This window comes from Mucilaginibacter conchicola (assembly GCF_003432115.1).
Taxonomy (GTDB): domain Bacteria; phylum Bacteroidota; class Bacteroidia; order Sphingobacteriales; family Sphingobacteriaceae; genus Mucilaginibacter; species Mucilaginibacter conchicola.
The window spans coordinates 57,672-519,044 of the sequence record NZ_QWDC01000002.1 but is presented as its reverse complement, the minus strand read 5'-3'; the positions used below and the strand labels follow the sequence as shown (position 1 = coordinate 519,044).

At 44.7% G+C, this 461,373-nt stretch carries 408 protein-coding genes, 1 tRNA gene and 2 riboswitches (1 of these 411 cut by a window edge); of the genes, 210 read left to right on the top strand and 199 right to left on the bottom strand.

What is annotated here, in order from left to right; translation table 11 throughout:
• Nucleotides 1-576: the 5' portion of a methylmalonyl Co-A mutase-associated GTPase MeaB gene (gene meaB / locus D0C36_RS11960; protein ID WP_117391863.1), read on the bottom strand. The gene continues 348 nt to the left of window position 1, outside the view; only the first 576 of its 924 coding nucleotides appear in the window; its start codon is at nucleotides 574-576; its stop codon lies off the left edge, out of view.
• Between the two features lie 96 nt (nucleotides 577-672).
• Between meaB and D0C36_RS11955 the strand changes: the two genes are divergently transcribed.
• Together D0C36_RS11955 and D0C36_RS11950 are read left to right on the top strand one after the other, a co-directional pair.
• The gene (locus D0C36_RS11955) at nucleotides 673-1,563 is read left to right on the top strand and encodes a glycosyltransferase family protein (RefSeq protein ID WP_117391862.1); all 891 of its coding nucleotides are present in this window, start codon (nucleotides 673-675) and stop codon (nucleotides 1,561-1,563) included.
• Nucleotides 1,564-1,575: 12 nt separating this feature from the next.
• A complete protein-coding gene (locus tag D0C36_RS11950) occupies nucleotides 1,576-2,652 on the top strand; it encodes a glycosyltransferase family 4 protein (RefSeq protein ID WP_117391861.1) in 1,077 nt (358 codons plus the stop codon).
• Between the two features lie 43 nt (nucleotides 2,653-2,695).
• Here the strand turns inward: D0C36_RS11950 and D0C36_RS11945 are convergent, their stop codons facing one another.
• Nucleotides 2,696-3,445: a glycosyltransferase gene (locus tag D0C36_RS11945; protein ID WP_117391860.1), complete on the bottom strand. Its 750-nt coding sequence runs from the start codon at nucleotides 3,443-3,445 to the stop codon at nucleotides 2,696-2,698.
• 103 nt (nucleotides 3,446-3,548) lie between these two features.
• Between D0C36_RS11945 and D0C36_RS11940 the strand changes: the two genes are divergently transcribed.
• Genes D0C36_RS11940 through D0C36_RS11925 form a run of 4 tightly spaced genes read left to right on the top strand, consistent with a single transcriptional unit; the run spans nucleotide 3,549 to nucleotide 8,638 of the window.
• Nucleotides 3,549-4,640, top strand: coding sequence for a glycosyltransferase family 4 protein (locus tag D0C36_RS11940; RefSeq protein WP_117391859.1), 1,092 nt, complete (start codon nucleotides 3,549-3,551; stop codon nucleotides 4,638-4,640).
• Between the two features lie 18 nt (nucleotides 4,641-4,658).
• Nucleotides 4,659-5,819, top strand: a complete 1,161-nt coding sequence (locus tag D0C36_RS11935; protein ID WP_117391858.1) for a glycosyltransferase — start codon at nucleotides 4,659-4,661, stop codon at nucleotides 5,817-5,819.
• A 37-nt stretch (nucleotides 5,820-5,856) separates the two neighbouring features.
• Nucleotides 5,857-7,683, top strand: a complete 1,827-nt coding sequence (locus D0C36_RS11930) for an ABC transporter ATP-binding protein (protein WP_117391857.1) — start codon at nucleotides 5,857-5,859, stop codon at nucleotides 7,681-7,683.
• 1 nt (nucleotide 7,684) lies between these two features.
• Nucleotides 7,685-8,638 (top strand): nucleotide-diphospho-sugar transferase, encoded by a 954-nt coding sequence (locus D0C36_RS11925; RefSeq protein WP_117391856.1) that lies wholly within the window; start codon nucleotides 7,685-7,687, stop codon nucleotides 8,636-8,638.
• 41 nt (nucleotides 8,639-8,679) lie between these two features.
• Here the strand turns inward: D0C36_RS11925 and D0C36_RS11920 are convergent, their stop codons facing one another.
• Nucleotides 8,680-9,360: a porin family protein gene (locus D0C36_RS11920; RefSeq protein ID WP_117391855.1), complete on the bottom strand. Its 681-nt coding sequence runs from the start codon at nucleotides 9,358-9,360 to the stop codon at nucleotides 8,680-8,682.
• Between the two features lie 165 nt (nucleotides 9,361-9,525).
• Here D0C36_RS11920 and D0C36_RS11915 point away from each other — a divergent pair, with 165 nt between their 5' ends.
• Nucleotides 9,526-11,238 (top strand): glycoside hydrolase family 3 protein, encoded by a 1,713-nt coding sequence (locus D0C36_RS11915; protein WP_117391854.1) that lies wholly within the window; start codon nucleotides 9,526-9,528, stop codon nucleotides 11,236-11,238.
• 42 nt (nucleotides 11,239-11,280) lie between these two features.
• Here D0C36_RS11915 and D0C36_RS11910 read toward each other — a convergent pair whose 3' ends face one another.
• Nucleotides 11,281-12,861 carry a S41 family peptidase gene (locus tag D0C36_RS11910; protein ID WP_117391853.1) on the bottom strand — a complete coding sequence of 527 codons (1,581 nt, stop codon included), beginning with the start codon at nucleotides 12,859-12,861 and terminating at the stop codon, nucleotides 11,281-11,283.
• A gap of 301 nt (nucleotides 12,862-13,162) precedes the next feature.
• On the opposite strand from D0C36_RS11910, the gene murQ reads away from it, so the two are divergent.
• The 6 genes from murQ (at nucleotide 13,163) to metF (ending at nucleotide 21,280) form a co-directional block, all read left to right on the top strand.
• Entirely contained in the window at nucleotides 13,163-13,972 is an 810-nt protein-coding gene (gene murQ / locus D0C36_RS11905; protein ID WP_117391852.1) for an N-acetylmuramic acid 6-phosphate etherase, read from the top strand.
• Nucleotides 13,973-14,092: 120 nt separating this feature from the next.
• A complete protein-coding gene (locus D0C36_RS11900) occupies nucleotides 14,093-14,659 on the top strand; it encodes a hypothetical protein (RefSeq protein WP_117391851.1) in 567 nt (188 codons plus the stop codon).
• Between the two features lie 66 nt (nucleotides 14,660-14,725).
• On the top strand, nucleotides 14,726-15,463 hold the full coding sequence (locus D0C36_RS11895) for a Bax inhibitor-1/YccA family protein (RefSeq protein ID WP_117391850.1): 738 nt from the start codon (nucleotides 14,726-14,728) through the stop codon (nucleotides 15,461-15,463).
• 460 nt (nucleotides 15,464-15,923) lie between these two features.
• Nucleotides 15,924-16,036: riboswitch (SAM riboswitch) on the top strand.
• Between the two features lie 133 nt (nucleotides 16,037-16,169).
• Complete coding sequence (gene metH, locus D0C36_RS11890; protein ID WP_117392737.1) at nucleotides 16,170-19,871, top strand: methionine synthase; 3,702 nt, start codon at nucleotides 16,170-16,172, stop codon at nucleotides 19,869-19,871.
• Nucleotides 19,872-19,925: 54 nt separating this feature from the next.
• Entirely contained in the window at nucleotides 19,926-20,288 is a 363-nt protein-coding gene (locus D0C36_RS11885; protein ID WP_117391849.1) for a four helix bundle protein, read from the top strand.
• Between the two features lie 35 nt (nucleotides 20,289-20,323).
• Nucleotides 20,324-21,280 (top strand): methylenetetrahydrofolate reductase [NAD(P)H], encoded by a 957-nt coding sequence (gene metF / locus D0C36_RS11880; RefSeq protein ID WP_117391848.1) that lies wholly within the window; start codon nucleotides 20,324-20,326, stop codon nucleotides 21,278-21,280.
• A gap of 171 nt (nucleotides 21,281-21,451) precedes the next feature.
• Here the strand turns inward: metF and D0C36_RS11875 are convergent, their stop codons facing one another.
• Nucleotides 21,452-23,098 carry a S8 family serine peptidase gene (locus D0C36_RS11875; RefSeq protein ID WP_117391847.1) on the bottom strand — a complete coding sequence of 549 codons (1,647 nt, stop codon included), beginning with the start codon at nucleotides 23,096-23,098 and terminating at the stop codon, nucleotides 21,452-21,454.
• Between the two features lie 202 nt (nucleotides 23,099-23,300).
• Nucleotides 23,301-24,830 carry an L-piperidine-6-carboxylate dehydrogenase gene (gene amaB / locus D0C36_RS11870; protein ID WP_233524476.1) on the bottom strand — a complete coding sequence of 510 codons (1,530 nt, stop codon included), beginning with the start codon at nucleotides 24,828-24,830 and terminating at the stop codon, nucleotides 23,301-23,303.
• Between the two features lie 252 nt (nucleotides 24,831-25,082).
• On the opposite strand from amaB, the gene D0C36_RS11865 reads away from it, so the two are divergent.
• The 5 genes from D0C36_RS11865 (at nucleotide 25,083) to D0C36_RS11845 (ending at nucleotide 29,524) form a co-directional block, all read left to right on the top strand.
• Nucleotides 25,083-26,486: a tetratricopeptide repeat protein gene (locus D0C36_RS11865; RefSeq protein ID WP_117391845.1), complete on the top strand. Its 1,404-nt coding sequence runs from the start codon at nucleotides 25,083-25,085 to the stop codon at nucleotides 26,484-26,486.
• A 215-nt stretch (nucleotides 26,487-26,701) separates the two neighbouring features.
• Nucleotides 26,702-26,974: a hypothetical protein gene (locus D0C36_RS11860; protein ID WP_117391844.1), complete on the top strand. Its 273-nt coding sequence runs from the start codon at nucleotides 26,702-26,704 to the stop codon at nucleotides 26,972-26,974.
• Nucleotides 26,975-27,399: 425 nt separating this feature from the next.
• A complete protein-coding gene (locus D0C36_RS11855) occupies nucleotides 27,400-28,224 on the top strand; it encodes a sensor histidine kinase (RefSeq protein WP_117391843.1) in 825 nt (274 codons plus the stop codon).
• 4 nt (nucleotides 28,225-28,228) lie between these two features.
• Nucleotides 28,229-28,864 (top strand): response regulator, encoded by a 636-nt coding sequence (locus D0C36_RS11850; protein WP_117391842.1) that lies wholly within the window; start codon nucleotides 28,229-28,231, stop codon nucleotides 28,862-28,864.
• Nucleotides 28,865-28,981: 117 nt separating this feature from the next.
• Nucleotides 28,982-29,524 carry a DUF6252 family protein gene (locus tag D0C36_RS11845; RefSeq protein ID WP_117391841.1) on the top strand — a complete coding sequence of 181 codons (543 nt, stop codon included), beginning with the start codon at nucleotides 28,982-28,984 and terminating at the stop codon, nucleotides 29,522-29,524.
• An 80-nt stretch (nucleotides 29,525-29,604) separates the two neighbouring features.
• Here the strand turns inward: D0C36_RS11845 and D0C36_RS11840 are convergent, their stop codons facing one another.
• The 7 genes from D0C36_RS11840 to D0C36_RS11810 form a co-directional block, all read right to left on the bottom strand.
• On the bottom strand, nucleotides 29,605-30,414 hold the full coding sequence (locus D0C36_RS11840; protein ID WP_233524475.1) for a carboxylesterase family protein: 810 nt from the start codon (nucleotides 30,412-30,414) through the stop codon (nucleotides 29,605-29,607).
• 125 nt (nucleotides 30,415-30,539) lie between these two features.
• On the bottom strand, nucleotides 30,540-31,889 hold the full coding sequence (locus D0C36_RS11835; protein WP_117391840.1) for a glucoamylase family protein: 1,350 nt from the start codon (nucleotides 31,887-31,889) through the stop codon (nucleotides 30,540-30,542).
• 115 nt (nucleotides 31,890-32,004) lie between these two features.
• The gene (locus D0C36_RS11830; protein WP_117391839.1) at nucleotides 32,005-33,486 is read right to left on the bottom strand and encodes a RagB/SusD family nutrient uptake outer membrane protein; all 1,482 of its coding nucleotides are present in this window, start codon (nucleotides 33,484-33,486) and stop codon (nucleotides 32,005-32,007) included.
• Between the two features lie 10 nt (nucleotides 33,487-33,496).
• Nucleotides 33,497-36,544, bottom strand: coding sequence for a SusC/RagA family TonB-linked outer membrane protein (locus tag D0C36_RS11825; protein ID WP_117391838.1), 3,048 nt, complete (start codon nucleotides 36,542-36,544; stop codon nucleotides 33,497-33,499).
• Between the two features lie 258 nt (nucleotides 36,545-36,802).
• Nucleotides 36,803-39,691 carry a triple tyrosine motif-containing protein gene (locus tag D0C36_RS11820; RefSeq protein ID WP_117391837.1) on the bottom strand — a complete coding sequence of 963 codons (2,889 nt, stop codon included), beginning with the start codon at nucleotides 39,689-39,691 and terminating at the stop codon, nucleotides 36,803-36,805.
• Nucleotides 39,692-39,797: 106 nt separating this feature from the next.
• Nucleotides 39,798-40,757 (bottom strand): oxygen-dependent tRNA uridine(34) hydroxylase TrhO, encoded by a 960-nt coding sequence (trhO, locus tag D0C36_RS11815; RefSeq protein WP_117391836.1) that lies wholly within the window; start codon nucleotides 40,755-40,757, stop codon nucleotides 39,798-39,800.
• Between the two features lie 111 nt (nucleotides 40,758-40,868).
• On the bottom strand, nucleotides 40,869-43,343 hold the full coding sequence (locus D0C36_RS11810; protein ID WP_117391835.1) for a DUF5686 family protein: 2,475 nt from the start codon (nucleotides 43,341-43,343) through the stop codon (nucleotides 40,869-40,871).
• A gap of 132 nt (nucleotides 43,344-43,475) precedes the next feature.
• On the opposite strand from D0C36_RS11810, the gene kbl reads away from it, so the two are divergent.
• From kbl to D0C36_RS11790, 4 genes are read left to right on the top strand one after another with little or no spacing between them, the layout of a single operon-like run.
• On the top strand, nucleotides 43,476-44,666 hold the full coding sequence (kbl, locus tag D0C36_RS11805; protein ID WP_117391834.1) for a glycine C-acetyltransferase: 1,191 nt from the start codon (nucleotides 43,476-43,478) through the stop codon (nucleotides 44,664-44,666).
• A 43-nt stretch (nucleotides 44,667-44,709) separates the two neighbouring features.
• Nucleotides 44,710-45,744, top strand: coding sequence for a phenylalanine--tRNA ligase subunit alpha (gene pheS / locus D0C36_RS11800; RefSeq protein ID WP_117391833.1), 1,035 nt, complete (start codon nucleotides 44,710-44,712; stop codon nucleotides 45,742-45,744).
• Nucleotides 45,745-46,158 (top strand): Rieske (2Fe-2S) protein, encoded by a 414-nt coding sequence (locus D0C36_RS11795; protein WP_117391832.1) that lies wholly within the window; start codon nucleotides 45,745-45,747, stop codon nucleotides 46,156-46,158.
• A gap of 3 nt (nucleotides 46,159-46,161) precedes the next feature.
• Entirely contained in the window at nucleotides 46,162-46,740 is a 579-nt protein-coding gene (locus D0C36_RS11790; RefSeq protein WP_117391831.1) for a TetR/AcrR family transcriptional regulator, read from the top strand.
• On the opposite strand, the gene D0C36_RS11785 is transcribed toward D0C36_RS11790, so the two are convergent.
• Nucleotides 46,737-47,414, bottom strand: a complete 678-nt coding sequence (locus D0C36_RS11785) for a DUF421 domain-containing protein (protein WP_117392735.1) — start codon at nucleotides 47,412-47,414, stop codon at nucleotides 46,737-46,739. The two genes, D0C36_RS11790 and D0C36_RS11785, sit on opposite strands and share 4 nt — an antisense overlap.
• Nucleotides 47,415-47,530: 116 nt before the next feature.
• On the opposite strand from D0C36_RS11785, the gene D0C36_RS11780 reads away from it, so the two are divergent.
• From D0C36_RS11780 to rlmD, 6 genes are all read left to right on the top strand, one after another.
• Entirely contained in the window at nucleotides 47,531-48,163 is a 633-nt protein-coding gene (locus tag D0C36_RS11780; protein WP_117391830.1) for a hypothetical protein, read from the top strand.
• The gene (locus tag D0C36_RS11775; RefSeq protein WP_233524474.1) at nucleotides 48,160-48,459 is read left to right on the top strand and encodes a winged helix-turn-helix domain-containing protein; all 300 of its coding nucleotides are present in this window, start codon (nucleotides 48,160-48,162) and stop codon (nucleotides 48,457-48,459) included. Before D0C36_RS11780 ends, D0C36_RS11775 begins: the two co-directional genes overlap by 4 nt.
• 88 nt (nucleotides 48,460-48,547) lie before the next feature.
• A complete protein-coding gene (creD, locus tag D0C36_RS11770; protein ID WP_233524473.1) occupies nucleotides 48,548-49,867 on the top strand; it encodes a cell envelope integrity protein CreD in 1,320 nt (439 codons plus the stop codon).
• Between the two features lie 13 nt (nucleotides 49,868-49,880).
• Nucleotides 49,881-50,612 carry a ferritin-like domain-containing protein gene (locus D0C36_RS11765; RefSeq protein WP_117391828.1) on the top strand — a complete coding sequence of 244 codons (732 nt, stop codon included), beginning with the start codon at nucleotides 49,881-49,883 and terminating at the stop codon, nucleotides 50,610-50,612.
• A gap of 58 nt (nucleotides 50,613-50,670) precedes the next feature.
• Nucleotides 50,671-51,120: a hypothetical protein gene (locus tag D0C36_RS11760; RefSeq protein WP_147321987.1), complete on the top strand. Its 450-nt coding sequence runs from the start codon at nucleotides 50,671-50,673 to the stop codon at nucleotides 51,118-51,120.
• A gap of 376 nt (nucleotides 51,121-51,496) precedes the next feature.
• Nucleotides 51,497-52,921 carry a 23S rRNA (uracil(1939)-C(5))-methyltransferase RlmD gene (gene rlmD / locus D0C36_RS11755; RefSeq protein ID WP_117391826.1) on the top strand — a complete coding sequence of 475 codons (1,425 nt, stop codon included), beginning with the start codon at nucleotides 51,497-51,499 and terminating at the stop codon, nucleotides 52,919-52,921.
• A gap of 199 nt (nucleotides 52,922-53,120) precedes the next feature.
• Here the strand turns inward: rlmD and D0C36_RS11750 are convergent, their stop codons facing one another.
• From D0C36_RS11750 to D0C36_RS11740, 3 genes are all read right to left on the bottom strand, one after another.
• The gene (locus D0C36_RS11750) at nucleotides 53,121-53,510 is read right to left on the bottom strand and encodes a RidA family protein (protein ID WP_117391825.1); all 390 of its coding nucleotides are present in this window, start codon (nucleotides 53,508-53,510) and stop codon (nucleotides 53,121-53,123) included.
• Between the two features lie 88 nt (nucleotides 53,511-53,598).
• On the bottom strand, nucleotides 53,599-54,159 hold the full coding sequence (locus tag D0C36_RS11745) for a Crp/Fnr family transcriptional regulator (protein ID WP_233524472.1): 561 nt from the start codon (nucleotides 54,157-54,159) through the stop codon (nucleotides 53,599-53,601).
• A 6-nt stretch (nucleotides 54,160-54,165) separates the two neighbouring features.
• Nucleotides 54,166-55,128, bottom strand: coding sequence for an NAD-dependent epimerase/dehydratase family protein (locus D0C36_RS11740; protein WP_117391823.1), 963 nt, complete (start codon nucleotides 55,126-55,128; stop codon nucleotides 54,166-54,168).
• A 201-nt stretch (nucleotides 55,129-55,329) separates the two neighbouring features.
• Here D0C36_RS11740 and D0C36_RS11735 point away from each other — a divergent pair, with 201 nt between their 5' ends.
• Genes D0C36_RS11735 through D0C36_RS11725 form a run of 3 tightly spaced genes read left to right on the top strand, consistent with a single transcriptional unit; the run spans nucleotide 55,330 to nucleotide 58,888 of the window.
• Complete coding sequence (locus D0C36_RS11735) at nucleotides 55,330-56,511, top strand: formimidoylglutamase (protein ID WP_117391822.1); 1,182 nt, start codon at nucleotides 55,330-55,332, stop codon at nucleotides 56,509-56,511.
• Between the two features lie 47 nt (nucleotides 56,512-56,558).
• Nucleotides 56,559-57,731, top strand: a complete 1,173-nt coding sequence (locus tag D0C36_RS11730; protein WP_117391821.1) for a TlpA disulfide reductase family protein — start codon at nucleotides 56,559-56,561, stop codon at nucleotides 57,729-57,731.
• A 44-nt stretch (nucleotides 57,732-57,775) separates the two neighbouring features.
• Nucleotides 57,776-58,888 carry a TlpA disulfide reductase family protein gene (locus D0C36_RS11725; RefSeq protein ID WP_117391820.1) on the top strand — a complete coding sequence of 371 codons (1,113 nt, stop codon included), beginning with the start codon at nucleotides 57,776-57,778 and terminating at the stop codon, nucleotides 58,886-58,888.
• Between the two features lie 130 nt (nucleotides 58,889-59,018).
• Here the strand turns inward: D0C36_RS11725 and purD are convergent, their stop codons facing one another.
• A complete protein-coding gene (gene purD / locus D0C36_RS11720; RefSeq protein ID WP_117391819.1) occupies nucleotides 59,019-60,293 on the bottom strand; it encodes a phosphoribosylamine--glycine ligase in 1,275 nt (424 codons plus the stop codon).
• 101 nt (nucleotides 60,294-60,394) lie between these two features.
• On the opposite strand from purD, the gene D0C36_RS11715 reads away from it, so the two are divergent.
• From D0C36_RS11715 to D0C36_RS11690, 6 genes are all read left to right on the top strand, one after another.
• Nucleotides 60,395-61,129 carry a hypothetical protein gene (locus D0C36_RS11715; RefSeq protein ID WP_117391818.1) on the top strand — a complete coding sequence of 245 codons (735 nt, stop codon included), beginning with the start codon at nucleotides 60,395-60,397 and terminating at the stop codon, nucleotides 61,127-61,129.
• Nucleotides 61,130-61,313: 184 nt separating this feature from the next.
• Nucleotides 61,314-64,619, top strand: coding sequence for a preprotein translocase subunit SecA (secA, locus tag D0C36_RS11710; protein ID WP_117391817.1), 3,306 nt, complete (start codon nucleotides 61,314-61,316; stop codon nucleotides 64,617-64,619).
• A gap of 163 nt (nucleotides 64,620-64,782) precedes the next feature.
• Nucleotides 64,783-65,250, top strand: a complete 468-nt coding sequence (locus D0C36_RS11705) for an SPOR domain-containing protein (protein ID WP_117391816.1) — start codon at nucleotides 64,783-64,785, stop codon at nucleotides 65,248-65,250.
• Nucleotides 65,243-66,427 carry a M20 metallopeptidase family protein gene (locus tag D0C36_RS11700; protein WP_117391815.1) on the top strand — a complete coding sequence of 395 codons (1,185 nt, stop codon included), beginning with the start codon at nucleotides 65,243-65,245 and terminating at the stop codon, nucleotides 66,425-66,427. The genes D0C36_RS11705 and D0C36_RS11700 overlap by 8 nt, the downstream gene beginning before the upstream one ends.
• A 61-nt stretch (nucleotides 66,428-66,488) precedes the next feature.
• Nucleotides 66,489-67,448, top strand: a complete 960-nt coding sequence (locus D0C36_RS11695; RefSeq protein WP_117391814.1) for a hypothetical protein — start codon at nucleotides 66,489-66,491, stop codon at nucleotides 67,446-67,448.
• Between the two features lie 240 nt (nucleotides 67,449-67,688).
• Nucleotides 67,689-68,906 (top strand): MFS transporter, encoded by a 1,218-nt coding sequence (locus tag D0C36_RS11690; protein ID WP_117391813.1) that lies wholly within the window; start codon nucleotides 67,689-67,691, stop codon nucleotides 68,904-68,906.
• 45 nt (nucleotides 68,907-68,951) lie between these two features.
• Here D0C36_RS11690 and D0C36_RS11685 read toward each other — a convergent pair whose 3' ends face one another.
• From D0C36_RS11685 to D0C36_RS11675, 3 genes are all read right to left on the bottom strand, one after another.
• Nucleotides 68,952-69,410 carry an SRPBCC family protein gene (locus tag D0C36_RS11685; protein WP_117391812.1) on the bottom strand — a complete coding sequence of 153 codons (459 nt, stop codon included), beginning with the start codon at nucleotides 69,408-69,410 and terminating at the stop codon, nucleotides 68,952-68,954.
• 105 nt (nucleotides 69,411-69,515) lie between these two features.
• Entirely contained in the window at nucleotides 69,516-70,952 is a 1,437-nt protein-coding gene (gene asnS / locus D0C36_RS11680) for an asparagine--tRNA ligase (protein ID WP_117391811.1), read from the bottom strand.
• 139 nt (nucleotides 70,953-71,091) lie between these two features.
• On the bottom strand, nucleotides 71,092-71,574 hold the full coding sequence (locus D0C36_RS11675) for a DUF6252 family protein (protein WP_117391810.1): 483 nt from the start codon (nucleotides 71,572-71,574) through the stop codon (nucleotides 71,092-71,094).
• A gap of 188 nt (nucleotides 71,575-71,762) precedes the next feature.
• On the opposite strand from D0C36_RS11675, the gene dnaG reads away from it, so the two are divergent.
• The 3 genes from dnaG to D0C36_RS11655 all read left to right on the top strand — a co-directional run bounded on the left by dnaG (nucleotide 71,763) and on the right by D0C36_RS11655 (nucleotide 75,419).
• Nucleotides 71,763-73,718 (top strand): DNA primase, encoded by a 1,956-nt coding sequence (gene dnaG / locus D0C36_RS11670; protein WP_117391809.1) that lies wholly within the window; start codon nucleotides 71,763-71,765, stop codon nucleotides 73,716-73,718.
• 254 nt (nucleotides 73,719-73,972) lie between these two features.
• Complete coding sequence (locus tag D0C36_RS11660; protein WP_117391807.1) at nucleotides 73,973-74,341, top strand: YraN family protein; 369 nt, start codon at nucleotides 73,973-73,975, stop codon at nucleotides 74,339-74,341.
• Nucleotides 74,342-74,345: 4 nt separating this feature from the next.
• Nucleotides 74,346-75,419: a glutaminyl-peptide cyclotransferase gene (locus tag D0C36_RS11655; RefSeq protein WP_233524471.1), complete on the top strand. Its 1,074-nt coding sequence runs from the start codon at nucleotides 74,346-74,348 to the stop codon at nucleotides 75,417-75,419.
• Between the two features lie 186 nt (nucleotides 75,420-75,605).
• On the opposite strand, the gene D0C36_RS11650 is transcribed toward D0C36_RS11655, so the two are convergent.
• A complete protein-coding gene (locus D0C36_RS11650; protein WP_117391805.1) occupies nucleotides 75,606-76,577 on the bottom strand; it encodes a GlxA family transcriptional regulator in 972 nt (323 codons plus the stop codon).
• A 145-nt stretch (nucleotides 76,578-76,722) separates the two neighbouring features.
• Between D0C36_RS11650 and D0C36_RS11645 the strand changes: the two genes are divergently transcribed.
• Nucleotides 76,723-77,286 carry a dihydrofolate reductase family protein gene (locus D0C36_RS11645; protein WP_117391804.1) on the top strand — a complete coding sequence of 188 codons (564 nt, stop codon included), beginning with the start codon at nucleotides 76,723-76,725 and terminating at the stop codon, nucleotides 77,284-77,286.
• A gap of 29 nt (nucleotides 77,287-77,315) precedes the next feature.
• Nucleotides 77,316-77,870: a dihydrofolate reductase family protein gene (locus D0C36_RS11640; RefSeq protein ID WP_158557106.1), complete on the top strand. Its 555-nt coding sequence runs from the start codon at nucleotides 77,316-77,318 to the stop codon at nucleotides 77,868-77,870.
• Here D0C36_RS11640 and D0C36_RS11635 read toward each other — a convergent pair.
• Complete coding sequence (locus D0C36_RS11635; protein WP_117391802.1) at nucleotides 77,867-78,652, bottom strand: O-methyltransferase; 786 nt, start codon at nucleotides 78,650-78,652, stop codon at nucleotides 77,867-77,869. The genes D0C36_RS11640 and D0C36_RS11635 overlap by 4 nt on opposite strands.
• A 43-nt stretch (nucleotides 78,653-78,695) precedes the next feature.
• Here D0C36_RS11635 and D0C36_RS11630 point away from each other — a divergent pair, with 43 nt between their 5' ends.
• Nucleotides 78,696-79,553: a transglutaminase-like domain-containing protein gene (locus D0C36_RS11630; RefSeq protein ID WP_117391801.1), complete on the top strand. Its 858-nt coding sequence runs from the start codon at nucleotides 78,696-78,698 to the stop codon at nucleotides 79,551-79,553.
• Between the two features lie 262 nt (nucleotides 79,554-79,815).
• Here the strand turns inward: D0C36_RS11630 and D0C36_RS11625 are convergent, their stop codons facing one another.
• The 6 genes from D0C36_RS11625 to D0C36_RS11600 all read right to left on the bottom strand — a co-directional run bounded on the left by D0C36_RS11625 (nucleotide 79,816) and on the right by D0C36_RS11600 (nucleotide 85,716).
• Nucleotides 79,816-81,888 carry an IPT/TIG domain-containing protein gene (locus D0C36_RS11625; RefSeq protein ID WP_117391800.1) on the bottom strand — a complete coding sequence of 691 codons (2,073 nt, stop codon included), beginning with the start codon at nucleotides 81,886-81,888 and terminating at the stop codon, nucleotides 79,816-79,818.
• A gap of 328 nt (nucleotides 81,889-82,216) precedes the next feature.
• Nucleotides 82,217-83,224, bottom strand: coding sequence for a recombinase RecA (recA, locus tag D0C36_RS11620; RefSeq protein WP_117391799.1), 1,008 nt, complete (start codon nucleotides 83,222-83,224; stop codon nucleotides 82,217-82,219).
• A 207-nt stretch (nucleotides 83,225-83,431) separates the two neighbouring features.
• Complete coding sequence (nth, locus tag D0C36_RS11615; RefSeq protein WP_117391798.1) at nucleotides 83,432-84,193, bottom strand: endonuclease III; 762 nt, start codon at nucleotides 84,191-84,193, stop codon at nucleotides 83,432-83,434.
• A gap of 271 nt (nucleotides 84,194-84,464) precedes the next feature.
• A complete protein-coding gene (locus D0C36_RS11610) occupies nucleotides 84,465-84,662 on the bottom strand; it encodes a hypothetical protein (protein WP_117391797.1) in 198 nt (65 codons plus the stop codon).
• Nucleotides 84,663-84,888: 226 nt separating this feature from the next.
• Entirely contained in the window at nucleotides 84,889-85,473 is a 585-nt protein-coding gene (locus D0C36_RS11605; RefSeq protein WP_117391796.1) for an RNA polymerase sigma factor, read from the bottom strand.
• A 63-nt stretch (nucleotides 85,474-85,536) separates the two neighbouring features.
• Nucleotides 85,537-85,716, bottom strand: coding sequence for a hypothetical protein (locus D0C36_RS11600; protein WP_117391795.1), 180 nt, complete (start codon nucleotides 85,714-85,716; stop codon nucleotides 85,537-85,539).
• 168 nt (nucleotides 85,717-85,884) lie between these two features.
• Here D0C36_RS11600 and uvrA (D0C36_RS11595) point away from each other — a divergent pair, with 168 nt between their 5' ends.
• Complete coding sequence (gene uvrA / locus D0C36_RS11595) at nucleotides 85,885-88,755, top strand: excinuclease ABC subunit UvrA (RefSeq protein ID WP_199502043.1); 2,871 nt, start codon at nucleotides 85,885-85,887, stop codon at nucleotides 88,753-88,755.
• A 276-nt stretch (nucleotides 88,756-89,031) separates the two neighbouring features.
• A complete protein-coding gene (locus tag D0C36_RS11590; RefSeq protein ID WP_147321986.1) occupies nucleotides 89,032-89,607 on the top strand; it encodes a hypothetical protein in 576 nt (191 codons plus the stop codon).
• A gap of 6 nt (nucleotides 89,608-89,613) precedes the next feature.
• Here D0C36_RS11590 and D0C36_RS24670 read toward each other — a convergent pair whose 3' ends face one another.
• The 5 genes from D0C36_RS24670 to D0C36_RS11565 form a co-directional block, all read right to left on the bottom strand.
• Nucleotides 89,614-90,453, bottom strand: a complete 840-nt coding sequence (locus tag D0C36_RS24670; RefSeq protein WP_199502008.1) for a glycine-rich domain-containing protein — start codon at nucleotides 90,451-90,453, stop codon at nucleotides 89,614-89,616.
• 271 nt (nucleotides 90,454-90,724) lie between these two features.
• Nucleotides 90,725-91,117 carry a hypothetical protein gene (locus D0C36_RS11580; RefSeq protein WP_117391793.1) on the bottom strand — a complete coding sequence of 131 codons (393 nt, stop codon included), beginning with the start codon at nucleotides 91,115-91,117 and terminating at the stop codon, nucleotides 90,725-90,727.
• Between the two features lie 244 nt (nucleotides 91,118-91,361).
• Nucleotides 91,362-93,629 (bottom strand): aconitate hydratase, encoded by a 2,268-nt coding sequence (locus D0C36_RS11575; protein WP_117391792.1) that lies wholly within the window; start codon nucleotides 93,627-93,629, stop codon nucleotides 91,362-91,364.
• A 155-nt stretch (nucleotides 93,630-93,784) separates the two neighbouring features.
• On the bottom strand, nucleotides 93,785-94,504 hold the full coding sequence (locus tag D0C36_RS11570) for a hypothetical protein (protein ID WP_117391791.1): 720 nt from the start codon (nucleotides 94,502-94,504) through the stop codon (nucleotides 93,785-93,787).
• Between the two features lie 87 nt (nucleotides 94,505-94,591).
• On the bottom strand, nucleotides 94,592-95,704 hold the full coding sequence (locus tag D0C36_RS11565) for a PQQ-dependent sugar dehydrogenase (RefSeq protein WP_199502007.1): 1,113 nt from the start codon (nucleotides 95,702-95,704) through the stop codon (nucleotides 94,592-94,594).
• Between the two features lie 189 nt (nucleotides 95,705-95,893).
• Here D0C36_RS11565 and D0C36_RS24380 point away from each other — a divergent pair, with 189 nt between their 5' ends.
• Both D0C36_RS24380 and D0C36_RS11555 read left to right on the top strand, forming a co-directional pair.
• Nucleotides 95,894-96,103 carry a hypothetical protein gene (locus D0C36_RS24380; protein ID WP_147321985.1) on the top strand — a complete coding sequence of 70 codons (210 nt, stop codon included), beginning with the start codon at nucleotides 95,894-95,896 and terminating at the stop codon, nucleotides 96,101-96,103.
• Between the two features lie 230 nt (nucleotides 96,104-96,333).
• A complete protein-coding gene (locus tag D0C36_RS11555; RefSeq protein WP_117391788.1) occupies nucleotides 96,334-96,786 on the top strand; it encodes an acetyltransferase in 453 nt (150 codons plus the stop codon).
• Nucleotides 96,787-96,790: 4 nt separating this feature from the next.
• Here D0C36_RS11555 and D0C36_RS11550 read toward each other — a convergent pair whose 3' ends face one another.
• Nucleotides 96,791-97,408: a polysaccharide deacetylase family protein gene (locus D0C36_RS11550; RefSeq protein WP_117391787.1), complete on the bottom strand. Its 618-nt coding sequence runs from the start codon at nucleotides 97,406-97,408 to the stop codon at nucleotides 96,791-96,793.
• 91 nt (nucleotides 97,409-97,499) lie between these two features.
• Between D0C36_RS11550 and D0C36_RS11545 the strand changes: the two genes are divergently transcribed.
• The 5 genes from D0C36_RS11545 (at nucleotide 97,500) to D0C36_RS11525 (ending at nucleotide 102,357) form a co-directional block, all read left to right on the top strand.
• A complete protein-coding gene (locus tag D0C36_RS11545; protein ID WP_117391786.1) occupies nucleotides 97,500-98,945 on the top strand; it encodes a TolC family protein in 1,446 nt (481 codons plus the stop codon).
• Nucleotides 98,946-98,972: 27 nt separating this feature from the next.
• Nucleotides 98,973-100,310: an efflux RND transporter periplasmic adaptor subunit gene (locus tag D0C36_RS11540; RefSeq protein ID WP_117391785.1), complete on the top strand. Its 1,338-nt coding sequence runs from the start codon at nucleotides 98,973-98,975 to the stop codon at nucleotides 100,308-100,310.
• 252 nt (nucleotides 100,311-100,562) lie between these two features.
• The gene (locus D0C36_RS11535) at nucleotides 100,563-101,570 is read left to right on the top strand and encodes an NAD(P)H-dependent glycerol-3-phosphate dehydrogenase (RefSeq protein WP_117391784.1); all 1,008 of its coding nucleotides are present in this window, start codon (nucleotides 100,563-100,565) and stop codon (nucleotides 101,568-101,570) included.
• A 31-nt stretch (nucleotides 101,571-101,601) separates the two neighbouring features.
• A complete protein-coding gene (locus D0C36_RS11530; protein ID WP_117391783.1) occupies nucleotides 101,602-101,949 on the top strand; it encodes a hypothetical protein in 348 nt (115 codons plus the stop codon).
• Between the two features lie 75 nt (nucleotides 101,950-102,024).
• A complete protein-coding gene (locus tag D0C36_RS11525) occupies nucleotides 102,025-102,357 on the top strand; it encodes a hypothetical protein (RefSeq protein WP_117391782.1) in 333 nt (110 codons plus the stop codon).
• A 95-nt stretch (nucleotides 102,358-102,452) separates the two neighbouring features.
• Here D0C36_RS11525 and D0C36_RS11520 read toward each other — a convergent pair whose 3' ends face one another.
• The 9 genes from D0C36_RS11520 to D0C36_RS11480 form a co-directional block, all read right to left on the bottom strand.
• Nucleotides 102,453-104,285: a DEAD/DEAH box helicase gene (locus D0C36_RS11520; RefSeq protein WP_117391781.1), complete on the bottom strand. Its 1,833-nt coding sequence runs from the start codon at nucleotides 104,283-104,285 to the stop codon at nucleotides 102,453-102,455.
• 159 nt (nucleotides 104,286-104,444) lie between these two features.
• Entirely contained in the window at nucleotides 104,445-105,239 is a 795-nt protein-coding gene (locus D0C36_RS11515) for an undecaprenyl-diphosphate phosphatase (protein WP_117391780.1), read from the bottom strand.
• A complete protein-coding gene (locus tag D0C36_RS11510) occupies nucleotides 105,239-105,517 on the bottom strand; it encodes a DUF3098 domain-containing protein (RefSeq protein ID WP_117391779.1) in 279 nt (92 codons plus the stop codon). The genes D0C36_RS11515 and D0C36_RS11510 overlap by 1 nt, the downstream gene beginning before the upstream one ends.
• Nucleotides 105,518-105,599: 82 nt before the next feature.
• Complete coding sequence (locus D0C36_RS11505) at nucleotides 105,600-106,478, bottom strand: cell division protein FtsX (protein ID WP_117391778.1); 879 nt, start codon at nucleotides 106,476-106,478, stop codon at nucleotides 105,600-105,602.
• A gap of 350 nt (nucleotides 106,479-106,828) precedes the next feature.
• Nucleotides 106,829-107,953 carry a signal peptidase I gene (gene lepB / locus D0C36_RS11500; protein ID WP_117391777.1) on the bottom strand — a complete coding sequence of 375 codons (1,125 nt, stop codon included), beginning with the start codon at nucleotides 107,951-107,953 and terminating at the stop codon, nucleotides 106,829-106,831.
• A gap of 30 nt (nucleotides 107,954-107,983) precedes the next feature.
• On the bottom strand, nucleotides 107,984-108,733 hold the full coding sequence (gene dapB, locus D0C36_RS11495; RefSeq protein WP_117391776.1) for a 4-hydroxy-tetrahydrodipicolinate reductase: 750 nt from the start codon (nucleotides 108,731-108,733) through the stop codon (nucleotides 107,984-107,986).
• Between the two features lie 12 nt (nucleotides 108,734-108,745).
• Nucleotides 108,746-109,450: a DUF5683 domain-containing protein gene (locus D0C36_RS11490; protein ID WP_117391775.1), complete on the bottom strand. Its 705-nt coding sequence runs from the start codon at nucleotides 109,448-109,450 to the stop codon at nucleotides 108,746-108,748.
• A 10-nt stretch (nucleotides 109,451-109,460) separates the two neighbouring features.
• On the bottom strand, nucleotides 109,461-110,381 hold the full coding sequence (locus D0C36_RS11485; RefSeq protein ID WP_117391774.1) for a ParB/RepB/Spo0J family partition protein: 921 nt from the start codon (nucleotides 110,379-110,381) through the stop codon (nucleotides 109,461-109,463).
• Nucleotides 110,382-110,389: 8 nt separating this feature from the next.
• Nucleotides 110,390-111,193 carry a ParA family protein gene (locus D0C36_RS11480; RefSeq protein WP_117391773.1) on the bottom strand — a complete coding sequence of 268 codons (804 nt, stop codon included), beginning with the start codon at nucleotides 111,191-111,193 and terminating at the stop codon, nucleotides 110,390-110,392.
• 284 nt (nucleotides 111,194-111,477) lie between these two features.
• On the opposite strand from D0C36_RS11480, the gene D0C36_RS11475 reads away from it, so the two are divergent.
• Complete coding sequence (locus D0C36_RS11475; protein ID WP_117391772.1) at nucleotides 111,478-111,999, top strand: NADPH-dependent FMN reductase; 522 nt, start codon at nucleotides 111,478-111,480, stop codon at nucleotides 111,997-111,999.
• Nucleotides 112,000-112,006: 7 nt separating this feature from the next.
• Here the strand turns inward: D0C36_RS11475 and D0C36_RS11470 are convergent, their stop codons facing one another.
• The gene (locus tag D0C36_RS11470) at nucleotides 112,007-113,944 is read right to left on the bottom strand and encodes a T9SS type B sorting domain-containing protein (RefSeq protein ID WP_117391771.1); all 1,938 of its coding nucleotides are present in this window, start codon (nucleotides 113,942-113,944) and stop codon (nucleotides 112,007-112,009) included.
• 80 nt (nucleotides 113,945-114,024) lie between these two features.
• The gene (locus D0C36_RS11465; protein ID WP_117391770.1) at nucleotides 114,025-115,965 is read right to left on the bottom strand and encodes a gliding motility-associated C-terminal domain-containing protein; all 1,941 of its coding nucleotides are present in this window, start codon (nucleotides 115,963-115,965) and stop codon (nucleotides 114,025-114,027) included.
• A gap of 143 nt (nucleotides 115,966-116,108) precedes the next feature.
• Here D0C36_RS11465 and D0C36_RS11460 point away from each other — a divergent pair, with 143 nt between their 5' ends.
• Together D0C36_RS11460 and D0C36_RS11455 are read left to right on the top strand one after the other, a co-directional pair.
• The gene (locus tag D0C36_RS11460) at nucleotides 116,109-117,422 is read left to right on the top strand and encodes a PQQ-dependent sugar dehydrogenase (protein WP_117391769.1); all 1,314 of its coding nucleotides are present in this window, start codon (nucleotides 116,109-116,111) and stop codon (nucleotides 117,420-117,422) included.
• Between the two features lie 236 nt (nucleotides 117,423-117,658).
• Complete coding sequence (locus D0C36_RS11455) at nucleotides 117,659-119,737, top strand: TonB-dependent receptor (RefSeq protein WP_117391768.1); 2,079 nt, start codon at nucleotides 117,659-117,661, stop codon at nucleotides 119,735-119,737.
• Between the two features lie 172 nt (nucleotides 119,738-119,909).
• On the opposite strand, the gene D0C36_RS11450 is transcribed toward D0C36_RS11455, so the two are convergent.
• The 4 genes from D0C36_RS11450 to D0C36_RS11435 all read right to left on the bottom strand — a co-directional run bounded on the left by D0C36_RS11450 (nucleotide 119,910) and on the right by D0C36_RS11435 (nucleotide 123,178).
• Nucleotides 119,910-120,578: an RDD family protein gene (locus D0C36_RS11450; RefSeq protein ID WP_117391767.1), complete on the bottom strand. Its 669-nt coding sequence runs from the start codon at nucleotides 120,576-120,578 to the stop codon at nucleotides 119,910-119,912.
• Between the two features lie 258 nt (nucleotides 120,579-120,836).
• Nucleotides 120,837-121,838, bottom strand: a complete 1,002-nt coding sequence (locus tag D0C36_RS11445) for a LiaI-LiaF-like domain-containing protein (RefSeq protein ID WP_117391766.1) — start codon at nucleotides 121,836-121,838, stop codon at nucleotides 120,837-120,839.
• A gap of 3 nt (nucleotides 121,839-121,841) precedes the next feature.
• Nucleotides 121,842-122,450 carry a PspC domain-containing protein gene (locus D0C36_RS11440; protein ID WP_117391765.1) on the bottom strand — a complete coding sequence of 203 codons (609 nt, stop codon included), beginning with the start codon at nucleotides 122,448-122,450 and terminating at the stop codon, nucleotides 121,842-121,844.
• Between the two features lie 23 nt (nucleotides 122,451-122,473).
• Nucleotides 122,474-123,178 carry an SDR family oxidoreductase gene (locus tag D0C36_RS11435; RefSeq protein ID WP_117391764.1) on the bottom strand — a complete coding sequence of 235 codons (705 nt, stop codon included), beginning with the start codon at nucleotides 123,176-123,178 and terminating at the stop codon, nucleotides 122,474-122,476.
• Between the two features lie 92 nt (nucleotides 123,179-123,270).
• Between D0C36_RS11435 and D0C36_RS11430 the strand changes: the two genes are divergently transcribed.
• The 7 genes from D0C36_RS11430 (at nucleotide 123,271) to D0C36_RS11400 (ending at nucleotide 129,979) form a co-directional block, all read left to right on the top strand.
• Nucleotides 123,271-124,002 (top strand): MlaE family ABC transporter permease, encoded by a 732-nt coding sequence (locus D0C36_RS11430; RefSeq protein ID WP_117391763.1) that lies wholly within the window; start codon nucleotides 123,271-123,273, stop codon nucleotides 124,000-124,002.
• Nucleotides 123,999-124,751 carry an ABC transporter ATP-binding protein gene (locus D0C36_RS11425; RefSeq protein WP_117391762.1) on the top strand — a complete coding sequence of 251 codons (753 nt, stop codon included), beginning with the start codon at nucleotides 123,999-124,001 and terminating at the stop codon, nucleotides 124,749-124,751. Before D0C36_RS11430 ends, D0C36_RS11425 begins: the two co-directional genes overlap by 4 nt.
• Nucleotides 124,752-124,898: 147 nt before the next feature.
• Nucleotides 124,899-125,789 carry a class I SAM-dependent methyltransferase gene (locus tag D0C36_RS11420; RefSeq protein ID WP_117391761.1) on the top strand — a complete coding sequence of 297 codons (891 nt, stop codon included), beginning with the start codon at nucleotides 124,899-124,901 and terminating at the stop codon, nucleotides 125,787-125,789.
• A 90-nt stretch (nucleotides 125,790-125,879) separates the two neighbouring features.
• Nucleotides 125,880-126,953: a hypothetical protein gene (locus D0C36_RS11415; protein ID WP_117391760.1), complete on the top strand. Its 1,074-nt coding sequence runs from the start codon at nucleotides 125,880-125,882 to the stop codon at nucleotides 126,951-126,953.
• Nucleotides 126,954-127,068: 115 nt separating this feature from the next.
• A complete protein-coding gene (locus tag D0C36_RS11410) occupies nucleotides 127,069-128,595 on the top strand; it encodes a TlpA disulfide reductase family protein (RefSeq protein ID WP_117391759.1) in 1,527 nt (508 codons plus the stop codon).
• Between the two features lie 121 nt (nucleotides 128,596-128,716).
• Nucleotides 128,717-129,682 carry a Gfo/Idh/MocA family protein gene (locus D0C36_RS11405; RefSeq protein ID WP_117391758.1) on the top strand — a complete coding sequence of 322 codons (966 nt, stop codon included), beginning with the start codon at nucleotides 128,717-128,719 and terminating at the stop codon, nucleotides 129,680-129,682.
• A gap of 45 nt (nucleotides 129,683-129,727) precedes the next feature.
• A complete protein-coding gene (locus tag D0C36_RS11400; protein WP_117391757.1) occupies nucleotides 129,728-129,979 on the top strand; it encodes a hypothetical protein in 252 nt (83 codons plus the stop codon).
• A 143-nt stretch (nucleotides 129,980-130,122) separates the two neighbouring features.
• On the opposite strand, the gene D0C36_RS11395 is transcribed toward D0C36_RS11400, so the two are convergent.
• Together D0C36_RS11395 and truA are read right to left on the bottom strand one after the other, a co-directional pair.
• Nucleotides 130,123-131,877: an ABC transporter ATP-binding protein gene (locus tag D0C36_RS11395; RefSeq protein WP_233524505.1), complete on the bottom strand. Its 1,755-nt coding sequence runs from the start codon at nucleotides 131,875-131,877 to the stop codon at nucleotides 130,123-130,125.
• A gap of 155 nt (nucleotides 131,878-132,032) precedes the next feature.
• Nucleotides 132,033-132,809, bottom strand: a complete 777-nt coding sequence (truA, locus tag D0C36_RS11390) for a tRNA pseudouridine(38-40) synthase TruA (protein WP_117391755.1) — start codon at nucleotides 132,807-132,809, stop codon at nucleotides 132,033-132,035.
• A 76-nt stretch (nucleotides 132,810-132,885) separates the two neighbouring features.
• Here truA and D0C36_RS11385 point away from each other — a divergent pair, with 76 nt between their 5' ends.
• Nucleotides 132,886-133,353, top strand: coding sequence for a DUF4293 domain-containing protein (locus D0C36_RS11385; RefSeq protein ID WP_117391754.1), 468 nt, complete (start codon nucleotides 132,886-132,888; stop codon nucleotides 133,351-133,353).
• A 3-nt stretch (nucleotides 133,354-133,356) separates the two neighbouring features.
• Here the strand turns inward: D0C36_RS11385 and D0C36_RS11380 are convergent, their stop codons facing one another.
• On the bottom strand, nucleotides 133,357-134,616 hold the full coding sequence (locus D0C36_RS11380; RefSeq protein WP_117391753.1) for a hypothetical protein: 1,260 nt from the start codon (nucleotides 134,614-134,616) through the stop codon (nucleotides 133,357-133,359).
• An 84-nt stretch (nucleotides 134,617-134,700) separates the two neighbouring features.
• Entirely contained in the window at nucleotides 134,701-135,585 is an 885-nt protein-coding gene (locus D0C36_RS11375; RefSeq protein WP_199502006.1) for an alpha/beta fold hydrolase, read from the bottom strand.
• A 103-nt stretch (nucleotides 135,586-135,688) separates the two neighbouring features.
• On the opposite strand from D0C36_RS11375, the gene truB reads away from it, so the two are divergent.
• Nucleotides 135,689-136,393 carry a tRNA pseudouridine(55) synthase TruB gene (truB, locus tag D0C36_RS11370; protein ID WP_117391752.1) on the top strand — a complete coding sequence of 235 codons (705 nt, stop codon included), beginning with the start codon at nucleotides 135,689-135,691 and terminating at the stop codon, nucleotides 136,391-136,393.
• A 160-nt stretch (nucleotides 136,394-136,553) separates the two neighbouring features.
• On the opposite strand, the gene D0C36_RS11365 is transcribed toward truB, so the two are convergent.
• On the bottom strand, nucleotides 136,554-137,504 hold the full coding sequence (locus tag D0C36_RS11365; protein ID WP_117391751.1) for a bifunctional riboflavin kinase/FAD synthetase: 951 nt from the start codon (nucleotides 137,502-137,504) through the stop codon (nucleotides 136,554-136,556).
• A 257-nt stretch (nucleotides 137,505-137,761) separates the two neighbouring features.
• On the opposite strand from D0C36_RS11365, the gene D0C36_RS11360 reads away from it, so the two are divergent.
• Nucleotides 137,762-138,805: a DUF2157 domain-containing protein gene (locus D0C36_RS11360; protein ID WP_117391750.1), complete on the top strand. Its 1,044-nt coding sequence runs from the start codon at nucleotides 137,762-137,764 to the stop codon at nucleotides 138,803-138,805.
• Between the two features lie 56 nt (nucleotides 138,806-138,861).
• Here D0C36_RS11360 and D0C36_RS11355 read toward each other — a convergent pair whose 3' ends face one another.
• Nucleotides 138,862-139,488: a LysE family translocator gene (locus tag D0C36_RS11355; protein WP_117391749.1), complete on the bottom strand. Its 627-nt coding sequence runs from the start codon at nucleotides 139,486-139,488 to the stop codon at nucleotides 138,862-138,864.
• Nucleotides 139,489-140,052: 564 nt separating this feature from the next.
• Between D0C36_RS11355 and D0C36_RS11350 the strand changes: the two genes are divergently transcribed.
• Together D0C36_RS11350 and D0C36_RS11345 are read left to right on the top strand one after the other, a co-directional pair.
• Nucleotides 140,053-140,979, top strand: a complete 927-nt coding sequence (locus tag D0C36_RS11350) for a cobalamin-binding protein (RefSeq protein ID WP_117391748.1) — start codon at nucleotides 140,053-140,055, stop codon at nucleotides 140,977-140,979.
• Between the two features lie 74 nt (nucleotides 140,980-141,053).
• Entirely contained in the window at nucleotides 141,054-143,621 is a 2,568-nt protein-coding gene (locus tag D0C36_RS11345) for a family 20 glycosylhydrolase (protein ID WP_117391747.1), read from the top strand.
• Nucleotides 143,622-143,803: 182 nt separating this feature from the next.
• On the opposite strand, the gene D0C36_RS11340 is transcribed toward D0C36_RS11345, so the two are convergent.
• Nucleotides 143,804-144,253 (bottom strand): hypothetical protein, encoded by a 450-nt coding sequence (locus D0C36_RS11340; protein ID WP_117391746.1) that lies wholly within the window; start codon nucleotides 144,251-144,253, stop codon nucleotides 143,804-143,806.
• Between the two features lie 221 nt (nucleotides 144,254-144,474).
• On the opposite strand from D0C36_RS11340, the gene D0C36_RS24520 reads away from it, so the two are divergent.
• Nucleotides 144,475-144,642: a hypothetical protein gene (locus D0C36_RS24520; protein WP_158557105.1), complete on the top strand. Its 168-nt coding sequence runs from the start codon at nucleotides 144,475-144,477 to the stop codon at nucleotides 144,640-144,642.
• Nucleotides 144,643-144,697: 55 nt separating this feature from the next.
• Here the strand turns inward: D0C36_RS24520 and D0C36_RS11335 are convergent, their stop codons facing one another.
• From D0C36_RS11335 to D0C36_RS11310, 6 genes are all read right to left on the bottom strand, one after another.
• Nucleotides 144,698-145,306, bottom strand: a complete 609-nt coding sequence (locus tag D0C36_RS11335) for a hypothetical protein (RefSeq protein WP_117391745.1) — start codon at nucleotides 145,304-145,306, stop codon at nucleotides 144,698-144,700.
• A gap of 10 nt (nucleotides 145,307-145,316) precedes the next feature.
• Entirely contained in the window at nucleotides 145,317-146,177 is an 861-nt protein-coding gene (locus tag D0C36_RS11330; RefSeq protein ID WP_117391744.1) for a DUF4747 family protein, read from the bottom strand.
• Between the two features lie 157 nt (nucleotides 146,178-146,334).
• Nucleotides 146,335-146,883, bottom strand: coding sequence for a hypothetical protein (locus D0C36_RS11325; RefSeq protein ID WP_117391743.1), 549 nt, complete (start codon nucleotides 146,881-146,883; stop codon nucleotides 146,335-146,337).
• A 787-nt stretch (nucleotides 146,884-147,670) separates the two neighbouring features.
• Entirely contained in the window at nucleotides 147,671-147,805 is a 135-nt protein-coding gene (locus D0C36_RS24860) for a hypothetical protein (RefSeq protein WP_262512199.1), read from the bottom strand.
• 49 nt (nucleotides 147,806-147,854) lie between these two features.
• Entirely contained in the window at nucleotides 147,855-148,484 is a 630-nt protein-coding gene (locus D0C36_RS11315; protein WP_117391741.1) for an RDD family protein, read from the bottom strand.
• A 21-nt stretch (nucleotides 148,485-148,505) separates the two neighbouring features.
• On the bottom strand, nucleotides 148,506-149,132 hold the full coding sequence (locus D0C36_RS11310) for a DUF4159 domain-containing protein (protein WP_117391740.1): 627 nt from the start codon (nucleotides 149,130-149,132) through the stop codon (nucleotides 148,506-148,508).
• Nucleotides 149,133-149,417: 285 nt separating this feature from the next.
• Here D0C36_RS11310 and D0C36_RS11305 point away from each other — a divergent pair, with 285 nt between their 5' ends.
• The 12 genes from D0C36_RS11305 (at nucleotide 149,418) to D0C36_RS11250 (ending at nucleotide 163,025) form a co-directional block, all read left to right on the top strand.
• Nucleotides 149,418-150,413 carry an AAA family ATPase gene (locus D0C36_RS11305; RefSeq protein WP_117391739.1) on the top strand — a complete coding sequence of 332 codons (996 nt, stop codon included), beginning with the start codon at nucleotides 149,418-149,420 and terminating at the stop codon, nucleotides 150,411-150,413.
• A gap of 147 nt (nucleotides 150,414-150,560) precedes the next feature.
• Nucleotides 150,561-151,439, top strand: a complete 879-nt coding sequence (locus tag D0C36_RS11300; protein ID WP_117391738.1) for a DUF58 domain-containing protein — start codon at nucleotides 150,561-150,563, stop codon at nucleotides 151,437-151,439.
• A complete protein-coding gene (locus D0C36_RS11295) occupies nucleotides 151,439-152,905 on the top strand; it encodes a BatA domain-containing protein (protein WP_117391737.1) in 1,467 nt (488 codons plus the stop codon). Before D0C36_RS11300 ends, D0C36_RS11295 begins: the two co-directional genes overlap by 1 nt.
• Nucleotides 152,898-155,006, top strand: a complete 2,109-nt coding sequence (locus D0C36_RS11290) for a hypothetical protein (protein WP_117391736.1) — start codon at nucleotides 152,898-152,900, stop codon at nucleotides 155,004-155,006. Before D0C36_RS11295 ends, D0C36_RS11290 begins: the two co-directional genes overlap by 8 nt.
• Nucleotides 155,006-156,772 (top strand): hypothetical protein, encoded by a 1,767-nt coding sequence (locus D0C36_RS11285; protein WP_117391735.1) that lies wholly within the window; start codon nucleotides 155,006-155,008, stop codon nucleotides 156,770-156,772. The genes D0C36_RS11290 and D0C36_RS11285 overlap by 1 nt, the downstream gene beginning before the upstream one ends.
• A 137-nt stretch (nucleotides 156,773-156,909) precedes the next feature.
• A complete protein-coding gene (locus D0C36_RS11280; protein ID WP_117391734.1) occupies nucleotides 156,910-158,547 on the top strand; it encodes a TldD/PmbA family protein in 1,638 nt (545 codons plus the stop codon).
• 3 nt (nucleotides 158,548-158,550) lie between these two features.
• Nucleotides 158,551-159,882, top strand: coding sequence for a TldD/PmbA family protein (locus D0C36_RS11275; protein WP_117391733.1), 1,332 nt, complete (start codon nucleotides 158,551-158,553; stop codon nucleotides 159,880-159,882).
• 69 nt (nucleotides 159,883-159,951) lie between these two features.
• Nucleotides 159,952-160,551: a hypothetical protein gene (locus D0C36_RS11270; RefSeq protein ID WP_147321984.1), complete on the top strand. Its 600-nt coding sequence runs from the start codon at nucleotides 159,952-159,954 to the stop codon at nucleotides 160,549-160,551.
• A gap of 111 nt (nucleotides 160,552-160,662) precedes the next feature.
• Nucleotides 160,663-160,860, top strand: a complete 198-nt coding sequence (locus tag D0C36_RS11265) for a DUF2683 family protein (RefSeq protein ID WP_117391731.1) — start codon at nucleotides 160,663-160,665, stop codon at nucleotides 160,858-160,860.
• Nucleotides 160,851-161,108 (top strand): Txe/YoeB family addiction module toxin, encoded by a 258-nt coding sequence (locus D0C36_RS11260; protein ID WP_117391730.1) that lies wholly within the window; start codon nucleotides 160,851-160,853, stop codon nucleotides 161,106-161,108. The genes D0C36_RS11265 and D0C36_RS11260 overlap by 10 nt, the downstream gene beginning before the upstream one ends.
• A 65-nt stretch (nucleotides 161,109-161,173) precedes the next feature.
• Nucleotides 161,174-162,160, top strand: coding sequence for a phosphotransferase (locus tag D0C36_RS11255; RefSeq protein WP_117391729.1), 987 nt, complete (start codon nucleotides 161,174-161,176; stop codon nucleotides 162,158-162,160).
• Nucleotides 162,161-162,164: 4 nt separating this feature from the next.
• The gene (locus D0C36_RS11250; RefSeq protein ID WP_117391728.1) at nucleotides 162,165-163,025 is read left to right on the top strand and encodes an NAD(P)-dependent oxidoreductase; all 861 of its coding nucleotides are present in this window, start codon (nucleotides 162,165-162,167) and stop codon (nucleotides 163,023-163,025) included.
• On the opposite strand, the gene D0C36_RS11245 is transcribed toward D0C36_RS11250, so the two are convergent.
• The 4 genes from D0C36_RS11245 to D0C36_RS11230 form a co-directional block, all read right to left on the bottom strand.
• Complete coding sequence (locus D0C36_RS11245) at nucleotides 163,022-163,822, bottom strand: hypothetical protein (RefSeq protein WP_117391727.1); 801 nt, start codon at nucleotides 163,820-163,822, stop codon at nucleotides 163,022-163,024. The genes D0C36_RS11250 and D0C36_RS11245 overlap by 4 nt on opposite strands.
• An 83-nt stretch (nucleotides 163,823-163,905) precedes the next feature.
• A complete protein-coding gene (locus D0C36_RS11240; RefSeq protein ID WP_117391726.1) occupies nucleotides 163,906-164,742 on the bottom strand; it encodes a hypothetical protein in 837 nt (278 codons plus the stop codon).
• A 48-nt stretch (nucleotides 164,743-164,790) separates the two neighbouring features.
• The gene (locus tag D0C36_RS24945; protein ID WP_117391725.1) at nucleotides 164,791-165,069 is read right to left on the bottom strand and encodes a type II toxin-antitoxin system RelE/ParE family toxin; all 279 of its coding nucleotides are present in this window, start codon (nucleotides 165,067-165,069) and stop codon (nucleotides 164,791-164,793) included.
• A complete protein-coding gene (locus D0C36_RS11230; protein WP_117391724.1) occupies nucleotides 165,066-165,281 on the bottom strand; it encodes a hypothetical protein in 216 nt (71 codons plus the stop codon). The genes D0C36_RS24945 and D0C36_RS11230 overlap by 4 nt, the downstream gene beginning before the upstream one ends.
• Nucleotides 165,282-165,381: 100 nt before the next feature.
• Between D0C36_RS11230 and ispG the strand changes: the two genes are divergently transcribed.
• Nucleotides 165,382-167,415: a (E)-4-hydroxy-3-methylbut-2-enyl-diphosphate synthase gene (ispG, locus tag D0C36_RS11225; protein ID WP_117391723.1), complete on the top strand. Its 2,034-nt coding sequence runs from the start codon at nucleotides 165,382-165,384 to the stop codon at nucleotides 167,413-167,415.
• Between the two features lie 56 nt (nucleotides 167,416-167,471).
• On the opposite strand, the gene D0C36_RS11220 is transcribed toward ispG, so the two are convergent.
• Entirely contained in the window at nucleotides 167,472-167,786 is a 315-nt protein-coding gene (locus D0C36_RS11220; RefSeq protein WP_117391722.1) for a hypothetical protein, read from the bottom strand.
• 221 nt (nucleotides 167,787-168,007) lie between these two features.
• Between D0C36_RS11220 and D0C36_RS11215 the strand changes: the two genes are divergently transcribed.
• Together D0C36_RS11215 and D0C36_RS11210 are read left to right on the top strand one after the other, a co-directional pair.
• The gene (locus D0C36_RS11215; RefSeq protein WP_117391721.1) at nucleotides 168,008-169,162 is read left to right on the top strand and encodes a sensor histidine kinase; all 1,155 of its coding nucleotides are present in this window, start codon (nucleotides 168,008-168,010) and stop codon (nucleotides 169,160-169,162) included.
• Nucleotides 169,159-169,884: a LytR/AlgR family response regulator transcription factor gene (locus D0C36_RS11210; RefSeq protein ID WP_117391720.1), complete on the top strand. Its 726-nt coding sequence runs from the start codon at nucleotides 169,159-169,161 to the stop codon at nucleotides 169,882-169,884. Before D0C36_RS11215 ends, D0C36_RS11210 begins: the two co-directional genes overlap by 4 nt.
• A 225-nt stretch (nucleotides 169,885-170,109) precedes the next feature.
• On the opposite strand, the gene D0C36_RS11205 is transcribed toward D0C36_RS11210, so the two are convergent.
• Nucleotides 170,110-171,192, bottom strand: a complete 1,083-nt coding sequence (locus tag D0C36_RS11205) for a glycoside hydrolase family 26 protein (protein WP_199502005.1) — start codon at nucleotides 171,190-171,192, stop codon at nucleotides 170,110-170,112.
• A 503-nt stretch (nucleotides 171,193-171,695) separates the two neighbouring features.
• On the opposite strand from D0C36_RS11205, the gene D0C36_RS11200 reads away from it, so the two are divergent.
• From D0C36_RS11200 to D0C36_RS24515, 7 genes are all read left to right on the top strand, one after another.
• The gene (locus D0C36_RS11200) at nucleotides 171,696-172,424 is read left to right on the top strand and encodes an MlaE family ABC transporter permease (protein WP_233524504.1); all 729 of its coding nucleotides are present in this window, start codon (nucleotides 171,696-171,698) and stop codon (nucleotides 172,422-172,424) included.
• Nucleotides 172,425-172,430: 6 nt separating this feature from the next.
• A complete protein-coding gene (locus tag D0C36_RS11195; protein ID WP_117391717.1) occupies nucleotides 172,431-173,204 on the top strand; it encodes an ABC transporter ATP-binding protein in 774 nt (257 codons plus the stop codon).
• Between the two features lie 18 nt (nucleotides 173,205-173,222).
• Nucleotides 173,223-174,212, top strand: coding sequence for an MlaD family protein (locus D0C36_RS11190; RefSeq protein WP_117391716.1), 990 nt, complete (start codon nucleotides 173,223-173,225; stop codon nucleotides 174,210-174,212).
• Nucleotides 174,213-174,809: 597 nt separating this feature from the next.
• Nucleotides 174,810-175,376, top strand: coding sequence for a hypothetical protein (locus D0C36_RS11185; protein ID WP_117391715.1), 567 nt, complete (start codon nucleotides 174,810-174,812; stop codon nucleotides 175,374-175,376).
• 261 nt (nucleotides 175,377-175,637) lie between these two features.
• A complete protein-coding gene (locus D0C36_RS11180) occupies nucleotides 175,638-176,117 on the top strand; it encodes a sigma-70 RNA polymerase sigma factor region 4 domain-containing protein (RefSeq protein WP_147321983.1) in 480 nt (159 codons plus the stop codon).
• Entirely contained in the window at nucleotides 176,114-176,602 is a 489-nt protein-coding gene (locus tag D0C36_RS11175; RefSeq protein ID WP_117391713.1) for a hypothetical protein, read from the top strand. The genes D0C36_RS11180 and D0C36_RS11175 overlap by 4 nt, the downstream gene beginning before the upstream one ends.
• A gap of 53 nt (nucleotides 176,603-176,655) precedes the next feature.
• Complete coding sequence (locus D0C36_RS24515; RefSeq protein ID WP_158557104.1) at nucleotides 176,656-176,850, top strand: hypothetical protein; 195 nt, start codon at nucleotides 176,656-176,658, stop codon at nucleotides 176,848-176,850.
• Nucleotides 176,851-176,901: 51 nt separating this feature from the next.
• On the opposite strand, the gene D0C36_RS11170 is transcribed toward D0C36_RS24515, so the two are convergent.
• The gene (locus D0C36_RS11170; RefSeq protein WP_117391712.1) at nucleotides 176,902-179,121 is read right to left on the bottom strand and encodes an ATP-binding protein; all 2,220 of its coding nucleotides are present in this window, start codon (nucleotides 179,119-179,121) and stop codon (nucleotides 176,902-176,904) included.
• Between the two features lie 216 nt (nucleotides 179,122-179,337).
• The gene (locus D0C36_RS11165; protein WP_117391711.1) at nucleotides 179,338-180,561 is read right to left on the bottom strand and encodes a multidrug effflux MFS transporter; all 1,224 of its coding nucleotides are present in this window, start codon (nucleotides 180,559-180,561) and stop codon (nucleotides 179,338-179,340) included.
• Nucleotides 180,562-180,700: 139 nt separating this feature from the next.
• On the opposite strand from D0C36_RS11165, the gene D0C36_RS11160 reads away from it, so the two are divergent.
• From D0C36_RS11160 to D0C36_RS11145, 4 genes are all read left to right on the top strand, one after another.
• Nucleotides 180,701-182,011 carry a gluconate:H+ symporter gene (locus D0C36_RS11160; protein WP_117391710.1) on the top strand — a complete coding sequence of 437 codons (1,311 nt, stop codon included), beginning with the start codon at nucleotides 180,701-180,703 and terminating at the stop codon, nucleotides 182,009-182,011.
• 2 nt (nucleotides 182,012-182,013) lie between these two features.
• On the top strand, nucleotides 182,014-182,808 hold the full coding sequence (locus D0C36_RS11155; protein WP_117391709.1) for an alpha/beta fold hydrolase: 795 nt from the start codon (nucleotides 182,014-182,016) through the stop codon (nucleotides 182,806-182,808).
• Between the two features lie 64 nt (nucleotides 182,809-182,872).
• Entirely contained in the window at nucleotides 182,873-183,181 is a 309-nt protein-coding gene (locus D0C36_RS24375) for a YMGG-like glycine zipper-containing protein (RefSeq protein ID WP_147321982.1), read from the top strand.
• A 383-nt stretch (nucleotides 183,182-183,564) separates the two neighbouring features.
• On the top strand, nucleotides 183,565-183,927 hold the full coding sequence (locus tag D0C36_RS11145; RefSeq protein ID WP_117391707.1) for a response regulator: 363 nt from the start codon (nucleotides 183,565-183,567) through the stop codon (nucleotides 183,925-183,927).
• A gap of 193 nt (nucleotides 183,928-184,120) precedes the next feature.
• Here the strand turns inward: D0C36_RS11145 and D0C36_RS11140 are convergent, their stop codons facing one another.
• Nucleotides 184,121-185,185, bottom strand: coding sequence for a branched-chain amino acid aminotransferase (locus D0C36_RS11140; RefSeq protein ID WP_199502004.1), 1,065 nt, complete (start codon nucleotides 185,183-185,185; stop codon nucleotides 184,121-184,123).
• Between the two features lie 106 nt (nucleotides 185,186-185,291).
• Between D0C36_RS11140 and D0C36_RS11135 the strand changes: the two genes are divergently transcribed.
• Entirely contained in the window at nucleotides 185,292-185,771 is a 480-nt protein-coding gene (locus tag D0C36_RS11135) for a hypothetical protein (protein ID WP_117391706.1), read from the top strand.
• 2 nt (nucleotides 185,772-185,773) lie between these two features.
• Here D0C36_RS11135 and D0C36_RS11130 read toward each other — a convergent pair whose 3' ends face one another.
• Nucleotides 185,774-186,727 carry a tryptophan 2,3-dioxygenase family protein gene (locus D0C36_RS11130; protein WP_117391705.1) on the bottom strand — a complete coding sequence of 318 codons (954 nt, stop codon included), beginning with the start codon at nucleotides 186,725-186,727 and terminating at the stop codon, nucleotides 185,774-185,776.
• Between the two features lie 118 nt (nucleotides 186,728-186,845).
• A riboswitch (Fluoride riboswitch) is annotated at nucleotides 186,846-186,910 on the top strand.
• Between the two features lie 28 nt (nucleotides 186,911-186,938).
• On the opposite strand from D0C36_RS11130, the gene D0C36_RS11125 reads away from it, so the two are divergent.
• On the top strand, nucleotides 186,939-188,255 hold the full coding sequence (locus tag D0C36_RS11125; RefSeq protein ID WP_117391704.1) for a voltage-gated chloride channel family protein: 1,317 nt from the start codon (nucleotides 186,939-186,941) through the stop codon (nucleotides 188,253-188,255).
• 170 nt (nucleotides 188,256-188,425) lie between these two features.
• Nucleotides 188,426-188,905, top strand: a complete 480-nt coding sequence (locus D0C36_RS11120; protein ID WP_117391703.1) for a universal stress protein — start codon at nucleotides 188,426-188,428, stop codon at nucleotides 188,903-188,905.
• A 508-nt stretch (nucleotides 188,906-189,413) separates the two neighbouring features.
• On the opposite strand, the gene D0C36_RS11115 is transcribed toward D0C36_RS11120, so the two are convergent.
• The 3 genes from D0C36_RS11115 to D0C36_RS11105 form a co-directional block, all read right to left on the bottom strand.
• Complete coding sequence (locus D0C36_RS11115) at nucleotides 189,414-190,727, bottom strand: HAD-IB family phosphatase (RefSeq protein ID WP_117391702.1); 1,314 nt, start codon at nucleotides 190,725-190,727, stop codon at nucleotides 189,414-189,416.
• 284 nt (nucleotides 190,728-191,011) lie between these two features.
• Nucleotides 191,012-191,908: an SDR family oxidoreductase gene (locus tag D0C36_RS11110; protein ID WP_117391701.1), complete on the bottom strand. Its 897-nt coding sequence runs from the start codon at nucleotides 191,906-191,908 to the stop codon at nucleotides 191,012-191,014.
• Nucleotides 191,909-191,997: 89 nt separating this feature from the next.
• On the bottom strand, nucleotides 191,998-192,576 hold the full coding sequence (locus D0C36_RS11105) for a Crp/Fnr family transcriptional regulator (RefSeq protein WP_117391700.1): 579 nt from the start codon (nucleotides 192,574-192,576) through the stop codon (nucleotides 191,998-192,000).
• 87 nt (nucleotides 192,577-192,663) lie between these two features.
• On the opposite strand from D0C36_RS11105, the gene D0C36_RS11100 reads away from it, so the two are divergent.
• The 11 genes from D0C36_RS11100 (at nucleotide 192,664) to D0C36_RS11050 (ending at nucleotide 203,189) form a co-directional block, all read left to right on the top strand.
• Complete coding sequence (locus tag D0C36_RS11100; protein WP_117391699.1) at nucleotides 192,664-193,236, top strand: Crp/Fnr family transcriptional regulator; 573 nt, start codon at nucleotides 192,664-192,666, stop codon at nucleotides 193,234-193,236.
• 83 nt (nucleotides 193,237-193,319) lie between these two features.
• Entirely contained in the window at nucleotides 193,320-194,054 is a 735-nt protein-coding gene (locus D0C36_RS11095; RefSeq protein WP_117391698.1) for an SDR family oxidoreductase, read from the top strand.
• A gap of 196 nt (nucleotides 194,055-194,250) precedes the next feature.
• A complete protein-coding gene (gene ku / locus D0C36_RS11090; RefSeq protein ID WP_117391697.1) occupies nucleotides 194,251-195,018 on the top strand; it encodes a non-homologous end joining protein Ku in 768 nt (255 codons plus the stop codon).
• Nucleotides 195,019-195,297: 279 nt separating this feature from the next.
• Nucleotides 195,298-195,951, top strand: a complete 654-nt coding sequence (locus tag D0C36_RS11085; protein WP_117391696.1) for a hypothetical protein — start codon at nucleotides 195,298-195,300, stop codon at nucleotides 195,949-195,951.
• Nucleotides 195,952-196,081: 130 nt separating this feature from the next.
• Nucleotides 196,082-196,933 carry a PKD domain-containing protein gene (locus D0C36_RS11080; protein WP_117391695.1) on the top strand — a complete coding sequence of 284 codons (852 nt, stop codon included), beginning with the start codon at nucleotides 196,082-196,084 and terminating at the stop codon, nucleotides 196,931-196,933.
• A 109-nt stretch (nucleotides 196,934-197,042) separates the two neighbouring features.
• Nucleotides 197,043-197,753 (top strand): hypothetical protein, encoded by a 711-nt coding sequence (locus tag D0C36_RS11075; RefSeq protein WP_117391694.1) that lies wholly within the window; start codon nucleotides 197,043-197,045, stop codon nucleotides 197,751-197,753.
• Nucleotides 197,754-197,921: 168 nt separating this feature from the next.
• Nucleotides 197,922-198,383, top strand: coding sequence for a ferritin-like domain-containing protein (locus tag D0C36_RS11070; RefSeq protein WP_117391693.1), 462 nt, complete (start codon nucleotides 197,922-197,924; stop codon nucleotides 198,381-198,383).
• Between the two features lie 144 nt (nucleotides 198,384-198,527).
• Entirely contained in the window at nucleotides 198,528-199,262 is a 735-nt protein-coding gene (locus D0C36_RS11065; RefSeq protein ID WP_117391692.1) for an acyl-CoA desaturase, read from the top strand.
• Nucleotides 199,263-199,556: 294 nt separating this feature from the next.
• Nucleotides 199,557-200,813: a pyridoxal phosphate-dependent aminotransferase gene (locus D0C36_RS11060; protein ID WP_117391691.1), complete on the top strand. Its 1,257-nt coding sequence runs from the start codon at nucleotides 199,557-199,559 to the stop codon at nucleotides 200,811-200,813.
• Nucleotides 200,814-200,880: 67 nt separating this feature from the next.
• Nucleotides 200,881-201,591: an SAM-dependent methyltransferase gene (locus D0C36_RS11055; RefSeq protein ID WP_117391690.1), complete on the top strand. Its 711-nt coding sequence runs from the start codon at nucleotides 200,881-200,883 to the stop codon at nucleotides 201,589-201,591.
• Nucleotides 201,591-203,189, top strand: coding sequence for an FAD-dependent monooxygenase (locus D0C36_RS11050; protein WP_117391689.1), 1,599 nt, complete (start codon nucleotides 201,591-201,593; stop codon nucleotides 203,187-203,189). Before D0C36_RS11055 ends, D0C36_RS11050 begins: the two co-directional genes overlap by 1 nt.
• A gap of 78 nt (nucleotides 203,190-203,267) precedes the next feature.
• Here D0C36_RS11050 and D0C36_RS11045 read toward each other — a convergent pair whose 3' ends face one another.
• From D0C36_RS11045 to D0C36_RS11010, 8 genes are all read right to left on the bottom strand, one after another.
• Nucleotides 203,268-203,792, bottom strand: a complete 525-nt coding sequence (locus tag D0C36_RS11045) for a hypothetical protein (protein WP_117391688.1) — start codon at nucleotides 203,790-203,792, stop codon at nucleotides 203,268-203,270.
• Nucleotides 203,793-203,844: 52 nt separating this feature from the next.
• The gene (locus D0C36_RS11040) at nucleotides 203,845-204,576 is read right to left on the bottom strand and encodes a dioxygenase family protein (protein ID WP_117391687.1); all 732 of its coding nucleotides are present in this window, start codon (nucleotides 204,574-204,576) and stop codon (nucleotides 203,845-203,847) included.
• Nucleotides 204,577-204,698: 122 nt separating this feature from the next.
• Nucleotides 204,699-205,406 (bottom strand): LytR/AlgR family response regulator transcription factor, encoded by a 708-nt coding sequence (locus D0C36_RS11035; RefSeq protein WP_233524470.1) that lies wholly within the window; start codon nucleotides 205,404-205,406, stop codon nucleotides 204,699-204,701.
• Nucleotides 205,406-206,632, bottom strand: a complete 1,227-nt coding sequence (locus D0C36_RS11030; protein WP_117391686.1) for a histidine kinase — start codon at nucleotides 206,630-206,632, stop codon at nucleotides 205,406-205,408. The genes D0C36_RS11035 and D0C36_RS11030 overlap by 1 nt, the downstream gene beginning before the upstream one ends.
• A gap of 70 nt (nucleotides 206,633-206,702) precedes the next feature.
• The gene (gene miaE, locus D0C36_RS11025; protein ID WP_317126770.1) at nucleotides 206,703-207,356 is read right to left on the bottom strand and encodes a tRNA-(ms[2]io[6]A)-hydroxylase; all 654 of its coding nucleotides are present in this window, start codon (nucleotides 207,354-207,356) and stop codon (nucleotides 206,703-206,705) included.
• A gap of 91 nt (nucleotides 207,357-207,447) precedes the next feature.
• Nucleotides 207,448-208,020: a nicotinate (nicotinamide) nucleotide adenylyltransferase gene (gene nadD, locus D0C36_RS11020; RefSeq protein WP_117391684.1), complete on the bottom strand. Its 573-nt coding sequence runs from the start codon at nucleotides 208,018-208,020 to the stop codon at nucleotides 207,448-207,450.
• 97 nt (nucleotides 208,021-208,117) lie between these two features.
• The gene (gene gmk / locus D0C36_RS11015) at nucleotides 208,118-208,681 is read right to left on the bottom strand and encodes a guanylate kinase (protein ID WP_117391683.1); all 564 of its coding nucleotides are present in this window, start codon (nucleotides 208,679-208,681) and stop codon (nucleotides 208,118-208,120) included.
• A gap of 84 nt (nucleotides 208,682-208,765) precedes the next feature.
• A complete protein-coding gene (locus D0C36_RS11010) occupies nucleotides 208,766-209,641 on the bottom strand; it encodes a YicC/YloC family endoribonuclease (RefSeq protein ID WP_233524469.1) in 876 nt (291 codons plus the stop codon).
• Nucleotides 209,642-209,871: 230 nt separating this feature from the next.
• On the opposite strand from D0C36_RS11010, the gene D0C36_RS11005 reads away from it, so the two are divergent.
• Together D0C36_RS11005 and D0C36_RS11000 are read left to right on the top strand one after the other, a co-directional pair.
• Complete coding sequence (locus D0C36_RS11005; protein WP_117391681.1) at nucleotides 209,872-210,594, top strand: hypothetical protein; 723 nt, start codon at nucleotides 209,872-209,874, stop codon at nucleotides 210,592-210,594.
• Nucleotides 210,595-210,661: 67 nt separating this feature from the next.
• Entirely contained in the window at nucleotides 210,662-211,390 is a 729-nt protein-coding gene (locus D0C36_RS11000; RefSeq protein ID WP_117391680.1) for a hypothetical protein, read from the top strand.
• Nucleotides 211,391-211,416: 26 nt separating this feature from the next.
• Here D0C36_RS11000 and D0C36_RS10995 read toward each other — a convergent pair whose 3' ends face one another.
• From D0C36_RS10995 to D0C36_RS10980, 4 genes are read right to left on the bottom strand one after another with little or no spacing between them, the layout of a single operon-like run.
• Nucleotides 211,417-211,776, bottom strand: coding sequence for a four helix bundle protein (locus D0C36_RS10995; protein WP_117391679.1), 360 nt, complete (start codon nucleotides 211,774-211,776; stop codon nucleotides 211,417-211,419).
• A 52-nt stretch (nucleotides 211,777-211,828) separates the two neighbouring features.
• The gene (gene rnc / locus D0C36_RS10990; RefSeq protein ID WP_117391678.1) at nucleotides 211,829-212,554 is read right to left on the bottom strand and encodes a ribonuclease III; all 726 of its coding nucleotides are present in this window, start codon (nucleotides 212,552-212,554) and stop codon (nucleotides 211,829-211,831) included.
• A 9-nt stretch (nucleotides 212,555-212,563) separates the two neighbouring features.
• Nucleotides 212,564-213,817 (bottom strand): beta-ketoacyl-ACP synthase II, encoded by a 1,254-nt coding sequence (gene fabF / locus D0C36_RS10985; RefSeq protein WP_117391677.1) that lies wholly within the window; start codon nucleotides 213,815-213,817, stop codon nucleotides 212,564-212,566.
• 25 nt (nucleotides 213,818-213,842) lie between these two features.
• Nucleotides 213,843-214,082, bottom strand: a complete 240-nt coding sequence (locus D0C36_RS10980) for an acyl carrier protein (protein ID WP_067058906.1) — start codon at nucleotides 214,080-214,082, stop codon at nucleotides 213,843-213,845.
• A 393-nt stretch (nucleotides 214,083-214,475) separates the two neighbouring features.
• Here D0C36_RS10980 and D0C36_RS10970 point away from each other — a divergent pair, with 393 nt between their 5' ends.
• Nucleotides 214,476-214,895, top strand: a complete 420-nt coding sequence (locus D0C36_RS10970; protein ID WP_117391675.1) for an IPExxxVDY family protein — start codon at nucleotides 214,476-214,478, stop codon at nucleotides 214,893-214,895.
• 66 nt (nucleotides 214,896-214,961) lie between these two features.
• Nucleotides 214,962-216,398 (top strand): pyruvate kinase, encoded by a 1,437-nt coding sequence (pyk, locus tag D0C36_RS10965; RefSeq protein WP_117391674.1) that lies wholly within the window; start codon nucleotides 214,962-214,964, stop codon nucleotides 216,396-216,398.
• A 97-nt stretch (nucleotides 216,399-216,495) separates the two neighbouring features.
• Here pyk and D0C36_RS10960 read toward each other — a convergent pair whose 3' ends face one another.
• The 5 genes from D0C36_RS10960 to D0C36_RS10940 form a co-directional block, all read right to left on the bottom strand.
• Nucleotides 216,496-217,092: a hypothetical protein gene (locus D0C36_RS10960; RefSeq protein ID WP_117391673.1), complete on the bottom strand. Its 597-nt coding sequence runs from the start codon at nucleotides 217,090-217,092 to the stop codon at nucleotides 216,496-216,498.
• A gap of 4 nt (nucleotides 217,093-217,096) precedes the next feature.
• A complete protein-coding gene (locus tag D0C36_RS10955; protein WP_117391672.1) occupies nucleotides 217,097-217,615 on the bottom strand; it encodes a thioredoxin family protein in 519 nt (172 codons plus the stop codon).
• A 126-nt stretch (nucleotides 217,616-217,741) separates the two neighbouring features.
• On the bottom strand, nucleotides 217,742-218,011 hold the full coding sequence (locus tag D0C36_RS10950; RefSeq protein WP_117391671.1) for a hypothetical protein: 270 nt from the start codon (nucleotides 218,009-218,011) through the stop codon (nucleotides 217,742-217,744).
• 305 nt (nucleotides 218,012-218,316) lie between these two features.
• On the bottom strand, nucleotides 218,317-219,072 hold the full coding sequence (locus D0C36_RS10945; protein ID WP_117391670.1) for a DUF4846 domain-containing protein: 756 nt from the start codon (nucleotides 219,070-219,072) through the stop codon (nucleotides 218,317-218,319).
• On the bottom strand, nucleotides 219,069-219,779 hold the full coding sequence (locus D0C36_RS10940; RefSeq protein ID WP_117391669.1) for a M23 family metallopeptidase: 711 nt from the start codon (nucleotides 219,777-219,779) through the stop codon (nucleotides 219,069-219,071). Before D0C36_RS10940 ends, D0C36_RS10945 begins: the two co-directional genes overlap by 4 nt.
• A gap of 103 nt (nucleotides 219,780-219,882) precedes the next feature.
• On the opposite strand from D0C36_RS10940, the gene D0C36_RS10935 reads away from it, so the two are divergent.
• Nucleotides 219,883-220,557, top strand: coding sequence for a CPBP family intramembrane glutamic endopeptidase (locus tag D0C36_RS10935; protein WP_158557103.1), 675 nt, complete (start codon nucleotides 219,883-219,885; stop codon nucleotides 220,555-220,557).
• A gap of 10 nt (nucleotides 220,558-220,567) precedes the next feature.
• Here the strand turns inward: D0C36_RS10935 and D0C36_RS10930 are convergent, their stop codons facing one another.
• Complete coding sequence (locus D0C36_RS10930) at nucleotides 220,568-224,014, bottom strand: methylmalonyl-CoA mutase family protein (protein ID WP_117391667.1); 3,447 nt, start codon at nucleotides 224,012-224,014, stop codon at nucleotides 220,568-220,570.
• Nucleotides 224,015-224,674: 660 nt separating this feature from the next.
• Between D0C36_RS10930 and D0C36_RS10925 the strand changes: the two genes are divergently transcribed.
• The 7 genes from D0C36_RS10925 (at nucleotide 224,675) to D0C36_RS10895 (ending at nucleotide 236,310) form a co-directional block, all read left to right on the top strand.
• Nucleotides 224,675-227,869 carry a SusC/RagA family TonB-linked outer membrane protein gene (locus D0C36_RS10925; RefSeq protein WP_117391666.1) on the top strand — a complete coding sequence of 1,065 codons (3,195 nt, stop codon included), beginning with the start codon at nucleotides 224,675-224,677 and terminating at the stop codon, nucleotides 227,867-227,869.
• A 12-nt stretch (nucleotides 227,870-227,881) separates the two neighbouring features.
• Complete coding sequence (locus D0C36_RS10920) at nucleotides 227,882-229,369, top strand: SusD/RagB family nutrient-binding outer membrane lipoprotein (protein ID WP_117391665.1); 1,488 nt, start codon at nucleotides 227,882-227,884, stop codon at nucleotides 229,367-229,369.
• 158 nt (nucleotides 229,370-229,527) lie between these two features.
• Nucleotides 229,528-230,478: a TIGR01212 family radical SAM protein gene (locus tag D0C36_RS10915; RefSeq protein WP_233524468.1), complete on the top strand. Its 951-nt coding sequence runs from the start codon at nucleotides 229,528-229,530 to the stop codon at nucleotides 230,476-230,478.
• A 385-nt stretch (nucleotides 230,479-230,863) separates the two neighbouring features.
• Nucleotides 230,864-232,105, top strand: a complete 1,242-nt coding sequence (locus D0C36_RS10910; RefSeq protein WP_117391664.1) for an acyltransferase family protein — start codon at nucleotides 230,864-230,866, stop codon at nucleotides 232,103-232,105.
• 13 nt (nucleotides 232,106-232,118) lie between these two features.
• The gene (locus D0C36_RS10905; RefSeq protein ID WP_117391663.1) at nucleotides 232,119-233,420 is read left to right on the top strand and encodes an acetylxylan esterase; all 1,302 of its coding nucleotides are present in this window, start codon (nucleotides 232,119-232,121) and stop codon (nucleotides 233,418-233,420) included.
• Between the two features lie 9 nt (nucleotides 233,421-233,429).
• On the top strand, nucleotides 233,430-234,275 hold the full coding sequence (locus D0C36_RS10900) for a hypothetical protein (protein ID WP_117391662.1): 846 nt from the start codon (nucleotides 233,430-233,432) through the stop codon (nucleotides 234,273-234,275).
• A 10-nt stretch (nucleotides 234,276-234,285) separates the two neighbouring features.
• A complete protein-coding gene (locus D0C36_RS10895; protein WP_117391661.1) occupies nucleotides 234,286-236,310 on the top strand; it encodes a tetratricopeptide repeat protein in 2,025 nt (674 codons plus the stop codon).
• A gap of 460 nt (nucleotides 236,311-236,770) precedes the next feature.
• On the opposite strand, the gene D0C36_RS10890 is transcribed toward D0C36_RS10895, so the two are convergent.
• Nucleotides 236,771-238,414: a M28 family metallopeptidase gene (locus tag D0C36_RS10890; protein ID WP_117391660.1), complete on the bottom strand. Its 1,644-nt coding sequence runs from the start codon at nucleotides 238,412-238,414 to the stop codon at nucleotides 236,771-236,773.
• Nucleotides 238,415-238,963: 549 nt separating this feature from the next.
• Between D0C36_RS10890 and ileS the strand changes: the two genes are divergently transcribed.
• The 6 genes from ileS to D0C36_RS10855 all read left to right on the top strand — a co-directional run bounded on the left by ileS (nucleotide 238,964) and on the right by D0C36_RS10855 (nucleotide 246,728).
• Complete coding sequence (gene ileS / locus D0C36_RS10880; protein ID WP_117391658.1) at nucleotides 238,964-242,347, top strand: isoleucine--tRNA ligase; 3,384 nt, start codon at nucleotides 238,964-238,966, stop codon at nucleotides 242,345-242,347.
• The gene (locus tag D0C36_RS10875) at nucleotides 242,348-242,725 is read left to right on the top strand and encodes a TraR/DksA family transcriptional regulator (protein WP_117391657.1); all 378 of its coding nucleotides are present in this window, start codon (nucleotides 242,348-242,350) and stop codon (nucleotides 242,723-242,725) included. It begins immediately after the preceding gene.
• A complete protein-coding gene (locus tag D0C36_RS10870; RefSeq protein ID WP_117391656.1) occupies nucleotides 242,726-243,331 on the top strand; it encodes a lipoprotein signal peptidase in 606 nt (201 codons plus the stop codon).
• Between the two features lie 265 nt (nucleotides 243,332-243,596).
• Nucleotides 243,597-243,857, top strand: coding sequence for a DUF4834 family protein (locus tag D0C36_RS10865; protein ID WP_117391655.1), 261 nt, complete (start codon nucleotides 243,597-243,599; stop codon nucleotides 243,855-243,857).
• Nucleotides 243,858-243,869: 12 nt separating this feature from the next.
• Entirely contained in the window at nucleotides 243,870-244,166 is a 297-nt protein-coding gene (locus D0C36_RS10860) for a hypothetical protein (protein ID WP_117391654.1), read from the top strand.
• A gap of 90 nt (nucleotides 244,167-244,256) precedes the next feature.
• Nucleotides 244,257-246,728, top strand: a complete 2,472-nt coding sequence (locus D0C36_RS10855) for a YfhO family protein (RefSeq protein ID WP_117391653.1) — start codon at nucleotides 244,257-244,259, stop codon at nucleotides 246,726-246,728.
• Between the two features lie 155 nt (nucleotides 246,729-246,883).
• Here the strand turns inward: D0C36_RS10855 and D0C36_RS10850 are convergent, their stop codons facing one another.
• Both D0C36_RS10850 and D0C36_RS10845 read right to left on the bottom strand, forming a co-directional pair.
• The gene (locus D0C36_RS10850) at nucleotides 246,884-247,636 is read right to left on the bottom strand and encodes a glycosyltransferase family 2 protein (RefSeq protein WP_117391652.1); all 753 of its coding nucleotides are present in this window, start codon (nucleotides 247,634-247,636) and stop codon (nucleotides 246,884-246,886) included.
• A complete protein-coding gene (locus D0C36_RS10845; protein ID WP_117391651.1) occupies nucleotides 247,633-248,907 on the bottom strand; it encodes a glycosyltransferase family 4 protein in 1,275 nt (424 codons plus the stop codon). The genes D0C36_RS10850 and D0C36_RS10845 overlap by 4 nt, the downstream gene beginning before the upstream one ends.
• A 97-nt stretch (nucleotides 248,908-249,004) precedes the next feature.
• Here D0C36_RS10845 and D0C36_RS10840 point away from each other — a divergent pair, with 97 nt between their 5' ends.
• The gene (locus D0C36_RS10840; RefSeq protein WP_117391650.1) at nucleotides 249,005-249,532 is read left to right on the top strand and encodes a serine acetyltransferase; all 528 of its coding nucleotides are present in this window, start codon (nucleotides 249,005-249,007) and stop codon (nucleotides 249,530-249,532) included.
• The gene (locus D0C36_RS10835) at nucleotides 249,532-250,281 is read left to right on the top strand and encodes a class I SAM-dependent methyltransferase (RefSeq protein WP_117391649.1); all 750 of its coding nucleotides are present in this window, start codon (nucleotides 249,532-249,534) and stop codon (nucleotides 250,279-250,281) included. The genes D0C36_RS10840 and D0C36_RS10835 overlap by 1 nt, the downstream gene beginning before the upstream one ends.
• A 222-nt stretch (nucleotides 250,282-250,503) precedes the next feature.
• On the opposite strand, the gene dnaK is transcribed toward D0C36_RS10835, so the two are convergent.
• Nucleotides 250,504-252,408, bottom strand: a complete 1,905-nt coding sequence (gene dnaK, locus D0C36_RS10830; protein ID WP_117391648.1) for a molecular chaperone DnaK — start codon at nucleotides 252,406-252,408, stop codon at nucleotides 250,504-250,506.
• A gap of 227 nt (nucleotides 252,409-252,635) precedes the next feature.
• Here dnaK and D0C36_RS10825 point away from each other — a divergent pair, with 227 nt between their 5' ends.
• The 9 genes from D0C36_RS10825 to D0C36_RS10785 all read left to right on the top strand — a co-directional run bounded on the left by D0C36_RS10825 (nucleotide 252,636) and on the right by D0C36_RS10785 (nucleotide 261,389).
• Nucleotides 252,636-253,370: an FkbM family methyltransferase gene (locus D0C36_RS10825; RefSeq protein ID WP_117391647.1), complete on the top strand. Its 735-nt coding sequence runs from the start codon at nucleotides 252,636-252,638 to the stop codon at nucleotides 253,368-253,370.
• Between the two features lie 100 nt (nucleotides 253,371-253,470).
• Nucleotides 253,471-253,833, top strand: coding sequence for a glycoside hydrolase (locus D0C36_RS10820; RefSeq protein WP_117391646.1), 363 nt, complete (start codon nucleotides 253,471-253,473; stop codon nucleotides 253,831-253,833).
• A 119-nt stretch (nucleotides 253,834-253,952) separates the two neighbouring features.
• Nucleotides 253,953-254,324, top strand: coding sequence for a hypothetical protein (locus D0C36_RS10815; RefSeq protein WP_117391645.1), 372 nt, complete (start codon nucleotides 253,953-253,955; stop codon nucleotides 254,322-254,324).
• Between the two features lie 300 nt (nucleotides 254,325-254,624).
• Complete coding sequence (locus tag D0C36_RS10810; protein WP_117391644.1) at nucleotides 254,625-256,970, top strand: TonB-dependent receptor; 2,346 nt, start codon at nucleotides 254,625-254,627, stop codon at nucleotides 256,968-256,970.
• 3 nt (nucleotides 256,971-256,973) lie between these two features.
• Nucleotides 256,974-258,413 carry a PepSY domain-containing protein gene (locus D0C36_RS10805; RefSeq protein ID WP_117391643.1) on the top strand — a complete coding sequence of 480 codons (1,440 nt, stop codon included), beginning with the start codon at nucleotides 256,974-256,976 and terminating at the stop codon, nucleotides 258,411-258,413.
• A gap of 3 nt (nucleotides 258,414-258,416) precedes the next feature.
• On the top strand, nucleotides 258,417-258,632 hold the full coding sequence (locus D0C36_RS10800) for a heavy metal-binding domain-containing protein (RefSeq protein ID WP_117391642.1): 216 nt from the start codon (nucleotides 258,417-258,419) through the stop codon (nucleotides 258,630-258,632).
• A 210-nt stretch (nucleotides 258,633-258,842) separates the two neighbouring features.
• On the top strand, nucleotides 258,843-259,541 hold the full coding sequence (locus D0C36_RS10795; protein ID WP_117391641.1) for a DsbA family oxidoreductase: 699 nt from the start codon (nucleotides 258,843-258,845) through the stop codon (nucleotides 259,539-259,541).
• A 102-nt stretch (nucleotides 259,542-259,643) separates the two neighbouring features.
• On the top strand, nucleotides 259,644-260,168 hold the full coding sequence (locus D0C36_RS10790) for a hypothetical protein (RefSeq protein WP_117391640.1): 525 nt from the start codon (nucleotides 259,644-259,646) through the stop codon (nucleotides 260,166-260,168).
• Between the two features lie 72 nt (nucleotides 260,169-260,240).
• Nucleotides 260,241-261,389, top strand: coding sequence for an MFS transporter (locus D0C36_RS10785; protein ID WP_233524467.1), 1,149 nt, complete (start codon nucleotides 260,241-260,243; stop codon nucleotides 261,387-261,389).
• A 6-nt stretch (nucleotides 261,390-261,395) separates the two neighbouring features.
• On the opposite strand, the gene D0C36_RS10780 is transcribed toward D0C36_RS10785, so the two are convergent.
• From D0C36_RS10780 to D0C36_RS10755, 6 genes are all read right to left on the bottom strand, one after another.
• The gene (locus D0C36_RS10780) at nucleotides 261,396-261,665 is read right to left on the bottom strand and encodes a hypothetical protein (RefSeq protein WP_117391638.1); all 270 of its coding nucleotides are present in this window, start codon (nucleotides 261,663-261,665) and stop codon (nucleotides 261,396-261,398) included.
• Nucleotides 261,666-262,033: 368 nt separating this feature from the next.
• Nucleotides 262,034-262,483 carry a QcrA and Rieske domain-containing protein gene (locus D0C36_RS10775; protein WP_117391637.1) on the bottom strand — a complete coding sequence of 150 codons (450 nt, stop codon included), beginning with the start codon at nucleotides 262,481-262,483 and terminating at the stop codon, nucleotides 262,034-262,036.
• Between the two features lie 13 nt (nucleotides 262,484-262,496).
• Nucleotides 262,497-263,444, bottom strand: coding sequence for a DUF5777 family beta-barrel protein (locus D0C36_RS10770; protein WP_117391636.1), 948 nt, complete (start codon nucleotides 263,442-263,444; stop codon nucleotides 262,497-262,499).
• A gap of 21 nt (nucleotides 263,445-263,465) precedes the next feature.
• Nucleotides 263,466-264,008 (bottom strand): YceI family protein, encoded by a 543-nt coding sequence (locus D0C36_RS10765; protein WP_117391635.1) that lies wholly within the window; start codon nucleotides 264,006-264,008, stop codon nucleotides 263,466-263,468.
• A gap of 4 nt (nucleotides 264,009-264,012) precedes the next feature.
• Nucleotides 264,013-265,353 (bottom strand): hypothetical protein, encoded by a 1,341-nt coding sequence (locus D0C36_RS10760; RefSeq protein WP_117391634.1) that lies wholly within the window; start codon nucleotides 265,351-265,353, stop codon nucleotides 264,013-264,015.
• Nucleotides 265,350-265,991, bottom strand: coding sequence for an RNA polymerase sigma factor (locus tag D0C36_RS10755; RefSeq protein WP_117391633.1), 642 nt, complete (start codon nucleotides 265,989-265,991; stop codon nucleotides 265,350-265,352). The genes D0C36_RS10760 and D0C36_RS10755 overlap by 4 nt, the downstream gene beginning before the upstream one ends.
• Nucleotides 265,992-266,194: 203 nt before the next feature.
• On the opposite strand from D0C36_RS10755, the gene D0C36_RS10750 reads away from it, so the two are divergent.
• Nucleotides 266,195-266,944: a hypothetical protein gene (locus D0C36_RS10750; protein ID WP_117391632.1), complete on the top strand. Its 750-nt coding sequence runs from the start codon at nucleotides 266,195-266,197 to the stop codon at nucleotides 266,942-266,944.
• Here D0C36_RS10750 and D0C36_RS10745 read toward each other — a convergent pair.
• Nucleotides 266,941-267,843 (bottom strand): hypothetical protein, encoded by a 903-nt coding sequence (locus D0C36_RS10745; protein ID WP_117391631.1) that lies wholly within the window; start codon nucleotides 267,841-267,843, stop codon nucleotides 266,941-266,943. The genes D0C36_RS10750 and D0C36_RS10745 overlap by 4 nt on opposite strands.
• 65 nt (nucleotides 267,844-267,908) lie before the next feature.
• Complete coding sequence (locus tag D0C36_RS10740; protein WP_117392728.1) at nucleotides 267,909-268,934, bottom strand: fatty acid desaturase; 1,026 nt, start codon at nucleotides 268,932-268,934, stop codon at nucleotides 267,909-267,911.
• 176 nt (nucleotides 268,935-269,110) lie between these two features.
• On the opposite strand from D0C36_RS10740, the gene D0C36_RS10735 reads away from it, so the two are divergent.
• From D0C36_RS10735 to D0C36_RS10720, 4 genes are all read left to right on the top strand, one after another.
• Nucleotides 269,111-269,524, top strand: a complete 414-nt coding sequence (locus D0C36_RS10735) for an EamA family transporter (RefSeq protein ID WP_117391630.1) — start codon at nucleotides 269,111-269,113, stop codon at nucleotides 269,522-269,524.
• 80 nt (nucleotides 269,525-269,604) lie between these two features.
• Nucleotides 269,605-272,097, top strand: a complete 2,493-nt coding sequence (locus tag D0C36_RS10730) for a TonB-dependent receptor domain-containing protein (RefSeq protein WP_117391629.1) — start codon at nucleotides 269,605-269,607, stop codon at nucleotides 272,095-272,097.
• Between the two features lie 88 nt (nucleotides 272,098-272,185).
• A complete protein-coding gene (locus tag D0C36_RS10725; RefSeq protein WP_117391628.1) occupies nucleotides 272,186-272,380 on the top strand; it encodes a glycerol-3-phosphate dehydrogenase/oxidase in 195 nt (64 codons plus the stop codon).
• Nucleotides 272,381-272,564: 184 nt separating this feature from the next.
• On the top strand, nucleotides 272,565-274,958 hold the full coding sequence (locus tag D0C36_RS10720; RefSeq protein WP_117391627.1) for a TonB-dependent receptor plug domain-containing protein: 2,394 nt from the start codon (nucleotides 272,565-272,567) through the stop codon (nucleotides 274,956-274,958).
• Here D0C36_RS10720 and D0C36_RS10715 read toward each other — a convergent pair whose 3' ends face one another.
• The gene (locus D0C36_RS10715) at nucleotides 274,959-276,611 is read right to left on the bottom strand and encodes an ArnT family glycosyltransferase (RefSeq protein WP_147321980.1); all 1,653 of its coding nucleotides are present in this window, start codon (nucleotides 276,609-276,611) and stop codon (nucleotides 274,959-274,961) included.
• 249 nt (nucleotides 276,612-276,860) lie between these two features.
• Between D0C36_RS10715 and D0C36_RS10710 the strand changes: the two genes are divergently transcribed.
• Nucleotides 276,861-277,370 carry a DUF2911 domain-containing protein gene (locus tag D0C36_RS10710; protein ID WP_117391625.1) on the top strand — a complete coding sequence of 170 codons (510 nt, stop codon included), beginning with the start codon at nucleotides 276,861-276,863 and terminating at the stop codon, nucleotides 277,368-277,370.
• A 50-nt stretch (nucleotides 277,371-277,420) separates the two neighbouring features.
• Here D0C36_RS10710 and D0C36_RS10705 read toward each other — a convergent pair whose 3' ends face one another.
• The 5 genes from D0C36_RS10705 to D0C36_RS10685 form a co-directional block, all read right to left on the bottom strand.
• Nucleotides 277,421-278,029, bottom strand: coding sequence for a hypothetical protein (locus D0C36_RS10705; RefSeq protein ID WP_117391624.1), 609 nt, complete (start codon nucleotides 278,027-278,029; stop codon nucleotides 277,421-277,423).
• Nucleotides 278,029-278,268 carry a hypothetical protein gene (locus tag D0C36_RS10700; protein ID WP_117391623.1) on the bottom strand — a complete coding sequence of 80 codons (240 nt, stop codon included), beginning with the start codon at nucleotides 278,266-278,268 and terminating at the stop codon, nucleotides 278,029-278,031. The genes D0C36_RS10705 and D0C36_RS10700 overlap by 1 nt, the downstream gene beginning before the upstream one ends.
• A 59-nt stretch (nucleotides 278,269-278,327) precedes the next feature.
• Entirely contained in the window at nucleotides 278,328-280,148 is a 1,821-nt protein-coding gene (locus D0C36_RS10695; protein ID WP_117391622.1) for a serine hydrolase domain-containing protein, read from the bottom strand.
• On the bottom strand, nucleotides 280,135-281,772 hold the full coding sequence (locus D0C36_RS10690) for an amidohydrolase (protein WP_117391621.1): 1,638 nt from the start codon (nucleotides 281,770-281,772) through the stop codon (nucleotides 280,135-280,137). The genes D0C36_RS10695 and D0C36_RS10690 overlap by 14 nt, the downstream gene beginning before the upstream one ends.
• An 82-nt stretch (nucleotides 281,773-281,854) precedes the next feature.
• Nucleotides 281,855-282,187, bottom strand: coding sequence for a hypothetical protein (locus D0C36_RS10685; protein WP_117391620.1), 333 nt, complete (start codon nucleotides 282,185-282,187; stop codon nucleotides 281,855-281,857).
• Nucleotides 282,188-282,297: 110 nt separating this feature from the next.
• Between D0C36_RS10685 and mutL the strand changes: the two genes are divergently transcribed.
• The 6 genes from mutL (at nucleotide 282,298) to D0C36_RS10655 (ending at nucleotide 289,392) form a co-directional block, all read left to right on the top strand.
• Nucleotides 282,298-284,166, top strand: a complete 1,869-nt coding sequence (gene mutL / locus D0C36_RS10680) for a DNA mismatch repair endonuclease MutL (RefSeq protein ID WP_117391619.1) — start codon at nucleotides 282,298-282,300, stop codon at nucleotides 284,164-284,166.
• A gap of 34 nt (nucleotides 284,167-284,200) precedes the next feature.
• The gene (locus D0C36_RS10675) at nucleotides 284,201-284,914 is read left to right on the top strand and encodes a rhomboid family intramembrane serine protease (protein WP_117391618.1); all 714 of its coding nucleotides are present in this window, start codon (nucleotides 284,201-284,203) and stop codon (nucleotides 284,912-284,914) included.
• A 36-nt stretch (nucleotides 284,915-284,950) separates the two neighbouring features.
• Nucleotides 284,951-285,775, top strand: a complete 825-nt coding sequence (locus D0C36_RS10670; RefSeq protein ID WP_117391617.1) for a rhomboid family intramembrane serine protease — start codon at nucleotides 284,951-284,953, stop codon at nucleotides 285,773-285,775.
• A 3-nt stretch (nucleotides 285,776-285,778) separates the two neighbouring features.
• Nucleotides 285,779-286,891: an endonuclease/exonuclease/phosphatase family protein gene (locus tag D0C36_RS10665; protein WP_117391616.1), complete on the top strand. Its 1,113-nt coding sequence runs from the start codon at nucleotides 285,779-285,781 to the stop codon at nucleotides 286,889-286,891.
• A 46-nt stretch (nucleotides 286,892-286,937) separates the two neighbouring features.
• Complete coding sequence (gene cysS / locus D0C36_RS10660; protein WP_117391615.1) at nucleotides 286,938-288,431, top strand: cysteine--tRNA ligase; 1,494 nt, start codon at nucleotides 286,938-286,940, stop codon at nucleotides 288,429-288,431.
• Nucleotides 288,432-288,525: 94 nt separating this feature from the next.
• Complete coding sequence (locus tag D0C36_RS10655; protein WP_117391614.1) at nucleotides 288,526-289,392, top strand: DUF4440 domain-containing protein; 867 nt, start codon at nucleotides 288,526-288,528, stop codon at nucleotides 289,390-289,392.
• A gap of 192 nt (nucleotides 289,393-289,584) precedes the next feature.
• On the opposite strand, the gene D0C36_RS10650 is transcribed toward D0C36_RS10655, so the two are convergent.
• Both D0C36_RS10650 and D0C36_RS10645 read right to left on the bottom strand, forming a co-directional pair.
• On the bottom strand, nucleotides 289,585-290,547 hold the full coding sequence (locus tag D0C36_RS10650) for an AAA family ATPase (RefSeq protein WP_117391613.1): 963 nt from the start codon (nucleotides 290,545-290,547) through the stop codon (nucleotides 289,585-289,587).
• Between the two features lies 1 nt (nucleotide 290,548).
• Nucleotides 290,549-291,973 carry a peptidylprolyl isomerase gene (locus tag D0C36_RS10645; protein ID WP_117391612.1) on the bottom strand — a complete coding sequence of 475 codons (1,425 nt, stop codon included), beginning with the start codon at nucleotides 291,971-291,973 and terminating at the stop codon, nucleotides 290,549-290,551.
• 152 nt (nucleotides 291,974-292,125) lie between these two features.
• Here D0C36_RS10645 and D0C36_RS10640 point away from each other — a divergent pair, with 152 nt between their 5' ends.
• Entirely contained in the window at nucleotides 292,126-292,737 is a 612-nt protein-coding gene (locus D0C36_RS10640; RefSeq protein WP_117391611.1) for a hypothetical protein, read from the top strand.
• 1 nt (nucleotide 292,738) lies between these two features.
• A complete protein-coding gene (gene rdgB / locus D0C36_RS10635; protein ID WP_117391610.1) occupies nucleotides 292,739-293,323 on the top strand; it encodes an RdgB/HAM1 family non-canonical purine NTP pyrophosphatase in 585 nt (194 codons plus the stop codon).
• Here rdgB and D0C36_RS10630 read toward each other — a convergent pair.
• Nucleotides 293,320-295,929, bottom strand: coding sequence for an OstA-like protein (locus tag D0C36_RS10630; protein WP_117391609.1), 2,610 nt, complete (start codon nucleotides 295,927-295,929; stop codon nucleotides 293,320-293,322). The two genes, rdgB and D0C36_RS10630, sit on opposite strands and share 4 nt — an antisense overlap.
• A gap of 49 nt (nucleotides 295,930-295,978) precedes the next feature.
• Here D0C36_RS10630 and tilS point away from each other — a divergent pair, with 49 nt between their 5' ends.
• Both tilS and D0C36_RS10620 read left to right on the top strand, forming a co-directional pair.
• Nucleotides 295,979-297,313: a tRNA lysidine(34) synthetase TilS gene (gene tilS / locus D0C36_RS10625; RefSeq protein WP_117391608.1), complete on the top strand. Its 1,335-nt coding sequence runs from the start codon at nucleotides 295,979-295,981 to the stop codon at nucleotides 297,311-297,313.
• Nucleotides 297,310-297,795 carry a hypothetical protein gene (locus tag D0C36_RS10620; RefSeq protein WP_117391607.1) on the top strand — a complete coding sequence of 162 codons (486 nt, stop codon included), beginning with the start codon at nucleotides 297,310-297,312 and terminating at the stop codon, nucleotides 297,793-297,795. Before tilS ends, D0C36_RS10620 begins: the two co-directional genes overlap by 4 nt.
• A 342-nt stretch (nucleotides 297,796-298,137) precedes the next feature.
• Here the strand turns inward: D0C36_RS10620 and D0C36_RS10610 are convergent, their stop codons facing one another.
• The 13 genes from D0C36_RS10610 to D0C36_RS10550 all read right to left on the bottom strand — a co-directional run bounded on the left by D0C36_RS10610 (nucleotide 298,138) and on the right by D0C36_RS10550 (nucleotide 311,349).
• Nucleotides 298,138-299,751 carry a gliding motility protein RemB gene (locus tag D0C36_RS10610; RefSeq protein WP_117391605.1) on the bottom strand — a complete coding sequence of 538 codons (1,614 nt, stop codon included), beginning with the start codon at nucleotides 299,749-299,751 and terminating at the stop codon, nucleotides 298,138-298,140.
• A gap of 11 nt (nucleotides 299,752-299,762) precedes the next feature.
• On the bottom strand, nucleotides 299,763-300,899 hold the full coding sequence (gmd, locus tag D0C36_RS10605) for a GDP-mannose 4,6-dehydratase (protein WP_117391604.1): 1,137 nt from the start codon (nucleotides 300,897-300,899) through the stop codon (nucleotides 299,763-299,765).
• A gap of 75 nt (nucleotides 300,900-300,974) precedes the next feature.
• The gene (locus D0C36_RS10600) at nucleotides 300,975-301,538 is read right to left on the bottom strand and encodes a DUF3109 family protein (protein ID WP_117392727.1); all 564 of its coding nucleotides are present in this window, start codon (nucleotides 301,536-301,538) and stop codon (nucleotides 300,975-300,977) included.
• A gap of 9 nt (nucleotides 301,539-301,547) precedes the next feature.
• Nucleotides 301,548-302,330 carry a DUF3108 domain-containing protein gene (locus tag D0C36_RS10595; protein ID WP_117391603.1) on the bottom strand — a complete coding sequence of 261 codons (783 nt, stop codon included), beginning with the start codon at nucleotides 302,328-302,330 and terminating at the stop codon, nucleotides 301,548-301,550.
• Between the two features lie 127 nt (nucleotides 302,331-302,457).
• Nucleotides 302,458-302,973 carry a DUF2480 family protein gene (locus tag D0C36_RS10590; RefSeq protein WP_117391602.1) on the bottom strand — a complete coding sequence of 172 codons (516 nt, stop codon included), beginning with the start codon at nucleotides 302,971-302,973 and terminating at the stop codon, nucleotides 302,458-302,460.
• A gap of 84 nt (nucleotides 302,974-303,057) precedes the next feature.
• On the bottom strand, nucleotides 303,058-305,154 hold the full coding sequence (locus tag D0C36_RS10585) for a peptidylprolyl isomerase (RefSeq protein WP_262512198.1): 2,097 nt from the start codon (nucleotides 305,152-305,154) through the stop codon (nucleotides 303,058-303,060).
• Nucleotides 305,155-305,267: 113 nt separating this feature from the next.
• On the bottom strand, nucleotides 305,268-305,846 hold the full coding sequence (lptC, locus tag D0C36_RS10580; protein WP_117391600.1) for an LPS export ABC transporter periplasmic protein LptC: 579 nt from the start codon (nucleotides 305,844-305,846) through the stop codon (nucleotides 305,268-305,270).
• Between the two features lie 9 nt (nucleotides 305,847-305,855).
• Nucleotides 305,856-307,178, bottom strand: a complete 1,323-nt coding sequence (locus D0C36_RS10575) for a hypothetical protein (RefSeq protein WP_117391599.1) — start codon at nucleotides 307,176-307,178, stop codon at nucleotides 305,856-305,858.
• Nucleotides 307,171-307,914 (bottom strand): type III pantothenate kinase, encoded by a 744-nt coding sequence (locus D0C36_RS10570; protein WP_117391598.1) that lies wholly within the window; start codon nucleotides 307,912-307,914, stop codon nucleotides 307,171-307,173. The genes D0C36_RS10575 and D0C36_RS10570 overlap by 8 nt, the downstream gene beginning before the upstream one ends.
• Nucleotides 307,914-308,606, bottom strand: a complete 693-nt coding sequence (purQ, locus tag D0C36_RS10565) for a phosphoribosylformylglycinamidine synthase subunit PurQ (RefSeq protein ID WP_117391597.1) — start codon at nucleotides 308,604-308,606, stop codon at nucleotides 307,914-307,916. Before purQ ends, D0C36_RS10570 begins: the two co-directional genes overlap by 1 nt.
• A 45-nt stretch (nucleotides 308,607-308,651) precedes the next feature.
• Nucleotides 308,652-309,638, bottom strand: a complete 987-nt coding sequence (locus tag D0C36_RS10560) for a DUF6427 family protein (RefSeq protein WP_117391596.1) — start codon at nucleotides 309,636-309,638, stop codon at nucleotides 308,652-308,654.
• Between the two features lie 309 nt (nucleotides 309,639-309,947).
• A complete protein-coding gene (locus D0C36_RS10555) occupies nucleotides 309,948-310,226 on the bottom strand; it encodes a hypothetical protein (RefSeq protein ID WP_117391595.1) in 279 nt (92 codons plus the stop codon).
• Between the two features lie 130 nt (nucleotides 310,227-310,356).
• On the bottom strand, nucleotides 310,357-311,349 hold the full coding sequence (locus D0C36_RS10550; protein WP_117391594.1) for a glycosyltransferase family protein: 993 nt from the start codon (nucleotides 311,347-311,349) through the stop codon (nucleotides 310,357-310,359).
• Nucleotides 311,350-311,457: 108 nt separating this feature from the next.
• Here D0C36_RS10550 and D0C36_RS10545 point away from each other — a divergent pair, with 108 nt between their 5' ends.
• Complete coding sequence (locus D0C36_RS10545) at nucleotides 311,458-311,874, top strand: hypothetical protein (RefSeq protein ID WP_117391593.1); 417 nt, start codon at nucleotides 311,458-311,460, stop codon at nucleotides 311,872-311,874.
• A gap of 1 nt (nucleotide 311,875) precedes the next feature.
• On the opposite strand, the gene D0C36_RS10540 is transcribed toward D0C36_RS10545, so the two are convergent.
• The 4 genes from D0C36_RS10540 to D0C36_RS10525 all read right to left on the bottom strand — a co-directional run bounded on the left by D0C36_RS10540 (nucleotide 311,876) and on the right by D0C36_RS10525 (nucleotide 315,401).
• Nucleotides 311,876-312,730 (bottom strand): UDP-2,3-diacylglucosamine diphosphatase, encoded by an 855-nt coding sequence (locus D0C36_RS10540; protein WP_117391592.1) that lies wholly within the window; start codon nucleotides 312,728-312,730, stop codon nucleotides 311,876-311,878.
• A 352-nt stretch (nucleotides 312,731-313,082) separates the two neighbouring features.
• On the bottom strand, nucleotides 313,083-313,604 hold the full coding sequence (locus tag D0C36_RS10535) for a DinB family protein (protein WP_117391591.1): 522 nt from the start codon (nucleotides 313,602-313,604) through the stop codon (nucleotides 313,083-313,085).
• 418 nt (nucleotides 313,605-314,022) lie between these two features.
• Nucleotides 314,023-314,484 carry an IS200/IS605 family transposase gene (gene tnpA / locus D0C36_RS10530; RefSeq protein ID WP_117391590.1) on the bottom strand — a complete coding sequence of 154 codons (462 nt, stop codon included), beginning with the start codon at nucleotides 314,482-314,484 and terminating at the stop codon, nucleotides 314,023-314,025.
• 221 nt (nucleotides 314,485-314,705) lie between these two features.
• Nucleotides 314,706-315,401 (bottom strand): YjjG family noncanonical pyrimidine nucleotidase, encoded by a 696-nt coding sequence (locus tag D0C36_RS10525; RefSeq protein WP_117391589.1) that lies wholly within the window; start codon nucleotides 315,399-315,401, stop codon nucleotides 314,706-314,708.
• A gap of 111 nt (nucleotides 315,402-315,512) precedes the next feature.
• On the opposite strand from D0C36_RS10525, the gene D0C36_RS10520 reads away from it, so the two are divergent.
• Nucleotides 315,513-317,018 carry an NAD(P)H-hydrate dehydratase gene (locus D0C36_RS10520; protein ID WP_117391588.1) on the top strand — a complete coding sequence of 502 codons (1,506 nt, stop codon included), beginning with the start codon at nucleotides 315,513-315,515 and terminating at the stop codon, nucleotides 317,016-317,018.
• A gap of 237 nt (nucleotides 317,019-317,255) precedes the next feature.
• Here the strand turns inward: D0C36_RS10520 and D0C36_RS10515 are convergent, their stop codons facing one another.
• From D0C36_RS10515 to uvrB, 7 genes are all read right to left on the bottom strand, one after another.
• Nucleotides 317,256-318,092, bottom strand: a complete 837-nt coding sequence (locus tag D0C36_RS10515; protein ID WP_117391587.1) for an anti-sigma factor — start codon at nucleotides 318,090-318,092, stop codon at nucleotides 317,256-317,258.
• Nucleotides 318,092-318,646 (bottom strand): RNA polymerase sigma factor, encoded by a 555-nt coding sequence (locus D0C36_RS10510; protein WP_117391586.1) that lies wholly within the window; start codon nucleotides 318,644-318,646, stop codon nucleotides 318,092-318,094. Before D0C36_RS10510 ends, D0C36_RS10515 begins: the two co-directional genes overlap by 1 nt.
• A gap of 25 nt (nucleotides 318,647-318,671) precedes the next feature.
• A complete protein-coding gene (gene lipA / locus D0C36_RS10505; protein ID WP_117391585.1) occupies nucleotides 318,672-319,550 on the bottom strand; it encodes a lipoyl synthase in 879 nt (292 codons plus the stop codon).
• A 307-nt stretch (nucleotides 319,551-319,857) separates the two neighbouring features.
• The gene (gene ytxJ / locus D0C36_RS10500; RefSeq protein ID WP_117391584.1) at nucleotides 319,858-320,187 is read right to left on the bottom strand and encodes a bacillithiol system redox-active protein YtxJ; all 330 of its coding nucleotides are present in this window, start codon (nucleotides 320,185-320,187) and stop codon (nucleotides 319,858-319,860) included.
• A 217-nt stretch (nucleotides 320,188-320,404) separates the two neighbouring features.
• Nucleotides 320,405-320,902 carry a 6,7-dimethyl-8-ribityllumazine synthase gene (gene ribH / locus D0C36_RS10495; protein ID WP_117391583.1) on the bottom strand — a complete coding sequence of 166 codons (498 nt, stop codon included), beginning with the start codon at nucleotides 320,900-320,902 and terminating at the stop codon, nucleotides 320,405-320,407.
• A 94-nt stretch (nucleotides 320,903-320,996) separates the two neighbouring features.
• On the bottom strand, nucleotides 320,997-321,671 hold the full coding sequence (locus D0C36_RS10490; protein WP_117391582.1) for a tetratricopeptide repeat protein: 675 nt from the start codon (nucleotides 321,669-321,671) through the stop codon (nucleotides 320,997-320,999).
• 250 nt (nucleotides 321,672-321,921) lie between these two features.
• Nucleotides 321,922-323,949, bottom strand: coding sequence for an excinuclease ABC subunit UvrB (gene uvrB, locus D0C36_RS10485; protein WP_117391581.1), 2,028 nt, complete (start codon nucleotides 323,947-323,949; stop codon nucleotides 321,922-321,924).
• A gap of 320 nt (nucleotides 323,950-324,269) precedes the next feature.
• Here uvrB and upp point away from each other — a divergent pair, with 320 nt between their 5' ends.
• Entirely contained in the window at nucleotides 324,270-324,926 is a 657-nt protein-coding gene (gene upp, locus D0C36_RS10480) for a uracil phosphoribosyltransferase (RefSeq protein ID WP_117391580.1), read from the top strand.
• 7 nt (nucleotides 324,927-324,933) lie between these two features.
• On the opposite strand, the gene D0C36_RS10475 is transcribed toward upp, so the two are convergent.
• The 5 genes from D0C36_RS10475 to porV all read right to left on the bottom strand — a co-directional run bounded on the left by D0C36_RS10475 (nucleotide 324,934) and on the right by porV (nucleotide 330,394).
• Nucleotides 324,934-325,188, bottom strand: coding sequence for a Txe/YoeB family addiction module toxin (locus D0C36_RS10475; protein ID WP_117391579.1), 255 nt, complete (start codon nucleotides 325,186-325,188; stop codon nucleotides 324,934-324,936).
• Nucleotides 325,185-325,439 carry a type II toxin-antitoxin system Phd/YefM family antitoxin gene (locus D0C36_RS10470; RefSeq protein WP_117391578.1) on the bottom strand — a complete coding sequence of 85 codons (255 nt, stop codon included), beginning with the start codon at nucleotides 325,437-325,439 and terminating at the stop codon, nucleotides 325,185-325,187. The genes D0C36_RS10475 and D0C36_RS10470 overlap by 4 nt, the downstream gene beginning before the upstream one ends.
• 57 nt (nucleotides 325,440-325,496) lie before the next feature.
• The gene (gene uvrA / locus D0C36_RS10465; RefSeq protein WP_117391577.1) at nucleotides 325,497-328,343 is read right to left on the bottom strand and encodes an excinuclease ABC subunit UvrA; all 2,847 of its coding nucleotides are present in this window, start codon (nucleotides 328,341-328,343) and stop codon (nucleotides 325,497-325,499) included.
• A gap of 383 nt (nucleotides 328,344-328,726) precedes the next feature.
• Nucleotides 328,727-329,209, bottom strand: coding sequence for a 2-C-methyl-D-erythritol 2,4-cyclodiphosphate synthase (gene ispF / locus D0C36_RS10460; protein ID WP_117391576.1), 483 nt, complete (start codon nucleotides 329,207-329,209; stop codon nucleotides 328,727-328,729).
• Nucleotides 329,210-330,394, bottom strand: coding sequence for a type IX secretion system outer membrane channel protein PorV (gene porV, locus D0C36_RS10455; RefSeq protein ID WP_117391575.1), 1,185 nt, complete (start codon nucleotides 330,392-330,394; stop codon nucleotides 329,210-329,212).
• A gap of 224 nt (nucleotides 330,395-330,618) precedes the next feature.
• On the opposite strand from porV, the gene D0C36_RS10450 reads away from it, so the two are divergent.
• From D0C36_RS10450 to D0C36_RS10435, 4 genes are all read left to right on the top strand, one after another.
• Nucleotides 330,619-332,274, top strand: coding sequence for an SUMF1/EgtB/PvdO family nonheme iron enzyme (locus tag D0C36_RS10450; protein WP_117391574.1), 1,656 nt, complete (start codon nucleotides 330,619-330,621; stop codon nucleotides 332,272-332,274).
• 344 nt (nucleotides 332,275-332,618) lie between these two features.
• Nucleotides 332,619-333,092 (top strand): ribonuclease H-like YkuK family protein, encoded by a 474-nt coding sequence (locus D0C36_RS10445; RefSeq protein WP_117391573.1) that lies wholly within the window; start codon nucleotides 332,619-332,621, stop codon nucleotides 333,090-333,092.
• 159 nt (nucleotides 333,093-333,251) lie between these two features.
• Nucleotides 333,252-334,097, top strand: coding sequence for a sulfurtransferase (locus D0C36_RS10440; protein ID WP_117391572.1), 846 nt, complete (start codon nucleotides 333,252-333,254; stop codon nucleotides 334,095-334,097).
• Nucleotides 334,098-334,230: 133 nt separating this feature from the next.
• Nucleotides 334,231-334,698 carry an SRPBCC family protein gene (locus tag D0C36_RS10435; protein ID WP_117391571.1) on the top strand — a complete coding sequence of 156 codons (468 nt, stop codon included), beginning with the start codon at nucleotides 334,231-334,233 and terminating at the stop codon, nucleotides 334,696-334,698.
• Here D0C36_RS10435 and D0C36_RS10430 read toward each other — a convergent pair whose 3' ends face one another.
• Together D0C36_RS10430 and D0C36_RS10425 are read right to left on the bottom strand one after the other, a co-directional pair.
• Nucleotides 334,699-335,313 (bottom strand): HAD family hydrolase, encoded by a 615-nt coding sequence (locus tag D0C36_RS10430; RefSeq protein ID WP_117391570.1) that lies wholly within the window; start codon nucleotides 335,311-335,313, stop codon nucleotides 334,699-334,701.
• 236 nt (nucleotides 335,314-335,549) lie between these two features.
• Nucleotides 335,550-336,326, bottom strand: coding sequence for an SDR family oxidoreductase (locus tag D0C36_RS10425; RefSeq protein WP_117391569.1), 777 nt, complete (start codon nucleotides 336,324-336,326; stop codon nucleotides 335,550-335,552).
• A gap of 270 nt (nucleotides 336,327-336,596) precedes the next feature.
• Between D0C36_RS10425 and D0C36_RS10420 the strand changes: the two genes are divergently transcribed.
• Genes D0C36_RS10420 through D0C36_RS10405 form a run of 4 tightly spaced genes read left to right on the top strand, consistent with a single transcriptional unit; the run spans nucleotide 336,597 to nucleotide 338,847 of the window.
• Complete coding sequence (locus D0C36_RS10420; protein WP_117391568.1) at nucleotides 336,597-336,797, top strand: hypothetical protein; 201 nt, start codon at nucleotides 336,597-336,599, stop codon at nucleotides 336,795-336,797.
• Entirely contained in the window at nucleotides 336,794-337,159 is a 366-nt protein-coding gene (locus D0C36_RS10415) for a diacylglycerol kinase family protein (RefSeq protein ID WP_117391567.1), read from the top strand. The genes D0C36_RS10420 and D0C36_RS10415 overlap by 4 nt, the downstream gene beginning before the upstream one ends.
• On the top strand, nucleotides 337,149-337,865 hold the full coding sequence (recO, locus tag D0C36_RS10410; protein WP_117391566.1) for a DNA repair protein RecO: 717 nt from the start codon (nucleotides 337,149-337,151) through the stop codon (nucleotides 337,863-337,865). Before D0C36_RS10415 ends, recO begins: the two co-directional genes overlap by 11 nt.
• 28 nt (nucleotides 337,866-337,893) lie before the next feature.
• Nucleotides 337,894-338,847 carry a hypothetical protein gene (locus D0C36_RS10405; RefSeq protein WP_117391565.1) on the top strand — a complete coding sequence of 318 codons (954 nt, stop codon included), beginning with the start codon at nucleotides 337,894-337,896 and terminating at the stop codon, nucleotides 338,845-338,847.
• Nucleotides 338,848-339,066: 219 nt separating this feature from the next.
• Here the strand turns inward: D0C36_RS10405 and D0C36_RS10400 are convergent, their stop codons facing one another.
• From D0C36_RS10400 to D0C36_RS10375, 6 genes are all read right to left on the bottom strand, one after another.
• Complete coding sequence (locus tag D0C36_RS10400; protein ID WP_117391564.1) at nucleotides 339,067-340,170, bottom strand: AI-2E family transporter; 1,104 nt, start codon at nucleotides 340,168-340,170, stop codon at nucleotides 339,067-339,069.
• A 78-nt stretch (nucleotides 340,171-340,248) separates the two neighbouring features.
• Nucleotides 340,249-340,491 carry a hypothetical protein gene (locus D0C36_RS10395; RefSeq protein WP_117391563.1) on the bottom strand — a complete coding sequence of 81 codons (243 nt, stop codon included), beginning with the start codon at nucleotides 340,489-340,491 and terminating at the stop codon, nucleotides 340,249-340,251.
• Between the two features lie 244 nt (nucleotides 340,492-340,735).
• Complete coding sequence (locus D0C36_RS10390; RefSeq protein WP_117391562.1) at nucleotides 340,736-341,653, bottom strand: glycosyltransferase family protein; 918 nt, start codon at nucleotides 341,651-341,653, stop codon at nucleotides 340,736-340,738.
• An 89-nt stretch (nucleotides 341,654-341,742) separates the two neighbouring features.
• Nucleotides 341,743-345,228 carry a gliding motility-associated C-terminal domain-containing protein gene (locus D0C36_RS10385; RefSeq protein WP_117391561.1) on the bottom strand — a complete coding sequence of 1,162 codons (3,486 nt, stop codon included), beginning with the start codon at nucleotides 345,226-345,228 and terminating at the stop codon, nucleotides 341,743-341,745.
• Between the two features lie 95 nt (nucleotides 345,229-345,323).
• Nucleotides 345,324-345,932 carry an FkbM family methyltransferase gene (locus D0C36_RS10380; RefSeq protein WP_233524465.1) on the bottom strand — a complete coding sequence of 203 codons (609 nt, stop codon included), beginning with the start codon at nucleotides 345,930-345,932 and terminating at the stop codon, nucleotides 345,324-345,326.
• Between the two features lie 44 nt (nucleotides 345,933-345,976).
• A complete protein-coding gene (locus tag D0C36_RS10375) occupies nucleotides 345,977-347,293 on the bottom strand; it encodes a flippase (protein WP_117391559.1) in 1,317 nt (438 codons plus the stop codon).
• Nucleotides 347,294-347,403: 110 nt separating this feature from the next.
• Here D0C36_RS10375 and D0C36_RS10370 point away from each other — a divergent pair, with 110 nt between their 5' ends.
• The gene (locus tag D0C36_RS10370) at nucleotides 347,404-347,697 is read left to right on the top strand and encodes a hypothetical protein (RefSeq protein WP_117391558.1); all 294 of its coding nucleotides are present in this window, start codon (nucleotides 347,404-347,406) and stop codon (nucleotides 347,695-347,697) included.
• A 172-nt stretch (nucleotides 347,698-347,869) separates the two neighbouring features.
• Here D0C36_RS10370 and D0C36_RS10365 read toward each other — a convergent pair whose 3' ends face one another.
• The 3 genes from D0C36_RS10365 to D0C36_RS10355 all read right to left on the bottom strand — a co-directional run bounded on the left by D0C36_RS10365 (nucleotide 347,870) and on the right by D0C36_RS10355 (nucleotide 352,040).
• Nucleotides 347,870-348,871 (bottom strand): Ig-like domain-containing protein, encoded by a 1,002-nt coding sequence (locus D0C36_RS10365; RefSeq protein WP_117391557.1) that lies wholly within the window; start codon nucleotides 348,869-348,871, stop codon nucleotides 347,870-347,872.
• A 205-nt stretch (nucleotides 348,872-349,076) separates the two neighbouring features.
• The gene (typA, locus tag D0C36_RS10360; RefSeq protein WP_117391556.1) at nucleotides 349,077-350,888 is read right to left on the bottom strand and encodes a translational GTPase TypA; all 1,812 of its coding nucleotides are present in this window, start codon (nucleotides 350,886-350,888) and stop codon (nucleotides 349,077-349,079) included.
• 342 nt (nucleotides 350,889-351,230) lie between these two features.
• Nucleotides 351,231-352,040 (bottom strand): alpha/beta hydrolase, encoded by an 810-nt coding sequence (locus tag D0C36_RS10355; RefSeq protein WP_117391555.1) that lies wholly within the window; start codon nucleotides 352,038-352,040, stop codon nucleotides 351,231-351,233.
• A gap of 132 nt (nucleotides 352,041-352,172) precedes the next feature.
• Here D0C36_RS10355 and D0C36_RS10350 point away from each other — a divergent pair, with 132 nt between their 5' ends.
• The 8 genes from D0C36_RS10350 (at nucleotide 352,173) to D0C36_RS10315 (ending at nucleotide 362,814) form a co-directional block, all read left to right on the top strand.
• Nucleotides 352,173-352,880, top strand: coding sequence for an esterase family protein (locus tag D0C36_RS10350; RefSeq protein WP_117391554.1), 708 nt, complete (start codon nucleotides 352,173-352,175; stop codon nucleotides 352,878-352,880).
• A 97-nt stretch (nucleotides 352,881-352,977) separates the two neighbouring features.
• Nucleotides 352,978-354,114: an ATP-grasp domain-containing protein gene (locus D0C36_RS10345; RefSeq protein ID WP_117391553.1), complete on the top strand. Its 1,137-nt coding sequence runs from the start codon at nucleotides 352,978-352,980 to the stop codon at nucleotides 354,112-354,114.
• A gap of 159 nt (nucleotides 354,115-354,273) precedes the next feature.
• Nucleotides 354,274-355,371, top strand: coding sequence for a carboxylate-amine ligase (locus D0C36_RS10340; protein ID WP_117391552.1), 1,098 nt, complete (start codon nucleotides 354,274-354,276; stop codon nucleotides 355,369-355,371).
• Nucleotides 355,372-355,478: 107 nt separating this feature from the next.
• Entirely contained in the window at nucleotides 355,479-356,324 is an 846-nt protein-coding gene (locus D0C36_RS10335) for a type 1 glutamine amidotransferase (protein ID WP_117391551.1), read from the top strand.
• A 197-nt stretch (nucleotides 356,325-356,521) separates the two neighbouring features.
• Entirely contained in the window at nucleotides 356,522-357,718 is a 1,197-nt protein-coding gene (locus tag D0C36_RS10330) for a hypothetical protein (RefSeq protein WP_117391550.1), read from the top strand.
• Between the two features lie 54 nt (nucleotides 357,719-357,772).
• On the top strand, nucleotides 357,773-357,934 hold the full coding sequence (locus D0C36_RS10325) for a FeoB-associated Cys-rich membrane protein (RefSeq protein ID WP_117391549.1): 162 nt from the start codon (nucleotides 357,773-357,775) through the stop codon (nucleotides 357,932-357,934).
• 51 nt (nucleotides 357,935-357,985) lie between these two features.
• A complete protein-coding gene (locus tag D0C36_RS10320) occupies nucleotides 357,986-361,372 on the top strand; it encodes a glycosyltransferase (protein ID WP_117391548.1) in 3,387 nt (1,128 codons plus the stop codon).
• A gap of 146 nt (nucleotides 361,373-361,518) precedes the next feature.
• Nucleotides 361,519-362,814 carry an esterase-like activity of phytase family protein gene (locus tag D0C36_RS10315; RefSeq protein ID WP_117391547.1) on the top strand — a complete coding sequence of 432 codons (1,296 nt, stop codon included), beginning with the start codon at nucleotides 361,519-361,521 and terminating at the stop codon, nucleotides 362,812-362,814.
• 106 nt (nucleotides 362,815-362,920) lie between these two features.
• On the opposite strand, the gene D0C36_RS10310 is transcribed toward D0C36_RS10315, so the two are convergent.
• The gene (locus D0C36_RS10310) at nucleotides 362,921-363,661 is read right to left on the bottom strand and encodes a lytic transglycosylase domain-containing protein (protein WP_233524464.1); all 741 of its coding nucleotides are present in this window, start codon (nucleotides 363,659-363,661) and stop codon (nucleotides 362,921-362,923) included.
• A gap of 290 nt (nucleotides 363,662-363,951) precedes the next feature.
• Between D0C36_RS10310 and D0C36_RS10305 the strand changes: the two genes are divergently transcribed.
• Nucleotides 363,952-365,358: a pseudouridine synthase gene (locus D0C36_RS10305; protein ID WP_117391545.1), complete on the top strand. Its 1,407-nt coding sequence runs from the start codon at nucleotides 363,952-363,954 to the stop codon at nucleotides 365,356-365,358.
• 338 nt (nucleotides 365,359-365,696) lie between these two features.
• Nucleotides 365,697-366,830 carry a lactonase family protein gene (locus D0C36_RS10300; protein WP_117391544.1) on the top strand — a complete coding sequence of 378 codons (1,134 nt, stop codon included), beginning with the start codon at nucleotides 365,697-365,699 and terminating at the stop codon, nucleotides 366,828-366,830.
• 77 nt (nucleotides 366,831-366,907) lie between these two features.
• Here D0C36_RS10300 and D0C36_RS10295 read toward each other — a convergent pair whose 3' ends face one another.
• From D0C36_RS10295 to D0C36_RS10275, 5 genes are all read right to left on the bottom strand, one after another.
• Nucleotides 366,908-367,399 carry a hypothetical protein gene (locus D0C36_RS10295; RefSeq protein ID WP_117391543.1) on the bottom strand — a complete coding sequence of 164 codons (492 nt, stop codon included), beginning with the start codon at nucleotides 367,397-367,399 and terminating at the stop codon, nucleotides 366,908-366,910.
• Between the two features lie 62 nt (nucleotides 367,400-367,461).
• Nucleotides 367,462-368,598 (bottom strand): N-acetyl-alpha-D-glucosaminyl L-malate synthase BshA, encoded by a 1,137-nt coding sequence (gene bshA, locus D0C36_RS10290; RefSeq protein ID WP_117392726.1) that lies wholly within the window; start codon nucleotides 368,596-368,598, stop codon nucleotides 367,462-367,464.
• 286 nt (nucleotides 368,599-368,884) lie between these two features.
• Nucleotides 368,885-369,298: a hypothetical protein gene (locus tag D0C36_RS10285; RefSeq protein WP_117391542.1), complete on the bottom strand. Its 414-nt coding sequence runs from the start codon at nucleotides 369,296-369,298 to the stop codon at nucleotides 368,885-368,887.
• A gap of 87 nt (nucleotides 369,299-369,385) precedes the next feature.
• Nucleotides 369,386-369,616 carry a hypothetical protein gene (locus tag D0C36_RS10280; RefSeq protein ID WP_117391541.1) on the bottom strand — a complete coding sequence of 77 codons (231 nt, stop codon included), beginning with the start codon at nucleotides 369,614-369,616 and terminating at the stop codon, nucleotides 369,386-369,388.
• Nucleotides 369,617-369,727: 111 nt separating this feature from the next.
• On the bottom strand, nucleotides 369,728-370,414 hold the full coding sequence (locus D0C36_RS10275; protein ID WP_117391540.1) for an SIMPL domain-containing protein: 687 nt from the start codon (nucleotides 370,412-370,414) through the stop codon (nucleotides 369,728-369,730).
• Nucleotides 370,415-370,779: 365 nt separating this feature from the next.
• On the opposite strand from D0C36_RS10275, the gene recF reads away from it, so the two are divergent.
• Entirely contained in the window at nucleotides 370,780-371,880 is a 1,101-nt protein-coding gene (recF, locus tag D0C36_RS10270) for a DNA replication/repair protein RecF (protein ID WP_117391539.1), read from the top strand.
• The gene (locus tag D0C36_RS10265) at nucleotides 371,873-372,163 is read left to right on the top strand and encodes a DUF721 domain-containing protein (protein WP_117391538.1); all 291 of its coding nucleotides are present in this window, start codon (nucleotides 371,873-371,875) and stop codon (nucleotides 372,161-372,163) included. The genes recF and D0C36_RS10265 overlap by 8 nt, the downstream gene beginning before the upstream one ends.
• A 4-nt stretch (nucleotides 372,164-372,167) precedes the next feature.
• Here D0C36_RS10265 and D0C36_RS10260 read toward each other — a convergent pair whose 3' ends face one another.
• Nucleotides 372,168-372,368, bottom strand: a complete 201-nt coding sequence (locus D0C36_RS10260) for a hypothetical protein (protein ID WP_117391537.1) — start codon at nucleotides 372,366-372,368, stop codon at nucleotides 372,168-372,170.
• A 141-nt stretch (nucleotides 372,369-372,509) separates the two neighbouring features.
• A complete protein-coding gene (locus tag D0C36_RS10255) occupies nucleotides 372,510-372,929 on the bottom strand; it encodes a nucleoside-diphosphate kinase (protein ID WP_117391536.1) in 420 nt (139 codons plus the stop codon).
• A gap of 128 nt (nucleotides 372,930-373,057) precedes the next feature.
• Here D0C36_RS10255 and D0C36_RS10250 point away from each other — a divergent pair, with 128 nt between their 5' ends.
• Genes D0C36_RS10250 through D0C36_RS10230 form a run of 5 tightly spaced genes read left to right on the top strand, consistent with a single transcriptional unit; the run spans nucleotide 373,058 to nucleotide 377,981 of the window.
• Entirely contained in the window at nucleotides 373,058-374,068 is a 1,011-nt protein-coding gene (locus tag D0C36_RS10250) for a DHH family phosphoesterase (protein ID WP_117391535.1), read from the top strand.
• A gap of 14 nt (nucleotides 374,069-374,082) precedes the next feature.
• Nucleotides 374,083-375,045 carry an FKBP-type peptidyl-prolyl cis-trans isomerase gene (locus D0C36_RS10245; protein WP_117391534.1) on the top strand — a complete coding sequence of 321 codons (963 nt, stop codon included), beginning with the start codon at nucleotides 374,083-374,085 and terminating at the stop codon, nucleotides 375,043-375,045.
• A 54-nt stretch (nucleotides 375,046-375,099) separates the two neighbouring features.
• Complete coding sequence (locus D0C36_RS10240; RefSeq protein ID WP_117391533.1) at nucleotides 375,100-376,101, top strand: FKBP-type peptidyl-prolyl cis-trans isomerase; 1,002 nt, start codon at nucleotides 375,100-375,102, stop codon at nucleotides 376,099-376,101.
• A gap of 51 nt (nucleotides 376,102-376,152) precedes the next feature.
• Nucleotides 376,153-376,920 carry a TatD family hydrolase gene (locus tag D0C36_RS10235; RefSeq protein WP_117391532.1) on the top strand — a complete coding sequence of 256 codons (768 nt, stop codon included), beginning with the start codon at nucleotides 376,153-376,155 and terminating at the stop codon, nucleotides 376,918-376,920.
• Between the two features lie 41 nt (nucleotides 376,921-376,961).
• Complete coding sequence (locus D0C36_RS10230; RefSeq protein WP_117391531.1) at nucleotides 376,962-377,981, top strand: asparaginase; 1,020 nt, start codon at nucleotides 376,962-376,964, stop codon at nucleotides 377,979-377,981.
• Between the two features lie 513 nt (nucleotides 377,982-378,494).
• Here the strand turns inward: D0C36_RS10230 and D0C36_RS10225 are convergent.
• From D0C36_RS10225 to D0C36_RS10205, 5 genes are all read right to left on the bottom strand, one after another.
• Nucleotides 378,495-379,283: an SDR family NAD(P)-dependent oxidoreductase gene (locus D0C36_RS10225; RefSeq protein WP_117391530.1), complete on the bottom strand. Its 789-nt coding sequence runs from the start codon at nucleotides 379,281-379,283 to the stop codon at nucleotides 378,495-378,497.
• A 3-nt stretch (nucleotides 379,284-379,286) separates the two neighbouring features.
• Nucleotides 379,287-380,267 (bottom strand): SDR family oxidoreductase, encoded by a 981-nt coding sequence (locus D0C36_RS10220; protein ID WP_117391529.1) that lies wholly within the window; start codon nucleotides 380,265-380,267, stop codon nucleotides 379,287-379,289.
• 60 nt (nucleotides 380,268-380,327) lie between these two features.
• Complete coding sequence (locus D0C36_RS10215; protein WP_117391528.1) at nucleotides 380,328-380,888, bottom strand: cysteine hydrolase family protein; 561 nt, start codon at nucleotides 380,886-380,888, stop codon at nucleotides 380,328-380,330.
• A 93-nt stretch (nucleotides 380,889-380,981) separates the two neighbouring features.
• Nucleotides 380,982-381,473, bottom strand: a complete 492-nt coding sequence (locus D0C36_RS10210) for an SRPBCC family protein (protein WP_117391527.1) — start codon at nucleotides 381,471-381,473, stop codon at nucleotides 380,982-380,984.
• On the bottom strand, nucleotides 381,460-381,789 hold the full coding sequence (locus D0C36_RS10205; protein WP_117391526.1) for an ArsR/SmtB family transcription factor: 330 nt from the start codon (nucleotides 381,787-381,789) through the stop codon (nucleotides 381,460-381,462). The genes D0C36_RS10210 and D0C36_RS10205 overlap by 14 nt, the downstream gene beginning before the upstream one ends.
• Nucleotides 381,790-382,010: 221 nt before the next feature.
• On the opposite strand from D0C36_RS10205, the gene D0C36_RS10200 reads away from it, so the two are divergent.
• The 4 genes from D0C36_RS10200 (at nucleotide 382,011) to D0C36_RS10185 (ending at nucleotide 387,208) form a co-directional block, all read left to right on the top strand.
• Nucleotides 382,011-383,345, top strand: a complete 1,335-nt coding sequence (locus D0C36_RS10200) for a BamA/TamA family outer membrane protein (RefSeq protein WP_233524463.1) — start codon at nucleotides 382,011-382,013, stop codon at nucleotides 383,343-383,345.
• A gap of 167 nt (nucleotides 383,346-383,512) precedes the next feature.
• Complete coding sequence (locus D0C36_RS10195) at nucleotides 383,513-383,872, top strand: cupin domain-containing protein (RefSeq protein WP_117391525.1); 360 nt, start codon at nucleotides 383,513-383,515, stop codon at nucleotides 383,870-383,872.
• Nucleotides 383,873-384,029: 157 nt separating this feature from the next.
• The gene (locus D0C36_RS10190; protein WP_117391524.1) at nucleotides 384,030-385,571 is read left to right on the top strand and encodes a SulP family inorganic anion transporter; all 1,542 of its coding nucleotides are present in this window, start codon (nucleotides 384,030-384,032) and stop codon (nucleotides 385,569-385,571) included.
• A 104-nt stretch (nucleotides 385,572-385,675) separates the two neighbouring features.
• Complete coding sequence (locus D0C36_RS10185) at nucleotides 385,676-387,208, top strand: choice-of-anchor I family protein (protein ID WP_117391523.1); 1,533 nt, start codon at nucleotides 385,676-385,678, stop codon at nucleotides 387,206-387,208.
• Nucleotides 387,209-387,377: 169 nt separating this feature from the next.
• On the opposite strand, the gene D0C36_RS10180 is transcribed toward D0C36_RS10185, so the two are convergent.
• Nucleotides 387,378-387,926, bottom strand: coding sequence for a 3'-5' exonuclease (locus D0C36_RS10180; RefSeq protein ID WP_199502003.1), 549 nt, complete (start codon nucleotides 387,924-387,926; stop codon nucleotides 387,378-387,380).
• Nucleotides 387,927-388,132: 206 nt separating this feature from the next.
• Here D0C36_RS10180 and D0C36_RS10170 point away from each other — a divergent pair, with 206 nt between their 5' ends.
• Together D0C36_RS10170 and D0C36_RS10165 are read left to right on the top strand one after the other, a co-directional pair.
• Nucleotides 388,133-390,523, top strand: a complete 2,391-nt coding sequence (locus tag D0C36_RS10170) for a TonB-dependent receptor (RefSeq protein ID WP_117391521.1) — start codon at nucleotides 388,133-388,135, stop codon at nucleotides 390,521-390,523.
• Between the two features lie 150 nt (nucleotides 390,524-390,673).
• The gene (locus D0C36_RS10165) at nucleotides 390,674-393,001 is read left to right on the top strand and encodes a S9 family peptidase (RefSeq protein WP_117391520.1); all 2,328 of its coding nucleotides are present in this window, start codon (nucleotides 390,674-390,676) and stop codon (nucleotides 392,999-393,001) included.
• Between the two features lie 37 nt (nucleotides 393,002-393,038).
• Here D0C36_RS10165 and D0C36_RS10160 read toward each other — a convergent pair whose 3' ends face one another.
• The 11 genes from D0C36_RS10160 to D0C36_RS10110 all read right to left on the bottom strand — a co-directional run bounded on the left by D0C36_RS10160 (nucleotide 393,039) and on the right by D0C36_RS10110 (nucleotide 404,107).
• Nucleotides 393,039-394,688 (bottom strand): ArnT family glycosyltransferase, encoded by a 1,650-nt coding sequence (locus D0C36_RS10160; protein WP_117391519.1) that lies wholly within the window; start codon nucleotides 394,686-394,688, stop codon nucleotides 393,039-393,041.
• Between the two features lie 63 nt (nucleotides 394,689-394,751).
• A complete protein-coding gene (locus D0C36_RS10155) occupies nucleotides 394,752-395,135 on the bottom strand; it encodes a luciferase domain-containing protein (RefSeq protein ID WP_233524462.1) in 384 nt (127 codons plus the stop codon).
• A 72-nt stretch (nucleotides 395,136-395,207) separates the two neighbouring features.
• Nucleotides 395,208-396,128 (bottom strand): SRPBCC family protein, encoded by a 921-nt coding sequence (locus D0C36_RS10150; protein ID WP_117391518.1) that lies wholly within the window; start codon nucleotides 396,126-396,128, stop codon nucleotides 395,208-395,210.
• Nucleotides 396,121-396,627, bottom strand: coding sequence for a hypothetical protein (locus tag D0C36_RS10145; RefSeq protein WP_117391517.1), 507 nt, complete (start codon nucleotides 396,625-396,627; stop codon nucleotides 396,121-396,123). Before D0C36_RS10145 ends, D0C36_RS10150 begins: the two co-directional genes overlap by 8 nt.
• A gap of 12 nt (nucleotides 396,628-396,639) precedes the next feature.
• Nucleotides 396,640-397,566, bottom strand: a complete 927-nt coding sequence (locus tag D0C36_RS10140; protein WP_117391516.1) for a TIGR01777 family oxidoreductase — start codon at nucleotides 397,564-397,566, stop codon at nucleotides 396,640-396,642.
• 11 nt (nucleotides 397,567-397,577) lie between these two features.
• Complete coding sequence (locus D0C36_RS10135; RefSeq protein ID WP_117391515.1) at nucleotides 397,578-398,393, bottom strand: thiol-disulfide oxidoreductase DCC family protein; 816 nt, start codon at nucleotides 398,391-398,393, stop codon at nucleotides 397,578-397,580.
• Between the two features lie 57 nt (nucleotides 398,394-398,450).
• On the bottom strand, nucleotides 398,451-398,957 hold the full coding sequence (locus tag D0C36_RS10130) for a GbsR/MarR family transcriptional regulator (RefSeq protein WP_117391514.1): 507 nt from the start codon (nucleotides 398,955-398,957) through the stop codon (nucleotides 398,451-398,453).
• 282 nt (nucleotides 398,958-399,239) lie between these two features.
• The gene (locus tag D0C36_RS10125; RefSeq protein ID WP_117391513.1) at nucleotides 399,240-400,742 is read right to left on the bottom strand and encodes a cryptochrome/photolyase family protein; all 1,503 of its coding nucleotides are present in this window, start codon (nucleotides 400,740-400,742) and stop codon (nucleotides 399,240-399,242) included.
• 236 nt (nucleotides 400,743-400,978) lie between these two features.
• A complete protein-coding gene (locus tag D0C36_RS10120; RefSeq protein ID WP_117391512.1) occupies nucleotides 400,979-402,130 on the bottom strand; it encodes a glycoside hydrolase family 130 protein in 1,152 nt (383 codons plus the stop codon).
• Between the two features lie 65 nt (nucleotides 402,131-402,195).
• Nucleotides 402,196-403,410 (bottom strand): immunity 26/phosphotriesterase HocA family protein, encoded by a 1,215-nt coding sequence (locus tag D0C36_RS10115; RefSeq protein WP_117391511.1) that lies wholly within the window; start codon nucleotides 403,408-403,410, stop codon nucleotides 402,196-402,198.
• A gap of 100 nt (nucleotides 403,411-403,510) precedes the next feature.
• Nucleotides 403,511-404,107, bottom strand: coding sequence for a dihydrofolate reductase family protein (locus D0C36_RS10110; RefSeq protein WP_117391510.1), 597 nt, complete (start codon nucleotides 404,105-404,107; stop codon nucleotides 403,511-403,513).
• 172 nt (nucleotides 404,108-404,279) lie between these two features.
• On the opposite strand from D0C36_RS10110, the gene D0C36_RS10105 reads away from it, so the two are divergent.
• The 3 genes from D0C36_RS10105 (at nucleotide 404,280) to D0C36_RS10095 (ending at nucleotide 408,878) form a co-directional block, all read left to right on the top strand.
• Nucleotides 404,280-404,828, top strand: a complete 549-nt coding sequence (locus tag D0C36_RS10105) for a hypothetical protein (RefSeq protein ID WP_117391509.1) — start codon at nucleotides 404,280-404,282, stop codon at nucleotides 404,826-404,828.
• Between the two features lie 181 nt (nucleotides 404,829-405,009).
• On the top strand, nucleotides 405,010-407,256 hold the full coding sequence (locus D0C36_RS10100; RefSeq protein WP_117391508.1) for a CRTAC1 family protein: 2,247 nt from the start codon (nucleotides 405,010-405,012) through the stop codon (nucleotides 407,254-407,256).
• Between the two features lie 167 nt (nucleotides 407,257-407,423).
• Nucleotides 407,424-408,878 carry an SGNH/GDSL hydrolase family protein gene (locus tag D0C36_RS10095; RefSeq protein WP_117391507.1) on the top strand — a complete coding sequence of 485 codons (1,455 nt, stop codon included), beginning with the start codon at nucleotides 407,424-407,426 and terminating at the stop codon, nucleotides 408,876-408,878.
• Between the two features lie 84 nt (nucleotides 408,879-408,962).
• On the opposite strand, the gene D0C36_RS10090 is transcribed toward D0C36_RS10095, so the two are convergent.
• Entirely contained in the window at nucleotides 408,963-409,214 is a 252-nt protein-coding gene (locus D0C36_RS10090; protein WP_117391506.1) for a hypothetical protein, read from the bottom strand.
• Between the two features lie 281 nt (nucleotides 409,215-409,495).
• On the opposite strand from D0C36_RS10090, the gene D0C36_RS10085 reads away from it, so the two are divergent.
• Entirely contained in the window at nucleotides 409,496-411,169 is a 1,674-nt protein-coding gene (locus D0C36_RS10085; RefSeq protein ID WP_117392723.1) for an RluA family pseudouridine synthase, read from the top strand.
• A 60-nt stretch (nucleotides 411,170-411,229) separates the two neighbouring features.
• On the opposite strand, the gene D0C36_RS10080 is transcribed toward D0C36_RS10085, so the two are convergent.
• Together D0C36_RS10080 and D0C36_RS10075 are read right to left on the bottom strand one after the other, a co-directional pair.
• Nucleotides 411,230-412,252 (bottom strand): LLM class flavin-dependent oxidoreductase, encoded by a 1,023-nt coding sequence (locus tag D0C36_RS10080; RefSeq protein ID WP_117391505.1) that lies wholly within the window; start codon nucleotides 412,250-412,252, stop codon nucleotides 411,230-411,232.
• A gap of 126 nt (nucleotides 412,253-412,378) precedes the next feature.
• The gene (locus tag D0C36_RS10075; RefSeq protein WP_117391504.1) at nucleotides 412,379-413,881 is read right to left on the bottom strand and encodes a hypothetical protein; all 1,503 of its coding nucleotides are present in this window, start codon (nucleotides 413,879-413,881) and stop codon (nucleotides 412,379-412,381) included.
• A gap of 122 nt (nucleotides 413,882-414,003) precedes the next feature.
• On the opposite strand from D0C36_RS10075, the gene yiaA reads away from it, so the two are divergent.
• From yiaA to D0C36_RS10060, 3 genes are all read left to right on the top strand, one after another.
• The gene (yiaA, locus tag D0C36_RS10070; RefSeq protein ID WP_117391503.1) at nucleotides 414,004-414,471 is read left to right on the top strand and encodes an inner membrane protein YiaA; all 468 of its coding nucleotides are present in this window, start codon (nucleotides 414,004-414,006) and stop codon (nucleotides 414,469-414,471) included.
• 250 nt (nucleotides 414,472-414,721) lie between these two features.
• Nucleotides 414,722-415,663 carry a hypothetical protein gene (locus tag D0C36_RS10065; RefSeq protein ID WP_117391502.1) on the top strand — a complete coding sequence of 314 codons (942 nt, stop codon included), beginning with the start codon at nucleotides 414,722-414,724 and terminating at the stop codon, nucleotides 415,661-415,663.
• 128 nt (nucleotides 415,664-415,791) lie between these two features.
• On the top strand, nucleotides 415,792-416,916 hold the full coding sequence (locus D0C36_RS10060; protein WP_117391501.1) for a tetratricopeptide repeat protein: 1,125 nt from the start codon (nucleotides 415,792-415,794) through the stop codon (nucleotides 416,914-416,916).
• An 86-nt stretch (nucleotides 416,917-417,002) separates the two neighbouring features.
• Here D0C36_RS10060 and D0C36_RS10055 read toward each other — a convergent pair whose 3' ends face one another.
• Nucleotides 417,003-417,443: a hypothetical protein gene (locus tag D0C36_RS10055; protein WP_117391500.1), complete on the bottom strand. Its 441-nt coding sequence runs from the start codon at nucleotides 417,441-417,443 to the stop codon at nucleotides 417,003-417,005.
• Between the two features lie 196 nt (nucleotides 417,444-417,639).
• Nucleotides 417,640-417,727, bottom strand: a tRNA-Ser gene (locus D0C36_RS10050).
• 244 nt (nucleotides 417,728-417,971) lie between these two features.
• Between D0C36_RS10050 and D0C36_RS10045 the strand changes: the two genes are divergently transcribed.
• Entirely contained in the window at nucleotides 417,972-418,943 is a 972-nt protein-coding gene (locus tag D0C36_RS10045) for a polyprenyl synthetase family protein (protein WP_117391499.1), read from the top strand.
• Between the two features lie 265 nt (nucleotides 418,944-419,208).
• On the top strand, nucleotides 419,209-420,000 hold the full coding sequence (cdaA, locus tag D0C36_RS10040) for a diadenylate cyclase CdaA (RefSeq protein ID WP_117391498.1): 792 nt from the start codon (nucleotides 419,209-419,211) through the stop codon (nucleotides 419,998-420,000).
• Here cdaA and D0C36_RS10035 read toward each other — a convergent pair.
• Both D0C36_RS10035 and D0C36_RS10030 read right to left on the bottom strand, forming a co-directional pair.
• Nucleotides 419,997-420,362, bottom strand: a complete 366-nt coding sequence (locus tag D0C36_RS10035) for a hypothetical protein (RefSeq protein WP_117391497.1) — start codon at nucleotides 420,360-420,362, stop codon at nucleotides 419,997-419,999. The two genes, cdaA and D0C36_RS10035, sit on opposite strands and share 4 nt — an antisense overlap.
• Before the next feature lie 158 nt (nucleotides 420,363-420,520).
• A complete protein-coding gene (locus tag D0C36_RS10030; RefSeq protein WP_199502002.1) occupies nucleotides 420,521-423,016 on the bottom strand; it encodes a M1 family metallopeptidase in 2,496 nt (831 codons plus the stop codon).
• Nucleotides 423,017-423,261: 245 nt separating this feature from the next.
• On the opposite strand from D0C36_RS10030, the gene D0C36_RS10025 reads away from it, so the two are divergent.
• Together D0C36_RS10025 and D0C36_RS10020 are read left to right on the top strand one after the other, a co-directional pair.
• Nucleotides 423,262-424,587 (top strand): Gfo/Idh/MocA family protein, encoded by a 1,326-nt coding sequence (locus D0C36_RS10025; RefSeq protein ID WP_117391496.1) that lies wholly within the window; start codon nucleotides 423,262-423,264, stop codon nucleotides 424,585-424,587.
• A gap of 21 nt (nucleotides 424,588-424,608) precedes the next feature.
• Nucleotides 424,609-425,979 carry a 3-keto-disaccharide hydrolase gene (locus D0C36_RS10020; RefSeq protein ID WP_117391495.1) on the top strand — a complete coding sequence of 457 codons (1,371 nt, stop codon included), beginning with the start codon at nucleotides 424,609-424,611 and terminating at the stop codon, nucleotides 425,977-425,979.
• 212 nt (nucleotides 425,980-426,191) lie between these two features.
• On the opposite strand, the gene ahcY is transcribed toward D0C36_RS10020, so the two are convergent.
• The 3 genes from ahcY to D0C36_RS24910 all read right to left on the bottom strand — a co-directional run bounded on the left by ahcY (nucleotide 426,192) and on the right by D0C36_RS24910 (nucleotide 431,834).
• Nucleotides 426,192-427,508 carry an adenosylhomocysteinase gene (ahcY, locus tag D0C36_RS10015; RefSeq protein WP_117391494.1) on the bottom strand — a complete coding sequence of 439 codons (1,317 nt, stop codon included), beginning with the start codon at nucleotides 427,506-427,508 and terminating at the stop codon, nucleotides 426,192-426,194.
• A gap of 514 nt (nucleotides 427,509-428,022) precedes the next feature.
• Nucleotides 428,023-430,788 carry a hypothetical protein gene (locus D0C36_RS10010; protein ID WP_117391493.1) on the bottom strand — a complete coding sequence of 922 codons (2,766 nt, stop codon included), beginning with the start codon at nucleotides 430,786-430,788 and terminating at the stop codon, nucleotides 428,023-428,025.
• Between the two features lie 194 nt (nucleotides 430,789-430,982).
• Nucleotides 430,983-431,834, bottom strand: a complete 852-nt coding sequence (locus tag D0C36_RS24910) for a M23 family metallopeptidase (protein WP_199502001.1) — start codon at nucleotides 431,832-431,834, stop codon at nucleotides 430,983-430,985.
• Nucleotides 431,835-432,057: 223 nt separating this feature from the next.
• Between D0C36_RS24910 and D0C36_RS10000 the strand changes: the two genes are divergently transcribed.
• The gene (locus tag D0C36_RS10000) at nucleotides 432,058-432,468 is read left to right on the top strand and encodes a BrxA/BrxB family bacilliredoxin (RefSeq protein WP_117391492.1); all 411 of its coding nucleotides are present in this window, start codon (nucleotides 432,058-432,060) and stop codon (nucleotides 432,466-432,468) included.
• A gap of 88 nt (nucleotides 432,469-432,556) precedes the next feature.
• Here the strand turns inward: D0C36_RS10000 and D0C36_RS09995 are convergent, their stop codons facing one another.
• From D0C36_RS09995 to D0C36_RS09985, 3 genes are all read right to left on the bottom strand, one after another.
• On the bottom strand, nucleotides 432,557-433,183 hold the full coding sequence (locus tag D0C36_RS09995; protein ID WP_117391491.1) for a family 16 glycoside hydrolase: 627 nt from the start codon (nucleotides 433,181-433,183) through the stop codon (nucleotides 432,557-432,559).
• A gap of 31 nt (nucleotides 433,184-433,214) precedes the next feature.
• The gene (locus tag D0C36_RS09990) at nucleotides 433,215-434,681 is read right to left on the bottom strand and encodes a serine hydrolase (protein ID WP_117391490.1); all 1,467 of its coding nucleotides are present in this window, start codon (nucleotides 434,679-434,681) and stop codon (nucleotides 433,215-433,217) included.
• 82 nt (nucleotides 434,682-434,763) lie between these two features.
• Nucleotides 434,764-437,157 (bottom strand): ABC transporter permease, encoded by a 2,394-nt coding sequence (locus tag D0C36_RS09985; protein ID WP_117391489.1) that lies wholly within the window; start codon nucleotides 437,155-437,157, stop codon nucleotides 434,764-434,766.
• 296 nt (nucleotides 437,158-437,453) lie between these two features.
• Here D0C36_RS09985 and D0C36_RS09980 point away from each other — a divergent pair, with 296 nt between their 5' ends.
• Nucleotides 437,454-439,049, top strand: a complete 1,596-nt coding sequence (locus tag D0C36_RS09980; protein WP_117391488.1) for an aminopeptidase P family protein — start codon at nucleotides 437,454-437,456, stop codon at nucleotides 439,047-439,049.
• 303 nt (nucleotides 439,050-439,352) lie between these two features.
• Here the strand turns inward: D0C36_RS09980 and D0C36_RS09975 are convergent, their stop codons facing one another.
• Both D0C36_RS09975 and D0C36_RS09970 read right to left on the bottom strand, forming a co-directional pair.
• Entirely contained in the window at nucleotides 439,353-439,982 is a 630-nt protein-coding gene (locus D0C36_RS09975; RefSeq protein WP_117391487.1) for a polysaccharide deacetylase family protein, read from the bottom strand.
• On the bottom strand, nucleotides 439,955-440,329 hold the full coding sequence (locus tag D0C36_RS09970) for a hypothetical protein (protein WP_117391486.1): 375 nt from the start codon (nucleotides 440,327-440,329) through the stop codon (nucleotides 439,955-439,957). The genes D0C36_RS09975 and D0C36_RS09970 overlap by 28 nt, the downstream gene beginning before the upstream one ends.
• Nucleotides 440,330-440,549: 220 nt before the next feature.
• Here D0C36_RS09970 and D0C36_RS09965 point away from each other — a divergent pair, with 220 nt between their 5' ends.
• Nucleotides 440,550-441,266 (top strand): pyridoxine 5'-phosphate synthase, encoded by a 717-nt coding sequence (locus tag D0C36_RS09965; RefSeq protein WP_117391485.1) that lies wholly within the window; start codon nucleotides 440,550-440,552, stop codon nucleotides 441,264-441,266.
• On the opposite strand, the gene D0C36_RS09960 is transcribed toward D0C36_RS09965, so the two are convergent.
• Nucleotides 441,263-445,759, bottom strand: a complete 4,497-nt coding sequence (locus tag D0C36_RS09960; protein WP_117391484.1) for a gliding motility-associated C-terminal domain-containing protein — start codon at nucleotides 445,757-445,759, stop codon at nucleotides 441,263-441,265. The genes D0C36_RS09965 and D0C36_RS09960 overlap by 4 nt on opposite strands.
• A gap of 20 nt (nucleotides 445,760-445,779) precedes the next feature.
• Entirely contained in the window at nucleotides 445,780-449,313 is a 3,534-nt protein-coding gene (locus D0C36_RS09955; protein ID WP_117391483.1) for a gliding motility-associated C-terminal domain-containing protein, read from the bottom strand.
• 164 nt (nucleotides 449,314-449,477) lie between these two features.
• Between D0C36_RS09955 and gcvP the strand changes: the two genes are divergently transcribed.
• The 3 genes from gcvP to D0C36_RS09940 all read left to right on the top strand — a co-directional run bounded on the left by gcvP (nucleotide 449,478) and on the right by D0C36_RS09940 (nucleotide 453,609).
• Nucleotides 449,478-452,387 carry an aminomethyl-transferring glycine dehydrogenase gene (gene gcvP, locus D0C36_RS09950; RefSeq protein WP_117392720.1) on the top strand — a complete coding sequence of 970 codons (2,910 nt, stop codon included), beginning with the start codon at nucleotides 449,478-449,480 and terminating at the stop codon, nucleotides 452,385-452,387.
• 140 nt (nucleotides 452,388-452,527) lie between these two features.
• Nucleotides 452,528-452,893: a DUF4304 domain-containing protein gene (locus D0C36_RS09945; protein WP_117391482.1), complete on the top strand. Its 366-nt coding sequence runs from the start codon at nucleotides 452,528-452,530 to the stop codon at nucleotides 452,891-452,893.
• A 296-nt stretch (nucleotides 452,894-453,189) separates the two neighbouring features.
• Nucleotides 453,190-453,609, top strand: coding sequence for a response regulator (locus D0C36_RS09940; RefSeq protein ID WP_117391481.1), 420 nt, complete (start codon nucleotides 453,190-453,192; stop codon nucleotides 453,607-453,609).
• On the opposite strand, the gene D0C36_RS09935 is transcribed toward D0C36_RS09940, so the two are convergent.
• Entirely contained in the window at nucleotides 453,603-454,373 is a 771-nt protein-coding gene (locus D0C36_RS09935; RefSeq protein ID WP_117391480.1) for an MBL fold metallo-hydrolase, read from the bottom strand. The genes D0C36_RS09940 and D0C36_RS09935 overlap by 7 nt on opposite strands.
• A gap of 445 nt (nucleotides 454,374-454,818) precedes the next feature.
• On the opposite strand from D0C36_RS09935, the gene D0C36_RS09930 reads away from it, so the two are divergent.
• From D0C36_RS09930 to D0C36_RS09910, 5 genes are all read left to right on the top strand, one after another.
• Nucleotides 454,819-455,190: a BlaI/MecI/CopY family transcriptional regulator gene (locus D0C36_RS09930; RefSeq protein WP_117391479.1), complete on the top strand. Its 372-nt coding sequence runs from the start codon at nucleotides 454,819-454,821 to the stop codon at nucleotides 455,188-455,190.
• 75 nt (nucleotides 455,191-455,265) lie between these two features.
• Nucleotides 455,266-457,320 carry a M56 family metallopeptidase gene (locus tag D0C36_RS09925; protein ID WP_117391478.1) on the top strand — a complete coding sequence of 685 codons (2,055 nt, stop codon included), beginning with the start codon at nucleotides 455,266-455,268 and terminating at the stop codon, nucleotides 457,318-457,320.
• Nucleotides 457,321-457,471: 151 nt separating this feature from the next.
• Nucleotides 457,472-459,148 carry a DNA repair protein RecN gene (gene recN, locus D0C36_RS09920; RefSeq protein ID WP_117391477.1) on the top strand — a complete coding sequence of 559 codons (1,677 nt, stop codon included), beginning with the start codon at nucleotides 457,472-457,474 and terminating at the stop codon, nucleotides 459,146-459,148.
• A gap of 12 nt (nucleotides 459,149-459,160) precedes the next feature.
• Complete coding sequence (locus tag D0C36_RS09915; RefSeq protein WP_158557101.1) at nucleotides 459,161-459,922, top strand: energy transducer TonB; 762 nt, start codon at nucleotides 459,161-459,163, stop codon at nucleotides 459,920-459,922.
• A 30-nt stretch (nucleotides 459,923-459,952) separates the two neighbouring features.
• Nucleotides 459,953-460,765 (top strand): enoyl-ACP reductase FabI, encoded by an 813-nt coding sequence (locus tag D0C36_RS09910; RefSeq protein WP_117391475.1) that lies wholly within the window; start codon nucleotides 459,953-459,955, stop codon nucleotides 460,763-460,765.
• A gap of 67 nt (nucleotides 460,766-460,832) precedes the next feature.
• Here the strand turns inward: D0C36_RS09910 and D0C36_RS09905 are convergent, their stop codons facing one another.
• Nucleotides 460,833-461,234 (bottom strand): hypothetical protein, encoded by a 402-nt coding sequence (locus tag D0C36_RS09905; RefSeq protein ID WP_117391474.1) that lies wholly within the window; start codon nucleotides 461,232-461,234, stop codon nucleotides 460,833-460,835.
• Nucleotides 461,235-461,373: the final 139 nt, after the last annotated feature.

The following is a 461,373-nucleotide window of genomic DNA, read 5'->3' as shown; positions in this document are numbered from 1 at the left end:
GGCTTTGTTAATGATAAAAGCATCGGCAATTTCCATCAGGCCCGATTTGATGTTCTGTATTTCGTCGCCTGCCTCGGGTACAAGGGTAACAAAAGTTTGGTCGGCCAGGCCGGCAATCTCCACTTCAGATTGGCCTACACCGACGGTTTCTACAATAATATGGTCAAAACCGGCGGCTTTTAAAACCTCGGTCATTTCAATGGTTTTGGCAGACAGGCCACCTAATGAGCCGCGCGTAGCCAGAGAGCGGATAAACACATCGGGATGGTTAAAGTGCGTAGCCATACGTATCCTGTCGCCCAGTAATGAGCCAAAGTTGAAAGGCGATGTAGGGTCAATAGCCAGTATCGCCACCTTTTTGCCTTTAGCCAATAACCCGCTGATGATGGCATTTACCAGTGTGCTTTTACCCGCACCCGGCGGGCCGGTGATGCCGGTGATAGGTGTGTTTGAAAAGGGAAGACTTTTAAGTAATTCATCATACCCTTTTAAATTATTCTCAACCATGGTAAGCGCGCGCGCCACCTGCCGAAAGCCCGATGCCAGGTTGATATCTATATTTAAAGGTGTTGACATTATGAGATGGCAAAAGTAGTGAAATTGGCGTAATACAAATGCAGCCCTTGTGCCTGCCGCCTAAGCTTAGCAAAAAGGTTATATCTTTGGCCTCTGATGAAAGTGGCAGGTTTTACATTTATCCGCAATGCTGTAAAGAACGACTATCCCGTGGTAGAAGCTATAACCTCTATCCTGCCTATATGCGATGAGTTTGTGGTTGCCCTGGGTAACAGCGATGATGAAACCGAGCAACTCATCTTAGGCATCAATTCACCAAAGATTAAGATCATCAGAACCGTTTGGGACGAGAGCTTGCGCGAGGGTGGCAGCGTGTTTGCACAGGAAACGGATAAAGCTTTTGATGCTATATCGCCTGATGCTGATTGGGCTTTTTACATACAAGGTGATGAGTGTGTGCATGAGAAATATCTTCCCACTATTAAAAAGGAGATGGAAGATAACCTTAACGATAGCAAAGTTGAGGGTTTGCTTTTTAAGTATCTGCACTTTTATGGTTCGTATGATTACTACGGTCACTCGCGCCGTTGGTATCGCCGCGAGATAAGGATCATCAGAAATAATAAGGGTATCCGATCATACCGCGATGCGCAAGGTTTTAGATGGGCTGATAACCGCAAGCTCAACGTAAAGCTGATTGATGCTTATATTTATCACTATGGCTGGGTTAAGCCACCTTCCGGCCTGGCCAACAAGCTGCGCAATTTCAATCATTTTTATCATGATGATACCTGGATGGAGCAGAACCTGCCCGAAACTTTTAAGTTTGATTACAGCCACAAAAATCCCGATAGGTTAGTGCACTTTACCGATAGCCATCCCGCTGTAATGCAGAAACGCGTAGCCGCCACCAACTGGAGTTTGGATCTGGACCTGAACGAGCTGGGTAAACAAATGACCTTTCGCCGCAAGGCGCTGCAAAAAATAGAAGACCTTACCGGCTGGCGTGTGAGCGAGTACCGCAACTATAAAATTGTAAAAAAGTAAATCGGCCCAGGCATGGCAGAGAAGAAAATACTGGTCACCTTTGATTCTATGAAGTATCCCAATTCGGGTTATTTCTACTTTGGCAAAGGCCTTGGCGAGGCGCTGATAGCAGAGAACAAAAGTCGTTTTAAGCTGAGCTTTTATATGTTCGCCAAAACCATTTATTTTTTTGGGAACAAGGTGCCGGTGATATTCAGGAAGCTATCGCATAAATTTTTCTTCCCGTATAGTAATAAGTTTGATCTTGTTCATCTTACCGACCAAACCTGCCGCCTGCGCCCATGGCAGGTGAACGCCAAACGGGTAATGACGGTGCACGATATCAATAATATCCACCTCGCTTTTAAATCAGATCGGAACAAACGCAAACGCGTTAACCGTTTAAAGAAATACATTGGCTATTGCGATAAAATAGTGGCCATCTCCCAATTTGTGGCCGATGATATCCTGAAGTTTGTGCCTGATTGTAAGGATAAACTAACCGTTATCCATAACGGGGCAGATAGGTTGGTGGTTAAAGAAAACCATACGCCTGCTTATCAACCAAAAAAGCCATTCATTTTTACTATTGGTTTGCTATCGCCCCAAAAAGGTTTTCATTATTTGCCGGCCCTGTTAAAAGGCAACGATTACGAACTAATAATTGCCGGCCCCGAAACCTCACATAAAGAAGTGATATTAGCCGAAGCTGCCAAACATAACTGCCTAAACAGGGTAACCATTACCGGTACTGTAAGCGACGATGATAAAGCCTGGTATTTTGCCAATTGTGCAGCCTTTGCTTTCCCTTCAATAGCCGAAGGTTTTGGACTGCCTATCATAGAGGCTATGCATTTCGGTAAGCCGGTGTTCCTGTCAAAGTTTACCTCATTGCCCGAGATAGGCGGAGACATAGCCTATTACTTTGACAACTTTAAGGCAGAGCACATGAATGAGGTGTTCAACCAAGGCATGGCGGATTACGAACAAAATAGCCGTGCCCAGGCCATCATAAGCCACGCTGCCAAATTCTCGTGGAAAGCCGCTGCGGATAAATATTTGAAGCTGTACGGGGAGTTGTTGGTGACAACACAAACAACGGCGCGGTAGGCCAGATAAAACGACTTGAGACTCAGAACTCCGGACTTAAGACTTACGCCTTAGCTCTTCTCCTGTTATTTTTAAATCTCCAGAACAAGAACCTGCACCATATTTTAAAGCCGAAATGCTTTAATACCATGGCCGATTGTACATCTTCAAAAGGCTGGTCAACGTAGCCTTGCGAAATACCGGTGTGGTTAAAGTTGGCAATGATATAGTCTTTAAAAATAAACTTCAGGTCTTTATCGCTTGCGCAGTTAATATTAAGCACATGGTCTGCACGAACCACAAATTTGGTATCGTAACGGTATTTATCAAACACAATTTTAGGATAAATAACCGCCTGGTGGTAGATGCCGTATTTGGCTATCTGGTATGGCGTAACCAGGCCCGAGAACTTTTTGCCCTTGCAAAGCACGCTACCGTAATAAATGGCATTCGGGTCCTGCAGTTCAAAAGCCATGGTAGAGAACTCATCAAAAAGCTCATCATCGGCACCAATAAAATATACCCATTGGCCGGTAACGTGGTCAAGCGCGGTGTTCATGGCATCATAAATACCTTTGTCTTTTTCGCTTTTCCAGAAACCTAATTTATCGGCATTGTTCTGTAGTAGTTCAACAGTACCGTCAGTGCTGCCGCCATCTTTTACAACAATTTCAATGTTGGGGTAACGTTGCCTGTAAATACTATCCAGGCAGTTTTGCAGGTATTTAACAGCGTTGTAGGTAACTATAATAACCGATAGTTTTGGGTATTGCTGGCCGGCATTGCCGGTAGTTGGCGTTTGGGTAACTGACATGCTTTAAATTAAAGTCTGTACGATAATGTATCTTTGAACCATCGGTTTGCGTTATAAACGCACCAATAATTTGCAAAAGTACTACAATAAGCACGTTTAATTAATGCTAAAAATACAATTTGATCACCAAGCCTTTTCCATGCAGCGTTACGGCGGTATCTCCAGGTACTTTGCCAACATACAAAAGCACCTGGACAACGATGGCGATTTTGAGTATGACAGGGGATTGCTTTTCACCAACAACCATTATTTAAAAGATGAAAAGCTGCCCGTGCCCGAGTGGCTTTGGCGTGCATTAGTGAAAGACCGCAAAGTGTTTAAGTACAACCGCAGCTACTCAAAATACTGCATCAAGAACCACAGGTACGATCTTTTTCATCCAACGTATTACAACCCGTATTTTTTGCGCTTTCTGAAAAAGCCCTTTGTGCTTACCGTGCACGATTTTATCCATGAGCTTTTTCCCGAATACTTTTTAGCCAGCGATCATACCGTTCACCACAAAGCACAACTGATCAACAAAGCCGACCATATCATTGCCATATCGCAATCAACACTAAATGATCTGCAAACTATTTATAATGTGCCGGATGATAAAGTAACCCTGGTTTACCACGGTTTTGAGCCTACAGTTGTTGCCGATGATGTGGCCCGCTCAGCCAAGCCCGACTATATATTATATGTAGGCGACCGTGCCGGTTATAAGAACTTTTTTAAATGGCTTGCCGCCGTTGCGCCTTTGCTGGTAAAGTATCAGCTTAAGGCTATCTGCGCGGGCGGTGGCGTATTTACTCCTACCGAGCAGGAGTTTATTCAAAGGCTTAACATCGGTAATTTGATATCACAAACCACGGCTACAGAACAGCAATTGGCTAATTTATATGCAGGGGCATTGTTCTTTGCTTATCCGTCGCTGTATGAGGGCTTTGGTTTCCCGGTGCTGGAAGCATTTGCCAATAATTGCCCCGTGGTACTAAGCAATACCAGCTGCTTTAAAGAAGTGGGCGGCGATGCTGCGGCATATTTTGACCCGTCTTCAATTGAGTCGATGCAGGGGGTAATGGAGCAGATGATCAGCAATAGCGCGGCGTTATCAGCAAATGCAGAGCTGGGCAAAGCGCAGTTAGCCAAATTTACGATAGAAAAATGTATGCAACAAACTGCAGATGTTTACAGGAAGGTAATTAATAAGTAGCTTAGCCTGCCGGCGAATATGAAGAAGATCCTCTATTTTTTTCCTGATGATATTACCCGCCCCGATGCAGGTAATAAAACGCGGGCTATAAACCTGCTGCATTATTTTAAGGAAAGGGGTTTTAAGGTTGATTTTGTAAGCCTTGTACAAAACAACGGCGAACCGGAACGCTACGTTCAACTACAAAAGGACAGGCTTTTTAAAAACTTTCACCTGTTAGAGCGTAAACCGAAAGGTAAAGGCAGCCTCTTCTATTTTTTGCAATACAAACTTTGGGACTTGTTCTACTACTGGTTCACCTATCCTTCAAGATCAAAAATTCCAACCTATCTAACGCTGAAGCTAAAGATGGGATTCAGCGAGTTATTAAAGGCTGATAAGTATGATCATGTCATCATCAGCTATGCCCACAGCGCCGACCTGATAAGTGACAAGGCGTTGCTGAAGAACGCCCATACTATATTAGATACACACGACTTTTTAACCGCACAGTTTAAAGATAAGCCGGGCTTTCAACTTGGCATTACCTTTCAGGATGAGATAAACCGACTGGATAAGTTTGATGAAGTTTGGGCCATCTCGCCGGAGGAGCAATACATTTTTGCCCAGTTTAGCAAGGCCGATGTTAAATTGGTGCCCATGATGCTGGATGGCCCCGCAACATCAGGCGCAGCAAAAAAATATGACCTGGTATATGTAGGGAATGATAACGTACACAATGTAAGTTCCGTTAAATGGTTCTTCGATAAAGTATACCCGCAGTTGCCTGCTGATGTAAATATCTGCATGGCCGGTAAGGTCGTCAACTACGTTCCTGATCTGCAAAATGTGACCAAAATAGCCTTTGCACAAGACCTGGGCGAGTTGTACAACGCTTCAAAAATTGCGCTTTGCCCTATGCTGCAAGGCACCGGTATAAAAGTAAAAGTAGTTGAGGCATTGGCACATGCACTACCGGTAGTTTGTACCACCCGCGGGGTTGATGGACTGCCAAAACACCATAACGGTTGCCTGGTAAGTGATGATGCTGATAAATTTGCTGCCAATATTACATCACTTTTAACTAATGGAACGTTGTATGCTGAACAAAGCCGGTTAGCCGAAGCTACCTTTAAACATACGTTTGATAAAAAGGTAGTGTTCAAATTATTGGATGAGGCATTTGGTTTGGCTCAATAGGCATTAATTGCCGTAATTTGCAATTTAATTTTTTTGAATGAAGACATATTTCAGGTTGTTATCTTTTGCAAAACCCATAGAGAAGTTTGCAATACCGTACATTGTAACAACCATTCTTTCTATTTTATTCAGCACGCTTAACCTTGCCCTGCTTGCGCCTTTGCTTACCACCCTGTTTGCCGAGCATAGCAGTGTACACCAGCCGCTGGGGCCAAAGCCGCCAGTATTTGAGGTGATGGCTACGTTTAAATATTACGTTACTTACGCTATTGATACCTACGGCTCATGGGTAGCACTTAAGTTTGTTTGTGCCACCATTGTAGTTTCGGCATTGCTGGGTAACTTGTTTCGATACCTGTCGCAGCGCGTTATGGAGAACCTGCGTGTGCATACCCTGCTTAACCTGCGCCGCAGCGTGTTTGATAATGTGATGGACCTTCACCTCGGCTTTTTCAGTAACGAGCGTAAGGGCGACATCATTTCTAAAATAGCATCAGATGTGCAGGTAGTGCAGTACTCGGTTACCGGTACCTTGCAGGTGATCTTTAAAGAACCCTTAACGCTGATCACCTTTTTGGTGATGCTGTTCCTTATCTCGCCAAGCTTAACATTGTACTCTTTCCTGGTGATACCGGTTTCGGCATTTGTGATATCAAAAATTGTAAAGCGTTTAAAATCGCAGGCAATTGCATCGCAAAAAACTTACGGCAACATGATCAGCTATTTAGATGAGGCTTTATCCGGTATCAAGATCGTGAAAGCATTTAACGCCAATGGTTTTATTAAGGGCCGTTTTGACCGCGAGAACCGTGAATACTCGCGCATAACCAAATCAATGGCACGCAGGCAGCAACTGGCCTCGCCTGTGTCGGAGTTTTTTGGGGTGACCATGGTGGCAGGTATTGCATTGTATGGTGGGCACCTGGTGCTGAACAAAACCTCGCCGCTTTCGCCGCCGGAGTTTGTTACGTTCATCGTGTTTTTTTCGCAGGTAATGCGCCCGGCAAAAGCTATCTCAGATTCGTTCAGTAACATCCACTCGGGTATTGCCGCCGGAGAGCGTGTTTTAACTTTGATAGATGAAAGACCGGCTGTTAATGATGCACCAAACGCTATTGACCTGCAAGGCTTTCAAGATGCTATCAAATTTGAAAACGTGAGTTTTGCTTACCAGGATAAAGTGGTACTAACCGATATCAATCTCACTATCCCTAAAGGGAAAACAGTGGCATTGGTTGGCCCTTCTGGTGGGGGGAAATCAACCATGATGGATCTTATTCCACGTTTTATGGACCCTAAAGCCGGTAAGATTACGGTAGATGGACAAGATATTAAAGGCGTAACGGCCACATCGCTGCGCAGCCTGATGGGTATTGTGAACCAGGAGTCGATATTGTTTAACGATAGCATTTTTAACAACATCGCCTTTGGCAAAACCGGTGTAACACAAGAAGAGGTTGAGGCAGCGGCCCGTATAGCTAATGCTCATAATTTTATAGGCGAAACAGAAGATGGTTATAATACCAACGTAGGCGACAGGGGCACCAAACTATCGGGCGGCCAGCGTCAGCGTATTTGTATTGCCCGTGCAGTACTCAATAATCCGCCAATAATGCTGCTGGACGAAGCAACATCGGCCCTGGATACCGAATCAGAAAAACTGGTGCAGGATGCATTGAATAACCTGATGAAGAACCGTACATCACTGGTTATTGCACACCGTTTAAGTACCATCCAAAACGCAGATATTATTGCCGTATTAGAGGCAGGTAAAGTTGTAGAGCAAGGCAGCCACCTTGAGCTGATGGCCAACAACGGGCTTTACCGTAAATTAATTGACATGCAAACCTTTAACGAAGGCTAAAATGTACCAAACCCAATCGCCGGTATTATTTATTGTTTTTAACAGGCCCGATGTAACCGCACAGGTTTTTGAGCGCATTGCCGCTGCAAAGCCCCCGCGCCTTTACGTAGCAGCAGATGGCCCGCGTGCGGCTAAAGCCGGCGAAGCTGAACTTTGCGAGCAAACCCGCGCCATCATCAATAAGGTAAACTGGCCCTGCGAGGTGAAAACCCTGTACCGCGAGCAGAACATGGGCTGTAAAGAAGCCGTATCATCTGCCATTACCTGGTTTTTTGACAACGAGGAAGAGGGCATTGTGTTAGAGGATGATTGCCTGCCCGGTGATGGTTTCTTTGAGTTTATAGATGCCATGTTTGAGCGCTACCGCCATGATAGTCGCATAAGGCACATTGGCGGGGCTAACCTGCAGCATGGCCAAAAATGGGGCGATGCAAGCTATTACTACTCTAACCTTACCCATGTTTGGGGCTGGGGCGGGTGGCGCAGGGTATGGCAGCAGTACGATAAGGAACTTACACGCTACGAAGCCGATGAAGTAAGGCCCGAGCTGGAAAAGATCTTCACGGATCCATTTATGCTCGATTCATGGGAAGAGATCTTTAAACGTGTTAAAGCAGGCGAGATAGATACCTGGGACTACCAGTACACGTTCCTTAATTTTTTTAACAACAGCCTGTCTGTTATCCCAAATGTTAACCTGATCACTAACATTGGCTTTGGCGAAAACTCTACGCATACGCATGATGTTACCAATCGTAACGCCAACATCCCTTTGGGTAAACTTGGCAACATCGCACACCCAAAATATGTATTGCCCCAAAAGCAGGCCGATGAGGCTACGCTGATGCATGATTTTGCGGTAATTGAACGCCGCATAGCCCTGGCAAAATATAACCTTCGCCGCCGCCGCTTTAAGCGCTGGCTAAAAGGTCTGTTCAAAAAACAAGCGCCCTGAATTATCTTCAGGGCGCTTTGCTTTTATGTAATGGGCGGCTATTAGTTAAACTTAAACCCTAAGCCCAACTGGAAAACTTGGTTACGGTAATCGGGTATAAGGGAAGCGCCATCGGTACGGTTACGGCTAAGATCGATGTTGTAACGGCCGCGTAGCTCTACATTGCGGTTCAAATCAACACTTATGCCTATTACACCGGCAACAAAACTTTTATCGCCACGGTTATCATACTCGGTTTCTACCACGCGGTTAAAGCCATCATCATAAATATTTTTGGTTGATGTTTGGAAGGTAAGCTGCGGGCCTATCAGGAAGTTGAAACCCGGCACCACTTTAAACTTGGCTAACAACGGTATATCGATGTAATTGGTGCGTTGTTTAAAGTTACCATCAGTTGTCTCGGCCTGGTACCCTTTCTGCGAGAACAAGATCTCGGGCGCAAATGCAAATGAGTACGAGATAGGGATATTAGATGTTAACCCAACATGCCAGCCGGCAATAGTGCTGGTACTAAAATCGGCATTGTAAGAATCAACCGTGTTTGAAAAGTTGGCACCAACTGCTACACCAACCGTAGGGCGAAAATAATCGTTATAGCGTTGTTGCTGGTAACGCTGCGGCGGCACACGCCTCACCACCCGGCGGCGCGGTTGCGGGTAATACTGGGCACTTGCTTCGCCTGCCATAAAAAGGCATATCGCGATAAATAATAATTTTTTCATGGTTCAATATCTAAGTTTGCTCAGCCTTGCAGCACATGCCCAAGGCGCTAATTCTATGCTATAGAACGTAAAAGCATCAAAAGGTTTATTTGCATATTGGTTTATATTTTGCTTAAGTAAAAACCAATTAACCTTAATAAGTATTTAAGCTACATTTGAACTGTAATGATACCGAAACATATATCCGCCGTTATCCTCTCGCTTTTTATATCGTGCACGGCTTTTGCCCAGCGCCAAAGCTTTATTGAAACCGTTACCAAACAAAACCAATGGGTAGATTCGGTTTACCGCAAAATGAGCCGTAAGGAACGTATTGGGCAGCTGTTTTATGTGCGCGCCCATACCAACAAAGGCAAAGCCTATGAAGATTCTGTTGCCAAGGTGATAGAAGAAGAGCACATAGGCGGGCTGGTGTTTTTCCAGGGTGGGCCGGTGAGGCATGCCAACCTTATCAATAATTATCAGAAAGTTTCAAAAGTACCCTTGTTGATAGCTATGGATGGCGAGTGGGGGTTGGGCATGCGCCTTGATTCGTCGGTGTCTTACCCCTATCAAATGACTTTGGGTGCTATACAAGATAATAACCTCATCTACAAAATGGGGCAGATGGTGGCTTATGATTTTAAGCGCCTGGGCATGCATATCAACTTTGCGCCTGATATGGATATCAACAATAACCCCAACAACCCGGTAATCAACTACCGCTCGTTTGGCGATAATAAGTACAATGTGGCGCAAAAAGGTATCTCGTACTTTAAAGGGATGCAGGATGCAGGTGTTATTGTTTTCGCCAAGCATTTCCCCGGCCATGGCGATACCAATGTAGATTCGCACTTTGACCTGCCCCAACTACCCTTTACCCGAGGAAGGTTAGATTCACTGGAAGAATACCCTTTCCGCGAGGCCATTGCCGCGGGCGTAAGCGGAGTGATGATAGCGCATTTGAATATCCCATCATTAGATACCACCAAGAATTTGCCGTCAACTTTGTCGCGCCCTATCGTGACCGGCATCTTAAAAGACTCCTTAGGCTTTAAAGGCATCGTAGCATCTGATGCTATGGAGATGAAAGGCGTTACCAAATTTTTCCCAAAGGGAGAAGCCGACCTACGCGCTTTTTTGGCGGGTAATGATCTGATAGAACTTTCTGAGAACTCTGCCGTATCGGCCAAACTGATACTGAAAGCGATAAGAAGAGGGAAAATAACAAGGGAAGAGTTTGAGGCCAAAATAAAAAAGCTGCTTGCGGCCAAATACTGGGCAGGGCTTAACCAGTATAAACCAACAACGCCATACGGTATTTTAGGCGATATCAACCGCCCCGCATCGGCAGAGTTGATACAACAATTGTGCGATGCTGCCATCACGGTAGTAAAAGGCAACGCCACCACCCTGCGCCAGGATCCGTTGAAGAAAACAGCCATCATCAGTATTGGAGTGGACAGGCCTACCGTTTTTGAGACCGAGCTATCTAAATGGTACCCCAACAGTATGGTGTACCTGATAAACAAGAACACACCGCTTGCCCAAATACGCCAAATGCTGGCATCCCTCAAAAAGTTCGATCAGACGTTTGTGAGTATCCATGATACCCGCACCCGCCCGCAAAGCAAACTGGATTACAGCAGCGACGTTAAAATGTTAATTGCCGAGCTTGCCGCCAAACCAAACGTAGTGACCAGCGTATTTGCCAACCCCTATACCATTGCAGGTTTACCGGGCATTGAAAAAAGCGCAGGTTTGCTGGTAGGCTACCAGAAAGACGATGCCATGCAGCGCTCTGCCGTAAAAGTGATAACCGGGGTTATGAAACCATCAGGTAAACTGCCGGTAACCATTAACACCTTCTTTACCACTGGTATGGGGATGAGGTTTTAATAGGAAAGAGACGCAAGGTATTGCGTCTTTACGTAAAGCGTTTTACTGCTGTGCCGCGACCTTAAAGGTTGCATCACCCTCGTTTACCACCCTGAAATACGCGTTGTTGCCCCATTTTAAACGGGCAGCCGCAGCTTTTAACAGGTTTTTGATGGCGGGTTTTGATTGCACTAACTCACGCGGGTCTATCTTTTTGATGGTTTTATAGGCGTACAGTACAAAGCTTTTCAGCTCGTCATCGCTTACCTGGTATTGTTTAATGAAGTTATCCGCGGTAGCGTACTTGTTTAACACAGGCTGCAGGCGGTCTAAGGCGTAGGCGCTGAAGAGCATATTATCTGTAAGGTCGCCTACCAGTTGGGTGCTTTGGGTGGTATCGGCAGGTACAAAAACATCGGGCATAATACCACCACGGCTTAACACCTTCCGACCCTTTGCGGTATGGAAAACAGAAGCACCGGTAAACGCACTATCCGTTAAATTGCTGTCGATATTTAATAATTCACCCTTGCGGATGCGGTTTATCAACTCATTTCTGTAACTGGCAACACCATCTTTGTACGATTTCTGGATAGATCTGCCCGATGGTGTGTAATATCTTGCAACGGTTAGATTAATAGCTGTGCCATCACCAAACGGGAATTGCTGCTGCACCAAACCTTTACCAAACGAACGGCGGCCAACAATGGTTCCTCTGTCCAGATCCTGCATGGCACCTGCCAGTATCTCACTCGCCGAGGCTGAATACTCATCAATAATAATAGTGATCTTACCGTTCTGGTAACTGCCCGAGTCGGTGGCAAAATAATCGGTACGTGGCTCGTGGGTGCCTTTGGTGTATACGATGAGTTTGCCTTTGGGTAAAAATTCGTCGGCTAAAGCAGTTGCAGTGTTTAAGTAACCTCCACCGTTTCCGCGCAGATCGAGCACCAGTTTCTCCATGCCATCAACCTTAAGGTCGGTAAGGGCTTTCCTGAAATCAGCATCGGTTGAGGTGCCAAATTTGCTGATCTTGACGTAGCCAACGCCATCGGCAGCATAGGCAGCATCAATACTGCTCACGGTAACGCGGCCGCGTTTTATTTTAAGATCTTTGAGTTTTGGGTTATTATCCCTCTGAATGTTCAGGGTGATATAAGTATCCTTTTCCCCGCGGAAAAGCTTGCTGATGCGGGACGTTTTCAATTTAGTACCCGAGAACGGTGCATTATCCACTTTCACCACTTTATCGCCAACCATTACGCCTGCCTTTGCCGACGGGCCGCCGGCGGTTACCTGCGTAACTATCAGAGTATCGCGCAGCAACTGGTATTCCAGGCCAATGCCGTTAAAACCACCTTCCAGTTTCTCGTTAATATTGCGGGCTTGCTGGGCAGGCAGGTAAAGCGAATGCGGGTCCAGATTTTGCAGCAGGTCGTTAATGGTAACGCCTTCCATGCTGTCCACATCAACCGAATCTACGTACTGATTTTTCACCAGGTCGAGCACGCGGGTAATTTTGTCGTTGCCGTTTAATCCCATCCTGCGGCCGCCCAGGTTGCCATCGGTCAAAAAAACGCCAATAAAGGCGCCGATGAGTAAAAGTAAGATGGTCCGGAAGATGATACCCGCAGTGTGCTTCATTGAAATTTTAACACGCAAATCTAATAATTAGCCTCAATCAGCAATAATTTATCTACGCTTCTTTGCTTTAATGTTTTTTAATCAATTTTGTGGTGAAATTGTTGGGTGATTTAGCCGCATGTCGCATAGTTGACTCACCCGGCCTACGCTACGCTGGACCACCCTCTCTGCTGCAAGCAGCAAAGAGGGTAAGAAAAAAATGAGCTGCCCCTCTTTTCGCACAGCGAAGAGAGGGGTGACGAGCGCAAGCGATGTCGGGGTGAGTTGATATACGAGCGATAAAGGCACAAAACACATTACCATGGAAATAAGTACCGAGAGAGATTCAAAATATAACGGCCTGGAAAATATGTCTGTAGCGGAGCTGCTGCAGAACATAAACAACGAGGATAAAGCAGTTCCGCTGGCTGTTGAAAAAGCTTTGCCGCAGATAGAAAAGCTGGTAGAGATTGTTGCCGACCGAATGCAAAATGGTGGCCGCTTATTTTACATAGGGGCCGGTACCAGCGGCCGTTTGGGGGTTGTTGATGCGTCAGAGTGCCCGCCAACCTTTGGTGTACCGTTTGATTGGGTGGTTGGCATCATTGCTGGTGGCGATACCGCTATCCGCAAAGCGGTTGAATTTGCCGAGGACGACCGTGAACAGGCCTGGAAAGACCTGCAGGAGTTTGACATCAACAGTGGTGATGTGGTGGTAGGCATAGCGGCATCGGGCACTACACCTTATGTGATAGGTGGTTTGCAAACGGCCAATGCCAATGGCGTAGCAACAGGCTGCATTGTTTGTAACGCAGGCAGCCCCGTGGCAGCCGAGGCACAATACCCTGTTGAAGTAGTAACCGGCCCCGAGTTTGTTACCGGCAGCACACGCATGAAGGCGGGCACCGCGCAGAAGCTGGTATTGAATATGCTAAGTACCAGTGTAATGATAAAGCTGGGCCGCGTAAAAGGTAATAAAATGGTGGATATGCAGTTATCAAACAACAAACTTGTTCACCGTGGTACCCGCATGGTAATGGCCGAAACCGGCCTGACTGAAGCTGAAGCCGCCGCGCTTTTAAAACAGTACGGCAGCGTACGCAAAGCTGTTGACGCGCATAATAAAAAATAGATATGCATATGTGCAAATATGCATATGTGCAGATGAGAAAATAAAAATATAGCAATGAGATAATGATGTGTTGTGCTTCAATTTGCACATTTGCACATCTGAAATTTGCACATTGGAATAATGCACACTATAGAACCATATTACCGCTGGCGCGATGATTATATTGCCGCTGAAGACGAGAATTCGCCGTTCTACAACACGGAATACAGCGAGTTTGAGTTTGATAAGCAGGTGTACAATTACCTGCTGCACCCGCAATGGGATTCGTTTGGCTCAAACACGCTTTATCTGAAGATACTGTATGTAGATTATGACCGCGGATACAGCATCATCGAATTTATTGGCGAATGGAACGATGCTATAAACAACGATATCATGTTGATGAAACGCGAACTGTTCGATCTGATGGTTGACCAGGGCGTTAACAAATTTGTGCTTATAGGCGAGAACGTGCTCAACTTCCATTACTCTGATGATAGCTATTACGAAGAGTGGTTTCAGGAAGTAGAGGATGGCTGGATAGCCGGTATTAATTTCAGAGAGCATGTTATTGACGAGTTTAAGCGCAGCAACATCGACTATTACATTAACTTTGGCGGTGAGCTTGATGAGCTCAACTGGCGCTCGTTAAAACCCCTGCAGGTATTTAAAAAGGTAGAAGAGCAACTAACTAAGCGCTTAAATTAAACTTTAGCCCACAGTTGTAATCAAACAAAAAAGTATAAATTAGTACAATTAATTCATCAATTATAAATGGAAAGTAAATCAACCGAATACGTTTACGATAACGTTATCCAGATAGAAGATGCAGTAGCATCACGTAAATTTATCGCTAAAGTTTTTGCCTGGATGTTTGTGGCATTGGGCATATCTGCAACATGTGCGTTTTTATTTGCCGCCAGTCCGGAGCTGTCATCATTGCTTCGCGATAGCGTAACACACCAGAATACCATTTTTGGTACGGTAGCTATGTTTTTGCCATTGGTATTTGTGTTTATCTCAGGCGCTGTTTTTTCAAGGGGCAGCTACCTTGCTTTAGCATTGGTATTTATCGGGTTTTCGGCAGCAATGGGTATCAGCTTGAGTAACATATTTTTCTTTTACCCTATCACCACTATCAGCGGTGTATTTATCACGGCCTCGTTAGTGTTTGGTGCTATGGCCATTGGCGGTTACATTACCCATCAGGATCTGACCAAGTTTGGCGGTATCCTTACTATGTTACTAATAGGGGTGATCATTGCTTCGGTTATTAACCTGCTTATTTTCCGTAGCGGCACTATGGACCTTATCATTAGCTATGTAGGTGTTGCGGTATTTACCGGCCTTACTGCTTATGATGTTCAAAAGCTAAAACGCATTGGCGCAAGCGCCGAAGTTGACGGAGCTACCAAAAGCAAAGTATCATTAATGGGTGCTTTAACCCTTTACCTTGATTTTGTTAACCTTTTCCTGATGCTGCTGCGCATATTTGGTGGCAACAGAAGGTAATTGAAATAAAATTTATTTTGAGAAGCCGCCCTTATGGGCGGCTTTTTTTTGTTTCTCTACCCCTAATCGCGTCATTGCGAGCGATAGCGTGGCAATCCCCTATTTACAGAGCGGCTCTGTAAGTCGAGGATTGCCACGTCGGCTATGCCTCCTCGCAATGACGCGGTGGTAAAGCTCTCGCGTTAGGGGTAGCAGCGGATACCGGCCATTGCGGTTAAGGCCAGTGCAGTATGAGCGGATGACCCGCCCGCAGGGAACGCCCGCAATTTTACTCACCCCGACATCTCCGCCGCGGCGGATCGCCGACTCTCTCTCCGCAAGCGGAAAGAGGGAGAAGAATAAATTGAAAGATATCCCCCTCTTTGCGAAGCAGAGAGGGGTTAGGGGTGAGTCAAATCCAGGTTGTGAAATGCAACACGGTAACATTTGCACTTTACAACATTATTATTCATCTTTGCACTGCTTATGGAGAAAGACGGAGGGATTAGACCCTGCGATGTCTTAGCAACCTGTTACTTAACAAGGTGCTACATTCTACCCGGACAAAGCGAAACGCTCCGGGACAGATAAGTGAAAGTCAACATTAACACCCGACTTTTCGAGTAAGCTACATACAGTTTGCAGTTTTGAGTAAGCAGTTTGCAGGTTTCACTGTATCCGCTTGTTTGGCTGCCCACTGGTAACTGGCAATTGCCAACTGATACAAATGGACATTAGAAAAGAACTACAGAAACGCATCCTGGTGATTGATGGGGCGATGGGTACCATGATACAACGGTACGAACTAACGGAAGCTGATTTTCGTGGGGAGCGTTTTCGTGACCATCCATCCGACCTTAAGGGCAACAACGACCTGTTGAACCTTACCCGCCCGGATGTGATTAAAGCTATACACAAAGAGTACCTGGAAGCAGGTGCCGATATTATAGAGACCAATACCTTCAGTACCCAGCGTATTTCCCTGGCAGATTACCACATGGAAGAGCTGGGCTACGAGTTAAGCTACGAAGGTGCCCGCCTTGCCCGCGAGGCTGCTGATGAGTACACGGCCCTTACCCCTGACAAACCACGCTTTGTGGCCGGTGCTGTTGGCCCAACCAACCGTACAGCGTCACTATCGCCTGATGTGAACGACCCTGGTTACCGTGCTGTTACTTTTGATGATCTGGCCGAAGCTTACTATGAGCAGGTGCGCGGTTTGGTTGATGGTGGATCGGACGTGTTATTGGTGGAAACCATTTTTGATACGCTGAATGCTAAAGCGGCATTATTTGCCATAGACAGATATAAGCAGGAATGTTTGGCTGCAGGTAAAGATTACGCAGCATTCCGCCCTACTGGTGGTATCATGATATCCGGAACGATTACCGATGCGTCGGGCCGTACCCTATCTGGTCAAACGGTTGAGGCTTTCTGGAACTCGGTTAGTCATGCCAACTTATTATCGGTTGGTTTAAATTGTGCCTTGGGTGCCCGCGAAATGCGCCCGCACTTAGAGGAACTTTCAGACAAGGCTGGGGTATATATTTCTGCCTACCCCAACGCGGGTTTACCAAACGAATTTGGTGCTTACGACGAAACTCCGCACGAAACCGCACACCAGGTTGACGACTTTATAAAAGCCGGACTGGTGAACATTGTAGGTGGTTGTTGTGGTACCACGCCAGATCATATTAAATGTATTGCCGATAAAGCGGCCAAACACGGCCCGCGCCAGATTCCCGAGATCAAATCATATCTGCGCTTAAGCGGATTAGAATCGGTAACGCTTACGCCAGAGACCAACTTTGTAAACATTGGTGAGCGTACCAACATCACTGGTTCGCCAAAATTCTCTAAACTCATCCTTGCCGAAAATTATGAGGAAGCCCTTTCTGTTGCTTTGCAGCAGGTAGAAGGTGGTGCCCAGGTTATCGATATCAACATGGATGAGGGTATGATAGACTCTGAAGCTGTGATGGTGAAATTCCTTAACCTGGTTGCCAGCGAGCCGGATATTGCCAAATTGCCTGTGATGGTAGATTCATCAAAGTGGACGGTATTAGAGGCCGGCTTAAAGTGTTTGCAGGGGAAAGGTATCGTAAACTCTATCTCTCTTAAAGAAGGCGAGGAGAAGTTTAAAGAATATGCCCGCAAGATCTTAAGCTACGGTGCCGCTACGGTTGTAATGGCCTTTGACGAGACCGGCCAGGCCGATTCATTGGAACGCCGTAAAGAGATCTGTGAACGTAGCTACCGTATCCTGGTTGATGAGGTTGGTTTTCCGCCGCAGGATATCATTTTCGACCCTAACATCCTTACCGTTGCAACCGGTTTGGAAGAACATAATAACTACGCGGTAGACTTTATCGAGGCTACCCGCTGGATAAAACAGAACTTGCCGCATGCTAAGGTAAGCGGTGGGGTGAGTAACATTTCGTTCTCGTTCCGCGGTAATAACGTAGTGCGCGAGGCTATGCACTCGGCCTTCCTGTACCATGCTATTAGGGCTGGTTTGGATATGGGCATTGTAAACGCCGGTATGCTGGAAGTTTACGAAGAGATCCCTAAAGACCTGCTGGTACTGGTTGAGGATGTACTATTGAACCGCCGCCCCGATGCTACCGAGCGCCTGGTAGAGTTTGCTGATACCATCAAAAGCAAAGGTAAAGAAATAGTGCGCGATGAAGAGTGGCGTAAAGAAGATGTGGAGAAGCGCCTGTCGCACTCATTGGTGAAAGGTATTGTAGAATACCTTGATGCCGACGTGGAAGAGGCCCGCCAGAAATATGCCCGTCCGCTTGAGGTAATTGAAGGCCCGCTGATGGATGGCATGAACATCGTAGGCGACCTGTTTGGTGCCGGTAAAATGTTTTTGCCGCAGGTGGTAAAATCGGCCCGTGTAATGAAAAAGGCGGTGGCTTACCTGCTGCCATTTATCGAGGCCGAGAAAGCGAATAATCCTGATGCTTCTGCAAAAAGCAGCGCAGGCAAGATCCTGATGGCTACCGTAAAAGGAGACGTACACGATATTGGTAAAAACATCGTTGGCGTGGTACTGGCCTGTAACAACTTCGAGATCATTGATCTCGGGGTGATGGTACCGGCCCAAAAAATTATTGAAGAAGCTAAAAAGCAGGAAGTAGATATCATTGGCCTCAGCGGTTTGATCACCCCATCGTTAGATGAGATGGTGCATTTTGCCAAGGAGATGGAGCGCGAAGGTTTTACTATTCCGTTGATATTGGGTGGGGCGACCACATCACGCATTCACGCAGCAGTTAAAGTTGCCCCGCATTACTCTGGTGCTGCTATCCACGTGCTGGATGCATCGCGCAGCGTAACCGTTTGTAGCAGCCTGATGAATAAAGATGCCCGCGATGGCTACATTCAGGGGATTAAAGATGAGTACGCCAAAGCCCGCGAAGCCCATGCCAACAAGAAAAGCGACAAGCGTTTTGTGACCATTGAGCAGGCCCGCGAGGAGAAATTTCAGATAGATGTGAATGCTGTTGCCCCTGCGCCAACGTTTACCGGTACAAAAGTATTTGAATCGTTCCCGTTAGAGGATTTGTTGCCTTATATCGATTGGACACCGTTTTTCCATACCTGGGAGTTACGCGGCAGCTACCCACGCATATTTGAGGATAAATTTGTGGGCGACGAAGCCAAAAAGCTTTTTGACGATGCACAGGCATTGTTGAAGAAGATAGTAGATGAGAAATTGCTTCGTGCGGATGGTGTTATCGGTTTCTGGCCGGCTAATAGTGTGGGGGACGATATTGAGATCTACACCGATGAGACTCGTCAGCATTTGTTAACGCGCATTCATACCCTTCGCCAGCAAAACGAGAAAGTTAAAGGCGAGCCATATTATGCCCTGTCGGATTTCATCGCACCAAAAGAAAGCGGTGTGGCCGATTATTGGGGTGGCTTTGCGGTAACTGCAGGCTTGGGTTGTGATGAACTGGTTGCCGAGTTTGAACGCGACCATGACGATTACAACAGCATTATGGCTAAAGCCCTTGCTGACCGTTTGGCTGAAGCCTTTGCCGAGAAAATGCACGAACTGGTACGTAAAGAATACTGGGGCTATGCCAAAACCGAGGAGCTAAGCAATACCGATCTGATCAAAGAAGAGTACCAGGGTATCCGCCCGGCACCGGGTTACCCCGCCTGCCCGGACCATACCGAGAAAACTACTTTATTTGAGATCCTGAAAGCAGAAGACAACGCCCACATGCAACTGACCGAGAGCCTGGCCATGACGCCGGCTGCATCAGTAAGCGGGTTCTATTTCGCGCACCCGCAATCGAGGTACTTTGGTTTGAATAAAATAAGCAAAGATCAGATAGAGGATTATGCAGTGAGAAAGAATATGAGCGTGGAGACCGTAGAACGCTGGCTGGGGCCGAACTTGAATTATTAATAGGGTGCGGGATGCCAGAGCGGGGAGCGGGAGATATGTAGATAAATAGTTAAAATGAATTATACTGATTTAGAAGCTTGGAAGGAAGCTCGTGTTTTAGTTAGGATGGTTTATGATCATATTGCGTCTTTTCCAAAAGAAGAGATATATGGGTTGCAATCACAAATTAAAAGATCGGTAATTTCTATCCCGTCCAATATAGCAGAAGGTTGTGGTAGAAGTCATCCCAAAGATTCGATGCGGTTCTTTTTTATTGCAAGAGGATCGGCTTATGAATTGGAAACTCAACTCTATCTTTCTTATGATTTGAATTTTATTGACGATACTACACTTAAAGAACTTTTAGATAAACTCGTGAGGGTTAGGAAACTGTTGGCTGGCTTGATCAATCATCAAAAAGCACAGATAAAAGATTAGTCCCACACTCACCACCCACACTCGCACTCAAATACATGAAGATAACCGAACACATCCAGAACGCTAACGGCAAGACCTTATTCTCTTTTGAACTGATACCGCCATTAAAAGGCCACAGTATACAGGGCATTTATGACGCTATTGACCCACTGATGGAGTTTAAACCGCCTTTTATAGATGTGACCTCGTTGCGTGAGGATTTTATTTATAAAGAGCAGGAGAACGGTTTGCTGCAGAAACTGGCTTACCGTAAACGCCCGGGCACTATTGCCATCTGCGCTGCTATCATGAACAAGTATAAGGTAGATACCGTGCCGCACCTGCTGTGTGGTGGCTTTACCAAAGACGAGACCGAGAACGGCCTCATCGACCTGCATTTTTTGGGTATTGAGAACGTACTGGTGCTGCGCGGTGATGCACGCAAAGGCGATTCGTCATTTGTTCCCACACCTAATGGCCATTGCTATGCTACCGACTTGTTGCAACAGGTATCGAACATGAACAATGGTGTTTATCTGCACGAGCATTATGATAACATGCTGCGTACCGATTTCTGTATCGGTGTTGCCGGTTATCCCGAGAAACACTTTGAGGCACCAAATCTCAAAACCGATTTCAAATACCTGAAGCAAAAGGTAGACATGGGCGCTAAGTTCATTGTGACGCAGATGTTCTTTGATAACCAAAAGTATTTCGATTTTGTGAACGGTTGCCGTGCGGCGGGTATCAATGTGCCAATCATCCCGGGATTAAAACCTATCACGGCTTCTAAGCAATTGATATCATTGGCCAAAACATTCCATATAGATATTCCAGAAGATCTGTCTGATGCGATACATGAGGCTAAATCAGAAAAAGACGTAAAAGATATCGGTATCGAGTGGATGATCAACCAGTGTAAAGAGCTGGTGAAGTTCGGTGCACCGGTACTACACTTCTATACCATGGGTAACCCCGGCCCAACAAAGAGAATAGCTGAGGCGATATTTTAGGAAACGCGCCCGTCATTGCGAGGAGCGTCAGCGACGTGGCAATCCCCGACTTACAGGGCCGCTCTGCATATCGGGGATTGCCACGCTATCGCTCGCAATGACGTACTTTGATATAAAACAAGAAAAGGCCCGACTAACCAGTCGGGCCTTTTCTTTTCGAAGAAATATTTATTATATCCCTGCTTCCGGTTTCATTTTTGAAGCAGCAACTAAAGCTTTGTAGGCATTTACAATACCACCTGTTTTTGACAGGGTGGTGAAATCAACTTTTTCGGTTTTGCTGCCAGGTTTAAGCACCATAACACCGGTTAGCGGTGTAGCCGATTCCATGATAGCCTGTTTCAGTTGTTTTGCGCTAAGGTTTGGATAATACTCCAATATCAGCGCTGCAACACCCGCAGTTATCGGCGAAGCAAAGCTGGTGCCATCGGCAGTGTTAAATTCAGCATCCATGTTTACTGAGGTTACTTTAACACCCGGTGCAAACACATCCACAGTTTTTTTACCATAGTTACTGAACGAGCCGGCCAGTTCTGCATCTTTCTTAGCGGCAGAAGCACCAACGCTGATCACATTATCCAGGTCGGTTACTGAACCGTCCTCAAAAGTATCATTAGGGAACTGTGGTTTCACATCCACATCCTGGTTATCGTTACCTGATGCCTGTACCAGCAATACATTTTTATCGGCAGCATATTTAAAGGCAGCATCAACCCATGCTTTGTGCGGAGATAGTTTTTTACCAAAGCTCATGTTAATGATCTTAGCGCCGTTATCCACCGCGTAGCGGATAGCGTTGGCAATGTCTTTATCGTACTCGTCGCCGTTTGGTACGGCTTTGATAGCCATAATACGAACGTTATCGGCCACACCATCAATACCATACTTGTTGTTGCGTACAGCGCCTATTAAACCTGCTACGCCTGTTCCGTGCTCGGCATCAGCAAATTTAAGTATGTTATTGCCGTAAGGTTTGCCATCTTGCACGTTAGGGTCATCGCCTACAATACGTGCGCGGGCTTCCAGGTCGGGGTTAACATCGTTGTTCAGTTTTTGCAGGTATTCGCTCAAATCGTTAATGATCTTGGCGTTGGTCTCGTTGCCACCTTCCTGCTCAAATACCGATAGCCAAACGTTTTTGCTTTGCGCTACGGTATCGTTTGTAGTGGTAAGCTTAGCCAGATCTGCTTTTTTGAAGGTGCCGTCAGATTTTAATTTCAATGCACGTTTTACGTAGCCGCTGCTTGCCATCAAAGCATTCAGGATAGGCTGTAATTGCTGCAACTCGCCGGATGATTTGGTAACCGTTTCATTATGGGTAAGCTTCACTTTTTCCCAGTAAGCAAACTCTTTTTCGCTGCCTGCAGGGGCGGCGGTAAGGTTTTCGTATTTGCCTTTCAGGCGATTATACTCGCGTACCTCTTCGGTGGTTTCGGTGAAATCACATTTACCGCCCGGGCCACCCAGGAAATCCCAGCCGTGTACATCATCAATGTAACCGTTCTTATCATCATCAATGCCGTTGCCCGGTATCTCTTTGGTGTTTACCCAAAGCACAGGTTTAAGATCGGCCTGCGCGGTATCAATGCCGCTATCAATAGTTGCAATAACAACTGTTTTGCTTTTTTTGCCTTTAACAAACTGGTAGGCCTGGTTTAGGCTGATACCAAAGTAGCCATCGGTCTTAAGATCCATCAGGTGCCAGCTTTTTGGCAGCTCTGCCGCCGGTTTTGGGGCAACCTGTGCATTTGCGTTAAGGTTTATCAGGAGAGCGGCGCCTACTAACGCGCCGGTAATAGTTTTGCAGATTTGGTGCATATTAAAAATTGATCGTTTTATACTTTTTAATTCATTGCCGTAGACTTCAGTCGACGGCCTTTCAAATCAAACCAATGGCTTCAGCCTAAATCATTCGGCTAAAGCCATTAATGTTTAATCCTTCATCCCGTCCCATAAATGGGGACGGCAATGATATTGATTTATTTAGCTTCATTGCCGTTGGCTTTAGCCGACGGATAAATTACAGGTCGAATTTAATGCCCTGCGCTAAAGGCAACGTTTTAGAATAGTTTATAGTATTGGTTTGCCTGCGCATATACACTTTCCAGGCATCAGAACCACTCTCGCGGCCGCCGCCTGTTTCTTTCTCGCCCCCAAAGGCGCCACCAATCTCTGCACCCGATGTGCCTATGTTAACGTTGGCAATCCCACAGTCAGAACCCGCTGCTGAGAGGAATTTCTCCGCATCGCGCAGGCTGTTGGTCATAATAGCAGATGATAAACCTTGCGGTACACCGTTCTGCAGCTCTATAGCCTCATCAATATCCGAGTATTTTATCAAATACAAAATAGGCGCAAATGTTTCATGCTGCACTATTTTATAATGATTTTCAACCTCGGCAATGCAAGGTTTTACATAACAGCCGGATGCATAAGCTTCGCCCTCTAACTTGCCACCTTCAACCGCAAAACGGCCACCTTCGGCTTTACATTTCTCTATCGAATCCAGGTAAGCAGCTACTGCATCGGTATCAATCAGCGGACCCATGTGGTTGTTCTCATCCAACGGGTTGCCAATTTTTATCTGGCCGTAAGCATTTACAAGTTTCTGTTTAAAGGCATCATAAACACTATCGTGGATGATCAATCTACGCGTGCTGGTACATCGCTGACCGGCAGTACCCACCGCACCAAACACAGCACCAATAAGGGCCATATCCAGGTCGGCATTTTCGGTTATGATGATAGCGTTGTTGCCGCCAAGCTCAAGCAGGCTTTTGCCCAGGCGCGCGCCAACCGCCGCCGAAACCGCTTTACCCATGCGGGTAGATCCGGTAGCCGATACCAGCGGAATGCGGGTATCATGGCTCATCAGCTCGCCAATGTTGCGGTCACCAATAACCAGGCAGCTTACGCCTTCATCAACATTGTTGGTCTTAAATACTTCCTGTACTATGCGCTGGCAGGCAATGGCCGTTAATGGTGTTTTTTCTGATGGTTTCCAAACGCAAACATCACCGCAAACCCAGGCCAGCATGGCATTCCAACTCCAAACGGCAACAGGGAAATTAAAGGCCGATATAATGCCCACTACACCCAGCGGGTGGTATTGCTCATACATGCGATGGCTTGGGCGTTCGCTGTGCATGGTTAAACCATACAACTGGCGACTTAAGCCTACTGCAAAATCGCAGATATCTATCATCTCCTGCACCTCGCCGTAGCCTTCCTGCAGGCTTTTGCCCATCTCATAAGATACAAGGGTGCCCAGTTGCTGTTTGTTGGCACGCAGTTGCTCGCCTATCTGGCGCACTATTTCACCACGTTTTGGAGCAGGTATCTGTCGCCAGGTTTTAAATGCTTTGGTGGCGGTATCAATCACCTGGTTATACTCATCTGCGGTAGCAAATGTAACGGCAGCTATCTTTTTACCGTCAACAGGTGAGTGGATGTCATGTACGGTGCCGCCGGTGGTGTTACCCCAATTGTTTCCTGTACTAAATGAGGGGTTTATGTCGTTAATATGTAAATGCTCGAGAATATCTTTCATGGGTAGGCTCATAATTGGTATTTTTGTAAAGTTAGGAAAATCTTTCAAGGGCAATCACAACACTCATCTGTTGCCGGCACAAACGCTTTGTATTTATCAATCAGGCACTTGTATTAACAGCTGTTAATAATGTTTGTATGTTGAAAACTTAATTGCCATTGAGAGGCTTAATATTGTAATTTAAACTTGTGTTTAACCGGATGAGGCCGACGCCTGTACCGGTAAAAATAGTGTTCTCTTAAATAAACTTGAATGGAAGAAGAATTTGAATTTGGTTTCACCGAAGACCCAAAGTTTTCTGTGGAGCGGTACGAAGAGATGATTCGAAATCATGATCAGTACTTTTTTGATGCCCAGGCATTTGAGAACATTATCGACTACTACATAGAGAAAAACGACCCCGCCAAGGCGCTGCAGGTATCAGAGTATGCCCGCAACCAGCACCCGTTTGCTACTGTATTTCTGGTAAAACAAGCCCAGCTTTTAGTGGTGATGAACCGCCCTGATGAGGCATTTGCCGCATTGGATAAAGCCGCTATGCTTGAGGCCAGCGATGCCGACATCTACATTATAAGGGGTAACCTTTATGAGAGTATGGAACGGAATGCCGAGGCGCTGGAGAACTATGAGAAGGCGCTTGATCTGGCCGAGGAAACAGACGAGATATTACTGCACATGGCCTACGTTCACCAAAACATGGGCGACTATGATACTGCCATTACCTATCTTAAGCTTTGCCTTAAGCAGAATATGGAAAACCAGGATGCGCTTTACGAACTGGCTTTCTGTTACGATGTAATGGACAACCAGGAAGAAAGCGTGCAGTTTTATCAGCAATACATCGATAATGAACCGTATAGCTATGCGGCATGGTATAACCTGGGCAACGCGTTCACCAAGCTTAGCTTGTTTGAAAAAGCTATAGATGCTTATGATTATGCTATCCTGATAAAAGACAGCTTTGCATCTGCCTATTTTAACAAGGGTAACGCTTTGGTTAACCTGGAGAAATATGCTGAGGCGATAGAAGTTTACCGCCAGACCTTTGAGTACGAGCAGCCTAATGCCGATACCTATTGCGCTATTGGCGAATGCTACGAGAAACTGGAGCAGATGGACGAGGCGCGCTCGTTCTACAAAAAATCGGTTAAGATGGATGCTAAACTGGCCGATGCATGGTTTGGTATTGGTGTTACGCTCGATTTTGAAGAACGTTACTTTGAGGCCCTGCACTTCTACAAAAAAGCGCTGGACCTGGATATTGCCAATGCCGACTACTGGTTTGCCATTGCCGATGCCGAGTACAAACTGGGCCATCTTGTAGAGGCCGAGCATGCCTACGAAAAAGTGGTTGAACTGAACCCGCTTGATGTGGATGCATGGCTGGATTATTCATCTATCATGTACGAGCAGGAGCGTTTGTTGGATGCCATTGAGGTGATCTCAGAAGCTATCAAAAACAACCCCGACGCAGCAGAGCTTTACTACCGTATGGTAGCCTACCTGTTTGCCAAAGGCGAGTACAACGAAGCGCTTAACCAACTGGAGATGGCCCTGGCCGCCGATCCGGAGAAACGTTACATTTTGTTCGATTACCTGCCGCAGTTGCAGGAAAACAAGGTGATCATTGATATTATTAATCGCTATACGCGATAGTGATCAGAGAGCAGAGGTTAGAGATCAGGAAACCAATAACCAATTATACTCGATCGAATGAAGCCGGACTGTTAAGCCCGGCTTTTTTTGTGCCGTAAAAGGTAATTCCCTCCCTGCATTTGCGCCTGGTCTGCCGCACCCCTCCCCAAGGAGGGAATCGAAACTGTTTCAAAACATCCTCACCAACCTCTTGTTGTTCATAAAACGCATCGCTTATGAACACACCCAATAACCCTACGCCCGGCAACAACTCTCCGCAGGAAGACCCAAAAACCGACCCAAAAGTAAACCAGGCAGAGCAGGAAGTGATCACCAACGCCGATGAGGCCGACCATGTGACCAATAAAGATGGCGCTGTGGCCGATACAGGTGCCATTGAATCTGACCTGAGCGAAAGCGAACCGGATACAGCCTTAAATGCCGATAACCATATCACTAATGACGATGGCAAATCAGACACGACATTAGATAAGGAAGATATTTTTTAATTTACGGAGAGAGTAGCTCCTACGGAGCATAACCCCTCTTTGCTTATCATCTACAAAGCGGTAGCCCCTACGGGACATTGCCTTTACTATTCAATTTTAGCTCATACATTGCTCAAACTTTTTTGTGCCCCGTAGGGGCTACCGCTTTGTAGAAAAGTTCCATCATTATGCCTTTGCTCTGTAAGAGCTACTTTTTGCGATGATGGTCAACATTACCGCGTTTATAGACCTTGTTCCAAATATCTGTGCCCCGTAGGGGCTGCCGCTTTGTAGAAAGTTCGATTGGCATTTTTTTGCTCCGTAGGAGCTACCCTTTTGCGAGATGATACTTCGCCCTATAAATACCCTGTTCACGGTATATACATCACCGGCATGTCCCCGTATTTTTATACAGCCTTAACCGGATTTTCATAAGGCGCCCAAACATGACCTTTACAAGTATTGCACTTATTTGCCAGGCCGATGAATTTTTCGATATCCGTAACCCTTCCATTTTGTTGTTGGTTGGTTTTCTCATATTAATTTCTGCTATATTTATTGTTAGTTACCAGGCACATAACCTAAAGCGGTTAAAATATACAACCGGTTTGCAAGCGCAGATCATTAAGCAGCAAAGCCAGAACGCAAAGGGTATTATTACTGCCGATGAGCGCGAACGCCAGCGCATTGCCGGCGACCTGCATGATGGTGTTGGCCAGCTATTATCTGCCACTCGCATGAACCTGGATACGCTTTTTGAACGACTGAAACTAACCGACCCCGAAAACAGCGAACTGGCCGATAAGGCCATGGCCATGGTTGATGAGAGCTGCCGCGAGGTGCGCACCATTGCTCACCAGATGATGCCCGATGTGTTGCTTAAGGCCGGACTGGCGTTTGCCCTGCGCGATTTTGTGAACAAGATAAGTTCTGACAGGCTGAAGGTATCATTAGAGGTCTCAGGGTTGGAGAACCGCCTGCAGAACAATGTTGAATTGGTACTTTACCGCGTGATACAGGAGACGGTGAACAATGTACTTAAGCATGCCAATGCATCATCGTTGGATATACAGCTAATGAGGGACGAGGGGGAAGTATCAATAACTATTGAGGATAATGGCAGGGGCTTTAGCACCGCAGAAAAAGAGCAGTTTGAAGGCATCGGCCTGAAAAATATTGTTACCCGGGTAACCTATTTGAAAGGAACGGTTGATATTTCATCGTCGCCGGGAAAAGGTACCTTAGTGGCTATTTTAATACCTATACTTTGATCACATGGAAAACCTGAAACGTATTTTTATTGTAGACGATCACCAAATGGTGATAGATGGCCTGCGATTGATCATCAACACCATACCCGGTTTTGAAATTGTTGGCGATTGTAACAGCGCCCATCAGGCTTTGGATATCCTTACCGAAACAGCTGTAGATATTTTGCTCACCGATGTAAGCATGCCCGAGATGAGCGGCATTGAATTGACCCGCGTTGTACACAAGAAATTTCCGCATATAAAGATCATTGCCTTATCTATGTTTGGCGAGGCGCAGGTAGTGGCAGAGATGATTGATGCAGGCATATCGGGTTATATCCTTAAGAATACCGGGAAGCAGGAACTGATAGAAGCCTTAAATAAGGTTGCTGAGGGGCAAAACTACTTTGCGCCCGAGATTACCTTGCAGCTCATGAAATCTTTCAAGAGAGGGCAGGAAAGTGAGTCGTCGAGACTTACCGACCGTGAGATAGAGATCATCAGGATGATAGAGCAGGATTTTGGTAACAAGCAAATAGCAGATCTGCTCTTTATCAGCGAGCGTACGGTAGAAACCCACCGCAAAAACATCCTTCGTAAAACCAATACCCAAACCGTGGTAGGGCTGCTTAAGTACGCCTACGAGCGCAAGATAATCTGATACTACATTTGTATTACGTACTAACACGTAATTAAATATGCCCTTTCAACGCGATTGTTGTGCGTTACTGATAACCGCAATTTTGTTATCAATAAACAACACTAAACAATTAAAGCAATGAAAAAGATCAAAGGGGCATTATTTATCACTATGCTAATTGCCGTATCGGCTATCTCATGTAAAAAAGACAAATCGGGTGTAGATAACGGCACAGCGGCTGCCACGGTTACTGCAGGTAACTACGGGTTTGATGGCGGTAGCAAAGGCGAGTTTAAAGCCAGCACAGCCGTTTTGGCCAACCTCAACGGCATCTTCACCATGACGGCCGTTAAACAAAGCACCAGCGAACAAATTACTATTGCATTGTACAACATCAATGGCATTGGTAAATACTCGTTAGATCCAAACAACAATACCAACGTTGGCAGCGCGGCCATCATCAGCAAAGATTTTAACAAGGCAGGCGATGCTGCATTAAACTACAGCACCGGCGAAGATGGCCCAAGGGGTGCTATTGGTGGCGGCGAAGTAAACATCACCAAATTAACCTCTACCGAAGTTGAAGGTACTTTCTACATTATTGCCTATAATAATTCCGGTCAGGAAGCCTTTGTTGAAAACGGTAAATTCTCGGGCAAATTAAGCGCTACAGGCAAATAAGTGTTCGCGCTATTCATGGCGCGAACGTGAATAACCGGCACAAACAAAAAGGCGACCGTTAACGGGTCGCCTTTTTGTATTTATTTACTGTTTGAGAACAGCCATGGTATCAGATCGGGCTCGCTGAAGGCTTTGTTCCAGCAGTTGTGGCCCAGTGTTGGGTAAATGGTGAATTTTGGATCAGCACCGGTATTCCTTAGTGCGGCTACTACCACCTCGGCATGGTCAAGCGATACAATGCTGTCCTTAGCGCCGTGGAAGATCCATAGCGGCACGCGGCGGGCGTATTTCTCTACGTTGTTTGAGTTGTCGCCACCGGCTATCGCGAAGGCTGCGGCAAATACTTTTGGTTTGCGCCTCAGTAATTCAAGTGTACCCATGCCACCCATTGACAGGCCGCCAACGTAAACACGTTTCTTGTTCACGTAAGGTTTATCTAAAAATTGCTCAACCAAACCCAGCAGGGCATGCATGGCCGGTGTAGGTTCGCCGCCTTCCTGGAAATGGTAGCTGCGTTTGCCTTTATCATCTTTCTGGATATCTACATTGCTCCAGTAGCCATCTTTAGGGCATTGCGGCAAAACCACAATGGCCGGGTATTTATCGCGGATAGTATCGTTCAGTAACATCTCTGTACCGTAAGCCAGTTGCGCATTGTTATCGTTACCGCGTTCGCCTGCACCGTGCAGCATTATCAGTAACGGGTATTTTTGCTTAGGGTCAAAATGGCGGGGGAAAAGGATGCGGTATGGCAGTGTATCGGCTTTGTAAGCGTAAGTGCCTCTGTCAAAGGCAGAAAGGTCTTGCTTTATTTGTGCCTGCGTATAAAAAGGAAATGCCAGGTAAATAATACCCAGCATTGCCAATATTCTAAAATTTTTGATGATCATTTAAATAGAGCTGAAATAGGTAGTTCAAAGTATATTGAACGTAAAGTAAAGCCTTTATATCTAAATAACCCTAAAAATATTTACAACAGCATCAATTTATTACGATGTGATGCCGCTGTAAGATTTTATTTTTTTGCGATGGCAGGGCTTTCAAAACCCAATTTGGTTAAGCCGCGCTGCACATCGGGGCTGCTCATGAACAGTTTCCAAAGCAGGCCGCTGCGCTGGTTCTCAATCATCACAATGATAGGCCCCTGGTCTATCGCCAGGTATGACTTGGCATACCAGTTATGCGATTCGCTGAAGGCATCGGTAAACCCGTATTCGCCCCAGATCTTATCGCCCAGGTCATAGTAGAAATGGCGCAGGGCTTTCATAGAATATTCCGGCGTGTACGGGAATGCCGATAGCGCTGCTGTTGGTGTAATAACCCCCAAGTCGTTATCAGGTGCGTGGGCATTGTAGCCTTCGTAGTTGTCGCTTGCGGTCAGCCCCCAGCAGTTTTCGCCATAGCCTTTAAATTTCTTGGGGTTATCGATACAATATGCGCGATTGATGAGCGTATGGTTTTGGTTCTGCTCCCAGTAATCGGCGTACTGGTCTTTCAACCCTTTAGGATTTAAGCCCAGGAACGAGTACTGCGAAAAGAATAACGGGCCACCATAAGCAAAACCAAGTGGGAGTTTGTAGCCGTAGTAGGTTTTACCATTTTTAAAGAAATCGCTTTGCGCCCAGCCTCGGCTGTAAACTTCGGGCTTAACGCCGTGGTTATCTGATGAAGCCGCCAGGATGTAAGTGATCAAACACTCGTTAAAGCCGCGGATAGGAAAGTTCATGGCCCAGCCGTAGTTAGGGCTCCAGTGCCAGTAAATGTTATCGCGGCCATCGCGGGTAAACCAGTCCCACTCCAGTTCGCCCCACATCCAGGTAATTACATCGCGGATGCGGCGCTCTTTAGGATTATCAGCAGTAAAGTATTGTTTGGCACAAATAAGGCCCTGGAAAAGGTAGGCCGTTTCTACGATATCGGCACCATCATCGCGGCGGCCAAACGGGATGGTTGCACCCGTTTCGCCGTTCATCCAGTGCGGGAACGCGCCGTGGTAGGCCTTAGCTTTAAACAGGAAGTTCACTATCTTCACCATACGGTCAACCGCTTGGTCATGCGGGATGAACTTGCGGTGGTCTGCAGCTATCAGCGCCATAACGCCAAAGCCTGTACCGCCGGTGGTAACCACCTCGTCGCCATAATCAAATGAGCGGTTGCTGCGCTCGCGGGCCATGCCGCTTACAGGGTGCCCAAAATCCCAAAAGTAACGGAAGGTTTGGCGCTGCACCACATCAAGCAAGGCGCTATTGCTCAGGTTTTTGATAATACCAACCGGTTTAATGCTTTCGGCAGATGGGTTTTTCTTCTGCGCTATGCCATGCAGGGTTGCCACGGCTAATGCTGCAGATAGTATGATTTTTTTCATATCGTAAATTAAGTAAGCATATCGTTCAAAAAAAGAGGCTGCCCGTTATTAAGCGGGCAACCTCATACTCAATCAAATGTGGGCCTTGGCCCTGTAAGATCTTGTTTCAGACAGATCAATAGCCCGGGTTTTGTGTCAATATAGTACCGCTGATATCGATCTCTGTTTGCGGAACCGGCCAAACTTCGTTCTTGCCGGCTTTCCAGCCACGTGAGCCAAATACCTCGGTACCGCGGCCCTGGCGTATAACGTCAAAATAACGGTCAAACTCCATTGCCAGCTCAACCTGGCGCTCGTGGTAAATTGCTGTACGCAAAGTACCCTGAACGGTTGTGGTTACCTGTGGCAATATAGCAGCGTTGTTGCCGCGTGCACGTGCGCGTACTTTTTCTAATGATGCAAGCGCAGCAGAGGTGTTACCCAATTCGTTGTTTGCTTCGGCGTTCATCAGCAATACATCCGCGTAGCGTAAAACAATTTTATTTTGCTGTGCACCTTCGTTAAAACCTGATACGTAAAGGCTGAATGGTACGTATGATTTCTGGTTGTACATTGGGTTATCGCCATCAGCAGGAATTTTATCGCCCTCTGGTGTGGTTTCGCCACGGAAAATGATGGTTGCATCGCGGCGAGGGTCGCCGGTTTCAAACGCATTTGCCAATACAGTAGTTGGCACGTTAAAGCCCCAGCCACCACCGGTTGAGCCACGCACACCCTGTACTTGTGAGTACTGAGAGTTTGAAGCATCGGGGTTGTTAGGGATAATGTTACACTGCACCTCAAATATCGATTCGACATTGTTTTTGTTTGTGGTGCGGAACATCTGCTCAAAATTAGGGAACAATGAGTAGCCTAAACCCATTACCTGGTTGGTGTAGGTTAGCACATCGGCCCATTTTTGCTGGTACATGGCAACTTTTGCATGTAAAGCCAATGCAGCGCCTTTTGTAGCGTGGCCTACATCAGCAGCAGCATAAGTTTGCGGCAGTACGGTAGCAGCTTCGGTAAGGTCTTTTTCTATCTGTGCCCAAACTTCTGCTTTTGGTGAGCGTGGCATGTTATACTCGGTTTCATCTTTAGGCAGAGTAATACGCAATGGCACATCGCCAAATGCTCTTACCAATCTAAAGAAAGAGTAAGCACGGATAAATTTAGCCTCGGCCAGGTAACGGTTTTTCAGTGCTTCGTCCATAGTAATGGCAGGCACTTTAGTTAATATCTGGTTAGCGAAGTTGATATTCTGATATTGGCCTCTCCAAAAACCACCCAGCTGGCCTTCATCGGCACTTACTGTAAAGTTGTGGTACGAGTTCATGTAAGTAGCATCGCTTGCGCTGCTGCCTTTTTCGGCCTCGTCAGATCCCATGCTTTCTATAGCGATAGGGGCAAATGCAATATTGTTCCACTCGCGCAGGTTAGCATACATAGCATTAACTGCTTTGGTAGCATCGGCCTCAGTTTTGAAGAACTGAGTTGCCGCCTGGTTTTGGGCAGGGTCTATATCCAGGAAGTTTTTCTTACAACCCTGGATTGATATTGATGTAGCGATAAGGCCCAAAATAAAGGCTTTACGCATGGTTATGTTTTGTTTGTTCATCGTTTTTCAATTAAAAGGTAACGTTAACACCAAAGTTATAGATAGCATATAGCGGGTATACGTTGGCATCAATACCACGGCCACCTACTGCGCCACCTATCTCAGGCGAGAAGCCTTTGTAGCCAAATATGTTAATGGCGTTCTGCGCGTTGGCATAGAACCTCAGCTTTGAGATACCAAATCTTTTAAGTGGCTCGCTTGGCAGAGTGTAACCTAACTGTGCGTTACGCAACCTTATATAAGAACCGCTTTCAACGTAGAACGAGTTTGGTTTTGCGTTATCAGTGGTACCAAGGTTTACAGATGGGTAGGTGTTTGATGTACCCTCTCCGTGCCAGCGGTTAAGGAAGAAATCCTGGGTGAAGTTCTCGTTACCGAAACGGTAGGCAAGGTTAGCATTGTATACGCTAACATCAGCCACACCCTGGAAATCAAGCGCAAGGTCAAAGCTTTTGTACGTGAACGATGTGTTTAAACCGAAGGTGTATTTTGGCAGCGGGCTACCTAAAGCTACACGGTCGTTACCGTCAATTTTGCCATCGCCATTGGTATCCTGGTAAATAAAGTCGCCTGGGTGTGCATTTGGCTGTGCGCCTGCAGTAACCTGCGCTGCATTCTGGAATATGCCTGTTACTTTGTAACCATAAAACTGGCCAATTGGCTGGCCTACAATGGTACGGGTTGCCAAAGCACCGTTTGCAATACCATCACCACCCTGGTAAATTGGGTTGCTGCCGGTTCTAACATCTAATACTTTGTTGGTGTTGATACCTAAGTTGGCATTGATGCTGTAAGTAAAGCCGCCTGCTGTTTTATCTTTCCAGCCTACTAAAAACTCGAAACCTTTGTTTGAGATATTTGCCTGGTTGCCTATAAGAGAGCTGTTAACAGTACCCAATGAGCCGGCTACCGGGATAGCAAAAATAGCAGCAATGGTTTTTCTGTTATAGTAATCGGCTTCAAAGGTTAGCTTGTTATCAAACAAACCACCTTCGATACCAAAATCAGACGATTGGGTTTTTTCCCAAAGGATGGTTGGCGGTACAACTGTATTGATGCTTGCACCAGGGTAAGCTGTAGGCGGGTTACCGAAAATAGCAGTTAAGAAAGGATCGCTTGCAATAACCTGTACAGATGGATTGATAGGTACACCTGAGTTACCTACCTGGCCCCAGCTTCCGCGAAGTTTTAAGTTGCTGAATACCTTTTGGTCTTTCATGAAATCCTCGTTGGTAATTACCCAACCTGCACCAACAGACGGGAAGTAACCGTAAGTTTTATCGCCATAGAACTGTGATGCACCATCACGACGGATAGATGCATTTAACAGGTACCTATCTTTGAAAGAATAATTGATACGCGCAAATTGCGACATTGCACGGTTGTAGATCTGGCTTGTTGGTGTACGTATATAAACCGGGTTTGAGCCATCAGGGAACGAGCTGTACATGCTGCCGCTTGCAACATAAGGTACGTTATCAGCCGCGCCATTTAGCTGGTAAGTGCGGTTTTGCAGCATACTGTAACCTAACAAAGCAGTAAGCCTGTTATCGCCGGCTTGCAGATCGTAAGTTAAGGTGTTTTCCCAGATCCAGTTGCGAACTTCTGTATGGTCAAGGTTCAGGTTGGTTTTATCGCTGAACTGTTTGAAAGTAGCTCTGTATTTAGGGGTATAGTTACGCACTTCTAACTGGCTGATATCGCCACCAAAGCTGGTTTTAAATTTGAAGTGTTTAAGGAAGCTAACTTCGCCATACGCACTGTAAGTAAAGCGGTGGTTTTTGGTAACCTGATTGTAATAGTCAACAGTAGCCATAGGGTTAAAGTTGTTACCATCACCAAGGCCTAACCCATTTGGATCAACATAGCTTGCACCCGGGCCGCGTACACCAATAACCGGCGCAGCAGCAAACATCTGGTGGTAAATATCAGCTGCTGCATCTTTTGATTTATCAGACACGCCGCTTGCGGTAAAACCAACTTTAAAGGCTTTGCCAAACTTGAAATCGTTTGATAAGTGGGCGGTGTAACGCTGGTAGTTGTTGCCTTTTACAATACCATCCTGGTCTAAATAACCTACTGAGTAGTTGTAAGTGTAGGCATCAGTACCACCGCTAAGATCTAACTGGTGGTTGGTCATGGCTGCTTTGCGCAGTATCTCGTTATACCAGTTTGTGCCTTCGCCGTATTGAGAAGGATTAGCAAAGATGTGCGCCTTAGGCGGATCATTAGGTGTAGTAGCGTTGATAAGGTCGGTAAGTTCGTTCACGGCAGTAGCATACTGCGTACCATTAGCCATTTTTACCTGGTTGGTAACTGCCTGGAAACCAGCGTAACCGTTATAGTTGATAACCGGTTTGCCTTTTACCCCACGCTTGGTAGTGATCAAAACAACACCATTAGCCGCACGGATACCGTAGATAGCAGTACTTGATGCATCTTTTAGTAAGCTGAAGCTTTCTATATCCTGCGGGTTAAGGAAATCGATATTATCGTACCACACACCATCAACTACAAACAATGGTTTAGTGTTGCCGTAAATGGTACCTAAACCACGGATGGTAATATCCGGAGATTTACCCGGAGCTGCATTGTTAGTGATCTGCACACCGGCAACTTTACCTTGCAGGCCGCTTACAGCGTTTGTTGATGCTTGTTTAGATACATCGGCACCTTTAACGGTTGCAATGGAACCGGTTACATCAACTTTACGTTGGGTACCGTAGCCAATTACAACAACGCCCTGCAGTTCATTTGTTGCGCTTTGTAAGGTAACATTAATATCGGTACGGCCGCTTACAGGAATATCAGCCGTAGTGTAGCCAAGGTATGATATGGTAAGGGTAGCGTTAGAGGCAACGCTTAACGAAAATGCGCCATTCGCATCGGTTTGGGCACCCGTGGTTGTACCTTTTACTGCAACTGTAACCCCAACAAGGGTTTCGCCGGTTTTTGCATCGGTAACTTTACCTCTTACGGTAACGTTTTGAGCGAAAAGCGCAGTTGAGAAAAAAGTAAACAATACGAGTAACCCCGAGATTGTAAAAATTCTCTTCATGATGGTTAAAAAATTAGAATACTTGGGTTAATTGGTTTTTAAACTGGTCGAAATTGGTTAGATAAAATGTGGTAAGCAAATTATGCGACTTCACATTATTACATCAAAACTTTAGTACTTTCTCAAGTGCTTTGGTGTAAAAATATAAATCGCTGTTAAACAATTAGTTAATTGGTGTTGTGACAGGTTGTTTATACTACACCACAGGTGTAGCCAAACAGGTGCTTTAAGAAGTAGGTGTGAGGTAATGATGTAGTGCTAAAGCTCCATGAGAAACTCCGTAAGATTCTTATCATGCTCCAGATTCAGCTTTTTGCGCAGGCGGTACCTGCGTATCTCTACACCCCTCAATGATATATTTAGTAACGATGCCATTTCTTTACTGCTCATGTTCATGCGCAGGTAGGCGCAAAGCTTCAGATCGTTGGGTACCAGGTCCGGGTGGTCTTGCTTCAACTTCTTGAAAAAGTTTTCATGCGCTTCGTTAAAACTGTTCTCAAAAATGTTCCAGTCGCGGTTATCATTCATGCCTTCATCAATAACCTTATGGATCTTTTTCAGTTGTTCTTCGGGCAGGCGTTTACCCTCACGGTCTTTTAAACTACCCAACTCTTCGCTTATTTTTTGCAGTAATTCATTCTTATAAACAATGTTCATAGCAGAATTGGCCAGCTCGCGGCTTTTGCTGGCAAGATCGGCCTGTAGCTGCTCATTTTTTATGGTCACTATCTGCTGCTCGTTTACAAATGCTTCCCGGCGCAAATATTCCTCATGTTCGCGCTTTAGTTTATCCTGTATTTCGGCCTGATGACGCTTAAGCTTTTCGGCATAATAGCGGCTAACAACGTAATAGGCCAATACCAGCAGCAATACGTAGCACACATAAGCCAGTTTACCGGCGTACCATGGTGATGCTATCTCAAAAGAGTAGGTAGTAACACCGGTAAGGTTCTCATCATTTATCTTGGCGCGCAATTTAAACACGTATGTACCCGCGCTGAGGTTCATAAACTCTTTCACACTGGTGGTGGTCCACTCGCTCCATTGCTTTGAGTAACCTTCCAGGTAATACTGGTATCGTACCCGGGCCTGCCTGTAGTATGGGAGCGAAAAGGAAATACGCACATTATTCTCTGCGTAGGGAATGCTTTCCACCTCATCGCCATTTCCCATTTCAGTGATAAGTTGGGTTTTATCGGTAATGTTCTCTACCTGTCTTATCAACACAGCCGGTAAACGTTCTTTGCTTTGGGCAATAGCATCACGGTCGTTCAAAATCACAAAGCCATCATCAACACTTATCAAATAAATGAGGTTGTTTATCAGGCTGATGTTCTCATAGTTTTGCACCATCTGCCCGTTCAGCATACTGAACCGGTTAGAGTCGATGTGCAATTTACCGGGCGTTGCCAGGTCTGCCAGTGCTACGCGCCCATGGTTAATAAACCAATATTTTTTGCCGATTGCTGCAATTACCTTGTTTGATGACGAAAAGGTATTGAGCATTTTATTCAGTTGCTGGTACTTGTAGAATTTATCGGTAATATCATCGTACACATAAAATCCCGAATCTGACGAGAAAACGATACGGTTATCCAGGTTAAATACACCCACATTATAACTATCAGGCAAACCCGACTTCTTGTCATAAAACTTTTGCGATACTACACGCTTTTTATCAGCCGAAAGAACCACTTTGTATACGCCTTTATAAGCATGGCTAACCCAAAGCTGGCCTTTGCTGTCCTGCTCTACCAGGCGCGATGGTTCTGCAAAACCTTCTATCCTATGATCAAGCACCCAATTGCCGGCAGCATCTTTTTTATAGATGATCAATCCGTTGTAGCAGCCTTGTATCAGTTGGTTATCATTGAACTTTTTGATGGTCCAGCCGCCGCTTAGTGCTGATATTTTGGTGATGGTGTTACCATTTACCTGGAAGGTACCATCGTTATGACTGCACAGCAGGCGGCCATCATGCAGGGATAATTCCCATACCTGGCCTTGTGAACCGGGTATGAGCTGGAAATTGAATGATTGTAATAATTTGTTTGGTGCACCCGGTAACCAGTCGCTGTAAAAAAGCCCCTGGTTGGTACCCAGATAAATTTTGTTGTTAAAGATGATACTTGAGTAGACTGTACCAAAGCGCCCGGTTTTATCAAAATAAAAGTACATGGGCGAGTTAAGTTCAATACGGTCGATACCGTTATCCAACCCGGCCCAAAGGTTTTGCTCGTTATCCAGGTAAAGGCTCAAAACAGTATTGTTTTGCAACCCGCTTGATTTGTTGATGTGCTGCACCACATTGCCTGCCGCATCCATTATCACCACCCCATTTAGTATGGTACCAAATGCATAGTACTTGCCTGATATTACCAACCCGTTATTTAACTGGTAGGCTTTAAAAAAATCGTTGGCCTGGTTTTGCCAGGGGGTAATGGTTTGACCATCGTAAATAAACAAGCCGTTTTTGGCGGTACCTATCAAAAGTTTGCCACCGCTACCAAACGGAAGTATGGTTAAAACCCGGCTACCCAGTTGAGCACCACCAGGAACAAGACTCAGCTTATCATTCTTCAGTTCAAATAAACCCACGCCAATTTCTTCTGCAAAAAAGCGGTTGCCGGTTTTAAACAAGAAGAGGAAAGGTTTCTCGGGGCGTACAATTGTGATCTTGTTATTGGCATAGGTGTATATAGCACCAAAGGCTTCAAACAACACTTTGTTGCCTGATACGTAGATCTTCCAGATCTCTTCTTTTATAGGTTGGGTATCTTTCGGGATAAGTGGCGTAAGGCTATGGTATTTCAGAAAACCTTTCTTATCGGCTTCCCAGTAACCAAATTCACCAAAGCCCCCGGCATAGATGCGGCCCTTGCCATCTGCAGCTACGGCACGTACAATAAGGCCATTTGGCATACGGTTGCGTTTCCAGTACCGGCCATCAAAAGATAGCAAACCCTCGTTACCAAAGTACATTACACCATGCTCATCGCGCGTTATTGACCAGTTTTGGTTGCCCGATAAGTACTGGAACTTAGTATAGTTTTGCACGTACGGCACACCAATGCTTTTAATATCAGCCGCACGGGCTGATAGGACAGTAAACAGGGTGAAGCAAAAAAGCAAAAAGCGTTTCGGCATAAACAGAACGTATGTGTTAAACAGACACAAAGATAGTTTTTTGATCTCTATAAAAAAGAAAGGCTGCCTTTGTTGAGGCAGCCCTGTACTTTTCTGTATGTTATTATCAGTCAGTAAGCTGAACTTTATTCTTCTTGGTTGTATTGATGGGCTGCGGTACTTTAACGTAGTAACCCGTGCCATCGTATACACGCTTGCGCGGGTGCGATTGGCAAGCATCGCTGCAACAGCCTTCCATTGCCTCACCGCACTCATCGCACTGGGTGAAATGTTCGTTACACTCAGGGTTGGCGCAGTTGATCATTTTTGGTGTGGTTTTACCACAGTTGCGGCAAGTTGATATCACCTGGGGATTTACGCTGTTCACCTCAACAGAAAGGCGGTTATCAAACACATAACACTTACCATCAAAGTCTTTGCCGCCGGCTTCTTTGCCGTATTTAATGATGCCGCCGTGCAATTGGTAAACATTTTCAAAACCCTCGTGCAGTAAAAGGGCCGATGCCTTTTCGCATTTGATGCCGCCGGTGCAATAGGTCAATATCTTTTTGTCCTTGTACTGCGCCAACTCGTTGATCATGGCCGGGAAATCGCGGAAGTTTTCAATATCCAACGTAACTGCGTTTTTGAATTTACCTAACGAGTGCTCGTAATTTGAGCGTACATCCAGTACGATAACATCGTCCTGGTCTTTCATTTCCATGAAATCCTTAGGCTCCAGGTGTATGCCGGTACGCTCGTTCGGATTAATGATATTGGGATCGCGCAGGCCCGAGTGTACAATTTCTGATTTATAACGAACGTGCATTTTTACAAATGATAGCTCGTCAACCTCGTCAACTTTAAAGTCGGTTTTAGCAAAACGTTCATCGGCCAATACGGCATCCATGTAAGCTTTACAAGCCTCCGGCGTGCCCGATACGGTGCCATTTAAACCTTCATCGGCAACAATAATGCGGCCGTTTAAACCAAGCTCTTTACAAAATTTTAGATGATCGGCTGCAAATTGCTCGCCGTTCTCTATTGTTGAATAACAATAGTACAGTAGTGTGTTATACTTCGCCATAAGATCATTGATACCGCTGCAAACGGTGTTAAATGAGGTGCAAAGATAAGGTTTTTGGGTTAAAGGTAAAAGGCGAAAGGTTTTGCATCTTCAACCTTTCGCCTTTCACCTCTAACGAATACCATAGAATATCCTGAAGCCTTGTATATACTTTTTATCCCCTCTGAAAGAGATACCATAATCTACGCGGAAAAAGAGGCGCTGGATGCCTACATAAAGCTCCGAGTAGTTTTGGTTAAACTTCTCGGTAAGGTAGTTGGCGCCTACTATCTCTTCCAACTTCAACTTACGCATAAATGGTATGCGGCTAAATAGTGCTCCTGCAAAGTTATGTTGATAATGCGCCTCTAAAAATGCTGCATTTGTGCTAAACTCATAGAAAGGCAGGAAGTGGAAACTGCCTACATAAGTAGGATCGAACGTGGTACCCTGGTTACCAAGGAAATGATTATAATCCATAAAGTACACGTTGCGGCGATTAAGGAAATCGCCAGCCGAGATCTTGAACGACGAGTAACCGGTTAAACCCACGGGGATATGATCCTGGCTGATATCGATAGACACGAAATCATAATTCACATCAGATCCGAATGCTCCGTTTATACCCTTTCGGTAATTCAAAACTACCTTTGGATATCTTGACGGCACAAACGTGCGGCCATCGGGGCGGGTGATGTAACGCTGCCCGAAAGTAAATTCCAGCGACGTTTTAAACGTTAATGCCTGGTGCTCGGGAAACAGGAACGATTTGTCATCTGCCGGGGCACCGGGTTCTAAAGGGTTGTTAGAGGTGTACTCGCGTACCTTTGAATCAAATATGTGCTGGTACGATGTGTTGTATAACTGCCTGCGGCTTGAGTACTCTAAACTCGATGTCCACAGGATACCGTTGGCCAGTTCTCGTTCATAACCTACGTTGCCGTACTGGTTGCGATAGTATTTTACATAGTTGTTCTCATAGAGTAAAGAACTCAACGTATTGAACCATAATGAACGTGTGCCTACGTTGTTTAAGTCCATCACTTCGGCCCCAAAATTGGTGAAAATGCGCCCGCGTTTCCAGGGATCAAACAAGTATTCGGCATGTACATTAGGGCTTACCAGTTTGCTGGAGAAACCATAATGGAACACCGGCTCGATACTGAATTGCCTCAGATCATCATACTTTTTGGTGTACTTAACCCGCTCATCAATACCCCAACCCTCAACGGTGTTGTAAAAGAATGAGAGGTATAAAGGCGCCACGTAAAACGACTCTTTGGTTTTGCGGTTCTTGGCCTCATACCCAAAAATGGTATAACTCAGCGGACTAAATTTGTTATTCTCTAACTGTACCGAATCCAGGTATGGGTCGGAGTGTTGTATAGCAAACAGGCTGTCTTTTTTATGATAATCGCGCGTCTCCTGCGGGGTTAGCGGCACAGGGCGGGTAGCATCCCAGTAACCGGATGGTTTGGAGTTGGCGGCAGTATCAACCTTTAATACCTCGCCGTTAAAGAAACCTGCCGGAAACTCCTGGTCTATTTTGTAATTGTTATAGATGCCCACATAATAGCCTGCAAACTTGAACCCGAGCACAGAGCCCTTATAATCATACTGGATAGATGCCGGCAGCCAAACGCTATCCTTTACAGGGATGTATTGCTGGCTTATGGATAGTGTATCTATCAGGTTAATATTGTCATTTTCTTCGGTAAGGTACAGGTCGGCACTGTACACGCGCCAGTCGCCATCAACAATGTACAAGAAACCCCTGAAGGTTGATGAACGGTTTGATTTTGGCAGTACCGCAATTTTATGTATGGTGCGGTTATTTGATACCGTTGTACCATCGAGCTTGTAACGGTAATACTGGAAAGCATTATCGGCCACCGGCGAAACAAAGCCGCGACTGCGCAAACCTTCTACATAAAATATGTTTTGGTAGATATTAAGCTGAAGGTCTGACGCCTTATTATAACTGAAAGCCGGACTACCGCCTGTATTTTTTGAAGCGATGGTGATCTCTTTAAACTTATCAGGGCGCTGCAGGTTAAACTGCGAGATAGATTCTGACTGGTACAAAATACCACGACCTGCAGAATCCAGATCCAGTTGTTTTATCACCGGGCTGCTCATTAGTGATTTTGGCGCTTTGGTTAAACGCTGCACACCTTTTATATAAACCTGGCAGGTGTAGGTTTTAAACTCGTTCATGTGGCGCTCGCGGTTAGAGAGCACCTGCTGCATAATGGCCATTCCGCGGTCTGTTTTGCGGTTATAAGTTGCCGTATCTTCTTTACTGAAGATCTCTTCATCCAGCTTTACGTTAAGGCGCTCATCATGATCTGCAATAGTAACGGGTACCACTTTTTCGCGGTAGCCCACAAAACGATAAACGATATTATAGTTGCCGGGTGATAGTTTGAATTGATATTGGCCCTGTTCGTTAGCAGTGGTACCATACGTTGAATTGCGTATGTAAACCGATGTAAAAGACACCGGTTCGCCTTTGTTGCCGGTAATGCGGCCGCTAAGCATAAACTGCTGAGCATGAGCAAGCATGCCAACGGTGCTAAGCATCAGTAGTAGTAAGTATCTTCTCATACGCGCGATTTCCCTACATAATATTAAATGCCTGTTAAATGTTTGTTTTGTAACATAAAATATTAAAAGCGCGGGTTGTACCCATCAAGTGCGCTGTAATTCCTAATTTTGAGCTTTTAAAATACATCTGTTATGTACAATACACTGCAACCGGTTTTACAGAAAGAACTTGCTGACATTGAAGCAGCTGGCCTATATAAAAAAGAACGTATTATTACCTCACCACAGGGCGCGGATATCACCGTGCAGGGCGGTAATGAAGTGATTAACTTTTGCGCCAACAATTACCTTGGCCTATCGGGCAATGCAAAAGTGATACAAGCTGCTAAAGATGCCATGGATACGCATGGTTACGGCCTTTCATCAGTAAGGTTCATCTGCGGTACGCAGGATATCCACAAACAGCTGGAGCAAAAGATCTCTGAATTTTTAGGTACTGAAGATACCATCCTGTACGCAGCAGCATTTGATGCAAACGGTGGTGTATTTGAGCCCTTGTTTAACGATCAGGATGCTATCATATCTGATGAGTTGAACCACGCTTCTATTATAGATGGCGTGCGCCTTTGTAAAGCGCAGCGCAAACGCTACAAACACGATGACATGGCCGACCTGGAAGAGCAGCTAAAAGCCACGCAAGATCTTCGCCACCGTATCATTGTTACTGATGGCGCTTTCTCTATGGATGGTACCATTGCACAGCTTGATAAAATTTGTGCCCTTGCAGAGCAGTACAATGCTTTGGTGATGATAGATGAAAGCCATTGCAGCGGCTTTATGGGCAAAACCGGCCGCGGTACGCATGAACACCACAATGTAATGGGTAAAATTGATATTATTACCGGTACATTGGGTAAAGCTTTGGGTGGTGCATCGGGCGGATTTACATCGGGCCGTAAAGAGATCATCGATATGCTGCGCCAGCGCTCACGTCCATATTTGTTCAGTAATACACTGGCCCCGGCTATCACCGGTGCATCAATTGCCGTGCTGGATATGCTGAGCGAAACCACTGATCTGCGCGATAAACTGGAAAGCAATACCAAATACTTCCGCGAGAAGATGACCGCTGCGGGGTTTGATATTAAACCAGGCGTGCACCCGATAGTTCCGGTAATGCTGTACGATGCCAAACTGGCCCAGGAGTTTGCCGCTAAGATGTTAGATGAAGGCATTTATGTTATCGGTTTCTATTATCCGGTAGTTCCGCAGGGCAAAGCGCGTATTCGTGTGCAAATTTCTGCTGCGCATGATGTAGCTCACTTGGATAAAGCGATAGCAGCCTTTACCAAAGTAGGTAAGGAATTGGGTGTACTTAAATAATTACGTGTTATATTTGTAGTTACAATATTTTGTAAGCTGAGTAATGCAAGAAAAAATAGATCAATATACGGCCGAGATAAATGCTTTTTCGCCGGCTAATGCCGATGAGTTGGAAGCATTCCGCATAAAGTTTTTGGGTACAAAGGGATTGATAAAAGACCTTTTTGAGGAATTTAAAACCGTTGGCCCCGAAGAGAAACGTGTTTTTGGTAAAGTGCTTAACCAGTTTAAGCAAATGGCCGAGGCAAAATATGCCGAGCTGAAAGAAGGCTTAGACTCCGGACTTAAAACTCAAGACTTAGGACTTGATTTGACTTTACCTGGCGATGGTTTTGAAGTAGGCTCGCGCCACCCGCTGTCGCTGGTACGTAACGAGATCATCGATATCTTCAAACGTCTTGGTTTCGTTGTGGCCGAAGGCCCTGAGATTGAGGACGATTGGCATAACTTCTCGGCGCTTAACTTCCCGCAGGAACACCCTGCGCGTGATATGCAGGATACCTTCTTTATCCGTAAAGGCGATGGCAGTGATGATATTGCTTTGCGTACCCATACCTCATCGGTACAGGTACGTATGATGGAGAGCGGCAAGCCACCGTTCCGCGCTATCATGCCGGGCCGTGTTTACCGTAATGAGGCAATCTCTGCACGCGCACATTGTTTCTTCCACCAGGTAGAGGGCTTGTATGTGGATGAGAATGTATCTTTCTCTGACTTGAAGCAAACGCTTTTCCACTTTGTACAAGAGCTTTACGGCGAGGGTACCAAGGTGCGTTTCCGCCCGTCGTACTTCCCGTTCACCGAGCCATCTGCAGAAATGGATATCTCATGTACCATTTGTAAAGGCGATGGCTGTAACATGTGTAAATACACCGGCTGGGTAGAAATATTAGGCTGCGGTATGGTTGACCCTAATGTGTTAGAGAACTGCGGTATCGACAGTAAGAAATACACCGGTTTTGCTTTTGGTATGGGTATAGAGCGTATCACCAACTTAAAGTACGTGATCCGCGACCTGCGTTTGTTCTCTGAGAACGACGTGCGTTTCTTGAAACAGTTTCAAACGGATATTATATAGATGAAGAAAGCGCTGCTACTGGTTTTAACAAGCATCTTATTTTTCTCATGCGGTAAAACCGACAGCGTGGTACCCAGTGTGCCGGTAAACTTCAGGATAACAAAAACCGACCCGCGGGTACAGGCACTTACTGCTGCCGGCGGGGCGGTTACCATATCCGGCGTGGGGGTGGCCGGTATCATTATCTATCGCAGGTTTGATGGAGCTTACATTGCATACGATCGTTGTAGCAGCTATCAGCCCGAAAAATTGTGTGCCGTAAACCTTGATGACAACGGCCTTACCGTTACCGACCCCTGCAGCGGATCAAAGTTTTCTTTAGACGATGGTAGCCCCGTAAAGGCCCCTGCAAGCAAATACCTGCGCTCATACCTTGTAAATACCACGCAATTTGAGATATTTGTTTCAAACTGATTAATGGAAGCAGACAAAATTAAAGATAGTATTAAGCGTGCCGCGCAGGATCTGTTCCGTAAATTCGGGTATCACAAAACAAGTGTAAACGAAATTGCCAAACGGGCCAAGATAGCCAAGGCCACCATATACAAGTACTTCAACAGCAAAGAGGAAGTGCTGCACGTGCTGCTGATGGAGTACATCAAAGTAAGTGTAGATGAACTTTTGGCTACCACAGCCGAGGTTGACGAGGAGACGCACCTAAGTAACCTCATCATGAAAACCTGCCGTTTATCATACACAGTCTGCAACGAATTTATTGGTTGGGATTTTATCCGCGAGAGTACCAACTCGCAGGAGTTTCTGAAGAACCTTTCAAATGAACTGGAAGAACTGCTGGTACATTCCTTTACCCAGGGCCCCGGCATCCGCCCGAGCGAAAATTATCAGCAGCGTATCCGTTTCCTGATCAAATGTAGCAAGAACATCGTGTTCAGCTTTGCATTTACCTCGGTAAGCGACAGCGACGTGCGCAAAAATTTCGTGTCTTTCCAGAAAGAGATATTGCCTTACCTGGTGAAGGCGGCGATACAGGTTTAAGTAATCCTCAAAGTTTTAATAGCCTTAAGCCATTCATGTTTATGGCAGCGCTTGCAGGTGTGGGTCTCGGCATTAATATGTTCCACATTGCCGCAATAGGTGCATGCATATTCTCCTTCAGCTTTAATTATGGCGCTTTTTTGTGCATAAACTTTGGGGAGCACTGGCATGCCAGGTTTTACCTCATCATCAGCATAATAAAAGAAGCTTACTGTACCATTAGTTTCCAATACGGCTATACGCACCTGGCCCAAATGCTCAATACTTTGCTGCCTCAGCTCGGCCAGGAATTCATCTTTAGCAAATGTGAGGTCTTCATTATCCAAAACAAACTGTCCGTCTTCTATCACATATTGCGGGTCGCCTTCTAAAATGGATTCAAACTTTTCGCTGCGGCAGGCCAGCCAGGTAATGCCCCTGTATAAAAGCAAGATGGTAACCAATACGATAACTGATGGTACAATGGCTATATCTTTGGTAAACATCGGGTCGCCGGCAGCAGAACCGAAACCGATGATGATAGCCACCTCGAATATAGAAAGCTGCCTGATGCCTTTTTTACCGGTAAGGCGCAAGATGATGAGGATGAGTGTGAACATGATCAGTGTCCGAACAATGATTTCAATGGCAAATTTGAAATCGAGATCTTTTAAAAATACTTCATTCCAGCTCATAACAGCATTAAATGGTTTGGGAATTGAAATGTTTGCTAAGCTCATTCAATCTTTTAAAGAAAATATTTGGAAGCTATCTTTTTAATTATTTACTTTGAATATCAAAGTACTTTTAAGTGAAAGAAAACGATATTCAAAATGACCTGACCTCTATCCGCAGTATGATGGAGCGTTCATCAAAATTTATCTCGCTTAGCGGCCTTAGCGGTGTGTTGGCAGGAATTTATGCTTTAATAGGTGCGGCATGGGCTTATACCATTGTTTATGGTACCGGCGGTTTCTTTAGCTATCGCGAATATGTGATAGAGAATGCGCCTGCCTCGCCCGAGCGATTGATCATGCTGATAAGCATAGCGCTTGGTGTTTTAGTTGCATCGATCCTAACCGGAATTATCCTAACCCTGCGTAAAGCCAAAAAGAACGGGCAAAACGTGTGGGGCCGCACCAGCAGGCAATTGTTGTACAACATGTGTGTGCCATTGTTTACCGGTGGTGCTTTGATATTGATATTGATATGGCGCGGATATTTTGGGGTGGTAGCGCCGGCATCGCTTATCTTTTACGGCTTGGCTTTGATAAGCGCCAGCAGCATCACTTTTAAGGATATTCACTATTTAGGGATCTCTGATATATTGTTAGGTTTGCTGGCCGCAATTATGCCGGGCTACGGCTTAATATTTTGGGTAATAGGGTTTGGTTTGCTGCATATTGTTTACGGCAGCATTATGTACTTTAAATACGACCGGTGAAACTTCCATTTGAAAAACTCGACAAAGCGTTTGAGAACCGCCTGCGTTTGCAAATTATGAGCATACTGGTGGTGAACGAACGCTACGACTTTAACTCGCTTAAAGAGCTGCTGGATGTTACCGACGGTAACCTGGCATCGCACCTTAAGGCTTTAGAGAAAGAACAATATATAACCGTGCATAAATCATTTTTAGGCCGAAAGCCTAACACCAACTACGCCGCCAGCGAGCAGGGAAAGCTTGCGTTTAAGCAGCACCTGGATGCGCTGGAGCAAATTATTAAACAGCAGAAATAGAACAGGCTATTTTTTTTGCCTATTAACTTTGAAATGCAAAGTACTTTTAAATATGATTGAAGAACAAATATCACCCTTTAGGGGATTCATGAACTGGCTCCAGGAGTCGGTTACAGTTAAGCTGGTTTTTATTGGCTTTTTGATACTGGTACTATTGATACCATCGGCATTGATCAACGACCTGATATTTGAGCGCGCCGCCCGCCAGTCAGAAGTGGTAAAGGAAATTGCCGATAGCTGGTCGGGAGAGCAAACTATTAAGGGCCCGGTACTGGTGGTGCCCTACAAGCGTATCGTAAAAGCTATCGATGGCGATAAAAAGGAGTTCGATAAAGAGATAATTGAGAACCTTTATTTGTTGCCCGAGAACCTGAAAATGGATGCAGCTGTGAAAACAGATAAGCTGCACCGGGGTATGTTTGAGGCTGTGGTGTACAACTCGTCAGTTAAAGTAAGCGGTAACTTTGGTAAGCCCGATCTGGCTGCGTTGTCACTAACTCCAGATCAGCTGGTTTGGGACAAGGCCCGTATAGAGTTCAGTATATCAGACCTGAAAGGTTTAAAGAATAACCCCATAATAAACGCCGCCGGCCAGCACCTCACCGCCGAACCATCGTTCAACGCTCATCCGGTTTTTGATGGCGGCCTGCAAACCAACATCAACCTTGCTACGGTTAAAGAAGCCGGTTTTACTTTCGATTTTACGCTCGACCTTAAAGGCAGCCAGGAAATGCATTTTATGCACCTCGGCAAAACCACCGATGTATCGGTAAAAGGTAACTGGAGCTCGCCAAGTTTTGATGGCCGCTACCTGCCCGATGAGCGCCACATGGATACTGCCGGCTTTAAAGCCAACTGGCGCATGCTGTACTATAATCGCCCGTACCCGCAACAATGGGTGGTTGACAATAACGTACTGAACGATGATAAAAAGCTTGAAAATGCATCCTTTGGGGTAAAGCTCCGCTTGCCGGTTGATCAGTATCAGAAAATTACCCGCACCAGTAAATACGCCATCCTGATAGTGCTACTCACGTTTGTATCGTTGTTCCTTACCGAGGTGATCCGCAAGCAAAGGGTGCATCCGTTTAACTATGTGCTTATCGGCGCGGCAATGGTTATTTATTATACGCTGTTGTTGTCATTCTCAGAGCAGATAGGGTATAACTTCGCTTATCTCATCGCCTCAGCCGCAACCATTGGGCTGGTATCGGTATTCATTGCTTCGTTGTTGAAGAATAAAGCAGCGGCGGGCTTGTTCGCGCTTATCCTGTCCATCATCTACATCTTCATTTTCGTGATCATTCAATTGGAAGACCTGGCGCTGATGATCGGCAGTATCGCCTTGTTCATCATCGTTGCCCTGCTGATGTACTTTTCTCGAAAAATTAACTGGGATAAACATTAATAACATCACACCTATGCATACAAGCGATTACTGGATAAGGCATTTCAGGGAGAATGCCCGCCACCAAAGAGTAAACTGGACTTTAGCCCCAACCATCACCAAAGATGAGATAGCCGAAATACTGCCATCATTACAAGCCTGGCAGCTCGGCGAAACATCAGAAGGAGAACACCTCATTGCGGCATCAACCAAATATGCCTACGCCCTGGGCGATCCTGATTATGTGAATGCTGTGCGCCTGTTTATTAAAGAGGAGCAGAAACATGGTAACAATCTTGGTCGCTACATTGATAAGATAGGCGAGCAGCGGATAAAAAAAGATTGGGGCGATTCGCTGTTCAGAAAGGTGCGTTACCTGAACACCAGCATGGAGATCTGGACGCTGGCCGTTATTGTGGTAGAAAGCACCGCCCAGATCTTTTACCAGGCACTGAAAGATGCTACCCAATGCCGGCTGCTGAAACAGATCTGCACCGATATTCTGATAGACGAAGCCCCGCACATCGCTTTCCAGACGGAGCGGCTGGCCATCATCTTTGAGAACAAAAGTGCTTTTTCAAAGGCTTGGCGCAAAGTGGTGTACCGCTGGTTCTTCTATGGGGTATCGGCGCTGGTATGGTTCGGTCATAAACGCCTGTTCAAAGCCGGCGGGTTGACATTTGAACGTTATGTGCATAAAATGCGCTATAAATATTATAAAACCGTAAAGGCCATTACTGCGCCTTTAGTTGTAGAGTTTGCCTAAACCAATCACCAAGGTGTCCCCGTTAGCCATTAGCGGGGCGCCTTTTAAGAAATTAAGAATGACGGTCCGTTTTCGTGAATTTAGCTATAGTTTGGAAGTGTGGCTAACCAGCGTTTTGCTGGCCCCTGTAATATGCTTCCTTATTGAAGGGATTGTACAACGGTCGGTTTCAAGGGGTTTCGACGATGCTCTTTCTTATTATCCTTATATCGTTATTTTTAGCGGTATGAGCTCCTTTATTACGTGGATAATTTTCTATCGTTTGATCAAGGTGTTAGTATCGGTTATTAAGAATATACAGCAATTAAAATACGCTGTTGCCGCTACCGGGGTGGTGTTAACCGTACTTACCATATTAATTCCGGTATGGCTGCTTTCGGATAGTCCGTTTGAGTTGAATATAACGATGATAGAACTACTTGCCGCGAATGGTATTTGTATAGCAGGGGGCTCATTAATTTATAAACTCTATACCATAATCCCTTCTGATGTAGAAATTAAAGAATAATTTATTCACTATACCAATTTGGTTTTTGGTATAAATTTACTATGTTTGCATAGTAAATTATATCAGCCATGAGTAAGGAATTAAAAGACTTTTCAGAATTGATAGATAAGCAATTCGATATTGAGATGGATATTGAAGTGGATGGTTTTTGGCAAAAGCTGCTTAACTTGTTCATTTGATCAGGCTTAAGCCGGGGCTTACAAATAGTGTTCCGTCGACTGAAGTCGACGGCAATGAATTTGATTACCCAATACTATTTTCATTGCCGTCCCTTTCAAGGGACGGATCGAAAGGCGGGCCGTCCTTTTTTAGAGGATTTATAAAGCTGAATTCTGCTTCCTTGCAAAAATCTTAAAATACGTACCTTTGCAGCCTGATGAGTAGATCTGCAAAGAAGCCCAAGTTTTTTGAGAACGTTAGCGTTATTGATATTGCCGAAGAAGGTAAAGGTGTAGGCAAAGCCGATGAGTTGGTTTTGTTTATTGAGAAAGCCGTTCCCGGCGATGTAGCGGATGTTGAAGTTTATCGCAGTAAAAAGAATTTCGGCGAGGCCAAGATCACCAAACTTATTACGCCTTCAGAACACCGTACGCCTGCTTTCTGTGAGCATTTTGGTACCTGCGGCGGCTGCAAGTGGCAACACATGACCTACGATGCGCAGCTGCAATTCAAGCAAAAAGCGGTACGCGACGCACTAACCCGCCTGGCTAAAATTGAAGTTGGCCACATGGATACCATCGTACCATCTCCCGCCGACAGGTACTACCGCAACAAATTGGAATTTACTTTTTCAAACAAGCGCTGGTTGTACGAAGGCGAAAGCCGCGACGACGAGAAGCTGGATATGAATGCCCTGGGTTTCCACATCCCCGGCCGTTTTGATAAGATCCTGAATGTTAACCACTGTTACCTGCAAACCGAGCCTTCAAACGATCTGCGTAACAGCATCAACACGTTTGCGAAACAGAACGGCATCAGCTATTATGATGTTCGCCAACATACAGGCGCGCTGCGTAATCTCATTATCCGTACGGCATCAACCGGCGAGATAATGGTAATTGTGGTGTTTGCCCATGCTACGCAGGATGAGATAAACCTGCTAATGAACTATGTGGATGCTGCCTTCCCGCAAATTACATCGCTGCTGTACATCCTCAACACAAAAATGAACGATACCATTTTTGACCAAGAAGTAAAAGCATGGAAAGGCCCCGAATTTATCCACGAGGAAATGCCGACAGCAAATGGCAAAGTGGTACGTTTCCGCGTTGGCCCAAAATCATTCTATCAAACCAACTCTATACAAGCCCTAAAACTTTACGAGATAACCCGCGATTTTGCCAATTTTAAAGGCGATGAACTGATCTATGACCTTTACACCGGTGCCGGTACCATTGCCAACTTTGTGGCAGGTCATGTGCGCGAGGTGGTAGGTGTGGAGTATGTACCATCTGCAATTGAAGATGCGAAAGTGAACTCGCAGATCAATAATATTACCAATACCAAATTCTACGCCGGTGATATGAAGGATGTGCTTACGCCCGAGTTTGTTGCTGAACACGGCAAGCCGGATGTGATCATTACCGACCCGCCACGTGCCGGTATGCATGCCGACGTGGTTGCCCGCCTTATGGAAATTGAAGCCGAAAAGATTGTGTACGTAAGTTGCAACGCCGCCACCCAGGCTCGCGACCTGCTGATACTGAAAGAAAAATACGATACCGTTAAAATACAACCGGTAGATATGTTCCCGCACACACAACACGTTGAGAATGTGGTGTTGTTGAAGTTGAGGGGATAATCTCTATTCAAAAACGTCATTGCGAGGAACGAAGCAATCTCCGAACTATACAGAGCAAGAATACAAGTAAAATATAGTCTGTCATTTCGAACGAGCGACAGCGAGGAGAAATCCTGTTAGATAAAGCAAGCAGATTGCTTAGCATTGATAACAGGATTTCTCCTCGTACCTCGTTCGAAATGACATTCGGATTTTTTGCTTACTTCACCACCGTTGCTTCCAATTCCACTTTTAAAGTTTCAAATAAACTCACCACTTCTAACAAAGTAGTGGCCTGCTGTATGCCGTGTTTGGCTATCCACTCTTGCAGGATATTGAAATGCGGCCAAAGCTTGTGTGTTGCTGTGGTATAAACATTAAGGCGCACTATGCCGCTGCAATCGTAACCGGCTTGGGTGATAACCTCCTCCAGGTTGGCAATTGCTTCGGTTAACTGGGTTTTCATATCCGCATCGCTGGAGATGCCATCGGCGCTGATGGCGGTTTGGCCTGATACGTATAGGGTGCTTTGTATTTGTTTTACTTCAACGGCTTGCGCGTAGCTGCGCTCGTTTTGCCATTGCCATGGGTTGATGATCCTTTTTTCCATTGAATTAAATTTTACAATGCAAAGTTGGCGGGTTGAAGTGGGATACGGCGTTGACCTACCTCATGATTATCATGTGAGGTACATCACACTATTGGTTCAAACGGCTCAATGTCTCGCGCGAAACACCGAGGTAAGCAGCTAACTGCGCTTTAGGCACACGCTGAACCAAGTTTGGGTATAGTTTGATTAATTGCTCGTAACGCTCTTTGGCGTTTGAAGTAAGCAGGGAGATGATACGGCGCTGCGCACCCAGAAAACCAAAGTTGGCTTTCTCCAGGATAAAACGCTCCATTTTTTGCAGGCCGTCGCAAAGTTTTTTGTAATCTTCCAAGTTCAGGCAAAGCACCTCGGTGTCTTCCAGGCATATCAGTGCCATGGTGGCTTTGGTTTGGGTATAAAAAGCCAGGAAATCGCTTTCCCACCAGTCTTCCATCGCAAAAGATACGATATGCTCTTTGGCGGTATCGTCGGTATAAACCAGTTTGGTGAGGCCTTTTAGTATAAAGTAATGGTACTTTACCTCGTCGCCTTCCTGTATAATGTATTGGTGCTTTTTGTACTTGCGGCTGCTGAAATGTCGGGCAATAAAGGCAAACTCCTCGTCCGTAAGCGCTACTATCCTTTCGATATGTTGCCTAAGTTTATCCATCAGGTGTTAAGCAGATTGGCAGATCTCTTTGATGGTATCGCTAACCGGCCTAAACTCAAAACCGATGGCTTTTTTGATCTTGCTGTTATCAAAATTACGGGTAACCGATGCCGCACGCGCGCTGGTTTTATCAATTGCCGGGGCGCTGCCAGTAAGCATACCCCAGAATGCTGCTCCGCGCCAGGCAACTTCCATCATCCATGGTTTGGCCAGTTTGGCAGGCGCTTTTACGTGCATGCAATTGGCTATCTCCTCAAAAAGTTGCTTATAGGCACGGTTCCCGCCGTTGATGATATAACGCTCACCGCTGATATCAGTTTCCATCAGGGCAATCATACATTTGGCCACATCCTGCACATCCACAAAGCCAATGGTACCGCGAGTATAGTATTTAAGTCCGTTGCGTACGGTGTCAAAGATCTGTCCGCTGCCTGCAGTGCCTGCGCTGGCGCCTATAATGATGGTAGGGTTTACAATAACCGCATCAAGCCCTTCAGCAATACCGCGCCATACTTCCATCTCGCTTTCCAGTTTTGATATGGCATAGCCGTCGGTTTCAGTGGTAGGGTCAAGATGATGTTTCTCCGTGATCTGTTCGCCGGCAGGTGCTTCGCCAACGGCGGCTACCGAACTGGTGTGCACCATGCGGATGCCACGGTCGTTGCAAAGGTCAACCAGGGTAGCCGTACCTTTAACATTGGTACGGATCATCGGCTCTTTATCGGCAGCTTTTAAGGATACAAATGCAGCGCAGTTATAAACCTGCGTAACGCCATCCAATGCATCTATTAACGAATCTTCATTCATCAGGTCGGCAATAACCCAATCAATTTGAGCGGCATAAGGCTGCAGTATAGCAGGAAATTTTGATGATGCCCTTTTGGTACACCTGATGGTGTTGCCCCGAAGCACCAGCTCCTTTGCTACTTCTGCACCTAAAAAACCCGTTGCGCCGGTTACAAGAATCATGGTTCAAATATGCGATATTTTTAGATGTGCAGATATATAATTGATGTGCGGATGTGCAGATATGCAAATGTGGAGATTGGAAAGATGCATATATTGCAGACTGATTTTAGAATTTCATTTGCATATCTGCACATTTGCACACCTGCAAATCTTTTTTTTCCGCACATTTGCATATCTGCACACCTGCACATCAAAAACAACATGTCCTTAGCCGATTTTTTTACACCCATCGATCTCAAAAAGATAACACCTAAGAATGGTTATTACACCAGTCAGCTGGGTGATAAGATAGAGCATTATTCGGTTGATTTCCCATCGATGGAAGACAAGGTTGATATTGCCATCATTGGTGTGCAGGAAGATCGTAACGCTATTAACAACTCCGGCTGTGCTTTAGCTCCCGATTATGTGCGCGAGAAATTATACTTGCTGCACGAGGGTAGCTACAACACCAAAATAGTAGACCTGGGTAACATTGCCCGTGGCGAAACCGTGGTGGATACTTACTATGCATTAAAAGCCGTGGTTGAGGAACTGATGAAGAAAGACATCGTTCCCATCATTATCGGCGGCGGGCAGGATTTAACTTATGCCCAGTACCTCGGTTATGAGCACCTGGAACAAAAGGTTGATCTGCTGGTGATCGATTCGCAGTTTGATCTGGAAGAAGATATCCATCCGGAAACCATCGAGACCTCATCAAACTCTTTCTTGAACAAAATTTTCCTGCACGAGCCTAACTACCTGTTCAACTACAGCAACATGGGTTACCAAACTTATTTTGCCAGTCAGGATAGTTTGCGGGTGATGGACAAACTTTACTTTGATGTACATCGCCTGGGCGAATTGACCGGTAAAATGGAAGTGTCAGAACCTATCATCCGCAACGCTAATATGCTAAGCTTTGATATGGGCGCTATCCGCTCATCAGATGCAGCGGCCAATGCCAACGCCAAACCAAATGGTTTTTATGGTGAAGAGGCTTGCCAGATATGCCGCTATGCCGGTTTTAATGATAAGCTAAGCTCGATAGGTTTTTATGAGTTTAACCCGGCCTATGATACCAACGGGCAAACGGCCATGTTGCTGTCGCAGATGATATGGTATTTTATTGATGGTTTTTATAACCGTAAGAAAGATTTTCCGCTCAACCCCAAATCGCAATACCTTATCTACAAAACCAGCTTAACGCATGATGATCATGAACTGGTTTTTGTGAAAAGCAAAAAAAGCGACCGCTGGTGGATGCAGGTGCCATACCCATCAGGCGGCTCAAAAAACGAACGTTTCCATCTGGTGCCTTGTCGTTACGAAGATTACCGCACGGCAACATCAGGCGAAATGCCCGACCTGTGGTGGCGCACCTATCAAAAATTAAACTAACCCGCAATTAAGCAGCGCTTTAGGCGTTTAACTGTTTTTAATATTTAATGAAGAAATTACTGTTCCCGATACTGGCGTTGTTGCCGGCCTTATCATTCGCGCAAAACGCTAAAGATTTTTCTATAAAAGGCAAAGTGGCCAATGCCGATGCCAATACAAAAATTTACCTGGTTTATAACGTTGGCTCAAACAACGTAACCGATTCATCAACCGTAACCAACGGCGATTTTGCCTTTAAAGGTGCCGTTGCAGATCCGGTGACCGCTACACTATTCCTCGACAGAAAGAACCTTGGTTTTGCTAAATATGTAGATGTTAACTTCCCTGATGGCCGCCCGTCTACCACAGCAGATGGCCTGGCTTTCTTTTTGGAGCAGGGCAACATGAATATCGCCATAAAAGATTCGGCTGCTAAAGCGGATATCACCGGCTCGCAACTGAATGATGATAATAAAACATTGAAAGGCCAGCTGCAGGCTTTAACAGAAAAAGCTAAAGCCATATCTGCCGAAGCACAAAAAGCAACTGCGGAGCAGCAACACTCATCAGCTTTCCAAAACAGCATGCAAGGCAAATACAAATCTTTGCAGGCTGAGCAGAAAAGTATTTTGAAGAATTTTGTGAGCAGCCACCCGGATAGCTACATCAGTTTATTGGCGCTATCAAGCTTCGGTGGCCCATCGCCTGATGTGAACGAGTTGGAGCCGTTATTCAACAGCTTATCAGATAATCTGAAAAAATCTGATGGTGGCCGTGCTATGAAGGCTGGCTTAGATGGGTTAAAAATAACCGCCATAGGCTCATTGGCGCCCGATTTTACACAGAACGATGTGAACGGCAAACCCGTTAGCTTGTCATCATTCCGCGGTAAATATGTATTGGTCGATTTTTGGGCATCATGGTGTGGCCCTTGCCGCCAGGAAAACCCTAACGTGGTAAAGCTTTTCAACAAATACAAAGGCAAAAATTTTACTATCCTGGGCGTATCGCTTGATAAAAATACCGGTAAAGATGCATGGCTTGCTGCCATCAAAAATGATGGACTCACCTGGACACAAGTATCAGACCTTCAATTTTGGAATAACCTGGCTGCAAAGCTTTATAATGTACAATCTATCCCTGCAAACTTCCTGATAGATCCGCAGGGCAAGATCGTAGCCAAGAACCTTCGTGGCGATGATCTGGATACCGCGTTAGAGAAATATTTAGGCAAGATTTGATTTTTGCGGTTTTAACCGCATATTGCAATCATAACTTTACTGACATGAAAAAACTACTACTAAGTGCAGCAGCCTTGCTGCCGGCGCTTGCATTTGCCCAAACCGGCAAATTTACCGTGCAAGGCCAACTGGGCAAGATCAATGCCCCTGCAAAAGCATACCTGCAATACCGCAAAGACGGCAAGATAGCCGTAGATTCAACTGTATTGAAAGATGGCAAATTCACTTTTACCGGTGATGCCGGCGCGACCCCAATGAGTGGTTACCTGTTGCTGAACCAGAAAGGTGATGCGATGAAAAAATCGAAAGATTACCATTCTGTTTTCCTTGAAGCAGGTACTATTACCGTAACCTCGCCCGATACTTTAAAAAATGCTACCATTACGGGTACCAAAACCAATAAAGACAATGCCGACCTGCAGGTTGCTTTAAAACCGGTTAACGATGCTTACGCTGCGTTGGAAGAAAAGCAAAAGAACGCTACTGATGCACAGAAAGAAGCTTTAACCAAAGAGGAGAAAGCGATAGAAAAGCAGGAATCTGCCATTAACAAGAAATTCATTAAAGATCATCCCGGTTCGTACTTAAGCCTCAGCGCTTTGCAATCATTCGCTTACAGCGCTGATTATCCTGAACTGAACGAACTTTACAGCGGCCTTTCACCGGAAATAAAAGCCACCGAGACCGGTAAAGAGTTTGGTGCCCTTTTGCCGAAACTTAAAAACGTAGCGCTTGGTGCAACTGCACCGGAGTTTGCCGAGGCAGATACCGCTGGTAAAACTGTAGCGTTGTCATCATTCCGCGGTAAGTATCTGCTGATAGATTTCTGGGCGTCATGGTGCGGCCCTTGCCGTCATGAGAACCCTAACGTGGTTAAAGCTTTCAATAAATATAAAGTTAAGAACTTCACCATTCTTGGCGTATCGTTAGATCGCCCGGATGCTAAAGCAGCATGGTTAGGCGCTATCCACAAAGACGGTTTAACCTGGACACAGGTATCTGACCTGCAATTCTGGAAAAGCAAAACTGCTGATCTTTACGCTGTACGTGCTATCCCGCAAAACTTCCTGATAGACCCGCAAGGCAAGATCATCGCCAAAAACTTAACCGGCCAGGATCTGGAAAATAAACTGGAAGAGATTTTCGGGAAAATATAATCAGGCTGCGCGTCATTGAGTCATTATACTGCAAATAAAAAGGGCAGGATTGTTTATCAATCCTGCCCTTGTATTTTCTGCGCTATTTCAATGACCCAATGACCCAATGACGCGAAGCATAATGAACTTCTTAAAGAAGATCAAACCCAATATCTTTTCTAAAGTAAACGCCATCGTAGTAAATACGGCTGGCATCGGCAGTGGCTTGTTGAAGGGCTGTGAACATATTATCCTGCAGGGTGCTTATGGCCAACACGCGGCCGCCGGTTGCCTGTACTTCTTCGCCAACCTGGGTAGTGCCTGCATGGAACACATGCGAATCGCGTACGTTCTCGATACCTGCTATGGCTTTATTCTTCAAATACTCACCGGGGTAACCACCTGCCACACATACTACCGTAGCTGCAGTTTTTGGGGAGATTGTTAATTCTTTCTCGTGCAGGGTGCCTTCGGCTACGCCTTGCAGCAGGTCTACAAAATCACTTTCAATACGCAGCATTACGCTCTCCGTCTCAGGGTCGCCCATGCGGCAGTTGTATTCTATAACCCATGGCTCGCCGTTGGTGTTCATCAAGCCAATAAAGATAAAGCCTTTATAAGGGATGCCTTCTTTTTTCAGACCCTCAACCGTAGGGATGATCACCTTTTGCTCTACTTTCTGCATAAATGCTTCATCAGCAAAAGGCACGGGAGAAATAGAACCCATACCGCCGGTATTTAAGCCGGTATCACCTTCGCCAATACGTTTGTAGTCTTTGGCTTCGGGTAAAATTTTATAGCTATTGCCGTCGGTCATCACAAATACCGAAAGCTCGATGCCCGTTAAAAATTGCTCAATCACCACTTTTGAGCTGGCATCGCCAAATTTAGCTTCGGCAAGCATGGCGTTAAGCTCCTGTTTGGCTTCTTCGAGGGTTGTGCATATCAACACACCTTTACCTGCAGCCAATCCGTCGGCTTTTAGTACAATGGGTAATCCGGCTGTTGCCAGGTAATCCATACCTTCCTGTAAAGTATCGCGGGTAAAGGTTTTTGACGCAGCTGTAGGCACGTTGTTGCGCTGCATAAACTCTTTAGAAAAATCCTTGCTGCCCTCTAATTGCGCCGCCTCTTGCTGCGGACCAACAACGGGGATATTCTTCAACTGTTCATCAGCCAAAAAGAAATCATGAATACCTTTTACCAAAGGCTCCTCGGGGCCAACCAACACCAGGTTAATATCGTTAGCTAAAGCAAAAGCCTTAATACCTTCAAAATCGGTAACCTTAAGGTTTACATTGGTGCCATACGCGCCGGTACCCGCATTGCCCGGGGCGATGTACAGGTTAGTGCATTTTGGGCTTTGGGCAATCTTCCAGGCGAAGGCACTTTCCCTTCCACCCGAACCAAGGATCAGGATATTCATGCGGGCAAATGTACGATTTGATGTGCAAATATGCAGATATGCAAATGTGCAGATGATTTGATGATAAAATACTAATTTGGAATGATATTAAATGAGCTTCAATGATAGTCCAAACTGATAAAGAATATAGTTCAACTAAGATGATCTTGCAGGGAAAGGCATCAATAGGTGAGGATTTTAAATCTCTTGCGGATTGGATTAATGACACTTATCAGATAAGGCCGATCAACATAGAGTATGATATGTTTGTAGATCCGGAAGGAAACAGACGCCCGCGACTTAATGTAATATTCAAGTTTTGGGATGAGCAGAACGAGTTTAGTAGTAATGAAAGCTATTTTGATTCCGTTAAGCAAGCAGCTATCAAACAACAATTTGAACAATATTTAAGAACAAAGCGAGAAAAGATCGGGCTATTTCGGAAAATATCAAATTGGTTATTTAATTCAGACTATCATACAAAAGATATGTTTGTAATATTTATTTCATTTGAGATGGCCGCAAAGGCCGATGTAAATAACATGATCACATCGGATAAATTAGAGATTTTAAAAAGCGAAATTGATAATTCGGACATTTGGAAAATCGAGAGACTATTTGATGGAGCTTGTTTTATATTCTATAATACTGAGCAAGCAAACGCTAATTCTCAAAATAGCTATGCAGATATTTTAGCCGAAAGATATTACGACCTTTTGAAATCATTTGATGAATTTGACTTTTTCAAGAGAAGCGAACTTTCTATTATCCTTGATAGTAAAGAAAATCTCGATAAGAATTATCACGGCAACCTGAAGATGTATTTGAGAAGAGTTATCACCGATAAGATTAATTGATTGCGGGTAGCATGCCATATTAACATTCTGCATATCAAACGCATGCTAATTAATCTGCACATCTGCATATTTGCACATCCGCACATCAGATATTTCGCCTCAAAAACGTACCTTTGCCTGTCAAAATGACTTTATTATTGCATTGGCTTAATTGTTGAGTTGGGTGCATCATATATAAATTAATATGTTAGATTTTTTCAGTAAGCTTTTTGGAAGCAAATCAGAGCGTGATGTTAAAGGGATAACGCCTATAGTTGAAAAAGTAAAGGCTGCTTATGCCAAACTTGATCAGCTGAGCAACGATGAGCTTCGGGCTAAAACCATAGAATTTAAAGAAACTATTGCCACAGGCCTCTCAGGTATTGACAGCGAGATAAAAGCTATTAAAGACCGTACCGAGAACCCTGATATGGATGTAAACGAGAAAGTAGACTTGTTTACCCAACTGGATAAATTAGAAAAAGACCGCAATAAAGAGCTGGAAGAAATTCTGATGAACATCCTTCCTGAAGCTTTTGCAGTGGTTAAAGAAACGGCACGCCGTTTCAGCGGCAACCCAACCATTGAGGTTACTGCCTCTGAGTTTGACCGTGTGCTGGCTGCCCGCAAAAACAACGTTATTATAAAAGGCGATAAAGCCATTCACCATAACACCTGGCTTGCTGCCGGCAACGAGGTTACCTGGAACATGGTACATTATGATGTGCAGCTAATAGGTGGTATTGTACTACACCAGGGTAAAATTGCCGAGATGGCAACAGGTGAAGGTAAAACATTGGTAGCTACGCTGCCTGCGTACCTTAACGCATTGGCTGGCCAGGGTGTACACATTGTAACCGTGAACGATTACCTTGCACGCCGCGATAGCGAGTGGATGGGCCCGTTGTACGAGTTCCACGGCTTATCTGTTGATTGTATTGATAAGCACGAGCCAAACTCTGAAGAGCGCCGCCAGGCTTATTTAGCTGATATTACCTTTGGTACCAACAACGAGTTTGGTTTTGATTACCTGCGTGACAATATGACACGTAGCCCTGAAGAGCTGGTACAGCGCAAGCTGCATTTTGCCATGGTGGATGAGGTTGACTCCGTGTTAGTGGATGATGCCCGTACACCTTTGATCATCTCAGGCCCTATCCCGCGTGGCGATGAGCACGAGTTTTATGAGTTGAAACCACGTATTGAGCGTTTGGTTAACGCGCAAAAAGCTTATGTAAATACCGTATTGAACGAAGCTAAAAAAGCGATCAACGATGGCAAGACAGGTGTTGATGATGGCGGTTTGGCTTTGATACGTGCTCACCGTGCATTGCCTAAAAACAAGGCATTGATCAAATTCCTGAGCGAGGGCGCTAACCGTACCGTACTTCAAAAAACAGAGAACTATTACATGCAAGACCAGGGCAAAGAAATGCCTAAGGTTGACTCAGAATTGTTCTTCATCATCGATGAAAAAAGCAACTCTGTAGAACTTTCTGAAAAAGGTATCGAGCTGATCACTGCATCGGGCGAAGATCCTAACTTCTTTGTGATGCCCGATGTAGGTACCGAGATCGCTAAGATCGAAAAATCAGACCTTCCTGCCGAAGAGAAACTGGCAAGGAAAGATGACCTGATGCGCGATTTCTCAATTAAATCAGAGCGTATCCACTCGGTTAACCAGTTGTTAAAAGCTTACACTTTATTTGAAAAAGATACCGAATACATCCTTGATGAAGGTAAAGTTAAGATAGTTGATGAGCAAACAGGTCGTGTATTGGATGGCCGCCGTTACTCTGATGGTTTACACCAGGCTATTGAGGCTAAAGAGAATGTTAAGGTTGAGGATGCTACCCAAACTTTTGCTACCATCACGCTGCAAAACTACTTCAGGATGTACCACAAACTTTGTGGTATGACAGGTACTGCGGTTACTGAAGCTGGCGAGTTATGGCAGATATACAAACTGGATGTGGTTGAAATTCCAACCAATACCCCAACTTCGCGCGAAGACAAACAAGACCTGGTTTACCGTACCGTACGTGAAAAATACAACGCGGTAGCTGCAGAGATCGAAGAACTGACCAAAGCTGGTCGTCCTGTACTGGTGGGTACTACCTCGGTAGAGATCTCAGAATTATTGAGCCGTATGCTTAAACTGCGCGGCATTAAACATAATGTACTGAACGCTAAACTTCACCAGAAAGAGGCAGACATTGTTGCCGAAGCAGGTAAAGCAGGCACCGTAACCATCGCTACCAACATGGCTGGTCGTGGTACGGATATTAAACTGGGCGAAGGTGTTAAAGCTGCCGGTGGTTTAGCCATCATAGGTACCGAGCGCCACGAGTCTCGTCGTGTTGACAGGCAGTTACGTGGTCGTTCTGGTCGCCAGGGTGATACCGGTTCATCACAATTCTTCGTATCTCTTGAGGATAACCTGATGCGTTTATTCGGTTCAGAGCGTATCTCAAACCTTATGGTACGTATGGGTATCGAAGAGGGCGAAGTGATCCAGCACTCAATGATCTCAAAATCAATTGAGCGTGCACAGAAGAAAGTAGAAGAAAACAACTTCGGTATCCGTAAACGTTTGTTGGAGTATGATGATGTGATGAACTCACAACGTACCGTTATCTACGCAAAACGTAAAAACGCCCTGTTTGGCGATCGCTTGGATGTAGATATCAGCAACACCATTTTTGATGTTATTGAGGATATTGTAACCGAGTACAAAGAGAGTAACAACTACGAAGGTTTCCAGTTGGAGATCATCCGCATCTTCTCTGTTGATACCGAGATAACTGCCGAAGAATTCTCTGGCACTGCATTACCAAAACTGGTAGACAGTACTTTTGCGCAAGTGAGCGAGTTTTACAAGCGCAAAGCTGAAGCCGTTGCGCAGCAGGCTTACCCTGTAATAAAAGATGTTTACGAAAGCCGCGGCCAGTATGTAGAGAACATTGTTGTTCCGTTTACTGATGGCGTGCATGGTATGCAGGTTGCCGTTCCGTTGAAAAAAGCGGTTGATAACCACGGCCTGGAAGTTTTCAAATCTTTCGAGAAAAACGTAACTCTTTCATTGATAGATGATGCCTGGAAAGAGCACCTTCGTGAAATGGATGAGTTGAAACAATCGGTACAAAACGCCGTTTACGAACAGAAGGACCCGTTATTGGTTTACAAGTTTGAAGCGTTTGAACTGTTCCGCCAGATGCTGGCCAGCGTAAATAAAGAGCTGATGAGCTTCCTGTTCAGAGGTGGTATTGCCGTACAGCAGGCACCTGAGCAGGTACGCGAAGCAGCACCGGCACCAAAAACAGATATGCGCCAGATGCGCACTTCAAAACCTGAGCTGGTTGACCAGAACGGCATCCCGGTTGAAGACCTTCCACAGGAGATACAAAAGCCAAGCCCTGTAAAGGTTGAGCAAAAAATAGGCAGGAACGATCCTTGCCCATGCGGAAGCGGCAAAAAATTCAAAAACTGCCACGGCGTAGGGCAGAATTAAGAGCCTCACCCAAACCCTCTCGGCGAGCTGGCGGAGAGGGCTTAAAAATAAAAACCACGCGTCATTGCGAGGAACGAAGCAATCTCCGAACTATACAGGGCAAACCTGCCTATGTAGAGATTGCTTCGTTCCTCGCAATGACGGTTAAAGGAATAATAACACTATGAAAAAAGCAATATTTGATCAGAAAGCTATCCCGGCAGGTATCAGATATTGCTTTTTGCTTTTACTGCTATCAGCATCGGCCCGCAGCTTTGGGCAAACAAGGGGAAAAGTGCAGGTTGTTGCACCACCATTGTTTGATACCCTGCTGGCAAAACGCGCTACATTGAACAGCGGTAAAACAGGCGGCTCGCCGGCTTACTCATCATCATTTGGTTACCGCGTGCAGATCTACAGCGGTACCAACCGTAAAGCAGCCTTTAACGCACAAGCTAAGTGTAACCAGGAGTTTCCGGAGTTGCGCACCTATGTTACTTACCGCGAACCAAACTTTAAGATACGTGCAGGTGATTTCCGCACTCGTATCGAGGCCGAACGGATGAAACAGCAGTTATCTGCCGTTTTCCCGGCGCTATTTATTATTTCGGAAAAGATCAATCCACCCAAAACAGCTATCAGTAATGATTAAAGAAAAGATACAGCAATTAGCCAAAGAGATATTTAACGATGTTGTTGCTAACCGCAGGCACTTACATGCCAACCCGGAGCTGTCTTTTCATGAGCAGGAAACCTCTGCCTTTGTTGCCCGCAAACTGGATGAGTTGGGTATCGAATACCAAAAAATGGCCGATACCGGCTTGGTTGCCTTGATAAAAGGCGATAAACCCGGCGACCAGATAGTTGCCCTGCGTGGCGATATGGATGCCCTGCCTATCCTGGAAGCAAACGATGTGCCTTACAAATCAAAAAACGAAGGTGTGATGCACGCCTGCGGCCATGATGTGCATACCTCGTCACTACTGGGCGTAGCAAAAATCCTTACCGAGATAAAAAGCGAATTTGGTGGCACGGTGAAATTCATTTTTCAACCGGCAGAAGAAAAACTACCCGGTGGTGCCAGCCTGATGATCAAGGAAGGCGTATTGGAAAATCCTAAACCATCGGCTGTGATCGGCCAGCATGTAATGCCTTTGATTGATGCAGGTAAGGTAGGTTTCCGCGCCGGAAAATATATGGCCAGCACCGATGAGTTGTATGTTACTGTAAAAGGTAAAGGCGGCCACGGCGCACAACCACAACAGAATATTGACCCGGTAATTATTACCGCGCACATATTAACCGCCCTGCAACAGGTTATCAGCCGCTTCGCTGATCCTAAAAGCCCGTCGGTATTGTCGTTTGGTAAAGTGATTGCCAATGGAGCAACCAACGTTATTCCTAACGAGGTTTACCTGGAAGGTACCTTCCGTACCATGGATGAGCAATGGCGTGCCGAAGCCCATGTTAAAATGAAGAAAATGGCCGAAGGTATTGCCGAAAGCATGGGCGGTAGCTGTGACTTTAATATCATGAAAGGCTACCCGTTCCTTATCAATGAAGAAAAACTAACGGCGCAGGTACGCGGTTTTGCCGAAGATTTCCTGGGGAAAGAGAACGTGCTTGATCTGGATATATGGATGGCTGCCGAAGATTTTGCCTACTACTCGCAAGTAGCCGATTCATGCTTTTACCGCTTAGGTACCCGTAACGAGGCCCGCGGCATTACCTCATCGGTACACACCCCAACCTTTGATGTGGAAGAAAGCGCGCTTGAGCAAAGTGTAGGTTTGATGGCTTATATTGCTGTTAAGCAATTAGGGAATTAGTTTAGTTGATGGTTCATAGTTAATAGCTGATGTAGCTACTATGAACTAACATCTATGAACCATGAACAATAAAAAAGCGCTCATCATCCTCTGCCTTCTCCTCTCCGCTTTTACCACAAAAGCGCAGCAGATCCAGCGTTTTAATCCTGATACTATTCGTACGATTGTTATAGATTCGGCAGTAAACATTGTGTCGCACCGTTTACGTGTACAGGATTTTATTGATGCCGTGGTGAGCGATACCAGTTTCTACAAGGCGTTTCAGAACATGAAACGCTATGCCTTTACTGCCGAGAACCGCATCTATACCTACGATAAAAAAAACAAAGTAAACGGCAAGATCTACCGGAAGATAAGGCACGATATTGTGGATGGTAAACGCCAGACCACCTATCTAATTAACCAAGATACCGGCGCAGTTAAGAAAAAGAACGGCAAGTACGAATTGTATACAGTGGAGATGTTCGATTACATTTTCATGAATGCCTACAATTCTGATTTTACAAGCGGTGTAGGTTCTTCGGGAGTGGGTAAAGGCAAGAATGCCGGCTACAAAGCTAAACTTAAAGCTCTGGTGTTTACGCCGGGCAGGCGCATATCCGGCATTCCGTTTATTAGCGGTAAAACGGAAATTTTTGGGCCGGAACTGCGCCAATATTATAACTACGAGTTTGCCCGAGGCACGTATATGGATAGCATTCCAGTGTATCGTTTCAAGGTGATCAGGAAGCCCAGCACGGCCGATGATGACACCATGATAAAGGAAATGACCACCATATTTGATATGAATACCTTTCAGATACTGGGTCGGTATATTGACATGAAGTTCAGTAATATGTTTGTGGATTTTAATGTACAGATGAATATTGAGCTAAACCGCTTTAACGGTGGCGAACTGCTACCTACCAAGATCACCTACCAGGGCAATTGGGATATTCCATTCCATAAAGAGGAGCGAGCAAGCTTTTTGATAGTGCAAAAGGATTATGCCCCCCGGCCCCCTGAAGGGGGAGCAAAATAATCCTCTCGCTGGCGCACGCGTGCCGCGTGTGTCTTGTTTAAAATGCAAAGTTCTAACTACTAATCAGCGAAGGTTAAGCACACGCGGCACGCGTGCGCCAGCGAGAGGCACATGCTGAGTGATTGAGTTTATCACTTCAATGAAATATTAATAGGTTAAGGGTGCATCTCTAAGCCAAAACTTCCCTTGTACTCAAATTAGTTTCTAATTTTGCCGCTCTGCCAAACAAGGGGACGCCTAATGAGATACGTAACAGACAGTAACCGTAACATCAGCGCTATATTAGCATTTATCCTTATCCCTATCTCGGGTTTTGCAATGGATGTGTACGTGCCGTCGTTCCCGGCTATGGTACAGGATCTGGGTACTTCTGTATCTAACGTTCGCCTCACCATGACTATCTTCCTCATCAGCTATGGTGTATCGCAGCTGTTCGTAGGTAGTATTATTGATAGCTACGGACGGTATAAGCTTTGTTTGGCATCGCTGGCGGCATTTGTGCTTACCAATATTGTTATCGTACTCACCAAAAGCGTTGAGGTTATATTTGTGATGCGTGCCTTGCAGGGCTTTTTGATCTCTATCATCATGGTCTCTAAGCGCTCATTGTTTATCGATGTATTTGAAGGCGATAAGCAAAAACATTATACCAGCCTGTTATCAGTGGTATGGTCGGCAGCGCCGGTGATAGCGCCTTTTTTGGGCGGGTATCTGCAGCATGTTTTTGCCTGGAGAGCCAACTTCTATTTCCTGGCGATATATGCCTTTGTGATGTTATTGCTGGAACTCCGTTACAGCGGCGAAACTTTGGCCAAAACCAAACCTTTCCATTTAGGCTCGGTAGTTAATACTTATAAAAAGATGATCGGCACTACCGATTTTGCTTATGGTATTGTGGTGCTGGGCTTAAGCTATTCAATGGCTATCATCTTTGGTATGTCGGCACCTTTTCTGATCGAGAATGTATTTCATTACTCACCGGTTGTAACAGGTTACGCGGCGCTAAGCTCGGGCATTGCCCTGCTGTTGGGCGGCATGCTGAGCAAGTACATGATAGCCCGCGATTTTATGACAAAGCTTACCGTGGCCAATTTTATACAGGGCGCTTTTGCTTTTGCGATGTTTTTTACGGCAGGGTTGTTCAATAGTATATTCCCCATCATGTTTTTTGTGGTGGCCCTGCACTTCCTGATGGGCTTTATGTATAATATTTACTTTACCTATTGCCTTACCCGCTTTCCCGAGAGCGCAGGTATCTCCGGCGGTATCACCAGTGGCGGCGGCTATATTGTCACTTCGTTTTTTAGTTACCTGCTGGCCAGTGCGCTTAATATCCATAACCAGGAAACCTTTGCCATCAGTTACATTATCCTTATTGTGTTGATAGGCGTAATGCTGTTGTTTTTAAGAGCTTATCTAAATAAACCGAAGCCGGTTAATACGTTTAAGGGAGATTAGTTTGATAAATGTCGTCATCCTGAATTTATTTCAGGATCCCACGCGTTATTGAAGTTTCTCCGCCTCTGCTTTTATAACCCTGTTCCGTTGCTCTAAAAGCCGGGTCATATATCGTTTCAGGAACAACCAATCAGCAAACCTGCCCAACAACCCAAGTGGCGATTGATAGCTGAATATATCCGTCACGATAGTCCCGCCTTCGCCATCGGCATCAAACCTGTGCTCATGGCAGAAGCTTTTGAAAGCGCCCTCAACCATTTCGTCAATAAAATAGTTTGGCCTGTCAAATTCTGTAACCTTAGAGGTAAGGTTTTGCCACAGACCAAAATGCCTGGCCCGCCAGGTAACACTTTCGCCAGGCCCTATCAGCCCGCTGGTGCGGCCTGCGATGGCGCGTTCTCCTGTTTGTGCTGTTGACGCTACATGGATATCAATATCTCTGGAGATATCAAAGCAGCGTTCTAAAGAGGCGTTGATTATGGTGGTAAAGGTGATGGTAGGCATTATAGACCCCTACCCCCCTGAGGGGGGAATAAAAAACGCTGATCAGCTTTGTAATACATACGAAAGTTAATCAGCGTTATCATAAAAATCATTTAAATCAGCGGTCTAAAACTCAGCGTTCTTAGGGAAACGAGGGAAAGGTATCACGTCGCGGATGTTGCCCATGCCGGTAACAAACAATACCAAACGCTCAAAGCCCAAACCGAAACCTGCATGCGGACAGCCACCAAAACGGCGGGTATCCAGGTACCACCAAAGCTCATCTTTAGGGATGCCTATCTCGTCCATACGCTGTTCTAATCTATCTAAACGTTCCTCGCGTTGCGAGCCGCCTACAATTTCGCCGATGCCCGGGAAAAGGATATCCATAGCCGCAACGGTTTTGCCGTCGTCGTTCTGGCGCATATAGAATGATTTGATCTCTTTAGGATAATCAGTAAGGATAACCGGTTTTTTGAAATGTTTCTCCACCAGGTAACGCTCATGTTCAGATTGCAGGTCGGTGCCCCAGCCTTCAACCAGGTACTGGAATTTCTTTTTCTTGTTCGGGGTCGAGTCCTTCAGGATATCGATAGCCTCGGTATAGGTTAAACGCTCAAAATCGTTAGCCAAACAAAACTGCAGTTTCTCTATCAGCGTCATTTCTGAACGCTCGTTCTGCGGTTTTTGCTTTTCTTCTTCTAACAAACGCTGGGTCAAAAACTCAATATCATCCTTGTTCTTATCAAGCGCGTAAGTAATTACATATTTCAGTAATGCCTCGGCAAGGTCGGCGTTGTCTTTAGCATCATAGAAAGCCATCTCCGGCTCAATCATCCAAAACTCGGCCAGGTGGCGGGTGGTGTTTGAGTTCTCGGCACGGAAGGTAGGGCCAAAGGTGTAGATATCACTCATGCCCATAGCGCCCAGCTCGCCTTCTAACTGGCCGGACACGGTTAAGTTGGTAGAACGGCCAAAGAAATCTTGTTTGTAATCTATCTCGCCCGACTCGGTTTTTGGCGGGTTGGCAATATCAAAGTTAGTAACGTGAAAGGTTTCGCCTGCACCTTCGGCATCAGATGCGGTAATGATAGGCGTGTGCAGGTAAATAAACCCGCGCTCCTGAAAAAACTGGTGAACGGCAAATGCCAGCGTGTTGCGCACACGGAACACAGCGCCAAATGTATTGGTACGGAAACGCAGGTGTGCTATCTCACGTAAAAACTCGAGGCTGTGTTTTTTGGGTTGCAGCGGGTATTTCTCAGGGTCGCTATCTCCTAATATCTCAATAGTAGTAGCTTTAACCTCAACCGACTGGCCTTTACCTACCGATGCAACCAGTTTACCGGTGGCGCTGATAGCCGCACCTGTAGTGATGCGTTTAAGCAGGGTAGGATCAGTGTTCTCAAAATCAACAATAACCTGCAGGGTATTATTAGTTGAACCATCATTTAAAGCTATGAACTGATTGTTGCGGAAGGTACGTACCCATCCTTTTACGGTTACATCAATGTCGGTTTTGCCGCTCTCAAGCAGCGCTTTAATTTTTGTACGTTGGCTCATAAAAAATAATTATTCGAGCGGTAAAAATACAATTATTTGCTAAAAAAGCCCCGCTCAAACACTCACCTTAAATGAGATATTGAACGAGGCTTTTTAAAGCAGTGCGGTTTAGGTTGCAGAAGTTTGCGCGGGCAGATATTTATCGCGGTAACGCAATAACAAACTGGCCTTTAAGGAATTTAACGCTATCCGGGTAAGTGCTTGAAGTAGCCGGGAACGTGCGTTTAAATTTAAGCGTGAATTTACCACCAATTACTTTGTTGATAGAGTCAATAGCGGTAACCTCAACGGCACTACCATTGGCAACGCCAATATTATAGCGGCTAACGGTATCATTTCCTACCAGTTGGTAGTATTTAGCCTGGTTGCCTACCAGTGCGTAAGTGCCTTTACCGGTGTATTTAAAATTCATGCGTACAGCAGCATCATTGCCCCTGCCTGATACCTGGATTGAATCGGCGCCAACTTTGGCCGAGCCAGGATAAGCGTAAACAGCTAAACCGTTTCTTTCTGCTACAAAATAAGGGTCGTAGTAGAAACCGGTATTGTTATTATTGTCCTTAAAACAAGAAGAAAATAATACAGTAGCCAATGCTAAAATGGTAAATGTGATCTTTTTCATATTTGTGTTATTAATCGTGTGCTTATACTTTACGTTTAAAAAAATGAGAGTGATACAGTGAGGCGGATATTTTTTATCACAGGAAACAAAGCAGATGACATGCCCCCCGTTTATTTTTTCTTAATTTAGATACGGCATCAGGGGCATAAACGCTACTTTTGTAGCCCCGCAATTTTTGTTATTACTGCATGATCACCAAAACAACCGTCGACCGTATAATGGAAGCCACAGATATTGTGGAGGTGATAGGCGAGTTTGTGCAGTTAAAAAAACGTGGTGCCAATTTCATAGGCCTCTCTCCGTTTGTAAACGAGAAAACACCATCGTTCACGGTATCGCCGGCTAAGGGTATCTTTAAAGATTTCTCATCGGGCAAAGGCGGCAGTGCCATCACTTTTTTGATGGAGCTGGAGAAATTCACCTACCCCGAAGCATTGAAATGGCTGGCCAAAAAGTACAGCATTGAGATTGAGGAAACGGTTGAAAGCAAAGAGAACCGAGAAGAGGATAACCGCCGCGAGAGCTTAATGATCGTGTCCGGCTATGCTGCAAAATTTTTCCATGAAAGCCTTTTAGATACCGACGAAGGCCAAAGCATAGGCCTCAGTTATTTTAAAGAGCGTGGTTTTAATTCTGAAACCATCAAGAAGTTTGAGCTGGGCTACTCGCCCGATCAATGGGAAGCTTTTACAGGCGAAGCGATAAGGCAGGGCTACCAGGAAGAGTTTTTGGTAGATAGCGGCTTGTCTGTAAAAAGAGATAATGGCTCGTTGTACGATCGTTACCGCGGCCGCGTAATGTTCCCTATCCATAGTTTTACCGGCAGGGTAATAGCCTTTGGCGGGCGGACACTTAAAAAAGATAAGAACGTACCCAAATACGTTAACTCGCCCGAGTCTGAGATCTACCACAAATCAAACGTATTATACGGCCTTTACTTTGCCAAGCGCGCCATCCGCGATGAGGATAATTGCTACCTGGTAGAGGGTTATGCCGACGTAATATCGGTACACCAGGCCGGTGTGGAGAACGTGGTGGCATCATCGGGTACATCACTTACGGTTGAGCAGATAAGGCTGATAGGCCGCCTCACCAAGAACATCACCATATTATATGATGGCGATGCCGCAGGTATAAAAGCATCCCTGCGCGGGCTGGATATGATACTGGAAGAGGGCCTCAACGTAAAGGTGGTGCTCTTCCCTGATGGGCACGACCCGGATTCGTTTGTGCAGAACTTTGGTACTGCAGCCTTCAAGAAACATATCGACGATAATAAGAAGGATTTTATCCTTTATAAAACCGATATCCTGCTTAAAGATGCCGGTAACGACCCAATAAAAAAGGCCACCGTTATCCGCGAGATCGTAGAGAGCATCTCTAAGATCCCTGATTCTATCAAGGCCTCGGTATTCATCAAAGAATGTAGCACACAGTTACAGATAGATGAGCGCGCATTGCTGTCTGAGCTGAACAAGATGCGCCAGGCCAAGGCCAAAAAAGATCACGAGAAGAACGAGAAAAGTAATAATTACCGCCCCGAGTTATCGCCAGAAGATCTTGCCCTGTTTGGCGACCAACCTGAAGCAACTGAGGCTGCCCCGAAAGTTGAGAAAGAATCAGACACGCAGGAGAAAGAGATCATCCGCCTGTTGCTTTTATACGGCAATAAAATGATAGATTGGGATGGCATAGCCAATACCTACATAGGCCCTTTTATGGTGGCCGAGCTAAGCGATGTGGAGTTTGAGCAGCCGGTGTGTAAGCAGTTCCTGGAGATTTACCGCCAAGAAGTGGAGAACGGTGTATTGCCGGATGAACAGTTCTTCATCCACTCGCGCGATAAGGATATTGTAAGCCTTACCGTAGACCTGCTGGCCAATAAATATATGCTGAGCGAAAACTGGCTGGAGATGCACAAGATCTTCGTTCCCGATGAGCAGGCTAACATGAAGGCTACCATCCTCGGCGCTATCTTCCACCTCAAAAAACAGAAGGTGGGCAAGATATTAGAGAATCTGCGCAAGCAACTGCAAACCACTTTAGAGGCCGCCGACCAGGAAATTCTGCTGAACCAGTACATGCACATGAAAAAGGTAGAGAAGCATATATCGGATTACTTAGGCTCGGTTATACTTAAATAGATCATGAAAGCCATCAGCTTTGTCATAGCATTTTTTATTCAGCTCCTTATCATTTATGCTGCCTACGCAAACAAGTATTTTGCTGTTATTTTCTTTTTGATACTTTTTTACGGGCTTTTTCTTAGATTATATTCTAAAGAATTGAAACACTTCGCAAATGCGGGCTGGGGCATATTGTATGGCAGTATATCTGCTGTTTTGGGCGCAGTTGGTTTGTTTGTTTTATTTATGTCGCAGTGGGGAGTTAGCTGCTGATGGCAACCCACAACGAACTTGGTAAACAAGGCGAAGCGCTTGCCAAAGCCTTTTTAGAAGCTGCCGGTTACGAGATACTGGACGAGAACTGGATTTTTGGCAAAGCCGAAATAGATATCATTGCTTATAAAAACAAGGTGATTATATTTACCGAGGTAAAAGCGCGCAGCGGTACCGGCTTTGGCATGCCCGAGGATTTTGTGGATACCCGCAAGCAACGACTGTTGGCAGATGCCGCCGACGAATATATTTATTTAATGAACCATAACGGCGAAGTACGGTTTGATATAATATCTGTGCTTTTTCATCGTAATAATACGCATACCATAAAACATATTGAAGATGCCTTTTGGCCTTCTGCTACCTAAAAAAATGAACAAGAAATTAGTCCTCTTTGCCGTTGCGGCCTCTATGCTTGCCTACGGCTGTGGTTGCAACAGCAACAATACCGATACCCAACAGGATTTTACCATAAGCCCCGATGCGGGTGCCACTTACAAAGCTGGCCAGCAGGTGGATATTAAGGTAAACTTCCCAAAGGATGCCAAAGCAGATTCTGTAGTTTACCTGGTGGACAGTACGCGTATCGGATCAAAGAAAGACCAGACAGGCGTTACCCTGAAAACTGATACCCTTGCATTGGGTGCACGCACCATTACTGCCAAAGTTTACCAGGCTGGTACCGCGCAGGATGTAACTACCAACATTGTATTGCTACCTGCAAAGGCACCCGAAGAGTTGAAGTTTACGGTAGAGAAAGTTTTCCCGCATGATACTGCATCGTACACAGAAGGGCTTTTATATCAGGACGGTGTAATGTATGAAAGCGATGGCGGTCGCCAGGCCGAGGAGATGGGGCCATCGAGCCTTAGGAAAGCAGATCTTGCTACCGGAAAGGTGATACAAAAAGTTGATGTTGATCCTAAAATATTTGCCGAGGGAATTGTTGTTATCGGAGATAAAATTGTTCAGCTCACTTATACCGAAAAGATTGGTTATGTATATGATAAGAAAACGCTGAAGCTGTTAAATACCTTTAATAATAACGTTGGTGTTGAAGGCTGGGGCATGACCTATGATGGCAACAAGATATACATGGACGATAGCACCAACCGCATCTGGTTCCTGAACAAGGACAACTACCAGCAAACCGGTTATGTTGATGTTTACGATGAGAAAGGTGCTGTTAACGCAATAAATGAACTTGAATATATTGATGGATTGATCTACGCTAATGTTTATGGCAGCGATTACATACTGGTAATAGACCCCAAAACAGGAGCGGTTTTACAGCGTGCCGATATGAGCAGCCTGTACCCTAAAAGCCAGCGTAATATGAACGCAGATGTGCTTAACGGTATTGCTTATGATAAGGCCACTAAACGCATATTTGTTACCGGTAAAAAGTGGGATAAGCTTTTCCAGGTGAAGTTTAGCAAGAAATAAAATGCTTAACATACAACAAAAGAAGGCAACGTTATGCGTTGCCTTCTTTTGTTAAAAGCTATGTCATTGCGAGCGATAGCGTGGCAATCTCAGAGGACAAGCATGTTGAACCTGCCTATGAGATTGCCACGTCGCTATGCTCCTCGCAATGACATGATTTTGAATCAAGTTAATCAAAGCTCAAAGTTAACCCGCCTTATTATACTTATTCCTGTACTCTACAGGCGATAGCCCGGTGATCTTCTTAAACACAGTACGGAAGGCCTTGGTATCTGAGTAACCCACATCGTACATTACTTCGTTAACATTTTTGCGGCTGCTTTCGAGGTGCTTTTTGGCGGCTTCTATTTTAACACGCTGTATATATTCCAGCGGACTGTTATTGGTTGCCTTCTTAAACCGGCGCTCAAAGTGGCGTTTTCCGATGGCGTATTTCATGGCCAGGTCTTCCACCGAGATCCGCTCGGCAATGTTGGCTTCTATAAACTCCTGGGCTTTTTTTATTGGCTCATCCTCGTGGGTTTTTTGCCCGTTAAACATGATGAACGGTGATTGGCTCTTGCGATCGATCTCCAAAGCAAAAACCTTAGCCGCCATTATCGACATATCTCTTCCGGCATATTTCTCTACCAGGTATAAAAGCAAATTCCAGTAGGACGTGGCGCCACCACTGCTGTAAAGCCCTTTCTGTTCAGTAACAATGCGGTCGTCCACCAGGGTAACCTTCGGGAACATCTCCCTGAATTCGTTTGCCGTGCGCCAGTGGCTGCTGCATTCCTTACCATCCAGTAAACCGGTTGCCGCTAACATAAACGCACCAATGCAAAGGCTGGCAGCTTCGGCACCGTTTTGGTGTTGCTCAATTATCCAGGGGAGAAATACTTCGTTGCGTTTTAAAGTGGTCTTGATATCGCCGGAGATGGCAGGGATAATAATAAGATCAGTTTTCTTCACTTCGCTCAGCAAGGCATCGGTATGTACCGAAAATAAACCGCCATGCAACTTCACTTCCCGTTGAGTACCTACCAACTGCACGTTAAACAAAGGCGGTTTACCTGCAGCTTCTAAAAAGTCGTTTACGCCGGTGAACATAATGCGCGGGTCGGCTATGCTGGCCAAAACCGCTTCGTTGGTGATGAGTATGGAGATGTGTTTCATGGTGGTGGGTGCCGGTTTATCTATGCAAGATAAGGGGAGTATTACGGCAAAACAAGAGTAAGTCGTAAACAACCCCTAAAAAGTCCTTTTTGCACCTGCTGGCTTTTGGTGCGCTATAATAACTTTGTATGATCAAACTAAAAAAATGAAAAAGCTGAAATTGCAGATGCAAATAAGTGTTGACGGTTTTGTGGCCGGGCCTAACGGCGAAATGGACTGGCTTACCTGGAACTGGGACGAGCAACTGAAAAGTTATGTTGGCGACCTTACCGCATCAATAGATACCATTGTTATGGGCCGTAAACTGGCGCAGGGCTTTATCCCCGTTTGGAAGGAGCGCCTCGCTGATTCGCAAATGGGCGACTTTGCACGTACCATGGTTGAAACGCCAAAATACGTATTCACCAAAACCCTTACCGAAAACCCATGGGAGTTTACCGAACTGGCAGCCGGCGATATTGTGGAAGAAGTGAACAACCTGAAAGCCGATGAAGGTAAAGATATCATCGTTTACGGTGGGGCAGGCTTTGTATCGGCGCTTATCAAACATAACCTCATTGACGAGTATCACCTATTTGTTAACCCTGCCGCCATTGGTAAAGGCATGCCGATATTTAATGCGCTTGAGGACAGGCTTACGCTGAAATTGGAAGAAGCCAAGCAGTTTGAATGTGGTGTATCTGTGTTGAGATATAGCCCTGCTAAATAATAAATACCATGCGGCGCCTTGTTGTATCCATGAATTTAACGCTTAACGGCTTTATGGCAGCCAGTGATGGTGGCCTTAGCTGGCATACCGATTTTTGGGATGATGAGATTGCCCGCGCCTTCACTTTACAACTTGCTGAAGCTGATACTTTGCTGCTTGGCCGCAAAACATACGAAACCATGGCGCCCTACTGGCGCAGCATTGCCGAAAGCATAAACCCGCCCCGCCCGGATGCTGATTTTAACGACCTGATGCTACGGCACGAGAAAGTGATATTCTCCCGCACGCTTACCCGTGCGGCAGGCTGGGGTAATTGTCGCCTGGCCAATAGAAACATTGCTAAAGAAATAGAAAGTTTAAAAACAAGCAACGGGAAAGACCTGCTGATCTACGGCAGTGGCAAACTGGTATCATCGTTAGCCAAACTAAACCTGATAGACGAGTATCGCCTGTGGATGCACCCCGTAGCTATACAAAAAGGCAGGTCGTTTTTTGGGGACTTTACAAAGCAGCCTCATATCAAATTGGCATCTTCCAAAAAGTTCAACAGCGGTGTAGTGCTGATGTGCTACAAGGCAGGTTAGAACCTGATCTTAAAGTGTTCCTTCGCCTGGCCAGGTTTAAAGAATACCAATCCAATCCAAAACAGATCAACAGTTGCGGTAACCTGCGGGTGATTTTTGATCTCGGCCCAGGCTTTCTTCATGCCATCGCTCCAGTAAATATCGTCGAAGATGAGCATGCTGCCTTCATGCACTTTGGGCAGGCACCAGTCAAAATAGCGGATGGTAGCATCGTACTGGTGGTTGCCGTCAATATAAACCAGATCGAGTTTTTCTTCGCCATCCAATACGCCCGGCAGGGTGTCGTCAAAATTACCGGTGATCACATTAATACCTGTTACACCCGCTTTGCTGAAAACGCTTTTTGCAACGCCTGCTGTTTCGGGGCAGCCCTCAAGCGTGTACAGGCGTGCTTCGGGAGCTGCCTCGCGCAGGTATAGTGTAGTGATACCCAGGCAGGTACCCAGCTCAATAATGTTATTCGGTTTGGCGAAAGCCGCAAGGCGGTAAAGCAGTTTAGCCAGCTTAGGTGGTTTGAGTGCATTAAGGGTAATATCGCTAACCTTTTTCTGCTTATTGTTGTTAACATGCGAGCCGGCACCCAGGTCGGTAACGGTGATGTAGCTGTCATCAACAAGCAGTTTGTCGCGTTCCTGCTCAACAGTAGTATATGCGGGTTTTTCTGTTTTATCGTAAATAACCTCATCCACCAGCTTGTAAACAAACGGTGAATGTAAACCATGACGGTTTTTTGACGTGAAGCGGTGCAACAGAAAATCTCTCGCAAACGTTATATTGAACATAGCTGTAAAAGTATTAAAAGGTTTATTATTTTAGTATAGATATATGATCGATCCTACCGAAGTAAAATCGCTTATCCGCCTGCTCGATGATCCCGACGCTGAGATATACAATCATGTTCATGAAAAATTGTTTTCGTACGGCGCCGAAGCTATAGAATATTTGGAAACAGCCTTCGGAGAGGCATTTGATCCCATACAGCAGGAGCGCATTGCCAACCTGGTGCACGAGATACAATTTGCGTCATTAAAGAAAGACCTTGAGCTATGGTTCCATGGTGGTGCGTTCGATCTTTTGCAGGGTATCCTCATCATTAACCGCTATCAATATCCCGACCTCGATGAACAAAAAGTGATCAACCAGATAGAAGCCATTAAGCGCGATATCTGGATACAGATGAGCAACGAGGGCAGTCCTGTTGAGCAGATCAAACTCATAAACCATATCCTGTACAGCATCCATGGTTTCAGCGGTAATACCACCAATCACCGCGATCCGCAGAATAGTTTTATCAGCCAGGTACTGGAAACTAAAAAAGGTAACCAAATCTCGCTGGCTATCATCTATTCTATTATTGCGCAAAAACTGGATATACCGGTATATGGTGTAAACCTGCCGCAGCATTTTATACTGGCTTACCTTGATGAAAGCCGCGAGACGGAATTTGAAGGCGGCATACTTTTTTACATCAATGCATTTAATAAAGGTATGGTGTTTGGCCGCCGCGATGTGGATATGTTCCTGAAACAGCTGAACTTGCAGTACGATAAACAATTTTATGAGCCCTGCTCAAATACCGATATCATCAAACGCGTTATCCGCAACCTCATCAGCGCTTATGAGCATCTGGGCTCGTCAGAAAAAGTTGATGAACTGAACGAGTTGCTGGAGATATTGGGATGATTACTGCATCCTACTTTAATTCATTGCCGTTGACTTCAGTCAACGGTGTAAAGTATTTCCTTTTGGCTTTAGTTTAAGTTATTAAACTATATTTCGGCTAAGGCCGGATGTGCATTGCCCGTTATCCGTCGGCTGAAGCCGACGGCAATGATGTGGAATTTGCATAGCCTATCGCTTATAAAAGCAAAGCTCCCGCTTACGCAGGAGCTATTGCTCAGAAACTACACTTACAAATCCAGACTGTTTTGTTTTTATTTACGGTCTAAATTTTTCTTCTAAAGATGCGATGTTGGCCATTATTCTTAAAGGCAAACACGTAGAAATATCCGTTCACGCGTTCCACACCACCTACACGGTAGCTATCAGGTAATGAGTAATCTTTAAACGTTGCGCCATTATCAGCGGATACATTGAAACGGCCATCGCCATACACCACATAGTCACCAAAGGCTTTCACGTAGTAAACATTATCGTCGCTAACTTTTGTCCAGGTGTTACCCTGAGTGCTTGTTTTGTACAGGCGCTGGTCAACAATTGATGCCTGGGTGGTTGATGTACTGTAAAGGCAGAAAATAGTGTAGCCGGATGCTGTGATAAAATCCTGATTGCCGCTACCGAAATAGTATATGCCGGTAGTAGCGTCGCCTGCTGTCCAGGTCTCGCCCTGGTCTGTAGAGCGGTACATCTTGCGTGGGCCTGCAGCCGATAGATAGTTTTGACTTATATCCACCGCATACCAGTATTTGCCGAACGAATCACTGGTAAGGTAATCCAGGTTGTTGCCGTTAACCACATATTTGTTGGTCCAGGTGTCGCCGTAGTCTGCCGATCTGTACAGGAAGCCACCACTAATGAACGCAAGGTTACCACCACGTGAGGCAATAAGGGCGTTCACATTAAGGTTAGGCAGGTTAGGAGAAGGCAACAGCTTTTTCCAGGTAACACCATCCTTGGTACGGAAAATACCCTGGTTGGTGGTAAGGTAGTAATTAACCCCGTCAGATTTTATCAGGTGTATTTCAAGGTGACCATTAGGGTCTTTAGGGATGTTAGCGTATACATTAGTGTAGCTTGTGCCGTCGGCAGTGTAATAAAGGTAATCGGGGAAGCTGCCGCCCATGAACATAAAGCTGTTACCCAGGTTGGCCGAAAGGTTCACTTCCTGGATAGATGTATTGAACTTCATATCTTCCCAATCACCGGTTGTGGTAGTTGTTGTCAGCGTGAAATCTGTGGCACTTGTTAAGTTGCCGCCGTTAAGCACGTTTACGATGATCTTACCGGTTGCAGCAGTCTGTGGTACGGTAACTTTCAATTGAGTCGCGGTTGCCTCGGTTACGGTTGCGGCAACGGTGGTGTTTTGTGCGCCCGCAAATTTAACCACGTTCTCGGCGACTACCGTACTAAAGTTTGTACCTGTAATGGTAACTGTTTCGCCGGCTTTGGCTGATGCCGGTGCAAATGAAGTAAACGTTGCTGCCTGCAGGTAGGTAAATGTAGGGCCGGTAACCGTTTCGCTGTTTTTTACTTTAACGCTGATAGTGCCGGTGCTGCCGCCTTGCGGTGCTTTAACTGTCAGTTTTGTAGCAGTGGCTGATACAACCTCAGCTACTTTGCCATTGAACATTACCACGTTGTCAGCAGCAGTGGTACTGTAATTAACACCTGTTATGGCTATTTCATCGCCTGCGCGACCTTTGGTAGGGCTAATGTTTTCTACCGTCGGTTTATCGGCAACCGGGGTAGGATCTTTTATTTCTGATTTTGCTTTGGCTATGACGGTAGCAAAAGTGATGGTGAACTCGCCTGCCGATGTAAACTCGCGGCCGGTAGCGTCCTTGAATGAAATATTCCATTTGGCTTTTACATAGGTATCGGTAACGGTTATCTCGATAGTACCTGAGAAGGCATAGTAAGCATTGCCGCCGTTATAATACTGCACATAAGTTTGTGAGGTGTTGCTGGTCTCGTTTATCTTGATAGTGCGTGTGCCCGGGTTAAGCGAAGTGCCGCTCTTTTTTGATAATGATGCAGTGCCGTTCTTCAGATCATTAAGAAAGAAGGTTAGTTTGCTGCCATCATTGCCAATGGTTGCCGAAGTTTCCATCGCTTTAACATTGTCGCCCGATGTGCTATACACCGTAGAACTGATGGCGTTATCTTTAACATTGAAGGTTTTGCCGTCGATAGTTCCGCTTGCTACAGTGGTTGGTTTTGTTTCGGTGGGCTTTGGTTCCGGAGTGGGAACTTTGTCTTTCTTGCAGGCACTAAATCCCGCTGCGATGAGCAGGAGCATGGCCAGTATTTTACTTAGTTTTTGTAAGTGCGCTTTCATTTGTGAAATGGGTTTAATTATCCCCTAAAATTCCGAAAGCTATGTGGCAGGCTATATACCGTACCGGCGGTATATTTTATTGCGGATTTCCGCAAAATAAAAAAGCCCCTCCGTTAGGAGAGGCCCATCTATTAAAAGATTTAAAGTAATGGCTTGTTTGTGTGATTCGAGTGGCTTATCGTACGGTAAGCTTTCAAAAATATAAATATCGAACACAGAATTTTGAACATCGAATAATGAAGTGAAGAAATATTTCGACGTTGGACATTCAACATTCATTATTCGATATTAATTACCTTCACCCTATCGGGGCGAAACGTATGTCGGCCTATTCCTCTACCAGTGAATCGCCGGTAACGGTTGCTTTTATTTTGGCTTCCAGTTCTTCGGCAAGTTCAGGGTTATCCATTATCAGTTGTTTAACTGCATCGCGGCCCTGGCCCAAGCGGGTTTCGCCGTAGCTGAACCATGAACCTGCTTTTTTGATAATGTTGTACTCAACACCCAGGTCAATGATCTCGCCTGCTTTAGAGATACCTTCACCAAACATGATATCGAACTCGGCGATACGGAACGGTGGCGCAACTTTGTTTTTAACGATCTTCACCTTAACGCGGTTACCAGATACCTCGTCGGTATCTTTAATTTGCGATATACGGCGAACATCTAAACGTACCGAAGCGTAGAATTTAAGGGCGTTACCACCGGTAGTGGTCTCAGGGTTACCAAACATTACACCGATCTTATCGCGCAACTGGTTGATGAAGATACAGCAACATCCGGTTTTGCTGATGGTACCTGTTAGTTTACGCAATGCCTGCGACATTAAACGTGCGTGCAAACCCATTTTAGAATCGCCCATCTCGCCTTCTATCTCTGCCTTTGGTACAAGGGCAGCAACGGAGTCGATAACCAGGATATCAATAGCACCAGAACGGATAAGGTTATCAGCAATTTCTAATGCCTGCTCGCCGTTATCCGGCTGCGAGATCAAAAGATTCTCTACATCAACACCTAATTTTTTAGCGTAGAAACGGTCGAACGCGTGCTCGGCATCAATAAAAGCAGCAATGCCACCTTTTTTCTGCGACTCGGCAATTGCATGGATAGCCAAAGTGGTTTTACCTGATGACTCCGGGCCGTAGATCTCAATGATCCTGCCCTTTGGCAAGCCATTAACACCCAAGGCAATATCAAGGCCCAATGAACCGGTTGAGATAGTTTCGGTTTGTTCAACAACCGATTCGCCCAGTTTCATGATGGTACCTTTACCGTATGATTTTTCCAGCTTATCAAGCGTAAGCTGCAATGCTTTCAATTTATCTGTGTTGCTCATCTTAAAATCTAATGTGAAACAAATATAGTAGTATTTTTATTAAATGCTAATTTTTTTAGTAAATATTTTTTATTGATCAAAATGTCATTGCGAGGAGCGTAGCGACGTGGCAATCTTGTCGCGTTTATTTGCACGCGAGGAGATTGCCACGCTGTCGCTCGCAATGACACAGTTGTTTGGTAAACTTACCCAACCATCCTCAACCAATCAATTATTCTTATCAACACTGCGCTTCTTTAGCTCTTTGCTGATGGTGTTCAGCGTGCGTTTCTTTTTGGCGGCTTCGGCTTTCTTTTGTTTGGCGGCCTCGGCTTTAAGAAGGGCTTTTTCGGTATTATGTTGTTCGTAATATTTGCAAAACCAGGTAAGCGGACAGATCTCACACTTCGGTGTGCGGGCCACGCAGATGTAGCGGCCATGCAATATGAGCCAGTGGTGGGCAATAGCCAAAGTATCCTGCGGCAGATATTCTACCAGTTGTTTCTCCACTGCCAGCGGGGTAGTGGCGCGGGTAGTTAATCCTATTCTGTTTGATACCCTAAAAACATGCGTATCCACAGCAATAGCCGGCGCATCAAATACCACCGAGGCGATCACATTCGCCGTTTTGCGGCCAACACCGGGCAGGGTTTGTAGGTCTTTTAGATCAGAAGGCACTACTCCGTTAAAATTTTCCATCAACAGTTTACCCATTCCGGCCAGGTGCTTTGCCTTGTTATTAGGATAGCTCACACTGCGGATGTATGGGAATATTTCATCGGCATCAGAAGCCGCAAGACTGGCAGCATCGGGGAAGCGCTCAAATAGTTTTGGCGTTACCTGGTTAATGCGCTTATCGGTACACTGGGCAGATAGTATCACCGCCACCAGCAATTGATAAGGACTATTATAATGCAGTTCGGTAACGGCGTTGGGCTGGTTTTTGGAGAAATATTCTACAAAGTACTTGTAGCGTTCTTTTTTGAGCATTTGGTTAGCGGTTCGTTTAAGCGAACCTTTTACAAAAATCTTTAATTAGAGGGAGATGGGCAAGGGGGGAAGGACAATTAATTGAAGAAGCCCCCTCTAAATCTCCCCCGCCAGCTGGCGGGGAGACTTTAAAAGTAAAGTTTTCTAAAGCCCCTCTCCCTCGGAGAGGGGTTGGGGAGAGGCCCCTAAAAATAGAAAGGTTCATACCTCAAAAACAGGATAATACTACCCTCAATTTGAACTATGAACCAGTAACGTGTTTGCGTACTAATTAACGCAGGCTTTTTGAATAATTAAGTATCTGATGAATGGTTTGCGGATTCGGCTTTTTCTTCAGAAGATCAAGTTCCGCCCGGATGGAGTGATAAAATATCACATCGTCCGCTTCTAAGTTTTCATGTACATCAGATTCTTTCACCTGTGCTTTATTAGTGAACGCATTAAATGTTGTTGTAAAGGTTTCACCCATAAGCTGTTTGTTTGTTAAGTATAAAAATAACGATAAGTTTTGATGATTATTTTAGAAAGATGAAAATTAAATGAAATTTTTTTATCGCCTCATTTTTCCTTCCGCAGCGGTCATCCAAACTAACAACCATTAAACTAAAAAGCCCCCGATATATTATATACCGGGGACTTTTATTTTGTAAAATATTTTAGTTTAACGAAAAGTGTAGGGCCTGTCGTTACCCTTTCTAATTCTTTAAGCTCAGCTCTTTGTTCTGCATCATTTTGCGCAGGTTGTTCAATGCATAGCGCATACGGCCAAGGGCGGTATTAATGCTTACATCGGTAACATCGGCAATCTCTTTAAAGCTCATATCGCCAAAGTGGCGCATAATCAAAACCTCTTTCTGCTCGGCAGGTAAAAGTTGTATTAAAGCTTTAAGGTCTTTATGCGTTTGCTCGCGTACCATACGGTCTTCGGCACTTTCGTCATAGTGGCCAAGCACCTCGAAGATGTCAAAGTCGTCGCCGCCGCTAACCATTGGCGCGCGTTTCTCGCGGCGGAAATGGTCTATCACCAGGTTATGGCCAATACGGGTAACCCATGGCAAAAACTTACCTTCCTCATTGTATTTACCCGCTTTAAGCGTGTTAATTACTTTGATGAAAGTATCCTGAAAGATATCCTCGGCAAGGGCTTCGTCCTTAACCAGTAAATAAATAGAGGTGTAAATTTTGGCCTGGTAACGGCGTATCAACTCAACGAGTCCCGCTTCTTCACCGGCTATATAGAGATGGATTAGATCCTGATCACTTTTCAATTGAAAATCCATAGAAATGCTACTGATAAACTAAATTAAATTCTTGTACGTTATTAACTTAATAAATGTAGAGTTCTATCTATAGCGTTTCGTGTTAGGGTGAATTAAAAATCTTACCTCAAACATAATCATATTAAAAAATAAAAGCAAATATTTTTTAGCGGGGAGAGATGCGTTTTGCCAAATATTGTTTGCCCTGCTTAAAAAACTACTTTTAGTAAATACTTCATACTCATCTTTTAAACCAAAACTCATTTGCAAAAGGCTAAAAATTTTAGGATTTTTGCACTTTAGAGTTCATGGTTGATAGTTCATGGTTCATTGCCAAAAACTTACTTGTTAGACTACATGTTAAGCCTAAGGTTTAGTTGAGAGCAAAAAAAGCTACTATGATCTATGAACAATGATCTATATGCCAAAGAAATGATCAAAGAAGCAGATAAAGATCCGCAGAAACACATTATAATAAAAGGTGCCCGGGTGCATAACCTTAAAAACCTTGATGTTGCTATCCCCAAAAATAAACTGGTGGTGGTAACGGGTATGTCGGGTTCCGGCAAATCGTCGCTGGCGTTTGATACGCTGTATGCCGAGGGGCAGCGCCGATACGTGGAGAGCTTATCATCTTATGCCCGCCAGTTTTTGGGCCGTATGAACAAGCCCGATGTTGACTACATAAAAGGCATTGCGCCGGCCATCGCCATCGAGCAAAAGGTGATCACCAGCAACCCCCGCTCAACCGTGGGTACATCAACTGAGATCTATGATTACCTTAAATTGCTTTTCTCGCGCATTGGCAAAACTATTTCGCCGGTATCGGGCGGCATAGTAAAACGTGATACCGTAACCGATGTGGTAAATTTTGTTTCGGCTTTGCCGGATGAAACGCAGGTGACCATCCTTTGCCCGCTGCACCCGCACAATAACCGCAGTTTAAAAGAAGAACTGGCGGTACTGATGCAAAAAGGTTTTGTACGCGTAGAATTAGACGGCCAGTTGGCCCGCATAGAGAGCCTGCTTGAGGACGAAAGTATTGCTGCCGATACCGAAGTAAAAAGCAAGAAAAAGAAAAAAGCTACAGATGACCATGAGCAATCTGACGGTTACGATGAGCATGTGCGCATCGTGATTGACCGTGTAACCAAAAACATGGAAGACGAAACTATCAGTCGCCTGGCCGATTCTGTGCAGACCGCTTTTTTTGAAGGTAAAGGCGATTGTTATGTACGTTACCGCGAAGATGGTGCGGAGAATGAGACCGAACGTTTCTTCTGCGACCGATTTGAGCTGGATGGGATGCGCTTTGAAGAGCCTACACCAAACTTCTTTAGCTTTAACAACCCTTATGGTGCCTGTAAACGCTGCGAGGGCTATGGCAAAGTGATCGGCATTGATGAGGACCTGGTTATCCCCGATAAAAGTAAAACCGTTTACGAGGGCGCTATTGCCCCGTGGCGTGGCGAAAAGATGCGCGAGTGGAACGATGTGCTGGTGAAAAGTGCCATCAAGTTCGATTTTCCTATCCATCGCCAGTACAATCAATTGACCGAAGAACAGCAACGTTTGTTGTGGACGGGTAACCAATATTTCCGCGGACTGGATGCTTTCTTTAAAGAAATGGAAGAGCAGACCTACAAGATCCAGTACCGTGTGCTGTTATCGCGCTACCGTGGAAAAACTACCTGCCCCGAGTGTAAGGGCAGCCGCCTGCGCAAGGATGCTTCTTATGTGAAAATAGATGGCATGTCGATAACCGATGTGGTATTGATGCCGCTTGACAGGGCTTCGGACTTTTTTAGTACCCTGAAGCTGAGTGAAACCGAAGAAAAAATTGGTAAACGTTTGCTGATGGAGATCGCCAGTCGTCTGCAGTTTTTAAATGATGTGGGTTTGAGTTACCTGACGTTGAACCGCTTATCGAATACTCTATCAGGTGGTGAGTCGCAGCGTATTAACCTTGCAACTTCGCTGGGTAGTAGCCTGGTGGGTTCAGTATATGTTTTGGATGAGCCAAGCATCGGTTTGCACCCGCGAGATACGGAAAGACTGATCTCTGTATTGCGCTCATTGCGTGATGTGGGTAACACCGTTTTGGTGGTTGAGCACGAGGAAGAGATCATGAAAGCTGCCGACTATATCATCGATATTGGCCCTGAGGCCGGTACGCATGGCGGTAATTTGATCTTCACCGGTACGTACAATCAGATTATTACCGATGACGACAGCCTTACGGGCAAATACCTGAGCGGAAGGGAAGAGATCGCTATCCCGAAAAGCCGCCGCAAATGGCACGACTATATCGAGATAAAAGGCGCTCGCGAAAATAACCTTAAACATGCCACGGCTAAGTTTCCGTTAGGAGTACTTACGGTGGTTACCGGTGTATCAGGCTCGGGTAAAACCAGTTTGGTGAAACGTATTCTGGCACCTGCCCTGCAAAAAACGCTTGGAAACTATAACGGCGACCAAAGCGGTGCTTTCGATAGCATTGAAGGCGATTACAATAAAATTGAACAGGTAGAGATGGTTGACCAAAACCCTATCGGCCGTTCATCGCGCTCCAATCCGGTTACTTATGTTAAGGCTTGGGACGAGATCCGTAACCTGTACGCTGCCCAGCCTGCCGCAAAAGCAGGCGGTTTAAAACCATCGGCATTCTCTTTTAACGTTGAGGGCGGCCGTTGTGATGTTTGCCAGGGCGAGGGCGAGGTGAAGATAGAGATGCAGTTTATGGCTGATATCTTCCTTACCTGTGAGGCCTGCGAGGGTAAACGCTTTAAGCAGCACATCCTTGATATCACCTACAACGAGAAGAACGTATCTGAAGTGCTGGATATGACCATTGATGAGGCTGTAGAGTTCTTCGCCAAAGAGCCTAAGATACTAGCCAAAATAAAACCATTGGTTGATGTGGGCTTGGGTTATGTACAGTTGGGCCAATCATCAAACACCCTATCGGGTGGTGAGGCGCAGCGTATAAAACTGGCCAGTTTCCTGGTGAAGGGTAACAATACCCACAAAACCATGTTCATTTTTGATGAGCCTACAACCGGTCTGCATTTTGCCGATATCAAGAAGCTCCTGAAATCATTCGATGCGTTGATAGAGAACGGCAACACCATCCTGGTTATTGAACATAACATGGACGTGATCAAATGTGCCGACTGGGTTATCGACATCGGCCCCGAGGGCGGCGAACGCGGCGGTAACGTAGTGTTTGAAGGAGTGCCCGAAGACTTGATCAAAAAAGAAGATAGCTATACAGGGCAGTTCTTGAAGGAGCGATTCCATTAAAGCCCCCAGCCCCCTGAAGGGCGAGTAGAAATAAAACAAAGTGCTGGCGCGGGCTTTCAGTCCGTGTCTAAGCATAGCATCAGCTTCCAGCTTACGGAAACAGAATAGAATTAAAAAAGGCGGTGAGAGATCATCGCCTTTTTTGGGATAAAAAAACTATGGCGTATCTTGGTAAAAACCGAACCTATGTCAACCAATCCTTTTTTTCTTACTATAATAGTGTGCGTAAGCATTATTTGCTCGGCCTGCCAAGCCCAGAACCACATTAAGCTAAATGTGCCTACTAATAATATTGATACAGGTGTTTACAAGCAACTCGATAAGAGATTTAAAGTCTCTGCGTATAAAGCCCCTAAGCATTTAGGTGGTTTAACCCCTAATTATCCTATAGCATTAGGGTATCAGGTGTTATTGGATGTTGAAAATGAAGCATCGGTGCAAGAAGAGGATTGGATAGAAGGGGGCTTTATATCCGCAGCAAGAAAGATCCTCGTGAAGACGCCTGATGATTACGTTCTGATAAATAATCGCCTCGAGTTGCAAAAAATGTACGCGCCAATTTCTACAAAGCAAGAAGCTTTGGCTTACGCGATATTAAACAGGAATGGGTTTGCTGTATTCGATGATTTTTATAAAAGGAAAAAATATAGGTTTGTTGGTAAGCCTGCAGTATCAAGCGTTTTAGAGAAGAATGGGCACTACATAGTTAAAGTGTTTAGCTATGTATCATTTGGATGCTACCATCCTTATTATTTAGAAACAGTACAGGTTGACAAAGACGGCAGCGTGAAATTGCTGAGTAAAATAAAATCTTTTTATGACCCTGCCGACGACAGTATGTGTGTTGATTAATAAACGCTAATCTCCCCCGCCCCCGCAACCACTACCGCATCCGCTACATCCTGACGATGAACAACCAGAGCAGCCACTGTTGCTGCTGCAGCCGCTGTTGCTGCCGTGGTGCCCGCCGCTGCAACCGGAGTGGCCGTGATGGCTATCATTACTGTGCAAGTCAGAGCCGCTGCAGCCGCTTGTACCGCCAGAATTATCATTACTATTACGCGTTTGGTCTTTGCCAGATTCTGCCCTGTAAACTACTCTCGTTATCAGTATAAATATTCCTATCACAACAAACGGTACGTAACTATCTGTAGCTTGTATGAGTGTAGCGCAGGCTGCAACTATTATTAGTATTATAACTGTGGAGATTGTTATTGGTAGCTTTCTTATCAGCCAATATTTGCCGCGGTTAACCCGCTGAAAGTTAATGTCAGAAAAGCGTGTATGGTTATCCTGCCAAATATCCGCAGGTGGCTCGTGGCCAAATTTATCTTTATAAAGTTGGTGGGTTGAAGTGTAAAAACCATCAAATTTGTTGGCTTCATGTTTGCCGCCTTTCGTGGGATTGTGATGGATTTCCTGACCCAGAGTGTTTTTACAAAGGTCTGTCCAGTAGGAGCGGGTAAAGGTAAGGTGCAGGTGCCATGCCTGGTCTACCGGGTCTGAAGGTGTAACGCCCTGTTTGGTTACGCAACAAAGGAAAATGAATTTCTTATACTCCTCAATAACACGCAGGGCATAGGGGATGGTCCATCCGTTCTCACGGGCAAGGCGGGCCGAAAATTTGAAGCCGGCCGCCGGGTCATCGATCTCAAAACCTTGCAATCGCGCCCAAAACTCTCTTTCTTGTGCTTCCATCACACATCGGTTTAGTTACTGCAAGGTAGGGAAAAGGATTTGATAAAATCAAAAGAGGATTCGGAAGCCACCGTAAACGCGTCATTGCGAGGAACGAAGCAATCTCAGAGGACAAGCCTGTGCGAAGAATGAATGTTAGTCTGCCCAATAGCCGCGGAGGGTTGTTACTTTGTCTTGATACAAAGTAACCAAAAATCAAACTTGTCATTCTGAGCGGCAGCGAAGAATCTGTTAAGTGCAATGAGCGCGGCTCAATACCTCAAACGTAAGGCTACTTATCCTGTTTTATCTTCACATCACCTTTTTTTAATTCGATGGTAAACTTTACCTCATCTTCCACAGCAGTGTTTGAGGCGGTATCAAAAGCAGGCTTCCAGGCGGGTGCTGCCAGGATAAGTGCTCTTAAAGTAACAACAAACTTGGCTTCCGCCTCGCTGCCGCCGCCTTCCTGTCGCATAATTAAAGCCTTCATTACCTTGCCATCGGCAGCGATATTGCCTACATATGTTATTTTTTTTATGCTTAGTTCTGTCGGCGCAATACGAGGTATCTGAACTTTTAACGAGTCGCTAAAAGCATCGGTAATAACAGGCGCAGTTTTGCTTTGCGCAAATAATGATGTTATTGGTAGCAGGAGCAAAAAGGTAAGCTTCAGGAGTTTCATATATATTATATTGGATAGCTAAGATACAAAAGTTATAGAGGCTTCGTAATTAAGAAGAGCTTTAACGTAGGGGTAATTCTCATATAAAGAATGGTTCTGCGTATCGAGGATTGTCATGCTATCGCTCGCAATGATGCGATGCTTAAGTCCCTCTCCTTTGGAGAGGGGTTGGGGAAAGGCTAACAAAAAAAGCCTCTCCAAACTGGAAAGGCTTTTTTACTTTTTAATTTTGACTTTTTACTTATTAAGAAGCCATTTGCTTACGGATGATGTTTAACGCACCACCTGCTTTAAACCACTCAATTTGCTGTGCATTGTAAGTGTGGTTTACCGGGAAGCTTTCTGTTGTGCCATTTGCATGGTGTAATACAACAGTAAGCTGTTTGCCTGGGGCAAACTCGGTTAAGCCGGTGATATCGAAGATGTCATCTTCTTGAATTTTATCGTAATCGTTAGGATCTGCAAAGGTGATACCCAGCATACCTTGTTTTTTAAGGTTGGTTTCGTGGATACGGGCAAAAGATTTTACCAATATAACACGTACACCTAAGTGGCGTGGCTCCATCGCAGCATGCTCGCGAGATGAACCTTCACCGTAGTTCTCATCACCCACTACAATAGTACCGATACCGGCAGCTTTGTAATCGCGCTGAGTAGCCGGAACTGGTCCGTATTCGCCGGTTAATTGGTTCTTAACGCTATCAGCATTGTTGTTAAAGTAGTTGATAGCACCGATAAGCATGTTGTTTGAAATGTTATCTAAGTGACCGCGGAATTTCAACCATGGGCCTGCCATAGAGATGTGGTCAGTAGTACATTTACCTTTAGCTTTTATCAGCAGTTTAAGGCCGCTCAGATCAGTACCTTCCCAAGGAGCGAATGGTGCTAATAATTGCAAACGAGCAGACTCAGGGCTAACAATAACCTGTACACCGCTGCCATCTTCGGCTGGTGCCTGGTAACCTGCATCCTCAACTGCGTAACCGTTTATCGGCATCTCAATACCTTGTGGCTCGTCAAGTTTAACTTGCTCGCCGTTGGCATTGGTTAAAGTATCAGTAAGCGGATTGAAAGTTAAGTCACCTGCAATAGCAAATGCTGTAACAATTTCTGGTGATGCCACAAAAGCGTGGGTATTAGGGTTACCATCCTGGCGTTTAGCGAAGTTACGGTTAAACGACGTGATGATAGAGTTTTTGCGTGTAGGGTCATCTGTATGACGTGCCCACTGGCCAATACAAGGGCCACAAGCGTTAGCCAATACAACGCCACCCATTTTAGCGAAAGTATCTAAGTAACCATCGCGATCAACAGTGTAACGTACCTGCTCTGAACCCGGAGTAATAGTGAACTCGGCTTTAGTGGTCAGGTTTTTATCTACAGCTTGCTGTGCAATTGATGCAGAGCGGGTAATATCCTCGTAAGAAGAGTTTGTACAAGAACCTATCAAACCAACCTCAAGAATTGCTGGCCAGTTGTTTTCTTTAACTGCTTGTGCAAATTTAGAGATAGGCCACGCCAGATCCGGAGTGAACGGACCGTTTACGTGTGGTTCAAGCTCATCAAGGTTAATCTCGATAACCTGGTCAAAGTATTGCTCAGGGTTAGCGTAAACTTCATCATCGCCGGTTAAGTGCTCAGCAACAGCGTCAGCAAGGTCGGCAATATCAGCACGTTTTGTACCGCGCAAGTAAACACCTGCTTTTTCATCGTAACCGAAGATAGAAGTTGTAGCACCGATCTCAGCACCCATGTTACAGATAGTAGCTTTACCTGTAGCAGATAATGAACGTGCACCTTCGCCAAAGTACTCAACAATGAAACCGGTACCACCTTTTACAGTAAGGATACCAGCAACACGTAAGATAACGTCTTTAGCTGATGACCAACCAGATAATTTACCGGTTAATTTAACGCCTAATAATTTAGGGAATTTTAGCTCCCAAGGTAAGCCGGCCATAACATCACAAGCATCGGCACCGCCAACACCAATGGCAACCATACCCAAACCACCTGCGTTAGGTGTGTGTGAGTCGGTACCTATCATCATACCACCCGGGAAAGCGTAGTTTTCTAACACTACCTGGTGAATGATACCTGCACCGGCTTTCCAGAAACCGATACCGTATTTATCAGATACTGATGAAAGGAAGTCATAAACTTCGCGGTTAACATCAACAGCTGTATTTAAGTCTGTAGTAGCACCTACTTTGGCTTGTATCAAGTGGTCGCAGTGTACGGTTGATGGTACAGCAACCTGCGGGCGGCCAGCCTGCATAAATTGTAAAAGCGCCATTTGGGCAGTAGCATCCTGCATGGCAACACGGTCTGGTGCAAAATCCACGTAGTCGGTACCGCGTTCAAAGGCTTTTTTAGCGTCTCCCTCTGATAAGTGAGCGTATAATATTTTTTCGGTTAAAGTAAGAGGCTTACCGGTCGCTTTGCGGGCAGCATCCACACGGGTGCTGTAGCGATCATAAACCTTTTTGATCATGTCAATATCAAAGGCCATAATAATTGATCTTTATTGTAGTAATTAAGATGTTGCAAACCCATTTTGGGTCGACAGCCGCGAATTTACAAAATATAAACTTTATTCACAGTTAGGGCTTTAGGCAATTGCTATTTGGATATATTCTAAATAAGATGGTTGAAAAAAACGGGCGATCAGTTTTTTGATAACGGCAGTAATTTGGTTTGTACAACCAGTGTATCGTCGGCAATAAGCTGTTGGGTTACTGCTTTATTAAAAAGCCCTACTGTGGTAGTACTATAGCCCTGTAACGAGCTTCCTTGTTCGCTGTGCACGGCTACTGTGTAATAGGCAAGTTTGAGGTTATTGTTAGCAATTACAAAAGGGATAAGGTAGTTGTAGTCGCATCTGTCTTCCTGGCCGGATATTTCGGTATGGCAGTTAGAGATAGGCTGCAACTGGTTTGAAAGGATAACGAGTTGAGCAGATCTGAGGGAGCTTTTTTGAACCCCGTTTTTTATAGCCTCGTTCTGTTTTAACACAAAACCGGTTGATGACCTGTCTGTAACAGTAAAACTGGCAGGCGCGATAACCCCATACCTGTTTGGCACATCAGTAGTGGCTTCATTATCATTAGCGAATACAAATTTACCACTGCCGAAATTAGTTGGCCCTGTTTTCTCCCATGAAAAATCGAGCTGCCTTCTCCTTGCAAAATCTTTAACAAGGTTTACATCTGTAACCTGACCGGCTGCGGTAAACATCTGAACTTGTCCCAACTCAAAAATGGTTGCGCTTGTATAGGTGCCTGTTAGGCTTAAGCTTATATTTGGCTGTGTGCTTTTCTTGCAACTGTTTAATACGATAACAGCTGCTGCGGTAAATACTAAAAAGCGAGGACTTTTGAAACGCATGATATAATTGATAAGGCCGTAAACTGGTGGGAAATAAAATACCTGCCCAACACGGTAAAAGTACTTATTTTGTCGAAGTGACAGAAACTATTTCGCCTTCACCTCTATCACCTTGTCATTATTCCCGTTACTGGTTACAATATACACCTTACCATCCGGCGATATGGCAACATCGCGCATGCGGCCGTATTTACCTTTGTAGAAAGTGTTCACTTTACTTACCCCAGTGCCTGCGCTGTTTAGTTGTATCTGTAGTAATTCGCTGTCTTTAAGCACGGCTAACAGCAATGAGTTTTTCCATTGGGGGATAGCATCGTTGTTATAATAATCAATACCCGATGGGGCGATGGTTGGCGTCCATGCCTGTATGGGTTCTATCACATCATTTGCACCGCAGAAACTTTTCTCATTATCAGTATTACAAAAGCCTTCCACATTTGGCCAGCCAAAATTGCGTCCTTTTTGGATGATGTTTATCTCATCGTCGGTACTGTTCCCATGTTCCGAGCTGTAGAGCCTGTCGCCCACAAATACTAAACCTTGTGGGTTGCGATGGCCAAAACTCCATAGCGCGCTGCCGGCAATAGGGTTATCTGCCGGGATACTACCATCAAGGTTAATACGCTGTATTTTGCCTGCAAGATTATTCTTATCCTGCGCACGTGACGACTCGGCTGCATCGCCACTGGTAATATAGAGTTTCTTATCCGGCGAAATAGCCAACCGTGTACCGTTGTGCGTATTAGCACCAGGAATGTTATCTATCAGTACCACCGGGTTACTTAATGTATTGTTGCCATAAGTAAACTTCACCACCTTTTTTACGTAGTTGCCGCCTTTAAGATAATTGTAAGCCACAAAAACCTCGGGCGTGGCCGTAAAGTCGGGATGCAAAACCATTCCTAATAGGCCACCCTCACCGCGCGATTCTACCTCGCTAATGTTTAATAAAAGTGTTGCTTTGCCCGTTGCCGGGTCTATCCGGCTTATTTTTCCGCCACGTTCGGTTATCCAAAGCTGATTATCAGGCCCCCACAAAATTTCCCAGGGGAAACTGAGGTTTTCGGTAAGTACCTTATCGGTCAATGCCGACGGGTCGCCGGGGGTGTTGTCGGTGCCGTTGTTCGCGGGTTTGTCTTTGCTACAGGTGCAAAATAGCAATACACCCATTAGCGCTGCTAATGTAGTCCATCTTTTCATAATCGTTTTCGCGGGTGCTAAATGTATAACTTACAAGGGCTTGGTATTGTTTGGGTAGAAAAGTTGTTCTTGCCAATGTCGCTTAGAGGTGATTGTGCGTTATTAACGTTAGTCTGCTCATTGCCGCAGGGGCTACTACTTTTTGCTTGATCAAAAAGTAGCAAAAAATCATACAGCAAAGAGGCTTCTTTGCCGCACAAAGCCTTTACCCTGCAAATCGCGCAGAACCACGGGCTGCAAAATCTTGCCCCAACTTTGTTCGCGCAAGGGCCCGCCATCGGCAAGTATTGCTATGCCCTTGCCAACACACCGTCCACCATTGTTCTGCCCGCTTTCGCCCGAAGCTTTTTTGCTGACTGGAAAAGAAAAAGCAAAAATGAAGAAAAACAAAAGCACTGACCCAAGGCCACCGGAAAATGCGACATAGTGTAACGTGCGGATAGCACAGGCATTGCAACAGCACAACCATTGTAGCGCGTTACCAAGTCGCGAGTTTTTTCTTTGGTTACTTTCTTTTTAGAGGAAAAAAAGAAAGTGACATCCACTAACGATTCATAATAACCACTGCCATCGCTAACGAAGAACTGATTTGAAATGCATCAAAACTCGATTTTTTATATCTTTACCTTATGCAGAACAACATCCGCCAACCTCAATTAGCAGAGTATCCGGTTTTGCTGGAGCTTTGGGAAGCATCCGTAAGGGCAACGCACCATTTCCTTTCCGAAAAAGATATCGAATTTTACCGGCCACTGGTTGCCACTTTTTTGCCCATGCTTGATGTTTATTGTGTTGCCAATGATGGCCACATAAATGGCTTTATCGCCATAGGCGAAGAAATGGTGCAGGCACTGTTTATCCACCCTGATACCCGCGGACAAGGCATAGGCAAAAAGCTGATGGATCATGCAGTTAAGAACCTGAATATTACAAAAGTTGATGTAAACGAGCAGAACCAGCAGGCGCTCGGCTTTTATGAATGCCTGGGTTTTAAGGTAACGGGCCGCAGCGAATTGGATGGTGCAGGCAAGCCTTACCCTATCTTAAATATGGAACTGGAGCACTCATTGTCTCCGGCTTAACTACCTACAAAGCTTTAAACGTATAACCCAGTTTGCTGAAATGCTCCAGCACCAGGGGCAGGGCATATTCCATTTTCATAAATGCTTTCACACTATCATGAAACAGTACGATGGAACCATCGCCGGCATTTTTTATCACATTTGCTAAGGCTTCTTCTTTTTTTAGGCCCATATCAAAATCGCCGCTTAGTACATCCCACATAATAATTTTAATATCGGGCCGGGCCTGCTGCAGTAATTTTATCTGCGAACGTTTTATGCGACCGTAAGGTGGGCGAAAAAGCGGGGCATTAAGTAGTTCGTTAGCTTTTAAGTAATTTTCAAGATAAACCTGATCGTCGGTTTTCCAGCCGCGCAGGTGGTTGTAGGTATGGTTGCCAATGGTATGGCCGGCCTTTTTTACCTCTTCAAAAACGTCGCGGTGTTTGCGTACGTTATCGCCAATGCAAAAGAAGGTGGCCTTGGCATCGTACTTTTTTAAAATATTTAGAACAAAGGGTGTAACAATGGGTATAGGGCCGTCGTCAAAAGTCAAAAAAATAGAGCGGGTACCCGGTTCGGCATTCCATACAAGTTGCGGATAAAGTTTTTTTAGCCACCAGGGGGTCTTAACCAGGTACATTCTAAAATAGAGTTAAATGCTTAGTTTTTTTATAAACAAAATAAAGGTCGCAAGGTAATTATCAGTTACTTATAATTGTACACATTTAAATATGAAACTAAACTTACCCATCGCAAAAGTAACTATTGCCTGCCTCATATCACTATCGGCATTTAATAATAGTGCCAAAGCGCAAGAAGTAATAACGCTGCAACGCGCTATTGACCTTACGCTCGAGCGCAATTTAACCATCAAACAGGCCCAGTTCAGCGAAGCTTTATCTGAAGAAAACGTTAAGCAATCAAAATATAACCTGCTTCCAAACTTAACGGCAGGGCCGCAGGGTTCATTCAATTTCGGTCGTAATATTGACCCATCTACCAACCAGTTCATTAACCAGCGTATTTTTGCACTAAGCGGTAATATTACTTCGCAGGTAACCTTATTTCAGGGTGGGCAGTTGCGCAACCAGATCGTAGCCAATAAATTATTATTGAATGTTGACCGCAGCAATACCTCTAAAATAAAAAACGACCTGGTGCTTAATGTGGTTACGCAATACTTGCAGATATTAACCAATCAGGATTTGGTTACCGCAGCTAAACAACAAATAGATGTTGCCAAAATTACCATAGATCGGGCTCAAAAAAACTTTGACGTAGGTAACCAAACCCTTGCCGACCTGGCACAGGCTAAAGCACAGGGTTCAACTGCCGACCTGAACTACACCACTGCTGAGAACCAGCTGGAGCTGTCTATCCTTACCCTGAAACAGTACATGGAGATGCCGCCATCAACCCAGATCAGTTTTGAGAAGCCCGATATTAGTAAGTTTAAGCAACTGGCTACAGCTTTTGATGCCGAAACTGTTTTGAAAACAGCCCTTGCCGTAAACCCCGATGTAGGCCTCGCCGAAGCCCGGCAGAAAGCAGCTGCGCAGGATATTAAAGTTGCCCGTGGCAATTACTACCCAAGTGTTGTACTGTTTGGCCAAATAGGGTCAAACTATTCAGATGCGCGCAAGCAATTGTTGGGTGGCATTCCAAATGGCCGTGTAGATACCGTAGGGTTTGTTGGGGGCAGCTTCGCCAACCCGGTTACAACTCCGGGGATAAGCCCGCTTTATTCAAACTATCCTTTCTTTAAACAACTTGGCGACAACTTTAACCAATCGGTAGGTATAAGTCTACAGATCCCTATATTTAATCGTTTCAGTGCGCGCACTTCGGTTCGTAAAGCCAAGATCACTAATGAGAATGCTGTTGTTGGTGTGCAACTGGCGCGCAATAACCTCAGTAAGATAATTTACCAGGCGGTATGGGATGTGCAGGCGGCTAATAAAAAGCTGCAAAGCACCACACAAACTTATAATGCCAATAAAGAGGCATTCAACGTAATTCAGCAGCGCTATAACGTTGGTTTGGTTAACTCGTTGGATTACAACACTTCGCTTACCAACTTAAATAAATCGCAGTTTGATATGATCAATGCGCAGTATGAGCTGGTATTCAGAAATAAGATCATTGATTACTATCTCGGAAACCCTATAACACTATAACCCTAAAACTTAATTGATACTATAATCATGGGAAAAACTACTAAATATATTCTGATTGGCGTTGGCGCTTTTATTGTGCTGATGATAGTGCTGAAATCGGCAGGCATCATCGGTAAGCCGCAACTAACGCAGGTTGCAGTTGAGAAGGCCGAGAGCCGCGATATAAACGAGATGGTATCTGCCAGCGGTAAAATTAAACCACACGTAGCCGTAAAAATAAGCCCCGAGGTATCAGGCGAGGTAGTTGAGCTACCGATTAAAGAAGGCGATGTGGTAAAAAAGGGCCAGTTGCTGTGCCGCATCCGCCCGGATATCTTAAAATCGGGTTATGAGCGTGCTGTAGCTTCATACAATACACAAAAAGCAAGCGTAGGTAACTCTGCGCAAATGCTTAAACAATCTGAAGCCACTTTTGCCAACCAGGAAGCCACCTACAAACGTAGCAAGGAACTTTTTGATAAAAAAGTATTGACCATTGCCGAGTTTGACAAAGTTAAAGCTGATTACGAGGGGGCAAAAGCAGCTTTAGAGGCTGCCCGCCAAAACGTGGTAGGTTCAAAATTTGGTTTAGAGCAATCACAAGCTTCGGTTAAAGAGGCATCAGATAACCTGGCTAAAACCACTATCTATGCACCGGTTGATGGTGTGGTGTCAAAATTATCTATTGAGAAAGGTGAGCGCGTTTTAGGAACGCAGCAATTTGCCGGTACCGAGATCATGACCATATCTGACCTCAGCAAAATGGATGTTAATGTTGATGTGAACGAGAACGACATCAACCGTATCAACGTAGGTAATAATGCGCAGATTGAAGTGGATGCTTTCCAGGGTAAGAAATTCTCTGGTGAGGTGATAGAGATAGGTAGCTCGGCCAACGTAGTGGGTACCAATGCCGACCAGGTGACTAACTTTACGGTTAAAGTTCGCATCACTGCACAATCATACATGGATATCCTGAGAAAGAATGCCGAGAACCACTCGCCATTTCGTCCGGGGTTAACAGCTACAGTGGATATCAATACCAACCACGTAAAAGCGCTTTCGGTACCTATTCAGTCGGTAACTACCCGCGATGATAAAAAGAAAGATGCCGCACCTAAAAAGGATGACAGTTCTGACGATAAGAAATCAGCATCAGATGCGCCGGCTAAAGAGTATGTTTATGTACTGCAAGGCAATAAGGTGAAACAAGTTGAAGTAAAAACAGGCATACAGGATGATACCAATATCCAGATCATATCGGGCCTAAAAGGCGGCGAAGAAGTAGTGTCAGCGCCATTTGCGGCTATCTCTAAAACACTGAATGATGGTATGCTGGTAGAGAAGGTGGATAAATCAAAACTGTTTACTGACGCGAAGAAATAATTTGGTTTTATATATGAGTTTAAGAAGGACAGGATGAAGATCTTGTCCTTTTTTGTTTAACAAACAATGTCATTTCGAACGAGCAACAGCGAGGAGAAATCTTCTACTGTGTAAGTATCGCTTGCAGAAGTTTTCTCCTCGTACCTCGTTCGAAATGACAACATCAAGGCTCAAGACTATTAACCTCGCATATTTTCACTAATTTGCGGCACCGGCAAAACCAAATAGCCGGTAGGGACATTTATTCTATTAATGCTTAAGCAAACAAATAAAATTGCAGTTGTTGGCGGCGGAAGCTGGGCCACAGCCAATATCAAGATGCTTACCGACAATACCATCACCAAAGAAATCTCCTGGTGGATGCGTAATGCCGAAGCAGCAGACTATATCAAGAACTTTCGTCATAATCCGCACTATCTAAGTTCGGTTGAGATAAAACTGGAGCCCGGGAATATCGGCACCGAGTTAAAACCACTTATTGCTGATGCGGATTTCATATTATTGAACGTACCGGCAGCTTTCCTGAAAGAAGCATTAAGCGGTATCACGGCTGATGACCTGAAGGGAAAGAACATTGTATCGGCCATTAAAGGTATTGTGCCCGATGAGAACAAGATCATCGGCGAGTTTTTGCACGAGACCTATGGTATCCCGTTCGAGAAAATACTGGTGATAAGCGGCCCCTGCCACGCCGAAGAGGTAGCGCTGGAGAAGCTATCGTACTTAACCATAGCCTGCCAGGATACGGAATTAGCCGCAGTATTTGCCGGTATGCTGAGTACCCGTTATATTAAAACTGTAGTATCTGATGATATTTACGGTACCGAATATGGTGCTGTGCTAAAGAACGTTTATGCCATGGCCAGTGGTATCTGCCATGGTGTTGGTTACGGTGATAACTTCCAATCGGTACTGATATCAAATGCCATCCGCGAGCTGGAGCGCTTTGTAGATGTGGTACATCCTATCGACCGAGACATTAAAGAATCGGCTTACCTGGGCGACCTTTTGGTAACCGCCTACTCGCAGTTTAGCCGTAACCGTACCTTTGGTAATATGATAGGCAAGGGTTACACCGTTAAGTCGGCCCAGTTAGAGATGAATATGATTGCAGAGGGGTATTATGCAGTAAATTGCCTACACGAGGTAAATAAGCAATACAATGTAGAAATGCCTATTTGCGAGGCCGTTTACGCTATTCTGTACAAGAAAAGCCCGCCCGCTGTTGAAATGCAAAAACTGGCAGAGAAATTGAGTTAACATCAGTGTTAATTTAATCACAACATCTACCATGAAAAAGTTATTTAAAACAGCCCTGTTTGCAGCTTCGTTATTCGCGGCATCATCGGCTATGGCACAAACACATAAGGATACCACTTTAGGCCAAAAAGTTGGCACCACCGCCAAGAAAGGATGGAACGCTACTAAGAAAGCCGGCAGTGCCGTGGGCAATAAAACTGCTGAGCTGGCATCAAAAGGGGCATCGGCAGTGGCCGATAAAAAATATGATGAAAAGGTAGGCCCGCAAGGCCAAACCATTTACATCGATAAAAATTCGTATTACTATTACGTAAATAAAAAAGGCCACCACATTTATGTGCCAAAGGCCAAGCTGGTTGATAAGCCGGCCTCTAAATAAGAAACACTAGGAGTGTATTGTCTGTCCGTTCCCCGCAGCGGACGGACAAAGACACTTTTAAATACCTTTACCATATTGAAAACTTTCGCATTAGTATTTGTACACGTAACCGGTGCAGTAGTATTGGGCATGAGCGCCTGCCACACCAACCCAAAAACCGATAAGAGGCTGATTGGTACATGGAAATCTGAAGATAGTACCATAACGCTTAAAATAACCGATAAGCAGTTTACCATGGAAGATGGCGCATCGCCCATCCCCGAGGATTATTTTATGAAAGCCGATACCATCTTCACCTCGTTTGAAGGCAACCAGCCCTATACCAAATTTGTGATCAAAAAGCTGGATGAGCGTAACCTTAGCCTGGTAATGCCCGAGGATTCGGTAGCTGTAGAGTTTACCAAATAAAACAAAAGCCCCCCGGTGGAACGGAAGGCTTTGCAAAAAACAAAACTAAAAACAATGCCTTGCGGCGGTTAAACCGCAGGCATATTAAAACTAAACTAAAACCTTTTGCGGCGCTCCGGGCGATCTTCGCGGCGTTTGCCACTAAAATCACGGAAACCACCACCGCTATTGCCGCCACCGGCAAAGCTTTTCTCGCGGCGTTCGCCACCTTCGCGTCTGTCGCCACGGTAACCGCTTTCGCGTTTCTGGTAACCACCTTCGCGGCGGCCACCGCCACCACGGTTACTGCTGCTAACACCTTCGCCAGAGATCTCGATACGTACCGGACGGCCTTTAAAGTCAACGCCTTTAAAGTTGTTCATTACGTTATCTACATCGGCATTAACTACTTCAAAGAAAGAGTAAACACCTTTAACGTCAATTTTGCCAACATTACGACCTGTGATCTTAGCATTGTTGCAAATGTAACCCAGCAGGTCGCCGCGGTTAAACTCATCAACACTGCCTAAGTTAATAAACAGGCGTGTATATTCTGCACGCATGCCATCGCGGTTAAAACGATCACCTTGTGCGCCTTCTCTGCTGCGGAAATCATCTGCAGGAGCATTAAGGTCCGGTGCGTTTTGGTAGTACTCTAAGAAGCGGTTAAACTCAAGCGAAGCGAAACGTTTGATCACGTCCTCTTTGCTCATATCAGCAAACTCATCCATAATACGCGGGATGTATTGCTCAATCTGCTCCTCGTTAACTTCTACGTTGTGTACTTTGTGTACAAGAGCAAAAAGTTGTTTCTCGCAAACATCAAAACCAGATGGAATTTCAGCTTTGATGAACTTTTTACCAATAACACGTTCTATCTGACGGATCTTGCCCAGCTCTTTGCTGTTTACGATAGAGATAGATACACCACTTTTGCCTGCACGTGCAGTACGGCCGCTACGGTGGGTATAGTTCTCAATCTCGTCAGGTAATGAGTAGTTAATAACGTGTGTTACGTTGTTAACGTCGATACCACGTGCGGCAACGTCAGTAGCAATTAACAATTGCAGGCTGCGCTCGCGGTAGCGTTTCATTACTTTATCGCGTTGTTGCTGCGAAAGGTCGCCGTGTAAAGAGTCGGCATTGTAACCGTCTTTAATAAGGGCTTCGGCAATTTCCTGAGTTTCAATTTTGGTACGGCAAAATACGATACCAAAGATCTCGGGGTTGTTATCAACAATGCGTTTAAAGGCAGCGTATTTATCACGGGCTCGTACTACATAGTACTCGTGCTCGATATTTTGGTTACCTGTATTTTTGGTGCCCATGGTTAACTCAAAAGGGTTATCCATGTATTTTTTGGCAATTCTTCTTACCTCTGCAGGCATAGTGGCCGAAAACAGCCAGGTCTTTTTCTCGTCGGGGGTGGTTGATAAAATACTGTCAATATCCTCCTGGAAGCCCATGTTGAGCATCTCATCTGCCTCATCTAATACAACGTATTTGATATGCGAAAAGTCGATCGCATTACGGTTGATGATGTCCAACATACGGCCAGGTGTGGCTACAACAACCTGCACACCACGACGGATCTGACGTAGTTGGTCGCTGATGCTTGCACCGCCATAAACGGCAACAACATGTACGTTGTTCATTTTTTTGGCGTAGTTGTTTATGTCTTTCGCGATCTGTAAACAAAGTTCGCGTGTTGGGCATAAAACAAGAGCCTGCGGATGATTTTCTTCGAAATCTAATAGTTCTAATAACGGCAGTCCAAAGGCAGCTGTTTTACCGGTCCCGGTTTGGGCTAATCCGACAAAATCGTTGCTGCCTGTTAACAATACCGGGATTGACTGTTCCTGGATTGGAGTAGGATTTTCAAATCCTAATTCAGAGATGGCATTAACAATATCATGACGGATTCCCAGTTCAATAAATGGGTTGTTCATGAATTAAAATAACGAATCTGGCAACATCGCCAAATCGGGTGCAAAGGTAGGTTTAATTATTGGCAATTCAAACATTAATCATCAATTAAAAAAGGATGACTTTGGGATTGCAATTCTGAAGTGTAAAAAACAGAAAATCAGGAAGATAAAACTGGGTGATTATATGATCTCGAGGTTGTGCCCGGTCATGTACAGGATGATGATAACGCCGCCAACTAATATGCGGTACCAGCCAAACAGCTTAAAGCCGCGTTTCTCAAGAAAAGTGATAAACGTTTTAATAGCTAATAAAGCCACGATGAAAGCAATGGCGTTACCGATAGCTAATAGTTTGATCTCATCACCGGTGAAGGTGTGGCCCTCTTTATAGAAATCGTAAAGTTTTTTGGCTGTAGCGGCGAACATGGTAGGCACTGCCAAAAAGAAGGAGAACTCTGCAGCCGCCTTACGGCTAAGCTTTTGTGCCATACCACCTACAATGGTAGCAGCCGAGCGGGATGTGCCCGGTATCATGGCCAAACACTGGAACAGGCCTATTTTAAAAGCTGTTGGATAATCAACTGCTTTTTCTTCCTTAACCGCGGGTTGATTGAACCATTTGTCTACAAACAGTAAGATTATACCGCCTATAAAAAGGGTAATCCCTACGGTAAGCGCGCTCTCTAAAAGCTCATCTATTTTTTTACTGAACAGCAAACCGAAAACCGCAGCAGGGATAAAAGCAACAAGCAGCTTAAAGTAAAAATCGAGGGTCTGGAAAAAGCGTTTCCAGTATAACACGATAACCGAAAGAATAGCGCCCAACTGTATAGCAATGGTAAATAGCTTAACAAAATCGTTAGCGGCAATACCCATTACAGATGAAGCGATGATCATGTGGCCGGTTGATGATACCGGCAAAAACTCGGTTAGCCCTTCAATTATGGCAAGGACTATTACGTGTATAATGTTCATTACTTAGCGGCAGGCTTCTTAAGGATAGCGTAAAAACCTAAGCCGAAACCGGCCAATACCACTATTGGGGCAATAACAATTTTAGTGGTGCTGTAAATATCGGTAGTGCCGCTCATCAGCACAAAACCTAAAGCTACTACAGCAATGCTGATGATTAACCACATGTAATTATCCTTGCTGAACACAAATTGCACAGGTATAGTATTAACAGGTGCTTCTGTAGTTTTAGCCGCAGGTGTTGCGGCTTTACCTGTTGTTTTTGTTTCTCTTAATGCCATCTTTTTAATGAGTGAATGAGTGAGGGATTGAATGAGCAAAGGTTGCAAATACTAATGACTCAATGATCCAATGACTCAATGATTATCTGTATAGATCGTATATTTTTAAACGTAAAAATTTGTTAACTGCCAGGAACGTGCTAAAACCCGAGATAAATATGCCGATAGCTATTACGGCTATAAACACAAAGCCAAATTCTACGGGGTTTTGTAGTATCACAAGGTCTGGTATTTGCTGGTTGGCAAAGTACAGGGTGCCTACCAATATCACAATAGCTATTAGTGCGCCCAGCAGGCCATGCCATAAACCGTAAAGCAAGAAAGGTTTGCGAATGAATCCTTTTGTTGCGCCTACCAACTGCATAGATTTGATTAAAAAGCGTTGCGAGTAGATTGCTAAACGGATAGTGTTATTGATCAGCGCAACTGACAGTACCACAAATATACCCGCGAAAACTACGATGATTAGGCTGATAGAGGTGATGTTAGAGTTCATCTGGTCAACCAGCGATTGCTGGTATTTAACCTCTTTAACCAGTTTGTTTTTCAGCAGGTCGGCTTTAAATTTATCGATGCCGGCGTTGTTAGCGTAATCGGCCTTCAGGTAAATATCTAATGATTGCGAAAGCGGGTTATAGCCCAAAAACTTCACGAAATCTTCGCCAAGGTCTTTTTGCAGGTTGCGTGCAGCAAGCTCTTTACTCACATACTGGGTTTGCTTAACCATGGGGTTAGTATCCAGTGTTTTTTGCAGCTGTAGTACATCGGTCTCGTGGGCTGAGTCATCCATGAAGATGTTGAGCACGATGTTTTCTTTTACATAGCGCGATAGGTTATTGGCGTGTACCAATATCAGCCCTAAAAGGCCAACCATCAGTAAAACCATAGCAATACCAAATACGGTTGAAATGTATATCGTTTTGGTTTTTCTTGCCGATGCGCTTGCTTCAAATTCTTCCATGTGCCGTTTTTAGATGTGAGATATGAGATGTGGGTATCGAGACAGCCGCATCTAACGCTCAGTTTGCGAAATTAACAAACCAGTTATAAAGGTAAAAGTTTATCGCTGATAATTAACAATATTTAACGGGAATGTGGATGATGGATGCACGACCCTAAGCCCCATGTCATTTCGAACGGGCGACAGCAAGGAGAACCGTAACGAAAGTGGAGCTCATCGAAGATAAATCTTGTTGGATAAGACAAGTGGCCACTTAGTATTAATAACAGGATTTCTCACTATCGTTTGAAATGACATGGTGTTAAGTGCAATAAAAAAGGCCCCGCTGCAACAGCGGGGCCTTTAAATTCTTAGTGGATACCCATAAACAACCGGCTCCAACGTATCTTGTGGAAGAAGGATGCGTTATCGTCCCAGCTCATCCAAACAAATAGCGCCTTGCCCACAATGTGGTCCTCTGGTACAAAACCCCAGTAGCGCGAGTCGGCAGAGTCGTGGCGGTTATCGCCCATCATCCAGTAGTAGTTCATTTTAAAGGTATAGGTGGTGGCCTCTTTGTCATTAATAAATACTTTGCCGTTCTCTATCCTCAGTTTGTTGCCTTCGTACACCTCAATGGCGCGGCCGTAAACCGGCATGGTAAGGCTATCTAAGGTAACCGTCCATCCTTTTTTAGGGATAATAATAGGGCCAAAGTTATCTACGTTCCAATCAAAATCTTTGTTTTTAGGGCTTAGCTTATATTTTGGATAAGCCGCCGGGAATACAGGATAAAACGGATCGGCAATGCCGGGTTGTTTAACATTTGGGGTAACCGATTTTACCCCGCTAATGCCTCGTACCTGTTTAGCCACATCATTGGTCATGGTTGGCAGCGCACCATCGTAGGTTGATACGCCAAGATCAGCAAACACCTCGGGGTTTATAGCAACCCCTTTTGTATCAACGTTATAATCAATCTGCTCGCCCGGTGGGTTTGGTGCGGCTTTACCGTTTACATAAACCTGCGCGTTTATCAACCTTACGGTATCACCGGGCGCTCCCTGGCAACGTTTAATATAATTTTCGCGTTTATCAACCGGCCTAAAGTACGGCGAATCGGCTTCCATAGGGTAGTTAAATACCACCACATCGCCTTTCTTAACATCGCCTAAACCAGGCAGGCGGTAGTAAGGCAGTTTAACACCGTCCCAATAAGCTTTGGTGCCAATAATAGGCATGGTATGGTGCGCAAACGGGAATGATATAGGTGTAATAGGCGTGCGGGCGCCATAGTTAACCTTGCTCACAAATAGAAAATCGCCAACCAGCAAAGAGCGCTCCATTGAAGGTGTTGGGATGGTGTAAGCCTCAATAAAAAGCGTACGGATAAGCGTAGCGGCAACAACAGCAAAAATGATGGCTTCGGTCCACTCGCGGCCGGCGCTTTTCTTTTTGCCTTTATCTTTTTTCTTTCTCCAGAATTTCCAGTTCATTATTTATGTATTGTGCAGCAAGATATATTACTACTTATTAAAATCAAACATCTCCTCAATAGAGTGGAAGCCTTTTTTATCTTTTATCCATTCGGCAGCAAGTACCGCACCCAGGGCAAAGCCGTTACGGTTGTGGGCAGTATGCTTAAACTCTATGGTATCAACCTCAGAATCGTAAATTACGGTATGGGTACCCGGTACGCTCTCGATACGTAACGATTCTATCAGTACTTCGTTTGCCGGGGTAACTTCGGTATTAGGATGGTCATCGCCTACCAAAACATTTTTCCAGTTTTGCTTGGCATCAAGGCTATCAATTATACCTTCGGCTATGGTTATGGCCGTACCGCTTGGCGAATCGAGCTTCTGGGTATGGTGTATCTCCTCTACCTGTACCTCGTAGTACGGGTAGTTGTTCATGATACGGGCCAGCAGTTTATTTACGTGGAAAAAGATGTTTACACCTACGCTAAAATTAGTGCCATAAATAAGCGATGCTTTGTTAAACTCGCATTGCTCTTTTATTTGCTCCATCTCGTTATGCCAGCCGGTGGTGCCCACAACTATAGGCACACCTGCACTAAAGCAAAGCTCAATATTACTTAATACTGTTGATGGTGTACTGAATTCGATAGCTACATCTGCCTTCTGCAGGTTTTCGGCGGTTAATTCGTCGGTATTATCCCGGTCAATTTTCAGGACTATTTCGTGCTGGCGGCTTAGGGCAATTTGCTCAATCATTTTGCCCATTTTGCCATAGCCTAACAGTGCTATCTTCATCTGTGTAAGTGTTTATAGGGCAAAAGTAACTTTTAATCCGGGAATATAAGAACCCATTGATGTTGCTGCGTACATGGGCTGATTAATAAGGGCCGGGCTTATTTTAAATGATAGGTTATCGTCAACCGTATATGAGCTGATGAATTTAGCCTCGATATATGCTTCAACCGTTTGTACACCCCAAACCAATAATACACTTAAAATACTGATCTGGAAGTTACGCTGATAATTACTTGCAGCTTCCTGTAATTGGGTGGCATTAACGCTGGCGTATCGTTCTACTTCCGTTGCGTATTTTTGAGATTCGGCGTAATACCTATCGCCTGGCTTAAAGTCCTCTAAGGGTTTGCCCGTGTTTTTGATGCGCGTAAGCGCCAAAAACATCTGGTAATTTTTATGACTATCAACGATAGAATACCCCAGGGCACCTAAGCCTGCGTAGATGGCAGGTATTTTCCACCAGGCACCTTTTTTATTGTACAATTGCCCCCATCCCGGTATAAATAACGATCGTTTTACAGCAAGGCTTGGGCTGTGCGTACTATCAGGGTGGTAGGTTGGCTCTTTCTTTATCTTGGGTTTAAATGCCTCTTGCTTAGGGTTAGCTTTGGGTATAGTATCGGCATTAACTTTTGCTGCCACCGTATCGGCTGTTTGGGCCGTGGCAAGTGTTACAAACCCCAGGAAAAATACGGTAGCAAAAAGTTTCTTGATCATGTGATGTTGGTTACCAATCCAGCATTTCCAATATACGGCCCAGATCGTCTTCGGATAAGAACGGTATTTCTATCGATCCATTGCCCTGGCTGTTAACTTTTAAACGCACCTTGGTGCTGAATTTTGAAGCCAGATCGTCTTGCACCTTTTTAAGCTGGTAAGAAAGCTCCTCGGGTTGTTTACCTTCTTTTTTAACAGGTGCTTTTTGTATCTCGCGAACCAACTCCTCGGCCTTGCGTACCGATAGCTCGTTCTTGATGATCTGTTGATGGATGTATAGCTGTGCAGCAGGGTCTTCAACAGCTAATAAAGCTTTGGCGTGGCCCATGCTTATCTCGTTATCGCGCAGAGATGCTTGTATGCTTGGCGGTAATTTTAATAACCTTAAATAGTTGGTAACGGTAGAGCGGTTTTTGCTTACGCGATCGCCAAGTTCTTCCTGCTTAAGGCTACATTCGTCTATCATGCGCTGAAAGCTGAGGGCTACCTCAATAGCATTGAGGTTTTCGCGCTGGATGTTCTCTATTAGTGCCATCTCCAGCATTTGCTGGTCATTGGCTGTGCGTATGTAAGCCGGTATCTGGGTTAAGCCCGCCAGTTTTGATGCACGTAACCTGCGCTCGCCTGATATCAATTGGTAAGCATGCGCGCTCATTTTGCGCACGGTGATAGGCTGTATTAATCCTTGCAGTTTAATAGATGCAGAAAGATCTGCCAGTGCCTGCTCGTCAAACTCGGTACGTGGCTGAAAAGGGTTAACCTCGATCTCGCTTATCTTTATCTCGTTGATAGAGCCAAGGCTATCCACCTCTGATACAGGGCGTGGTACGCTCTGCCTTGCTTCGTTATTTTTATTAGGAAGTACGCTCGGGGTATCATTCAATAAAGCACTAAGGCCTTTACCCAAAGCGTTTCTTTTCTCGTTACTCATAAATTAAATTAAGCGGTTACGGTAGTAGCCATTTCTTCGTCTTTAACCAAACCGTTCTTGCGGATGATCTCGCGGGCAAGGTTAAGGTAATTCACCGCGCCTTTGCAGTTTGCATCATGCATAATTACTGATACGCCAAAGCTTGGCGCCTCGCTTAAGCGGGTGTTACGCTGTATAATGGTATCAAACACCATATCTTCAAAGTGAGTGCGTACCTCATCAACCACCTGGTTTGACAGGCGAAGCCTTACATCGTACATAGTTAACAATATACCCTCAACTGCCAACTGCGTATTTAAGCGCGATTGTACAATTTTGATAGTATTTAACAATTTACCCAAGCCCTCTAACGCAAAATACTCGCACTGTACCGGGATAATAACCGAATCGGCAGCGGTTAACGCGTTAATGGTGATCAAACCCAGGGATGGAGAACAGTCAATAATGATGAAATCATACTCATCACGTACGCTGTCTAAAACCGCTTTCATTTTGTATTCGCGGCTTTCCATATTTATCATCTCTATCTCGGCACCTACCAGGTCAATATGGGCAGGCAGCAGATCAAGGTTTGGGGTATCTGTTTTCTGAATAGCATCATGAGGATTTATATCATTGATGATGCACTCATATATACTGTTTTTGATATTGCGGGGGTCGAAACCTATGCCAGAGGTTGAGTTGGCCTGCGGATCGGCATCAACCAATAAGGTTTTAAATTCCAATACGGCCAGGCTCGCTGCAAGATTTATAGATGATGTAGTTTTTCCAACGCCACCTTTCTGATTGGCTAATGCAATAATTTTACTCATTCTGTATCTCCAAAAAATTATATAATCTGCGGTTTATTATCAACGAAAAACAGGAACAGAAATTTTTATGTTTGTACTGTTTTTTAATCCGCCGCTAAAGATACGGATTAAAACTATTGAGAAATTAACAGTTTTGCCAACTTACAAACATATTTGGGGTTGGGAGATTAGAGATTGGAGAATAGAGATTAAACTTGCATGTAATTTATTTACAGCAATATGTGAAAGATCCAATCGCAATAGAAGCTAATCTCCAATCACAAATCTCTATTCTATGACAAAAAATGGTCACCATCATAGCATCAACAAACCGCCCCGGAAGTTCAACTTTAAAATTGGCCCAATACTACCAGAAACAATTAGCTGCAAAAGGATTGGAGACCAATCTTTTCTCGTTGCTCGACTTGCCCGGCAGTTTAATTGAAACAGACCTTTATGGCAAACGTAGCGAGGCTTTTACACCAATACAGGAGATGATTGCCGCTACTGAAAAATTCCTGTTCATTATTCCCGAGTACAACGGCAGTTTTCCGGGGGTATTAAAGGTTTTTGTGGATGCCTGCAGCTTTCCGCAAAGCTTTTATGATAAGAAGGCAGCGTTGGTTGGCCTGTCATCAGGCAGGTATGGTAACATTAGGGGGATAGATCATTTTACCGGCGTATGCCATTATCTTAACCTGCATGTAATGCCCTTAAAGCTTCACATCCCATCCATTCGTACCGAGATGGATGCTGATGGTAACCTTATTAAAGAAGATACGCTGAAATACACCAACGAGCAGATAGAAAAGTTCATCAAATTTTAAGTGAGACCTACCTCATCAACAGTACCCAGCCTTTTAAAGGCGCCGTGCCGTTTTTCAGGTCGATGACATAGTAGTATGTACCCACCGGCAAATTGGTGCCATTTAATTTGCCATCCCAAGGCGTGCTGTAACCCCTGCTAAAAAATACCTGTTTACCGTTACGGTCGTAAACAGCGGTGGTGCTTTCGGGGTAGGTAAACAAGGCCTCTATATTCCAGAGATCATTAACTCCATCGCTATTGGGCGAAAATGAGTTGCGCACCACCACTTTTTTATACACCCGCACAAAAACAGTTTTCTGAACCGGGCCGCAAGTGGCTGATGTTGCGTTTAGCGTATAAGTAATATCATCAGTTGGTGTTACCTTTGGCGTAAGCGAACCTGCATTTTCCATATTTGTTACAGGGCTCCAGCTAAAGCCGGTAATATCGCCGGTGATGCTGCCATCTAATACCACCGATTGTCCTTCAAAAATAGCTTTATTACTTCCGGCGCTTACAACCGGTATTTTGTTAACGGTTATTGTAACTTCTGCGGTATTATCGCAACCATTGGCATTGGTTGCGGTAAGCGTATAGGTAGTTGTCTCAGCAGGTGACGCAAAGGGGGCAGGCGAGTTTGGATCTGATAACCCGGCTGCAGGCAACCAACTGAATTTTATGGCACCCGGTGCGGTAGATGCTAATGAGGTGCCGCTGCCTTCGCATATTGTGGTTTCTGCAGCTGATGCTGTTACTACGGGCCTCTCGGTAACAGTTACGTTTACCGTTTGCGGCGTTATACAACCTGCGGCAGATATCACATCAACATGATATTCGCCGGCATCAGCAAAAGTTACATTATCAACCACTAAGGGATTTACAAATGCACCTGCTGCGGGTAAGTTTGGCCCCGTCCATTTATAGTTAGCGCCGCCGGCCGCGGTTAATACCAGCTTATCGCCCTCGCAAATAGGTGTATCATGTAATTGCGGTGGGTTGGGGTAACTGCTCACTTTTACATCAACCGTGTTAGAATACACGCGGCAATGCATTGATGAGATCTTATCGCCCTCGGCTGTACCCAGGCGGTACTGGTAATCGCCAACTTGCGCGTTAGTGAACTCAATATGTAAATTAACAGATTCTTCGCCAGGCATATCTACCCAGCCCGCACCATCATTAAAATTACGCTGCCATTGGTACCTGGTATTTGCTGTTGCTCCATCAGGCACCGCTTTAATATCGTAGGTAGCCGCAGAGCCTACACACAAATCCTGTTGGGTGGTTACGGTAGTTGCGCCATCAAAATTGGCCTGCACCACCGGGCCGTAAGCTCTAAAAGCGATATCATCAAGCACAAGGTCGTTACCAACTAAACCGTTGGCGTTATTAAATATTTTAACCACAACGGCATCAATGCCGGGTGGGATAGTTACTATGGTTGATACTTTTTGCCAGTAGTTAGGGTCGGCTGTTTCATAAATTGGCCCGGTGTTAATAGATTGGCCTATCTGTACGCCGTCAGTGGTCTCAATTTTAAAAGTAAGATCGGGTTTAGAGTGCGAACCGGCGTATGCAGGCAATACCAGGTTTTTAACATAGGCAGAAAACTCATAAGTGGTACCGCTACATAATAGAGGCGGCGTTTCCTGGCTGTAGAACAGCCCCGGTTCTGTAGAGGCATCTATGATCATCATGTAGCCATCATTGCCTGTGTGATCTTTGGTTAAAGTATGCCAGGTATCATGGCAGCCGCCTTCGGTTTTTGCGAGCGCGTAATAGCCCGAGGCGGGGCAGCTACCACCAATGTAAAGGTAAGAGGTGGTAGGGTAATGAGGCGAACCGCCCGAGCCAAAATCTTCCTGTACAACAGGGTCGCCCAAACTACCGGTTGGTGTTTGCGCCCGGGCTTTGCTGCATAACAGCAGGCACAGGAATAATAACAGCCTAAAATTCAATTGCATAGGGAAAGCCGTAAAACGGCAGGCATCAAAAATATACCTTTTTTGCAAAGTTGAGCATGCCTTATGTAACGTTTTTATGATCAGCGGATCAGCAACACCCAGCCGGAGAGTTTTGAAAGATTGTTTTTACGGTCGATAAGGTAATAATAAGTGCCGGGCGGTAACTGTTTATTGCCATAGTTACCATTCCATTGCCTGGCATCCCCAACCGTGCGGAATACCTCCTCCCCGCTGCGAGTGTAAACAGTTAGCACACTCTCGGGGTAGGTGTTCAGTTTTTCAATGCGCCATATATCGTTAACGCCATCGGCATTGGGCGAGAAGCTGTTTGGGATAACCAGTTTTTTAAACACTTTTACCTTTACCTGGTCCTGTACCTCGCCACATAACGGCGATTGCACATGCAAAGTGTAAACAACATCATCATGCGGGTTAATGGTTGGTGTAAGCGATGTTGGGTCTTTCATATCATCAGATGGAGTCCAGAAATAGGTTATCTGGCTACCTTTGGCAGATCCCTGCAACTTTATCGGCTTATCTTCTTCCATACCCAGGTCGGGGCCTGCATTGGCAACGGGCCTGTCTAATACGGTAACTTTTACGCTTCGTTCCCTCACACAGCCACCGTTGCTAACAGCTAAAGTATATTCGGTAGTTACTGATGGGCTGGCAATTGGTTTTGCCACATCGTCATGGTCTAACCCGGTTGATGGTGTCCATTTAAAAGTAGTGCCTTCGTTTACGCCTATCTGCACGCTTTCGCCTTGGCATATAACGGGTTGGGTATCCATTATTATGGGGTTAAACGGCGGGTACACCCTAACTTCGGTTTGGGTGGTTATAGAGCAGCCATCTTTTGATATGGTTACCACATACGTGCCTTCATAACTTTTATCGGCACTTAAGGCAACATCAAGCCTGTGCGCTGTAGAGTGCGAACCATCAGGCAATGTCCAGTAATAATCAGAGCCGCCTTCGGCATTTATGGATAAAACATCGCCCTCGCAAAAACCGGTGATAGGCGGCATATCATAAACAGGGTTCCTCTCTACTGTAATTGATATAGGCTCTGAAAATGTTTGGCAGTTTTTAGAAACACCCGGCGCGCTCAGCACGCCAACCCTAAACTCGTATTTGCCCCTCGGCGGGTTCTGAAACTCGGCGGCTAAGGTAAGCGTGGCAGAAGTTTTCCCGGGCATATCTAACCAGCCCTGCTTATTAAAATTAAATTGCCATTGATATTGCGGCGTGGCAAGGCTGTGCGCAAAAGCTTTCAGTATATAAACTTTGCCACCATCGTTTAAACAATGCATAATGCTTTTGGGGCCGGTAGTAGTATTTAGCCCGGCATCTATCACAGGCCCGTAGGGTTTAACGGTAATATCATCCATGGCAAAATCATTACCAACGGTGCCTGTTAGCGCATTGTTTTCAAGGATAATCATTACATCACTGCCATCAACAGGAGCATTAAAGTCTACAAAAAATTCATTAAAGCTATCCGATGTTATTGACATTGCCTGGTTTGCCAGCACCGCCCCTGTACTTACCGATTTTACGATGAAGCGGATACTTGGATTAACATAACCATCGGGGCGGGGCATGCCGATGTAGATATTAGTGATAAACGCAGCAAACTTATACTTTGCACCTGCACAAAAGCTGCTGCCGCTAATTTGCCGGTGATAGTAAGCTACGGGCTTGTTATTGCCGTTAACCATCATCAGGTAACCATAGGGGTTGGTATCGCTATGGTCAAAATTGATGGTTTTAAAAGTATCGCCAAAGCAATTGGATGAAGTATTAAGGATAAGATAGGCACCATCGGCCGGGCACCTGGCTGTGGCACTGCCTGACGGCATATCTGTTAAAGTACCTGAGAGCGCCGGCCCAACCGGCGAATAAGCTGTACCGTGGCCAAAATCCTCGTTCACAACGGGGTCGCCAAGGCTTTGGGCCTTTGCTTTAACAATAAATGCAAGAAATAGCGTAATTAACGCAAGTTTGTAAAAGGTTTGCATTGGTGCAGCCGGCAGACGACTAAATCAAATATAAACTTAGCGCACCGCATTTACAAGCGCCCCGGGCATAATAGGTTATGGGACGGATAATTATCAAACAAAAACATTAATTAAAATGTTATTAATTTAACTAAAAATCTGCCATGAAATACCAATTTACCTATATTGCTGCTGCAACTTTGCTGCTTACTGCATGTGAGCAAAAAAAGCCCGATCCGGCTAAGGCCGATAGCGTGGCCACCACTGAGCAGGAAGTAAAGTTACCGGCACCTTATGAGACCAAGGCTGTTAAAAATTATTGCAACGTGATAGGTTGGCCTGCCGGCAAAACGCCTGTTGCCCCTGCTGGGTTTAAGGTAAGTTTGTTTGCCGATTCATTAAAAAACCCACGTAATATTTATGTAGCCGCTAACGGCGATATCTTCATATCCGAAGCCAACACCGAAGCCCGCGGCGTAAAAAAACTGGGTGCCAAAGTGCTGGGCATTGCCGCATCGCAAAATTTAGGTAAGAGTGCCAACCAGATCACTTTGCTGCGCGATACCGACGGCGATGGCAAGATAGATTTCCGCGGCGTGTTCCTTGATAAACTGAATCAACCTTACGGGATGCTTATCCTCGGCAACTCGTTTTACGTAGCTAATACTGATGGCCTTTGGAAGTATGACTATAAGCCGGGCCAGGATAAAATAACCGCACCCGGCAAAATGATATTATCGCTACCTGCGGGTGGCTATAACAACCACTGGACACGTAACATTCACGCTAATGCCGATGGTAGTAAGATCTACGTAGCAGTAGGCTCGGGTACCAACGTTGCCGAGCACGGACTGGACGTGGAAAAACGCCGTGCTGATATCCTGGAGATAAACCCCGATGGCAGCGGCGAACGTGTATATGCGAGTGGCTTACGCAACCCTGCGGGGATAGATCTGCAGCCGGGCACCGGTACACTCTACGCTGCCGTTAACGAGCGCGACGACCTTGGGGACGACCTGGTGCCCGATTACCTCACCAGTGTTAAAGAAGGTGGCTTTTACGGTTGGCCATGGGCGTACTTTGGCCAACACGAAGACCCGCGTTTGGAAGTTAAACGCCCCGATATGGTAAAGAAAACCCTCGTGCCGGATCTGTCACTCGGCCCGCATACTGCTTCCTTAGGGTTAAAGTTCTATGATGCTGCGGCTTTCCCGGCTAAATATAAAGATGGTGCGTTCATTGGCCAGCATGGTTCATGGAACCGCTCTGTACTATCAGGCTATAAAGTATTGTTTGTGCCTTTTGCCAACAATAAAATAAGCAATAAGCCGGAAGATTTCCTGACGGGATTTATTGCAAATGCAGATAAGAAAGAAGTTTACGGCAGGCCGGTAGGTATTGCGGTAACCAAAGATGGTTCGCTGCTGGTTGCCGATGATGCCAGCAACCGTGTATGGCGGGTGAGTGTAGCTAAATAATTGCGCTTTGCGAGAAATTTAAAAATGCTGTCATTTCGAACGAGGTACGAAGAGAAATCTTCTACGCCTTAAGTGTTCTTCGCGCAGAAGATTTATCTGCGATGAGCTCCACTGCGTTCCGGTTCTCCTCGCTCTCGCTTGTTCGAAATGACATTGCTTTTTATAATCGGTGGCACCAAAAGATATGGCCACTACCATATAGCGATAAATAGCTATTTTATTAGCTTAGCACCGCCATGACGAAACTTTACCTGAGCATACTCTCATTTTTAACCTTTAGCCTCAATACATCAGCCCAAACAAAACCGGTGCAGTATACGGATACTGTGCGCAGTCTAACACCAGTAACCGTACGTGGTTACCTTAGTGAGCAGCCTGCCATTACCGTACCTGCATCAGTTAGCGTACTTGGTGCTGCGCAGCTAAGGGTACAGCCCGATAATTCATTTGTCAGTGCACTTAATACCGTGCCTGGCATAAGGGCAGAGGAGCGTTCGCCGGGGAGTTACCGTTTAAGCATCCGCGGCAGTTTGCTGCGTTCGCCTTTTGGGGTGCGCGATGTAAAGATCTATTTTGATGAGATACCCCTTACCGATGCAGGCGGCAATACCTACCTCAATACCATCGATATCGGCAACATCCGCCATATTGAGATATTGAAAGGCCCCGACGGCAGTTTGTTTGGTGCCAACTCGGGCGGCGTGGTTTTGCTAAGCCCCGTAAATAAAAAGGACAGTACCTATTTAAACGCCGGTGTGAATGGCGGCTCGTACGGCTTATTCCACCAGAAAGTATCCTTGCAAAAAGTTAGCGGCAACAACCGCTTCAGCCTAAATCAATCGTACCAGAATTATGACGGTTACCGCCAAAATAGCCGTATGCACCGCATTTACCTGCAGGCGGGTGATGCTTACAAATATGCTCCAAACAGCGAACTAAGGGCCATTGCCTTATACTCAAACCTGGATTATCAAACGCCGGGCAGCTTAACCTTTGCCCAAATGCAGGCCGATCCGCGGTCGGCGCGTTTGCCAACAGCAACGGTGCCGGGAGCTGTACAGCAGAAGATCCGCATCAACACCAAAATGCTTTTGGGCGGTTTGGTGAATGATGCACGGCTGAGTAGTCGCATCAGTAATGTGCTGGCCGTTTACGGCAACCATGTCGATTTTGCCAATCCATTCATCACCAATTACGAACAGCGCGATGAGAACACCTACGGTATGCGTAGCTACTTCACTCTCGCAGCCATCCCAACGGAAAACTTCGACTGGAAGCTGAACGTCGGTGTGGAGTGGCAGCAAACCAACTCGCTCATCAGTAACTATGACAATAATGCCGGCAAGAAAGGAAAAGTGCAGAAGATAGACAGGATAAACACCGGTCAGCATTTCTTTTTTACCCGCTACGCTGCTGATATTTTTAAACGCCTGCATGCCGAAGCCGCTGTGAGTTTAAATTACTACGGCTATAAATTCCGTAACCTGCAGCCGCTTAATGAGAGCAATACCAGTACCCGCGATTTTGATGCCGTACTAATGCCGCGACTGGCCCTGTCATACCAGATCACTAACGATTTTATCTGGCGCGCATCAGTAAGTCGTGGTTATTCTACTCCTACTACTGCCGAAGTAAGACCTACGGATAACATTATTAACACTGCACTGCAGGCACAAATTGGCTGGAACTACGAGACCGGTTTCCGCCTGCGCAACCATGATGAAAGCTTAATGCTTGATGCGTCGGTGTTTTATTACAAGCTGGATAAGTCTATTGTGCGTCGCTTAAACCCTAACGAAACCGAATACTACATCAACGCTGGCGGTACCAATCAGCCCGGTTTTGAGCTGGCGTTTACCGATTGGCTCATCAAACGTAACAGCACCCATTTTATACGCGGCTTACAATTTAATACTTCGGTTGCCATCAGCAGGTTTAAATTCAGAGATTATACGGTATCAACCACCAGCTACTCGGGCAACCGCTTAACCGGCGTGCCGCGCGAGGTGGTGGTATCATCACTATTGCTGAATATGCCTCTGGGATTCTCGGCTTTTGTGCAGCATAATTATACCTCATCTATCCCGCTTAATGATGCTAATACGGTTTATGCAGCTAAGTATCATTTGCTGCAAGCCAAAGCATCATGGCAAACCAACATCGGCAATAAAACCAAGCTTGAGCTTTACGCCGGTGCCGACAACCTGCTGAACCAGAAATACAGCCTGGGTAATGACCTTAACGCCGTAGGTAACCGGTACTTTAACCCGGCCCCTTTGAGGAATTACTTTTTTGGGGTGGGCGTGAATTTGTAAGGATTGAATACGTGTAGCTACTACCCGCGCGTAATTGCGAGGAACGAAGCAATCTCCCAACGCTACAGAGCCGCTCTGCTTATGTAGAGATTGCTTCGTTCCTCGCAATGACGCATTTTTTAGCTTAGAATGGCAATTTATTTGTACATCTGAAATTTGCATATCCGCAAATCTAACTATCCAATCTATCCTTAATGGTCAGCGTATCCGCAATCATATCATGCAGGCACTGTTGTTTGGGATTAAAGAAACAGATGAAATATCCGGCAAAAAGGGTAGCTACTGATACCAGTTTGGCGATGTTACGAACAAGGGCTTTTGAAGTAGTAAGGCGGTCGCCATAGATATCGCATACGCGGATACGGAGCAGTTGCTTACCGAGAGTACTCTGTTTTGGTCCGCTTTCCATCCTGATGCTGTAGATAAACTTGGCGATAGGTGTTAATGATACTATTGCGATGGTAATGCCCACTCGCAAGGTTTTATTTTCCTCGCCGGGGATGAAGATGTAGAGAAGCATCATTACTACGAAAGCCATCAACACAAATATGCCAAATATCAGTAGCCAGTCTATAGCTGCGGCAATAGCGCGCTGATCAAAACTACCGAAGTATTGCAGCGGCAGCGGCCGGCGTTTGAAACCGAAGAGTTCGCGCAGGGCGGGTATCTCGTGGGCTTCCTTGTAATCTATCATCCCATCGGTTTTCACAAAATCGCCGGGTTTGATGTTGCGTTGGCGTAATTCGGCAATACTGAACGGCCCCTCGGGCTTGCCATTGATAACCAGGATATAGTTATCGCTTTCGGTAGGATCGGGGATGGGATTGCCGGGCGTTTGCATGGGGAGTAAAAGTAAATAAAAAGATGCTTTTTGGGAATCGCTCGCACTGTTGACTCACCCCCGACATCGCTGGCGCTTGTCGACCCTCTCTTCGCTGCGCGTAAAGAGGGTAAGCTCATTTTTTTTACCCTCTTTGCTGCTTGCAGCAGAGAGGGTGGTCGAGCGTAGCGTAGACCGGGTGAGTCCACTATGCGCTGAAAAAGTCTAAAACAAAAAGGCTCCCCGCCAACCGGCAGGGAGCCTTTTTACAAAGAATAATTAATAACGACTTACTTTAAAATCACTCAGGCCACCTTTCATTACAATGTACATTTTGTTGGCTGCCGTGGCAAAGTTTGGTGTTTCGTAGGTGCTGTTACCTTTATCGGTAAAGCCGGGGAAACTATCAGATGATAAACCGGTGCTGGTTTTTATCTGTACTGCTGCACCCTCTGGTACTTTAATATCTACCTCAGATACGCCTGTTGCAACTTCAACCCTGGTTGCACTTACCGGCATGCCCATTTTAACTTCAAATGATCCGGCACCGCCGTTAACATTAAGATTACGTACACGGAATTGTGAGAGGTCGAAATCAACCTTAGTAGCTCCTGCTTTTATGTTGATATTCCACACGGGTTTAGCACTCAGTTTCATGGTGGCAGAGTTGGTGTTGTCGCTATCCCACTGTATATTTCCTTTTTTATCTTTCATGCGTAGCTCAACTACCGGGGTAGTGCCATCCATGCTGTGGTTATAGGTAAAGCGGTTGAAAGACTCCTTGGTGCTGGCTTCAAACAACTGTGAGGTGGTATCTTTAAGAATGTACTCCGTGCCGCCGCCGTTCACCTCAAGGCGGGCTTCAACAGTGCCTGGTTTAAACGACTCGGCATAGGTGCTGCTGCCGTTTACTTTTGTAATGCTGTGCTTAGCTGTATCGGTACTGCTATCGTTATCATCATCGTCGTCATCGTCATTATCATGGTTCCAGCCACGGTCATTAAAGTGCCAGTGCCTGTTAAACGGTGAGAACCATGGGTTTTCAAAATGGCCAAATATCAACACCCCGAAACCTAATATTACCACACCAATTTTTATGGCGCTCGCCCAGGCTGTTTTTTTGTTGGCCAGTACAAGGTTTACACCTGCCATTATCAGGAATACCGGCCATAGGTGCCAAAGGTTTCCCCAATGAAAGTTAATTACGTTATAGTTATCTAAAAGGAATATTACTCCTATACCTACCAGGATAAGGCCTGGTACTAATTTATCGCTTCTCATGGCTTATAAAGTTGAGGTGTTGTTATCGTCTTGTTTGTTGTTATCGGTCTCGGTAGTAGTTGTATTAAACTCCGCTTCTTTTTTCTCAGGCTGAAAAGCATCCTGGTGCTCCCAGGGTTTCTTTTTACCCGTAAATATAACGGCTAAGCCGGCTACTACCAATACTACCGGCCAAAGTTGTTCAAAATCAAAATCGGGCATAATATCCAGGTTGTCCAGCAGGAACAAACCGCCTAATACGATCAGTATGGCGCCGAATATCACCCCAAAGTTTGATTTTTTTGGCGGCTGATACATGAACGGCTGGCCTGCCTGGTTAACCGGCGGCACGGTGTAATCTACCTTAATATCGCCGTAAGGCTGGCTGTATCGTGGGTCGTACCCCGGCGCAGGGTTTACACCCGGTTTAAACGGATTTTGATAGTTGAAAGGTTTTTTTGGTAAAACTATCCATAAGATAATGTAGGGGATAAAACCTACGCCTTTTAATACCAGGGCCAAAACAAATATTAATCTAACAACAGATACATCCATGTTAAAATAATCAGCCAGGCCTGCGCAAACCCCACCAATTGATTTGTGTTGTTCGTCGCGATACAGTTTCTTTTCCATTTTATTTAGTTATTAAGTGGTGTTTATATCTGGCCCGGTGCAGGTCTGATGATCACTTCGTCAACATTGGCGCCGGCGCTCATACCAAGTATATTTGTTATTGCCGATGCCACATCTTCGGGGAGTACCATTGTGTTTTTGTCAACCTCAACGCCCTTCCACGAATCTGTTAATGTTGAGCCCGGGATCACTGCGGTGACTTTAACACCATGCTCCTGCATTTCGAGCCGCATTACCTTATTAAGACCCAGCAAGGCGTATTTGGTTACACTGTACACCCCGGCCACTGCTATAGGGTTTAACGAGGCCACTGAACATATATTGAAAATATGCCCTTTACCGACAGAAACCATCTGTTTACCGAAGAAACGGTATAGTTCATAGGCAGGCATAAGGTTAGTATCTATCTGTTTTTGGAAGCTATCGTCACTATCATTTAGTATGGATACATGCTTGTACATACCCACATTGTTCACTATAATGTCGACGAAACCCATGTTTTTCTCGGTGAAAACGGCAAAATTTTTCACATCGGCAAGCTTACTGCAGTCGGCAAGGGTGGTAAAAACTTTTATCTGCGGATTTATTTGTTGAAGCTCTTTAGCAAAATCTGATAATTCTTGCTCGTTGCGCGAACAAATTGACAGGTTTATTCCTTGTTTAGCAAAAGCGATGGATACCGCCCGGCCTATGCCCTTAGTGGCACCGGTAATAAGTGCGTTTTTCATGTGTTGATATTTGAGTTTCAAAGTAAGGCAATTACGATTAGCTGTAAAGCTTAAATTAAAAAATGTATTTTTAGCAGATTTTTACCCTATCTATGTTCACAAGTTTTGGAAAATATATACTACTCCTGCGCCTAAGCTTTAAGCGGCCGGAGAAGTTTAAAGTATACTGGGCCGAGATAATGCGCGAGATGGTATCTGTGGGCATAGGCTCATTAGGTATTATTGCCATCATATCGGTTTTTATTGGTGCTGCTACTACCATACAGGTAGCCTTTCAGTTAGCCAGCCCGCTGGTACCGTTAAGTATTGCCGGTAAGATCTCCCGCGACTCAAACATTCTTGAGTTTAGCCCCACCATATCATCACTGGTACTGGCGGGCCGTGTAGGTTCAAATTTCGCTTCGCAGATTGGCACCATGCGTGTAACCGAGCAGATAGATGCCCTGGAAATAATGGGTGTTAACGCGCCGGGTTATTTGATATCGCCCAAAATATTAGCCAGTATTACAATGGTGCCCGTATTGGTTATTGTATCAATAACGCTGGGTATCACCGGTGGTTACATTGCCTGCCTTGCCGGCAGCGAAATTACTCCTGCCGATTATGTTGCGGGCGTGGTTGATGGCTTTGATGGTTTAACTATCCGCGTAGCCTTGGTTAAGGCTTTTGTTTTTGGATTCCTGATAGCTTCAATATGCGCTTATCAGGGCTTTTATACCTCGGGTGGCGCACTTGAAGTGGGCCAGTCGGCTACACGTGGTGTGGTTTACAGCTGTGTGATGATCTTATTTGCCGACCTTATTATAACCCGTTTAATGCTATGATCGAAGTTAAAGACATTGTTAAAACCTTTGGCGAGAACGAGGTACTAAAAGGGATCTCAGCAATTTTCCAAACGGGAAAGAATAATTTGATCATAGGCGGCTCTGGTTCCGGTAAAACCACTATGCTTAAATGTATTGTGGGCCTGCACGAGCCCACCAAAGGCCAGGTTTTTTTTGATGGCGAGAACTTTACCGAAATGGATTTTGAACAGCGCGTACCCATCCGCACGCAAATAGGTATGCTGTTCCAGAACTCGGCTTTGTTTGATAGCATGACGGTTGAGGAGAACATTATGTTCCCGCTTAACCTGTTCACTAACCAGTCAATAGCGGAAAAGCGCGACCGTGCCAACTTCTGTTTAGAACGCGTGAACCTGAAAGGCCGCAATAAATTATTCCCGGCAGAACTATCGGGCGGTATGAAAAAGCGTGTGGGTATTGCCCGCGCCATTTCTATGGAACCCAAATACCTGTTTGTGGATGAGCCAAACTCCGGCCTCGATCCAAAAACATCTATCTTAATTGATGAACTGATAGCCGAACTGACCATTGAATACCAGATGACCACCGTTGTGGTTACCCACGATATGAACTCGGTAATGGGTATTGGCGATCATATTATTTTCTTGCACCAGGGCCAAAAGTGGTGGGAAGGCTCAAACAAAGAGATTGCCCATACCGATAACCAGGAACTTAATGACTTTGTATTTGCCAGCAAATTTATGCAGGCGGCTAAAGAGAAACTTTAGTTACCAGTTTGCAGTGGGCAGTTCGCAGTAAGCTGCGTTATCAGTTTAGTTAGCAGCCTATTTTAGTTTAATAACTATATTTGCAATTAACTTAATCGGCAAGTGAGTTGTGCAAACTGCAAACTAATAACTGCCAACTGATAAACAATGATCAATCTCCTTACCCCAACCCACTGGAAAGATTACGAGCTGATAGATTGCGGCGACTTTGAAAAACTGGAGCGGTTTGGTGACCTCATATTAATTCGCCCCGAGCCGCAGGCTGTGTGGAGCAAAGCGCTTAACCAAAGCGAGTGGCAGCGCCTGCACCATATCCGCTTTAAAGGCCGCAGCGCCACTGCGGGCGACTGGGTAAAGAAATCGCCCCAAACGCCTGACCGCTGGCACATCGAATACAAGAATGATGATGTGGCGATAAAGTTCCGCCTGGGTTTAACTTCGTTCAAGCATGTGGGTATCTTCCCCGAGCAGGCGGTTAACTGGGATTATATCTCGGGCAACATTAAAAAATTTACCACGCCCAACCCAAAGGTGCTTAACCTTTTTGCTTATACAGGCGGTGCATCATTAATTGCAAGGGCTTCCGGTGCCGATACTACGCACGTAGATTCGATAAAGCAGGTGGTTACCTGGGCAAACGAGAACCAGGAACTATCAGGTATAAAAGATATCCGCTGGATGGTTGAAGATGCCCTTAAGTTTGTAAAACGCGAGGTTAAACGCGGCAAAACCTACAACGGTATCATCTTAGACCCGCCGGCTTATGGTAACGGCCCTAACGGCGAAAAATGGAAACTGGAAGATAACATCAACGAGATGATGAGCGATGTGATCCAGTTATTAGATCCCGAAGAACACTTCCTGATCCTGAACACCTACTCGCTTGGTTTCTCATCGGTTATTATCCAGAACCTGATAAAAAGTGCGTTCCCTAAAGTGGAGAACCTGGAGATTGGCGAGCTTTACCTGCAGGCTACCGCAGGCCCTAAGCTGCCGTTGGGCGTTTTTGGAAAATTTTTCAAAAACAAAGCCTCATAAGGTTGCTATTTTTATCTTTACATTGCCAAAAATCAAGCAATAATTAAACACTTAAACAATAAAGAGAACTCGCGTTCGCCCCTACTTCCTATGAAATTCAAAAGCGTTTTAATTCCCGGCCTGCTGCTTAGTTTGTCAGTAGCCATGTTAAGCAGCTGCGGCGATGGCGGCAGCAAAGACAAAAAAGGCGGTACATCATCAACCGATACTTCAAAAAAAGCGGCAGCACCAGGCGAAACGCCAGATACGCTGAGCGAAGTAAAATCGAGCTACCCGCCGATAGATAAAGCTAAATATGATTCGTTGATCAAATTCAACGCGCATAATGATACAAGTGGCCGTTGGCCGGTAAAAGGTACGCCATACCCATTGGGTGGCGCTATATTGCCATTTAAACGTGTTGTGGCTTACTATGGTAACCTGTATTCTAAAAAGATGGGTATCCTTGGCGAGTTGCCGCCAAACGAAATGCTTGCCAAGCTAAAAGGCGAAGTAAAAGCATGGGAAAAGGCAGATCCTAAAACACCGGTACAACCTGCCCTGCACTACATTGCGGTAGTTGCCCAAGGCGATGGTGGTAAAGATGGTAAGTTCCGTTACCGCATGCCGTTTAAACAAATAGATAGCGTATTGGCTTTGGCTAAAAAAGCACACGCAATTGTTTTCCTTGATGTGCAAGTGGCTCTATCAAACATCCGTGCAGAGTTGCCTTTGTTTGAACAATATTTGAAAATGCCACAGGTACACTTCGGTATGGACCCTGAGTTCTCGATGAAAGACGGTAGCAAGCCGGGTAAAAAAATAGGTACTTATGATGCTGATGATATCAACTACGTATCTGGCTACCTGGCAAACATTGTTAAAAAGAATGGCCTGCCACCGAAAATATTGGTAGTACACCGTTTTACTAAAAAGATGGTAACCAACTACAAAAACATTAAACTGCGCCCCGAGGTACAGGTAGTAATGGATATGGACGGCTGGGGCGAACCAGACCTTAAAACCGGCACTTACCGCTACTTTATCAACCAGGAGCCGGTACAGTTCACAGGTTTTAAACTGTTCTACAAAAATGACATTAAAAAGGCTCCGCACCACATGCTAACGCCCGAAGAGGTATTATCGCGCTACAGCCCTTACCCGCTGTACATACAATATCAATAGTCTAAAGTCATTAGTATAAAGTTAAAAGCCCTGAGTTGAGCAAATCAATTCGGGGCTTTTTTGTTGGAGATGGTTGTGTAATGGCGTATATTTAGTTTATCTGACCGTAAGCCTTATGAAAACATCCCGGTACTCTATTGCCTTCATACTTTGCTTTTTGCTGATAAGTTGTTTTGCCAATGCGCAGAATGTAAAAGCACCCTCTGTGAAAGAATTGGCAAAACGTGTAGAGGCCTCGCCCGCCAATCTCTCCGTTCATGAAGAATATATTAAAGCTGCTGCTGACAAAGCATCGCAGCTAAAGCCGCAATATGATGCCTGGCAAAAAAAGTATCCGGATAAAGCAGCTATCTCTTATGCAATAGGCAAAGCTTTGTTAAATGATAACGACAGTACCGGTAAAGGCTACCTGCTAAAAGCTGTTACAATTGATACCAACTTTGCACCTGCATGGCAGGCTTTATATATGGCTGAATTAAGCGTTGATAATACCAAAGCCGCTCAACGCTACGCTGAAAAAGCAAAGAGCATAGACCGTAAAAATGTGCAATACGCATTTGATTATGCATGGGCATATAGAAACGACGACCAAATAAAATTTGACTCACTTTTGGTTGACCTTGCGGCGCGTTTCCCTGATACTGAAAAGGCAGCCCTTGCACTTTGCTTCGCCAGTCAATCGGCATATAATAAGGCTGAGCGTAAAGCTTATTGCGATGCTTTGCTTAAGATGGATAAGAAAGAGCAACTGCCATGGGTAAACTATGCTTTTGTGGAATATTACCAGGATCTGTTAACTACTGATGCAGAAAAGGCTTTTGAGGTTGCCCTGCAGATGTCGTTAAAGATCAAAACAAACCGTGATTTGTGGAAGAAGCGCCGGCAATTGGCACGCAGCTTTTTAGAGACCCGCCGTTCGTTGAAAGAAAACCGCCCGCATGATGCCGTCGCGCTTATTGACAAAGAGACCATCGGTAACTCCATATCAACCACCATCGCGTTTAACGCTGAGCCTGTTCTTGCCATGCTCAAGGCCGAAGTATATGATGCCGCCGGCCTAACGCAAAGAGCAATTGATACGCTCACGGCCATGTATACGGTATCGCCGTCAAAGGCCATTTATGATAAAATGCTAAACCTTGGGCAAAAGGCAGGGCTTGATAGTAATGCGATATATAACTCTGTAAAGCGAGTACTGGAAGCTAAAGCGTGGGCGCCTACAGATTTTTCATTAGAGAATTATGCCGATCATAAAAAGGTATCGTTGTCTGATTTTAAAGGCAAAGTAGTTTTGCTGACCTTCTGGTTTCCTACCTGTAGCCCTTGTAAAGCCGAGTTTCCGCACTTTGAATCGGTGTTGAAAAACTACGACCGCAGCAAGGTGGCGTACCTCGGCATAAACCTCAATAACAGTAATCCCGAGTTGGTGATGCCTCTTATGGCGAACGCTGGCTACAGTTTTATACCATTAATGGATGCCAAAAATCAATCAAAAGGCAATCTGCCGTTTATAAACAGCGCACCCACTAACTATTTGTTTGACGGCAGGGGACGTGTTGTTTTTTCAAATTTTCGTGTTGATGATACCAATCATGATATGCTGGAATCAATGTTAGAAATACTTTTGAAAATGAATAAATAGTTCTGAAGTCGAAAGTCTTTAGTCTGAAGTCTTGAGATGATTACCATTTCAGAACTTTTTTGTTGCTGCAATTTTGCCGCCGACTTCTTACTTTCGACTCAGGACTTCAGACTAAAGACTCATGACAAAATTCGGTATCATTGGTTGCGGGCGCATTGCTCAGCGTTTTGCAGAAGGTATAAAAGCATTACCCGGCGCGAAATTGTCTGCCGTTTACTCGCGCAGGTCAGAAAGCGTAGCTGCTTTTGTTGCAGCGCATGGCGGGCAGCCTTTTGAAAGTGCCGAAGCGTTGTTGGCCAGCGATATTGATGCGGTGTATATCGCTACGTTACCAGATAGCCATGCCGCGTATAGCATTGCAGCTTTAAGGGCGGGCAAGCATGTACTTTGCGAGAAACCGGCCACTGTTAATCTCAAGCAACTGGATGAGGTGCTGGCCGTTGCCAAAGAAACCCGACTGCTTTTTATGGAAGGGATGAAACCGCCCTTCTATCCGCTTTACCAAAAACTGAAGGACTATCTGCTGACCGATCCCATTGGTAAAATTGGTTATGTAAGGGCAGGTTCGTCCGTGGCGGATATCGACCCTACACATCCTAATTTCAGTCACGAACTGATAGGCGGCAGCCTGATGCAGATAGGCATTTATGAAGCTTTTTTGGCGATAGACTGGCTGGGCAAAACCGAAATCGTACAGGCTATGGGCCGCTTTAACGGCACGCAACTGGATATGTTCAGCGTTTTCCAGACCATGCACCGGGATGGCGGATACGCACAGCTCTACGCCGGTTTTGATGTGCATGGCAAAGGCGATGCACTTATTTGCGGCACGCTCGGCAATATCACTATCCATAAAAACTGGTGGAACCCTGCAAAGGCAACCATCAATTATTTGGATGGCCGCACGGTTGAGCTGGATGAACCATTCACCGCAGGCGGGTTAAATTACGAGATAGCGCATTTCTGCGGATTGATAAAAGCCAGCAAAGCCGAAAGCGACATCATCAGCTATGAAATGTCGCGCCAGATGATAGCGATGATCGACGAGGCAAGGCGGCAGGTGGGATTGGTTTATCCGGGAGAATAGTAGGATAGTTAATCAACCTTTTCATAGCTGTGATGTTATAACTGTATGACAAAGCCAGCAAACGACCACGATAAACCATCGCCATCTGATACCCCAACTGAAAAGCCTACCGACCCGGGACATGAAGCTGTTGTGCGCAAAGAGGATAAGCAATACAACGCCGACGAACCCAAACAGGAAAACGTAGCCAAAAAGAACGAGCGCCAGGAGCAGCCCGTTGAACCGGTTAAGAACCCGCCGGCTAAAGACCAGCCCGATACCTCTGATGATGATGAGCGGAGATTGGAATCGAAATAGGAAAATAAAAATGTCATTTCGAACGAGGAACGAGGAGAAATCTTCTGCACGGGAACTATCGCGCGTAGAAGATTTCTCGTCACCCCTTTTCTAATCCCCGCTCTTCTGTTCGCTCGAAATGACATGGGGTTTTGAGTAGAAACTCAAATACTTTTCGCTATCCCCGCAGAGTTAAACTGCAGATCATAAAGCTTGCGGTAGTAACCGCCCTCTATACGCAGGAGTTGCTGGTGGGTGCCCATTTCTTTTATCTCACCGTGGTCAAGCACAATGATCTTGTCGGCGTTTTGGATGGTGGATAACCTGTGGGCAATAACAATGGCTGTACGGCCCTGCATTAGCTTGTTAATAGCGTTTTGGATCAATAGCTCGGTCTCGGTATCAACAGAAGATGTAGCCTCGTCCAGAACCAAAATAGCCGGATCATAAACCAACGCGCGGATGAAGGATATGAGCTGTGCTTGCCCGGCGGATAGGGTTGACCCGCGTTCCATCACGTTGTAATCATATCCGCCCGGCAGGCGTTCAATAAAATCATGCGCGCCTACATCTTTTGCTGCCGCGATGATTTGCTCGCGGGTAATATCATCGCGGTTGAGGCTGATGTTGTTGCCAATGGTATCGGTAAACAAGAATACATCCTGTATCACCGTCGCAATTTTAGATCGCAGGTAATCTACACTATACTCGCGTATATCGTGCCCATCTACCTTAACATCGCCTTTACCAATATCATAAAAGCGGTTGAGGATATTAATAGTTGACGATTTACCGGCACCGGTAGCACCTACCAAAGCCAGTGTTTCGCCCGGTTTTACATGGAAACTGATATCTTTTAGTACCCAGTTCTCATCGTTATAGGCAAACCAAACATTGTTAAACTGTATATCGCCCTGCAGAACTGCGGGAGCCAGTTTACCTTCATCCGGTGCTACATCATCGGTATCTAACACTTTAAAGATACGATCGGCACCTACCATACCCATTTGCAGGGTGTTAAATTTATCGGCCAGCTGGCGTATGGGGCGGAAAAGCATGTTCAGCAATACAATAAACCCGGTTATCACACCCGGCGTTATGCCATCCGGCGAAGCCGAAAGTGTGTGCATTTGCTGATCATTCAGGATCCGTTTACAACCGTACCAAACCAATAATGCTATACAAATGGCAAACAGTATTTCCACCACCGGGAAAAAGATAGAGTAGTACCAGTTTGAGCGGATATTGGCATCGCGGTATTTCTTATTCACATCCACAAACTTGCGCATCTCCTGCTCCTCGCGGGCAAAGTATTGGATAATGCTTATCCCACTGATGTGCTCGGCCAAAAAGGTATTAAGCTGCGCCACCTGCGTACGCACTTCCTGGAAAGATGATTTGATGGCCTCTTTAAATACATACGTAGATGCAAACAGGAATGGCATTGGTATCAGGGTGATTAAGGCAAGTTTCCAGTCCTGCCAAAGCATGTAGCCGATAACGGCGATTACCAGCAGCAGATCACCCATGATAGAGATCAATCCCTCAGAAAAAATATCAGCAATGGTTTCCAGGTCTGATACTGTACGTGTAATGAGCATGCCGATTGGCGTACGGTCAAAATAACGCAAACGCAGGCTGGTGATATGGTTAAACACATCCTTCCGTAAATCGCGGATAACGGATTGCCCCAGCGCGTTGGTTGAATAAGTTTGATAATACTGCGCAATAGTTTGTACCACCAGTTGCGCCAGCATTAGCCCCACCATAAAAACAAGGCCATTATAATTATTGCCTAATATGTATTTATCCAGCGTTATCTGGATAAGGATTGGTTGCAACAAGGCAACTCCTGCTAAAAAAATAGTAAGGATGGTAGCAATAACAAATGTACGGTTGTAAGGCGTAACGTAATGCATAACACGCTTAAGCAACTTCCAATCAAAGGCCTTGCCGGTAACGGTTGCGCCCCCACCGCCTCCGCCGGCTGGCGGAGAAACCTTTGATTCGCTATTTTTACTATCCTTCTCTTTTGCCATATAATCTTCTACTCCCCCTTCAGGGGGCTGGGGGGCTAATATTTCACTTCCGTTAAATACAAACCACAAGCCGGTACACTGGTACCTGCATTACTGCGGTTTTTACTTTCTATAATATTGCGCACTTCCTCGGGTGCTATATCACCACGACCAACCATCATTAGCGTGCCCACAATGGCGCGTACCATGTTGCGCAAAAAACGGTCGGCAGATATTTTAAATACAATGCCGTTTGGGGTTTGCTCCCAGCGGGCATTTACAATTTTACAATTATTAGTAAACACCTGTGTATTGCTTTTGCTGAAACAACTAAAATCTGAGTATTCCATGATAATTGCTGCCGCATGGTTCATCAGATCCAGGTTGGGCATATCGCGTAGTAACCACGATTTGTTATACAGAAACGGATCTTTCTGAAAATGGATATGGTATTCGTAAGAGCGCTGCGTAGCGCTGAAACGAGCATGCATATCGTCATCAACGGCAAAAATCCGACGAACGGCTATGTCATAAGGTAACAGGGCATTTAGCCCCCTAACCCCCTGAAGGGGGAATTTTTGAAGTGCGTTGTCTTCGGCTCCTCCGCCAGCTGGCGGAGGCTGGGGGGCGTCTATATGCACAAAATACTGCGTGGCATGTACCCTGGTATCCGTCCGTCCGCAGCCTACCGTTTCAATGGGTTGGCGCAGCAGGGTACTGAGGGCTTTGTTCAACAGCTCCTGCACGGTAACGGCATTGGGTTGTATTTGCCAGCCGTGGTAGTTGGTGCCATCGTAACTTAATTCAATAAAATAGCGTTGGGTGTTTGCCACAGGGCAAAGTTAGCATTTACCATTTTAGATTTACGATTTACCATTCTATCTTTGAGCACCTTTAAAAATCGTAAATATGTTACAACGTATCCAATCAATATACTTACTGTTCGCATCGCTGGTGTTATTTGCACTGTTTCTTTTCCCGCTGGCTCACGGCCTTTTTGTTGATGGCAAGCTGATAGATATTGCCGTAACCGGCGTAACCGAAAAGGTGAACAATGTTGATAAGCCCCTGCAATCATTTGTGGCGCTTACTGTGCTTACCGCTATTGTGGGTTTAATTCCGCTGGTGATCATTTTCCTGTTCAGGAATCGCAAACAGCAGATAGCATTGATATACGGCACCATTTTGGTACTGATAGGTTACAGCTTCTGGATGGCCCAAACCGTTAAAAAAGTTGTAGGCCCCATCACGCTCGAGTATCGTAATATGGGTATAGGCCTGTTCTTGACGTCGTTAAGCATTATCCTGCTGATATTTGCCGTTAAAGCTATTCAGCGCGATGAGAAACTGGTAAAATCTGCAGACAGGTTACGTTAATTATTATTTCTTAAAAAAATCAGATGGTGCTATAAGGAAACCCAAATAGGCCGTAAAAGCAGCGTTATTTGGATAAAAGCCCCTTACTTCAACACCTATTGTGGCGTTTAGCTTCGTTACTTTTTCGGTTACCACACCTTTGGCCAGATAAAAGAATTTGTTGGGGTTTATCCTATTATAAAAATTCAGATTTTCTGAGGCGTTAGCCATAGTAGGGCGGTAATTTGCGTCTCCGCCGGTAATAGAATTGCCGGTAAGTAACAGTACATTTAAATGTAAAAGGTTATCTTTTTGATATATAAGTTGTGGCCCAATGCCATAATAGCCCGTAATGGTATGCTCCATTGTAAAAGAGTTTTTTGGAGTAATTCTTGGATTCTTCGCGTCAAGTGCATCATCACTGGTAACTGATGCATCATACTTAACGTTGACTGAATCTGTAAGGACGAAATTATTGTAAGTTGTTTTAACAGATGTCCATAATACCTCTAAACTTCCTGTTAAATACAGTCTCAAGCTGGCTTCGTTGTCATCGTTTCTTGCAATACTTAAAGTAGGGTTCAAATAAGCGCCTACTGTATTATACTCTTTCTTTGCATATCGTAAGTAAGTATTACGAGCATAAAAGATCGTGTCATTTGGCTTTTTTATGTTAAAAGTCCCCGTACCTGTATTTACCGAATCAGCGAAAAAGCTTTTAGTAAAAACACCCGCGTTCAAACCCCATTTTTTATAAAGAGGCAAACGTATGTCTAATTGGCCAATATATTTAGAAAAAAGAGGCTTGCCATAGAAGCTTAAACTACCGGCTGTAAGTATTGTAAACCTCGCTGAGTCGATATTTTTTAGCTCGAGAGGAGAGCCGATTCCTTTTTTATTTGCAAGTGTAATGGTTGGATTGAGATCAGATAAAAACTCGCCGTCTTTAACAGCTACTAATTTTAAAATAATAGTTTTTGCGGACGCCTGAGTGCTTGGCTTTACTAATAAATTGAGATGTGCTATATCAATACCTTTTATTACCGAGGCGCTCAAAATTTCATAATCTTCTGAACGTTGAGCCGTGCCGCTATTAAGGTCAATCACCTTTATATCAACAGATTCTTTCGCCTTTACATTTTTTATGTTGATGGATATATCTATCGTTTCAGGCTTGTCGCTTCTCTGAATGGTAAGTTTATCTTTAGGTATTTCTAATGTTTGTGCCCATGTTGTTGAACTGCACAACATCAGCAATAGGCCAATAAGGTAAGGGGTTTTCATAACAGGCTTTTTTGTTATAAAATTCGACCTGCTATACTTTATTATCTACCGTTAATACACCCTCAATACATGGTATTTACACGCTTAATTAAACCTGCCCTCTTTTTCTATAGAGCGGTAAGGCTTCGCCAGAAAATCGCCTACCACCTGGTTAAACATATCCCTGTAGAATATCGGTGTAGAGTGGCCCGAGTTTGGTAGTATCCACAAATAGGCCTTCGGGATGTTCTCAAATATCTCCAGCGTATGACGGGTGGTAATTACATCGTGGTCGCCGCCAATAACCAGCACAGGGCAGGTTATTGATCTTAATGCCTCGTTCTTAATATTTGGCTCGTACGATAGCAGGTGCATCACCTTCAACTGGTTCTTCATCCCGGCAGGTACGGTCTTCATTTTCTTTAATGAATCGGCTGCTTGAATATTCTCTGCCAAAACAGCTTTCTGCAAAAAAGGATCAACAGCCGTGGTATCCGGGCGGAGATTGGCACCGGTAACGGCCAGTTTCTTTACCTTATCGGGATGGCGCATGGCCAATAATAATCCTTCTATACCGCCATCGCTCCAGCCAATAACGTTGGCGTTTTTAATTTTCAGGTGATCCAGCAAGCCGTTCAGATCGTCGGTGATCATTTCGTAGCTCAGCGAATCGGCATGGTCAATGGTTTTACCCTGGGCACGGCTATCGGCCAGGATCACCTGGTATTTTTTAGCGAAGTAAGGTATCTGGAACAGGAAGTTATTGATAGAGCCACCATTGCCGTGAATGATAAGCAGAGGTTCGCCTTTGCCATAAACCTCGTAATACATTTTAATGCCACGGATATCAGCATATTTACCAACGGCTTTGTTACGGCCATATTGGGTGGTATCCATCATTTTGCGAAAATCCTGTGCTTCTTGTGCGTGTGATGCAGATGCGGTTAGCAGCATAAGTGCCGATGCCAGCATATAAGCAAATTTTTTCATTGTGATGTGGGGTTGCTTGTTAGTGCGAATGTAAGTCAAAATTTCGGTACTTTTGCCCGCTGATAAAGGCCGAAACACATTGGCCTTTGGCTATCAAGGATAAATGTTCAATTCTATACAAGACTTTGCCGATGGGCAACTGCTGCTGGTTAACAAACCCTACAAATGGACCAGCTTTGATGTGGTAGGCAAAATACGTAACTCGTTTAAGCCGCTTAAATTAAAGGTTGGCCATGCCGGTACTTTAGACCCCCTGGCTACCGGCCTGCTCATCATCTGCACCGGTAAAATGACCAAACAGATCGACACCTTCCAGGCAGAGGAAAAGGAATATACCGGCACCATGGTGCTTGGCTCAACCACGCCAACCTACGATCTGGAGAGCGAACCCGAAAAGAAGTTTGAGGTTGACCATCTTACTAACGAACAGATCTACGCCGCCTGTGCACAATTCATGGGCGAGATACAGCAATACCCGCCAGCCCACTCGGCCATTAAAGTAGATGGGGAGCGCCTTTACGAAAAGGCCCGCCGCGGCGAAGAAGTGGAACTAAAAGCCCGTACGGTTACTATCAACGAGTTTGAACTCACCCGTATCGAATTGCCCGAGGTTGATTTTAGGGTAGTATGCAGCAAGGGAACTTACATACGCTCATTGGTAAATGATTTCGGGAAGGCGCTGGATAATGGTGCTTATATGTCGCGCTTACGCAGAACCCGCAGTGGTAATTTTAAGATAGAGGATGCACACGAGGTGATGGAACTGGTTGGGAAGATAAGGGAGTTGAAAGAACCGAAAGCGGAATAGAGTCTTCTCCCCAAGTCATTGCGAGCATAGCGTGGCAATCCCCGACTTACAGAGCGGCTTTGCATATCGGGGATTGCCACGTCGCTGACGCTTCTCGCAATGACGTGGTTAAGATAACGCGGTTAGATTCTTCGCTGTCGCTCAGAATGACAAAAGCCCTTCACGCATCAAACTGTGGCCCGTCTATCACCATCAGGGCAAGTACATCTTCTTTGTCTTTTCCAAGCTGCACCACCAGCTCATCAAGCGATGAGAATTTAATATCACCTCGTACGTAGTGCAAAAACTCCATGCGGAGCTGCTGGTTGTAGATATCGCTGCTAAAATCAAAAATGTTTACCTCGATGTTGCGCGTCATACCGTTAACGGTTGGGCGGTGACCAATGTAGGCCATGCCGTTGTATTGCCGGCCATTCACTTTTACACGCACGGCAAAAATGCCATCATCAGGAATTAGTTTGTAATTTTCTTCGATGAGCAGGTTGGCGGTAGGATAACCCAGCTCACGGCCCAACTGGTCGCCTTTTATTACCTTGCCGGTGATAAAGAACGGGTAGCCCAGGCACTCGTTAGCTATATGGATCTCATTCTCTAACAAAGCTGTACGGATACGGGTTGAGCTGATAGCAACATCATTTATATCCTGCTCGGGTATCTCTACCACGTCAAACCCATACTGTTGCGATAAATGCAGCAGGTCCTGCAAACCACCCTGGCGGTCTTTGCCAAAACGGTGGTCGTAACCTATCACGATGGTTTTGGTACCTATCTTATTTACAAGGATATCGCGAATGTATTCCTCTGCCGTTTGGTTGGAGAAATCGCGAGAGAACGGCGTAATGATCAAATGGTCTACACCTAACTGCTCCAGTAGTTCGGCCTTCTCGTTTATGGTATTGATCAGTTTCAGGCTTTCATCCTCCGGGTGTAAAATCATCCGCGGATGCGGGAAGAAGGTAAGGATAACCGTTTCGCCGCCGGTGCGGGCAGCAAGGTCTTTTATGTGCGCTATGATCTTGCGGTGGCCTATGTGCACCCCATCAAACGTACCAATGGTAACCACAGCGTTGGGTACGCGCGTAAAATCGTCAATATGATGGTAGATCTTCATAGCTACGGGCAAAGGTATAATCACAAATCAAATTGCCGAAAGGTTTTTGGTTATTTTACTTTGAAGAGGCTCTGAACCATGATGTAAAAGGATTGGCAGCGTTAACGAGAATAACGAATGCGTCATTGCGAGGAACGAAGCAATCTCTTTGCTGTACAGAGCCGCCCTGTATAGTTTGGAGATTGCTTCGTTCCTCGCAATGATGCGCCGAGAAGTTGAACGTAGTTTAATTTTTTAATTATTACTTTTATACCAACATGGCCAAGCTAAACCTCGACAGACAGGAAAGTGAATTTTTGAATAGCACCATTGCTCATTGGGAGAAAGAAAACCTGGTGGATACGGAACAGGCTGCCCGCCTGCGCGAATCTTATGATGTAAAAGGCTTCGACTGGATGCGTTTGGCTAAGTACAGTATTTGGGTGGCGCTGTTTTGCGGGGCTATTGCCATAGGCTCGTTTATTGTGGATGATGCCGTTGTTAACTGGATAAAAAACCTGTATGATACGCCGGATATTGTGATCAGCCTGTTATCTGCAGTTGCTGCAGTAGGCTTATTCTACCTCGGCCGCCGTCGCGAGAAACAACACCCCGAGCAGGTATTTACTAATGAAGCTACCATTTTCCTGGGCGTGTTTTTTACTGCCTGTTGTATTGCTTACCTGGGCAAAACTTTTGATCATGGCTCGGGCCATTACTCGGTGCTTTTCCTTGTATCCGTTATTGTGTATGCTTTTTTGGCTTACCGCATGCAATCAAGACTGATATGGCTGTTTGCACTGGTGTCTCTGGGTAGCTGGTTTGGTACCGAGACGGGATATCAAACCAATTGGGCATTCTATTTCCTGGGGATGAATTACCCGCTGCGCTTTGTGGCTTTCGGGTTGTTGCTGGTTGGTGCCTGCCACTTGCTTAAAAACAAAAAATGGTTCAATTACTTTTGGGATCTTACCTATGTGATAGGCATGCTGTACCTGTTTATGTCGTTATGGTTGCTGAGCATCTTCGGTAACTACGGTAGCCTGGAAAGCTGGTGGCAGATAAAGCAGATAAGCCTGTTTTACTGGGGCATTATCTCGGCTGTGGTTGCAGGATTGTTCCTGCTGTATGGCTTAAAACAAAAGGATGTAATTGCCCGGGAGTTTGGCATAACCTTCCTTATCATATCACTCTACACCAAATACTTTGAATATTTTTGGGAGAGCACCAACAAAACTATCTTCTTTGCTATACTGGCGCTATCATTTTGGTTAGTGGGCCGCAAGGCAGAGAAGATCTGGAATGTGAAGCTCAATGGTTAAGTTTTGAACTTTGATTTATCAGAGGTATAGCCTACGCAATGACGCGCTTATTTTACTCAATGATGCTTAAAAAACGCCAGGTACACCTGCTTGCAAATATGATATGCAGCAAATGCGAAAAACAGCACTGCAATGCCGGTATCAATTAAGCGGTTGCTTAGCTCAAATTTCTTTTTGATATAGCTGGCAAATTTGGCGTAGATGAACAGGCCCAGAAATGCCCCGCCTGCCGAGCCTATACTGAAGATAACTAATGGTATTTTCCCGTCTAAGATCCACTCGTGGGTAATCAAATAGGTGCCTGTAACCATCCAGAATGGAATCTGCATGGGGTTAAGGAAACCCAGCAGTATGCCGTATTTAATAGCTGCATGCTCAGAGTAATTGGTTTTTGGTGGCGTATTGCGCGCGCGCCATGCAAGGGTACCCAGCACCGTGAACAATACCACCATTACCCAATCTATAATGGTATCTAAACGTACCTGCTCGGCAAGCCAGCGGGCACCTAACATCACAAAAAAGGTAAAGAAAAACTCAACGCACGAGAAAGCAATGATAAACTGCAGCGCCTGTTTCATGCCGCGGTTAATGGTGATCTGCACCAGCGTAAGGTTTATGTTACCCGGCGGTATGTACCCTATGAAGTTGGCAATTACGCCGATGAAAAAGGTCAGGAATATCATCGGGGATAAAGATATGGTTAATAGTTAAATTAATAGATGCTTAGCGTTAAGGAATTAATTTATGGGTTGTCCGTCCGCTTAGTGGTGTGGACAGGGTAGACAAATTTAACTTTCGAACCATTACGTAGATCTTAGCAATCCTATATCAGTATTTCATTAGGAAGGGCAGTGTGCGGAATTCATCATTAGTGGATGTACTTTTTCTTTTTCCGCAAAAGAAAAAGTACCAAAAAGAAAACTCGCGGCTACGGTAACGCGCTACAAAGGTTCTGCTGCTGCAATGCCTGTACTATCCGCACGTTACGCTATGCCGCAATGTTCGGTTACGTTAGGTTTAGTGCCTTTTTAAAAACTAAACACCATGTCATTGCGAGGAGCGATAGCGACGTGGCAATCTCATAGGCGTATTCGGCGTGTCTGTCCTCTGAGATTGCTTCTCCGCCAGCCGGCGGATCGCAATGACATGGTATAGAATAATTACGGTTCACAACAAAAATCGCATATTTGCATGTTCATAAATGGGACACTGCCAACTGCAAACCGCCCATTGCAAACTGTATTAAAATGCCATCTGAAAGAATTGTATCGTTACTGCCTGCTGCTACCGAGATTGTTTGTGCTTTGGGACTGGAAAGCCATTTGGTTGGCCGCTCTCACGAGTGCGATTTTCCGGAGAGCATTACCCATTTGCCGGTATGCTCTGAGGCGAACTTTCCTGATGGCTTAAGCAGTGAAGAGATAGACGTAAAAGTTAAAGAGATACTTGCCGATGCTTTATCGGTTTACACGGTTAAACGCGAGGTAATCAAAGAGCTGCAGCCCGATGTGGTACTTACCCAGGCGCAATGCGAGGTTTGTGCCGTTAGCCTGCCTGATGTGGAAGAAGCCCTGAACGGTTACCTTGATAAACCCGCGCAGATCATTTCCCTGCAGCCCAATACGCTTACGGAGATACTGAATGATATTAAACACGTAGCCGATACCTTGGGTGCTGCCAATGCAGGCGTGCAATTGCTTGAAGACCTTAATGAGCGTATAGACATCATCCGCCATAAGCTGAAGTTTATGGAAGTGAAGCCTACCATTGCCTGTGTAGAGTGGCTTGCACCTTTAATGATATCAGGTAATTGGATACCAGAGTTGGTAAGCATTGCCGGTGGTACGCCAGTACTTGCCGAAGCCGGTAAACACTCGCCCTATGTAGAGTGGGACAGGATTGTAGCCACCGATCCTGATATTATCCTGCTGATGCCTTGCGGCTTTTCTATTGAGCGTACCATGAGCGAGGTAGGCTTAATACTTGGCCAACCCGGCTTTGCCGACCTGAAGGCCGTGAAAAACAACCGTGTTTATATTGCCGATGGTAACCACTACTTTAACCGCCCCGGGCCAAGGATAGTAGACTCGCTGGAAATGCTGGCCGAAATCATCCACCCTAAGCAATTTATCTTTGGTAACGAGGGTAATGGCTGGGTAAAATTCGCACTTTAAAAAATATTTTAAAAAGTCCTGCCTATAAGCTGGCTATGTGGTTATATTTACGGTTCAACAAACCTTAATTAACCATGCGCCGTTTTATTGCCCTCATCCTCATTGCGTTTGCCAATGTTGGTACGTTTGCTGCCGCCCCTGCTTTCGATATCAAGAACCTAACCCTTAGCTGGGAAGTGGTTGATAATAATTACCAGAACAAGCAGCAGGCACTTACGGCGCTTATAATCACCAACAACGGTACCGAAACGCTGCCGGCAGGCGGCTGGAAGATCTATTTCAACTCATCGCGCAATTTTTTAGCCGATGCTGCCAGCGGCAATGCCAAAATACTGCAGGTAAACGGCGACCTGTACAGCATCACCCCAAACCAAAACTTTAAAGCCATAAAGCCTGGCGAGAGCGCCCGTATCGATTACATCTGCGAGGATATTGTGATCAACTATACAGATGCCATTGAGGGCCCTTATTTTGTGTTTGATGCAACGCCCGGGAAAGGTTACCTGCCCGGCAACTTCATCATTAAACCCCTCGACCCAAAATATGCCGGACTGGTTACTCCCGAGGTGATCTTTAACCAAAACAAAAACATTACCGATATCCCTGCCGATAAATTGCCTAAGATAGTACCGCTACCATTAAGCTATCAGGAAACAACGGGAACTTTCACGATTGATAAACAAGTGCTGGTTAATGTTATCAATAAAGATCAGCGTTATGCAAAAGAAGCTTCGTACCTGAAAGGGCGACTTGAAAAATTATTGGGCACCGAAGTAAATAAGAAAGATCCGCTTTCGAGCACTATGAAAATAATCAACCTGTATTACAAGGTTGGCTTTGGTAATGAGGGGTATGAGCTAAGTGTTAAACCTAATGCCATCGAGATAAACGCATCAACCCCAACAGGTGCATTTTACGGCGTGCAATCATTAATAAACCTTTGTCCGTCCGTAACAGGTACGGACAGGCCGAACAGCATTACCATACCATGTGTTGAGGTTAAAGACTCGCCGCGTTTCCCTTACCGTGCCGTGATGCTTGATGTTGCCCGCAATTTTCAGAACAAACAACAGGTGCTTCGCCTGCTGGATCTGATGGGAGCTTACAAACTCAACACCCTGCACATGCACCTTACCGATGATGAAGGCTGGCGCATCGAGATACCATCCCTGCCCGAACTAACTTCTGTAGCATCAAAACGCGGGCACACGCTGGATAGCAAACACTTCCTACCGCCATCGCACGGTTCTGGTCCCGATTTTAGCAACAAGGCCGGTACGGGTTTCTATACCGTTGCAGATTATGTAGAGATACTGAAATACGCCAACGAGCGCCACATTACCGTACTGCCCGAGATTGAAACGCCCGGCCATGCGCGTGGCTCAATTAAGGCTATGCAGGCGCGTTACAACCGCCTTATGGCTGCAGGTAACAAAGCCGAAGCTTCAAAATATCTACTGTATGATGCCGGTGATCAGTCAGACTACCGCTCGGTACAGTACTGGAACGATAACGTGATAGATGTTTCCCTGCCATCGGTTTATACCTATGTAGAGCGCGTGGTTGATGACCTGGTAGCTATTTATAAACAAGCCGGTGCGCCGCTGCCTGCCATCCACTTTGGTGGCGATGAGGTGCCTGCTCACGTATGGGAAAAATCGCCTGCTTTTGCGGCGCTGAAGAAAACCCATCCCGAAATAAAAAACACCGGCGACCTGTGGTACTACTTCTATGGCCGAGTAAACAGCATCCTTAAAAAGAAAAACATAAAACTATCCGGCTGGGAAGAAATGGCCCTGCGCAAAACCACTGTAGACGGGCATAATACTTACCTGCCCAACCCACAATTTGTGAACGAGGGCATGCAGGTTGATGTTTGGAACAACGTACTGGGCGACGGGCAGGAAGACCTTGCCTACAAACTGGCAAACGGCGGCTACAAAACCGTGCTTACCTGCGTTACCAACCTGTATTTTGATATGGCCACCTACAAAGGCTGGGACGAGCCGGGCTACTACTGGGGCGCTTTCTTAGGCATTGATAAATTCTTCTCGTTTATACCTTACGATTATTTTAAGAATGCCGATGTAGATAAACAGGGTCGCCCTATTGACCGCCGCATATTTGTGGGCAAACAGCGCCTTACCGATTATGGTAAAGAGAACATCATAGGCTTGCAGGGTGCGCTATGGGCCGAGACCGTAAAATCGCCACAGCAAATGGAATACATGATGTTCCCTAAACTGATCGCCTTAGGCGAACGCGCATGGGCCAAAGACCCCGCATGGACTACCGAGCTGGATTCGGCTAAAGCCAAAAAACTATATAACGACGACTGGAGCCGCTTTGTGAATGTACTGGGCAAACGCGAACTGCCGCGACTGGCCTACGAAGGTGGTGGCTATGCTTTCAGGATACCAAAGCCGGGCGTTATACTGCAGGATGGTAAATACCAGGCTAACGTGCAATACCCCGGCATGACTATCCGCTACACTACCGATGGCAGCGAGCCAACCGCTACCAGCCCCGAGTATACCGCTCCGGTAAACGCCACCGGCACTGTAAAATTCCGCGTGTTTGATGTGAAAGGTCGCGGTGGTAACACAGCCCAAGGGAAGGAGAATGATAAGCCGGCAGCTTAGATGTGCAGATTTTAAATGTGCAGGTGTGCAGATGATTAATTAACCAATGCACCCATGCCCACCCACGCGTCATTGCGGGGAACGAAGCGATCTCCAAACTATACAAAAGCGGACCAGCCTGTGTAGAGATTGCTTCGTTCCTCGCAATGACGCGCTTTTATAAACAACTTATTTAAATATCCTCATCCCTCATTCCAGCCATTCATTTCCATAAAATAATCGCCGCATACAATACCGTTGGCAATAATAAGGTGCTCACCGTCGCGCTCCATATTATCGATAGCTATAGTGTGCACGCCGCCGTCAAACATGCCTTGCACCACGCTTTGTAATGTAGCAGATCCGTTATCGGCAGTGAGTAACTGGTCGCCGGTGGCAAGGCGGTCGGCTCTTTTAATTGTGCTGTCGGGTAGTTTAAAAAGCTGATCAGGGGTAACGATCAGATCTTTTTCATCGAAACGCAGATACATCATTACAGAGTGTGCTAAGGGCCCTGCGCCGCTGCTGAATATTACCTTTTTAGGCATCTCGCCGCCGGCAGTATAAGCCATGGCGTTATCGCCAATGTTAAACTCCTGAATTAATTTTACGCCCTCAGGCGTAGTGATTCGTGTTCCAAATGCAAAAGACATGGTTATAGGATTTTTTTAGGAAGATAAGGGTTTTTGAGTGATGGGAAGGAGATTTCAGATGTGCAGATTTCAAATGTGCAAATGAAAATTACATGGGCTTAAATTAATAAGCCATCCTTCTCCTCTCGAGAGGGGTTAAGAGTGTGTCTCTATTATAAAATACTAAAAATATTAGTATTTGCCAACCCTGTTACTTAACTTTGCTTAAAAGCGAAACCACCATGAGCACTACAGAACAACTCAGCAACCAGCGCCTGCAACTCCTTGCCGAAGCCCTGGAACTACTGGAAGACATGAAAATAAAAATGGCCCTCTTTGAAAGGCAACACTATTGCAAGCTTAAGGAAAAGGCAGAGAAGGTGGGGAAGAAGAGACAATTAAATCACTAAAGCTGAACGGTGTTTAAATTACGAGTATGGAATACTAACTTAATTTTCCTTGCTTTTATTTATTTTTTTCTTCCTTCTTTTTTATTGAAAAGAAAGTAAATAATTGATTGAAATCAAAAATATTTATTGCGTTTTGTATAACTAATGCGATGGAATAAAGCGTTAAAAAATTTGTTATAAATAATATAAAATAATTTGTCACAATCGCTGAAGTTGCGTTATGATTTAAATTACCTAAAATTCCTTCAAAATTAATGTTATCCAATATATCGATAATTAAACTTAAAAGGAATGAAAAAAGCAAAGCGATTGCTTGAGCTATTATATTAAATGCAAAAACACCGCTTATTTTTTCAATATGGTATGGAGATTCTGAACCATGCTTTTCTGTAAGAGCTTTAACCAAATTTTCGTTTGACAAGAATCCTATTATCAAAGCGAATGCTCCTAGATTAAATCCTAATAAAGTTGGCAAGCTTCCTAAAGCAATATTTAAAACTTTATTTATTAGTTCAAAAGGCAAGTTTGCATCATGATTACTTATTAAGAGAATAATAATAAATATCAAATTAGATATCGCTGAGAAATAAAACAGTTTATTTCTTTTACTTAGAAGTTCTTTCCAGCCATACAATCCCCATATACGTTTCCAACCAAAATCCATCTTTTATTATTTAAGGCCAAATACTTCTGATTTTATCAAAAAAGTTGTCAAAGAGATGAATTATATTGGATTCAAAAAAATCTTTCTTCGGAAATTGGCTTGTGCTTATGTCTACAAGGTTTCCTGATTGATCAACTATCTTAGCTCTCGCCTCGCCGTCTTCTTCAGAAAGTTCGAGAGCTCCTTTAATTATATCACTTTCTTGAATATTAATACTTTCATTTCTTTTTGAAACAACGACGAGAGTAGCATTTTTTGCATTACTTTTTTTTAAATCTTCATCTATAACTTTTTTAGATATTGATCCTATTCCTGAATTTGAATAGTTTAAATCTATTTCAATCCGTCTAATGGATCGGGCATTGGATAGCTTTGAGTTGAAATCCCGACCACTTACTACATCGACATGAATAAACTCACTGTCATCTTTAACCGAATTTAAGGCTTCTTCCCAAAATGCTCGAACTGGATTGGGAGAAATTGCTATTGAAGATTTAGTTATAAAAGAAAATTTATGATTTCGCGGGTCAAAAATAAAATCAGTTTCTACGGCGTCGGGGAATAACCCATCTCTTAATTGGAACTGTGAGTCTAAATCTAAAGTGTCTATGTCAAACCAGCTTTTATTTTCAAAATAAGTGAATTGTGCTAATTTCCCAAATAAGTAGATTGTCTCGCCGTTTTCTTCTTTCCTTAAAAGATGCTTAATAATGCAATGCTTGCCATTTGAAGACGGTTTGTGAATTTTACGGGTGTATACTTTATTTATCAATTCTATATACTCCAATCGCGTTGCATCCCGAGAATTATTATTTTTCCGTAATTTGATGTTGATAGTAAAAAAAGCGCGTCGTAAAATTTTGTCGACCATGTTGTGATAATTAGGTTAATACAATTAAAAGTGAATTTAAAAAGATTATTTCAAATAAAAACACCGTAAAAACACCTGATTTTCAATTAACTAAAGATTAAACCAAAAAAGCCTTCACTCGCGTGAAGGCCTTTTTCATTTCTATTAAACCCAAATGTTACTTCAGTTCAACGGGTACGCTTACGCGGGTTTCGTCGTAGAAGAGGTTGAGGGCTTTTGGTTTGGCACCGGCCGGTATGCGGTAGGTGATGTTTTCAGATTCGGCAGTGGCTTCGGGCTGGGCCGAGAAATAGCCGCCGTTGGTTTGGCTAATGTTGGTGTTGTTATCAAGGGCCAACCTAAACTCAGACGGGGTTAGGCCTACGTTGTTGCCACCCATTTTATTTTTATTGGTAACGCTCACTTTAAAAGTGAACTCGATACCTTCAGATTTACCGTCGGGGTCGCTAAGATCAGTAGCGCTAACGGGGATCACTTTTACAAGTGCTTCTTTCTGTTTGCCCAGTATGGCAGTATCGGGCGAGAAGGTTGCCGTATACGTTTTTGGTGCATTGCCTGGTGTTTCGGCAGGGGCTGCTTTATCAGTAGTTGGTGTGGCAGCTTGTTCAGTTGCGGTGCTGTCGCCTGCGGCTTTGTCGGTTTTTGATTTGCACGAGTAAACCATAACAGATGCTGAGAGCATGGCTACTAAAAATACTTTCTTCATAGTGATTTGTTTTAGATGGTGTTAAGTAAAGGCTATTATAAATATTGTAAATAAGTTAAGCTATAATATAACATTAACTATGCGTTAAGCATTTACATAGACAATTGGGAAGAGAAATTGTTGGGATAGGGAAGTTAAAAGTCAAAATTAAAAAGTCAGAAATGCCTTGTCATTCTGAGTGATAGCGAAGAATCTGTTAGGCCGCGTTTGTTTTTTGCAAAGGTCTGTGCCCTATCAACGTTAGTCCGCTCAATTGCCGCGGATGGACTTTGTCTTGATACAAAGTAACCAAAGATCATACAGCAAAGAGGCTTCTTTGCCGTACGAGGCCTTTGCCCTGCAAATCGTACAGAACCGCGGGCTGGAAATCTCTTACCCTGTCCGCTCAGGCCTTCGCTTCTGTAATAGATTCCGCAATGCCCTTGCCAACGCGCTAACCACCATTGTTCTGCCCGCTTTCGCCCGAAGCTTTTTTGCTGACGGGGCGAGAAAATAAAACTTGTCATTCTGAGCGTAGCGAAGAATCTGTTATTCTGCGTTTATTTTTAGGAAAGGTCTGTGTTGTAGTCAACGTTAGTCCGCTCAATTGCCGCGGAGGGCTGTTACTTTGTCTTGATACAAAGTAACCAAAGATCAAGACAAAAAAATCCTTCTGCCCACGAGCCTTTACGCTGGCTCGGTTTTTTGTCGGGCCTTTGCCCGCTTTTTAATATAGTTGCTGGCGCACGCGTGCCGCGTGTGCCGTTTACAGTAAGAGGCTTTTTTATACTAATTCTTAAATTCTGATTCAGACAGTTGCGTTAGTGATAGCAGTGGATACCGGCCCTTGTGGGTAAGGCCTGCAGGCGTATGAACGGATAGCACGCCCGTACGGAACGCCCGAAATATATAGCACGCGCCTTGTCTCATCTGAGATCTGCATGCCCGCATATTTGAAATTTGCACATCTAAAATCTGCACATCAGAAAACCCTACCTATTCTTTATCAAAACATAAGCTTTAGCCCACTTGTCGTGCCAGGCTTGTTTGCGATCGTCCCAAAGTACCCAAAGGTAGCCTATGAACAGGGCCGTGCCCGATACAATTTTGCCGACGTTGCGGATTAGCGCCCTAAAGAAGCTTAGCCTGCGTCCATCACTATCTACCACCGTAAGCCTGAAGAGTTTTTTACCCAAGCTACCCTGCAGCGGCGAAAACTCGCAAAGGGTATGGTACATGGCCATCACCAGGAAGGTAGTGATGTTAAACTGCATCATGGTATTAAGGTCGGTAACGGTAGCGCCACCATTCAGTGCACGTTCATAGATCTCTTTAAAATTCTCAGGCCTGAAGAACGATATCGGGTACGACATGATGAACGAATCGGCAATGTAAGCCAGCAGGCGCCAGCCAAAGCCTGCCAGGTTATCTTCGGTAGGGAAGTAGTAACCCTGTGCCTCAAAATAATGGAACAGCTCGGGCAGGTCAGATGCGCGCTGCCAGTCGGCGGCGTTGGGGCTCAGGATCAGCGTATCGGCATCAATATCGGCCTGCATGAGTTGCTCAAGCGTAAATGGGCCTTCTTCGGTTTTATCGCGTGCTATGTAGTAATTATCTTCCATTGTACAATTGTTGTGCGCCCGTTAAGAGTTAAGGGCATACATAATAATATTAACGCCAAATTTAGTGTTATCCTCGGCTAAAAATCGCTTATTTCTAAAATCATAATCCCACTCGCAGCCGTAATCTTTACTGCTGTACAAAACGCCAATGCGGCCGTTTATCTCAATGGCTTTAAGGTAATCATGCACGAGGTCGTCGCCCCAGCCGTTCAGCTCAAACGTTGTGGTGGGCGGGCCTTTCTCAAATTTAAAGAAAGCGCTGTATAGCTTATGGCTGTTAGGGATCTTCTTTAATGCTGACGGGCCAAACAGCGCCGCCATTTGCGCCTCAAATGATTTGGCAAAAAGGCCGTCGATATCGTGGTTACAATCGTCAACAAACACAAAGCCGCCGTTTTGTACGTACTGCTTAAAGTTGGCTTTCTCCTTAGCATCAAACTGCACCAGCTTATGCCCGCTGAGGTAGCAGAAGGGGTAATTGAAAATATCATCGCTGCTCAAAGGCACAACTTTTTCCTGCGGATTGATGGCTACGGTGGTGTACTCCAGTAACGAGTTGAGCAGGTTTGATGGCATGCGCTGGTCGGTATCCCAGTCGCCGCTGTGGTAACTGAGCCGGGTGAAGGTGAATTTTTGCGCCTGTGCCATAGCTGCTAAAATTAACACAAATATTTTGCCCGGGGGCGATGGATGGCATGCCGGTGCTGTAAAGTTTTGGATACTTTGTAGGTATACTTATAAAAAAATGGCGTGAATAGCTATCTTGTGATGGCCTCTCCCCCAACCCCTCTCTGAGAAGCAGAGAGGGGGGCTTTCTCTTTTTTGTGATAACAAAAAAGTTTTTTTACCCTCTTTCCGCGCAGCGAAGAGAGGGTCGACCAGCGAAGCGTAGTCGGGGTGAGTAAACGAAGCGCTGACAGCTTATTACAACAAATGCAACTAACTGAAAAACAACTCAACGCACTATTAGCCAAGCTGCCACAGCTTAAGGCAGAGATACAGAAGGTAATTGTAGGCCAGGATGCCATACTGGACGAGCTGCTTGTAGCTTTCCTTGCAGGTGGCCATTGCCTGTTGGAAGGCGTACCGGGGCTGGCCAAAACGCTTATCGTGAAAACCATGTCGCAGGCACTGAAACTGGCTTTTAGACGCATCCAGTTCACGCCCGATCTGATGCCTACTGACATCATCGGCACCGAGATATTGGAAGAAGATCATGCCACCGGCAAGCGTTTCTTCAAGTTCAATAAAGGGCCGCTGTTTGCCAATATTATACTGGCCGATGAGATTAACCGTACGCCGCCCAAAACACAGTCTGCATTGTTAGAGGCCATGCAGGAGTTTGAGGTAACTTATGGCGGGCAAACTTACCCGCTTGATAAACCTTTCTTTATACTGGCTACCCAAAACCCCATTGAGCAGGCCGGCACCTACCCGCTGCCCGAGGCACAGTTAGACCGCTTTCTGCTCCTTGTAAAAATTGGCTACCCAACCGAGCAGGAAGAGTTTGACATACTGAACCGTACCACCGGCACCAGGCAAGCCGACATACAAGCCGTAATATCTGCCGAAGAAATTATACAAGCCCAGGCACTGGTAAGGCAGGTAACCATTAATGAGGATCTGACGCGCTACGTTAGTCAGCTGATCCGTGCCACCCGCCCCGATACTACTACGGTTAGCTACGTAAAAGAATGGGTACGCTGGGGGGCAGGCCCCCGCGCAGGCCAGGCGCTGATACTAACGGCCAAAGCGCGCGCACTGCTTAAAGGCCGCTATACAGTATTGATGGAAGACATTCACGCTATGGCACCGGCCGTGCTAAGGCACCGCATCCTGATGAACTTCAGGGCCGAGGCTGAGGGGATAACATCTGATAAAGTAACTGAGGAATTGATAAAAGTGGTGGAGAGGAAGGGGGCGTTATAAAAATATGTCATTGCGAGCGATAGCGTGGCAATCTCACAGGACAAGTATGTAGGACCTGTCTATGAGATTGCCACGTCGCTCTCGCTCCTCGCAATGACACATTTAAAACTAATCTCTAATCAACTAATCACCAATCTCTAACCCAAAATGCTCAATCCTAAAACATTAACCACCATAAAAGATTTGCCATTACTGGCGAAAACGGTTGTTGATGGCTTTATGAATGGCTTTAACAAGAGCACGCTGAAAGGGCCGGGACTGGAGTTTAGCCAGTACCGCAGCTACCAGCCGGGCGATGACCTGCGCTGGTTGGACTGGCGCATGTTTGCCCGCAGCGACAGGTATTACATCCGCGAGTCGGAGACCGAAACCAGTATTTCGGTACGTTTTCTGGTGGATGCCAGCGCATCCATGAAACATGATGATAACGGGATTTTAAAGATAGAGTATGCTAAAATGCTGGCGGCTTCAATGGCCTGGCTGACTAACCTGCAAGGCGATTCAGTGGCACTGAATGTGTTTCAGGATGGTAAACTGTTCTCGCTACCTTCAAAGCCAGATCCGCAGCATCTGCAGCGCTTGTTATACCACCTGGAGCAGGTAAAACCAGAGGGACTGTTTACCAAACCTACCCATTATAAAGAGTTGTTCGCCGGCAATGGCCGCAAGGAATTACTGGTTTTTATCACCGATATGTATCAGGCCAATGGGGAAATATTTACCTTGCTGAATACCCTTGCTGCCCTCAGGCACGAGATCATCGTTTTCCACCTGATGGGGCAGAACGAACTGGATTTCGATTACAAAGGATACACCACTTTAGAGGACCTGGAGACGGGCGAGACAATCCAGATCAATGCCCAATCCGCAAAAGCAACTTATCAGGATAAATTGAAACAACACCTCGATACGATAAAAGCACAGCTGTTGGGCAAACGCATTGCCTACCGCGTGCTCAGCACATCGCAACCGCTTGATGAAGCCCTGAGAGAATTTTTGATTCAACGTAAAAAGGGACTGGTTTAATGGGGTTCCTTTCCCCTATATGGTTCCTCGCATTGGCAGCGCTCACAATCCCGCTGCTGATACACCTGTGGAATATCCGGCCGGGCAAAACCCTGAAGGTAGGCAGCATATCGCTCATCACAGAGGCTTCTAAAACCAGTAGTAGTAGTTTTAAATTACTGCATATCCTGCTGTTGATACTGCGTTGTTTGTTGCTGGCGCTGATAGCCATATTCCTCTCGAAGCCCGTTTGGGAGAAAATGATTTCCCCATCCAAAACAAAAGGTTGGATACTCATCCCGAAGGAAAATTTTAACGAGACCTACACCAAATTTAAACCCCAGGTTGATTCACTTACCGGCAAAGGCTACGAACTACATTATTTTAATGAGGGATTTGTAAAGCGTGATAGCACAAAGCAACAAGCAGATACCGCATCAAACACCAACTACTGGGGACTGGTAAAACAGCTTGAGCGGTCGGGGCAGGGCAGGCCGGTCTACATCTTCACTCCGAACTTCAAAAAGCATTTCAAAGGCAGCAAGCCAACCGTACATTTAAAACTGAAATGGCAAACCTATACCCAGGCAGATTCGGTAAGCAAATGGATAGCCTCGGCAGCGTTTACAAACGATGGCAGCATAAAAGTAACTGACGGAACAAGCACACCGCAAGGCACAACTTACGGCAGCAAGATCTTGAAAAACGATGGCGATGCTGTCCACACCGTCCGTACCCAAAACGGACGGACAAGCATCAGCCTAAATGGCAGCAAGGATGCGCCTGTTATAGTTGATACCACCACCCAACGCATCGCCATCTACACAGATAATTACCCGCTTGATGCAAAGTATCTGAAAGCCGCGCTGGATGCTGCTACTGCTTTTAGCGGCACTAAAACAACCATCAAACAATATAACAATACCGCAATTCCATTAGGCCAAACATGGCTGTTCTGGTTATCAGACAAGCCGGTGCCATCGAATATATCTACGCAGTCAAAGCACATTTTTGCTTACGCGGATGGGAAACCTGTAGATGTAAACTCATGGATTGAGCCGGGGCATATCGCTTTAAAAAAGCGCATCTCGTCAAAAGAGAATGATTCACAGGTTATCTGGACGGATGGCTTCGGCGATGCTATTCTTTCATACTCCAATAGCTCCCCCGCCAGCTGGCGGGGGCGGGGGGGGCTGTATACCCACTTCAACCCTGCATGGAGCGATCTGGTTTGGAGTGATGATTTTCCTGCCATGATATTAAAATTGCTGCAACAGCAACCGGCCAGCCAACCAAACGGGCGCGACCGCCGTATCATCAATAACCACCAGCTGCAGCCGGACATTGTTAACTATAATATGCCGATATCCCCGTTGCGCGAAAGCGGGCAAACTGATGTTTCCGGATACTTCTGGTTGCTGCTGATGGTGGTTTTTGCAGCAGAACGCGTTTTGAACTACAATATTAAACAAAGGGAAAATGGCTGAGCAGGGCGGTATATACAAAATACAAAGCCTGCGCAGGCGCTGGGTGATATACCACGTGCTGGAAGATATTTTGCTTTCGGTATACGCTGCCCTGTACATAGGCGCCATAGCGTATTACCTGGTATCGCAAACGCTGCTGTGGGGCATGTTGGCCTTCCCCGTAGTGTTGCTGCTGATATTACTGCTGCGCAAACCATGGCAAATCCCCGATGAAAAGATAGCCGCCTTCCTCAACAAAGAATACCCCGAACTGGAAGAGAGCGCCCAACTATTGCTTATCCCGTCTATTGATAAAAACATGCTACAAAACCTCGCCTCGGCAAAGGCAGAGGGTGTACTGAGCAACTTGAAAGTGTCGCATAAGCCTTTTGCTAAAAGTTTGGTGGTGGCATTTATATCGCTGTTGGTGGCTACGGGTTTTATATGGGCTTTAGGTAAGATATTTCATGTTGAACGCATTTTGTACACCCATGACCGTGATGTGGCTTTCTGCGCGCCCGAGAAACCCGAGGTGTTGCTGCCGCAGGTGCGCGGCGTGCATATTACTATTACGCCGCCAGCCTATATCAGTGCTGAGCCGTTTACCTGGGATAAATTCAATATTACAGTAAACGAAAATGCAAACCTGCTTTGGCAGGTGAAAACCAATGTTCGGGTAAAAGGCCTCTCGCTGGTGATTAATGATGTGCAGGAATTGAAACTGAAGCCTTCGGCAGATGGCAGGATGTGGACAGGCAGCAGGCAACTGAGCAAGCCCGGCTTTTACCAGGTAAAGATAGACGGCAAACTGTCCGACCTCTATAAGATCATTGTACTGAAAGATGCCCCGCCCGTTATCCACGTAAAAACGCCTAAGCCTTACACTTATATCGATGCAGGCGAGGCACAGCAGGTAAACATCAATACCGCTATTGATGATGATTATGGCGTGACTAACGCGCAGATCGTCGCCACCGTAGCCAAAGGCCGCGGTGAGGGCGTAAAGTTCACTGAATACAAAATTCCGTTTGCGGATGCCTTTGCCGAACGCAAGACCAAATACAACCTGCAGAAACTCATTAACCTGCCTGCCCTTAAAATGGAACCGGGCGATGAACTGTACTTCTACGTACAGGCGCAGGATACCTATAAGCAACAGAGCCGCTCAGATGTGTTCCGTGTGAGCATACAAGATACCGCAGAACTATTGAGCATGAACGGTATGGTAGCCGGCTCGAGCCTGAAGCCGGAGTTTTTCAGGAGCGAGCGGCAGATCATTATTGATGCCGAGCAATTACTGAAAGATAAGGATAGCATCAGCGTAGAGAAATTTAACGCCCGAAGTAATGATCTCGCTATCGATCAAAAATTATTACGCCTGCGTTACGGCAAATTCCTTGGCGAAGAAGCCGAGGATGAGATAGGTGCAGGCTCTAAAGAAGATGAAAGTCCGGAAGATTTTAGCAATGCCAAAAAGATCCTGAAAGAATATACTGACGACCACGATAATGCCGAGGATGCAGGCCTGTTTGAACCTGCCATAAAGGCCCAGCTAAAAGCCACCCTCACCGAGATGTGGAAAGCCGAGCTGCAACTACATTTGTATAAGCCACAATCGGCATTGCCCTTTGCTTACAAGGCTTTAAGATTACTGAAAGATCTGCAACAAAAATCGCGTGCCTACGTAGCCAAAACGGCCTACAACCCGCCACCGCTAAAACCCGAGAAACGCCTGAGCGGTGAATTGGATAAAGTCATAGATCCGAACAACAAGCAGGAAATAAAACCTTCGGCAGATAAGCAGCTTGCTTTGCGAAATGCCGTGGCCGTGCTGCAAACTTTAAAAGCTGGCAAAGCGGCTACCCCTGCCGACAAACGCGTTTTACAACTGGCCGATCAAAAGCTGAGCGAGAATGCTTCGGCGCAGCCGGGCGTTTACTTGCCTGCGCTGAATGCCATGCGGCGTGTCCTCTCCCTGTCCGCCCCAAAACGGACGGACATAGAACTGGTGGAACAAGCCATTCAGAAGAGTTTATCGCCATTAAAAACAACGCCATCATCAGCGCCGGTTGCGGCAGATATGGGCCTCTCCAAACAATACTATAAAAACCTAAACCGTTAATGCAAAGCCTGCCGCCATATATCATCATATCGGTTTGCGCCATTGCCGCAACGGTGTTTGCCGTGCTCGAAATTAAGCGACGGAACAAGACGCTTTTGGCGTGGAGATTAGTGGCGGTTGTGGTTGCAGTAGCAGCACTTGCTTGCATCGCCTTGCCTTTGAAATACGATAGCGAGCGGGCATTAAATACCGAAAAGAAAACGGTGCTGCTAACCGCAGGCTTTAATGCGGACAGCGTTGCCGCCGATTCTAACACTCTTGTTTATACGTTGGATGGAGCTATCAAGAAAGCTTATCCGAAAGCAACGCTTCTGAGAGGATTAGATGAGTTAACTGAAGCAAAAGCCAACACCTTGCACATCTATGGCGATGGTTTAAAAACTTATGAATTGTCGCAACTGGATAGCATGCCGGTTGCTTTCCATCCATCAGGCAAGCCGTCGGGTGTAACATCCGCAACCTGGGCGGCGCAACTCAAAGCAGGCGAGGCTTTACAGGTACAGGGTGTCTACAACAATACATCCACCCAAAAAGTAAAACTGGTGTTAAAAGGACTGGCTACCGGTTTGGATTCAGTTACTGTAGGGCCTAAATCAGAAACCCGTTTCAGTTTGTCAACTAAGCCCGCAGCTACGGGGCTGTTGGTTTATCAGTTATATGCCGATACCGCGTTAAAAGGCGATATCCCAGTGCAGGAAAAGCCTGTCAAGCCACTCCGGGTTTTAATGCTTTCGGCTTCGCCGGGTTTTGAGACCAAGTTTCTGAAGAACTGGTTGGGCAGTAACGGCTATGCCGTTGCGATGCGCACGGCCATCAGCAAAAACAAATACAATACAGAGTTTATCAATCTGCCGCAGACGAATATCAGCAGTTTATCCGCCTCAATGCTCAATAAATTTGATGTGGTTATCGGCGACCTTTCCGCCCTCACATCACTTAATCAGACTGAAACATCGGTGCTGAAAAAACAGGTTGATGATGGCGGTCTCGGTATCATCGTTCGTGCCGATAGTACTGATAAAAAAAGCTGGTTGCAGAACGGTTTCTTGGTCGATAGTCCCTCGGGGAAAGAAGCCGCGCCGTCCTTCATTAGCATTGATAACCAAAAAAGCCGTTCAGGTAAATTGCTTACCGGCAATGCGCAACTCATCCATCAAAACAGTACACAACAATTAGCATCCGCAGGTAATAGAACGCTCGCTGCTGCTGCTCAGACGGGCATGGGGAAAGTAGTTTTCACAACACTAAATAATACATACAGCTGGATGCTGGGCGGCGATAAAGAAGATTATGCCGCGTTCTGGTCGGTATTGATCGGCAAAGCTGCGCGCAAGGCTGATGATGCGCCATTGAAGATCTCGTTTGCCTCTTTACCTGTAGTGGGCGAGCCTATCAACCTAAATATTGAGCGTGGCGATGCAAATGCCCTATCAATAAATAATGAAGCCGTAGCCCCTGAGCAAAGCTTGTCCGTACCGTTCGCCTGGGTTGCGGACGGACAAACAAATACCCACGGCTGGCAAACACTGCAAAACGGAGAGAGCTTTGCCAATTGGTATGCTTATCCCGCTAACCAATGGCAGTCCATTCAATCTTCTGAAAAGATAAATGCTACTAAGGTTTATGCCAATTCTCATCCCAATACCTCAATTGTAACAAACTCGATACAAAGAAATGTTAGGATTGATGTGCCGAAAATCTATTTTTATGTGCTGCTGCTTGCAGCCTGTACTTTCCTTTGGATAGAGGCCAAGCGCCTAATCTAAATCCTCTCCAGCGGAGAGGACTTCAAAAGAAAGAGGATTGAACCCTCTCCTTTGGAGAGGGCAGGGAGAGGCTTTTACACTGTGTTTTTACTAACCCGTCTTCCCCGGTTGGGAATTAATTTTTGGAGGATTAACTTTTGAGACGAAGAGACTTTATTTATCTGACAGGTCTGGGTGCCGGTGCTATGGCATTGCCATCGCTTGATAGCTTTGGCAAGAGCATAGACCTGCAGCAGGCACTTGAGGGCATTGATGTGCGCCTTAAAAAGCAACTGGCCGATGCAGGGCTTAACGCTGCAAAGTCGGCAGGGGCAAGTTATGCTGATGTACGCATTGGCCGTTACCTTAACCAGTTTGTAATAACCCGCGAGAACCGCGTAATCAACGTAGCCAATACCGAATCGTTCGGGGTTGGTATTCGCGTTATTGCCAACGGCTGCTGGGGCTTTGCCGCCACCAACGAGGTAACCAAAGAAGGTATTGCCAAAGCTGCACAACGTGCTGTAGCCGTTGCAAAAGCAAATGCTAAACTGGGCAGTGCACCTGTACAATTGGCACCACAAAAAGGCTACGGCGAGGTAAGCTGGAAAACGCCTATCGAGAAGAATGCCTTTGAGGTACCTATTAAAGACAAGGTAGACCTGCTTTTGGGCGCAAACGCTGCTGCCATGAGCGGTGGGGCCAACTTTGTAAACTCGATGATATTTGCCGTTAACGAGCAGAAATACTTTGCATCAACCGATGGCTCATACATTGACCAGGATGTGCACCGCCTTTACCCTACTTTTACCGTTACCAAGATAGACTCGGCTTCAAACTCGTTTGAAACACGCCGTTCGTTGAGCTCGCCGGTAGGCATGGGCTACGAATATTTAACACCACAGGCCGATCAGAAAATTTCTGCCATAACGCCGCTTTATAAACAGCGTTATGATATGCTCGAGGATATAAAGTTTGCCACTACACAGGCTGCCGATAAGGTAAAAGCCAAAAGTGTAGAGCCGGGCAAGTACGACCTTGTTTTAGACCCAAGCCACCTTTGGTTAACCATCCATGAATCGGTAGGCCACCCAACCGAGCTTGACCGTGTGCTGGGCTATGAGGCCAACTTTGCAGGTACCAGCTTCCTTACTTTGGATAAATGGAAATCGGGCAATTTTGCATTTGGCAGCAAGAACGTGAACATTGTTGGCGATAAAACCCAGGTAGGTTCGCTTGGTGCCGTTGGTTACGATGATGAAGGCGTTGCCTGCAAAAAATGGGATATTATTAAAGATGGTGTGCTGGTGAACTACCAGGCCATCCGCGATCAGGCGCATATCATCGGCCTTAAAGAATCACAGGGCTGCTGTTACGCTCAAAGCTGGCAGGATGTGCAGTTCCAGCGTATGCCAAACGTATCGTTACAGCCGGGCAAAACGCCGCTGGCCGTTAATGATATGATCAAGAACGTGGAGAAAGGTATCTACATTATTGGTGATGGCTCTTTCTCAATAGATCAGCAACGCTATAACTTTCAGTTTGGCGGCCAACTGTTCTACGAGATCAAGAATGGCAAAATAGCAGGTATGCTTAACGATGTGGCTTACCAGGCCAATACCCGCGAGTTCTGGAACTCGTGTACTGCAGTCTGCGATCAGAACGATTACCGTTTAGGCGGATCGTTCAATGACGGTAAGGGCCAGCCAAGCCAAAGCAGCGCGGTATCGCATGGTTCATCAACAGCAAGGTTTAACGGTGTTAATGTGATTAACACAAAAAGAAAGATCGGATAAGATATGCCAATATATACTAAAGAACAGGCACAGGCTTTATTAAAGAAAGTGCTTAGCTATTCAAAAGCCGACGAGTGTGAGCTAAGCCTTAGCGGCAGCGAGGGCGGCAACGTACGTTATGCGCTTAATGCAGTATCAACCGCAGGCGATATCAGCAGTGTTGGCCTTAGCGTAACATCGGTTTATGGCAAAAAAGCGGGTTCGGCATCTATCGATCAGTTTGATGATGCATCATTGGAAAGGGTTGTTCGCCGTTCAGAAGAACTGGCGCAGCTTGCTCCCGAGAACCCCGAATACATGCCGATGCTTGGCCCAGGCGAATTTAAAGAGGCGATCACCTTTAATGCCAACACCGCAGCTATGACGCCGGAGAGCCGTGCCGAAATGGTGGGCAAAAGCTTAGAAGTTACCAAAGCAGCTAAGCTAAATGCTGCAGGTTTCCTGGAAAACTCAAGCGGTTTTTACGCGGTAATGAACTCTAAAGGCTTGTTCGCCTATGATAAAAGCAGCGATGTTACCTTCTCGGTAACCACCCGTAACGAGGCCGGTACCACATCGGGCTATGCAGCACGTGGCTTTACCGATGTGGCTAAACTGGATACTGCGTCGGCAACGCGCGTAGCTTGTATGAAAGCCAATGCTTCTACCAATGCAAAGGCCTTAGAGCCGGGTAAATACACCGTGATATTAGAGCCTGTTGCGGCTACTTACATGATGGAGAATATGTTCCGTTTTGATGCACGCAGTGCCGAGGAAGGCCGCAGCTTTTTAAGCAAAAAAGGTGGTGGCACCCGTTTAGGCGAGCAACTGGTAGACACTAAAGTAACCATCTACTCAGATCCTTTTAACCCTGATCTGCCTTCATCAACCTGGACAGGCGAGGGCTTACCACGTGAGAAGACTTTATGGATAGATAAAGGTGTGGTGAAGAATCTTTCATACTCGCGCTACTGGGCGCAAAAGAAAGGTGTAAAACCTGTTCCCGGCCCGGCCAATATCATCATGGAAGGTGGCGATGCTACTTTAGAAGAGCTGATCAAAAGCACCGAGCGTGGTATCCTGGTATCAAGGTTATGGTACATCCGCATGGTTGATCCGCAATCGTTACTGTTAACGGGCCTTACACGTGATGGTACTTTCTATATTGAGAACGGTAAGATCATTCATCCTGTAAAAAACTTCAGGTTTAACGAGAGCCCGGTGATTATGCTGAACAACCTGGAAGCCCTTGGTAAAACCGAGCGCAGCATCAGCGTTGAAAGCTACCGCAGCTACCTGATCCCGCCAATGAAGATAAGAGACTTCACGTTTAGCTCGCTGTCTGACGCGGTTTAGTAGTTGGCAGTTCTGAGTTTGCAGTTTGCAGGGCTTATCTGTTGAAATAGATTAAATGTTCGACAAAAATTGGAAATAAGATCTAACACAAAACCACCAAAGGGAGCAGTAAAAGGAACGGCAACAGGGCTTTTTATGATGTGCTTTTTCACCATGATATGGGCCGGAGTTGCCTTTGGTGGTTTGCGCGAAACTGGCTATGCCTGGTTGTTAGCTATATTTCCTTTATTGAGCATTGTTTTCTTCGTAAAAGGGATAGCGTTATTTAAGATGGCTAAAGGCATACCCGTGTCTACATCAGAAACTGATAAAGCGGAGCAAAAGCGAATAGGCAAGTGGTTCGGAATTACTTTTGGAGCAGAAGCCCTGGGTATTTTTATCGGAATCAACTTAGTGGTTAACCTTGGGTACCCTGAGCTTACTTTACCTGTAATGGCGTTGGTGGTAGGCCTGCATTTTTACCCAATGGCTAAGATATTTAAACGCAGCGTAGATTATTACCTGGCTACGTTTAGTACCTTGTTTGCCTTATGCAGTATAGTTTTTACTTTGAGAAAAATGATGCCGGCTAACTACATACTGGCCTTTTTAGGCATAGGACTTGCGGTTACTACATCGTGTTACGGGTTATACATGGCCAGGCAGGCAACAAAGTGGTCAAACAACTAAACGCGATTTTGCCATTTTCTAAATTATACCAGATAGAAAGTTGCAGGCATAAACCTGCAACTTTTCTGCTTTTATAGCACGGTGTATTATCTCAAATGATTAAATTTGAATATGGCAACATTAATTGTACATCCCGAAAATGAAGAACAATCTGACGCATTAAAGGCAGTTATGAAAGCTCTGAAGATATCTTTTGAGGAAGAAAAGGATGAATATGATCCTGCTTTTGTGGAGATGGTTTTAAAAGGCGAAGAAGAAATAAAAGCAGGGAAAGGTACAAAAGTAGATACTGATGATCTATGGAAGTAATATTTACTTCTGCTGCTTTGGCTCATCTTCAAGAGTGGAGGAAAAGCGGAAATGCAGGTGTTCAAAAGAAAATCAGTGAATTGATCGCATCCATAAAAGAAACGCCTTTTGAAGGTGTCGGAAAACCGGAACCATTAAAACATCAATTAACAGGTAAGTGGTCAAGGCGCATTAACCACGAACATCGAATAGTTTACAGCTTTGATAACGATATCATCAGTATATATTCCTTAAAAGGACATTATTAAAAACATGACGCCATTGCAATTGCAGTGGCGTTTTTTGTTTCTTTGCAGCCCAATAATCCAAAACCATGCACACTTTCCCTGTTATCAGTTCCACTATTTCTGCCGATGCTTTGGCTCCGTTTGTTGCGGAAGCTTACAATTTAGAAGTAAACACCTGCAAACTGCTTAAAACCGGTATCAACCACAGCTATCTTATCAAAGCCGGAGAGCAGAAATTCGTATTCAGGATCTATAGCTTGGATTGGCGCAGCAAAACAGAGATAGCGGAAGAGATACGTTTGTTAAACCTGTTGAGAGATAATGGCATCCCGGTATCGTATGCTATACATGATACGTGTGGCAATCACATACAAGAGTTAAACGCACCCGAAGGCATGCGTTACGGTGTGCTGTTTAGTTTTGCTGAGGGGGAGAAGCTGCTGAACCTGTCCGCAGATGTCCACCATACTATCGGACGGACAATGGCGCAGATGCATCAGCTTACCGAAGGGTTGACACTGCAACGCGTTACTTATACTGCCGATGTAATGCTTCAACAATCGTTGCAACAGCTAAAGAAGTATCTGCCTGCCGATACCGAAGAGATGCAATGGATGCTATCCACCCAAAAGATCTTGCTTGGACTGTGGAACAATGTTGATACTGATAAAGTGCGTACTGGTGCTGTACACATGGATATCTGGTTCGATAACCTCAATGTTACCGCTGATGGTAAGGTCACCCTGTTCGATTTTGATTTCTGCGGCAATGGCTGGCTTTGCTTGGATATTGCCTACTATGTGCTGCAGGTTTACAGTACAGAAAAAGTAGAAGCTTATCGCGATGAAAAGTTGAAGAGTTTTTTTGAAGGGTATGAAAGCATAACAATTATATCAGAAGAAGAGAAACGCTTACTGCCGATGCTGGGCGTAAGTATGTATTATTTCTACCTCGGCATACAATCACAAAGATTTGAAAATTGGGCCAACGTTTTTTTAAACGAAACCTATTTAAAACGGTTTATTACTGTGTTGGTGAAGAAATATTTCGACGACCACGTATATATATCATAACGCTATGAATACAACGAAAATTGGCTGGATAGGCCTCGGACTGATGGGCAACCCCATGTCGCAGCAATTGCTTAAGGCAGGCTACCCGCTTACTGTTTATAACCGCAACAAGGATAAAGAAGCCGCGCTGAAAGAGCAGGGCGCAAACACGGCGTCAACCCCAAAAGAGTTATTGCAGCAAACGGATGTGGTGATCATCATGGTGACCGATGACAAGGCCATCCGCGATGTTTTTGAAGGAGAGGACGGTTTATTAGCTGCCAGTGGAAATGATAAAGTGATCATCAATATGAGTACCGTATCGCCGGCTATAAGTAAAGAGATGGCACAACGCAGCAATGAGCATGGCTTGAGTTATCTGGATGCGCCTGTATCAGGCAGTGTAAAACAAGCCGAGACCGCCCAACTGGTTATTATGGCCGGCGGAGATTCATCGGTATTTGAAAAAGTTAAACCTGTGTTAGATACCATGGGTAAGCTCTCCCTCAACGTAGGCGATACCGGCGCGGGTAATGCAGCAAAACTGGCTATTAATACCCTGTTGAGTTTCTACACGCAGGGTTTAGCAGAAGCGGTTATCCTCGCTAAAAATAACGGTATCAAACCTGAAATTTTATTGGAGCTTTTAGGCAACGGTGCTATTGCCAATCCATACACTAAAATAAAAGGGAATGCAATTGTGAATGATAATTTTACAGCAGCCTTCAGCCTCAAGAATATTGTGAAAGACCTGAAGTTATCGCGCGATATCGGCTTGACTACTCCCCTCGGAGAAACGACCCTGGCAACGTTTGAGGCTGCATCAGCAAAGCATGGCGATGAAGATCTGATAGCAGTGTACAAATATTTAAATGGCGATAATTAATCGCGTTTGCGTTTTAACGTGTACGATGGCTTGTTGGATTGGATATGTTCAGCATCATCGTACAGGTTAAGCGTTTTTTTGTTGATAATGAAAGAGTATGATTTCTGCTCTTTTGAGTTGATGTTGAAGATGATTTCGTCATGGCTACGGTCAGGGTCGGCCACCAGGTCATTCTGTACAAAATAGCGGTTTAGTCCCGGCAGGCCGGTTACCTTACCGTCATCAGAAAACTTTGCTTTAACCGGTTTGCCTACAGCGTTAGTGCCTTCATAATTGCCTGAAAGTATAGCCTGGTTGATCATATAGTTCATTGCGTAAGCTGGCGCTTCTTCAGACTGATTGGCCATTGCTTTTACATACTGCGCGGTGCTGGTTTCTTTGGTAGCCTCGTCATAATGGTAAATAATGAGCGTGGTGTCTTTATTTTTAAGCTTGTAACTTAACTCATCCTTCCCCAAAACAATTGTAGTAGTATTGCGGCCAGGCTCAAATTTAAGGGTGATCTGGTTGGCCTCATGGTTGTTCCATACTGTCGGTACGCTGATACTGTCGCCGCGCATTTTGGTGGTATCAATATGCAATACGGTTATGCCCGTACCCCGCTCAACCGCCGCCAGCGGCGATTTACTTTTCTTTACTTTTTTGATATAGTCCTTTTTTACCCATACACCGTTTATCAGCGGTTTAAACTGCTGTATCAACTCGGGTGATTGGTTAAGCGGTTTATCGGCTTGTTGCGGATCGTTACATGCGCAAAATATACCAACGCAAAAAATAAGAGAAAGTATCTGCTTCATAACGGGGTATTGATAATGCCTAATATAACTTTATATAAGCAAAAAACGTGCTATTATGCAGGAAATGGTGAAAATTAAGGGTTTTACTTTTGGCGTATGAGGGTGTAACGCAGTTTGTCGATCTCCAGCAAAGATGAATCGGCATTCGGTTTTGTTGAGAAGAGCTTGAGTGTATCGCCGGTTATTTTGAAGGTGAACCAGGTGTAGGGAACGGTTTTACCATCACTAAAACCTATACGGTCTAAATTGTCCATAGGTTCTTCGTTAAGGTCGTTATGGATGTTGTAGGTTTTAAACGGACTAAACCCTTTAATAATGCCGTTTGCACTAAGGCTTACTTTTGATTTAACAGCATTGCTATCTGTCATAATGTAATTACCTGCAACAAGGCCTTTATTAATAAAATATTCTAAACCAGTGCCCAAATTATCATTTGCCAGCGGTGATTTTTTATAAACCGTTGTTGTTACTTTGTGGTTTTCGCCCACCCAATATAATGTTAACACGGTGTCGCCTTTAATTACAGAATATTGTATTTCACTGTCGCCTAATTGAAGAGAGTTTTCTCTTTTGCCGCGTTTGAACCTTAAAGGAGACTCACTTGAATCATGATTTTCCCAGCCAAGCAGCACCATCAAACTGTCACCCTCAACTTTATGCCTGTCAAACAAAATACATGTTATACCTTTAACTTTATCCATTGCCGCTAACGGCGATTTTGTAGCGATTACTTTATCTATGTAACTTATCTTAACCCAATTGCCGGTAAAAATGGGTTTAAATTTGGCTATAAGGTCGGCTGTTGTGTTGCTTGAGGGCTTTGTTGATATTGTATCTTGTTGTTGTTCTTGTTTAGGGGCTTTATTTTTGCAGGATGCTAAAAAGGCCAGTGCTAAAAGCGGGAGTATGAAGTATTTCATAATAAGGTTGCGTGATAAGGTTTGCTATGTAGACAAAGTTATTGGCAGTTATTTGAAGTATCGTTTAGTATGCAATACTCTTAATATAGTTATAGAATTTTGGTTGTGGATGTAATGAATACCGTATGGATAGCGATACATGGGCGCAATTCTAATTCCGCGATATCTGACTTGGAATAGCTTTGGGTCTTGTTCTATAAAAGCTATTGTTTCAAAGAACTCCTTGAAAAAGTTTTTGACTACTGACGAAGAAATATCAGTATAATATTCGTCTATCTCATCTAAATCGGTTTCTGCATCCGGACTGTATCTTAAGATATGGTTCATTTACGCATGAACTTGTTTTTGATGTGTTCCGCAGAAACATAGGTGGCTGTGCCATCTTCTTCTTTTAACAACATGTCATCCATCATTTTTTTATATTCGTCTGTAAGCTCGAGGTTACGATGATGTTGATGGACAAGATTTTCATAATCCTCTATGGAAATAATAACAGAAGTTCTTTTTCCTTTTTCGTCAGTTACAAATTGCGTTGCCATATTCAAATTTAACTAAATGTTGTTAGAATATCATACTACCTAATAACGTTTAAGTTCTGAACTTCTTTCGTAAATTTGTATTCATTAATTCCACGCCTGCATGAATGCTGATGCCGATAAAGTGCTGCCCGGTAAATATTGTAACTCGTTAACAGATTATTCGCGCTTTGTTACCCGCGAGGTATTTATTGGCGATGTGCCTATGGGTGGCAACAACCCTATACGTATCCAAAGCATGACCACTACAGATACCATGGACACCATTGGTACCGTAGAGCAAACCATCCGTATGGTTAATGCAGGCTGCGAGTATGTGCGCATTACCGCACCCAGCATCAAGGAAGCCAACAACCTTGCCGAAATAAAAAAACAACTCCGCATGCGCGGATGCAATGTGCCACTGGTTGCTGATATCCACTTCACACCAAACGCTGCCGAAGTGGCCGCACGTATAGTAGAAAAAGTGCGTGTTAACCCTGGTAACTACGCCGATAAAAAGAAATTTGACCAGATAGATTATACCGACGCCCAGTACCAGAACGAGCTTGACCGGATCTATCAAAAATTTGCCCCACTGGTAGCGGTTTGTAAAGAATACGGTACCGCCATGCGTATTGGTACCAACCACGGCTCGCTGAGCGACCGTATCATGAGCCGTTATGGCGATACCCCGCAAGGAATGGTGGAGAGCGCCATGGAATTTATGCGCATGTGCGAGCAACTGAACTACTACAACCTGGTAGTATCTATGAAGAGCAGTAACCCGCAGGTAATGGTGCAAGCCTATCGCCTGCTGGTAGAAACCATGGTTGCCGAAGGTATGAACTATCCGCTTCACCTCGGCGTAACAGAAGCCGGCGACGGCGAGGATGGCCGTATCAAATCTGCCGTAGGTATAGGTACTTTGCTTGAGGATGGCCTCGGCGATACCGTCCGTGTATCCCTTACCGAAGAACCCGAAGCCGAAGCACCGGTGGCTATTGCGCTGGTGAACCGCTACTCTGAGAGAAGTCAAAAGTCAAAAGTCAAAAGTCAAAATCCGTCTGCGGACTTCGGACTAAAGACTTCTGACTTATATTCTCCCTACGAATACAAAAAGCGCGAAACTTACGAGGCCAACGCATTTATAGGCGGGCACATGGTACCGCGCGTGGTGGTTGATCTGGAGCATGCTAACCTTAAAGATCCGGCGGTATTAGGCGCTGCCGGGTATATCTACTCGCCGCTGCTGGATAAATATAACATGGGCGAGCAGTCGGTTGATTTTGTTTTCCTGGGCGATAGTCTGCCGTCGTTTAATATGCCGGGCAACTTGCGCCAGTTGTATAATTACAAAACCTGGCAAACGCTTGCTAATAAAACGCTTTGCCACCCGCTTTTTACGCTTGATGAATATATAGCAGCAGATACCGACCGTTCATCGGCCCTTAACCTGGTGCGCATTACTCATGCCGACCTTGATACCGATGCCTTTGGCGCTATCCCGCTGGATGCATCGCTGGTGTTTGTGTTAGAGACAACCCAACTGCACGGCATGGCCGACCAGCGCTCTTTCTTCCTCAAAATGCTGGAGATGGAATTGGATGTACCGGTTATTGTGAAGAGAAGCTATGATTTAAGTCAAAAGTCAAAAGTCAGAAGTCAAAATGAGACTTCAGACTTAGAGCTTCAGACTACAGACTTGCAACTCTTCGCCTCAACAGACCTCGGCGCTTTATTAGTTGATGGTTTTGGCGATGGGATTTGGATAGATGCACCACAATTGCCTGCCGATGTAATTACTTCTACGGCGTTCGGGATATTGCAGGCTACACGCTCGCGTATCTCAAAAACAGAATATATCTCGTGCCCAAGCTGCGGGCGTACTTTGTTTGATCTGATGGTGACCACCCAGATGATCCGCAGCCGTACCAGTCACCTCAAGGGATTGAAAATTGGCATTATGGGCTGCATAGTGAACGGTCCCGGCGAAATGGCCGATGCCGATTATGGTTATGTAGGCTCGGGGCCAGATAAAATTACTTTGTACCGCGGTAAAGAAGTGGTAAAGAAAAACGTGAATACCGATAAAGCGCTTGATGAACTCATCGGCATCATTAAAAACGACGGCAACTGGATTGATCCGGTTGAATAAAATAAAAGGGGGCAACCTCGCGCCGCCCCCTCACTTAACGATTAAAACAAAATTCTTTAGTGCTTTTCTAACTGCTCAATAGCTACTGCTGCACGCAGGTTTTGCAGTTTATCCTTTTCGCAAAGATTTGCACATATCTCATTCAAGGCGTTTTGCACGCGCTTATTGCTGATGTTTAATTTAGTATCAACCGTTTCCTGGTAGATAAGCCGGGCCGAATCATTGTAAAATTTAACGGTTTGCAGTTTAGGATACTTTGAGTTGTACTCAATAACCCACGTGCCGCGGTTGTTATCGGTTCTTATACTTTGTGCCATGCTCTGTATGGTGGCTATTCCTGTAATTATTGCTGTGATAAGTAACTTTTTCATGGTGTTTTAAATTTTAATTCGAGAGCTAAATTATCCCGCCCGTGTACCATTATAAATTACATGCGTTACACAGCAATTTACTTTCGCCAAAGTGTAACTATCTCACTATAACCTACGTCTGTTTAATTAAACAACCCTTTTGATGTACAAATTATGTTGTTCGTCGTATAATTGGGTTGTTTGTCTTGATTGGATAAGTAATTTATAATGATGTAGTTACAATGAGATACCTTTGGTATGTGAAACATTTTGTAAGCATAGTACAAACCGGTGTAAAAATACCGCGGGTGGTGCAACATATCTTGTTCTGGATAGTGGTATCGCTGCTGTTAACGGGCATGTATTCGTTACCGATAACGTTCTCCATGTCGTTACGGAACAACCTTTTTTATATGCCGGTACAAATAGTTTACTATTATTTAGTAGCCTACTGGCTTATACCCCGTTTTTTGTTTGTTGGCAGGTACTTTACTTTTGCCGTGCTGTTGGGTATTGCGGCGGTTTTATCAGGTGTACTTAGCCGTAGCATAGGCTTAACACTGGTTATCCCCTACATGATAGAGAACCTTCCCATCACCGATCCCGAATATGTTACTTATCATCAGCAAGCATTTTGGATCAAACTATGGGATATGTCAAACCTGGTAAATGCTTTTAAAGGCACCAACCTCATTATTGGTTTTACGCTGGCTATTAAACTTTTTAAAATGTGGTACGAGCGAAAGCAGGCCGCCCTTGAAGCCGAGCTAAGCGCATTAAAGGCACAGGTGCACCCGCATTTTCTGTTCAATACGCTGAATAATTTATATGCGCTCAGCCTGGATCAGTCGCCGAAATCACCGCAGTTGATATTGGGCCTCTCAGACATATTGCGCTACATGCTTTACGAGTGTAATACCGACGAGGTGCCGCTGGAGAAAGAAATATTTATGATGCAGCAATATGTGCGTTTAGAGAAACTGCGCTATGAGGATCGTATAGATATCACTTTTAATATTGATGGAAACCTGCAGGATAAACTGATAGCGCCGCTATTGATATTGCCTTTTATTGAGAATGCCTTTAAGCATGGCGTAAGTGAGAAAACTGGCGATGTATGGATAAACATCAACATCACCATTCGTGGCAACCATTTTAAACTGAAAGTAGCCAACAGCAAAGCAGAAGTTGCCCCAACTACCGAACAACAAGGCCATATAGGGCTAAAGAATGTGCAGAAACGCCTGGAATTGTTATATCCTGATGCATCACACCTTAAATTGATGGATGATGAGGATACCTTTTTGGCCGTGCTTGATTTGGAACTGAATATGATAGCGCCTGCCGTGAAGCAACAGGTGCAGCCCCAGCATCAACCTAAACTATCCGCGGTATGAAAATCAGGGTTTTAATTGTTGATGACGAGCCTTACGCGGTAGAGGTGATTGAGAAATACCTCTCGGCTTTTACAGAGATGGAACTGGTGGGCAAATGCAACAACGGCATTGAGGCTTTTAAAATATTGCAGCAAAAGCAGGTTGACCTCATGTTTCTGGATATACAGATGCCCGGTATAAAAGGTACCGATCTGCTAAAGAGCCTGAAGAACCCGCCCAAAGTGATTTTCACTACTGCCTACAGCGAGTACGCCCTGGAAGGCTTTGATCTGAACGCGGTTGATTATCTGCTAAAACCCATCCCCTTTGATAGGTTCTTGCGCGCCGTGGATAAAATTTACAACCTGCCCGACGGCAAAGGTAAACCCCTTATCAGCTATGAAGCCCCCGTGAGTGACCATGAAGCTTTCATGTACCTGAAGGTTGACCGCCGCACCGTTAAAGTGAACATTAACGATGTACTGTGGATAGAGAGTCAGCGCGATTATGTAAAAGTGATAGTGAAAGACCATGTGTATATTACCCGCCAAAAAATAAGTTTGCTCGAGGAAATGTTGCCCGAGCAGAAGTTTGTGCGGATACACCGCTCGTTTATTGTGGCTGTGGCAAAGATCACTTCATTTTATTCCTACAGCGTTGATGTGAACGGCCACGAATTACCCATTGGCAGAAATTACAAGCTTGATGTGCAGAAGAAGCTGAAGGCGGAGAGTGTGCATTGAACTGTTTTAACCGCGCGTCATTGCGATGAACGAAGCAATCTTTTCGTTTGCAGAGAGAACGCGGTTAGATTCTTCTCCGCCAACCGGCGGGTCAGAATGACAAAAATTTTATGTCATTTCGAACGAGCGGCAGCGAGGAGAAATCTTGTTATTCCTGAATGGTGGAAAGCTTAGCAATAATAACAGGATTTCTCACTATCGTTCGAAATGACAGAATGAGAGCTTCTACTTCTTCAACACATACTTCCCGTACACTCCCAGCGGCGCTATCCTGTTCTCAAATATCACCTGCGGGCTGGCAAAAAATAGTTTAAAATCTGCTTCGCTTATCTGGCCGGGGTAGGGCGCATAATAATGATCGGGCCTGCCGTTGCGCCATACCATGGCGTACGATGGCTGATGTTTGGCCAGTATGGGTTGCAAAACGGTGGTCCACCAGTTGGCCTGGGGTATTTGCTCGTAACCAGTCTCGGGCAGGCAGGTGAGTTTGTTGTTGCGTTTGGCTATATCACCTATGATGCCCAGGCGGGTATCGAGGTTGTATTTGTAATCCTCAACGTTTTTAAAGCAGTAGTTATCAAAGCCAATGAAATCAACATAGCCATTGCCGGGGTAGCGTTGCATAAACTCTTCTTCGCTGTTAAAATCAGCTTCAGAGAAAACGATGAGCAGGTTGTGCAGCTTTTTGGTTTGGCGCAGGTAGTCGATAGTAAAGCGCCATAGTTGTTTAAATTCATCAGGCGTGCAGGTATTGGCGCACCACCAGAACCAGTTGCCCGTAAGCTCATGAAAGGGGCGGAAAAGGATGGGGATCTGCTCGCCGTCGTCGCTTTTAAGGTCGGCCATGTAGGCAGCAGCTTTATCCAGCCATTGTTTATAGGTTTCGTGATTTGGGCCGCCGGGCAGGATAGTTGCCACGGTACGCATGGTGGTATCCCAGGCAGTTTTACCGTTGGCAGGGTTATCTATATGCCAGCAAAAAGTGTTAATGCTCCCGCGCTGATAAGCCTCTCGCACCAGTTGTTTCTGGTATTTAAAAGGTACGCCGTTTATATCGCGTACACTGTCGTGTTCTATTTTTGCCAGGTCCCAGCCGTACAAAGCAGGGTAAACACCGGTAACGCTTTTCACATCCGACTGATCGTTCACAAAGCACCAGCCCACACCGTAAGCCGTATCATCATGATGGCCAAATATGGTGCCCGCACCTTTAAGGCGCTGCATACTGTAGAAAAGTTGTTTGGTTTCATTGGTCGCTTTTGGGTCGCAGGGGTTAAACAACTGGGCATGGGCCGGCAGGCTATACACAGTAGTCAGAATCAGTATAAAAAAGAAAAAATTACTGCAGCGACTCATTGAAACATCAGTTTAAAACCCGAAGATAAGGTTTTCACAAAAGTTAAACTGCAGGTGCAACTGAAAGTTTGGGTGATAACTCATCATCGCTTTTATAGTTGACTCACCCGGTCTGCGCTGGACCACCCTCTCTGCTGCAAGCAGCAAAGACGGTTAGAAAGTTAAGATAAAGTTTTTTCCTCACCCTCTTTTCGCGCAGCGAAGAGAGGGGCGACGAGCGTAAGCGATGTCGGGGTGAGTTGATATGCAAGCGTTTTTCCATGCGTTACTTTATCTCGCACAAGCAATTATTACAATTAACTGATTTAACTTTCCAAACAATTTGGTCAATACGGGCTTCTATATCTTACGTAAATTATACCTTTGCCCAATTAATGGAAGGCACAGAAACCACACCGCGCACAGCACCATCGCGCATAAAAAAGATAGGCGACGCCATATCAGGCTTTTTCCTGATGCTGCACCGCATCTATGCTTTTGTACTCCGCTTTTTTAAGGAAGTATTTTTGCCCCCTTATGAGTTTAAAGAAGTTGTAAGGCAATGTTACGAGACCGGCGTTAAGTCGTTCACGCTCATTACCCTTACCGGTTTTATTATCGGTGTGATATTTACCAAGCAAAGCCGCCCCTCGCTTACCGATTTTGGTGCTACATCATGGCTGCCATCACTGGTATCTATCGCCATCATGAAAGCGCTTGCCCCACTGGTTACCGCGCTTATTGCTGCCGGTAAAGTAGGCTCAAGTATAGGTGCCGAGCTTGGCTCAATGCGCGTTACCGAGCAGATAGATGCCATGGAAGTATCGGGTACCAAACCATTTAAATTTTTGGTATGTACCCGCGTTATCGCCACCACATTTACTATACCGTTACTGGCTACTTATGTAGCATTGATAGCCCTGTTTGGCGGATATTTAAACATCGCTCAAAACGAGGGTACCAGCTATGCTACGTTTATTGAGCAGGCTTTTGAGCCTATCACTTTCGTAGATATCTGGGCATCATTAGCTAAGGCAGTAGTTTTTGGCTTTACAATTGGTATAGTAGGTTGTTACCAGGGTTATAACTCAACCAAAGGTACCGAGGGCGTTGGTAAAGCAGCCAACGGTGCGGTGGTAACTGCCATGTTCCTGGTGTTTATTGAAGAAGTTTTAATTGTACAGATAGCCGGCTGGTTCCGATAATCAAAGATGGAAAAACAAAAGGCAAATATCGATCTGAATAACGAGGTGATCCGCATCCGCGGGCTGCAGAAATCGTTTGGAGATTACCACGTATTGCGCGGTATCGATCTTGATCTTTATCAGGGCGAAAACCTTGTGGTGCTCGGCCGTTCAGGTACGGGTAAATCTGTTTTGATCAAACTCATCTCGGGTATGCTTTATCCTGATGCCGGTACCATCAACGTATTGGGCAACGAGCTAACACACATCACCGAGAGGGAAATGGAATCCCTGCGTATCCGCATAGGTTTCTCGTTCCAGAACAGTGCTTTGTACGATAGTATGACCGTGCGCCAAAACCTCGAGTTCCCGCTGGTGCGTAACCGCAAGGGCATTACCCGTAAGGAGATTGATACCAATGTGCACAGCGTATTGGATGCAGTTGGCCTGTCGCAAACCATTAACCAGATGCCTTCAGAGCTTTCGGGCGGGCAGCGTAAGCGTATAGGTATTGCCCGTACGCTGATCCTGAACCCGGAAATAATGCTGTATGATGAACCAACAGCAGGCCTTGACCCGATAACTTGTATAGAGATAAACGAACTGATAAACGAAGTGCAGCAACGCTATAACACATCATCCATTGTAATTACCCACGACCTTACCTGCGCTAAAATGGTAGGTGACCGTGTGGCAATGCTTTTGGATGGGCAGTTTCAGCGTGTGGGGTCTTTCGATGAGGTTTTTGCAACGGACGATGCCCGCGTGAAACCTTTTTATGATTATAATTTTGTAGAATAAGATATTAAGTATCCAATTATGGACGCAACAGAAAATAGAAGATCAATTATTGTAGGTGTATTTGTGTTTTTAGGCGTAGCCGTGTTTGTACTGGGTGTACTTACACTGGGCGGCTCACAAAAAACCTTTGTGAAAAGCATTCACATCAGCTCGGTGTTTGATGATGTTGCCGGTTTAAAAAAAGGCGGTAACATTTGGTTCTCGGGCGTAAAGGTGGGTATCATCAAAGAGATAAAATTTACCGGCCTGCACCAGGTTGATGTGGTGATGAGTATTGATGCAGCTACGCAACCTTACATTCACCGCAATGCGGGTGTACGCATCAGCAGTGATGGTTTTATTGGTAACAAGATCATTGTAATTGATGGCGGCAGCCCGCAGGCACCAATTGTGCAGGACGGCGATGTGTTAGCATCAGACAAGATGTTGTCAACCGATGATATCATGAAAACGCTGCAACAAAACAACCAGAACATACTGGCTATTACTACAGATTTTAAAACCCTGAGCAAAGAAATCCTGGCAGGTAAAGGTACAGTAGGCGCTTTACTGGCCGATAGCACCATGGGTAATCAGCTTAAACTTACCATGCGTAACCTGGCAATGGCAACTACCAGCGCATCAAAAATGGCTATGCAGCTGAATAACTTTAGCCAGAAAATGAATACCAAAGGTGGCTTCGCCGATAACGTGATGACAGATACTATTACGTTTAATCGTATCCGTGCATCGGTAACCAAACTGCAGGAAGCCGCAGCTAATGCCAGCACCCTTACCGATAATCTTAATAAAGCCAGCAATAAGCTGAATACTACAGATAATGCTTTAGGTGTATTACTAAACGACCCTAAAATGGCCGTACAAGTACAAACCACGTTGAACTACCTGCAGCAAAGCTCTGTTAAACTAAACGATGATCTGGAGGCCGTACAGCATAACTTCCTGCTGAAAGGTTTCTTCAAAAAACGAGAGAAAGCCAAACAGGATAGCTTGAAAAAAGCAATGTAAAATATAAGGCGATGAGTGATCATCGCCTTTTTTGTTTATAAACCATTTTGTTATGAGCGCAGCAATCTCATAAGTAGTTCTTTGTTAGGAAAGGTTGTGGGTTAGATGAGTCGTTAGTGGATGTAACTTTCTTTTCTCTCAAAAGAAAGTAACCAAAGAAAAGTCGCGACTTGGTAACGCGCTACATCGTTTCTGCTTTAGCAATGCCTGTGCTACCCGCACGTTACACTATGTCGCATTGTTCGTTTGTGTAATGTCTGTGCTTTTCTTTCCAATTTGTTTTACTTTATTATTTCTTGTCAGCAAAAAAGCTTCGGGCGAAAGTGGGCAGAATGATGTTGGGCGGTGCGGCTGCGAGGGCATAGCAATACTTGCCTGAAGACGTGGGATTTGAGCGAACGCAGTTGGGGCAAGATTTTGCAGCCCGTGGTTCTGGCTGCTTGCAGGGCAAAGGCTTTGTGGGTAAAGAAGCCTCGTTGCTGACTTGATCTTTTGCTTCTTTTGTATCAAGACAAAAGAAGTAGCCTCTGCGGCAATGAGCAGACTAACGTTAATAGAGTACAAACATGTCGTTTGGGATGCTGAAACAAGTTCAGCATGACGTGTAAAGTTGAGGATTGCCGCACAACCGTTAATATCACATATTTAGAAGGAAAGAAAACCATCCACCCTTATGCCTGTTCTACATACATGCGTAACTACAGAAAACCCGTTTGGCAAACCATTGGTTTAGGTGCATTGGCCGGCATGCGTGCAAGTGCTGCACCGGCATTAGCCAGTCGTTATTATCATGATGGCGTGTCGCCCATTTTGCCATACCCGGTTTTCAGATTTGTACAGTCGCCGGTTAATAGTATAGCAACCAAGCTAATCGTACTGGCAGAAGAGAGAAGACCTGTATTAAAAACCACCCGTCCCGATTTGAACCAGTTGGCTGTGCATGTAATGTCGGGCGCGGTTGCCGGTGCAACCATCTTCCGGAAAAGCCGCCAGAATGTTCTGCATGGTATGCTTTTGGGTGGTGCTGCGGCATTGCTTACTTCGGTAGCAGGTTTTTATCTCAAGAATTATGCAGCCCGGTTCCCCGAAGTAACCTCGCCATTAACCGATGCTTTTCAGGATGCTTTCCAGATGAGCAGTGGTGTTTCGTTGGCTAAAGTTTAAGAATTAAGAAGCCTCATTACTTTATCATCATATTTTTCGGGCAATAAAATTTATGCCGGTAATGATGAAATTTTAGAGTTTTGGGCTTATATTTAGCTAAAGTTAACATCTTCTTAAAATAGGATGGCGTTCTTATTTGATTAATAAAAAGTCTGTTAAGGAAAATATTTTAACCTAAATCTCCTCTTTCCTAATATCTTTATATACAGATATCAAAAATATTAGATATTTTTGGATGCCCTTACTAAACATTGGTTGAACTTGAGAGAACAGCTGACATTTAATGAAGCCGCTTTGCCTTCTATAAAACAGGCCGCGCATGAACTTTACACCAATTATGGTGCAATGCTGCTTGGCTATATTATTGAAGTGGTGAAAGACCGCCCCGTAGCAGAAGGCTACCTCGCAGATATATTTTCGGGCCTTAGTGTTGGCGATATCCAATATATTGCAGGCACGCCAGATGGTAGCACTTACTGCCGCCTGCAACAATACACACGCAACAAGCTTGTCTCATTTGTAAATACTGTTGATGATTGTGCCGATTCGCCGGATAATGTGACAATAAGAGGCAACCGATTGATAGACCTGATGACTGCCGAACAACAACTTGTTTTTTGCGGGGTACATTACCACGGCAAATCAGTTTCCAGTTTGGCTAACGAGCTTAACAAAACCAGCGACGAGATAAGACAAATACTAAAACAATCATTCAACATAATCAGGAGCAACCGTAAATGATACAGCAGTACATTAATAGCGGCATTTTAGAAGCCTATGTAACAGGCTGCGCCTCAGAAAGCGAGGTGAAGGAGTTGTTACGCATGAAGGCCGAGCATCCCGAGGTGAATATTGCTTTAAAGGAGCTTGAAGCCGACATGGAGTTTTTGGCACAACAAATGGCTGTTACTCCTCCTTTAAGTACATGGGGTAAGATCTCTGATGATATTGATGAGATCATGCTGCGCGAGAAGCGCGAGCTGCAGCAATTTAAACAGCCCGAACCAAAACAACAGGAAGCGCCCGGCACCGGCCCAACTTATATTGAGGTAGAAGGTGCTTCGAGCCACATGCGCATTCACAAAGCGTGGAGATGGGTATTTGCTGCAGTGTTTATTTTGGGTAAGATATTCTTAGGATTTGCCATCTACTTTTACCTGGAGAACAGGCAGGCGCAGAAGCAATTGCAAAAGCTGGAAACCGAAATACAGCAATTAAAACGTTAAACATTAAATGTTTAAACCGTTTTGATTTTTAAACTTTCATAAACTTTTTGTTAATGGCGATAGTTGTTTACAGTAATACACAATACACTATGGCAGCATCAACAGAAAAGAAAGAAGGAACAAAAGCGGAAGAAGACAAAACTAAAGGCGCCGATAAAAAATTGGAAACAGAAATGCCTTTAAGCGAAAAAGACGAAGTAAAAAAAGCCGAGCACCAAACCAATAAGGAAGCTCACAAACAGAAATAAAAAAGGCCCGGACTGAAAAAGTTCGGGCCTTTTCAATATCTCACGGCTTGGTTAATTACTCATAACCTCAATACCCTCAAGCGCCCCTGCTACATTGTCTATCAGGTTTTGCTCGGTAAATGGTTTAAGTACCACACCGGTCATACCTACAGAAAGGTATCTGTCCCTGTCTTCTTTAAGCACATTGGCTGTTAAGGCAAGGATAGGGATAGCAGCTTTGCGTGGGTTGATATTAGCACGAATGAGTTGTGTAAGCTCAATACCGCCCATCTCCGGCATTTCAATATCTGTTAATAAGGCATGGTAGCGGTTATCTTCAAATAGTTGTAAGGCTTCGCGGCCGTTGCCGGCAACATCAAAGGTAACACCCCATTTTTTTAGGATGGTGCTTACCAGTAAAACGTTGAATTTGTTATCCTCGGCAATTAATACGTGTTTACCCTCAACCACTTCGCGTGGGTCGAGTTTAATAATTGGTGAAGATTCTTCTTTTATACACTCTTCTTTAGCCGCAATATCCATCGGCAATTTAAAACTGAAGATAGAGCCTGTGCCCGGTTTGCTGGTTACTTTTATACTACCGCCCTGTAGCTCGATGATCTTTTTGCAGATGGCAAGGCCTAAGCCCGTACCGCCATAGTTGGCTGTTTTTTGAGCCGACGTTACCTGTGAGAACTCTTCAAATATTAATGGTAAATGCTCTTTATCAATGCCCAAACCGGTATCTTTCACCTGTATGTTCAAAACCTTTTGACCGGGTTTATCATCGGTTAAAAAGGCACTTATAGTAACCCCACCTGCAGGCGTAAACTTAATGGCATTGCTGGTTAAGTTCATGATCACCTGCTTAAGCCTAAAGTAATCGCCGGCAAGGCAAACATCAGCATCAAAATCAATATTGCTCTTCAGGAAGATGTTTTTCTTGCTTGCTTGCACCTGCATACTGGTAGCAATTTCAGAGATAGCATCATACGGGCTGAATGGCGATTTCTCAAAATTCATTTTCCCCGTTTCATACTTAGAGAAATCCAGTATCTCGTTCACCACCTCGAGTAACATTTTTGATGAACTGCGGATGGCGTTGGTTTGCTCTTCCTGCGTATCGGTTAAAGAGCTTTGGGTTAATTGTTCAGAGAAACCGATGATCGAGTTCAACGGCGTGCGGATCTCGTGGCTCATGGCCGCCAGGAAGCGGCTTTTTTGCAAGGCATATTTCTCGGCCAGTTGCGTATTCACCACCATCTGCTCCTCGTTCTGAAATATCTTCCAGATGTTGTACAATATGATCACCACAACGGTGGTCATCAGCAGGAAAATTGCGCCGGTCAGTTTTCTGAACTCGTACATTACCGTAGCCAGGTTTGAGTTCATCTCTTTTTTGCTGCTGGCTATGTATTGGTTCTCGGCGGTTTTATACTTTTTTAAGCTACCGATGATCTGGCTGATGAGGCGGTTGTTGATCTCCAGCATCTGGCGCTCATTATTCCGCAGTTTAGTATTAGCATCAGATATACTACTGTAATATTTACTGTAAACCTGGGCTACTTTGGGGGTGGCTACCATGGTGGTTATCACCGTATCGGTACGTTTGGCCACCAGTACCGGTGCTTTTTTTTCTACTACCGGGGCCGGCTCTTCTTTTTTCTTTTTGCTGAAAACAGAGAATAACCTGCCAAAGAATTTCTTCTTTTTCTCAGGCTGTTGCTGTTGCGGCGGGGTGATCTTAGCTATTGTAGCGGTCTTGATAGTATCGATCTTAACCCGTGTTTTTATGCGTCTTATCACCGGCTGTTTCAGCATTTTGCTGTCGCGATCTTTCAAGGCGGCATTAATAGTACGTGCCGAGTTCATCAAACTATCTGACAAGGCCATCAATCGTACATAATTGTGGGCATTATCGGTTTTAGCGCTGATGAGCTCTTTTAGTGCACCATCGGCTGCAAGCGCGGCTTTGTCACGGTCGTTATTGTTCATTTTGGCGATGATGCCGCGAACATTTTTTATCTGGCGAGAAAATTCTTTTGAATAGTACTGCTTGCCGGTAAGTGCAAACATACGGCTGTTGTTATCAGCGCTGTAAAGTTCAACAATACAGCTATCTATAAGGGTTGAGTTCTCCCTCGCAGCCACCATTTTCTGGAAATTGGTGCGCAACTTTTCGGCTTTATTATAATGCAGGTACAGGTAAAATGCACCGCCAAATAAAACCACTATCAGCATTACAATAAGTAAGTAACGTAGGATAGGTATTTTTTTAACATCGGCTAACATATATGCAGTAATACTTTAAAATTCAATTGGGGGCAACTGTTATTTTCCAAGTATTTACAAGCCAAGTGCCATGTGCGGCAATATTCGTATAAGGAATGCGTTTGTGTGCGCTGATTTGAAAATGAATCTGTTAACGCTAACGATGCTGTACTGTGCTGTTTAAAAATGTAGGCACTTTTAAGTTTTTTCTGAACAATAAAACGGTTAACCCCGTTATTAGTGCGCAACAAAGCCAGCATCAGCGGCTTTAACCGGCTTTTTGATGTTCCGTTTGCCGATGAGCAGCACGATGAGTCCTAACCCTGATGCGGCCAGCATCAGCAAAGCCATTGGCACGGCAGATTGTGCGGTAAACATACTTACACCTATAGATACCAAAGAACCTACACTCATTTGAAATGCACCCATAAGGGCCGATGCAGAACCTGCATTTTTCTCAAACGGGGCTAAGCATAAGGCAGAGGTATTGGGGCTTATTAAACCCACACAGCAAAGCACAATGAAGGTCATAGCAATAGTACCTGCTAAGCCTAACCAATCCTGACTGGCAGCCACTACAAACAAAGCCGAAGCACTTACCATAATAATTAAAGCAGCATTTACTACCTGCCTGCTATCAAAGCGTTTGATAAGCGCACTATTCAACTGGCTGGAACCGATGAAGCCTACAGATAACAAGGCGAAGATCCAACCATAAACTTTACCGCTCACCTTAAACACATCCATAAACACCAGCGGAGATGCCGATACATAGGCAAACAAACCAGAGAAGGCTATGCCACCTGCAATGGCGTAAGTGTAAAATTGAGGTTCTTTCAGCACCGTTAAAAAGCCGTTGATAATAGGCTTTGGCTTAAGCGAGTAATGCGGATCGGGCCTGAAACTCTCCGGCAGCAGAAATATCACGGCAAGTGTTATTAATACGGATAACCCGGCCAGTATCAGGAAAATGATATGCCAGCTAAAATTAGTTGTAATGTAGCCCCCAACGGTAGGCGCTATCATGGGTGATGCACCAAGTATAAGGATGAGCAGCGCAAACACTTTGGCATTATCCTTCACCGGGAACAGGTCGCGCACCATGGCTATGGATGCCACTGTTGCAGCGCAACTGCCCAGCGCCTGGAAAAAGCGTGTAGCAATCAGCATCTCAATACTATCCGAGTAATAACAAGCCAGAGATGATACAATGTACAGCGCCAAGCCAAAATAAAGCGGGCGTTTACGGCCATATTTATCAAGCAGGGGGCCGTAAAGCAGCTGCCCTGCAGATATCCCAATAAAGAAACTGGATAGCGAAAGCGCCACCCTCTCGGTTGTGGTGTGTAGCGATTTTGCAATGTCCGGGAAACCCGGCAGGTACATATCAATGGAAAAAGGGGCCAGCGCCGTAAGCGCTCCCAATACCATTACTAAAGTGAAATAGCGTTTGCTGGTCATGTTGTTATGCAAAGGAAAGTATTAATAACAGCTTATGATGTTCAATTGTAAAATAATACAATGAGGTGATTTTAATTTATTTACTACATTAGTCAATCGGTACCCCGCCGATGGTATATAAACCCTTTCTTGTACGCCTATGCTGGTTATATTTATTTGTATTGTACTGCTTATTTTATTGGTGAGTTGGGCAAAAGTTAATCCCTTCCTGGCTTTTTTGCTGGTATCTATAGCGGCAGGTTTAATGTTGGGTATACCTGTTACTAAGGTTACCGCATCTGTACAAAAAGGTATAGGCGATATTTTAGGCGGGTTGGTGATTATTATTTGTTTAGGCGCCATGCTGGGCAAACTGGTTGCTGCCAGTGGCGCCGCGCAGCAAATAGCTGGTGTACTTGTTAAGCTTGTTGGCGAAAAATATATCCAGTGGGCTTTGGTGGCTGCGGGTTTTATTATCGGTATCCCGCTTTTTTATGGGATAGGTTTTGTGTTGATGGTACCGCTCATATTCTCGGTAGTATATAAATACAAATTGCCTGCTGTGTTTATTGGCCTGCCTATGATAGCATCGCTGTCGGTAACGCATGGCTTTTTGCCGCCGCACCCGTCGCCATCGGCGCTGGTAGTGCTGTTCCATGCTAATATGGCTACCACGTTTGTGTATGGATTATCCATCGCTATACCAGCCATTATATTGGCAGGGCCGGTGTTTGCCAGATTTCTAAAACGTATCCCATCAGAACCATTGGCCACCTTCCGTGCCGAGGAAATGCCTGCCGATAAATTACCGGGTGCATTCAATAGCTTTTTTACCGCACTGTTGCCCGTGATATTGCTTATGCTAACCGCATTTTTTCCATACTTCGGCATTAAGAATGAGAACGCCCTAAAAGTGATGGCTTTTCTTGGCGATCCATCAATTGTGATGCTGATAGCGCTGCTGGTAGCCACATATACACTTGGCGTAAAGCAAGGCATGAGTATGTCAACTATCTCCACACACTTTACTGATGCGGTTAAAGATATCGCGCTTATCCTGCTCATCATTGCCGGCTCGGGTGCGTTTAAAGAAGTATTGGTAGCGAGTGGGGTGGATAAAGAAATAGCCAATAGCTTAAGGTCATTCAATATGCCGCCGTTGGTTTTGGGCTGGTTAATCGCAGCTATTATCCGTATAAGTTTAGGCTCGGCAACGGTAGCTGGTTTAACGGCAGCGGGTATTGTAAGCGGATTAGTGGTATCAGAACATGTAGACCCCAACCTGATGGTGCTATCTATAGGAGCAGGTAGTTTGGCTTTTTCTCACGTAAACGATTCCGGCTTTTGGTTATTTAAGGAGTATTTTAACCTCAGTATGAAAGATACCTTCAAATCATGGTCGATGATGGAGAGCCTGGTATCACTCATAGGCTTGGTGGGTGTATTGATCATTAACGTATTTATCAAATAAATATGATGCACAAAACGCTTTTAATTATCGTGGCGATGCTATTCGGTAGCTTAGCAAAAGCAGAGGATGGCGATTTCTTTACGTCGTTTGATGGTACAAAGATCTACTACGAAGTAAAAGGCGAGGGCCAGCCGGTGATACTGGTGCACGGCTTTACCAATAATGCCCAAAGCTGGAAACGGGGTACACTTTATCCCGCATTGCTTAAAGAGGGCTATAAGGTGATCATCCTTGATCAGCGGGGTAATGGGCAATCAGATAAACCGCATACCGATGCCGCCTATGCCAATGATGCCGAAGCCAAAGACATTATGGGTTTGGCTTCGGCTTTAAAGCTAAAGCAGTATGATATTGTAGGTTACTCGCGCGGCTCTATCATTACCTCAAGGGTGATGGTGCTGGATAAACGTGTGCAAAAGGCCGTAATGGGCGGTATGGGAGCCGACTATACCAACCCTAACTGGCCGCGCCGTGTGCATGCATACAAAGCCCTTGCCGGGGATACCACTCATCATGATGTGGATGAGATGATGGCGTGGATCCACAAGAATAATTTCGATAACCAAGCATTGATGTATCAGCAAAAGCACCAGCCATCAACCAGCGCAGCAGAATTGGGCAAGCTTAAAATACCCGTGTTGCTGATAGACGGCAGCGAGGATACCACCAACGGAGATGTGCACGATCTGCAGAAACTCATCCCCGGCTCAAAGTACACCGAAGTGCCCGGTAACCACAATACTGCAGGTAATACTGAACAGTTTGCACAGGCTATTATCAGCTTTTTGAAGCAATAACCCCACCTTTTTAAACTGGCGTGTAATTTGTATAGTTTGTGTACAAATACAATTACACATACCCATGAAAAAGATAACGATATTATTTTCACTGATGCTGGCTTTTTTGGTTGGCATCAACTTTAAAGCAGAAGCGCAGATAAGTAAACAAGGTAAAGGGGCTATTATAGGCGGTGCCGGTGGTGCCGTAGCTGGTGCCCTAATCGGCAAAAGCGTTGGTGGCGCCGTTATTGGTGGTGCCATTGGTGCAGGGGGTGGTTACATTATAGGTAACGAAGCCCGCAAGCGCGAAGAAAAACGTAAACGCGAAGCCTATCTTGAACGCCGCCGTGCATGGAAAAGAGCTCACCCCGGTAAAGCATACCCATATTAATTATATCGGACAAAACGATATGGAAGCCCCGCAATTGCGGGGCTTTTTTGTTAGTAGGAAATAGCGAAACGCCATGCCGGTTAAAAAAAATGATTATGGGATCCCCGGAATAAAATTCAGGATGACGATATGATTTATGAATGTATGATAACACCCACGTAAAATCACGTGCTATTTTCACACCAATGCCATTTTAAATTCCAGTCTGGTTTCAGCTTTACAATTATTTTTTGCAGGGCCGTTATGTGTTTAATTATAAGTATATTTGCACGAGCCATTTTAGCTATATACCCTAATAATTTTAAGCATTTTTTGACGTTTTTAAGAGGCTTACAGATACTCAAATACCTAAGAAAACAACAATTGATTAAACTCCCCCTGCAATGGTAAAGCGTATTTTAGTATTGGATGATAATCATGACATCCTTGAGGTGGTGCATGAAACCCTCACCTACGAGAATTTTGAAGTGAAAAGCATTACCGAAGGAGACGAAGTGATGCCCCTGGTAGAAGAATTTAACCCCGACCTGGTTATACTGGATTACCGGGTTGCAGGCGCCAATGGCGGCGAGATATGCCAGGCTATAAAAGCCCATCCCAAATTTGGCGATGTGCCGGTTATCATATTCTCGGCCTACGTAAATCACTCATCAGATCTTTTTGCCTACGGTTGCGATGCTATCATCAATAAACCGTTTGATTTGACTGAACTGGTTGAGAAAGTGAACGGATTGATAAATAGCTAAGCAAAAGCATTTATAAAAGAAAAGCCCCGTATCATTCGATACGGGGCTTTTTTGTATTATCTCCAAACGTTGAACTATGTCATTTCGAACGAGAGACAGCGAGGAGAAAACTTGTTATTCCTGAACAGCGAAGTGCTTAGCATTAATAACAGGATTTCTCACTATCGTTCGAAATGACTGTTTTGAAAAGTCCTTACACTATATAATTCCAACCGTGCGGGTCTTCAGCGCGGCCATATTTAATAGCATCCATGGTTCTGAATATTTTGTTTGAGAACTCGCGTGTTGCAGGGTCGCTCAGGAAATATTCTTCGCCATCTACCACAAAAGAAGCAACCGGTGCAATAGTAGCAGCAGTACCGGCACCAAAGGCGTCGGTTAATTTGCCATTTTTAGCGCCTTCTGCCAGTTCGGCAACAGAAAGCTTGCGCTCTTCAACCGGGATACCCCAGTCTTTAGCCAGCGTAATTACCGTATCGCGGGTTACACCATCAAGGATAGTGTCTTTTGCTTCGGCGGTTACCAAAGTGCCATCAAGAAGGAACATCGCGTTAGCGGCACCCATTTCTTCAACGTATTTATGCTCTTTAGCATCAGTCCATATCAGCTGGTCAAAACCTTCTTCGGCAGCTTTACGGCCCGGTAACATTGATGAACCGTAGTTACCCGCAGCTTTAGCATAGCCCATACCACCTTCGGCAGCGCGGGTGTAATGCGTTTCAATTTTAACACGAAGCGGTTTTGAGAAGTAAGGGCCAACAGGGCCTAAAAGCACAATAAATTTATAAGTAGCCGATGGTGTTACACCCAGAAACGGATCTGTTGCGAACATGAACGGGCGGATATACATAGCATGGTTCTCTTTAGCCGGGATCCACTCGCGGTCAAGATCAACCAGGGCTGCAATGCTTTGTACAAAAACATCCTCAGGCAAAGTTGGCATACAAAGGCGCTCTGCCGATTTGTTGAAACGGATAGCGTTCTTATCAGGACGGAAGATTGACACCGTGCCATCCTCATGTTTGTAGGCTTTAATACCTTCAAAAAATGCCTGGCCGTAGTGCAGTGCAGAAATAGCCGGACTTAATGAAATCGGGCCGTAAGGGACTATTTCAAAGTTTTTCCATTCGCCGTCGGCATAGTCAGCAACAAGCATGTGGTCAGAAAAAACTTTACCAAACGGAAGGTTGTTAAAATCGGTCTCCGCTAAGCGCGAGTGTGCCGTTTTAGTTATTTTGATGTCCAGTGTATCGGTCATGGCAATAGAAATTTTATCAGAAAATGCCAAGATAGGAAATTTCAAATAAATGTTGGGGATTGCAGGCATAGTAAGCTATATTTCAGCCATCTAAACTGACGGCAAAATGACCGAAGAGACACAAAGAATTGACCAGCAAAAAATATATAAATTGACGCCGGAAAGTGCTTCGGACAAAAAGCGCAAAATTAAAACAGGCATTGCGGTAAATTATTTTGCAGGCTTCTTAGTGTTCAGCTTTTCACTGATAAATGGATATAAGCAGCTTGATCCACTTGTAAGGTTTGGATTTATATTAGCGCTCCCTGCATTTCTTGGGTATGGATACTGGTTTTTTTCTAAAAAGCATTCAAAGAAAATTGACGAGTCAGCGCTTACTGTTACAGAGCATAGCATATCAGTAACGGGTATAGAGCAAAAGTTATCTCTAAAAGAAATTGTAAAAGTTGACGAAAACAGCAAAGGCATAACACTGCAAAGCAGGTACGACTTTAAAAAGAAGTTATTTATTGATAGTGGCTTTGAAGACTTCGACGCTGTAAAAGCTATGCTCACAGAGACTGCACAACAAAATACTGCGAACTAACGCTAAAGTTCGCTTACCACTTTATCAACCCAGCCTTTACCCCATTCGGCAATTTCCTGTTCGTTCCAAAGCGACGGATAGAAAATGCGTTTCTGGAAACGCGGCGGCAGGTATTTTTGCCAGTTGGTACCGCCTGTGGCTTTAATTTCTTCGGGCTCGCGGTGCAGGTAGCGCACGGCAGATTTATAGTGGCTAAGCGGCCAGTTCACATTTACGTTGATATCCAATTGGCGCAGTTGCTCCTCGAGGGCTTTAGTACTCTCGCCTTTGGTTTTAAATTGTTGCAGCAGGTTGTTGAAGTTGGTAGTCGCTACCGATCTGCCCAGCTCAATAAAAGTTTTGGCGTATTTTTTCTCGAACTGATTTAGCGTAAGCGTTTTCTTTCCGGTTGATAGCTCGGTAGCGCCGTATTTCCAATAGATCTGCTCAAATTGTTCTTCTACCGACGCATCGCGTAACTCATCACGATGGCCGGGGGCAACAAGGTTGATAAAATCGGTAGCGTGGATCTCTATCATGCGGTATTGCCCGCTCTGGAAACCACTGGCTGGCAGCAACGACATCCTGAATTGCAGGAACTGCTCTTTCTCCATACCATCCACCATTATCTCGAACGAATTAGTAAGCGCTTCAAAATAGCGGTTAATGCGTTTCACACGGGCGGTGAAGAAATCGATAGTAAGGTTCTCAGCTTCGGCTATCTGCTTACACTCGTGCAGCGAAAGTTTAAAGTACAGCTCGGTTATCTGGTGATACATGATAAATATCTCCTCGTCCGGAAACTGCGTTTTAGGGCTTTGCAGACTTAGCAGCGTATCCAGGTGAATGTAGTCCCAGTAGGTTAAAAAGTCGGCATGCAGTAAGCCATCCAGGTACGAGGTCATGTCCTGACCCATAGCGTCGTACTTTTCCTGCAGCAGGTTTAATCTTTTTTCAATTTCGGGCGAGATACTCATAGCCGCAAAGATAGGAAAGTCTAAAGCCTTAAGTCAAAAGTTAGAAGTCAAAAGTCAAAAAGGGAGCGATAGTGTGGTAAGGGATTTGGTTTTGAATTTTTAATTTTTAATTTTGACTTTCACAAAAGGCAATGGTGTTCTGCCTATTTGAACCGCTGCAAAGCTGATGACGCCTACTCAAATGGATTTTTTATTTATTTGCTTGTAGGCTATGTTCAAAAATATCATCTCAAAACAGTTAAATCTTTTAGGTTATTTAGTTCGCTGGACTATTATCAGCATTCCTGTGGCTGTTGCTATTGGCAGTGCGGTGGCACTTTTCCTGTGGCTGCTCAATTGGGCTATCCATTTCAGGTTTGGGCATACCTGGCTGCTATACCTGTTGCCGCTGGCTGGTGCTGCCATCCACCTGCTTTACAAATGGTACGGGCAAAGCGCCGAGCGCGGCAATAACCTTATTATTGATGAGATACATGAGCCGGGTGCAGGCGTACCTAAACGCATGGCACCGCTTATCCTCATCACTACTATTATCACCCATTTATTTGGCGGCTCGGCAGGGCGCGAGGGGACTGCAGTACAAATAGGAGGGAGCCTGGCAAACCTTTTTGGTAGTTGGTTTAAACTTAATGAGGCTGATAAAAAACTGATATTAACTGCCGGTGTAGCCGCTGGTTTCGGTGCCGTATTCGGTACGCCGCTTACAGGAACCATATTCGCGCTTGAAGTGATCGCCATTGGCCGTATCCAATACAATGCCCTGCTACCGTGTTTAATTGCCGGTTTGGTGGGCGATGTTACAGTATCTGCCTGGGGCATTCACCATACGCTTTACCATATTGATGTGGTTGATGTAGGCGGCGAATTTTATGGCAAGCATCTGCCGGTCAGTTTTCTGCTGTTGGCTAAGGTTTTGTTCGCCTCGGCTTTGTTTGGGTTGGTGGCTATGGCTTTTGCAAAGGCTGTGCACCTGGTGAAGAATGTCTCATTAAAACTTATTAAGATCAGCTGGCTCATACCTGTAGCTGGCGGTTTGATAATTATAGCTTTAACTTTTATCCTCGGTAAACCCGATTACCTGAGTTTAGGGGTAGATGCTGAGTATCCCGGCGCGGTTACCATTGTTTCAGCTTTCCACCATACCGGTGCCGATTTCTTTAGCTGGTTATGGAAACTTATCTATACATCTGTAACCTTAGGTACAGGTTTTAAAGGTGGCGAGGTTACGCCGCTGTTCTATATTGGGGCGACCTTGGGTAATACGCTTGCCGATCTGCTGAATGCCCCCGTGAGCCTTTTTGTTGCCCTTGGCTTTATCGCCGTTTTTGCAGGTGCTACCAATACCCCGCTGGCCTGCACGCTGATGGGTATTGAACTCTTCGGAGGCGAATATGCCCTGTTCTTTGCCATTGCATGTTTTACGGCTTATTTCTTTAGCGGCGAGGGTGGTATCTATTCTGCACAGCGTACGGGAGTTGCTAAGATAAACGGGTACACAAGCCGGTTATTTAATAAGTATAAGCCTTAGTTGTTTTTCATTGCCGCCGGCTTCAGCCGACGGAAGCAGGCAAGTTTTTACGGACTTCAGCCCAACTCCCGTAAACTATATTTGCATGTACTTAAGTTTTAGCGCTTTGGTAAAACATATCAACGGCTGTTTGTTTTATAGGAAGAACAATCACAGAACCCTTTATCATCATGAAGATCAGCCGTATATTAATTGGGATAGACGACAGCAAATATGCCGAATACGCCGCTTGCTATGGTTTCGACTTAGCTAAAACTTTTAATGCCCATGTAGGGCTGGTACATATTGTTGAACCAGCCGTTACGCCCGATACCGGCAATGGTGCCGATAACATTATGGGTATGCCCCTGCCAACTGCCGATTACAACGAAGCTTCATTGCTGGAGATACAGAAAGACCACGCCGATAACATCCTTAATCGCACCATCGAAAAATATGGCGAGGGCCTGCAGATAACTCATTTCAACGAATTTGGCTCCACAGCCGACGGCATACTCCATAGCAGCGAAGAGTTCAATGCCGATCTTATTGTGATAGGTACCCACAGCCGCTCGGGCATCGACCGCCTGTTGATGGGCAGCGTAGCCGAAACGGTTATTCGTAATGCCAAAGTACCGGTAATGGTGGTGCCTTTGGGTGAGAAGGGGTAGCGGTAAGTTACATACACGTCATGCCGAATTTATTTCGGCATCCCACACGTTAGGTCTGTGCTGAAAATTAGTGTTAGTCTGCTCATTGCCGCAGGGGCTACGTCTTTTGTCTTGAAACAAAAGAAGCAAAAATTCAAGACAAAAAAATCCTTCTGCCCGCAGGCCTCTACCTTGGCCCGGTTTTTTGTCGGGCCTTTGCCCGCATTTTTATCGTTGTCATTCTGAGCGATAGCGAGGAATGACAAGTATTATCCGGAAGAATATGGTGGTGAACCCAACGACCCCGAACAATGCGGCATAGCGTAACGTGCGGGTAGCACAGGCACTGTAGCAGCACATTCATTGTAGCGCGTTACCGTAGCCGCGAGTTTTTTCTTTGGTTACTTTCTTTTTAGCGGAAAAAAAGAAAGTAACATCCACTGACGATGCATATCGCTACAATCATTCCTAATGAAATACTAATTGCGGATTGATAATTTGATATTCCTTGCAATGCCGTGTGAGAGAATTAATACAGCAGCCTAAACTTTATCGTATGCTCAATAGCTTTCAGCTCGTTTAGTACCTGGGTATCATAACCGGCATCCACATCGGTGATAACATAGCCAATTTGCGGGTTGGTTACCAGGAACTCGCCCACAATGTTGATGTTGTGGTTAGCAAATACCTCGTTTATTTGGGCCAGTATACCGGGCACGTTTTTGTGGATGTGGATGAGGCGGTGGGCGTTGTTAACACGTGGTGGCTGCAGATCGGGGAAGTTGCAGCTCATGTGGGTTTTGCCCTCGTTCATGAAAGCGATAACACGCTTGGGAATAAAGTCTGAATTGCGCGGATTTTGCTTGTAATCATCAAAAATGATGATGCCCTTTTCGCCGGCAGCTTCAGAGAGTTTTTTGCTGGCTACTTTACCAAAACAACCAATAACTTTTAACCTGCCTGCATGCTCCAGTTGCTCAATGGTTGGCTGATGGTGCTCATCGCAGAATAGCACGCCTGCTTCTTCCAGGTATTTATCCTCAATGCTGGCCTGATGGCGGATGTTGTAACCCTCGCGTTTCATTTGCAGCAGGGCCTCTTCATCAATATCGCCCACTACCAAACATTTGATGCGGTTTTTTGGGTAGGAGATGGCACGAGGCAGTTTGTTAATGTACAGGAACTCGTCAAAGCTCGGCGTAATATGGTCGGCTTTTTCGGCAACTGATTTACGTTCGATGTTCTCTGTAAAGGCAAAGAACTTTTTGATCATCCCCGATTCCTTCAGCTGAAAATCAGAATAACCATCGCCAATGCCGTAAATATCGCCCTGCAGGTTTAGCTCTTTAAGCAACTTAACCTTGCCACCTTCCTGCGATAGCGGGTTTTCTTTATCGTAACCGATAATATTACCCTCGTCATCAAACACAAAAGTGTTGGCGTAAATATTTTCTTTTTTGATATGGTACTCGGTAACAACCGGTGTAATGAACTCTTTAAATCCGCCTGATACGATCAATACCTCATCCTGATGTTTCTTGAAGAAAACCGTATTGCGGGAGAAAGAGGTAGATACCTTTTTCTTTAAATGACTGATCAGCATTTTCAAATGCTCGCGTGTGGCGTTAAGCAATTGTACGCGCTGTTGCAAACTTTCGGTAAACGACAGGCGGCCTTCCATCGATGCGTTGGTAAGGTCATCTATCTTTTTGTAGATCGCCTCACGGTCGGGATGGTTTTTAAGGGATATGCGGGCCAGTTCGTCCAGTGCTTCTACCTGGGTAAAGGTGCTGTCGAAATCTATAATAAAGTATTGCTCAGTTTTTTCAGGCTGCGACGTCATAGCGCAAAAATGCAATTTTTAGTCTACCTTTTTAATAGAAATTTGATAAAACAAAAGCGGCGATGCTTTTTGCATGTAAATCGCAGAGCGGACTCACCCCGACGTCGCTTGCGCTTGTCGACCCTCTCTGCTGCAAGCAGCAAAGAGGGTAAGAAAATATAAAAAACAAACCCCTCTTTTCGCGCAGCGAAGAGAGGGGTGACGATCCGCCGGGAGGCGGAGATGTCGGGGTGAGTCAACTCTGCTGGCGATTACAATAACATCGCCGCATTTAAACAGTGCTTTTATTTAAAGTAGATGCCCGTTTCCAGGTCTTCTAACAACGTTGGGCCTTTTGGCTCCCAGCCCAAAGTATCGCTGGTTATCTGGTGCGATGTTGGGTTATCCAGGGTAACAAAGTGCAGCATCCAGCCAAAGTGCTCGCCGGCTTCTTCTTTTGTTTTTGATGCTATGGGGATATTTAAGTGACGACCGATCAGCTCAGCTATCTCGCGCAGTGTAACACCTTCTTCTGATGATGCATGGTAGTTAGCATTGGCAGCAGCTTTCTCTAAAGCCAAAACATAAAGCACGGCAGCATCTAAACGGTGGACACCTGTCCAGCGATTAGTGCCGTCGCCAACGTAGGCAGATACACCTTTCTCTTTTGCCAGCCTGATCAGCATCGGCACAAAACCATGGTGATCACCCTCGCCGTGTACGGATGGTGATAGGCGCACTACTGATACGTTGATGCCCCTTGCAGCCGCGGCACGGGCAGCTTCTTCGGTAGCCACGCGCGGGAACTGGTCTGATGTAAATGCAGGTTCTTTATCCTCAGTAGCCAAACCATTGCCTGATAGCAGGGCGGTGCCTGATGTAATGATGAATGGGCGATCTGAACCTTCCAGTACCGAAGCAATTGCTTCGATAACTTTACGGTCTAACTCGCAGCTGGCTTTAAAATTCGAAAAATCGTGGATAAAGCCGCAATGGATAACGGCATCGCAGGCGGCAGCGCCGGCTTTAACGCTTTCCAGGTCCTCAAGCGAACCTTTATGCACTTCGGCACCGGCATCAATAATAGCCTGTGCTGATGCATCTGAACGGGCAAAACCAAGCACTGTATGGCCTGCCTTCAATAACTCCTGAACAACGGCTGAGCCTACAAAGCCCGAAGCGCCGGTAACAAATACTCGCATAATTAATGTGTTATTAAATAGATAAATCAATAACACAAATCTCTCCAAAACAGAAGCCCTGAAAGAGGACATTTGTCCCCGTTTTACATTTACCGTTTTACCTGCGCCTGCCTTACACGGGTAAGGGTTTTAAGTGATACGCCAAGGTACGAGGCTACCATGTGCAACGGTATGCGGTTAAAAACATCGGGGTAATCGCGGATAAAGTCATCGTAGCGCTCTTCGGCTGTTGCGCTCATGGTATTAAAAACACGCTCGCGGGTCATGGCCAGGTTTTTGGCAATGATATCCTCGCTATAGGTTTTAAGCTGAGGGATGGCAACACATAGCTGTGTAAAATCGCGCTTGGTCCAAAGCAGCAGGTGGCTGTCTTCTAAAGCCTCGATATAGTAGGTAGTAGGCGTGCCATGATTAAGGCTTTCGGGTTCGGTCATCCACTCGTTCTCGGTAGCAAAGTGCATAATGTGTTCGCTGCCATCCTCGCGGGTGCGGTACAGGCGCACCATGCCGCTGATGATGAACATTTTGTAGCGGCACACATCGCCGGGCTTCAGGAGTATCTCTTTGCGGTGTGCCGTTTTCTCCAGCGACATTGAGCGCATTAGTTGTACATCCTCATCACTCAGATTGATATGTTGTTTAATGTAGATATCGAAATCGTAGGCCATTATTCAAACATAACGAAAATGACGGCTCAAATGTTGGCGCGCTAAATTATTACCGTAGGTTGATGTTGAGTTAGATATATTTGCCTCATGAGCAACCCGCTGATCAGCTTTCTGCAACAGCACCGTTTCTTCTCAGCAGAAGAACAGGACGCCATTGCCGCAGCTTTTGAGCGCAGGCGATATAAAGAAGGCGACCAACTCCTGAACACCGGCCAAATTTGCCGCGAGTTATTCTTTATTTGCGATGGCGTGCTCAGAATAATGGCAACTAATCAGAAAGGTGTGGAGCTTACGCACTTCTTTTTAAAAGAGGGCTCGTTCTGTACCATCCTCTACAGTTTTAACAATGATATACCTGCGGATGAAGGCATCCAGGCGGCCTGCGATACCGAAGTGCTGGTGATCAATAAAACTAAACTAACAGAACTTTATACGGAAGTTCCCGGCTTAAAAGAACTGATAGACCGCATCACCCAGGAGAAACTGCTGGAAAAAATAAAGATCCGTAATGCTTACCTGGGCGAGGAGTCTGAAGCGCGATACCACCTCTTTTTGAAACAACAGCCAGATGTGGCAAGGCGCGTACCGCTTAAAGATATTGCCGGTTACCTGGGCATTACGCCGCAATCCTTAAGCCGCATCCGTAAAAGCGCGAAATAGATAATCCACCATTCGTTTTTACCATATGTTAAGTGCTTTCGCTATCGGCGGGGCGCAACTTTGTATCCATAAAATTTATAATAATGGAAAACACAGTAAACAACCTGAATGGTAAAAGAGTAATAATTTTAGGTGGCAGCACCGGCATTGGTTTCGCTACCGCGCAACTGGCAGCGCAGGAAGGCGCAGAAGTTGTTATCGTATCAAGCAATCAGCAACGTATAGATAGTGCGCTTAGTCAGCTGCCGGCCAACGCAACCGGCTTCGCGGTTGATCTGAGCATCCATCAAAACATTGCCGACTTTTTTGACGGCATAGGCAAATTTGACCACCTCGTGTACACCGCCGGCGAAAACCTGAAACTGAACGTAATTGAAGAAACTGACATAGCGCAGGCACAACAATTTTTCAATATCCGTTATTGGAGCGCCTTTGCAGCTGTTAAATACGGTGCTAAACATATTAATGCAGGCGGTTCTATTACATTAACCAGTGGCAACGCCGGTGCAAGGCCGAGCGCAGGCTGGGGCGTAGCATCAAGTATTTGTGGCTGTACCGAAGGTTTTATGCGTGCCATGGCGGTTGAGCTGGCGCCTGTGCGTGTTAACTGCGTTACGCCTGGTGTGGTGAAAACCAATCTTTGGGGCGGCATCCCCGAGGCTGACCGTGAAGCTTTATACGCCAATATGTCAAACTCACTATTGGTTGGCCGCGCAGGCGAGGCTGAGGATATTGCCCTTACCTATGTTTACCTCATGAAGCAGCAGTACGGCACCGGCCAAAGCCTCATTGTTGATGGCGGTGGGGTATTGGTGTAAATCCGCTATAGTATTACTGAAGGCATTATTTACGCGTCATTGCGAGGTACGAAGCAATTTCCGAACTATACAGGGCCGATCTGCCTACGTAGAGATTGCTTCGTACCTCGCAATAACGCATTTTTAGATACTTACTTTCCCTAAAACTCTTTATCACTCAGTGTGGTTATATAGATCCACCATTAATGGTAATGCTATGAGATCTATCTGGAAGGGTTCGCTTGGCTTTGGGCTGGTTAGCATACCGGTTAAGCTGTATTCGGCGGTGCAAACAAGCTCGCTTGATTTTGATATGCTGGATAGCCGCGATCACGAGCGCATCCGCTACCAGCGCGTGAACGAGAAAACGCACAAGGAAGTACCCTACGAGAAAATTGTAAAAGGCTACAAGCTGAACGACAATTATGTTATTATGGACGATGCCGATTTTGAAGCCGCCGCACCCGAAAAAAGCAAGGTGATAGAGATAGAAAGCTTTGTGGATATCAAGGATGTAAACCCGATGTTCTACGAAACATCATACTATACAGAGCCCGATACTAAAAACAACAAGGCATACGCGCTGCTCATCCAGGCGCTCAAACAATCGGGCAAGGCCGGACTTGCGCGTTTTGTACTACGCAGCACCGAGAGCCTTTGTATTGTGCACCCACAGGATAATGTGTTGGTAGTAACCCGCATCCGTTTCGGGCAGCAGATAAGGGATACTGAAGACCTGAACCTGGCCGATAACGTTAAAGTAAGTAAAAAGGAACTGGATGTTGGCCTGGCGCTGATAAAGCAATACGCAGAGAAATTTGATGTATCTAAATTTAAGGATGAGTACACCAATGAGTTGCTCAACATCATCAAACAAAAATCAAAAGGTAAACGCGCAACCATTAAGAAACTAAAACCGCATAAAACAAAAAGCGACGATCTGTACGACCAGCTGATGCAGAGTTTGCAAAAGAAAGGGGCGTAACAGCCACACTATATTTACTTAATACACCATTGGCGGTGTCCTCACCGCCAAACAGAAAAGGCCGTTCGTTAAAAATGGCCTTTTCTGTTTGTTTGCAAGCTCAGAAACCCTTCCCACCCAAAAAATACAAAAAGTTTTGGGGTAGTGTAACACTTACACAAAAAAGCTCGTCATGGGTATTATAAGTTCTGAAAATAGTATAGGTACCATATTGGTTTTCGGACTAAAATTTAGTCATACATTATATTAAGCGGTATTAAAACCGAAACCTTTTAAAAAATGAAAAAACATATCTTAACCTTAATAGCAGTTATCAGCATATTCTCGGCTTGCAAAAAAGACAGCAACAACCCTGGCGGTGGTAATACCAATGGTGATTACCAACCGGTAACCAAAGGCTCAAACTGGACTTACGAAACCGAGTACTACGGTATCGAAAACTCAACAGATAAAGAAACTGCAACAAACACCATTACCGGTGTAACCAAAACTTTTGATGGTAAAAAATACTACGAAGTTAAAGTGGTATCAGAAGGCGATGAAGAAACTCAATACATTGGTATCAACAACCATGTGTATACTACCCTTACCATTGATGGTGAAGATACATTTGAGCTTCCGTATTTTATTGATAACAAATCGGTTAACGAATCAGTTATCACATCGCTTGCCAACCAGGAAGGTTTCCAGCTGCAGCTTAAAACTACCATCACCGAAAAAGGTATCAGCAAAGCTATCCTTGGTAAAACTTATACTAATGTTGTACACACTGTAACAGAAACACAGGCAAAGCAAACAGGTGCCGCTAACTTTACTACTACCAGCACTACAGATACTTACGTTGCTAAAGGTGTAGGTGTAATTGCTATATACGCTAAAACGCCAACCAAAAACGTACTTAAATCTGAGTTGAAAGCCTACGTGATCAAATAATCACGCTTATAAGATCAGTATCCGGCGCAGTGCAAGGGGGCCTGCGCCGGGGTAACTGGTCGTTTTTTGGATATAGCCTGCAAATCTTATATCACATCACACCTCACGCAAAAGACCCTGCTACAACACTATGAAAAAACAATTTTTACAAAAGCTAATGCTTTTGCTGGCTATACCTTTGGCTTTGCTTAGTTGCAAAAAGGGTAATCCTGCAAAACCGGATAAAAACGATACAACCATGCCGGTGGCCCAATTTGATTGGAACGGCGCACAACGCATTAACAGCGAAATACAGTTTGTAAACAAATCCAGGTACGCCGACAGCTACAAATGGGACTTTGGCGACGGGCAAATATCAACCAAAGCCAACCCCGATAAAATAAAATACGCGGGCGAAGGAACTTATGAGATCTTGCTTACCGCTATAAAAGGCACACGCAAAGCTTTTTACAAGCAGGTTATCTACATAGCGCCTGATAATAACCCCGCGCCGTTCTTCACCTTCGAGTTTAAAGACAACAAGAGCACTGCACCGGCTACCGTGGTTTTCAAGAACCAATCGGTAAACGCGCAAACTTACAAGTGGAAGATAAATGGCACAACTTATAATGAGGCCAATCCTACACACACGTTTAACCAGCCCGGTAAATACCTTGTTGAACTTACAGCTATTAACGGCAACGTACAAGCTACCTACAGCGATGAGGTTGAGGTTGACGTTAATACAGATCCGCAGGCGGGTTTCAGCTTAGCTTATCATCCGTACCCTTACACCATTAATGAGCCTATCCAGTTTGTAAACACATCAAAAAATGCCGATGCCTGGGACTGGACGTTTGGCGCAAATGGCCCTGCAGCATCTACAGAGCAGCATCCCGAAGTAAAGTTTGCAGTAGCCGGCAGCTACACCGTAACTCTCGTGGCAAAAAAGGGAACTAAGCAATCTGCACCTAAAACTATCACTATAAAGATCAATCCTTAACCGTATTGATCAGTTTTCTATTATTACTTGTTATGAGCCTGTTTGCATTTTGCAAGCAGGCTTTTTTATTTATCTTTATGAAGAGTTTTAACCTGTTAAATTATCACACTTGAAAAAATATTTACTCGCCCTGCTTCCGGTTTTGGTGTTTTGTTTTGGCTCTTGTAAAAAAGACACTCCGGATCTCTCAAACCTTACTGTTATAGACGGAGCTACTATCCCCGGCGGAAACAATTCCGGTTCAAATGGCAACAGCAGCGCCAACAGCAGTTATTTACCAACTACTACAGGCAGTTCATGGACTTATAAAAGCGATGCTACAGGCGAAAGTGCAGAAGCGCACATTACCGGCGTAATAACACCAATAAATGGCCAAAATTATTACGAATTGAAAAGTAATACCAAAGGGAAAGAAAATACTTTTCAATATTATTATGTAAAAGATAACAAGTATAAAATTGTAGCTACCACTGAGCAGGAAAAAGTAACGGTGGAGTTTTTTATATTGGATAATAACCTCGCTGTTGGCGGCGAGTGGACAGCTAAAATGACACCTGACGGTTTGGTAAATGGTATACCGGGGCAAACCGTAAGCAAGGTTATTGAAAAAGGAATTACTAAAACGGTACTAAATAATACCTACAATAATGTAATACATACCCGTATGACGGTGCAATATGATTTTGGAATAGGCAATGGTTTTGAAGATTTTGGTACTTATGATTACTATCTGGCTAAAGGCATCGGCTTAATTCAAACCGATTTTGAATTTATGGGTTTAAAAACCAAGTCTTACTTAACAAATTACTCTATTAAGTAACTCAACTCTTTAATAGTATACAAACGGTTCCGGGTACACATTCGGAACCGTTTCTGTTTACGTATATGTAAACAGTTGAGTATAAACATTTTTATAATTTATTTAATTAGAAATTAAATATGGCATGGTGGTTGCAAGGGTTAGCGTAAACAATGTAAAACTACCATTATGGAAACTACCACAGAAAAATCAGTTGAAGTACTAAACGACTTAATAGAAATTAACAACGACCGTATTGACGGTTTTACCCGCGCCGCCAAAGACCTTGGCGAAGGTGATGCCGACCTGAAAGCGATATTTGACAAGTATGCAAGCGATAGCCGCCAAAACGTGCAGGAGCTTAGCGCAGCAGTAGGCCAGGCTGGCGGCGAACTGGAAACAGGCAATACCGTAACAGGCACCATTCACCGTGCATGGCTGGATGTAAAAGCCACCTTTACCGGTCACGATCGTAAAGCTATTTTAGCGGAGTGCGAACGCGGTGAAGACGCTATCAAAAAAGCATACAAAAGCGCCCTGTCGCCGGATAGCAACCTGTCGCACGAACAGGCCGAGTTGATCGCTAAACAACAACAGTTGATAGAAGATGGTCATGATAAAATTAAATTCCTGAGAGATCACCAGGCATAATTCAAGATCAGTAATTTTTGATGTAACTAAAAGAGCCATCCGCAAAACGGATGGCTCTTTGTTTTTTACCTTTTTGCGAGGTAGTTAGGGCATTAAACCGTACCTTTGTGGTCTTTTATAAACCCCGAAAAAAAATAATCTGCCGTGATCATCTTAATATTTTTTCTTGCTCATTGGTTCTTGTCATTGTTCTTTCAAACCTTCTTTTTGCACAGGTATGCATCGCACAAAATGTTTACCACGCACAAAGTATTTGAGCGCATATTCTATGTGATGACCTATGTTTTCCAGGGATCATCGTATCTTAATCCACGTGCGTACGCCATTATGCACCGCGAACATCATGCTTACAGCGATACCGAAAAAGATCCGCACTCGCCGCATTTTTTTAAGGATGTTTTCCAGATGATGTGGTATACCGCCCAAACCTATAAAATGCACGAGCGCCGTTTAAAAGAACCCGAAGAGCGTTTTAAAGGCAACTACCCCGAGTGGAAATTTCTGGATGTTGTAGCATCATCAATGATATCGCGCGTAATATTTGGTTTGCTGTATGTAGCATTTTACATTCAGTTTGCTACTGCCTGGTGGATGTTCCTGCTGCTGCCTATCCATTTCCTGATGGGGCCGCTACACGGTGCCATTGTTAACTGGTGCGGTCATAAATACGGTTATTCAAACTTTGATAACAACGATAAATCAAAAAACACCACCCCGTTTGATTTTCTGATGTTGGGCGAGCTGTTCCAGAACAATCACCACCGCAGGCCAAATAGTGCCAACTTTGGTGCAAAATGGTTCGAGATCGATCCGGTTTACCCCATCATGAAACTGATGCACTGGGCCAGGATAATAAAATTGAGGAAAGCATACGCTTAATTAAGGTGAAAGCTTAAAGGTAAAAGGCGAAAGGTGATAAACTTTTCGCCTTTTTTATTTTTAGAGTTCTTCACCCTGTCATTTCGAGCGAGCAGAAGAGAGGACCTGTGCAAGGCGGCGGCGAGAAATCTTGTTACTTCATGCATATTTAAGAGACTTACACATTAACAGGGTTTCTTCTCGCTATCGCTCGTTCGAAATGACAACATTGGCGTAAGTAATTCAAAAAGTCTCCCCCTTCAGGGGGAGATTTAGAGGGGGCTTTCCTATCTTTGCCGCTCAATATATCTTACAATGAAAATATCGGTATTAGCACAAAATCTTCACGGCTCTGAAATTATCAAGATAGCCGGCGAGATAAACGAACTGAAAAAGCAAGGCCAAAACATTGCCAACTTAACCATTGGCGATTTCGACGCTGATATTTATCCTATCCCGGCAGAACTGCGCGACGGCATTATCGACGCCTATAACCATAATCAAACTAACTACCCGCCGGCTGATGGTATGCTGAGCCTGCGCGAGAGCGTATCCTCATTCCTGAGCCGTACTTTGGGTTTAGATTATGCTGCCAACCAGATATTGATCTCAGGCGGTTCGCGCCCTTTGATATACTCTACTTACCTTGCCCTGGTAGATCCGGGCGATAAGGTGGTTTTCCCTACACCATCATGGAACAATAACCACTACTGCGACCTTACCGGCGCCGAAGCGGTATTGGTAGAAACCCGCCCCGAAAATAACTTTATGCCTACGGCAGATGAGATTCGCCCGCATTTAAAAGGCGCAACCATGCTGGCACTTTGTTCGCCGTTAAACCCTACGGGTACCATGTTCGGTAAAAAAGACCTGGAAGAAATTTGCGACCTGGTGATTGCCGAAAACAAAAGCCGTGGTGCGGATGAAAAACCATTATACCTGTTGTACGATCAGATCTACTCACAATTAACCTTCGGCGAGTACAAACATTACGACCCGGTAACACTTCGCCCCGAGCTGAAGGATTACACCGTGTTTATTGATGGTGGCTCAAAATGCTTTGCCGCTACCGGCGTGCGCGTGGGCTGGGGCTTTGGTCCTGCGTTTATCATCAACAACATGAAAGCCATTGTTGGCCACATGGGTGCATGGTCGCCCAAAGCAGAGCAAGTTGCCATGGCCGAATATTTAAAAAACGACGGCTTTGTAAACACCTATCTGGATACACTGAAAGGTGACATCCAAGCCAGCTTGAACACCCTGCACGAAGGTTTCCAGGAACTGAAGGCAGAAGGCTTTGCAGTTGATTCAATTGAGCCGATGGGTGCTATCTACTTAACCGTTAAGTTAGACTACACCGGCAAAACCACAGCCGATGGTAAAGTGTTAGAGAACAGTGCCGATGTGAATTTCTACCTGATAAAAGAAGCAGGCGTTGCCTTTGTACCATTCTCGGCATTCGGCACCGGCGAAGAAGTGACCTGGTTCCGTGCATCAGTTGGTGCAACAGCGCTGGAAGAAATTCAGCAGATGATACCACGCATCCGCCAGGCATTGGCCAAATTGAAATAAAGAAACATTCTCCTCTTAAAGCCCTCCCCTTCAGGGGAGGGTTTGGGTGGGGCTAAATACTTGTACCATGCCAAACGGAACCCTCTACCTCATACCCGTACCCCTTGCTGATGAAGCTGCGGCTAAGTCTTTTACGCCATACCTCACAGATACCATCAACAGTATAAAAGAATACATTGTAGAGAACGAGAAAACTGCCCGCAAGTTCCTGAAGCAAGCCGGACTAAAAACCCCGCAAAGTGAACTGGTGATACATGATTATGGCAAACATAACCGCGATACTGGTTTAAAAGAGTTTTTTAAAGGATTATTGGCCGGTAACGATGTTGGCCTGATGAGCGAGGCCGGTTGCCCCGGTATTGCCGATCCTGGTGCTGATATTGTAGCCGAGGCGCATCGCAAAGGCATAACGGTGGTTCCATTGGTTGGCCCAAGCTCTATTTTGCTGGCGCTAATGGCATCAGGTTTTAACGGGCAAAGCTTTACTTTCCACGGCTACCTGCCTATTGATAAGATAGAACGTAGTAAACGCATCAAAGAACTGGAGACCGCGGCCGAGCGCAACAAGCAAACCCAGTTGTTTATCGAAACGCCTTTCCGTAACGATAGCATGCTGCAGGAAGTTTTGAAAAGCTGTAAGCCTGCAACACGCCTCTGCATTGCCTGCGATATTACCGCGCCAACAGAGTTTATTAAAACACAAACTATAGCTGCCTGGCAAAAACAAGTGCCCGATCTGCGTAAACGCCCGGCTATTTTCCTTTTATTCCATGCCTGATGATAGCACCGCCGCAACATACCAGTGTGCTTATTGTAGGGGCAGGGCCATCCGGATTGATGATGGCTGCACAGTTGCTGCGCTACGGTATCCAGCCGGTTATTGTAGATAGTAAGCCAGGTCCTACTGATCAGTCGAAGGCATTAGCCGTACAGGCCCGCTCGCTGGAGATTTACCGCCAGATGGGTGTGGTTGATAAACTGTTGCAGGAAGGCAAGAAAGCAAAAGGATTGGCTTATCATAAAGATGGTAAATACCTTGCGGGGCTGGATCTGAGCAAGGTGGGGAACAACCAAACCCTGTTCCCGTATATCCTGCTATACCCCCAAAGCAAGAACGAACGCGTATTGTTAGATTATCTCACACAGGCTGCCTGCCCGGTTTACTGGCAAACATCACTTATCAGCTTAAAGCAATTAGGCAGTAAAAGCGAAGCCACGCTGCAAGCCGGCGATAACACATACAACATTACCTGCGATTATATAATTGGTGCCGATGGTGCCCACAGCGTAGTGCGCAAACAAATGGGTATGCACTTTAAGGGCGATACTTATAACCATAAATTTTTCCTGGCGGATGTAAAGCTGAAAGCCACACTGGATGACCAGTTGATTAGTCTGTATATAGATGAGCTCGGCTTTGCCGGATTTTTCCCGCTGCCCGAAGCAAATACCTTCAGGATAGTCGCCAGCCTGCCCGATGAATTGGAGCAGGAAGAGAACCCAACCATGGACGCTGTGTTACCGGCATTGAATAATATCACCAAAAAAGATCTGCAGGTAGAGAAACTTAACTGGTTCACCACCTACAAATTGCATCACCGCATGGCCACGGCTTTTAGCGAGGCTAATTGTTTCCTTATTGGCGATGCAGCGCATATCCACTCGCCGGTTGGCGGGCAGGGCATGAATACCGGCCTGCAGGATGCCTATAACCTGGCCTGGAAACTGGCTGCAGTGCTTAACGGACAAATAGTCCCAAACGTATTGAACAGCTACGCAGAAGAGCGTATGCCCGTAGCAAAAGAATTGCTGAACACTACCGACAGGATCTTTAACGTAGTCACCTCGCGTAGCTGGTTTGGTAATTTGCTGAAGCGATACGTGGTACCCAAGGTGCTCAAATTTGGCTGGGAGAATAATGGTATCCGCGAACAATTTTTTAAGCGCGCATCACAAACAGGTATCAGCTATCGCGATAGCAAGTTGAGCTTGTCTCTTGGCCGCCCAACAGATATCAAAGCCGGCGACAGGCTACCTTACCTGGAGATCTACGACGAAAAGAAAAAAGCACAGACAGATATCCATACCTGGTGCGTTAAACCAGGCTTTACACTGCTCACATTCGGGCATGTGCAGGAGAGTTTTCTGTTTACCATTGCCAAATGGCTCACACAGGAATATAAGGGCGCTATCAACTTTTTCCACCTGCCGTACTCATCAGCCAATCAAAAAGTATTTGATGTACTGCAGATAACAGAAGGCACACGCAAGGCCGTCATCGTAAGGCCCGATATGCATATCGGCTATCTTAATGATCTGATCGATATCAGTATGATGAATAACTACCTGCATAATATAGTTGGCTTTAAAGCATAACAGAAATGCCCCGGCAATCGCTGCCAGGGCATTTACACTAAACCAAACACTATTATGAAAAAATCAGGGGTATTATTTTTATGCCGCCAAAACGCTCTGTTTGCTTAAGCCGGCGCTGCCCGTTTCGTGGTAGCTGCTTATAGCTAAATGGTCCTGCATTTTAACAGTGAAAGTGGTTTCGCCGTGGTTGGCAGAAAGCACCAGGTATTCTCCTATGGTATTCAGCAGTAATAGCTCGCCGGTTATGTAATTGATGGCTACTTTATGGGCGGCAATATCTGTTATGTCAGATTCTATCAGTTCCAGCTGTGGCACCTCAAAATTGATGGCGTTACCAAGTGTATCAGTAAGCACCGGGATCTTATTCTTCAACGATTCTATAAAGTATCCTATCGCAAAACTCAACTTGTAATGCAGCGAGTTGGCGCGGCCGTCGTTATTCTTCATTTCGCTGAAGGTTTTCAGCACATTGCCCGGGTTGTACGTCTGCGATTTCAGCAGAAACTCGCGGTATGATGCCGATAGTATATTGCGTTCAAAATCTGTAGTAGCCGATGAATCGATAACTTGTTTCCAGGTAAGTTTGATGATAGCTTTTGACATAACGGTACGTTTATATTTAATTGACTGATGTTCTTTTTTGTCCCGGTGATATTTATAATTGAATGCCGAAAGTGTACGTGCCGGTATAGCCCGCCGCAATACTTCCGGTTAAGGATGGCGTTTCGTTAGCCAGGTCGGTAGCCGAGTTACCAAGGATACCATCCTGCGCGTTGCGGGTAGTGTTTACGCCCACTCCGTAATGCGTATGTACGGCATCAGAAATGGTCTCGGGGAAGGCAAACTGTGCGGTTTTCTTCAGCACATTATTCACAAAAACCTCAAAGTGAATGTGTGTTGCCCTGCCCTGGTACCAGCCAGGGTAAACAGTAGTGAAGGTTACTGCACCTTTATCATCAGTAGTTTGATAGCCGCGTAAAAATGTTTCGCCTACAAAGCTTTTACCGTTTTGGTTACCATAGCCGGAGTAGTAGCCATCCTTACTGCAATGCCAAATATCAACACGGGCGTTGGTTACTACGTTACAGTTATCATTTACGTTTACCACCAGCAGGTTAAGCACTAACGGAACGCCGGTTTGCCCGCCGGTAATGTCAGATCTGTCGAGCGGATTTTTTATTTCGCCGCCGGGGTATGGGTAGGGGCCTTCCACCTCGGTAGGGGTAACACGGCAGGCACTGCTGCCAGAGTTTGTTTCTGCCGATGTTGTAGTGCCACTTGGGTTGGTTACCGAGCTTGACGCAGAATCTTTTTTGCAGGCATCAAACAACATTGGGGCTGCCGCTGCGGCAACTGCAAATGATCTTAAGAAATGTTTGCGTTCCATAATTACAGAAGTTTAGTAGGGGGTTGAACGTTTAGTTTACTTCTGTAAAAGTATCAGACTTGCGGCAGGCGGGGAAGCGGGTGTCGGTAAATGCCGTTTTTGTGTCGATTATCGATGTTTTTTCATCTCAATTTCATCCAGCGGCGGGCAAAATCGGCATAGCTGTCGCTGATGGGCAGCTCAACCGCAGGCAGTTTAAGCTTACGGTTCTGGATAGAAAGGATCTTGCCGACTGGTACAATATAACTGCGATGTATACGCTGAAAACGGTCTCCGGGCAGCTTTTCCAGCACCTTCTTTAATGGCATCAGGGTAAGGATGGTTTTATCAAATTGCAGGTGTATCTTGATGTAATCTTCCATACTCTCTATGTACTCAATGTCCTTTAGGTTTATCTTCACCATCTTGTATTCGGAGTACACATACAGGCTATCGCCTTCCCCATCACCATTGGTAGCGTTCTTATATCGATAGTAGTCCGCAGCTTTTTCAATCGCCTTGCCGAAACGTTTTATGTCTATCGGTTTTAGCAGGTAATCTATCGCCTCTAATTCAAAGCCCTCAAACGCAAAGTTTTTATAAGCTGTGGTGAATATAACCATAGGCTTACTCTCCAGCGATCTTACTAAATCTATCCCGGTAATATCGGGCATGTTGATGTCTACAAACAGCAGGTCAATCTGGTTGTTCCGCAGGTATTCGGCGCCGGATATGGCATCCTCAAAGGTTTGCACCAGCGTCAACGACGGAAACCTTGATACATAGTTTTTGATCAGCTCCAAGGCTAAAGGCTCATCATCTATGGCAACACATTTCAATTGCATACTCATTAACTATGTAAGGTTAATACTACCATAAACTGATTGTTCTCATCTTTTATGTTGAGGAAGTGTTTGCCCGGATACAGGTGTTTTAAACGCTGGCGGGTATTATTAAGGCCAATGCCGGTACGCTCCAGTTTCTCGTTGCGCTCAAATATAGGGTTCACGCACAGAAAGGTAATGGTATCTGGTTTCACCAGCAAATTGATGTCGATATCGCTTTGGTGCTGCTTGCTTATGCCGTATTTAAACACATTCTCTACAAACGTCATCAGCAAAAGGGGGGCTATCTTTTTGCCGCTCAGATCGCCTTGCACAGTAAAGCTTACCGATGTTTTTGAACCAAGGCGCAAGCGCTGCAGGTCGATATAGTTGGAGATACAGTTCACCTCGTTCTGCAGCTCAACAAAATCTTCTTCCACCTCGTCGGTAACGTAGCGCATAATGTTGGATAGCTTCATGATGCTATCGGCCGTATGCTCACTACTGGTGATAGCCAATGTATAGATGTTATTTAGTGTATTGAAAAGGAAGTGCGGGTTGATCTGCGCTTTTAAAAATGATAGCTCAGCGTTGGCTTTCTCTGCCTCGGCGCTGATGGCGCGCTGCTCGGTGGTTTGCCATTGGCGAACCGTTTTTGTGGCCGTACTCAAGGCCATTATCATGATGAACAGAAACAAGCTCGACGAGTCGAAATGTTTGCGCCTTCTGAATTGCGGCCTGTTACCAAACTGTGGCGGCTGTGGCATATTGCCCGGCGCCATTTGCGGCTGATGGCCGGCACTATCTGCCTGCATGCCCTGTGGCGCTGGCGGCGGTTGTTGCCTGTTGCTATCCGGCTGAAGGTTTGGTGGCGGGCCGCCTGCACCGTTGCCTGGCGGGCCAAACTGCGGCCCCGGTTGTTGGGCTGCCATTTGTGAAAAAGCCTTGCCATTTATACTACGAAACAACCTGTCGTAAGGGCGCAGTACGTAAACGGCGCTTAACAGGCAGAAACATATAATGGCGAAATCGATATATCGCTTTCTGAGGAAAAAGCGGGGAAAAAGGAAGTTTGTATTAAGATAGAACAAGATGATGTACGTGGCGCAGAACACCCAGTAATAAGGCGATGCGATAATAGTACCCATAGAGATATCTCCGCTTGGGCCATTAAGGAACAGCAGGGGAAAGGTCATGAACAACAGCCAGCAGGCTATATGTATGAGTACCGAGAAGGTTTTTAAGCGTAGCATCCCCAAAAGAAATGTTTATCAGCTTAAAAGTAAGCAAAGTATCGGTAAGCGGGCAGTATGTGTAGATGAATTAACCGTGGATGGTTTCGGCTTTACCGTAGTTTTGTATCACCTGAGCTTCAAAAGCCAGGAACTCTGTCCAGCGTTTATCTACGTCAACATCTACAGCATATTTCTTAGCCAGGCGAATGAAGGTAGCATAGTGGGTAGCCTCGCTTACCATTAGCTCGTAATAAAAGTCGGACAGTTCTTTATCGCCGATATTCTCTGATAACACCTTGAAACGTTCGCAGCTGCGGGCCTCTATCATGGCTGATAACAGCAGGCGGTCTATCAACTGCGCCTCGCGGCCGCCGCCTACTATCATAAACTTACGCAGCTCGTTCACATAATCGTCCTTACGCTCGCGGCCCAATGTATAACCCCGCGCTATGATGATCTGGTGAACACGTTTAAAGTGATCCATTTCTTCCTGCACAAGATCGCACATCTCCTGCACCAGATCGCTCAGGTTAGGGTTTTGCACGATGAGGGTGATAGCGTTGCTGGCAGCCTTTTGCTCACAAAAAGCATGGTCGGTAAGCAATTCTTCGATGTTACTTTCCACAACGTTTTTTACCCACAGCGGATCGGTAGGTAACTGCAGCTTTAAAATGGTTTTCTCGTTCACGTGAACAAAGATAGGGGTTATGAGCGGAAAGGTGAAAGACTTTTGAACCGTCATGCCGAACTTGTTTCGGCATCTCATTAGCAGGTTGGGCTTAGCGTGCGGGGTGCTGAAACAAGTTCAGTATGACGTTAGTCCTGATCAGCTTTTACTTATACAAACTTTTACTCTCAATAAACTTCAGCACCGGATCGGGCACAAAGTACTGTATATTCTTTTTCTCTTTGATGGATTTGCGGATGAACGTCGCCGAAAGTTCCATCAGCGGGGTCATGGTAATGGTTACGGATGGGTGCGATGCAAATTCGGCATTTTCATAGCCGGGACGGGGATAAACAAAGATCTGGTAATCGCGTAGGATGAGGTTATAGTTCTTCCACTTGTGCAGCGTTACCAGGTTATCTGAACCCATGATAAGGGCAAACTCGTGCTCGGGATATTTTTCTTTAAGATGGGTAAGGGTATCTATTGTATAAGATGGCTGTGGTAGTTTCAGCTCCACATCACTTACCGAAATGTTGGTAGCATTTTCGGTAGCCAGTTTGGCCATCTCCAGGCGGTCGTAGGTGTTAATAAGATCGCCGTACTTTTTTAACGGGTTTTGGGGCGATACCACCAGCCAAACCTTATCTAAAGCGGTATGGTTAGCCATGTAGTTGGCAATTATCAAATGCCCGATGTGTATAGGATTAAACGAACCGAATAATAGACCGACTTTCATAAGGTACCCCCTAACCCCCTGAAGGGGGAATGTTTAATTGTGAGGCCCCAACTTTAACGAGCGTTAAAGCTCCTCCGCCAACTGGCGGAAGCAGGGGCTAACTAATAAAATTTTTCACCAGTTCCTCAGCTTCTTTACAAGCTGTCTGAAGATCGTAATTTTTGAGGATAATATCAAATTGAGGTGCGTATCCCAGCTCTTTTTCTGCCTTTGCAAAGCGTTCCTGCAGCTTTTCGGCGCTATCGGTACCGCGGCCGGTAAGGCGTTCTATCAGTACTTCTAACGATGGTGGCTGTACAAATATGGCCAGTGCTTGGTCCATGTATTTGCGTTTAAGGTGCATGCCGCCTTCCACATCGATATCAAATATTACGGTTTTACCGGTAGACCAGATGCGCTCGATCTCGGTACGCAGGGTGCCATAGAAAGTACCGCTGTAAACCTCTTCAAACTCAACAAATTGTTTTTTGGCAATACGGTGCAGAAACTCTTCTTTGCTGATGAAGTAATAATCGCTGCCATCTTTTTCCTCGCCACGAGCAGGGCGGGTAGTGGCCGAAATAGAAAACTCCAGCTCGGGCATTTTGCGCAGCAGGTGGTGCACTATGGTTGTTTTACCTGCGCCCGACGGGGCCGAAAATATGATGAGTTTTCCTTCCATTTTTATTGGGTCATTAGGTCATTGAGTCATTGAGTCATTTTTTCGTATTGTAGAGAATGACCTAATGACCCAGTGACTCAATGATTATAGCACGTTTAATAGTTGTTCTTTAATTTTCTCCAGCTCTTCTTTCATGCCTACTACCAGTTTCTGGATATCGGCGTCGTTTGCTTTTGAGCCAAGGGTATTTATCTCGCGGCCTATCTCCTGTGATATAAAGCCAAGCTTCTTGCCATTTGCGTCAGCGGCTTTAAGGGTTTCCAGGAAGTAGTCGCAGTGGCTTTTAAGCCTTATTTTCTCTTCTGTGATGTCCAGCTTATCAATGTAGTAGATCAGCTCTTGTTCAAAACGGTCTCTGTTGATACTTTCAGTTCCTACGGCCTCGCTCAGGAACTGGTTTAAACGCTCGCGAATAACCGGCACGCGCTTAGGCTCTGCTACCTCAACAGCTGCAAGGTTGGTAAGGATAATACCGATGCGGTGTTTAATATCCTGCTCTAATACGTTGCCCTCATCACTGCGGAATTTCTGGAAGGCAGTTAATGCCTGCTGAAAGGTTTTTTCAACCTGTTTCCATTCGTCCTCGTTTACGGTATCCTCATCGTACTTAACTACTTCAGGCAGACCAAGCGCCAGCTGGAAAAGATTGGTTGATTGTTCGCCTACCTGTTCGCTTACGCTTTTAAGCTGGTTGTAGTAATGCATCAGCAGGTCGCGGTCAATACCGGCGGCTTTTACATTAGAGCCTGTTTGCTCAACATTAATGCTAAGATTTACCTTACCACGCTCAATTTGCTTGCTGCATTCGTTACGTAGCTGGAACTCTTTTTCGGAAAACATTTTTGGCAGGCGCAACGACAGCTCGAGGAATTTGCTGTTCAGCGATTTAAGCTCGACGGTATATTTAACATTACCAGCATCAAACGTGGCAATACCATACCCGGTCATGGACTTTATCATACGCAAAGATAAATATTTTTGGTTAGGTTGGTAAGTAGAGAATAGTTAACCCAGTATCGTCATGCCGAACTCGTTTCGGCACCCCCATCAGCAGGTTTAAAACGGCGTTAAAGAATGTGGGATCCCGAAACAAGTTCGGGATGACGGGATAGAGTTCTAATCACAAACCTTAACACTTTTTCACATTTGCAACCATGTACATTTTGTACTTTTACTACGTTTAATATTATATGCGCATAAAGTTTTTATCATTTCTTGCGGCTCTGCTGGGCCTGTGTACAATTGCCAATGCGCAAAACGGCACTATAAAGGGTGCCATTTTTAAGCGCATTTCCTCTGAGCGACTTAGTGGCGTTGCTGTCACCAATACAAAAACCAGCGTATTTGTAATGAGTGATGCCCTGGGAAATTTTTCTATCTCTGCCGCTGCCGGCGATACTTTAGAGTTTAACAAAAGCGGCTTTACACCGCAAAAACAAGCAGTATCGGCTTATGGTGGAATGGTAGTATATATGCAGCCCGAAGTTCAGTTAGGTGAAGTTAGGGTTGTTGGCCAAACCAAAAAGCAAGAGATGAACGAGATAATGAATGATTATCGCAAACAAGGTACTTTCTATAATGGTAAGCCGCCGGTGCTTTCTATGCTTACCAACCCCTTAACAGGCATTTATGAACTGTTCGGTAAAACACCGGGTAGGGCAAAGCGCTTTGCGGAGTATCAGAAAAAGGAATTGCAGGCCAGCGAGGTTGATAAACGTTATAATAAACCCTTCATTATGCGTATAACCGGCGAAACAGATACGGCCAAAGTACAGCAGTTTATGAATTTCTACCGCCCTACTTATGATGACCTAAAAACCTGGGCCGATTATGACCTTATCCAACATACAAAAACACAGTGGGAGTATTTCCAGAAAAACGGCGGGAAAGACAGGTTGCAGAAGTTGTATTAAGTAACGGAGTTAGGGAGCTTCAATTATTGCCGTTTATATTTTGTAATTGCGCCCCATAAATAATTGCATGCTTATTAAGTCTCTATTATTTCTCTTAGTACTTACGGGTACCTGCAGCCTTACTTATGCTCAGCAGGTAACTGTAAAAGGGGCCGTTTACAAACGTATATCTTCAGAGCGAATCAGCGGCGTTGCTGTTACTAACTTAAGGACAAAAGTCTTTGTAATGAGTGATGGACTTGGCGGCTTTGCTATTAACGCCATCCCGGGAGATACATTAGAATTTACCAGAAAAGATTATACGCCTCAAAAGCAAGCCGCATCTACTTACGGTATGGTGGTTTATATGCAGCCCGAAATGCAATTGAATGAAGTGCGTATAGTTGGCCAAACCAAGAAACAAGAAATGAGCGATGTGATGAATACTTACCGAAGCAAAGGTTTGTATTTTGATGGCAAACCACCTGTAACCACCTTTTTGCCGATAGGCGGCTCACCGTTAACAGGCTTTTATGAGCTGTTTGGTAAAGATGCCAAAAATCTTAAGAGGTTCGCCAGGTATCAAAAACAAGAGATAGAAGCAACAGAGGTAGATAAGCGCTATAATAAGCCTTTTATAATGCGTATAACCGGCGAAACAGATACCGCCAAAGTACAGCAATTCATGAACTTTTATCGGCCAACTTTTGAAGATCTTAAGACCTGGGCCGATTATGACCTTATCCAACATACCAAAACCCAATGGGAGTATTTCCAAAAGAACGGCGGGAAAGACAGGTTGCAGAAGTTGTATTAAGAGATCAGAGGTTGGAGATTAGGAACTTAAGCTTTATTCTTAAGATAACCAATATAGCCGTTTATCATTCTTGAACATTCTTCGCAATCGCCTTTTAAATGATCAAATGTTTCCTGACTAATCAGATTGTTATCTAAAGCTATAACGAGGTGATCTATTGTTTCTGAAGAAGAACCTCTGGCAGTTACAAGAAATTTAGCGGCATCGAGATAATGAAAGCGACCGTGACCTTCAGCGATGTTATTGCCAATTGAGCGGGACGAGCGAATAATTTGGTCCGTTAAACGATATTTTTCTTCAATAGGGAATGATTTGGTAAGCTCTGTGATATTATTTCGCAATAGCCTTGCTTTTTTCCAAACTTCAAGATCCGTGAAACTTCCCATTGATTAAATATAACTACCTAATCTCTAATCTCCAACCTCTGATCTCTCCGAACTATATCCCCAAAGCGGTACAAGCCTTCTCTGCTGCTAACTTCTCGGCGTTCTTTTTGCTGAACTCTTTGCCGGAGCCTAATACTTCACCATCAATATTTACCTGGATGGTAAATAGCTTGGCGCTTTCACCTTCCATGTTGGTGGTCAATTCAAAGGTAATGTCCTTGCCGTGGCGCTGGCACCATTCAATAAGTTTGCTTTTGAAGTTGGTCTCGGTTTGCTCGAGCGTATGGATATCAATATGCGCTTTTATGATGTGGTTTACCAGGAAATGGCGGGTAAAATCATACCCTTTGTCAAGGTAAACAGCACCTACAAGCGCTTCAAAGGCATCGCCGAGCAGGGAGCCCTGGCGGCCATTGGCTAAAATCTTTGGATCAAACTCTATCAGTTTATCAAAGCCCAGTTTGCGAGCCAGCTGATTGAGATTGTTACGGCTCACAATTTTTGAGCGTAACTCTGTCAGGAAACCCTCATCTTCATAAGGGTAAAGTTTAAACAATACCTCGGCCACTACACTGCCCAGCACCGCATCTCCCAAAAATTCGAGGCGTTCGTTACTGTTCTTTACGCCCTTGCGGATATTTTGGGCAACCGATTTGTGGCGAAAAGCCAATCGGTATAACGACAAATTGCCCGGCACGAAGCCGAGCAAATTCTTTAGAACTTTTACGTATTTTCTATTGGGCGAAAGATATAGCTTATAAAAGCGACTAATAGGCATCCAATAAGATTAATCCTGGTATTTTCTAAAAATAACGGAAGCATTGTGGCCACCAAAACCGAAGCCATTGCTTTGCGCTACATTAACTACGCGTTGTTGTGCCTTGTTAAATGTAAAGTTAATTTTAGGGTCAAACGCCGGATCATCAGTAAAGTGGTTGATGGTTGGCGGGATAATATCGTTTTTGATAGCCAGGATAGCAGCAATAGCCTCAACAGCGCCGGCAGCACCTAAAAGGTGGCCAGTCATTGATTTGGTTGAGCTGATATTGATATCATAGATACGATCGCCAAAGGCATCAGTTATAGCCTTAACCTCTTGCGGGTCACCAATTGGGGTTGATGTACCATGCACGTTCACATAATCAACATCGGCAGGTGTTAAACCGGCATCCTCAAGTGCAGCTTTCATCACCAGGCAGGCACCAAGGCCTTCAGGGTGTGGGGCTGTCATGTGGTATGCATCGGCGCTCATGCCGCCGCCAATCATTTCAGCATAAATTTTAGCACCACGAGCTTTCGCGTGCTCCAATTCTTCTAAGATGATGGTACCTGCACCTTCACCGGCAACAAAACCATCGCGGTCCAGATCAAACGGACGTGATGCAGTTGCAGGATCATCGTTACGGGTACTAAGCGCGTGCATAGCATTAAAACCACCAATACCGGCTTCGTTTATAATAGCTTCAGACCCACCTGTGATAAACATATTTGCTTTACCAAGGCGAAGGTAATTGAAGGCATCGATAAGCGAATTATTGGATGAAGCACATGCGGAAACCGTAGTAAAGTTTGGCCCGCGTAAACCATATTTAATAGAGATATGGCCAGGTGCAATGTCGGCGATCATTTTAGGGATAAAGAACGGGTTGAATTTTGGCGTACCGTCACCTTTTGCAAAGTTGACAACCTCATCCAAAAACGTTTTTAAACCACCAATGCCCGATCCCCAGATAACACCGATTCGGCTGGTGTCAAGTTTTTCGAAATCTAAACCGGCGTCTTTAACAGCTTCTTCTGTTGAAAATAAAGCGTATTGTACAAATGGATCAAGCTTACGTGCGTCTTTACGACCCAGAAAGCCATCTGCATCAAACCCTTTTACTTCACAGGCGAATTTGGTTTTGAAGTTAGTAACATCAAAACTCTTAATAAAGGCAGCGCCGCTTACCCCATTAATAAGGCCGTTCCAGTAATCTGCAACGGTATTACCAATCGGAGTAAGCGCTCCAAGCCCGGTTACAACAACTCTTTTAAACTCCATTTAACAGTTTTAGGGAGCTTATAAATTAAGCTTTAACGTTTTTTTCTAAGTAAGCAACAGCCTGGCCAACAGTACCGATAGTCTCAGCCTGATCATCAGGGATTGCAACGTTAAATTCTTTTTCAAACTCCATGATTAATTCCACGGTGTCTAAAGAGTCAGCACCAAGATCGTTGGTGAAGCTTGCTTCTGGTGTAACTTCACTTTCGTCAACACCCAGTTTTTCCACGATAATAGCTTTTACTCTTGAAGCGATATCAGACATAGTCTTTATGATTTAATGATTAATAAATTCAGTGCAAAGAAAAATAAATTATGTTAAATATCAAATTTGAAAAACCTGCGACAATAAATAGTGAACACCTGTTTATTATAAAAGGTTTGCTTTGATTCTCTAACGCCTCAAAAGTAATCAATTTGTACAGAGTAATAAATAAAATTATCCACCGCTGTAAATGTTGTATTGTGTTGATAATGAGTTATTAAATGTTTTGCACGTGCCCTGCCAGGTTTATCCGGTTAAACTTTTAACGCCTGAAAATGGCGCCGAAAATGAAAAACGGATGAATTTTAAAGGTTGGTTTATCTGTGGTAGTAAACAAAACTTTATGCTTACCATAAGTGTTTTGTATTTTTGCCCATCAGTAATTAAAAGCGGTTGAACAGGAAGGTATTAAAGTTTGAGATAGATCTGGATTTTGTGTTGATAGCCATCACCACATCATTAAAAGATTATCGCATTTGTTATTATATAAACAAATGTTTGAATTTTAATTTTACCCGTACCGATGACCTGCAATTGGATAACCATATCAATGGCAGTGCTATGCTTTTTTCGTTTTATAAGTACAGCTGGGAAACTACCGAAACCGACTTCTATTTTATTGGTAATAAGGGAACTGAAGGTTATTTGGTACCAGAAATGCGATCGGCAGATTATTTTATAATGATCAAAAATTATATTGATGATGATGACCTGGACGGCATCATTTCGGGCCTTAATAAGATACCCGAAATTGTTGCCGCCGTAAAGATTGACCCAAAAAAAATAAAATCACGGGAAAATCTGTTATTTTAGCCAAAATTTTAAAAAATGTGTACTTAATACACATTGATTTATAATAGCCTGAATTAATCTGAGAATATGAATTTTAATTATAATCGTACCAAGATCGTTGCTACAATGGGCCCGGCCTCGGCCAAGAAAGATACATTACTGGCAATGATAAGGGCAGGTTTAAATGTTTGCCGCCTTAATTTTTCGCACGGTAAGCCCGAAGATCACAAAAAAGTAATTGACATTATTCGCGAGATAAACGCAGAATACAAAACCAACGTAGGTATCCTTGCCGATTTGCAGGGTCCTAAAATACGTATCGGTTTGGTTAAAGATGGCGGTATACACCTTGTTAATGGTACACGCATTAACATTACTACGCACGAGTGTATTGGTGATGATAACCAGATCTACATCACTTACCCAAGCTTTCCGCAGGATGTACAGGCAAACGAGATCATCTTGTTAGATGACGGTAAACTGCAATTAAAAGTTATTGATACCAACCGCAATGACACTGTTATTTGCGAAGTGGTACACGGCGGTATATTAACATCTCGTAAAGGTGTTAACCTGCCAAATACAAAAGTTTCTATCCCAAGTTTAACACCAGAGGATATTGAGAACCTTCATTTTGCTTTAGAGCAGGATGTAGATTGGATAGGCCTTTCTTTCGTACGTACCGGTGCTGATATTGTTGACCTTAAACGCATCATTCGCGAGAGTGGTAAAGGTGCGCGCGTTATTGCTAAGGTTGAAAAACCAGAGGCTATCGAAAACATCGACGACATTATTGCTGCTACCGATGGTGTGATGGTTGCACGTGGCGACCTTGGTGTTGAGTGCCCGCTTGAAGAGGTGCCTTTGCTGCAAAAAATGATCGCTAAAAAATGTAGAGATGCATCAAAACCGGTTATTGTTGCTACGCAAATGCTGGAGTCAATGATCACTACCCCGCGCCCTACACGTGCCGAGGTTAATGACGTTGCAAACTCGGTATTAGACGGTGCCGATGCGGTAATGCTTAGCGGTGAAACATCAGTTGGTGAGTTCCCTGTTATAGTTATCGAAACTATGGCTAAAATTGTGCGTAATGTTGAAGAACTGGGTTACCCGTTCAATGCTGAGAAAGCTGAGAATAAAGATACTGCTTCTACAAGCTACCTTAGCGATGCACTTTGTGGCTCTGCCGTTTACCTGGCCGAGCATACTAACGCTGTAGGTATCGTTTCAATGACCACATCTGGTTACACTGCATTTGAGATATCAAGCTACCGCCCTAAGGCAGGTACTTATATCTTTACATCAAACAGGCAATTGCTAAACTCATTAAGCCTTGTTTGGGGTGTGCGTGCGTTCTACTACGATAAACTGGAAAGCACAGATCAAACCATTGCTGATGTTAACGCTATCCTTAAATCGGAGCAGTTCCTGAAATCGGGCGATGTAGTGATCAATACTGCCGCAGTGCCAATTACAACACAAGGCAAAACCAACATGATCAAAGTAAGTGTTATTGATTAATATTTAGAGATCAGTTATCGGAGATTAGTTTCCCGATTATTATAAAGAAAAGGGTTAAGCGATGAGCTTAACCCTTTTTGTTGTAATAGCAAGTAAGTTACTTTTTCCAATAGATTGTTAATCTTATCCTATGGGTTATTGCCTGGAATATCATGAATAGTTCGGCATGCATATCTTCTGTGTCCCAGATGGTTTTCCTGGATAGGTATTTACTATCACCATAGGGGATCTCTACAGCTGCAGAATCAGTGGTGTCTGGTCTTCCCAATTGGCTTATGGCAATATCCCGTATCCGCTCATATTCATTATTATAACTTTTGAATTGCTTATTTTCGGCAGCCCATAGTTTTTGCTTATCAAATAAATTACCATACTTTTCCTTTTCCCAATCGTAAGAAACCAACCTTAAAGTAGAATCAGCCGGGGTATAAAAGTATTCTGCAGAAACCGGGAGCATCTTGGTCTCTGATCTTTCTACAACCACGGGTAGCGTAACCTGGTATTTATCAAATAAGGGATAATAATCTTTTGACAGGTAAATGTTCCTGGTAGAAAATTTCGAATTGGGATTGATCTGTTTTTCGAAAGCTATGGCCTCCGAAATTTTCGATTGCTTTGTCCAGATCTGTTCTTGTGCAAAAACCTGTATTAAATTAAGGCATGCAACAAATGTGATAATAGGTTTAAGGTACATTTACTTATTTCGCTTTTTCTTTTTCCTCATAACTCTTCGGATCAAGCGCTGCCGGCGACCAGCCTTGCAGAAACTCCATCACTTTCTCTTTGCTGTGGCCTTTGCCTTCTTCAAGGTAGCCTGAATTTTGGGTATGCAAGCGGTTGCCCTCGCCATCTAAAACCACAAACACCGGGAAGCCGAACCGTTGCGGATAGCCAAGGGCGGCCAGCACTTTTTCGTTCTTGTTTTCGGGGCTGTAGTTTACGTGGAGTACCACATAGTTATCAGCAAGGTATTTGTTAAGGTCGGCATCTTTAGTAACCAGGTCATTAAAGCGCAGGCACCAAACGCACCAGTTACCGCCAATTTGCAGCAGCACGTTTTTGTGTTGCGCTTTCGCTTTTTTAATTGCTGCAGAAATATCGGCTTTAGCGTCAGCTGCAGGGTTGTATATTTTAGGGCTTTCGGTCTTAGGTGCATCCTGGGCTTTTGCAGCTACAGAGGCAAAGGCAAGGGTGGCTATTAATAATATTTTCTTCATGACGATATTCGCTTTTGCTAAAGGTAGTTACTGAGGCATGAAAATACATCTGCCACAGGTAAATTTAACGTGACATAAAAAAGCCCCTCAATTATAATTGAGGGGCTTTTTTAAAGATCTTTATTTTTAATGGGCGTAGCCCTGACTTTTAAATGTATTTTGTGTCTTTGAGTTCCTCATATCGGGAACAGGTTTCCCCTGCCTGTGAGAAGTATTTGTATTAACCGCATTCTTTTTCTCGTTATTGCGTATCAGCCTGCGGCGGCGTTGCTTTAAGCGGTAACGCTCTGTCCAATGGTCAAAAGTGCCTGTTAGCGCTAAAATACCACCTACTACAAACACAACCATCATAAAAACCACAAACAGGTGTAATAAATTCGAAAACAGATTTTCCATAAATTATATCTTAAAATGTCAAACTATGTAAGGCAATTGCCGTGCCTGTTTTAATTATATTTCAGACAAAAGTAGATCAAATACCGCGTTGCAGATACATTGTGGGCCGTTTCTTATAAACTCCTGAAAGTACCACTTATTATATTAATCACGACTGTTTTTGTATACAATGGCCTACAAACAGCTGTAAGTGGCTGGTTATTAATGGAAAAAATATTACCCAATGGTTAAATTTTATTAAAACCACAGGTTGTATAAGTTAAATTTATTGATTTTTTCGGCCGAATTTTGCGATAGATAAGAGTTTAAAAACGCTTTAAATTGGTGGCTTTTATCAGTTCGCCGTAAGGTACCTCAACAATCTCGTGCAGGGTAAACCAAGGCGAACCATTTTGCAGTACCTGGATGTTTTGCGCAGGCATAAAACTTTGCGCCAGCAAAAACTTTTTCTGGTGCGATGCATTCTCGGCCACCTGCAATACTATAAAGCAATGCCCGGGTGAGCCGCCTTTTATAAATACATCACCGGCTTGTATATCATTGGCGTTGGTAACGGCATTTAGTTCTTTTTGCAGCGATATGGTGCCTGCGTATGAAAACACGAGGCTAAGGTACCGCATAAAATTCTCGCGCGAATAATCTTTCTTGCCTTTCAGTACCCACTTCTCTTTAACGTAGCGGTAACCGTTGGCATAATGCACAAAATCGCATTTAAAGCCGCTGGTGAAGTTGAAACTGATGTTCTGATAATCTTTACGCTCATAAAGGTATTCGGCACGCAGGCGTATAACCGCATCGGCACATTGCTGCAGGTCCTGGGTGCCAACGCTCATATCTATTACGGCTGCAGTGTAAGGATCGGTGCGTGCGATTGCTCCTTTATAAGTTAGCGTATGTGTACCTGCGGGTTTCAGGGCTAATGTCTGCAGGTAAGCGCCAAAACTACCTGGGGCAGATACTATCTTTTTATATCCCGAAGGAGCAGCAAAACGGTGATTAACGCTATCTGCAGGTAAAAGCGAGGCAGCGGCAAGGATAAGGCAGGTTATAAAAGTTCTCATTTTTTTACCGATTGTTTAAGTTGCTGATAAGGGTTAAAAGGAACAGGCAGGCCATTTGCAATTTTAAAAGCCGAGAAATGCAAATGCGTAGGCGATCGTTTTTTGTATGCATTTAAACCTGTGCGGCCAACCTCGGCAATCTTCTGGCCTTGTTTAACTTCGTCGCCAGGTTTCACTGTTATGGCGCGGTTATGTGCGTAATAGGTGAATATATTTGCCGCCGGGTGATACACCCAGATGAATTTGCCCCCGCGCATTTTGCTGCCGGGCTCCCATTGGTTGCTGCAGGCTACCACTATGCCGTTATCTACGGCCAGTACATTTACTGGTTGTTGGCTGCGGTCGTCAATATCATCCTGGTTCTTATCGTTTATAAAAATATCATGCGCAGGGTGGGCCGAGTGTTTGTTGCCATCCAGATAGTTGTAACCCTTATCGCTGTAACCGTTGCCATTGGTGCCGCCAATAGCATTTGTTTTATATCCCTGCAAGGGGAACATCCAATTAACCGCGGCGGGGATCTTCGCTTCCACTCTAAGTTGTGCCATCAGACCGGCAAACTCTTTAACAGCTTCGGTACGCTTAATGCTACCGTTGAGTATGCGATTATTCAGTCCGTTTATTTTCTCGCAGGTTGAGCGGAGATCTTGAGAGAATGCATTAACAAAAAACAGGGATATAATAAACGTGAGGAACGTTTTCTTCATAAATGGGTGATAAAGTTTGTAAGTTATAAACGCAGTTTTTGGGGAAATAGTTTATGCCTTATGGATGGTATATGTGCAAGGTGACGTATATTTATCTACCCGTATGGATACTAAACCCTTATCCCCTACAAAAAGAACCGCTATAATGATCGGGATCGTGTTGGTCATTATGATGTTGTTTCTTAGTGGCTTGTTTGTTCCTAAAAATATCAGCCTATCTAAGCGACTGCTTGTACACGAAGCCATAATGTGGGGAACCGCCACTTTTGCAATACTGTATGCTTTTATTGCAGAACGCCTGCCCTTATTTAATGATGAGAAAAAGCACGATGCCAACTTTTACCTCTCGTGGATATTGGGCTTGTTTGTAGCAGGCATTGGTGCCAACTTTCTTGCTAACCTTATTTGTGGCATATTCCGGATACCGTTTGATGCTAAAGCTCAGCATGAGGTAATGATATTAGTTACCAGCAATAACTGGATAATGCTTTTGTGCGCTGTTACTGCCGGTGTTACCGAAGAAATTATTTTCCGGGGATACCTGCTCGAAAAATTTCATCAGTTATTTAATGATGATAAATTAGCCATCGGCCTGTCTGCGGCATTGTTTGCATTCGGTCACTCTGGTTACCATAGTTTAAGAACAATGGTTTACACCTTTATTTTTGGCTGTTTGCTTGGCTTACATTACCGTCACTATAAAAGCATCACTGTACTTATTTTGGCGCACGCTTTTTTTGATTTGGTTATATTCCTGTATTACAAGAATACCTTTTGATAGTGCTCCCCTACATATTGCGCCTGTATTGCCCGCCAACTTCATACAACGCATGGCTTATCTGGCCGAGAGAACAATACTTACAAACTTCCATCAGGCTTTCAAAAATATTATCGCCGGCAATGGCGGCTTGCTGCAGTTGTTTTAACAATTCTTCGGCTTTGCCGGTATTGCGCTCGTAGAAACTTTGCAGGTTGGCTATCTGTACCTGCTTCTCTTCTTCGGTAGCACGGATAACCTCTGATGGAATAATAGTTGGTGATCCTTTTTTATTCAGGAAGGTGTTTACCCCGATAATAGGATATTCGCCGGTATGTTTTAGCGTTTCATAATAAAGCGACTCTTCCTGGATCTTGCTGCGCTGGTACATGGTTTCCATAGCTCCGAGCACGCCACCGCGGTCGTTGATGGCTTTAAATTCGGTGAGTACGGCCTGCTCAACCAAATCGGTCAGTTCTTCGATAATGAAAGCACCCTGGATAGGGTTCTCGTTTTTGGCGAGGCCAAGCTCGCGGTTAATGATGAGTTGTATGGCCATAGCCCTGCGAACAGATTCCTCGGTAGGTGTGGTGATAGCTTCATCGTAAGCATTGGTGTGTAACGAATTGCAGTTATCATAAATAGCATACAAAGCTTGCAATGTGGTGCGGATATCATTAAAGTCGATCTCCTGCGCATGCAGCGAGCGGCCGCTGGTTTGGATATGGTATTTCAACTTCTGCGACCTGTCATTCCCCTTGTATTTATTTTTGATAGCCTTGGCCCAGATACGCCTGGCTACGCGACCTATCACCGAATATTCGGGATCGATACCATTACTAAAGAAGAAAGACAAATTCGGCGCAAAATCATCGATATGCATACCCCGGCTGAGGTAATACTCCACATAAGTAAATCCGTTTGAGAGGGTGAAGGCCAACTGCGTAATTGGATTAGCCCCCGCCTCGGCAATGTGATAACCGGAGATAGACACCGAATAAAAGTTGCGCACCTTTTCATCAATAAAATATTGCTGAATATCACCCATCATCCGCAAGGCAAACTCAGTACTGAAAATGCAAGTATTTTGGGCCTGGTCTTCTTTCAGTATATCAGCCTGTACCGTACCGCGAACGGTGGAGATGGCTTTTGCTTTTATTGGTTCGTAAACATCAGCCGGTAAAACCTGATCGCCAGTAAGGCCGAGGAGCAGTAGCCCAAGGCCGGAGTTGCCGGGTGGCAAACTGCCGTCCTGGTATTGCGGGCGGTTGAGCTTTTTACTGTCATAAATCTTCCGGTACGCATCTTCCACCAAATGCTCCAACCCATTCTCAAGTATATATTTCTCACATTGCTGATCTATAGCGGCGTTCATAAAAAAGCCAAGCAGCATGGGGGCAGGGCCATTGATGGTCATGCTTACTGAGGTGGATGGATGGCACAGGTCGAAACCTGAATAAAGTTTCTTGGCGTCATCAAGCGTGGCAATGCTTACGCCGGAGTTGCCTATTTTGCCGTAGATATCGGGGCGGGTATGCGGGTCTTCGCCGTAAAGGGTAACCGAGTCAAAAGCGGTGGAAAGCCTGTGCGCCGGCTGCCCGAGCGATACATAATGGAAACGCTTGTTGGTACGTTCGGGGCCGCCTTCGCCGGCAAACATGCGGGTTGGGTCTTCGCCCTCGCGTTTCAGCGGGAATACACCTGCTGCGTAGGGGAACTCGCCGGGTACGTTCTCTGTCAATAACCAGCGCAGTACATCGCCCCATGCCTCGTATTTGGGCAGGGCTATTTTGGGTATTTTAAGCTGCGACAGCGAAGTATAGTAAAGCGGCTGTTTGATCTCCTTATCGCGTACCTTATATATAAAGTTATCGGCCTTATATTTGGCAACCGTTTCCGGCCATTCTTTTAGCAGGCGTTTGCAGTCGGGGTGCAGGTGTTGTTCGAGATGGTTGTATACCCTCTCTAAATCTCCCCCGATAGGGGAGACTTCCTTTCTTGCTCCCTCTCCTAAGGAGAGGGTTGGGGAGAGACTTTTTAAAATGTTTATTGTTCCTTTTAAATTATATAACTGCTGTGCTATTTTACACTGCTCATTCACCCAATCGGTATAAGCGGCGCTGTTCTCGGCAATTTCGGCCAGGTAACGGATCCTATCAGGCGGAATGATGTAGATCTTTTCAGATTCTCCTTCTTGATTCTTGGTTCTTGCCTCTTGATTCTCTAAAAGATCAACCCCGGTTTTTTCCTTCACTTTATCTATCAACGCTGCAAAAAGAGTATTCATGCCGGGATCATTAAACTGCGATGCCATGGTGCCGTAAACAGGCAGGTCTTCATCTTTGGCATCAAAAAGATTATGGTTACGCTTGTACTGCTTACGTACATCGCGTATGGCATCCAGTGCGCCACGTTTATCAAATTTGTTAAGGGCTACCAGGTCGGCAAAATCCAGCATATCTATCTTTTCCAACTGGGTAGCGGCCCCAAACTCGGGTGTCATCACATAGAGGGAAAGGTCGCAGTAATCGGTTATCATCGTGTCCGACTGGCCTATGCCGCTGGTTTCTACTATCACCATATCGTAGCCCGCAGCTTTACAGATGTCAATAGCTTCCTGCACATATTTACTAAGTGCCAAGTTAGCCTGCCGCGTGGCCAGCGAGCGCATGTACACCCGCGGATTGTTAATGGCATTCATGCGGATACGGTCGCCAAGAAGAGCGCCACCCGTTTTGCGTTTGCTGGGATCTACAGAAATAATGGCGAGGGTTTTATCTGTTTCTGACAGATATCTTCTTACTATCTCATCCACCAAACTCGATTTACCTGAGCCACCGGTACCGGTGATGCCGAGGACGGGCGTTGCAGCTCCCTCTAAATCTTCCCCGATAGGGGCGACCTTTTTCTTGATTCCCTCTCCTTTGGAGAGGGTTAGGGAGAGGCTTTTGCCCTGCTCGGCAGCAGTAATTTGCCTCGCGATATCCCCTTTATCAATTGTAATGCTCTTATCCCCCTCTCCTTCGGAGAGTGTTGGGGTGAGGTAGTCACACTCCTGCATGATATGGTTGATCATGCCCTGTAAGCCCATTTTACGGCCATCATCGGGCGAGTAGATCTTGCAGATGCCGTAGGCTTGCAGCTCGGTTATTTCATCGGGTAGGAAAACACCGCCGCCACCGCCAAATATTTTGATATGGCCTGCACCACGCTCCTGCAGCAGATCGTACATATATTTGAAGTACTCTACGTGGCCACCCTGGTAACTGGTAATGGCTATACCCTGTACATCTTCCTGTATAGCGCAGTTTACAATCTCATCAACACTACGGTTATGGCCAAGGTGTATTACCTCTGCACCGGTGCTTTGCAAAATGCGGCGCATAATATTGATGGTAGCGTCGTGCCCGTCAAACAGCGAAGCGGCAGTTACCAAACGGATCTTGTTGTGAGATTTGTAGGGCGCAGTACTTTCCATCAAATTCAGGTGTGTTTATAAACTGGTGATAACAAAAATAGCTATTTTCTATGCAAGCATAGCAACTTGTCAAAAGCGTTGAGTGCATTTTCTTAAATAAGCTGTTTTGTGAGATTCGTAAATGAGGTTTGTGTCTTGCCGACATAATGGCCTTTTTGAGCCGTTTTAATTGCGAAATTTGTAAAATAAAAGTTACGAAATATTATTATTCATTGATATTGGTGTTATGTATTTAAAATATTAACCGGTATTTAATAAGTTAAATCTCTGATAGCCTGTTATTAGGACTGGTATTAATAATTATTATCTTATAGTTTAATTTCTAATCCAATTTTAATGACCTTTCGGTTGCTTTAATCAAAAATTAATTAAATTTGCCTCGTCAGTATTCTACAACATAAGTCGGTCTACCTTAATAAATCCGCTCGTTTACCTTACTGCCCAATACCCTTCAATACCCCCACCCTAATTAAAATTATTTAAACATTGCTGTTTAACGGCTTTACTATGCGCGCAATTTTTAGTTGTGTGCTTAAAGATATTTCACGCTTGTTGTTCTTTATAAGATCAGTTAATTAGTTAAGCAACCCTCTTTAAGGCGTAGAGGGTTGCTTTTTTATCAAATGCTCAAACAAACGTTTATGAATAGGAGTGACGAATATGAATAGATTACTATTACTCATTTTTTTTCTTTTTAATGTTGCCATCGCGGCAGCGCAAAACAGCACAGTAACCGGAACAGTTACTGCTGCTGCCGATAAGGGTATATTGCCCGGTGTAAGTGTACGTGTTAAAGAAAGCCAGGCCGGTACCGTTACCGATGCTAATGGCCACTACTCTTTAAGCGTGCCATCAAACGCAACTGCCCTTGTATTCTCATTTGTGGGTTTTGCCCCGCAAGAAGTGCCTATTAGCGGCCGTACCACTATTAACGTAGCCCTGGCAGAAAGCAGCCAGCAACTGGGCGAGGTTGTGGTAACTGCATTGGGTATATCACGCCAGGAAAAATCATTGGGTTATGCAGCCCAGCAAATTAAAGGCGAAAACCTTACCATGACCCGCCAACAGGATTTTAATACGGCGCTTGCCGGTAAAGTATCTGGTGTGCAAATACTGGGTGGTTCGGGTGCTAAATTTGGTGCATCAACCGTGCGTATCCGTGGTATCAACTCGCTATCGGGTGGTAACCCAATTTATGTAGTTAATGGCGTTGTTACTGATCCTAACTCTATTAACAATGATGATGTTGAATCATTAACGGTACTTAAAGGCCCTGCAGCTACAGCTTTATATGGCCAGCGCGCATCTGAAGGTGCGGTAGTTATTACACTTAAAAAAGGATCTAAAAAAGGTATTGGTGTATCACTAAACCAAACTACCACTTTTGAGCGTGTTTATACTTTGCCAAAGTATCAGAATGAATATGGTGGCGGCGACAGCCAGGAATGGAATGTGTATGAATACGCGGCCAATGATCCTGAATACCTGAAAAACTTTAGCGGTACCAAATATTACAACTACGATGTTGATGAGAGCTGGGGCCCTAAAATGGATGGAACCAAATATGCACCATGGTATTTCTGGGACCCGTCAAATTCAGATTTTGGTAAACTTAAATCGTTTGTTGCACAACCGGATAACGTACGCGATTTTTATCAAACAGGTGTTACCACTAATAATAATGTAGCTTTCTCAAAAGTAGGAGATACTTATAATGCGCGTGTATCATATACTAATTTAAACCGTACCGGTGTTAGCCCTAATACAAGCCAAAAACGCAATAACGTAAGCTTTAACGGCGATATGAAAATTACGCCTAAATTTACGGTTAGCGCCAATATCAACGTTTTCCAGGAGAACCTTAAAAACGTACCTTCTGAAGGCTACGGCACGCAAACATCAGGTTCGTTCAACCAATGGTTCCACCGCGATCTGGAGATGAACAAGCTGAAAGATTATCGCCGCCCTGATGGTACTTACACTACCTGGAACATTAGCGGCCCTACCGATCTTACGCCAAAATACTGGGACAACCCATACACCGAGGCTTATGTTAACACAACGCAGGCAAATAACAACCGTGTTTACGGTAACTTAACTGCTGCTTACAACTTTACAAAAGAGTTAAAGCTATCATTTATTGCCCGTGGCGATTATTTAAACCGCGACCAAAATGCCCGTGTAGGCTCAGGCACCATCAATCCTGATGCATATTCTGAAAGCAGCTACCAATACAAAGAGCATGATTATGTTGCATCGTTAGAGTATGACCACATGTTTGGTAAAGACCTGTCATTACGTGCAGGTGCCTTTGGCGAATCAAGAGAAGATCTAACCAAATACGTGTTTGCAGGTACTAACGGCGGTTTAGCCATCCCTTACCTGTACACTACCGATAACTCGCTCGACAGGCCATCTGCTACAACTATCCACACTACTAAAGTGGTAAACAGCTTGTACGGTTATGCATCATTGGGTTACAAGCAATTTTTGTATTTAGACCTGAATGTGCGTAACGATTGGTCATCTGCTTTGCCTGCAAATAACCGTTCTTACCTATATGGTGGTGCATCGGGTTCATTTGTGTTCACCGAATCCGGCCTTATTGAGAAGAACGATGTGCTTACTTTTGGTAAGTTAAGAGCATCAGTTGCTAAGGTAGGTTCAGATATCGATCCGTACCAGGTTTATCAAACTTATAACTTAAGCACGGTGCCTTACGGCAGTACACCAATACAGTTCCTGCCAAATGCATTGCCTAATCCTAACTTGCAGCCAACGCTATCAACCTCATACGAGTTAGGTACCGAGTTGCATTTCTTACGTGGCGATCGTATCCGTTTTGATTTTAACTACTATCACCGCAATACCAAGAACCAGATATTACCGCTGCCGGTTAATGGTACCACAGGTTACTCAACCATCATTGTAAATGCAGGTTCAATAGTAAACCACGGTATTGAGATGTCATTAGGTGGTACGCCTATTAAAAACAGCAACCTGGTTTGGGATGCAAACTTCAATATTGCGTTTAACCGGAATAAAGTGGTATCACTTTACCCCGAGTTTAATACCCTGCGCTCTACACCGGATGGTGCAGGTGGTTCAACCCTGTCTGGTTTCCAGGGAGCGGGTGCAACCGGTTTTGGTTTCGTAGGTTCGCCGTCATTCTCGGTTAACAGTGTTGTTGGCCAGCCTTATGGCCAGTTAATTGGCTCGGGTTTCAGGAGAGATGCTAATAACAACATTATTGTTGATGCCGATGGTTTCCCTGAGCGCGATGATAATGTAAATTTAGGCAGCATACTTCCTAAGTTTACCGGTGGTTTTACCAATAGTATCACTTACAAAGGTGTTAACATTGGTTTCTCTATCGACTATCAATACGGCGGTAAATTTGTATCGGTAACCCAGCAAAACCTTGCAGGTTCTGGTTTGGCACTGTCAACTGTAGGCCTTAACGAGAACGGCAAACCACGTAGGGACGACCCATCAACAGGTGGTGGTACTTTAGTTAAAGGTGTGCATGAAGATGGTACCCCAAACACCACTTTTGTTGATACCCGCGATTTAAATGAAGGTTATTACAGCGCCATCTGGGAACAATATACCTATGATGCAACTTACATTAAATTAAGAGAGGTTAGCGTAGGCTATAACTTGCCTAAAAGCTGGTTTGGCCGTATCCCGTTGCAATCTGCACGTTTCTCAATTGTAGCGCAAAACCCATGGTTAATTTACACCAAAGCCAAAGTAAAAGGTATCGACCCATCGCAACTGCAAACCTCGTTCTACGAAGGTGGCCAGTTGCCGGCAACACGTACCCTTGGTTTTAACCTTAATTTAACCTTTTAAGCAGAAGTATTTATGAAAAAGTATTTAAATAAAATATTGGTGGTTTTTGTTGCAGCGGCGGTGCTTACTTCCTGCAAAAAAATTACCGACGACATGAACGTTAGCCCCAACCAACCTGATGTACTTTCTACCGGCTATGGCATTAACAGTGCTATACAATGGCTTGGTGGTACAGGTGGTGGTAACGCTACAACCAACATTAATAGCGCCGCAGGCGAATTATACTCGCAATATCTTTCTGAAACATTTTACACCAATGAGTCGAGATTTGCATTGGCGCAATACGATTACCAGGGTTACTATACCGGCCCAATTGCCGATCTTAACCAGGTAATAAGGTTTAATACCGACCCAGCTTTAAAAGATGCGATAACCACTTTAAATTTTGGCTCAAATGCAAACCAGATAGCAGTAGCGCGTATTTTAAGGGCCTTTGTTTTCTTAACCGTTACTGACCGTTGGGGCGATGTGCCTTACTCTGAAGCCTTAAAAGGCCTTTCCGAGCTAACGCCAAAGTTTGATACCCAGAAAGATATCTACACCGCTCTATTCAAAGAACTTACCGAAGCACAGGCACAGTTTGATAATGGGGGCCTTTATGAAGATATCTTGTTTCAAGGTGATGTTACCAAATGGAAACACTGGGCAAACTCGTTACGCGCTGTTATGGCGCTGCGTTTAAGCAAGATAGATGAAACAACCGGTAGTGCTGAATTTAAAAAAGCGGTTGCCGATGGTTTAATGACTTCAAACCAAGATAACGCTACATATAAATATTTAGGTGAATTAAATAACGAGAACCCGTGGTTTGGTAATTACCGTAACCGTTATGACTATGGCCCAAGCGCTTTGGTAATAAATACCCTAAAGGCAAATGCCGACCCACGTTTAGAGGTTTATGCAGATACAACATCTACAGGCACAATTGTTGGTTTACCTTATGGTACATCAGGTTCGGCATTGGGCGCTTTTAAAATAGGCAATCGTAAGGTTAAGGGCAATATTTCTCAAATTGGCCCGGCATACGCAAGCCAAAGTAGCCCTACTGTATGGACAAGCTATGCGCAAATTTTGTTTGCACAGGCAGAAGCTGCGCACCTGGGTTGGATAACCGGCGGCGACGGACAGGCAGCTACCTTATACAATAAGGGTATAACTGCATCATTAGCCCAAAATGGCATAACAGAGGCGGCAACAGCCACCTATTTAGCCAAGCCGGGTGTAGTGTTTGATGCAACCAAAGCAGAAGAGCAGATAATTACCCAGAAATGGTTAGCTAATTATCTGGGTAACGGCTGGGAGTCATGGGCAGAGTATCGCCGTACAGGTTTCCCGGTGTTGTTAGATCCTGTACCAACCGCGCTTAATGCTGATAAGCATATTCCACGCAGGCAGCAGTATCCGCAATCAGAGAATGATCTTAATAAAACAAACTACAACGAAGTTGTAGCAAGACAAGGCCCTGATGCGTTGAATACGCATATATGGTGGGATAAATAATACTCCATAACTCACAATCTGATAAAGGTGGCAAAGCGAAAGCTTGCCACCTTTTTTTGTTTCATCGGCATATTTGCACATTTGAGATCTGCACATCAATCTCATATCTGCACATCTGAAATTTGCGCATCTTAAAAAAGCGTATCTTTGCGGCTATCATGATGTTAACAAACCAGGCAGGGGTACAGTGGGATAAAGGTTACAATAATTACGGCCCATGGCTTCGTGAGAAGTACAAAGGCAAGCGCGTATTTAAAGTAATTGTTGATGGCGGCTTTACCTGCCCCAACCGCGATGGCAGCAAAGGCTACGGCGGTTGTACCTATTGCAATGTAGATTCGTTTACACCATCTGTTAGCCGTAATGCAGCAACTGTGCGCCAGCAGGTAATGGAAGGAATGGAGCGCGCCCGCAAAGGCAACCGTGCCGATAAATTCATTATCTATTTCCAGCCCAATACCAATACTTACGCGCCTGCGCATTATTTAAAAATGATGTATGATGAGGCGCTAAGCTACGGTACCGAAGATATTGTTGGCCTTAGCGTAGGTACTCGGCCTGATTGTATCGACTTTGAAAAAGTGGCCCTGCTTGAAAGCTATACCGACCGCTTTGATGTTGACCTGGAGATGGGCATGGAAAGCATTTATGATGATACCCTTGCCCAAATAAACCGGGGCTGCAGCCATGATGAATTGCTGAAGGCCCTGAAACTGGTAGAGAACAGCCCGCTGGATATTTGCGTGCACACCATATTTGGCCTGCCCGGCGAAACCCGCGAAATGATGCTGGCCTATGCCGATGAGATCAATCGCCACCAACAGATTAAATTTGTAAAATTCCACCACCTGCATATTGTTGAAGGCAGCGTGATGGGGGTAAAATATAAACGCGATCCATTTAAGCTTTTCAGCCTGGATGAATACGCCGATTTCCTTTGCGACCTGCTGCCATTGGTTCGCCCGGATATTGTGATCCAACGCCTTTTCGGCCTCAGCGACCGCGAACTACTTATTGCCCCCAACTGGGGTCTAAAAAAAAGCGAGATCCAATACCGTATTGACCAACGTATTCTGGAAAGAGGCGTGGTGCAGGGGAGTGCGCTGTAGATCTGCAGATTTCAAATGTGCAGATAAGGCCAAAATAACACGGTGTCATTTCGAACGAGCGTCAGCGAGGAGAAATCATGTTATCAATGCTAAGCAGATTGCCCTATCTTGTCTAACAAGATTTCTCGTCGCCCCATTGCATTAGCCCGTCCCTCTGCTCGCTCGAAATGACATGTTAGAGAGAGCGCAATGACCCGGTGACAGCGCAGCGAATGACTCAATGACCTAAAGAATATTCCCCATTTCTCTAAGAGCAATCCAAACAATTATCTCTGAATTTTTTTTACCAATTTAACTGTTGCATTTGCATGTTATGGCTATTGGTATTTGCTTTGTATAACTATTACGAACAATTTACCGTAAAACTTAATTTTCAGATACTGTTTTGGCGCAAAAACCTCTACAAAACTATATTCCGGCATTAACGGGCGTACGTGCACTGGCAGCGTACCTGGTGTTTATTTCGCACTACGCTTATGCCTTTGATGAAAATTTTCCCCACGGCGTGCAACGTTTTCTTAACGAGTTCCATATCGGGGTAACCATTTTCTTTGTGCTATCGGGTTTTTTAATAGCCTTTAGGTATTTTGATAATTTTAAACTTACCGGCGATTGGTTTAAGCAATACCTAAAAAACAGGGTGGCGCGTATCTACCCTATGTATTTCCTGCTTACAGCGGGCGCATTTATATCCTACTATTTTACGCATGATGCTAAAACCGTTAATGGCTTTGGCAGCCCCATAGGTTTGTTCTTTATGAATATCACCTTTGTGCGTGGCTTTTTTGACCAACTGAAATTTACAGGCATAGCCCAGGGCTGGAGCTTAACGGTGGAAGAGTGTTTCTATTTCTCGGCTCCGTTCGTGTTTTACTTCGCAAAAAAATATAATAAATTCTGGTTACAATGGGCGGTGATAACACTGTTTGGTGCAGGGCTGGTAATGATATTCAGAAACGTTAACTGGTACGGTTTCTTTGGCAACTTTACCTTTATGTTCCTTTACACTTTCCTTGGCCGCTGTTTTGAATTTTTTGCAGGTATCCAGTTGGCCCTCATTGTTAAACGCAGGCAGGACAAAATTGACGGGCAAGCCAAAACCTGGTTCACCTACGGTGGTTTCCTGGCCATATTCGTCTGCGTTTGGATTATGTCCATCCTGCCTATACCAAAAGGGGAGATAGCAGGTTTACACCATCCATTCGGTATTGTAACAAATAACTATTTACTGGCTACATCCATCGCGGTGTTCTTTTATGGTTTATTAACCGAGACCACCATCCTTAAGAAAATACTGAGCTTTAAATTTGTGGAGCTACTGGGCAAAAGCTCATACATATTCTACTTGATCCATTTAGGCTGGATGTATGATCTGTTCCATAATTATTTGAACAAATGGAACGACGATATTTTTGAACTTTACGATAAATGGGGCAAGGATTGGAACTCGCCTTTTCAATATGATAACCTGAACGTACTTTATGCCTTCATAGTGCTTAATGCGGTATCCATACTGCTGTTTAAAACCATTGAGGAACCGCTAAATCATTATATTCGTCAGTCGGATTTTTTGATCAAGAATAAAGCGCGTAACCCTGAAAACAAATCTGAGGCAATAAAAGCTTAAGCTGCATTTAAACATGGTGACCAGATCAAACAAGATATTTCTACTGCTCCTTTGCATTATCACCCTTACGGGGATAAACCGCGCCCTTGCGCAGGATGATGACGAAGGCATATCAACCGTACTTACCGCAGGCAACAAGAACGCCATCTTTGGCGATCATGCCGACTATACCTTCGAGGTGAAAAATCCTACCAATACACCGCAAACAGGTACCGTATCATACCTGATAACGCAGCACGGTAAAAACATTAAAACGGCATCGCAAAAAGTAAACCTGGGTAAAAAAAGCTCACAGAAATACAGCTTCGATCTGCCGTCGCTGCCAAGTGGTTTTTACAAGATCAACTTTATGGTGAACATATCAGAGTACGATGATACCACCCGCCGTGTATTCGGTATTAAGCCTGATGTGATCCGCTCAAAATATCAGAAACCTGCAGATTTTGATGCTTTCTGGAACAAAGCCAAAGCCGAACTGGCTGCCGTTAAGCCCAACTTTAAGATAACCCCGATGCCTAAGATGAATACTGATAACCGTAAGGTTTTCCTCATCGAGATGCGCTCATTAGATAATTACCTGATAAAAGGCTGGATGACGGTGCCTATTAACTCAAACCCTAACCGCAAATTTTCGGTACTGCTGGGTTTGCCGGGTTACCAGGTTAATTTGCTGCCGATAACCGGTTTGGATGAAGACCTTGCCATTATCACCCTTAATGTAAGAGGGCAGGGTAATAGTCGTGGCCCGATAGACACCCGCCGCGATGAGTTTATTTTTTACAGGATAGAAGACAAAAATAACTATGTGATGCGCGGCGTGATTATGGATTGCCTGCGTGCGGTAGATTTTATTTGCGCCCAGCCTAATTTAAAGCATGATAATATCCTTGTATCGGGCGGTAGTATGGGCGGATATTTAGCACTGGCTACAGCTGCGCTGGATAAACGCGTTAACCTTTGTTCGGCACAAAACCCTATCCTTTGTGATGTAAATAACCTGGATGGCGAGGTTACCTGGCCTATAAACGATATTAAGAAATATATACGTACCCAACCGGGCTTAACCTTTGACAAGGTGCTAAGCAATATGAACTACTACGACGGTAAAAACTTTGCCGAACGTGTAACCTGCCCTATGATAATGGGTATAGGATTGCTTGACCCTTATGCACCGCCATATAGCGAGTATGCAACTTATAATGTAATACCCGGAAATAAAAGGCTGATGGTTTTCAAAGACCTTGGCCACGAGATATCACAATCATACAAAGACCTTGAAGGCAGATGGATGCGCGACCATTTTGCACTATTTTAAGCTAACAACATGACAATACCTAAAACTCAACTTAGAATATTCCTGATAGCCATAAGCCTTTTTACACTGGCTTATAACAGCAGTTTTGCGGGCGGTTTCCCTGTAAGGCCAAAACGTTTGCTGCTATCGCCATCGGTTAGCTACTTTTATGCAAACAGCGGATGGGATTCATTACGTCATAAAAACCCGTTCCCAAATGGCGGAGAATTTCAATCTATTGGTTTTTCGTTGTATGCCGAGTATGGCATCAGCAGGAGATTAACGGCAGTTGCTTTGCTACCTTATGTACGCAACACTTATGAAGATAGCCAGGCAAGAACAACCAGTAGCGGCCTTACCGATCTTGAGTTGGGGTTACGTTATTACGTAGCCAACATCAATTACATATACTATTTCACGGTGCAGGGTACTTACATCACGCCGTTATACAATGATCTTGGCCTGGGCTACCGCGAACAAGGTGCCGAAATAAAGCTGGCCTTTGCCGGTAGCGGTAAAGTATTTGGTAAAAACTATTACTTTACGCTGGAGAACGGTGTTCGCCAATATTTTGGCCCCGATGGCCCTACGCAGGATAGGTATACCGGTACTTTTGGTTTAACACTCGATAGGCGCTTCCATCACCAGTTATCAGTATCGTTGGGAGGTTTCTACTCGTCAAGTAAGTTTACGCAATTTTCGCCAATACAGGCGGTTAACAAAAACTTTGCGTTTAACCAGGCATCGCTTACTTACGGTTACACAGCTAACAAGCGCCTGTCTTTTTTTGCAACGGGCGGGCATTTTATAAACGGTCGTAACACCGGTAATGGTACTACGGCATCGTTCTCAGTATTAATTAAGCCTTTCAGATAAGATATTTAAAATGGTCAGATCAATTATTATAGCACTCTTACTGCTACCTGCTTATTGCTTTGCGCAAAGCGCCGAGGCTTTAATAGGTGTGGGTAATACCGAGGCTAATATTAAAAACTATCGGCAGGCGATTATCGATTTTGGTAAAGCCATTGAGATTGAGCCTAACAACGCAAAGGCATACTTCTATCGTGCAAATGCTTACAGTAACTTAAAAGAATCTGATAATGCTGTTGCCGATTACACCAAAGCCATACAGTACGACCCCAATAACGCTTTTGCGTATTTATATCGTGCCAATATCTATAATGACAAAGGCCGGTTTAATGAGGCTGTTGCTGATTTCAATAAAGCTATAGCGCTTAATCCGCGTGCAGATATGTACCATTATAGGGCTAATGCTAAAGCTAATTTAGGTGATCACCAAGGCGCCGTTGAGGATTTTACAAAAGCCATTTCGTTAGATCCGCGCGACCCATCGTTATATGAATACCGTGGTGTGGCGAAGGCTAATTTGAAGGATAACGAAGGCGCCATTGAAGATTACAACAAGGCCGTAGCGCTTGACCCTAAGAACTCTGATCTTATCTACTACCGCGCAAACTCAAAAGGTAACATGGGCGACTACCGTGGTGCTATTGCCGATTATACTGCTGCACTGGCGCTTAATCCACGTAATGCTGAGGCTATGTTTTATCGTGGCAACGCTTATGGCAATATTAAGAATTACAATGCTGCCATTGCTGATTATAAAGCTACCATCGCCTTAAATCCGCGCCTGCCTAACTTGTACAAATACCTGGCAAATGCGCTAAGCAGCAGTAACGATAAAAAAGGTGCACTGCAATACTTTGGCGAAGCCATTAAACGCGACCCCAACAATGCTGAGCTTTACCTGTACGATGGTTTGGTAAAATACAACCTTAACGATAAAGAAGGAGCACTGGCCGATTTTGATAAATCGATAGAGTTGAAGGAAACATCAGATGCTTTCCAGAGCCGTGCCGACCTGAAGCTGGATATGAAAGCTTTTGATGATGCCAAAGATGATGCCGACCGCTCTATTGAACTGGATGCCAAAAACTCTTATGCCTACGTAAGCCGTGCCCGCGCCAACCTTGAACTGAAGGATACTACCGCTGCACTGGCCGACCTGAATCAGGGTATAAGAATGAACCCATCTAACGATTACTCTTATGTATTGCTGGGTAATATTGCCGCAGGCAGGCACCAGTACGATACCGCTTTGGGTTATTACAACAAAGCCTTAAGCTACAGCCCCGGCGACTCTGAAACATTGTTAAAACGAGCCGAAACCCGCCTTAAAGTGAATGACCGCGCAGGTGCATTGGCCGACTATAAACGCATTGCCACTATTGATAAAGACGACGATAACCTGCGCGACAGGTACGTAAAATCGATGGTGCGTGCTAAGTTTTATACCGAAAGCTTGCCGCTGTTTAGTGCGTTGGTGACCAAAAATCCTAAGAATGCTAATTTTTTGGTTGGGCGTGGTGTGGCCAAACAGCATACCGGCGACCTGCCGGGTGCCATTGCAGATTACAATGCCGCTTTGAAGATAGATACCGCATCATCGCTGGCATACTTTAACCGTGGCAGTGCCAAATTTGATATGAAAGACAATGCCGGCGCACTGGCCGATATTGCAAAAGGCATCAAAATAAATGATGGCCAGGAAGATGCCTTCTTCATCCGCGGGCAAATCCGCCTGGCTATGCAGAACTACCAGGGCGCGGTTGATGATTTCAACAGTGTCACTTTTATTGATCTTGATAACACCATTGCTTACGCATGGCGCGGCCTTGCTCGCAGCCTTGCCGGCGATACCGAACGCAGCAATCTTGATTTTAATTATGCGATTAAAATTGAGCCAAAGAACCCCGAGATCTACACCCTCAGAGGTCGTGCACGAGTTAACCAGAAAGATGTTGCTAATGCCTGTACCGATTTTAAACAGGCCATTAGCCTCGGCTCAAAAACCGCAGCAGCAGAGTCTGCTAAATATTGTAAATAAGAAACTATTAACTAACTGATCTGATAAAGCAAAGGCCGGGCGTAATGCCCGGCCTTTTGTGTTTTGTTGGGATTTTGGGTAGGGGCTAACGCAATGGGGTTTCACTTTTCCTGCGATAGATAAATTTCATTATTTCTGAGATGAGGAAAATCGCCAGTACCAAGCCATTTAAAGGGTAAATAATTAAACTATTTTCATGTAGAGTATCGTATAAGAAGAGGCTATTTAACGCCAATATGATCACCCCTATGCCGGAATAATTTGAAACTTTTTGCCAAAATCTGATGTGTCTCATATTAAAGAATAAATGTCATTTCGAACGAGCGGTAGCGAGGAGAAATCTTCTACGCCATGTGTTTAGGTTTACCAGGTCGCACGTAGAAGATTTCTCGTCGCGCCATGCACTCATGCAAGCTCCTCTGCTCGCTCGAAATGACATGGTACGGTGGAATCTTCGTTCCTATTTCCCCATCGCTTTATCTCTTACAGCCTTAAACTCCGAGCCTTTTTTCCAGCCGGGGAAGGTTGTTTCGCCGCTTAGTTGTACACCGAGTTTATACATCAGATCGGTGGTTTGGGCCATGCCGCGGGTATCCATGGCATCACTGTATTCGTCTGATGGTTGGTGGTAGCGTTGTTCGTTGTATTCTTTCAGTTTCTCTTTACCAAACTCTTCGCCGCGTTGGATGCTTTTGGCGCCGTTATGCAGGTCTAATGCAGGCACACCGACCTTGGCAAAGTTGAAATGGTCTGAGCGGTAATAGCTGCCAGAACCCGGGTTCTCGTCGCCTACTACATCCCAGCCTTTTGCTTTGGTGAGTTTGATCACATAATCATCCAGATCATTCTGGCCCTTGCCGGTGATCGAAAAATTACTGGTCTCGCCGAAGTCTGACAGCGCATCAATATTCAGGTTAGCAACTGTTTTGTTAAGCGGATAAACAGGGCGAGTGGCGTAATATTCCGAACCCAATAACCCTTGCTCCTCGGCGGTAACCGCCAGGAATACAATAGAACGTTTTGGCTTCTCTTTCTGCGCTGCAAACTTTTTGGCAACTGCCAAAATAGCGGCTACGCCGCTGGCGTTATCAACCGCACCGTTATAAATGCTATCGCCTTTTGCATCGGGCTTACCAATGCCAAAGTGGTCCCAGTGGGCTGTGTACAGGATGGTTTCTTCAGGGCGTTCAGTGCCTTTAAGGATGCCTATCACGTTGTTTGATTTTGAATATTTAAGGGTGTTCTTCAGTGACAGCGAAACACTGCTGCCCAACGGTACAGCTTTAAAATCTTTACGGCGAGCGTAGTCGCGGATATTACCGGTGATGCCTGCGCTGGCTAATAGTTTGGTGGCAGCCTGTTCACTTATCCAGCCCTCAACCTTGCAACGGTTCATGTGTTTATCGGCCTGTTGCAGGTAAAGTTTTGAGCCTGTAAAACTGTTCTGTATCACCTGCCAGCCATAGCTGGCGGGCTCGGTTTGGTGAACAATGATCACACCTGCGGCGCCCTGGCGGGCAGCCTCTTCGTACTTATACGTCCAACGGCCGTAGTAACTCATTGTATCGCCTTTAAACAATTTCTCAGGCGCTTTAAAGCCGGGATCGTTAACTAATACTATTACGGTTTTGCCTTTTACGTCAAGGTCTTTATAATCGTTCCAATTAAACTCAGGAGCAACCACGCCGAAGCCGGCAAACACCAGTGGCGAGTTTTTAAGGCCGATGGTGTCCTGCTCGCGGCGGGTAGAGGCCACAAAGTCAACACCCGGTTTAAGGTCTAAAGTTGTTTTGCCGTTAACTTTAAAGTCATCGGCAGTTGAAGCAATCTCCACCATAGGTACTTCCTGGAAATAGCTGCCGTTATTGCCCGGCTCCAGGCCAAGTTTTTTATATTCAGAAGCAATGTAATTGATAGTTTTTTTCTCGCCCTCGCTAAATGGTTTGCGGCCTAATAGAGAGTCATTAGCCAGTACGGCAATGTGGTGTTTAATATCTGCGGCAAGTCCGGTATCGGCACCTGCAGTTGTGGTTTTATTATCGTTACCGGCACAGCCTGCAAACAGGGCAGCAACGGAGATGATGGTTATTGCATTTATTTTCATAGTGGTTGGGTTTTAATTCAAATATAGGAATTTTACTCACCCGGTCTTTGCTCCGCTCGACCACCCTCTCTTCGATGCGCGAAAAGAGGGTTTAAGAATGCTCGATCCAATCCCACGCGTCATTGCGAGGTACGAAGCAATCTCCGGCTGTACAGAGCTGCTTGTCCTAAAGAGATTGCTTCGGACCTCGCAATGACGGGGTGATGAGTTTGCGTTAGCGATAGTAGCGGATACCGGCCCAGAGCTTAATGCCTGTGCGCGTATGAGCGGATAGCGCGGGCCGCCATTCGGCGGGAACGCCCATTTACTCACCCCGACTCCGCTTCGCTGGTCGACCCTCTCTTCGCTGCGCGAAAAGAGGATTAAAAATAAATAGAAGTAAAAATCTCCCCTCTTTGCGCAGCAGAGAGGGGTTAGGGGGTGAGTCAAATTCGTCGCTACGCTTGATAAACTCCGTGTAAAGCTTTGTGTCTTTATAGTAAAACATATACCTATTAACAATTAAATTGCCTATTTTTGCAACCTTTAAAATTCGAGGCGAACATATTGATGTACAAGGAATATAAGCAATTAGATCTATCGAAAACGGGTAAAGAGGTTCTTGATTTCTGGAAACAGAACAACATCTTTTCCAAAAGTATCAGCAGCCGCCCGGCAAGCAACCCTTACACTTTTTACGAGGGCCCGCCGAGCGCAAATGGTATGCCGGGCATTCACCACGTAATGGCCCGCTCTATTAAGGATATTTTTTGCCGTTATAAAACGCTTAAAGGCTACCAGGTTAAACGTAAAGGTGGCTGGGATACGCACGGCCTGCCTATTGAACTGGCTGTTGAAAAAGCCCTTGGCATTACTAAAGACGATATTGGTAAGAAAATTACCGTTAAAGAATATAACGATGCCTGCCGCAAAGAGGTAATGCGCTACACCGATGTGTGGAACGACCTTACCGAAAAGATGGGCTACTGGGTTGACCTTGAAAACCCTTACGTTACCTACGAGAACGAATACATTGAAACCCTTTGGTGGATACTAAAGGAGCTTTATAAAAAGGACCTTTTATACAAAGGCTACACGGTACAACCCTACTCGCCAAAATCTGGCACGGGCTTAAGCTCGCACGAGCTGAACCAGCCGGGCACATACAAAATGGTGAAGGATACCACCATCACCGCGCAGTTTAAAGTTAAACGCGATGGCGATTCTGAGTTCCTGTTCAATGGAGTAAATACTGATGTATTTATCCTGGCTTGGACAACCACACCATGGACACTGCCATCAAACTGTGCTTTGGCGGTTGGTGAGGATATCACTTACGTAAAGATCAACACTTTTAACCCATACACCTACAAACCTGTTTGTGTGGTATTGGCTAAAGAGCTGGTTGGTAAATACTTTAAAGCCGATGGCGAGAACGCTTCTTTTGATGATTACAAAGGCGGCGACAAAGTTATCCCATGGCAAACTGCCGGCGAGTTTAAAGGCAGCCAACTGGTAGGCATCCACTACTACCAGCTAATGCCTTACGTAACCAATGAGGACCTGGAGAAAAATGCATTCCGCGTTATTCCGGCTGATTTTGTTACTACAGGTGATGGTACCGGTATAGTACATACTGCATCTGTTTTTGGTGCGGATGACTTTAGAGCATGTAAAGAGAACAACGTGCCATCGGTAATGGTGAAGGATGAGAACGGTAAAGATGTGCCTTTAGTTGATAAACAAGGCCGTTTTGTTACCGAAGTTACCGACTATGCCGGCCGTTACGTTAAAGAAGAATATTATACGGATGCTGAGCGCGCCGAAGCGGATTTTAAACCGACCGACGTACTCATCTCTATCAAACTAAAAGAAGAGAACAAAGCATTTAACGTACAAAAATACGAACACAGCTACCCACACTCTTGGCGTTCTGATGAGCCGATACTTTACTATCCGTTAGATAGCTGGTTCATCCGTACCACTGCCGTTAAGGACAAGATGGTGGAGCTGAACAAAACCATCAACTGGAAACCTGAAAGTACCGGTACCGGCCGTTTCGGCAACTGGCTGGAAAACCTGGTTGACTGGAACCTTTCACGCTCACGTTACTGGGGTACCCCGCTGCCTATCTGGCGCGAGGAAAACGGTGGCGAAGAAAAATGTATAGGTTCAATAGCTGAGCTGAATGCCGAGATAGAGAAAGCTATCGCCGCAGGTTTTATGCCTGAGGGCTTTAAGCTGGAAGATATGCACCGCCCTTATGTGGATGATGTGATATTGGTATCATCAACCGGCAATAAAATGATCCGCGAGACAGACCTGATTGACGTTTGGTTTGATAGTGGTGCCATGCCGTATGCACAATGGCATTTCCCTTTCGAGAATAAAGATGAGTTTGAGGCTGCTTACCCTGCTGATTTTATTGCAGAAGGTGTTGACCAAACCCGTGGGTGGTTCTTTACCCTGCACGCCATAGCCGTAATGCTAAGCGAGGCAAGCGACGAGGTAAAAGCCGTTAACGAGAAAGTTGGCAACCGCGGCATAGCGTTTAAAAACGTAATATCAAACGGTTTGGTGCTGGATAAGAACGGCAACAAAATGTCTAAACGTTTAGGCAATGGTGTTGATCCGTTTGCTACCATTGAACAAGTTGGTGCTGATGCAGCACGTTGGTATATGATCAGCAATGCATCACCATGGGATAACCTTAAATTCAATACCGAAGGTTTGGATGAGGTTCGCCGTAAGTTCTTTGGTACGCTTTATAATACATACTCGTTCTTTACGCTGTACGCCAATATCGATAAATTCAAATACGAGGAAGCGGAGATAGCGATTGAGAACCGCCCCGAGCTTGACCGTTGGATCTTATCGTTACTAAACACCCTTAGCGCCGAGGTTGATGGCTACTACGCCGACTTTGAGCCTACCAAGGCTGCCCGTGCTATACAGGAGTTTGTTGATGCACATCTGAGCAACTGGTACGTACGTTTGGGCCGTCGCCGTTTCTGGAAATCAGATAACTCTGATGATAAATTATCGGCATATCAAACGCTTTATACTTGTTTAATTACCATCAGCAAACTGATGTCGCCTATTGCGCCGTTCTTTGCCGAGCGTTTATATACCGACCTTAACAGTGTAACCGGTAAAGAGGAATTTGAATCAGTTCACCTGGCTTACTTCCCAGAGTACCACGCCGACCTGGTTGATAAAGCTTTAGAAGAACGTATGCAACTGGCGCAGGATGTATCATCACTGGTACTATCGCTGCGTAAGAAAATAGAGGTGCCGGTTCGCCGCCCGCTAAGCAAAATTTTGTTGCCTATACTGGATAAAAACTTTAAATTACAGGTTGAAAAGGTTAAGGAACTGATACTGTCTGAGACCAACATCAAAGACATTGAGTACATAACCGATACTGCCGGTTTTATCAAGAAAAAGATAAAACCAAACTTTAAGGCCCTTGGTGCTAAAGTAGGCAAGGATATGAAGGATGTGGCTGCTGCAATAAACGCTTTCTCTCAAGATCAGATCTCAGAACTGGAAGCTAATGGCTCTATATTGATACTTGATGCTAAGTACTCGATACTATCATCAGATGTTGAGATCATCGCCGAGGATGTTCCGGGATGGCAGGTGGCTAACTTAGGTAAGCTTACCGTTGCCTTGGATATTACCATCACTGAGGCTTTGAAAGAAGAAGGTTATGCCCGCGAGTTTGTTAACCGTGTACAAAACCTGCGCAAAAGCAAAGGCTTTGAGGTTACTGACCGTATTACTGTTGAGGTGTATGCTGATGCGGAAATACGTAAAGCTATCGAAAGTAACCTTACTTACATCTGCGCCGAAGTACTGGCCGATAGTGTTAAACAATCAGCAGGGCTTACTGATAGCGAAAAGGTTGTAATAGACGAATTTGAGATATTGATCGCCATAAATAAAAGTTAAATGGAAAACGAAAAAACAAGGTATTCTGATGCTGAGCTGAAAGAATTCAAAGAGTTGATACAAGATAAGCTGCGTAGCTCGAGAGAAGAATTGAACGCACTTGCCTCATCATTAAGTTCACCAAATGCAAACGGTACTGACGATACCGCAGGTACTTACAAAACCCTTGAGGATGGTTCTGCTACCCTTGAGAAAGAGCAAATAAACCAGTTAGCTGCCCGCCAAAAGAAATTTATTGAGCAGTTAGAGGCAGCCCTTGTTCGTATCGAGAACAAAACTTACGGTATTTGCCGCGAAACGGGTAAACTGATCCCTAAAGAACGCCTGCGTGCCGTGCCGCACACAACGCTGACCATGGAAGCTAAACTGAAGCAATAGATGAAGGCTGCTTATACACGACCGTTTCTTACTGCTGCTTTAATTATCCTTGCCGACCAGATCATCAAGATCTGGGTTCGTAAACACATGGCTATTGGAGAGGAAATAAAATTCCTGGGCGATAGGGGCATGCTGCATTACACCGAAAATAACGGGATGGCCTTTGGTATGGAACTGGGTGGCGAGTTGGGTAAACTTGCTTTAACGCTCTTCCGTATCGTAGCTGTTTTTGGTATTGGTTATGCGCTGGTACATCTCATCAAACATAAATACCACCGTGGCTTAATTATGATGGTGGCTTTGATACTGGCCGGTGCGCTGGGCAATATCATTGATTCTACCTTCTATGGTATTATTTATAACTATGCCGGCATATTCCATGGCCGTGTGGTTGATATGTTCTACTTCCCTATACTATCCGGTCATTTCCCTACATGGTTCCCTATGTGGGGAGGCGAAGAATTTATCTTCTTCCGCCCGGTATTTAACCTTGCTGATGCCGCTATATCTATCGGCGTTATCATGATACTGATAAACCAGAAACGTTACTTTAAACACGAAACGCCCGAGGAAAGCAATCCCAACAGCGAAATGGTTGAAGAATAATATAGAAAAGCCCTGCAGAAATGCAGGGCTTTTTTGTTGTGGGCTCTTTTCCCTACCCGTCATTGCGAGCGACAGCGTGGCAAGCCTCTACTTACAGGGCGGCTCTGTGGGTAGAGGATTGCCACGTCGCTGTCGCTCCTCGCAATGACGTGGGATTTCATGATTTCACTTATCCCTGATTATTATTTTGACACTGACCTTGTAAACTATCGGGTCAACTTATTCGTTATATATTTATATTTGTATACTGACTAATTATAGTGTTATGATCTTAATACGCTTTCTCATCATATCAATCTGTTCGCTGTACATTATCCGTAGCCTGGTGCGTATATTTTTGCCTATGCTTTTTCAAAACGTGGTGAACAAAGCGCAGGAGCAGGCCCGCCAGCAACAAAACTATTACCAGCAGCAACAGCAACCACGCCCCGATGGTAAGATCCGTATTGATCACATGCCCGAGCAACGCAAAAGTTCTGTACCCGATTCTGAAGGAGAATTTGTAGATTACGAGGAAATCAAATAAGCCCCAGAGCCTATGCTTCCTGACGGAATTTACAAACGCAGAAAAAATCATAATAACACACCACCCACAGTGCTGCTGGTTATAACCAACTGCATTGTATTAGCCATCCTTATACAGCTTTTTACGGGCTGTAATGCCATCAATAATTTTTTCTGGGGGGCGCTTGCCGTATTGGCGCTTTATAACGTTTACACTATAAGGCGTAACCCCGATGAGTATAGCTGGTTAAACGGTATTCTCTACATCGTAAGTATTTTGCTGATGATAGGCCTTTTCTTTTACTTCCAAAACCAGCCGCACAACTGCTGATTCTGTAAAACTTATCATTTTTAATCTCATCCAATTTTCTATTTTTGGAAGATTTTAATATTATAATTAGTATTCCCTAAACAAGTTTAAATGAACAACTGGATAAAGCGCAATGGCGGGCATCTGATAGTTGCAGCAATTTTTTTCATACTTACGTATGCTTATTTCTTGAACCCTATTATGCAGGGCAAGATATTATACCAAAGTGATGTTTTGCAGGCAAAAGCGATGCAGAAAGAGATAATGGATGTGAAGGAGAAAACCGGCCACGCACCGTTATGGACAAACCAGATGTTTGGCGGTATGCCAAGCTACCAAATATGGGCCAAGTACGGCAAAAATGCTACTACATACGTTATCGACGGTTTAAAAGGTATTTTCCCTAACCCGGTTGATACTGTTTTGCTTTATTTGTTTGGCGCTTACTTCTTATTTACCACGCTTAAACTGAGCAGGTGGCTGGCGGCTGCAGGTGCTGTGGCATTCGCGTTCTCATCATACAATTTTATTTATATAGAGGCAGGGCATGCCAACCAGGCGTATGCTATTGCCTTTTTTGCGCCAATTGTAGCAAGTATTATCATGACACTACGCGGCCGGTATGTGTTAGGTGCATCGTTAACGGCGCTTTTTATGGCTATGGAGATTCGCTCTAATCACGTGCAGATGACCTATTATCTGCTGTTGGCAATCATCATACTGGTATGTATCGAGCTTTACCACGCTATAAAGTCGGGCCTTACAAAGCCGTTCTTTAAGGCCATCGCTTATCTTTTTGCGGGCACTATCATAGCCGTATTGGTTAACGCAGGCTCGCTGTGGACCACTTACGAATATAGTAAATACACCATTCGTGGTAAACCGAATTTGAAAAGTGAAACCACTGCCGAAAGTGCCGGTTTAGATAAAGACTACGCTTATACCTGGAGCGAAAGCCCTACTGAAATATTTACATTCTTTATCCCTAACGCCTACGGTGGCGGCAGTAGCACCACAAGGGGCGAAGATTCAAAGGTTGCCAAATCATTAATTGATAAAGGTGTTGATGCCGGCCAGGCGCAGCAATTGGCTTCGCAGTTGCCGCTTTACTGGGGCAATAAACCAAGCACCAACGGCCCATGGTATTTTGGTGCAGTAGTATTCTTCTTTTTTGTACTGGGCTTAATCATCATCAAAAACCGTATTAAATGGTGGTTGCTTGGTGCGGTATTGCTAAGCGTGTTCTTATCGTTTGGTAAAAACCTGCCGTTTATATCAGATCTGTTCTTTGATTACTTCCCGCTTTATAATAAGTTCCGTGCAGTAGAGTCTACGTTGGTAATAGCATCACTATGCTTCCCGCTGCTGGCTTTCCTTGCTTTGAACGAGGTGTTTGAAAACCCGGATAAAGCTTTTGTATTTGCTAAAGCAAAACTGGCATTCTACATCACCGGTGGTTTAACCTTGCTGATGATTGTACTGCCGGGCCTTATTCTTAGCTTTAAAGGTACTGAGCACCAAAATTTGATCAACGCGCTGGCGCAAGCTTTCCGTGGCGATACCGGCATGGCCAATTCAGTTGCTAATGCACTTGTTGAAGACCGCCAGGCCCTGGAAAGGCAAGATGCTATCCGTACTTTGATCTTCATTGCACTTGCTTTTGGTTTGGTATGGATTGTGATCAAACAAAAGATCAATACAACTTTTGCAGCTATTGCAGTTTTAGCTGTTGTGCTGATAGATATGTGGAGCGTTGATAAACGTTACCTTAAAGATGAAACATTTGTATCAAGTGATGTATTGAATCAGGCCTACGTTCCGCGCGAGGTTGATGAGTTTATTATGCGCGATAAAGATCCAAACTTCAGGGTGATGGACCTTACACTGGGCAATCCTTTCCAGGATTCGCATTCATCATATTTCTATAAAACCGTGGGTGGTTTCCACTCTGCAAGGTTGCGCCGTTTTGAGGAATTGGTTCAAAATCAGTTCACCAAAAGTGTTAACCAGGATGTATTGGATATGTTAAATACCAAGTATATCATTACTCCTGATCCTAAAACGGGCGCGGCAAGCATGCATGCTAACAACACAGCTTGTGGCAACGCATGGTTTGTAAAAAGCGTTAAATATGTAAAAGGCGCCGATCAGGAGATGCAGGCCATCAGCAGTTTCGACCCTCAGACCGAAGCTATGGTTGACGAGAGCTTTAAGAAAACAGTTGAAGCCAAAACATTAGGATATGATGCTAATGGCTCTATTAAATTGGTTAGTTACGCACCCGAGCATTTGGTTTACCAAACCGGTTCAACCGCTAACCAGGTAGCCGTGTTCTCTGAGATATACTATGACAAAGGCTGGACAATGAAAATTGATGGTGTTGAGCAACCGTACTATCGTGCAGATTACCTGTTACGCGCAGCAACTATCCCGGTAGGTAACCACAAGGTAGAGTTCATATTCCACCCAAACTCATACTACACCGGCGAGAATATTTCGCTTGCAGGTTCGGTATTATTGGTGCTTGCCCTTGCCGGTGCCGCATACAGCGAACGTAAAAACAAACAACCTGCAAAAGCTTAACCAGCTTAGCTTATAAGAAAAGGCGATGAGAGATCATCGCCTTTTTTGTTTATCTCCACCGCGTCATTGCGAGGTACGAAGCAATCTCTTTAGGACAAGCTTGCTCTGCATAGTTCGGAGATTGCTTCGTGCCTCGCAATGACGGGATTTATCATCTAATCATTCGTTCGTCTATGCAACAACCAATACCAGCCAAGGTTAAGCGCAATAACCCCATGGTTAAACAACGTTGGTATTAACCCGTAATGCCGTTTCATGATATCGAAACGCTCCTGCAAACTTTGTCGGTGTTTGGCTTTTGACATGCCGCCTACCAAATATTTAGCAACGTAGCCATCTACGCGGACTATCTGCTTTGCTTTTTTAGCAGCTTTGATGATCCAGTCGATATCCGCACTCAACTGATATTTGGGGTCGTAAGGCTCAACCAGCGAACGTTTGATGTAGATGGCCTGATGGCTAATGCTCATGCCATGCTTAAAACCTCTCCAGGTAAACTTATTGGGTGCTTTGTGGCGGCGTTGGCCCAGGCTTTCGCGGGCATCGTTCACCATTTCGGTTTCACCGTAGTAAATGTCGGCATCGGGTGCGGTGGCAAACACTTTGGTAACGGTGCCATCGTCATAAAACTCATCGCCCGAGTTCATGAAGATCACATAATCGCCGGTAGCTGCGGCGAGGCCTTTGTTCATGGCATCGTAAATGCCTTTATCTTTTTCGCTGGTGAGTTTGGCCAGCCGATCTTCGTATTTCTTAACCACATCCAGCGTGCCATCGTTTGATGCGCCATCAATAACAATATATTCGATAGCCGGGTAGGTTTGCCCTAAAACGGATAGCATGGTACGCTCAATATCGCGCACGTTATTATATACGATGGTGATAACCGACAGAACAGGTTGTTTCATCCGTTGATGGGCTTTAGTACAGATTGGTAAAGGGAGATATATTGGCCGGCCACTTTCTCGTTATTAAATACCCGTTTCACTTTATAGCGCGCGGCGGCTGAGTATTTATCCCACTCGTGCGTGGTCAATAACATTTGCAGGCCGGTTGCCAGGTCGGCAGATGATTTGAACTCGGCGAGGTAGCCGTTGGTCCAGTGGTCTATCAGATCAGGGATACCGCCGGTGTTGAAGGCCACTACAGGCGTTCCGCAGGCCATAGCTTCCATTATCATGTTGGGCAGGTTATCTTCTACCGATGGCGACACAAAAACATCAGCAAGGCTGTAGATCTCTGCCAGATCAGATGGTGAAGTAATGGTATTCAGCTGATGCACTTTGAAGGGTAGGGTTGAGGTATCGAAATGCTTGTTCTTCCCAAAAATCACTATCTCTACCTGCTCATCAGGCGCCAAAGCTTTCAAATGCTTCAAGGCATCTACCAAAAAGTTGATACCCTTTCGGCGATCATTAATGTTAGCTGCACCAAACAGGATCACTTTGGCATCGCCGGTAACTTTCCATTTGGTTCGCATGGCGGCTTTGCCTTTGGGCGAAAAAAGTTCTGTATCGATAGGATTTGGGATAGCCTCGATCATAAAGCCCTTAAGCAGGCTGCTTTTCATAGCTACCTCGCCCAGCCAGTGACTACAGGTCACTATCGAAAGGTTCTTTGCCTCGGCAAATAGTGCACTCTTGCGCATCCATCCGCTGTGCGACAGGTCATCGTCCTGCGGATCGCGCAGGAAGTAGCAATTGCCGCATTGATTTTTAAAGTGGTTACACGGGCCTGCGTAATGGCAGCCGCCGGTAAAGGCCCACATATCATGTAAAGTCCAAACCACGGGTTTGTTCAGCGCGAAGATTTTTTTGAGATCTTTAACAGAAAGGAAGCCCGAGTTGGTCCAGTGCAGGTGGATGATATCTGCCTCGCGTATCACTTTATCGTGGCTGATATCGGTACCTACATTGGCGGTAGAGAAAGCAAAACGCACGGCTTTTTCGCGTTCATCAAATAAAATGTAGGGGATGCGTTCTAAAAAGAAGTTAAATCTTGCTCTTAGCTTGCCGAAAAACCCCTGGTTAACACCATGTACACCTTCGGCCTGGCGGCGCTTTTCCTGCACCACCATGGTAGCCTCAACGTTTTGTTGCTTAAGGGCTTTAAGCAGGCGCATGCATGCTTCGGCAGCGCCGCCGCCTGCATCAGATGTATTTATGAGTGCAACCTTCATTTCTAAGCGGCAAGTATAATGATACTAAATATAAAAATTTTACTTTTGATTGCGTCATTTGTGTTTAAATGAAGTTTAGCACCGGTAAACGATTATAATGGGTTTCTTCAGCTACATATTTCAGGATTGGAAAGCTAACCGCGGCAACGTTAAGGGGCGGCTGGTGCTTACCATGTTCAGGCTGGTGAATGCCGTTAACAAATACACGCCTACCAAGATCATCTTTTTCCCCTACCTGATGTTCTACCGCTTTTTTGTAGAATGGAGCCTGGGGGTGGAACTACCGCGTAAACTCACCATAGGCCCAAACTTTGTGTTTTACCATGGACAGGGCCTGGTAGTGAACAATAAAGTGATCATAGGGGATAACTGTGTGCTGCGCAACGGCGTTACCATTGGCCATAAAAAACTGGCCGACGGAACATTAAGCGGCTGCCCGCGTTTAGGTAACCATGTTGATGTAGGTGCTAATGTTTGCATCATTGGCGATATTAGCATCGGCAACAACGTAACCATTGGTGCAGGTGCCGTGGTAGTAAAAAGCATACCCGATAACAGCGTAGCGGTTGGTAACCCGGCACGCATACTAAATAACAGGGTTGAGGCCCCGATTGAAAGCATTTAATGGATAATAACTTACTAACCGACCGCACTTTTTGGAAATCGTTTTGGGAATCGCGCAAGGGGTTGATCTTTAAGCTGAAACCTAATTACGTTTTCGGTGATATACTGGGCAAACTTATTAAAGAGAAAGGCATCAAAAACGCTATTGAGCTTGGCGGTTTCCCGGGCTATTATTCTATCTACCTTAAGAAATACCAGCACCTTAAAACTACCCTGCTCGATTATTTTATCCACCCGGAGTTGATCAATCAACTGCTTGCTGCTAATGATCTTAAACCCGGCGATATCGACATTATAGAAACCGACCTGTTTGCCTACGAGCCTGCAGAGAAATTTGATATGGTGTTATCCTTTGGGTTGATAGAGCATTTTAACGATACACAGTTCATCATAAAAGAGCACCTCAAGTTTTTAAAGCCGGGCGGCACGTTGTTTATCACCCTGCCAAACTTCAAAGCCGTTAATGGCTGGGTGCAAAAGAATTTTGATAAAGAGAACTACGACAAGCACAACATCAACAGCATGGATCTTACCCTGCTGCACGATAGCTGCAAAGCTTTGGGCTTAAAAGATATTGAGACCTACTACCACGGTAAATTCACTGTTTGGTTGGAGAATAAATCTGAACAATCTGCTATTGCCAAAGGCATTACGAAAATGATTTGGGTGATGGGCAAGGTGTTCACTAAAATTATTCCGATTGATAGCAAAGCGTTATCGCCATATATTGTGGTGAAGGCGACGTTGTAAGAAGCCTCTCCCCAAACCCCTCTCCGAAGGAGAGGGGTTTAAATAACAATGTCATTTCGAACGAGCGACAGCGAGGAGAAATCCTGTTATCCCTGAATAGCGAATCGCTTAGCATCAATAACAAGATTTCTCCTCGTACCTCGTTCGAAATGACAAAAAGTATTTACACAAAAAAAGCCGGAGCAGTAATGTCCGGCTTTTTCGATTTATAAGGAGAACCGATTACTTAACTTCTTCAAAGTCTACATCAGTTACATTATCAGCGCCACCCTCTGGTTGGCCACCAGCTGCACCTGCGTCAGCGCCCGGTTGTTGACCAGCTTCGGCAGAAGCTTTGTACATGTCTTCAGAAGCTGCGGTCCATGCAGTGTTTAGCTCTGTTTGTGCTGTTTCAATCTCTTCTAAGTTTTTAGCAGAGTAAGCAGCTTTCAGTTTTTCTAAGCCAGCTTCGATAGGTGCTTTTTTGTCAGCAGGTATCTTGTCGCCGTATTCTTTCAACTGTTTCTCGGTAGAGAAGATCAAAGCATCAGCACTGTTCAGTTTCTCAACTTCTTCTTTTGCTTTTTTATCGGCATCAGCGTTAGCTTCAGCTTCGTCTTTCATTTTCTTGATCTCAGCATCAGTTAAGCCCGATGAAGCTTCGATACGGATCTTTTGCTCTTTACCGGTAGCTTTATCTTTTGCAGATACGTGTAATATACCGTTAGCATCAATATCAAAGGTTACTTCAATTTGAGGCACACCGCGTGGTGCCGGTGGTATACCATCCAGGTGGAAACGGCCTATGGTGCGGTTAGCAGATGCCATTGGGCGCTCACCTTGTAAAATATGGATCTCTACTGATGGCTGGCTGTCAGACGCAGTTGAGAACGTTTCAGATTTTTTAGTTGGGATGGTAGTGTTAGATTCGATCAGTTTGGTCATTACGCCACCCATGGTCTCGATACCTAATGAAAGTGGGGTAACATCTAACAATAACACATCTTTTACTTCGCCGGTTAATACACCACCTTGTATAGCAGCACCAATAGCTACTACCTCATCAGGGTTAACGCCTTTTGATGGTGCTTTACCGAAGAATTTTTGTACTGCATCCTGTATAGCAGGGATACGGGTTGAACCACCAACAAGGATGATCTCATCGATATCTGATGCGCTGTAACCTGCGTTTTTCAAAGCAGTTTTACACGGATCAATAGTACGTTTGATCAGGCTATCAGCCAATTGCTCAAATTTTGCACGGGTTAAAGTTTTAACCAAGTGTTTTGGGCCCTCGGCACCTGCAGTAATGTATGGCAGGTTGATCTCGGTTTGAGTAGAGCTTGATAACTCAATCTTAGCTTTCTCAGCTGCTTCTTTTAAGCGTTGTAAAGCCATTGGGTCTTTACGCAGGTCTACACCTTCGTCGCTTTTAAATTCGTCAGCCATCCAGTCAATGATCACCTGGTCAAAGTCGTCACCACCAAGGTGAGTGTCACCATCGGTTGCTTTTACTTCAAACACGCCATCGCCAAGGTCAAGGATTGATACGTCATGCGTACCACCACCACAGTCAAAAACTGCAATTTTCATATCCTTGTGTGCTTTGTCCAAACCGTAGGCAAGGGCAGCAGCAGTAGGCTCGTTAATAATACGGCGAACTTTTAAACCAGCAATTTCACCGGCTTCTTTAGTAGCCTGGCGTTGTGCATCGTTAAAGTAAGCAGGTACGGTAATAACCGCTTCAGTAACTTCAGAACCGATAAAGTCTTCTGCCGTTTTCTTCATTTTCTGAAGTATCATGGCAGAGATCTCTTGCGGCGTATATTTACGGTCGCCAATTTCAACACGTGGAGTATTATTGTCGCCTTTTACAACTTTGTAAGGTACGCGCTCTACTTCTTTAGTAACCTCGTTAAACTGGTTACCCATAAAGCGTTTTATTGAATAGATAGTTTTTGTAGGGTTTGTGATAGCCTGGCGTTTTGCAGGATCACCTACTTTACGCTCGCCATCGTTAACAAAAGCTACAACGGATGGCGTAGTACGTTTGCCTTCGCTGTTTGCAATAACTACAGGCTCGTTACCTTCCATTACTGCAACGCAGGAGTTGGTTGTTCCTAAGTCAATTCCAATTATTTTAGACATATTATGATGATTGATATTTTATTGATTAATGTTTTGTTTCTCCCTCTATTTATCAATGCTTGTGCCAATATTATTTTGGCAGAAAAATGGATAAAATGATGTCATGTACTGTACAAACCGTCAGCACCGGATTACTTTTCGGTGACAGGTTGGCAGTGGTTTAGAGATCGGAGGTTGGTTAATCAGAGATTAAAAAGCAAAGCCATGAAAATATATATCTTAGCGCTATGGGTCTAAAATATATTGTAGGTGCTGCTATTGAGAAGTTACAGGAAGGTCTGATACGCCGCAATCACCGGTATGTACCTTTTATACCAAATGGCCGTATTGCAGTTTTAGACCTCAAAAGAGCAGCAGTAGATCCGAAAGTTATTTTTGATGTTGGTGGTAACGAGGGCCAAACTGCTAACTATTATGCCCGGCATTTTAAAAATGCAGATATATACACTTTTGAACCTGTAAAAAGTGTGTACGATAAAATGGTGTTAGCCACCGCAGGTAATAAGCGCATTAGATGTTTCAGGAATGCGCTGGGCAGCGAACAGGGAGAGGCAAAAATTTACAAATCTGCAAATTACAATGGCGTTAGCTCATTAAACGGGGCTAATAATACAAACTTGCCCGATGAAGAAACGATAGAGGTAATTACAGGCTTAAGTGTAGTTGAGAAATATGATATCTCTACAATTGATATTTTAAAGATAGATACCGAGGGTTTTGAAATAAGTGTGCTTGATGGGCTTAAACCTATGTTGAAAGATCATGTAAAGTTTATTTACATAGAAGCCGGTTTTGATATCAATAATAACTGCCAAACCTACGTTTCAACCCTGCTTAATTATTTAGCACCTTATGGGTTCACCGTTTCAGGCCTTTATTCTATGTTTTGGCATGGCGCTTCAAAACTGAAATTAAGCCATTGCGATATCCTGTTGACCAACACAGGGTTAGTTGCCGTGTAAATGCAAAGGAGAATAGATGGCATTTGATTATTTAATGTGCTGTTTATGATTTGGTTTTAATTAAAATGTTATCTTAGAGCTATAAACTATAGACCCCGATATGAAGAAAAAATTATTTAGCACTATCCTGCTTTCATGCTTTGTTGCGGTATGTGTGGCAGCGGCAGTTTTTGCTGATGTTAACGGCAAATGGAACGGTACCATCTCAACACCTGATGGTAACGCCTTGGATGTATCATATAACTTTAAGGCCGATGGCGAAAAGTTAACCGGTACGGTATCATCACAAATGGGCGAAATATCGTTAGATAACGGAAAAATTAAAGGCGATGATTTTAGCTTCAGCGTAAACGTATCAGGTACCGATTATCCGCATAAAGGCAAAGCCTATGCAGATTCTTGTGCTATGGATATTGATTTTGGCGGCAGCAGCTCGCACTTTGTTCTTAAACGCGCCAAGTAACCCACAACCCTATAACAATTTTAAAAGGCCCTGCCAACCCGGCGGGGCTTTTTTGCGTAATGGTAATAACAAGTTTAAAACACTTGTAATGTAACGCACAACAAATTACCTTTGCGCCGATGTTGCAACGCATAACCGCTTACTTATTGATTGTAGCGCTGGTATCGGCCAACTTCTCGCGTTTTTTTATCTACGCGGGTTTTGAGCTGAACCGTAATTACATTGCGACAAAGCTTTGCGAAAACCGCAACAAACCTCAGCTGCATTGTAACGGCAAATGCTATTTCATGAAGAAATTAAAGCAGGCCGAAGACAACAAAAGCACAGAGGAGCGCCAGGCACAAAAGAACCTTTTTCAGGAAGCCTTCTACAATCAGGCCTCAAAGGTTACTTTTTACACGGTGCTGTTATCGGTAACCAAAGTACCAAACTACCGCATTGCTTTGCCGCAACTTATCCAGGATATCTACCAGCCGCCCCGGCTCGCATAAAAAAGTCCCATCCCATTTTTTTAATACAGTTAATGCTGATCGCGCTATGTTAAAGGCGATAAATCCCGTAGGGATCAAAGGTCTGTAGAACAAAAACAAATACATTTCTTCGTGCCGTCAGGTACGAAACTAATGCTGCTGTTGCGTACCTGACGGCACGCCTTTGATGCTTGATTAATCTCTGCTACCGACCTTAAGCACCTGACGGCGCTTTGTCTGCTTGCATATCTTTATCGGTCGTTCATTACTGTGATTTATCAGATCTCTCCGCTGTGATGGTGGTGAGCTACACACTTTTTTATGAAACTCTCTACACTATTATATACCATAATACTGTGTACGGTTAGTGCATTTTCTTTTGCACAAGGCAACCTGCACGGTACCGTTACCGATGCCCGCACGCATGAGCCGTTGGCGGGTGTTATGATAAGCAACGCTGCTACCGGCGCTGTTTTAACTACATCTAATAATAAAGGTAAATTCAGCCTACAGGCTGATACCGTATCAAACCTGCGTTTTGCCATGATAGGCTTTACCACGCAGATCATCAAAGCCACCAATGCAAAAGCTATTGAGGTGATGATGGAGCCATCAACTATCGACTTACAGCAGGTAGTGGTTTCTGCCAGCCGAGAACGCCAGGCCAGGCAGGATGCGCCAATTGCCATCAGTAAAATAAACGCTACCCAGATCCATGATACTAAAGCTACCGCCCTTTATCAATTACTAAACAAAGTAACCGGCGTTTACATGGTTGATCTGGGTAACGAGCAGCACACCATGGCTATCCGCCAGCCTATCACTTATAACGCATTGTACCTGTATATGGAAGATGGTTTGCCTATTCGCCCTACAGGTATTTTTAACCACAACTCGCTTTATGAAGTAAACATGAGCGGCGTGCGCGATATTGAGGTGATCAAAGGCCCGGCTTCGTCACTATACGGCAGTAATGCCATTGGCGGTGCGGTTAACTTTATCACTCAGGGGCCGCCTGCCGGTTATGCTGGCAATGTATCTATCCAGGGCGATAACTACCACTACCGCCGCGTTGATGCCGATGGTGGTTTCAGCAGCGGTAAGTTTGGCCTGTATGTTGGCGGCTATATCGCCCGCCAGCGCGATGGCTGGCAGGATTATGCCGATTTTGATAAACGAAGCGGCAATTTTAAAACCACTTATGATTTTGATGCCAATACCCGTTTAACTACATCGTTAGCTTATAACTACCTCAATACCCAAACACCGGGCAGCCTGGACAGCACTAAATTTTATAGTCGTAAATACGGCGCTAACCAGCGTTTTACTTATCGTAAAGTTGAGGCATGGCGTGCCAATACCCGTTTAGATCATAAATGGAGCGATAAGAGCAATACCTTCTTCACCCTGTTCTATCGTAACAACTCAACCGGTCAGTTGCCAAGCTATTACATTTCTGACGTGAGGGATAATGCCGGCAATTATTTAAGTTCAAACGGACAGGAGAATAACCAAAGCTTCCACAGCATTGGCCTATTAACCCAGCACCGCCAGGATTTTGATTTTCTGCATTCGAGGTTGATCATTGGCGCTTATCTGGACAACAGCCCAAGTTCGTACTATGCCAAGTATCTTGAGATACAAAAAGATGTAGCCAATAATTTTTATACAGGCTACACCAACACCGGTACTTATATCGATAACTATCGCATCAAGCTATTTAATACCGCAGCTTATACTCAGTACGAACTCAAACCTACCGATGCTTTGCGCATTGTAATGGGTTTGCGTTATGACAGGATCCATTACAACTTTACCAATGGCATCACCAGCGGCAGCAAGTACAAACAGCAGGAAACCAACGATTTCAATATCGTAGCCCCTAAGCTTGGTTTGACTTATAATTTTGGTAACAACAAAGGTTTGTATGCCAACTACAGCGTAGGTTTCCAACCACCAGAGACGGGTGACTTGTACAGCGCCCGCCAGCTGGTTCCGCTGAAACAGGCAACGTTTAATAACTACGAGGCAGGCGGCTGGTTCGCAGCGTTCGATAAAAAGTTGTACATCGAATTATCGCTGTATGACCTGGAAGGCCGCAACGAGATCATTAACCAGTTGCTGCCAGATAATACCACGCAGAACCAAAATGCAGGTGCAACCCGTCACCGAGGGGTGGAATACTCATTGGCTTTTGCGCCGGTTAAGGAAATTGCTTTCCGCTTTAGCGGCACTAATGCATGGCACACCTACCGCGATTACAGCGAAGTGCGCACCAACTACGCTACCGGTACCAACACTGTATTGGTTTATGATGGTAACCGCATGGCTAATGCACCAAAATGGATAGCCAACAGCGAGCTGACCTACAAACCCGCTTACCTCAATGGTTTCCGTATCTCGGGCGAGTGGCAGCATATCGGGTCATACTTTACCAACCCGGCTAATACAAAAAGCTATGGCGGGTATGATCTTTTCAACGCCCGTACCGGTTTCGATGTAAAAAGCGGTGCGCTTAAAGGTTGTGGTATATGGTTCAATGTGCTTAACTTAACCAATAAGCTTTACGCTACCACGGTGATCAGCAACCAGTACGGCGATACGTACAATGCTGCGCCGCCGAGGGTATATTCGTTAGGGATCAGCTATTCATTTTCAAAATATTGATAAATGGCAACTGCAAAACAGAATTTTTATAAATGGCATAGGATATTGGGCTTAACAGCCCTTATCCCTGTCATCATGTGGACGCTGAGTGGATTCTCGCACCCATTCATGTCAAACTGGTTCAGGCCAACGATAGCTAAGGAGTTTTACAAAGCGCAACCTTTAAAAGAGAAGCCTGCCTTGTCCATCAAACAGGTGTTGGATAAAAATGAAATCAAAGATTTCATCAATTTTGGTAGCATCAGTTTTAAAGGCCAGCCTTATTACCAGGTGCTGGGAATGGATAGTACGTATAAATACTATTCGGCTAATACAGGTAGTTTGTTAAACGATGGCGACAGGCTTTATGCTACTTTCCTGGCGCGTTATTTTACGCAAGACAGTACATCAAAAGTAAAGAGCATTACCCTGCAAAAAACTTTTGATGCGGAGTATCAGCCCATTAACCGCCTGCTGCCGGTTTGGAAGATAGCTTTTGACAGGCCTGATGGTATGGATGTGTACATTGAGACCAGCCAAAGCCGCATGGGCACGTTCAATAATACCACCCGCAAAGTAATGCTGGTGGTGTTTGAGCAATTGCATACCTGGCAGTTTCTGGAAACCATCGGCGGAGAGCAATTCAGGGTAGTGGTGCTGCTCATCATCGTAACGGTGATGTTCTTGTCGCTGCTATCAGGCTTAACGGTTTATGGGTTGTTCTGGAAAAAGTTTAAAACCGCCACCGAAAACCGTCGTCGCGACAAACGCAAGGATACGAGGTTTGTACATCGTTTCCACAGACAGCTGGGTATAGCGGTTTCGCTGGTGATGTTCACTTTTACTATTAGTGGTGCGTTTCACCTGTACGTGAAGCTGGTGAATGATAAGCATCCGGCTCAGCAGGGCGTAAAGCAATCGGTTAAAACAGATCAGTTGCTTACCTCAAACCTGCAATTGCCGGTTGCCGATAGTCTGGTTAAAAATGTGGCTTTAGCGCAGTTTAACGGCAAAACGTATTACCAGTTAAACGATACCAAAAAGCACGTTAAATATTTCGATGTTGCTACCGGAGCTGAGCTTGTAGATGGCGATGTTGCTTATGCGCAATACCTTGCGATACAATATGGTGCTACACCGCAGGTAAAGGTTAAAGGGAGAGTAAAAGTTGAACAGGTGCGCGAGTTTACCAACGAGTATGGCTTTATTAATAAACGCCTGCCCGTGCAACAAGTAAGCTATACTAATGGAGAAAATTGGTATTTTGAAACCACTACCTCACAGTTAGCTACAAAAGTTGCAGGCATTGACAGGGCAGAAGGATTTTCCTTTATATTTTTGCACAAATACTTCGGTATGGCCTGGGCCGGTAAAAATGTGAGGGATATAGTGAGCATGTTGGCAGCATTAGGTGTTTTGGTAGTGTCGGTATTTGGCTTCGCCGGATTTATAAGAAATAAATAAGATATGAAAAGATACATCATTGTTTTAGCTGTAGCATCATCGGTATTGGGTTTTGCGGCCTGCAATACATCAACCCAAAAAGATGCTAAAGCCACAGAGGCTGCAAAGCCAAAAGGGAAGTATTATTGTACCATGCACCCCGATATTACATCAGACAAACCAGGTACCTGCAGCAAATGCGGCATGGACCTGGTAGAGCGCGATACAACTGCGAGGTAGTATCAGCGCTCCGGTTGACTCACCCCGACTTTGCTACGCTCGTCGACCCTCTCTTCGCTGCGCGAAAAGAGGGTGAGGGAATTTTACCCTCTCTGCCCAAAGGGCAGAGAGGGTGGTCCAGCGTAGTGCGGACCGGGTGAGTCAATTTTTGACTTTCTCCTTACCCTTCGCATTTCTTCTCCTCGTAACTTTATAAAAAATATAAAGCTTATGAAAGTTGAGATATGGTCTGATGTGATGTGCCCGTTCTGCTACATTGGAAAACGCAGGTTTGAAGAGGCGCTTAACCAGTTTCCGCATAAAGATAAAGTAGAGGTAGAGTGGAAAAGCTACCAGCTTAACCCCGATATGAAAACCGATCTGTCGGTTAGTCACACCCAATATTTATCGAACATTAAAGGCTGGACAGAGGATTACGTGCACCAGATGGATGCTCATGTTACCCAAATGGCTGCCGAAGTTGGTTTAACCTATAACCTGGAAAGTGCTGTTGTTGCCAATAGTTTTAAAGCACATCGTTTTGGTCATCTCGCCAAACAGCACGGCTTAGGCGATGCAGCCGAGGAAGCTTTATTTAAAGCCTATTTCACTGACAGCAAAAACACTGATGACGACGCTACCCTAATAGAGTTGGGCATATCGATAGGCTTAGATGCTGAACTGGTGAAGCAAACTCTTGCTTCTGATGCTTTTGCAGATGATGTAAGGCGCGATATTGCTGAGGCGCAGCAATTAGGCATCCGCGGTGTACCGTTCTTTGTAATGAATGATAAGTATGGCGTATCCGGCGCGCAACCCGCCCCGGTATTTACCCAAACAATTGAGAAAGCTTTTGAAGAATGGGATCAGCAAGGACAACAGTTAGAAATAATTGACGGCCCTGTTTGTGGCCCCGATGGTGATTGTTAGTTCAATTAAATATTCTTACCTTAACATTAACTTCTGCAGGCGCTTTTTCGTATAACGAACAGGTCCCTGAAAACCTGGATATTCGATGTAAATGTTAAGTGTATGAAAAAGTTGTACTGTAAGGCATTGGTACTTGCTGTTTTTTTGGCAGCAGTAAGCAGTTGTAAAATTGACGCTCCTGTATTGCCCAAAGATATTCTGATAAAGGACCCGGCAGATGGGGGCACTGGTACAAACCCCGGCACAAATGAGCCGGTTAATACAATTGGTTTGCCTATTGGCCCAACCAACACTGTAAGGATGCAACTGAACACCGCAACGGGTATACAAACTTATGACCAGGTAAATTTTAATACCGTTTTGGGTGTTAATAACATTTCCGGCAGGCTTAATTCTGATGTTATCAGCATAGGATATGTTGGTGATAAAACCGGCACCTTTGATCTGCTTATATTAAACATTGGCGATTATAGCCTGGTTCCCGGTGAGCCGGGCAAAATAGAAATTACCGTTTCAAGTATGGATGCCTATTCAAAAGGAACTATAAAAGGCGGTTACGAAGCTAATGTAGTTAACTCAAGCGGGGCAACCCAATTTGTAAGAGGTTCATTTAATATCAAACAATAAGTGTATGCAAAATAATATCTCTCTGCTAAGAGGGATATTATTTATATTTGGTGTCATTATTACACAATACGATTGGACACAGCACCACGCACTTACAATTTTTCAAGAACAACTTTACGGGCTATTGTTGGCGTAATGTTTTTTATGGCGGGGCTTTGCTTTGCCAGTTGGGCATCGCGCATTGCTACTATACAACAAACCCTTAAGCTAAGTGATGCAGCCCTGGGCGGTGTTTTGTTCTCGCTACCTGTGGGGTTAATTTGTTCCCTGCCATTCTCTGGCTGGGTAATTACCCGCATAGGGAGCCGAAATTTGCTGATAACTGCGCTCACGGTTTATTGTATTACCCTGGCCACATTAGGTTTGGCGCAAAATACCTTCCAACTGATATGCTGCTTGTTGCTTTTCGGCTTTGCCAGTAACGCGGTAAATATATCAGTAAACACCCAGGCTGTTGCTGCCGAGGAAATGTATGGCAGGCCTATCCTCGCTTCTTTTCATGGTTTGTGGAGCCTTGCAGGCTTTACCGGTGCTGCCATCGGCACTTTTATGATAGGCCGCGCTATTGTGCCGCTGCATCATTTTGTGATGATAATGTTTGTGGTATTATTAACCATCCTTACCACATCGCGCTATTTGAAGTTTGATAAGCCGGCAAGTGCCGGGCCGGTATTTGTAATGCCTGATAAATCGCTCATCAAACTCGGGCTCATTGCATTCTGTTCCATGATATGCGAAGGTGCCATGTTTGACTGGAGCGTTATCTATTTCAAAAAGGTTGTCCTCGCCCCAAAAGAAATTATGGGTTTGGGTTATACCGCCTTTATGTTCACCATGGCAACCGGCCGTTTTGTTGCCGATAGCTTCTCGCACCGTTTTGGGTTAAAACGCACCCTGCAGATAAGTGGTTTACTTACTGCTACAGGTTTGGCCATAGCGGTAATATTCCCTTATGTTTATACAGCTTTAGGTGGTTTTCTGCTGGTAGGTTTCGGCGTATCATCGGTTGTGCCGCTGGTGTATAGTGCCGCGGGCAAATCAAAAACTATGTCGCCGGGGGTGGCTATTGCGGCGGTATCAACCATTAGCTTTATGGGCTTTTTAGTTGGCCCGCCGGTTATTGGTTTTATTGCCGGTGCACTATCATTGCGCGCATCGTTCACACTTATTGCTTTGATGGGTATCTGTGTAAGCGCATTCTCTACAAAAGCAAAGATCTGATAGCTGCTATTCTTTATTCAGATCGTCGGCGCTTGGGTTAAGCACATACTCAAAGTTTTCATACCCGTTATGAAAGATAAATTTCAGGCGTTCGTGCGGAAGCTCAATATCCAGCGATAGTGCCGCCAGGGTTGATGGCAGGTTATCCCTTATCAATTTAAGGTCGCTTACGTGCGGCATCTCAATATAAATATCATTGTCTACGGCTTTAATATCCCAGTCTTTAATTGAGGCGGCCTGCAGTATATCTATCCATTTTTGCTGATAAGCGTTCATAGTTCTTATGTTTTGTAGTACTGTTTAAGAACAAGCCTGGCTGTATTAAGTTTTAGCGACCAGCAAAGCCGGATGGATTGAAGAACAATGAGCTTTAAAATTGATCATTGCCGTTGCCTTCAGACAACGGTTCTTAGATTGTAAGATGCTGGCTTTAGCCTAAATATTACAGATCAATTGGGCTAAGTCCCGGGTGTTTTGCTTATGTAACCGTTGGCTTTAGCCAACGGGAATGATGGAAGACTAAATAATAATATTACCATGCGCCGGGCATCGCGGGGTCAATCCCTCAATATTTCCCGCGACTGAACGCCCGACTGCATAGTAAGATCTTAAAAACCAGCGGCTATTGCGGGGCTTTTTATTTATCAGGCGGCTACCGTAAGGTTATCGCCATCAATAGTTACCGTATATTTTTTGAGCGGCTGTGTGGCCGGGCCAACTACAACCGCGCCGCTGGTGCTAAACTCACTGCCGTGGTTAGGGCAAATAAATTTGCCCTGGTTGGTGTTGTAGTTTATGGCCGTACCCTGGTGGGTGCAGGCAACCTGTACTGCAGTGAACGATGCAGGTACATTATCGGCAGCCAGGCGCACCAATATTACGCCGCTGGCAACTTTTGAGCTGCCCACGGTTTGCAGTTCGCTGGCAAGGTTAACGGATAGTACATTGCCCGATCCTGACGGCGGGTTGTTGCCATTGCCGCCGTTGTCGTCAACAATGCTTGGGTTATTTTTTGTACAGCTCACTATACCGCAGCCAATACATGCTGCCGCCATGCTGATACCCAGTTTCGCTAAAAATTCGTGTCTGTCCATGGTAGATTAAGTTTTAGTAAGATGATTTATTTTTCTTGTTAAAATCGAAGATCCTCGAGATGGTAAAGCCCAGCCTGAACTGGCCTTTGCCCCAGTTTGATGTGGTATTGCTCATATAATTGATTTCTGATATTGCCTGCGCATTGCTCAGGTTAATGGTAAACACGTGGCCGCCGGTTTCAATTTCCAAACCCACGCCAAGCCCGTCATAAAATTTAGGATCTACGCTGTTGTTGCGGTAATTGGAGAAAGGGTGGAAGTAATCCAGTACAATGCCCATACGTTTTGAGAACTTCAACCTGCCCGCTGCCGAAATAGCAAAGAAGTTGTTCTCGTTAGTAGGTGCCAGCGGGAACGGGATATTATCGATCACGTACGAAGGCGAGATCTGTAAGGATAAAGCGCTTGAGAACTTACGCGCAATGATGGCTTGTGTGAAATAAGCAAAACGGTTGGCAAAGTTATCGTAGATGTTGGTCTCCACATGGTATGGCTTAAAGCCGCCTTTAACAAATAAGCTTACGGCAACAGGTACGCTGTTATCAGTAGTTTGGTGCAGCAGGTAGTATTTTAAATGCATATCTATCAGCTGCTCGTACTTGCTGCGGCCAAGGCCAATGTTAAAGTTATCGCTTATACCGTACTCAAAGCCTATATAGATATCTGATGAGTTATCAAGCCCGAAAAAGGTTTTGCCGCCACCCTGTGCACCGGCAATATCCCCAAAGCGGTGAATTACCAAAAAGTTGAGTTCTTTCTTTTTAACCGTCTCGGTGGTTTGCGAGAAGATGAGGCGTGTTGCTTTAAAAGTAGCTATAACCGGTTCGCCTTTTTCAGGTGCACTTAAGCTATTCATTAGCGAATCGGTACTGCTTGGTTTGGCTGTGCTATCTTGTTTTGTTTGGGCATTGGTTGCCAGTGCCGCGCATAATAGCGCCGCAAATAAGAGGGATCTTTTCATGGTGTTGTGAGCGTTTGTGCGTTATTTGTTAGGTGTATAGGTTGCCGTTACATTTACCTTAATGGTTTCGGCAATTTTCTGGAATACCAGTGTAGGGATCTCAATTTTGTGGTCTTTACAGGCCACCACAAACTCGCTGGCAAGTGTTACTTTACCGCCGCTTACAGTGAGTTTGCCCGGAATGGTACGGTTCTGTTTTACGCCGTGTGCCTCAAATACACCGGTGGCGGTTACAGGATAGGTGCCATCTTTACTGATATCTACCTTCTCGTTTATTTTCCCTTTAAATGATGCCTGCGGATACTTATCGCTCTCCATGTAATTCTCATTAAAATGCTCCTGCATTAATGATTTCTGGAACGTAAACGAGCGGATAGGCACGGCAAAAGCAAACTCGCCTGTACCGGCATTAAGTACAGATGTACCCTTGTCAGATTTAGCCTCAATATCCTCTAAAGGAGCCTTTGAATAGATGTTTACAACTGCATTTTTACAGACATAGATGCCCTGGCCCGCCTGATTTATCCCAAACCAGACGAGTAAAATTAACCCGATATGTTTCATGTTTTTACTTAGGTTTTTTACCCGATATGATGTTCCATGTTGCGCCTACAGCAACCCCCGCCGAGCGGAGATTTACCTTGCCATACCCTATGCCGGTAAGCGGCAGTTTCATGTATGGCTGTATAGCTAATCCAAACCTCGAATTGATGTCTCTCTGATAAGTAGCGTTAAGGTTTAGTACGCCAAAAATGTGTTGATTTTTATTGCGGATGTTATATGTAGCAGGGCCGCCGGTACCATAGCCCCCCGGATAATCAAATGTGTAATTTTCGCGCAGCATAAAGTATGATGACAGGCCGGTGCCCAGGCTAAACTTGTTGCGGTTTTTGTTATACACCTGGTACCCAATATTCAGCGGGATATCTAACACGGCACAACTTGCATAAACCTCGGTTGGGTTGGTAGCAAACTTATAGGCGGTAGAGTAAGCCGAGAACGGTGCGGCGTAAGGTTTATCAGAATAAACTGCACCGGTACTAATCGTCCATTTTGACACCCCCATGCTAAGCATCAGCCCGGCATTAGTACCTACCCGGGTATTGCTAAACCCACCAACGCTGTTCACATCAGGCGAAGCAATAATGCTCATGGCAAAGGTTGGCTGGTAGCTTACAGCTGTGCCCACGGTTTTGCGCGGTTTCTTAATATCATCTACTACAGAAACCAGCTCTGTTTTTTTACTGCCGTTAATAACGCTATCCGCATGCCTTATGGCAGCCATGTTAACAGCCGGGTCTGGTGGCGAAGTATCGCGTTTTGTGTTTACATCATTAGCCACCTGTTGATCTTGCTTAACAATACCGTTATTTGCCATGTTGGTATAACGCGGATCTGGCGGGCTGGTATCGCGTTTGGCGGTAACATCTGTATAATGCGGTACAACTATGCCGGTTTTACTACCGGTATATATACGGTTGCCCGGTGCAGCAGATAAGGTGAAGAACGATTTACGTTTACGGCCCCTACTATCTGCACTATCAACGTTGCTGTTACCGGCCGAAAGTGTACTACTTGCGAGAACTTCCTGTTGCTGCACGGGCGAACCGTATTTACCGGAGTCTTGTTTTATTTGTGGTTTTTTAGTGCTTGCCTGCTGATTGGTATTGCCGTTGCCGTTGCTATCCGGCTTAAACAAAGCCCAGCCAATAACCAGTAACAGCATGGCTGCCACGGTTGTAATAAGATAGATAATGTTCCTGGAGGTGCCTGCTGCTTTGGGCTTCTTCCCATCAAGCATGGCCTCAAGGGCGTCCCAATCATCCTCACGGTATGATGCATTGTCGCCCGGGTCGCTGAGGCCGCGGCTAAACAATTTATCAATACTATCTTCTTTTTCCTCTTTCATTTCTTGTTTGTTCTGTTAAAAAAAGATATGGACAGGTTGGGGGTATTGGTTTGGTTAATAGGTACTATGTTATCTCCTGATTGTTTTGCTATATATCCCGGCACACGTTCACTTTCGGCTATCATTACTTTCAGCTTTTCGCGTGCTTTGTGCAGGTTTGATTTTGATGTGCCTGTACTAATGTTTAACATCTCGCCTATCTCTTCGTGCGTATAGCCCTCAATGGCAAATAAGTTAAATATGGTACGGTAGGCACGTGGTAGCCTGGCTATCATGTCAAGCAGTTCGTTATAACTTAAATTCTTGTCGGCGTAATCCGTATCGTTGATATGCTCGGCCTTATCCAGCTCCTCGGTATAAGCAACTTTAAGGTTTGAGCGGTAATAATCTATAGATGCATTTACCATTATCCGGCCCAGCCAGGCTTTAAAAGGTTTTGCCCTATCATACTTCTCCAGGTTTTTGAAAACCTTAAAAAAGCCCTGGTTCAATACTTCCGAAGCCTCATACCGGTTGTTGGCATACCGCAAACAAATGCCCATAGCAAAGCCATAAAAAGCCTTATACAACAGCTTTTGACTCAACCTGTCATCCTTTAAACAGCCGCTTACCAGTTGTTGTAATTCTGCTTCGCCCATGCTTTGGGTTATCCGTTTACTACCTGAATTATTACCTTATCTGCATGCATCACGCAGGATTTTGCCGAAAGGTTGCCTTGTAGTGAAGATTTTTTTATTTTTTTTGATAAATGCCCTTAGGGCACACTTATACGTGTAGAAAAATAATGAATAATATTGAAGTATTTATTACGCTTGTATATAAATAAGCTACATTTAAAATAATGAAAAAGCTACTCTACCTGTTACCTCTTTTATTAGCTGCCTGTGGCGGCAATGGCGATAAAAAGCCTGTTGATTCTGCTAAAACCGATAGTGCAAAAACTGCAAGTTCGCCGATACCAACCGATACCACTTTTCTGCAAAAAGAAACCACAAAAGATTACTATCATATAGTTTATGTAGAAAAGAACCATGCCTCGTCGATATTTAAAGACCTGCTCAATTTTAAGTTTGACCATTACGATAGTATCAATTATAAACAGGCTTACCGCATATTAAAAGTGCGTAACCCTAAGCCGTTAAAGAAGTATGACCTGGCAGGATTGCCTAACGAATGGCTGCCGGTGTACAGTTACAAAGGCAAATACTATTTATATGCGCCAAGCGATTGGGCCAATGTAGATAAGCGTATTGTTACTGATAGCACCATTATCTACCGCGGAGAAGAAGGCCCCGAGCCTTATGTGTTGAAAGATGTAAAGAAACTGAACGATGCCAAGTATAACCTGAAAGCGCCGCCGTTCTACCAGTTCGTCAAAAAGTCAAACATCAATATTTATATTATTGACCCTGCTACCAAGCTGAGTGTTTGGGAAGATACCGAGTTGCCGCCGGCCTATCGTTACCGTTTGTATGTACCACGTGCAAGCGCAGATAAATATGATATGGTGGTGAACTATTGCAAGGCCGCCAAAATGCCTGAGTTTGCCTTTGATAAGGTGGATTATGCTGCGTTGATAAAAGGGCGTTAGTTTGGAGAGTGGTAATAATAAATTGGTGCAAATACACCTTCGCTGGTGGTATAATATCCCTTACCATCCTGTGTAAAACCTATAGCTTCGCCCTGCCGCTCCTGTTTGTAGGTAAGTTCGCGGGCGGGGCGCTGAAGGGTTTGCCAGAGCGGTTCATTACCCCGGCGGCGCCAGTAGTATACCTTCTCGTAGCTTTTTATTAATACCTGCTGGCCATCTTTAGAAATATCGGCGGCTGTTATCCATTTAAAGGGTTTTGAACCCTCAAAAAATAATTTGCCCCTAAAGGTAAGTGTTGTAGTATCGGCTGCTTTTATATTCAATGGCCCGGTATACACGTTAACACTATCGCCGCGTTTGGTGACAATATAAAGCAACCTTTCCAACGGATCTATCGCCATAGCCTCGGCATCCTTAGCACCGTCGGGGTAACGGTATTTAAGCGCAGTAGTTGTTGCTTCCGTTTTGCCTGCGCTTGCCCAGGCCGGTATTTCTGCAAAGCGATATATGGTTACTGCTTTCCAGCGGGTGTAGTTATCGCCTATATCGCCCAGGTAAACATAGCTTTTACCTTTAGCAGGGCCGGGGCCAACTGCGATATCTTCGCAATCCCTTGCCCCACGGCGTGGATAATCACCTTTAAAGTATATAGTGCTTTTCAGGTTTCCTTTTTTGTCTATTGCAAAAAAGCGGCTGGTATCGCCACTATCATTATGTACATAAAACAGATCGGGGTTAATGGATGATGCAGCAATGCCCGATATTTCGTCCATCTCTTTATCTTTTAAATTACTTTCGGGCTGCAGTTTCCTGTCAATAAAGCGATGCTTGGCGTATGCCGCTACAAACATTAATGCAACAAGTAATAAAATTATCTTAAAGGCGCGGGGCTTAAACATATAAGCTTATATAACAAAAAAGCGGCCCATATAGTATAGGCCGCTTAAAATTGGTTTATAATTGGTTAGTCTTGTACAGCAAGTGTAGTTTTTTCGGTAATCACCATCTCTGCATCAGGTTTTGAAACATCTTTCAATGTTACTTTACCGCGCTCTTTACGTAAGATACGGTTGAATAACGAGATCTCCTTATCAAACAAGAAACGGAAGAATAGCTTGGTCCATGACTGGTGCGAGTGCAGGGTGTCATAGTATTCAGGCGCAGTTCTTTTTATCTCTGGCAATCTGTTCCATGGGATAGAAGGGAAATCGTGGTGCTCGTTGTGGAAACCTACGTTAAAAGCTACTTTGTTTAACCCGCCATAATAGCTGTAAGTTTCCTGCTCTTCGCCATGGGTAAGGTAATGCTCCTGTACCCAACGTGCGCCCAGCGGATGTAAACCAACTGAAAAGAAGAAGCTTGCCACCAGGAATGCAATTGCATGCCAGCCAAAGAAGTACCATATAGCAACGTTAAATGCCATTTGCACTACAAAGTTGATCACTATCCATTTATCTAACGGGTTGATCTCGCGCAGGCGTGATAAACGGAAGATCTGGAACAACGGGAAGAATAACAACCAGATAGCTTTACCTACAAAAGAGTTGCTTATCAATTTTGCTTCCCAACGGTTTGGGAGGTCGGCATCAAGCTCATGTATACCCTGGAATGAATGGTGCTTGATGTGATATTTCTCAAACGACATAGCTGTTGGCACTACCTGCGGAAGGTTAGAAAGCATAGCGGCCCAACGGTTGGCGTTGCGGTTTTTAAATAATAACTGGTGGGTACACTCGTGTATCATCACGAATAAGGCGTGGTCTGCAAAAGCACCCAGCAAATAAGCTGCGCCAAACACCAGCCACCATGACTGGTCGCGAAGAAGCCATGCAAGCGTGACCTGGAAGGCTACAATGCCGAGGATAGCCCAGATGGTTTTTGGATTTTTACCTATTAAATTTCTTAGTTGAGGGAACTGCTTTAGAATTTTTTTTGTTCGTATACGATGCGGCTCGGACTCCTGCGAGTAGATAAAATCTTTTTTCTTCATATTAGGGTTAAAACGTTGAAGATAACAATTCCGTACGATGATTGTATTTTCGTTGTAAAAATTTTTTGAAATTACCGTGAAAAAACGGGGTTTTGTTAACTCAATCAATAATTATTAAACTAAGATATAAAATATTTTTAGAGCACGATATAAAAAATTAGATAAACAGAAATATTATGTGGTGGATATATGCTTTACTTTCAGCGGTTTTTGCCGCGCTGACTGCAATTTTTGCAAAAATTGGAATCAAAGATGTTGATAGCGATCTGGCAACCGCCATTCGCACCGTGGTGATCGTTATTTTGGCGTGGTCAATTGTTTTTTATAAGCATGCCCAGCATGGCCTGCATACTTTAAACAAACTAAACTGGACTTTTTTGATCCTCTCGGGCTTTGCAACCGGCCTTTCGTGGGTGTTTTATTTTAAGGCTCTGCAAATTGGAAAGGTGCAACAGGTGGCCCCGGTTGATAAGCTGAGCGTGGCGCTTGCCATTGTTTTATCGGTAGTTTTCCTTGGCGAGCAGCTCACCCTGAAAAACGGTTTAGGAGCGCTGCTGATCATTGGTGGCACCATTATTTTGATACTTTAACATATATGTAACATTTAAGAAACCTACCAAATTAATCCAGATTTTCTTTTCAGATTTGCGCCTCAATTAAGAGGCCCATCATGCGTATTTATATATTATCATTTCTGTTCAGTTTATCTGTCCTTTTTTCGTTTGCCCAGGATACCGGCGGCAAGGGAAAAATAAGCGGTAAAGTGATTGATGCAACAACACAACAAGCGGTAGATTACGCTACCGTATCTGTATTTAAACAAGGCAGCGCCAGCCCTTTTAACGGCATAAGCACCGATGAAAAGGGCACATTCACTATTCAAACCATTGCCGCCGGCGATTACCGCGTTACCGTAGATTTTTTGGGGTATAAAAAATATATCATAGAGCATGTAATAGTAAAAGATGGCGGCGTAGCTGCGCTTGGTACTATCTTGCTGCAACCCAACCAAAACCAATTAAAAGGTGTAGACATTATTGCCAAAGCGCCAATAGTTGAGAACCGTATAGATAAAATGGTTTTCAACGCACAAAACGACTTAACCGCACAAAGCGGTGCAGCCATTGATGTGCTGAAGAAAGTACCGCAGGTAACGGTAGATATTGATGGTAATGTGGAGCTGCAGGGCAACGGCAACATCCGCTTTCTGATAAATGGTAAACCCAGCAGCATTTTTGGTGCAAGCCTTGCCGATGCACTGCAGGCTATCCCCGCCAGCCAGATCAAAAGCATTGAGGTAATTACCAGCCCAGGCGCTAAGTATGATGCAGCAGGTACGGGCGGTATCATTAACATTATATTAAAGGATAGCAAAGTATCGGGTATAAACGGCAGCGTAAACCTTACTGCAGGTACGCGCCAGGAGAACGGCTCTTTTAACCTGAATGCACGCAAGGGCAACTTTGGAGTTAACGCTTTCTTTAGCGGTAATGCCATGCTCAATGCCAGGGCCTTGAATACCAATAACCGTAGATCAGATAATGCCGATGGCTCAAAAAGCACGCTGTTCCAGGATGGATATAGCGATACACGACGCAGTGGTTATCAATCGGGATTAAGCTTTAACTGGAGCATTACGCCTAAGGATGAGTTAACCGCATCGGTAGGGTTTGACCATTTTGGCAACCGCAATAAAGGTATAACCAGCCAGGAAGAAACTCAGTACGGCATATCAGGCGCGGTATTGCAAGATCTGCTAAGCACCCGTAACTCCGAGAGCCGTTTCAGCGCTTACTCTACCGACTTCAGTTTGAATTATAAAAAGAATTTTGCCAGAGAAGGGCAGGAACTGGAGTTCTTAATAACCACCAGCGGTAGCAAAAACACGGTAAACTATTTTCAGCGCCAGGATTATGACGATCCGTTGATGACTGCAACCGGTACCCGCGGCTACAATCCCGGTCATGACAGGGAAACCAACATCTCATTAGATTATACCCAACCCATCACCAAGAACTTCAGTTTAGATGGTGGTGCCAAAGTGGTGATAGAGAATTTAACCAACGTAACCAATACCGATACGCTGGATGCTGCAGGCAATTATCTTAACAATGCTAACCAAACTTACGGCTTCAACTACAGGCGTAATGTTTATGCGGGTTATATCTCATCCACGGCATCGTTATTTAAAAACTTTTTGGATGTGAAACTGGGCCTGCGTAACGAGTATACAACCACCAATGCCAATTTCCCCGGTGTGGTTATCCCCGGTTATAATACGGTAGCGCCATCGGCGGTGATCTCGCATAAATTTGATCCAACATCGAGTGTGAAATTAAGCTACTCGTTCCGTATAGAGCGGCCTGATTATGGCGAGGTGAACCCTTTCTATAACATCAGCGATCCGCATAACATCAGCACTGGTAACCCTAACTTAAGGCCCGAGAAAAGTAACAGTGTTGAACTGGGCTATAACAAATCATATAACAGTGGCGCAAACTTTTATGTAGGTAGTTTCTATCGCCATAACAATGATGATATACAGCAGTACACCACCCAGTATGATACCCTGGTGGTAAACGGTGATACCTATACCAACGTATTGCTGAGCCAGCGCGCAAACCGTGGTACACAAAGCACCTGGGGCGGTAACATATTTGCATCAGTACCGGTGGGCAAGCTAAACCTGCGCACCAATATCTTTATAGCCAACCGCTGGAACACCGCTCCCGATCCGGCTAATAACAATGCTATACAGCGCGTAAGCGCTTTTGGTTATCGCGTAAATCTTAACGCTAACTACCAGTTCCCTAACAATTTTATGGCCGAGGTATTTGGTAACTATAACTCCAGCTCCAGAACTTTACAGGGCACCAGGCCGCAGTTCTTTTGGTACAACTTAGCGGTACGTAAGCAGTTTTGGGATAAAAAAGCCAGCATAGGTTTGGTGGCAAACAATCCTTTTAATAAATACAACGAGCAACGCTCAATTACATCGGGTGTAGGTTTCTATCAGGAAAACTTAAGGCAGATGCCCCTGCGCTCGTTTGGCATAACGCTGAGCTACAAGTTTGGTAAGCTCGATTTTGGCAAGGATAAAGACAAAGAAGGCCGCGATAATGGCGGCGACCAGATGCCATCAGACGGTGGCGGCGGTAAATAGAAAAAAGGCGGTTAGTGAAAATTAACCGCCTTTTTTATAAACTAAAACCGGCAAAATGCAGTTATATATTTAATAAAGCATTATCGCCATGAATACTGCTGATAAACACTACAAATGCATAAACAGTCAGACTGGGTATGCCATTTCCTACACATCGCTTAGCACCAAGCTATCGCCAGAAAAAGTAGAAGAAGAGCTGAATAAACTACGAGCGCAGGTGGCCACCAAGAACGGCATCAATCAGGACACGGTTTATTGGGAAGAGATAAAAGATGAGGTTTAAGCCAAGCAACACAGTTATGCCGTTGGTTATGGTTATATGCTGGCGCACGCGTGCCGCGTGTGCCAATTTGTCTTAACCTTGCCGGTGAAATAAAATATTTCTTTAGTCCTCTCAAAATCAGTACATTTAGATACCAATTATAACCGGCACCCAATCCCGGTAGGTAACTAAATATCACAGTACCATGAGAAGGATCTTACTATGTGTTTTGAGCCTTACCGGCTTTGCATTACCTCTTAGCGCGCAGGTTACGCAACCTGGTGTAACGGCAGATAATTTTGTACAAAACCTTAAAACTGCAGTAGCCAATGTGGTTGTTGAGAAAGCATACCTGCATTTTGATAGGGCTTGCTACACCGCCGGCGATACCATTTATTTTAAAGCCTACGTAACATCGGGAGAGAAGCATGAACCAACAAAAGTTAGTGGCGTACTCCACGCCGACCTCATCAGCGATCGCGATTCGGTAATCCAATCACTATTGCTACAGATAAATAATGGCACAGCCTCCGGCGATTTTGCTTTGGCGGGTTATCTGCATAAAGGCAACTATCGCGTGCGTGCCTATACCCAATGGATGCGCAATTATGGCGACAAAAGTTTCTTTAATCGTATCATCCCCATAAACGGAAATACTGTTACTGCAAGTGCTGCCGTAACTAAAACAGCAGGCAAACCAGATGTGCAGTTTTTTGCCGAAGCCGGTACTTTTGTAACAGGTATACCCGCACGTATAGCTTTTAAAGCAATTGGTAATAACGGACTGGGAACAGATGTACAGGGTGTTGTGGTTGATAATACCGGCGCAACTGTAACCAAATTTAAGTCGGCGCATTTAGGCATGGGGCATTTTTATCTCACAGCCGCCGCCGGGAAAACCTATAGTGCTAAACTTACTTTTGCCGATGGTTCAACCTCAACTATAGAGCTACCTAAGCCCGAATCTAAGGGCATAGCCATGATGGTGAATAATGCCGATCCGGCGAAATTTTCTGTGGATATCAATACTACCAAAGCATACTATCTGGAGAATAAGAACAAGAACATCACTATAATAATTGCAGCGCAGAGTGTTGTTAAAACTGTTAAAACAGTATTGGACAACCAGGTTATTGGGTTTGATATGCCGGTTAAGGATCTCCCGTCGGGCGTGGTAAATATTGTTTTGTTTGGCCCGGATGGTAACGCGGTAGGCGAACGGATGCTTTTTGTACAAGGCAATGATATTTTAAATTCGACACTTTCATCTGATAAGCAAGCTTATAATAGCGCCGATAAAACAGCACTTAACCTAACGGTTAAACAGCCAGACGGTAGTCCTGCCAAAGGCAGTTTTTCGGTATCGGTAGTAAACGAAGGTGCCGACGTTTGTAAGGATATGGCGGCAGATAATATTTTATCATACGTGCTGCTTACCTCAGATATCCGCGGATATATTGAACAGCCCGGCTATTATTTTGACAATGTAAATGCAGACACACGCAACAACCTCGATATACTTATGCTTACCCAAGGCTACCGGGGCCTTGTAAAACTGGCAGAAGAGAAGCCTGTTGCAACTACTTACAAACCCGAAGGAAACCTGCAGCTTAAAGGCAGGCTTACAACTAAAGCAGGCAAACCGCTGGTTAATGAGAAAATATCGGTACTTACTGATGCCAGCCAGAGTGCCATAGCCACAACGGATAATGAAGGGAAATTTGCCTTCAATAATGTATCATTTAATAACGGCAGCAAATTTATTTTGAATGTAGAGAATAAATCAAGCCGTAAAAATGCTACGATAACTATCGAAAAAACGAATGCCGCTGTACCGGTTATCGCTGATAAAGCCACCTCAGCAGACGCAATTTTTCCGGCTTATGTACAATCAGCCAATATGGTGATGAATAACCTTAATGCTATAAAAGGTGCTAAAAAAACAACGGGAGCTGCTTATCATACAACCAGTTTGTTAGGCCCCGGTAAGGCAGACCAGGTTATTTTCAGAAAGGATATTCCTAATTCTACAAACCTATCGCTGGGGTTACAAAATATAGTACGTGGTGTGGATTTTTTAAATGGACAACCTTTTTTACGGATGAGTAATGCAGTTGCCAACGGAAGTGTTGTGAAAGAACCCATGATGGTGGTAATTGACGGTACATTGCTTACCGGTGGCGGTTCTATAGATAACGTTTTGATACAGGATGTTGATAATGTTGAGGTGTTAAAAGGTGCTAATGCTTTGATATACGGAATGGGCTCGGGTGCCGGGGTAATGATAATAAATACCAAACAGGGTGGTGTAGATAGCGAACCTGTGAGTAACGAAATGGCACCGGGTATTGTATCGGTTATACCGCAGGGGTATTATATAGCACATACGTTTTATAACCCTGTTTACTCGCCGGTTTTACCAAAGAATATATTTTCCCGCCCTACAGTATTCTGGAAAGCCGACGTGAATACCGATGATACAGGCATGGCCACCTTTAGTTTTAACAATACTGCGCCGGGTGTGTATCGTGTATTGTTTGAAGGGATAGACACAGGGGGGCACTTAGGCAGGGCAATGTACCGTTATACAGTTAAATAGCTATTTGCTGATGAGGTAAGCTTTTGAAAGCACCTTGTAGCGGGTTTTTGCGTTGATAAATTGGGGCAGGATGTTTTCCTGAGGATAATCAACAAATGAGGCGATGATCTTAAATTTTGAGCCTTCTGCGCTAAGCTGGTCTACCGATGCCTGGCTGGCAAAAAATATGACCGGGCCTTGCGGATCAAAGTTTTTAAATTCATTAAGCGCCACAAATCCTACCGGTTTATTGCAATAGAACTGGAAACTGTTGTTTGATTGCCTTAAGCTGTAAACCCCGGAGCCTGCAAACTGCGGCTGGTTGGCATATTTAGCAGCCTTAACCTGCGAGTTGTATGAAGCCATCTTAGGGAAGAAAACCGTATTCATGTAAAAATTGCCAAACAGCGATGCGCAACAGGTAAGGGCAAATATTTTTACTGCTGATGATACCTGCTGCCGCACTATCCATGCCGCTACTAAGCCGAACAGAATTATACCAGTGATGAACATCACGCTATTCTCCGGTTTCAGCATTATATGCACCGCTATGATCACCACAGGCAGAATGATGGCAAATAGCAGCAAAAATACTTTCCGCAGATTTTCCTGCCCTTTACTTAAAACCGATGTGACATATGGCGCCATCATGATAGCAAACAACGGGAACAGGATATTGGTATAAAACGGCAACTGGAAGCGCGACAGTGAGAAAAGCAGCAGTAATAATAATCCGCCGCTGATGGTATAATACTCGGACAGGGATATTTTTTGAAATACTTTACGGATGCTTTTATAAACCGCAAAGTAAAACATAAGGCACCATGGCAAAAATGTCCACAGCATGGTATGGATAAAAAAGAATGGATCGCCTGATTTTTTTTGCTGGATAGGCCCGTTGTTGGCAAACCTACCGAACTGGCTATCCCACAAAAACCACTTTATGCCGCTCACATTATGCCTGTCGAAAACCAGTTTCTCAGGGTGCATATCAAACTGCACATAAAGCGCATAAAACTCTGGCAGAGTAAAAATAATAGTCGCTAAGTAGAGCAATAGCCATTTGCCGCTAAAGAGTTTCAGAAACTGCTTCTGTGCTATCATTTGACCAAGTAAAGCGCCATAAATAGCTACAATAACAAACAGGCCCTTGGTCATGATAGCGCAGGCGGTTAACAAAGCAGCCAGCAAAAAATGTTTAACAGTACCTTTTTGATTATACCGGCTTACGTGGTAAATGCTGCCAATAACTAAAGCCATCAGATAAGGCTCGGCGCGGGTATCAATATTGGAGATAAGAATATGCTCTGCCGTGGCTAATATCAACACAGCTATCAATGCTGCATCCTTACCGTAAAAGCGTTTGGCAAATAACCAGGTATAAAGCAAACCCAGGCAGAAGAATATCAGCGCAGGTAAACGGTACGCCCAGGCACTTATCCCGAAGATCTTGAACGACATAGCCGCCATCCAAAATGGAAAATGCGGTTTATCAAGCCAATCGGTGTTGTAAGTAAAAAGCTGCAGCCAATCGTTTTTCTGCACCATGTTTTTGGCTATGGATGCGTACAGCCCGGGGTCGTCAGTAAAGAAACCGGCATTTATACCGGCAAAGTTTACCACTAAGGCCAGTATCAGTAATACAAAGTAAAGCGACTTGGGCTGTTTGCTCATGTAGGGCAAATATACTTGCAGCAGAGCATAAATTAAAAAACCCCTGTCGCCCAAAATAGAGCGACAAGGGCAAAAACTCACAACAATTGTTTAACCTTTCGGTCTATTCCTAACTGCAATGTGAATTCGTTGATTATTATGCACGTATCGTGCCAAAATGTACGTTTAAATGCTATAAGGCAATAATTTTTAATGCTTTGAGTTTATAAGCTATATCTTTACCAAACAAAAACTAAATCATACCGAAAAATGAAAACTAAAAATCTGCTTAAGCATACAGCTATGTTTGTATGTGCAATGCTTTTTGCTACACTTACTTACGCGCAAGACAAACCAAGCCCGCGCGACAGCGTGAGTGCTAAAATTGGCGAGGCTACTATCACCATCAATTATGGCAGCCCATCAGTTAAAGGCCGCAAAATTTGGGGCGAACTGGTGCCTTATGATAAAGTATGGCGTACCGGTGCTAACGAGGCTACTACTTTTACTACCGATAAAGACATTATGGTAGAAGGTAAAAAACTGGCAGCAGGTACCTACGGTTTCTTTGCCATCCCAACAACCGGCAGCTGGACTATCATTTTTAACAAAACCGCAAAACAATGGGGCGCATTTAAATACAACGAAAGCCAGGACGAACTGCGCGTTACTGTAAAACCAATAAAATCGGCCATGAACGAGCGTTTGGTTTACAAAATCAACAGCAAAGGCTTTACCCTTAGCTGGGATAAGGTTACAGTACCGGTTAAAATCAAGTAACTGATTACAATATAAAAGGAAAGGCCCCGGGTAATCGGGGCCTTTTTTGTTTATACGTTATTTATTGTGTTTTTAAAATTGTTCACCCAGACTGGTAATTCTGATGCAATCTCGGTGATTTTTCCTCTCCTGATTGTCATCAGTGGAACCATGTTTATGCTGTCTTCCGCCGAACGGAGATTTTGATAAATATGCACAGATGTGAAGTCGGAGTAGAATTGATATAAGTGAGTTAAGCTTTTTTCGAAGTTAATGTTTATGTATTCAACAGAAACATCATGCCCGCCTTTGGCTACTCTTAGCGCAACCCTTGCAATGCTGGCTTCAACAGAATCAAGCCCCATGAAAATTAATCTTGACTCGAATCCTGCGTCTGTAAATTGTTTAACAGATGCCATGACCCCGGGATCTCTGAAATTGGTTTCAAACGCTACATCAGTTTTTACTTTGAGCATTTCTTCTTTCCAATCAGGAAAATGGATGTCTGTTATGGATGTCCAGAGCCGGGCTTCATCAAGGTCATAGAAAATCGCCTTCAGTTCGGCGAATTTTTTGTCGCCATCAAATACAGGTGTACCTGGCGGGAGCATAGAAGCAGATAACTGACTTTTACCAGCACCATTTGGTCCGGCAAAAACATAAAGCTGCCTGGCGGCCATTATTTAGATGTTTTGATAGTTTGTGTAGTACCGGTAACGGAGTCTACTCTTACAACAACGCGGCGGTCACTGTACCGGCGTATGAGCACACCATTGTGTTTGTACCTTCCGTCGCGATATATATTATACAAACCATGGCTGATATTTTCTGATTGCACCTGCTTTATTTGCGGCTTTATCAGATCCAATTGTTCTGATAAACTTCTTTCAAAAATAGGTTTGAATTTATTATCTGGCATGTTGCAGCGTTGTTGCTTATACAAAGATACAAATGATTATTTTTTAATAAAAGAGACTCTTACATGCCCTTTTGTATCGCTTCGTAAATAGCATCTTGTATACGCGGGCGGATGTTTAAACTGCCCAGCTTGTTGCCTACGTTTGGATGCACACGGTTTGACAGGAATACGTAAACCAGGTTGTACTTAGGATCAACCCAGATACAGGTGCCTGTAAAACCAGTGTGGCCGTAAGTTTGGTCTGATGCCAGTTTAGATGGGTAATGCCTGTCGGCAATAGGGTCCCACCTGTCAAACCCAATACCACGGCGACTGATGGCCGATTGTTTAGACGTCCACAGATCTACCGTCTCGGGCTTAATATATTGTACGCCGCCATAAGTACCGCGGTTAAGCATCATCTGGTAAAGGATGGCAATATCATTTGCGCTGGCAAATAAACCTGCGTGGCCGGCAACGCCACCCATCAGGGCTGCGGTAGGGTCGTGCACGTAGCCGTCTATCAGAGTTCTGCGGTCTTTGCGGTCATCCTCGGTTGGCGGGATGCGGTTAGCCGGGAAACGTTTCAACGGTAAAAAACCTGCGGTTTGCATGCCCAGCGGATCATAAAATTTCTTTTGAACATAAACATTTAGCGGGGTAGAGGTGATGGTCTCTACAATTTGCTGCGTGAAGATCAACCCCACATCGCTGTACACATACTGCCCGCGGGTTTTAACTGCCGAGCGTAGCATGGCCGGCAGCATTACATCCTCAAAATAGTTTTTACGCAGAAAGTAGCCGTTGTTCACTTTGGTAGGGAAGGCCGCCGATGAATCGGCAACATGGTCTGCCGGTTTGATCACCTCAAAGGTTTGGATATCCGGTATCAAACCTGCCTGGTGCTCCAATATCTCGCGAACAGTTAACGTTTTTTTATTGGTATTACGAGCAATAGGCATGTATGTACCAATGGTAGAATCAAGGTTTAATTTACCCTGATCATACAACTGCATGGCTTCCATGGTAGTAGCCGATATCTTGGTCATGGATGCTACATCAAAAATATCGGTAATGTTATCCTGGATGCCATTATCATACATGTGGTAACCATAGGCTTTATTGAATATCACTTTGCCGTCTTTGGCAACCAATACCACACAGCCCGGCGTAGCACGCTGGGCAATAGCCTCGCGGGCAATGGCATCAATGGCGTTGTTTAGGTTATCCGAGTTTACACCTGCATCCTCTGGCACAGTATATTGCAAACGAACTTTTGAGGTTAAGAAGCCGGTGTTAGTGGTGTATTTAGCCGAGTAGTTTTTGCTTAGCCGTTGCGTAACCGCCACGCCGCCGAAGATGGCCTGCGCGCTAAACAATGCCGATACCGGCGATACCCTGCCGCTCCACAAAACCGGTGCGGTAATATCATTCAGCTGAATTAAAGATGAGCTGTTCCCCATAAATGAGATCACCACATCTTTCATCTTCTGGTTATTTTTGATGAACTGGATGATCTGCGGGTTGGCCAGCTCGGCATCTGTTAACTGCAGGATTAGCGTTTGGTAAAACTTAGTATCCTGTACCAGCATATCCAAAGGTTTGGCACCCATGTAATCGTTACCGTTGATGATATCAGCTTTGGCATACTTGTTTAACAGGCTATCAAACCCAGCAGCATAAGGCGTTGAGAAATGGATGCTGGCAATCTTGTTGTTGTCCAGGTTGCGCAGCGGCACAACGTTCTTCTCGTTGTTGAGTAAAACCGTTGCCTGCTCTACAGATTGCTGCTCTTTTACAAAGTTTTTGCCGGTAAATGGCTGGGGTTGCGCACACGCCGAATGAAGTAAAATTAACCCGAATATTGCGGTTAAATAGCAGCCCCGCTTATTTCTTCTCATAAACCTTAACACCATTTACATACGTTTTTAGTACTTTAATATTTGGCAGATCGCTGCCTTTGGCTTTCATAATATCCTGATCAAGTATCACAAAATCTGCAAACTTGCCCGGTTCAATGCTGCCTTTTTCATGCTCTTCAAAATTGGCTTTTGCCGCCCAAATGGTCATGCCGCGCAGGGCTTCCTGTCTGTCTAACGCATTTTCCATCTGGAAACCGTCAACTGGCTGGCCTTTCAGGTCTTTACGTTCAACTGCTGCATAAAACGTGTACATCGGGTTGATGTTTTCTACAGGGAAATCGGTACCCAGCGGGATCCATCCGTTTTGTTTCATCAAGGTTTTGTAGATATAGCCGTTCTTTAAACGCGCACCCAGGCGTTTGCCTGCCCAACTCATATCTGATGTAGCGTGCGTAGGCTGTACCGACGGGATGATATTGTTATCACCAAACAGTTTAACATCTGTAGGATCGATGATCTGTGCGTGTTCAATTCTCCAGCGTTTATCATTCTTGCCTTTCAGATTGGCGGCATAAATTTTCAACATCAAACGGTTAGCAGAGTCGCCGATGGCATGCGTAGCCATCTGGAAACCATGGGCAGCTATCTTTTTGGCGACCTCTTCAAAGTGCGCTTTAGGGCTTTTTAAAAAGCCATTCCATTTTGGCTGATCGGTGTAAGGTTTTAGCAAGCATGCTCCGCGTGATCCAAGCGCACCATCAGCATAAACTTTAAATGCACGCACGTTTAGGCCCGGTGTTTTATAGGCGCCTCGTTTAAACAGGTAATCGTAATTTTCTTTCTGGTCGGCCAGCATCAGGTACAGGCGCATCTTAAGGTCGCCTTTGTGTTGTAGTTGGGCAATAACATTAATAAGCTGATACGGCACACCGCAGTCATCAACCGTGGTTAAACCAGCCTCGAAGCAGTTTTTTTGTGCAGCTAATAAAGCGGTCTGTACCATTTGCTCTGTAGGTGCAGGTATTTTGCGGGTTACAATGCCTACAGCGTTGTCTATCAAAATACCGGTCAGTTTACCGTCGATAGTTTCTACCGTACCGCCAACTATTTTTTGGCCCGGCTTAACGCCTGCGATATTCAATGCTGCCTGGTTAGCTATGGCAGCATGGCCGTCAATTCGGTTTAAGATCACCGGGCGAACGGGGAACAATGAATCCAGTTTAGCTTTGTTAGGGAAAGCTTTGTTAGCCCAGATGTTTTGATCCCAGCCCCAGCCAATTATCCAGCCTTCTGTTTTATGGGTAGCGTAATTTTTAACAGTATCTAAAACGGCTTCCCAGCTTTTAAGGCCTACCAGGTTGGCGTCCTGCAAGCCGAGTCCGTACTCCATAAAGTGGGCGTGTGCATCTATAAAACCGGGGTAAACAGCTTTGCCTTGCGCATCTATCACTTCTCGGGCCAGGTATTTATCCTCAAGCGAATCGGCACTGCCAACGGCCTGTATACGGCCATTGCTCACCACAAAAGCGTTGGCGGTGGTAAAAGTGCTGTCGACGGTATAAACCACGGCATTCTTTACCAGCAGGTCGGCATTATATTCTTTTTGGGGCTTGCAAGCAACGGCAGCGGCGAGTAAAAGTAAAGCGGGGAGAAATCTCTTCATATTGATAAACAGGCGGATGTAAATATTGTCAACACAATTAGTATATACAATTATGTAACCGTAAAGTTATAGTAACGGCAATTTAATTTTTAAGCTTAGCTATCTTATTTTTTAGTTTTAAAACAACAGCATCAAATTGGCGCGCGATTTTGAGATATTCTTTGCTCCAGCCATTTTGCATTGAAAGTTCCTGAAAGGGGCCTGTGACCATAAAAAACATCTCTAAAGTCAGTAAGATAGAGAAGTCTCCGTCAAGCATTTTTTTTATGCAATCATCTATTTCTTCAATTGCTTCTTGAGGAGTATCCCAAGTAGAATATATCATTTCACTTTGATCATCGATTTTATCTTTAACGATCGCTAAAATCTGGATAATCGTTTTGACCTCATCAAATAGAATACTTTGCTCTGTCATGTAATGTTAGCGTAACTATGCTTGCTCAAACATAAAGTTATGCAATCAAATAATTAATTTAGCACCTTTAATTGATACGCCCGCTTTGGGCGCAGAAGGGAAGATTTTTAATGCCAGATATAATTCAGCTTTTACCGGATGCCGTTGCCAACCAGATAGCCGCGGGCGAAGTGGTGCAACGCCCTGCATCGGCCGTAAAAGAATTGATAGAGAACGCTATAGATGCCGGTGCTGATAAGATACAGCTGATTTTAAAAGATGCCGGCAAGGCCCTTATACAGGTAATTGATAATGGCTGCGGCATGAGCCTCACCGATGCACGTATGTGCTTTGAGCGCCACGCCACCTCAAAAATTAAAAAGGCCGAAGACCTGTTTGCCATCCGTACCATGGGTTTCAGGGGCGAGGCCATGGCATCCATAGCCGCAATTGCACAGGTAGAACTGAAGACCCGCCGCCACGAGGATGAGCTGGGTACCTGTATCCTGATAGAAGGCTCGGAAGTGGTAAGCCAGGAAGCTTGTTCTGCGCCTACAGGTTCATCTATCTCAGTAAAAAACCTGTTTTACAACACCCCTGCCCGCCGTAACTTTTTAAAAAGTAACCCGGTGGAGATGCGCCATATCATCGACGAGTTTCAGCGTGTGGCACTGGCTAATCCGCAGATATTTTTAACCCTGCACCACGACGGGCAGGAAGTTTACCACCTGCCATCAGCATCGCTAAAGCAGCGCATAGTGCACCTGTTTGGCAACAACTACAACCAGCGACTGGTTCCGGTTGAGGAAGACACAACCATCATAAAACTGCATGGCTTTGTTGGTAAGCCCGAGTTTGCCCGTAAAACCCGCGGCGAGCAGTTCTTTTTTGTAAACAATCGTTTTATTAAGGATAATTATCTGAACCACGCGGTACTGATCGCTTTCCAGGAGTTATTGCAGGATGATACCTATCCGCTGTATGTGCTGTTTATTGATATTGACCCTGCCAAGATAGATATCAACGTACACCCTACAAAAACAGAGATCAAATACCAGGACGAGAAATCTATCTATGCAATTATCCGCTCGGCGGTGAAACGTTCATTGGGTAAATATAACATCACGCCTACGTTAGATTTTGACCAGGAAAACAGCATCGGTCACCTCATCACCCCCAAACCTTTTGAGGAAATAGTACAGCCGAGTATTGCTTTCAACCCCGATTTTAATCCTTTTGCTACAGAAAAGAAAACGAATGAGCGCGAACCTGCGTCTTATAGAAATACGGGCGTAAGCGATCATCGTACCGGCATCCCGCGCAACTGGGATACTTTGTATGAGATAGCACGTAAAGAGGAGAATGTGCAGCATGAACTGCACCAGGAAGTAAATACGGTTGCCGTGAACGAGCAGGAAGTTGCCAAAAGCAGCGAGAAGCAGTTCTTCCAGGTACATAACAGGTATATCCTGTCGCAAATAAAATCGGGCTTTATGCTGATAAGTCAGCAGGCGGCGCATGAGCGAATTTTGTATGAGCGTTTTCTGCAGCAATTGCAGAACCACTCTGGCGTTAGTCAGCAAAGTTTATTCCCGCAGTCGGTTACACTAAACAGTGCCGATTTTGAGTTATTGAAGGAGTTATTGCCCGATATACGCGCGCTGGGTTTTGATATACGCGAGTTTGGCCCCAACACGGTAGTAGTAGAAGGCATACCAGCCGACCTGACCAATGCCGCCAACGAGCACGAGTTATTGGAGCAGTTGCTGGAAGGTTTTAAAAACAACCTGGCCATTTTAAAGTTGGATAAGCGTGATAACCTGGCACGTTCGCTGGCCCGTAATGGCGCTATGAAAGCCGGCACCAAACTATCAATGGAAGAGATGAACCAACTGGTAGACCAGCTTTTTGCCTGCCAGATGCCAAACCTTGCCCTTAACGGCAAGCCGGTTATCAGCACCGTTACGCTGGCCGAGTTGGCCGAACGATTTGAAAAATAGCAGCAATGCTTAAACCATAATTACAATTTAAGAGATGCAATCACCATTTGCTAATTTAACGCCAGTAGTAAAAAACCTCATCATTATAAATATCATCTTCTTTATAGCAACGTTTGCTTTAGAGAAGGTTATAGATATGCAGGCTTTGTTTGCAGCATACTACCCGGTTTCGCCTTCGTTTAGGCCGTGGCAACCTATTACCTACATGTTTATGCATGGCGGCATTTCGCATATTTTTTTCAATATGTTTGCCTTATTCTCTTTTGGGCCGTTGCTGGAGTATTCGTTGGGTTCTAAAAGATTTTTCAATTATTACTTTATTACCGGCCTGGGTGGTTATGTTTTGTACATGGCGGTACAAGCTATCCAGATACATGCTATTACAGGTTCATTTGCGGTACCTCATCCCGAGTTGGAGTCATCATACTTTGCTTACGGCGGCCAGGATGTAGCACAAAAATTATACGTCCTGGTAAACATGCCAATGGTGGGTGCATCGGGATCTGTATTTGGTATACTGGTGGCTTTTGCCATGCTTTATCCAAACCTGGAGATGATGATCCTTTTTATTCCCGTGCCTATTAAAGCTAAGTATGTGGTAATAGGCTACGTGGCTATTGAGTTGTTTAGTGGTATAGGCCGTTTTGCAGGCGATAACGTAGCTCACTTTGCCCACCTGGGCGGGGCATTATTCGGCTTCCTGTTAATTAAGCTTTGGAACATAAAGCGGCCCAACAATTTCTATTGATAACTGTTTAACCGTATATAGTAAATGAGGTAGGTTATGAGCACCCTGTGGCAGGACATCCAGTACAAAATGTTGAAATCGCGTAGCAGCATTAATTTGCTGATAGGTATTAACATCGTGGTTTTTTTATTGGTTATTATACCTTTCACGGGCGTTTATACTAACCAATACCTGCAGCTTTTTGCCGCCTGGCCGCAACTGGTTAAACATATCTGGACACCCATTACCTACATGTTTATGAATGACGGCCTGTTGCCGGTTATCTTTAACATGCTTTGGCTATACTGGATGGGCAGAATTTTTGAAGAGTACCTAAACCATAAGCGCCTGGTAGCTTTGTACCTTTTTAGCGGTTTAGTTGGCGCTTTGCTATACATAGCAACCTATAATGCCCTGGTTGCAATGCATGCAGAGTTTATTGAAATGGGTATCACCGGTGCATCGGTAAGTATAATGGGTGTGATGGTGGCAACTGTAACGCTATTGCCCGATTATGAGCTATCGCTGATAATTATTGGCCGGGTAAAATTGAAATGGGTTTGTGTTATCTACGTAGTTTTAGCGCTCGTAAACGCAAGGGGAAGCCTCGGTACTGAAATTGCCCAAATAGGTGGCGGATTAATAGGCTTTATTTATATTAAACAACTACAGCGCGGTAACGATTGGTTAAGTGGTGTTACCAGAATGTTTGATCCAAAGCCTGCAATGCGTGTGGTTAGTACTAACTATGCGCCCAAAAAAGCAGCAGGTGTTCCGCAACAAGAAGAGGTTGACCGCATTTTAGATAAGATATCAGCATCAGGTTACGATAGTTTAAGCAAGCAGGAAAAAGAAAGCCTCGATAGCTTAAGCAAGCATTAGCAAATGAAATTTACAGGTAAGAATCTTCCTTTTATTGACAGAATTTTTCTCTGGATAAATTACCTGCTGTGCCTGGCTTTGCTCATCAGTTACCTGGCACCCGTAACAGACCCACGCAAGTTTTGGCCTGTGGCTTTCTTTGGGTTGGCCTACCCGCCACTGTTGGTTTGCAACTTAATACTCATCGCTTATTGGCTTATCCGCAAACGCTGGTTTGTATTGATATCTGCGTTGACCATTATACTGGGCTGGAATGTTCTGGAGAATAACATCGGTATACGTTTACCAGCGGGAGAAACCCGTACCCCGCCGCAAAATCAACTGCGGATAATGACTTACAACGTACACGATTTTAAACGTTACGGCGCAAAAAACGATGTATCAACCAAGCACGAGATCCTCAACATTATAGGAGACCAACAGCCGGATGTGATAGGCATCCAGGAGTTTTTTACCAAGAAAAAAGGCGAGTATGATATGGTGGATTCTATCAAACAGGTCATGCGTGCGCAGCATTACTATTTTGAGCCATTGATGACCAGCCAGAGCGAATCTATCGGGATGGCTATTTTTTCTAAGTTTCCTATCAAATCTTATGGCTTTGTGCAGCTATCAAAAAAGCGGAGCGGCAACCAGTGCATTTATGTAGATGTGCAGAAAGATAGTACCATCTTCAGGATGTATAGTGTGCACTTGCAGTCCATCAATTTTGATCCGCAGGATTATCAGTATCTCGATAAACTATCATCAAAAGGGAAAACAGATATCAGCGCCACCAGGCGCGTAGGTTCTAAACTGAAGAATGCTTTTCAGAAACGTGCAGATCATGTGTTCATTATAAAAGACCATGCAAAACAGTGCCCCTACCCGTATATCATAGCCGGCGATTTTAATGATACGCCATCATCCTTCGCGGTAAACCAGATGGCCAGGGGCATGAAAAATGCCTTCCGCGAAAAAGGGGCTGGGCTGGGGCGTACTTATAATGGCGCTTTCCCTAACTACCAGATAGACTATATAATGGCCAGCCCGCAATTTGCTGTAACGGAGTATAAGATCATCGAAAGAAAATTGTCAGACCATTATCCTTTAAGTACCGTACTATCATTAAAATAGCTTCACTAAAATTAAACTCAACGCTTAAAATTGTAAGTTTGCCCTCATGACGGAACAAAAACTATTTGTTTACAACTCTTTAACACGTACCAAAGAAGAATTTATACCGCTAAACGCAGGCCATGTTGGCATGTATGTTTGCGGCCCTACTGTATATAGTGATGTGCATTTAGGCAACTGCCGCACGTTTATAGCTTTTGATCTGATCTACCGTTACCTGTTACACCTGGGTTACAAGGTGCGCTACGTACGCAATATAACCGATGCCGGGCACTTAGAGAGTGATGGCGATGAGGGCGAGGACAAAGTATCTAAAAAAGCAAAAATAGAACAGCTTGAACCAATGGAAATTGTACAGCGATACACTGTAGATTTTCATAAGGTGATGGAAGTATTTAATGCCCTGCCACCAAGTATTGAGCCTACTGCAACAGGCCATATTATTGAGCAGATAGAACTGGTGAAAACCATCCTTGAGGCAGGTTATGCCTACGAGGTGAACGGATCAGTTTATTTTGATGTTGAGAAATACAGCGAGAACCATGATTACGGCGAATTGAATGGCCGTAAGCTTGAAGACCTGCTTAATAATACCCGCACCCTTGGTGGCCAGGACGACAAACGCGGTAAGCTTGATTTTGCCCTTTGGATAAAAGCCAAACCCGAGCATTTGATGCAGTGGCCATCGCCGTGGGGAATGGGTTTCCCGGGCTGGCACCTGGAGTGTTCTGCCATGAGCAATAAGTACCTGGGCCACCAGTTTGATATACACGGTGGTGGTATGGACTTAATGGCTACGCACCACACTAACGAGATTGCCCAAAACATTGCCTGCTGCGGAAAAACGCCCGCGCATTACTGGATCCATACCAATATGTTGACGGTTAACGGGCAAAAAATGTCAAAATCATTAGGCAACAGCTTTTTACCATATCAGCTTTTTACAGGCGACCACGCCTTGCTTAAAAAAGGGTATAGCCCAATGGTGATGCGTTTCTTTTTTATGCAAGCCAGTTACCGCAGCACTGTAGATTTCTCTAACGAAGCAATCGACGCTGCAGAGATCTTCTATAAAAAGCTTGCAGAGTCTGCTAAAAAACTGGCAACCTTGCAGCAGAAACCTGTTGGCGGTATTAATGCCGAGACCGAAAAAGAGATAAACGGATTTTGTGATGATTGCTATAGCAGCATGAATGACAATTTTAATTCGCCTAAAACGTTAGAGGCTTTGAACAACCTGTCAAAGTGGATCAACTCGTATGCGGCTAACACCCGTAACTCGGGCGAAATATCAGCCGAAGTGTTTGATAGGTTGCGTAAAACTTACAATGCGTTCTTCTTTGATGTGCTTGGTCTTAAATTAGAAGACAGCGAAGGTGGCGATACGGATGAATTGATGCAACTGATCATCAAATTGCGTAACGAAGCTAAAGCAAATAAAGACTATGCAACATCTGATAAGATACGCGAAGGTTTAAAGCAAATAGGCTTCCAGTTGAATGATAGCAAACAGGGTACAACAGACTGGGCAAGAATTTAACAAAAATTAAGAAAACAAATTGGCGCGGGCTGCATTATGTTATCAGTTTTAAAATAATATTAACTTGCCCGTCCAATTCCACACTATTCTGAGTATGAAAAAAACATTACTGGCCGCAATTATACTTTCCGGATCTGTTCTTAGCGCCATTGCACAAACAAAAGTTTCTGTAAATGAGGTAGTAGCCGCCGAAGAAAACTTGAGTAAAGCCGTAGGCCGTAAAGGCATCAAAGATGGCTTTCTTTCTGTTGCCGACCCTGAGGGGATTGTTTTCAGGCCTAATGCAGTTAAAATAAACGAGTTTTACAGCACTATAGATAAACAACCAGGCAAACTAAGCTCGGTGCCAAAATTTGCGCGCATATCTGCCAACGGCGACCTTGGTGTTACCGCCGGCCCTTATGTTTACCAGAACGGTAAAAGCGACGATGATAAGATCTACGGCGATTTTATTTCTATCTGGCGTAAAGACCTATCTACCGGTGTGTTTAAATTGCTGCTTAATGTAGGCGAACAACATCCCGAGCCTGAGCAGGATGCAACTATTGACTTTAAAGAAGCTGATCCTACAAAGCAAAAAGCACCAAGTAAAGACCCTTTTGCGGGTAAAAAGATCCTTACCGCTAACGATGAGACTTTGAACCACTCGCTTGAGCTATCGCCACTGGCCGGTTACAAGGAGTTTTTAAGCCCCGAAGCACGTTTTTACTTCCCTGGTTTTGAGCCGGTAGTAGGTACAGATAAGATATTAAAGTTTTTAGCTAATGAAGCCATTAACATCACTGCGCAAACAGTTAACGTTGGCCGTTCAAGCAGTAACGATCTTTCTTATTCTTACGGTACTGCCCGTATCAAAAAAGGCAACATCGTAAATAACTACAACTATGTTCGCGTTTGGGAAGCTGATGCCAACCATCGCTGGAACCTGTTGTTAGAAATATTTTCTACGGTAGAAAATTAATATCCTTCTATGGAAAATAAAAAGGCCTGATAGCAATGCTTTCGGGCCTTTTTATTTTATACTAATAATGTCATTGCGATCCGCCGGCTGGCGGAGAAGCAATCTCCTCGCAGATTTGTAAACGCGATGTTATTGCCACGTCGCTACGCTCCTCGCAATAACATATCATTATATTATTCTTGTTAAAGATCGTTAAAATAATTGTTCGATAATATCGTCAGCCGATAGGCCATCGGCTTCTGCGTGGTAGCTGCGCACGATACGGTGGCTAAGGATGGGCTTGGCAACGGCACGCACATCCTCAATATCCGGCGAGTATTTGCCGTTTAATACGGCATGGCATTTAGCCCCCAGGATCAAAAATTGCGATGCACGAGGGCCTGCGCCCCAGTTTAGTAAACGTTTTATCTGAGGGGTGGCAAATTCACCGTTAGGGCGGGTTTTGCCAACCAGTTTAACAGCATATTCTAAAACATTATCACTTACAGGGATATTCCGTACCAGTTGCTGGAAATAGGAGATCTGCTCAGCATTAAGCTTTTTATTAACACTGGCTGTTGTTGCGCCTGTAGTGTTTTTTACCACCTCAAGCTCCTCTTTAAATGATGGATAGCCCAACGTAACGTTAAACATAAAGCGGTCTAACTGTGCCTCGGGCAGGGGGTAGGTGCCCTCCTGCTCAATAGGGTTTTGGGTAGCCAGTACAAAAAACGGTTTACTTAAAGCATGAGTTACGCCTGCGGCAGTCACCGCTTTCTCCTGCATAGCTTCAAGTAATGCAGCCTGGGTTTTGGGTGGTGTACGGTTTATCTCATCAGCCAGGATAATGTTTGAGAACACCGGGCCTTTGATGAATTTAAAATTCCTGTCCTCACCCAATATTTCCGATCCTATGATGTCAGACGGCATCAAATCGGGGGTAAATTGTATACGCTTAAAGTCGAGGTCTAATACCTGTGCTACGGTTTGTACCAGTAAGGTTTTAGCCAGCCCCGGCACACCTACCAACAGGCAGTGGCCGTTACTGAATATCGAGATCAGGACAAACTTAATCACCTCGTCCTGTCCAACTATTACCTTACTTATTTCGGCACGTATTTCCTGATAAGCACTTTTCAATGCATCAGCGGCCTCAACCTCTGAGCGGTATTGCATCTTATTTATCGGTGGTAGCGTTTTCTGTAGTAGTGGTAGTTGTTTGCGCGCTGGCCGGTGTTGCAGCAGAAGCTACAGGCAGCCAACCTTTAAGCGCATCGCAGCTTTGGTACTCAGGGTCTATTTTAATAAATGTCTCTTTACGGCGTTTCTCAAACCATTGTGCAATGGTGCGGTTAAGCTTATCATTCATTGCGGCTTCTTTAAGCTTAGAAAAATCTTGCTCAAGGTTAGCCTTGTGCGCATTAACCGCCGATTTAAGGTATAATATCTTATAACTTTTTTTATTGGTTTGCGGCTCGGTAAATAATTGGGGTTTTGATATAGTGCCCACTTTCATGGTATCAACCACAAGCGCAACCTGTGGGTCGAGCTTATCAGTAGGGATAAAGGTGGTGCGCGTTTGTACGTTTTCGGCATTTAACATCATACCACCATTGTATTTGGTCTCTTTATCGTCAGAGTAATAGGCGGCAGCGCTTGAGAAATCAAATTTCTTAACGGCAAGCATGGCTTTATAAACGCTATCGGCAGTTTTGTGGGCGCGTTCAAGGCTGGCCTCGGTAATGGTTGGGATAATAATAATGTGCCTTGCATGTACTTGCTCGCCACGGCGCTCAATCACCTGTAAAAAGTGAAAACCAAACTCCGTCTCAAACACCGGAGATATCTCACCTGCTTTTAGCTTAAAGGCGTTAGCAGTAAACTCTTTGGCCATTTGCTGGCGATCAAAAAAGCCCAGGTCGCCACCTTGTTGTGATGAACCATCTTGCGAGTAGATCCTGGCAAGCGTACCAAAATCTTCGCCTTTTTTAACACGCTCGCGCAAGTCTGTTATTTTTTGGCGGGCAACTTCTTTTTCTTCTTTAGATAGTTTTGGCTGGAAAACAATTTCGCCTACCTCAACCTCTTTGTTGTAAGTTGGGATACTGTCTTTTGATATCTTATCGAAATAGTTTTTTACATCAAGTGGGGTAACGTTAACCTTTTCGGTGATCTTAGCGCGCATACGTTGTGCTACTAACGATTCCTTAATGTCAGGGCGCATCTCATCTTTATATTGGATAACAGAACGGCCCAAAAACTGCTCTAACTGGTCCTGGCCACCGGCACGTTGCATAAATGATCGCATGCGCCTGTCAACCTCATTATCTACCTCATCGTCTTTAACCGATACGCTATCAATAACCGCTTGTTGCGCCAAAAGCTTTTGGGTAAGCTGGTTTTGCAGGATAAGGCATTTGATACTCGGATTTGGCTGCTGGCCGCTCACAATATACTGTGCGTACTGCAGTTCAACGTCAGATTGTAGTACGATGCTGCTACCCACAACAGCCGCAATTTTATCAAGCGTGCGTTTTTGCTGTGCGTTGGCAACAGTAATAACCAGTAGAATATTTAAAAGGGAAAGTCCTAATTTTCTCATGTAATGTTTAAACTAAAAAGCGGATAGCCAAATCCGTAAGTAAGCAAATTTCGGTAAAATTTATCAATATTAATGTATAATTGAACCGTTGTGCGAATATGCTTATAAAGCTTCAGCTCAAATAGGTATTTTTGGTTAAAATTTGTTAAAATATGAGAGTTGAGAATCCGCAGGCTTACCGTTTTATTATGCAGGATGATATTTACCTGCTGCAGCAAGATAAGCTTTCGGTAGCACCTGAAACTGTTGCTGACATTACAACTCCTGAGCCTGTGCAACCCGTTGCAGCAGAAAATCCTGTCCAATCAGCTCCGCAGGTAATGGCACAAAAAACCGAGCCTGTTGCCCCAATAATTGCTCAACCTGTACAGGAAACGCCAAAACCCGCTTTTAATTATATGGGCGATAATCAAAAGCAGTTTTTAATATTGGTAAATTATGCCAACGAGGAATACATGAACGCAGGCCATCGCGCAGCGCTCGAAAGTATACTTGGGCGTAAAGAATTGAGCATTGCCGATGTGGCGATATTGAATGTAAATAAACTTACCCCGATAAAATTAGCAACCCTGGTTGCCTTTTTTGACCCCACCCGACTGGTAATAATGGGTAAAGACGCCCTGCCCGAAGGTATTGGCAACCTGCCGCTTAATAAGCCCGTACAAGGCAAAAAGATCCATGTGTTGTATAGCTTTAGTTTTGATGACATGATGAGCAGTAACGACAACAAGAAAGCCTTTTGGGAACAAATGAAAACGCTTTAATATGCAGCAATTAGTTTTTGCCACTAACAATAAACACAAACTGGGCGAAGTAGCCGCCAAAGTAGGCGACAAATTTAAACTGGTTACCCTTGATGAGATAGGTTGCCATGATGATATTGCCGAAACCGGCCACACCTTTTACGAGAATGCATCTATCAAAAGCCGCCATGTATTTGAGCATTTTGGCCTCAATTGCTTTGGCGATGATAGCGGCCTGGAGATAGATGCGCTGAATGGCGAACCGGGCATATATTCTGCACGTTATGCCGGTAAACATGGCGACCATGATGCCAATAATAAACTGGTGCTGCAAAAGCTTTATGGCGAAACAAATCGTAAGGCACGTTTCCGCTCGGTTATTTCATTAATGTGGAACGGCGAAGAGCATTTCTTTGATGGCGTTGTAGAAGGTACCATACGACAGGAACTGAGCGGTACCGAGGGTTTTGGCTACGACCCCATATTTGAGCCCGAAGGTTTTGACATTACCCTTGCCGAAATGACGATGGACGAAAAAAATGCCATCAGTCATCGCGGGCAGGCCGTTGATAAACTGGTGGCATTTTTAAAAGAGCAGCAAGCTTAAAGCTGCTTATTTACTACCGTATCTTTCTTAACATTCTTTGGCGCCAGCGGGGTTGGGTTATCTTCGCGCTGCCTGTTCTTTATTGGTGCAGGCGTAACGTTGGTGCTATCGGTATTTATTTTGACAGGCACCCGCAATTTTACGCTATCTGTTTTATTAACAGCAGGTGCCGGCTTTTTACTTGCCGTGGTATCGGCCTTAGCTTTGCCCGGTGCATTAACAGGGGCACTAAGCGGTGGTTTATTCCGTAACGAATCGAGCGACTTATCGCCCGGTGACGGCGTTGCCCCCGGTTTACCCACAGGCGGTTTCTTTGGCGGCGGGTTTTTGGCTGCCATTTTTCTGTTGTATGATGGCAGGATAGATTCTTTAGATACCGGCCTGTCTTTTGGCTTCCATATAAAGCCCTTTAGTACTTTTTCCTCTTCGGTGAATTTAGATAGCGGGCCATAACGGTGCTCAGGCTTAACCAAAAATACTATGGTTGATGCCTTTTGGTCTTTGAAATGTACACGCATGCGGCTGCTTAACGAGCGTTGCATGCCGTCAACTTTTTTAAGGCTATCCCTGCTATAGTAAATACTTTCGGCATTGCCTACCACAAACATGCGGTCGAGTTTATCTTTCACAAAATATCCCTTCATGCGTTTACCCGATACCTGGTTAAAGTGGATAGAGTCGGCTTCCTCAATATTTACAATGAATGATGACGGATACATGGTGAGGTTATCCATCTTCTTGTTCTTCATTTGCATGGCAATGGTATCGCCTGATAGTTGCGAACCCTGCGCCCAAAGCATTGGCTTTACATACATCCGCAGGGTAGAATCGGCGTAGCTGTAGAACATCGAATCTGATTTAGCCTGCAGGTCAGACTTAAACATTTTAGCATTATGAAAAGCCTTCACAATCCGTACACGGGCAGTATCTTTCAGCGCAAGTGGCGGGTTGTAAAATAAAGGGTCGTTATCAAGGTCTTCGTCATCAGGTTTGCCCGGGGCTTTACCGCCGTCGCCTTTCAACTGCCCTAAACCCGGTTTATCATCAACCGAGGCCACCTGTGCCGGTTTATTTTTTGCAGTTTTTGCCGCCTTTGCCGCTGCCGAATCGGCTTTGGCTTTCAGCATAGCTGTAAAGTAATTGGCATGTTTTATCAGTGCAGTATCCTGGTGCTGCCATGGAGGCATGTATATTAAAGTTTTGCTATCCACTACAGGCTTTTTCTTGCCCTTGGCGGTAGTATCACGCACTGGCTTTATCTGCATCAGCTTATAATCCTTAAACGTCACCACCTGCGATTCAAGCGTGTCGGCAGATATGTAAATAGAATCGCGCTTAACCTTTTGCGGAGATTCTGCTGAAATAACTTTCTTTGTTGTATCAGCAGCCCGGGCTGATAGTGCCTTAACCGGCATGGTACCCGGCGGCGGTTTTACAGCCAGTATATCGGCCTTTTTAACGCCCAACGCAGGTTGTTGCTTAATAGCATTCGTAATTTCTTTTTTAAGCTGAGGTTTTAGATTGCTTGTATCGATCCTTACCGAATCAGGCAGCGGCACGGGTACCACTTTAGCAGGGATAGTCCCCGCGGGTGGTTTCACGGCCACAGTAACTGCATCCCCCTTCTTGATAGGAGCAGATTGCCTGGTAATAGGTTTGCCACCTTTTTTGGGTATGTCCTTAACAGGCACACTATCCGTAGCCGTGGTGTCTTTTTGCTCGGTTACTATGATAGCATAAGGGTCTTGCGTAACTACGGTACGCTCGGCAGCACGATAGTAATTGGCCAGTTGGCCTTTAAGCGTAATGTTTTGTTGCTTATCCTTAAAAGTTACGTTTTTTATGGCCTTACCAAATCCTGCAATCCTGTCGTAAAACAGGCTGTCGCCGGTAAGGGTTTTGGTATCTTGTTTATACAGGTTTTTTTTACCGAAGAAAGCTTGCTCGGTAACGGTGTTATAAAGCCCATTCTCTGTATAAAGGGTGTCTTTTTTTTGTTTGGTATCGTAAATATTGGTAGGGCCGTAAAAAAAGGCTATGCGGCTGCCGGTATTGTAGCGCATAGTATCTGTTTTAATAAGAGCGTCAGGTGTAACCAGTACCACATTGTAACGGAAATAAGAATCGCGCGATTTGGCAAAATAGTAACCGTTCTTACTGGTTAGCGTATTATCCTTGTTAACCAGTTTACCGCCACCGGTATAAGTGCCTATGCGTGTTGCCGTATTGTAAGTAAGGTAATTGGTGGTAAGTATGGCATCCTTGTCAATCATCCGCACGTTATCTGTAAGGATAGCTACTTTATTATCGCCGTTATAGTTAAGCTTATCTGAGTAGATGTTCAGCGTATCGCCCTGTATAATGTGTACATTGCCAAAGGCTTCAAGGTAATTATCTTCCTGGTGCAGGTAACCACTGTCAGACTCCATGGTAGAGTAATCTTGTTTAAAAACACCTTTGTATACCCTAATAATGTGTTTACCATCTTTCGTATCCAAAACCTCGGTACTTTTTGAAGATACCATGTTGATCACAGATTTTTTCTTCTGTGCCGAAACGGTTAAGGTTACCAGTAATAATAGAGTGCTAAGGATGTATTTTATCACGTTGCAAAATTAGTTTTTTGCGGGGCTTATTAAATTAATAATTTTGACCATGCTACCTGTTAAACGCTTTGTTGATTTTGTTGAACAAAACGGGCTTTTTACGCCTGCCGGCAAAGTGCTTGCAGCCGTAAGCGGCGGCATGGATTCTGTTTTAATGGTGCATCTGTTAAAAGCTGCCGGTTATAATTTTGCCATAGCACATTGCAACTTTATGCTGCGCGGTGCCGATGCTGATGCCGACCAGCAATTTACGCAACAACTGGCACAAACACTGGGTGTACCTTTTTATACCACCAGTTTTGATACCGGCCAATACGCAGCCGAACAAAAAGTATCTATCCAGATGGCTGCGCGCAATTTGCGCTATCAATGGTTTGAACAGTTGCGCCTGCAGTATGGTTTTGATGCTATTGCCCTTGCTCACCATCAGAACGATACGATTGAAACTATATTGTTGAACCTAACCCGCGGTACCGGTATTGCAGGCCTGCACGGTATTTTGCCCCAAAACGGTTACCTGGTGCGCCCTCTGCTGTTCCTTAACCGCGATGAGATACAGACCATCATCAGCACCCAAGGTTTAACTTATGTTGAGGATGCCTCAAATGCATCAACCAAATACGCACGCAACAAACTGCGCCATAAGGTAGTGCCGGTGTTAAAAGAACTTAACCCAAATCTTGAGGCCACGTTTGAGAATAACCTGCGCAACTTTAGGGAGATGGAGCAGTTGTTGAATAATCATGTAGAACAACTGGCTAACGAGCTGCTGATCCCGCATGATGATAATATCAGCCTGTCCATCGAAAAAATAAAACATCTTTCGCCAAAGCGATTGCTGCTTTTTAAGCTGCTGCAGCGTTTTGATTTTATAGAAACTGTAATTGATGACCTGCTTACCGCGCTGGATAAACACCCCGGCCGGGTGTTTGAAAGTGCCACCCATCGTGTAGTGGTTGACAGGCAGGATCTCATCATCACCCTAAAAAGCAATACTGAGGCCGGTGAGCTTATACTACATACCGGAGATAAGGAAGGGCAGTGGAACGGGTACCGGTTAAATATTTTGCATGATGATAGTGCGCTGATCATAAAGGATAACCCGCTGGCGGTTTCACTGGATGCCGCTTTGTTAGTATACCCGCTTAGCGTTCGCAGCTGGCAACAGGGTGATACTTTTTACCCGCTGGGGATGAAGACGAGGCAAAAGCTGAGCGATTTTTTTATTCAGCAGAAAGTGCCCTTGCATGCTAAGAAAAATATCCCGTTACTTGTTAACGGAAACGGCGACATTATGTGGATAGGCGGCTATCGCCCAAGCGATAAGTACAAGGTGAGCGCTTCCACCAAAAAAGTTGCTATATTAGAATTGTTTAAATTATGAGTGATAAAGCCGTTTTTGTAGAGAAACAATACCTGGGCCGAGAGTGGATTCCCATAACCGTAAGGCTGGTATTAGCCTTGTTTTGCTTTGCCGCCTATTTCTTTACTGATGAGCGCGAACGCAACGGCGATCTGCTGGCTATAGTAGGCTTTGTGATTATCATCATCTCCATTATTATGGGTTTCCTGCTGCACTTTAGTACCAAGGTAGAGAACAAGAGTGTGCTGTTGGATGGCCTATGGTCAACCCGCAGGGTTAAGATAGACCTTAACAGTATTGTTAAGGTTGAGAAAGGCACTTACAGCCGTTACCTGTTCAATAACCCGGTTTATAACCTGCATACTAAGGGCACCATCCGCTTTTACGCCGCCGGTAACGATGCCATCCATTTAACAGACAGGGATGGTTTGATCTACATTATAGGTTCACAACATGCTAATGAGTTTTTAAGGGCACTTAATGCCGAGATGAAGCGCGCTTAAATGGATAAGATATTTATAAGGAAGCAGCTTTTAGCTGCTTTTTTCATTTGAGGGCAGTACTGCCAAAATTTAGTCAGTTATATTTTATTGATAATAAGTTGTTCATGCTTGTTCACGATGTTCATGGCGTGAATACCAAACCACCTGTCCGCCTGAGCTTGTCGAATACCTCGTGCTCTTGTTGGTGTTGTCACCAACAAGCCATATACAGGGCCGACATGAAAGCCTCGCGAAGAGTTGTTGGTGACAACACCAACAACGGCGGGCAGCTCACCATGAAAGGAATACATTAAACAACAAAGGCAGCCATTGGCTGCCTTTGTTGTTTAATGTGGAGTGTTGTTAGTGCGTTTTATAGCTGGCCAGATCAGTATAAATGTTCCTGAATGAACTACGTACACCAAAAGTGATCATCCCTGTTTTGTCATTAAACTGGCTGTTCTTTTCGGTACGGTAAATGCCGCCCAACTCTAACCTTAAATTGTATTTAGGGTTAAGCAAATAGCTTACTTTACCCTGCAGGTAAACCATATTGGTGCTTAAGCCCTGGCCAATAGTGTTGCCGTATTTACCGATAGGGGTGCGGTATGATTGAAAAATATCTTTACCGTAGTTAAGGTTATTCTCGTCTAAACCATAGCGTCCGTAATCAATTTCGCCCATCAGGTCAAAACGGTTTATGGAGTAGCTTAGCAGGCCTACAACTTCGCGGAAGTTGGCGCCCCATGGATGTGCAAGTGGTTCGCTGTTACCAGAGTAGTTTAAAATACTTGCACGTTCTGAGTAGGTGTACGGGCGAACGGTATTGTGTTCTACCAGATAGTTTAGGTTTTTAACACCAAAAAGGTTTGCGCCCCTTAACCCTAACTGGTACCCAAATTTGTTATTGCTGTAACTTGGGTTCGAGAAAAATTCTTTAGCTGTAAATTCATCCAGCGAGAACTGCCCGTAAGCAGTAATGCCATCAGTTATTTTATACTTAGTAGTGAACCCAATAAGCGCATTATCTGGCGAGCCGTTGGCAGCCTCAACCGGGCGCAGGAAGATAACCGGGTTGATATAGTTAAAATCGAAGCCATGCTTGTGGCCCTGATCGTCAACATCACCCCAAATCACCGAGTCGAAGAAACCGATCGACAAGCGTTTGCTTACGTTCCAATCTAAATAATGAAATACGCCCCATTTGCTGCGGTTCTGGAACTGATCGCTGGTGCCGGCCGGGTCTGAAAAGCTGGCCCACATAGCCATGTATTTTATATTGCCCAGATTAGCCGTTAGCCTAAGGAAAGGATATGGCGATGCATAATCAGATAATAGCAGTGAACGGTAGCCGTCGCCAATAAAGGTTTTATCGCGGCCAGCTGTGATATTTAAATATTTGTTTGGCTGGTATGACGCAACTGCTGTAATATAATCCCAGCCGTAGGCGTTTGGCTTGTTGTTGAATGTGCCTGCGTAAGCCATACCCGGCATAATGCCCACCTGGCGTATGTAGGTAGAAATATAATCGGGCACCTCGGCGCGATTAAGATAGCCTGTAATGTTGTAATAAAATTTATCGCTTACGGTACCACCAATTTGCAGGCCTATTGAACTTTGCCATAAGTTTTGTTTTTGGGCAAAATCGCGGCCAATAACAAAATCCGGTAACAGATCGGCATAAAAGGTAGAGTTGCTGCCTTTAACATCTATCTGGTGCTCGCTAAAAAGCTTACGCGTAAATGCACTGTTTGCACTGCCTGCACCATAATTCATGATAGAATCATAGCTGTGCCGCAAAAGCGAATCGGTTATGAAATATGATTTAATTGCCGAGTGTATCCTGGTTTTGGTGGAATAGATATCGGCATCAAACTTTTGATAAAATTGGTAAGAGTAAGGTTGGTAAACCGCTTGTGAGCGCGCTACCCCTGCCGCAGCCAATAGTAAGCTGATGCTGATAAATATTTTTTTCATGCGAGGATGTTCTATTCGAAATAGTTTAAAGTTTTAAAGCCACCTTTTTTCATGTGCTCATCTTTTTTGGCCAGGTGAAGGTCAGACTGTACCATATCTGTCACCAATGCCTGCAAATCATAAGTTGGCTCCCAGTTTAACTGTTTTTTAGCTTTTGACGGATCGCCTATCAACAGGTCAACCTCAGTAGGGCGGAAGTATTTAGGATCAACACGTACAATGGTTTGGCCAAATTTCAATGCTTCGGTATTTAAACCCAACGATGCAGCTTTATCCTGATCTATGTCAACTATTACACCTTTCTCGTTCTCGTCTTTGCCGCTAAACTCAACCTCTATACCCAGTTCGCCAAAAGCCATCCTGATGAAATCACGCACGGTGGTGGTTATGCCGGTAGCAATAACATAATCTTGCGGTTTATCCTGCTGCAACATCAGCCACATGGCAACAATGTAGTCTTTGGCGTGGCCCCAGTCGCGTTTGGCATCAAGGTTACCCATGTACAGGCAATCTTGTAAACCTAAACCAATTTTAGCAACAGCGCGGGTAATTTTACGGGTAACAAAAGTTTCGCCGCGTATAGGGCTCTCGTGGTTAAAAAGGATACCGTTGCAGGCATACATATCATAAGCCTCGCGGTAGTTCACTATTATCCAGTAACCGTAAAGTTTAGCTACTGCATACGGCGAACGCGGGTAAAATGGTGTGGTTTCGCTTTGCGGAACATGTTGTACCAAACCATACAACTCTGATGTTGATGCCTGGTATAAACGTGTTTTTTTAGTAAGGCCTAAAAGGCGGATAGCTTCTAATATGCGCAGTACGCCAATACCATCGGCATTTGCAGTATATTCCGGCGACTCAAAACTTACCTTAACGTGGCTTTGAGCACCAAGGTTATAGATCTCATCAGGCTGAATTTCCTGGATGAGGCGCGTTAAATTCATTGAATCTGTAAGATCGCCGTAGTGCAGAAAAAACTTGTTTCCGCTTACATGCTGATCGTGGTACAGGTGGTCTATCCTGTCGGTATTAAAAGACGAGGCACGGCGTTTAATACCATGTACCTCATACCCTTTTTTTAGTAGAAACTCTGCTAAATACGCACCATCCTGTCCGGTAATACCGGTTATCAAAGCCTTTTTCATTCACAAACTTAATAAAGTGCAATATTATCAAATTAATTGTAAAAGCTTGTAATAACGGGCGGGTAAGCTGTATGTTTAAAGATGTTCTACAGCATCTTCCAGCTCGCGGTACCATTCTTCGCCATATTTGCGGGTAAGCGGGCCTTTTAAAAACTCGTGCACACGCACTTTTAGCTCGTCGCCAAAAGAGCAGGCCGGGCTGCAAATGTTCCAGCGATCATAATTTAAAACGTCAAACTCGGGGTATGCAGTTATACGGATAGGATATAAGTGGCAAGAGATGGGTTTTTGCCAGGTAATATCACCTGCTTCGTAAGCTTTCTCAATGGCACATTTGGTGATGCCGTTTTCCCAGGTTACGTAAGCGCACTCCTTATTTGTATCTACACATGGCGTTGTGTAATCGCCTTCAAAATCGGTAACGTGGGTGCCGGTAGCTTCAATAGTAGCTACTCCTTTGGCAGTCATATAAGGTTTTACCTTTGGGTAGATATCTTTTAATATCTGCAATTCATCATGGTTAAGCGGCGCGCCCGAATCGCCCTCGAGGCAGCAAGCGCCTTTGCACTTGTTTAAATTGCAAACAAAGTTATTTGATACTACTTCTTCATGCACCAGCACACTACCAACTTCTATCATCATATCGTATTATTTTTTTACAGGGTTAAGCGGATATTTTAAACCGCTGGCCTGTGTAAGATCCATTGTTAAACTGCCTACAATTATTTCTACGTTGGCTTTAATCGGGATACGGTTCTTATCATCCGTAATCCACAAATATAGCTTACTGTTCTTTTTAAATATACGGCCGGGTATAATTGTAGGGCTAAATTTTAAACAGTTAAAAGTACCCAGCCCGCATTTTACCTGTTCTTTACCCAGGTAGGTGATGGTAAGCGCATGAATGCCATCTTCCAAAAAATAGCGCAAAGTTAATACTTCGCCAATTTTAAGCCCTGTGATATCAATGTTACGTGCATAGTAATAGCACGACAGAAAATCGAACACATCGCCCGTAAACGGGAACTGGCCTTTATCTGCCGTAATGATATTCTTGCTATGATCAAACGTAACCTTATCAGAGTGGCGGTATTTAGCCTCCTTACGGGTCTCTGAGTAATAATAGGGCAGTAGTGTTACAGGGTCAATGTAACTATGGTATTCGTTTTTTACATTGAAAAGGAAATTGAACGTACCTACTGTTTTAGCCTGTGCGTTGATATGTAAAGCCGAGTGCCCATCAAACTTCAACGGACTATCCTCAACCTTAATAACGGTTTCTGCCGCGCTTAAAAAGCCGTAGCGTAACTTGTAGGTAATCTGCTCGCCGGCCTTAAAGGCGTTCTCTTTGATTTTTGTAACCTGCTCTTGCGCCCACGCGCCCGCCGTACTGTAAACTATCAGCAAAAAGGCGCTAAAAAATTTCTTCATTTGTGGGGTATAGACGCAATTACCGTGCTACGGTTTAATCCTTATTGGCCTCACCTAAATCATCTCCAAGGGAGAGGACTTAAGCTCTTTGTTACTACCCTCTCCTTTGGAGAGGGCAGAGTGAGGCCTAATCCTTACGTTTGTAGATAGGTACTGTTGAGCAAGGCTCACCAAACATTAAACTTTTTGCTACAGGCGTTAATTTCTGTGTAAGCTCAACGTAGGCCGATACGGGTACCGGTACATCGCCGCAGCCTTTTATAACAATGCGCTGGTCGCGGTATTGTTCAACATCAAGGTTTTTTGCGGCTTTAACAAATAGCACGGTTTCCAGTACCTCGGCATCGCCAAAAACAACTTCTTTGGCATAAGGTGCCATCTTGTTAGCCAATAGCATGTACGCCCAGGCCGGTACAATAGCATCGGCTGTGCAGGTAACGGCAACGTATTTATCCTGGTACTGTGCCCAGTCGTGGTTTTTTACAAACTCCCGGAAATCTTTCTCTTTAAGAATAAGCCCGTGAAACAGGTTGTCTTTTATATCGTAAACTACGCGTTCGCCTTCAACATAAAATTGTGCAGGGTCTAAAGTAACCAGCCCGCTTTGTGCAACCTTGTTGATGATGTTTTCCTGTATTTCCATGACTTGATGCCCTCTCTGTATAAAATAAAAAATCCGGCAGTGCTATAACGCAGCTGCCGGATGTAAAATTACTTTAAATTTATGTTACAAGAACTTAGCTCTGTTATCTTTTACATTAGCCTTATCTTTCAGGGCATCCAATACTGATCCGGGAGTGCGCTGCGCCAATGCCTGGCTAAGCTGTTGTTTCTCGCGTACGGTGTTGGTTAATGCTGCAGGGTTAGCAAAGCTCTCCACTACGTAAACATACACACCAGACTGGCCTTTAACCGGTGCTGATAATTTGTTTGGCTGCGAACCAAAGATAGAACCTACCAATTTGAACTCTGCTGATGAACCTGGGATAACCGGGTTAGCAAATACAATGTTTTGTACAGGAACTACCTTGCTGCCAGCTTTTTGAGCAACCTGGTCAATTGAAGTGGCACCGCTTAATGCAGCCTGGAATTTCTCTGCCAGTTGTTTGCCTTTAACATCAACTAATACAGCCGGGGCAATTTGTTTTTTAACAGCATCTAAAGGTAATGCACCTTGAGGTTTGATGTTGCTTAAGCGCGCAACAATGTACTGATCGCCTACTGCAAATACCTGGTCGCTTACTGCACCTTTATCTGCACCGAAAGCCCATTTAACTACCGGGCGGGCATTGTCAAGGCCTATAAGGCTTGATGCTACACCGGTTACATCATCAGATGATTTAACAGTTAAACCGGCTTTTTTAGCCTGTGCGGCAAAATTTTCTGAGTTAGCAGTGCTTAAAAACTGTTGTGCTTTTGCATAAACAGCATTTTGGGTTTCGCTGCTTGGTGCTAATGATTTATCAACCACGGCAACTTTAACCACTTTTGATGAACCTTTTTGGCTCTCGATGTTTAAAAGGTGAACGCCGTATTGTGATTTAACAACTACTAAATCACCAGCTTTACCGTCAAATGCAGCATCTTCAAACGCAGGGATCATAGCGCCACGGCCAAAAGTACCAAGGTCGCCACCTTTAACAGCAGAGTTTTTATCGATTGAATAGGTTTTAGCCAACTCATCGAATGACTTACCACCCTGGATCAATTTTTTCAATGAATCTGCTTTGGCAACCGCTTTATCCATACCGCCTTCGGTAGCCGGGTTTAAAAGGATGTGACGTGCTTTTACTGAATCGGGGCCAACTTTAGAATCAATAAGTTTTGCAATTTTGTATTTGCCGCCTGCAAGGTAAGGGCCGTAAATAGCACCTTTTTCTGCAGTAAACATTACTGAATCAAGCTTTGGCTCTAACTGGCCTTTTTTAGCAAATACTAAAGGCGCTTTAGTTTCAGCGTTTATCTGAACAAATAATGAATCGTTAGTACTTGCTTTAAAAGAAGCAGCTAATTTTTCAACCTGATCTTTGATGGCAGCGCTATCTTGTTTAGATGGTGCAGCGTTAAAGCTTACATAATCAAAGCTGCGGGTCTCTTCAGGGTTTTTAAACAGGCCTTTGTGCTCGTTATAGTAAGTATTGTAATCATCATCAGTTAACGTGATCTTGTTATCAGGGATAGAAGCGTAATCCAATACAGTGTATTTGAAGTTAGCCAACTTGTTTTTGTCTGTATAATCGTCTTGTGCTTCAAGCGAGTTAACATATAGGCCATTGCTTACTAAAGCAACATATTTTTGTTGTCTTTTAGAATCGATAACGTTTTTAACGAATTGACCCCATCTTTCAAACTCTGCAGCCGGAACTTTACCAGAGTTGATGTAGGTAAGGAATTGGTTAAGTTTAGCCTTATCAAACTTACCGCTCTCATCCATAAACTGGCTTTGTATCTGTTGGTCGGGGTTGTTACCGGTTATCATTGAAGCTGTTTCAGCATCACCTACAACAAGGCCCAATCTTTCGATCTCTTTTTTTAACAGGATACCGGTTAACAACTGGTTCCATGTAGTGCTTTGGATATAGTCGGTAACCTGTGGGGTTAAAGGCTGGTTGTACTGTTGCTTAAATTGCTCAGTACTTGTTTCAATCCTTTGACTAAAATCTTTGTAATCAATTTTTTCGCCGTTAACTTCTGCAACGGTGGTTGCATCGCCTCTTAAGAATGAACTACCGGTGTGTATTACTTCACCAGCAACAAAAGCCAAAAGTGCTAATCCAATAACAACTGCGAGAATTTTTCCCATCCTGTCTCGCAGATAACTCATGATACCCATACAACTATTCTATGTAATTTTATATTTTTCTTTTAAAAAAGAGGCGCAAGATACAATTTTTACTAAACTTTTATTATACAAAAGTTTGCGTAATTATTTGAGTTTTATTGTGTAGGATCGCCCTCTACGTGGATAATAGCAGTGGCGTTTTGAAATATCGGATTTTTAAGTCCAACGCTTTCAAAACTGGTGCCTTCCATTTGGTCGCCGGTAGGCTTTGTCATTAACACTTTTTGGTTGGAGTATACCTTATTCGTCTTGCGGTCCCAAAGCAGTTCTTCTGATTGATACTTGGTTCCCTCATCATTTACGGCAACAACGTTTTTTTTGAATTTTACCAACTCTTTTGCGTCATAAAAGTAACCGGTATCGGCAGTTATTGTACCTTCCGGTTTGGTGTTGCCGTTAAACAAGATAACTTTTACGCCATTGGGCATAAATTTATGGGCCAAACTATCTTTGGTATCGTACTCTAAAAGCAAGGGAGTTAACAGGCGTGCTTTTAGTTTAGATGAGTCGTTAACTATCATGTCAACGCCGGTGGTGCGCTGTATAGGTTTTGTTGCATCAGCTGCAGCAATGGCCCTTACCTTGTTAAGATCGTTCTCGCAAGCGCTTAGCAGCAGGCCAATGAATAACACCGGCGTGTAAAGCAAACATTGTTTAAGCAGTCCGCTTTGCATCAGGCAAAATTAATCAAACTTGTATTTTTGGAACCACTTATCGTTAAGCGTGAATGATAAGTGCAGGTTGATGTAGTTTTCTTTTATCAACCCGTTCACCAATGTACCGCGTTTACCAAGCTCAGCACCGATATTTATTTTATAAAAACTGCTATTGTTGGCCCTTAATGGTAAGCCCAGGCCTGCGGTTATAGCATAACGTTTAATATCGGTGTTATTGATGTTAAGGTACGTTTTATCGTAAATGAAACCCAGGCGGTAATCTACTGATGCGAAGTAGTTATTAAGTGAGTTTGAGTTTGGCGTTATCTGCCCACCAACATTAATGGTACGGCTATCTTGCAGGCCTTTGTTTGCGCCGGCAAAGGTAAGTTTAGACCAATTGCTCATGGTATAATCTGCACCGATCAAATACTTGCCATCATACTGGTATGATACCCCAAAGCGGTTAATATTTGGCAGCCTTATTTTAGCTGATGCCTGTTGGTTATTTACCGAGGTATCTGTAGCCACACCTTCATCTCCATTGGTATCACGGAAATAGCTGCTTACAATGTAGCTGCGCTGGCTGTTAAGGCTGGTACCTGCAGCACCCGAGTAACCAAAGGTTAGGTGTTTACGTGCCGAAAAATCAAACGCGTATTGTACACCGTATTCGTAATTCCATCCTTTTATGCTGTTGCTTTCCTCAATACGTGAGTTATGCACGCCGGCAAGGTTGGGTATTTCGGTTGATTGTGTTTCTTTTAAGTTACCAAAAATATATGCTGCATTAGCACCTACAGACAGGTGCCTGCCTATCATGAAACCATAACCAACGTGGAAACGGGTAAGGCCGCCATCGCCGTTATAAAGGTAGTTAACGGCATTGGTATCGGCAGCGGTGCCGCTACCCAGGTTTGGAGAAACAGATCTGTAGCTGTAACCCAACTCGCTGTATGGCATTAAACCAAAGCTAAGTGCCGAACTCCTGGTTACAGGTATAGCAAAAGCAATATGGTTTAACCTGAAGTTTGAGTTGGTTTGGGGTGCAACGCCGCTTTTCTCTAATTTATTAAAGCTACCATAAACACCTATATCAATAGTAGTTAAGTTTACCGAAGCGTATGATGCCGGGTTTAGCATATTAACATTGTTGAAACCACTGATGCGGTTAGTAGCAACGCCAATGCCACCCATGGCAATATTTTGAGGCAGCAACGCAGGATTGATATCGCCTAAACCATAGCGTGAGTATGGAGAACTGGTAGTGGCCGTACTTTGCGCTTTAACGCTAAGTGTTGCTGTGCTAAGTAGAAATAGTGCCGGTAATAACCTTAAATATTTAGTCATTATGCTGTTGTATCGCTGCATTTAATCCTTTAAGAACCAGGTATGGTTCAATTTTAATATAGGGGGCAAAGATGCTATTTTTCAATAGAGTATCAAAAAAAATACTGTCGCCCCCGTGCAGTATTATGTTGTACCCGGCACCCTGTTTTACATATTCAGATATGAACCCTTGCAGCTCATATTTTATCCCGTTTTGTATGCCCGACTGTATAGCCGAGGCGGTATCATCACCATAGTTAGCACCGAAATTTTCATCGGCATTTAGCAGTGGCAATGCTGCGGTAAAATGGTTAACCGCTTTATAACGCATATTTAAGCCCGGTGATATACTGCCGCCAAAATAATTTGCGCCGGTATCAACAAAATCATAGGTGATGCAGGTGCCTCCGCCTATAATAATGTTGTTTTGAGTAGGATATAAATGATGCGCCCCAATTACAGCAGCCCATCTATCGGCGCCAAGTGTTTGGGGTGTTTTATAGTGGTTATTTATGCCTGCCTGTACCAGGCCATTAAACTTTAACACTTTAAAGTTATTGGCAAGCAAGGTTTGCCAGGCTTCTTCGTTGTGTTTTACTGATGATATGATCACCTTTAAAATGCTGTGTTTCTCCAGCATCGCTTCAACATCGCTCACCTCAACCTGGTCATATTGTTTGGCCTCTATCAGATCATCGTTCTCAAAAACGGCAATCTTGGTTAAGGTATTACCAATATCAACAGCCAGGTTCAGCATTAAGCGTTTGACAGTGACAGTATCGATTCAAATATGGCTATACCATCCTCATTGCCTACAAGGCCTTCGGCAGCACGCTCGGGGTGCGGCATAAAGCCAAACACGTTGCGGCCTTTGTTGGTAACACCTGCAATGTTTTCTAATGAACCATTAGGGTTACTCTCATCAGTAATGTTACCGGCTACGTCACAGTAGCGGAACAATACCTGGTCGTTATCGTTAATGCTTTTTAGTACATCAGCATCGGCAAAATAATTGCCCTCGCCGTGTGCCAAAGGTATTTTAAGCGCGCGTTGCGGATCGATACCCTGCGTAACCATTGAGTTTTGGGTTTGCGCTTTTAAGTAAATATTGCGGCAAACAAACTTGCGGTTCTTGTTATGCAACAGAGCTCCCGGAACCAAACCAGCCTCGGCCAGTATCTGGAAACCGTTACAAATACCCATTACTTTACCGCCTTTGGCTGCAAACTGGATAACCACTTGCATAATAGGTGAAAAACGTGCGATAGCGCCGGAACGCAGATAATCGCCGAAAGAGAAACCGCCGGGTAATACAATAAAATCAGCACCTTGCAGGTCATGGTCTTTATGCCATAAACGAACTACTTGCTGCCCCATCACATTTTGAAGAACGTGGATGATATCTTCATCACAATTTGAACCCGGAAAAATTACTACGCCAAATTTCATGTTACAAAGCTAACATAACCGCTGAAATTTGGACGAATGTAATAGTTAAAAAGTGTTAAACTGGAAATATATAATGCTGATAAGCAGTAGTAAATACAAGCTCTCGTAAAACCATTTGCGGCTTGCATAGGCAAAATAATACGCCAGGAACACCGCAGCAGGCACTGCGCACAAAACAAAGTGCGTTAAACTGAATTGGCTTTTTACATAGAATGACAGGCCCGCAATTATAAATATCACCAAGAGTAACTGGAACGATTTGCGTACCTGAACGTAACTTTTATAATAGTTTTTCTGGAAATGGAACAGGAACAAACCGATAATAATGATAACCGGTATAAGCACTAAATAGTTAAGATATTTGATGTTGATGCTATTAGGAAACTTGGTGCCCAGCGGCGCCCATATCTGGTAAAAGCTACCCAGCCTGTTATTGAGGTAATAGAATACCGCAAAGAAGAAGAAAACAGTAACATACCCCAGGATGCCTGAGATCCACTCGCGCCAGTTAAAGGGTTTAAAAATAACCAGGCCCAGCCATATAGCCAGGAAAAGATATATATAAGGCAGATAAATGATAGAGCCAAGCGCTACGATCATCCCCAGATCATAGGCGGTTGACTTGGCATCGTCGCCCTTGTAGAAACTGAAGAGTTTAAACAGCATCCATATCAACAGGAAATTACAAAGCAAAGGAGCGCTCAATATTAAAAACTGCGGAAACAATGCCGTAACGGTTACATACATCAACGATGGTAAAAAAGTTGACCTGCCCAACAAGTTGTATTTATTCACCAAAAAGTTGAGCAGCACAGCTTGCCCAAGAACTACTAACCCGGCCAGGCAAACATTCTCAAAAGGAGATAGGGCGTATTCATAACCAACAGGCAGCAGCAGGCGTGCAAAAGGCTCAACAAAAACAAACTGAAGCTTATCGGGCGCCTCGGCAATGTAGCCCATGCGCAATACAAACACCAGGATAGCCAGCCAAAGGATGTTAAGCGGATTAAATGACTTAAAAAGATTGATCATAGCGTTACCTGAGGCGGTAAAATTAGCAGAAATAGATGGAAATAAAAGGGGAGAGTGACGGGCTGTAATAACTATGTTATTGTGAGTGATAGTGCGGCAATCTAAAAAGATAAAACGTCATGCCGAATTTATTTCGGCATCTCACACGCTGAGCTTGTGCTATGATTAACAGTTAGTCCGCTCAATTGCCGCGGATGGCTGTTACTTTGTCTTGGTACAAAGTAACCAAAAATCAAGTCAGCAAAGAGGCTTCTTTGCCGCACAAGGCCTTCGCCCTGCAAACGGGCAGAACCACGGGCTGGAAATCTCTTACTCCACTTCTCGGGCCATCGCTTCAGTAATAGATTTCGCAATGCCCTTGCGTCCGCACAAGGCCATCATAGTTCTGCCCGCTTTCGCCCGAAGCTTTTGTGCTGACAGGAGATGAAGAGGGAATACAGGCATGACGCTATCGAAAAAATGCGACATAGTGTAACGTGCGGGTAGCACAGGCATTGCTAAAGCAAAAACATTGTAGCGCGTTACCAAGTCGCGAGTTTTTTCTTTGGTTACTTTCTTTTTAGCGGAAAAAAAGAAAGTAACATCCACTGACGACTCAAATTACTCGAACCATCCTAACGAAGAACTGATACGAACCTTGCTCGGTATTTTCAGAGATGTGAAAACTAACTTGTGGGATGCCGAAACAAGTTCGGCATGACGGTTTTAGACTTCTTGATTATCTCTGCCTTGCGTACTTCTTTACCATATCATCAACTATCTGTGCTGTCTCATCAGGGAAATCAACCACCACGCGCTTATCATCGGCAAGCCAGTTGTTTACACGGGAGACAAAATTATGATCAATGGTAGGCACTACTTCAACACCCAATCGGGATGCTGAAAGGGCGTTACACTGCTGCTCGTACTGGCCTTTCATAGGTATCATCAGTACTTTTTTGCCCAGGTAAAGTGCCTCGGCAGGGCCTTCGAAGCCGCCGCCGGTAAGCAGGCCGGTACAGCTGGCAAGGCTGGCATTAAAGGCTTCGTTATTTACAGGAAATATATGAACGTTGCCTTCGCGGTATGGGGTTTTCTGGCGCTTGCTAAAGATTTGCCATTCCACGTCGCTGGTTTGGCTAAGGTGCTTTACCAGGGTTTTATCGCTGTAGGCAGGCAGGTAAACGGCGTAGTGGCCTTTATCAGATGTTTCCATCTTGCGGATATCACTGCGGATAACAGGCGTATGTATAAAATCATCATAACGCTCAAAGTGGAAACCGATATGGTGCGTGGTAGGCGAGTAGTATTTAAACAACCACTCGGCATAGTTCCATTTTTTAGGGCGAGGGGTTTTATCAGATACAAATGAACACTGGTGACTTAATGATACCGAAGGTACTTTCTGCAAACGGCAGGCCCATGCACTTACGGGTTCAAAATCATTAATGATGAGGTCATAGTCATTCAGCGGCAGGCTGTGCATATCCTTCCATAGCTGGCTCAGGTTCATGATCTTAAAGGTGGCCCAGTTATCTACACCGCCGTTCTTTCCAAAAACAAAGCTAAATCCGTGGAATTTATATTTAAGTGGTTGAGCCAGGCTAACCTCGGCCTCGGTGCCGCTAATGAGCAGGTCAACCTCGCCATATTGTTGCAGCAGAGGCACCACCTCGCGGGCGCGGCTAATGTGGCCGTTGCCTGTACCCTGTATACCGAACAATATTTTCATGAGGTTAGAATTTGGGGCAATTTAAGAAAGATATATTTCATGTAATAAATCAATTCAAAATGTCAAAAGCGTAATGCTATGGGGGAGTTATAATTTGTATTTTTAAGGATGATTGAATTAACTATTGGCATACTTGGTTTGATTGTCGCTGGGTTGACCTATAAAAAGACATTTTTAGAAAAACCTAAAGCAGAACTTGAACATTTAGTTTTACAATTTAAGATGACACAGCGAAAATCAATTGAGGTAAGAACTAAGTTGAGAGAATATGCAGAAGAGCATCAAGCATATTCAAAAGAGCTATTCTCAGGAATAACCATTGGGTCGTATTTAATCATGTTAGAAGAATCATATAACAAAAATTTGAACGATGATTTGTTGATGCAAATAAAAGAACTCAACCCATCCAAATTGATTTTAGATTCAATGAATAAAAGTCTTGGCGATCAAGTTAATGCTCTCATTCAAGTCGAAAATTTAATTTGGTCGTTGGAACTTAAATCCAAAGATGAATCCGCATTGTGATTTAGTGCGTTTCCTGCTTAAATCTTTCTAATAGTATGCGTACGTCCAGTTTGGCGTCAAGGTCTTCGGCATCGGTGTGGTCGTCGTCTTCGGCTTCCTGTTTAAAATCGTCGGCCTGGTATTTAAAGATCTCCCACTTGTTATTGTTATACTCCAATGCAGTAAGGCTCTCCACCCAGTCGCCACTATTAAGGTAAGTTACCGAGCCTGCACCGTTTGTAGATTGTATGGTGCGCATCTCGGCGTGGTGAATGTGCCCGCATATCACGTAGCTGTATGCTTTCTCAACGGCCAGGTCGGCAGCGGTTTGCTCAAACTGGTTTATGAATTTAACGGCATCCTTAAACTTAGCCTTCACCTTTTGCGAAAAGCTCATTTTTGGTTTACCAATGGTGGTGAGGAACCAATTGGTGAAACTGTTGATGAGGATAAGCGTATCGTACCCGATAGCGCCCAGCTTAGCCAGCCATTTTGAGTGCTGCATGGTAACGTCAAACACATCGCCATGGAAGATCCATGCTTTGCGGCCATCAATATTCAGTACAATTTTATCAAGTAGCTGGAAGGTGCCCAGGTTAAAGTCGGTAAACTTACGCAGCATTTCATCGTGGTTGCCGGTGAGGTAGTAAACCGGTACGCCCTCGGTAACAAACTTAAGAATGCGGCGCACCACCTTCATGTGAGCCTCGGGCCAGTATGATTTGCTGAATTGCCAAATATCGATGATATCCCCGTTAAGGATAAGCATTTTTGGCTTTATACTTTTGAGATATTTGAGGAGTTCTTTTGCGTGGCAGCCGTAGGTGCCCAGGTGTACATCAGATATAATTACAATATCAACTTCGCGCTTTGCCATCTAAACTGTGAGGCCGGCATGGCCTGTTAATTTCAATTAATATTGGCTGGCGGTGCTAACGGCTCAGAAAGATTTTTCTTCCTCGTCGTCTTCATTAACCTTTAGTTCGTAAGGGCTTATATAGAATGCACCGAGCAATACCAGTAATCCTATTACAAACAAGTAAGTAAATTCAAAATTCATCTTTCCTTATTTTTACAAATGTCGGGTAATCAAATTATTATAATGTTAAGACTGCATTAAATGTAAAAGGTTACGTACCCTTCGCAAATAAAATTTTACATGCATTTAAACATGCCTTACTAACACATAAATATCGACTTGGTTTATGAAAAGGGGATGAAACGCAACGTTAAGATTTGTTAAAATTTTTACCGATTCGCTGCAGCTGCTTCAGATGATGTTCCAGATGGATACGCATAAATTTTAACCACTGCAGGGCGGTAAGCATGCCCATGCGCGGGTGCTTATATTTTGATTGCGGTTTAGCTTCTTTTATCTGCCCGGCAATCCCGTCTACACGTTTGCGCACTTTTATGATGAGGTTTTTGGCTTCTTCCTTGTCAATCTTTTTAACGTTGCCCGTCTCTGGTGGAGATTTGAGTTTAAAAGGCGGGAAACTGCCCATGAGCAAAGTATAATGGCCTATCAGCGTAACTCCATCTTTAGTAGGCTGGCAATTATTATGGCTGCAACGCTCCAACGCTATGCTGGCGCCAAGCGTAGCTTTTAATATATGGTCATAAACCTCGGCATAGCTCCAGCCGCCGATAGGCGGCGTTTCGGCAAAACGGTCGTCGCTAAAATCATCAAGAAGGCTGCGGTAGCTGCTTAGTGCCTCATCAATGGCGCGGCGCTCTTTAACTGGATTCATAACATTAAAGTTAACAATAAAATTGTTGCAGAGGTTTCGTACCTACGGCACGAAAAGATAATTGTTTGCTGATCTACCGACCTTTTGCCCCGATGGGGCGACCTTACGTCTTTTTATTAACGTAAGACCTGAGGTAAATTGCTATAGAGTTTTCGTACCTACGGCACGAAATTGAATCATTATTTGTTGTGCTACCGACCTTTCGCCCCGATGGGGCGATTTTAAAAGACATATAAACAGGCGCTCAGTAGGAGTTTAAGGTCGGTAGAAAGATAAATAGAGATTTCTTTGTGCCATAGATGCAACCTTTAAGTCTTTGATTTGAATAGAGAACTGGAAAGTCGCTCTGTAGGAGCTTAAGGTCGGTAGAAAAACAAAAAAGAGATTTTCTCTGCGCCATAGGTGCAAAACTAAAGAACTATTCCAGCGGCTTAAAAATGTACTTCACATCATAATCTACTTCAAATTTCTCAAGGAAATTCTTGTACTCTTCTAAAAATGAGGTTTTCTTATGATGCTCTTCCTGATTGGCAATATATTCTGCAACATTAGGTATTTGCGATCGGGAATACGAAAATGCGCCATACCCTTCCTGCCATCTGAATTTTCCTTTCGTAAACTTTTCTTTATTTATCCATTCCGAAGAATCACCTTTAACTATTCTCATCAAATCGGATATAGATTGCTCTGGCCGGAAGCCAACAAACAGATGCAGATGGTCGGGCATGCTGTTTATTGCAATCATCTTATGACCATGATTACGAACGATACCGGTGATGTATTCGTGTAGCCTTTCCTTAAAAGTTTGATGGATGAGCGCCTCGCGGAGTTTTACGGCTATTACAAATTGGATGTGTATTTGTGTGTAGGTGTTAGGCATGGTTATTTGTTTCGTACCTACGGCACGAAGGATTTTCGTATTGATTTTCTACCGACCTTTTGCCCCGATGGGGCAGTTCTTATTTCTTATCAATCGGATAGTAATTACCAATATAGGAATTTATAGGATTTCTGTGAACGAGAAGTTTTTTTGCTCTGTAGGAGCCAAAGGTCGGTAGCAAGATAGAATGTAATTTCTTTTGCGCCGTAGGTGCAAAACTTCTACAACATCACCATCAATTCCTCTAATCCACGTATCTGCACTTTTACATCATCCGGTTTCTCTAAATCAAACGGATTAAAATAAATGGCATCCATACCAACGCCCATGGCGCCGCGGATATCGGCCTCAATGCTGTCGCCTATCATCACGCTTTCCTCAATGGTGGCGCCGGCCAGCTCTACCGCGTGGCGAAAGATCTGCGGATCGGGTTTGTTAACGCCTACATCCTCAGAGATAATAAGGTTCTCGAAATAAACGCCCAGGTTACAGCCCTCTAACTTTAAAGCCTGCGAATCTTTAAATCCGTTTGATATCAAATGCAGCGTGTACTTATCTTTTAAATAGGCCAGCGTTTCGTGTGCGTGCGGAAACAGGTTGGTTTTGGTAGGGCAGGTTTTTACGTAGGCATCCTCAAAATCCGTGGGGATCTGTTCGGGGTTTAAACCCAGCTCAAGAAAAGTGCTTTTGAAACGGGCCTCGCGCAATGCAGCTTTGGTGATGTGCCCCAAATGGTATTGCGCCCACAATGCATGGTTATGGCGGGTATAGGTCTTAATAAAAACCTCGGGCGAGGCTACACCGATAGTTTCTAATCCATAAGAGCCGTAAAGTTCCTGCAGGGTTTCTTCGGCATTTTTATCAAAATCCCAGATGGTGTGGTCAAGATCGAAAAAGATGTGGCGGTATTGTTTCATGGCGATTAATGAACGCTGTAAAGCTAAACATAGTTTTATGAACGGTTGTCAACAGTTTATTTTATGACGGCATATTTAAAAACAAATTTCTAAATAGTAAATTAGGAGTATATGCTGCCACTACTCGTTGCCAAACAGATCCGCGAGGCGGACGCTTTCACTATTGCCCATGAACCGATTAGCTCTATCGACCTGATGGAACGCGCTTCAAAAGCATTTGTGAGATGGTTTATCAATCACTTTCAGGATAAAAAGCAAAGCATCACGGTTTACTGCGGCACCGGCAACAATGGCGGCGACGGGTTAGCCATTGCGCGCATCCTTGCCGATCATCATTACAAGAATCTGCAGGTAAAAATCACCCGTTTCTCTGATAAAGTAACAGACGATTTTAATGCCAACCTGCAACGCTTGCAGCAAACCAGCATCTCTGTAACGGAAATAAAAGCAGGCGAAACTAAGTTTAAAGAAAATGCCGATATCATCATAGATGCGATGCTGGGCAGCGGCTTAAACAAACCGCTCGAAGGGGATTATAAAAGCCTGGTTGAGTATCTGAATAGCTTAAATAAAACGATAGTTGCGGTAGACGTACCCACCGGTTTTTACACCGATGGCGAGATCCCTAAAGATACCACCATTTTAAAGACAGATATCACTATCACCTTTCAGCAGCCAAAGGTTAATTTTCTACTGCCGGAATCAGGGCCGTACATTAACTGCTGCGAGGTGGTGAAAATTGGATTGAACGAAAAGTTTATCCGGTCGGTTGATACGCCTTACTATTTTGTAGAGGAAGCAGATATCAACAGGATATTTAAACCCCGCCATCGTTTCAGTAATAAGGGTACTTACGGCCATGCGCTGATCATTGCAGGGAAAAATGAGACCATGGGGGCAGCGCTGTTAGCCTCATCGGCCTGTGCGCATGCCGGGGCTGGATTAACAACCGCATGCATCCCGCAAAGCGGGCTGGTTGCCCTCAATAGCTCCATGCCCGAGGTGATGGCCCTATTGCGTGAGGAAGATGAACTGCCCGAAATTGCCTGGGATAAATTTGCCGCCATTGGCATTGGCCCCGGTCTGGGTAAAAGTACGGATACCCTGCAATTGCTAAATGCCATTTTTGAGAACTATAAAAAGCCCGTGGTTATTGATGCCGATGCTTTAAATGTATTAGGCGAAAATCAGCAGCTGTTGACCGACCTGCCTGCCGGTAGTATCCTTACACCGCACATGAAAGAGTTTGATCGTTTGTTTGGCGAACATACCAGCTGGTGGCAGCGTATCCAAACGGCGAAAGCAAAAGCCAAAGAACTCAATATCTATATCGTTCTTAAAAACGATTACACCATTACGGCTACGCCGGATGAAAAACTGTATTTCAACTCTACCGGAAACCCTGCAATGGCAACAGGTGGCATGGGCGATGTGTTGACCGGCGTGATCACCAGTTTATTAGCGCAAAAATATTCACCGGAAGAAGCTTGTTTGTTGGGAATTTACATTCACGGGAAGGCGGGGGATGAGTTGGCATTACCCAACCGTATGCATGTGGTGTTGCCACAAAAAGTAATCAATCAGTTGCCAATTACCATGGCAAAATTAAAGGCATAAAAAAAGCGAATGCAAGTATAACATTCGCTTTTAAACTATTAACTGATCTTATAAAGAACTACATACTTCTAACTAACTGATGATATGACGCGCTGCGCGGTCATTCGTTACAGTTAACAACGCGAAATATTTAATTGTTTTATAATAAATATCATTTTTAACAAAAATTTAACATTTGGAAGCTGTTTTTGGATAAAAACAGACTATAAACATATTATTATAAGTACTTATATAATATTAAAATTGTCCTATTACAACCATTTGATCTAAAGTAGGATTAACGCTACCGCCTTTAGGCTCTAATGTTACCGCAAAGCCTTGGGCCAATGCTACATTTTTCATTTCTTTAACAATTGCACTGTCGGCAGCTGCGTTGTCAAACAATCCCATATCAACCGGTTTGCCTTTTACCAAAGCCCACAATTGGTATTCGTGTTTATCGTCGTGCTTTGGTAAGGTCATTGATTCCATATCAACCATTACCTTTTGGCTGCTCGGGTTCCAGGCCAGCATCATTGATGCTGCAGGTGTTTTAGGCAATCCTTTTAAACGTACAATACGGTAATTGCTATCGCGATATATTCTTAATTGATTGTCTTTAAAATTTACCTGGTTGGCAAATTTTGTTTTATCAGCCTGTAAAGTAGCTAATTGTGTGTTTGACTCCTGCAATTGGCTATACAAACTTACCATACCGTAAATGCTGATAAGTAATAGTGTTAAGCAGGCCGCAAAAGCATATTTATAAAATTGGGTACGTTTAGGCATGGTAATTACCTTATCGTCCTCATACTCCTCTTCGTCGCTGTGTTTGCGTTGTTTGGTAAATATGCGGTCGTCGCCAAGGTTAACCAATGTGCTGTTCACTATTTTGCCGCGCAAGCCTTCAGAGGGTTCAATAGCATGCTCTTGCGCAAACATTTCCAGAGATTGTTCAATTTCGGCAAGCTCTGTCTTCACGGCAGGATGTTCTAAGGCCATTTTTTCTACATCCAGCCTTTCTTCCGGACTAAGATCGCCCAGAACATAAAGTTCCAGCACCCCTGATTCAATATATGCCTTAACGTCTTTCACTATTCATTAAAATGTTTTCTGAGTTGTTGTATAGCCATTCTTAACCTTGTTTTAATGGTACCCAGCGGAACGTCCAGTTCTTCGGCTGCTTCCACATGGGTGTATCCTTTAAAGTAAACGAGGTCGAGAATTGCTCTTTGCTCAGGCTTTAGCGTTGCCACCATTTCCTTGATGCCTAACAATTCAGGATTGTAAACGGTATTCCTTTGTTCGTCAATGAAAGTTACGTTATTTTCCAGCTCTTGGTTTTTGCCCTGGTTCCTAAAATCTTTAGATCGTACTTTATCGATGGATAAATTGCGTGCAATGTTTACCATCCAGGTAAATAAACGGCCTTTATCGGCACTATAACTTGCAAATGAATTCCAGATCTTTACAAAAGTTTCCTGTAAAACATCTTCGGCAAATGCTTCCTCGGTAACAATACGTACTATAACACCATATAATGATGCCGAGTACATATCATACAGGGCCTCAACAGCAATTTTCTCGCGGTTGCGCAATGCCTGTATAAGGTCTTCCTCTGATAGTGATATTTTACGTTTGGGGCTCAATTGGGTGTAATATATAAAGGAAATATCACATGTCAAACAAATGTTTTTCTGCGTGATAAGAAGAACGTACAAGCGGGCCGCTTTCTACGTACTTAAATCCTTTTTTTAGTCCCCATTCTTTGTATGATGCAAACTGATCAGGGTGTATCCAGTCAATAACCGGGTGGTGGTTGCGGGTTGGTTGCAGGTACTGGCCAAGGGTAAGGATGTGTACACCGGCTTCTAACAGGTCGTCCATAGCCTCAAGCACATCTTCCTCGCGTTCGCCCAGGCCCAACATAATGCCCGATTTGGTTCTTAAGCCTGCAGCTGATATGCGGCTTAAGGCTTCTAAACTGCGATCGTATTTTGCCTGTATGCGTACCTCGCGGGTTAACCGGCGTACAGTTTCCAGGTTGTGCGAAACAACTTCAGGGCGTACGGCAATAACGCGGTCAAGGTTATCCCAAATGCCGCGGAAATCGGGCAGTAAAGTTTCTAATGTGGTGTCAGGGCTTTCGCGGCGGATAGCGTTGATGGTTTCAGCCCAGATGATAGAACCACCGTCTTTCAAATCGTCACGATCTACCGAGGTAATCACACAGTGTTTAACCTGCATTAGTTTTACCGAATTGGCCACACGCTCAGGCTCGTTGGTATCAACTGCCAGGGGCCTGCCGGTAGCAACCGCGCAGAAAGAGCACGAGCGGGTACATATATTACCCAATATCATGAAGGTTGCCGTACCGGCGCCCCAGCACTCGCCCATGTTTGGGCAATTGCCGCTTTCGCAGATGGTGTGCAGCTTATGCTCATCAACCAAACCGCGAACGTGCGCATACTCTTTTCCCACCGGAAGTTTCACTCTCAACCAATCCGGTTTACGTTGCGGCGGGGTTGCTGGTACTACTGGCAAATCAATCATGCCACAAAAATAGGGAAAAAGCAAGTAGGTGCATCCGCCGCTTTAATGAATATTACGCAGAAACGATAATGTGGTTTATCCTACCATGTCATTGCGAGGAGCGATAGCGACGTGGCAATCTCATAGGATGATCAGCAATGATGCGTACGGTAATTGTAGCCTATGAGATTGCCGCGCTACGCTCGCAATGACATGGTCGGATAGATTTATGTAAAACAAAAAAGTCCGCAGGCAACGCCTGCGGACTTTTTTGTTATCTTGATTCCTGACTCTAAGATTCCTGACTCTAAAAATCTTGCCTCTCCACTTAAGCCATTACACTCATCGCCTCATCAACAGAGATCGATCCGTGTGATTGGTCTAAGATGCATTCACCGTCTTTTATCACCAGCATCTGTGGTGATTCGTGATGTACCAGAAAATCCTGGGCAATTTTATTGGAAATGTCGCGATGCTGGATCAAGTCAAGGAAATATACCGGCATATCTGCAGGCAGGCTCTCCCAATCCATCTCAAAACGGCGTTTAGCCATCATGCTGATTGAACAGCGCGTGCTGTGTTTAAAAATAAGGCTGTAGCCCTGATTGTTTTTAATATTATCCAGCTGATCAGCCGTTTCCAACTTTGTCCATTCCATACCGCAAAAATAGGCTTATAAACTTTCTTATAAGTAAAAACAGTGTAAAACTACTTTGGTTTTTAAAATAAAAGCCTTGTATTAGCGGTGGTTAGGGTATGAACCATAAGCCGGGCAAAGTTTGTTTGAGCATGATGCCATGCTGCCCAATGCAAGCGCGATGATAGCAATGTAGAAGATCTTTTTCATGTATGTAATAAAGTCAATTTATACGATATCAGGCTTGCAAAGTTTCGTTCAGTTTAGCCATTTTAATGGCTGTTACTGCCGCTTCGTCGCCTTTGTTACCATGTTTACCACCGCTGCGGTCAATAGCCTGCTGCTGGTTATCAGTGGTTAATACCCCAAATATAACAGGTTTTGAATATTTTATAGCAACATTCGACACTCCATTTGCAACAGCATCGCAAATAAAATCAAAATGGCGCGTTTCGCCCTGTATAACGCATCCCAGGGTGATAACGGCATCAATTTTTTTATTTTTTAACAGTAGCTCTGCCCCGCTGGTAAGCTCAAAACTGCCGGGTACTGGGTATGAATGGATGTTCTCAGGCTTAGCGCCGTACTTGATCAGGCTGTTATAAGCACCCTGGTAAAGGGCATTGGTTATCTCTGCATTCCACTCGGCCACAACAATACCAAAGCTGAAGTTCTCGGCTGATGGTATTTCGCTTGCGGTAGAAAAATCGGACAGGTTTTTTAATTGAGTTGCCATTTCTTAAAATCTTTCAGGAGCCAAATATAATCCTTGTTAAACAAATAAAGCCCCGCATAGCAGGGCTTTATTAATATTGTGATATCAGCGTGAATTATTTTGATTCAACGCGACCAATGTAAGCATCGATGCTTTGTGCTTCGGCGCTTTCAGGGTAATCTGATTTTATTTTTTTGTAAGTATCAGCTGCAGCAGCTTTATCTTTTTTAGCCTCGTACACTAAACCTAATTTTTTAAGATAAAGCGGAGAAAGGAATTTGTTAGATGCTTTATCAGCAGCTTTTTTGAAGTAAGTTTCAGCTTTTTCCAAATCTTTCAGCTCCACATAAGCATCACCTGTTGCACCAAGTGCCTCAGCAGCGACCATGTTATCATCACCACGGAAATTGGTTAAATTTTCGATAGCCTGGCGGTATTCACCTTTGTTAAGGTAAGCAGTACCCAGGTAGAAGTAAGCAAGATTAGCAGTTTTAGTGTTGCTGTAATCGGCAATAATTTTTTTGAAACCAGGGTAACCGGCATCGCCATTAATGGCTTTGTCCCACTCTTTGTTGTTCCAGTAATCTTGGGCAGCGTACATTTTACCTGCAGCTTCGCCTTCTCTTGGGCCAAGGTATAACCTTAAGTAGGCTATGTAAATGACAATCATTACAACAACTGCTGCTGCAATAAATAATAAGCTTTTTTGGTTCTCCTGAACAAAACTTCCGCTTTTAACAGCACTTGCTTTTTCTGCTTCAGTTTTAGTTTTCACCTCGGTTGCTGACATCTGTATGTAAAAATTAAGTTTGCAAAAATACGGTTTTCAAACCTTTTAGCAAATTAAAGTTTTGTTGATTTCAGATGTGCAAATTTCAGATGTGCAGATAATAAGGTGGATATGCAAATGTGCAGATTTCAGATGCGATATTGAATATGCAGATGTGCAGATTTCAAATGTGCAAATATGGAGATAGAATGATTAATTCACCCTTGTAATCTGCACATTTGAAATCCGCACATTTCCTCGCATTTGCACATTAAGAAAACTTCTCTTCCATCATTTTTTCAAGCGCAAACATTTCATCGCGTAGCTTGGCTGCAAGCAGGAAGTCCATGTTTTTAGCGGCGGCAACCATGTCTTTACGAGTATTCTCGATAGATTTCTTCAGGTCGGCCTTGGTCATGTATTGCACAATTGGGTCTGCCGCAAGCGTAGCCACTTCGTTCTCAACGTAAGCCTGCTGAACGCCGCCTTTAAAGTCGACCACCGAGGTTTGCTCCATAATTTCCGATTTGCTTTTGCCCACCGTTTTTGGAACTATGCCATGCTCTTCGTTGTATTTCATTTGCTTCTCACGACGGCGCGATGTCTCGTCCATCGTTATCTGCATAGAGTCGGTTATGGTATCGGCATACATAATTACCCGCCCGCGATCGTTCCTCGCTGCACGGCCAATGGTTTGGATCAACGAACGCTCTGAACGAAGGAAGCCTTCTTTATCAGCATCCAGAATAGCCACCAATGAAACCTCTGGTAAATCCAAACCCTCACGCAAAAGGTTAATACCGATGAGTACATCAAATTCACCCAAACGTAATCCGCGGAGTATCTCCACACGTTGCAGGGTTTTTACCTCTGAGTGGATGTAACGGCATTTAATGCCCAGCCTGTCCATATATTTGGCCAACTCCTCGGCCATACGTTTGGTAAGGGTGGTCACCAGTACGCGGTCGCCGGCTTTAATGGTTTTATCTACCTCATCCAGCAGATCATCTACTTGGTTAATTACCGGGCGAATATCGATCAGCGGGTCTAAAAGGCCGGTAGGGCGTATCACCTGCTCAACCACCACACCGTCTGATTTTTCCAGTTCAAAGTCTCCCGGGGTAGCGCTTACATAAATGGTTTGTGGTGCCAGGCGTTCAAACTCTTGGAAGTTGAGCGGGCGGTTATCCATCGCCGCAGGCAAACGGAAACCATACTCAACCAGTGAGATCTTGCGCGATCTGTCGCCACCATACATGGCACGTATCTGCGGTACGGTAACGTGGCTTTCATCAATCACCATCAGGTAATCATCCGGGAAATAATCCAGCAAACAGAAAGGGCGCATACCCGGCTGCCTGCCATCAAAAAAGCGCGAATAGTTTTCGATGCCGCTGCAGTAACCTAACTCGCGGATCATCTCCAGGTCGTAGTTAACCCTTTCTTCGAGGCGTTTGGCTTCGATGAAGCGCTGATCGTCTATAAATTGCTTTTTGCGGGTCTCCAGCTCTTCCTGTATAGCCCAAACCGATTGCTGAAAACGCTCGCGCGGGGCAACGTATAGGTTGGCCGGGTAAACCACCATGTGCGTGGTTTTCTCGATAGTTTTACCGGTGGTGATATCAAACGAACTTAGCTCTTCAATATCATCGCCAAAGAAAGATACGCGATAAGCATAATCAAGATACGGTGGGAAAATATCTACTGTATCACCTTTAACCCTAAATGTACCACGTTTAAAATCGGCCGTGGTACGGGCGTATAATATCTCCACCAAACGGTGCAAAAATGCATTGCGGCTAACACGCGTGCCCACTGCAAACTTAAAGACCGAAGCGGCAAAGTCCTCGGGGTTACCCATACCGTAGATACATGAGATAGACGATACCACAATCACATCCCTGCGGCCACTCATGAGTGCCGAGGTGGTGCGCAAGCGGAGCTTTTCTATCTCCTCGTTTATCTGTAGGTCTTTCTCTATGTATGTATTTGACGAAGGGATAAATGCCTCGGGCTGGTAATAATCGTAGTAGGATACAAAGTAGTTTACGGCGTTTTCCGGGAAAAACTGCTTGAACTCGCCGTATAGCTGTGCCGCCAGCGTTTTGTTGTGGCTTAATATGAGCGTTGGCTTTTGCGTTTGCTCAATTACATTGGCAATGCTGAAGGTTTTACCCGAGCCGGTAACACCCAGCAAGGTCTGAAACTGATCGCCATTGTTTACACCGTCAACCAGTTGGCGGATGGCCTCGGGCTGGTCGCCGGAAGGTACGTATTGAGAGGTTATTTTAAAATCCATGCGTTAAACAAAAATACGTATAAACGATTAGTTATTTGAGTGATCGGCAATATGTGATAACGATTTTGACGGAGCAATGTTCGATATCGTAGTGCAAAGGAAATAAGGGGGAGTGACAACGGTATGTCAGGAGGCCTCACCTAAATCCTCTCCAAAGGAGAGGACTTTTAAAATAATCAACTTGATTGTCATTTCGAACAAGCGGGAGCGAGGAGAAATCTTCTGCATGCGATACTCATGGTGTAGAAGATTTCTCCTCGTTCCTCGTTCGAAATGACAGTTTGGGTTTGGATACTGCTTAGGCTTCTGTATCTTTAACCATGCCAACCATACAGCCATTTATCCTTAATAAAACCAACAGCATTGCCAACCAGTTTTTAGCTGAGATGCGGGATGTGAATATTCAGCAGGATAAATTCCGTTTCAGGCAGAACCAGGAAAGGCTGGGCAGCATACTGGCTTACGAGATTAGCAAGACGTTACAATACACCGAAACTGAAGTGCAAACCCCGCTGGGCATTGCACCCGTAAATATGCCTGCCGATGAACCGGTTATTGGTACCATTATGCGGGCGGGCTTACCCTTTCATCAGGGTTTTATTAACTTCTTTGACCGTTCGCCTTCTGCCTTTATTACTGCTTTCAGAAAAGTAAAAAAGAGCGGCGATTTTACCATCCAGCTTAACCATATCTCCAGTCCGGATCTTACTGGCAAGGTGTTGATCATCTGCGATACGATGCTTGCCACCGGCCAAAGTATGGTGTTGGTCTGTAAAGAGCTGATGGCGCTTTATGATATCAAAGCCCTGCATATTGCCTGCGTAATTGCCAGTACCGAAGGTATTGCCCACGTACGTGCCAACCTGCCCAAAGCCCGTATCTGGACCTGTGCCGTTGATGACGAGATGACCAGCAAAGCTTATATCGTACCCGGTTTGGGTGATGCGGGCGATTTGGCGTTTGGGGAAAAGGCGTAAGTAATGCTTAATAATGATATCTGCATTGTAATATCACAACGCTTTCGTTATCAATTTTGTAAACTATTCTGTGTTCAAGATTTATCCTGCGCGACCACCAGCCGGCTAAATTGTGTTTTAGAGGTTCCGGCTTACCGCTACCTTCGAATGGCGAGCGGTCTATTTCTTTAACTAAGGCGTTTATCTTCTTTAAAGTGACCTTGTCAGTATTTTGCCAATGGAGATAATCTTCCCAGGCTTGGTCAAGAAAAACGATCTTCATTCTTCAATGAGGCTTCTTTCCTTGGCTAAACCTTTTTCGTAATCTTCGATACCTTGCAGTAATCGCAAAGCATTTTTAGGACTTTTTAAAAGATAAAAAGTCTCTTCCATACTCTCATAATCAGATTTAGAAAGCACAACAACATCCTCGTCTTTACTGTTTGTTACAAACAAAGGCATATGATCTTTACGCACTTTATCCAAGTAGCTTTTAAGCTGCTGTCTGAAAGATGTATACGTTGTTATCTGCATGGTAAAGTAATTTAATCTAAGATAAAGAATAAAATAAACATGTACAACTTTCTGTACCTATTTTATCCCCATCTCCTTTTTCAAAAACTTACCTGTAAAGCTTTCTTTTACTTTGCAAAGGCCTTCGGGAGTACCGCTGAACAGGATCTTACCACCGCCTGCGCCACCTTCGGGGCCAACATCTATCACGTGGTCAACTACTTTTATTACGTCGAGGTTGTGCTCTATCACCAGTACGGTGTTGCCTTTATCAACCAGTTGCTGCAATACACCAAGCAGTACGTTAATATCTTCAAAGTGCAAGCCGGTTGTAGGTTCATCTAAAATGTAGAATGTATTGCCGGTATCTTTTTTAGAAAGTTCGGTAGCCAGTTTTACACGCTGCGCCTCACCGCCTGATAGGGTGGTAGATGCCTGGCCTAAGGTGATGTAACCCAAACCTACATCGTTCAAAGTTTTTACTTTGCGATAGATGGATGGGATATGCTCAAAGAATGGCGTAGCATCCTCAATGCTCATGTCCAGTACATCGCTGATAGATTTGCCGCGGTAACGGACCTCAAGTGTTTCGCGGTTGTAGCGGCGGCCCTGGCATTCTTCGCAAGGTACCTGTACATCCGGCAGGAAATTCATTTCTATCACTTTCATGCCTGCACCCTGGCAGGTCTCGCAACGGCCACCTTTTACGTTGAACGAGAAGCGGCCCGGTTTATATCCCCGTATGCGCGACTCCGGCAGTGCAACAAACAGGTTGCGGATATCAGAGAACACACCGGTATAAGTAGCCGGATTTGAACGCGGCGTACGGCCAATAGGCGTTTGGTCTATCTCGATTACCTTATCAATATTTTCCAGTCCTTCAATTTTCTCATACGGAAGCGGATGCTTTTTAGCGCGGAAGAAATGATGATTCAGGATAGGGTATAAGGTCTCGATGATCAAGCTCGATTTACCTGAACCTGATACCCCGGTTACACCTATCAATTTACCCAACGGAAAATCAACCGAAACTTTTTTCAGGTTATGTCCCGTTGCTTTTTTAAGGCTCAATGATTTGCCGTTACCCTCTCTACGTTTTTTTGGGATGGCAATTTCTTTTTTACCGTTTATGTATGATGTGGTAAGCGTTGTAGCGCTCATCAATTGTGCTGGTGTGCCTTCGGCCACCACGGTACCACCGTGTACACCTGCTGCCGGCCCCATGTCAATCACGTGGTCGGCTTCCAGTATCATATCTTTATCGTGTTCAACAACCAGTACGGTATTACCCAGGTCGCGCAGGTTTTTAAGGGCGTTTATCAGGCGCTCGTTATCGCGCTGGTGTAAGCCGATGCTTGGCTCATCCAGTATGTACATTACATTCATCAGTTGCGAGCCTATCTGCGTAGCCAGCCTGATGCGCTGCGCTTCGCCGCCTGATAGTGTTTTAGCTGTGCGGTCTAAAGTCAGGTAGCTTAAGCCAACATCCAACAGGAAGCCTATACGTGCGCGGATCTCTTTTAATATCTCTTTAGCGATGACGTTCTGACGCTCGTTCAAACGATTTTCTAAACCGGTGAACCAGGCATCCAACGTAGTGATGTCCATGCAGGCCAGCTCAAAGATGTTCTTTTCATCAACCTTAAAATGCAGCGATTCTTTCTTTAAACGGGCACCTTCACAAACCGGGCAAGTACGCAGCACGCGATAGTTTTCCATATCGTCCATACCTTCGTCGCCGCGGCGTTCCTGCTGCTCTTCCAGCATTCGGATGATACCATCAAACGTGATCTGGTAGCTTTGAACGTTCCATTTATTATACTCAACAGCAACGGTTATCATATCCGGCGTGCCGTTCAAAATGATCTCCAATTGTTCGCGGGTAAGCTTCTCTATAGGGGTTGATAACGAGAACTCATATTTTTTAGCTAATGATTTCAGCACTTGGAAGATCCAGGTCTCGCGGTATTCGCCGATAGGTGCTAAACCGCCATTTAGGATACTCAGCTTAGGGTTCGGTATAACCGAGGCTTCATCCACCTCAAAAATATAACCCAGGCCGTTACATTTCTCGCAGGCACCATAAGGCGAGTTGAACGAGAAAGTATTCGGCTGCGGCTCATCATAAGATATGCCCGATACCGGGTCCATCAGGTATTTACTGAAGTAGGCAACGTTGTTATCCTTATCCGCAATACGGATGATACCCTTAGCCGTTTTTAAAGCCGATTGTACCGAAGTAAACAGGCGTTTGCTATCCGCTTCAGTTACCGTCAATCTATCCACCACAATATCAATATCGTGGATCTTGTAACGGTCGAGTTGCATTTTTGGCTCAACGTCCATTATCTGGCCGTCAACATAAACTTTCAGATAGCCCTGCTTGCGGATCTGTTCAAACAGCTCGCGGTAGTGGCCTTTGCGGGCTTTTACTACGGGCGCCAAAATATTCACCGGCTGCCCATCGAATTTATCGGCAATGGTTTTCAGTATCTGGTCTTCGCTCATGCGTTCCATCTTTTCGCCGGTGGTGTAGCTGTAGGCATCACCTGCGCGGGCAAAAAGCAAACGCATAAAATCGTATATCTCGGTAATGGTACCCACTGTAGAGCGCGGGTTTTTGCTGGTGGTTTTTTGCTCAATGGCAATCACCGGACTAAGGCCCGATACCTTGTCTACATCCGGCCGTTCCATACCGCCCATAAACTGGCGCGAATAGGCCGAAAAAGTTTCCATATAGCGGCGCTGGCCCTCGGCATAAATGGTGTCGAAAGCCAACGATGATTTGCCGCTGCCACTAAGGCCGGTTATAACTACCAGCTTGTTGCGCGGAAAAGAAACGTCGATATTTTTTAGATTGTGTACCCGGGCACCATAAACCTCAACCTCACTTTGCTCGCCCAGATCTATTATTTTTTCGCTCATATATCTTTATGGAAACATTGTAAATGCGGCATGGTTTTAGGCTACATGCGCATTGCTAAAAATTTTCGCAAATATACATAAAAGACCGCTGATTTTAATGAGTTTAGGATTAATGTGATTTTATTACACAGCCTTGTTATTCCGGGCTGAAATCAAAAAATGGAGTGGGGTGATTTGGGCGTTCCCTGCGGTCGGGTTATCCGCTCATACGCGCACTGGCATTAGGCACAGGGCAGGTATCCGCTGCTACCCCTAACGCGAGCTCACCACTACCTTATTGCGAGCGTAGCGTGGCAATCCTCGATTTGCAGGTTGCTCTGTAAGTAGGGGATTGCCACGTCGCTGTCGCTCCTCGCAATGACGTAACGTAGATAGGTTTGAAATTACCCCTTCACTATCAAACAAACCGCATAAGCCACAACGCCCTCTTCTCTACCAATAAAACCAAGCTGCTCGTTGGTGGTTGCTTTAATGGAGATATCTTCAATATCTATACCGGCAGCTTTGGCAATATTGGCTTGCATGGCCGGGATGTGCGGGTTTATCTTGGGTGCCTCAAGGCATACCATGGCATCGATATTGCCAATTTTCCAGCCTTTTTCATCAAGCAGTTTTACCACGTGTTGCAGCAATATAAGGCTACTGATGCCCTTCCAGCGATCGTCTTTGTTAGAGAAATGGTAGCCGATATCGCGCAGGTTGGCGGCACCTAAAAGAGCGTCGCAAATGGCATGCAGCATTACATCGGCATCAGAGTGGCCATAAGCGCCGCTGGTATGTTCAAGGTTTACGCCACCTAATACAAAAGGGTGGTTTTGCTTTAGCTGATGTACATCAAACCCAAAGCCTACTTTAATTTTAGTCATTTATTTTTTTGCCGCTGTTGAAGCGTTATTTACGCCGCCAAAGTTAGCCGATAAAGTAAAACGCAGGGTGTTTGCCAGCGGACTATTTTGCTGGCTTGCCATAAGGTAGGCAAAATCAAACCTATAATCTTTGTACTTTAACCCAAAACCGGTGGTAAGGTAATGGCGCCCACCCTTTTGCGGATTCTCGTAGAAATAACCTGCACGCAAAGCAAACATGTTGTTGTACATATACTCTACTGCAGGCGAAAGAGTAAATTCCTTTAACTCCTCGCTAAAACCACCCGGCGCATCCCCAAAAGATTGGAAAATACCTGCAGGGACTGATACATTATCATCATGCCCTTTAACAATATTTCCTTGTGCATCGCGGATAGGCGGGGTAGGTACCAGGAGTTTGTTAAAATCAAGCGCTACGGTGAATTTATTCAGGCTGTCTAACTTCCAGGCGTTGGCAACACCAAATTTTAAATTGGTTGGCAAAAAGTACGATGGCCCGTTATCGGCGTAATTTATTTTAGTGCCGATGTTAGAAATATTGGTACCAAATGAAAAGGTTTTATTATCACCATATCCCTGGCTGTAAAATACCGATACGCCTGCTGCAAAGGCATTGCCTGCTTTATTAACCTGGCCACTACCGGTTACGAAAGCGCCGTTGTTAAAGTTTGAGTAAATATACCTGGCTTGTAACCCTAAAGACAGGTTGTTGCCAAACTTACGTGCAAAAGCAACGTCAAAGGCAAACTCATTTGGGATGTATGTGCCAAGATCTACCTGGTTAGGGTCTACCAATTGTATTGATCCTAAATTAAAATATCTTAGTGATGCACCTAAGGTGTTGCGCTCATCCATTTTGTAAGCATAGCTTAGGTATGATAAACTTACATCGGGCACTAAATGGCGTAACCAGGGGTTGTATGAAACAGACAGGTTGTGGTTATCTTCTAAAAAGGCAAGCTTGGCCGGGTTCCAGTAATTATCATTCACATCAGCCGAAAGTGCAACACCGGCATCGCCCATGGCGCCAGAACGGGAGTCGGGTGTGATGTTCAAAAAAGGGACCGCCGTAAGTATTGAATTTGTGCCACCACCGTTAACGCCTGTTGAGCTTTGTGCAGTTGCAAATGCCGGTATTATAAGCAAAACATACAGTGCAAGGCTTTCGGGTTTCAGGAATTTCATTGGTGCAATTTAATCTTATTATGTAAATAAGTAATAAATTTAACATTCTATTATATATGCAAACCACTGTTAAAGTATTGGTATTTTGCAAATAATTGTAACCGGCGCACTAAATTTGGCGTACAAAAGCACACAGGGCAAAATGCGCTTTGCTATTGCCCTTTTTAGCGTAATTTGTTATTTAATTTTTTATAAATTTACCAGCAAATATTTACAATTTGAAGATGAGAGTACTTACCACTACTGCTTTAGTGATGTTGGGCTTAAGCTTTATGCTTAGCAGCTGCAGTAAAAAAGAGCAGTCGCAAAAAACCGGTATGTCCTATAACGACAGGACAAACGGCGGTTACCTGCGTTTTAGGCAAACACACCCAACACCCGGCCCGGGCCTTGTACCTATTGAAGGTGGTACATTTGTATTGGGTGGCAGTGCCGATCAGGATGTTGTTTACGAATACAACAATATTCGCCGCAGGGTAACTGTACCATCATTTTATATGGATGAAACCGAGGTATCAAACCAGGATTGGTTAGATTACCTTCATTGGATAAATATTACCTTCCCTAATGATAACGAGCTTTACTACAATGCCCTGCCCGATACATTGGTATGGCGCAGCCCGCTATCATACAACGAGCCTTATGTAGATAACTACTTACGCCACCCTGCTTTTCAGGATTACCCGGTTGTGGGCGTAACCTGGGATCAGGCGCAGGAGTACTGTGTATGGCGTACCGACCGTACCAACGAGAATATTTTACGTGCACGTGGCAACCTTGTTACCTGGAAAGATAAAGCAGGCAAACAAGGCCAGGGCAATGCTGGTGCAGGCACTGGTGCCGATCAGCCATTCAATACAGTTATGTATTTGAACGGCCAGTATCAGGGGCAAGGTATTGATGGTAAGAAAATGATACCTGACCTTAACCCGAACGCGAAAGCAACCGGTACGGGTAAAAACGGCCGTGCTGTGCGCCCTGTACGTATGGAAGATGGTATAGTAAAACAAGGGTACCGCTTACCATCAGAGGCTGAGTGGGAATATGCTGCCTTAGCACTTGCAGGTAACACCCAGTTTGAAAATATTAATGATGGTAAAGTTTACCCTTGGAATGGTCTTGGTGTACGTTCGCCAAAAAGTAAAACACGGGGTTTAATATTGGCCAACTTTAAACGCGGCAACGGTGATAACGCCGGTGTGGGCGGTGGCCTTAACGATAAGGCAGATATTACTGCACCTGTACGTTCTTATGAGCCTAATGATTTTGGCTTGTATAACATGGCAGGTAACGTAAACGAGTGGGTTGCTGATACCTATCGCCAAACTTCATTTGAAGATGTAGACGACTTTAACCCTTTCCGTGGTAACGAATTTACAACCAATCGCCTTGCAGACCCTGCAAAAGGTTTGTATGCAAAAGATAAGTATGGCCGCCCTATTAAAGACCCTGCAAGATCTAACAAGAAATTAAAGTATAGCGAAATGCTTGCGCAGCAACAAGCCGGACAGGCTGCAGGTAACCAGCAACCGGGTGCAAATGGCAACAGTGCCCAGCCGGGTGTTGCTGCAGATGCGAAGAACCCGCTTGCAGGTAAGGCTTACACTGCTGATAACCGCGGCTTTAACGATACTGTTAACACTGCACTTTATGGCACAACCACATTGGTTAACGACCACTCTAAAGTATACAAAGGTGGTTCATGGAATGACCTTGCCTACTGGTTAAACCCTGCAACCCGCCGCTTTATGAACCAGGATGAATCAAGCGCTGTGGTAGGTTTCCGTTGTGCAATGACCATGGTTGGTGCACCTGAGATACACCCTGAAGGTAAACCACACTTGCCGGTTAAAAAAGCAAAAACCTTTAAAGCAAGATAAGATCATAAGCTTATATAAAAAGCCGCTTCCCTTAAAGGAAGCGGCTTTTTTGTTGCCAGGAATTTTTAATCTTACGATGTCATTTCGAACGAGGTACGAGGAGAAATCTTGTTAGTTTGAAAGTTTGGAATAACAAGATTTCTCCTAGCTGTCGCTCGTTCGAAATGACACACCTTTAAAACTATTTTCGGCTTTAATAAAGATTTTTTATACCTAACCTGTTAACAATCAATTAAATGTTAACAAATAAATCACTGCTACATAACGTTTATAAAATAGTTTATCGCTTATTTTTATAGACCTATTACGGGTCAATCATTAAAAATTAACTAAACCAAATTTTTATGACCTGGAGAAAATTTAGCGGTGAGGTAATCCAAACACCAATACTGGAAGAAGTAGAAGCTGCCATTGAACGCGAAACCAACCTTGGTAATAAACTTAAAGTTTGCATAGGGACAGATTCGCAGGTAAAAGGTGCAGTTACAGATTTTGCTACCGTAATTGTGTTTATCCGCGAGCAGCGTGGTGCTTTCATGTTCATCCATCAGGAGCGTACCTCTCAAAAAATGAGCATTAAAGAGCGTATGCTGCACGAGGTTCAAAAATCTATCGACATTGCCTACAAACTTTGCGACCTGCTTGACCTGTACGAGGTAGAGCTTGAGGTACATGCCGACATCAACACCAATCCTATGTTTAAAAGCAACCAGGCCCTGCACGAGGCCATGGGCTACATCCTGAGCATGGGCTTTGTGTTTAAAGCAAAACCCGAAGCCTTTGCAAGCTCATGCTGTGCCAATAAGATGGTGCAGTAACGTTTTAGAGATCGGAGATTTGTTGATTAGAGATTAGTTAGTTGCGGTTTTATTTCTGCTAAGCTTTTTCTAACTTGCCTTTAATTAGGCAGGCAGAGGCTTGGTCGCCGATAATGAGACCTGATCTCTAACCTCCGATTAACTAATCTCTGAAAAACCATGTCCCCATTAATAGAAATTACCGACCCTAAGATATTTGACCCATCTGTTGTATTGATTGATGTGCGCGGCGGTGCTAATGCGCATGACCGTTACCTGCAGGGCCACCTGCCAAACGCTATTTTTGCTTCGCTGGATGATGACCTGGCTGCGCACCCTGCCGATGCCGCCTTTGGCGGAAGGCACCCACTGCCCGCCCTTGCCGATTTTGCTGCTACCCTGCAGCGTTGGGGCGTAACACCCGATAGCCATATTGTAGTTTATGATGATAAGAATGCTGCTATGGGCGGTGCAAGGCTTTGGTGGATGTTACGCTCGATAGGTCATGATAACGTGCAGGTGCTTAACGGTGGCCTGAAAACTGCACAGGATGAAGGTGTGGAGTTAAGTACAGATGAGTATCAGCCTAAGCCTGCTGCCAGTGTTTATCCTGTTGCTGCGGCCTACAAGAATACCGTAGACATAGAAGAAGTGAAACAAGCTGCCAGGGCTGACAGCCGTGTGGTGATAGATGTACGCGAGGGCGTGCGTTATCTGGGCCATACCGAGCCTTTAGACCTGGTTGCTGGCCATATACCCGGCGCAATAAATCTGTTCTACAGCAACAGCCTGTCGCCCGAGGGAAGGTACCTTACTGCCGAAGCTTTGAAAACTTTATATGATGATACTATTGGCGACGTAAAACCGGGCGATGTAATAGTGCATTGTGGATCGGGTGTTACGGCCTGTCATACCTTGCTGGGTATGGAGTATGCAGGCATTGTTGGCCCGAGATTATACGTAGGTTCATGGAGTGAATGGAGCCGCCGCGACCTGCCAATTGCTACCGAGGCGAATGGGCTTTAATTTAGAAGAGATTGTTAAATTGCTGTATTGTTCAATTGTTGGCTTTTTCAACAATGCACAGATACAATAATTGCAAACAACAATAAAGCAATCCATCAATCCAACAATCCCTCTCAACGCCTGTTAATCTTACGTGAAAACATACGCTTTAAAATTTAAGCAGAATATCCCCATCAGTATTGATGAGGCCTGGGATTTCTTTTCGTCGCCGTTGAATCTGCAGAAAATAACGCCCGATGACATGAGATTTGTGGTAACATCGGATTATACCGCTGATACCAAGATGTACGCCGGTATGATCATCACCTACAAAATTTCGCCGCTATTGGGCATCAAAATGGATTGGATGACCGAGATAACCCACGTGGCAGACAAACAGTACTTTGTAGATGAGCAACGCTTTGGCCCCTACGCATTATGGCACCATCAGCATCACTTTAAAGAAATACCGGGCGGGATTGAGATGACGGATATTTTGCATTACGCCATCCCATATAGTGTAATTGGCACCATTGCCAACAATGTATTTGTAGGCAAAAAAGTGCGCGATATTTTTAAATACCGCACCAAGGTTATTGAAGATATGTTCGGGAAAATGTAATTAGATCTTATCTATACGCACCCATTGCATTTCGGCAGCAATAGCGGCTTGTACGCCGGGCTCGCCATCTTCAAACACAAGGCAACGTTTTGGGTCTACACCAAGCTTCTCGGCAGCCGCCAGGAAAGGGTCGGCGTAGGGTTTGCCGTTGGCGGTTTCGCCCGCGCAGATCAAAACTTCTACCAGGTCCAGGATGCCCAGTACACTCAGGGTTTTCTCTACCGATTTACGGCTGCCGCCAGATACTACGCCGATACGCACTTTGCCGGCATGGTTCTTCAGGTGGTTCACCACGTAATCAATAGGCTGGGTTTGCTCAATAAACTCGTTAAAGAATATCTTGTGTTTACGACCGGCAAAGTCGGCAGGTTCAAAAGTAGATCCGTAGCGTTTGTTTATTTCATCAACTACTTTAAGAATTGGCAAGCCGGCAAATTCATCAATAATATCGCCTTCAATAACCATGCCCTCATCAGCGGCAACGCGGATATAGCTCTGCTTGTGAGCGCCCATGTTATCGGCAAGGGTGCCGTCACAATCATATAAAAATGCTTCAAAATCGCCCGATGACAGTTTGGTAAGGGCTTTGTATTTCTGTAGTGATGTAGCTTCCATTTCTGCTGCAAGTATAACAAAACTTAAAACAGCAGGGTGTAAAAAGTATGTTAACGATGGTGCAAGATATTGTTGTTGAAAACATCATTGCCGTTGGCTTCAGCCAACGGGTGAAGGTTTTAAAATATCGGCTTTAGCCAAATCATTTTACGCCGAATTAGGCTAAAGCCAAAGAACTCCTGATGACTATGCCGTTGCCTAAAGGCGACGGCAATGAATAACAGCAAGGTTTTTTCTTAATAAATACTTCGGCTGGCGCCACCATCAACCTGTATAGTTTGCCCGCTAATGTATGATGCCTGCTCTGATGCCAGAAAGGCCACCAGTGAGGCCAGCTCTTCTGGCTGACCGATGCGACCCAGCGGGATGCCTTTGGTTTTCTCTTTGATAGCCTCTTCGGTGTCCACATCTTTTGGCAGAGTGTGCTTAATACGGTCGGTAAGGATCAAACCCGGTGCTACGTTATTAACCGTGATATTGTAAGGCCCCAACTCATCGGCCAATAACTTGGCCATACCCACAACGCCCATGCGCATAGCGGTTGACAGTACCGAATTGGCCAGTACCGATTTAACCGAGCCGCTGATGATATTGATGATGCGGCCGCTGCCTGTTGGTTTCATGTAAGGTAAAACCAATCTTGAGGTACGCGCCATGCTCAGCAAATTAAGGTCGAAGGCTTTTTGCCACTGCTCATCAGCAAAGTTCTCAAACTTTTCAAATGGCGGTCCGCCTGCATTATTTAATAGGATATCGATATGGCCGTAAAGCGCACCAGCCTGTTCAATAAAGCGGTTTACAGATTCTGCATCTGCAACATCAATGGTTATAGCTGTTACATCGTTGCCGGTTTGTTGGCGTATCTCATTGGCGGTTGTATTCAGCTCATCTGCATTGCGCGAACCGATGATAACCTTTGCGCCTTCGGCAGATAGGGTGGTAGCTATTGCTTTGCCCAGGCCTTTGCTGGCAGCCAGTACAATAGCCACTTTATTGGTGAGTTTTAAATCCATAGTGTAAAATGCTTTGCTAACATCTCTTCAAGCGTCGCTTCCGCAATTAACTCACCCCGACATGGCTACGCTCGTCACCCCTCTCTTCGCTGCGCGAAAAGAGGGGTTTTAATTCAAAAATTTTTGCCCTCTTTGCTGCTTTCAGCAGAGAGGGTGGTCCGGCGTAGCGTAGACCGGGTGAGTCAGCTATGCGATATTCGGAAAGAAGGTGGCCCTAAGTTATATTTTTCAACCCCCATCAGCTTAAACTAATTAAATATATTTGCACAAATGAAAAATCAGTTAAGGCGTACGGTGATCTTGTTGGCTGTTGCATGTGTGTGCTATTGGATAGTGATTTTCTTCGCTACAAAAGAAAATACCGACATGATGAACATTTTACGGGGTGCCACAGCAGGTTTCGGCCTGGCCGGATGCATCAGCTTTTTAATGATGCTGTTTGACAACTACAAACAAAGCCGCGCCAAATGAAAAAGCTTATCCGCAGTTTTGGCTTCGCATTTAAAGGTTTTAAGTATGCCTTTGCTACGCAGCAAAATTTCCGGATCCATGTATTTGCTGCAATTTTGGCCTCGGCCGCAGGCTGGTGGCTCAACATCAGCGCTAACGAGTGGCAATGGGTTATCCTCTGCATTATGCTGATGCTGGTTACCGAAATGCTCAATACCGCCATCGAAACCCTTACCGACCTGGTATCGCCCGATTATAATAAACTGGCCGGCCATGTAAAAGATGTTAGCGCAGGGGCAGTATTATTAGTAGCCATTTTCTCCCTGGTAACCGGCGGCATTATTTTTATCCCAAAGATCATCACCCTCATCAATGCTGCATAAAACACGGGGCATCGTTTTTAAAACTACCGATTACAGCGAGAGCAGCGTGGTGGTACAGATCTTTACCGAAAAATTCGGCCTGCAATCGTACATCATCAACGGGGCTAAAAAGCCTAAGGCTAAAATAAGCCGCAACATGCTGCAACCCCTGCACCTGGTGGATATGGTGGTGTACCACAAAGCTAACGGCAATGTACAACGCATCTCTGAACTGAAGAATGCCCCTGTTTTACAAAGCATCCCTTACGATGTGATCAAAAGCTGTTTGGCCATGTTCCTGAACGAGGTGCTTTACAAGGCCATTAAACAGCAAAGCCCGGACGAGAACCTGTTCGATTTTGTGTTTAACGCTGTTGAACTACTCGACCATAAAACCACCGGACTGGTAAATTTTCACCTGCTGTTTTTAATACAGCTAACGCGATACCTGGGCTTTTACCCGCATGGCAAGCCGGCCGATTATTTTGATATGAAGGATGGTGTTTTCAGCAATTACAAGCCCGATACGTTGAATTACCTGTCGCCGCCGCATACCAAAAACTTCTATACGTTGCTGCAAAGCAGTTTCGGGAATATCGATAATATAAAACTAAGTAACGAGGAACGCCGTTATCTCATCAATAAATTACTGGAATACTACGCCATGCATATCGAAGGGTTTGGAAATATCCGCTCGCACGAGGTTTTGGAAGAGGTTCTGGGATAGATACATAGAAAATATATAATTTAGCCGCATGTCTGCCAAGTACAAAACCGCACTCTTACTTCTTATAGCAACCATATCAACCATCACAGCTTGTAAATACCGCGGCGTTGGCCCGGGCCACGGCGAGAAACCGATAATATCTTTTAAAAGTGTTGAGGGGATAACCTTTATCGAGGTATCGCGCAAGCAAAAAAGCAACGGATTATCATATAACGAGTACGGCTACCACCTTACCCCGGATTGGCGCCTACGCTTCGTATCTGCCGATTCTGCAGCGCTCTACAGCCCTGTAAAGGATGCTTTCTTTAATTTCCCCCTGGCCTTGGGTACCGATTCTGTATTTAATATTGCCCATGCTTTTTTAAAGATGAAGAAGATGAGCAAGGATAGTTTGGTTTTTGAATTATTAGAAGCCCAGGGCGATTCGATAGATATTCATAAATCGCGCGTGGTGATGCGTTTATTCTCTGAAGATTATATCAAAAATAAACTGCACACCGATTTTAAAGACTTGCAGCGTGCCAGCAAAAATGACACCCTGTTTGTACGCGGATTGGTGACCAAGGCTGATGCCGATATCAAGAAAGCTTTTGCGGCATCGCAACCTGTGCAGATGGTAAGCAAGAAACCGTTTGTTACTGTAGTAAAGCGTAAAACCAAGCCAAGCTTACTCGATAATAAATACGCTACCGACGATGATTACCTTACCCCTGTATATGATATAGTGATCCATAAAGCTTACCAGGATTTTGATTACTCTTTTGAAGCTACAATAGATTCGGCTGGTACATGGCATTACAATAAGCCCCTTGTGCCGTTTTTGGGTGATGAGCAGGTGAAAGATAACTATATAAAAGTATCTACGGCGGTAATGAACACCTATCTTAAACTTTTTATTACCACGCTACCAGGCGAAACCTTAGGTATGAAACATGCCAGCACCATTTCGGTGAATGTTAAAGGATTAACGGCTGCCAAATAGGACGAATGCCTCTCCCCGACCGGTCTCCAAAGGAGAGGGGCTTAAGAATTAAACGCATGTCATTTCGAACGAGCGAGAGCGAGGAGAAATCTTCTACGCCGTAGTATCGCGTAGAAGATTTCTCACTGTAGTTCGAAATGACAACATTAATGAGAGATTATATTCATTTGAAAATATTCAGTCAAACTTTGTTCCCAACAATACCAAACGGTAATCTTCTTACGAAGTCGCTTTTTTCGATTTAAATAACCTGGTGATAAAATTGCCTTGCTCGCCTTTCTTCTCCTTAGGTGGGCCTATCAGGAAGCCATAATCATGCAGGGGTTCAAAATTATCGCAGATGATCTTGAAAATGCCCAGCAGCGGCACGGCCAGTACCATGCCGGGGATGCTCCACACCGCCTCGCCTACTACAATAATAAGGATGGTAAAGAGCGGATTGATATTTAACCTATCGCCCACAACAATAGGTTCCAGTACATAAGTCTGCAATAGCTGCACACATCCGTAAACGATCAACACCCCGAAAACGATCTTGGTATCGCTACTTTGCGCCAGTGACATCAGTACGGTGATGGATGTGCCGGTTATATTCCCGGCAAAGGGTACCAACTCCAAAACACCGCAAAGTATGGCAAAGAAGATGGCATTTTTTACGCCCACAATGCTGAAGCCGATGCCGTACATTACCCAAAGCATTATTATCATCATGGCTAAACCGCCCAGGTAGCTTTGTATCACTTTACCCGAGTTATCTAAAACTTTTTCGGTTGTAGGCCTGTCATCGGGTTTAAATAGTCGCAGCACAAATTTTTTGAAATGACTGCGATAAAAGATGAACAGGAAAGTGTAAACCAAAACCAGCACGGTATCAACCAGTATACCTGCAAACGAACCTAATAAAGTGGTAACCATGCCGGCTACCTGCCCCATACCGCCCGATTGTTGTTCTTTGATGATCTTCTGCTGCTCTCTATGCGATATGCCGAAGTGCTGCTGTATGTAGTTCTTGGTAGCTTCTATCAGTTCGTTTACGCGTTGTTCTATTTTGGAAAGATCATCCAGCAGGTCGGTAAGTTGGTATTGAAGGAGTGCGATAATGCCGCTCACTACAGCTATCAGGGCAAACACACTTAAGCCCGACGCCCAGCCATTGCCTAACCCTCTCTTTTGTAACCAATGGCATACAGGTAGTAACAACAAAGCCAGCACCAGCCCAAAAGTAAGGGGGACCAACACCACTGATCCAAAGTAGAGCACTACAAAAGTGAGAATGAAAAGCAGGAGAATACGAAGCGTTTGGTTAAGGTATTGTACAGTCATAGGCTATGGCAATGTAAAGAGGCGTAAAATGAAAAGAGCACAACATAATTGTGCTCTTTATTTAGGTTTACAGGCTGGTTAGCCTAAAATGCGCTTTTTAATATAATCAACCGCTGAGTCGGCCAGGTCGGTGCCGCTGGTTTGCACCAGGCTGCCATCTTCCTGCACGGTTAGCTCGGCGTTGATATTCTCGTCAATCTGAACTTTAAGTGTGTTTTGTTCTTTCTCCACTTTACAGTTCACTTCGCGGCCCGAGTAATGTAGTATAAACTCGTATTTGCCGTCTTTTTCTGCCGGTGCGGTGTCTTTATCTTCTTTCATTGGTTTAGAACTTTATTTTGATAACACCAAAAACTACACCAATGTTTCAGAAACAAAAAAGAGAAAACGTCGAGTTTTCTCTTCTTGTGTTTTTACTGACCTCATTATTTATCATAAAGAACAATTGGTTGGAGTAGATAGATAATAATTAAGTCAAATATAATATCTATATACTAAGTAGTCTAATTTTTATGAATAATATTTATTAACAAATACGAGAAAGTTGTATTAATTGTGGATAAACCTACTTGCGCGAAAAGTATTTAACTTTCAGTTGGTTAACACGGCGAGATATACGTTGCAACACGGAACCTTTCCTGTTACTTAAAAAGTATTTTATGGCTTCATAAGCCTTTTTATCCTCTTCTAATACATCCGGAAAATAAGTAACAGGACTTTGGGCTACTTGTGTGCCGTACATGTTTTCGATGTTTGAGTGCGTACCACTACCATCATGCCCTATGTTATGCACCAATGATCTGGATGGGTTAAGGGTTAGCCCGCCGTTGAGGAAAACCGATGCATACCAGCGTATGGCCCACGAATTATTTTTACCCGCTTTAAAATCCTGCATTTGTTTCCAGAAATTCATGGTGCCTTCTATCGAGAACTGTTTTATTTTCTCGTCATCAAACCGGGCAATGAGTTTATCAATATCGGGTTCAAAGTTTTTCCAGGCACGGGCCCAAGTAGCCCAGCCCCAGCTAAATGCCGCACGGAAAAAGAAGGTCTCGGGTAAATCAACATCCCCCAGAGGGAAAATATAAGAGCTGATGTGCATTACTTTCTCCACATCCTTATAATGCTCCAAAGCATCGTTAAAATACTGAAGCGTGTAGGGCGATGAAACAAGGTCGTCCTCAAAAACAATAACACGGCCATAAGTATCAACTAATTCCGTTACTCCGCTGATGATAGATCTGGCCAAGCCCATATTGTTTTCACGCTCTATCACCTTTACGGTTTTAAAGCCGGTAACTTGTCGTGCTATTATGCGTACCTCGTTAACGCCGGCTTCATCCTTAGGGCCGCGTGGCCCGTCAGAAAAAATAAAGAGCTCACTCTCTGCCGCCAGGTCATTTTTCTTTAAATGAGTAAGCGTTTCCAGGGTATGATCGGGGCGGTTATAAACAAACAGCGCAATAGGAGCAGGGGCGTTCAATGACTGAAGAATTGAATTAGTGAATTTATGAATGCGCAAATATCTGAAATTAAAATGTATCTGCAGTTAATTAGGGTAGCGCATCCTGATTAATAGATAACAGTTATCCAACCTGTTTTTGTTGCGTTATTATCGTCTAATGTTATTACGTAGTAGTATACAGCAGCAGGTAGTTTTTTGCCGTTATAGGTAGCGTCCCAGCTTTTTGACGCACCTCTTGCAGAATAAACCTGTATGCCCGATCTGGTAAAGATACGTACGTTGGCTTTGGGGTGACTTTCAAGATTTTTTATTACCCAGGTATCATTTACGCCATCGCCGTTGGGCGTAATGCTGTTGGGTATCTTCAGTTCGTTATTTACCGTAATTTTTACGGTAGCCGGGGTTGAGCATCCTGCTGCATTGGTGGCGGTAAGTGTATAAACTGTAGTTTCAATAGGAGAGGCCACAGGGTTTAAAATACCGGGGTTGCTTAGGCCATTAGCCGGCGACCATACATAAGTGGTATTTGGGCTTACGCTGCCATTCAATGTGGTTTTTTCGCCAATCTCAATCACGGCAGCGTTACCGGCATTAACAACAGGTACGCTATTAATATGAACAGATTGGCTACCCTGCGAAGGGAAACCGCAAGCATTTTGCAAAATTTGCCAGCTAAACTTGATATCTACATCAAGCGGTACATTGGTTAACACTACCTCCGGGTTGTGTATGTTGGCATCGTTAAATGGGTTGTAACCTACAGGGCCTGTTAGGCTCCAGGTTCCTGTCTCGTTAGCGTTTGGCGGTGTGCCGTTAAGCGTTATTTGTGTTTGCCCGCATGATACCGGAGATATATTGACAGACGCCGTGGTAACATAACCAACATAATCTACTGTAAAGCTATTGCTTGCGTTTTCGCAATCGCCGGATATTGCCAGCCTTGAATAATATTGCTTTGTTGTGTTGGTAAAAGTAAACTGGTAATCTTTTCCGGTAGCGCCATTTATGTTCTGCCAATTTACGTTATCGGCACTTACCCGCCATTGGTAGCTAATATTGCCGTTGCCGCCGTTAGCTGTACTGCCCGTTATGTTAACATCTTTTGACCCCGTTGCGCATATCACACCATTGGTTGAACTTATCGTGTTGTTGTTTATAAGAGGGTTTATGTGAACATTAAAGTAGGGCGAATAATTTACCGTACCGCCAACCGTTGTTTTTCGACGGTAACTTTCTATAACTATTACTGCAGATGTACCGGATATAGGCGCTACATAATCACTGTTTGTACCATCGCTACCAACTGATTGCCAGGCGCCGTTTATATATTTTTCCCACTGATAAGTTGCACCACTGATGGGGAACCCGCCCGGAAGCAATATATTGAAAGCCGATTGGCAAACGTACAGATCTTCGGGAACGGCCCGGGTGATGATAACTTTATAATTGGTACTGCCACAGGCATTGCTGAGGGTGTAAGTAACCGGAGATGTAAAATTCTGATCAATCCCTGATGCCGGGCTAAGGGTACCGCTGTTGATAATGATAGTGGGCGATAAACTTGCAGGGTTTGTTTGGGGCGATACCGATAAAGTTATAGTGTGGTTAGTTTGATCAATAACCGCCGGGCCGTTTTGGCCGGGAACTGTAAAATTGCTAATCTGGCTGCTAATGCCATTGGTTATCAATACCGATGCACTGCTTACCTGGTCGCAAGATGGTTTGGTGATGGTCCAGGTAAGATCAAACTGTGAGTTTAAGGGGATGCCGGTTATTACAGCATGCGGATCATGAATGTTTGATGGGTTAAACGGATTATAACCTGTAGCCGAAGTTATTGACCATGTACCCGTTTCGCCAAGCCCCGGCTCGTTACCTGTTAAAGTGTAAGAGTTGTCGTTGCAAAGGGTAACCGGGGGCCCCACTGTGGCTGTTGTTGGGCCGGGGATATAATCAATGGTTATAATATTGCTGTAGGCTTCGCAATCGCCGGTAGTGGTTACCCGCCTAAAATATACTTTCTCTCCAAAAGTTGCCGTCAACGACCAGTTTTGTTCCGTGCCCGGCTCTGCAAACCATGATGTACCGTTAATACTGGTTTGCCAGCGATAGGTAGATGCGCCCGTGTAACCAACAGGTACGTTTCCTGTAAAGTTATAGGTGTTACTGGTAAGGCCGCAGGTAACCTGCCTGTCAACAAAGATCTCATTTTGCGCGGTTGTAGGGCTGGTTACCACTTTAAAATAAGAATCATAAATAGTGCCGCTGGCTTTCGTAACTGCCCTGCGGTAGTTTCTTATTACATCGCCCCCGCTTAAATTTGAAGGGCTATTGGTATTATAATTAGCTCCGTTTGCAATACCTGGAGCAGGTTCCCAATTGGTACCCTGCTGTATTTGCCATGCATAGCTTATTACCGGCAAAGTTACGTTGGCGCCGGTAAGGGCAACGGGGTTGCCCGGGCACACATTGATGGTTGATACTACGTTTTGCGTTTTTACAGTTACGTTGTAAACCTGGTTACCACAAGGATTGTTAACGGTGTAGTTTACAAGGTTTGTGAAATTTTGAGTTGCTCCGGTTGCCGGCGATATTGTGCTCCCGGCCGAAATGGTTATCTGCGGTGTTAATGCAGTAAGGTCGGTGCCATCTGCAACGGTAAGCTCTATTGTTTTGTTAGTTTGGTTGATAACTGCCGGCGCTATTTGCTGCGGCATACTAAAGCCGGTAATTTGAGGGTTTGTAGTGCTTACCACTACCGTTTTTGATGCCGATGTTACACAGCCTGATGAATTGGTTACCGTTATCACGTACGTACCGCTTTGATGGAAAGTGTTTGTAGCCTGGTTAGGTGTATCACCCCCATTCCAGGTATAGCTTACCCCGCCGCTTGCAGTTAACTTTGTACTGCCACATGTGGTAGCGCCTTGTGTTATATTAATATTAAAAGGTTGCGGCCGTATGCCCCAGGTTAAGTTGGTGTAATTTTCGGGTGTGGAAGAACTGATAGTTACACAAGTAAAATCGCCGGGGAACATGATCACCGCGTAACCTTCGGTACCGGTTATTTTTGTGCTGCTGTTATAAACCATACCGCCGCCATCATACAAAACCACGTAAGGGGTTGAAAAGTTAAGCGAGGCACTTAGCGGTTGTGTACTCCCTAATGATGCCAATAATAATACAGGGTTGGTTACTTTTCTGGAGAAACACATGGTTGTTGTGCCACCCGAGCCTGCTGCCCATTCAGTTTTAGGTACGGTAGAGTTGGGGATATTTGATGGATAACCGCTAAGCCTGCTATCAAAAGAGTAGATAGATGGCGTAGTACCAAATGTATAGTTTGCAGACATATTGATACTTATGGGGGTACCATCGGCATCAATTATACTACCCGATAAGCTGGTTACATTGTTTAGCGAAGGCCATGTTGCCCAGTTAACATCATAACAATTGGCAAATTGCTTTAAACGCTTTAAAATACTGGCTGTAGAATCATTTACGAATTTGTTGTTTTTGGTAGGTAACCCCTCTTTTGCGAAAGTAGTATTTACGGTAAACAAAAGTAAAGTACATGCAGCTAACGCAACCATCGTTTTAAACAGATGGTTTAAAAATACTTTTGACGAATAAGCCGCTGCAGGTAACAAAGGTTTAGATATCAGTGGATTATATTTATTGGGTCAACTCATAAGCCAAGGCAATTATCCGCCTTATAAAATACCGAGGTTGATTTGCGGTAAAACAAGCCCGGCGATATACCGCTGAATAGTAAATGTTTAAAACCTTGCTCAAGTAAAAAGTCAACCCCGTCTTTATATTCGGGGCGTTCAGAATCGTCTAACACCATTACGCCATTGGCAGATAGTGCTTCTACGCCCTGCTTGCAACAGTTAACCCGGTCGCGCCCATCAACAATAATAATATCAAACTTTTTGTCCAACTTAACCGGCATGCGGCAGTAATCGCCGTTGCGTACCAGTTCGCAGTAAATGAGTTCGCTGTTAGCCGGTTTTTTGCCTGATTGTTCTATCTTATCAAACCACTCTTTATCGTGCTCAACAGATACCACTGCACCTGCATATTTGGCGTAGAAGTAAGTAGAGTTGCCAGATCCAAACTCAAACACGGTGTGTTGTTTGGTTAACCTGTTATCTTTTATAAAATCAATAAACGAATAGGTTACCCATGGTATAGGGTTGCCATCAGCATCAACCGGCGATTTGCTGTCAAAAGCCTTAAACCAGCCTATATCATTTAAATAGCCTTTTTTATCGAATGATAAAAGTGCGCGCAAATGCGAGGGGTTTGTTAATACTTTTATTAGAGATGAAAGGGTACTCAACGTTTTATAATTTTTTGAAACAGTGAAACCAAAAATAACGATTTAAACATCATTATAGCCTGTTTATGAACTTTAGGGATAAATACTATGAAGAATGCCGAACTTGCATAAGCAATTAACGTGGCTATTGCTGCGCCCATCATGCCCATGTGCGGTATAAGCAGCAGGTTTAGCACAATGTTTACAATAGCCCCAAAACCGGTGCGCAGAAACGTAAGCTTAGCATAGTTTTCTGCTATGAGATATTGACTATTGGCCGCGCCCAAAAACACAAACACGCCAGACCATATATGAACTGATAGGGTAGGCGCCGCGTAGGCGTACTCCGGCGTATACAACTTGTAAATTAGTGATGAAGCAAAGGTGATCACCAACGCTACCGGAAGGCTCAGATATACCATCAGATCATACAGATTTTGGATGCGTTTGGCATAGCGTGCAGGGTCATCTCGTTTGGCATTTAATATGGCCGGGAACAGCGTACTTACAATAACTGTGGGTACGAAATTCCAGGCTTCGCTTAGGGTGGCTACCGTAGCGTAAGCTCCGGCCTCTTTTATGCCGGCAATATTCTGTATCATCAACTGGTCAATCTTCATGTAGAGAGATACCATTATACCAGATATGATCAGCGGCCATGAGTGGCTCAATAACTTTGATGCTAACGGGCCATTAAATCTCCAATTAAACAGGCTGCGGCCTTTGCGCTGGTAGGTTATGCAGTAACCAATTGCTAATAATAAAAAATCTAAAGCATAGGCATAAACAAAACATATCAGCGGCATTTTAAGGTATATAAGCACCAGCTTAATGCCTGCCGATACGAGGTTACCTATCACCTGTACCTGCATTATATATTTCGATTTTACCTCAGATTGAAAGTAAGAATCAATAATATTAAAAGATTGCGCCACGCCAACTGCCGATAGGATAAGTATAAACAAGAAAGGCGTATCCTTGGCAGGGTAAACCTGGTAAGCAAACCACATCAGCGGGATACAGGCCAGGCTTGCCATCACCTTTAACCAAAACGATGTGCCGAGTATTTTATCTCGATTTTGCGGAAACTGGTGTAGTTCCTTCACCACAAATTGATCGAGACCAAGGGTTGCCAATGCCGAGAAGAGGTAAACATAAGTTACCCCGCCGGTGATTATCCCCAGGCGATCTTTACTCAGGTAGCGGGCCACAGCAATGCTCACCAACATTTTTATGAGCAAGCTGCCTACCTTGCCAATAAGCGCCATCCCGGTATTTTTGAAATACTTCTCTAAAGCTTGTTTATCAAATCCGGGAATGTTGGGTATACGCATTTGGGGATAAAGATAGGTGTTAGAGATTAGAGATTGGTGGTTTGTGATTAGTTAGTTGGTGATGCCAATAATAAAATTGATACATTAGATTGCTGTATTTAATTAAGTCAATGTTTTGTAGAATTTATCTTTGTATTAAAGCAGGCGATTCGGATTTATGTACTCAGCAACTTGCTGCTGTCATAAATGCCCAGATTATAAGTGAACGATACATTGAAAAAGATGGATTGTCATTAGAAATCCGATTAAATGAAGATCGAGATATACAAAAAGCAAAAGAATTTCCAAATGGATTTGTTCATTTTCCATATTCTATAGAAATAGAGGCTGAGCATTTCTCTACTCATCAGACTTCAGTTGTTGATGATTTAAATAAAATTTTTCAACTATCTATGGGATACTAATAATTCAGCAGTAGCTTCCTGTGCTTTTGAAAATTTATTAGTGAAAGGCGGTGGATACAAAAGAAGAGATATTCCGTGGTGTTAAAACGAAAAGGCATCCGCTTATATATACCTTTTAATATTTAGTATCCCAATCAAAAACTAATCTCTGATCACCAAATCTCTAATCAACTTACTGCTGTTTATGCAGTACATTATCGCTATCTAACCACCATGCGTGTCCATCGGGTGTTACAGAAATGTTTGTGCCGCCCGGCAGGTTAAGATCTTCCCAATTGTAGCCGTCATCATTTAATTTGAAGATATGAGAAGGGTCAGCGTCGGTTCTTTTGCCTGTAATAAATACCGAGCCATCCGCGCCGATACCAATATCTGATCCCAGAATGTTGTAAAAAGGCTCCCAGTTAATAAAACCGCCAAACCTGTAAATAAGGTTTGATTTATTTACCACCCAAGGCGTGCCATCAGGAGATACAGCAATGCGTGTTCCGGCGCACTCTGTCATGTTTTCCCATACAATACCTGTCCAGCGCATGATGTTGTTACCACCGGTTGGCGATACTTCTATGTTGCCAATAGCAAACATAGCACCGTTGGCACCTATGGCGATATCAGTAGCCGTACCGGGTTGCTCAACCCATGCAGTGCCACTGTATTTTAATATTTTATGGTCTTTGTTTACTACCCATGGTGTACCATCAGGAGCAACTGCTACACGTACAGCGCCACAATCAGGTAATTTAACCAAAACGTTGTTAACCAATTTAGAAATGCTGTAACCGCTTTCTGCTGTACCGTCGGTACCTATAATATAAACAGAACCATCGGCACCAATGCCAATATCTTTACCTTCAATAATTTTTGCTATAACTTTAACCTGGCAAATAGCTGTAATGTTATGCTCTTTGCTTTTAGCGGTCATGGTGGTTGTGCCTTCTTTTAGGGCCATTATAACGCCCTTTTCGTCAATAGATGCAACGGTATTGTCTGATGATGTCCAGGTGATCTGGGTGGCGTCATAGCGCGATGCTAATAATTGTTTGCCGCTACCTACCTGTAAGGTAAGATCAGTATAATTAAGTGTTATTGATTCGGGTTGCACATCAGCATTTTTTACGCAGGCGCTGAACCCCAGTGAAAGGATGCAAAGTATTGCAAAAAGGAAACGTTTCATGTATAAGGTTTAAATATTACCAATAAATATAAGTATTAGAGATCAAAAATTTGTGGAAAGATTTTTTAATAAAAAAAGGCATCCGTTTAGGGATGCCTTTTTATTATGATATTTAGTTTGTTGGTCTAAAGCTAATCTCTGGTCATTAATCTTAAATTAATTAACCTCAACTAATCTCTGTTCTCCAATCGCTAATCTCCAAAGATTATTGATTCACAAATTTCTTAGCGTTCACTTTACGTTCGTTCTCGGTTAAGTAGATCTTACGTAAACGCATGCTTTGTGGTGTAACCTCAATGTATTCATCAGCCTGAATGTATTCCATTGATTCCTCAAGAGAGAATTTAATGGCTGGTGCAATACGCACGTTATCATCAGAACCAGATGCACGCATGTTGGTTAACTGCTTGCCTTTAACAACGTTCACCATCAAATCGTTATCGCGAATGTGCTCACCAAGGATCTGACCTTCGTAGATATCAACACCCGGGTCAACAAAGAAACGGCCACGATCTTGTAATTTATCAATAGAGTAAGCCGTAGTTTGGCCTTTCTCCATAGAGATTAATACACCGTTTGAGCGGCCTGGGATGGTACCTTTCCAAGGCTCGTAAGCTTTAAAGCGGTGTGCCATGATAGCCTCACCAGCAGTAGCAGTTAATACGTTGTTACGTAAACCGATGATACCGCGTGATGGGATCTCAAACTCTAAGTGTTGCAAGTCGCCTTTTGGCTCCATGATCAATAGGTCGCCTTTACGTTGGGTAACCAGTTCAATTACCTTACCGGCAACATCAGCAGGAACGTCAACAATCAGGGTTTCAACCGGCTCAGATTTAACACCGTCAATATCTTTAACAATAACCTGTGGCTGGCCTACCTGTAACTCGTAACCTTCGCGACGCATGGTCTCGATCAATACTGACAAGTGAAGGATACCACGGCCGTAAACCAGGTATGAATCAGGCGAATCAGTTTCAACAACTTTAAGCGCCAGGTTTTTCTCCATCTCTTTGTACAGACGGTCGCGTACGTGGCGTGAGGTTACAAATTTACCCTCTTTACCAAAGAAAGGTGAGTTATTGATGGTGAACAACATGTTCATAGTAGGCTCATCAATTTTGATTACCTCTAATTGCTCCGGATTTTCAAAATCAGCAATAGTATCACCAATTTCAAAACCATCAATACCAACAACCGCACAAATATCGCCCGATTTTACTTCGGTAGCTTTCACTTTACCCAATCCTTCAAAAGTGTAAAGTTCTTTAACGCGCGATTTAACAATTTTGCCATCGCGTTTTACCAACGATACCGGCATGTTTTCTTTTATAGTACCACGTGCCACACGGCCAATAGCAATACGACCCACGAAAGATGAGTAATCTAACGAAGTGATCTGCATTTGCAAAGTACCTTCAGCTTCAGGTGCAGGTGGGATGTTCTCCAAAATGGCGTCCATCAACGGGAAAATATCCTCAGTAGGTGTTTTCCAGTCGGTGTTCATCCAGCCTTGTTTTGATGAACCGTAGATAACCGGGAAATCCAGTTGCTCTTCGGTAGCTTCAAGGTTGAAGAATAATTCAAATATCTGCTCGTAAACCTCTTCAGGGCGGCAGTTCTCTTTATCAACTTTGTTAACAACCACAATTGGTTTCAAACCTAAGGCCAAAGCTTTTTGCGTTACGAAACGTGTTTGCGGCATGGCACCTTCAAAAGCATCGCAAAGCAGCAATACACCATCGGCCATTTTCAATACGCGCTCAACCTCGCCACCAAAGTCGGCGTGGCCCGGGGTATCAATAATGTTTATCTTAACATCTTTGTAACGTACCGATACGTTTTTAGACACGATAGTGATACCGCGCTCACGCTCAAGGTCGTTGTTGTCAAGAATTAGCTCGCCGGCTTCCTGGTTGTCGCGGAAAATGGCGCAGCTGTGTAAGATTTTATCAACCAAGGTAGTTTTACCGTGGTCAACGTGTGCGATGATCGCAATATTTCTGATTTTTTGCATGAAATGCCGCCTTATAAATTTTGCGCAAAGATACGGTTAATTTACGGGATAAGAAAACCCTTTACGCTTTTTACAAATGGTTGATTATTACTTAATTATTTGATAATGTGGGTTTGCAGGGAAAAGCGCTGTTTTATACAAGCTAAACAGCCACGTCATTGCGAGGGCCGAAGCAATCTCTTTACGAAAAACCGATACGCATGTTCACCCTGTAATTAAGGGATTGCCACCTCGCTGTCGCTCATCGCAGTGACGTATGAAGAACAGGCAGGGTTAATCCCTTCATCATGGTTCAAAAAAGAAATCATAATGATCACCTTAATCAAAACCAATCAGCGGTCCCTACTTCCCAAACGCCCAGCACAAAAACTTAGGCATAGCTTTGCCCCAGGTGGCAGTGTTGTGGGTGCCGTTTAGCATCTCCAGGTATTGGATCTCGCTGCGTTGGTAACCTTTGGCTAAAAGCTCTTTGATAATATCTATGGTATCATCAATAGAATCAATGATGCCGTTGTTATTACGATCAGCAGTTTCATCTTTGGTGCCGGTCTGCAGCCAAAATTTAATATCGGGTTTCGAAACGGCGTTTTTAATAACGGCATGCATAATGCGGTCGTCATTGGTATAACCTTTACCCAGGTCTTTGCTTCTCCACCAGAACGACGCCGAGAAAGCGCCTACCATATCAAACACCTGCGGATTGTTCCATGCAATATCAAAAGCTGATAATCCGCCTAAAGAAAAGCCTGCAAAAGCAGTGGTTTCAAATTCTTCAACACCTGTTTGTTCTTTTACAAAAGGGATAAGTTCGCTGGTGATAAATTGCGTGTACAGTGCTGCTTTGCTGCCGCGTTTTTTAAAGTCGGGCTTGCCCGCTACACCGTATTCCTGTACGCGGTCTTCATTAGCGCGGATGGCAACCACCAGCACAGGTTTTAAGCTGTTGCGCTCGTAAAGTTGCTCAAGCGTATTTATAAGGTCAATGGCTTCAAGGTCCTGGCCATCGTTCAGTAATAACAAATTCAAGGGCTCGGTTATGGCATTCGCCTGCGGTTTAAGCAGGGTGAAGGTAACCTCGCGGTTAAGTATCGTAGAAGTAAAATCCAGTTCTTGTTCGTCTATCATTATCTCGGTCTCTGTACTGTAGTACATGGGCATTTTTAAATTTAAGGCTACAAAAATAAGTTTTAAAGTTTTATCAAAGGCCTAAAACAGAATTATTTGGCATAATGTTGACATTAAGGGGCAAACGTTTTAACTTACCATCTTAAAGATAGATAACTATTGAAAGAGCAATATCACCGCTGGCACTCGCCAAACTTAAACCTCGACATGGAAATGCTGGTATTTGGCGACCGCGGTTATCCCGTGCTGTTGTTCCCTACAACCAAAGGCAGCTACTATCAAAATAAAGACCATGGCCTTATTGATAGTGTACGTTGGTTTATCGACGAAGGTTTGGTGAAAATTTATTGCCCCTCAACCATTGATGATATTACCTGGTATGATAAAGGCATCCACCCGGCTGATCGTGCCCGCCGTTACGCCTGGTACGATAAAATGCTGCTGGAAGAGCTGGCGCCCTGGGCCATGCACGAGACCGGGGTTAATAAAGTTGCCGTAGCCGGATGTAGTTTTGGCGGGTACCATGCAGCCAATTTCGCCTTTAAACACCCCGAGAAAGTAGGCCACCTTTTTACCATGGGCGGCGCCTTTGATATCAAAATGTTTACGGATGGCTTTTACGACGATAATATATTTTACAATAACCCTGTAGATTATTTGCCTGGTAGCGATAATTGGGCTTTGTGGCAAATGAATATCATCCTGGGTACATCAGACTGGGATATCTGTAAGGAGTACAACGTCACGCTATCAAATATTTTAAATAGCAAGAACATCAACCACTGGCTGGACATCCGCCCCAACGCCAAACACGACTGGCCGATATGGAAGGCAATGTTTCCGCATTATTTGAGTACGATAAAATAGAATCAAGAATTAAGAGACAAGAATCAAGACAGCTACATTAGAATATACATCTTAAAGAAACATGTCCGGCTCTCGCAACCGGCACTAAACAAAAACCATGAAAAAAATAGGCATCTTATTCGGGCAGGAAAATTCATTTCCGCAGGCATTTGTTGACCGCATCAACGAGAAGGCAGAAAAAGGCATCAGTGCCGAGTTTGTACGCATTGATAAGATGCTGCAGGGCGAGCCATTGGGCTATTCGGTAATTGTTGACCGTATCTCGCAGGATGTGCCATTCTACCGCGCATCGCTAAAGAATGCAGCTATTACCGGTACTGCGGTTATCAACAACCCCTTTTGGTGGAGCGCAGATGAGAAATTCTTTAACAACGCCCTCGCCACTAAAATAGGTGTGCCGGTACCAAAAACGGTGTTACTGCCATCAAAAGATCACCCGGATAATACATCAGATAAATCATTCCGTAACCTGGCTTACCCGTTGGATTGGGAAGCAATGTTTAACTATGTAGGTTTCCCGGCATATATGAAACCCTTTGACGGGGGCGGCTGGCGCGATGTTTATAAAATAAGCAGTGCCGAAGACCTTTGGGAGAAATTTGCGGAAACCAAACAACTGGTAATGCTGCTGCAGGAAGAGATCATTTTTGATGATTATTTCCGTTGCTACTGCATTGGCGGTAAGCATGTACGCATTATGCAGTACGAGCCTCGTAACCCGCATCACCTGCGTTATGAGCATGGCAAAGCACCGGCATCCAAAAAAATGCTGGAAACCATAACCGATTATGTTTTGCGCCTTAACCAATACTTAGGTTACGATTTTAATACGGTGGAATTTGCCGTGCGGGATGGTATCCCTTACGCTATTGATTTCTGTAACCCAGCCCCTGATGCCGAAGTGACCAGCGTAGGCCAGGAAAACTTCGACTGGGTAGTAGAAACCGCAGCAAGCTACGCCATTGAGCGCGCCAAAAAACAAAAAGACGACCGCGATAATCTTACCTGGGGCGAATATTTAAAAACATCCGTTGCCGGTAAAGAACTGTACGTGGCCAAAACCATCAGCCTGCAGGCAAATCCTGTAACAGAAGGGCCTATAGACCATACCATAGCTGAAGAAGGTAAGGCGAAAAAGAAAGCCGCACCTAAAAAGGCTGCACCGGCAAAGGCGGCGGTGCCAAAGAAAGTAGCTGCAGCTAAGGAAGCAGCGCCTAAGAAGGCGAAGAAATAACTCACCCCGACGGCGCTATCGCTGGTCGACCCTCTCTGCTCCGCAAAGAGGGTACTAAAAAGAAAAAAATCCCTCTTTCCGCTTGCGGAGAGAGGGTGGTCGAGCGTAGCGATGATCGGGTGAGTAAAATGAGAAGATACCAATAACCCTTAACCAATTATGAACGAGTTCACCTTAGGTGTTGAAGAAGAATTTATGGTGATTGACCCTGTGACCAGGGAACTCACATCGCACGAGCAAAAAATTGTTGACGGTGCACAAAAGATCCACGAAGACCAGGTAAAGGCCGAAATGCACCAGGCTGTGGTGGAAGTGGGTACGCATATTTGCCGTAACACCCAGGAAGCCCGCGCCGAGGTAACCAAACTACGCGGCACCGTGGCCCAACTGGCCGGCGACCTTGGCCTGCGCATTGGCGCGGCGGGGACACACCCGTTTTCGCACTGGCAACACCAGTTGATAACAGACCACCCGCGGTATTTTGAAATAGTAGACGAGATGCAGGAAGCCGCACGCTCCAACCTTATTTTCGGGTTGCATGTGCATGTGGGTATCCAGTCGCGCGATATGGCTATACACATTGCCAACCAGGTACGATATTTTTTGCCGCACGTTTATGCGCTGTCAACCAACTCGCCTTTTTGGGAAGGCCGAAATACAGGTTTCAAATCATTCCGCACCAAAGTATTCGATAAATTCCCGAGGACGGGCATCCCTGATTATTTCAGCAGTATTGAAGAATACGACCGCTATATTAAACTGCTGGTAAAAACCAACTGTATTGATAATGCCAAAAAGATCTGGTGGGATATCCGTGTGCACCCGTTCTTCGAGACCATTGAGTTTCGTATATGCGATTGCCCTATGCTGGTTGATGAAACCATAGCCTTCACGGCATTGTTCCAGGCGCTTTGTGCCAAGCTGTACAAGCTGCGGGCACAGAACATGAAGTTCATTAACTACTCCCGCGCTTTAATCAATGAGAACAAATGGCGCGCTGCCCGTTACGGTATCGATGGCAAAATGATAGACTTTGGTAAAGAAATGGAAGTGAACACCCGCTCACTGGTATTAGAGCTTTTGGATTTTGTAGACGATGTGGTTGACGAACTCGGTTCGCGCGATGACCTAGCCTATGTACACAAAATATTGGAACACGGTACCGGCGCCGACAGACAACTGGCTGTTTACAACCAAAATAATAACTTTGTAGACGTGGTAGACTATATCACATCACAAACGTTAAAAGGGATTTAAGCAAGGACGCCTCTCCCAAACCCTCTCCGAAGGAGAGGGCTTTAAACATAAAATTAAATATCAAAAAGTCTCTCCGCCAACTGGCGGAGGAGATTTAAAGGGGGCTTATGAACACTAACAAACCGGAAATAAAGGTTGCCATATTAGATTTGTACGATGGCGTGGCAAACGAGGGGATGCGGGGTTTCCGGGAGATACTGGAGCGCTATAGAACGCAGCACAATTTAAATTTAACTTATAAGGTATTTGATGTACGCGGCAAGGCAGAAGTGCCTGATATGGGCTTTGATGCTTATATATCGAGCGGAGGCCCGGGCAGTCCGCTGGATAGTGAGGGCAGCGTTTGGGAGCGCAATTACTTTAACCTGATAGATAAACTGGAAGACCATAACCTGGGTAACAGCGGCGATAAAAAGCACGTGTTTTTTGTATGCCACTCATTCCAGCTGATGTGCCGCAAATATGGTTTGGGCGAGATCAGCACCCGCCGTTCGCCGTCGTTTGGGGTGTTGCCGGTGCATATTGTAGGTGAGGGTAGCCGGGAGCAGGTTTTTCAGGGCCTGAGCGATCCGTTCTACACCGTTGATTCGCGCAGCTGGCAGGTGATCAATCCTGATGAAAGCCGTTTCAAAGAGTTAGGTATGCAGTTGGTCGCCCTGGAAAAAGAGCGCCCTTATGTTGACCTGCCGCGTGCCATGATGGCTATAAGGTTTAGTCCGTACTTTTTTGCCACGCAGTTTCACCCCGAGGCAGATGCCCACGGTATGAGCCTGCTGCTACAACGCGACGACAAAAAAGCCGACGTTATCAGCGAGCACGGCGAAGCCAAGTACAACGAGATGCTGGAGCGCCTTGAGGATCCTGATAAGATAGTACATACTCAACACACCATTATCCCTAATTTTTTGGATGAAGCGGTATTGAAGTATCAGAAACTGGAAGCGGGAGCGTAAGATTAAAGGGTAGCCTGCGTTAGAAATTATATGAAAAATATATAACTATGTCATTGCGAGGAGCGGCAGCGACGTGGCAATCTCATAGGCAGGTCTGATATGCTTGTCCTCTGAGATTGTTTCTCCGCCAGCCGGCGGATCGCAATGACATAGTTTTTGATAATGACAAAGGTTTTTAAAATCAAACACTACCACCTATGAACCCATCTGTCAGAACCATATTTAACCAGAATTTCACCGAGGAAAAGTATGCTGATTTTTTGGTTGACCTGAATACCGGGCTGCACAAACCCGTAGAGTTTAGGGTAGCAGAAACGCCCGTGTTTCTTACGGATGATTTTCGCGATAAGCTGATACAGGCAGGGCAGGACATCATCGATGTAATAACTGCGTCTAACTTTAAGGATTTAAGCGAAAAGGCCATCCCCGAAAAATGGCGCGTAGCCAATGAGAACGATCACTCACATTTTATTGCTCTGGATTTTGGCGTGTGTAAGGACGATGCCGGCAACATCGTGCCCAAACTGATAGAGATGCAGGGCTTCCCCTCGCTGTATGGTTTTCAGGTGCAGCTGGGCGAAAACTACCGCCACGCTTTTAATGTGCCCGGCAACCAAACCATATTTTTTAATGATCTTACTAAAAGCAGCTACATCGATCTGCTGAAAGAAACCATCATTGGCCCTTACCAGCCCGATGAAGTGGTGCTGATGGATGTGAACGCGCCCCATCAGAAAACCGCTGTAGACTTTTACATTACCGAGAAATACATCGGTACACCGGTTGTTTCCCTTGCCGGTCTGCTACAGGAAGGCGACCAGCTATTCTACAAAACCGAAAGTGGCGAAAAGAAACGTATCCGCCGCATCTACAACCGCTTGATATTTGATGAGATAGAGAACGACCCCGATATATTTAATAAAGTAGTAGATATCCGCCAGCCGTTGGATGTGGAATGGATAACGCACCCCAACTGGTTCTACCGCATCAGTAAATATACCATGCCTTTCTTGCGGGGGCGGTACGTACCAAAAACACAGTTTGTGCACAAGCTGGCCACCATGCCCGATGATCTGCAGAATTATGTGCTTAAACCATTGTTCAGCTTTGCGGGGCAGGGTGTTATCATTGATATTATGGATGGGGACATAGAGAAACTCCCCGACCCTGAGAACTGGATCCTGCAGGAAAAGGTAGATTATGTACCCGTTGTTGAATCACCGGATGGTGGCGTAAAGGTAGAAATACGACTGTTGTATTTATGGCCCGATGGGCATGAAAAACCTACATTGGCCATTAACCTGGCAAGGCTAAGCCGGGGTAAAATGATAGGTGTGCGTTACAATGCCGATTTCGACTGGGTGGGCGGCACTGTGGCATTTATGCATAAATAGGCAGGGATACTTTTTTAGCACACAAAACGTATATATTAATATTAATTTTGCGACATGAATGTACAGGTCATTATCATAGCGATACTATTTGCCGTTGCCGTTTTTTACGTGGGCCGTATTATTTACAAAAGCTTGTTTGCTAAAAAGAGCTGCGGCAGCAACTGCAAGTGCGGGGTTGATTTTTCTGGCGTTGAGCCGGGCAAACAATCTAAGTAGTCTGTGGTTTGATAATTACCTTATCATTTTTTTAACCCCTAAGATCCCTTCATGTCCTCAAACAACAGGCAGATATTTCAGGCCGATAATCCCGGCAGGTGGAACCGTTTTAAATGGCTTAGCCGCGTAATTGTAGTAATACTTATTGTAGGTGCAGTAGCTGCTGCCATTACCATTACCTCAAAACAATACCCTGACCTTCCCAATCTCGATAAGGCGCCAACCCGCCTTACCAAAGAAAAGCTCGAGGCCCTTAAAAAATCAAAACGTTACGAAGATTTTAAGATAGAGAAAGCCGAGATAGAGGCGCTTGCGCGTGCAAAACGTTTACATCAGCTTAAGCATCCGAATAATGACAACCGTATCAATGCCGGTTTCTACAAAGCCTGGGAAGCACAGGCATACAACTCATTGGTTGATCATATTGCCAGGCTGGATATGGTGGTTACCGAGGGTTTTGCCTTTTCGCCTAATGCCGATACACTTAAGGTAGGCATTGATACCGGCCTTATCAACCTAAATAAAAAATACAAAAAGCAAGTACTGGTAACGCTATCCAACTACGTAAACTATGATAACGTACGTGGCGGCTACGATGTAAAGGATGTTGAGCGCATTTTTAAAAGTAAAAAACTGCGCACGGCATTCATCAACAGTATGGCAGCCACGCTTAAGCGCTACAGTTTTCACGGTATAAACCTTGATATTGAGGATGTAAAAAACCGCAATAGTAAGGAGATGATCGCTTTTGAGGAAGACCTTTACAGCATCTTCCATAAGCAAAACTTGCTGGTAACGCAAAACGTAACGCCTTATGATGAGGAGTTTGATCTTAAAAGGCTGGCCAAAATAAACGATTTTCTGTTTATAATGGCTATCGATCAGCATAACGATAGCAGTAACCCGGGCGATATATCGCACCAGCATTGGGTTGAGGAAATACTGGATTATGTTTGCAGCCAAATACCGAGCGAAAAGGTTATGCTTACCGTTGCCGGTGGTGGATACGATTGGCCCGAGAGCAGTGTAGGTACAGCTATTGGTTATCCGCAGGCGGTGAGCCAGGCCAAACAGAATAACAAGACCATTACCTATAACCCCGAGTCGGCTAATTCACATTACAACTACCTGGGTTCTGATAGCCTGAACCACACCGTGTATTTTGCTGATGCGGCTACCAATTTCAACATCATCCGCATGGCTGATGACTGGGCAACCGGTGGTGTTGCCCTTTGGCGCATGGGAGCCGAAGACCCAAGGCTGTGGACCTTTTTCCAAAAGAACCTTTCGTTAGATTCACTGAAGAAAACCGGATTTGACCTGCACAGGTTAGATACCGTTGGTCTGAACAACAAGATAGATTACGCAGGTGAAGGTGGTGAGGTTTTAGACCTGGTAACAGAGCCGCATACGGGTAAGATAGATGTATCGATGGATACCAAAACGTACACCATCACCAACCAAAAATACATTGAGCTACCTACCAAATACGTTATCCGCCGTTATGGTTACAAACCTGGCAAAATAGTTTTAACGTTTGATGATGGTCCCGATCCTGACTTTACCCCGCGCATACTGGATATCCTGAAGAAGGAAAAGGTACCGGCCTCGTTCTTTGTGGTAGGATCAATGGTGGAGAAGAACATCCCACTGCTTAAACGCATTTATGATGAGGGTTATGAGATAGGTAACCATACGTTCTTCCACCCGGATATATCAACCATTAGTTTGGACAGGGTGAGCCTGGAGCTGAACTCTACCCGTAAACTTATCGAATCGATAACAGGGCACAGTACCATCCTGTTCCGCCCGCCATTTAACGCCGATGCCGAGCCGCAAACCTTGGCAGAGGTTATTCCGGTAGCCAAAAGTCGCGAACAAAGCTATATCACCATTGGTGAATCTATTGACCCGTGGGATTGGCAGCCGGGCGTTACAGCAGACAGTATTATTGCGCGTACCATTCGCCAAAAAGATAACGGCAGTATGATATTACTGCATGATGCCGGTGGCGATACGCGCGAAGAAACGGTGAAAGCCCTGCCCGCTATAATCCATTATTTTAAAGAGCACGGTTACCAGTTTACCACCATTGCAGATATCCTGGATAAAAGCAAGGACGACCTGATGCCGGTGGCAAAAGACGAGCAGAATTTCTGGGGGCATTATTATGATATCGTAGTAGTAGGTTTCTTCCTCGGTAATAAGTTCTTCTTCTACGTATTCCTGTTTGCCATATTCCTGGCTATGGGGCGTATTATTTTGATAGGCATCCTGGCAACACGCCAGTTCTCGGTTAATAAGAAGATCCAGAACGTTGCCCATGAGTTGCCGCCGATAAGTATCATCGTGCCGGCGTATAACGAAGAAGTGACCGCTATAAAAACCATAGAGAGCTTATTGAAAACGGAGTATCCGGTATTCAATATCATTTTTGTGGACGACGGTTCAAAAGATACTACTTACCAGGTGGTAAGTGAGGCTTATGCCAACCATCCGCAGGTGCAGGTATTTACTAAGCCGAACGGTGGTAAGGCATCAGCGTTAAACTTTGGTATAAGCCACGCCAATAACGATTATGTGATCTGTATTGATGCCGATACCCAGCTCAAAACCGACGCCATTTACCACATGATGACCTATTTTACCGATGAGCAGATAGGTGCGGTGGCAGGTACGGTTAAGGTAGGTAACGAGACCAATATGATCACCAAATGGCAGTCGTTAGAGTATATCACGGCCCAGAACATGGATCGCCGTGCATTTGATATTATCAATAGTATAACGGTAGTGCCGGGTGCTATCGGCGCGTTTCGCAAGTCGGCAATATTCAGGGCGGGTGGTTTTACCTATGATACCCTGGCTGAGGATTGCGATTTAACCATGCGCATTCTTAAAGAAGGTTACGTGGTGAAAAACTGTGCAGAGGCCATTGCCTACACCGAGGCGCCTGAGACACTGAATGCCTTATTAAAACAACGCTTCCGCTGGAGCTTCGGTGTTATCCAGAGCTTCTGGAAAAACCGCGATGCGCTGTTCAATAAAAAGTTCAATTACTTTGGTATGGTGGGGATGCCAAATATCCTCATCTTCCAGATCATATTACCATTGTTCTCGCCGCTGGCGGACCTGATCATGATATTGGGACTGTTCGGCAGCCACCCCGAGAAGATGCTGGTATTCTACGTAGCCTTCCTGCTGGTAGATTTTATAGTGGGGGCCATTGCCTTCCGCATGGAGAAGGAGCCGTACGGCAAGCTGGTTTACCTTATACCGCAACGTTTCATCTGGCGACAGCTGATGTACTACATCCTTTTCAAATCCATCCGTAAGGCCTTAAAAGGCGAGTTGGGTACATGGGGCGTATTGAAACGTACCGGTAACGTAAAAATGAAGAAAGGCGAACTGATAGGTGGCGGAGACGAGCCACCGGTTTAGCATAAGCTATAGTATAAACAAAAAGGCTATCCGTTAAGGGTAGCCTTTTTGTTTTGAGTTAAATACTATTCTTTAACAGTTAATGCAGGGTTGATGTGAAGTTTATATTGTGAGAGTTCATTTGCGGAAATTTAACTAATCCTCAAATGAAAAACAATTTACTCACCATGCTTGCTGTTGCCGCTACTGTTAGCTTCACGGCATGTAAAAAAGACCGCGTTAAGGTTGATCCTTTCTCATATCCTGATATGGCCGAAGCAGCAGACCCTGCCGTGCTATTCACCACAGGTGCCGGTGTAAAAGTTTATAACGGCGGTTTCGGCTCAGCCATAACTGCCGACCCGAGTGATCCCAACGTTTTTTACCTGATGACAGACCGCGGCCCTAACGTTGCGGGTACTGCCGCCAACACCATACTTTTAGGCAAGCCCGATTTTACTCCGGCTATCGGTAAATTCCGTTTAAAGGATGGCAAACTGGTTTTAGAACAAACCATCGAATTTAAAAATGCAGATGGCGTTAAGCTTAACGGTTTGCCAAACCCGGCAGGGCAGGGCGCAACCGGTGAGATTCCTTATGACCTTAACGGCAATATGTTACAAACCAGCGCCGATGGTATCGATTCTGAAGGCCTTGTTCGCGCCGCCGATGGCTCTTTCTGGGTGAGCGATGAATACGGCCCTCACATTGTACACTTTGATGCTACAGGCAAAACTATAGAACGTATCAATCCGTTTGGGACTGGTACAAAAGGCCGCAAAATACCTTTGGTGTTTGCCAAACGCCGCGCCAACCGTGGTATGGAAGGTTTAACCATTACACCTGATGGTAAAACGCTGGTAGGTTTAATGCAGTCGCCAATGTATAACCCAAGCAAGGCCGCCATTGGTAATTCTGTTGTATTGCGCATACTTACCTTCAACATAGAAACCGGTGCAACAAAGCAATATGCTTATCTGATGGATGATCCGTCACTTACCGGCTGCAGCGAGATTACTGCTGTTAACGCTACTACTTTCCTTACTATTGAGCGCGATGGCTTGTATGGTGGCGCACCAACCAATCCGGCTACTTTCAAAAAGATCTTTAAGATAGATATCAGCAACGCAACCGACATTTCAGATGCTGATAACGGTGCCAACGGTAAATTATACGGTGGCAAAACGGTAGAGGAGTTAGGCACTGCTGCAGGTTTGCAAGGCGCAGGCATCACGCCGGTAACCAAAACGCTTGTATTAGACCTGTTGAAAGATCTGCCAAAAGTTTACCCGCATGATAAAGCCGAAGGTATTACCCTGTTGCCTAACGGCATCCTGGCTATCTCAAACGATGATGATTTTGGTGTGGTTGATAATGGTTCAAATACCTTTGCACAAAAAATATTGCCTGCTACCGGCAATGTAGACCATAACAGCATCTACTTTGTGAAGATAAAATTGTAACAAGCCCCTGATTAAACTATACATAGCCGGCTTCCCGGCAAAACAAAAAGGCCACCCAATGGGTGGCCTTTTCTAATTTTTTGTGCTCCGTAATTTATACAATTACTTAATTGTTGTAGGCTACCAAAAATTCAGGTAGCTGTAGCTGGTTATAGCTGTAGTAGTCCTTATAGCCGTATTTTTCGGGGTTCGTGATGATCTCCTTCATAGCAATAAGTTTGTAAACGTAAGAACCTGTTTCGCGGTTAAGGCTCATGCGGAAGTAGTTATCCTCATTTTGCTTCCTTATTGAGCGTTCCAGTTTAACCGAACCGTTGTTGTAGGCAGCGGCAGCCAAAGTCCAGCTGTCAAACTCCTGGTACAGTTCTTTAATGTACTTGCAGGCCGCAATGGTTGATTTGCGCAGATTTAAGCGGTCATCTACTTTGCGGTTAACCCTTAGGCCGTAGGTGCGTGCTGTGCCCGGCATAAACTGCCATACACCCCTTGCGCCCTTTGGCGACGTACCCTCACGTAAGCCCGATTCTACCAACGGCACGTATTTAAAATCTTCGGGGATACCGTAAGCTCTTAAAATTGGCTCGATAATTGGAAACATCTTGTCGGCTTTAGCATGTAACACGTTTGACTGAACGGCCTTGTACCTGTGTTTTGCTATTGATTTTTTTAATTTAAAATCTACTTTTTTGTCGTTAAGTGGCAATGCTTCGTCGGCAAAATTGAAAGCTGCCTCTTCTGCTACAGCAGGCTTGCTGAACAGGAAGTTTACAGGCGCTAACGAGATGTGTTTTGCTGCCGGAATTGCCGGTGTTGTACTGAAAATGTTAAGTGCGGAAATGATAACCATCACTACGATTACGGAGCACGTAATTAAGTGTTTTTTAGTCATTTCTTTTCTATTCATTAATTAAACATTCTGGTATAATGTGCCGCAAAGGTACGTTATATGAGGCAGACTGTCAAACAGTTGCATAGGGCTTAGTGTTTTGAGAATTTTAAAATAGTTCAAAAATCGCGGTTTAAAGTGGTTTAAACGGCGATTTTGAACCGGCTAAAAAAAATGATTTTGGTAGAGTAAAATCCCGGAATTTTCGTACTTTTGACCCTTCACGCTGCGAAAGCGCAAAACAAAAAAACATGGTATTTAAACGACCAACAGGTAATCGCGACGATAAGCCAAACAGACGATCAGGCCGCCCGCAAGGCAGTGCCGAAAACACAAAAAGAACATCTTCTTCCGCACCTTACGGAAGCCGTGACGGTGATAAAAAACCATACGGAGACAGAAGACCAAATTCAACTAATCCAAAACCATTTTCGCGTAAAGCAGAGTTCGGTGATAAAGAACCGGGCAGGCGTTTTGATGCGCCATCATCCGGCGACAGAAAACCTTACGCAGGAAAAGATAAACCATACACCGGCCGCCCCGAAAGTGGCGACCGACCATACAGTGCACGCCCTACCGATGGCGACCGCCCAAGACGCAGCAGCTATGGCGAGCAGGCAAATGGCAAAAAGCCGTTTGGTAAAGGCAAACCATACAGCGGCAGGCCCGAAGGTGGCGATCGCCCTTATAGCTCGCGCCCGACCGAAGGTGGCAGCGACCGTCCATTCCGCCCGCGCCCTACAGAGGGAGGCGACCGCCCGAAAAGATCATTCGGCGAAGGCCGTGGCAGCGGTTACGCTAACAGCACCGGTAAAAAAGATTTTAAAAGCACTACAACGGGCTACAAAAAACGCGACGACAGGGATTCTGACAGAAATGCTGAAGCACCTACGCGTACCATGCGTGGTCGTAAAAACGCACCTGCTCCTAAACAGAAGGATGATGGCCTGATAAGATTAAACCGTTACATTGCCAATGCAGGTATCTGCAGCCGCCGTAAGGCCGATGAGCTGATAGAAGCAGGCGTAATATCAGTAAATGGTGAGGTTGTATCAGAACTGGGCTACAAAGTTGACCCTGTTAAAGATATGGTACGTTACAACAACGAGCCGCTTAAACGCGAGCGTATGGTGTACGTATTGTTGAATAAACCAAAAGATTATATCACCACTACTGATGACCCGCAGGAGCGCCGTACGGTTATGCACCTGGTTGAAAAAGCCAGCCGCGAGCGTATTTATCCTGTAGGCCGTTTAGACCGTAACACAACCGGTTTATTGTTGATGACTAATGATGGCGACCTGGCTGATAAACTATCGCACCCGCGTAACAACATCACTAAGTTATACAACGTTGAGCTGAACAAAAGCCTTACCCAGGGCGATTTGAACAAAATAGGTTTCGGTTTAGAGCTTGAGGATGGTTTTATAAAACCGGATAGCGTATCGTACGTAACGGGTGGTAGCAAAAAAGAGATAGGTATACAGATCCATAGCGGTAAAAACCGTATTGTGCGCCGCATATTTGAATCATTAGGTTACGAGGTAGTAAAGCTCGATCGTTCGGTTTACGCTAACCTTACCAAAAAAGATCTTCCGCGTGGCCGTTGGAGATACCTTGATGAAAAAGAAGTTATCCAACTGAAACACCTTGTATAATCATATACACACATAACAACAAAGGCACCCATTGGGTGCCTTTGTTGTTTAAGCGCATTTTACTCACCCTGACGTTGCCTCGCTCGTCGACCCTCTCTGCGTGAGCGTAAAGAGGGAAAAAAAGCAATGTTTTAACCCTCTTTGCTGCTTGCAGCGGAGAGGGTGGTCCAGCGTAGCGTAGACCGGGTGAGTCAACTGCGGGGCTGATACTGAATTAAGAAAGGAGCAGTTTAAACCCATCACATTCCTTTCAGTCTTATGCATAACCCGTAATGCTTTTGATACTTATAATTAGACGCATATTTTATTACCTTGCATTATAAACCATTTAACACGAGATGAAGAAATTATTGATACTTGCTACTATGCTGACACCTATTTTGGGTATGGCGCAAAAAAAGCCTGCTTATCCGTCAAAATTCGACCTTGTTGTTGGTACTTATACCAGCGGCACCAGTAAAGGTATTTCAGTTTACCGTTTCTATACCGAAACCGGCAAAATGGTTTTAATGAACGAAGCCGAAGGCGTTAGTAACCCATCGTACGTTGCTGTATCAAACGACAATAAATTTGTATATGCTGTTAACGAGAACGACCAGGGTGAGGTAAGTGCTTTCCGTTTTGATCCTAAGTATGGTAAATTGGAGTTTATTAACAAGCAATCAACCCTGGGTGGCTCACCTTGTTATGTAACGGTAGATAAAGGGCAAAAGAACCTGTTAGTAGCCAACTACTCAGGAGGTAACATCTGCGTATTGCCTTTAAACCAGGATGGTTCTATTGCCCCTGCGGCCATGACCATAGGTGGCGATGCCAAAAAACTTGGCCCTAATAAAGAGCGCCAGGAAAAACCACACGTACATACAGCAGTACTATCGCCAGATGAAAAGCAAGTGCTGTATACTGACTTGGGCACAGATCAGATCCATATTGCTAAATACAAAGCCGCTAAGAAAGATCAGATATCACAAGGCACAGCCATTAGTGTTAAGCCCGGCGATGGCCCAAGGCATATTGCTTTTTCTAACGATAAGAAGAATATGTATGTAATTACAGAGATGGGCAGTTCTGTTGTGGTTTTTGATTATAACGGTGGTAAACCAAAACAACGCCAGGAGATATCTTTACTGCCTGAGAATTTTAAAGGAGAAACCGGCGCGGCTGATATTCATATTTCGCCAAACGGTAAATTCCTGTATGCCTCAAACCGGGGCGATTACAACGATATCTCTGTATTCTCTATCAACCCTGAAAACGGCGAGCTTACTTTTGTACAGCGCCAGCCAAGCGGCGGTAAGGGCCCGCGTAACTTTGCGATAGACCCAACAGGTCGTTTCCTTTTGGTGGCTAACCAGCAAAGCAACGATATATTTGTATACAAGCTTGATGCTGAAACCGGCAAAATTGTGCAGGCTGTTAGTCGCGCGCAAATCGGTAACCCGGTTTGTATAAAATTTGCCAATGCAGAATAATATCAAACCCCGATAAAAGTAAAAGCCCGGAACAGTATCATCTGCTCCGGGCTTTTTATTTGGCTAAAATTAAATCCTTATTGCTTAGTAAAAGTATATACAATATAGCCTGTGCCGTTACCAATGGCAACCGGCGAAAGTAATGTCATGTTTGTGCCGGCAAACTGGCCAACATCAAGGCGGTAACCTTCTGCCACGTTTTTAGCTTTATCACCCTCGTACAGTTTTTTAAACTGGAACTGGGTTGCACCATTACCATTAAATACCGACCAGAAAATGGTTTGAGACTGGCCATTTGTAAGTGTGTAAATACCGTTACCACTATTGGTTAATTTCCATGTACTGCCTACAAAAGCTGCAGGTGGTGCCTGGTCAAATACGTTTTGTACCGCGTTTGGCAACAGCCCCTGGTAGCTTACGTTATTACAAACCCATGTGCCCACAAATTTACCACGCGATACGTTGGCAGATGATGTGCCGCCCGATTGTGTGTTTTGTGTAGATGAACAGGCTGAAATAACAAAGGTTAAGGCTAATACTGCAATTGCTGTTTGAAATATCTTTTTCATGGTTGATTATGTTTATTATTTGTTGTGTGTTTTGCTACAATAACACAAATCAAGCCAAAAGGTTATTGATGTTTGCTGTTTTCTATAACCTCTTCGTAATAGCTCTCGTATAGCGGCATTATGTTGCTCAATTGCAGTTGCTTAGCACGCTCAAGGGCGTTTTCTTTAAACTGTTGTAAGCGCTCCTCATCCTCTAAAATATAGATAGCTTTTTGGGCCATGCCTTCAACATCGCCAACATCTAACAAGAAGCCGGTTACGCCTTCAATATTCAACTCGGGTAAACCACCGGCATTACTGCTTATTACAGGTACTTTGCAGGCCATTGCCTCAAGTGCAGCCAAACCAAAACTTTCTGATACAGATGGCATCAGGAACAGGTCGGCAACAGATAGGATCTCTTCAATAGCATCCTGTTTACCCAGGAAACGCACATGCTCGCTTATACCTAAAGTTCGGCTCAGTTTTTCGCATAATGAGCGCTCTCCGCCATCGCCTACCATTAGTAATTTTGATGGGATGGTTTTTATTACGCGCGCAAACATCTCAATAACATCCTCGGTACGTTTAACCTTGCGGAAATTTGAGGTATGCACCATTATCTTCTCGCCGTTTGGCGCAATGGCTTTCTTAAAATGGTCTTTAGGTTTTAAGCTAAACCGGTTCATATCAATAAAGTTGGGTATCACGCGGATATCCTTCTCTATTTTAAAGTACTTGTAAGTATCGGCCTTAAGGTGCTCTGATACCGCTGTTACCCCGTCAGATTTATTGATGGAGAAAGTAACCACCGGTTTTAGTGTATTATCCTGGCCAACAAGCGTAATATCTGTACCGTGCAGGGTAGTGATCACCGGGATACTGATGCCGTAGGTAGTCAATATTTGCTTAGCCATAAATGCGGCAGATGCATGCGGAATGGCATAGTGTACATGCAGTATATCCAACTTCTCAAACCTTACCACATCAACCAAACGGCTGGCCAGTGCAAGCTCATAAGGGGGGTAGTCAAAAAGAGGATATTGCGCAACCGAAACCTCGTGGTAAAATAAGTTCTCAGAGAAAAAGTCTAACCTGGCGGGTTGATTATATGTAACGAAATGGATCTGGTGGCCGCGATCGGCAAGGGCTTTGCCCAGTTCAGTAGCTACAACGCCGCTGCCCCCAAAGGTAGGATAACAAACTATTCCTATTTTCATTGATATCGAAAGATTTAAGCCCTCCTGGCAGGCTTTGTACACCCCTTCCAAAGAGCATGCAAGTTTAACAGCATTTTATTATAAATGTGTTACAGGTGTGTAAAATGATTGTGGGGATTCTGAATCAGAATTTAAGCATCCTGTCATTTCGACAGAGCAGAAGGGTGGGGTGGTGTGAAGGAACGACGAGAAATCTTCTGTAAGCGACAAGCGCATGTAAGCATCTTGCGTAGAAGATTTCTCCTCAATACGCTCGTTCGAAATGACGTGTTTTTTTAATTATATCTCAATTCCCAACCCCTGCTACCCATTTAAGCAGCGATGCATCAATAATATTGTTGATGGCACTGAGGGTAGCGTTGCTTTTTGATACCTTTTGAAGATCTTCGTGGTATATCATGTGCTGTACGCCCAAAACTTTCAGTGTAGAGTCGGCGCGGGGGCTTTCTTTTTGCTTGTAGCAGCAAATTTTGATGCTCTTGTAAAAAACATTCGATTGCAGGCGGCGCAACACGCGTTCCATCTGGTCGCCCATGTGTGCATGGTCAAACAAAATTACGTGGGGTTGCAGCTCGTGTATCGACGGGAATATTGCGGTGAGGGCCGAAATATGTTTTACGTTATCGTACTCGGCCAGTAACTGGTCGGGGAAAGTGTTCGGCGCTACCAAAAGTACTTTTTTGGAACGGGTACGTATCATTGCTAATCAATTAAGGGGCAGGTAAATATAAAATGTAAATTTTATAATGTCAACCCTTTATACGCACTAATTGCCAAAGGGTTACTGTTAATGTACAGGCCGGGCGTCTGATGTATCAACAGCGGTATTGTTTGCGGGTGCTGTTGTCTTGCCACTGTCAGCCTTTGAAGTATCAGTTGGCGCGGTTGTTAAAGAGGTGGTGTCGGTTTTGGCAGTTGTATCCTGCGTGTTACCTGTAGTAGATTTTTTACCGTCGCCGCAGGCGGTTAAAGCTGCCGATAATGCTAATACACCTGCAAAATATTTGAATGTTTTCATGGTTTCGGGGTATTGATGTTTAATAATAACCTGCCCCTAATTTAAATGTTTGCCAACAAAAAACGGCAGACTAACCAGCCCGCCGTTTAATTTATATATATGTTGATGTAATTATTTTATCTCGAACACTGCATTGATCTGGAAGCTAAGCTTGATCTTGCGAACATCAATGTCTGATTCTGGTGTAGCATCGGCAGCCATTGCAGTTTTTGCCATCATGTACATACGTGGTTGCGGAAAGCTGCTGTTATCATTCTCGGTGATATTAAGCGCACTGCCCAGTTTGTCGCCTAAGCCATTTACCAGGTAAGCTGCTTTATCGCGTGCAGAGATCAAAGCCTGCAATTTTAGCTTGTTTTTTACCTCATTTATCTTAGAGTAATCGTAGCTATCAATATTGGTAGATTGGATACCTTTTGCATCCAGCTTAGCCAGTATTTGGTTAAACTTATTCAGATCATGAAATTTGATGCCGTAGGTTTTGCTTGCCAAAAAGTCGGGGTTCTTTTTCTTTTCGGTAGCGTAGTTCCATGACGACAGGCTGTTCACCGTGAAGTCTTCTTTAGCTATACCGGCCTGTGCAACCGCTTTCTCCAATTGTTGCTCCAGTTGGGTAATGGTCACTTTGGTTTTACCGCTCATGTATTCTTTAAGCGAGATACTTACATTAATAATATCGGGAGTAACCTCCTGCTCTGCAACGCCGGTTACTTCAATTTTACGGCGAAGATCAGCAGTTTGTGCAAATGCACCCAGGCTTGTTATTGCGAATGCGGCTATTAAAAGTAATTTTTTCATGTGTACTTAGTATTTAGTGTATTGATATTATTACGGCAATAAAGTTTAATATGAAACAGAAAAAAATAATATATATGGCTTTAAACTGATGAAGGGGGAATGTGTTTGCGGTATTATTTCTGATTTTTCCAACCGTCATTGCGAGCGTAGCAATCCCCGATTTACAGGGCGGCTCTGTAGGTCGGGGATTGCCATGTCGCTGTCGCTCCTCGCAATGACGGTTGGGAAGTTACGCTCGTCGACTCTCTCTTTGCTGCGCAAAAAGAGAGTAAGGTACGTTGAAAAATAATCATCCCCTCTTTGCGAAGCAGAGAAGGGGTAGGGGGCGAGTCCCAAATAAAAACTGTAAATTTGCTACCCTCAATATGTACCTGCAGCACCTCTCTTTCATCAACTTTAAAAACTACGCCGAGGCCGAATTGTCCCTTTCTGAAGGGGTGAATGCCTTTGTGGGTAACAACGGTGCAGGCAAAACCAATTTGCTGGATGCGGTGCATTACCTATCGCTTTGCAAAAGCTATTTTAACCCCATTGATAGCCAGCAGATAAAGCAGGGGACTGATTTCTTTATGATTAACGGTACTTTCCAAAAGAACGGCGGGAAAGAAGTTGTGGCCTGTGGGGTAAAGCGTAATCAAAAAAAACAGTTTAAACGCAACAAGAAAGATTATCAGCGGCTGGCAGATCATATTGGTTTATTGCCTTTGGTGATGATATCGCCTTATGATATCAGTATTATTATTGAGGGAAGCGAGGAGCGCCGCAAGTTTATCGATAATGTTATCTCACAAACAGATAGTAAATACCTGGATGAGCTGATAGCGTATAACAAAGTGCTGGCTAACCGTAACAGCTTGCTGAAGCAAATAGCCGATACCGGAAGGTATGACCCTGAACTGTTGAGTATTTACGATGACCAACTGGTAGCATCGGGCACGCGCATATTTGAAAAGCGCCGTGCTTTTATGGATGTGTTTACAGAGATTTTTAATCAGCATTATCAATTCTTGAGTCAGGATGCGGAGAAGGTGGAGCTGGCGTATGAATCTCCGCTGTTGCAGGATAACTTTGCAAACATCCTTAAAAAGAATATGGAGCGCGATAGAGTACTGGAGCGCACGTCGTTGGGTATCCACCGAGATGACCTGCAGTTTAACATCCATGGCATGGCCATGAAAAAGTTTGGCTCGCAGGGGCAACAGAAATCTTTTCTGATAGCATTGAAGTTGGCTCAATATACCTTCCTTACTCAAAACAAAGGCTTTAAGCCGTTGCTGCTGTTAGATGATATTTTTGATAAGCTTGATGAGAACCGCGTTACCAAGTTGATGCAAATGGTATCAAACAACAATTTTGGGCAGGTTTTTATTACCGATACCAGTATGGAGCGGGTAAAAGCTATCTTTGACAGGATAAACGTGGATGTAAAACTATTTAAGGTAACAGAGGGGAATATAGATGCGTAAGGCAAACGACAAATCATTAAAAGATGCCATTGAGCAAATGCTTAATGTGTACAAAATTAAACGCCGTTTTGATGAAACGCATGTTGTGGCTGCCTGGCCCGATATTGTGGGCAAAAGCGTAGCAAACCGCACCAAAGAACTGTTTATACGCGATAAGAAATTATTCCTTCGTATCGAATCGTCGGTAATAAAAAACGAATTAGTAATGATGCGTCACCAGATCATCCAGAAGATAAACGACGAAGCTAAAAGTACTTTAATAGACGATATGATATTCTTGTAAAAGATTATCTGCCGCGAGAAAGGCGCAAGCGATGCATAGCTTTACGGAAGCTATCATCCATTATCTGAGAAAACGCCAGCATAAAGATACCCGGGAAGATGAAAGCAAACTGTGCTTCCGGGTGATTGCGGAAGATATCCATAGATGCCACAACAATACCTATTATGATAATTGAGTAAATAATGTATTTGAATACTAATTTCATGGTAATTGGTTTTTGCTAAGGTATATGGCCTTTGTCTTGTAAAGATAGAAAATCAACTTTAACAAAACAAAATAAATGCCATAAAAAAGGTTGTAACAAATTAAGTTACAACCTTTTGTTGTGTTTGGTGTTTCTTAATGCTTAAAAACGCTCAAAAGCCGAGAAAAAGAAATTTCCTTCAATTGCGGCATTTTCATCAGAGTCAGATCCGTGTATAGCATTTGCATCGATTGATTTTGCAAAGCGGTTACGGATAGTACCTTCTTCTGCCTTGCTTGGGTCTGTAGCGCCAATAAGTTTACGGAAATCTTCAATAGCGTTATCTTTTTCAAGGATAGCTGCTACAATTGGGCCCGATGTCATGAAAGCAACCAGGTCGTTAAAGAAGCCGCGCTCGCTGTGTACTGCGTAAAACTCACCTGCTTTTTCTGCAGATAGCGCAGTGTATTTAAGGGCTATCACTTTAAAGCCAGCTTTAGTGATCTGGTCAAGTATTGCGCCCATGTGGCCATTTGCTACCGCATCCGGCTTTATCATCGTAAAAGTTCTGTTAGTTGCCATGGTATAATTATACGTTGTAATTTAAGGCCGCAAAATTAAGTTTTTATTACTGAAACTTAAAGCCTTCGCTTTTAAATATAATGCCGGTTTTTAATTAATTTATTTAGCTTTGCCTTCTTTAAAAATTGATGTTGGATTTAGCCTCGCTTACAGATTTCTTATCCCGGCCACGCAAAGTAGTAATTACCACCCATCATAAACCGGATGGAGACGCTATGGGCTCGTCGTTAGGATTATATAATTACCTGATACAGCAAGGGCACCACACAACAGTTATCACCCCTACAGATTACCCCGATTTTTTAACATGGATGCCGGGTAACGAAGAGGTGGTTATCTTTACACAACAGCAAGAACTTTCTGCAAAACTGGTAGCCGAGGCCGAGATCATCTTCTGCCTTGATTTTAATTCGCTTAACCGCATAAATGAACTGGGCGAACTGGTACGCCAAACCACTGCATACAAAGTGATGATTGACCATCACCTGGAGCCTGAGGATTTTGACGATTACCGCCACTGGGATATCAATGCATGTGCAGCTGCGCAACTGGTTTATACCTTTATTGTTGATCAGCTAAATAACCGCGCATTAATAAATAAAGATGTTGCCACCTGCCTTTACACAGGTATCATGACAGATTCGGCATCGTTCCGCCTGCCAAATACAACATCAGATGTGCACCGCATAGTTGCCGACCTGATTGATGCAGGTGCCAATAACTCGCGCATTCACGAACTGGTTTACAACAGCGCATCAGAAAACCGCTTACGTTTCCTGGGCCATTGTTTAGCAAACTGTTTAGAGATACTGCCCGAGTTTAATACGGCCATTATCTCGGTCAACAAACAAGATTTGCAACGTTTTGACGTTAATACCGGCGATACCGAAGGTATTGTGAACTATGCACTATCTATTGCCAGTATCCGTTTAGCAGCGTTTATTGTTGAGCGTACAGATAGGGTTAAGCTATCACTGCGTTCAAAAGGCGAGTTTCCGGCCAATGAGATCTGCAAGAAATACTTTGCCGGTGGAGGTCATCGCAATGCTGCAGGGGGGCAGTCTGATGAATCATTAGAGGCTACCGTAGAGAAATTTAAATCAATATTACCCGAGTATAAAAAACTATTAATACAGTAACATCAAAAAGAGAAATGAGAAAGAATTTAGTGATAATGGCAGTTGCCGCATTGGCGTTTGCAAGCTGCAAAAGCGGTTTTAAACAGGCCGACGGTGGTTTGCTTTACAGCTTTCGTACTGATAAATCTGGCGCTACCATTAAAGAAGGCGACTTTGTAAGTGCCGACCTGGTATTAAAAAACGAAGCCGACTCTGTAATGGGCAGTACTTATGATATGGGCCGCCCTGCACCGCTTATCTACCAAAAACCTCAACGTAAAGGTGATATCACTGCAATTTTTCCTTTGCTTAGCGAAGGCGATAGCGTAACCATAAAAGTAAACATCGACTCGATGTTTAAAAAAGGCCAGCCAAAACCTCCGGGCTTTAAAGGCAAATACCTTATTTATGAAATTAAAGTTCAGAAAGTGATCGCTAAAGGCAACACCACTGATCCTGTTTTCCAAAAGCATATCAGCGATTACTTTGCCGCATTAAAAGAAGCCGCTCAGAAAAAGGAACCTGTCGCAATAAATAAATTTATTGCTGATAAAAAACTGCAGATGACCAAGACTGCATCTGGCATCCAATACCAGATCACCAAGCCTGGTAGTGGCCCAAACATCCAAAATGGCGATACCGCAGTATTAAATTATACAGGCAGGTTGCTTGATGGTAAAGTATTTGACAGCAGCAACCCGGAAGATGCCAAGAAGGTTAAAGGTTATGACCCGCGCCGCAAATATGCACCTATCAAGGTTAAGGTTGGTGCAGGCCAGGTTATACAGGGATGGGAACAAGGTTTATTGTTATTAAACAAAGGTTCAAAAGCAGTATTCGTGATCCCATCTGAGCTTGCTTACGGCGAGCAAGGTATAGGTAACGGTGTAATCCCTGCATTTGCACCACTTACTTTTGATATCGAGATAGTAAATGTCATTAAAACTGACCCTAACGCTCCAAAGGCTCCGCAACCAACATTGCCGCCGGCGAGATAATTAGTTAAAAATTTACAGCCTCTCCGGTAAACCCGGAGAGGCTTTTTTATTTCTATGAAAAAGATAATTTACACCATCGCATTTGCTGCAACAGCATTAAGTGCTTCTGCCCAAACACCTGCTCAATTTAAAAAGGCTGATAAAGGCGTTGAGTACCAGATCATATCAAAGAACCCCGGCCGCAAATTGACCGAAAATGATGTGATCACTTTTGAAGCGGTACAAAAAAATGGAAAAGATTCGGTTTTGTTTAGTACCTATAAACAGGGCCAGCCGGTTAAAACGCAGGTTAGGGCATCAACTAACCCTGCCGATCTGATGAACATTTTTCAGCAGATGAGCGTTAATGACAGTGCCTGCGTGAAAATACCTGTCGACTCTATCTATAAGGGGCATGAGGCTCAAATGCCGGCAATTTTTGAAAAAGGCAGCAACGTGGTGTTTAACGTAAAAATCATAAAGGCCCAAACGCTTGATGAGGCTATGGCCGAACGTAATGCAGCCATGGCTAAGGTAAAAGCCGAAGGCGAGAAGTTAAAAATTGCAGAGGCTGGTTTGCTTACAAAATACATTGCCGAGAAAAAGTTAACACCCAAAACTACCGCGTCGGGTTTAAAATATATTATTAAAGAAGCTGGCACCAAGCCAAAACCGCTTGCAGGCGATACCGTGTATGTTAATTATACAGGCCGCACACTTGAGGGTAAAGTTTTTGACAGCAGCATTGAAGCTGATGCTAAAGCTGCCGGTTTGCAACAACCTGGCCGCAATTATGAACCTATCAGCTTTGCACTGGCTTCCGGCCGTGTTATACCGGGATGGGATGAAGGTTTAGCTTTGCTTAACGAAGGTTCTAAAGCCACTTTCCTTATCCCGTCAACCCTTGCCTATGGCGAGCGTGGGGCGGGTAATGATATTAAGCCGTTCTCTACACTGATATTTGATCTGGAATTGGTGAAAGTAGTACGTGTGCCACACGCGGCAGCGCCAAAGGCAACTACCACCAAAAAGAAAACCGCAGTTAAAAAGCGTGTTACCGCTAAAAAGAAAAACTAAAATGACATACCAAAAGCCTTCTGCACCGGAAGGCTTTTTTATTTTTGTGCCATGGTATTAACAGATACACATACACACCTCTATTATGAGGCGGATGCTGCCAAACGCGATGAGTTGATGCAGCGTTGTAAACAGAACGGCATTGGCAGGCTATTTCTGCCCAATGTAGATGCAGCATCGGTACCCATGATGTTTGAGTTGTTGCAGGCATATCCGGATAATTGCTACCCCATGCTGGGCCTGCACCCATGCTCGGTAAAAGAGGACTGGGAAGAGGAACTGGCGGTTATTCAGCCTGCCATCCATCAGCATAAAATATACGCCATTGGCGAGATTGGTATTGATCTTTACTGGGATAAAACTACGCTTACCCAACAGGTGCAAGCTTTTAAACTGCAGATAAAGTGGGCCAAAGCGTTAGATCTGCCTATTGTTATCCACTGCCGCGATGCTTTTGACGAGGTTTACCAGGTTTTGCTTGATGAGCAGGATGAGAAATTGCGCGGCATATTCCATTGCTTTAGTGGCACGCTGGAGCAGGCCCAAAAGGTTATAGATCTTGGTTTTTACCTTGGCATAGGTGGCGTGGTGACTTACAAAAATGCCGGGCTTGATAAAGTGGTGGAGCAGATAGAACTGAAACACCTTGTGCTGGAAACCGATTCGCCGTACTTAACACCGGTACCATATCGCGGTAAGCCTAACGAAAGCTCATATCTTATATATGTAGCCCAAAAAGTGGCCGACCTGCATAACAAATTTGTTGAGGAAGTGGCTGAAATTACCACAGCTAATTCTAAAGCCGTTTTTGGTATATAAATAACTATATTTACCGCCGTTAAACCCCGAAATAACCCTAAATGAGCCAAATTTTGATCATCTATACCGGAGGGACAATCGGTATGATGAGCGACCCGGTTACAAAGACATTAGTACCCATTAACTTTGAACAGATAATGGACAACGTGCCCGAGCTTGAAAAGCTTAACTGTAAGATAAAAGTCCACTCGTTCGAACATATCATCGATTCATCAAACATGAACCCCGAAATTTGGGGCGAACTGGCTGCGCTTATTGAAAGTAATTACAACGAGGTTGACGGCTTTGTTATTCTGCACGGTTCTGATACCATGGCCTACACGGCATCGGCCCTAAGCTTTATGCTGCAGAACCTGAACAAACCGGTTATTTTCACAGGTTCGCAACTGCCTATCAGTGCCGTACGTACCGACGCTAAAGAGAACCTGATGACGGCTATCGAGATAGCCAAGGCCAAAAAGAACGACCGCTCGCGCGTGCCCGAGGTTTGTATCTATTTTGATTACAAACTTTTCCGCGGTAACCGTGCGTTTAAATATAACTCATCAAAATTCGAGGCCTTCCGCTCGCCAAATTATCCAATATTGGCCGAGTCGGGAGTACATTTGCGTTTCAGTGTAAATGATATCCGCCAGCCCGGCGAAGGTCCGCTGAAGATCCATAACCAGATGATAAGCGATGTTGCAGTACTTAAACTTTACCCGGGCATTGGCCCTAAAGTAGTGGAGGCTGTTTTAAATGCCGATGTACGCGGCATAGTAATGGAAACCTTTGGTGCAGGCAATACCACTACCGACCAATGGTTTGTTGACCTGCTTAAAAATGCCATAGATGCCGGTAAAGTGATCCTGGATATTTCGCAATGTAAAGTAGGCTCGGTTGAGCTTGGCCGTTACGAAACCAGCAAGCAACTCAAAGACATCGGCGTAGCCAGCGGTTACGACATGACCTTTGAAGCCGCGGTTACCAAAATGATGTACCTCTTAGGTGAAATTGAAGATCCTGCAGAAGTAAGGCGTTGTTTAGAGAAAGACCTGCGCGGGGAGTTGACGGAAGCGTAGCCTAAGATTTGCATTTCATTAGGAATGGTTTTGGCGATATGAGTCGTCAGTGGATGTCACTTTCTTTTTCCGCAAAAGAAAGTAACCAAAGAAAACTCGCGACTTGGTAACGCGCTACAATGTCAGTGCTGCTGCAATGCTTGTGCTATCCGCACGTTACGCTATGTCGCATTTTTCGGTGACGCTCCGTTAGTGCTGTTTTTCCTGTCAGCAAAAAAGCTTCGGGCGAAGCGGGCAGAACGATGGTGGCCTTGTGCGTCGGGAAGGGCATTGCGAAATCTATTACAGAAGCGAAGGTCTAAAGGGTAAGGGTAAGAGATTTCCAGCCCGTGGTTCTGGCAGCTTGCTGGGCAAAGGCTTGTGCGACAAAGAAGCCTCTTTGCTGACTTGAATTTTTGCTTCTTTTGTTTCAAGACAAAAGAAGTAGCCTCTGCGGCAATGAGCAGACTGACGATAATGACTGTATAGACTTAGCGTTTGAGATGCTGAAACAAGTTCGGCATGACGGATTCATCACTTCCCATGCTCCTTCAATTTCCCTTTTATAATAGCATTCTTAATAAACCCCGGAAGCACACTGTTTAACCCCACCAGTAATTTATTAGCCTGGCCGGGTACTATCTCTTTTTTGCCTTTGAACAGGCCATCAATTGCGATGCGGGCAACGTCTTCGGCTTCAAATATGGTTGCTTTGGCAATGCCTTTCAGCTGCTGGTTTATCACCAATAACTCCGGCTTGGTGTTTATCCCACCCGGACTAAGCAAACTCATTTTTACATTCTTTCCCGTCAACTCCAGTTGCAGGCATTTGGTGAGATAGCTGATGAAAGCCTTGCTTGCCCCGTAAACCGACTTACGCGGAACTACAAAGGTGCCACCCAGGCTACCTACATTTAATATGTACGAAGTGACCTGGTCATCAGCCTGCTCTAAAAACATGCGGGTGAGTATTACCGGGGCAATCACATTAAGCTCTATTTGTGTACGGTAAAATTCGGGTTGCTTATCGATAAACAAGTCCCAATTACCAAGGCCTGCGTTGTTAATGAGGATATGCGCGGTGAGCTTCTCCCGTTTCAGAAACTGGAAGATCTCGGTTGGGCTTTCATCGTGTGTAAGATCAAGCTCAACGGTATCAACGCGGATATCGAATGTTTTATTAATGTATTTGCCAAGTGGAATTAAGCCACTCTCCGGCAGCGATACCAGTACCAGGTTGATACCCCGCTTTGCCAGTTCAATGGCAAACGCTTTACCCAAACCCTCGCTGGCGCCGGTGACTATTGCGGTTAACTGACTCATGGCTTAATGCGTTTTAAGGTAATCAATGGTACGGCGCATGGCTTCATCAAACGGGGTAATGCGGTAACCCAGCTGGTTCATGGCTTTTTGGCTGCTGTATTTTTGATTGAACTTTAACCTATCGGCAAACTCGGGCAGGAAAACCGGAGTCAGGCCGGTGAGTTTAGTTTTTAAGGCCTCAAACCGGCTGTAGAATTTGATTACGCGCTGCGGCAGGCGTATCATGCCGCGCTTGATGCCCGAGATAGCTTCCAGCGTTTTAAAGAACTCGTTAAAGCTCACATCCTCGCCGCCTAAAATGTAGCGCTCACCGCTAACGCCATTATCCATGGCAGATACATGGCCGTCCACCACATCATCCAGATAGGCGTAGTTTGAGATCTGTCCGCCATCGCCGGGTATAATGCGCCACTTTCCTTTTAAGTAGCCGCTTATCATTTTGCTAACGGTATTGCTGTCGGTTATCGGCCCTTCGCCAAAAACTCGTGAAGGGTTTACGGTAACCACATCCATCCCCTGGTTCACAAACTCCTTTACCACCAGTTCTGCCAGATATTTGGTGCGCTCATAAGCTATCGGGAAACCCACTACGCGCGGGTCATCTTCGTTCATAGGATATTTCAGGGTTGGTCCCCAAACGCCGCAGGTAGAGGTGTAGATAACACGCTGCACACCGGCATCGCGGGCTGCCTCAAGTACATTGCGGGTGCCGGTTACGTTGGTCTCCTGGAAATCGTTTACATTGCGTGCCCACATCTTGGCCATGGCCGCCGTATGGAAAACATAAGTGCAATTTTGCATGGCAACAGCCAGACTCGCCTTGTCCAGTATATCGCCTTTTATGGGCTCAATATTTGGGTGATGGATGAGATACGGATGATCGGTTTTTCGGCAGAGCGCTTTTACATGGTAACCACGTTCGGCAAGTACAAAACACAATTGCCTGCCGATGAAACCAGTAGCGCCGGTAACTAAAATATTCATAATAGATGTAGTAAAGATGGGTTTATCTTACCACAAATGAAAATTTAAGGGCATAGATGTCTACGCCAAACCTTCGCACCAGTCATCAATACTTATCATTTGCGCCTGTTTAGGCAGCACTTTGGTAGTGAGTACACGGTGTACTTCTTCATCCGCATCATGGCAGCCATCGGTTAGGATAGTAAGCTGATAATCCTTATCGGCGGCTTCGCGGGTGGTGGAGAGCACAACGCCGCTGGTAGATACGCCGGCCATTACCAAATGCTTCGCGTTTAATCCGCGCAGCACCACTTCCAGATCACTACCGGTAAAGGCGCTGAAGCGTTTTTTGTAGACAACGATATCGCCAAGCTTTGGAGCAACATCAGGATGGATGGCCCCGAAATGCGGGTTATCAAAACGTTCGCGGGCGGCGTTAAAGAAACTGTTGTTGCTGCTTACCTCGGGAGCACCCGGCCTGAATGACAAGGCGACATAAATAACCGGTATTTTATGATGATGAGCAGCTTGTATCGCTTTTTTAATACGGCCAAGCAGTGCGGTTAAAGGTACTTCGGGGATGCCGCCCAAAATGGCAGGCTGCAGGTCCATTACAAGGAGTGCGGTATTAGATGATGACATTTGTGATGCAGATGTGTGTTTTATTACAACAATATAAACGCAAAAAAGGCAACCCTATTGGGTTGCCTGCTATCATCAACAATATTGTTACGTTTATTGGGCGGCCAGTAATTCGTCCAGGTTGCCAAGGCCCATGGTAAAACCTTCTTTGAAACCCATTGCCACAATTTTCTCCAGTTCGGTATCAGAGTCAAAGTTGATATCGATATTTACATGGGTCACACCATCAGCCTCGCTGAAGTTGCATGTCCAATGCATCTCCGGGAAGTCGGGATTTTTGTTACCATCCTCATCGCAAAAGCATACATCGGTGCTAAAAGTTTGCTCATCCACTATGTCGCGGAAATCAACACGGCACCATGATACCTCGCCCTGCGGGCCGTTCATGCTGTAAAGCCAGGTGCCGCCATTGCTAAAGTCTAAGCTTTTGGTGATGGCCTTCCATGGGCGAGGGGCCCACCATTGGTCAAGCAGTTCGGCTTGTGTCCAGGCCGGCCATACTTTGCTTAGCGGTGCATTAAAGCTGCGTTTTACTTTCAGTTTGTTTGGCTGATCTTTGGTGATCAGGGTTTCATTTGTTGCCATTTTTCTCAGGTTTTTGATTTGCTAACAGGTTATCTAACTGGTCAAAGCGGTCTTCCCACAGTTTGCGGAAACGCTCGAGCCAAATGTCTACTTCTTTCATTTTGTCAGGGTTAAAGTGATAATAAATTTCCCTTCCGGTTTGTTTAGGCTGCACCAGCTCGCATTCGGTAAGTATCTGTAAATGTTTAGATACCGCCTGCCTGCTGCTGTCAAAATGCTCAGCCATGGCATTGGGTGTCATGGCTTGTAAAGCAAGCAGGGTAATGATGGCTCTGCGGGTAGGGTCTGCTATAGCCTGGAATACATCTCGTCTCATTTTTTATAAATTGCAACCGTTTGATTGCAAACATATGTGCAACTTTTCAGTTGCGCAAATTTTATCAAACTTTATTTTTATTTACTGTTTTAAGTAATTGATTGTCAATTTGATGGTGAGTTGTAAGCAGCGTTTGCCAAGGTCGCTTAATTGTCAAAAAAATAATTACATCTAACATTTTGTTAACGCAACTGTTAGGATGACGCTAAACGAAAACTATCTTGAAGAAACTTTTGATACAGAAACGCTTTAAAAAGCTAACAGGCACAGTATTGATACTGATGCTGATGGCTGTTGCAAATATTAGCCGCGCACAGGTTACTCAAGCCGATTCGGCAAAGGCCGACTCGCTGAAAAAGGTGGCCGAAATAAAGAAGGATAACAATACCACCGGCCAATATGATGTGGGCGACTTGTTCCATGATGTTTTCCACCCTAACAAAAAACCTGATTCAGTTAAGAAAAAACCATCAGGTATCACCATTATCCCTAACATTGCATCAAACCCAAGTATTGGTACGCAGATAGGCATCAAGGCGGTTGCCGGTAAAGTGCTGGGCAGCGATCCAAATACGCTGATGTCTGTTGCGGCAACATCGGCATCTATCACTACAAAAAACATCATCTATTTTTACCTTACCCATAACGTTTACACGCCCGGTAATAAGTGGAACTTTCAGGGTAGTTTGGTGGCCGCCAAAACCGTTACGCCCGATTTTGGGATAGGTATTGGCAACGCAGCTACCGGTAGTCCCGAAGATCTGATACTGAGCAACCCTACCCGCAAGCCCTATGTGCTTAACGCCCAGTATTACGCCTTCCGCGAAAAGGTGTACAAGCAGATAGATAAAGGGCTGTTTGTAGGTGCAGGTGTATCGTTCGATATCCGTAGAAAAATCTATGATAAGAATAATGCCGATACCGTGCTTACGCCATACCGCATCTATAACCAACGCTACGGTTTCCAGGACGATCATTATGCCTCAAACGGTTTAAATGCCAACATACAATATACCACCCGCGATAACCAGAACCGTGCTTATCGCGGTATTTACGTTGATGCCGGTATCCGCGTAAACCAAACCTGGATGGGTAGTACAAAAAATGCTGTGCAGCTGAATACCGATTTCAGGAAATACTTCAGCCTGTCTGAAGCAAACCCCGAGCATGTGCTGGCCTTCTGGAACTGGACATCATTTGTAGTGGGCGGTGCACTGCCATACCTGGAGATACCTGGCACGGCAAGGGATGGTAACTTCCGCAGCGGCAGGGGTTATACCACTACTTATTTTAAAGGCAACCAGTATTTTTACTCAGAGTTGGAGTACCGTTTCCCTATCACCAGGAATAAATTCCTGAGCGGTGTAACCTTCTTTAACGTGCAAAGCGCTAATGACGATCTGGGTACCAAACTGTTTGATGTTTGGCAGCCGGGCGGTGGTGCCGGTTTACGCGTGCTGTTCAACAAAGCTACCCGTACCAACCTTTGTATCGATTACGCATGGGGTAAATATGGTGCACGCGGTTTATTCCTTGGGTTGAACGAGGCTTTCTAAAGGTAAGTTCATTGCCGTCAGCTTCAGCTGACGGTAAAATAATCTCGTCAACACATCTTTTTGGCTAAAGCCCATTATCTTGCAGCTGTTAACCGTCAGCTGAAGCTGACGGCAATGATTTTTAATTGCCTGCCAACCAACACTGACGGCGATGATTTTTTAATATCATGATAAGAGCTTACCTGTTAACCACCGGAGATGACGGCCATTCGCACGTACAAACCGGTCACCTTGCCGATGCCGTATCTTACGATGCCAACACCATCAGTTTTAAAGAAACTGCACCTAACTCTTTCCTCGACTGGCATACCGCGCCAACCAATCAATACGTGATATGCTTAACCGGCACACTGGACTTTGAAACCCATACTGGCGAGAAATTTACGCTTAACCCCGGCGAAGTTTTAATTGCTATGGATACCACCGGTACCGGCCACGTTTGGCAAATGCAGGGCCATGAGCCTTGGCGCCGCGTTTATGTTCCTTTCGACCCGGCCAAAGGCTTCAACTTTAAGGCCGACGAGTAGGAACATTTTCCTATTTTTGTGGCAATGAAAGCAACGCCTGTTTACAACAGCCCTGTTACACCACCCTGAATAAGGGGTTCTCCTTAATTTACTACGAGGCAATCAACGCTTCGCCCTTTCCTCATTTTGCTATTTTTTTTTACTTTAATTTTTAAGGATGAAGCCTTATTTACGCCTTTTTGATCTCTCTCAGAAAATAAACTATAAGAACGAGATACTGGCCGGTTTAACCGTAGCCATGACCATGATGCCCGAGTCATTATCTTTTGCCATACTGGCTGGCTTCCCGCCGCTGGCAGGGTTGTATGCGGCATTTATAATGGGTTTGGTTACCTCAATACTGGGGGGCAGACCGGGGCTGATCTCGGGCGGTGCGGGTGCTACAGTAGTGGTTTTAATTGCCCTGATGAAAACTCAGGGAATCGAATATGTATTTGCTGCTGTTGCACTGGCAGGTGTTTTCCAGATATTGGTAGGTGTATTTAAACTGGGCAAGTTCATCAGACTGGTGCCGCAGCCGGTAATGTATGGCTTTGTTAACGGCCTTGCGGTTATCATATTCATGGCCCAACTGCAGCAGTTTAAAACGGTAGTTACCGGCCACGAGGCCTGGCTAAGCGGAACGCCCTTGTACATTATGCTGGGCTTGGTATTGCTAACTATAGCTATTGTGGTTGTATTGCCCAAACTGACCAAGGCAGTGCCTGCATCCCTCGTGGCTATCATTGTTATCTTTTTGGTGGTACTCGGCTTCAATATCCCAACCAAAACAGTTAAAGATATTGCAGCTGTTAGCGGTGGTTTCCCGCCGTTCCATGTCCCTTTGGTAGCTTTCAATTTGCATACGCTTGAGGTAATTTTCCCCTATGCCTTAATAATGGCGGGCGTGGGGTTAACAGAAGGACTGCTTACACTCAACCTGGTTGACGAAATAACCGCTACCCGAGGTAATGGTAATCGCGAATCGATAGCGCAGGGCATAGCTAATATCCTTAATGGTTTCTTTACCGGTATGGGTGGCTGCCCTATGATAGCACAAACGCTGGTAAACTTATCGGCCGGTGCAAGGGCGAGGCTGTCGGGTATTATCGCATCGTTGACTATTTTATGTATCATCCTGTTTGGTGCGCCGGTTATCGAGCGCCTGCCTATGGCTGCTTTAACAGGCGTAATGATCATGGTGGCTATCGGCACCTTTGAGTGGGCAAGTTTCCGCATCATTAATAAAATGCCAAAACAGGATATTATTGTGGGCATGCTGGTAGCCGTGATCACCATCCTGATGCATAATCTTGCTTTGGCTGTGCTCATCGGTGTTATCATTTCTGCTTTGGTGTTTGCCTGGGAGAGCGCCAAACGTATCCGCGCACGTAAGTATGTAGATGAGCAGGGCGTAAAACATTATGAGATCTATGGTCCGCTATTCTTTGCGTCGGTTACGGCATTTAACGAGAAGTTTGATGTACAGAATGATCCTGCCGAAGTCGTAATCGATTTTAAGGATAGCAGGGTGGCGGATATGTCGGGCATTGAGGCTTTGAATAAACTCACCGAAAAATATCGCGCAGCCGGTAAACAACTGCACTTAAAACACCTCAGCGCAGATTGCCGCCAGCTGCTTAAAAATGCTGCGGATGTGATCGAGGTAAACGTAATGGAAGACCCTGCTTATCAGGTGGCTACTGAGCGGCGTTCTTAGAACTTTCTAATATTTTGGTAACGCATCGTTAATCTGCCGGGTAAGTTGTCTTAACGCTCTCATAATAGTTTTGGGGTTCAAACAAATAAACTTTAAAACATTCTATGAAGCACTATTTACTTACTGCTTTCGTATGCTTATTTCTTTTAAGCTGTAAGAAAGACAGGGTACAGGTTGACAAACCTGTTGACCCGGAACCGGAATTTTTTGTGAACGAAGACCCTTCAACTTTTGAGGAGATCAGTTCAATTGACATTGGCGATGCCGGTGCTGCCGAGATCACTGCTTTTGACCCTGCCACCAAACGCCTGTTTGTGGTAAACAACGGCCCGGTTAACAAAATTGACGTGGTTGATTTTGCCGATCCTAAAAACATGAAGGTGATCAACTCTATTGCCATGGCTCCGTATGGTGGTGCAGTTAACAGCGTTGCTGTAAGCAATGGCAAATTGGCTGCCGCTATCGAATCGACTGATAAGCAAGCCAACGGTAAAGTTGCCGTTTTTAAAACTGATGACCTGAGCGAAATTAAAGTGATCACAGTAGGCGCACTGCCGGATATGGTTACTTTCTCGCCGGATGGAAAATTCATCCTTACCGCTAACGAGGGCGAGCCAAATACCACTTACACTAACGATCCTGTTGGCAGTATATCTATCATCTCTGTTGCCGATAACTACGCGGTTAACACGGTTGATTTCTCTTCATTCGCAAGCAAAAAAGCCGAACTGACTGCTAAAGGCTTCAGGATCTTTGGCCCGGGTAATGATTTTGCAAAAGACATTGAGCCGGAATATATCACCGTATCATCAGATTCAAAAACTGCATGGGTTACTCTGCAAGAGAACAACGCGATAGCTAAAGTTGATATTGCTTCAAAAACCATTACCGAGATCTTCCCTCTTGGTTTTAAAGATTACAGCGTTGACGGTAACGAGATAGATGTTAGCGACGAAGATGGCGCGGTAGGTGTTGCTGCCAAATGGCCGGTAAAAGGTGTTTACATGCCCGATGCTATTGCCGTATTAGAAAAAAACGGATTGCCGTACTTATTCACCGCAAACGAAGGTGATGCGCGTGAGTACGATGCTTTCTCGGAAGTGAAACGTATTAAAAATATCAAGTTAGATGCAACCAAATTCCCTAACGCTGCCGATCTGCAAAAGAACGCTCAGCTGGGCCGGTTGAACATCACCACTACTTTAGGTGATACTGATGGCGATGGTGATTTTGATGAATTATACTCTTTCGGTGCACGTTCATTCAGTGTGTGGAACGGTATGACCGGTGCGCAGGTTTTTGACAGCAAGAACGAGCTGGACAAGAAAGCCCTTTCTATAAACGTTTATGACGATGGCCGCAGCGATGATAAATCTGTTGAGCCGGAAGGCATAGCTGTTGGTAAGATAGGCAACAAGGATGTAGCTTTTGTAGGTATGGAGCGTGCTGATGCCGTTGCTGTTTATGATGTTACCGACCCAACCAAACCAACTTTTCTGCAGATATTAAAATGCGGTGACGCACCCGAAGGCGTAATGATCATTGCAGCCAAAAACAGCCCTACTAAAAAGAGCCTTTTGGTGGTAAGCAGCGAAAATGATGGTGTGATAAAGGTTTATACGCCAAAAACTATCTAAGAAAATTATATTCTGTATTTACAAAGGGCGGCTTTAAAGAGCCGCCCTTTTTTATTGGCGACGGCGGATTTAAGGCACGAAGGTATTCCCCCCGCATATTTGCAGAATACTCAATAACAATAAATAAAGGGGAATGTAATTGCGCGCCGGATAGCGCGGCTTTTAAAAGTTAGTCCTCTAAGATGTTATAAAGGATCTTTGCGATGTTTCTGGCATCGTCTACACCGCGGTGGTGGGTGCCTTCTAACGGAAGGTTAAGCAAACGTAAGGCCCTGTCCATACCAATTGGTTTGGGTAAACGTTTAGCTTCGGCAAACAGCTCTTTCACGTTAATGTGATTGCCCGACAGCGGATAACGTACGTTAAACAAAGCACACTGCTCTTTCAGCATGCGTTTATCATAGGCACCATAGCTGCACCATGTTAAACCGGCGGGGGCATAAGTTGCCTCTATCATGGAACAGGCTTCTTTTAACGATACGCCATCCTGCTCAACCATTTGCGGGGTGATGGATGTAAGCTGCGTACAAAACCTGCTGATCTCTGAATGTACCGGTTTCACCAGTATGCCTTTGCTTTTGCTGATCTCGCCTGTATAGGTATCAAGCTTACAAATACCTATTTCAATGATCTCACTTCGTCGTTTTTGGTAAGCACCATCCTGCTCCCAGCAGGTGGCCTCGAGGTCGACGATGATAACCTCGTCAGTAATTTCCATACTATTTAATATTTACGCGCAGAACCATTTCTGCGTTATCTATAATATAATAAAAATCTGCGACATATACAATGGGTTAATAAATAAGAGGATTGGGTTAACTCTCACGAAATCTTGATGTTATTTAGATTAATTAAAAATAAGTGTTGACAATACACTGTTTTTGATGTTTCTTTGCGGCTGTTTAGAATCATTCAAAATAAGGCATGAAGAAAATTTTATCCCTCTTAATCACAGTACTAACCATAACCACTGCATTTGCACAACAGCAGCATGGTAGCATAAGTGGTATAGTAACCGCAACCGATGGTAGTCCGGTTGCTTATGTATCAGTAGCATTAAAAGGCACATCTTATGGTGCATCAACAAATGAAAAAGGCCATTTCCGTATGGGCCGTGTTAACCCCGGCACTTACACCGTAGTGGTATCAGCCATCAATATGGCTTCTCAGGAAAAAGAGATAACTGTTGCAACAGGCCAAAACTCAACCGTAAACTTCTCGCTTGATCTGAGTACCTCTCAGTTGAAAGAAGTAATGGTTAACGCACGTACCAACAGCGTTAAAATGGATAACCCATCGCAATCATTACGTTTACAGGAGCCATTGCTACAAGTATCTCAAAATATCCAGGTAATATCTGGTCAGTCGTTAAAAGAGCAACAGATCACCAGCATGAGCGATGGCGTGTTACGCAACGTGAGCGGTGCTGTACGTAGCGAGCACTGGGGCGATCTTTATACCAACGTAAAAATGCGTGGTTCACAGGTACAGGCTTTCCGTAATGGTTTTAACGTAGTTAGTTCTTTTTGGGGCCCGCTTACCGAGGATATGAGCTTTGTTGATCATATTGAGTTTGTAAAAGGCCCTGCAGGTTTCATGCTATCAAACGGCGACCCAAGCGGTTTATACAACGTAGTAACCAAAAAGCCTACCGGCCAGGAAAAAGGCGAGATAAGCTTTACTACAGGTAGCTTTAACCTTAACCGTGCAGCGCTTGATCTTGATGGTAAATTAAGTAAAGATGGTAAATTGCTTTACCGCTTAAACTTATCGGCACAAAACAAAAATTCTTTCCGTACCAATGAGTTTAATGATCGTTATGTTATTGCACCGGTAATATCTTATCAGGTTGATGATAAAACTAAATTAACTGCCGAGTACGTTTACCAGCGTGCACACACATCAGACGTAGGCTCGTACTATGTATTTAGCCCCAAAGGTTATGGCGTATTGCCGCAAAGCTTTTCGCAATTGCCTGCAGGTTTGCCACCAACAAACATCAATGACCATAGCTTTACCGTAAACATGCAGCACCAGCTAAGCGATAACTGGAAATTAACTGCACAGGCAGCGCGCTATGATTATTACCAGCTTGGAACATCAATGTGGGCCGATACAGTTTTTGCAGATGGCAAATATGTGCGTAACGCAGGTATCTGGGAAGCAAAAAGCGTAATGTCTTTAGGCCAGGCTTTCCTTAATGGTAAAGTAAATACCGGTTCTGTAGTTCACAAAATATTGGCAGGTGTTGATATGGGTGATAAAAAATACTTCGCCGATTATTCGCACACCGCATCGCTTGATACAAAGGCCAAACCATTTGATCCGTATGACCCAACACTGGCTGCTTTAAATGCACCTGCAAATGGTTACCCTACCTTTGACCGCTCAACAAGCCTTGAAGCAAGGGCTGCAGAAGGTTTCGGTTTGATCAATTCACGTTACACCAGCTTGTACGTACAAGATGAGTTAGGCTTTTTAGATAATAAATTGCGCTTAACACTTGCCGGCCGTTATACCTACATCTCTTCGTCAGATTTTGGTACAACGTCTGATGCAAAACACTTCACCCCGCGTGTTGGTGTAAGCGTATCAATTGATGATCAAACATCAGTATACGGCTTATATGACCAGGCATTTAGCCCGCAGGTTGCTGCGCGCCTTGTAAATGGTGGTAGTGTTAAACCGCTAACCGGTAGTAACCTCGAGTTTGGTATTAAAAAGGACTGGGCTGATGGCAAATGGAATACTACTCTTGCCGCTTACCGCATCCTGAGAAATAACGAAGCTTCTGCCGATACATCAAGCCGCCCGGGCAACCCGGTTAGCTTCCTGCTTGGCCAGAAACGCACGCAAGGTATTGAGTTTGACCTGCGTGGCGAGTTAATGCCGGGCTTAGACCTTGTTGCTAACTATGCTTACACAGACTCTAAAGTTTCAAAAGTTGGCGATGCCCCATCAACCATAAAAGTTGGTGACATTGTTCCGGGATATGTTAAACACATTGCAAATGCATGGTTAACTTATAAGCTGCGTACCGGTGGTTTAAAAGGCACAGGTGTATCATTAGGCGGTAGCTATTTAGCCGGTCGCCAAACCGATACCTGGACACCGGGCCTGTTGAGATTACCTGATTACTTTAAAATGGACGCAGGTTTGTTTTGGGAAGGTACCAAAATGCGCATCACCGGTAACGTATTCAACGTGTTAGATAAGTATACCTACAGCGGTTCATACTACTCTTTCCTAAATGCATACTACTACCAGGCTGATGCACCGCGCAACTACCGCTTATCAGTAGCATATAGATTTTAATACCCCTATCATCTACCTATGATTGGAAGCCGGCCCTTATGGGGGCCGGCTTTTTTGTTTAGGGCTGTGTAACAATCATTATACTATAGCTACGCTGTAAAGCATCAAATTTTAACTTAATTTGTTGCCGTTTAACTAACTGACCTTAAAATGAACAAATATTTACTCACAGCTGCTGCTGTTGCGTTAGGGATAAGCGCAAATGCACAGCAGGGCGGGGCACTTACCGCTAAAGATTATGAGCGCGCCGAGGCCTTTATGGCCTACAACACTTCGCCGCTTATTGATAGGGCCAATGTAATGCCAACCTGGCTGCCAAACGGCAAATTCTGGTACCGTGTAACTACACAAAACGGTGCCGAGTTCTACCTGGTAGACCCTGCAAAGAAAACTAAAACACCCGCTTTTGACGCTAATAAACTGGCAGCAGCTTTATCATCTGCCGCAGGTACAACCTACACTGCTAATAAGCTGCCGTTCATCAGCATTAACTACAGTGCCGATGGTAAATACATCACCTTTGGTGCCGATGGTAAAAAATGGATGTATGATGCACAGGCCAATCAGGTAACTGCCGATACTACCAAAGCACAAAGCGGCAAACCGGCCCGTTTAACCGGCAGGGCAGCACGCAGTGGTGGTAACGAAGTGTTATCGCCCGATGGCAAGAAAGCTGTTTTTATAAAAGATTATAACCTTTGGGTGCGCGATGTAGCTACTAACGCTACTACACAGCTAACCAATGATGGCGTGAAGAACTTCGGTTATGCTACCGATAATGCCGGCTGGACACACAGCGACCGCCCGATTGTTTCATGGTCGCCTGATTCTAAGAAGGTAGCTACCTTTCAGCAGGATGAGCGTAAATCGAGTGATATGTATCTGGTTACTACTAACGTGGGCAAGCCAACCCTGCATGCCTGGAAATATCCGCTGCCCGGCGATAAAGACATAACAACCATACAACGTGTTATTATTGATGTAGAGAACCCGAAAGTGGTTCGTTTCAATATCGCGCCGGATCCGCACCGTGCTACCCTGAGTGACGATATATCAAGCAGTGGCAGCTTTGATGATGCCGACTGGAAAGCAGATGGTACTGAGTTTGCCTTCGTATCAACCTCGCGCGATCACAAGAATGAGAAGTTCCGTATTGCCAATGCGGAAACCGGTGCCGTGCGCGAGGTATTTGAAGAGACCGTTAAAACGCAATATGAATCGGGCTGGGGCGCAATCAACTGGCGTTACCTGCCTGCGTCAAAAGAGATCATCTGGTTCTCTGAGCGCGATAACTGGGGCCACCTTTACCTGTACGATGCTACAACCGGCAAGGTTAAAAATCAGATCACCAAAGGCAATTGGGTAGTAACCCGTTTGTTAAAGGTTGATGAGAAAAGCCGTACCCTTTACTTTATGGCAGATGGCCGCGAGCCGGGCAACCCATACTTTGCACACCTGTACAAAGTTGGTTTCAACGGCAAAGGTTTAACTTTGTTAACGCCTGAGGCCGGTAATCACACCGTGTCATTCTCTCCTGACGATAAATACATTGTAGATACCTACTCGCAGCCTGATGTGCCGCCTGTAAGCGTTGTGCGCGATACTAAAGGTGCTTTACTGGCTACTTTAGAAAAAGCAGATGTATCTCGTTTAGTGGCAACCGGGTGGAAAGCGCCTATCCCTGTAAAGGTAAAAGCGCATGATGGCACTACCGATATTTACGGCGTAATGTTCACCCCAACCAAAATGGAAGCCGGTAAAAAATACCCGGTGATAGATTATATTTATCCTGGTCCGCAGGGTGGCAGCGTAGGTAGCTGGTCGTTTGTAGCCTCAAGGGGCGACAATCAGGCACTGGCTGAGCTGGGCTTTATTGTTGTTGCTATTGAAGGTACCAGCAACCCGCTGCGCTCAAAAAGTTTCCACGATATGAGCTATGGCAACATGGCTGAAAATACCCTGCCTGATCAGATCACGGCTATCAAACAATTAGCTGCCAAATATCCTATTGATACCACTAAGGTGGGTATCTGGGGCCACTCGGGTGGTGGTTTTGCAACGGCAGCTGCGATGTTCCGCTACCCTGATTTCTTTAAAGTAGGTATCTCAGAATCGGGCAACCACGAGAACCGCAACTACGAGGACGACTGGGGCGAGCGTTACAACGGCCTGGTTGAAAACTCAGACTACGACGCACAAGCCAACCAGAACTGGGCTAAAAACCTTAAAGGCAAACTGATGCTGGCCCACGGTATGATGGATGATAACGTGCCGCCATACAACACCCTGCTGGTTGTTGAGGCACTGGAGAAAGCCAACAAAAGCTTTGATCTGGTGATCTTCCCTAACAGCGCACACGGTTATGGTGCTTACTCTCCATACATGATGCGCCGCCGCTGGGATTACTTTGTAGAGAACCTGCTGGGGCTAAAAGCTCCTTACGATTACCAGATGGGCAAACGCACCACCGGTAAATAATAAATAAAAAGGCCTCACTAACTGGTGAGGCCTTTTTTTATTTAACGTTGATGTTGTACAGCAAACTATTAAACTCGGCAAAAGGCATCCCTTTTTTTCTGATAGAAAATACCGCCTTGTATTTTCCTGCCTGTGCAGGCGCTTTAAAGTTGAAGGTTAAGGTTTGGTTAGCTGTTGGTTTCAACGGCTTATCATAGGTATAGTAAACATCATTATCATCACCAAAAAAGGTTATCAGTAATTCGTCATCATTTGATAGCATATCACCGGTATTGCTGTCTTTGGCGACATTTACTAGCAGGGCTTGCGGAGTGGCATGAATCATGTTTTTAAGTCCGTCAGCCTTAACCTTCCAGATGCCGGTAAAGGTTTTAAAATTGTTTATCGGCGTTAAAAAATATTGTTTATTCTCTACTTTCAATAGCTTGCTTTCTGCATTCAACGAATCTGTAGAAACCAGGGTAATATTTTTACCCTGCACCTTTGCCTGTAGTACTGGTTCATAGTTAAACTGGGTCTTCTTATAATCTATTTTATTAATAGCAAAGCAATCAACACCCGTATAAAACATAAATTCTGAGGGCTCATTATACACATTTACAAATACAAGGGGGCGCGATGCGCTTTCAGCTTTTAAGGCTTTGGCCATCTCTCTCGGATAATGATCGTTAAAGTGAGGGATAGGGAACAGATCAAAAACGAAATTGATGCGGATAACCAGTATCAATATAAAATCAAACACCAGCAAACCGTAAACCAGTTTAGGTACGCTGCTTAAACCCTGCAAGTACAAATAAGTAAGGCATATCATAGCAGGCAGGGCAACAGCAGTCCAATGGATGTTGATGTTTCCTTTGAAGGATGACAGCAAGAAAAACCCAAAAATGCCGATGACATTAAATTTTAATGCACGCTGCAACGAGTTCTTTGGCTTATACAGCAAGCTGCAAACCAATAAAACCACCGGGCCGGTAATGGCTGCCTGCTCGCCTATGTAACCTAATACATTCTGCAATGCAAACTCGCTCGTGCGCTCCTGGAACTGGAACCTGATGGTAGGGTAGTTGTGCTCATATTGCCAGTTAATATGCGGTGCAAATAAAACAAGTGCTATCAATATAATGCCATAGAACGATTTTCGCCTGAACAAACTCAAATTTGATAGAACGGTAAAACCAATAACCAATATGCCATGGTACTTTGAATACAATAGCAGGGCTGCAACAATGCCAAGTTTAAGGGCATTAAGCACTGTATCGCGGGTAAGGTAATCGCGGTAAAGGTACAGGAACAAAACTGCGAAAAACAGCAAAGGCGTATCAGGTAGTGCCATAAACGAGTACAGGTTCATGAAAACCGATGAAAGCATCAGCATCACAGCTAACCTAACGTTCAACTTTTCTGTGGCCTCACCCTCTATCAATTTATATATAAGCGCAAAGGTGGCGCTGCCCATTAAACAGGTGAGTAAACGCACGCCAAGCTCGCCGGGCAAAATGCTCGAACCCAGCCTTGCCAGCAGTGCTATCATAGGCGGATGGTCAAAATATCCCCAGTCTAATTGTTTGCCGTAGAACCAGTAGTAAGCCTCATCATTTAAAAAAGCACTAAACCACGATTGCAGAAAGTTGACGGCAAAAATGGCGAGGAATATTTTAAAGGCGTTGCTTTTAAGGATGTTAGGCATAGCATGAGATTTGCTGTAAATATAACAGGCTCATGTTTACACAAGACCACTGTTGCATATTTATTACAAAGAGGCATGGGCAGTTATATTTTCCTGCTCATGCTTTTTTAAACGCTGATAATTGATCTTAAATAACTGTATGGCCAGTATTTTATCATCGGTGTGATTCATATAAAAACTTATCCAGCCCGAGTTAATAAAGCTATGATGGTCATTTACGCGGCGGTCATCTGCCATTAACTGTTGTTTTATGGCCTTGCTAAAAGGCATATCGAGCAAGCCGTTACTATGGATATGGCCAAGCTCTTTACCGTAAATATCAAACTGCAGGCCACCGTATTTGTGGGTATGGATAACAATATCCGGCCAGTGGCCTACCTCTGCCTCTATATCGTCAATAACTATCAGTAATTTGGGATTAAAAAGCAGGGTGAAGAACCTGAGCATTGCGTCAAAAATATGTGCAAGCCCGGGTACATGCTTTAAAAAGCCAAGGTATCTGATGATAAAAGCAAACATCTATTCTATTTCGCTCAGTTGTTTAATATGATCCATTACACGCAGGTGTACGTTACGGGTAATGCTTGACGCCCACAGATCATAATACCACGTTGGGAAAACATATAATCTGTACCAGCTATTACCGGTAAGGGTGGTGGTGCCGTCGCCATTATCTTTTAACAGGAATTGCCCGCGCAGGATATCTATATGGCCCATTATCTCCGGGTCGCGGGGCTGATGGGTAATATCAAAGGTAAGGTTTCGGTTCTCATCGTAAGTGGAGATCTTTTCATCAAACACATATCCATTACTGAATATACACTTACGGTTAGCTCCCAAATGGTAACCACTGGCGGTTGATTGCACCGGGCTGGGCATGCCTATCCTGAAGAGCCAGTAGTTAGGCTTTGCCTCAATGCGTTTATAAGCCACCACGTATTGCCACACTTTAGCAGGTGGGGCTTTTATAACCATGGTATCGGCCACCATGTTTTCGTAGTGATGCTTTGATAAGGAGTCGAACACGAATATGCCAAGCAGCAAAACGATGATGCTGGTATTGAGTTTTTGATCGTTACGTTTAAACATGGCCCGGCCTATCCCTTCGCCTATCCAGATGAAAGTAAACAACAGTGGCGATACAATGATAAGGCAAATCACCCCCTCTTGCATAAAAACAGAACTTACTACACAACCCAGAAAAGTATTACGCAAAGCGTTGCCTGCCAACTGGTATCCCGATAGGTCCATATTGCGCCAATACCAGGCGCTGATGATTCCCATTAACAAAGGGATGATAACAAACTCAGAGAATATTAATACGCCCGGCGTATCATTTATTTTTTTAAATACCAGTGCCGTAAGCGATAATAGAATGAGCGCAAAGGCATTAGATGCAATGAATCCTTTAGTGTAATCTGAAATTTTGATCTTAGGCATGTTGTTGTGATAAAGCGGTTTTAAGATAAGTTAATTTTTTGGTGTAGCGATAAGCCAGCAGTAACGGAATAATACCGATAGCCCCGAATGAGCAATCAATTAATTGCCAAAATAAAGGTATCTGCCTGATGTTGCCGGCAATAAACGCCAGCGGAAAAATGGCTATGCAGGCGATGATGCCAAATTGCATCACCCAGATATTTTTAATTGGGTCTTGCGCCGGGCCTATAAACAGTACGGCTAATAACAAATGCGCAAAAGCCAGCCAATCTGTACCATAAGATAGGTAGGGATAATTGATATTGGTTATTTTAACTGCACTATAAATAGTACCGAACCACGCCTTCGCATTGATTGACATGAGGCCCGAGTGGTTATTAAACCAGGCCAGTTCAGTTTCGATAGGGAAGGCGGTGATGCCGCTCAAAGCCAGGCCGATAACGAGTACCCAAAGCCAGATCTTTATCCGTTTTTTTAATTGTGTGGTGGTAAGTGCCATAATGTATTCAGGTTAAGGTTTTACGCTCAGCAAGTCATGTACGGCCTGGGCAGCCTCGGTGTATTGGAAAGGGTAGCTACTATCCAGCAATAGTTGTGGTTTTACCCAGCGGCTTTTTAGTATTAGTTCGGTTTCGGTGCCAATGATAGCCGCGCCAATTTCCAGTAGCCATTTGGGTGCAGGCAAACCGAAGGGGATGCCATACGCCTTACGGATGATGCGCATCAGGTCGGTATTTTTAATGGCGTTGGGCGCTGTGGCATTAATGGCGCCGGTAAGTTCTTTATGCTGATAAACCCATTCGGTAATGGCGGCCACATCCTGCTCGTGGATCCAGCTTACGTACTGGCTGCCATCGCCCTGTTTACCGCCCATGCCAAATTTTACCAGGTTACGCAACACAGGGAACGCCCCGCCATCGTGGCTCAACACTATCCCTATCCGCAAAGCAACTTTACGGGTGTTTGGTGTATCCTGCTCAAAAAAAGTCTTTTCCCATTGTTTGCAAACTTCAATAGAGAAGCCATAACCAATATCGCCGGTGGTTTCGTTCTGCGGGCGGTCTTCCGCATGGCGGTAAATGGTGGCAGATGCCGCATTGATCCAAAGCGCGGGCGGGTTAGCTAAGTTGCCCACCACCTCGCCCAGCAAACGGGTAGGGTTGAGCCTTGAACTAAATATCTCCGCTTTGTTCTTTTCAGTGTAGCGGCAGTTCACGTTTTTACCGCAAAGGTTAATAAGCAAGTCGGCGCCATCCAGCTCTTGCGCCCATGTGCCAATGGTGCGGGCATCCCAAACTACGGTGCGGATATTACCATCAGCAGCTTTGGGTTTGCGACTAAGTATGATGATTTCGCTTGCTTTATCGCGATAATAATTGGCCAGCGTGGTACCGAGGCTCCCGGCTCCGCCGGCTAAGATGATCTTGTTGTATAACATTGTGATAAGGTTTAGGTAAATAATATAATAACAAGCACCAAGGCGCGGTATATAGCCCAGCTGATAGTTAACCGCCAGCCAATGCCCATTAACTTGCTCCTGCGGATGTGCTCTAAAAACATCAGCCCGGCAACCATCATAAAGTAACAGGTGTAAAAGAGGGGATGGGCACCAATAAGCCCGCTTAGTAAAACAACAGGTAATAGCAGTACACTTCCTGCAAAAGAGATGGTCATCATGTTACCCAGGTACTCCCAGCGTTTTTGGCCAAACAACAAACTGATAATAACGCCCTGAAATAGGATCTGCCCGCCACAGATCACATACTCGCGGTAAGCGCTGCCAACCGGTACCATGCCTTGTAGCAACGGGGCGTATTGGGTAAGGATAGCGGCAGTAACCAGCCAGGTGAGCAGCAAATATGCAATGCGGTAACGTAGTTTAAATGTAGGCTGATACATAAAATCGTCCTTAGCCGCAGGGATAATTACCCTGCGATTGTAAGAGATAAAGGCGTAAACCTTGCTCATTACCCAAACAAAAGGTTTAAAAGCAAATAAGCTCTTGAATACCGGCATGGCGGCGCCCAAAACTTTAAAAAGGCTGCTGATGCCATAGGTAACCTCGCCGGTTTCGTGGTTTACCAGGGCTATCTCGTCTGCCGCGCGCTGGCGGTTCACTAACGGGCAGGCATCCTGCGCCAGTTCCTGGTAAGGGGTGCGGCCTGCGCTATCCAGCAGACCGGTTTTAACAAATGCCTTTGTATATATATCACACATAGGGCACTCTGCATCGTAAAGTATGGTGTAATTGCCAAGTGTTTTCATTATTGTAATATTTATATTTTCAGTAAATTTTGAAACATTGAATCCAAAAAAAATGTCCTACTTGAACATTTTAAATATCGAACCCCAAAACCAGCTTTCTTCGGCTTTAAGCATGGTATCCAAAGCGCGGTCGGCATTCTTAGACATTTTATTGATGTCTGTTACCGATTTATTGAAAGTTTTAAAGTCGGGGTCGTTCTTATCGCCTTTTACTTGCTCCAGTTCGCCAAGCACTTTCAGCAAGGGTTCTAACTCGCGTTTGCGGCGTTCTTTTGCTACCTGGCGTGCAATATTCCAGATATCTTTATCAGCAAAAAAATATTCTTTACGTTCGCCGGGCTTTAGTTGTTTTTCTATCAATCCCCAGCCTATCAGGTCGCGCAGGGTCATGTTAGCATTACCGCGAGAGATGCTCAGCTCTTCCATCACCTGTTCGGTGGTAAGGGCCTCTGGTGTAATCAGCAATAAAGCATGTACCTGTGCCATGGTGCGGTTAATGCCCCACTCAGAAGCTAATTTGCCCCAGGTATCGATAAACTTTTGCTTTGCTTCAGGTAATTGCATATACAAATGTAGATATAGTTTTCAACTTTCAAAACTTTTTGAAAGTTTATTTTAAATATTTACTCGCTAATTTTTTACTCACCCCGACTTTGCTTCGCTCGTCGACCCTCTCTACGTCGTAAAGAGGGTGAGAATTTTTAACCCTCTTTTCGCGCAGCGAAGAGAGGGCGGTCCAGCGGAGCGTAAACCGGGTGAGTAAACTACGCTTGCTTATCCAAGGCTATTCAAAAGGCTTAACCTGTCTGTTTCCACAAGCCGGACGCTTGCGGGAGGGTATGTTAACTACGTTTGTTTATCCAATCCCTTCAAAAACTCCTCAGCATTGTGCAAATGGCGTTTCTTTTTGGCCTCATCCATTTTATCAAACGACTTAACCAGCATGCCCAGCCTTGGGTTTTGGGTAAAAAAGTTACGGTGCTTATGCATAAAACGCCAGAACAGGCCATCCCAGGTATCCTGCCAGTCGCCTTTTGGCCAGTTGCCCATTTTCATAAGGTAGTTGCTGCCGCTGATGTAGGGTTTGGTCATCATTAAGCCACCATCGGCAAACTGGGTCATGCCGTAGGTGTTGGGCACCATCACCCAGTCGTAAGCATCAATGTACATTTCCATAAACCAGCGGTAAACATCATCGGGATGAAACTCGCACAGCAGCATAAAATTGCCCATCACCATCAACCGTTCAATATGGTGACTATAGCCGGTATGCAGCACGCGCTTAATAACCGTATCAATGGGGGCGATGCCGGTCTCGCCCTTCCAAAAAGTGCGGGGGATGCGGCGATTAAAGCCCCAATAGTTTTTGGTACGCTGCTTAACACCCTCACGCTCGTATACGATATGGATAAACTCGCGCCAGCCCATTATCTGGCGGATAAAACCTTCCAGTGAATTGAGCGGGATATCATTCTCCGCGGCAAAATCCAGTGTTTTGTCTATTACCTGCTGCGGATCTAACAAGCCGGTGTTGATAAGCGGCGACAGGATAGAATGGTACAGAAAACTCTCCCCTGTCACCATAGCATCTTCATAAACCCCGAATTTATCAAAGCGATGTTTCAAAAAATCATTCAGCCAAAGCACAGCCTCGTGATGCGTAACCGGGTAAAAGCCACCTATGTTTCCGAATGGCGACCTGGTATCTCCATAGTTATCGGGATAGTGTTGCTCCACCCATTTTATGGCGTCCTTAACGTATTTGTTCTCATCGAGCGGGTTAAGCATGGGCACCACCTCATTCTTAGGGAATTTCTGCCGGTTCTCGGTATCATAGGTCCATTTGCCGCCGAGCGGTTTATCGTTACCCTCTAATAAGATGTTGCGTTGCTTTCGCTGCGCGATGTAGAAATCAGTCTGGAAATAGGTTTTCTTCCCGTCGAAGTAATCGGCTACATCATCTGTGCTGTTCAGGAAGTTGGGTGTATCGTATTTCTTTATGCCGATGTTGTGTTTTTCGCAGGCGGATACTATGCGCTTCTCCAGCCAGTCGTCGGCCACATGGACATAGTGAATGTTATCCACGCCCTGTTTGGCCAGATGCAGTATCAGTTTACGGATATCGCAAAGCTTATCTGTTGCCTCAATGTAATGTACTTTGATGCCCTGTTCCCTGAGGTGGTCCGCATAGTATTGCATAGATGCCCTGTGCAGCACCAGTTTCTTTTTGTGGAAGGCGTATTGATTAAAAAAGAGTTCTTCCTCAACAAGATAAACCTCATGGCTTTTACTCACCGCAGGGTGTTTTTTGAAAAGCTGATGCGGAAAAATGAGGGTTGCCTGATGCATAGAAAAGCAACAGAAGCGCAACCCAAATAGTTTGCCGTCGCGAGATTAGCGCAGCGTATCTCGTGACACTGCATGCAGGAAGCATTCTGCTTCCGTCAGCTGAAAGCTGAAATCATGCAAGTCACGAGCTGAAAGCTCGCGACGGCGGCTACTGACAAAATCTTGTCAGTCATAAATATTTGGTAATCAGGTGTTAACGTATGTTCATGGCGTGAACGTGAACACCTGATCTAATCTCAATTTATCGGATCTGCTTTTGCAGGCTTAGCCGGGTCATAAACCGCTACACAAACTCTCGAATCGGCGGCGCCGTAATATAAAAACCATTTCTTTTTAAAGTAGGCCATCCCTTCAAGGAAAACGGTACCGGCCGGGTACTGGCCGCTCTTTTCAAAGGAAGCCATCGGCCTCATGAACGGTACATCCAAACGGGTAATAAATTTCAGCGGGTCGTTCTTATCAAACAAACCCTGACCGGCACAGTAGCTGTTCGGCGTAAAACGCTTGTCGCCGTCATCGCCGGCTTTGTTTTTGCCGTTGTAGAGCAGCACAATCCCTTTATCCGTCATAATAGCCGGCGGGCCGCACTCGGTAAGCTCACTATCGAAGTAACCCTTGCGCGGAGAGAATAGTTCGGTCAAATTACCATCGGGGTTAACCACCGGTGTCCAGTCCACCAGGTTGGTTGAGGTTGCGGCATAAACGTGCAGTTCGCCCCAGTACATCCAGTATTTGCCTTTTACTTTAGCCACTACCTGTTTGCCGTTAACAATTTTAGTCAGTATAGATGCCGATTTATGCGGGATGTTAAGGAACTTGCCTTTGTATGCATCCTCGAATATAGGGCCGTGTTTGGTCCAGTGTTTTAGGTCTTTTGAGGTGGCTACGCCCAGGCGGGGTACATCACGGTTCCATTGGGTGTAAAACACCACGTAGGTGCCGTTAATGGTTACTGCCACACGGGGATCTTCGCAACCGCCGGGCCACTCGTATTTTTTCTGGCTATCATTGGCAGGGTAAAACACTGGCGCTTTATCGCGTTTAAAGTGCAAACCATCTTTACTTGCCGCATAACCCAAACGCGAGGTACGGTAACCTATCCCCACGCCCGACTTATCTTCAGAGCGGTAAAGCACCACCACATTGCCTTTATAAACCGCCGCCCCGGGGTTAAACGTATCGTTTGATTCCCATCCCACATATTTTTTCAGCACCGGGTCAAAAAAGCGGGTGGTACTATCCGGCGATATAATGGGGTTAAGCGTTGTTTCGCGCTCAAAACCACCTAAGGCCCAGGCAGGTAATTTGTTGGTATCCTGGGCTAAGGCGCTGCCGGTTAAAAAGCATAATAAAGCCGCGCTTTTAATAAAGATGAGGATGGTTCTCATATAAACAGGTTAATGTTTGGGTTTAATTGGCAATTGAACAAATATATACATCAGTGGCTTAATAACTAAAGGCCAATAACATCTTCAGATGTTAGTGTTGCGGTTAAACTACAATTCTCATCGTAGCTTTTTGAGGCATCAAGACCAAATAGTTTCATCAGTTCTTCGCGAATGTTTTTGTTGGCAGGGTTCCGTAGATCAAAGTGAGTGCGGTAATCTTTATACATGGCAAAATCAAAACCGCCATTTGATATGGATTTTTGTATCTCGTATAACTCGGCGTATCGCGGATAAATACCAACACCATAAAAGCCAAAAGGGTTAATTATTTTATGTTGTGATTCGGCATTAAATGGGTTATCCGCATAAAAGTATTCGCTAAAAGATGTTGATGGTACCTCCTTGTGAATAAGCCCCCATTGCAAAAATGCCGAACGCTGCTGCGCATCAATATGCCTGCCGTATGAGATAGGGAAATCAAGATCATCAGGTGTTAATTTTTTGTGCCCGATAATCTCAAATTGTCCATAAAGCAACAGGTTATCCATCATGTAGTCTGACGGCAATGAGGGCTGTTTTTGAAGCACGTTTATATCAACATCCTTTTTGTCAGAAATGTAAGCGTATAGTTTAACCAGTACCGGTAATGTCATCACAAAACCAAGGCCATGCCCTTTTGGTAATTCTATCTTTTTCCTAAGCCGCGCTATATCAACCAATATACGCCCAAAGCCATACTGAGTGCGACTGATCTTAAAGGCAAAATAATCGCCGTGTTTAAATTTGCAGTTCTTGCGTTTGGCATTTTTAAATTCTTCAATATCCTTTAAGTGCAAAGCCGAACTACTGCTTATAAAGTCGACCACAGTATTGTTAATATCCTGCGTGGGTGCATCTTTTTTTTGAGGCTTTTCCCAACTGGTATCATAAAAAGTTGTTTGCGTGGTGTGGTTACCAATAAACACCCTGACATAATTATCTATTTCGCAATAAGTACCCAAAGGATGCCTTGACGACAATACCGAACCCGAAAGTGCTTTCTCTTTGCCTTTGGCAGTTTTAGGAAGAAGCACGATCCTATCGCGGGTTGGTTCATTATACTGCGTCTCATTATACAATGTATCAGTTGAAATGATGCGCCTTTTTATAACATCACCATCAAAGTAAACAATACCTTCTTCCCGATAAGGGCCACTCTTGAGGGACGCTTTTTCCCAATGGGGTTCAACGGGGTCGAGGCCAAGGTAGCGGCGCTGTTCGTTAGATAGTTCGAATGCCATGTTTTTTGGGATTAATAGAGCAAGATAGCGCCTTGCAAACAAAGTTAAACTAAAAAAGCCGCATAAGCGGCTTTATATGATCAGGATAAGGTTGTTGCTACTATTCGGGGCCAACGGTGCCGGTTTTTACTTCGCCGCTTTTTTTGTAGTTGGTCACAATGACTCCCTTAGGTGTGATATGGCTTTCAGCCAGTTCAAATTCTTTAGGTATAGCATCGTTGCCAAAAAGCTTTTTGCCGTTGCCCAGGATAATAGGATAGATGTTTAGCCAGAACTCATCTACCAGATCATGTTTCAACAGCAGTTTAACCAATTCGCTGCTGCCCCAGATCTTCAGGTCGCGGCCTTCGGTGTTTTTCAGTTGTTCTACATCCTCAACCGTTTTCAGGAAATGAGAATTATCCCAGGCAGATTCGGTAAGCGTGTTAGTGAAAGCATATTTGTTTACTTCCATAATGCCAGGCCAGTATTGCGAGTGCTTTGGCCAGTATTCTGAAAAAATGTCAAAGGTTTTGCGGCCCAGCAGCAGGTCGGCAGGTTCTAATTGTTTTTGCATTACTTTTCCCAGTTCTTCGTCGCCGTAAGGAGCTGTCCAGCCGCCCAGTTTAAAACCGTTTGAAGTATCTTCTTCCGGGCCGCCCGGGCCTTGCATTACCCCATCTAATGTGATGAATGACAGTACGATTATTTTTCTCATGTTTTAGGTCTCCTGTTTTTATTTGTTTTTCAATAATTCAAATCTCAGAATAAATATAACACCGGCCGCGGTGTGAAAATGACTAATGAACGGGCTGAATGCGACTTGTATGAAATTGATTTTTTGATAATTATAAATTTAATTCTGATATTTAGTTAACCTAAATATCCCTGTGAAGAAAACCATCGCCATTGGATTTTTGCTTATCTGCCTTTTTAATATAAGCGGGCCGCTTATATTAAGGCAATATGCATCTTATTTGGCCGAACGTTTTTACAATAAACAGATCAGTAACGGGCTTTATAACAAGAGCGATCTTACCGAAATAAAGCTGCCTGCCCACATGCCCAACATTACCGACTGGCCGGGTTACGAAAATGTTAGCGGGCAAATAAAGTTTGATGATGTGGCGTATAACTATGTAGCCATGCGGATAACACGTACTGCTATTTATTTAAAATGTGTACCAAATTATGAAACCACGCGCCTCTCAACCGAGAATGTTCTTGTTTCAAAGGGGGTAAGTAAAGTACCGGTAAGCCCTAAAGATCATTTACCTACGCTTAAAATTTTACTGGTGAACCAGATCTCGCCGGTGCATAACTTTTTCCAGTTTACCACACCGGTTACCCGGATATTTTCGAGGGTTACAGAATCGGTTCAATCTCTTTGCTATACTTACCTCTCCATCCCCGAGCAACCACCCAAATTTGTTGCTTAGCTGTAAGCACTGTTTTATTTAAGCAATTAATAAATTGTTGAGGGGGCTTTATGCTGCCTTACGCGCCTGTACAGCAAAATCTCAAAAGCGGTTAACCCGCGCCCGTATTTAACAATTATCAAAACTATAATGATCATAGCATGGCTGTAGCTTAGCTGCGCATGCTGTTACCTATATTATCATGTACAAATTTAATATACTGACTAAAGGGTTACTCCTTTGCGCAGTAGCAACAGGCCTTTATGCCTGCCAGTCATCTTCGCACCAGCAAATGATAGATATGCTGACGAAGTTGCACAAGCGTAACCATAGCGCACAAAACTCATTTGCGCCCGATGTTAAACTACATTTTAGCGATTCGGTACTGTCTGTTCCGGGTAATGCTAACAACATTGCGGCTTTAATGGATGTGGCGCCCTTATTGCTAAAAACCGGCGATGAAGAGCGATCAGTGATGGTTTACAACACTCTTTTAAAGAAAACCAATGTAACACCTGCTGATAATTTAATGACTGATGTGGGGATGGCCTACATGAGGTTAGGCGAGCGTACTAACTGTATGCTTAACCATAACGGCTCATCATGCGTGTTCCCGATAAAAGATGCCGGTGTGCACATTATCAAAACAGGATCAACAAAAGCGATAGAAACCTACCAGAATATCCTGAAAAGTAAACCCGACGATCTGGAATCGAGATGGCTGCTCAACATCGCTTACATGACCCTGGGTGGTTACCCGGACCGGGTGCCTGCGCAGTATCTTATCCCGGGGCTTGATAATACCAAAGGCGCAAATGTGAGGCCTTTTACCGATATGGCGGCAGACCTTGGGCTTAATATAAATGGCCGTGCAGGTGGTGTGATAGCCGAAGATTTTGATAACGATGGTTACCTGGATTTGATCACATCGGGCTGGGAACTGAACGACCCCATGCATTATTTTAAAAACAACCAGGATGGAACGTTTACGGATGTAACCGCTACAAGTGGTTTAAAGGGAATAAATGGTGGGCTGAACATTCAACAAACCGACTATGATAACGATGGCTATAAAGACATATTTGTAATGCGCGGTGCATGGAATGCCCATGGATTTGGCGACCAGCCAAGTTCGTTATTACATAACAACGGCGACGGTACGTTTACGGATGTTACCATATCGGCAGGGTTATTATTTTTTCATCCTACGCAGGCAGCGGTTTGGGCCGATTTTAATAATGATGGATGGCTTGATGTGTTTATAGGTTTTGAAAGCCCAATGGGTTTTGACCAGATAGAGATAGATGAGAGTAAACTTTTCATCAATAATCATGACGGTACTTTTACAGACGTTGCTGATAAAGCACATTGTAATATAGTATCGTTCATAAAAGGCGTAACAGCTGCCGATTACGATAACGATGGCTGGCCGGATATTTTTGCATCCACACTTGATGGGCGTAAGTTTTTACTAAAAAACAAGGGAAAGGCCGGTGCGATACCGGATTTTGAAGACGTGAGCGAAGCCTCGGGCGTAGCCGCCAACAGGAACGGTACTTTTACAACCTGGTTCTTTGATTACAACAACGATGGCTGGCCCGATATTATGGCGGCCGATTACAGGTTTACAACCTCGCTGGCATATTACGCCGCTGCCGCTGCTTTAGGGAAACCTGAACCGGGAAATGGTAATATCTATCTTTTTAGAAACAACCGGAACGGCACTTTTACAGAAGTGACTAAGCAAGCCGGGTTAGATAAAGTTGTTTTTAGTATGGGGGCCAACTTTGGCGATATCGATAATGATGGCTATCCCGATATGTATTTCGGATCGGGCAACCCTGATTTTAAATCGCTGGTGCCCAATAAAATGTTCAGGAATGTTAATGGCGAGCGTTTTGAGGATGTAACCATATCATCGCGCACAGGTAACCTGCAAAAAGGCCATGGTGTGGCTTTTGCCGATTTCAGGAACACTGGTATCCAGGATATATTTGCAGAGATGGGCGGCGCTGTTATTGGCGATTCGTACAGAAGTTCGCTTTATGTAAATCCCGGCCAAAACAACAATAACTGGATAAGCCTGAAACTTGAAGGAACCATAGCCAACAGTGCAGCTATCGGCAGCCGCATTAAGATCACGTTTACTGATAATGGTGTTAAGCGCAGCGTTTACAAAGATGTAAACTCGGGCGGCAGCTTCGGTTCATCGCCGCTGGCGCAAGAGATTGGCGTGGGGCAGGCAAAAATATTAGACGATATTGAGATAAAATGGGCCGGTAGTAAAACTGTGCAGCATTTTAAAAGCGTTGCTGTGAACCAGTTCCTGCATATTGTTGAGGGTAAAAACCAAACGGAGTTGCTGCATCTCAGAAAAGCTGTCTTCAAGAAAAAAGATGCGCCATTAGTATGTATGCCGATGGCCGTTAACACTGCACGAAACCATTAGGATTAAATTTAGTTGATTTTTGAAGCCCGGCTGATATCCCATCAGCCGGGCTTTTTTGTGGATTTTTTCGACAGGTTATATTTAGATAAAAATTTATTTAAACAATTATAAAACGATTTAGCAAAATTTATTTATCATTGTTTCACAATTATAACCCGTTACCCAAAATGCTGAAACCCTATACTTATTTGCGCCTTAAAGCAGGTTTTGCCAAAGGCTTGTTATTGATATCTATACTTAGCGGCAGCGCCGTTATGCAAAGCTGTTCTAAAAAGATATTGCCAAATGCACCTCAAAATGCCAACTTGTTCAAAGCCGGCGACAGGGTGGCATTTCTCGGGAACAGCATTACGCATGGTGGCCGTTACCATCAGTATATATGGCTGTATTACATGACTCGTTTCCCTGAGCTGCGTTTAACCATCATGAACGGTGGTGTTGGTGGCGATGTGGTTTCTAATATTAACAACCGTTTTGATGAGGATATTCTTACCAAGCATCCCACTAAGATCGATCTTACCTTCGGGATGAACGACTCAGGTTTCTTCCAGTATATGCAGGGCGATTCGGCCAAGATCTCAGACATGCTGGTAGCCAAATGCGACAGCGCTTTTAAACTGCTGCAGGTAAAACTACTTCAGCATAAAGAAATTAAAACCTCGCTGATAACCGGCTCTCCTTATGATTTTACCACCAAAGTAATCACGGGTAATGGCTGGCGCGAAAAACCTGCAACATTTGAGCGCATAGTTCAACTGCAGAAAGCAACGGCTGCCAAAAACAACTGGCCGTTTATCGATATCTATCACCCGATGGATCAGTTGAACAAAAAGTACCAGGTAACCGATCCTAACTTTACCCTTAGCGGTAGCAATGACAGGGTACACCCCGAATCATACGGCCACCTGGTATGGGCTTATCTGTTCCTATGCAACCAGGGGCTGAAAGATATGGAAGTTGCCGACTTTACTGTTGATGCAGCAAACGCAAAAGCTTTGGCAGCGGTAAATTGTAACATCAGCAACGTGAAGGGTAATGCACAATCTTTAAGCTTTGATTACCTGGCCAACTCATTGCCTTTCCCGGTTGATGAGGAAAAACACAACGGCGATCATCACCCGGCATCTTATGCATTAAACTATGTGCCTTTTACTGATGACCTGAACAAAGAGATGCTGAAAGTGCAAAGCCTTAACGGTACTTATGAGTTGAAAATTGATGATAAAGCTATGGGCCGTTTCAGCGCTGCCGACCTGGCAAAAGGCGTAAACATGGCGCTGATCACCAATACACCGCAATACCAGCAGGCATTGCAGATATTAAAACTGAACGAAGAACGCGGCTCGGTTGAGCGCGAAACGCGCGACTATGCCGTGCAGGTTTACAATTTTGCACGAGCCAACGGTATCAAAAACGATAACGACCCTGCATCATGGGCAAAAATGCGCGAACTAAAGAAAACAAATGGCTGGATAAACAATGACCTGTACGAACGCGGCAGCAATCCTGCTACCCAAAAGGCATGGCAGGACAAAATGAACAGCCTCATAGACCAGATCTACGCAAGCAATAAACCGGTAAAACATAAGATTGAGTTAGTAAAAGTTACCGATAACCAATAACAACAATTTGATTTGAGAGCCTGCGGACGCGATGTTTGCAGGCTTTTTTGTTTAGGTGGGTGTGAGAACTTAGTAAGAAGACATTTAAGCTTTGTCTGATATAGATTCCAGGTCCGGTAGAGCATGCTTTTTATATTGTACTATAAACTCTCTGGCTTCTCTCATATTTTTTGGGTAGGGCGTGTAGTTATCATGTCTGGTTTTAGATAGTTCGTTTTTGCCAACTTGGTAAATATGCTGAAACTTGAACCCGTTTTCTATCAGAAATGATATCATCTGCCAGCCTTTCAGGTCTGTTTTTCCTGGCGGCCTGAAACGATGCGGTAGCAACTTCATCGGTTTACCGCATTGGGGGCAAATAAACAATTCTTTAGAGTCGGAAGCGAATTTCCTGTTGAGGCTTAATCTACACGAAAGGCAAACTTTTTTATGTCCCACAGTTTTTTATTTGGGCGAGGATTTCTTGTTAATTACAATAGCTAATGTAATCATTTTAATGATTGAGTTCTTCGGCAGGTCTGTTATACGGAGACCAGCGTTTATATTGATGTGATGATGCTCTTTTTGAACATGCCATGCTTTACCTTACTTTTGCAAAAAAATTAAAGGCGAGTAGCATGGCCGGGAAGGTGATTTATTTTGATGAGAGCGAAATTGAAGGGATAGACCTGCCCACACGTTTTACGTTTCCATTTTTTTACGAGCCGCATCCGTTGGCGCTGCTCGCATCAGATCAGTTGAGAGCTTATCTCCAAAGTCAAATCAATCTCGACCATAATTTTGGCCTCGACAGGGATACCGAAGGCACGGCCATTGGCAAGATGTTCGGCGTTTTGATAATTCAGGATGCCGAAGGTAGGTTGGGTTATTTGTCCGCCTTTTCGGGCAAACTGGCAAACTCTAACGATCATTCTCATTTTGTGCCGCCGGTATTCGATATGCTTACCGAAGATGGCTTTTTTCTAAAAGGGCAATACATCCTTAACGATATCAACCGAGAGGTTAAAGAGATTGAGGCTAATAAAAGTTACATCGACCTGCAGCAAGAACTCAAGAATCTAACGGCACATACGGAGAAAGAATTGGCTGATTTTAAAAGTCAGCTAAAAGCAAATAAACTCGACCGTAAAAAGCAGCGCGAAGTGCAAAAACAAACACAGAGTGCTGAAGCTTATGCGGATTTTGAGGCCCTGATGATAAAAGGCAGCCTGCACGATAAACATCAGCTAAATGTGTTGAGCGCCAAACACGATGCGCAATTAGATGAACTTCGTAACAGGATAGCAGTATTTAGTGACAGGGTAGAGGCGCTGAAGAAAGAACGCAGGGAATTGTCGGCAGGGTTACAGCAGCAGCTTTTTGAGCAGTATGTTTTTCTGAACCAGCAAGGGCAAACCAAAAGTCTGCATGATATTTTCAGCGAAACAGTTTTGGGCGTACCATCTGCCGCAGGCGAATGCGCTACACCCAAGCTATTGCAATATGCTTTTACTCATGGCTACAAACCCCTTGCTATGGCCGAGTTTTGGTGGGGCGCCTCGCCAAAATCGGAGATACGGGTGCACGGACAATTTTACCCCGCCTGTACCGGTAAATGCAAGCCCATCCTTAAACACATGCTGCAGGGGATTGAGTTGGACGATGACCCCCTGCTCATCAATCCCGGTGAAAGTAAACCACTGGATATTGTTTATGAGGACGACTACTTTGTGGTGGTGAACAAACCGCACGGGCTATTATCTGTGCCCGGTATCAATATAACCGATTCTGTTTATACGAGGTTAAAACAGCTTTTTAAAACGATTGAGCCGATGATCATCCACCGGCTGGATATGGCTACCTCGGGTTTGTTGGTAGTTGCCAAAACAAAGGATGCGCACAAACACATACAGCAGCAGTTTTTAAAACGCACAGTAACCAAACGCTACACGGCCCTGCTTAGCAACGTTATTGCAACGGAAGAAGGCGAGATCAATCTTCCCCTGCGCGGCGACCCGGACGACCGCCCTCGGCAGCTGGTTTGCTTTGAGCATGGCAAAAAAGCTATTACCCGCTACAAGGTTGTGGAATGCAAGGAAGGGAGAACCAAGATATATTTCTGGCCGCAAACCGGCCGCACGCATCAATTGCGTATGCATGCCGCCCATCCGCAGGGCCTCAACGCCCCAATAGTTGGCGACGATCTGTATGGTAGCCCTGCAGAACGTTTGTACCTGCATGCCGCCCATTTGGAATTTATCCACCCCGTATCGGGCGAGAAAATGGTGTTTGAGGTTAACGAGGGTTTTTAAACATAAATAAACAAAAAGAGCAGACTGTAAAGCCTGCTCTTTTTGTTTTCTAAAATATATTTATCGCCAACCTAAGCCTGGCGCAACGTGCTCTAAAATTGATGAGAGTACGTGTGCGTTATAGTCGGTCCCCAGCGTGTTGGGGATGGTTAACAATATGGTATCTGCTTCCTGTATAGCCTCGTCTTTTGATAGCTCTTCAATCAGCTTATCCGGTTCTGCAGCATAGCTGCGACCAAAGATAGCACGCATATCTTTTTCAATATAGCCCCGCTTATCGGTGCGGCTGTTCTCATGGCCAAAGTAATACCTGTCCTGTTCGTTCACCAAAGCAAATATCGACCGGCTTACCGATACTCTTGGCTCACGCTGATGACCGGCTTTTTTCCAGGCCTCTTTGTACAGCCTTATTTGCTCGGCTTGTTGTACGTGAAAAGGCTTGCCGCTCTCGTCCATTTTAAGGGTTGAGCTTTGCAGGTGCATGCCATTCTCTGCCGCCCATACCGCTGTTGCATTTGAAGCTGCGCCCCACCAGATCCGTTCGCGCAGGCCTTCGGCATGTGGCTCGAGGCGTAACAAGCCCGGTGGGTTAGGGAACATGGGGTTAGGGTTTGGCGAGGCAAAGCCCTTGCCATCTAATTTGTTCAAAAACTGTAATGCTTTATCGCGGCCCATGTCGGCGTCGGTTTGGCCCTCGGCAGGCTCGTAGCCAAAATAACGCCAGCCATCTATCACCTGTTCCGGCGAACCGCGGCTAATGCCTAATTGTAATCGCCCGCCTGATATGAGGTCGGCAGCGCCGGCATCCTCAACCATGTAAAGCGGGTTCTCGTAACGCATATCAATAACGCCGGTACCTATCTCTATTTTAGATGTCTTGGCGCCAATGGCTGATAGCAGCGGGAATGGCGACGCCAGTTGTGCTGCAAAATGATGCACACGGAAATATGCGCCATCAATCCCTATCTCTTCGGCTGCAACAGCCAGATCGATAGATTGCAGCAACGTATCGCTTGCGGTACGGGTTTGGTACGCAGGATGATCGGCCCAGTGGCCAAATGACAAAAATCCTATCTTTTTCATTTAAAATTCTCCCTCGGTTAAATAACCTTTATGTAAAGATAAGCATCAATTATCTAAAATAAATGTTTAAACATCTTTTTTAGATTGAATATGGCTTCACGGAGACAATCGACGCATCGGCTTGCATCATTGCTCCCTTTTACTATCCTCTATCAGTTTCAATACCACCTCGTAAGCGGTTTTTTTACCGCCCCGGGCCATTAGCCAGGCAATAAAACTAAGTGTGAAAATATCGTTGTTCTCTCCCGCGCCCAATAAACCAGAAACATTGGTCTTAAAAGTGCTGTCGAAAGCCATATCTGGTTTTATGAGGTGTTTTTCAACCAAACCCAGAAACGATAGAACGCGATCTTCCGAAGTTTTTTGCAGGTATTTCTTATATCGACGCCTAAAGCTGCTTAATCGCGACATGGCCAGCTCTATGTTTGAGAACTGCGCCTGTACCAGTATCTCCATCAGGTTTTTACGGATGGTCCATAACATGCCCATTTTTTTTTCGTACCAGGCATCGGTGCGGGTGAGCTGCATGAGTTGTTTCAAACTTCCGCGATCGTTACAAAGAGCTAAGAACATAGCAAGGCATATTCTCAGGTCTTCAATATCTTCAGGTTTTGACGTTTGCTTTGCGCCGGTAAGTGCTTTTTGTACTATCTGGATAGCTTGCTCTGCAAAGCCTGTGAAAAATAAGTTAAGCCCAGAGAGTAGCTGGTGGCGCAGATAGAATAAACTGTAGTAACGACTATCGGTAACCATCAGATCCATCATTTCCTTTAGGTACGACGTGCTTTTCGCGAAGTCTTTTTGCCGCAAGTGGAAATTGGCGAGGTAATAAAGGATAGATATATGGTAAAAAAGGTACGACTGCTGCTTGTACGTTTGCCCTTGTATAAATTTATTGGTCCGGTTAATATAGCGCTCTATTAAACTATAATTACGCTGTATAGCCGCGTACTCATTGGCAATAAAAAGGATCTGGTAAATGGATTTATAGGTCATCAGATCCTGTGCGGAGATCTTGTATTTCCTGATGGTTTTTATCATCAGGTTGGTAAGGTTAACTATCTTACCTTTCAGATGTATTTCCTGCAGTTCCTTTCTCAAAAAAGCATAGGCTATGTTTAATCTGGCTTCGCGCTGCATGTTGGTTTGGTTTTGCGTAAAGCGTTCAGTAAGCGGTTCCAAATCCTCTGCGCCGGGCAGGTGGGCATATTGTAGCTTCAGCAGCAAAAGCTCATTCAGTAAATTAAATTGTTCCAGGTTTCCGGCTAAGCGTTCGGCTTTATCCAAACATTTAAAGGCTGTTTTAATAACGTTGTTCTCTAATAAAAAACGACCAACTACCACCAGGCGCAGCGCATCATAGGTGTCTGAGTGGCTGCTTTCAAAAGTTTTCTGCGACAGAAATAGCAGCAGGTTATCCTGCAATCTTTTACGCAAAGCATGGTAAGCATCATTGTTTTTTTCAGAATCGTATAGCTTATTTATGCTGCCTATATCGTCAGTTTCTATCAAATCCAGTAACTGCAGGTTTTTAACGTCGTTACGTTTGTTTTTTCGCTGTAAAAACTGCCTGAAAAGCTTTTTATCTGTAATGCTAAGCAAGTTTGTAAGCTCCTGAATTGCGTCCATGTAGATGTGTTTTTATAGGTAAATTTATAAAATATATCGTCAGTATTTTATCTATTATGACTTTATAGGGTGTGTTATATACCCCACATTTGCTTCCATATTAACAACTAAAACAAAACATTATGGAACCGCTACAAAACAGAACAGAAGAAAAATCATCCTTGTTAAAGTATGATAACAACGGCCGCAGTCCGTTTAAACCTACCGGTGCATTTATAGGCGCCTCATGGTTTGCCCTGCTGGTAGGGGTGGTTGGCTATTGTATAGGTTTATGGAATGCCACCATGGAACTGAACGAGAAAGGCTATTATTTTACCATCCTGCTATTTGGTTTGTTTGCCGTTATCTCGGTACAAAAAACTGTAAGAGACAGGGCCGAAGGATTGGCCGTTACTGATCTTTACTACGGCCTTAGCTGGTTTGCCGCTATTGCCGCAATGGTGCTGTTAACTATAGGCCTGTGGAACGCCGACCTTGCCCGCAGCGAGAAGGGTTTTTATGCCATGGCATTCTGCTTAAGCATGTTCTCATCCATAGCCGTACAAAAGAATACCCGCGACGCAAAAATATTTGAGGATAAAGAGCAGTAACGTAGCGGTTGCCCGCCCCGCAGCGCATTGCCCACGGCAGGCCTGCGGGGTTTATTTACCGCAATAAATGATTTTCACTAACCTAAATCTTGTACAAACACGTAGCCCTGCCGGAGAGATCTGCAGGGCTTTTTTGATATTAATAAAATAAAAAATCGGAATTTAATTTTGTTTTTTAGTGTTTTTGTGAAATTATTTAAATAAAATATATATTTGAAATAATAATATTTGGCAAAGCCTATCTACCACTATGAATTCAACTTCTACAATTAAAACAGGGGGCCTGGGTTTACTTTTGATATTGCTGCTTTTTAACCTCGTAAACTGCAAGCAAAATAATGCGGCGGAACATGCCGGCAAGAAAGAACGAATTTCTTTTAAACCTGTATTTGATGTTAACTATATAGAGGTAGCCCGTAGGTTAGATAACGGCTTGTCATTTAATGAAGATGGATACCAATTAGAACCCAGCTGGCAAATAAAATTTGTGTCTGATGATTCGGTATCTATCTACAGTCCTGCAAAGAAAGCGTCGATCAATTTCCCTGTAGCCCGGGGAACTGATTCCATTTTTTACGCGGCAAAGGTTTTTTTTAAGGTGAAAAAGATAACGCGTGATAGTATGCTGTTGCAGCTTATTGAGGCGAAGGAAGATTCGATAGACCTGCGGGGGGCCAGGTTATACATGACCTTTTATGCCGAGAAATTTATAAAGAATGTGATACGTAAAGATACGGCCGTATTAAAGGCCCCTACCTGGCGCGATACTGTATTTGTTAAAAAACTTATTGACGCTGCCGAGAAAGATTATAGTAAGGCTTTTTTTGCGCGCCGGCCAGCTGTAGTAAGCAGCAAGAGCAGCTCAGTTAAGGTTGAAACGCATCATGTAACAGGTAATATATTTGAAACGAAACCAACGGATAACGATTATATGTATCCCACATTTAATATTTCTATAAAGCACGCAAAAGAAGATTTTTATTATTCCTTTTCGGTAACGGTTGATAGCCAGGGCGGTCTTCACTATGAGAAATCAATGATACCCGGCAACAACACTTATTACATTTCGCACTCAAAAGCAGTATTAGATAATTACTTGAAGCGGTATTTGAATGTTAAGCCCGGCTCAACATTGGGTATGCTGCACCCCAGCACTATTTATTTCCATGTAAAAGGGGAAAAGGGCGCATGATGATGTGAAAAACAGGTTGGTGTAAACAATTGGGCAAATATTTTGTCTTTTAGTTAACCTTGGCCGCTTTCACTTTCTGTTTTATGTTATGCGGCGGGTTTATATTGTTTAATCTTATACGCTAAAACATGAACCTCAAATCACTCTTCCATAACCTTCTTGTAATTATCTGCTTCGTTTCTTTCTCTCTCAATGGCAGGGCGCAAAGCAAAGCATCCGCAAAAAATAAACAAGCCGAAGCTGTTTTTAATAAAGGGAAAGAAAATTTCAGCAAAGGTGATTTTGATGCTGCTATCGTCAATTTTAAAACAGTTATCAGCACCAATCCTTCTGATTCTGCTTACCGCGCACTGGGCTATGCTTATACTATGAAAGAGGATTACGCCAACGGCCTCGACGCATTAAATAAGTCCATCCAGCTTGATCCCAAGGCAGCGGCAACTTATGGCATCCGCGGCATGCTTTATCGCTATCAAAAGGAATTTGATCTCGCTATTGCCGATTTTAGTAAAGCTATAGAACTGGCGCCTAAACAGACTTCATATTACTTAAGTCGCGAAGAATCATACATGAATAAGGGCGAATTTCAATTGGTGGTTAACGATTGCAGCAAAGTAATTGAGCTGGATGCGGCAAATGAACGCGCATACCGCAACAGGGCTACCGCGGGTTTCTTTTTAAAAGATTTTACCAATGCTATTAAAGATGCTTCCAAGGCTGTTGAACTGGATCCGAAAGATATACAGGCCTACAGGATAAGGGCGGGCGCTTACATGAGCCAGAATACCAATTACGACCTGGCTATTAAAGATTTTGATAAACTGATAGAACTTGAACCTAAAGAACCGGAGAACTACAGCAACCGTGCAGCCATATTTGTAATGAAGAATGATTTTGCGCCAGCCATTGCCGGTTATACCAAGGCTATTGAGGTAAGTGGCGGCACCAAAGCCGAATATTACAGCGGTCGCGGAAAAGCTTACGTACTGAAAGGAGACCACGCAGCAGGCATCAAAGATCTTGACAAAGCAGTTGAGTTAGAGCCATCAAATGCCGAAAACTACTATAGTCGCGGCAGAGGCTACTCCTACGCCAAAAAGCCCGATATGGCTATAAAGGATTACACAAAGGCTATCGAACTAAACCCTAAAGATCCGCAAGCTTTTGAGCAACGCGCCAAGGCTTACCAGGAAACAGGCAAAAAGGCCCTTGCCGAAGCTGATGCAGCTAAAGCTAAGGAGATGGGGAAGTAGGGATAGTAGATTAAATAAAATAGCCTGAAAACTTTCAGGCTATTTTATTGAGAGATACTTCAAAAAGGAAGTATATATACCGCCAGTTATTCTTTTTTATATTGTACGATAGAAACATATTTGACCACCTCACCGGCATTTACTGCACCTGCTTCTGTGGTCCAGTATAATGATCCGTTATTCATCCTCATCTCTTCATTAGAAAAACCATCAGTGTGCAAAAAAATCTTCCCGTTTGACTCTATCAGCGTATAATCTATATCATGAGGAATATTGCCTTTTACTGCAGTGTAGGTTTTTTGGTCGAACCGATATTTTTGAACATCCACGTAATCGAAGGTCTCTCTTTTAACTTCCTTGTCTGATGCATCCAGCGAGATCCTTGTGACTGACTTGGTTGCCCATGTACCAATGATCTTGGTTTTAAAAGAAGCAAGCGATTCATCGCCAATAGACTGAGAATCTTTTTTACAACTTACAATCAATACACCCCAGCATAATAATAAAAGTAAAGTAGCTTTTTTCATAGTTTTTATAGTTGGTATTTTAGATACCGTTGAATAAAATATTTCTTTAAGGTTAACCCGGTAGATTGAAATAATGTTTTGAAAACGGGTATTTTACCTTAAAGCGCATTTACGGATGGGAATCGACAGCGGTAAAATCAAAACCCCTTTAAAAAATAGTTTTAAAGGGGTTTTAGGCATAATGATTAATAAGTTGCGGAGAGGGAGGGATTCGAACCCTCGATACACTTTTGGCGTATACACACTTTCCAGGCGTGCTCTTTCGACCACTCAGACACCTCTCCGTTTTTTAAAGGGATTGCAAAGGTAAAATATTAAACCAAAAAAGCGGAACCTTTTACAGGCCCCGCTTCTTAACGAAAACTTTAACTCACAAAAACTAAACTTATATGCTGTTATTACTAACTATAGTATAGAGTGTGTATAAGTACAATGGTTTAACGCCACGGTAAAAAAATCTGATGTTTGTACATATATATCTTATAAACCTTATGTTTGCCTGCTGAATACAAGGCACCACCTGTTTGCATGCTGAATATCAACGAAATTAAAAGACCTATTGCTGCAGAAATTGATGTTTTTGAGGAGAAATTCAAAGCCTCGATGCAAAGCTCTGTGCCCCTGCTTGATCGTATTACGCATTACATTGTAAAGCGTAAGGGGAAGCAAATAAGGCCGATGTTCGTATTCTTTTCGGCCAGTATATGTGGTGGAATTAACGAATCGACCCACCGCGGGGCGGCTTTGGTTGAGCTGCTGCATACCGCTACCCTGGTGCATGATGATGTGGTAGATAACTCTTACCAGCGCCGTGGTTTCTTCTCTATTAATGCCCTCTGGAAAAACAAGATAGCCGTTTTGGTTGGCGATTACCTGCTAAGCAAAGGCTTGTTGCTTTCTGTAGATAACGGCGACTTCGGCTTGCTGAAGATCGTGTCTGAAGCCGTAAAGCAAATGAGCGAGGGCGAGTTGTTGCAGGTTGAAAAAGTGCGCCGACTGGATGTGAGCGAAGAGGTTTACTATGAAGTGATCCGCCAGAAAACAGCATCATTGATAGCTTCTTGTTGTGCCTGTGGTGCGGCCTCTGCCGGTGCCGATGCGGAGACGGTAGAGAAAATGCGTTTGTTTGGCGAGAAGATAGGCATCGCCTTCCAGATAAAAGATGATATGTTTGATTTTGGTACCGATGATGTGGGCAAACCGCTGGGCATCGATATCAAAGAAAAGAAGGTTACCCTGCCGCTTATCTACGTGCTCAATAACACTGATGGCGCGGAGAAGAAACGCATGATAGCCCTCGTGAAAAACCATAACGACGACCCCAAAAAGATAGCCGAGATCATCAGCTTTGTAAAAAGCAACGGCGGCCTGCAATATGCCCAAACCCAAATGGAAAAATACCAGCAGGAAGCCTTCGATATCCTCAACACCTTCCCCGCCGGCGAAGCCCGCACAGGTTTAGAGCAACTGGTAAGGTACACCACCGAGAGGAATAAGTAGCCTTAAGTCAAAAGTCAAAAGTCAAAATTTCTTGTCTTACGTTGCGTTCCACTATGTCATTTCGAGCGAGCAGAAGGGATGTTATGTGCGCAGGAGCGACGAGAAATCTTCTGCGTTGTAAGTATCGCTTCAAGAAGATTTCTCCTCGCTGCGCTCGTTCGAAATGACATAGTTTCGAATGTTAATATCAATTAATCCTCAAACCCTTTAATCAAGGTTCAGAACACAACTACCAATCTTCCACAAAATCTGCTAACTTCGTAACATGCATTTCCCTGAGCTCAACTTTCCAAAATTTGGCATTTTTGATGTGCTGGACATATTGCTGGTAGCTTTTTTGATCTACCAGTTATATAACCTTATCAGGGGCACCATTGCTGCCAATATCTTCATCGGGTTCATCACCATTTACCTGGTTTACCGCATTGTTGATGCTTTGCACATGCAGATGCTCTCAGGCATCCTCAGCAAGTTTGCTGATGTGGGCATTATTGCCATTATTGTGGTATTTCAGCAAGAGGTGAGGCGTTTTCTGTTGTTGGTGGGCAAAAATGCATCCCTGCAGCGCAATAAGGCCTGGTGGAAGTATTTCTTCGGCAAGGCCGATGTAGAGAAGAACAACTACGCCCGCATTAAACCCATTATTGATGCCTGCAAAAGCATGAAGCAGACCCGCACAGGGGCGCTCATCGTTTTCGCTAAATATTACGACGAGCAGTTTTACCAGAACAGCTGCGAGGTATTGGATGCAAAGATCTCTAAACGTGTACTGGAAAGCATCTTTCAAAAGAACAGTCCGCTTCATGATGGTGCGGTAGTGATATCGGAGAACAAGATCAAATCGGCCAGTTGTATTTTGCCCGTTACCGAGAAATCAGACCTGCCTGCACAGTTCGGCCTGCGCCACCGCGCGGGCATAGGTGTTACCGAGGCAAACGACGCCACAGCCATCATCGTATCAGAAGAAACCGGCGAGATCTCATACGCCAAGCAAGGCCGCATTAAAATGGATGTAAGCTTTGCCGAACTGGAAAAACTGCTGAATAAAGATTTTTAAGGGATCACTACCACGCTATCTCTGTTATTAGGCTTCGGTGTTCCATATCCGGCCACCGGCATTTTAGAATAACCTTCAAGCCCCACTACGGGCATTTTAGAGTTTCCTTCTAACACCTTTACCGCAGGGTTGTAATTTATAGCTGTATTGTTTGAAAATGCTTTGTTTTTAGAAAGTTCGGCATACATATTATTGCTGTAATTAAGATTCTCCGGCTTTAAGAATTTCAAGGAGCTATCGGCCTTAAAAGGCTTTAATAGTTCGCTGTTTAGATTGTTATCAAGCGGGGCAGTCTGCGCTTTTTGCGCCATCGCCACACTCGCCGCAGAAACCGAAAGGATAAGAAATAACAGTTTTTTCATGACAGAACTTTATGGTATCACTAAATTAGTTGATTTGCTGTCATCGTGTTTAAGTATCTCTCGTTAAAATTGTTAAATCTTAAAATTTAACATTTCCATCAGGTCATAAAAAAAGCCACCCTGTTAGGGGCGGCTTTTTGAAATTATCCGATCAAATATTAATTAGCGGGAGCATTCAGCTCAGCAACTGCTTTATCAATAGCAGCGTTTGATGACGTATCGCCAGCTTTAGTACGGGTTTCTTTAATGCCTGTAAGGATAGTTGCTATCTGCGGGCCAACGCCGTATTTTTTGTATTTGTTACCAAACTCGGCAATTGAAGTAACACCTTGCTGTGCGTTAGCAGGGTTTTTCAATCTGCCTATCATGTCAGCATAGTTCCTCATCAGGTTAAACTGGGTTTGAGGCTGGCCATCTTTAAACGAGCTGTAAACAAACGGCCATTGCTCGTCGCTGCCACCTACTGCGTAGGTAGTTAACACGGCTTGTTTAAGTGCGCCATTGCTGTCTTTCTCGTAAGATTTTGCAAGGCTCATTGCTTCGGCAGGGTTTATCAGTGCCAAAGCGTTTAAAGCAGCACCCTGTACCGCGTATGATTGGCTGTTTAATGCTTGTTTAAACAAGTTGCTGTTGCCAGATGCTTTCAGTTTACCCAATGCGTTAATAGCGGCAGCTTTAACCAAATTGTTAGGGTCAAGCTGTGCTAATTTAGCAAGTATAGGCTGTGCGGCATTGCGTACATCATCATTGGTTAAATCAGCAGCTTTAATAGCATCAACCTGTAGCTCCCAGTATTTATCGTTCAGGGCAGCTATGATCACTTTGCGGGCAGCAGCCTGGCTGTTTTGTGATTTTGCAGCGGCTTTTATAGCCTCATAACGGTCTAAGTATAAAGGCGCGTTAAAGTACTGAAAAGCAAACTCGTCAAGCGATTTATTGTCAGTTTTTTTCGCTAACAGCATTTTATCGCCATCAACGTTAACCAGGCTTGGTTTAACATCAGAGTGGAATACCAGGCTATCAACCTTGTTACGCATCCAGAATTGTTTGCGCTCTTTTTTACCACCTGCGTAAACATCAATCGCCAAAGGCAAAATAAAGGCGTTGCCATCCTGGCTTTGGGTTAACACAACTGTTTGGGTTTTGGTAGCCTCGTCCCATTTGTAGGTGATACCCAAAATAGGGTGACCGGCACCAAAATACCATTGGTTAAAGAACCAGGTCAAATCGCGGCCACTGGCTTCTTCTAAAGCTAAACGTAGTTGGTGTGCTTCGCCGTTTTTAAACGCGTTTGATTTTAGGTAGATGCTTAAACCTTTGTAGAAAGCATCGTTACCTAAGTAATTACGAAGCATGTAAAGGATACTGCCACCTTTTTGGTAGGTAACGGCATCAAACATATCTTCTTTATCCTTATAGTGGAAACGTACCAGGTCATTAGTGCGCAGTTTTGGCTGGCTCAGGTAGTTCTCACGGTCGTCCTGGATATGTGCATCACCGGCATCTTTACCGTATTTGTGCTCGGCCCACAGGGTTTCGCTAAAGTCGGCAAATGATTCGTTAACAGTTAAGTTGCTCCAGCTTTCGGCAGTAACATAATCGCCAAACCACTGGTGAAAAAGCTCGTGCACGATAGTGCTGCGGCCCTGGCCAAAGTAATCATCCAACAACTCGCGTTTGGTAGCCTGTACATAATCGCCGTGCAGGGTAGCTGATGTGTTTTCCATCGCACCGCTCACGTAATCGCGAACCACAATTTGTGAGTATTTGTTCCACGGATAATCAACACCTAAGGTTTTTGAGTAAAACTCCATCACCTCTGGCGTAAAGCCGAAGATATCTCTTGCGTAAGGCGCATATTTAGGCTCAAGGTAATAGCTAACCTCTTTACCTCTCCAGGTATCTTTAGTGATCTTAAAATCACCTACAGCCATCATAAACAGGTATGGCGAGTGTGGTAACTCTTGTTTCCAAACATCGGTACGGGTACCATCACCATTAACTTTCTGAGACGCTAAACGGCCGTTAGACAAAGTAACATACTTAGCAGGCACGGTCATGCTGATCTCGTCGGTAGTTTTTTGGTTGGGTTTATCAATGGTAGGGAACCAAACAGATGAGCCTTCGGTTTCGCCTTGTGTCCAGATCTGGGTTGGCTTGTCCTTTTCGGTACCATCAGGGTTAATAAAATATAAACCTTTTGCATCGGTAATAGCCATGCTACCCTGCGCTTTAAACTCGTTTGGTTTGGCAGTGTAATCGATGTAAACGGTATAGCTCTCGTTGTTGCGGTAAGTGCGGTCTAATTTAATTTTAACCACCAGGCTATCGTACGTAAATTTCAACGGCACGTTTTTACCGTTCTTTACAATAGCGATAGTTTTAAGGTCCATACCTTTAGCATCAAGCGATAATGAATCGGTAGGGTAGAAGTGAGGTTTTAAAGTAACCCACTCTTTACCATACATGTAACGCTTTTTGTAATCGAAACGCACATCAAGCTTGGTGTGTACCAGGTCGCTGTACTTGGTTGGGGTTTCGCGGTAGATCTTCAGCGCCGGATCTTCCGGCTGAGGTGCCGCCTGCTGTGCAGACGCAGATAGCGCAACAGCGCTCATACTGCCGATAAGCGCGGCAGCGTAAAGAGTTTTCATATAGTTAACAGTTTAAATAATATGCATGCATAACAAAGCTAAGATAGATTTATTTATGCTGATTTTAAGACGTTGGTTACAGATTTATGTTACAGCAAAAAATGGCTAATTAAACTGTAAAACTGACAGTAACAAACCTGTTATAATTTAACTAAATGTTCAATTTTAAACTGTAAATGCTATTTTAGCCTTTACCAATTATTGCGCTTTTAACATTTACCAACCAATTCTCACCAACGGTTATTATGGAACGCAGAAAATTTATTCAGAACATGGCTGTCACTGGCACCACATTTTTGATGGCGCCCGGTTTGGCTAAAGCAGGTATCTACACAGGCTCGCCCGCAAAAAAAGTTGTTGTGGGGATAATGGGCGTAAACAGTCGCGGTGCATTTTTAGCATCAAAACTGGCTGCGCTTAAAGATGTAGAGATAGGCTACATCTGCGATGTAGACAGCAAAGCCATGGATAAATGCATTGCCGAAGTTGAAAAAGCGACCGGTAAAAGGCCTAAAGGTATCACCGATATCCGTCAGTTGTTAGAGAAGAAAGATTTTGATGCCCTCGTTATCGCCGCGCCCGATCACTGGCATGCTCCTGCAACCATTTTGGCATGCCAGGCGGGTAAACACGTGTACGTAGAAAAACCCTGCAGCCATAACCCACATGAGGGCGAAATGGCTATCCAAGCAGCTGAAAAATATAAACGACTGGTACAGATGGGCAGCCAGCGCCGCTCGTTCAACAACGTGCAAAAAATGGTTGAGGAGCTGCATAACGGCATCATCGGCAGGGCGTACTTTGCCCGTGGCTGGTATGTAAACAACCGCAAATCAATAGGTGTGGGTAAAGAAGTGCCCGTGCCGTCAAACTTAAATTATGACCTGTGGCAGGGATACGCGCCGCGCAGGCCTTATAAAGATAACCTCATCCATTATAACTGGCACTGGTTCTGGAACTGGGGTACCGGCGAAGCGCTGAACAATGGCACGCACGAGATAGATGTGATGCGCTGGGGTTTGGGTGCCGAATACCCTAACCGGGTAACATCGGGCGGTGGTCGTTTTGCTTTTAAGGATGATTGGGAAACGCCCGATACGCAAACTATTGTAGTAAATTTTCCTAACGAAACTTCGCTGTCATGGGAAGGGCGTAGTTGTAATCCGTTCAACTCTGAGGGTGTTGGCCGCGGTGTGGTTTTCTACGGCGACCATGGCACCATCAACTACGGCGGCGGCAACGGCTACCAGGTGTTTGATATGGATAATAAACTGGTGAAAGAAGTGAAAGACGAAACACCGGTTGATGCCTCAAACAAGGTAAGCCCTACCGAAATGCTGGATCGCATTCACCTGCAAAACTTTGTGAACGCCATCCGCGGTGATGAAAAACTGAACCAGACCATCATTAACGGGCATAAGTCGACCCTGATACCGCAACTGGGCAACATTGCCCAGCGCGTGGGCCGCGTGCTTAATCTCGATCCGCAAAATGGTCACATCCTTAATGATGCCGAAGCCACCAAACTATGGAGCCGCGAGTATCAGCCCGGCTGGAACCCTAAAGTATAACACTAAAACTACCTGCAATACATGAAAAATCTGAAAACTTATTTGCTGGCTGCTACCGTAATGGCCGGCGTGCATACTGCCAGCGCACAAAGCGGTTATACCAACCTGTTCAACGGTAAAAACCTCGACGGCTGGAAGATCCTGGCCGGCAAAGCTGAATACAAGGTGGAGAACGGCGGCATTACCGGTACGGCGGTACTCAACAGCGGGAACACCTTTCTGGTGACCGAGAAAGAGTACGGCGATTTTATCCTCGAGATAGATGTGAAGACCGAAAGCACCATCACCAACTCGGGCGTGCAGGTGCGCAGCCATTTTGACCCTGCCGGGCATGAAGGTAAGGGCAAAGTGTACGGCAAGCAATGCGAAGTAGACCCCAGCGACCGTAAATGGACCGGTGGTATCTACGATGAAGGCCGCCGCGACTGGCTGTACCCTATGGAACTAAACGCCAAAGCAAAAGATGCCTGGAAGAACGGCCAGTTTAATCACATTAAAGTGGAATGCATTGGCAACAGCATGAAAACCTGGATAAACGGTGTGGCTACGGCTTACGTGGTTGATACGCTTGATGCCCGCGGTTTCATCGGCTTGCAGGTGCACGCTATTGATAACGAGGCGCAGGCGGGTAAGAAAGTGTTCTTCAAAAATATTAAGATCAAAACCACAGGCTTAAAACCTGAGGCTTTTGCAAAAGGTACTTACGTAGTTAACCTGCAATCGAACACATTAACCCCTTATGAGCAGACTGACGGCTGGAAGTTGTTGTTTGATGGCAAAACAAACGCGGGCTGGCATAGCGCGGCTTCTTCTACTTTCCCTACCAAAGGCTGGAAAGTTGAGGATGGCAAGCTGTCAGTTATCGGCGCTAACGGCGGCGAATCTACCAACGGTGGTGATATCGTTACCGATAAAATGTATGGCGCGTTTGATCTGTCTTTCGAGTTCAGGATGAGCAAGGGGGCCAACAGCGGGGTTAAATATTTTGTAACGCTGGATGAGAAAACCAAAGGCTCGGCCATTGGCCTGGAGTACCAGGTACTGGATGATGCCGTACACCCCGATGCCAAACTGGGCCGCGATGGCGACCGTACACTGGCCTCATTGTATGACCTTATCACCGCCAAAAAGCAACCACGTTTTGTACACCCGATAGGTGCATGGAATATCGGCCGTGTGATAGTTTACCCCAACAACCATGTTGAGCATTACCTTAACGGCGTAAAAGTACTGGAATACGAACGCGGCTCAAAAGAGTTCCGCGACCTGGTAGCCATCAGCAAATATAAGATCTGGAAAGATTTCGGCGAAGCCAAAGAAGGCCACATCCTATTGCAAGACCACGGCTTTGACGTGGATTTCAGAAGTGTGAAGATCAAGGAGCTGAAGTAACAGCAATCATAAGCTGGCGCGAACTTTCAGCTCGTGCCTAAACATGATGTCAGCTTTCAGCTGACGGAAGCTGGAAGCTTCATACATGCATGTCACGAGATACGCTACACTAATCTCGCGACGGCGGAAATAAAAACAAAAAAGGGACATGGCCTAAAACCATATCCCTTTTTCTTTTATCCTGATTCCTGACTCTAAAAGTCCTGAATCTCTTAGTACCTGTAGTATTCCGGTTTAAACGGACCTTCAACAGTTACGCCGATGTACTCAGCCTGATCCTGGTCTAAAACTTCCAGTTCAACACCAATTTTGGCAAGGTGTAAACGGGCAACTTTTTCGTCAAGATGTTTTGGCAGGGTGTAAACTTTATTTTCGTAAGCGCCACCGTTTGTCCAAAGCTCTAACTGAGCAAGGGTTTGGTTGGTGAAGCTGTTACTCATCACAAAGCTTGGGTGGCCTGTAGCACAACCTAAGTTTACTAAACGGCCTTCAGCCAATACAATGATATCGCTACCGTTAATGGTGTATTTATCAACCTGTGGTTTAATTTCAACTTTGGTATCGCCGTAAGCACCGTTTAACCATGCCATGTCTATCTCGTTATCAAAGTGACCGATGTTACAAACGATAGCTTTATCTTTCAATGCGCGGAAATGCTCTTCGCGAACAATGTTTTTGTTACCTGTAGCCGTAACTACAATGTCAGCCTCAGCAATAGCAGTTGAAAGTTTTTTCACTTCAAAACCTTCCATAGCAGCTTGTAAAGCACAGATAGGATCGATCTCGGTAACAATAACGCGGACACCTGCATTACGCAATGAGTCTGCAGAACCTTTACCTACGTCGCCGTAACCACAAACCACACCAACTTTACCGGCCATCATTACGTCGGTAGCGCGGCGGATAGCGTCAACCAGCGACTCGCGGCAACCGTATTTGTTATCAAATTTTGATTTGGTAACCGAGTCGTTGATGTTGATAGCAGGCATTGGCAAAGTACCGTTTTTCATACGCTCGTATAAGCGGTGAACACCGGTAGTAGTTTCTTCAGAAAGGCCTTTAATGTTGGCAACCAGCTCAGGGTATTTATCCAATACCATGTTGGTTAAATCGCCACCATCATCCAGGATCATGTTTAGCGGCTGGCGGTCCTCGCCAAAGAATAAAGTTTGCTCAATACACCAGTCAAACTCTTCAGCATTCATGCCTTTTTTTGCATAAACTGAAGTGCCTGCAGCAGCAATAGCAGCAGCAGCATGGTCTTGTGTTGAGAATATATTACATGACGACCAGGTAACCTCTGCACCCAGCTCTATCAAAGTTTCGATCAAAACGGCAGTTTGGATGGTCATGTGCAGACAACCCGCAATACGTGCGCCTTTTAATGGTTTCGACGGGCCGTACTCGGCACGCAACGACATCAGGCCAGGCATTTCAGCTTCAGCCAATTCAATTTCTTTGCGACCCCAATCGGCCAGCTCAATATCTTTTACCCAGTACTTGGTGTAAGCGGTCTCTACTGATGACATAGTGTTTAATTTTTTGATGCAAAGGTAAGTAATTGAGGCGAAAGGCGAAAGGGCATTAGTGATTAGAGATTGGTGATCAGAGATTAGTAGAAGTGGTTGATTCGTGATTAGTTGGTCAGGGAAAGGTTTTAATAAAACTTCATCATTCCACATTCAAAATTCAGTGTTCGATATTTAAGATGGGGGCGTTCCCCGATATACATCGGGGTCGTGCTATCCGCTCATACGCCTGCCCCGAAGGGATGCCTATGGCGCAAGCCTTAGGCTCGGGGCAGGTATCCGCTGCTATCACTAACGCGAAAAAGTTGTAAGAAGAGCAAACGCGGCACGCGTGCGCCAGCAAAAGTATAAAACCACATCATTGCGAGGTACGAAGACAACCGACCGTAGGGAGCTCACTGATACCTTAGAGGAAAATTGAATACATCGATAATCTCTTTAGGATTATACACCTTGCATAAGTGACCTGCTTAAAGAGATTGCTTCGTACCTCGCAATGACGCGCGGATATTAACTACAACCCCGCCGCCACCTTAACCTTCAGCGGAAAATACCTCACCCCTAAACTACCATCCATCCCAACACCCTGCACTATCACCGTGTAATTTCCAGTCGACATTCCTGCGTGGAAACCGACGGACGCTTTTCCCTCAGTATTGGTAATTACATTGGGTTCCCAGGCAATGGTGGGGCGGTTGTCTAAAGCCGCATCGGTTTTATTGGCCGTATATTTTGGTTTGTAGAATTGCGCAGGCAGGCTAAGTGGTAATGGTTTGTAAAGGTAAATGCCTCGGGCATCAGCCATGTGAGGGCCACTGCCGCTACGGGTGGTTATTTCTATAAAAGCATAATCTAACATGATGATGTCGCACCCAGGGCAGTATTTGGCCAGGTAAACGTTATTGTATTTTGCTGAATAGTTCAATTCTATCCCTTTTATCGATTCGGCGGTATAGCTGGCGAGATAATCGCGTTCGTCTATATAAGATCTGGGTGGCACAATGTCAAAAAGATTTACCCCATCGATAATAAAAAATGCAAATTTTGATTTTACATAGTACCAGGCAACAGGGGAACCTTTAGGATATTTTGGGAAAAAGCCTGGTATTTTTTCTTCTATCAGTTTAAGCAGCGTTTTCTTACCGGCAGCTTCCATATCCTTTTCGTCAAGCACAATGTCGGCGTTGCCGGCACCGTTTAAGTTGCGCGAATCTTTAACCATTTTTTTTGCCGATATCGTTACGCCCTGCAACAAACGGGTGCCTTCGGGCATTTTTTCGGTTTGCCTGCGTTTGCTGATGGCGGCATTTATATCACGTATCACGGTATCGCCGGTGTTTACGTTCCAGGGCAGGTCGGCAGGGATATTAGTAGGCACAAAGTGCGGCATCTGAAACTCATTCACGGTTATAGGTATGCCCGATGGTTTGCCGTTCTTTTTTACTGCTTTCAGGATAAACGCCGGCGTATCAACGAGTGGCAATGGCATTTTAAACCGGCCGTCTTTGCCCGTTATAGTATCCCGGCTTAAAAACGGCCTTATCGAAAACATATTTACGCCCAGCCCCGCCGCCGGTTTGCCAAACAGGTTAGTGAGCCGCCCGTTTACGCTGTAATCTTCTTCAACAGGAAATAATGCACCTTTAGCAGGCGCATCATAGCTTACCCATCCCTGTGTAAGCAGCAGATCATCCAGTGCCTGCCAGGCATTAGCATCTTTACTGAAATAATATCCCGGCGCTTCTACATAACCCCGCAGCTCTGATGTGAGCAGCATTGAGGTGATGATATTGGCATCGTTAAGGGTATCCGTTTTTACGCGGGCATCATCTGTTACCGCGAGCGAGAAGGTGCCCTGCACGGGTTTACCGTTGCTATCGGTAATTAATAAATTGAGGTCAACACTGTCTTTGGCTGCTATTTGCGGCGGGGCGGTAACCTGTATCTTTAATGCATCATGATGATCAATAAAAACCAGTCGCTCGTTAAGTGTGCGGCCCTTATCGTCGGTGATCAGAAGATGTGTAATACCGGTAGGGAACAGATTTTTATTGAGATACGAGGTAAGCGCGCTTTTGTTATCAAAATTCATGATAGCCGCGTAATGTATAACACCCCGCGATTTGGCGATAAAAAAATACGGACTACCCTGTTTCAGCACATCGGCACTTGCGCTAACGGTTATCCTCAACGAATCTGAATTGATGTGATTCAACACAAACAACCCCAAACCCGAGGCCTGTACCTTTGGCAAAGCAAATGTTTTGCTACCGCTGCCTGTTGTTATTGTGGCCGTATACCGTTCGCCTGCAAGAGGCGTAAGCATAAAATTTCCCATCCCGCAGTTTCCCGATCTAAATGTGGTTACCTTATTGCCCCTGCTGTCGGTTATGGTTCCTGATACGTTGATGCCGCGGCCGTTAGTACCTATTGCTTTAAAACCTACGTGGGTTTGAATGCCGGCCACCAGATCGCCACCCTCGGGCATAAACTGCAGATCGGTGTCATCAGCTTTATTTAATCTTAGCGGGATGTTTACGGCGTTGCCCTTGTTATCTACGCGGGCTTTTATATACAGGTCTTTGCCCGATTGCGGCGGTTTAAAACTGATATCTACGGTGCCGGTCAACTCCGTATCCAGCGTGTATTTGGTGATGGTTTTGCGGCCGTTCATCACCTGCATGGTAACTGGTTTGCCCACTACCGGCAATTTATCTGCATAACTAAACTGAAGTATGGCTTTAACGTTAGGCTGCCCGTTAACGCGTGTGGTATCGGTACGTACTTTTACTGTCCAGTTATCCTCGTAGCCGCCGGTAATGTTAATGCGCTTGTAGAAAAAGGTTTGCGCGCCAAAGTTGCGCATCCAATTGGTATAGGCACGGATGATATAGCTGCCCGGTTTAAAATCCTTTTCGTTAAGGGTGATGTTGCCCCAGGTGATACCATTTTCAACAGGCAGCAGAAATTTTTGTACCACCACGTTGCTATCGGTGGCTATCTCTACATGCAGCAATCCGCTTTTGGTGGATAGCAGGGTGGAAGGAGCATCTATAACCCAGCCCCGGTACCAGATAGTATCACCAACCGAATAATACGGGCGGTCTGTTTGCAGATAAACTTTTTCAGGCGGGAAGTTTTTGATGGATGTATCAGCCCTGGCTTTAATGTTGAGCAAAGCCTGCCGCGCATTTACCTGCGCCTGCGTTTGTGTACAGCAAAGCAACACAAGAACGCAAACCGCAAAGCGGATAATGATGAAAGGTTTATTAAGGCCCATTGGTAAGGCTGGCTGATGTTGGTGAAAGATAGTGATAATCAGCCAATAAAAAGGCGATGATCAAATCATCGCCTTTAAAAAATATGTCATTTCGAACGAGGAGAAATCTTGTTATTTCTGAAAGGCTGAAACGCATGTAGTATCAGGATTTCTCCTCGCTGTCGCTCGTTCGAAATGACATAGAGGGTAAAACCCTACAAATTCAAACTCAAATATTGCTTAGGATTAACCGGCTGGCCGTTCTTGCGGATCTCGTAGTGCAGGTGCGGGCCCGTTGAGCGGCCGGTTGAACCTACTTTGCCTATCAGTTGACCAACATCAACTTTCTGGCCTTCTTTAACATTGATCTTTGACAGGTGGCCATACCAGGTCTCTATATTGTTGTTATGGCGGATCTTTACGCAATTGCCATAGCCACCTGCACGGCCTGCAAATACTACACGGCCACTGGCGGTACATTTTACAGGATCGCCTTTGTGGCCGGCAAAATCAATACCGGGGTGAAACTCGCTGCCACCGAAGTTGAACGGGTTACCGCGCGAGCCAAAGAACGAGGTGAATGAACTTAGTCTTGGATAGCCCATAGGGGTGTAGGCAATGGTGTTTACCAGCCTGTCCAGGTAGTTATTGAAATCAGCATACAGCTTGGTTTCGCTTTTTGGTTTCTCATCAACGTTCAGTTTACGGAACGAGATGTTACGCAAACCACGTTTGCTCATGTATTCGTTAATACGTTTTAGTTTGGTTTGTATATCGGCCAGGTATGATACCGCTTTGCTGCGCTGGCCTTCTTTTTCTGCTGATTGTAGCAGGGCGTCTTCTTCTGTCTTGTCAATTTGCCCTTGTAGTGCGGCTACCTGTGATTGCAGCCTGTTGTTTTCGTGGCGTTGCTGTTCTGCCTGTGTACTTAAACGCATTACCGCTGTCATGAGTACCATTACCACAATAAGTACAGCTGCCACGGTAAATTTAAGCGAATTTACATGCTTTGCCTTAACCTGTACAATACGTGGCTGAGCCTCATTTTTTTTAAAAATAATTCCCATACCTAAATGTCAAATTTTAAGTTCATTCAATAGTTTTATTAGGGTTAAAAACTACGGATTGCAATATAATCATATCGGCTTATAATTCCACCACGCTTCACCCAGCACCTATGTTTTATAATTATAACCGAAACGTCAATTATTACGGATTATTCTGATTGCAGGTTGTTTTTATTTTGATTTTGGTACTTTTGCACTGAATATAAGCGAAGTAAAAATTATGATGTACCCTGAATATTTAGTAGCCCCAATGCGTGAGGAATTAACCCGCGTAGGCTTTGAAGAATTGAAAGACGCAGAGCAGGTTAATGCTGCTATAAAAACTGAAGGTACCACTTTTGTGATGGTTAACTCGGTTTGTGGTTGTGCTGCTGCTAACGCACGCCCTGCTGCACGCATGGCTGCTGCCAATGCAAAACACCCTGACCGCCTGGTTACAGTATTTGCCGGTATGGAGCGCGAAGCAGTTGATGCTGCCCGTAACCTGATGTTGCCTTACCCGCCATCGTCACCATCAATGGCTTTGTTTAAAGATGGTAAACTGGTTCACATCATTGAGCGCCATCAGATAGAAGGCCGCCCTGCACAAATGATCGCTGATAACCTTATCGACGCGTTTGAGCAATACTGCTGATTTTTAGAATCAAGAGTCAAGATACAAGAATCAAGACCCTTTGAAATATAAAAGCCCGGTGCTGTGCATCGGGCTTTTTTTGTTGGGGTTATTTCTTGTCGGTTATTTTGAGGTTCTTCCAGTCGCCGGGCGAGCCGTTGCCCACCCAGTAGGCAATTTTAGTTCCGCGGGTATGGGTTAGGGGAGCAACTACCAGGGCCGGTGTTTTGGCATTGTTCACATAAACGCTGATCTTGTCTTTTGTTACCTCAATTTTGGCATGGAACCAGTCGTTGGGATCAGGTGCGGGGGTAACGGCCAGCTCGTATTTGTTGGGATATTTCTCACGCAGCACAGGCCAGTCATACTGCGGCGGGGCTATGTATTGCACGCTATGGCTGCGCCTTACAGCATCATCAGCTTTAAAGTTAAACGGGCGGAAATAAATAGATTCATAAGTACTGTCATTTAAACCATGGAAGGCCACGCCCACAAAACTACCTTGCAGTTTATCGTTACCTTTTACATCAAACTCAATAGTGCCGTAGGTAAACTGGCGGTTGTTTAGCCATACAAAACCGGCATTATCTACACCGTTCACCTGTACGGTGCCATCATCCGTGATAGTCAACTGGCGGTTAACTACTGTAAAATCTGCTGCCTTGGGTTTTGCCTGGCCAAAGCTGTTGCCTGCATAAAGGCAAGCCATCAGGATCAGAGCTTTATAGGTTTTCATAATGTGATGTGGTTTATATAGCTAAGATAAATTATTCAACCCTTTTAGCATCGTGCGTGCCACCCTGGTAAATGCGGCAGATGATGGTTTTACCTTTATCATCCTTAAGAAACTCAACCTCTACAGGGGCAACTTTAAGATAGAATTTGTCTTGTGCTTCGGCAAACAGCTCAAGCTTTGATTGTCCGTCTGCCTGGCCGTAAAGTTTATCACCCTCGCGGGTAATGGTTAATAATTTGCCTGGCATCATCTCATATTTACCTACATAAGTTTGCAAAGTTGCAGCATCAACAGTAACGTTCTTGAAAACCTTAGAATGGTATAATCCTTTAAAGCCGTAAACTTTGGCCACGCTGTTGATGATCTCGTTCATAATAGCGCCCTCGTCAGAGTTTACCATTACTACCACGCCGTTACCACCTTCGAGGCTGCCCTCGTACTGGCATCTGAAACCCTCGTTAGCGCCACCATGCTGAAAATATTTTACACCATCAAGATCGTCAATAAAAACACCTAAAGCCGCAGACTTGTCTCCGTAAGGCGTAAGCCTCAGTTTAGTATAAGCCTGATTAAGCACTTTGCTTGATTTTCCCTCGAGCGCCAGTTGCGTTTCAATAATATATTTAGCAAGATCGGTTGGGTTGGTCCAAAGGCCGGCAGGTGCTTCTTCGGGGTAGATGTGGTATTTGCCTTCCAGTTGGGTACCATCGCCGCGATAGGCTGTCGCCAGCAACCCGGCTTTAGCTTTTGCAGGTGGCTGGGTATAGCTGCTGCCTGTCATGCCCATTGGTTTCAGTACCTGCTCATACATATATTTATCGTAAGGCTGATGCGTAATATCCGTTACCATTAACTGCGTGATAGTAGTACCACCGCCCGAATATTCCGACCGCAGGCCCGGCTCAAACATAGAACGTACGGGATCTGAATTGGCGGGTTTGGTACCATTCAAGATCTGCACTACCGTAGGCAGCGGGTCTTTTATATCGTATCCGCCAAAGCCATGCACCGTTAAACCGGCGGTATGGCTCAACAGGTTTTTGGTGTTGATGATCTTTCCTTTTGCCACGCTATCATAAGGGAACTTCCAACTGGTGAGGTATTGGTTAATGTCCTTATCCAGATCAAGCTTACCATCCTGCGCCAGCTTTAAAATACCAACGCCGTTTAATGATTTACTGATGGATGCCGCCTGGAACAATGTGCTGGTAGTTACCGGCCTTTTCTCCGCAACATCAGCGTAGCCGTAAGCTTTGGCCCATTCCACTTTATAGTTGCGGATAACCGCAATGCTTACCCCGTTTACCTTGTAATGCGCCATTCGTTCCTGTATGGTCCACAAAGGTGTGCCTTCGGTGCTGATCATACCAACCAGGTTTTTCTCAACCAGTTGTATTTTCTTTTGGGTACTATCGGCAATCTTTTCGCCGGTTTGCGCAGAGCAGCCCGTAACCAAAAAGCCCAGGGCAACAATAAGGTTCAGTTTTTTCAGAAGCATAAAACTATGTGATATTAATTCAAATTCCTTTTAATGACCCAATGACCCAATGACCCAATGACCCAATGACCCAATGACCCAACTACTCCGTCTTCAAACTCTTCACAGGGTTCACCAACGCCGCTTTTATGCTTTGGTAACTAACCGTTAGCAAAGTAATGCCCAGTGCACCTATTGATGTTAGTACAAATATCCACCATGAAAGATCGGTGCGGTATTTGTAATCTTGCAGCCAGCCCTGCATAAAGTAGTAGGCCGTTGGAATAGCCAGTAACAATGATATGGTTACCAATATCACAAAATCAACCGACATTAATCTCCACAGCGTAAACACCGATGCGCCCAAAACCTTGCGCACGCCTATCTCTTTGGTACGCTGCTCGGCCATGAACGATGCCATGCCGAACAAGCCCATGCAGCTTATAAATATAGCCAATATGGTAAAGAAGCCGGCCAGTTTGCCCACACGTTCTTCGGTGGTAAATTTGCGGGCGTATTGTTCGTCGGTGAATTTGTATTCGAACGGACTGCCCGGATCATATTGTTTAAATACGCTCTCAATTTTTGCAATGGCTTTGCTTACCGGTACTTTAGGGTTAAGGCGGATATCCACCGACCCCTCGGCCTCGTTAGACATTACAAACATGGTAGTCTTTACCGGCTCGTATGGCGACGACATCACCATATCTTTCACTACACCTATCACCGTATATTTTTTGCCGTTATCTACAATTTCGCCAACGGCATTTTTAAAGCCCATAAATTTTGCTGCCGATTCATTGATGATCATGGCTGTACTATCTGATACCACGCTGCGCGAGAAATCGCGGCCCTGGATGATTTTCCATCCGGCGGTTTTACCAAACTCGGGCGTAACGGGGATGTAGGCAAAATCATCCTGCAGATCCGGCGCTTTGCCGCGCCAGTTGTAGCCGCTGTTATTGCTCTGCACTTCTGTAAGCGGGCTGCCCGATTCTGCCATTTCTACGATCATGCCGCTCGAGATAAGATCATTACGTACAGCGCTGAAGTTTTTGTGGATATCCTCGGTTTTGGCATAGATCTGCACCATGCCTGTGCGCTCGTAACCAACGGGGCGGTTCTTGGTATGCTGCACCTGCAAAAACACCACAATGGTGCCAATGATAAGCGTTACCGATACTGTAAACTGCAATACCACCAATATTTTGCGCGGTAACGCTGCAAAACGGCCTGCTTTGAAAGTTCCCTTTAAAACTTTAACCGGCTGAAATGACGACAGGTAAAAGGCCGGGTAGCTGCCCGCAATAACACCCGTAAGCAAACTAAAGCCGATGCCCATGGTCCAGAAAACAGGTTCGGCCCACAACACCGACATGGTTTTGCTGGCCACCTGGTTAAACCATGGTAAAATAAGCAACACCAATACAATAGATACGATAAAGGCAAAAGCCGTTACCAGTAACGATTCGATAAAGAACTGGGCGATGAGCTGTACTTTTAACGAGCCTACCGTTTTACGAATGCCTACCTCTTTAGCGCGTTTCTCAGACCGTGCTGTGCTCAGGTTCATAAAATTGATACAGGCCAGCAGCAGCACAAAGCTGCCGATGATGCCAAACATCCACACAAACTGTATACCGCCGCCGGTGTTAACGCCATCTTTAAATTCAGAATACAAACGCCATTTATCCATAGGATGCAGGAACACAACCGGCTTAAACGATGCGCCAACTTTATCACCCTGCGCCTCGATGTTTTTCATTTTAAGGTTGCGGATGCGGGCGTTTACTTTGTTGATATCCGCATTATCATTCACTTGTGCAAATACCTGGAACGAGTTATTGCCCCAGCGGGTGGTAGCGCGCTGCAGCCATGGTTGGGTGGTTAAATAAAAATCCCATGGCATTATATAGTTAAGATCTTTAAAAGCTGTATTTGAGGGGATATCTTTATAAATACCGGCAACTTTAAGCAGGTATTGGTTATCTATTTTAATGGTTTTATCCATGGCATCGCCATTGGCAAAAAATGCTTTGGCAACTTTATCAGATATCACTATGGATGACGGATCGGTAAGTGCCTTGCGCGATCCTTTGATCATTTCAAGGGTAAGCATGTCAGGCGCTTCGGGCTGCATAAAGCTGCCGGCCATGCTAAGTTTTTTATCGCCCACGGTAAGGATGTGGTCGTAATTCCAGCTGGATAAGGTAACGTATTTAAAATCGCCGCGGTAATCTTTACCCAGAGCCATTCCCAGCGGGATAGGCATCGAGATCTGGCTGCCCACCTGCCCGTTAATGGTTTGGTGCTGCCATACCTGTACAATGCGGTTATGGTTTTTAAAGTAGTTGTTGTATGATACCTCGTCCCATATCCAAAGGCCTATTAGCATGGCCACCGCCATACCTACCGAAAGGCCGGCTACATTTATAAACGTATGGGTTTTGTTTTTGATAAGGTTGCGCCAGGCAATTTTCAGATAATTCTTTATCATAACAGGCAGGGTTTAATAGGCTTTTATTACGTTACAAGCTACGCTTGTATTTTAAAATAACGCAATAATGTGCCAAATATTTAATTGATTGATAGTTAGATATTTGTGATGATATAGATTTTAAAAACCGTTCGGATACGGACAGTGCATTGTTCGATTGTGCGCACTGTTGTGGTGGCTGTTTATCAGGATGTTAGATGCTCATGGCTGCCTATGGCTTTGTTGTTTACAGGCTTAGCAATTTACTAATTTATGTGTACCTTAAGCCCGTGTTTTACTAAGCCACAGCAATTAACATGAAAGCATTAAACAAGGCACTCATTGCCTTATCGGTAGCCACATTGGTTGGGCAGAAGGTTTCTGCTCAGGATAACATCCCCAAAGATTATTTAACAAAAGAATTTCACGCCGGCAGGCGCGAGGCTTTACGCAAGCTGATGCCCGCCAATTCGGTAGCAGTAGTATTTGCCTACCCCGAGCGTGTTTTCTCTAACGATGTAAACTACGTTTACCACGCCAACCCCGATCTGTATTATTTTTCGGGCTATAAAGAGCCTGATGCCGCGCTGTTGGTTTTTAAAGAACTGCAGGGTACAGGCGATACTTCTTTTAACGAGATCCTTTACGTGCGCAAGCGCGATCCGCAGCAGGAGCAATGGACTGGTCGCCGTTTAGGTACTGAGGGCGCTAAAACCCAACTGGGCTTTAAACGCACCTACAACAGCAGCGAGTTTGCCAAGCTACCTGTAGATCTGAAAAAGTTTACTGTGTTTTACGATAACCTGCCCGATGCTGCCGGTGGCGCATTGCAACCCATGATAGAAGCTTTCAAAGTTAAAGCCGGTGTTAAAACCATCGACAAAGGTTTAAAGAACGACCTTAACGTAGTGATGAAGTATGCTAACCCGCATAACCTTGCCCAGATAGTGAATTACATTAAACCACGTATGCAGGATGAGGCGCACAAAAGCGAACCGCTGCTGCAACAGCTGTCTGCCACCACAGACTCAGCTACGCTGGAAGGCATTAAGGCTAAACTGAAAGCGCAATACGGTGCATCAAGTACGTTTGATGATTATACCAACACCCTGCGCGGTATTAAACAGCCGGAAGAAATTGCCCTGATGAGCAAAACCGCACAGCTATCGGCCATTGCCCATGCGGAGGTAATGAAAGCTATTAAACCAAGCATGAGCGAACGCGAACTGGAAGGTATATTAATGTACGTTCACAAAAAATATGGTGCCGAGGATGAAGGTTATCCGCCAATTGTTGGTGTGGGTGCAAATGCCTGTATCCTGCACTACGAGGAGAATAACGAGACCGTTTTAAACAACCAGTTGGTATTACTTGATGTGGGATCTGAGTATCACGGCTACTCTGCCGATGTTACCCGTACCGTGCCACCAACAGGTAAATTCACCGATGCACAGAAAGCCATTTACCAGGTAGTTTATGATGCCCAGGAGCAGGTGATACAAATGTGTAAAGCCGGCGTTAAATACGGCGATCTGGAGAAAAAAACAGGCGAAGTATTAGCCGCAGGTTTGATCAAATTAGGGATCATAGCAGATGCTAAAGAGCTGCGCACTTACTACCCACACGGTGTATCGCACCACGTAGGTTTGGATGTGCACGATAAAGGCTCATACGCCGGCAACCTTGAAGAAGGTATGGTGATCACTGTTGAGCCGGGTATCTATATCCCAGCAGGCAGCAAATGCGACAAAAAATGGTGGAATATTGGTGTGCGTATTGAGGATGATATTTTGGTGGGTAAAGATAAATTCACTAATCTTTCTGCCGATGCGCCACGTACCTGGCAGGATGTTGAAAAAATGGCCGCACAAAACAGTATATTTGACGGTGCGAAATTCCCGCCGCTTAAATAGGAAGATTTTATTATATATGAGAGCCGCCCCAAAAGGGCGGCTCTCTTTTTTGTACAACAATTTGTCTTTTCGAACGAGCGTAGCGAGGAGAAATCTTCTACGTTGTTAAGTATCGTGCGTAGAAGATTTCTCGTCGCTCCTGCGCTCAATGTCCCACCCTTCTGCTCGCTCGAAATGACAGTATGGTATTAATATTTAATAACCCGTGTCATTGCGAGGAGCTACAGCGACGTGGCAATCTCATCGCGTTTAGATTGTGCATGCGAGGAGATTGCCGCGCTATCGCTCGCAATGACATATTTCTTATCTCACCTCTGCTTCCTCAACCGTTTCCCGCAGATCATACAGTAACCATTGCTTCTTAGCTATCGACGGCGCTTTTTGCCTCAACAGGTTAATAAAATCAGTTACCCCCACCGGCTCGTTGCCGTTGCCGTGGATAAGTACGATGCTGCCTGCCTGGGGTTGCTGCCCTTTGGCCAGCCATGCATCGGTACCAACCGGTATCAACCCGAAACCGGTGATCTGGTATACCAGTTGCTGATCTGATACTAATCCCGGGAAGCGGAAGAATGCTGAGGGGAGCAAGCCGTTAGCCAGCATCAGCTTTTCGGTTTCCAGTACCTCGTAGTTGATATCGGTGCCGGGCTCCAGCAAAAAGTTGGTTTTTAGGGGCGCACTTGCGCTAACGCGGTGATTGTAGGAATGGTTTATCCAGGTAACATAGATATGGTGCTGGGCCTGCAGTTGTTTCAGCCAGTTAAGGTCGGCTATATGGTGTTTCATCCAAAGCCCGCTTACGGATAAGGCGATGGGAACAGGTTGCTCCACCTGCTTAAAGCCGTTGATGATATCCGTAAATATGCGCCTGTCTAAAGGCCGGTGCGAGGGGCAAAGGTCGGCGGTTAAGCTGATGCCTGTTTCCTGTGGCATACCGCGTTCAATACCTGCATTGTTATTGATTGATTTTCGGCTTTTTGTAAGGCTTTTATATAAGGGGTGTTCTTGAAAAAGTCGCGTGCTTTTTCGATGGTCATCGGGGTGATCTTGTAAAAGCCGGCATCTGTGACCTTGGTCTCCAGCGTCTGCGGGTTTACCATCAGGTAGTAGGGGCGGCCGGCGTTCTCAAAGCTGCGCAGTACCATCCAGTCCTGCGGGTAAAGGTGCGCCCAGCCGTAGTATACTTTGTAGTTGCTGATATGGGTATAGTTAGCCTGTCCGAAAGCGCTGCTGGCGGTAATGGTTATTAAAAAGATGATAAGAGGTTTTATAAATCGCATATCTCAAAAAAAAGGCTTAGCACAAATTTGTTTTAAAAATCCAGCCGGAAGAAGGCGGACATTCTATTTGTCGAAGACTTGCTCATGTGTTAATCGTTTGACAGGCCCACCATGACAAAGTAAAATGCAAACAGCCAATCATGACATTTCAACTATTAATATGTTTTATTGTTATTGATGGAATAATGATATTTGCCACGCATCTCAAAATTTTTGGCTTATGACACGCTTATCGGTAAACATAAATAAAATAGCAACATTACGTAACTCGCGCGGTGGTAATAACCCCGATCTGGTACAGGTTGCTAAAGATTGCGAAAGTTTTGGTGCGCAGGGTATTACGGTACACCCGCGCCCCGATGAGCGCCATATCCGTTATAATGATGTGTTCGACCTGAAAAAGATCGTAACCACCGAGTTCAACATTGAGGGCAACTGCCAGGAGCAAAAATTTGTAGATTTGGTGCTGGCCTCAAAACCGGAGCAGGTTACTTTGGTGCCCGATGCCCTCGGTCAGATCACCTCAAACCATGGCTGGGACACCATCAAGAATCAGGATTACCTGAAAGAGATCATCGCTGTGTTTAAAAACGCCGGTATCCGCGTATCCATATTTGTTGATCCAGTGGTGGAAATGGTTGAAGCCGCCGTTACCACCGGCACCGACCGCATTGAGCTGTATACCGAAGCTTATGCACACGGCTACCACACCAATCGCGAAGAAGCCATTGCCCCGTACATAAAAGCTGCTGAGGCGGCCCACAAATCCGGTTTAGGCATTAATGCAGGCCACGACCTTGATCTGGACAACCTTAAATACTTTGCAGATAACATCCCCGCGCTGGATGAAGTAAGCATAGGTCATGCGCTTATCAGCGATGCTTTATATTACGGCTTGGAGAATACCATCCAGATGTACCTGCGCCAGTTATCTTAGCGGATAATAGTCACATGGCCGGAGAGCGGCTTATCATTCTGCCTTTCAATGATGTAGTAATACACGCCTGCAGGCAGTTGTTTGCCCATGTAGGTGCCATCAAATGGCTTGGCGTATCCCCGCGATTGGAATACCGCTTGTCCCTGCCTGTTAAATACTTTCACGTTAGACATGGTAGATTCTTCGATGCCTTTTATTACCCAGTAATCGTTAACGCCATCGCCGTTAGGGCTAAAGGCATTAGGTATGGCATCGGCAATAAGGCCTAATACAATGGTTGCTTTGCTGCGTACACTTGGGCATGATCCGTAAGTAAGCTCAACCCAATAAGTTTTAGTTTCGGTTACATTGATGGTGAAATTACCACCCTGTGCCTCGTCAAGAGGAGTAGTACTTGTTTCAGAATCGTACAACCTGTATATAGCTGTAGCGTAAGCATCTTGCACGGCAAGGGTAGTATTGCCTTTACGGTTAACTTCCTTATCGTTAACAATAGGCGGTGGCACAGACAGGTCGCTTTCTTTAATGGTATAAGTAATTTGGGCCAGGTTACAAGTAGGAACAGCCACCTGCTGCGGGTCAAAATCTGTTATTGCTAAAGTATAAGAACCCGCACTTAAATTACTAAGCGATTTTTGGTTTAACGGCGCTATGATGGTTCCGTTGGCATCTGTCCATGTATAAATGTAGCTGCCACGGCCGCCGGTAACGGTTGGCGCATCTATACTGCCGTTGCCAATGCCGCAATAAATATCATGCGAGTTGCCAAAAACGGTCACCATTTCCGGCACCTCGCCTACGGTAACTTGCTGCACAGGGTTGGCGCTTTCGCAGCCTGTGTTATCACGTACAAAAAGCCGGTAAGTGCCGGCTGGCAGGTATTGTACGGTTTTATCATAACCTACACGAACGTTGTCGCTGTTCATCCACCGGTATTCGGTAGGTTGCGAAGGGGCATTGTTAGTATTTACAGTTATTGTACCCGTGCCAAAAGCATGGCATGATTTGGTTACCGTAACCGGGAACGGTTGAAACTGTACAGGCGGAACGTACTGTATATTAAAAGGTATAACACGGCTGCAATTGGCATTGCTGATGGTGAGTTCATAGTCGCCGGCAGGTACACCCAATAAATCAATAGCGGGACTGATGATATCGGTACTGTTCTTTCTGCGCCATGCAAAAGAGGTAGCATCAGGCGATGTAAGTCCGGTTATCTGGCCCAACTCGCAGGCCGTTTGCGAGCGCACATTTACATTAGTGGTTACCAGGCTTACGGCATTGATGGCTTTAATTTCATAAGGGCCAAATAGCTGTATACAACTGCCATCCAAATTGGTTACTTTAAAACGATACTTGCCGGGATTAGCATTTAACAGGTCAACGCAATCACAAACAGGTTGGTCATTCTCATTTAGCCATTGAGCTTTATATTGCCCGGTTGGTAGCGATAGCTGCATACCCGTTATTGACCCGCCCAAATTGCACGAATAATCATTTACCTGAACGTTTGTAGTGTTAACACTTGTTTTGGGTACACGCCCTATGCTATAAGTTATGATGTACTTTTCGCAACCGTTCTCGGTGCCATATACATCATAAGTGCCCGCATCAATACCGGTAAGTTTAGGTATTGTTGTGGTGAATATTTGGCCCGTAGCGCTGTTTACCCATTTGTATGATGTTGGCAAAAGGCCTGTTACCTGTAGGAAAATAACTTCAATGCTGCCATTATTTTGATCGCAGGTGGCATCTTTAAGACTTTTTGAAATGCCGCTATAGCCTGTTGATGTTGGGCGATCAATGGTGTAATTAGCGCTTTTTTTAGAGCAACCATTATTATTCTCGGCCACCAGGTAATAAGTGCCCGGCGGTTTGTTTACAAGGTCGATATTGTGCGAAACTACCTTATTGTTATCATAGAAATTATACCACGTATATTTAGTGGCGCCTGTTACTTGTATATTGGTAATGCTACCGTTACCATTTTGGCAGGTGGGTTGGGTTACAACTTTTTGTGTTTCATCAATGATGATACCATTTGTTTCGGGTATATCAAAGTCTGCAGATACGGGTGTACATATACCACTGCTAAGTGTTAATGTGTATTTACCTGCCGGTACATCTGAAAGCCTCAGGTCGTTACTTACAAATTGGCCCTGCGAGTTTGTCCACGCTATGGTGAGCGGGCCACCACCTGCCACGGTCAGGCCAGATATAACGCCGTTGTTGCTGTTACAGGTTGCGCCCTGGATAACAAGATTTTCCTGGCGGATAGAAAGATCTCCAATACTGAATAAGAAGATAGGTTGTGTTGACGAAACGCAACTGCTGCCATCTGTAACGGTTAATGTATACATTCCCGATGGCTGGTCAATTAGGTTTAAAGCAGTACTTACCTCAACTTGCTGATCATTTTTCCAACTATATGTAAGATTTGTGCCTGTAACAGTGATGCCTTTAATTGACCCTGTGGCTACGCTGCAATTGGTTGGTGTAACTACTTTGCCTGATAGGTTAATAGCAGGGCCGTCGGTATTTACTATATCTACAGGGCCGTAATTTTTCTCGCAACCGTCAGATGTAGTTAGCCTTAATGAATAACTGCCCGCCGGCAGATTTGTGGCTTCTATCTGGTTACTTACAACAACGCCGGCCGCGTTTTTCCAGGTAATGCTGTTAACAAGGCCAAGTGGGTCGTTATAAAAGATGCCTTTTATAGAGCCCGTTGCCATGCCACAGCCTGCGTTGGTTATTGTCTTTGAATATTCGTACAGGTATACCTTATTGTCTTTTATCTCATAAAAATCGGTACTTATACAATCATTTAAAACCAGTTTATACCTGCCGGGCGCTGCGTTGATAAGGTTAAGATCATGGCTTACTACAATGCCCTGCTCATTAACCCAATAAGGCGAAAGGCCTTCCGGAACGGTTGCACCTGTTATACTGCCGCTAAACCCGCAACGTACGTTTATAACAGTTATGTTATCGGTATTGATCTCGAATGTTTTAAAAAGTGATGTTTTGCCATTAAATGTTGCAGCTGCATATATTGTACCCGATGCATTGATTGAGGCGTTCCAATTGCCACTTGCGTTAGCCGTTACAGTTGTAATTTTACCGCCTATGCTGCAACTGGCATAATCGCATGCGGTACTTCCATAAATATCTATCAGTGCATTGGGGGTGGCTGTACCTGTTATAATGGTTTGGCCACCTGCTGTTGCGCGTTTGGCTAATTTTATTTGTGGAAGATCTAAAGGCGTTGATGAGCCATAAGCACCGTAAACCATGCAACGATACTCGTTATTCCTGATGAGGATATTTGGAGAGTTTATTCCATTTACGCCGGTAATGTGATCAAAGAAGTAGTTTTTATCGGCTGTATTAGCCCCACCAACTGTTACATTGGCTAATGAGTTTTCTACATTGAACCCTCCACCCTCGTTTGGGTGAGACCGGCCATGGTTAGTACTTGTTACACCATCGCGGGCAACACCTAAGTAGTTGCCGGTAAATGATACATTGCCTTTAAAGCCATTTAAATAGAATGCCCTGCCGAAATTACCGGCGGTGTTGTTTTTTATGTTGAGGTTAACGGTCACCGCTTTGTCGAGTTCGGATGGAGAAGACGCCGGGGAGTTGATACCCATAGTGTAGATCTGTACAACAAACTCATCCTGAAAAAAAGGAGTTGTGGTTACCCCGTCCTTAAACACACCAAAATTGTTTGATTTTATGTTGATAGTATGGGTTATGGCCTTATCGTTATAGGCAATATCTAATCCGCATAAGAATGTGTTACCTTCTGCAAGCGCATCGCCACCTATTAACAGATCGTTACATTCTTCGAGCGAAAGGCCGGCGGTTTGGGACATGCTGCCATAAGGCGGATGCTCCATATTATTATTCTCGTTTAAGCCGAATATATTGGCCTGCAGTTTAAATCCGTTTACTTTTTTGCCTATGATAGAAAAGTTGTGAAACCCTTTTATCAAATTGCCTTTGCCCTGCGCTCCTAATGTTATGTTTTCGGAGTTTTCTATTTGTAAGCCCGTTCGTAAACCTACATCAGGCCAGTTGGTGTTAATGTAGGTATAATCAAGAATGTAGAGGCCATACAATTCAATGTCTTTAACATTTTGTATTCTGAATGTAGTGAACTGATCGTTTGTTGTAGGGGTGGAGATCCGCACCTTAGCGTCACTGTCGCCAAATTTGGCACCGGGTTGCGTTGTGCCATCTATTACCAGGTTTGATGAGATTGCCGGCAGTTGCGTTATTAAATTTATTGTGCGATCTGTTATTGAACTTCCCGGCAGGTTAAAATAAACGAAGTCTTTAACCGCGTTGCCATTTGCAGCCGCCTTGGTCAATGCATCGCGTAATGTTCCGGGGCCGCTGTCGGCATTGCTGGTTACGGTAAAAGTGTCTGCTTTGGCAATATTAAATGCAAAAAGTAAACAAACAATGGGTAACCATTTAAGCATAAAAGATAATCTGAAAGCACCTATCGTACAATGGTAACGTTACCTGATAATAGTTCGCAGCCGGTATTAAGGTTAATAATGTAATAGTAAACCCCGCCAGGTAAGAAACGGCCATTTTGCTTGCCCGTAAAAGGAGTAGCGTAATTTTTAGATTCAAATACCTTTTGGCCATCACGTGTAAATACCTGCACCACCGAACCGGGGAATTTCTGTAAACCGTCTATCTTCCAAAAATCATTCACGCCATCATTATTGGGCGAAAATGCGTTGGGGAAGGTTACATCAACCAATATTACTTCTACATGCACTTTGGTACGTGCGCTTTCGCAGCTACCTATGCTGTAGGATACGTAATAATCGCTTGTTTGGTTAACTTGTACGGTAAAGTTGCCCGTTTTGTTTGTTTGCAGCGCCTCTGTTGTGGTTTGGTTGGCGTACAAGTGGTAATTGCCCGCAACTTTATTGGTAACACTTAAAGTAACCCTGTCAGGGTTGCAAATGCGTTTATCTTTAAGTACCGGTGCATTGGGTATGTACATGTTATTATCAACCACTATTGAACTGGTAAACAATGGTGTTGCACACGGGGTTGCATCGGTTACTGTAAGATGATAGCTGCCCTTGCCAAGACCGGTTAACGAAGCCGTATTTGCCTCTATATATTCGTGCGTTGTTTCATTGGTCCATTTGTAAGTATAGGGTGGTACGCCACCTGTAACTTCAATACCGCTTATCCGGCCCAGGTTCTGGTCGCACTCATCAGGCGATGCAACCGGGTTGTTGGTATCGGCAAATGCCAATAATGGTGTTTTAACTACCTCAAAAGGGCCCATTATTGATGTACATCCGTAGATGTCTGTAAATATCGCTTTATACTTACCCGGTGCAAGGTTGTTGATCTGATTGCCAAAGCCACCAATGGGCTGGTCATTTTCGGTTAACCAGGAAACTGAAGTAGGGTAGTTGGTGTCGCTAAATGACAACAAAATGCTACCATTATCTAATCCGCAGGTTGTTGGGGTAGCTTTTTGAGCAAAAATGAAGGTTTGTGGCGGTATAACGTTAACGGTAAAATAGGCATCCCGTTCACAAATATATACCTGGCCATCAATAGTAACCGTACGTTTTGCATGCAGGCGGTAGGTGCCCGCTGCTAAATTGGTGCGGTTTGAATAGTTGTTCATGGTAGTTGGCATGGGGTTGCCGTTAGGGTCATACCATTGCACTTCATCAACATTACTGCTTACCTGTACGCCTGTAATAGCCCCGTTAGCGCTATTACAGGTAATATGAGTTACAAAGCCGCCGCTTATAGTAATAGAGTTTACCTCGGGTACAAAAAAGCTTACCCCGGGTTTAGTATAAGGGCTGCACTGGCTTTGATCGGCAACTTCTAAGGTATACCAACCGCTCACCACACCGGTAAGGTCTTTAGAAGTACCAACTACTACACCTGCCGAGTTGCGCCATTTATAAGTAATTGGGCCTATACCCTGGTAATAGGTTACCCCGGTTACCGAGCCATTTTGCTCGCCGCAGCGTGCAGGTGTACGCAGTGCAGTGCTCTCATCATAGTCGGGACCCGGTTTTGGGGTGATGGTGAATGCGGTTGAGGTTACTGAACAACCCGCGTCATCTTTAATGGTAAGGGTATAGGTGCCGGCAGGTACGATGCCGCTTTTTTCAGTCGATTTTATTTCGCCTGCCGCATTTTTCCACTCAAAGGTTACATTGCCTGTACCGCCCTGGTAGTTTACATTAACCGGGAAGAATTTTTGACGACACTCCGGTATAGGCTGTAATACATTCTGGATCTTTATACGATTATCTTTTATCTCAAACAGTTTAACCGTTTTCTGGCATCCACCGGGGTACTGTACAGTTAACTGGTATAGGCCCGGCTGCAGGTTAGCCAGGTTTTTGGTATTGCCTTTATCGGTAAGTGAACCATCCTGTTCCTTTTTATCCCAATGAAACTCAAGCCCGGTATAGGCCGGCGTTATAGTAATGCTGCCATTGTAAGCACAAGTAAGGTGCTTTATTACTATATCGTTATCAGGTATCTCTAACGATGAAAAGGGCGAAGTGTTGCCGTTTGCATCAGTAGCGGTGGCAATAACCGGGCTGCTTATTGGGTTATTGTAAACCCACTCGCCTTGGGCATTAGAATTTACGGTGGTGATATAGGTTTTGCCCTGGCAATTGGTAAAGCCGCAGGCATCGGCATAAAATAATTCAATTTTGGAGTTGGGCGTTGCCGTGCCCGAAACTTTATTTGAGCCAAAGTTTAATACCTTAACAAATGGCACCTGGTAGTAAAGTGTAGATATGCTTATGCCGTAATCCTTATTACAAAACATGCTGTTACGGGTTATCAGCATGTGAAGATCATTGATACCCTCAATACCATAAGTGTTATAGGCTATAATGTTTGCCGCCGCCGCAGCAGTGCCGCCAATACTGCCCGAAGAGCTTGCCCCGATGCGGATACCCTCGCCGTTTCCAAGATCGCCGGTGCCTGCTTTGTTGGTGCCTATTTTATTACCTTCTATAATAAACTGGCCGTTATCAATATATATACCTACATAGCGCTGGCCCGATACCAGGTTGTCTTTTATTTTGGTTGATAAGCCGCCGCTGTTTGAGCCGCTAAGGTATATGCCATAAGTTTGGATAAATGCACTTAACTGGAATAAAGGGATATTTTTATAGTCTGCAGTGCCCGCAAAGTTGGTACCTATTTTATTGTTTTGAATAAGGATCTCATCAGTAGTAGCATTAAAGTAATAACTGCGCTGCACACTTACGTTATTTACGTTGGCCGATATAACGTTTCCCATATTGGCGTTTGGGCCACCTATAGTTGCACTTTTATCTAAATATAAATTAACGCCCCACATGTTGGTGTTGGCGGTAAAACCATCATCAAGCAAGCCTATGATATTGCTTTGGATGGTTATTTTATCGGCGCTGTTATAATTGTAATAATTAGAACTGCTGATACCATTAATATTTCCGCAGATAACGTTACCCTTGCCGGGGGCGCCAATGGTAACTGATGTTGCCGCGCCCCAGATAACAATACCCGAACCCTGGTTATTATTAGGGTTAGATACATTGGTTATTTTGGCAAAATTGCGGATATACAAACCATAGATCTCGATATCTTTTGCAATAACGTTATTATTATAAGCATCGCCGTAAATGTTTAGCGCATTGAACAGAACAGGAGAGTTTTCGGGCTCAATAGCTACCTTGGCATCAGAAACACCAAATACAGCACCTGGTTGCGTGGTGCCATCAATAGTTAAGTTTGATGTTAAAGCGGGTAGTTCTGTCTTAAGCCTGATAACACGGTCTGATACTAAACTGCCGGGCAAGTTAAAACGAATAATGTCTGGCGTTGCGGTACCATTTGCAGCTGCAAGCGTTAAAGCCTCGCGCAAAGTGCCGGGTCCTGCATCAGCATTGCTGGTAACAGTAAAGGTTGCTGCCTTACTTTTTAAGGCGATTAAACAACTGAAAACGAATAGAAAAATTAATCGGGTGCGCATTGTGATAAAAAAGGCGTACTAAGATACAATTTATCAATTAAATAACAGCTATTTTATCGGTTTATAGTTGCTTGTAAATTCAGTGTCACTTAGATATTACTTCATTGTTATTCAGCCCGCAAAATCCTACCTTTGCGGTAAATTTTAAAGGCATACCTTTTTCAATGAAGCTGAACATAAATTACCAGGAAAAATTCCAGGAAAGGCACATCGCACCGAACCAGGGCGACACCGAAAAAATGTTGAAAACAATTGGTGTAAACTCGCTTGACGAACTGATAGACCAGACCGTACCGGCGCAGATAAGGCTTAAAAATCCGTTGAATTTACCTGCCGCGAAAAGTGAGTTTGATTACCTGAATACGCTGAAACAAACCGCTTCAAAAAACAAGGTTTTTAAATCATACATAGGCCAGGGTTATTATGATGTAATTGTTCCGGGTGTTATCCAGCGTAATATTCTCGAAAATCCCGGATGGTACACCCAGTACACCCCGTACCAGGCAGAAATAGCGCAGGGCCGTTTACAGGCTTTGTTAAATTTCCAGACCATGGTTATTGACCTTACCGGTATGGAAATTGCCAATGCATCATTATTGGACGAAGGTACTGCGGCTGCCGAGGCGATGTTTATGCAATACACGCTTCGTAAAAACACAAAAGCCAATGTGTTTTTTGTGAGCGAGGAGTTGTTCCCTCAAACTATTGATATCCTTAAAACCCGCAGCGAGCCTTACGGTATTAAATTACAGGTAGGTGACCACCGCACGGTTGAACTTACCGAAGATATGTTCGGCGCCATAGTACAATACCCTGCGGGTGATGGCGAGGTTTATAACTATAAAGATTTTGCTACCGCACTGCACGAAAAAAACATCAAGTTAACCGTTGTTGCCGACTTGATGAGCCTGGTGCTTTTAACGCCGCCGGGCGAGTGGGGTGCCGATATCGTTGTGGGTACATCGCAACGTTTTGGCGTGCCAATGGGCTTTGGTGGGCCGCATGCTGCTTTCTTTGCAACTAAAGAAGAATACAAACGCTCTATCCCGGGCCGTATTATCGGTGTAACTATTGATAGCGCAGGCAATTATGCGTTGCGTATGGCGCTGCAAACCCGCGAGCAACACATCCGCAGGGATAAAGCAACATCAAATATTTGTACGGCTCAGGCGCTATTGGCTATCATGGCCGGTATGTATGCTGTGTACCATGGTCCGCAAGGTTTAAAATTGATTGCTCAGCGTATCCACGGCTTATCGGTATTGTTAGCCAACTCGCTTAACGAGTTAGGTTACCAGCAGCTGAACAAAGCTTACTTTGATACCGTGAAGTTTGACGTAGGTGAACTGGCCGGCCCAGTACATTCAGAAGCATTAAATAACGAGGTTAACTTGCACTACAATGGTTCGGTAATAACCATTTCTGTTGACGAAACTACCTCGGTTAAAGATATTGAGACCATTGTGCGTTTCTTCGCCAAAGTAAAAGGCAAAACACTGCACGATGCTAACTTTGATTCGCATAAAGACAACGTAGAAGGTGTTATCCCGTCAGAGCTGCAACGTACTTCTGATTACTTAACACATGCATTGTTCAACACGCACCACTCAGAGCACGAGATGTTGCGTTATATCAAATCATTAGAAGCAAAAGATCTTTCGCTTTGCCACTCTATGATCGCTTTAGGTTCATGTACCATGAAACTGAACGCAACTACAGAAATGGTACCGGTTACCTGGGCCGAGTTCAGCAAAATGCACCCCTTTGCACCAACCGACCAGGTAGGTGGCTACATGCAGGTGTTTGATGAACTGAACAAATGGCTGAGCGAGATCACCGGTTTTGCATCAATGAGCTTGCAGCCAAACGCAGGTGCGCAAGGCGAGTATGCAGGCTTAATGGTTATCCGTGCTTACCACATGGATAGGGGCGAAGGTCACCGTAACGTGGCGCTTATCCCTGCATCGGCACACGGTACCAACCCTGCATCTGCTGCTATGGCAGGTATGAAAATAGTGGTTGTTAAATGTGACGATAACGGTAACATAGACGTTGCTGATCTGAAGGCTAAAGCTGAACAGCACACCAACGACCTGTCATGTTTAATGGTTACTTACCCGTCAACTCACGGTGTGTTTGAAGAATCAATCATTGAGATATGTGAAGTGATCCATCAGCACGGTGGCCAGGTTTACATGGATGGCGCTAACATGAACGCACAGGTAGGCCTTACAAGTCCGGCTACTATTGGTGCCGATGTTTGTCACCTTAACCTGCATAAAACCTTCTGTATACCACACGGTGGTGGTGGCCCTGGTATGGGCCCTATTGGTGTGGCTAAACACCTGGTTCCTTATTTGCCGGGCCATGCCGTGGTTGATATTGATAACGGTAAAGCTATCCACGCGGTATCAGCAGCGCCATGGGGTTCAGCATCAATTTTGTTGATCTCTCACGCTTACATCGCTATGATGGGTGCCGATGGTTTAACTAATGCTACCCGTTACGCTATCCTGAATGCTAACTATATTAAATCTCGCCTGCAACACCACTACCCTGTGCTTTACACAGGTGCTAATGGCCGTTGTGCACACGAGATGATCCTGGATTGCCGTTCGTTTAAACCGTTCGGTATCGAGGTTACTGATATTGCTAAACGTTTGATGGACTACGGTTTCCACGCGCCAACAGTATCGTTCCCGGTTGCGGGTACGGTAATGGTTGAGCCAACCGAATCTGAGCCTAAGCACGAACTGGATCGTTTCTGCGACGCCATGATCGCTATCCGCCATGAAATTGACGATGTAGAAAAAGGTATATCAGATAAAGCAGATAACCCGCTTAAAAATGCACCGCACACTGCTGCCGTAATTACCGGCAACGAGTGGGAGCATGCATACACACGCCAAAAAGCAGCTTACCCGCTGCCTTACGTGGCACAATTTAAATTCTGGCCTTCTGTGGGCAGGGTTAATGATACTTACGGCGACCGTACGCTGATCTGTTCATGCCCGCCGCTTACCGATTATGAGTTTGAAGAAAGTGAAATAACCACGCCTGAATATGGTACGTGATTTTAAATGTGCAGTGCGCAGATAAATAATTAGATTAAGGCTCCTGAAAAGGAGCTTTTTTTGTTAGATAACAACATGAGTAATTTAATTGCAATGACCGGCAAAGAACGAAGAATTTTAATGGATGATGCAATTAAACTATCGTTATTCCATTTCTAAGAGCTGAAGGCTTCAAAGGCTCATACCCTCATTTTACGCGGATAAAAAGTGATCGTATCAACTTGCTGACATTTCAGTTTAGTATGTACTCATCCAGATTTGTGGTAGAGATAGCAAATTGCGGGGTTAAAGGAAATATCGTATTTGGGAAGCAGGTTGAACCTTCTAAAAGCAGGGTTCATTATCAGGGTAAACGCCTGAGAGTTGGCAGCATCAAACATAAAACCGATCATTGGTTCGAATTTGAAAAGAAACTTATATTCTCTGATATTTACAAAAAAAGGGCTAAGGAAATTATTACTCTTTGGCCCGAAGCTGAGAAATGGTGGGAAGAAAATCCTGCATGATAGTTTCATTCTCCGATCTGTTGCTGTCCTCTCAAACAATCTCAAATACCATCAACACACACGAAAAATATTTTTATCACTTAATGTAAGAGTTGTATTGTTTAATCGTTTTGTGGTTTGTTTATAACTTACAATTAAAAGCTATCGTTAGCCGATAGAAATAAAATAAATATTAAGAAGGGATTGGAGATGTGCAGCAACCTTTGTTATTTACGGACATTATCCCCCAAATAAAAAATCAATTTACAACTAAAAGGTTTAAAACCTTTTAAAACCTACTTACGTATAACAGATATATGAGCCCTAATAACGACAGCACCGTGAGTGTTTTATTGGTTGATGACGACGAAATAAACAACTTTATCTCGATAAAGCTGATTAAAAAAGCGTTGACCAATACCAGTATTATGGCCTGCCTTAACGGTAAGTTTGCGATAGATCAGTTGGTGGAGATACAGAAGAAAAACCCTGCCGATATGCCGGATTATATCCTGCTTGATATCAATATGCCTATCATGAACGGGTGGGAGTTTCTGGACGAGTACAAACGTTTAAATATAGATCCGCTTGGTAAAAGCAAGATCTACATTATCTCGTCATCTGTTTTCAGTAACGATATCAACAAAGCGCGTTCGTACCCGCTGGTGAAAGATTTCGTATCTAAACCGCTAAATGTTGAGAAAATAAAAGAGCTGTTTGGCGTAACCGCTCAATAAGGCGTTACCGAAAACTGTTCGCCGTTATAATTAACCGTACCAATAGCGGCGTTGCGGGCATGATAAAAGAGGCAGATATCCCCATCTGCCGCAGCCTTTTTACCATACTCAATTCGCAGGTCGGCAGAGCGCTGGCCATCATAATCATACTTAGCTACAAACTTTCTTATCAGTTGCTCTGGCTCCGGTAGTTCATCACCGCCAAAGAAAACTTTTTTGCCCTCAAACTCCATCCAGAAAACCTGATGGAATTTGCTGTGCCCTGCCGATAACTCATAACGAATGCCCGGCCTGTATTCGCCGTCGCCATCAACAAAATCAATAATGGCTTTTTGCTGCAGGGCCTCAAATATTTCTTTATGGTAGGATGATGATTTGCCTGTCAGTCCAAATTCAAACTCCTGGCGCTGTATCACATGGCGGGCTTGCGGAAAGCTTACTTCCAACTGGCCGTTACGCTCAACCACCAAACCACCCGAGTGGTCGTAATGCAGGTGCGACATCAAAACCAAAGTAACATCCTCTGGCTCGAAACCTGCATTGCGGATATTTTGATGAAGGATCAGCTCATCGCGGGTGTCTTTATAGCCCAGGCCGGCATCTAATACGATGAGATCAGCACCGGTTTTGATCAAAAAAGGGTTCACATGGATAAACAGGGAGCCGGGGCGGTCTTTACGGTTATCGGTCTCCGGGTTAAACGGAATAAACTTCTTAGTACTATCAACCGAATACGAGCCCTCGCTCAATGCAAAAAGTTCCATAGTGTGTTTCTTTGTGCAAATATACGTTTCAACCGCTAATGAGTTTGGCTTGCGCGGCTTAAATGACAATTAAGTGTAACGTAATGCATTTTGGTGCGTCTGTTTATTAGATGCTTTTAAAAGGAATAAATCCGGTAAGTGCCTGTTGTATATCTTGACTCACCCGGTCTACGCTACGCTGGACCACCCTCTCTTCGCTGCGCGAAAGGAAGGTAAAGGAGAAAGAAAAATTTCCCCCTCTTTACGCTTGCGTAGAGAGGGGTGACGAGCGCCAGCGATGTCGGGGTGAGTTAATCTGCGAGCGATTGAGCTGATCGATTGGAGAGCTTTTTAAAGTATTAGTTCACCCATTATCACAATCCCCTAAAAGTTTTTTTATAAATAATTTGGATGTACGAAATTTATCGTATATATTTGTACGAAGAAATTCGTAAATACGATAGAGATGGATTTGAAACCGACAGAAAGCGAACTTGAAATATTGCAGATCATCTGGAGAAGAGGGCAGTGCAGCGTGCGCGATGTGCATGATGAATTGGCGCAAAGCAAAGATGCGGGTTACACCACAACGCTTAAGCTGATGCAGATTATGCACGATAAAGGTTTGGTAGAGCGCGATACCACAGCCAAAACGCATTTGTACAAAGCACTCATCACCCGCGAGCAGGCACAGCAAGGCGCACTGGATAAGATCCTCTCAACCGTTTTTAAAGGCTCCACTGCTGATCTGGTGATACAAGCCCTTGGCCAGCACCGCGCCTCAAAAGACGAGATAGATGCTATTAAGAATTTCCTTGATGGGTTTGAGAGTAAGTGATTAGAGATTGGTGATCAGAGATTAGGTAACAGTTTAGAATTAGGTTTTAGAGTTTAGTATTTAGAATTTAAGACAATGCAAAACATCCTTTATAACATTAGCCAGGTATTGGGTATCACCATAGTGCATTCGCTTTGGCAGGGATTATTGGTGTACTTTTTATTAAAGCTTACGCTAACGTTGTTTAACGCGAGGCTTAATTCGGCCGAGAAATATTTGGTGTCTATAGCTGCTTTATCGGCCATTAGCCTTTGGTTTGCTGTTACACTTATTAATGAGGTGCAGGCCTATAACTGGCTCAACAAACCCAGCACACTGGCCAACATGCCGCTGCTGATGGAGCTGCCTAAAACTTTCAGAAACGTAAACGCCGATACCCTGCGGTACTATTATAATATACAGAGCTATATGCCATACATCGCAGCAGTGTATGTTATCGGTTTATTGCTGAATGTATTTAAGGTAGTATTTGCGCATCGCCGTATTAAAGCTATCAAACGCAGCATGAGTTTAGGCGTACAGCTGCAATCGCAGATTGCGAGGTTTGCAGCGAAATTCGAGATCACAAAAAAAGTACAGGTTGGCTTTAGTGCCCTGGTTGATGTGCCCTGCATTGCGGGTTACATAAAACCGGTGATATTGCTGCCCGTAACACTTTCTACATACCTGGAAGCCGACGAGATAGAGGCTATCCTTTTACACGAGCTTGCACATATTAAACGTAACGATTACCTGGTAAACCTGCTGCAGCAAGTTGTAACCACGTTGTTGTTCTTTAATCCCTGTGTATTGTTGATCAACAAAATAATTGGCGAAGAACGCGAGAACGCATGTGACGACATGGTAGTAAACGCAACCGCTACGCCGGTTATATACGCAAAAGCTTTGTTTAAGCTTGAACAAAGCCGTCAAAACCAGTTACAGTTAGCGCTGGCGGTAACAGGTAAAAAGTACCATTTGTTAAACCGAATTGAACGTATCATGAAAACTAAAAAACAAATCCCAAGCATAAGGCCCACATTGGTTGCCATGCTTATATTAACCTTAAGTGTTTGCAGTTTCGCACTTTTAAAACCAGAAATTGCACAGGGTAAAGTATCCGTAAAAGCTATTATCCCGGCTATTAAAACCATTATTGCTGCCGATACCGTGCCGGCGAAACAGGTTGCCAAAGCTAATAAGCAGGTAACTAAAGCTAATAAACAGGTAATAAAAGCCAAACTGGCAGCAGAGAAGGCATACAGAAACGATACCTACATTGGTGGTGTGCGTTACAACGGTTTTAAAGATGCGGAACTGGACAGACTAAGCAAAGAGGTTGAGAAACACGGCAAAGCAATGAGCGCTTATTATGAAAGCCCAGAGTTTAAGGCCAATGCCGCCGAGATGGAGAAAATGGGTAAAGAAATAAGCGCCTATTACGAAAGTGACGCCGTTAAACAAGCTACCAAAGCGCAGGAACTTGCTGCTAAAGACTATGAAGCAACTTGGGCGGTGAAAGGGAAAGACCTGGAGAAGCTTGGCAAGCAAATGGGCGAGATGGGCGATAAAATGGGTAAGTATTACGACTCCAAAGAGTTTAAAGAAATGAACGCTCGCATTGCAAAAAAATACAATGTAGATGTAAATGCCCCGCACAATTTTGACGATAAAAGCGATCCTAATTTCCGCAAATATCAGGATGAGTTAGACCAGAATATCCCTGCTGATGTGAAAGCATTAAATGGACAGATGAAAGAACTGGGCACACAAATGCGTGCTATCTCTCAAAACCCCGACGCTATCAAACAACGCGAAGCCATGCGTGCCGCAGGCGAGAACATGCGCCAGGCTTACGGTAACAAAGAGATAAAAGCTACCCAGGAGAAAATGCGTAAACTGGGCGAGCAGATGCGTGCTTACAGCAAAGATCCGAAGATGCAGAAGGAAAAGGATGCAATGCACGAAGCGTCAAGAAAAATGCGCGCCTACATGGAAAGCCCTGAGTTTAAAAAGAAATTGGCCGATTACCGTGCCGCGCACCCTGATTATGGCTGGACTGAAAAAGACCTGAAGGAAACTCCAGAACGCCCGGAACAACCCGAGAAAGCAGAACAGCCTGAGCAACCGGAACCAGCGGAGCAAAATTGATATTAGTGATCAGAGATTGGTTGAATAGAGATTAGGGATTGCACAATGGTGGAAAAATAACCACTCACTTAATTAACACAATCAACCACTCAATCAAATTTACCAATAAAATTAGTAATTTAGTGTCCTCATAAAAGGGGACACTTTTTTTATGCTTCAAAGGCTAACCATTCAAAACTACGCGCTGATAGATAACCTGGAGATCAATTTTGATAAAGGGTTAAATATATTAACGGGAGAGACCGGTGCCGGTAAATCCATTATTTTGGGTGCGCTGTCGCTGATCTTGGGCCAGCGGGCAGAGAGTCGTTACTTTTTTAATCAGCAAAAGAAATGTGTGATAGAGGGCGCTTTCACTATTGAGGGTTTCCATTTAGCAGATTTTTTCGAGGAGAACGATCTCGATCACGAAAGTGAGACCGTGCTTCGCCGCGAGATCTCTGCCGATGGTAAATCGCGCGCCTTTGTGAATGATACACCTGTTAACCTTAACACCCTTAAACAACTTGGCGAAAAGTTGATAGATATCCACTCACAGCATGCTACCCGCGAAATTAACGACCCCGAGTTTCAACTCCTGGTTGTGGATGGCGTTGCCGGTCATGAGAGTTTATTGGGAGATTATCGCATAAAATACCGTGCGTACAAAAAGTCGCTGAGCCAGTTGCAGCAACTGATAGAAGATAACGACAAAGCCAAAGCCGACCTTGATTATTACCAATTTCAGTTTGATGAACTGGAGAAAGCCGCACTGGTAGCTGATGAGCAGGAAGGCCTGGAAAAAGAACTGGCTACCCTTAACAATGCCGAAGAAATAAAACGCAACCTGCTTGGTGCAAATTACCTGATGCAGGATAGCGAAGCCTCGGCAACAAGTCAGTTAAAAGAGGCCGGCCAGCAGTTGGGTGGTATTGAAAAATATAACACTGAGGTAGAAGCACTGAATGAGCGCTTGAAAAGCACCCTCATTGAGCTAAAAGATATTGCTGCCGAGATAGAGACCATAGAGCAACGCACCTTTACCGATGAAGCCCGAGCCGAAGAGGTGAACACGCGTTTGAGCCTCATCTACAACCTGCAAAAGAAGCATCGCGTTAGCAATAACCAGGAACTGTTAGATATACAAAATGACTTGTCTGACAAGATCCAGCAGGCTGTATTTGGCGATGAAGCGGTTGAGAAACTACAGCAACAAATAAACGCTGCCAAACAAGAACTGCAGCAACTGGCTGAAACCTTATCTGCCAACCGAAAAAAAGCCATCCCTGTTATACAGGAGAAAGTATTGGCAACCCTTGCTGAAATGGGTATGGGTAACTCGGCGCTGGAGATAGAAGAAGCCCCCCAACCCCCTAAAGGGGGAGCAGAAGTGGAGTTGGGCCCGAATGGCATCGATACCATCCGCTTTATGTTCTCGGCTAATAAGGGACATGCACTGGCAGATATGAGCAAAGTGGCATCGGGTGGAGAGTTGAGCCGTTTGATGCTCAGCATAAAATCTATCATTGCAGAATACACTGCCTTGCCTACCATTATTTTTGATGAGATAGACACCGGTGTAAGCGGCGAGGTAGCCAACAAGGTAGGTTTGGTAATGGAGCGCTTATCGCAAAACCTGCAGGTAATTACCATTACGCACTTACCGCAAATTGCGGGCAAAGGCAGCAGTCATTACTTTGTTTACAAGGATAACAGCAGCGATATTACGCAAACCCGCATCAAGAAACTCAGCAATGACGAACGCGTAACCGAAATAGCCAAGATGCTAAGCGGCGATAATCCCGGCGAGAGTGCGCTGCAAAATGCGAGAGAGTTGTTGGCTTTGTAAAACACAATGTCTATGAGAGCTATCCTCGTTTTTGTCTGTTGCATTGTGTTTGCTTGCTCTGCGTACGCACAAGATGCGGGTAAGCTAATCAAAAGCGACACAATAAACCTACGTGGCATTGTTTACGACCATGCTAACAAACCAGTCAGCGGTCTCAGCATTGGCTTTGCGCCTGGTAACTTTCATCCACCGGGTTTTCCTATATCTACATCAACAGATAAGAATGGAAACTTTGAATTAAAAGGGGCAGCTGTAAATGACAAATTGATCATTATAGATGGCCGGTATGCCTATCGGGCTTTTGAGAATAAGGGTAGCCGATTTATGGTTATTTATCTGCCATCTCGAAAAGTTATTGCTATCAGCGACACGATCAGAATAACCGCAGACAGGCAGACAGCTAAATCTACTTCGTTGTTTAAGGTTGCCGGCAAAGAAAATAAAGAATTTGACGGTGTTACGGATATAAAATATCCAAGTCCTTTGATTGGCGAAAGTAAGCTTTACAGTTTCATTAACGAAAATCTTAAATATCCGTCAAAAGCTATTGCTAAAAATATAGAAGGCTTGGTTGAGATAGGGTTTATAGTAGATGTAAACGGCGTGTTAAACAACGTCAAAGTGTTAAAAGGTATTGGTTATGGCTGCGAGGAAGAAGTAAAGAAGATACTTCTAAAAGCCGGAAAATGGCGCCCCGGCATTTGTGCAGGCCAATACTTTGCTATTGAGCAATCTATTTCAGTGATATTCTCACTAAAGGATAAAAAAATATAACTTTACAGCTTCAAACCAAACTTAAAATAAATGGCTTACAATTTATTAAAAGGCAAAAAAGGCATCATATTCGGTGCGCTTAACGAGCAGTCTATCGCATGGAAGGTGGCACAACGCTGCCACGAAGAAGGCGCCGAAATAGTTTTAACAAACTCTCCGCTGGCTTTGCGCATGGGCGAATTGAACAAACTTGCCGAAGAGTGCAATGCACCGGTTATTCCTGCCGATGTTACCAGCACCGAGGATATCAATAACCTGTTCACCAAAACTTTAGAACATTTTGGTGGCGGTGTAGATTTTGTACTGCACTCAATTGGTATGAGCTTAAACGTACGTAAAGGTTTAGCTTATACGGATAATAACTACGAGTTTACCCATAAAGGTTTAGATATATCTGCCCTTAGCTTTCACCGTGTGCTGCAAACAGCCATGAAGATGGACGCTATTAACGAGTGGGGATCAGTACTGGCGCTTACTTACATTGCTGCCCAGCGCGTATTCCCTGATTATAACGACATGGCCGATAACAAAGCTTACCTGGAAAGCATTGCACGTAACTTTGGCTACCAGTATGGCGTTAAGAAAAACGTACGTATCAACACCGTATCGCAATCGCCAACCCGTACTACAGCAGGTAGCGGCGTAAAAGGCTTTGACGGTTTCATCAACTATGCCGAAAAAATGAGCCCGCTTGGTAACGCCGATGCTGCTCAATGTGCTGATTACTGTGTAAGCTTATTTAGCGATCTTACCCGCATGGTAACTATGCAGAACCTGTTCCACGATGGTGGTTTCTCGTTCACCGGTGTAACTGCAGCGGTTATTGAGCAAATGGAGAAATAAGGAATTATTACATAATAAAAAAGCTCCGCCAATTGGCGGAGCTTTTTTATTTGATCGGTTATTTAGATCAAGGATTTGCCTTAACAATAACTACCTTAAAATAAGCATTTGATGGTGCAACCGGTGTGCCTGTACCGGTGGCGTTTTGCTGATAGATAGATACATTGCCTATGTTATGCGTAAAGCTGAAGGCGGTTCCTTCATAGGTCTCAGGAACCTGCTCCCACGGTGCATTATCTCCTAATGCCATGTAAACTAAAATTGCGTAATGTTCATTAGCGTAATCGTCAATCTCCGGAACGTCTATAGATACCGTGTTGGTTGTACTGTTAAATACTGTCCATCTGGAAGCTGGTACCTGTTCAACAAAACTGAAGTTATTATCAGGAGATATAACTGTTTCTTTTTTACAAGAAGATACTGTAACCGCTAAAATGGCTACACATAGGATAGATAAGATTTTTTTCATAAATGTTGGTTCATTAATCCGCTATTAAAACGGTTTTGTTGTGTGATAATTGTTTAGCAAACTATCATAAAGCATATAATAGTCTCCTGGTATAATTTGTTTTATAACTATCGGAACAAATTTTTCTTTAAAGGTTTAA

Excerpts from the sequence above, each read along its gene's own strand:
- D0C36_RS11640 (WP_158557106.1), top strand. The coding sequence starts at position 77,316 with ATGAATTTAACGCTTAACGGCTTTATGGCAGCCAGTGATGGTGGCCTT.
- D0C36_RS10170 (WP_117391521.1), top strand. The coding sequence starts at position 388,133 with ATGAAGAAAATTTTATCCCTCTTAATCACAGTACTAACCATAACCACT.
- D0C36_RS11935 (WP_117391858.1), top strand. The coding sequence starts at position 4,659 with ATGAAGAAGATCCTCTATTTTTTTCCTGATGATATTACCCGCCCCGAT.
- D0C36_RS11170 (WP_117391712.1), bottom strand. The coding sequence starts at position 179,121 with ATGTTAGCCGATGTTAAAAAAATACCTATCCTACGTTACTTACTTATT.
- D0C36_RS10750 (WP_117391632.1), top strand. The coding sequence starts at position 266,195 with ATGAAAAAGCTACTCTACCTGTTACCTCTTTTATTAGCTGCCTGTGGC.
- D0C36_RS11750 (WP_117391825.1), bottom strand. The coding sequence starts at position 53,510 with ATGGAAAAAAGGATCATCAACCCATGGCAATGGCAAAACGAGCGCAGC.
- D0C36_RS11845 (WP_117391841.1), top strand. The coding sequence starts at position 28,982 with ATGAAAAAGATCAAAGGGGCATTATTTATCACTATGCTAATTGCCGTA.
- D0C36_RS10840 (WP_117391650.1), top strand. The coding sequence starts at position 249,005 with ATGGGTTTCTTCAGCTACATATTTCAGGATTGGAAAGCTAACCGCGGC.
- D0C36_RS11725 (WP_117391820.1), top strand. The coding sequence starts at position 57,776 with ATGAAAAAACTACTACTAAGTGCAGCAGCCTTGCTGCCGGCGCTTGCA.
- D0C36_RS10165 (WP_117391520.1), top strand. The coding sequence starts at position 390,674 with ATGAACAAATATTTACTCACAGCTGCTGCTGTTGCGTTAGGGATAAGC.
- D0C36_RS11555 (WP_117391788.1), top strand. The coding sequence starts at position 96,334 with ATGCAGAACAACATCCGCCAACCTCAATTAGCAGAGTATCCGGTTTTG.
- D0C36_RS10855 (WP_117391653.1), top strand. The coding sequence starts at position 244,257 with ATGAACAACTGGATAAAGCGCAATGGCGGGCATCTGATAGTTGCAGCA.
- D0C36_RS11445 (WP_117391766.1), bottom strand. The coding sequence starts at position 121,838 with ATGAGAAGCGATAAATTAGTACCAGGCCTTATCCTGGTAGGTATAGGA.
- D0C36_RS11465 (WP_117391770.1), bottom strand. The coding sequence starts at position 115,965 with ATGCAAACCTTTTACAAACTTGCGTTAATTACGCTATTTCTTGCATTT.
- D0C36_RS10935 (WP_158557103.1), top strand. The coding sequence starts at position 219,883 with ATGGATACTAAACCCTTATCCCCTACAAAAAGAACCGCTATAATGATC.
- D0C36_RS11730 (WP_117391821.1), top strand. The coding sequence starts at position 56,559 with ATGAAGAAATTACTGTTCCCGATACTGGCGTTGTTGCCGGCCTTATCA.
- D0C36_RS11760 (WP_147321987.1), top strand. The coding sequence starts at position 50,671 with ATGACGGTCCGTTTTCGTGAATTTAGCTATAGTTTGGAAGTGTGGCTA.
- D0C36_RS11490 (WP_117391775.1), bottom strand. The coding sequence starts at position 109,450 with ATGATCAAGAAACTTTTTGCTACCGTATTTTTCCTGGGGTTTGTAACA.
- D0C36_RS10780 (WP_117391638.1), bottom strand. The coding sequence starts at position 261,665 with ATGAACGCTTATCAGCAAAAATGGATAGATATACTGCAGGCCGCCTCA.
- D0C36_RS10640 (WP_117391611.1), top strand. The coding sequence starts at position 292,126 with ATGAGAGTTGAGAATCCGCAGGCTTACCGTTTTATTATGCAGGATGAT.
- D0C36_RS10825 (WP_117391647.1), top strand. The coding sequence starts at position 252,636 with ATGGGTCTAAAATATATTGTAGGTGCTGCTATTGAGAAGTTACAGGAA.
- D0C36_RS09995 (WP_117391491.1), bottom strand. The coding sequence starts at position 433,183 with ATGAAAACCTATAAAGCTCTGATCCTGATGGCTTGCCTTTATGCAGGC.
- D0C36_RS11675 (WP_117391810.1), bottom strand. The coding sequence starts at position 71,574 with ATGAAAAAGATCACATTTACCATTTTAGCATTGGCTACTGTATTATTT.
- D0C36_RS11650 (WP_117391805.1), bottom strand. The coding sequence starts at position 76,577 with ATGAAACACATCTCCATACTCATCACCAACGAAGCGGTTTTGGCCAGC.
- D0C36_RS11915 (WP_117391854.1), top strand. The coding sequence starts at position 9,526 with ATGATACCGAAACATATATCCGCCGTTATCCTCTCGCTTTTTATATCG.
- D0C36_RS11100 (WP_117391699.1), top strand. The coding sequence starts at position 192,664 with ATGAGCAACCCGCTGATCAGCTTTCTGCAACAGCACCGTTTCTTCTCA.
- D0C36_RS11705 (WP_117391816.1), top strand. The coding sequence starts at position 64,783 with ATGAAAAAAGCAATATTTGATCAGAAAGCTATCCCGGCAGGTATCAGA.
- D0C36_RS10110 (WP_117391510.1), bottom strand. The coding sequence starts at position 404,107 with ATGAGAAAAATAATCGTACTGTCATTCATCACATTAGATGGGGTAATG.
- D0C36_RS11485 (WP_117391774.1), bottom strand. The coding sequence starts at position 110,381 with ATGAGTAACGAGAAAAGAAACGCTTTGGGTAAAGGCCTTAGTGCTTTA.
- bshA (WP_117392726.1), bottom strand. The coding sequence starts at position 368,598 with ATGAAAATAGGAATAGTTTGTTATCCTACCTTTGGGGGCAGCGGCGTT.
- D0C36_RS10960 (WP_117391673.1), bottom strand. The coding sequence starts at position 217,092 with ATGTACCTTAAACCTATTATCACATTTGTTGCATGCCTTAATTTAATA.
- D0C36_RS11505 (WP_117391778.1), bottom strand. The coding sequence starts at position 106,478 with ATGGAAGAATTTGAAGCAAGCGCATCGGCAAGAAAAACCAAAACGATA.
- D0C36_RS11565 (WP_199502007.1), bottom strand. The coding sequence starts at position 95,704 with ATGAAAAGATGGACTACATTAGCAGCGCTAATGGGTGTATTGCTATTT.
- D0C36_RS11140 (WP_199502004.1), bottom strand. The coding sequence starts at position 185,185 with ATGACCGATACACTGGACATCAAAATAACTAAAACGGCACACTCGCGC.
- D0C36_RS11165 (WP_117391711.1), bottom strand. The coding sequence starts at position 180,561 with ATGACCAGCAAACGCTATTTCACTTTAGTAATGGTATTGGGAGCGCTT.
- D0C36_RS10725 (WP_117391628.1), top strand. The coding sequence starts at position 272,186 with ATGAATACTGCTGATAAACACTACAAATGCATAAACAGTCAGACTGGG.
- D0C36_RS11315 (WP_117391741.1), bottom strand. The coding sequence starts at position 148,484 with ATGGAAGATAATTACTACATAGCACGCGATAAAACCGAAGAAGGCCCA.
- D0C36_RS11255 (WP_117391729.1), top strand. The coding sequence starts at position 161,174 with ATGCACACTTTCCCTGTTATCAGTTCCACTATTTCTGCCGATGCTTTG.
- D0C36_RS11575 (WP_117391792.1), bottom strand. The coding sequence starts at position 93,629 with ATGGCCTTTGATATTGACATGATCAAAAAGGTTTATGATCGCTACAGC.
- D0C36_RS10150 (WP_117391518.1), bottom strand. The coding sequence starts at position 396,128 with ATGCCTAAGATCAAAATTTCAGATTACACTAAAGGATTCATTGCATCT.
- D0C36_RS10095 (WP_117391507.1), top strand. The coding sequence starts at position 407,424 with ATGCTGAAACCCTATACTTATTTGCGCCTTAAAGCAGGTTTTGCCAAA.
- D0C36_RS11095 (WP_117391698.1), top strand. The coding sequence starts at position 193,320 with ATGGAAAACACAGTAAACAACCTGAATGGTAAAAGAGTAATAATTTTA.
- D0C36_RS10930 (WP_117391667.1), bottom strand. The coding sequence starts at position 224,014 with ATGGAAAGTACTGCGCCCTACAAATCTCACAACAAGATCCGTTTGGTA.
- D0C36_RS10275 (WP_117391540.1), bottom strand. The coding sequence starts at position 370,414 with ATGAAAAAATTACTTTTAATAGCCGCATTCGCAATAACAAGCCTGGGT.
- D0C36_RS11875 (WP_117391847.1), bottom strand. The coding sequence starts at position 23,098 with ATGCACCAAATCTGCAAAACTATTACCGGCGCGTTAGTAGGCGCCGCT.
- D0C36_RS11850 (WP_117391842.1), top strand. The coding sequence starts at position 28,229 with ATGGAAAACCTGAAACGTATTTTTATTGTAGACGATCACCAAATGGTG.
- D0C36_RS11340 (WP_117391746.1), bottom strand. The coding sequence starts at position 144,253 with ATGTCTTTTGCATTTGGAACACGAATCACTACGCCTGAGGGCGTAAAA.
- D0C36_RS11380 (WP_117391753.1), bottom strand. The coding sequence starts at position 134,616 with ATGAAAACCCCTTACCTTATTGGCCTATTGCTGATGTTGTGCAGTTCA.
- D0C36_RS10665 (WP_117391616.1), top strand. The coding sequence starts at position 285,779 with ATGAAATTTACAGGTAAGAATCTTCCTTTTATTGACAGAATTTTTCTC.
- D0C36_RS11210 (WP_117391720.1), top strand. The coding sequence starts at position 169,159 with ATGAAAATCAGGGTTTTAATTGTTGATGACGAGCCTTACGCGGTAGAG.
- D0C36_RS10915 (WP_233524468.1), top strand. The coding sequence starts at position 229,528 with ATGATGTTAACAAACCAGGCAGGGGTACAGTGGGATAAAGGTTACAAT.
- D0C36_RS10180 (WP_199502003.1), bottom strand. The coding sequence starts at position 387,926 with ATGGAAATTACTGACGAGGTTATCATCGTCGACCTCGAGGCCACCTGC.
- D0C36_RS11475 (WP_117391772.1), top strand. The coding sequence starts at position 111,478 with ATGGTCACCATCATAGCATCAACAAACCGCCCCGGAAGTTCAACTTTA.
- D0C36_RS24945 (WP_117391725.1), bottom strand. The coding sequence starts at position 165,069 with ATGAACCATATCTTAAGATACAGTCCGGATGCAGAAACCGATTTAGAT.
- fabF (WP_117391677.1), bottom strand. The coding sequence starts at position 213,817 with ATGGAGTTTAAAAGAGTTGTTGTAACCGGGCTTGGAGCGCTTACTCCG.
- D0C36_RS10585 (WP_262512198.1), bottom strand. The coding sequence starts at position 305,154 with ATGAGTTATCTGCGAGACAGGATGGGAAAAATTCTCGCAGTTGTTATT.
- ispF (WP_117391576.1), bottom strand. The coding sequence starts at position 329,209 with ATGACTAAAATTAAAGTAGGCTTTGGGTTTGATGTACATCAGCTAAAG.
- D0C36_RS11240 (WP_117391726.1), bottom strand. The coding sequence starts at position 164,742 with ATGAAATACTTCATACTCCCGCTTTTAGCACTGGCCTTTTTAGCATCC.
- D0C36_RS11570 (WP_117391791.1), bottom strand. The coding sequence starts at position 94,504 with ATGCGTTTCAAAAGTCCTCGCTTTTTAGTATTTACCGCAGCAGCTGTT.
- D0C36_RS10595 (WP_117391603.1), bottom strand. The coding sequence starts at position 302,330 with ATGAAGAAATTTTTTAGCGCCTTTTTGCTGATAGTTTACAGTACGGCG.
- D0C36_RS10795 (WP_117391641.1), top strand. The coding sequence starts at position 258,843 with ATGAAAGTTGAGATATGGTCTGATGTGATGTGCCCGTTCTGCTACATT.
- mutL (WP_117391619.1), top strand. The coding sequence starts at position 282,298 with ATGCCAGATATAATTCAGCTTTTACCGGATGCCGTTGCCAACCAGATA.
- D0C36_RS10770 (WP_117391636.1), bottom strand. The coding sequence starts at position 263,444 with ATGAAAAGATCCCTCTTATTTGCGGCGCTATTATGCGCGGCACTGGCA.
- D0C36_RS10365 (WP_117391557.1), bottom strand. The coding sequence starts at position 348,871 with ATGAAACGTTTCCTTTTTGCAATACTTTGCATCCTTTCACTGGGGTTC.
- pyk (WP_117391674.1), top strand. The coding sequence starts at position 214,962 with ATGAATTTTAATTATAATCGTACCAAGATCGTTGCTACAATGGGCCCG.
- D0C36_RS11630 (WP_117391801.1), top strand. The coding sequence starts at position 78,696 with ATGATCGATCCTACCGAAGTAAAATCGCTTATCCGCCTGCTCGATGAT.
- D0C36_RS11275 (WP_117391733.1), top strand. The coding sequence starts at position 158,551 with ATGCCAATATATACTAAAGAACAGGCACAGGCTTTATTAAAGAAAGTG.
- D0C36_RS09980 (WP_117391488.1), top strand. The coding sequence starts at position 437,454 with ATGAAAGCATTAAACAAGGCACTCATTGCCTTATCGGTAGCCACATTG.
- D0C36_RS10765 (WP_117391635.1), bottom strand. The coding sequence starts at position 264,008 with ATGAAACATATCGGGTTAATTTTACTCGTCTGGTTTGGGATAAATCAG.
- D0C36_RS10255 (WP_117391536.1), bottom strand. The coding sequence starts at position 372,929 with ATGGCAACTAACAGAACTTTTACGATGATAAAGCCGGATGCGGTAGCA.
- D0C36_RS10235 (WP_117391532.1), top strand. The coding sequence starts at position 376,153 with ATGGTATTAACAGATACACATACACACCTCTATTATGAGGCGGATGCT.
- D0C36_RS10490 (WP_117391582.1), bottom strand. The coding sequence starts at position 321,671 with ATGTCAGCAACCGAGGTGAAAACTAAAACTGAAGCAGAAAAAGCAAGT.
- D0C36_RS10835 (WP_117391649.1), top strand. The coding sequence starts at position 249,532 with ATGGATAATAACTTACTAACCGACCGCACTTTTTGGAAATCGTTTTGG.
- D0C36_RS11105 (WP_117391700.1), bottom strand. The coding sequence starts at position 192,576 with ATGGCCTACGATTTCGATATCTACATTAAACAACATATCAATCTGAGT.
- D0C36_RS11415 (WP_117391760.1), top strand. The coding sequence starts at position 125,880 with ATGAAATTCAAAAGCGTTTTAATTCCCGGCCTGCTGCTTAGTTTGTCA.
- D0C36_RS11295 (WP_117391737.1), top strand. The coding sequence starts at position 151,439 with ATGGGGTTCCTTTCCCCTATATGGTTCCTCGCATTGGCAGCGCTCACA.
- D0C36_RS10120 (WP_117391512.1), bottom strand. The coding sequence starts at position 402,130 with ATGAGAACCATCCTCATCTTTATTAAAAGCGCGGCTTTATTATGCTTT.
- D0C36_RS11330 (WP_117391744.1), bottom strand. The coding sequence starts at position 146,177 with ATGGTCGACAAAATTTTACGACGCGCTTTTTTTACTATCAACATCAAA.
- D0C36_RS11950 (WP_117391861.1), top strand. The coding sequence starts at position 1,576 with ATGGCAGAGAAGAAAATACTGGTCACCTTTGATTCTATGAAGTATCCC.
- D0C36_RS09915 (WP_158557101.1), top strand. The coding sequence starts at position 459,161 with ATGAGAGCTATCCTCGTTTTTGTCTGTTGCATTGTGTTTGCTTGCTCT.
- D0C36_RS09925 (WP_117391478.1), top strand. The coding sequence starts at position 455,266 with ATGCAAAACATCCTTTATAACATTAGCCAGGTATTGGGTATCACCATA.
- D0C36_RS11050 (WP_117391689.1), top strand. The coding sequence starts at position 201,591 with ATGATAGCACCGCCGCAACATACCAGTGTGCTTATTGTAGGGGCAGGG.
- D0C36_RS10905 (WP_117391663.1), top strand. The coding sequence starts at position 232,119 with ATGGTGACCAGATCAAACAAGATATTTCTACTGCTCCTTTGCATTATC.
- D0C36_RS11405 (WP_117391758.1), top strand. The coding sequence starts at position 128,717 with ATGACAAAATTCGGTATCATTGGTTGCGGGCGCATTGCTCAGCGTTTT.
- D0C36_RS11940 (WP_117391859.1), top strand. The coding sequence starts at position 3,549 with ATGCTAAAAATACAATTTGATCACCAAGCCTTTTCCATGCAGCGTTAC.
- D0C36_RS11070 (WP_117391693.1), top strand. The coding sequence starts at position 197,922 with ATGGAAACTACCACAGAAAAATCAGTTGAAGTACTAAACGACTTAATA.
- typA (WP_117391556.1), bottom strand. The coding sequence starts at position 350,888 with ATGCAAAAAATCAGAAATATTGCGATCATCGCACACGTTGACCACGGT.
- D0C36_RS10025 (WP_117391496.1), top strand. The coding sequence starts at position 423,262 with ATGGAACGCAGAAAATTTATTCAGAACATGGCTGTCACTGGCACCACA.
- D0C36_RS10650 (WP_117391613.1), bottom strand. The coding sequence starts at position 290,547 with ATGCAATACCGCTCAGAGGTTGAGGCCGCTGATGCATTGAAAAGTGCT.
- D0C36_RS11130 (WP_117391705.1), bottom strand. The coding sequence starts at position 186,727 with ATGAGTATCTCGCCCGAAATTGAAAAAAGATTAAACCTGCTGCAGGAA.
- D0C36_RS10225 (WP_117391530.1), bottom strand. The coding sequence starts at position 379,283 with ATGAGTCAGTTAACCGCAATAGTCACCGGCGCCAGCGAGGGTTTGGGT.
- D0C36_RS11900 (WP_117391851.1), top strand. The coding sequence starts at position 14,093 with ATGCACACTATAGAACCATATTACCGCTGGCGCGATGATTATATTGCC.
- D0C36_RS09970 (WP_117391486.1), bottom strand. The coding sequence starts at position 440,329 with ATGCGATTTATAAAACCTCTTATCATCTTTTTAATAACCATTACCGCC.
- D0C36_RS11190 (WP_117391716.1), top strand. The coding sequence starts at position 173,223 with ATGGACGCAACAGAAAATAGAAGATCAATTATTGTAGGTGTATTTGTG.
- D0C36_RS11110 (WP_117391701.1), bottom strand. The coding sequence starts at position 191,908 with ATGCGAGTATTTGTTACCGGCGCTTCGGGCTTTGTAGGCTCAGCCGTT.
- ytxJ (WP_117391584.1), bottom strand. The coding sequence starts at position 320,187 with ATGGAATGGACAAAGTTGGAAACGGCTGATCAGCTGGATAATATTAAA.
- D0C36_RS10065 (WP_117391502.1), top strand. The coding sequence starts at position 414,722 with ATGAATTCAACTTCTACAATTAAAACAGGGGGCCTGGGTTTACTTTTG.
- D0C36_RS11230 (WP_117391724.1), bottom strand. The coding sequence starts at position 165,281 with ATGGCAACGCAATTTGTAACTGACGAAAAAGGAAAAAGAACTTCTGTT.
- kbl (WP_117391834.1), top strand. The coding sequence starts at position 43,476 with ATGTACAATACACTGCAACCGGTTTTACAGAAAGAACTTGCTGACATT.
- D0C36_RS10535 (WP_117391591.1), bottom strand. The coding sequence starts at position 313,604 with ATGAATCCAGTTAAAGAGCGCCGCGCCATTGATGAGGCACTAAGCAGC.
- recF (WP_117391539.1), top strand. The coding sequence starts at position 370,780 with ATGTACCTGCAGCACCTCTCTTTCATCAACTTTAAAAACTACGCCGAG.
- D0C36_RS11865 (WP_117391845.1), top strand. The coding sequence starts at position 25,083 with ATGGAAGAAGAATTTGAATTTGGTTTCACCGAAGACCCAAAGTTTTCT.
- D0C36_RS11045 (WP_117391688.1), bottom strand. The coding sequence starts at position 203,792 with ATGTCAAAAGCTATCATCAAACTTACCTGGAAACAAGTTATCGATTCA.
- D0C36_RS11580 (WP_117391793.1), bottom strand. The coding sequence starts at position 91,117 with ATGAAACTCCTGAAGCTTACCTTTTTGCTCCTGCTACCAATAACATCA.
- D0C36_RS10230 (WP_117391531.1), top strand. The coding sequence starts at position 376,962 with ATGAGCCAAATTTTGATCATCTATACCGGAGGGACAATCGGTATGATG.
- D0C36_RS09985 (WP_117391489.1), bottom strand. The coding sequence starts at position 437,157 with ATGATAAAGAATTATCTGAAAATTGCCTGGCGCAACCTTATCAAAAAC.
- D0C36_RS10205 (WP_117391526.1), bottom strand. The coding sequence starts at position 381,789 with ATGAGACGAGATGTATTCCAGGCTATAGCAGACCCTACCCGCAGAGCC.
- D0C36_RS11625 (WP_117391800.1), bottom strand. The coding sequence starts at position 81,888 with ATGAAAGCGCACTTACAAAAACTAAGTAAAATACTGGCCATGCTCCTG.
- D0C36_RS10470 (WP_117391578.1), bottom strand. The coding sequence starts at position 325,439 with ATGCAGATAACAACGTATACATCTTTCAGACAGCAGCTTAAAAGCTAC.
- D0C36_RS10590 (WP_117391602.1), bottom strand. The coding sequence starts at position 302,973 with ATGGAAATACAGGAAAACATCATCAACAAGGTTGCACAAAGCGGGCTG.
- D0C36_RS10670 (WP_117391617.1), top strand. The coding sequence starts at position 284,951 with ATGAGCACCCTGTGGCAGGACATCCAGTACAAAATGTTGAAATCGCGT.
- D0C36_RS11085 (WP_117391696.1), top strand. The coding sequence starts at position 195,298 with ATGAAAAAACATATCTTAACCTTAATAGCAGTTATCAGCATATTCTCG.
- D0C36_RS10130 (WP_117391514.1), bottom strand. The coding sequence starts at position 398,957 with ATGCAATTACCTGAAGCAAAGCAAAAGTTTATCGATACCTGGGGCAAA.
- D0C36_RS10300 (WP_117391544.1), top strand. The coding sequence starts at position 365,697 with ATGAAGAAATTATTGATACTTGCTACTATGCTGACACCTATTTTGGGT.
- D0C36_RS10700 (WP_117391623.1), bottom strand. The coding sequence starts at position 278,268 with ATGCCAGATAATAAATTCAAACCTATTTTTGAAAGAAGTTTATCAGAA.
- rlmD (WP_117391826.1), top strand. The coding sequence starts at position 51,497 with ATGAGTAGATCTGCAAAGAAGCCCAAGTTTTTTGAGAACGTTAGCGTT.
- D0C36_RS11055 (WP_117391690.1), top strand. The coding sequence starts at position 200,881 with ATGCCAAACGGAACCCTCTACCTCATACCCGTACCCCTTGCTGATGAA.
- D0C36_RS11510 (WP_117391779.1), bottom strand. The coding sequence starts at position 105,517 with ATGGCATTAAGAGAAACAAAAACAACAGGTAAAGCCGCAACACCTGCG.
- D0C36_RS10155 (WP_233524462.1), bottom strand. The coding sequence starts at position 395,135 with ATGCTCAGGTTCTTCACCCTGCTTTTTAATCCCAAATTACTGATAGTT.
- D0C36_RS10335 (WP_117391551.1), top strand. The coding sequence starts at position 355,479 with ATGAACACTAACAAACCGGAAATAAAGGTTGCCATATTAGATTTGTAC.
- D0C36_RS10790 (WP_117391640.1), top strand. The coding sequence starts at position 259,644 with ATGAAAAAGTTGTACTGTAAGGCATTGGTACTTGCTGTTTTTTTGGCA.
- recN (WP_117391477.1), top strand. The coding sequence starts at position 457,472 with ATGCTTCAAAGGCTAACCATTCAAAACTACGCGCTGATAGATAACCTG.
- D0C36_RS11605 (WP_117391796.1), bottom strand. The coding sequence starts at position 85,473 with ATGGATTTTCAATTGAAAAGTGATCAGGATCTAATCCATCTCTATATA.
- D0C36_RS10655 (WP_117391614.1), top strand. The coding sequence starts at position 288,526 with ATGAAAAAAACATTACTGGCCGCAATTATACTTTCCGGATCTGTTCTT.
- D0C36_RS10920 (WP_117391665.1), top strand. The coding sequence starts at position 227,882 with ATGAAAAAGTATTTAAATAAAATATTGGTGGTTTTTGTTGCAGCGGCG.
- trhO (WP_117391836.1), bottom strand. The coding sequence starts at position 40,757 with ATGGCGAAGTATAACACACTACTGTACTATTGTTATTCAACAATAGAG.
- D0C36_RS11345 (WP_117391747.1), top strand. The coding sequence starts at position 141,054 with ATGCGCCGTTTTATTGCCCTCATCCTCATTGCGTTTGCCAATGTTGGT.
- D0C36_RS11925 (WP_117391856.1), top strand. The coding sequence starts at position 7,685 with ATGTACCAAACCCAATCGCCGGTATTATTTATTGTTTTTAACAGGCCC.
- D0C36_RS11910 (WP_117391853.1), bottom strand. The coding sequence starts at position 12,861 with ATGAAGCACACTGCGGGTATCATCTTCCGGACCATCTTACTTTTACTC.
- D0C36_RS10940 (WP_117391669.1), bottom strand. The coding sequence starts at position 219,779 with ATGAAGAAAACGTTCCTCACGTTTATTATATCCCTGTTTTTTGTTAAT.
- D0C36_RS11530 (WP_117391783.1), top strand. The coding sequence starts at position 101,602 with ATGAAAAAGTTATTTAAAACAGCCCTGTTTGCAGCTTCGTTATTCGCG.
- D0C36_RS10340 (WP_117391552.1), top strand. The coding sequence starts at position 354,274 with ATGAACGAGTTCACCTTAGGTGTTGAAGAAGAATTTATGGTGATTGAC.
- nadD (WP_117391684.1), bottom strand. The coding sequence starts at position 208,020 with ATGAAAGTCGGTCTATTATTCGGTTCGTTTAATCCTATACACATCGGG.
- D0C36_RS10060 (WP_117391501.1), top strand. The coding sequence starts at position 415,792 with ATGAACCTCAAATCACTCTTCCATAACCTTCTTGTAATTATCTGCTTC.
- D0C36_RS11030 (WP_117391686.1), bottom strand. The coding sequence starts at position 206,632 with ATGCTACGCTTAAAAACCTTCTCGGTACTCATACATATAGCCTGCTGG.
- creD (WP_233524473.1), top strand. The coding sequence starts at position 48,548 with ATGAACTGGCTCCAGGAGTCGGTTACAGTTAAGCTGGTTTTTATTGGC.
- D0C36_RS10695 (WP_117391622.1), bottom strand. The coding sequence starts at position 280,148 with ATGAGAAGAAATAAGCGGGGCTGCTATTTAACCGCAATATTCGGGTTA.
- miaE (WP_317126770.1), bottom strand. The coding sequence starts at position 207,356 with ATGACGGTTCAAAAGTCTTTCACCTTTCCGCTCATAACCCCTATCTTT.
- D0C36_RS11350 (WP_117391748.1), top strand. The coding sequence starts at position 140,053 with ATGCCATCTGAAAGAATTGTATCGTTACTGCCTGCTGCTACCGAGATT.
- D0C36_RS11425 (WP_117391762.1), top strand. The coding sequence starts at position 123,999 with ATGATCGAAGTTAAAGACATTGTTAAAACCTTTGGCGAGAACGAGGTA.
- asnS (WP_117391811.1), bottom strand. The coding sequence starts at position 70,952 with ATGAGCCAACGTACAAAAATTAAAGCGCTGCTTGAGAGCGGCAAAACC.
- D0C36_RS11715 (WP_117391818.1), top strand. The coding sequence starts at position 60,395 with ATGATAGTCCAAACTGATAAAGAATATAGTTCAACTAAGATGATCTTG.
- D0C36_RS11360 (WP_117391750.1), top strand. The coding sequence starts at position 137,762 with ATGGCCAAGCTAAACCTCGACAGACAGGAAAGTGAATTTTTGAATAGC.
- D0C36_RS10870 (WP_117391656.1), top strand. The coding sequence starts at position 242,726 with ATGAAGGCTGCTTATACACGACCGTTTCTTACTGCTGCTTTAATTATC.
- D0C36_RS10735 (WP_117391630.1), top strand. The coding sequence starts at position 269,111 with ATGTGGTGGATATATGCTTTACTTTCAGCGGTTTTTGCCGCGCTGACT.
- D0C36_RS11920 (WP_117391855.1), bottom strand. The coding sequence starts at position 9,360 with ATGAAAAAATTATTATTTATCGCGATATGCCTTTTTATGGCAGGCGAA.
- D0C36_RS11265 (WP_117391731.1), top strand. The coding sequence starts at position 160,663 with ATGGCAACATTAATTGTACATCCCGAAAATGAAGAACAATCTGACGCA.
- D0C36_RS10600 (WP_117392727.1), bottom strand. The coding sequence starts at position 301,538 with ATGATAGAAGTTGGTAGTGTGCTGGTGCATGAAGAAGTAGTATCAAAT.
- D0C36_RS24375 (WP_147321982.1), top strand. The coding sequence starts at position 182,873 with ATGAAAAAGATAACGATATTATTTTCACTGATGCTGGCTTTTTTGGTT.
- D0C36_RS09930 (WP_117391479.1), top strand. The coding sequence starts at position 454,819 with ATGGATTTGAAACCGACAGAAAGCGAACTTGAAATATTGCAGATCATC.
- D0C36_RS11365 (WP_117391751.1), bottom strand. The coding sequence starts at position 137,504 with ATGAAGATCTACCATCATATTGACGATTTTACGCGCGTACCCAACGCT.
- D0C36_RS10950 (WP_117391671.1), bottom strand. The coding sequence starts at position 218,011 with ATGGAAAATCTGTTTTCGAATTTATTACACCTGTTTGTGGTTTTTATG.
- D0C36_RS10875 (WP_117391657.1), top strand. The coding sequence starts at position 242,348 with ATGGAAAACGAAAAAACAAGGTATTCTGATGCTGAGCTGAAAGAATTC.
- D0C36_RS10520 (WP_117391588.1), top strand. The coding sequence starts at position 315,513 with ATGCTGCCACTACTCGTTGCCAAACAGATCCGCGAGGCGGACGCTTTC.
- D0C36_RS10475 (WP_117391579.1), bottom strand. The coding sequence starts at position 325,188 with ATGAAGATCGTTTTTCTTGACCAAGCCTGGGAAGATTATCTCCATTGG.
- D0C36_RS10550 (WP_117391594.1), bottom strand. The coding sequence starts at position 311,349 with ATGAAAATATTGTTCGGTATACAGGGTACAGGCAACGGCCACATTAGC.
- D0C36_RS09955 (WP_117391483.1), bottom strand. The coding sequence starts at position 449,313 with ATGCGCACCCGATTAATTTTTCTATTCGTTTTCAGTTGTTTAATCGCC.
- D0C36_RS11395 (WP_233524505.1), bottom strand. The coding sequence starts at position 131,877 with ATGCATTACGTTACGCCTTACAACCGTACATTTGTTATTGCTACCATC.
- D0C36_RS10805 (WP_117391643.1), top strand. The coding sequence starts at position 256,974 with ATGGCAACTGCAAAACAGAATTTTTATAAATGGCATAGGATATTGGGC.
- D0C36_RS10860 (WP_117391654.1), top strand. The coding sequence starts at position 243,870 with ATGCTTCCTGACGGAATTTACAAACGCAGAAAAAATCATAATAACACA.
- tilS (WP_117391608.1), top strand. The coding sequence starts at position 295,979 with ATGCTACCTGTTAAACGCTTTGTTGATTTTGTTGAACAAAACGGGCTT.
- D0C36_RS11145 (WP_117391707.1), top strand. The coding sequence starts at position 183,565 with ATGGTAAAGCGTATTTTAGTATTGGATGATAATCATGACATCCTTGAG.
- upp (WP_117391580.1), top strand. The coding sequence starts at position 324,270 with ATGCCAACCATACAGCCATTTATCCTTAATAAAACCAACAGCATTGCC.
- D0C36_RS10675 (WP_117391618.1), top strand. The coding sequence starts at position 284,201 with ATGCAATCACCATTTGCTAATTTAACGCCAGTAGTAAAAAACCTCATC.
- D0C36_RS10245 (WP_117391534.1), top strand. The coding sequence starts at position 374,083 with ATGAGAAAGAATTTAGTGATAATGGCAGTTGCCGCATTGGCGTTTGCA.
- D0C36_RS24670 (WP_199502008.1), bottom strand. The coding sequence starts at position 90,453 with ATGGAAGCACAAGAAAGAGAGTTTTGGGCGCGATTGCAAGGTTTTGAG.
- D0C36_RS11000 (WP_117391680.1), top strand. The coding sequence starts at position 210,662 with ATGCTTATTAAGTCTCTATTATTTCTCTTAGTACTTACGGGTACCTGC.
- D0C36_RS11895 (WP_117391850.1), top strand. The coding sequence starts at position 14,726 with ATGGAAAGTAAATCAACCGAATACGTTTACGATAACGTTATCCAGATA.
- D0C36_RS10760 (WP_117391634.1), bottom strand. The coding sequence starts at position 265,353 with ATGAAAGAGGAAAAAGAAGATAGTATTGATAAATTGTTTAGCCGCGGC.
- D0C36_RS11250 (WP_117391728.1), top strand. The coding sequence starts at position 162,165 with ATGAATACAACGAAAATTGGCTGGATAGGCCTCGGACTGATGGGCAAC.
- D0C36_RS10815 (WP_117391645.1), top strand. The coding sequence starts at position 253,953 with ATGTTGCAACGCATAACCGCTTACTTATTGATTGTAGCGCTGGTATCG.
- D0C36_RS11260 (WP_117391730.1), top strand. The coding sequence starts at position 160,851 with ATGGAAGTAATATTTACTTCTGCTGCTTTGGCTCATCTTCAAGAGTGG.
- D0C36_RS10400 (WP_117391564.1), bottom strand. The coding sequence starts at position 340,170 with ATGACTGTACAATACCTTAACCAAACGCTTCGTATTCTCCTGCTTTTC.
- D0C36_RS09940 (WP_117391481.1), top strand. The coding sequence starts at position 453,190 with ATGAGCCCTAATAACGACAGCACCGTGAGTGTTTTATTGGTTGATGAC.
- D0C36_RS10195 (WP_117391525.1), top strand. The coding sequence starts at position 383,513 with ATGATAAGAGCTTACCTGTTAACCACCGGAGATGACGGCCATTCGCAC.
- D0C36_RS11840 (WP_233524475.1), bottom strand. The coding sequence starts at position 30,414 with ATGATCATCAAAAATTTTAGAATATTGGCAATGCTGGGTATTATTTAC.
- D0C36_RS10125 (WP_117391513.1), bottom strand. The coding sequence starts at position 400,742 with ATGCATCAGGCAACCCTCATTTTTCCGCATCAGCTTTTCAAAAAACAC.
- D0C36_RS11185 (WP_117391715.1), top strand. The coding sequence starts at position 174,810 with ATGACGTGTAAAGTTGAGGATTGCCGCACAACCGTTAATATCACATAT.
- D0C36_RS10685 (WP_117391620.1), bottom strand. The coding sequence starts at position 282,187 with ATGACAGAGCAAAGTATTCTATTTGATGAGGTCAAAACGATTATCCAG.
- D0C36_RS09960 (WP_117391484.1), bottom strand. The coding sequence starts at position 445,759 with ATGCTTAAATGGTTACCCATTGTTTGTTTACTTTTTGCATTTAATATT.
- D0C36_RS11790 (WP_117391831.1), top strand. The coding sequence starts at position 46,162 with ATGGAAGCAGACAAAATTAAAGATAGTATTAAGCGTGCCGCGCAGGAT.
- D0C36_RS10215 (WP_117391528.1), bottom strand. The coding sequence starts at position 380,888 with ATGTCATCATCTAATACCGCACTCCTTGTAATGGACCTGCAGCCTGCC.
- gmd (WP_117391604.1), bottom strand. The coding sequence starts at position 300,899 with ATGAAAAAGGCTTTGATAACCGGTATTACCGGACAGGATGGTGCGTAT.
- tnpA (WP_117391590.1), bottom strand. The coding sequence starts at position 314,484 with ATGCCTAACACCTACACACAAATACACATCCAATTTGTAATAGCCGTA.
- D0C36_RS11400 (WP_117391757.1), top strand. The coding sequence starts at position 129,728 with ATGACAAAGCCAGCAAACGACCACGATAAACCATCGCCATCTGATACC.
- D0C36_RS10090 (WP_117391506.1), bottom strand. The coding sequence starts at position 409,214 with ATGAAGTTGCTACCGCATCGTTTCAGGCCGCCAGGAAAAACAGACCTG.
- D0C36_RS10345 (WP_117391553.1), top strand. The coding sequence starts at position 352,978 with ATGAAAAAAATAGGCATCTTATTCGGGCAGGAAAATTCATTTCCGCAG.
- D0C36_RS10035 (WP_117391497.1), bottom strand. The coding sequence starts at position 420,362 with ATGAAAAAACTGTTATTTCTTATCCTTTCGGTTTCTGCGGCGAGTGTG.
- D0C36_RS10325 (WP_117391549.1), top strand. The coding sequence starts at position 357,773 with ATGAATGTACAGGTCATTATCATAGCGATACTATTTGCCGTTGCCGTT.
- D0C36_RS11660 (WP_117391807.1), top strand. The coding sequence starts at position 73,973 with ATGGCAACCCACAACGAACTTGGTAAACAAGGCGAAGCGCTTGCCAAA.
- D0C36_RS10185 (WP_117391523.1), top strand. The coding sequence starts at position 385,676 with ATGAAGCACTATTTACTTACTGCTTTCGTATGCTTATTTCTTTTAAGC.
- D0C36_RS11810 (WP_117391835.1), bottom strand. The coding sequence starts at position 43,343 with ATGAGAAGATACTTACTACTACTGATGCTTAGCACCGTTGGCATGCTT.
- D0C36_RS10645 (WP_117391612.1), bottom strand. The coding sequence starts at position 291,973 with ATGAGAAAATTAGGACTTTCCCTTTTAAATATTCTACTGGTTATTACT.
- D0C36_RS10800 (WP_117391642.1), top strand. The coding sequence starts at position 258,417 with ATGAAAAGATACATCATTGTTTTAGCTGTAGCATCATCGGTATTGGGT.
- D0C36_RS11285 (WP_117391735.1), top strand. The coding sequence starts at position 155,006 with ATGCAAAGCCTGCCGCCATATATCATCATATCGGTTTGCGCCATTGCC.
- D0C36_RS11470 (WP_117391771.1), bottom strand. The coding sequence starts at position 113,944 with ATGCAATTGAATTTTAGGCTGTTATTATTCCTGTGCCTGCTGTTATGC.
- D0C36_RS11745 (WP_233524472.1), bottom strand. The coding sequence starts at position 54,159 with ATGGATAAACTTAGGCAACATATCGAAAGGATAGTAGCGCTTACGGAC.
- D0C36_RS10415 (WP_117391567.1), top strand. The coding sequence starts at position 336,794 with ATGAAAAAGCTTATCCGCAGTTTTGGCTTCGCATTTAAAGGTTTTAAG.
- D0C36_RS11290 (WP_117391736.1), top strand. The coding sequence starts at position 152,898 with ATGGCTGAGCAGGGCGGTATATACAAAATACAAAGCCTGCGCAGGCGC.
- D0C36_RS11125 (WP_117391704.1), top strand. The coding sequence starts at position 186,939 with ATGTTCAAAAATATCATCTCAAAACAGTTAAATCTTTTAGGTTATTTA.
- D0C36_RS10395 (WP_117391563.1), bottom strand. The coding sequence starts at position 340,491 with ATGAAAGAAGATAAAGACACCGCACCGGCAGAAAAAGACGGCAAATAC.
- D0C36_RS11460 (WP_117391769.1), top strand. The coding sequence starts at position 116,109 with ATGAAATACCAATTTACCTATATTGCTGCTGCAACTTTGCTGCTTACT.
- D0C36_RS11600 (WP_117391795.1), bottom strand. The coding sequence starts at position 85,716 with ATGAGTTTTGGTTTAAAAGATGAGTATGAAGTATTTACTAAAAGTAGT.
- D0C36_RS10980 (WP_067058906.1), bottom strand. The coding sequence starts at position 214,082 with ATGTCTGATATCGCTTCAAGAGTAAAAGCTATTATCGTGGAAAAACTG.
- D0C36_RS11220 (WP_117391722.1), bottom strand. The coding sequence starts at position 167,786 with ATGAAAAAGTTACTTATCACAGCAATAATTACAGGAATAGCCACCATA.
- D0C36_RS11195 (WP_117391717.1), top strand. The coding sequence starts at position 172,431 with ATGGAAAAACAAAAGGCAAATATCGATCTGAATAACGAGGTGATCCGC.
- D0C36_RS10425 (WP_117391569.1), bottom strand. The coding sequence starts at position 336,326 with ATGGATTTAAAACTCACCAATAAAGTGGCTATTGTACTGGCTGCCAGC.
- D0C36_RS11695 (WP_117391814.1), top strand. The coding sequence starts at position 66,489 with ATGAACAATAAAAAAGCGCTCATCATCCTCTGCCTTCTCCTCTCCGCT.
- D0C36_RS10260 (WP_117391537.1), bottom strand. The coding sequence starts at position 372,368 with ATGAAATTAGTATTCAAATACATTATTTACTCAATTATCATAATAGGT.
- D0C36_RS10690 (WP_117391621.1), bottom strand. The coding sequence starts at position 281,772 with ATGAAGAGATTTCTCCCCGCTTTACTTTTACTCGCCGCTGCCGTTGCT.
- D0C36_RS10375 (WP_117391559.1), bottom strand. The coding sequence starts at position 347,293 with ATGCGTATACCCAACATTCCCGGATTTGATAAACAAGCTTTAGAGAAG.
- D0C36_RS10955 (WP_117391672.1), bottom strand. The coding sequence starts at position 217,615 with ATGAAGAAAATATTATTAATAGCCACCCTTGCCTTTGCCTCTGTAGCT.
- uvrA (WP_199502043.1), top strand. The coding sequence starts at position 85,885 with ATGATCAAAGAAGCAGATAAAGATCCGCAGAAACACATTATAATAAAA.
- rdgB (WP_117391610.1), top strand. The coding sequence starts at position 292,739 with ATGCAGCAATTAGTTTTTGCCACTAACAATAAACACAAACTGGGCGAA.
- D0C36_RS10100 (WP_117391508.1), top strand. The coding sequence starts at position 405,010 with ATGTACAAATTTAATATACTGACTAAAGGGTTACTCCTTTGCGCAGTA.
- dnaK (WP_117391648.1), bottom strand. The coding sequence starts at position 252,408 with ATGTCTAAAATAATTGGAATTGACTTAGGAACAACCAACTCCTGCGTT.
- D0C36_RS11520 (WP_117391781.1), bottom strand. The coding sequence starts at position 104,285 with ATGAACAACCCATTTATTGAACTGGGAATCCGTCATGATATTGTTAAT.
- ku (WP_117391697.1), top strand. The coding sequence starts at position 194,251 with ATGAGATCTATCTGGAAGGGTTCGCTTGGCTTTGGGCTGGTTAGCATA.
- D0C36_RS10525 (WP_117391589.1), bottom strand. The coding sequence starts at position 315,401 with ATGAAACAATACCGCCACATCTTTTTCGATCTTGACCACACCATCTGG.
- murQ (WP_117391852.1), top strand. The coding sequence starts at position 13,163 with ATGGAAATAAGTACCGAGAGAGATTCAAAATATAACGGCCTGGAAAAT.
- D0C36_RS11385 (WP_117391754.1), top strand. The coding sequence starts at position 132,886 with ATGTTACAACGTATCCAATCAATATACTTACTGTTCGCATCGCTGGTG.
- D0C36_RS10370 (WP_117391558.1), top strand. The coding sequence starts at position 347,404 with ATGTTTTGTAGAATTTATCTTTGTATTAAAGCAGGCGATTCGGATTTA.
- D0C36_RS11420 (WP_117391761.1), top strand. The coding sequence starts at position 124,899 with ATGATCAATCTCCTTACCCCAACCCACTGGAAAGATTACGAGCTGATA.
- cysS (WP_117391615.1), top strand. The coding sequence starts at position 286,938 with ATGACGGAACAAAAACTATTTGTTTACAACTCTTTAACACGTACCAAA.
- D0C36_RS11735 (WP_117391822.1), top strand. The coding sequence starts at position 55,330 with ATGTCCTTAGCCGATTTTTTTACACCCATCGATCTCAAAAAGATAACA.
- D0C36_RS11040 (WP_117391687.1), bottom strand. The coding sequence starts at position 204,576 with ATGGAACGCAAACATTTCTTAAGATCATTTGCAGTTGCCGCAGCGGCA.
- D0C36_RS10250 (WP_117391535.1), top strand. The coding sequence starts at position 373,058 with ATGTTGGATTTAGCCTCGCTTACAGATTTCTTATCCCGGCCACGCAAA.
- D0C36_RS11135 (WP_117391706.1), top strand. The coding sequence starts at position 185,292 with ATGACCGAAGAGACACAAAGAATTGACCAGCAAAAAATATATAAATTG.
- D0C36_RS10420 (WP_117391568.1), top strand. The coding sequence starts at position 336,597 with ATGAAAAATCAGTTAAGGCGTACGGTGATCTTGTTGGCTGTTGCATGT.
- D0C36_RS11080 (WP_117391695.1), top strand. The coding sequence starts at position 196,082 with ATGAAAAAACAATTTTTACAAAAGCTAATGCTTTTGCTGGCTATACCT.
- D0C36_RS11430 (WP_117391763.1), top strand. The coding sequence starts at position 123,271 with ATGTTCACAAGTTTTGGAAAATATATACTACTCCTGCGCCTAAGCTTT.
- D0C36_RS10775 (WP_117391637.1), bottom strand. The coding sequence starts at position 262,483 with ATGGACAGACACGAATTTTTAGCGAAACTGGGTATCAGCATGGCGGCA.
- D0C36_RS10190 (WP_117391524.1), top strand. The coding sequence starts at position 384,030 with ATGAAGCCTTATTTACGCCTTTTTGATCTCTCTCAGAAAATAAACTAT.
- D0C36_RS11175 (WP_117391713.1), top strand. The coding sequence starts at position 176,114 with ATGATACAGCAGTACATTAATAGCGGCATTTTAGAAGCCTATGTAACA.
- D0C36_RS11200 (WP_233524504.1), top strand. The coding sequence starts at position 171,696 with ATGCTGCACCGCATCTATGCTTTTGTACTCCGCTTTTTTAAGGAAGTA.
- D0C36_RS24910 (WP_199502001.1), bottom strand. The coding sequence starts at position 431,834 with ATGGGAATTATTTTTAAAAAAAATGAGGCTCAGCCACGTATTGTACAG.
- D0C36_RS10570 (WP_117391598.1), bottom strand. The coding sequence starts at position 307,914 with ATGCTGAACCTGGCTGTTGATATTGGTAATACCTTAACCAAGATTGCC.
- D0C36_RS24515 (WP_158557104.1), top strand. The coding sequence starts at position 176,656 with ATGGCGATAGTTGTTTACAGTAATACACAATACACTATGGCAGCATCA.
- porV (WP_117391575.1), bottom strand. The coding sequence starts at position 330,394 with ATGAAATTCCTGAAACCCGAAAGCCTTGCACTGTATGTTTTGCTTATA.
- D0C36_RS10210 (WP_117391527.1), bottom strand. The coding sequence starts at position 381,473 with ATGGCAACAAATGAAACCCTGATCACCAAAGATCAGCCAAACAAACTG.
- D0C36_RS11945 (WP_117391860.1), bottom strand. The coding sequence starts at position 3,445 with ATGTCAGTTACCCAAACGCCAACTACCGGCAATGCCGGCCAGCAATAC.
- D0C36_RS11305 (WP_117391739.1), top strand. The coding sequence starts at position 149,418 with ATGCAACTAACTGAAAAACAACTCAACGCACTATTAGCCAAGCTGCCA.
- D0C36_RS11855 (WP_117391843.1), top strand. The coding sequence starts at position 27,400 with ATGACCTTTACAAGTATTGCACTTATTTGCCAGGCCGATGAATTTTTC.
- D0C36_RS10715 (WP_147321980.1), bottom strand. The coding sequence starts at position 276,611 with ATGAGCAAACAGCCCAAGTCGCTTTACTTTGTATTACTGATACTGGCC.
- D0C36_RS09975 (WP_117391487.1), bottom strand. The coding sequence starts at position 439,982 with ATGCCACAGGAAACAGGCATCAGCTTAACCGCCGACCTTTGCCCCTCG.
- D0C36_RS10010 (WP_117391493.1), bottom strand. The coding sequence starts at position 430,788 with ATGGGCCTTAATAAACCTTTCATCATTATCCGCTTTGCGGTTTGCGTT.
- D0C36_RS10810 (WP_117391644.1), top strand. The coding sequence starts at position 254,625 with ATGAAACTCTCTACACTATTATATACCATAATACTGTGTACGGTTAGT.
- D0C36_RS11480 (WP_117391773.1), bottom strand. The coding sequence starts at position 111,193 with ATGAGTAAAATTATTGCATTAGCCAATCAGAAAGGTGGCGTTGGAAAA.
- D0C36_RS10310 (WP_233524464.1), bottom strand. The coding sequence starts at position 363,661 with ATGGTTATCATTTCCGCACTTAACATTTTCAGTACAACACCGGCAATT.
- D0C36_RS11820 (WP_117391837.1), bottom strand. The coding sequence starts at position 39,691 with ATGCCGAAACGCTTTTTGCTTTTTTGCTTCACCCTGTTTACTGTCCTA.
- D0C36_RS11035 (WP_233524470.1), bottom strand. The coding sequence starts at position 205,406 with ATGAGTATGCAATTGAAATGTGTTGCCATAGATGATGAGCCTTTAGCC.
- gcvP (WP_117392720.1), top strand. The coding sequence starts at position 449,478 with ATGAAGCTGAACATAAATTACCAGGAAAAATTCCAGGAAAGGCACATC.
- D0C36_RS10285 (WP_117391542.1), bottom strand. The coding sequence starts at position 369,298 with ATGATACGTACCCGTTCCAAAAAAGTACTTTTGGTAGCGCCGAACACT.
- D0C36_RS11930 (WP_117391857.1), top strand. The coding sequence starts at position 5,857 with ATGAAGACATATTTCAGGTTGTTATCTTTTGCAAAACCCATAGAGAAG.
- D0C36_RS11450 (WP_117391767.1), bottom strand. The coding sequence starts at position 120,578 with ATGCAAACGCCCGGCAATCCCATCCCCGATCCTACCGAAAGCGATAAC.
- D0C36_RS10405 (WP_117391565.1), top strand. The coding sequence starts at position 337,894 with ATGTCTGCCAAGTACAAAACCGCACTCTTACTTCTTATAGCAACCATA.
- D0C36_RS11355 (WP_117391749.1), bottom strand. The coding sequence starts at position 139,488 with ATGATATTCCTGACCTTTTTCATCGGCGTAATTGCCAACTTCATAGGG.
- recO (WP_117391566.1), top strand. The coding sequence starts at position 337,149 with ATGCTGCATAAAACACGGGGCATCGTTTTTAAAACTACCGATTACAGC.
- D0C36_RS11645 (WP_117391804.1), top strand. The coding sequence starts at position 76,723 with ATGAAAAAGCTGAAATTGCAGATGCAAATAAGTGTTGACGGTTTTGTG.
- D0C36_RS10140 (WP_117391516.1), bottom strand. The coding sequence starts at position 397,566 with ATGTTATACAACAAGATCATCTTAGCCGGCGGAGCCGGGAGCCTCGGT.
- D0C36_RS11245 (WP_117391727.1), bottom strand. The coding sequence starts at position 163,822 with ATGAAGCAGATACTTTCTCTTATTTTTTGCGTTGGTATATTTTGCGCA.
- D0C36_RS11550 (WP_117391787.1), bottom strand. The coding sequence starts at position 97,408 with ATGTACCTGGTTAAGACCCCCTGGTGGCTAAAAAAACTTTATCCGCAA.
- D0C36_RS11325 (WP_117391743.1), bottom strand. The coding sequence starts at position 146,883 with ATGAAGAAAGTATTTTTAGTAGCCATGCTCTCAGCATCTGTTATGGTT.
- D0C36_RS10240 (WP_117391533.1), top strand. The coding sequence starts at position 375,100 with ATGAAAAAGATAATTTACACCATCGCATTTGCTGCAACAGCATTAAGT.
- D0C36_RS10620 (WP_117391607.1), top strand. The coding sequence starts at position 297,310 with ATGAGTGATAAAGCCGTTTTTGTAGAGAAACAATACCTGGGCCGAGAG.
- D0C36_RS11300 (WP_117391738.1), top strand. The coding sequence starts at position 150,561 with ATGCTCAATCCTAAAACATTAACCACCATAAAAGATTTGCCATTACTG.
- D0C36_RS11310 (WP_117391740.1), bottom strand. The coding sequence starts at position 149,132 with ATGGCACAGGCGCAAAAATTCACCTTCACCCGGCTCAGTTACCACAGC.
- D0C36_RS10385 (WP_117391561.1), bottom strand. The coding sequence starts at position 345,228 with ATGGTTGCGTTAGCTGCATGTACTTTACTTTTGTTTACCGTAAATACT.
- D0C36_RS11545 (WP_117391786.1), top strand. The coding sequence starts at position 97,500 with ATGAAACTAAACTTACCCATCGCAAAAGTAACTATTGCCTGCCTCATA.
- D0C36_RS11435 (WP_117391764.1), bottom strand. The coding sequence starts at position 123,178 with ATGAAAAACGCACTTATTACCGGTGCCACTAAGGGCATAGGCCGGGCG.
- D0C36_RS10295 (WP_117391543.1), bottom strand. The coding sequence starts at position 367,399 with ATGAAAAAGATATTTCAAACAGCAATTGCAGTATTAGCCTTAACCTTT.
- D0C36_RS11825 (WP_117391838.1), bottom strand. The coding sequence starts at position 36,544 with ATGAAGAGAATTTTTACAATCTCGGGGTTACTCGTATTGTTTACTTTT.
- D0C36_RS24860 (WP_262512199.1), bottom strand. The coding sequence starts at position 147,805 with ATGCAGATCTCAGATGAGACAAGGCGCGTGCTATATATTTCGGGCGTT.
- D0C36_RS10160 (WP_117391519.1), bottom strand. The coding sequence starts at position 394,688 with ATGCCTAACATCCTTAAAAGCAACGCCTTTAAAATATTCCTCGCCATT.
- D0C36_RS11700 (WP_117391815.1), top strand. The coding sequence starts at position 65,243 with ATGATTAAAGAAAAGATACAGCAATTAGCCAAAGAGATATTTAACGAT.
- D0C36_RS11860 (WP_117391844.1), top strand. The coding sequence starts at position 26,702 with ATGAACACACCCAATAACCCTACGCCCGGCAACAACTCTCCGCAGGAA.
- D0C36_RS09935 (WP_117391480.1), bottom strand. The coding sequence starts at position 454,373 with ATGGAACTTTTTGCATTGAGCGAGGGCTCGTATTCGGTTGATAGTACT.
- D0C36_RS10145 (WP_117391517.1), bottom strand. The coding sequence starts at position 396,627 with ATGGCACTTACCACCACACAATTAAAAAAACGGATAAAGATCTGGCTT.
- D0C36_RS10280 (WP_117391541.1), bottom strand. The coding sequence starts at position 369,616 with ATGAAAACATTCAAATATTTTGCAGGTGTATTAGCATTATCGGCAGCT.
- D0C36_RS11455 (WP_117391768.1), top strand. The coding sequence starts at position 117,659 with ATGACGAAACTTTACCTGAGCATACTCTCATTTTTAACCTTTAGCCTC.
- ileS (WP_117391658.1), top strand. The coding sequence starts at position 238,964 with ATGTACAAGGAATATAAGCAATTAGATCTATCGAAAACGGGTAAAGAG.
- D0C36_RS10755 (WP_117391633.1), bottom strand. The coding sequence starts at position 265,991 with ATGGGCGAAGCAGAATTACAACAACTGGTAAGCGGCTGTTTAAAGGAT.
- D0C36_RS11335 (WP_117391745.1), bottom strand. The coding sequence starts at position 145,306 with ATGGATTTTGGTTGGAAACGTATATGGGGATTGTATGGCTGGAAAGAA.
- D0C36_RS10845 (WP_117391651.1), bottom strand. The coding sequence starts at position 248,907 with ATGAAGGTTGCACTCATAAATACATCTGATGCAGGCGGCGGCGCTGCC.
- D0C36_RS10305 (WP_117391545.1), top strand. The coding sequence starts at position 363,952 with ATGGTATTTAAACGACCAACAGGTAATCGCGACGATAAGCCAAACAGA.
- D0C36_RS11060 (WP_117391691.1), top strand. The coding sequence starts at position 199,557 with ATGAAAATATCGGTATTAGCACAAAATCTTCACGGCTCTGAAATTATC.
- D0C36_RS10315 (WP_117391547.1), top strand. The coding sequence starts at position 361,519 with ATGAAAAACAATTTACTCACCATGCTTGCTGTTGCCGCTACTGTTAGC.
- D0C36_RS11535 (WP_117391784.1), top strand. The coding sequence starts at position 100,563 with ATGCTTAAGCAAACAAATAAAATTGCAGTTGTTGGCGGCGGAAGCTGG.
- D0C36_RS10900 (WP_117391662.1), top strand. The coding sequence starts at position 233,430 with ATGACAATACCTAAAACTCAACTTAGAATATTCCTGATAGCCATAAGC.
- ispG (WP_117391723.1), top strand. The coding sequence starts at position 165,382 with ATGAATGCTGATGCCGATAAAGTGCTGCCCGGTAAATATTGTAACTCG.
- D0C36_RS10020 (WP_117391495.1), top strand. The coding sequence starts at position 424,609 with ATGAAAAATCTGAAAACTTATTTGCTGGCTGCTACCGTAATGGCCGGC.
- D0C36_RS10545 (WP_117391593.1), top strand. The coding sequence starts at position 311,458 with ATGATTGAATTAACTATTGGCATACTTGGTTTGATTGTCGCTGGGTTG.
- D0C36_RS10820 (WP_117391646.1), top strand. The coding sequence starts at position 253,471 with ATGAAGAAAAAATTATTTAGCACTATCCTGCTTTCATGCTTTGTTGCG.
- amaB (WP_233524476.1), bottom strand. The coding sequence starts at position 24,830 with ATGAAAGATATTCTCGAGCATTTACATATTAACGACATAAACCCCTCA.
- D0C36_RS10740 (WP_117392728.1), bottom strand. The coding sequence starts at position 268,934 with ATGAAGAAAAAAGATTTTATCTACTCGCAGGAGTCCGAGCCGCATCGT.
- D0C36_RS10865 (WP_117391655.1), top strand. The coding sequence starts at position 243,597 with ATGATCTTAATACGCTTTCTCATCATATCAATCTGTTCGCTGTACATT.
- D0C36_RS10030 (WP_199502002.1), bottom strand. The coding sequence starts at position 423,016 with ATGAAAACTCTTTACGCTGCCGCGCTTATCGGCAGTATGAGCGCTGTT.
- D0C36_RS10440 (WP_117391572.1), top strand. The coding sequence starts at position 333,252 with ATGTCCCCATTAATAGAAATTACCGACCCTAAGATATTTGACCCATCT.
- uvrA (WP_117391577.1), bottom strand. The coding sequence starts at position 328,343 with ATGAGCGAAAAAATAATAGATCTGGGCGAGCAAAGTGAGGTTGAGGTT.
- D0C36_RS10560 (WP_117391596.1), bottom strand. The coding sequence starts at position 309,638 with ATGATCAATCTTTTTAAGTCATTTAATCCGCTTAACATCCTTTGGCTG.
- D0C36_RS11795 (WP_117391832.1), top strand. The coding sequence starts at position 45,745 with ATGAAGAAAGCGCTGCTACTGGTTTTAACAAGCATCTTATTTTTCTCA.
- D0C36_RS10925 (WP_117391666.1), top strand. The coding sequence starts at position 224,675 with ATGAATAGATTACTATTACTCATTTTTTTTCTTTTTAATGTTGCCATC.
- D0C36_RS10265 (WP_117391538.1), top strand. The coding sequence starts at position 371,873 with ATGCGTAAGGCAAACGACAAATCATTAAAAGATGCCATTGAGCAAATG.
- ahcY (WP_117391494.1), bottom strand. The coding sequence starts at position 427,508 with ATGTCATCAGTAGAGACCGCTTACACCAAGTACTGGGTAAAAGATATT.
- D0C36_RS10055 (WP_117391500.1), bottom strand. The coding sequence starts at position 417,443 with ATGAAAAAAGCTACTTTACTTTTATTATTATGCTGGGGTGTATTGATT.
- D0C36_RS11610 (WP_117391797.1), bottom strand. The coding sequence starts at position 84,662 with ATGGGTGAAACCTTTACAACAACATTTAATGCGTTCACTAATAAAGCA.
- purD (WP_117391819.1), bottom strand. The coding sequence starts at position 60,293 with ATGAATATCCTGATCCTTGGTTCGGGTGGAAGGGAAAGTGCCTTCGCC.
- D0C36_RS11765 (WP_117391828.1), top strand. The coding sequence starts at position 49,881 with ATGCATACAAGCGATTACTGGATAAGGCATTTCAGGGAGAATGCCCGC.
- D0C36_RS09990 (WP_117391490.1), bottom strand. The coding sequence starts at position 434,681 with ATGCTTCTGAAAAAACTGAACCTTATTGTTGCCCTGGGCTTTTTGGTT.
- D0C36_RS10045 (WP_117391499.1), top strand. The coding sequence starts at position 417,972 with ATGCTGAATATCAACGAAATTAAAAGACCTATTGCTGCAGAAATTGAT.
- D0C36_RS11515 (WP_117391780.1), bottom strand. The coding sequence starts at position 105,239 with ATGAACATTATACACGTAATAGTCCTTGCCATAATTGAAGGGCTAACC.
- gmk (WP_117391683.1), bottom strand. The coding sequence starts at position 208,681 with ATGGAAGGAAAACTCATCATATTTTCGGCCCCGTCGGGCGCAGGTAAA.
- yiaA (WP_117391503.1), top strand. The coding sequence starts at position 414,004 with ATGGAACCGCTACAAAACAGAACAGAAGAAAAATCATCCTTGTTAAAG.
- D0C36_RS11120 (WP_117391703.1), top strand. The coding sequence starts at position 188,426 with ATGAAGATCAGCCGTATATTAATTGGGATAGACGACAGCAAATATGCC.
- D0C36_RS11685 (WP_117391812.1), bottom strand. The coding sequence starts at position 69,410 with ATGCCTACCATCACCTTTACCACCATAATCAACGCCTCTTTAGAACGC.
- D0C36_RS10445 (WP_117391573.1), top strand. The coding sequence starts at position 332,619 with ATGACCTGGAGAAAATTTAGCGGTGAGGTAATCCAAACACCAATACTG.
- D0C36_RS10000 (WP_117391492.1), top strand. The coding sequence starts at position 432,058 with ATGTACCCTGAATATTTAGTAGCCCCAATGCGTGAGGAATTAACCCGC.
- D0C36_RS11655 (WP_233524471.1), top strand. The coding sequence starts at position 74,346 with ATGAACAAGAAATTAGTCCTCTTTGCCGTTGCGGCCTCTATGCTTGCC.
- D0C36_RS09965 (WP_117391485.1), top strand. The coding sequence starts at position 440,550 with ATGACACGCTTATCGGTAAACATAAATAAAATAGCAACATTACGTAAC.
- D0C36_RS10745 (WP_117391631.1), bottom strand. The coding sequence starts at position 267,843 with ATGTTTAAGCCCCGCGCCTTTAAGATAATTTTATTACTTGTTGCATTA.
- metF (WP_117391848.1), top strand. The coding sequence starts at position 20,324 with ATGAAGATAACCGAACACATCCAGAACGCTAACGGCAAGACCTTATTC.
- D0C36_RS10720 (WP_117391627.1), top strand. The coding sequence starts at position 272,565 with ATGAGAAGGATCTTACTATGTGTTTTGAGCCTTACCGGCTTTGCATTA.
- D0C36_RS11160 (WP_117391710.1), top strand. The coding sequence starts at position 180,701 with ATGCTGGTTATATTTATTTGTATTGTACTGCTTATTTTATTGGTGAGT.
- D0C36_RS10730 (WP_117391629.1), top strand. The coding sequence starts at position 269,605 with ATGCGTATTTATATATTATCATTTCTGTTCAGTTTATCTGTCCTTTTT.
- D0C36_RS10850 (WP_117391652.1), bottom strand. The coding sequence starts at position 247,636 with ATGAAACAACCTGTTCTGTCGGTTATCACCATCGTATATAATAACGTG.
- D0C36_RS10430 (WP_117391570.1), bottom strand. The coding sequence starts at position 335,313 with ATGGAAGCTACATCACTACAGAAATACAAAGCCCTTACCAAACTGTCA.
- D0C36_RS10575 (WP_117391599.1), bottom strand. The coding sequence starts at position 307,178 with ATGACTAAATATTTAAGGTTATTACCGGCACTATTTCTACTTAGCACA.
- nth (WP_117391798.1), bottom strand. The coding sequence starts at position 84,193 with ATGCTCAAAAAAGAACGCTACAAGTACTTTGTAGAATATTTCTCCAAA.
- lipA (WP_117391585.1), bottom strand. The coding sequence starts at position 319,550 with ATGATTGATTTGCCAGTAGTACCAGCAACCCCGCCGCAACGTAAACCG.
- dnaG (WP_117391809.1), top strand. The coding sequence starts at position 71,763 with ATGATCACCAAAACAACCGTCGACCGTATAATGGAAGCCACAGATATT.
- D0C36_RS11955 (WP_117391862.1), top strand. The coding sequence starts at position 673 with ATGAAAGTGGCAGGTTTTACATTTATCCGCAATGCTGTAAAGAACGAC.
- uvrB (WP_117391581.1), bottom strand. The coding sequence starts at position 323,949 with ATGGATTTTAAAATAACCTCTCAATACGTACCTTCCGGCGACCAGCCC.
- D0C36_RS11215 (WP_117391721.1), top strand. The coding sequence starts at position 168,008 with ATGAGATACCTTTGGTATGTGAAACATTTTGTAAGCATAGTACAAACC.
- D0C36_RS10075 (WP_117391504.1), bottom strand. The coding sequence starts at position 413,881 with ATGGACGCAATTCAGGAGCTTACAAACTTGCTTAGCATTACAGATAAA.
- lptC (WP_117391600.1), bottom strand. The coding sequence starts at position 305,846 with ATGCAAAGCGGACTGCTTAAACAATGTTTGCTTTACACGCCGGTGTTA.
- lepB (WP_117391777.1), bottom strand. The coding sequence starts at position 107,953 with ATGAACTGGAAATTCTGGAGAAAGAAAAAAGATAAAGGCAAAAAGAAA.
- D0C36_RS24520 (WP_158557105.1), top strand. The coding sequence starts at position 144,475 with ATGAGCACTACAGAACAACTCAGCAACCAGCGCCTGCAACTCCTTGCC.
- D0C36_RS09905 (WP_117391474.1), bottom strand. The coding sequence starts at position 461,234 with ATGAAAAAAATCTTATCTATCCTATGTGTAGCCATTTTAGCGGTTACA.
- dapB (WP_117391776.1), bottom strand. The coding sequence starts at position 108,733 with ATGAAGATAGCACTGTTAGGCTATGGCAAAATGGGCAAAATGATTGAG.
- D0C36_RS10705 (WP_117391624.1), bottom strand. The coding sequence starts at position 278,029 with ATGGCCGCCAGGCAGCTTTATGTTTTTGCCGGACCAAATGGTGCTGGT.
- recA (WP_117391799.1), bottom strand. The coding sequence starts at position 83,224 with ATGAGCAACACAGATAAATTGAAAGCATTGCAGCTTACGCTTGATAAG.
- D0C36_RS11740 (WP_117391823.1), bottom strand. The coding sequence starts at position 55,128 with ATGATTCTTGTAACCGGCGCAACGGGTTTTTTAGGTGCAGAAGTAGCA.
- secA (WP_117391817.1), top strand. The coding sequence starts at position 61,314 with ATGTTAGATTTTTTCAGTAAGCTTTTTGGAAGCAAATCAGAGCGTGAT.
- D0C36_RS10135 (WP_117391515.1), bottom strand. The coding sequence starts at position 398,393 with ATGAAAACACTTGGCAATTACACCATACTTTACGATGCAGAGTGCCCT.
- D0C36_RS11115 (WP_117391702.1), bottom strand. The coding sequence starts at position 190,727 with ATGACGTCGCAGCCTGAAAAAACTGAGCAATACTTTATTATAGATTTC.
- truB (WP_117391752.1), top strand. The coding sequence starts at position 135,689 with ATGTTCAATTCTATACAAGACTTTGCCGATGGGCAACTGCTGCTGGTT.
- D0C36_RS11440 (WP_117391765.1), bottom strand. The coding sequence starts at position 122,450 with ATGGAAAAGAAACTGTATCGCGACGAACAACACAAATCAATTGGTGGG.
- D0C36_RS10610 (WP_117391605.1), bottom strand. The coding sequence starts at position 299,751 with ATGAAAAAAATATTTATCAGCATCAGCTTACTATTGGCTGCGGCAGGG.
- cdaA (WP_117391498.1), top strand. The coding sequence starts at position 419,209 with ATGCATTTCCCTGAGCTCAACTTTCCAAAATTTGGCATTTTTGATGTG.
- D0C36_RS11010 (WP_233524469.1), bottom strand. The coding sequence starts at position 209,641 with ATGATAAAGTCCATGACCGGGTATGGTATTGCCACGTTTGATGCTGGT.
- D0C36_RS10080 (WP_117391505.1), bottom strand. The coding sequence starts at position 412,252 with ATGAAAAAGATAGGATTTTTGTCATTTGGCCACTGGGCCGATCATCCT.
- purQ (WP_117391597.1), bottom strand. The coding sequence starts at position 308,606 with ATGAAATTTGGCGTAGTAATTTTTCCGGGTTCAAATTGTGATGAAGAT.
- ribH (WP_117391583.1), bottom strand. The coding sequence starts at position 320,902 with ATGGCAACTCAATTAAAAAACCTGTCCGATTTTTCTACCGCAAGCGAA.
- D0C36_RS11375 (WP_199502006.1), bottom strand. The coding sequence starts at position 135,585 with ATGAAAAAATTTGCTTATATGCTGGCATCGGCACTTATGCTGCTAACC.
- D0C36_RS11885 (WP_117391849.1), top strand. The coding sequence starts at position 19,926 with ATGAATTATACTGATTTAGAAGCTTGGAAGGAAGCTCGTGTTTTAGTT.
- D0C36_RS10450 (WP_117391574.1), top strand. The coding sequence starts at position 330,619 with ATGAGAGTACTTACCACTACTGCTTTAGTGATGTTGGGCTTAAGCTTT.
- D0C36_RS10890 (WP_117391660.1), bottom strand. The coding sequence starts at position 238,414 with ATGAAAATAAATGCAATAACCATCATCTCCGTTGCTGCCCTGTTTGCA.
- D0C36_RS10320 (WP_117391548.1), top strand. The coding sequence starts at position 357,986 with ATGTCCTCAAACAACAGGCAGATATTTCAGGCCGATAATCCCGGCAGG.
- D0C36_RS10085 (WP_117392723.1), top strand. The coding sequence starts at position 409,496 with ATGGCCGGGAAGGTGATTTATTTTGATGAGAGCGAAATTGAAGGGATA.
- D0C36_RS11410 (WP_117391759.1), top strand. The coding sequence starts at position 127,069 with ATGAAAACATCCCGGTACTCTATTGCCTTCATACTTTGCTTTTTGCTG.
- D0C36_RS11690 (WP_117391813.1), top strand. The coding sequence starts at position 67,689 with ATGAGATACGTAACAGACAGTAACCGTAACATCAGCGCTATATTAGCA.
- rnc (WP_117391678.1), bottom strand. The coding sequence starts at position 212,554 with ATGCCTATTAGTCGCTTTTATAAGCTATATCTTTCGCCCAATAGAAAA.
- D0C36_RS10710 (WP_117391625.1), top strand. The coding sequence starts at position 276,861 with ATGAAAACTAAAAATCTGCTTAAGCATACAGCTATGTTTGTATGTGCA.
- D0C36_RS11155 (WP_117391709.1), top strand. The coding sequence starts at position 182,014 with ATGATGCACAAAACGCTTTTAATTATCGTGGCGATGCTATTCGGTAGC.
- metH (WP_117392737.1), top strand. The coding sequence starts at position 16,170 with ATGGACATTAGAAAAGAACTACAGAAACGCATCCTGGTGATTGATGGG.
- pheS (WP_117391833.1), top strand. The coding sequence starts at position 44,710 with ATGCAAGAAAAAATAGATCAATATACGGCCGAGATAAATGCTTTTTCG.
- D0C36_RS10355 (WP_117391555.1), bottom strand. The coding sequence starts at position 352,040 with ATGTACTACAGTACAGAGACCGAGATAATGATAGACGAACAAGAACTG.
- D0C36_RS11635 (WP_117391802.1), bottom strand. The coding sequence starts at position 78,652 with ATGTTCAATATAACGTTTGCGAGAGATTTTCTGTTGCACCGCTTCACG.
- D0C36_RS10220 (WP_117391529.1), bottom strand. The coding sequence starts at position 380,267 with ATGAATATTTTAGTTACCGGCGCTACTGGTTTCATCGGCAGGCAATTG.
- D0C36_RS11830 (WP_117391839.1), bottom strand. The coding sequence starts at position 33,486 with ATGAACAAACAAAACATAACCATGCGTAAAGCCTTTATTTTGGGCCTT.
- D0C36_RS10895 (WP_117391661.1), top strand. The coding sequence starts at position 234,286 with ATGGTCAGATCAATTATTATAGCACTCTTACTGCTACCTGCTTATTGC.
- D0C36_RS10330 (WP_117391550.1), top strand. The coding sequence starts at position 356,522 with ATGAACCCATCTGTCAGAACCATATTTAACCAGAATTTCACCGAGGAA.
- D0C36_RS10945 (WP_117391670.1), bottom strand. The coding sequence starts at position 219,072 with ATGAGAACTTTTATAACCTGCCTTATCCTTGCCGCTGCCTCGCTTTTA.
- D0C36_RS11835 (WP_117391840.1), bottom strand. The coding sequence starts at position 31,889 with ATGAAAAAAATCATACTATCTGCAGCATTAGCCGTGGCAACCCTGCAT.
- D0C36_RS11540 (WP_117391785.1), top strand. The coding sequence starts at position 98,973 with ATGGGAAAAACTACTAAATATATTCTGATTGGCGTTGGCGCTTTTATT.
- D0C36_RS10995 (WP_117391679.1), bottom strand. The coding sequence starts at position 211,776 with ATGGGAAGTTTCACGGATCTTGAAGTTTGGAAAAAAGCAAGGCTATTG.
- D0C36_RS11785 (WP_117392735.1), bottom strand. The coding sequence starts at position 47,414 with ATGAGCTGGAATGAAGTATTTTTAAAAGATCTCGATTTCAAATTTGCC.
- D0C36_RS10115 (WP_117391511.1), bottom strand. The coding sequence starts at position 403,410 with ATGGCATTCGAACTATCTAACGAACAGCGCCGCTACCTTGGCCTCGAC.
- D0C36_RS11005 (WP_117391681.1), top strand. The coding sequence starts at position 209,872 with ATGCGCATAAAGTTTTTATCATTTCTTGCGGCTCTGCTGGGCCTGTGT.
- D0C36_RS10540 (WP_117391592.1), bottom strand. The coding sequence starts at position 312,730 with ATGGCAAAGCGCGAAGTTGATATTGTAATTATATCTGATGTACACCTG.
- D0C36_RS09910 (WP_117391475.1), top strand. The coding sequence starts at position 459,953 with ATGGCTTACAATTTATTAAAAGGCAAAAAAGGCATCATATTCGGTGCG.